This window comes from Sphingomonas sp. GW822-FHT03G08 (assembly GCF_058801135.1).
Window position 1 is genome coordinate 287704 of sequence record NZ_JBXAMZ010000001.1, and the last position, 450189, is coordinate 737892.

The window sequence follows — 450189 nt, forward strand, 5'->3', positions numbered from 1 at the left end:
GATCATCGACGATGTCCGCGGACGCGCGGCGAAGCGCGGCCGCACGATCCGCTTCGGGCTGCGCATCCACTTCATCGTGCGCGAGACCGAGGCCGAGGCCTGGGATGCCGCCAACGACCTGATCCGCCACGTCACCGACGAGCAGATCGCGCTGTTCCAGTCCTTCCTCACCAAGGGCAGCGATTCCGTGGGGCAATCGCGGATGCAGGCGCTGCACAAGGGCAGCCGCGCGAACCTGGAGATCGCGCCGAACCTGTGGGCGGGCATCGGGCTGGTGCGCACCGGCGCGGGCACGGCACTGGTCGGCGATCCGGACACGGTGGCCGAGCGGCTGCAGGAATATGCCGATATCGGGATCGATACGATCATCGGATCGGGCTATCCGCATCTCGAGGAAGCGTACCGCGTCGCCGAGCTGCTCTTCCCCAAGCTCAACCTGCCGCATCGCCGCGGCGCCACGCTGCCGCCGCTCAGGCCGTTCTTCACCCCCGCCGATGTGAAGCTGGCGGCGCAAGGGCTGGCGAAAGAGCCGGTGCCGGCGGGGCGGTTCACCTAGCGCTTCGGAGCGGACTGGCAGGCGGCCGGTCGGCTGGCGCGCACGGCTTCGTCCTGGCGCTTGCCGGCAGGCGCTTCGCCGGGCGAGGCCGGGATCAGGCCGCGCCCGAGGAAATTGCCCGCGCCGGTGCGCCGGGCCTGGTCTCTCAGGCTGACGGGAGCGGTTGCTGGCCCCTTTTCCGACGCGCGGGGCGGGGTGGCGCAGGCGGCGGTCTGGGGTGGCTCGGTCGCCAGCGCCGGGACGATGCCGAGCAGGGCGATGCTTCGGTGCAAGCCGCGGTTGTGCATTACTTTCTCCGGACGCCCAGGCTCTTCCTAGGGACGGACAGGGTGCCGCGCCGCAGCGCCGCGACCGGGCCCGGCGCTCTGGCGGCGCGGGCGAGGTCATGCGACAAAAGCGGACGGGGGTGAGACGAAGGTGGACGTCAGCGCCCCGGCGATGCCCTATGGGCGCGGGCGGAAGGGACGCGACACCGATGAAACTGGTACCCGAGATACGGCAGGCCGCCTGGCTGGTGGCGCTGACCTGGATATTGTCGGGGGTGCTCTACCTGATCCCGTTCCAGGTGTTCACCGGCCTCTCCGCCTATGTCCTGGTCTCGGTCATCCTGATCTGCCTGCTGGGCGCGCTGCTTTCGGGCGGCGTGTATCTGGCGGTGCGCGGTGCCCGGGGGCGGAGCCCGGTGTTTCGCTTCGCCATTGCCGGCGGTGCCGTCGTGCTGGCGTCGGCGGTGCTGGCGGTGATCGACGGCGTGACCAGCCAGTGGATCGCGCGGCTGATGGCATCGACCCAGCCGCCCGCGCCGTTCGGCATCCGGGCGCTCACCAATTTCGTCGCGCTGGTCTGGCAGTTCGCGCTGCTCGGTGCCGCGTTCACGGTGATCGAGGCGAACAACCTCGCCCGCCTGCGCGAGCGGGAGCTTGCGGCCGTGCGGGAGGCGGCGAGCCGAGCGGAGGCAGCGGCCACGGCCGCGCGCCTTGCCGCATTGCGCTACCAGCTCAATCCGCATTTCCTGTTCAACACGCTGAACGCGATCTCCTCGCTGATCGTGACCCGCGACTACAAGCCGGCCGATGCGATGCTGGCCGAGCTTTCCGAGTTCCTGCGCGCCACGCTTGCGGTGGACCCGGATGCGGTGATCGCGCTGGAAGACGAGCTGGCGACGCTGCAGCATTATCTCGAGATCGAGAGCGTCCGGTTCGGGGATCGGCTGGCGGTGGAGTTCGTCTGCCCGCCCGAGCTCGAGGACGCGCTGCTGCCCGGCTTCACGCTGCAGCCGCTGGTCGAGAATTCGATCAAATATGCGGTGGCGACGAGCGCGGTGCCGGTGACGATCCGGGTCGAGGCCAGGGTCGAGGACAGCCATCTCGTGATAGCCGTGGAAGACGACGGTACCGGTGGCGCCGCCAAGCCGGGTACGGGCGTGGGCCTCGCCAATGTCCGCCAGCGGCTCGAGGCGCTCTATGGCGACCAGGGATCGCTGGAGACCGCGCGGCGGAGCCCGGGCTTCCTCTCCACCCTTCGCCTGCCGCTGACTCATCAGCCGCAACAGGGAGAGGCTGCATGAAGCCGTTGCGCGTTCTGCTCGTCGACGACGAACCGCTGGCACTGAAGCGGCTGGCGGCGCTGTTTGCCGATATCGACGGCGTCGACCTGGTTGGCACCGCGGCCACCGGCGGCGAGGCGGAGGCGCGGATCGCGGCTACGACGCCGGACCTGGTGATGCTCGACATCTCGATGCCGGGGAAGAGCGGGCTTCGCGTCGCGGCGGATCTGCCGGCCGAAGCCAGGCCGGAAATCGTCTTCGTCACCGCCTTCGAGCAATATGCGCCCGATGCGTTCGAGGTCGAGGCGGCTGACTATCTGCTCAAGCCGGTGCGCTTCCATCGCCTGCGCCAGGCGGTCGAGCGGGCGCGGCGCCGGCAGGCGCAGCGCGAGGCGGCGGACCGGTTCGCCGCCTTGCCCGATCCCGTGCCCGATGCGTGCGACGCGGCGATCTGGGTGCAGGTGGCGAACGGCCAGCTGCGGCTGCCCCATGACCAGATCGAGTGGGTGGAGGCCGCCAAGGACTATGTCATCCTCCACACCGCGACGCGCAGCTTCATCCACCGCATCTCGATGAAGGTGCTCGACTCCCTGCTGATCTCAAGCGGGCTCATGCGGGTGCACCGTTCGACCTTCATCCGCCCGGCGCTTGTCAGCGGCGTCCAGCGGTTGGGCAAGGGGCTGATCGCGCTCGAGATGCGGGACGGCGCGCAGGTGCAGGTGGGCCCCAGCTACGGGAAGGCGGTGCTCGCCCGGCTGGGTCTCGGTCCCGAGGGGGCGTGAACCGGAACCGACGCGGCTGCGCCGGTTCCGATCGCGCTTCGATCACGCCACGGGCTGGCGCGAGAAATAGTCGATGGTGTGCATCAGGCCCTTGTCGAGCGGCATGGCCGCCCGCCATCCGAGCACCTGCTCGGCAAGCGCGAGGTTCGGCATGCGCCGGCGCGGATCGTCCGTGGGCAGGGGCGAGTTCTGCAGCGGCGACGCCGAGCCGGTCAGGTACAAGACCCGCTCCGCCAGCGCGCTGATCGAGATCTCGGCGGCATTGCCGAGATTGACCGGCCCGGTGAACTCGTCGGGCGTCGCCATCAGCCGCAACAGGCCTTCCACCAGATCGTCGACATAGCAGAAGGACCGGGTCTGGCTGCCATTGCCATAGAGCTGGATCGGCGCGCCCAAGAGCGCCTGGGTGATGAAGTTGCTGACCACGCGGCCATCGTCGCGCTGCATGCGCGGGCCATAGGTATTGAAGATCCGCGCTACCTTTACGGCCAGGCCATATTGCCGGCGATAGTCGAAGAACAGCGTCTCCGCGCACCGCTTGCCTTCATCGTAGCAGGAGCGAGGCCCGGTGCAGTTCACATTGCCGCTGTAGCTTTCGTCCTGGGGATGGACGAGCGGATCGCCATAGACCTCGCTCGTCGAGGCCTGGAGAATTGGGCAGGTATTCCGCCTGGCCAGTTCCAGCATGTTGAGCGCGCCGAGCACTGCGGTCTTGGTCGTCCGTACCGGATCGCGCTGGTACTGAACCGGCGATGCCGGGCAGGCGAGGTTGTAGATCGCATCGACCTGGAGATCGAGCGGCTCGCAGACATCGCGCTGCAGGAACTCAAAGCGCGGATGCCGGGCGAGATGCGCGACATTGCCCATCGCGCCGGTCAGCAGGTTGTCCAGGCAGATGACATGGGCACCGCGATCGATCAGCCGATCGACAAGGTGCGAACCGATGAACCCGGCGCCTCCGGTCACGAGGACGCGTTCGATGTTTCCGCTCATTCGCCTTGCGCCCGCCAAAGGATGAACTTCTCGCCGCGCGCATCGATCTCCAGGCCGGTTTCCGCCGCGAAGCGTTCGGCGGCGCGCCGCACGCCTTCCCATCCGAAATCGTCGCCGATCAGCGCGCCGCCGGGGGCCAGCAGGCGCCAATAATTGTGGAGGTCGCGATAGACGGGATCCTCCTCATGCGCGCCGTCGATATAGATGAGATCGGGCGCGACGTTCCTGGCGGCGAGGATCAGCGCGGCATTGTCGGAGCTGTTCGCCAGCGGCACGATCCGGTCGGCGACGCCGGCGCGCACGACATTGGCCAGGAAGGTGAAATAGAGCTGCGGGAAGCCATGCCTGAATTGCAGCGATTCACGCCATTCGGGCCGCTGGCCCAGGGCATGTTCGGGCGAACCCAGCCAGGTGTCGACGCAGATGATCCGGCAGTCGAGGCGCAGCGCCTTGGCCATCCGGGCCATGTGGATCGCGGAGGCGCCCTTCCAGCTGCCGACCTCGACGATCAGCTTCGGCTTCACCTTCGACATGACCTCGAGAAACACCGGGTCTTCCGAGCCCCAGCCCTGCACATCGGCGGGCCAGACGCTCGGATCGAACCCCTCATAGGGGGAGACCTGGTGGAACAATGCGGTCACCGGATCCATCTCGCCGACATTGGTCAGGCGGACGGATCGCGGTGCGGCAGGGGTGGCCTTTCGCGACAGGCGGTCGATCACCAGGCGCGCGGTGGATGCCACGCCGATGGTGCGCGAGAGCTGCCACGCCCGGCGGAGCCTGTGCGGGACAAGGGTGGAGCGGCGCCCCGCGGCAAAGCGCTGCCGAAGTTTGGTGATGAACCGGTCGATCGCTAGCCGCTCATTGGGCCGCGCCAGCGCCGGCCGTTCGGCCAGCAGGTGATCGAGCATCTTCAGGATATGGGCTTCGGCCGCGTCGCGGCGTTCCGGCTCGCGGATATCCACGCCCCGCAGGAAATTGCTGGCATCGCCGCCCAATTGCACCTTGTGCGGGTCATAGGTCAGGCCGAGGTCGCGCCAGATCGCCTCGCGGATCGGATCGGTGCGCTTGCGGCTGTGGGTGGGATGGGTCGCGGTCAGCCCCTGCGAGTTCACGCGGTAGCGGGTAAGGGGCTCGGCCAGGTTGCGCGCGCGGGTGTGCGGCAGGATGTCGAACCAGAGATAATGGTCCTGCGAGACCGGCTCGTCTTCGCGGTAGCCACCCGCAGCCTCGAACGCGGCGCGGCGAAAGGCCGTTGCGGAATGGTAGAAGGGATTGTGGAACAGCAGCGTCCAGCGGATGGCGAGATCGGTTTCCGGCATGATCTCGACACGATGGGCACGCCCCGCCTCGTCGATCAGGGTAACCGCGCTGCCGACCAGGCCGAGCTCGGGATCGGCGCGCAGCGCCTCGACCAGCTTGCCGATCCGCGAGGGTTCGGAAACGTCGTCGGAATCGAGGCGAACGATGATGTCGCCCCGCGCCTGCGCGATCGCGCGGTTGGCGGACACTGCGGTGCCCACATTGGTCTCGTTGAGCAGCACCCGGATGCGCGGGTCGCGCGCAGCGAGCGCCTTGACCGGCTCGGGATCGTCCGAGCCGTCGTCGATCACGATCAGCTCGAAATCCTGGAAATCCTGGCCGAGGACGCTGTCGACCGCCTCGTCGAGGAAACGGAAGTCGTTATAGGCGGTCATCACCACCGAGCAGGCCGGCGCGCCGACGTCGCTGCGGTCGGGCAGGGCGACCGGCCGGGGATCGAAGATCCCGGTCCCGTCGCCGGCGGTAGCCGCTGCCGGGGAAGGCGCCGTCACCGGTTCGTTCGCGGTCGTCACGCGTGCGCCCGCCCAGCCTTGCCGGCCTCGTTCGGAAGGCACGCCACATCGCGGACAGACATGGCAGGACTGGCCGCTTGATCCCCAGACCGCATTGACGGTTCCCCCAGAATTACGGAATTGGGATCCCGGTTAGGCCACGGAAATTCCGTGTCAATGCGGTTTCCGGGTGGTGCCCGCCCTTTCGGGAAAATCGTTCCGTCGCCGGGATGCGGCGCGTTAATCGACTGACATTGTCGTTTTTTCGCGATAGGCGCGCGGGCTGATCGAGCGGAGAATGCAATGCGGGGCTATGCGTTATGTGGCGAACCACGGTCGGGAACCACGTTCCTCAAGCAGGCCATCGCGTCCACTGGCGTGCTCGGCCATCCGTTCGAATGGTTCCATCCCCGCTTCGAGGCGCAGCTCGGCAAGGGCGAGAGCCTGCTCGACATGATGATGGCCCGCGCATCCAGCGACAACGGCGTCTACGGCCTCAAGATCTTCTCGGTGCATGCCCGGGTGGCTGACCGGTGGCGCTGGGTGAGCGACCTGCCGAACCTGTCGTTCGTCCATATCACCCGCGCCGACCTGCTGGACCAGGCGATATCGCTCGCGCGCGCCGCCCAGACCTCGCGATATGAGAGCAGCGCCGGCGAGGCCCGCCCGGCCGCCTATGATCGCGCGCAGATCACCGCGACCCTCAAGGACATCGCGCGGGGGCAGGCGCGCTGGAGCGTCTGGTTCGCGACCCACGGCATCCGGCCGCTCAGCATTTCCTATGACGAGATCGTGGACAAGCCGCAGGACGTGGTGACGCGCATCGCCGATCTGGTCGGCGTGTCGGACGTGCAGATCGACTGGTCCAAGGTGTCGGGGCGCGTCATGCGCGACGAGCTGAGCGCCGAATGGAAGCAGCGCTACCTGGCCGAAGCCGGTCCCGTCGACCGGATCGCGGAGCTTGAGGACGGGTCGCTGCCCGGGATCGCAAGGTCGGTGCTGCGCGCGCTGCGCTAGCCGCCGCTTCCGTTCCGGCCGGCTTGCGCTGCCGCGGGCGACGTTTCGCTGGTCACCCTGCCCATGGTCATCGTGAGCACCTGGTCGCATACTGCGGCCACTGCCGGATTATGCGTGACGACCAGCACGCTCGCCGTGCTGCCGATGCTCGCGCGCAGGCCTTCGATCACGGCCTGTTCGGTGCCGCGATCGAGCTGGCCGGTGGCTTCGTCCAGGATGATCAGCCGGGCTTCGCGATACAAAGCGCGGGCGATGGCGATGCGCTGGCGCTGCCCGCCGGAGAGGCGGATGCCCGCGTCGCCGACCGGGGTCTCCATCCCGTGGGGAAGGCCGGCGATGAACTGGGTCAGCTGGGCGCGCTCGGCGACCGCGTGCAGCCGGTCCATGTCGATATTCTCCCGGGCGGTGCCGAAGGCGATGTTCTCGGCGATCGGTCCATCGGAGAGGAATATCTGCTGCGGGACATAAGCCACCGTTGCCTGCCATGCCGAGCGGGTGCTAGCATCCAGCACCTGGCGGCCGACCGTGATCGATCCCGAGCTCGGCTCGACCAGCCCGGCGATCAGGTCGAGCAGGCTGCTCTTGCCGCTTCCGGTCGGGCCGACCAGCGCGGTCCAGGTGCCATAGGGGATATGGAAGCCGATATCGTGCAGCACCGCGCCGCGACCGGGATATTCGAGGCCCACCGCTTCGAAGGTCAGCCCCTCCTGCAGCGGCAGCGGCACCGCGGGTGCGTCGTGCTGGGCGATCACCGGGGTCTGCGAAAGCGCCAGCACGTCGAGGAAGACCCGCTTGTTGCTGGTGAACATGCTCCAGCCGACGAACGAGCTGTTGACCAGCGGCAGGATGCGGATCGCGCCGAAGCCGAGCGCGCCGAGGGTGGGCAGCGCGGCGGTGATCCCGCCCTCGACCGTGCTGAAATAGAGCGCGCTGAGCCCGAGGATAGCCACGGCGGAGCTCTCCACCACCACGCGCGGCGCCGAGGTGACGAAGGTGTTCTGCGCCTGGGCTTCGCGCAATGCGATGTCCAGCTTGTCGAACCGCGCCTGGAATTCCCCCTGTGCCTGGCACATCAGCACGTCGCGCAGCGCGCCCATGCCTTCGCGCAGCGCCTTCATGCGGGCGGTTGCCGTCCGTGCCACCGTGGCCGAGTTGCCGCGAAGCCGGCCGCCCACCGTGACGCTGAACAGGATATAGGCCGCGATGACCAGGCCCGCCGCGCCCAGCGTCGCCAGCGGTGCAACCAGGACCAGGGCGAGCAGGATCGTCGAGGTCAGGAACACCGCCACCAGGCCCTGCATCACCGGCTGGAAGGCCGAATTGGCGAGCACGTTCACCTTGTCGATGCCGGCGACGACCTCGCTGGGATTGCGCGACGCGAACAGCAGGTAGGGCTGGAGCAGGGTCCGGCGGAAGATCTCCGATCCCACGTCATGGGCCAGGCCGAAGGTCAGCTTGCTCGTGGCGCGGAGCAGGGCAAGGCGGATCACGCCCCCCGCCACGCTGGCGACGACGAGGCAGATGATCGCGGCGTCGAGCAGATTTCCCTGGCCGGCAAGGCGCTCGAAGAAACGGACGCCCGCCATGCGGCCGGCCCGTTCGGGGGCGACGAGCAGCGCCAGGAACGGCAGCAGCGAGCCGATGGTGACCAGCTCGGCGACGCTGGCGATCGCCATCAGGCCGAGCGTGCGCGAGAACTGCCGCCGGCGGCGCTGGTTCATGGTTTGCCACAGGCGCCGGGCAATGGCGAAGAAGGTCTCGTCCGACAAAGGCCTGGTGCCGGGCATCGGCTAGGCGCCCTCTGCCTGCAGCTGGGCCAGGAAAGATCCGGGCGGTGCCGGCTTGTCCTTGAAATGCTTGATATTCTCGTTCCAGAGATGGATCGCGACGCTGTCGCTGGCAGTCATGTCCGCCAGCGAGAATGCGGGATCCAGTATCCGGTCGGCCTGGGTGTAGTGGAGCGGATAGAAGATGTGCGGGGGCAGCGCCCAATGAGTCACGCCTTCCTCGGCCGCCAGCGCGGTCAGCGCGCGCGGGCCGGTCACGCCCCACGGCATCTCCGAAAGGCCGGTGCGCCCCTGCGTCTTGAGGCGCCACCAGGCGTTCAGCCGGGGGCGGCGCGGAAGCCAGGCCGGCACGCTGTCCTCCTCGAAGATCTTGAGCAGGCGCGTCAGCAGCGAAGAGTCCGGCGGCAGCCGGAGGATCGCCGTGTTGATGATGCCGACATCCTCGAAGCCGAACAGGAAGCTGCGGTTCTCGGTGATCGGGCGCAGCAGGTAGATGTCCGAATCGATCCAGATCCCGGCGCCCTGGCGCTGGAGTTCGTAGCGGAACCAGTTCGAGAAGAGCGACACGCTGCCGGTCCGATGCCGGATGATGCTTTCCCGCGGCAGGATCGTTGCCGCATCGCGTACTTCCACGCCCTCCGGAATTCCCGCCGGCTCGTCATAGCAATACAGGATCAGCGGATGTCCGGCGCGCATCACCGACCGGAAGCACGCCCTTTCCAGCGGGGAAAGGGAGGGGCCTATCCAGAGCGTGGTACAGGCCGTCATGCTTCTATGTGATCCTCCGGCGACACCGCCACCCTGGCCGTGCATCACGACACGGGCCTTAGCGTTGGCCATCCTTGATGTCTAAGTTGAACGCGGCGGTGAAGTGCCATTCGGTAGCAATGACGCACGGCGTTGGTTGAAAACCCGTGAAGCGACACTGCCGCCGCCAAGATCCCGGATGCGGGATCGCGCCGGCGCGTCGAATCGTTCGCGCGCGTCGCGATCGCATGTCCGGCTTCATCAAGCGCAACGTGCAAAGGGGCCCCGCCAGCGATCGTCGCTGCCAATAATGTGAGAATATACTGAGAGACAACGCGCCCGAACGCCACCCTGGTCGCCGACAGACTCAGAATGGTGACCCCTACGGGAATCGAACCCGTGTTTCAGCCGTGAAAGGGCCGCGTCCTAACCGCTAGACGAAGGGGCCATGCCGAAGCGTGGAGGCGGCCAGTTAGGGAAGGATCGGCACGCGGTCAAGCGCTTCATCGCACCATTTCCCGATTATTTGCTCAATCGGCCCAAGCCGCATCCTCGACATGCAATTCGGCGGCGGGACGCGAGCCCCAGTCGTCGATCCTCGCCCGCCCGGCGAGCCACAGCTTGCGGTGGCGCGGGGCGGAAAGCAGGGCCTGACCCAGCTCGGTATCGGCCTGGCGGAAGGCCACCGCCTTGATGCTGCGCCCGTCCGGCCCAGCCACGATCAGGCGGACATGGCCGCCGCTGCCCACCACATCGGCCTTGATCACCGTAACCGGCCCGGCCGCCACCCGCGGGGCGGGCCAGCCCATGCCATAGGGGCCGCCGGCCTCCATCGCATTGACCAGGTCGGGGCAGACGCCGCCGGGCGCCACCACCGCGTCGAGCAGCAGCGCGCGCTCGCCCATCGCCTGGGTCACGCGTTCCGAGAGCCGCTCCTCGAGGAACTCGGCGAATGCGTCGAGCTTGTCCGCCTCGATCGTCACGCCGCACGCCATGGCATGGCCGCCGCCCGCCTTGAGCAGGCCGGCATCCTTGGCCGCGAGCACCGCCGCGCCCAGGTCGACGCCCGGGATCGAGCGGCCCGATCCCTTGCCGATGCCGTCCTCGTCGAGCGCGATCACAATGGCGGGCCGGCCGAGCTTTTCCTTGAGCCGCCCGGCGACGATCCCGATCACGCCCGCATGCCAGCCCTTGCTGGCGATCACCGCGACCGAATGATTGGCCTTGAGCAGGCTGATTTCCTCGGCCTCGGCCTGCACGCTCGCCTCGATCGCGCGGCGCTCCTCGTTGAGGAGATTGAGCTCCTCGGCGATCTCGCGCGCCTCCTGCGGATCACGCGTCGTGAGCAGGCGCACGCCGAGGTCCGAACGCCCGACGCGGCCGCCGGCATTGATCCGCGGTCCCAGCGCGAAGCCGAGATCGGTGCAGGTCGGCGCCCGGGTGAGGCGCGAGGCCTCGATCAGCGCGTTGAGCCCGATGTTGCGCCGCTGGGCCATCACCTTGAGCCCCTGGGCAACGAACGCCCGGTTGAGCCCGCGCAGCGCCGCGACATCGGCCACGGTGCCGAGCGCGACGATGTCGAGCAGGTCGAGCAGCTTGGGTTCCGGCCGGCTGGCGAACCAGCCGCGCGCGCGCAGCACGCGGACCAAAGCCGCGCCGAGCAGCCAGGCGACGCCGACCGCAGCCAGATGGCCGTGCGCCGCGCCTTCGTCCTCGTCGAGCCGGTTGGGGTTCACCAGGGCGAGGGCGACCGGCAGCTCGGTGGTGCATTTATGGTGGTCGACCACGATCACTTCGGCGCCGGCGTCGCGCGCCATCTCCAGCGCCTCGAATGCCTGTGCGCCGCAATCGACGGTTACGATCAGGCTGGCGCCTTCGCCCTTCAATCGCACCAGTGCCTCGCCCGAGGGGCCATAGCCTTCCATCAGGCGATCGGGGATATAGGGCCGCGCCTCGAGGCCCAGGTCGCGCAGCAGCAGGATCAGCAGCGCGGCGGAAGTGGCGCCGTCGACGTCATAATCGCCGAAGATCGCGACCTGTTCGCGCTTCTCCACGGCGTCGGCGAGGCGCTCGGCCGCCTTGTCCATGTCGCGGAAGATCGAGGGATCGGGCATGAAGGCGCGGATGCTCGGCGCCTTGTGCATGTCGAGATCCTCGCGCGCCACGCCGCGCGCCAGCAGCAGCTGCGTCACCAGGTCGTCGGGCACCAGCCCGCCGCGCGAGTCGCCGGCAAGGCCCCGCCAGTGCCAGGGCTGGCCGGTGATCGAACGCTGGATATTGAGTACGACGGACATCGGAACAGCTATGGAACAGGGCAGGGGCCCTGTCCATCGCGTGCCGGGCGCTATTCGGCCAGCGGCGTCGCCTGCTGGGCGAGCCGGCGGGCATAGGCCGCGGCGAATTCGCCATGGATGCGGGCAATGCCCGGGTCGCTTGCGGTACGCGCCTTTTCCTCGCTCATGCGCTGGCGGCGTTCGAGATATTCTCGGTCATTCGGCGGGGGCATGGTAAAGCTCCGGCTTCAAGCGGCAGCTCTCCAGTTGCTGTCATTCGGCGCCATGCTCGGTTCCGGGGACGCCAATGCATTGTTTATACGCCAATCTGCAGATTTCGGCGACAACCTGCATCAAGAGCGCTGCTCGCTTCACCGCATTTCCGGCACGCCGTCGCTTCGTGCCGGACCGGGCTGGCGCTTCGTGCGTTCCGCGCCTACATCGCGCCTCTTATGGCCCGCCCACGTCCCGCCCAGGAAAAAGTGAAGACCGTCGCCGAGAACCGGCGCGCGCGGTTCGATTACTTCATCGAGCACACCTATGAGGCCGGCATCGCGCTGACCGGCACCGAGGTGAAGTCGTTGCGTTTCGGCGAGGGATCGATAGCCGAAGCCTATGCCGAAGTGACGGACAGCGGCGTCTGGCTGGTCAATTCGAACATCCCCGAATTCAGCCATGGCAACCGCTTCAACCACGAGCCCAAGCGCCCCCGTAAATTGCTCCTTCATGAGCGGGAGATAAACAAGCTCCATGGCGCGGTGGCGCGCGAGGGCATGACCCTGGTGCCGCTGTCCATCTATTTCAACGGACGGGGCCGCGCGAAGGTCGAGCTCGCGCTGGCGAAGGGCAAGAAGACGCATGACAAGCGCGAGTCGATCAAGGAACGGGACTGGAAGCGCGAGCAGGGACGCCTGCTCCGCGGCGGCCGTGACTGATCCCGCGCCCGTGCCCACGGCGCACACGTCGCGTTTCCGCCGCTGGCTCGACAAGGCGATGCCCAGCCGCGAGTCGGTCGAGACCAATCGCTGGCTCCGCCCGGTGGCGAACCGGGTGATGCATTCGTCGCTATGGCGCTTCACCCGCCGCTCGGTGCCGCGCGGCGTCGCGCTCGGCATGGTGACCGGGGTGCTGGTGCCGATGGGGCAGATCCCGGCCTCGGCCGTGCTCGCGCTGCCACTGCGCGCCAATATCCCGGCCGCTGCCGCGACCACCTTCGTCACCAATCCCTTCACCACGCCGCCCTTGTGGGTCGCGGCCTATTGGCTCGGCAGCTGGATGATCGGCCCGGGCGAAGTGGTGGCCAAGGCGCAGGTGATCGAGCAGAGCTGGAGCGACTGGCTGGTCCACCAGGCTGGCCCGGCGACGCTGACCGGGCTGATCACGATCACCTTCATCCTCGCGCTGGTCGGCTATTTCGGCACCGCGCTGGCATGGCGGCTGTGGATCGCGCGCAAATGGAAGCGGCGCCAGGCGGCGCGGGCAGGGGCTGCAGCCTGACAGGAAACTATTCCCCTCCCTGCAAGGGAGGGGTTAGGGGTGGGTTAGAAAAGGTCGGGCTCGATGCCCGGCCTTTTCTTTTATCCCCGGCCAGTGGCTGAGCTCGCTGCGCTCGCAACCCACCCCCAGCCCCTCCCTTGCAGGGAGGGGAGGAGAAAGGGGAGAAACACAATCAGTCGCCAAAGCGTAACAATGTTGCGCCCAGTCGATTGACGAGGCGTATCGACGGTATAAGACAGCGCGCATTCAACCGACCCAGAGGTTTCCCATGCGCCTGTCGCTCCTGACCACTACCTTCCTTGCCGCGCCCGTGCTGCTCGCCGGCTGCGCGCACAACCAGCCGCTGCCGACCGCCCCGGTCGAAGCCGCGCCGGTCACCGAGGCCGAGGTGGCGCCGCCCGAAAAGCCCAAGCCCGTCTATGGCAGCTACGGCTTCGACATCGCCGGCATGGATAGCGCGATCAAGCCGGGCGACGATTTCTACAGCTACGCCAACGGCACCTGGGCGAAGAACACGCCGATCCCGTCGGACAAGTCGAACTACGGCGCGTTCAACATCCTCGCCGACAATGCCCAGAAGCAGACCCAGGAAATCCTCGAGGGCGTGAAGAACGATCCGTCGTCGAAGATCGGCACCGCCTATTCGACCTATCTCGATACCGCGGCGATCGACGCCAAGGGGCTGGCACCCGCCCAGGCCTGGATCGGCCAGATCAAGGGCCTGAGCACCAAGGCCGGCTATCCGGCGCTCACCGCCGCCGCCCGCCGCAACGGCGTCGGCGGCCCGTTCGCCGCCTTTATCGGCCAGGACGACAAGAACCCCGAAGTCTATGCGGTGAACCTGTCCCAGTCGGGCCTCGGCATGCCGGATCGCGACTATTACCTCTCGAAGGACGCCAAGTTCGTCGAGACCAAGGCCGCGTACGAGAAGCATCTCGCTACCCAGCTGACCAATGCCGGCGAGCCCAATGCCGCCGCCCGCGCCAAGGCGATCGTCGAGTTCGAGACCAAGATCGCCGCGGTCCAGTGGACCCGGGTCGAGAGCCGCGACAGCAACAAGACCTATAACAAGATGACCGTCGCCCAGCTGCAGAAGCTGGCGCCGGGCTTCGACTTCAAGGCGATGCTCGCCGCCGGCAAGATGAACGTCGACACCGTCATCGTCGCCCAGCCCAGCGCCTTCACCGGCATCGCGAAGGCGATCCAGCAGGCGCCGCTCGCGGTGCTCAAGGACCAGCTGCTCGTCCGCACGCTCGACGGTTTCGCCGATGTGCTGCCCAGCGCCTTCGACAAGGAGCAGTTCGCCTTCTACGGCACCACCCTGTCGGGCACGCCCGAGCAGGAAGCCCGCTGGAAGCGCGCGACCGACTTCACCACCGGCGCGCTGTCCGACGACCTGTCGCAGCTCTATGTCGCCAAGTATTTCCCGCCCGAGACCAAGGCGGCGGCGGACCAGCTGGTCAAGAACGTCATCGCCGCGATGGACCGCCGCATCGATCAGCTCGACTGGATGGCGCCCGAGACCAAGGTCAAGGCGCATGCCAAGCTCGCCGCCTTCACCCCGAAGATCGGCTATCCGGACCGCTGGCAGGACTATTCGGCGCTGACGATCACCGCTGGCGACGCGTTCGGCAACAATGTCCGCGCCAACAACTGGCAGTATGACGACAATGTCTCGAAGCTCGGCCAGCCGATCCGCCGCTGGGAGTGGGGGATGACCCCGATGACGGCGAACGCCTATGCCAATTTCGGCATGGTCGAGATCGTCTTCCCGGCCGCGATCCTGCAGCCGCCCTTCTTCGATCCCAACGCCGATCCGGCGGTCAACTATGGCGGCATCGGCGCGGTAATCGGCCACGAGCTGAGCCACCATTTCGACGACCAGGGCGCCAAGTACGACAAGGAAGGCCGCCTGACCGACTGGTGGACGCCGGCGGACGTCAAGGCGTTCAAGGACCGCACCGACGCGCTCGTCGCCCAGTATGACCAGTATGAGCCGCTGCCGGGCATGCATGTGAAGGGCGCACTGACGCTCGGCGAGAATGTCGCCGATCTGGCCGGCCTCACCGTCGCCTATGACGCCTACAAGCACTCGCTGAACGGCCAGGCCGCGCCGGTGCTCGACGGCTTCACCGGCGACCAGCGCTTCTACCAGGGCTGGGCCCAGGTGTGGCGCCGCAACTATCGCGAGGCCAATCTGCGCCAGCGCCTGCTCACCGATCCGCACTCGCCGTCGCAGCAGCGCGCCTGGGTCGTGCGCAACCTCGATCCCTGGTACGGCGCCTACAACCCCGATCCGACCACCAAGCTGTTCCTGACGCCCGAAAAGCGCGTCCGGATCTGGTAAAGTGACGTACGGCGCCGCTTGACCCGCAAGCGGCGCCGCCTCACACGGGCGCATGGCCACGCTGCCCGTTCACACCCCCGTATCGCCGTCCCGCCGCTGGCTGCCCTATGCCGGCGCGATCCTGGCCGGCATCCTCGCGGGCGCGGTGATCCTGCTGACGCTGAACGACCGCGCCGTCGCGGTGGGTTTCGTCGCGGCGGGCGTACTTGCCGCCGGCGTCCTGCTCGGCGCGCGCAGGCTCTTCCATAGCGACACCGCCGCCGAGCAGCCGGTCGACTGGTCGGTCGCCCAGGCGCTCGCCGCCGCCAGCGACGATGCGCTTGCGGTCACCGACCGCGCCGGCCGCCTGGTCTGCGCCAACAACCGGTTCGAGGCGCTGTTTGCCGGCTGGCCGACCCCGCCCAATCTGCCGATCAGCGACGCCGCCGTCGCCGCGCTCGGCACCGCCGCCCGCACCGCCTGGCGCGATGGCGAGGCGCGCGAGGACGGCATCCAGGTGTTCGGCGCCCCCGTCTCCGTCCGCGTCCAGCGTGTCGGCGACGAGTCGCTGGTCTGGCGCTTCATCGGCGTCCAGGCGCTCGACCTCGCCAGCCAGGTCCGGGCGCTGATCGACGGCCATACCGGCGACCGGCTCGGATCCTCCGGCATCATGACCGCGATGGTCTCGCCCGAGGGGCGGGTCCGCGCCGCCAACCGCGTGTTCCGCCTGCGCGCCATGGGCAGCGGCGAAGCGGCGGTGGAGGGCAGGGACTTCGCCCGCTTCCTGATCACCGACAGCCTCGGCCTGGTCCGCTTCGAGCGCGAGGGGCTGGAGGGCAATCCGCTCCGCGTCCTGCAGATCCCGTTCCTCGACGGCGAGGATGCGCCCTTGCTCGTCGCCCTGCTCGACGAGGAGGAGCAGGGCCATGCGCCGACGCCCGCGATCGGCGCCAGCGCCGGCGCGCATGTCCGCTCGCTGATCGCGCTGCTGCCGCTCGGCCTCGCGCTGGTCGACCGCGACGGCCGCTTCGTCAGCATGAACGACGCGTTCGTCCGCGCCACCCGGGTCAACGCCGCCGCCCCGCCGCTCTACCCGGGCGATCTGGTCGTCCGCGAGGACAAGTCCGCCCTCGCCGACGCGGTCCGCCGCTTCGCCGGCGGCGCGCCGCAATCGGCCGAGATGACCGTCCGCATGGCCGACGCGCCCGAGGAGCCCGTCTCGATCGGCATCGCCGGCGCGCGCGGCCTCGGCGACGCCGCGGTCCTGATCAGCCTCAAGGATTCGGGCGAGGAGTCCAAGCTCAAGCGCCAGGTCGCCCAGGCGACCAAGATGCAGGCGGTCGGCCAGCTCGCCGGCGGTGTCGCGCACGACTTCAACAACATCCTCACCGCGATCATCGGGCATTGCGACCTGATGCTGATGCGCCATTCGCCCGGCGACAGCGACTATGACGACATCCAGCAGATCCGCGCCAATTCCAACCGCGCCGCCTCGCTGACCCGCCAGCTGCTCGCCTTCTCGCGCCAGCAGACGCTGCGCCCGCAGCTGCTCCAGCTGCCCGACGTGATCTCGGAAGTCTCCAACCTCCTCAAGCGCCTGCTCGGCGAGACGGTCCGCCTCGAGGTCAAGCACGGCCGCAACCTCGGCCCGGTCCGCGCCGATCCCGGCCAGCTCGAGCAGGTCGTGGTCAACCTCGCGGTCAATGCCCGCGACGCGATGCTCTCGAAGAGCCCCAATGGCGGCGGCACGCTCACCATCGAGACGATGGCGGTGCCCGCATCCGAAGTCCGCCAGATGGACGACGATGTCCTGCCCGTCGGCGACTATACCGCCGTGCGCGTCTCCGACACCGGCACCGGCATCCCGCCCGAGATCCTCGCCAAGATCTGGGAGCCCTTCTTCACCACCAAGGAAGTCGGCAAGGGCACCGGCCTCGGCCTCTCCACCGTCTACGGCATCATCAAGCAGTCGGGCGGCTTCATCTTCGCCGACAATGGCCGCCACGGCGGCGCCGAGTTCACCATCTACCTCCCGGTCCATGCCGCGACCGAGGCGCCGGTGACCGCGCTGGTGCCGGGCATCAAGGAAAAGCCCGCCGACACCTGGGGCACCGGCACGATCCTGGTCGTCGAGGACGAGGACATGGTCCGCGCCATCGCCGAGCGCGCGCTCACCCGCCAGGGCTATACCGTGGTCACCGCCGACAATGGCGAGGCCGCGCTCGAGCTGATCGAGACGATCGACCGGCCGGACCTGCTGATCTCCGACGTGGTCATGCCGGTGATGGACGGGCCGAGCATGGCGCGCCGCATCCGCGCCAAATATCCGGACCTGCCGATCCTGTTCATGTCGGGCTATGCCGAAGAACAGCTCCGCAAGTCGATTGATCTGGAGCAAGTTGCATTCCTGCCGAAACCCTTTTCGGTCCAGCAACTTGCCGAAGCCGCCCGCGATGTGCTTGGCCCGAAATAAGCTCTTGGCGGCCCGGAACTTTTTTGCGATTGAACGCGCATATGTCGGGGCCCCAGAAAGTATTGATCGTCGAAGACGAGCCGCTCATCGCGATGATGCTCGAGGATTTCCTCGACGCGCTTGATCGCGTCGTCGCGGGTACGGCGGACAGCGTCGCCTCCGGGCTGGCGCTGGTCGAGGCCGGCGGAATCGACGCCGCGATCATGGACGTCAACCTGCGCGGCGGCGAGACCAGCTGGCCGATCGCCGACGCGCTCGCCGCGCGCGGCATCCCCTTCGTGCTCGCCACCGGCGGGGCAGGGGACATGATCCGCGAGGACTATCGCAACCGTCCGGTGCTCTCCAAGCCGTTCACCATGGACAGCGTCGAGAAGGTCCTCGACAGCCTCGTCGCGGCGGACTGAGCTTCCTCCCCTGATCCCCGGCGAAGGCCGGGGCCCAGTCTCGGCGCAGCAGGTGAGCCGGGTAAACCTCGCGAACGACATCGCAACTGGACCCCGGCCTTCGCCGGGGAACCGCAGAGATTGCCGGCATTCGGTAAATCCGCTCCCGGATACGGGCATGCGTCTCTTTCCCATACCCTCGCCTGAGATCCCGGCGTCCCCCGCGATGACGACATGGGGGAAGCGCCGCTCTCATCCGGCTCCCCGGCGAACGCCGGGGCCCAGGGTTTCCCTGCCGGATCGCTTGTAACCCACGCCCCCGGCTTCCGCCGGCGAACCATCGAACCAACCACCGTCGCCGAGAATGCCGATACGCACGGGGCATGCCGCAAACCGGGCGGTAGCCTCATGAAAGCAGACTGTCGGCTAACGCCCCAGTTGCGGACGTTGCGTCAGGTGGTAGAATTGTCCTCGTGACCCCATTGTTCAAGCGCCGAAAACCAAAAGTCAGCATGCCGGAAGCGATGTCGCTGGCGGAAATCTATCTTTCCCGACAGGATCTGAAAGGCTGGCGCTTCGAAGTTGCGGAGGCGCAGCGCCACCCTGTTGACCCGGCAAACTGGACAGTAATCGTTGATCGCTTTTCGCCAGAAGGTGGACTGGTTGACGGACCACAGATTTTGATCGTCAACGGCGAAACAGGCGAAGTTCGGACCTTCGAAGAATTTTATTAGTGGTAAGCCGAGCGGCAGCTAACCACCCGTTCTCAGCCGCCCAACGGTGCTTGGGCCGATCCAAAAGCGATCGGGCTGCTCACGCCCCACTTGCGGAAGTTCAATTGATCCAGATTTCTGTCCCGATTGGAACGTCATTTTTGGTCAGTCCCAGACCGAGCAGGATCGGAATAAAGCGGGGGTGAGGCGGAGACGCCATTTCGATCCCACGCACTACCGTTGACGCCTCAGTCCCGTCCGGGAGCTTAAGTGTCAGCGGGTCTCCAGTTTTAACATGCCAGTCGCCCTCGCGGGGAATGCCCGGCACCACGACTACAGAGCCTCGGCCGGAAATCTGGAACACATCTTCCACAACTGATAGTAGCTTCCCCATCCGATGAAACTGCCGACAATTCCCCGGCAACGCAACGTCCGCTTCCCACCCAATGTCTGCCGTTAAGCCCTTGCGCTGAAAGCAGCCGTCCATGCGTTCACGGCCCTAATCCACCACCCGCACAACATCCCCAACCCGGATCACCCCCGGCCGCGCCGGTCCCGCATATATCCCGTAACAAGCCCCGAAATCCCGGGCGACCGTGCGCAGCACCCGCGGTTCCTTGGCGCCCGTCTCGGGATCGATCGTCACGATCACGCAGCGCTGGATCGGATCGGCGCACTGCACCGCCGCGCCGTCCTCGTCATTGCCGAACGCCAGCCGCTTGCCCTGCCATGCGCTGGCGGGCATTTCGCTCTCCAGGATCACGTTGATCCGGAACCGGTCCATGGCCAGCGCGCTGCCATGGGCGGCTTCGAGCGCGGCATGGCCGGCGCTGGTCTGGATCGATACCGGCATCGAATCATAGATGCCGCGCGCCACCTGGATCAGCGCGGCGGGCTCGCCGGCGGCGGCTTCGAGATGCGCCTTGAGCAGCGGGTCGTGGAGCGAAAGGCTCGCGCCATCCGGTGTCTCCACCGTCACCGCGCTGGTCTTGGGCCGTGCCGGCTCCTCGAACTGCGCCCGGTGCAGCACCATCGCCGGCACTTCGCGCGCGGTCAGCCAGGGGAAGCGCGTGCCGTTGGCGGCGCGGACGAAGGCATATTGCCGGTCGCCCTCGATCCCCTGCCAGTCGAGCTCGGCCGTGGTCAGCCGCTCGCCGGCCATCGACTTGACCGGATAGCGGTTGAGCGCGCTGACATGGCCGACGATGCGGGTCATTGCGCCGGGCTAACGACTGTCCGCTTCCATCGCAATCGCCTCGCCGAACAGCCGCTCCAGCTCGCGCGTGGCGGCCTTGCCCCAGAAATCGTCCGGCATCTCCTCGCACAGATTGACTAGGCCGCTTTCAAGGCTGCTGGCGCCCTCGCTGGCAGCCACCACCACGCGGCTTTCCTCCAGCGCCATCCGGGCAAAGGGCGCGGGCTCGATCACGCTGGGCGCCGCCGCGAACAGGCCCAGCCAGTGGTCCTGATAGGAAACCGTCTGCCATTGCTGGAGGAAGAACCACAGGCCGAAGCGCAGCGCCTCGGGCGTCGCAAAGCGCGTGCGCCGCGCGATGATCGGAAACAGCTTTTCCGAGGCGATCTGGTCATGTTCCTGATCGAGCGCGGCGATCCATTCGCGCAGATACAGGAAGGCATTTTCGTCCAGCTCGGCCAGTGCCAGCGCGGCTTCGGCAAGCGCGCCGGGGGCAGTGTCGGAACTGCCCGAGGAGAGCCAGGACGAGCCCGCCGTCCTGCCATAGCTGGCCAGCAAGGCCCGCAAGGGCGGCAGCAGCGCCGCCTGCTCGTCGGCGGGCAGGTCGCGCACCGCCTGGAACAGCGCCTTCTCGGCGATCGATTTGCCACTCGTCTTGAACCGGAAGGCAAGCACCCCGGCGAAGGCCAGCGCCTCCGGCCCCTGCGTCTCGATCCGCTGGCGCATTTCGTCCAGCGCGGCCGCGATGGCACCGCCGCTCAGGTCGGCCAGCGCCACCTGCTGGCTCGATCGGCCGCGCAAGATGGGCTTGGCTGTCTCGCGCGCAACGTCGGCTGACAGCGATGGCAGCTTGTCCCGCTCGCGCCAGTTGGTGACCGGCTCGAGCGGTCCGATCTCGCCGTCGATCGTCACATGGCGCTGCAGGTCGGCGAAGAACACCGTGAACCCCTTGCTGTCCGCGTCCCATGCCAGGCCATTCAGATGGTGCAGCAGGTGCAGCAACAGCTTGTCTTCTATCGGCTCCTCGCTGCCTTCGCGCAGCGGAAGCAGGGGCTCGCCGCTGCTGGCCAGCGCATCCAGCACTTCGCCAAAACTGGGCAGTCCCCTGAACTCGGCGAGCGACATGTAGCGGATGACGATGGTGAGCTTCGCTCCCTCGGGATCGAGCGGGACCAGGTCCAGCGCGATCCCGAAGCGCTGCTCGCCATCGCTCAGGTCCGGGTGGCGCGCCTTGTCCGCGGGGGCGCTGCGCAGGAAACGCGCAAGCAGGCCGGTGCGCCCGCTGGCGCGGGGCAGGGTGTCGAGATGGTTGCGCAGCGCCCAGCACCCGTCGGGGCTCAGCCAGCGCAGGCGCGTTTCGGGCTGGCTCCCATGCGGCGGGTGCGGGAGATGGGTCATTCGCACTTCGCCGGTCGCGGGATCGAGGATCGCTATCCGGTCCTCGTGCAGGCCCTGTTCCACGCACGCGATGGTACCGTCTTCGCGGGCCTCGAACTCGCTGATCCGGAAGCCGTCGATACGATGTTGCTGATCGATCTCCCCGTCGATCGCTCGCTCGTAAAGGGTGTCGAAGCGCCAGTCCTTGTCATGCTGGGCGAAGAAGAACGCGCGGCGCGCCGGCGAATAACACCAGCGATTCGAGGAAAGCCGCTTTCTGCGAATCTCGAAGACGCGCCGCCGTTCCACCAGGTCGAACAGGGCGACCGGATCCACTTCGGGCGCGGCGCGGCAGCCGATCACGAGCAGGTAGCGCGCATCCAACCGGATGATTTCGCGTGCCTCGACATCCTCGAATGCCAGGAAATGCCAGGGGTCGGCGCCGGGCTCGCCCGCTTCGACAAGCGTGAGCGATTTCCTGCCGAACAGCGTTCCGGTCGCCACGCGCATTGCATTCCCCCTGTATTCGGGGCCCAGCCTATTGAAGCGAAGGGGGCAGGGAAAGCCCGGCGCGGCCTCGTTGCCGGCCAGGTGGAACGATTATGGAACAAAAATTTCGTTCCGCTCTTGTTCTTGCGGAACAAAGGCGATACACGGCGTTCCAACACAGGTTGATGCAGCGTGCTAAACCTTCTAGCGACGGGGACTTCCAATGGCAGCTTCGCTCAAGGTGATTGACGGCAACATGGCGATTTCTTCGGACAAGCAGAAGGCGCTCGACGCCGCAATGGCGCAGATCGACCGCGCCTTCGGCAAGGGCTCGGCAATGAAGCTCGGCTCCAAGGAGGCGATGCAGGTCGAGGCGATCTCGACCGGCTCGCTCGGGCTCGACATCGCGCTCGGCGTCGGCGGCCTACCGCGCGGCCGCGTGATCGAAGTCTATGGGCCGGAAAGCTCGGGCAAGACCACGCTGGCGCTCCATGTGATCGCCGAGGCGCAGAAGACCGGCGGCGTCGCCGCGTTCGTCGACGCGGAGCACGCGCTCGATCCGGTCTATGCCAAGAAGCTCGGCGTGAACATCGATGAGCTGATCGTCTCGCAGCCGGATACCGGCGAGCAGGCGCTCGAGATCGTCGACACGCTTGTCCGGTCGAACGCGATCGACGTGCTGGTGGTCGATTCGGTCGCCGCGCTGGTGCCGCGCGCCGAGATCGAGGGCGAGATGGGCGACAGCCATGTCGGCCTCCAGGCCCGCCTGATGTCGCAGTCGCTGCGCAAGCTCACCGGCTCGATCAGCCGCTCGCGCTGCATGGTGATCTTCATCAACCAGCTGCGCATGAAGATCGGCGTGATGTACGGCAATCCGGAGACGACGACCGGCGGCAATGCGCTCAAGTTCTACGCCTCGGTCCGCCTCGACATCCGCCGCACCGGCCAGATCAAGGACCGCGAGGACATCATCGGCAACACCACCCGTGTGAAGGTGGTGAAGAACAAGGTGGCGCCGCCGTTCAAGCAGGTCGAGTTCGACATCATGTATGGCGAGGGCATCTCGAAGATCGGCGAGATCCTCGATCTCGGCGTCAAGGCCGGGCTGGTCGAGAAGTCGGGCGCCTGGTTCTCGTACGACAGCGTCCGGATCGGCCAGGGCCGCGAGAATTCGAAGAACTTCCTGCGCGACAATCCCGAGCTGCGCGAGCGTCTCGAAAAGGCGATCCGCGCGCGCACCGAGAAGGTTGCCGAGGGACTTATGGCGGGTCCCGACGCCGAGGACGGCGACGACGATCTATAATGGAATATCAGGCCGCGCCCGCGTGCGACGCGTGTGGCAGCGGTCACGGGCTCAGCCCCATCGGAAGACCCGGCGCGTTGCCCCGCGCCGGGTCTTTCCCGTTTCCGGGGAGGGCGGTTCGAATCCCTCGCCTGTCGCGCCGAGCGGCGAATTTTGAGAACTGTGCACCGGCGCCGGGCGCGCTAAGGTGCGGGCATGAAGGCCGTTCTCGATCCCGATTGCGTGCTGGCCCATGGCCTTGCCGCGATTCGCAGCCAGTATCAGGTTCCGCCTGCCTTTCCGCAGCCGGTACTCGAAGCCGCCGAAATCGCCGCCAGGCGGATACCAGGCGAGCATGTCGACCGAACCGATATTCCCTTCGTCACCCTGGATCCCGCCAGCGCCACCGACCTCGACCAGGCACTGGCGATCGAGACCAGCGGCAATGACCTGCTGCTGCGCTACGCCATCGCCGACGTGGCCTGGTTCGTCACGGACGGTGATCCGGTCGACGCCGAGGCCTGGCGCCGGGGCACGACGCTCTACTTGCCCGACGGCAAGGCCAGCCTCTATCCGCCGGTGCTGAGCGAAGGCGCGGCCAGCCTCCTCCCCGATGGCCCCCGTCCCGCCGTGATCTTCACCGTCCGCGTCGCTCCCGATGGTGCGGTGAAGCTCGAGGAAGCAGAGCGCGCGCTGGTCCGCAGCCGCGCCAAGCTCGCCTATGAAACAGTGGCTGACAGCGAGCTACCACCCCAGTTCGCCGAACTGGCACGCCGTATCGCGCTGGCCGAAGCCGCACGCGGTGCGTCGCGGGTCGATCCGCCGGAGCAGGAAGTCGCCCGCCGCTCTAATGGCGGCTATGCGCTGGCCTTCCGCGCGCGGCATCCGTCCGAGGACCAGAATGCTGCCTTGTCCCTCGCGGCGAACCTCGCGATCGCGGAGGTGCTGCAGGCCCATCACACGGGCCTGTTCCGGGTAATGGCCGAGCCCGATGCCGCGGCGGTCGCCAGGCTGCGCAACAGCGCCCGGGCGTTCGGCATCGCATGGCCCGAGGCTCTGCCGCTCGAGCGCTTCCGCGACGGTCTGGATGCGGCCGATCCGCATCAGGCGGCGCTGATGCTTGCGATCCGCCGGGCAGGGCAGGGCGCGAGCTATGCGCCATGGAGCGCCGAAGCGGCGCCGTGGCATGCCGCGGTCGCCGCGCCCTATGTTCATGCCACCGCGCCGCTTCGCCGGCTCGCCGATCGCTATGTGATCCGTGCCACGCTCGCGGTGATGAACGGCCAGCCGGTGCCCGGGGCCGTCAGCGACGCCTTTGCACGTCTGCCCAAGGTGATGGGCCGGGCCGATGCCCTGGGCGGCCAGATCGACCGCGCGGTGATCGACCTTGCCGAAGCCGTGATCCTTGATGGCCGCGAAGGGGAGACCTTTGCCGCCGTTGTCACCGATGTCGACATGCGCGGCGCGCGGATGCAGCTCTCCGACCTGCCGGTGGTCACCCGGATCGATGCGCCCGGCGCGGCGCCCGGCACCGCGTTGCAGGTGAAGCTGGTCGATGCCGATCCGGCGAAGCGCGCGCTCCAGTTCGAAGCAGTCGGGGGTGGGGCATGACACCCGCCGATCCTGGGGATTCCGCGGCGACTGCGGCCCAGGTGGAGGTCTTCATCGATCGCTTCACATCGGAGATTGCCGACCGTGTTCGCGCCGCCCGGACGGTGTTGCGGAGCCGGCTGCCCGGCGCCACCGAACTCGTCTACGATAATTACAACGCGCTGGCGATCGGCTACGGCCCTGGCGAGAAGACGTCCGAGGCCGTGTTCAGCCTCGCCATCTATCCCCGAAACATCCTGCTCTATTTCCTCCCAGGCGTCGGCCTGCCCGATCCGGAAGGGTTGTTGCAGGGCGAAGGCAAGGTGGGACGCTATGTCTGCCTCAAGGACGTGGCGCTGCTCGACGAACCGGCGGTGATCGCGTTGATCGACGCAGCGCTCGATCGCGCGAAGCGCCTCTTGCCGCCACAGGGCGGGCGGACCATCGTCAAGTCGATCTCGGCCCGGCAACGCCCGCGCCGTCCAGGGGAAGCTGCATGACCGTAATCGTCCACCATCTCGAGAATTCCCGTTCGCAGCGCGTGCTCTGGCTGCTTGAGGAACTCGGCCTGCCCTATGAGGTGCGGCGCTACGAGCGGAACAAGGCGACGATGCTGGCGCCGCCCGAGCTCAGGCACGTGCACCCGCTCGGCAAGTCGCCGGTGATCGAACATGGCGGGCAGGCGATTGCGGAGACCGGGGCGATCGTCGAATATCTGGTCGCGCTGGGCGATGGGAAGCTGGGCGCGCCGGGACACCGCGAAGACGCGCTGCGCTGGCGGCATTTCCTGCACTATGCCGAGGGCTCGCTCATGCCCCCGCTCTTCACCAAGCTGGTGCTGAGCCGGGTGCCGCTGTTCGGCAAGATGGCGCAGAAGAAGTTCCAGCCGATGATCGACGTCCATCTCGACTATGTCGAGGGCGAGCTGGGCGCGCGGCCCTGGTTCGCCGGGGCCGAATTCACCGCTGCGGACGTGATGATGAGCTTCCCGCTGGAAGCCGCGGTCAGCCGTGCCAATGCCACCGAAGGCCGCCCGCACATCGCTGGCTGGATCGCGAAGATTCACGCCCGCCCGGCCTATCAGGCGGCGCTGACCGCCGGCGGGCCCTATGCCTATGCGTGATCCCGGAAGGCCAGATCGTCACAGGCAGGGCAGGGCGCATCCTCACTGGCGATGAGGCCCTGGCAGCGTGGGCAGAGGCTGCGGTTGCGCGGCTGCAGCGCATGATCGACGGTGATGCGCTGGTCGAACACGAAGCACTCGCCCTGCCAGCGGCTCTGCTCGGGTGGGACCTGCTCCAGATAGGCCAGGATACCGCCCTTGAGGTGATAGACCTCGTCGATGCCCTCCGCCTTGAGGAAGGCGGTCGACTTCTCGCAGCGTATGCCGCCGGTGCAGAACATCGCGACGCGCGGCATCGGACCGTCCGCCTCGCGCGCGGCGCGGAACTTGCGGAACCACCCGGGGAACTCGCGGAAGCTGCGCGTCTCCGGATCGATCGCGCCCTCGAACGTTCCTAGCGCGACTTCATAGGCGTTGCGCGTATCGATCACGATGGTGTCCGGCGCGTCGATCAGCGCGTTCCACTCCGCGGGCGCGACATAATGGCCGACATCGGTGAGCGGATCGATGTCCGGCTCGCCCATCGTCACGATCTCGCGCTTGAGCCGGACCTTCATCCGGTCGAACGGCATCGCCGCGGCGCGCGAATATTTCACGTCGAGCCCAGCGCAGCCGGGCAGGGCGCGGACATGGTCGAGCAGTTGCGCGATCGCGTCGTCGCTGCCGGCAATGGTGCCGTTCAGCCCTTCATTGGCGAGCAGCAGCGTGCCCTTGATGCCCAGCCCCTCGCACAAGGCGAGGAGCGGAGCCTTCAGGCTCTCGACATCGGGAAAGCGCGTGAACTGGTAGAGTGCCGCGACGCGGACGGGCAGGTCCGCGCCGGGCACTGCCGCGGGATCAGGACTGGCCATAATCCTCGAAGCTGTCGGTCTTGGTGGTGGTGCCGTGCATCGGCAGGACAGCCGGCTCGGGATCGCCCGGCGCGTCGAGCTTGCCTTCCCAGCGGGCGACGACGACGCTGGCGACGGCATTGCCGATCACGTTGGTCGCGGTGCGGCCCATGTCGAGGAAATGATCGACGGCGAGGATCAGCAGGATGCCGGCCTCGGGGATGTTGAAGTGGCTGAGCGTGCCGGTGATGACGACCAGGCTGGCGCGCGGCACGCCGGCGATGCCCTTGCTGGTGACCATGAGGATCAGCAGCATCTGGATCATCGTCATCCAGTCGAGGTGGATACCGTACGCCTGGGCGATGAAGATCGACGCGAACGTCATGTACATCATCGAGCCGTCGAGATTGAACGAATAGCCGAGCGGCAGCACGAAGCTGGCGATGCGCGGGGGCACGCCGAACCGGTCGAGCGCGTCGAGCGTGCGCGGATAGGCGGCTTCCGACGAAGCGGTGGAGAAGCCGAGCAGGATCGGGTCGCGCAGATAGCGCAGCAGCGTGCCGGTACGCGGGCCGACGATCAGGAAGCAGGCGCCGAGCAGCACCGCCCAGAGCGCAAACAGGCCGAGGTAGAAGCTGCCCATGAAGAAGGCGAGGTCGCCCACCACGCCGATGCCCTTGGTCGCCAGCGCCTTGGCCACCGCGCAGAACACCGCGACCGGAGCGAACAGCATGACATAGCCGGTGACGGTGAGCATCACCTGGACGAGCGCTTCGAGGCCCTTGACCAGCGGCTCGCCCTTTTCGCCGATCGCCGCGAGGCCGACGCCGAAGAACAGCGAGAAGATCACGAGCTGGAGGATGTCGTTGCTTGCCATCGCATCGATCCCGCTGGTGGGGATGATGTGGATGAAGAATTTGGCGACATCGAAGCTCGAGCGATCGACGCCGCTGGACGTCGAGGCCGCCGGGATCGGCAGGTTGAGGCCGACGCCGGGCTGGAGCAGGTTGACGAAGATCAGGCCGAGGGTGAGCGAGACGAGGCTGGCGCAGACGAACCAGAAGAATGCTTTCAGACCGACGCGGCCGATGGCGCCGCCGCCGCCCATATGCGCGATGCCCACCACCAGGGTGGAAACCACCAGTGGCGCGATGATCATCTTGATGAGGTGGAGGAACATCTGGGTCGGAATGTCGAGCCCATATGCCCAGTTCTCGATCGCCTTCGCCCCTTCCGGCGTGCCCGAGAGCGAGATGTTGAGCACATAGCCCAATATGCCGCCGAGCAGCAGTGCTGCCAGAATGAACCAGGTAAGTCGCTTGCCCAAAACAGGGTCCCCCTAAAATCCTTTGGCGCAGGCAAAGGGGATTGCGGGCCCCGGGTCAAGCCCTGCGCGGCCAGCCGATGCGCGCTGCCCTATGCACAGGGGGTATTGCAGCGACCTTGGAAGCGGCCCTATCGCATGCGCCGTCCTGTCCGGAGAATGCCGATGCGCCTCGACCGCCGTACCCTCGTCCGCGCCGCCGCCGCCGCGCCTTTGCTGGCCCTGCCGGGCGTGCTGCGTGCCGCCGAGCCGGACCTTTCGGCGCTGCAGGACATCACCAAGGGGGCGGTGCCGATCGGCAATGAAGAGCGCGCCGCGCGGCTTGCCCGGGCGCAGAAGCTGATGCAGGCGAACGGCATCGGCGCGGTGCTGATCGAGGGCGGATCGTCGCTGGTCTATTTCACCGGGTTGCGCTGGGGGCGGAGCGAGCGGCTGACCGCGGTCGTGCTGCCGTCCGAGGGCGAGCCGTGCATCGTCACCCCATTCTTCGAGGAGGCACGCACCCGCGAGGGGCTGGCGATCCCGGCCGAGGTGCGGGTGTGGAACGAGGATGAGGACCCACTCAAGACCGTTGCCGTGTTCCTGAAGGACCGCAAGCTCGCGCATCTGCCCGTCGGCATCGAGGAAACCGTTCGATATTTTGCAGTCGGGGGGCTGCAGAAGGAGGGATTCGAAGTGGTCTCCGCCAATCCCGTGGTTCGGGGCTGCCGGATGATCAAGACGGCCCCGGAAATCGCACTGATGCAGCTCGCGACCGACGTGACCATCGCCGCCTATCGCTGGGTCCAGCCGCGCGTCGAGAAGGGGATGAGCCAGCGCGACGTCTCCGCGCTGATGGACGCCGCCACGAAGAAGCTGGGCGGCAGCCCCGAGTTCAGCATGGTGCTGGTCGGCGAGGGCGCGGCCTATCCGCACGGCACCAAGACCCCGTCGCCGGTTGCCGATGGCCGAATCATCCTGATGGACTGCGGGTGCACGGTGCAGGGCTACCAGTCCGACGTGTCGCGTACCTGGGTGCATGGCAGCGCCAATGCCGAGCAGCGCAAGGTCTGGGACCAGGTCGCCAAGGGCCAGCAGACCGCCTTTGCCGCCGCCAGGCTCGGCGCGACCGCAGGCAGCGTCGATGACGCGGTGCGCCGCTACTATGCCTCGCTCGGCTGGGGACCGGACTACAAGCTGCCGGGCCTGTCGCATCGCACCGGCCACGGCATCGGCCTGGACGGGCACGAGCCGGTCAACCTGGTACGCGGCGAGGCGACGAAGCTGGCGCCGGGCATGTGCTTCTCGAACGAGCCGGGCATCTACATCCCGGGCAGCTTCGGCGTGCGGCTGGAAGACTGCTTCCACATGACCGAGAACGGGCCGAAATGGTTCAGCGAGCCGCCCCGCTCGATCGACGCGCCGATGGGCTGAGTTTCCCGCGCCGGCGAGAACCTGTTCTCCTTCCTACGGATCAAAGAGCGGCGGGAATGAAACCCGGCGGCGCGAGCGAAGCAGGTGAAATCCTACATTGCAATCCGGGCCGGTGCTGACAGGGTACCTGCAGCAGGGGACGGGACGATGCGGGCGCTGGCGATAGTGATCTTCTTCCTCACCGCCTTTGGCGTGATGGGGGTGCTGAGCGAGCATTTCCGGGGCGATGGCGGACTGCCCGCGCGGTTGATCGTCGACGCGCTGCTCTGCTTCATCGCGGTGCTGGTGCACGAGCTGGGCCATGCCGCCGCGGCGCACCGGCTGGGCGCCGATATCCGTTCGATCGTGGTGCTGCCCTTCGAATACAGCATGCGGCAGCGCCGGCTGCGGCTGAAATGGCGGGCGGGAATGGGCGACCTGGGCGGCTATGTGTCCTATGTGCTCGACCGGATCGATGCGCGCCGCAAGCACATGATGATCGCCGCCGCCGGGCCGATCGCGAACCTGCTGCTCGCGCTGCTGGCCGGCACCGGCGCCACCCTGATCGGCAGCGCGACTCTGGCCGGCGCGCTGCTCGGCGCGCTCGCCTTGCTCTCGGCGGGGATGGGAATCGCCAATCTCGTGCCGTTCAGGGGCAGTGACGGCCACCATATCCTGCAAGGCCTGCGCGCCGGCGCCCGCAACAAATCGGTGAGATAGCGGACCTTTTACCCTGATCGAAGTGTTTCGCTTGAGCGAAAGCCTGTCCGCAACTAAGTCGGCGGCTTATGACTTCGACCAACGATATCCGCCGTTCGTTCCTCGACTATTTCGAGGGCCAGGGACATGCCCGCGTTCCCAGCGCTCCGCTGGTGCCGCACAACGACCCGACCCTGATGTTCGTGAACGCGGGCATGGTGCCGTTCAAGAACGTGTTCACCGGCCTGGAGAATCGCCCTTACTCGACCGCGACCAGCTCGCAGAAGTGCGTCCGCGCCGGCGGCAAGCATAACGACCTGGACAATGTCGGCTATACCGCGCGCCACCACACCTTCTTCGAGATGCTCGGCAACTTCTCGTTCGGCGACTATTTCAAGGAGCAGGCGATCACGCATGCGTGGACGCTGCTGACCAAGGAATGGGGCATCCCGGCGTCGAAGCTGACCGCCACCGTCTATCACACCGACGACCAGGCGTTCGAGCTGTGGAAGAAGATCGCGGGGCTCCCCGAGGAGCGGATCATCCGCATCCCGACCAAGGACAATTTCTGGGCGATGGGCTCGGACGGTCCGTGCGGGCCGTGCTCGGAGATCTTCTACGACCATGGCGACCATATCTGGGGCGGCCCGCCGGGATCGCCGGAAGAGGATGGCGACCGCTTCGTCGAGATCTGGAACCTCGTCTTCATGCAGTTCCTGCAGGAGAATGACGAGATCATCGGCGACCTGCCGCGTCCCTCGATCGATACCGGCATGGGCCTGGAGCGCGTCGCGGCGGTGCTGCAGGGCGTCCATGACAATTACGATACCGACACGTTCAAGGCGCTGATCGCCGCCTCGGGCGCGCTGACCGGCGCCTCGACCACCGGCGAGAACCAGGCGAGCCACCGCGTGATCGCCGATCACCTGCGCTCGGCCGGCTTCCTCGTCGCCGACGGCGTGCTGCCGGCCAATGAAGGCCGCGGCTATGTGCTCCGCCGCATCATGCGCCGCGCGATGCGCCACGCGCACCTGCTCGGCGCCAAGGATCCGCTGATGCACCGCATGGTGCCGTCGCTGGTCGCCGAGATGGGCGCCGCGTTCCCCGAGCTGGTCCGCGCGCAGCCGCTGATCGAAGCGACGCTGCTGCAGGAAGAGACGCGCTTCCGCCAGACGCTGGCCAATGGCCTGCGGCTGCTCGACGAGGCGACTGTCGGCATGGCGGCGGGCGACACGCTGCCCGGCGAGACCGCGTTCAAGCTCTACGACACGTTCGGCTTCCCCTATGACCTGACCGAGGACGCCCTGCGCGCGCAGGAGATCAACGTCGATCGCGCCGGCTTCGACACCGCGATGGCCGCGCAGAAGGCCGCAGCGCGCGCGGCCTGGAAGGGCTCGGGCGAAAAGGCTTCGGAAGAGCTGTGGTACGACCTGGCCGACGAGCTGGGCGGCACCGAGTTCACCGGCTATGCCGGCACCCAGGGCGAAGGCCAGGTGGTGGCGATCGTCAAGGACGGCGCCAAGGTCGACAAGGCAGTTGCCGGCGACAGCGTGACGATCCTGACCAACCAGACCCCCTTCTACGCCGAGAGCGGCGGCCAGATGGGCGATGTCGGCGTGATCTCGAACGACAAGCTGAGCGCGGCGGTGAACGACACCTCCAAGCCGCTCGGGCGCCTGCACGCGCACCACGCCAAGATCGAAACCGGCGAAGTCGCGGTCGGCGACGCGGTGCAGCTCACCGTCGATGCCGATCATCGCGATCGGGTTCGCGCGAACCACTCGGCGACGCACCTGCTGCACGCGGCGCTGCGCAAGCGGCTGGGCGGGCATGTGACGCAGAAGGGCAGCCTGGTGGCGCCCGATCGCCTGCGCTTCGACTTCTCGCACCCCTCGGCGCTGTCGGCCGAGGAGATCGCGGACATCGAAGCCGATGTGAACGCGCAGATCCGCCACAACGGCGCGGTCGAGACCCGGCTGATGACTCCGGACGACGCGATCGCCGCCGGCGCGATGGCGCTGTTCGGCGAGAAGTACGGCGACGAAGTTCGCGTGCTGTCGATGGGGCTGGGCGAAGATGCGTCCTATTCGGTCGAGCTGTGCGGCGGCACGCACGTGAACGCCACCGGCGACATCGCGATCTTCAAGATCGTCTCGGAAAGCGCCGTGTCGAGCGGCGTGCGCCGGATCGAGGCGCTGACCGGCGAAGGCGCGCGGCTGTGGCTCAACGGCCGCGACGCGCAGCTGCGCGAGGCGGCGGCGGCGCTCAAGACGTCGCCGGATGAAGTTGTGGGCCGTGTGGCTGCGCTGGTCGAGGAGCGCCGCAAGCTCGAGCGCGAGCTGGCCGAGGCCAAGAAGGCACTGGCGCTGGGCGGCGGCGGTGCCGCGCAGGCGGCTGGGCCGGAGCAGGTCGCGGGCATCAACTTCATCGGCCAGGTGATCGACGGGCTCGAGCCCAAGGAACTGCGCGGCGCGGTCGATGAGGCCAAGCAGCGGGTTGGTTCGGGCGTGGTGGCGCTGGTTGCCGTGAATGACGGCCGGGCCTCGGTCGCGGTCGGCGTGACTGCCGGTGTGGCGGCGAGCGCGGTGGACCTGGTCAAGGTCGCCGTGGCGGTGCTGGGCGGGCAGGGCGGCGGCGGCCGTCCCGACATGGCCCAGGGCGGCGGCCCGGATGGCGACAAGGGTGCCGAGGCGCTCGAGGCGGTGAAGGCTGCGCTGGCCGAGGCGCTGGCGGGGGTTTGAGCTTCCCAGTTCCTCCTCCAGCTTGCTGGGGGAGGGGCGATTGATCCCACTGCTCCCCGGCGAAAGCCGGGGCCCAGGGTAACAGAGCGACACAGCAGAGAAACCCTGGGCCCCGGCTTTCGCCGGGGAGCGGCTATTTGAGCGGTGCTTCCAAACCCGCTGATCGCGCTTCTGGCGCAACCCCTCCACCATCGCTGCGCGGTGGTCCCCCTCCCGGAACGGGGAGGAGTTTTAGAGATCACATCCCCGGCGCCCAGCCGTCCTCCGGCGAGACCCAGAGCGCGCGCTGGGTCATGTCGCGGCGGACCAGGCCGTCGATCGTCACGTCCGAGATAATGCCTTCGCCGTCCGCCTTGTCGCGGTAGCAGCGCTTCCTGCCGGCGAGCGGCTGGAGCGCGAGCATCAGGCGTTGGCGGACCGAAGTCTCGACCGCGGTCGCGAGCGGGGCGCCGTCCTTGGTGAGCTTGCCTGAGCTGAAGTCGATCGGGCGGACGGTGGAGCAGGCGGCGCCGTCCTCGATCTGGCCCGACATATGATATTCGAGCAGGATAGTCGGTTCGGTGGAGACCACGCCGGTGACGGTCGCGTCGAAGGTCCCGTTCTCATGGACGGTGTAGCGGACCATGGTGGTGCAGGTGCGCTGCCGGGTATCCGGGCTGACGCAGCGGATCTTGCCGGTCCGGGCCGGGTCGAGCAGATCGGGGGCAGGCGCCGGCTGCGGCGCCGCGGTGGCGAGGAGGAGCAGAGTGGCGATCATCGTCAGTTCCCCAGCTTGTAGCCGTCCTTGTCGCTCACCCAGACGAATTTCTGGCTGAGATCGGGGCGCACCGCGCCATCGACGCTGAGCTCGTTGAGGAGCAGGCCGTTCTCGGCCGGCTTGATCGTGGTGCAGGTGTTCTTGCCGTCGAGCGGCGCGACTGCGGCGGTGAGCTGGCTCTTCACGGCGTTGGCGGTGGCGTCCTCGGCAGGCTTGCCGTTCATGTAGACGGTGCCGGCCTGGAAATCGGCCAGCTTGATCGTCTCGCAGAGCTGGCCGTCGCTGACCGTGCCCCGGGTGCGGATCTCCATGGTGATCAGCGGCGTGGGCGCGAGGAACAGCCGCGTGGTCGCCTCATAGCTGTTTCCGCTGATCTTGTAGCTCGTCGTGCCGACGCACGTCTTCTTCGCCTGATCCGGCACGACGCACTGCGTCTTGCCCGCCCGGGCGGGAGCGACCGGATCGTCGGCCTGCCCTCCGGCGGCAGCGGCGGCGAGGAGAAGCAGGCTGGTCAACATCATCGAAACTCCCGAACAGGATGTAGCCCATGAGATGCGCCGGGGCCGCGCGGCGGGCAAGCGGAGTCTGTCCGGAAATGCGCATTTCGAGACGGTGCCCGCCGATCAGGCCGGCGCGTCGGCGTCCTCGTCGGCCCCGTTCCGGTCGAGCTTCACGCGGCGGAAGCGCGGTTCGCGGTCGAGCCCGGCAACGTCCTTGATCTTCTTGCGCATCTCGTCGCGCTTCTCATGGATCGAGGCGATCACCGGGCCGACGGCCATGCCGAGATCGACCAGTACCACTTCGGAGAGCTGGAGCGAGCTTTCGAGCGCCTCGGGCACCGCTTCGCTGGCGCCGGCGCGGTAGAGCTCGGCGGCGTGCGCGGTGTCGCGGGCGCGGGCGATGATTGGCAGGCCCGGCACCCAGCCGCGCACCCGGCGGGTGAGGCGGACGGTGAGGACGGGATCGTCCATTGTCAGCACCAGCGCCTTGGCATGGCCGAGGTTGAGCTTGTCGACCAGCTCCGAGCGGGTGACGTCGCCGAACAGGACGTTGTAGCCGCCGCGGCGGGCGGCGTTGACGTTGTCGATGTCGGCGTCGACGCCGATATAGGGCAGGCCGTGGCGGCGCAGCATGTCCGCCACCGTGCGGCCGACGCGGCCGAAGCCGATAACCACCGTGCCGGCCTGGACATGGGCGAGGTCGGCGTCCGGCGCCTCTTCGCCCTTGGTGCGCTCGATCAGCTGGGCGATCATCCGCCCGGCCTTGGCGAGCACCGGGGTGGCGGTGAGGCCGATCGCGGTGACGGTGGTCCAGAAGGCGCCGGTGCTCGGGCTGATCAGCCCTGCCGCGCCGGCGACGCCGAGCACGATCAGCGTGGTCTCGGACGGGCTGGCCATCAGCACGCCGGCCTCGGTCGCGGTGCCGGTGCGCGCGCCGGAAAGCTTGAGCAGGCCGGTGGTGACCGCGGCCTTGACCAGCATCACGACCAGCGAGGCGCCGAGCAGGGGCGCCCAGTTGTGGACGATGAAGCTGAGGTCGAGCCGCATGCCGACGGTGATCAGGAACACACCGAGGGCGAGACCCTTGAACGGTGCGGTGATCGCTTCGACTTCGCCGTGATATTCGGTCTCGGCGATGAGCAGGCCGGCGATCAGCGCGCCGACGATCGGCGAGAGGCCGGCCGCGCTGGTCGCGAGGCTGGCGGCGATGACGACGAGCAGGCTGGCGGCGAGGAAGAGCTCGGGGCTCTTGGTGCGCGCGGCCTGGGCGAACATGCGGGGCAGGAGGATGCGGCCGCCGACGAACAGGATCGCGACGGTGACGATGCCGAATCCGAGCGTCTGGCCGAGCTTGATCCAGCCGTCCTCGCCGCCGGCCGCCGGGGCCAGCGCGCCGAGCAGGAAGATGATCGGGACGAGCGCGAGGTCCTCGAACAGCAGCATGGCGAAGGCCGAGCGGCCGACCGCGCTGGTGGTGCCGGCGATCGGCAGCACGATCGCGGTGGAGGAGAGCGCGAGCGCCAGGCCGAGGCCGATCGCCCCGCCCGTGCTGAGGCCGGTGAGGTAGAGCACGGCGGCGAGGATCAGGCCGGCGCCGAGCAGCTCCGCCGCGCCGACGCCGAACACCAGGGTGCGCATCGACCAGAGGCGCTTGAACGACAGCTCGAGGCCGATCGAGAACAGCAGCAGGATGATACCGAACTCGGCGAACGGCTCGATCGAATGCGCGTCCGAGATGGTGATGTGGTAGAGCCAGGGGTAGCGGGGCACGAGGCTGCCGAGGCCGAACGGGCCGACCAGCGCGCCGACCAGGATGAAGCCGATCACCGGGCTTATCCGGAAGCGCGCGAAGGCGGGGATCACCAGCCCGGCGGCACCGAGGATGACGAGCGCGTCGGAAAGGCCGCTATTGCCGAGGTTCACGCGCGAAACCTTGCGATGCGTGCCATTGCGAAGTTCAAGCCCTGTCCCCCTTTTCGAAACCGATATGTGCCCGGAACTCTTTTCCGGTCCCGCGCCGCCATGCGCAATGGGCAATGTCACCCCCGCATAAACTATTGCTGCGTCGCGGAACTGTCGTGTTTCCGCAACGCCATCGTCATCGCCGTCCCCGATGGGCGCGGCGGGGGCATGCTGCAACTGCGAAGCCCCCGCTGCGCGCGCCGCCTGGCGCCTGCCAAGGATTGGGGATCGACAAAATGCATACGGTACGCACGCTGGGAATGCTCGGCATTTCGCTGCTTTCCTTCACCATCGCCAACGCGGCGCACGCGCAGAGCGCGGTGAGCGCGGTGAGCGAGGGAAGTGACGGGGAAGAGATCGTCGTCACCGGCCAGCGCGCCAGCCAGAAGCGCGCGATCGAGGCCAAGCGCGACGCGATCGGCATCCTCGACGTCGCCGCCGCCGACGAGATGGGCCGCCTGCCGGACCGCAACGTCTCCGAAGTCGTCGAGCACCTTCCGGCGGTGGGCGTCACCTATGACCAGGGCGAGGGCCGCTATGTCGCGATCCGCGGCGTGCCGTCGAACCTGAACGGCTACACGCTGAACGGCATGGAGATCGGCAACCCCGACGGCACCACCCGTTCGCTGCCACTCGACATCGTCTCGGGCCAGCTGCTCAACCGGGTCGAGGTCGCCAAGGTCAAGACCGCCGACATGGACGGCCAGGGCATCGGCGGCGCGATCAACCTGGTCTCGCAGACCGCGTTCGACTTCAAGGAGGCCTTCGCCTTCTCGGCCAGCGCCAAAGCCGGCTATCAGGAGCTGAACAAGAAGGTGCCGGTGCAGGGCGACGCCAGCCTCGCGGCGCGCTTCGGCGCCGACGAGCAGTTCGGCCTAGTGCTGGGCGTCAGCTATTCCTATCGCGACTTCAACAGCGAAGGCTTCTACCCGGACAACTGGAAGCCCGATGCGCGGTTCGCGCGCGGCGGCACGCCCGACAACATCAAGTACACCGAATATTCGCTGGCCCGCCGCCGCCTGGGCGGCACCGGATCGTTCGACTGGCATCCCAGTGATCGCCAGACCTTCTATGTCCGCGGCTTCTATTCGAAGTTCACCGAGGACGAGATCCGTCCGCGCTACCGTCTGGACTTCACGACCACGGCCTTCACCGTCAATCCCGACGGCCTGACCGGCTTCACCAACGGCGTGGCGAGCAGCGCCACCGGCACGCCTGGTTCGGGTCCGGAGCGCCGCGAGGACCTCCGCCTCGACTACAAGGCCAAGTGGCTGGCCAGCGGCATGGTCGGCGGCACGACCGATTTCGGCGGCTTCAAGCTGGCTTATGAGGGCGGCTACAGCCGCAATCAGACGCTCGACCAGTTCCCGATCTGGCAGTTCCGCTGCAACCCGGGCCGCGTCACCTTCGACTTCAGCGAGCCGCTGTACGTGGCAAAGCCCGATGCCGAGTGCGCCGCGAACCAGCTGCAGTTCCGCCAGTATCAATATTCGCACCAGCTCAACGACGAGACGATCTGGCAGGGCAAGGTCGACGGCACGATCGATGTGCGCGACATCGGCTTCATCAAGTTCGGCGCGAAGTACCGCAATACCGACCGCAAGTTCGACCAGGACACCCCGACCTGGGTGCGTGCTTCGGCAACGGCGAACCGCTGGACGCTGGGCCAGTACAGCCTGGGCGGTGCGGCGGTGTGCGTATATCCCGACAACACCGGCCGCTGCTTCAGCAACGGCCCGACCTTCAACATCCCGGCGCTGCAGGCGTTCACGGCCCAGCACCTGGGCGACGCGCTGATGCCGCTCGACGCCGCGACCACGCTCGCCAACAACAGCCTGTCCGACTTCCGCCTGAAGGAGAAGGTGTGGGCCGGCTATGTGATGGCCAATCTGACGTTCGGCGCGGTCACCGTGACGCCGGGCGTGCGCTACGAGCGCACCAGCCTGGACGATCGCGGCAATGCGCTGCGTGGCGGCACCGCGATCGTGCCGGTGACGGTCAGCAACAGCTATGACGACTTCCTGCCGTCGCTGATCGTCAAGATCGCGCCGTCGGACCAGGTGATCGTCCGCCTGGCCTATTCGCGCAGCCTTGGCCGGCCGGAATATTCGAGCCTCAACCCCGGCGGGTCGATCAGTGCGCTCGGCACCGACAACAGCGCCTCTTTCGGCAATCCGGACCTGAAGCCCTATCGCGCAGACAATCTCGACGCGACGGCCGAGTGGTATTTCGCGCCGGGCGGCCTGTTCAGCGTCGGCGCCTTCGCCAAGTTCATCAAGAACCCGATCTTCAGCAAGGCCACGGTGCTGACAAACGCGACGATCCTGGGCGTGACCTATCCCACGATCAGTGTGAGCCAGCCGTTCAACGCCGATCGCGGCGACATCATCGGCATCGAGGCGCAGTACCAGCAGCAGTTCACCTTCCTGCCGGGCCTGTTGTCGGGCCTGGGCGTGCAGCTGACCGGCACGCTGACCGACTCCAACCTGAGGCTGCCCAACGGCCGCACCTCGACCTTTCCGAGCCAGTCGCGCTACCTCTACGGCGCCGAGCTGTTCTACCAGCGCGGGCCGGTGGAAGCGTCGATCGCCTATCACAATACCGGCCATGCGCTGCTCGCCGTCGGCGATCCCAGCTACAACGACCAGTATAATGACGATCTGCGCCGCCTGGATGCCAAGGCCAGCGTCGCGATCCTGAAGGGCGTGCGCATCTTCGCCGAGGCGCAGAACCTGACCGACGAGCCGACCCGCCAGTATCAGGGTGGCAACACCAACTGGATCATCCAGAACGAGCGCTATGGGCGGACGTTCTACATGGGCGTGTCGGCGAAGTTCTGATGCTGATCGCCTCGATCCTGCTCCTGGCCGCCGCACCCGGCGGCCAGGACGCATCGCCGCCGGCGCGCGAAGCCCCCGTGCTCGCGCCGGCCGAAGTCACCGCGCGCTGGGATGCCGAGGAAGCCAAGCAGGGCGTCGTCGCCGATGCCCGGCATTTCTATGCGATCAGCAACAATCTGATCGGCAAGTACGACAAGAAGACGGGCAAGCGCATCGCCCGCTGGGAGGGCGACAAGCGGCTCTACCCGCACATGAACTCCTGTGTGATCGACGGTGCGATGCTGGTGTGCGCCGCGTCCAACTATCCCGCCGTGCCGATGGCGAGCGCGGTCGAGTTCTTCGACACGCGGACGATGCAGCATGTGAAGAGCGTCGCGCTGGCGCCGTTCCCGGGCTCGCTCACCTGGATCGAGCGCAAGGGAGACACATGGTGGGCGATGTTCGCCAACTATCCGGCCGATCACGGCGGCGAGGGCGGGCGCGACCATCGCTGGACGGTGCTGATAGAGCTGGATGCGCAATTCCAGCCGCTCCGCTCCTGGCATTTCCCGCCGGAGCTGCTCGCGCGGCTCGCGCCGATGAGCAGCTCGGGCGGCTCCTGGGGCAAGGACGGGCTGCTCTATGTGACCGGGCATGACCGGCCCGAGCTTTATGCGGTGAAGCTGCCCGAGGCGGGCACGCTGCTGGAATGGGTGGCGACGGTGCCGATCTCGACCAATGGCCAGGCGGTGACCTGGGACCCGGTGCAGCCGCGCACGCTCTGGTCGATCGAGCGCAAGGCCCGGCAGGTGGTAGCCAGCCGGGTGCCGGTGGTGCGCTGAGCTTTCCGTTCCCCGGCGAAAGCCGGGGCCCAGGGTAACCGAGCGAGACGGCAGAGAAACCCTGGGCCCCGGCTTTCGCCGGGGAGCGGTAGGGCTCTGGGAGGCAACGCTTGGGCACCATCTCTGGCAGGCAAAAGAAAAGGGGGAGCGTCGCCGCTCCCCCTTCGCATTTCCGGTGATGCCGAGGATCAGGCCCAGGCGGCCATCTTGGCTTCGAGGTTCTCGCGGATCGCCTCGAAGAACTGCTCGGTGGTCATCCAGGGCTGGTCCGGACCGATCAGGATCGCGAGATCCTTGGTCATCTTGCCGCTCTCGACGGTCTCGATGCAGACGGCCTCGAGGGTCTCGGCGAACTTGGTGACGTCCGGGGTGTTGTCGAACTTGCCGCGGAACGACAGGCCCTGGGTCCAGGCGAAGATCGACGCGATCGGGTTGGTCGAGGTCGCCTTGCCCTGCTGGTGCATGCGGTAGTGGCGGGTGACGGTGCCGTGGGCGGCTTCCGCCTCGATCGTCTTGCCGTCCGGCGACATGAGCACCGAGGTCATCAGGCCGAGCGAACCGAAGCCCTGCGCGACGGTGTCCGACTGGACGTCGCCGTCATAGTTCTTGCAGGCCCAGACGAACTTGCCCGACCACTTGAGCGCCGAGGCGACCATGTCGTCGATCAGGCGATGCTCATAGACGATGCCGGCGGCCTTGAACTTGTCGGCGAACTCGGCGTCGAAGGTCTCCTGGAACAGGTCCTTGAAGCGGCCGTCATAGGCCTTGAGGATCGTGTTCTTGGTCGAGAGATACAGCGGCCAGCCGCGGTCGAGCGCATAGTTCATGCTCGCCTTGGCGAAGTCGCGGATCGACTCGTCGAGGTTGTACATGCCCATGGCAACGCCGGCGCTCGGGAAGTCGAACACTTCATATTCGAGCTCGTCGCCATTGGTGCCGACCCACTTCATCGTGAGCTTGCCGGCGCCGGGGACCTTGAAATCGGTCGCGCGATACTGGTCGCCGAACGCGTGGCGGCCGACGACGATCGGGTCGGTCCAGCCCGGAACCAGCCGGGGAACGTTCTTGATCACGATCGGCTCGCGGAACACGACGCCGCCCAGGATGTTGCGGATCGTGCCGTTCGGCGACTTCCACATCTTCTTGAGGCCGAATTCCTCGACGCGGGCTTCGTCCGGGGTGATCGTGGCGCACTTCACGCCGACGCCGTACTGCTGGATCGCCTTGGCGGAATCGATCGTGACCTGGTCGTCGGTCGCGTCGCGATTCTCGACCGAGAGATCGTAGTATTTCAGGTCGATGTCGAGATAGGGCTTGATCAGGCGCTCACGGATCCATTCCCAGATGATCCGCGTCATTTCGTCGCCGTCGATCTCCACGACGGGCGTTGCAACCTTGATCTTCGCCATTGCTCGCTGTTCCTTTTAAGGGGTTTGGCGAGCGTCTAGGAGGATGGGGCGGGGGGATCAAGCCCGCCCCGGCAACCGGTATCAGTCGTTCCAGGCCCACCACAGCTGCGCGGGCGGAATATTGATCCACTCCATCGCATGATCGATGTGCGACCAGTGCGGGGTGAGGAAGTTCTTCACGCGCGGGTTGTACTGGTAGACCAGGAATGCGCCGCCCTTGCGGATCACCTCGCGGGTCGCCTTGGCGATCGCGTCGCCCACGCCCGGGGGCAGGGTCGAGAAGGGCAGGCCCGAGGCGATATAGTCGGCATGCTCGAAGCCATGCTCGGCGATGATCTGCTTCACGTCGGCGGCCGAGCCCTGGACCGCGATCAGGCGCGGATCGGGGATACTCTGCTTCAGGTAGCGGATGAAATCGGGATTGGTGTCGATCACGATCAGCTTGCCGTCGGCCGACAGCTTGTCGAGGATCGGGCGGGTGAAGGTGCCGACGCCGGGGCCGTACTCGACGAAGAGCTTGGTGTTCTCCCAGTCCACGGGCGCGAGCATCTTGTTGATCGTGAAGCGCGACGAGGGCGCGACCGCGCCGACCATCACCGGGCGCTTCAGGAAACCGCGGAAGAACATGCCCCAGGGCGACGGCGTGCCGGCAGGGCGGCGGTTACGCGTACGGGCCTTCGCGGCGGTGGAAGCGGGCATGGGCGACCTTATTACAATTTCAGGACAGTCGCCCGCATTTGGGCAATTCGAGCGAACATGCAAGCGCAGCGACTGCATTTCACCGCATCAGCAGGCGTTCAGCTGTGGGCAAGTCCCGGTTCGGCACGATGGAGGCGTAACGAAGGAGGGTGGCGTGATCGGATCGGCGATGATGTTGTGGCTGGCCGGGCAGAGCGTCGCCGCGCCCGAGCTGATCAGCAGCGCGGACAGGTTCGCGCCGATCGGCGACGCCGCGCTGGTGGCGCTGGCGAAGACGCCGTTCGATCCGAAGAGCGATCGGCGCAAATGGGTGCTGGCCGTGGGCCTGCACCGGGGCGTGCAGGTGGTGGCGAGCTATGTCTGCTCGGACGTCTGCCCCGACTATACGAAGCGAATCATCCGCTACAACCTGCGCGCCGGGCCGGACTGCGAGGCGGCTGGCGGCGTCTCCAAGGCGCTTGCCGTGCCAATGGGGATCGGCGTGGGGCAGCGGCTCTACTGCCTGCCGGCAGTGATCGCGGCGCTCCAGGACTAGTCGGGCTTGCCGCATCGATACGCGGCATATTTTCCGGGAAATAGGCGACGGGATGCGCGTTTTGTCAGGTGCGTTGTGTTCGCTGCAACAGGGAGCTAGAGCCTGCCGATGGCATCCATGGACAAGCCCCCGCTCGGCACCCCCACGATCAAGTGGCGTTTTCCCGACATCCACCCCGAGGGCCGCAAATATGTGGCGATCGCGGCGGCGATCGCGCTGCTCAGCCTCTTCGTGTTCGATTTCATCACCTGGCCCCTGGTGTTCCTCACCTTCGGCGTCGCGGCATTCTTCCGCGATCCGATCCGGGTGACGCCGCAGGCCGAGGGCGTGCTGGTCGCGCCGGCGGACGGCCTCATCACGATGATCCAGCGGGTGGAACTGCCGCCCGAGCTCAAGGGCGCGCAGGCGCTGGGCGAGGCGCCGATGGTGCGCGTGTCGATCTTCATGAGCGTGTTCGACGTCCATGTGAACCGCACGCCGATCACCGGCACGATCCGCCACGTCATCTATATCTCGGGCCGTTTCCTCAACGCCGACCTCGACAAGGCGAGCGAGGAGAATGAGCGCCAGCACTTCATCGTCGAGGACAAGAACGGGCTGCGCATCGGCTTCACCCAGATCGCCGGGCTGGTCGCGCGGCGCATCGTCAGCTTCACCAAGCCGGGCGACATGGTCGTGGCCGGCCAGCGTGTCGGCCTGATCCGCTTCGGCAGCCGCGTCGACGTGTTCCTGCCCGAGGATTATGTGGCGCAGGTCACGCTCGGCCAGCGCACCATCGCCGGCGAGACGATCATCGCGAAGAAGGGCGGCGCGGCCGTCACCGGCATCTCGCAGTGAGTGACCGGCGCGGCGACACACGGTTCCCGCGCACGCTCCGGCCCCGTCGCATGCGGCGGATGCGGCCGGTGCGGGGCATCCCGCTGCGCGCCATCGCGCCCAATACCGTCACTGCGCTGGCGCTCTGCTCGGGCCTGACCGCGATCCGCTTCGCCATCGACGGCAAGTGGGAGCTGGCGGTGCTGATGGTCCTCATCGCCGGCCTGCTTGACGGGATCGACGGCAAGATCGCCCGGATGGTGCGCGGCGAGAGCCGGTTCGGTGCCGAGCTGGACAGCCTGTCCGACGCGATCTCGTTCGGCGTCGCGCCGGCGCTGATCCTGTATCTGTGGTCGCTGCAGACGCTGGGCCGGTTCGGCTGGATGATCGCGCTGATCCACGCGCTGTTCTGCGCGCTGCGTCTCGCTCGCTTCAACGCGCAGATCGACGCAGAGGAACAGCCGCACAAGTCCGCCGGTTTCCTGACCGGCGTGCCGGCGCCGGCTGCCGCGGTGCTGACGCTGCTGCCGCTCTATCTCTGGCTGTTCACCGACGAGCCGCATCTGCGGATGCCGGTGGTGGTGGCGCCCTGGACGGCGTTCATCGCGGTGCTGATGATCTCGAGCGTGGCGACCTTCGCGCCGCATGTCCGGCTCAAGCAGCGCATCCGCTTCGAGGCGATCGCCGTGCTGGTGGTACTGGTCGCGGCCCTAGTCGCAGCGCCCTGGCCGACGCTGGCGGGGATCGCGATCCTCTATCTGGTCTCGATCCCGTTCAGCATGCGGAGCTATCGCCGGATCAAGCAGCTTCGCGCAGCGGGAACGCCGCAGGGCGGCGCACCGGAGTCGCATAGCGGACAGTGACGCGGCTCGGCACCAGCTCGGGCAGCGGCTGGACGAGATTGCTGCCGATCAGCTCGCGCATGCGGGGAAGCGCGGCGACGATCGAGGAGACGATCGTCCAGCCGGCAACGGCGAAGGCGGCGGCGAACAGCAGAACGATAAGCAATGCAGTCATCACTTGGCTCCCAAAACGCGCCGAACTTGGCGAGAACCCTGCGATTCCAACCTTTTGGCGCCCGCTGACGTTCCCTGTCCGCGTTGTGAACTCGTTATGTTCCGTTAACGTTCCATTGTCAAGCGCATGTTCTTCGCTTGTTCCAATGCCGCGAAAGCGCGTGCTTGCCAGCATGTCCGGCTTGTCGATAGCATCGTGGCAATAAGGGGGAGGGACATTTCATGCGACTGAAGATCCTGGCCGCGATGGCGGCTGTGACGACGCTGTATGCCGATGCCGCCGCGGCGCAGGCGATCAACCTCCAAAGCTGTCCGGCGACGAAGCTCGAGGCGAGTTCGCTGATCTCGAAGCTCAAGCAGAATGGCGAGGCGCCGGGCGGCACGCTTTCCTTCGATACCGGCAATCTGCGCTTCCAGGGCGATCCGGTGCAGGGCCTGTACACCAACCGGGATACGGGCTGGCTCCATATCCGCCTGCCGCGCGGACCGTCCGCCTATGCGGCGGTGGTACGGGCGGCGCATGCGGCCGACGCCGCGCGGGTCAATTGCGACGAACCTGACAAGGGCTGCTATATCCGCATGAACGACAAGCGTGCCTGGGGGCTCTACAGCCTCGACTTCTCGACCTTCGAGGGGCGGTTCGTGAAGGAAGGCGAGCCGGACGGGCGCTACCTGATCTGCTTCTATTGATCTGATTCCCTCCTATATGAACAGCCTGGTTGCGTTCCTGCGCGCTTTCGCGTAGGGGCGCCGCCTCAACCCCGCATGGGAAGCATCATAACCCGGTGCCGAACGCCGTTCGGTCACTCGCTTCCCAGAGGAACAACCGGAAGGAGTTATCCCTATGGCGGCACCTGTCGTCTCTCTGCAGCAGCTGCTCGAATCGGGCGCGCACTTCGGTCACCAGACCCACCGCTGGAACCCGAAGATGAAGCCCTACATCTTCGGCGAGCGCAACGGCGTTCACATCATCGACCTCTCGCAGACCGTGCCGCTCTTCGCGCGCGCGCTTGAGTTCGTGAACTCGACCGTCGCCGCCGGCGGCAAGGTGCTGTTCGTCGGTACCAAGCGCCAGGCCCAGGAGCCGATCGCCGAGGCAGCTCGCCGCGCCGGCCAGCACTTCGTCAACCACCGCTGGCTGGGCGGCATGCTCACCAACTGGAAGACGATCTCGCAGTCGATCAAGCGCCTCAAGACGCTCGAAGAGCAGCTCGGTGGCGACACGCACGGCCTGACCAAGAAGGAAGTGCTGCAGCTCACCCGTGAGCGCGACAAGCTCGAGCTCTCGCTCGGCGGCATCCGCGACATGGGCGGCCTGCCCGACGTGATGTTCGTGATCGACGCGAACAAGGAAGAGCTGGCGATCAAGGAAGCCAACACGCTCGGCATCCCCGTCGTCGCGATCCTCGACTCGAACGTGAGCCCGGACGGCATCGCCTTCCCGGTTCCGGCGAACGACGACGCCTCGCGCGCTATCCGCCTGTACTGCGAAGCGATCGCCATCGCGGCGACCCGCGGCAACCAGGACCGCCAGGCGAGCTTCGGCGTCGACCTGGGCGCCCAGGAAGTCGCTCCGGTCGAGCCGGCGCTGACCGAGACCGCCGAGCAGGCAGTCGAGGGCGAGCGTCAGATCGACGCGTAAGCTTGTAACTGATTGTCTCCGAACTGACATAGGCGCGCATTAGGCGCCCGGTCAGTTCGGAGCGTCACCCCATCCCCGTTCGGGCTGCGCGTGTCGAAGCCCCGTACTTCTTCTCCCGTGCCGGGCCAAAGAAGGCGGCCCTTCGACAAGCACAGGGCGAACGGGGATTGATTTATCGGCCGTGCCACGGCGCGGCCTAACCAAGAGGAAAGAAACATGGCCGAGATCACCGCAGCAGCCGTGAAGGAACTCCGCGAGAAGAGCGGCGCGGGCATGATGGACTGCAAGAAGGCGCTGACCGAGACCAACGGCGACATCGAAGCCGCAACCGACTGGCTGCGCACCAAGGGCCTCGCCGCCGCCGCGAAGAAGTCGAGCCGCACCGCAGCCGAGGGCTTGGTCGGCCTGGCCGTTGCCGGCACCAAGGGCGTTGCCGTCGAAGTCAACTCGCAGACCGACTTCGTCGCCAAGAACGACATCTTCCAGACCTTCGTTCGTGACGTGACCGCGGTTGCGCTCGAGCTGGGCGACGACATCGAGGTGATCAAGGCGGCTCCGCTGCCGGCCGGCACCGTCGAGGAAGTGCTGACCAACAACATCTCGACCATCGGCGAGAACCAGGTTCTGCGCCGTGCCAAGCAGGTGCAGGTCTCGCAGGGCGCGGTGATCCCGTACGTCCACAACGCGCAGGCCCCGGGCCTGGGCAAGATCGGCGTGCTCGTCGCGCTCGAGAGCGATGCCGGCGTCGATGTGCTTGAGCCTCTCGGCAAGCAGATCGCGATGCACGTCGCGGCTGCCTTCCCGCTGGCGCTGTCGGTCGAGGACCTCGATCCGGAAGTCGTCGAGCGTGAAGCCGCGATCCTGCGCGAGAAGAACGCCGAGAAGATCGTCGGCAAGTCGGCCGAAGTCGCTGAGAAGATCCTCAACGGCCCGATCGAGAAGTTCAAGAAGGAGAACGCTCTCCTGACCCAGCTTTTCGTGATGGACGGCAAGACCCCGGTTCAGGACGTGATCGCCAAGGCGGCCAAGGACGCCGGCGCTTCGATCGTGCTGAAGGACTATGTCCGCTTCCAGCTCGGCGAAGGCATCGAGAAGGAAGAGAGCGACTTCGCTGCCGAAGTGGCTGCGACCGCCGGTCTCACCAACTAAGGTCTTCCCGGACCTGATGCGCGGGCGCTGTCACCCCAGGGTGGCGGCGCCCGTTTGCATTTCGGCGATTATCCGTCGTCCGCGGCAGGGGGGCTGCAATGCACCGGTCGATCTTGCGGTGTCGGATGCTGGCGGTAAGCTCGTCTACGTTGTGTAACGCGGAGTGTTCGGCAATGCGGTTGGGGTGGGGCGCGGTTCTTGTCGCCATGGCGCTTGCCGGCTGCGACGGTGGCGGGAGCACATCTTTTCCCGCGCCGACACCGACGCCCACTACCACGCCGGCGCCCACACCTACCCCCAGTCCCAGCCCCACACCGACTCCCACGCCGGCGGCCTATGAGACCGCGTTCGATTTCTCGCGGAATCGCACCATTCCGATGTTGTTCTTCAATTATCCCCAGGGCTTCGAGTATGAGGTCGGCAAGAAGCCGCAGCCCTACATCGTGGATGATTTCCATTTCTCCCAGGATCCTGCCGCCGGAACGGTCGAGATAGGATATGGATATGGCGCTGTGGGAATGTCCTTGGGAGATTTCCACTTCTTCTATCGGGCAAATCCATACAACGGTGTTTTGTATAATTCTCGGGCCGATATCCTGCGTGCGGATACCAATACCGGCCCCTATTCGCGCCGTGCGGTAGTCATTTTTCCCGTCGCCGGCATCCAGTACGCCGCCACGGGCGAGGGGAATAAGCCCGTCGCCGGAGCGGGGGGATATTTCGAGAGAATGCTTCTGGGCGCCCGAACCCGGCCGGGGGATGCGCCCGCAGCCGCCACGCTGACTTATCCCATTGCTCCGGACAGCTACAAGACGCTGGGCAGCTCGGGCGTCGAGACGCTCCTGTATCCTTCAGGCAACCTGGTCGTGAACACGGCGACCAGGGCAGTCGGCGGTACGATAACCGTTCCTTCGCTGAGCGGCGGACCCGCGGTGCACCTGACCATCTCCGGAACGCTCAATGCAGCGGATCTGAGCCTGTCTGGTGACGTGACGAATGATGCATCGATGCCGGCGGGATCCTTTGCGGGCTGGCTGTTTGGTCCGTCCGCGACGGAAGCCGGCATCCTCATTCAAGTTGCCAACACGAAGACCGTTCAATCCTATTTCTTTCCGGTGGTGGGCAAGCGCGCGTCCTGAGCGGGTCGCTCCCGATCGGTGGCAGCCCTTTGCGTTTCACATTGTTGCGCAGGGGCGGGTGCTGCCGCAATCTCTCGACATTGTGCGCTTGGTTTCCTACCAATCTAATACCTTTCACCGGCAGGAGCCTGTTCAATGCGAGAATCCCGTTCCCTTCGTGCTGCTGTTCTGGCCCTGGCGATGGGAAGCGCGATGCCGGCATTGGCCCAGGTCTCGACCGCGCCCGCGATCTTCCCCGCGCCGGTGTCGCTGCGCCTGTCGGGCCCGAGCGTCGCGCTGGGCGATGCGGTGGTTCTGGTGCGCGAGGCGGGTGCGGATGCAGCGACCGAGAAGCTGGTGCGCGCGGTCCTGACCGAAGCCGGCGTGAAAAACATCCGTGTCGAGACGGTGCTGCCGAAGCGGCTCTATCTCACCCATGTCGTGATCGGCGGCGCCGGGGGCGCGGCGGTGCGTGACGCGCTGGCGCGGACCGGCGGCGAAGTGCCGGCCAAGGCCGAGGGCTATGCGCTGGCGAGCGCCGCGCAGGGCGACGGCGCGCTGATCGTGCTGGCGGGCAGGGATGGCGACGGCCTCTACCATGCCGCGCAGAGTCTGCGGCAGATCGTGGCGCGCGGGCGCGTCTCCTCGTTGGTCGTCTCCGACTATCCGGCGATGCCTGTGCGCGGCTCGATCGAAGGCTTCTACGGCAAACCCTGGTCGATGGCCGAGCGCGAGGACCACATCGCCTTCCTCGCCCGGTTCAAGGCCAATACCTATATCTACAGCCCGAAGGACGATGTGTTCGCCCGCGACAAGTGGCGCGATCCCTATCCGGCCGACACGCTGAGCGCGCTGGGCAAGGTGGTCGACGTTGCCAATCGCGAGCATGTCAACTTCGTCTATGCGATCTCGCCGGGGCCCTCGATCTGCTACAGCGACGCCGCCGACCTGGAAGCGGTGCGCCGCAAGTTCGCCGCGCTGCGCGGGCTGGGCGTGCGCAGCTTCTATGTCGCGCTCGACGACATCGAATATACCAAGTGGAACTGCCCGGCCGACGAGGCGGCGTTCGGCGCGCCCGGCCAGAAGGCTGCCGCAGCCGCGCAGGCGAAGCTGCTCAACGCGGTGCAGGCGGACCTGACGGCGGCGGGCCATGGCTCGCTGACCATGGTGCCCACCGAATATTACAACACCACGGAATCGCCCTACAAGGCGGAGTTGCGCAAGGCGCTCGATCCCCGCGTGGTGGTGCAGTGGACCGGCACCGATGTTGTGCCCGCCTCGATCTCGGTGTCCGATGCGAAGAACGCCACCAAGGCATTCGGCCGCAAGACGCTGCTCTGGGACAATTACCCGGTGAACGATTTCGGCGAGACCACCGGGCGGCTGCTGATGGCCCCTTATGACCGCCGCCAGGCCGGGCTTTCGGCGGAGCTGAGCGGTATCGTCTCCAACCCGATGAACCAGGAAGTGGCGAGCCGTCCCGCGGTGGCCGGCCTGCTGGCCTTCTCGTGGAACGACCGCGATTATGACGTCCAGCGCACCTGGCGCGCGGCGGCGCTCGACCTGGCCGGCGGCGATGCCGGGACCGCCGAGGCACTGCTGACCTTCTTCGATACCCAGCATGTCGCGCCGACCTTCGGTCACCTGCCCTGGCAGCCCCAGGCGCCGAAGCTCCGGGCGTTGATCGATACCGCGCGCGACGCGCTGGCCGACAACGACCCGCACGCGATCGAAACCGCGCTCATCGACCTAGGCGAGGCGGCGGACGCGCTGGCGGCGGCGCCTGACCGGATCCGTGCCGGGGTGGTCGTGCCCGGCTTCGTGCGCGAGACCGGGCCGTGGCTCGATGCCGCGCAGCTCTGGGGCCGTGCCCTGCGCCTGACCGTGGACGGCCTGGCTGCTGCCCGCGCCGGCCAGCCGGGCGCCGCGCGCTATTTCGCCGAGGCGACGGAACTGACGAAGAAGGCCGCGGCGATTCGCTCGATCGCCGGCGCCACCCGCTTCGAAGGGCCGGTAAAGGTGGCGGACGGCGTGCTGGACAGCTTCATCAGCGACGCGCCGGGCCTGATCTACGTCGCTCCGGCGCCTTCGCCGAAGGACTGATCGCGCCGGAACCGGCATCGTCCACAGCTGTTACCGTTGTCACGAGCGGGCGCATGGCAAATAGGCCGTGCGCCCGCTTGTCCCTTTGGGCGCGCTCCTCTAGGGTCCGCGCCGCTTCCCCGTATCCGGCGTAACCAAAAGGCTTTCATGACCGCTCCTCGATTCAAGCGCATCCTCCTCAAACTCTCGGGCGAGGTCCTGATGGGGCAGGGGCAGTTCGGCATCGATCCGGAGACCTGCGAGCGCGTGGCGCTCGAAGTGAAGGCGGCCAAGGAGAGCGGGCTTGAGATCTGCATGGTCGTCGGCGGCGGCAACATCTTCCGCGGCCTGGCCGGCGCGGCGCAGGGCTTTGACCGCGCCTCGGCCGATTACATGGGCATGCTGGCGACCGTGATGAACGCGCTGGCGATGCAGAACGCGCTGGAGAAGGTGGGTGTCGACACCCGCGTCCAGTCTGCGATCCCGATGGCGTCGGTGTGCGAGCCGTACATCCGCCGCCGCGCGGAACGGCATATGGAGAAGGGCCGCGTCGTCCTGTTCGCCGCCGGCACCGGCCTGCCGTTCTTCACCACCGACACCACCGCGGCGCTGCGCGCGGCCGAGATGCAGTGCGACGCGCTGTTCAAGGGCACCAGCGTGGACGGCGTCTATGATGCCGATCCGAAGAAGGTGAAGACGGCAAAGCGTTACGATACGCTGAGTTACGATCGTGTGCTCGCAGATAATCTTAAGGTGATGGACGCCTCTGCCGTGGCGCTGTGCCGCGATAACAATATCCCGATCGTCGTGTTCAACATCCGCGATGCCGGCAACCTGACCAAGGTGCTGGGCGGCGAGGGCACCTCGACCATCGTCCAGAACGAAACCCAATCCGCATAAGAAGGAGCCGATAATGGCCGCTTACGACAAGGCCGACCTCGAGCGCCGCATGAACGGCGCGGTGGAGTCGCTGAAGCATGACCTGCAGGGCCTGCGCACGGGCCGCGCGAGCACCACGTTGCTCGAGCCGGTGACCGTCGAGGTTTACGGCGCACACATGCCGCTCGCCCAGGTGGCGACGGTTGCGGCGCCCGAGCCGCGCCTGCTCTCGGTCACCGTGTGGGACAAGTCCAACGTCGGGCCCGTCGAGAAGGCGATCCGTTCGGCCGGTCTCGGACTCAACCCGATCACCGACGGCCAGACGCTGCGCCTGCCGATCCCGGACCTGACCGAGGAGCGCCGCAAGGAGCTCGCCAAGCTCGCCAGCAAATATGCCGAAGCCGCCCGCATCGCCGTGCGCAACGTGCGCCGCGACGGCAATGACAGCCTGAAGGCCGACGAGAAGAAGGGCGTTTTCTCGGAAGACGAGCGCAAGCGCCACGAGACCGAGGTGCAGAAGCTCACCGATGCCACGATCGCCGACATCGATGCGGCGGCCGCTGCCAAGGAAAAGGAAATCCTGGGCAAGTGACGTCGTCGCGCGCCCTGCCTGTTTCTTGCCGGAATGACGTCAGCGGTGCGTTCTATGGCTGCTAAGCCCGTTCCCGAGGCGGAAGGTGCGGCGCCCCCGCGCCACGTCGCCATCATCATGGACGGCAATGGCCGCTGGGCGAAGAAGCGGTTCCTGCCGCGCATCGCCGGGCACAAGCAGGGCGTCGAAGCCGTGCGGCGCATCAGCCGCGCGGCGCGCACCCTCGGCATCGAGGTACTGACGCTCTACGCCTTCTCCTCGGAGAACTGGCGGCGCCCGGAGGAGGAGGTGCGGGACCTGATGGGCCTGCTCCGCCACTTCCTGGCGAGCGAGCTCGACGAGCTGGTTTCCGAAGGCGTCAAGCTCCGGGTGGTCGGTGCGTGGCGCAAGCTCTCGCCCGATCTGGTCGCGATGATCGAAGGCGCGATGGCACGCACCGCGAACAATCCCGGCCCGACCCTGGTGATCGCGCTTAACTATGGCGCCCAGGCCGAGCTGGCCGAGGCGGCGCGCGCACTGGCCGAGAAGGCGCGGGCAGGGGAGATCGATCCCGCATCGATCGACGAGGCGGCGTTCGAGGCCGCGCTCGATACGGGCGACCTGCCGCCGCTCGACCTGCTGATCCGCACCTCGGGCGAGCAGCGCCTGTCGAACTTCCTGCTCTGGCAGGCGGCCTATGCCGAATTCCTGTTCGTCGACACGCTGTGGCCGGACTTCGACGAGAAGGCGCTGGCCGCCGCGCTCGACCAATATGGCCGCCGTCAGCGCCGTTTCGGGGGCCTGTGAGCAAGAACGGTTCCGAACTCGCCACCCGGCTGGGTGTCGCCTTCATCCTGATCGGCCTGGCCTTTGCCGCGCTCTATTCCGGCGGCCTCGGCTTCTGGGTGGTGGTCAGCGTGGCCGGCGTGCTGATGATGGGCGAATGGGCGTTGCTCGCCGGCGCCAGCGACAAGGGCAAACGGCTCGCGCAATATGCGATCTCGGTGCCGCTGGCGGCGATGGCCCCGGGCCTCGCGGCCGGGCCGGGTTTCCTGGCGCTGGGCCTGATCCTGGGCGCCTTCTTCTTCCTGGTTATCATCACCCGCGGGCTGCAGCTGGCACTTGGCGCCTTCTATGTCGGCCTGCCGATCCTGGCGCTGGTGCTGCTCCGCGAGCAGCCGCAACAGGGCCTGCTGCTTACCTTCTGGGCGATGGCGCTGGTCTGGGCGTGCGACAGTGCCGCCTATTTCGCCGGTCGTGCGATCGGAGGCCCCAAGCTTGCCCCGGCGATCAGCCCGAACAAGACTTGGGCGGGGTTCCTCGGCGGCGTTGCGGGTGCGACGCTGTTCGCCTTTGTGCTGGTCTGGCTGTTCCACCTGCCGGTCGCGCTGGCCTGGGCGACGCCGGTGCTCGGCGTATTGTCCCAGCTCGGTGACCTGTTCGAGAGCCATCTCAAGCGCTGCGCCGGCGTGAAGGATTCGGGGAACCTGCTACCCGGCCATGGCGGCGTGCTCGATCGGCTCGACGGGCTGGTCACGGTCGCGCCGGTGGCGGCGCTGCTGGTGCTCTGGCTGGCCCGATGAAACGCAGTGTCACGATCCTGGGCGCCACCGGATCGGTAGGCGGCTCGACGCTCGACCTGATCGAGCGCGAACCCGATCGCTTCGAAGTGCTCGCGCTGACCGCCAACGGCGATGTCGAGAAGCTTGCCGCGGCCGCGATCCGCACCGATGCGCGCCACGCGGTGGTGGCGGACGAGAGCTGCCTCCCGGCGCTGCGCGACAAGCTTGCCGGCACGGGCATCACCTGCGCCGGCGGCGCGGAAGCCGTTTGCGACGCGGCGCGGATGGGCGCCGACTGGACGATGGCGGCGATCGTCGGCCTGGCCGGGCTCGGCTCGGCAATGGCGGCGATCGAACGGGGCGGCACGGTGGTGCTCGCCAACAAGGAGCCGCTGGTATCGGCGGGCGACCTGGTCATCGCGGCGGCACGACGCCACGGCGCCACGATCCTGCCTGCCGATTCGGAGCATAATGCGATTTTCCAGTGCTTCGATTTCGAGCGCCCGGAACGCGTGCGGCGGATCATCCTGACCGCAAGTGGCGGTCCGTTCCGTGATTGGGACCTGGAAGCGATGCGCGGCGTCACGCCGTCCCAGGCATGCGCGCATCCCAACTGGTCGATGGGCGCCAAGATCTCGGTCGATTCGGCGACGATGATGAACAAGGGTCTCGAGCTGATCGAGGCGGCGCGGCTGTTCCCGGTCGCTAATGACGCACTTGAAATATTGGTGCATCGCCAATCGGTTATCCACTCGATGGTGGAATATGTCGATGGATCGGTGCTGGCCCAGATGGGCCCTTCGGACATGCGCGTGCCGATCGCGCACACGCTCGCCTGGCCCGACCGGATGGCGACGCCGATGCCGCCGCTCGACTTTGTGGCAATGGCAAGGCTGGACTTCGAGGCGCCCGACGCGGTGCGCTTCCCTGCCTTGCGGCTGGCCCGCGAGGCGCTGGAGGCCGGGGGCGCTCGGCCAGCGATCCTCAACGCGGCCAATGAAGTGGCTGTCGCGGCCTTCCTTGCGGGCCGTCTCAACTTTCTTGAAATTGCCGCAATCTCTGCCGATACGCTTGACCGCTATGACCCGGTCGCTCCGGAAAGCCTCGAAGCCGTTTGGGCAATCGACGCCGAGGCTAGGCGGATCGCGGGCGAGCGTGTGAAGGACGGCGTCGCTTGATTCAATCTCCCGGCATCCTGGTCACCATCCTGGCGTTCGCGCTGGTGCTCGGGCCGCTCGTGTTCCTGCACGAGCTGGGTCATTACCTCGCCGGGCGCTGGTTCGGCGTGAAGGCCGACGAGTTCTCGATCGGCTTCGGCCGCGAGGTCGCCGGCTTCACCGACAGGCGCGGCACCCGCTGGAAGTTCGGCTGGCTGCCGCTCGGCGGCTATGTCCGCTTCGCCGGTGACATGAACCCCGCCAGCCAGCCCTCGCCGGAATGGCTCTCGCTGCCGCCCAGGGAGCGGGCGCAGACCTTCCAGGCCAAGCCGCTGTGGCAGCGCGCGATCATCGTCGCCGCGGGCCCCATCATGAATTTCCTGGTCGCGATCGCGATCCTCGGCGCCTTCGCGGTCGCCTATGGCAAGGTCGTGACCCCGCCGGTGATCGGCAGCATCGCCCCCAAGAGCGCGGCCGAGAGCGCCGGGCTCAAGCCGGGCGACCGGATCCTGTCGCTCAACGGACGCCATGTCGAGGATTTCGTCGATATCGGCGTCTTCGCGATGATCCGCTCGGGCGAGGCGGTGAACATCGAATATCAGCGTGGCGGCCAGACCGCCCAGGCCAGCGCGACGATCGGCTCGCTGACCGAGAAGGACCGGTTCGGCAACATCACGCATCGCGGCGTGCTCGGCATCGGCCGTGTCGCGTCGGAGATCCGCCCCGTCGCGCTCTGGGAAGCGCCGGGCGAGGGGATCAGGCAGACGATCGGGATCGTGAAGACCACGATCGAGGGGCTCCAGCGGATCATTCTGGGACGTATCCCGGTGAGCGAACTGGGCGGCCCGCTCAAGATCGCCAAGGTCTCCGGCGAATTTCTCGCCATGGGACCGGTCCAATTGGTCTATCTGATCGCGCTGATCTCCATTAATCTGGGATTCATCAACCTGTTGCCAGTCCCCGTGCTGGATGGCGGCCATCTCCTGTTCTACGCAGTGGAAGCCGTTCGTCGCCGCCCGGTGGAGCCGCAGGTTATGGAATGGGCTTATCGTGGCGGTTTGGTCGCAATTCTCGCGCTCATGCTGTTCGTTACGTTCAACGACCTCGGCACGTTCGGCGTGTGGAGAAATCTGGCCGGGTTGATCGGCTGATGTGGTTCGTGCAGGGCGGTGCAAGCCGCGTGGCTGACGGCCGGGTATTTTGATTCCGACTGGGGTGGGATGGTGACTGCGATCAAGGCAACGAAAATCGGCGCGCGCGCCACGGCGACCCTCCTCGCGGGCACGGTGCTCTCGGGAGCTGCGTTCGCGCAGACCGCGCCCCAGGCGACCCCTGCGCCCGCTCCCGCGGCGGCCCAGGCCACGCCTGTCCCCGGCCTGCCGGCCCCGGTGACGCGCACGATCAAGTCGATCCGCGTCCAGGGCTCGCAGCGCATCGAGCCGGAAACGGTGATGAGCTACACCCGCCTGCGCGTGGGCGACGCCTATACCAACGAGACGCTCGATCAGGCAATCAAGGACCTGCTCGCGTCCGAGCTGCTCGCCGACGTGTCGATCGAAGGCGCCGAGACCGGTGAGCTGGTGATCCGCATCCGCGAGAACCCCGTGATCAACCGCGTGATCTACGAGGGCAACAAGCGGCTCAAGGAAGACAAGATCAAGAAGGAAGTGAAGCTGGCGCCGCGCCAGATCTTCACCCGCACCGCGGTGCGCGCCGACGTCGCGCGCATCATCGAGCTCTATCGCCGCCAGGGCCGCTTCGCCGCCGTGGTCGAGCCGAAGATGGTCAGCCTCGACCAGAACCGCGTCGACGTGATCTTCGAGGTCCATGAGGGCCCGAAGTCGAAGGTCCGCCAGATCAACATCATCGGCAACGAGGTGTTCTCCGACGGCAAGCTGCGCGGCGAGATGGCGACCAAGGTGGCGAGCCTCGCCCACCTGATGAGCTCGAACACGTCGTACGACCAGGACCGCCTGGCCTATGACCAGCAGAAGCTGCGCCAGTTCTACCTGACCAACGGCTATGCCGATTTCCGCGTGATCTCGGCCGTGGCCGAGCTGACGCCGGACAAGAAGGACTTCATCATCACCTATGTGGTGGAGGAAGGTCCCCGCTATAAGTTCGGTCCGGTCACCGTCGACAGCGCGATCCGCGACTTCGACGACAAGAAGCTCGCCAGCGCGCTGAGCATCAAGGAAGGCGACTGGTACAATGCGAAGGCCGTGGAAGACACAGTCGAGCAGCTGAGCGAGACCGCCGGTATCGCCGGCTACGCCTTTGCCGATGTCCGTCCGGACTTCCAGCGCGACAAGGAAGCGCTGACGATGGGGATGAACTTCCACATCGCCGAAGCGAACCGCACCTATATCGAGCGCATCGACATCACCGGCAACCGCCAGACCCAGGACAAGGTGATCCGTCGTGAGTTCCGCGTGGCCGAGGGCGACGCCTTCAACACCTTCCTGGTCAAGCGCTCGCAGGACCGCATCAACTCGCTGGGCTATTTCCAGGACAAGTTCGAGATCGAGCGTGTCGAGGGTTCGGCGCCGGACCGTATCGTGCTCAAGGCGAACGTCGAAGAGCGTGCCAACGGCGAACTGACCCTGTCGGCGGGCTTCTCGAGCCTCGAGCAGTTCATCCTCCAGGCCTCGATCCGCCAGCGCAACTTCCGCGGCATGGGCCAGACCGTGTCGGCCTCGGTCGATTATTCGAGCTACTCCAAGTCGGTCGAGCTGGGCTTCACCGAGCCCTATCTGTTCGACAAGAACATCGCGCTCGGCGGCACGATCTTCCGCCGCGACTATAACGCGTTCAACTATATCGGATCGGATCGCTCGACCACCTACAGCCAGGTCTCGACCGGCTTCCAGGTCGTCGCCGGCGTGCCGCTGACCGAGTACTGGACGCTGTCGGGCCGCTACTATCTCGCGCAGGACGACGTGACGCTCGACAAGTCGAGCTTCTACACCGACGGCCAGTGCGATCCGCTCAAGGCCGGACGCTACTATTGCGAGGCCGTGGGCAACCGCATCACCTCGCTGGTCGGCGTGACGCTGACCTATGACAGCCTGAACAGCCGCCTGCGTCCGTCGCGCGGTCAGCGCCTGTCGCTGAGCGGCGACTTCGCCGGTGTCGGCGGCGACGTGCGCTATCTGCGCGCGCGCTTCGATGGCGACAAATACTGGAATGTCGGCAGCGGCTTCATCGCCTCGGTCTCGGTCGAGGGCGGCTATATCCACAGCCTCGAGAAGAGCCGCGGTGCGGGCATCGATCCGGTGCGCATCACCGATCGCTTCTATCTGGGTGAGCCGCAGTTCCGCGGCTTCGACATCCGCGGCGTCGGTCCGCGCGTGCAGCGCATCAGCTACACCGGCTCGGTGGCAACCGGCGACCAGCTGCTGGTCACCGATCGCGACCAGATCGTCGACGACGCGATCGGCGGCAAGGCCTATTACCTGACCAAGGCCGAGCTCGAGATCCCGCTGGGCGCCGGCGCTGCCGAAATGGGCCTGCGTCCGTCGATCTTCGTGATGGCGGGCAGCCTGTTCAACATCACCCGCCCGGGCAAGACGATCGAGTTCGAGCAGGCGCGCGACAGCGGCGGCAAGCTGCTGTTCAACGCCGACGGTTCGCCGTCGCTGCTCCCGAAGGACAATTTCATCAAGGATTCGGCGGGCAACCAGCTCTACATCGTGAGCGCGTCCGACCCGACCTATTCGGGCTATTACACCACCTGTAAGGTCGGTTACTCGGCGAGCGCGACCACCGCCTGCTCGGGTACCTCGATCAACGCTATCGCCAATTCGCCGATCACGCCCTTCTACGAGCGCTATGTGGGCGACAGCCCGTCGCCGCGCCTGTCGGTCGGCTTCGGTGTGAACTGGAATTCGCCCTTCGGCCCGCTGCGTATCGACGTGGCCAAGACGTTGCTCCACGCCAAGGGCGACGACACCAAGCTTGTAACCTTCAACGTAGGGACTCAATTCTGATGATTACCAAGAAGCGCATTCTCGCCGCGCTGCTCGCGGCGCCTGCCGCGCTCGCAGTTGCTGCTCCGGCACACGCGCAGGTGAGCGGCAGCATTGCCACCGCGAGCCCGGTTCGCGTCGTCGATTCGTCCAAGGCGTTCACCGCTGCCCAGCAGCAGATCCAGACGACCTACAAGTCGGCCTTCGAGCAGATCAACGCACGCCGCCAGGCCGCGCAGAAGGAAGCCGAGCCGCTTCTCGCCCAGCTCGACACCAACAAGGACAAGAAGGTCGACGACGCCGAGCTCAAGGCTGCCCAGGCTGCCAAGAACCCGGTCCTCGACAAGATCGCCGCGCTGCAGAACACCGCCAATGCGGACGTCCAGAAGCTGAGCAACCCGGCCGCCCGCGCCGAGCTGTTCGCGATCGAATCGATCCTGCGCCAGTATGACGCCGCCCAGCTGCGTGTCGTCACCGCTCGCAAGATCGGCGTGATCCTGTCGCCGGAAGTGTTCATGTACGCGCCGGATTCGGCCGACATCAGCGACGCGATCACCGCCGAGCTCGACAAGACCACCCCGACCGTCAGCATCCAGCCGCCGGCCGAGTGGCAGCCTGCCCGCGAGACGCTGGCGATGCAGCAGCAGCTGGCCCAGCTCGAGCAGATCCGCGCCTATCAGGCGGCTGCCCAGCAGCAGCGCGCTGCCCAGGGTGCCGCTCCGGCCCCGGCAGCTCCGGCGCCCGCCGCTCCGGCTGGCGGCAAGAAGCCTGCTGAGCCGCGGTGAGCGAGGAAGTAACGGCACGCGCCGACATCGGCCCGCTTGATATCAAGCGGGTGATGGCGGCGCTGCCGCATCGCTACCCGATGCTGCTTGTCGATCGCGTCGAGGAACTGGTCCCGGACCAGCGCATCGCCGCGATCAAGGCGGTCTCGATGAACGAGGAATTCTTCCAGGGGCATTTCCCCGGGAGGCCGATCATGCCCGGCGTCCTCCAGGTGGAGGCGCTGGCGCAGGCGGCGGGTGTGCTCGCGGTCGAGAGCCTCGGCCTCGCCGGTTCGGGCAAGCTCGTCTATTTCATGTCGATCGACGGGGTGAAGTTCCGCAAGCCGGTCGAACCCGGCGTGCTGCTCCGCCTCGAGGTCGAGTTCATCCAGAAGCGTAGCCGCGTCTGCAAGTTCGCAGGCAAGGCGCTGCTGAACGGCGAGGTCGCCACCGAGTGCGAATTCACCGCGATGATCGCGGATCCGCCTTCGGATTGAGCCTCACGGCCATGGATTTGGAACGCCGGCGGGCAGGGCAACCTGCCTGGCCGGCGTTTCGCTGTCTGGCCGGATCGATGGGCTTTTGGGTGCTTCAGCACCTTCAGCTCCCCGGCGAAGGCCGGGGCCCAGTTTCGGCGCACCATCGATAATTGCGGCGGAGCCTCTCGACCGACATGGCAATTGGGCCCCGGCCTTCGCCGGGGAGCTGAAGATGTCTTAGCCCGCCGGGCCCTCCGCTTGCTTCTTCTCGCGTTCAGCACGGCGCGCCGCAGCCTTCTCCTGCCGCTCGATCCTGCGAGCCTCGCGTTTGTAGTGGGCCCGCTGCGCCGGTGTCAGGATCGGTGCACCGCCGACAACGATCTCCTCATCCATCGCCGCCGCATTCGCGGGAGCCGCCTGGGCTGTCGGCGCATCCTGCGCGGCCGCGGGCATGGCCATGATGCCGGCCGCCAGAGCGGTCGCTGCAATCAGGGCCTTCGCCGCCGGATGCTTGTAGCTTACGCAAAGCTCCTCTCGGGCTTCGGCCAGCGTGCGCAGCCGCGCTGCCGTGCCGAGCTCGTCCAGATCGACCACGCGCTTGCTGCATTGCCGGCAGAAATCGCCGTCCATCACCTCATCCAGGCGATCGGCAACGGGGCAGGGGCGACTGATCCTGGGAAAACCATCCATGACGCTTCACTCCCCTGTTTATGCCCGCAGCCTATAATGTGCGCGGGCCGTTGCCTAGCGGCCACGTCTCTGCTAGGCGCGCGCCTTCCGCTGCCGGTCGGAAACCGGCGGCTTTCCAAGGAATTCGATGTGAAGAACGATACGCATCCCGATTACCACATGATCAAGGTCCAGATGACCGACGGCACCGTCTTCGAGACTCGCTCCACCTGGGGCAAGGAAGGCGATCTGATGACGCTCGACATCGACCCGCTGGCGCACCCGGCCTGGACCGGCGGTTCGCAGCGTCTTCTCGACCAGGGCGGCCAGGTCGCGCGCTTCAACAAGCGCTTCGGCGGCCTCAACCTCGGCAAGAAGTAATCTTGTGGGCTTTCGGCGCGTTACGTTGTTAACGCGCCGTTAGCCAGCAGGGTCTAGCTTGCCCGGCATGGCAAGCGCAGCACGAGCATTCGCAGCGGAATTCGAACCGGCCGAGGAACTTGGCCGGCGCAGGTCCATGCGCGCACCGGTCTCGCTCGATGCGAAGATCGGGCGGGGCGGTCTTGACCGCGCGCTCTGCAAGGTGGTGGACGTTTCGCTCCACGGCGCCCGCATCCACACCTATTCGGTGGTGAAGGCCAACTCCATGATCTGGCTGGCGCTGCCCCGGATCGGGCATGTCGCCGCTCGCGTCGTCTGGTCGGACGATTTCGAGGCCGGCCTCGAGTTCCAGACGTCGCTCACGCCCGAAGCGTTCGAGATACTTACGGCATAATGATGGCCCTGTGCGCCGAAAGGATGCACGGGGTGATTGCGCATGGGCGCAAACTAAGACATCCTCCACGAACTTCACCTGCTGGGGAAACTGGTGATGCTCAAGGGTCTGCTGCTTTGCGCGGCGGCATGTGCCGCGCCCACGACGGTACTGGCAGGCGATAAGGACCTGCCGATCGTTCCGAACCTGAAGGCGATGCTCGCCGCCGATGGGGCTGCGCGCAATGCGCCGGGCCGCAAGGCCGCGATGGCGCGGCCTGCCAGCTTCGTGCCGATCGCCTATCGTGGTCTCGAACGTGCCGATCTCTCGACCACGACTGTCTCGCAGCCGCCGGTGCGGTTGCAGTCCGCCACCTCCGTCGCCGAGCTCAAGGCGGCGCGGGACTGGCATCTGTCGGTCGTGGAGAACAGCCAGAACACCACCAGCGCCCGTGGCGGCAGCTGGGCCGTGTACGATACGCTCTCCGATCATCGCAAACCGCGCTTCCGCCGTTCGGCGCTGAGCACCATGCTGGTGCTCAAGATCGACGGGAAGGAAAACACTTCGCCGGTCAGCGTCGGCGGTGGCGGTGTCGCATCCGCCCTGTGGAAGGCGATGCCGGGGGACTGATCCCCCGGGCGGCCGCTTAGCCCAGCCAGTCGATCCAGTTGCCATAGGCATGGCAGGTCGCGAGCCTGCGGGTCTCGCCGCTCGGCCAGCAGGTCAGCGTCAGCTGCACTTCGCTGCGCGTCGGCGTCCATTCGAAGCCGATCCAGGCAAGCGGCCGTTCGGCCGTGGCGCGGGCACCGGCGCCGTGGATCGCGTTGAGTACCGTCGCGCGGTCCTCGCCGGTGAAATATTGCAGCACCATCGAGTGGAAGACGACGCGGCACCGCCCGGCCAGCTGTGGTTCGGCGAGCCGCTCGACCAGCCAGGACGCGGCGTCCTGCCGGTCGATCCGCGGCGGGTGGCGCAGCGCCAGGTCGAGCGCGCGTTCCAGCCGGCGGGCGCGGCCGGGCTGGTCGGCCCAGACATAGGAAAGCAGCCGCTCACGCGTCTCCGCATCGCCCGGGTCGAGCGGGTTGAGATCGACTCCGCGCGCCGAGGCGACCTCGATCGGGGCGGGAAGGGGCTCCGGCCCCGTCCATAGCGGCACCACCTGCACCGGTGAATCGACCTGACCGGCGGAAATGCCGCCCAGATCATAGCCATAGCGCGCAAGGTTGAGATTGAGTCCGCAGCTCGATCCCAGCTCGAGCAGTTCGAAGGGCAGCCCGAACCTGCGGCGCGCGACCATCAGCGCGGCGCCGATCGCGGCGGCCCGGCCGACTTCGTTGGTCTGCGGCGTATCCTCCATCCAGCGCGCGATGAACGCGTCGGAGGCGGCAAGCGCGGCGCCGATCGCGCCGTCATAATCGTCATGCTCGCGGCGATAGAGCGCGCGCAGCGCCTCGGGCTCGCCGCGGCGGGCCAGCGCGTGGAGTGCGGCGTTGAAGCGCATCGCCAAGGCCGAGGCGGAAGGGTCGCGCGGCCAGCCGGCGATCAGCTCGGCGGTCCTCGGCGCGAGATAGAGCTGGCGATGCCCGGCCTCGAGCACCGCCGCGACGAAGGGCGAGCCGAGCCGGCGGGCGACCCGGGACTGGCGGTGGAGCTCGCCCACCGGCGTGGGCACCATCATGCGCATTCTGTTTTCCTTGCCACCCGAAGGCGGAGACATGCGGGTATCCCGGGGGCCGGCCCGGCGGCATGACGCCGCCGGGCCGGTGCGCCTCAGAAGGACTGCCAGTCGTCGAGCGCGGCGCCGTTGGCCGGACGCGTCAGCGCCGATACCGCGGCCGCCGGCAGCGGCTTGGCCGAGATGTCGAACCCGCCCCGCGCAGCCGCGCGCGGCGTCGCCCGGCCGGTCTCGCCGACCTTGAAGCGGCGCGCCTGCTCGGAGAGCGTGGTCACTTCGCTGGCCAGGTGACGCGCGGCGGCCGAGGTCTGCTCGACCATCGCGGCATTCTGCTGGGTCGACTGGTCCATCGCGCCGATCGCGGTGCTGACCTCGCTGATCGCGGTCGCCTGGGCCTGGTTGTCGCTCGCCATCTCGCCGAGCAGCGAGTGGACCTCGCCCACGCCGGTCGAGATGTTGGCCAGCGCGCCATCGACCTTCTGCACCGCGTCGACGGCCGAGACGATGTCGGTCTGCGTCGCGGTGAGCTGGTCGCGGGCACGGCCCGCTTCTTCTTCCGCGCGCATCGCCAGCGCCGAGACCAGGTCGGCGACCACGGCGAAGCCGCGGCCCGCTTCGCCGGCGCGACCGGCTTCCACCGCCGCGTTCATCGCGAGCACCCGGGTCTGGAAGGCGATCTTGTCGAGGCCCTCGATGACCGAGTCGATGCCCTTGGCGCTGTCCGCGACGCGGGTCATCGCCTGCATCGCCTCGTCGGCGGTCTCGCGGCCGTCAGTGACCGTGGCGATCGTCTCGTCGGCGCGGGCAACCGTGCGGTTCGCGGCATCGGCGGTCGCGCGCAGGCGGCCGTTCATCTGCGTCACCGCGGCCGCCGTCTCCTCGAGGCTGGCGGCATTGGCTTCGGTGCGGCGCGCCAGATCCTCGGAGGCCTGGGCGATCTCGTTCGAGCCGGTGTTGATCGCCGCGGTCGATTCCATCACCGAGGCGATCAGGCTGCGCAGCTCGCTCACCGCCGCGTTGAAGTTGGTCTTCACCGCTTCATATTCGCCCGGGAAGGCCTGGCTGATCTCGGCGGTCAAATTGCCGCCCGCCAGTTCGGAGAGCTGCGCCGATACGGTCTCGACGACCATCTTCTGCGTGGCTTCGGCCTTGGCATTGGCGGCATCGGCCGCCTGCTTGGCCACCGCGGCGTCGCGGAACACCAGCACGGCGCGGGCCATGTCGCCCAGCTCGTCGCGACGATCGGCGTCGGGCACCGTGATGTCGTTCCGGCCGGCGGCGAGATCCGCCATGGTGCGGGTGAGGCCCGAGATCGGGCTGGCGATCAGCCGGGTGAGCACCACGGCGAGGGTGATGGCGATGCCGATCAGCGCGATCGCGCCGATCACCAGCACGAACAGGGCAGTGCCGATCGCCGATTCCTGGCGGGCGCCGTTCTGCTCGATCGCGGCGGTCTGTGCGTCCTTGATCTCGCGCAGCGGCAGCACGGCGGCGCTGGTCAGCACGGCCTTGCCGGCGGCGCGCACCTCGGCCTCGGCCGCGTCACGCTGGCCTGCCTTGACCTTGGCGATCAGGCGATCGCTCCAGTCCTTGCGCCACTTGAGCGTTTCCTCGCGCGACTTGACCAGCGCGTCCTTCAGCTTGGGATCCTTGAGCATGGTCTCCAGCTCGGCCGAGGTCTTGTCATAGTCGTCCCGCCCCTCGTTGTACGACTTGAGATAGGTCTCGTCGGCGGTGACGAGGAAGCCGCGCATCTGGCTGTTCTGGCGCAGCAGCGCGGTCTCCAGCGCCTGCGCCTTGGCGTAGATCGACTGGCTGAGATTGTTGGCGTCGGTCGAGCCGCGAATCGACGAGATGCTGGAGTAGAACACCAGCATCACGATCGCCGCCGTCGCGCAGATCGTCAGGAACGACAGGCCCAGCTTCCTGGGGATCTTCATGGCCTTGAACATATTTCCTAGCCTTGATCGGGATGGTGGCGCCTGCGGCCGCAGGGCGCCGCCACCTCAGGGGTGCCTCCGATACGGAGCGGGGCCCGGACCATGCCCCCCGGCATGGCCCGGACCCGCGCCGGATCAGAAGTCGAAGCGGACCGCCGCCGAGATGGTGCGGCCGTTGAGCACATGCGCACGCGCCACGCCCACCGCCGGGATCACTGCGTCGTCGATCGCGGTGATCGCGATGACGTCGAAGAGGTTCGCGGCGTTGACCGACAGCGTCACGCGGTCGAGCGGGCGGAACTGCACGAACGCGTTGGTCGTCGTGTAGCCCGGCACCTTCAGCGTGTTCGCGGCCGTGGCCCAGCTGCCGGTGGTGCCGATGACGACGGCGCCGACGCTGAACTTCTCGGTCGTGATCTGCGGGGTCACCTGGTAGATCAGCTTCGCCTGGTGCTGCGGCGTGTTGCCGCTGTTCGCCGGGGTGAACACGTCGTTCGTGATCTCCGCGTCGGTATAGGTCGCACCCGCGGTCAGGCTGAAGATGCCCATGCGGTAGCTGCCCTCGAACTCGGCGCCGATCGCCTTGTAGTCGCGCAGCAGCGGCAGGCCGGTGGTCGAGTCGAGGTTGCTGTCCTCGGCCTTGGCCCAGAAGCCGGTCAGGTTGAGGGTCAGCTTGTCGTTGCGGTACTTCACGCCCGCCTCGGCCTGGTGGACGACGTCGACCGCATTGTCCTTGTCGACCATCTTGCCGGTGTTCGGGTTGACCAGCGGGCTGAACTGGATGCGGTCGCCATTGGCGCGGCCGCCACGGCTGTAGCGCGCGAACACCGCGAGCGGTTCGGCGATGCGCCAGTTGATGCCGGCCGAATAGCTCAGATAGCCATAGGTGTAGTCGACCACGCCCGGGGTGGCGGGGGTGATCGCCACGGCCATTTCCGGAACCGAGATCACGCCGTCGCCATTGACGTCGCGCGGGGCGACGCCGACGCGGCCACCGCCCAGATCGGCGCCGAACACGGTGCCTTCGGCCTTGCCGAAGTCATAGCGCAGCGAGCCGCCGATCGAGACGCCGCCGACCTTGAGGTTGACCGAGGCGAACGGAGCGTTGGTGGTGTAGCCGAGCTTGTAACCGCGGCGGAACTGGCCCGGGGTCGGCGCGCCATAGCGCAGCGTGCCGTCCTGGGTGACCTTGACGCCGCCGGCGGTGGCGACGTCGAGCAGCTGGGCATCGCCATTGTCCGAGATGCCGCTGAGCACGGTCGCCCAGTTCCAGTCGGAATCGATGTTCTGGTGCGAGCTGTAGAGGCCGACGGTGGTCGTCAGGTCATGGCCGCCGAGCTTCCACACCTTGCTGGCGCGGATGTCGTTGGTGACGTTGCTCAGGTCGTTCAGGTCGGTATCCGCGAGCATCATCAGCGCGCCGAGGCCGTTACCGTTGAGCGTCGTCGGGTTGGCGACTGCCTGGCCGGTGTTCGGGCCGCTGGCATAGCGCAGCGTGCCACCCGGGGCGCCGAACGCCGCCGGCATCGCCGCGGCGGGCACGAACTGGGTGTAGTAGATGCCCATGTAGTGGTTGGTCATGTTCGAGTAGCGGAACTTCTCGGTCACGTCCCAGCCGGCGATCTCGAACTTCGCCTCGAGGCCCACGGACTTCTGGATCGGGTGCTGGCCGGCGGTCACGTCGTCGCGCACCGGCTGATTGTTGCCGTCCAGGGTCAGCTGGGTCTGGTAGAACTTCGAGAACAGCGAGTCATGACGCACGTCATAGCCGGCGATGTTCTTGTAGGTCGGGTTGGTGTTGGTGCCGCTCACCGCGATCGGGGTGATGTCGTACGCGGGCGTGCGGTCATCCAGATACTTGGCGTAGAAGCGGATATAGCCGCCGTCGAACTCCTTGGTGACGTTCAGCTTGATCTGGCCGCCGCGGGTCGAGGTGAAGCCGGTCGCGCGCGGGCCTTCGCCGTCGCGGTAGAAGCCGCCGACATGGAAGCGCAGCGTCGGGGTGATCTTCGCGCCATAGTCGAAGTCGATGCGGCGCATGCCATAGTCGAGGCCGGCCGAGAGCTGCACGGCGCCGCCTTCGGTGTCGCCGGTCTTCGAGATGAAGTTGACGATGCCGCCCGGCGAGTTCGACGCGAAGGTCGAGGCCGAGCCGCCGCGGATCGCTTCCACCGCTGCCAGGTTCAGGTCGGCGCGCAGGAAGGTGTCGGCGGTGGCGAAGGCGATGTCGCCGAATTCGAGCACGGGCAGGCCGTCTTCCTGCAGCTGCAGGAACTTGGCGCCGGTCGAGGCGATCGGCAGGCCGCGGATGGTGATGTTGGCGCTGCCTTCACCGGTCGACGCTTCCGAGCGGATGCCCGGGATGTCGCGCAGGATCTCGGAGATCGAGCGGGCGCCGATCTTGTCGATCTCGGCGGCACGCAGCGCGCTGGTCGAGGTGGCGCTGTCCAGGCGGTCGCGGCCCTTGGCGACGCCGGTCGAGAAGACTTCCTCGGTCTTCTTGGCGGCCGGGGTCTTCTGGGCCTCGCCCTCGGGCTTCGGTGTGGTGTTGCTGGTCGCCGGAGCGGCCGGCGCGGTCTCCGACGCCATGGCAGGGGCGACGAGTGCGAACGGCGCGGCAGAGATCAACAGGAAATGCTTCTTCATGATTAGACGATCCACCTTTGAAAATTTTGTGACCCTCGGCGGGGTCGTTCCTTCCCTGGAAACCGGCGCTGCCGGTGCTGCCTCGGCGATGGCGGGCCCCCGTTGCGCGGGACCGGGCCAGCCATGCGGACGAAGCGGAATTTCTGCGGTCTGGATGGTTCCGGCCTGGGGCTGCACCCGAGGGCATCGACCGGCGATGGCTTGCGAACGTCGGGCACGCGCAGGCTCTCGGCCCGACGCGACGGGATCGCGCAGCCGGTCGCGAGATGATTGCGGGTGATGCGTTCGCGGAGCCGCCCCCCTCCCGGAGCTTTCCGCATCGATGCGCCGACGGCAGAAACGCTGCCGTGGCCGCCAGAACTTCCCTGGCCTCTTGCGAGGCTCTTGTACCGCTGCGCTCCTTTCCCCCTCAGCGGGCCGGTGGGCCCATCGGTTAATATAGTCGGGTCGGGAGAAGCGCGGTCAGACTACGCAAAATTTATATTATCTGACAAATCAGAGCATGACTCTGAGAAGCAAGGCTTTCTTCCAATACAGGGTGTGTACGGGTCGCGGTTCTTCGGCGGGTGTTGCATCGGAACCACAGTAACCGAAGCTCGTCTTAGTTCGGCTTGGTCTGGCGTTGCGCGACGAGCTTGCGCACCAGCTCGGCATATTCGTTATTTGCGTCCAGCGCCTTTGCCTGGTTCGCGGCGTTGGTTGCGCCGGCCATGTCGTTCTGCGCGACCAGGGCGATGCCCTTCGCGGCGATCAGGTTGGCGCGCTCGGCGCCGGCCAGGTCCTTGTCGCTGGCCAGGAACCGGTCGACGAAGGGCGGCATCTCGCCATAGGCGGACAGGCTCAGCAGCGTCGCGACATATTCCTTGGTCAGGTCATGCTGGTTGGGGGAGATGGCGAGCCCCTTGGCATAGCTTGCCTTGGCGCCTGCGAAATCCTGCATCTCATACTGGATCCAGCCGACCGCATAGGCGAGCTCGGCATAGTGGAGGTTGGTCAGCACGAAGTTGGAGCCGGCCGGGAAGCCGTCGATCGCCTTGCCTGCCTTCTTCGCGGCGTCATAGGCGAGATACTGGTGTTCGTCATAGACGCGCACCTCGGCGCCGCAGCGTTCGGCCGCGGGCATCGCGGCGGGCAGGGTGGCATAATGCTTCTGCAGCACGGGAAGCAGGGCGGTGAAGCCCGGCTTGTCCTGCGCCTTCATCAGCGCGAACGCCTTGTCGATATCGGGCTGGACCCGGGCCGCGAAGGCCGCCTTTTCCTCGCAGGACCCGGCCAGGGCTGTGGCGGGCGAAAGCAACGCGATGGCGGCGACAGTTGCGATCCAATATCCACGCATGCCCATACCCCTTTGAAGAATATGGCGGAAAGGGTGGGATTCGAACCCACGGTGCGCTTCCACGCACGGCGGTTTTCAAGACCGCTGCCTTAAACCACTCGGCCACCTTTCCGCGTTGCGACTCGCGCTATCCGGATTGGCGACGATCCGCCACAATTTGTTGACGAAAACCGCCGCTGGGGGGTTCAGGATCGAGTCTCGCTGTGGCACAAAAGGCGCATGCGGGGATCGAGTGGTGTGATGCGTAGCCTGTTGGCGCTGGGTGTTGCCGTGATCGCGGCGGCGCCCGTCGGTGCGCCCGCGATCGCGCAGGATGAAAGTGGCTTCCAGACCTATCTGGGCGAGCTGTCGCGCCAGGCGGCGGCGCAGGGCGTGAGCCGGCGGACGATCGACCTGGTGATCCCGACGCTCACTTATAACGCCCGGGTGGTGCAGCTCGACCGGCAGCAGCCCGAGACCGCGCCCAATGCGCCGATCTCGAACTTCGAGCCCTATCGCCGCAGCCATGTCGATGCCGCGCGGATCGGGCAAGGGCGGGCGGCCTATCAGCGCCAGCGCCCGCGCCTGCAGCGGATCGAGGCGGAGACCGGGGTTCCGGAATCGGTCATGGTCGCGATCTGGGGGCATGAGACCAATTACGGGCGGGTGATGGGCAATTTCGACCTGCCCCGAGCGCTTGCCAGCCTCGCCTATGAGGGGCGCCGGCGCGACCTGTTCGCCGGCGAGTTCATCGCCACGCTCAAGATGATCGACCGCGGGGTGCCGCGCGAGAAGCTGATCGGCAGCTGGGCGGGGGCGTTCGGCGGCCCGCAGTTCCTGCCCTCGGTCTATCTCCGCCTGGCGCGCGACGGCGACGGCGACGGCATGGCCGATATCTGGACGAGCGAGGCGGACACGCTGACCTCGATCGCCAATTATTTCGTCAATGCCGGCTGGCGCAAGGGTCAGCCCTGGGGCTTCGCGGTGAGCGTGCCGGCCAGTCTCGACCGCGCCGCGATCGCCAACAGGACCGTCGCGCCGCGCTGCCCGCGCGTGTTCGACCGGCACAGCCGCTGGAAGACGATGGCGGAGTGGCGCGCGCTCGGCGTGGTGCCGCAGACCCGTGCCTGGCCGGCCGACAATGTCCAGGCGACTTTGCTCGAGCCGGACGGCCCGGGGAAGACCGGCTACCTGCTCACCGGCAATTATCGCGTCATCCTCGACTATAATTGCTCGAATTTTTACGCTTTGTCGGTAGGCCTGCTCGCCGATGAGGTCGAACGCTAGCATCTTCGCGCTCACGCTCACGGTTGTCGCCGTAGCCCCGAGCCACGCCCACGCCCTGCAGCAGCGGGGTTCCGTCGCCGCGCAAGCCTATGGCGGCGCGCAGGACGCCCAGTCGGGCGAGACCTGGCGCGCGGCCGACGGCACGCTGCGCTCGCGCCCCGCGCCGGCCCGGCCGGCCGCGCCGGAGCCCGAGCCCCAGCCGCAATGGAGCGAGCCCGCCCCGCAGGCGAGCACCCCCGGCGCGTCCTATGCCGTGCCCGGCGCCCGGTCCGCGCCGGCGCAGCGCCAGCCGCAATACCAGCCCCCGGTCCAGCAGCAGCAGGCGCCCGCCGACTATGCCGACCCCACCGCCGGCGCTCAGGGCCCGAGCGGCTCGTCGCAGCCCGCCCCGGGCGAGACGCCGCGCTATGACGAGATCGGCTATGCCGGCGTCCGCCCGGTCAGCGGCTCGGCCGACCAGGCCGTGGTCGCCGTCCACCGCGCGCTGCCCGCCAACTCCTATGTCGAGGTCACCTCGCTCGACACCGGCAAGACGATCCTGGTGCTCGTCACCGGCACCGATCCCGGCGCCGACCACCCGATCGACCTCTCCGCCGGCGCCGCCCGCCTGCTCGGCGCCAGTGGCGACACGATCGGCGTCCGCCTGCGCAGCGTGAACCCGCCCGCGATGGACAAGGCCGCGCTCCAGGCCGGCCGCCCCGCCGGCGACCGCGCCGACGCGCCCCAGGTGCTGCTCACCGCGCTGCGCAAGCGCCTGCCGAACCGCCCGAGCTACGCGGCGGCACCGAGCTACGCGCCGCCCGCCTACACCCCGCCGCGCACCGCCGCGCCGCGCCCGGCCCCCGCACGCACCGCCCCGCCGCCGGCCCGGCCCGCCGCGAATGGCAGGTTTATCGTCCAGGTCGCCGCACTTTCTAACGCCCAGCGCGCACAAGCGCTTGCCCAAAGCCTTGGTGGGTTCGTAAAGCCGGGTGGCGGGCTCCATCGCGTCCAGCTCGGTCCCTTCGCCACGGCGGGCGAGGCCGAAGCGGCACGGCGGCGCGCCGCGGGCGCGGGCTATGGAGATGCACGCGTCCAAGCCAACTGAAAGGCCGGACGAATCACATGAAGAAGTTGCTGCTCGCCGCATCGTTCCTGGCGCTTGCCGCCGCCCAGTCGACGAACGCCGCCGGCCCGCCGCCTTTCGACACCCCGGCGCCCGTCGCCTATATGGAGGACCTGTCCTCGGGGGCGGTGCTCTATGCCAAGGATGCCGACCGGCGCATGCCGCCGGCATCGATGGCCAAGATGATGACGGTCTATGTCGCGTTCGACCTGATCAAGAAGGGCGAGCTCAAGCTCGACAAGCAGATCGAGGTGCAGCCCGAGACCTGGAGGAAGTGGCATAGCCAGGGCTCGACCATGTTCCTCGCGGTGGGCGAAAAGCCGACCGTGTCCGACCTGCTCAAGGGCATCGTCACGCTGTCGGGCAACGACGCCTGCGTCGTCCTCGCCGAGGGCATCTCCGGCAGCGAGGAAGCCTTTGTCCAGCGGATGAACGAGGCGGCGAAGAAGCTCGGCCTCACCAACAGCCATTTCGGCACGTCGAACGGCTGGCCGGACGAGGGCCGCACCTATGTCACCGCGCGCGACCTCGCGCACCTCGCCAAGGCGACGATCCAGGACCATCCGGACCTCTACAAGCAGTTCTACTCGCTCCCCAGCTTCACCTGGGGCAAGACGCTCGGCGCCGGTGCCGACATCAGCCAGTCCAACCGCGATCCGCTGCTCGGCCGCGTCCAGGGCGCCGACGGCCTCAAGACCGGCCACACCGATGAGGCCGGCTATGGCTTCACCGGCTCGGCCGAGCAGAATGGCCGCCGCCTCGTCATGGTCGTCGCCGGGCTCACCACCTACAATGGCCGCGCCGATGAATCGGTGAAGTTCATGAACTGGGGCTTCCGCGCCTGGCAGGCCAAGGCACTGGTCAAGAAGGGCCGCAAGGTCGGCGAGGTCCAGGTCCAGGGCGGCACCTCGGGCAGCGTCGGCGTGGTCGCCCCGCGCGACCTGAGCGCCACCGTTCCGGCAGGCACCGCGCCCGAGATGCAGGGCCGCATCGTCTATAACGGCCCGGTCCCGGCCGGCTTCAAGGCAGGCGACCATATCGCCGACCTGATCATCGACTCGCCCGGCCTGCCGTCGCAGACCGTGCCGCTGGTCGCCGAGAAGGACGTCGCCGAAGCCGGGTTCTTCGGCCGCGCCTGGCGCGGCTTCTGGTCGCTGTTCGGAGCCTGAGACGGAACTCCCCTCCCTGAAAGGGAGGGGTAGGGGGTGGGTTGCGCCCCCGGCCTTCCGGGGGCGCCCAGCTACCGGCCTGTGAGAAGAGAAAAGGCCGGGCATCGAGCCCGACCTTTTCCAACCCACCCCTTGCCCCTCCCTTGCAGGGAGGGGAATAAGAGAAGCCATGCCCCTGATCGGCAACGACTCCGCCCGCGAGGCACTCGCCGCCGCCATGCATGGCGGAAACCTGCACCATGCCTGGCTGATCGCCGGGCCCGAGGGGGTGGGGAAGGGCATGTTCGCCCGCCAGGCGGCGCTACGTTTGCTCGCCGAGGCGGCCGGGCGCGATCATCTCGCCCCCGGCTGGGACGTGCCCGCCGAAAGCCAGACCGTCCACCTGGTCGATGCGGGCGCGCATCCGGACTATCGCGAGCTGGTCCGCCTGCCCAAGGATCCGGACAAGCCCGATGAGGCGCTGGCCCGCTCGATCACGATCGCCCAGGTCCGCTCGCTCCAGCCGCTGTTCGCGACCAAGCCGAGCTTCTCCTCGCGCCGGGTCATCGTGATCGATGCGATCGACGATCTCGAGCGCGGCGGCGCCAATGCGCTGCTCAAGAATCTCGAGGAGCCGCCGGCCGGTACCATCTTCCTGCTGGTCAGCCACGCCCCCGGCCGGCTGCTGCCGACGATCCGCTCGCGCTGCCGGCTGCTCCGCTTCGAGGCGCTGCCCGATGCCGATGTGACCGAGGTGCTGCACCAGCAGCTGCCCGACGCGACCGGCAGCGAGATCGCGGCGCTGGTCAGGGCGGGCGAGGGCTCGCCGGGCCGCGCGCTGGGCTTTGCCGGTCTCGATATCGCCGCGCTGGAAAGCGATATGGCGGCCCTGGTCGAAACCGGCGACCCTTCCAACCAGGTTCGCGCCCGTCTCGCCAAGCTGCTCGGCACCAAGGCCGCGCAGCCACGCTACGAGGCCTTTCTCGAGCGCGCGCCCAGCTTCATTGCCGAGCGCGCCAGGCTGCTGTCGGGCGACGAGCTGCGCACCGCGCTCGACGCCTATGGCGCCGCCCGCGAGCTTGGCGGCGCCGCGACCGGCCTGTCGCTCGATGCCGCGGGCACGGTGTTCGAGATGAGCGGTATCCTCGCCCGGCTCGGCCGCGCTTAACCCGGCCTTAGCCATAAGCGGTTATTCCGCCCCCGAAACAGGGGAGATATCATGACCGCGATCACCGGCATTTCCGGCATCGGCGCCGGCACCACGACGCAGGCCGCCGAGACCAACGGCTCCAGCGACCTCAATTTCGACGCGATCCTGGAGGCGTTCAAGAAAGCCGCCAGCGAAACCCCGGAACAGCGCGCCCGCGACGCGGTGCTCAAGAAGCACGATCTCTCCGAGGAGGACTACAAGAAGCTCCCGCCCAAGGAGAAGGAAGCGATCGACAAGGAAATCGCCGAGGCGGTGCGCAAGGTCCACGAACGCAAGACCGGCGTCGCAATGCCCGACTCCCCGGTCCCGACGGAAAAGCTGTTCGGGTAATCGGTATCGCCAATACCCTGAACGGTTCCCCGGCGAAGGCCGGGGCCCAGGGTTTCTCTGCCGTGTCGCTTGTGACCCTGGGCCCCGGCCTTCGCCGGGGAACTGCCATGGCTCTTGCCATATCACATTGTTCCGTATATGTTCCATTCATATCCGGAGGCCGCCGATGGAAAAGCACGGCTTCGTCTACATCATGGCGAGCGGCCGCAACGGTACCCTGTATATCGGTGTGACCAGCGACCTGCCCAAGCGCGCCTGGGAACATCGCACCGGCGCGGTCGAGGGCTTCACCAGGAAGCATGGCTGCACGCTGCTCGTCTGGTACCGGGCCTATGAAGATCTCGACGCCGCAAAGCTGCACGAACGCCAGATGAAGGAATGGAAACGGGCCTGGAAGCTCGATCTGATCGAGACGACAAACCCGCGCTGGCACGATCTCGCCGCTGATTTGGGGCCGATGTAATGCCCTGATGGCTCCCCGGCGCCCATGTTCCCCGGCGAAGGCCGGGGCCCAGGGTTTCTCTGCCGTGTCGCTTTGTTACCCTGGGCCCCGGCGTTCGCCGGGGAGCAGCAGGTCGCGCTAAGCGCCATCCAGTCCCAACCCATCCCGTGGACCAGACCAGAACCCCCTATTTCTCCCCCCAGCCCAGCAGTTCGTTGGGATCGGGCGTATCCTCCATCCAAACCACCTTGCTCGGCTTCTTGCTCTTCTTCTCGAGGATCGGGTCATAGGCGGCATTGCCGCCCTTCTTGTTGAGCTTCATCTCGCGGTTGATGTAGTCGCCGGTGAGCAGGTTCCAGCTGATCTCCGCGCCGTCATGGGCATAGGTGCGGCTGTAGAGCGTCGCGTCGATCCCGATCAGCCGCATGCGCGGCTTGGGGCCGGGGACCAGCCGGTAGCGATAGACCGCGTTCACCGCGGTGGTGCCGCCGGTCAGGTCGGTGATCTTGAGCACGCCCTTGGCGATGCTGACCTCGGCGGCGCCGAGCGGATAGCTGTCGAGCTTGAGCGTGCCCACCGGCGTCAGGTCGATGTCGAACTCGCCCTTGTGGAGCAGCAGCACCTTCAGCGTGCGCGTATCGTCGCCCCGGCCGATCAGCACCGTATCGGGCTGGCCGTCGCCGTTCAGGTCGCCATTGGTGCGGCTCTCCACTTCCTCGTCCTTTTCGAGGAAGCTCTTGATCGCCTCGTCGTTGATCGGTGAAGCCGTCTGCGCCGCCGCCGGTGTGGCGATCAGCAGTGCCGCGAGTGCCCAGATCCGCATGGGTTCGTCTCCCTGTTCGTTCGCATTGATACTCTCTTTCGTCATCCCCGCGAAGGCGGGGATCCAGGGTTTCTCTGCCGGACCGCTCTTGGTTGTCATCGCCTCCCCGGTGAACTCCTGGAACAAGGAAGGGAAAACGTCGAACCACTCCCCAGCTGATCCCCGGCGAAGGCCGGGGCCCAGTCGCAGCGAAGCCGGTGAGGCGGGAAACCCTCGCGACCCAAACCTCTCCACCGTCCCGGGCCATCGAGAGACCTCGGCAACTGAGCCCCGGCCTTCGCCAGGGGACTGGACGGGGAGGGGCTAAAACCAACCCATAGCCGGGGTGACGCAGCGAAACGGATCGCCTAAAGGGCCGCAATGGCCGACCCCTTCTACATCACCACCGCGATCCACTATCCCAATGGCCGCCCGCATATCGGGCATGCCTATGAGATGATCGCCGCCGACGCGATCGCCCGCTTCCAGCGCCAGCAGGGCCGTGACGTCTTCTTCCAGACCGGCACCGACGAGCATGGCCTCAAGATGGTCAAGACGGCGCGCGACCGCGACATGACCGCGCGCGAGTTGGCGGACGAAATGTCGAGCTATTTCAGTGAAATGGCCGATAAGCTTGATATTTCGTGCGATCGCTTCATCCGCACCTCCGAGGCCGATCACTACAAGGCCAGCCAGGCGATCTGGCAGGCGATGGCCGATGCCGGCGATCTGTACCTCGATCGCTACGAGGGCTGGTATTCGGTGCGCGACGAAGCGTTCTACGAGGAGAAGGAACTGGTCGAGGGGGAAGGGGGCGTGAAGCTCTCGCCCCAGGGCACGCCGGTCGAGTGGACCGCCGAGGAGACCTGGTTCTTCAAGCTCTCCAAGTACGAGAAGCCGCTGCTCGACTTCTACGCCGCCAACCCGGACTTCATCCGTCCGGAATCGCGCCGCAACGAGATCCTGCGCTTCGTCGAGGGCGGGCTCGCCGATCTCTCCGTGAGCCGCACCAGCTTCGACTGGGGCGTGCCGGTGCCGGGTTCGCCCGGCCATGTAATGTATGTCTGGGTCGATGCGCTGACCAACTACCTGACCGGCGCGGGCTATCCCGACGACCAGGCGCGCCTGGCGAAATACTGGCCGGCGGATATCCACCTGATCGGCAAGGACATCGTCCGCTTCCACACCGTCTACTGGCCCGCCTTCCTGATGTCGGCGAAGATCGCGCTGCCCAAGCAGGTCTTCGGCCACGGCTTCCTGCTCAACCGCGGGGAGAAGATGTCCAAGTCGGTCGGCAATGTCGTCGATCCGATGGCGCTGGCCGATTATTACGGCGTCGACGCGCTGCGCTATTTCCTGCTGCGCGATGTCAGCTTCGGCAATGACGGCACGTTCAGCGACGAGGCGATCGTCACCCGGGCGAACGCCGATCTGTCGAACAGCTTCGGCAATCTCGCCCAGCGCACGCTCGCCTTCATCGCCAAGAATTGCGAGGGGCATGTCGAGACCGGGCGCGTGGAAGAGGCGGACGGCGTGCTGATCGCCGAGGTCGAGAATGCCTGTGGCGGGTTCATCCGCGCGTTCGAAGATCTGGCGCTGAGCCAGGGCGTCGAGCTGTGGATGGCCGGGGTGTTCGCCTGCAACGCCTATATCGATGCCCAGGCGCCCTGGGGCCTGCGCAAGACCGATCCCGAGCGGATGCATGCGGTGCTGAACACGCTGCTGCGCGCGATCCGGCGTCTTGCCGTCACGATCGCGCCGGTGGTGCCGGGTTCGGCCGAGAAGCTGCTCGCGCAGCTCGGGCCGGAAGGGGATGCGGACTTCCGGATCGCGCCGCCGACCCCGATCTTCCCGCGTCTGGAACTCAAGGAAGAAGCGTGAACCTCGCCGACAGTCACTGCCATCTGATCTACAAGGGGCTGGGCGAGCAGCAGCCCGAGGTGCTGGCGCGTGCGCGTGCCGCCGGCGTCGCGGCGATGCTCAATATCTCGACGCGCGAACGCGAATGGGACGAGGTGATCGCGGTCGCCGAGCGCGAGCCCGATGTCTGGGCCTCGGTCGGCATCCATCCGCATGAGGCGGACGAGCATCCCGATGTCGGTGCGGCGAAGCTGATCGAGAAGGCGCGGCATCCGCGCGTGGTCGGCATCGGCGAGACCGGGCTCGATTATTATTACGATCACAGCGACCGCGATCGCCAGCGGGCGAGTTTCCGCGCGCATATCGCGGCGTCGCGCGAGACCCAGTTGCCCTTGATCGTCCACACCCGCGATGCCGAGGCGGATACCGCCGAGATCCTGCGCGACGAGATGGGGAAGGGGGCCTTTCCCGGCGTCATCCACTGCTTCACCGCGAGCCGGGAATTTTCGGAGATCGCGCTTGATCTGGGCTTCTATATCTCCATTTCGGGGATCGTGACCTTCAAGAACGCGAAGGATCTGCAGGATACCGCGGCGCAGCTGCCGCTGGACCGGCTGCTGATCGAGACCGACGCGCCGTTCCTGGCGCCGGTGCCGCATCGCGGGAAGACCGGCGAACCGGCCTTTGTCGCGGACACCTGCCGCTTTCTTGCGGGGCTGCGCGGAGAGAGCTTCGAATCCCTCGCCTTGGCCACCCAGGCCAATTTTCACGCGCTGTTCGCCAAGACCCGCGCATGAAACTCCGGATCCTGGGCTGCGGAACCTCCTCCGGCGTGCCAAGGATCGGAAACGACTGGGGCGATTGCGATCCGCTCGAGCCCAGGAACCGGCGGACCAGAGCCTCGGTCCTGGTCTCGACGGAAACGACCCGGATCCTGGTCGATACCAGCCCCGATTTCCGCGAGCAGGCCCTCGCGGCCGGGTTCAGCGACCTCGATGCGGTCATCTGGACCCACGACCACGCCGATCACTGCCACGGCATCGACGACCTCCGCCAGATCATGCACGCAAGGAACGGCGAGCCGGTGCGGGGCCTGGCGAGGCCCTTCACGCTCGAGCAACTCGACCTGCGCTTCTCCTACGCCTTTCACGGCCGCGCGCTTTACCGGCCGACGATCGCGATCGAGCCGCTGCCCGATACAATCACGATCGGCGATATCCACATCCGTGTAGTCGATCAGCCGCACGGCGGCATAACCTCAGCCGGGCTACGCTTCGACGCTAATGGAAGATCAATAGCTTATGCTATAGATTTCAACGAAATGACGATGAATATGCGTAGTCTGTATCAGGATCTGGATCTGTGGGTGGTCGATTGCCTCCGCCGCGAACCGCATCCTACGCACGCGCATCTGGGCGAGGTGCTGCAATGGGTGAGGGACCTCCAGCCGCGCCGGACCCTGTTGTCGCACATGGACAATTCGATGGATTATGCCACGCTCGTCGCGACGCTGCCCGAGGGCGTGGCGCCGGGATTTGACGGCATGGAGGTCGTGCTGTGACCGATGATCGCATCATCCAGCTGATCTTGCTGCTCGGCGCGCTGATGCTGGCGCTCCGGGCGCTGTCGGCGCAGCGGATCAGCCTGCGCGGGTTGCTCCAGACGGTGCTGCTCTGGGGCATCATCGGCGTAACGATGGTGATCGTGCTCTATCATCGCCAGGAACTGGGCGGCCTGTTGGCTCGTGCGTCCGAAAAGCTCGGCTATGAGCAGCAGAGCGTCGTTGGCGATACGGTGCGCATCAAGATGAGCCCGGACGGGCATTTCTGGGCGCGCGTGCAGATCAATGGCGTTGAGCGACGCATGCTGGTCGACAGCGGTGCCACGATCACCGCAATCTCGCGCGACACGGCCGAGGCCGCCGACGTCAAACCCGCATTGGCACCACCTGTGCTCATCGAGACAGCCAATGGCACCGTCCAGGCGCAGTCGGCGCGCGCCGAGGAAGTCGCGATCGGGCCGCTTTCGACGCAAGACCTGCCACTGGTGGTGGGCGAGAGCTTTGGCGACCTCGACGTGCTCGGCATGAACTTCCTGTCGCGGCTGAAGTCGTGGCGCGTCGAGGATCGCACGCTGATCCTCGAGCCGCGCAAGCAAACCGAAGCCCAGCTGGTTATCCCGCGTTCGCGAGACCGGGAATAGGTCGAGGGGCCAGATCGCACCCGCAGAACTGCTTCTTATTTTACATAATGTATATTATCGATCTAACGTGAAGCGCGTTCCGGACTTCTCTCCGAGGCCCCCTGGCGCTGTTTTCCGGCGGTTTTTGCCCAATGTGCCCAATGAGAATGCCGCGCCCCTGGCGCGATCGACCCTGAGCCTTTCCTTCGCGTGATCGCCTGCCTAGGGTCGCGGAGCATTTCCTGGAGGCCCAATTGACCAACCCTGCTCCCGCTATCGACCGCCTTGTCGCCATCATGGCGCGGTTGCGCGACCCGAAGACGGGCTGCGAATGGGATACGGTCCAGACCTTCGCCACGATCGCGCCCTATACGATCGAGGAAGCCTATGAAGTTGCCGATGCGATCGAGCGCGGCGACATGGCGGATCTGAAGGACGAGCTTGGTGACCTGTTGCTCCAGGTCGTGTTCCACAGCCGCATGGCCGAGGAAGCCGGCGACTTCGTCCTGGCCGATGTCGCCAACGCGATCAGCGACAAGATGGAGCGCCGTCACCCGCATATCTTCCTGGGCGCGGCCGAGGGCGGCCATCACCTTTGGGAACAAATCAAGGCCGCGGAGCGGGGCGAAAAGGGCCATGAAAGCGCGCTGGACGGTGTGGCGATCGGCCTCCCCGCCCTGCTCCGCGCCGAAAAGCTCCAGAAGCGCGCCGCCCGCACTGGCTTCGACTGGCCAGACCCCAGTGGCGCCCGCGCCAAGATCGACGAGGAACTGGCCGAGGTGGAAGCGGCCACCACGCCGGCGGAGGTCGAGGAGGAAGTTGGCGACCTGCTGTTGTCGGTGGTCAACTGGGCGCGCAAGCTTGGCGTCGATCCCGAGGCTGCGCTGCGCAGGGCGAATGCGAAATTCGAGAAGCGTTTCAAGGCTATGGAAGCCGAAGCTGGGGATGCTTTCCAGAGCCTGGACTTGGATGCCAAGGAAGAACTCTGGCAAGCAGTTAAGCAGGCTTCCCGAATCTAGGAGGATTATATGGCTGCCGTGCCGTTCCTGGATCAGAATCTGACCTCGGAGGAACGGGCAGAGTGTTATCTTGCAATAGGCCAGTTCCTAGTTCTGCAGACGAGCTTGGAGCTTGCCACTAGCTCCTTCATTATTGCTTGGATGAACGCTACAGGTACCCCTTTCATCCACCAATTGTTTGGTATCATCGATGCCGGAAACAAGAAGCGGATGCTTGATGTCATCGTAGGGCGCTTGAAGGAGAATCCCAACGCCCCCGAGGAACTTAAGGCCGCAAAGACCCTGTCGGCGACCCTGGGCAAGCACCTCGAAGTGCGAAACGTGCTGGCGCATGGACTCCCGCACAAAGACAATGGCCGGATTTTGATGGCCACGTTGAGCCCGGCCGCAGCCTTCAAGGTTACGTCCGGCATCGACAAGTGGGTCTATCTCGATGAGCTGCCGAGCCTGCTCACCGAGCACGCGGAAGCCTACAAACACGCACAACACCTACAAGCCTGGATCGCTGTCGGCCACGCTTTCAACGCTGCACAGCGCGCTGCTTCAGGTGAGTGATCGTCCAGACTTTTAAGTCGAACGCGTCAGGAACCGCTCATAATCCCGCGGTGCCATGCGCACCTCGTAGACTGCTTGATCGCCGTCCATCCCCTGCTCGATCACTTCGCCATGCTGGTGCAGCCAGGCAGCGGCGGCGCCGTCGGCGGGGTCGAGGTGGAGAGTGTAGCGACGGTGGCCTTCGGTGAGGCGGGCGGCGACCGCGGTGATGAGGGCGTCTACCCCTTCCCCGGTCACGGCCGAGACCGGCATCACGTCCTCGCGCTTCGCGGCCTCGGCGAGCAGCGCCTCACGGTGCTCGTCGTCGAGCAGATCGAGCTTGTTCCAGGCTTCGAAGCGCGGCGTGGCCTCCGCGACGCCGATATCGGCGAGCACGGCCTCGACATCGTCCTTCTGCGCTTCGCTGTCCGGATGCGCGATATCGCGGACATGGATCAGGAGGTCGGCCGAGACCACCTCTTCCAGCGTCGCCTTGAAGGCGGCGACGAGCTGGGTCGGCAGTTCGGAGACGAAACCCACCGTGTCCGAGAGGATCGCCTTGTCGATGCCGGGCAGCGAAATCTGTCGCAGGGTCGGATCGAGCGTGGCGAAGAGGAGGTTCTCCGCCATGACGTCACTTCCGGTCAGGCGATTGAAAAGCGTCGACTTTCCGGCGTTGGTATAGCCCACCAGCGCAATCACCGGCCAGGGTGCGCGCTGGCGGCGGTCGCGGTGGAGCGTGCGGGTGCGGCTGACCGAATCCAGCTCGCGGCGCAGGCGCGCCATGCGGTCGCGGATCAACCGGCGGTCGGCCTCGATCTGGGTTTCGCCCGGGCCGCCAAGGAAGCCGAAGCCGCCGCGCTGGCGCTCGAGGTGGGTCCAGCTGCGGACGAGACGCCCGGCCTGATAATCGAGGTGCGCGAGCTCGACCTGGAGCCGGCCCTCGGCGGTGCGTGCGCGCTCGCCGAAAATCTCGAGGATCAGGCCGGTACGGTCGATCACCTTGCAGCCGAGCCCGGTTTCGAGGTTGCGCTGCTGGACGGGCGTGAGGCTCGCGTCGAACACGGCGAGCGTCAGTTCGCTGTCACGGACCGTCTCGGCCAGGGCTTCCACCTGGCCCGAGCCGATCAGCGTGCCGGGCTTGGGCGCGCGGATGCGCAAGGCTACCCGCTCGACCACCTCGACGCCGATCGCGGCGGCAAGGCCGGCAGTTTCCTCCAGACGCGCATCCGCATCACGCGAGCTGCCGCCGAGGTCCGGATAGACCACGGCCGCTCTCGCGCCCCGGGTGAATTCATCGGGGTCGCGCTCGAAACCGGTGCTCATACGATCGCTCAGTCGTCGCTATTCTGTTCCTCGGCGAGGTTCAGCGGGTGCGCCGGCTGGATCGTCGAGACAGCATGCTTGTAGACCAGCTGGGCCATGCCCTCGCGCTGGAGCAGCATGCAGAACAGGTCAAAGGCCGCGATCTGGCCCTGGAGCATCACGCCATTGACCAGGAACATCGTGACATTTTCCTGCTGGCGGCGGACCGCGTTCAGGAAAATCTCCTGCAATACCGGGTTCTTGGACTGATATTCTCCCACCGCTTCGAGGAGCGGCGCAAGATCGACCGGGCCCGAGGGCATGATCGTGGAGATCGCGTGCTTGTAGATGAGCTGCGACTGGCCGTCGCGGCGGAGCAGCACCGAAAAATTGTCGAACCAGGTGACAATGCCCTGGAGCTTGACGCCCTTCACGAGGAACATCGTGACCGGGGTCTTCGACCGGCGCAGCGAGTTGAGGAACAGATCCTGAAGCGAGGTCTGCTTTTCGGCCATCGTACGTGACTCTCTTTGTTGGCGGGAGTTTCCCGCTTGGCGCCGTTCTCCGGCGTCGGGTCCGTGCACCCGTGTGGTGCGCAGCGGCGCCCTTTTATGCGTTGGCGGCCGAATCGTCCAGCCGGGGAATGCTTCAGACGTTGGTTGGGGCCGTAGCCCCGCCCTATTCTTCCCGGCTGTCGGTGATCCCGAGCAGCTTGAGCTTCCGGTGCAGCGCCGAGCGCTCCATGCCGATGAAGCTCGCCGTGCGCGAGATGTTGCCCGAGAAGCGGCGGATCTGGACGCGCAGATATTCGCGCTCGAAGCTCTCGCGCGCTTCCTTGAGCGGGGCACCCATGATCGCGCTGGTGCCCATGCCGCCGCCGGTATCGGCGGGGCGGCCGAGCACTTCGGGGGGCAACAGGTCGATGTCGATACGGCCGATGCGGTCGCCCGGCGCCAGGATCACGGTGCGCTCGACGACGTTGCGGAGCTGGCGGACATTGCCCGGCCACTCATAGCTCTGCAGCGCGACCATCGCATCGGGCGCGATCTCGGGCGTCGGTACGCGGCGTTCGTTCGCATAGTGCGCGACGAAATGCTCGACCAGGACCGGGATGTCCTCGCGGCGATCGGTGAGCGGCGGGATCGTCACCGGCACGACGTTGAGCCGGTAATAGAGGTCCTCGCGGAAGCGGCCCTCGGCGATCTCGCTCATCAGGTCGCGCGCGGTCGCCGAGACGACACGGACATCGACCTTGACCACCCGGGTACCGCCGACGCGGGTGAAGCTCTGGTCGGTCAGGACGCGCAGGATGCGCGCCTGGGTGGCGACCGGCATGTCGGCGATCTCGTCGAGGAACAGCGTGCCGCCATGTGCCTGTTCGAGCAGGCCGGTGCGGACCAGATCCCCGCCCTCTTCGACGCCGAACAGCTCCTCCTCCACGCGCTCGGGCTGCATGCGCGCAGCGCTGACGATGACGAAGGGCGCGGTGGCGCGCTGGCTCCAGCCATGGAGCAGCCGGGCGGCGACTTCCTTGCCCGTGCCGGCGCCGCCGGTGATCAGCACGCGGCTGCCGGTGGAGGCGACGCGCTTGAGCGTGGCGCGAACGGTGTTGATCGAGCCCGATTGGCCGGTGAGGTCCTCCTCGCGGCCTGCCGAGGCACGCAGCGAGGCGACTTCACGCTTGAGCCGCTCGGTCTCGGTGGCGCGTTCGACGAGGAACAGCAGGCGCTCGGCCTCGAACGGCTTCTCGATGAAATCCGAGGCGCCGCGACGGATCGCGGCGACGGCGGTGTCGAGATTGCCATGGCCCGAGATCACCAGCACCGGGATCGAGGGATCGCGGCGCTTGATCTCGTCGAGGATCTCCAGCCCGTCGAGCCGCGAGCCGTGCAGCCACACATCGAGCAGCACGAGGCTGGGACGCCGTTCCGCGATCGCTTCCAGCGCCTCGTCGCTATTGGCGGCGCCGCGCGTCGAATAGCCCTCGTCCTCCAGCACGCCGGCAACCAGTTCACGGATGTCGCGCTCATCGTCGACGACCAGGATATCGAGACTCATGACTTGGAACTTCCAGTACGGGTAAGCACGGCGGGACGCGGTTCTTCGCCGCCCTCGCCCTCGCCCTCAGGGGAACTCACCATCTCGGCGAGCTGATCGGTATCGAAGCAGAGCGTCACCAGCGTGCCGCCGCCCGGACGATCCGAGAAGGCGATGGTGCCGAAATGCTCCTCGACGATCTTCTTCACGATCGCGAGGCCAAGGCCGGTACCCCGGCTGCGCGTCGTCATGTAGGGCTCGACGATCCGGTCGCGCTCGACCGGCAGGCCGATGCCGTTGTCGGCCAGCGTCAGGGTGATCCTGCCGCCTTCCTCCGGGCTGATCGTCATGACGACCTGGCCCTGGGGCAGTGCCTCCCCTTCCCCGCGCGCCTCGATCGCCTCGACGGCGTTCTTGACGATATTGGTGAAGGCCTGGCCGATCTGGCGGCGATCGCAGATCAGGCCGGGAGCCGGATCGGGCGCGTCCATCTCGAAGCGGATCGTCGGATGCGCGACTTCGTGGAGGAACATCGCCTGGCGCGCGATGTCGAGCAGCGATTCCTGGCGGAACATCGGCTTGGGCATGCGCGCGAAGGAGGAGAATTCGTCAACCATGCGGCGCAGGTCTCCGACCTGGCGGACGATCGTGTCGGTCAGCTGGGCGAAAGTGCCGTCCTCGGGCTCGATCTTCTTGCCATAGCGGCGCTTGAGGCGCTCGGCGGCGAGCTGGATCGGGGTGAGCGGGTTCTTGATCTCATGCGCGATGCGGCGCGCGACGTCGGACCAGGCGGCCCGGCGCTGGTCGTTGAGCTGCTGGGTGATGTCGTCGAAGGTGAGCACCTGACCCGCCTCGTCGCTGGTGACCTTCACGGCGAGCGTGCGCGCATCGCCGCCGGTGCCGAGCTGGATCACTGCCTCGCGGTCGCCGGTGTCGAGCAGGTCGTTGAGTTCGGGCGCGAGCTCGGCGAGCGGGTGGCCGACCAGCTCCTGCTCGCCCTGGTGGAGCAGCTCGATCGCGGATTCGTTGATCAGTCGGACGTTGCGCTGGGCGTCGATCGAGATGACGCCCGCCGAGACGCCCGACATCACCGCTTCGATCAGCACGCGGCGGCTTTCGAGCTGGGCGTTGGCGGTCCTGAGTGCCCCGGTCTGTTGCTCGAGACGCTCGGTCATGCCGTTGAAGGCGTCGCCCAAGGTGCTGATCTCGTCGCCGGTCTGCGGGATGTCGACACGCGCGGCGAGGTCGCCGCCGGCGACGCGGCGGGCGGCGGTGACGAGCTGCTCGACCGGCTTGACCAGGCGATCGGCCACCGCGAGCGCAATCCAGGTGGCGATGCTGACGATCAGCAGCGCGACGCCGAACAGGACAGCGTTGAACTGGAGCTGGAGCGCCCGCGAGCGTGCCTGCAGCGCGTTGAACTCGGCGACGATCCGGTCCGCGCCCGAATTCTGCCGGTTCATGAAGTCCACGTTCACGCTGTTCGCGACGTAGAGGAAGATGTTCTGCGAGCGATCGAGCGGGGTGACGACCCACTGCTTCTCGGCATCGAAATTGGTGTAGCTCTGCTCGTCCTTGAGCAGGTTGAGGACCTGGCCCGAGACACGCGCGGCGAAGGTCTTCGCGGGAGGTGCTTCCCAAGCGTACATCGCCTCGACCTGCTTGCCGCCGACGACGCGGAACACGACCGCCTGATCGAAAGAGCGGTAATAGAGCTGCTGGAGCAGGCTGCTCTGGAACGCCTGCGAATTGACCGGGATCTTGGGGAAATCGCCGGTGAGGTCATCGACCATGGTGCGCGCTTCGGTGGCCCAGCGCTGGGCGACGAGGCCGCGGCCCTCCTTGGCGAGGTCGGTCGTCGCGTCGAAGGCGTTGCGCGCGCGCTCCGAGCCCCAGAGCTGAACGCCCGACTGGAACATCACCGATGCCGCGATCACGGTCAGCACGATCGGGATGCTCGCCATCAGGGTGAACACCGCGACGAGGCGGACATGGAGGCGTCCGCCCCCCGCCAGCGCCGATTTGGCGGCGCGGTGGATGGCGATACGGCGGCCGATCAGCACGATCAGCGCGACATAGGGCAGCAGGTTCGCCAGCAGCAGCGATGCGGCGACGCCGGGATTGAAGACCTGGTGCGAGAAGTTGCGGACGAACAGGAATGTGGCGACCGGCGTGGCCACGGCCAGCGCCAGCACCACGATTTCCAGCAGCCGGATAGGCGCCAACTGCCGCCCTTTCGGCGTGACCTCGATCAGGGAATCGGCGGTGACGGCATCCATCGTGGCCAAGCTAGATCGAGATTGTGGCAAAAAGAACACATAATCGTGCGCAGTCTGTCGCTATTCGGCACCATCCGGGCGATTGGGGCCGACATCGATGCCGAGCGTATCGAGCCGTTTCCGCAGCGTATTCCGGTTGATCCCCAGCGCGCGGGCGGCGCGGAGCTGGTTGCCGCCGTGGCGCGCGAGCATCGCCTCGATCAGCGGGCGCTCGACCTCGCCGATGATGCGATCGTAGAGCGTGCCGTCGTCGAGCGCGCGGGGCTCCTCGATGGCGATGCGCTCGAGCCGGGCGCGGACGGCGGCCTCGATGCCTTCGTCTCGAGTCGCCTGGACCGGTGCGGCACTGGCCTCGCCCAGGGCGCGGCGCAGGGCGTCGCCGTCGATCACTTCGTCACGGCTGAGCGCGGCTATGCGGCGCATGAGGTTCTCGAGCTGGCGGACATTGCCGGGCCAGTCATAGGTCTCGAGTACCCGCACCGCGTCGGCCGCGAGGCTCTTGCGCGGCAGGCCATCCTCGGCGGCGCGATCGAGGAAATGGCGGGCGAGCAAGGGCACATCGTCGCGGCGTTCGCGCAGCGAGGGCAACGCGATGGGGACGACGTTGAGGCGGTAGAACAGGTCCTCGCGGAACTGCCCGGCCTGGACCAGCGCCGCCAAATCCTTGTTGGTCGCCGCGACGATGCGGACATCGGCCTTGATCGCGCGGGCACCGCCGACGGTGGTGAACTCGCCCTGCTGGAGCACGCGGAGCAGGCGCGTCTGCGCGTCCATCGGCATGTCGCCGATCTCGTCGAGGAACAGCGTGCCCCCGGCCGCCTGCTCGAACTTGCCGGCGACGCGGGCGGCAGCGCCGGTAAAGGCACCCCGCTCATGCCCGAACAGCTCCGCCTCGATCAGCTCGCGCGGGATCGCGGCCATGTTGAGCGCGACGAAGGGCGCGCGGCGGCGCGGGCCGAGATCGTGGATCGCCTTGGCGACCAGCTCCTTGCCGGTGCCCGACTCGCCCGAGATCAGCACCGTGAGGTCGTTCGAGACGACGCGGGCGATGACCCGGTAGACCTCCTGCATCGCCGGCGAGCGGCCGATCAGCGAAGAGCCGCCACTCAGCTCTTCATCGGGCTGCTCGGCGGGGGCATGGCGGCCGCGGGCGATGGCGCTGCGCACGGCCTGGCCGAGCACGTCGAGGTCGAAGGGCTTGGGGAGGTAGTCGAAGGCGCCGACCTCGGTGGCGCGGACTGCCGTCGCCAGCGTGTTCTGCGCGGAGAAGACGATCACCGGCAGGGCGGGATGCTCGGCGGTGAGCCTGGCGACTTCGTCGAGGCCGTTGCCGTCGGGCAGCACCACGTCGGTGACCAGCACATCGGGTAGTGCCGCACCGATCGCGCGGCGCAGCTCGGCGAGGCTGGCTGCCGTCGTGACGGCATGGCCTTCGCGGCGCAGCGCGGCGGCGACCACGGTGCGGATCGCGCTGTCGTCGTCGACGACCAGGACCGAGCCGCTCATGCCTTGGCTCGCGGGAGCAAAATACGGAAGACTGTCATTTCAGGGGGGCGTTCCCGGGCATATTGGATGATCCCGCCCATGTCGCGGACCAGCTTCTCGACGAGCGGGAGGCCCAGCCCCTTCCCCTCCGGCTTGCCCGATACGAAGGGCTCGAACAGGTGCTCGGCAATGTCCTCGGGCGCGCCGGGGCCATTGTCCATGACGCAGATCTCGATCGGCAGCGGCACGCGCGGACGGCCGGCGCCGGTGCTGACCGACATGCCGTGGCGATAGGCGGTGGTCAGCACGATGCGTGGCTGGGCCAGCCCGCCCAGCGCCTCGGCGGCGTTCTTGAGCAGGTTCATCATCACCTGCTGGAAGGCGTCGGGATCGATCAGCACCTGCGGCAGCGAGGGATCGAAGCGCTCCTCGATCACCATGCCGCGGGCAAAGCCGGCCAGCGCGACGCGGCGGGCATGGTCGAGCAGCGGATAGACATTGGTCGGCTCGAGCTTGAGCGGCCGCGTGTCGGTGAAATCCTGCATCCGGTCGATCAGCGCGACGATGCGATCGACTTCGGTGGTGATCAGGCCGGTGAGCTCGCGGTCCTCGCCCGAGCTGGCGAGCAGCTGCGCGGCGCCGCGGATGCCCGAGAGCGGGTTCTTGATCTCATGCGCCAGCATCGCGGCGGCACCCACCGCGGCACGGGCGCCGGCGCTACGGTCGGCGCCCTGCGCCACCCGGCGGGACTGGGGCGCGTGATGGAGGGTGACGATGCGCCAGCCCGGATGATCGGCGACCATCGTCTCGACGAAATCGACACGGATGCGCGGGCCGCGGATCGCCTCGATCTCGATGTCGAAGGCAGCGAAGCCGTGCCCGTCACGCCGATCGACATAACCATCGGGCGGGCTCAGCACCGCGTCATAGGGCTGGCCGATCATCGTGGTCTCGGCATGGTTGAGCATCGCCTCGCACGCCGCATTGGCATGGGCGATGCGACCGTCGGGATCGATGACGAGGACCGCGACGGGGAGCGCGGCGAACATCTCCGCGAAGCTGGGGCCAGTGGCGGGCGGCGCAGGCCGCAGCCGCCTCAGGCCGCCGCGCGGGAACGCCACGGCGCGTAGAATTCGTCGAGCATCGCCAGCACCGTCTTGGCGTCGGCTATCTGGTTGACCTTGTTGCGGAATTCCGCCGAGCCGGTGAGGCCCTTGGTGTACCAGCCGAGATGCTTGCGCATCATGTTGACGCCGGTCATCTCACCATAATGTTCGAGACTATCGACGTAATGCTCGATAATCACACGATATTGTTCGTCGATGCTCGGGTCGGCGCGCTCGCCCTTGCCCGTCAGCGCATCCATCACCTGGCGCAGCACCCAGGGCTTGCCGTACGCGCCGCGGCCGATCATCACCCCGTCCGCGCCCGACTGGCGCAGCGCCTCGCGGGCATCCTCGACCGAGCAGATGTCGCCATTGACGATCACCGGGATCTTCACCGCGTCCTTGACCGTGCGGACGAACGCCCAGTCGGCCGAGCCGCGATACATCTGGTTGCGGGTGCGGCCATGCACCGTGACCATCTTCACCCCGAGATCCTCGGCGATGCGGGCCAGTTCCGGCGCGTTGAGGCTGTCATGGCACCAGCCCATGCGCATCTTGAGCGTGACCGGCACGTCGACCGCCTTGACGCAGGCGTCGATCAGCGAGGCGGCATGCTTGAGGTCGCGCATCAGCGCCGAGCCGGCATCGCCATTGGTGACCTTGCGGACCGGGCAGCCCATGTTGATGTCGATGATCGCGGCGCCGCGATCCTCGTTGAGCTTGGCGGCCTCGGCCATCTCGGCGGGCGAGCAGCCGACGAGCTGCATCGACACCGGCTCCTCGATCGGATCCCAGGCGGCCTTCTGGATCGACTGGCGCGTGTCGCGGATCGCGGCGGCGCTGGCGATCATCTCGGTGACGTTGAGGCCCGAGCCGTAACGGCGCACGGCGCGGCGGAACGGCAGGTCGGTCACGCCGGTCATCGGCGCGAGAATGACCGGGTCTTCGACCGTCACCGGGCCGATCTGGATGGGGGCGAGTTCGCTCATGACAATGCCTGAAAAATAGGCAGCGGCACCTACAGGTACAAGCAGATATTGGCAAGTAGACGGTTCCGGACGCGGAAGCTGGCGTTGGTTGCGCGCCAGGCGGGTTGCGCGGTGGCGCTCCGGGGAATGGAAATCAGCCAGGAATGGCGGAAACGCGCGGGTTTCCGCGGAGTCGATGTGCGCATTGCCTGACGCCTTGAACGCGGATGTTGGCGCGGTGCCCTCGCAGCGTTGCGGCAAGCCGTTGCGCGAGTGCGGGAAATCCTGTGCTCGCTTCGGCGTATCGACAGTTCAAAGAGCGGCCGGCGGGAACCGGCTGAGCTTCGAGGCTGCCGGAGGATTTCCTACATTGGAAGGCTATTCAGGCTCGCCTGGTTTTGGCGGCCAATGGATGATCATGCGAAACTCCGTGGCAAGATTGCCCATCGGCGTGATGGCGGGCGTGAACTCGGCGCGCTTCAGCAGCAGCCTGCAGGTCTCGCGATCAAGCCATCGCGATCCGCTGGACCTGGCAACCTTGCATCCCCCCACCTGCCCCTGCTCGCCGACGGCCAGGGCCACCTTGACGCTTCGGCGCCCGAGCTTTCGGCGGATTTCCGCTGGATAGTCGTGATCGGTGATCCAGCTTTCGGAGTGAAGGGGGCTCGCGCCGGTCGAGATCATCTCGCTCCGCCCATAGTCCTGCTCGGGGACATCCTGTTGGGCGAGGAGTGCGAGCAAGGTGAGGATGAGCATGCGGGCCTCCAATGCCGGCAGATACTATGCGCGTAGTTGGGGAAATCAAATGGTGGCAGCGCTACGGGGCATACGCTAGGCGACTGGCGATGAGGACTGTCGCCATTATCGTCGCCGCCGGGAGCGGTACCCGGGCCGGGGGGAGCGTGCCCAAGCAGTTCGCGCCGCTGGCCGGCAAGCCGATGCTCCGGCACAGCTTCGACGCCTTGACGTCCCATCCTGAAGTGGACGCTGTGGTCGTAGTTGTTGGCGAAGGCCAGGAATCGGCGCTGCACGCGGTGCTGGGGGATGTGCCCCTTGCGAACGGTGGGGCGACGCGGCGGGAAAGCGTACAGAACGGTCTGGTGCTGGCGGGGGATGCGGACCGCGTGCTGATCCACGATGCCGCCCGTCCCTTCCTGTCGCACGCCGTTATCGACCGACTGCTGGCGGCGCTGGACGATCATGCCGGAGCCATTCCGGGCCTGCCGGTGGCGGATACGCTTGTTTCCGCGTCCGGAGCGTCTGTTCCGCGCGAAGGGCTTGTGCGGGTGCAGACGCCACAGGCGTTTCGCGGGGCCGATATCGCCGAGGCGCATGCGGCGTGGCCGCCGGATCAGGAAGCGACCGATGACGCGCAGATGGTGCGCGCACTCGGCAAGACGGTTGCAGTCGTGGAAGGGAGCACGATGCTCGAGAAGATCACCCACCCCAATGATTTCGCCGCCGCCGAGGCGCGGTTCGGGGCTTCGATGCGGGTACGGACCGCGACCGGCTATGACGTGCACCGCTTCGCCGAGGGCGAGGAGCTCTGGCTGGGCGGGGTGAAGGTGCCCTATTCGCGCGGGCTTTCCGGGCATAGCGACGCCGATGTGGTGCTGCACGCGATCACCGACGCGCTGCTCGGCACGATCGGCGCGGGCGATATCGGCATGCACTTCCCGCCGAGCGACCCGAAATGGCGCGGGGCGGCCTCGGCGCAGTTCCTCCAGCATGCGGCGGGCCTGGTGGCGGCCGAGGGTGGCGTGATCGATTTCGTCGACGTCACGATCATCTGCGAGGCGCCCAAGGTGGGCCCGCACCGCGAGGCGATCCGGGCGAGTATTGCCGCGATCCTGGGGCTGCGGGTGTCCGAAGTGAGCGTGAAGGCGACGACCACCGAGCGGCTGGGGTTCACCGGGCGCGGCGAGGGCATGGCCGCGCAGGCGGTGGCGACGGTGCGGGTGCCTGCCTGAGTGATGGTCTTGCGGCTCCCCGGCGAAAGCCGGGGCCCAGGGTCACAAGCGAAACGGCAGAGAAACCCTGGGCCCCGGCCTTCGCCGGGGAACTGCCGAGCATTGGGGGCGTGGGACACTCTCCCCGCCGCCTCAGGGAACGAACTGACTCGCGTCGGCAACATTACGGTGGCACATGCCCCGCCCTATGGACACGATTCTCCCGCCGGAGCTGGTCGCCGCAGCGCGCAAGGTGCTTGAAGCCAATCGCGCAGCCGGGCGCCGCGTCGCCGTGGCCGAGAGCTGCACGGGCGGCCTCGTCTCGGCCGCGCTCACCGAGATCCCCGGCTCCTCCGACGTCTTCGACGCCGGGTTCGTCACCTATTCGAACGAAGCCAAGCACGATGTGCTCAAGGTCGGCAGCGACGTGCTGGAGACCTTCGGCTCGGTCTCGATCGCGGTCGCCTGGAGCATGGCGCAGGGCGCCCTCGCCCGCACCCATGCCGATGTCGCGGTGGCGATCACCGGGATCGCCGGCCCCGATGGCGGCAGCGAAAAGAAGCCGGTGGGCACGGTGGTGTTCGCCCAGGCGGTGCGCAACGCCGATCCCGATCACATCGTCGCGGATGCCCGCCATTTCGAGAATAACGGCCGTGCCGGCATCCGCCTTCAGGCGGCGTTGTGCGCGCTCGAGCTGCTGATGCCGGGTGCCGCGGCGCCCGAGGCGGACGAAGCCGACGTCGAATCGCCGTAGAGCCGGGCAGCGCGTTCCTCGAACGCGTTGATCATCTTGCGCAGCGCCCGGTCGAACATCTGGCCGGCGAGCATCTCGAACACGCGGTTCTTGAAGGCGAAGTCGACGGTGAAATCGACCAGGCAGCCCCCCTGCCCGTCGCTGCGAAAGCCCCAGTCATTGTTGAGGTGCTTGAGCGGGCCATCGACATATTCGATGTGCAGGCTGGCCGGGCGCGCCTTGGTGACGCGCGAGGTGAAGGTCTCGCGCAGGCCCTTGAAGCCGACGATCATGTCCGCGAGCATCTGCGTATCGCTGTTCGAGCGGACACGGATCGCGCTGACCCAGGGCAGGAATTCCGGATATCTGGCGACGTCGGCGACGAGGTCGAACATCTGCTCCGGCGTGTAGGGCAGCGGGCGGGTTTCGGAATGCTTGGGCATTGTCTCTTCTGGTTCGAAACGCTTCCTATTGCCGTCATTCCCGCGAAGGCGGGAATCCATTGGCGGTGCCGTCGCCCATCTATCCCGATTTCAGGATGAATGGATCCCCGCCTTCGCGGGAATGACGATGGTGGAATACCCTCCCCGCTCCGGGGAGAAATTTCACTTGGCCCCCTTGGCCAGCTTCGCCTCGCGCGCGGCCTTCATCTCGGCGAAGTCCTCGCCGGCGTGATAGCTCGAGCGGGTCAGCGGCGAGGAGGCGACCTGGAGGAAGCCCTTGGCCCGGCCGATCGCGCCATAGGCCTGGAAGGCGGCGGGGGTGACGAACTCCTCGACCTTGGCGTGGCGCGGTGTGGGCTGGAGATACTGGCCCATCGTCAGGAAATCGATGTCGGCCGAGCGCATGTCGTCCATCACCTGGTGGACCTCCAGGCGCTGCTCGCCCAGGCCGAGCATGATGCCAGACTTGGTGAAGATCGTCGGGTCGAGGCGCTTGACCGTCTCCAGCAGGCGCAGCGACGCATAATAGCGCGCGCCCGGGCGGATCGTCGGGTAGAGCCTGGGGACGGTTTCCAGGTTGTGGTTGTAGACGTCCGGGCGGGCAGCGACGATCGCTTCGATCGCGGCTTCATGTTTGTTGCGGAAGTCCGGCGTCAGGATCTCGATCGTGGTGGTCGGGTTGGCCTTGCGGATCTCCTCGATCACCTTGACGAACTGGCTGGCGCCGCCGTCGGGCAGATCGTCACGATCGACCGAGGTGATGACGATGTGCTCGAGGCCCATCTGCGCGGCGGCTTCCGCGACGTGCTGCGGCTCCAGCGGATCGACCTTGCGCGGCATGCCGGTCTTGACGTTGCAGAAGCGGCAGGCGCGCGTGCAGACGTCGCCCAGGATCATCACCGTGGCGTGTTTCTTCGTCCAGCACTCGCCGATGTTCGGACAGGCCGCTTCCTCGCAAACGGTGACGAGGTTCTTCGAGCGCATCAGCGCCCGGGTTTTCGCGAAACCTTCCGAGGTCGGAGCCTTTACGCGGATCCAGTCGGGCTTGCGCTGACGCTCGGGACGCGGTGCTGCGGAGAGATCGTTCATGGGGGCCAGATAGAGCGGCTGGGCCGGCGTTTCCAGCCCTGGTTGCACTTTCGTCAAGCTGTGGCCTCCGCAACACTTCGATACAAACCTTGGCAGTCGGAAAAGCGGACGCTAGGGCATCCGCCATGACCGACTTCACCGACCTGCTCGACGGCTATCAGCGCTTCCGGACCAGCGAATATCGGCGGCATCGCGACCGCTGGTCGGGGTTGAGCGAAGGCCAGAGCCCGCGGGTGATGGTGATCGCCTGTTCGGACAGCCGGGTCGATCCGGCGCAGATCTTCGATACCGTGCCCGGCGAGATCTTCGTGGTGCGCAACGTCGCCAACCTGGTGCCGCCGTTCGAGGATGATGCGAGCCGCCACGGCGTGTCGGCCGCGCTGGAGTTCGCGGTGAACCAGCTCGAGGTGCCCGAGATCCTGGTGCTCGGCCATGGCGCGTGCGGCGGTGTCGGCGCGGCGCTGTCGCAGCGCTTCAAGGGCGCGGCGAACGGTGAAGGCGGGTTCATCGCCCACTGGGTCGACATGCTCGATGCGGCGCGCGAGCAGGTCGTCGCCAAATATGGCACCGGGCCCGAGGCGGTGCGCGCGCTCGAGCTGGAGACGGTGCGGGTGTCGCTGACCAACCTCACCACCTTCCCCTTCGTCAGCAAGCGGCTGGCCGAGGGACGGCTGAAGATCCACGGCGCCTATTTCGCGATCGCGGACGGCGTGCTGCACGTGATGGGCGACGACGGCGAGTTCGCGCCGGCCTAACGCGCGGCGGCGCCGAGTTCGGCGACTTCCTCCAGATAGCGTTTGCGCGGGGTCCAGCCGCCATCGACGCTGCCGATGATCTTGTGCCGGACCGGGCCGAGCCCGCAGAAGCGCAGGATGTTGCGCTCCAGGCTCTTGAGGCTGTGGGCGCGGTAGAGCCAGCTATAGACCGGCGCGGGCGTCTGCATCGTCACCACCACGCGCGCCGAGCGGCCCTGGAGCAGCGGTTCGGGAAAGCCCTGCTTGACATAGCGGAAGGCGAAATCGGGGCGGAGCAACTGTTCGAGGAACGCCTTGAACCACGCCGGCACGTCGCCGAGCCAGAGCGGATAGAAGATCGCGACATGCTCGGCCCAGAGCAGGTCGCGCTGGATCGCCTCGATCACCGGGAGGACCGGCTCCTCGCGATATTCGTCCTGGGTGCGCAGGATCGGGAAATCGAGATCGGCGATGCGGACGCGGCGGACTTCGTGCGCCGCGCCTACCGCCCCCTCGGCATAGGCATCGACCAGCGCATGGCCGTAGCGGGCGGGATCGGGGTCCGGATGGCCATCGAGCAAGAGGATGCGGGTCATGGCATGACCCTGCCCCGCCCTGTCCCACCTCGCCTTGCGCAGGGTCAAATGGCTGGGGTGGTCAGAGCCCGGCGTCGGTCTTCAGCGTGCCTTCCGGATCGGCGATCGCGTCGGCGCGCTCCTGTTCGGACTTGGGCGTAGCGACCAGTGGCTTCGCGGCGGCGAGCGCACGGCGATAGGCCTCGACCAGTGCGGCGCGCGGCTCGGTGCGGATATCGGGCTGGACGCCCTTGCCTTCCCAATTGTCATGGGTGGTCGGATGCTCGACCCGGCCGTTGGGGACGAAGGCGCTCATGCCGGCACCGAGCTCGACCGGGCGGTTCTGCGGATTGGCGCCGCCGCGGGTGGGCTCGCCGACCAGCACGGCGCGGTGGGCGGCCTGAAGGTCATAGGCGAAGCCCTCCGCCGCCGAGAAGGTGCGGTTGGCGGTGAGCACGAACACCGGCTTGTCGAGATAGAGTGAGCCGCCGGCCGGGATATCGGTGTGGCGCTGCTCGACTTCGGTGGTGCCGTCCCGGTTGCGCCAGGTGATCTTCGCCATCGGGATCGGGGTGGCCGAGAGATGGCCGAGCAGGCGCGAATCCGCGGTACCGCCGCCGCCGGTATTCTCGCGCAGGTCGATGATCAGCGCGTTGGTGTCGCGGAGCATCTCCATCGCGCGATCGATCATCACGGCGCCATCGGCGTCCTGGGCGAAGTAGCGCAGCTTGAGATAGCCGATATTGCCCGGCAGGCGGCGCACGCCCATCAGCCCGTGAGCGATATGCTTCTCGAGCAGCGCGGCTTCATTCGGGACCGGCGTGCGATCCGGCGTGATCGTGTTGATCCTGATCTTGAGATGCAGGTCGTGGCTCTCGGCGAGGAGCGCGTTGACCTGCGTGACCAGGGCCTCACGGTCGCGGATCGCGATCAGGCGGCCCCGTTCCTTGCGGAGGAGCGCCTGGATGCGCGTGCCGACATCGGGATAGGAATAGGTGTCGAGCCCGGTGATCAGCGCATCGACCGCGCGGGTGGCCGCGGCCGGCGTGAGGTCATCGGGTGCCGCCGAGACGGGAGCGGCGAGCAGAAGCAGGGCAGCGGCGGCAAGGGTGCGCATCGGGGTTCCGAACCTGTGAAGTGTGTTGCTTGAACAAACCACTTCGGCGCGGAACGCGATTTCCTTGCGACGAAACTCAACTTTGCCGCGACCGGATCAAAGGTCGAGCGCCTTCTTTGCGACCTTCTCCACCTCGGGATCGAGCTCGGGCGGGGTCATCGGCACATGCTTTTCCAGCGCATCGGCGATCGCGGTGAGCGCGGTGATGCGGGCGGACTTCTTGTCGTTCCCGTCGATCACGATCCAGGGCGCATGCTCGGTGTTGGTGCGCTTGAACATCTCGTGCATCGCCTCGAGATAGTCGGGGCGCTTCGCCCGGTTGCGATAATCGTCGAGCCCGGTCTTCCAGCGCTTCCAGGGATGTTCGAGCCGGTCCTTGAGCCGCTTGTCCTGGGTCTTCTGGGTGACGTGGACGAAGACCTTCACGAGGGTGGTGCCGGCCGTGACCTGCTGGGCCTCGAAATCGTTGATCTCGGCATAGCCGCGTTCCCACTCGGCCTTGCCGGCAAAGCCCTCGACCCGCTCGACCAGGACGCGGCCGTACCAGGTACGGTCGAAGATCGCGATATTGTGCTGGGCGGGCAGCCGGCGCCAGAAGCGCCAGAGGAAATGATGGGCCAGCTCCTCCTGGGTGGGCGCGGAAATCGGCCAGACTTCGTAGTAGCGCGGGTCCCATTCGGCGGTGAGGCGCTGGATGATGCCGCCCTTCCCTGCCGCATCCCACCCTTCGAACGCGACGATCGCGCGGCGGCGGTGGACGATATGGGCGTAGTGGATGTGGCTCAGCCGCTTCTGGACCTTGGCCAGCGCCTTTTCATAGTCGCCGTGGAGCTTCTCGCCCTTCTCATAGTCCGACAGATCGATCGTCACGCCGTTCCTCCATTCAATGGGGGAACGATAGAGGCACGATAAGGCTGCGCCAACCGCCTCAGTCGGGGTTTTCGGCCGCGACCTTCGCTGTCTCGGCGCGCAGGGCCTTGAGTTCCTCGAGCGACATCGGCGCGTCCGGACCGGAGCCGCTGTCGCCGCAGCGATTGTGCAGCGCCTGCGACGCGGTGAGCATCCGCTCGCTGAGCGCGAACTGGCGGTCCATCGCCTGATCCATCTCCTTCGGCATGCCGTTGCTGCCCATGCCGGCGGTCGCCGCGCTGGACATCAGCGAGCCACCCATCGACACCGCCGTGCCGACGCCCGGGATCAGGCCGGCCAGGCTGGAGAGCAGCCCACCGGTACGCGCAGCCTTGGATCGCGCCTGCATCTTCTTGCGCATGTCCTCGGCCATCCTGGTCATGCCGATGCTCTCGGCCTGCATGTCGCGCTCGGCCTGGGCGACTTCGGCGCGCAGCTTGGTGCAGACCGGATCCTCGGCGGGCGGCCCGGCGGGCGCCGGCGGCTGGGGCACATCCTGCGCGACGGCCGCGCCCTGAACGAGCAGCAGCGAGGCGGCAAAGGCGAGAATGGGGGGATGGCGAGTCATGGCAAAGCTCCCGGTCAATCGTCCGAAGGCGGGTGGAGGTCGGTGATCCTGCCGGCGGCATCGATGCCGAAGCGCCAGGTCATCGACTGGTTCCTGAAAGCGATCGCATAGAGGCGGACATGCTCGTCCTTGCCGGGCGTATCCGCGACCAGGGTGACGCGCTGGACCGGGCCGAGCGCGGCGAGCAGCGGCTGGCCGTAATCCTCGAGGAACGGCACCGGCCCCTTGAGTGCGCTTTCGGCATAGCGCTTGCGATCGAGCTTGCCCGCCGCCGCTTCGGCCATCGCTTCGCGCATCAGCGCGGTGAGTTCGGGCTTCGTATCCGGCACCGCCCTGGGCGCGGCCGGCCGGGGCAGGTAGAAATCGGCGATGCCACGCGCGAGCAGCGGATAGTAACGCTGCTGGTTGGTGAGGACGATCACCGTCAGCCCTTCGGCACCGGCATGGAGGATGTCGGCGAGCGCGGGGCCGCCGCTGTGCCCGACGACCTTTACGCCATGATAGGTGCCGGCGGTCCAGCCCACGCCGAAGCTGGCGGGCTTGCCGGTCTTGAGCAAGGGGGGCGTCTCGAGCAGCTGCTGGCTTTCGGGCTTGAGCAGCTCCCCGCGATCGAGCGCGGCGAACAGGGCGGCGAAATCGCGCGCCGAGCTGTGCAGGCCACCGGCGGCATAGCCGGTCTCACCATAGACGAAGCTGCTCATCCGCTGCTCGCCGTCGCGCCAGGCATGGATGGCGGCGCGGTGCGGGAGCGGCAGCGACGAGCGGAACGGTCCACCCTGGCGCTCGAAGTTGAAGCCGGTGTCCTTCAGGCCGAGTGGAACGCAGATCTCGTCGCGAAAGATCGCGGCGATGTCCTTGCCCGCCACCTTCTCCATCACCGCGCGCAGCACGACGAAATCGGTGAAGCCATAGCGGCTCTCGGTGCCCGGCGCATAGGCCAGCGGCGCCTGCATCGCGGCTGCGAGCGTGTCCACGACATTGTCCTTATGCTCGGGCAGCTTCTCGGACAGGCCGGAGCTGTGGCTGGCGAGGTTGAGGATCGTGATCTCGCGCCAGCTGGCGGGGGCATCGGGGAAGAAGCGATCAAGCGTGTCGTCGAGGCGGAGCTTGCCGGCCTCGACCAGCCGCATCAGCGCGATGCCGGTGAAGATCTTGGTGGCGGACGCGGTCTGGAAGCGCGTGTCCGGCCCCACGGGTGCGTTCCATTCGAGATTGGCGAGCCCGTAGCTGCGCACCGTCTCGACCTTGCCCTTGCGGACCACGGCGACGGCGATCCCGGGGATGTGCCCGGCTTCCATCTGGGTGCGGACATAGTCATCGACGGCATCGGCGCTTGCGGGCGCCGCTGCGAACAGGGCCATGGCGGCCACACCAGCCAGGTAACGCATCCAACCCTCCCGACACGAGCAAGACTGCCCGAAATCGGGCTAGCCGCGCCGGGAACCTGCCGGGAATGGCTATGCGATGAAAGTCGACCTGCTCACTTCGAAGCAGCGATCCGATCGGCATCGACGCGGTTCTGGAGCATCTTGCCCGCTTCGGCATCGGCGGCGCTGCGCAGTGTCGTCTCGGCGATGGCGGCCAGCGCTTCCTCGGTGAGGAAGGCCTGGTGGCCGGTAACCAGCACGTTGGGGAAGGTCAGCAGGCGCTGGAAAAGGTCGTCGGAGATGATCTCGTTCGACAGATCCTCGAAGAACAGATCGGCTTCCTGTTCATAGACGTCGAGCGCAACGGCGCCGATCTTGCGGGACTTGAGCCCCTCGATCAGCGCGGCGGTATCGATCAGTGCGCCGCGGCTGGTGTTGACGATCATCAGGCCGTCACGGGCGGCGTCGATCGTCGCGGTATCGATCAGGTGGCGGGTGTCCGGGGTGAGCGGGCAATGGAGGGTGACGATCTCGGCGGTGCGCAGCAGTTCGTCGCGGGGAAGGTAGCGGACGCCGATGCGCTCCAGCTCGGGGTCGGGATAGAGGTCGGCGGCCAGCACCTCGCAGCCAAAGCCGAGCCTGAGGCCGCGGGCGACCAGCGCGCCGATCTTGCCGGTGCCGATCACGCCGACGGTGCGCCCGTGGAGATTGCGGCCGATCAGGCCGTCGAGCGCGAAATTATTGTCGCGCACCCGCGCCCAGGCGCGCGGGATATGGCGATCTACCGCAAGCAGGAGCCCGATGGTGAACTCGGCAACGGCATGGGGGGAATAGGCGGGCACGCGGACCACGGCGATCCCGAGCCGATGCGCGGCGGCGAGATCGACATTGTTGAACCCGGCACAGCGTAGCGCGACCAGCCGCGTCCCCTGCCCGGCCAGCACTTCCAGCACCTCGGCATCGACGACATCGTTGACGAAGACGCACACCGCCTGGTGCCCGGCGGCGAGCGATGCGGTGGCGGGCTCGAGGCGGGGCTCGAGGAAATGCAGGTCATGGCCGAATGCCGCGTTCGCTTCGGTCAGGAAGCGGCGGTCATAGGACTTGGTGTTGAACACCGCGATACGCATGCATGTCTCCCGCCGGATGTGCCGGCCATTTCGGATACCGCAGCGGCCCGGCGGCGGCCAGTGGTGCCCGGACATGCGCCCTATCATGCGTCAACCACACCATTTCGGATGAAATTGGGCGCGTGACGAATGAAAATCGTCGCAACTTCCCTTGAATAATAGCTGAATTATATGCTTTTTCCGCTGCGGAGCTGCGCTCCGGGTTTCAGCGTTCTTGGGGGATTTCATGAAAATCGGTTCGATGTGGCGTCTGGGCGCAGGCCCTTGCGCGTGCGTGATGGCGCTTGCCGCCTGCAGCGGCGGTGGCGGCACCGGCTCCGGACCCAGCGGCGGCGTTGCCGGCCCGACCCCGGCGCCGACGGTCAGCCCGACGCCGACTCCCACCCCCACGCCCACGCCGGTGCCCAAGGAAACCGCGACCACCAGCGACGGCGTGACCGTCGACATCGCGCCGATCGCTGCCTTCGAATATCCTTGGGCGATCAACTTCATTCCCGACGGGCGCCTCCTAGTGACCCAGGCCTTTGACGGGATCCGGCTGGTTGCCCAGAACGGGTCCTATTCCGCGCCGCTTGCCGGCCTGCCCAAGGGTTTCCGCGCGTTCGACATCATACTGAGCGCCGATTACGCCACGTCGCACAAGGTGGTCATCAGCTTCGACGAGCCGGGTACCAACGGAGCGGAAGGGCTCGCCGTGGCGACGGCGGAGCTGGTGTTGCCGACCGATGGCGAGCCGCGCTTCGAGAATTTCAAGACCATCTGGAGGCAGACCAAGACGACCACTGCCGGCCAGTTCGGCGGCAAGCTCGCCTTCTCGCCGGACGGCAAATATCTGTTCATCACCACCGGCGAGCGCGCGACCTTCGATCCGGCGCAGGACCTGTCCAATACGCTGGGCAAGACGATCCGGCTGTTCGCCGACGGCACGATCCCGCCGGACAATCCCTTTGTGAAGACGCCCGGTGCGATGCCGGAGATCTGGACGCTCGGGCATCGCAATCCCTATGGCATCGCGTTCGATGCCGCCGGGCGCCAGTGGCAGCACGAAATGGGTCCCAAGGGCGGCGACGAGCTCAACCTGATCGTTCCCGGCGGCAATTATGGCTGGCCGAAAGTCTCCTGGGGCAACAACTATGACGGCGGGCTGATCCCCAAGCCGGCGACCGGCGACGGCTATGTGGCGCCGGTGACCTATTGGGACCCGGTGATCGCGCCGGCGGGCATGATCATCTATTCGGGCAAGATGTTCCGGCAATGGGCCGGCTATGCGATCATGGGCGGCCTGCAGTCGCAGGGGCTGGTGTTCGTCAAGTTCAACGGGACGAGCGCGGCCGAAGTCGCCCGGTTGCCGCTCCACGCGCGCATCCGCGATGTCCGCGAAGGCTCGGACGGGGCGATCTGGGTGCTCGAGGATACCGGCACCGGGCGCGTGCTGCGCGTCTCGCCCCGGCCGAACTGAGCGGCCTCAGCAGGCGACGACGTTCACCGCCAGGCCGCCCTGGGCCGTCTCCTTGTACTTGGAGCGCATGTCCTCGCCGGTCTGGCGCATCGTCTCGATCACCGCGTCGAGGCTGACGACATGGCTGCCGTCGCCATGCATGGCGAGATAGGCGGCGTTGATCGCCTTGATCGCGCCCATCGTGTTGCGCTCGATACAGGGGATCTGGACGAGGCCGCCGATCGGATCGCAGGTGAGGCCGAGATTATGCTCCATGCCGATCTCGGCGGCGTTCTCGATCTGGGCGTTGGTTGCGCCGAGCGCCGCGGCCAGGCCGGCGGCGGCCATCGAGCAGGCGACGCCGACTTCGCCCTGGCAGCCCATCTCGGCTGCCGAGATCGAGGCGCGCTTCTTGTAGAGGAAACCGATCGCCGCGGTGGTCAGCAGGAAGGTTCGCGAACCCGCGGGCGTGGGGTTGGCGCAGAAGGTCTCGTAGTAGCGCAACACCGCCGGGATCACCCCCGCCGCGCCATTGGTGGGCGCCGTGACGACGCGGCCGCCGGCGGCGTTCTCCTCGTTCACGGCGAGCGCCCAGAGGCTGACCCAGTCGAACACAAGCGACGGATCGCTGCGCGGTCCGCGCGCCATCAGCCGCTGGTGAAGATCGCGGGCGCGGCGCTTGACCTTGAGGCCGCCGGGCAGCTCCCCCTCCCCGCGCATGCCGCGATCGATACAGGCCGACATCGCGGCGCGCAGGCTGTCGAGGAACGCGTCGGTCTCGGCGTCATCGCGCCAGGCGGCTTCGTTGGCGCGGACGATATCGGCGATGCTGGCGTCCTGCGCGGCCGCCACGGCGAGCAGCTCGGCGCCCGAGGTGAAGGCGAAGGGCAACTTGACGTTGGTCTGCGGCGCCTCGCAGCCACCCTCGACGATCGCACCGCCGCCGATCGAATAGTAGAAGGTCTCCCAAGGCTCGCCCTCGGGATAGTGCGCCACGAAGCGCATGCCGTTCGGGTGGGCCGGCAGGAACTTGTCGTCGCGGAAGATCAGGTGGCGGCCCTCGACGAATGGCACCACGACGTGGCCGCCCAGCGCCAGCTGCTGCTCGGCGCGGATCGTGTCGACGATCGTGTTCACCGCGTCGGGATCGACGCTCTCGGGCTGGTAGCCGGCAAGGCCGAGGATCGTCGCGATATCGGTCGCGTGGCCGCGCCCGGTAAGGGCGAGCGAGCCATAGAGTTCGCAGGAGACGGCGGTCGGCGTTCCGCGATCGAGCGCCGCTTCCGCAAAGGCCGCGGCGGCGCGCATCGGGCCGACGGTGTGCGAGCTCGACGGGCCGATACCGATCGTGAACAGGTCGGCGAGCCCAATGGTCGCCTCCGCCCGGGCACGCGCCCGCGCGGTGTTGTCTTCAGACATTGCTACTCCTGCGTCCCGACTCTGTCGGCCGGATTGCTGATCTTGGTTGTAGTTTTATGTCTGTAGGTTGAAGTTTTATAACTTCAAGCGGGCGAGAGGCCCCTTGTAATTCTGTTCCCCGGCTTTCGCCGGGGAACAGAGAGGGCGGTCACGCGACCGCGAAACTCAGCCCGCCGAGGGATCGACGATGCCGTCGGTGCCCTTCTTGGCGAGGTCCGCCGCGACCTGCGGCGCCAGGCGGATGTTGAGCTCCTTGAGCTGCTTCTCGCTGACATAGGACGGGGCCTGCATCATCAGGTCCTCGGCCTTCTGCGTCATCGGGAAGACGATGACTTCGCGGATGTTCGGCTCGTCGGCGAGCAGCATGACGATGCGGTCCACGCCCGGGGCCGAGCCGCCGTGCGGCGGGGCGCCGAACTTGAACGCGTTGATCATGCCGGCGAAGTTGGTGTCGACGTCCGCCTGGGTGTAGCCGGCGATCTCGAACGCCTTGTACATGATCTCTGGACGGTGGTTCCGGATCGCGCCCGAGGACAGCTCGATGCCGTTGCAGACGATGTCATACTGGTACGCCAGGATGTCGAGCGGGTCCTTGGTCTCCAGCGCTTCCAGCTCGCCCTGCGGCATCGAGAAGGGGTTGTGGCTGAAATCGACCTTCTTGGCGTCCTCGTCATACTCGAACATCGGGAAGTCGACGATCCAGCAGAATTCGAAGCGCTTCTTGTCGATCAGCTCGAGCTGCTCGGCGGCGCGGGTGCGCGCGAGGCCGGCGAGCTTGGCGGCCTGGGCTTCCTTGCCGGCGGCGAAGAAGATGCCGTCGTTCGGACCGAGGCCCATCGCGTCGGCAATCGCCTTCATGCCTTCCTGGCCGTGGTTGTTGGCGATCGGGCCGCCGAACACGCCGTCCTTCTGGGTGGCATAGCCGAGGCCCGGAAAGCCTTCCGACTGGGCCCAGCTGTTCATGTCGTCGAAGAACTTGCGGCTCTTCTCATGCGTGTTCGGCGCCGGGATGGCGCGGACGACATCGCCGCCCTCGACGATCGAGGCGAAGCGGCCGAAGCCCGAGCCCTTGAAGAACTCGCTCACGTCGGTGATCAGCAGCGGGTTGCGCAGGTCGGGCTTGTCGTTGCCGTACTTCAGCATCGATTCGCGGTACGGGATGCGCTTGAACGGAAGCGCCGAGACGCTGCGGCCCATGCCTTCCCAGTCGGCGAATTCCTCGAACACGCCGTGCAGCACCGGCTCGATCGCGGCGAACACGTCGTCCTGGGTGACGTAGCTCATCTCGAAATCGAGCTGGTAGAACTCGCCAGGCGAGCGATCGGCGCGGGCGTCCTCGTCGCGGAAGCAGGGCGCGATCTGGAAATACTTGTCGAAGCCGGCGACCATCAGCAGCTGCTTGAACATCTGCGGCGCCTGCGGGAGCGCGTAGAACTTGCCCGGGTGGACGCGCGACGGAACGAGATAGTCGCGGGCGCCTTCGGGCGAGGACGCAGTGAGGATCGGCGTCTGGAACTCGGTGAAGCCCTGGTCGATCATCCGGCGGCGCAGCGAGGCGATGACGCTCGAGCGCAGCATGATGTTCTTGTGGACCTTCTCGCGGCGCAGATCGAGGAAGCGGTTCCGCAGGCGGATTTCCTCGGGATATTCGGCATCGCCGAACACCGGCAGCGGCAGTTCCTGCGCCTGGCTCTGGATCTTCGCCTCGGTGACGCGGATCTCGACTTCGCCGGTGGGGAGGTTCGGGTTCACCGCCTCGGCCGAGCGCGCGACGACCTTGCCGGTCATCGTCACGACCGATTCGCTGCGCAGCGACTCGATCACCTGGAAGGCCGGACCGTCCACTTCGGTGACGATCTGGGTGATGCCATAATGGTCGCGCAGATCGATGAAGACCAGGTCGCCATGGTCGCGCTTGCGGTGGACCCAGCCCGAAAGGCGGACTTCCTGGCCGACATGTTCGGCGCGGAGCTGGGCGCAGGTGTGCGTGCGATAGGCGTGCATTTCCGGTCTTTCCCTTGCTCGTCACCCCCGCGAAGGCGGGGGTCCAGGGTCACGAGCGATGTTGCCTTGGGCTCTGGATCCCCGCCTGCGCGGGGATGACGAATAAATTAGCGTGGGCGCGCATTCCTTGCAGACCCCACTTTTGTCAACCCGAAGACCGGTCTATGGGCCTAGGATGCATATCCATGGTCTGATTGAAGACAGCGCGACTCTCGCCAACCTCTGCGCCCGCCTCGCCAACAAGCCTTACGTCTGCGTGGACACCGAGTTCATGCGCGAAAACAGCTATTGGCCCGAACTTTGCCTGATCCAGATCGCCGACGACGAAGAAGCCGCGGCGATCGATCCGATGGCACCGGGAATCGATCTCACCCCCCTGCTCGACCTGATGGTCGACAATGAGGAGGTGCTGAAGGTCTTCCATGCCGGCGGCCAGGACATCGAGATCGTCTACAACCTGACGGGCAAGACCCCGCACCCGCTGTTCGACACCCAGGTCGCCGCGATGGCGCTCGGGCTTGGCGAGCAGATCGGCTATTCGAACCTGGTCGACACCTATCTGGGCTTCACCATCGACAAGGGTGCCCGCTTCACCGACTGGAGCCGCCGCCCGCTCGACAAGCGCCAGATCGACTACGCCATCGCCGACGTGACCCACCTCTCCAAGATCTTCCCCAAGATGCTGGAGAAGCTTAAGAAAACCGGTCGCGGTGCCTGGCTCGACCAGGAGATGGAGCGGCTCGCCGATCCCGAGAACTATCATAACGACCCGGACGAGGCCTGGCAGCGCGTGCGCGTTTCCAGCCGCAAGCCGGAAGTGCTCGGCCGCCTGAAGGCGCTCGCCCGCTGGCGCGAGCTCGAGGCGCAGGGCAAGGACCTGCCGCGCGGCCGCATCGTCAAGGACGAGACGCTGGCCGACCTCGCCGGCAACCCGCCGCGCAAGCAGAGCGACCTGGGCAAGGTGCGCGGGCTCTCCGCCGCCTGGGCGGGCAACGATATCGGCGGGCGGCTGATGGCGGCGCTCGACGGTTCCGAGCCGATGTCGACCGCCGAGATGCCGCCGCGCGACGATCGCAAGCCCTCGCTCGGCAAGGACGGCGCGCTGGTCGCTGACCTGCTCAAGCTGCTGCTCAAGATCCGCGCCAAGGAGATCAACGTGGCGCCCCGCCTGCTCGCCCGCTCGGACGATCTCGAGTCGCTGGCCGCGGGGGTGCGCGACGGGCTCGCGATCCTGGAGGGCTGGCGCTACGAGCAGTTCGGCCGCGACGCGCTCAACCTGGTCGAGGGTCAGCTGGGGTTCACCGTCAAGAATGGTAAGCTCAAGATGACCCGTACCGAGGAACCCACCGCATGATTCGCCTCGTCCTGCCTGCCGCTGTTGCCCTGGTGATGACCGGTGCCTGCACCCCGAAGACGCCGCCCGAGGCGATCCCGGGCGTGGAGTGCAATGCGTCGAAGCTGGGCGACCTGGTCGGCAAGACGCGCAGTCCCGAAGTCGAGGCCGAGGCGCTCAAGCTGTCGGGCGCGAAGACGGTGCGCTGGCTGACGCCGGAATCGATGATGACGATGGATTTCCGCCCCGACCGGCTGAACCTGCATCTCGGCACCGACGGCAAGATCGGCTCGGCCCGCTGCGGGTAAGCGGCGTCCTTCTTACCTGCTCCCCGGCCTTCGCCGGGGACGGCTATCATCAGGGCCGAGGTTTCGCATCGAACCGTGCCCCGCGGGTAAGCACCGGGTTAAGCACCTCGTGCCCTCCCCTTCGTTACGCATCCGGGTTATAAGCCGCGCCGCCGGGGGGCGACCGAGGAGAGAGACATGCGCGCCATCGGAACGATCGCGACTGCCCTGCTGGTTGCCGGCTGCATGAACGACGGCAGGCCCACGCCGATGCCGGGGCCGCGCATCTGCAATGCCGGTGTGGTACAGCGCTTTATCGGCGCGCCGATGTCGCCGCAGCTCCAGCCACGGCTGCGGGCACGCAGCGGCGCCTCGAGCGTGCGCGTGGTGCGTCCAGGCGAGGCCGTGACGATGGATTTCCGCCGCGACCGGCTGACGGTGGACGTCAACCAGCGCGGGCGGATCAGCGGGCTGCGCTGCGTCTAGAGGCGCTCAGACCCTGGGCGCGGCGCCGAACAGGTCGTCGGCGAACAGGTCGATCGCCTTTTGCGAGATGCCGGTATTGTTGAGCAGGACGATGCTTTCCTGCGTGTCGTAGCGGTGCGCGAGCAGGCTGCGATAGCCGGCGGTACGGCCGGTTTCCCACGCCGCCTCGACCGGCTTGCCGGCGATCGTCATCGTCCGCACCCGGCCGCCGAGCGAATAGTCCTGCTCGGCGACGCGCACCGTGCGCAGCGCCCTGAGCGAGGCGGGCGAGACGAACCCCTTGTCGAACACTGCATGACCGGCGCGCAGCAGGTCGGCCGCGTTGCTGAAATAGCCGCCCGAGGCCGCCATCACCGGCGTCCGCGGATTGGGCCATTCGACCACCGGATCGACGGTGCGATAGGACAGGGCCGAGCCGGGCTGGTTCTCGGTGCCGAGCGCGGCGGTGGTATGGGCAAGGCCGAGCGGATCGAGCGTGATCTCGCGCATCGCCTGCTGGAAGGGTTTGCCGGTCGCCGTCTCGACGATCGCGACGACGATGAACCAGTTCGTCAGCAGATAGTCGAACTTGCTGCCCGGCTCGAAGATCAGGTCGCCCGAGCAGAAGCGGCGGACCGATTCCGCAGTGCCGATGTCGCGGGTGACCAGGTCGGGCTCGGTCTTGAGCTCGGGCATGAATCCATTGGGTATGCCGCTGGTGTTGGACAGAAGATGCGCGAGCTGAACCTTGGCGCCGGTATCGGCGCGATAGCCGGGAAGCAAGGTCGCGATGGGCGCGTCAAGCGCGACCTTACCTGCCTCGGCCAGCTTGAGGATGGTCACCGTGGTGAGGAATTTCGAGATCGAGGCGATACCGTAGACCGTGTCGGTGGTCACCGGCGCCTTGGTGGCGATGTTCGCCAGCCCGAAATTGCGGACATAGACTTGCTTGCCGGCCTTGGCGCGAAGGATCGTGCCGGCAAAGCCATTGTCCTTAACGAAGGCGTCGATCTTCGCGTCGTCCGGATGGCCCTTTGCCCAGCCGGGCAGCGGTGCCAGTGCGGTCATCCCAATGGCCGCGCCACCCTGCAGCAGCGCGCGTCTGTCGATCCTCATCAAGTCGTCCCTCCCTACGCCTTACACAGCGCTGATTCATTGCGGGGGCGACATGAACGCCATGTTACTAGACTTCGAGGATCGGCTCCTTGCCGAACGCCGCGGCCAACGCCTTGTGGCGTTTCTCGACCGCTTCGCCGTAGAGGGCCTCATCCTCGGGATCGAGGCATAGCGCCAGCGTCTCTTCGTCCATGTGCAGCTCCGAGCGCTTGATCGGCGCAGCGACGCCGCCCGACAGGCGCTGGCCGAGGCGGATGGCGAGCCCCCAGAGCTTGGCGCGCCAGAGCGTATCGTCATCGGCGAGCTGGGGGAGCGGCGCCGGCGTGTCGAGCCCGCCGCCGAGGGCGGTGTAGAGCGCCTGGCCGAGTGCGGCGCGGCCCATCGAGTCGATCGCCACCCAATTGCCGTGCAGCGCCGCGTCGAGGCCGCGTTCGGCACGGAATTCGGGATTGGCGTGCCAGCCGACATCGACGAGCTGGCAGGCGGCGTGGCGCAGCCGGGCCATCTCGGGCGGCTCACCGGCGAAGAGCGGAGCGATCCACTGGTCGAGCAGGTCGCCATGCTCGGGGAAGCGGCCGAGCCGCTCGCCTTCGTCGCGGGTAGCGGCGATCAGCGGGTCCTGCTGGCGCAGTTCGGGCGAGAGGCGCTGGTAGAGCAGCCCCTCGCGCAGGCCATAGGCCGAGACGATCGTGCCCTTGCTGCCGAGCTGCTTGAGCACCTGGGACAGGAGCAGAGCGGCGTCCTCCAGCGAGCCGGCGCGGGCGCTGGAGAGATTGGGGATCGCCTTGAGGTCCGCCTTGGGCATGGCGGCGATCGAGCTGGCCAGCTCGCCGATCCGCGCGACGGCCATCGGGTACTGGTGGGCGATCGGCAGCGGATAATGCTTCAGGTGCATGTCGAGCCGGGCAAGGCTGCGCCAGGAACCGCCGACGAGATAGAAGGGCAGCCCCTTCCCCCGCCCCTTCCACCCGGCATCGCCGAGCAGCCGTGCGACCTTGCGCTCCAGCGCGGCCTTGCCCTCCGCGCGGATCGCGCCGAGGCGCAGGACGCCGAGCGGGAAGGACACGCGATCGGTGACCGTGCCGGCAACGACGCGGACGAGCTCGAGCGAGCCGCCGCCGAGATCGCCGACGATGCCGTCCGCCTCGGGAATGCCCGAAAGCACGCCGAGGCCGGCGGCCATCGCCTCTTCCTCGCCCGACAATGTCTCGACCTCGAGCCCGAGGTTGCGCGCCGTTTCGATCAGCTCGCGTCCGTTGGAAGCATCGCGGACGGCGGCGGTGGCGACGGTTCGCAGCTCACCGACCTGCATCTCGCGGGCGAGCGCCGAGAAGCGCGACAGCGCGCCGCGGGCGGCGGCCATGCTGGCGGGCTCGATCGCCCCGGTCTCGGCCAGGCCGCGGCCGAGGCCGGCCATCACCTTCTCGTTGAACAGCGTCGCCGGCAGGCGCGCGGAGCCCTGATAGACCACGAGGCGCACCGAGTTGGAGCCGATATCGATGATCGCGGTACGATCCTCGACAACGGATGGCTTCGTGCGCGCCTTGCGGAACGGCAATGTCGTCATGCCTTGGCCCTGGTCCTCGCCTTGCGCTTCAGCTGGAGCTTGGGGACCGGCTTGCGTGCGTCGAGCGCGGCGCCGCGGCCCGAAAGCGACGGGTTGGTCATGAAATAGCGGTGCAGGTTGAAGTTCGCATCCTCGCCGGGGGTGATGCGGGTATAGTGCCCGTCGCTGCCGAGCACCCAGCTCTGCTCATTGTCCAGCAAGTTCGCCACCATCACCTGATCGAGCACCTGGTCGTGCACCGTCTTGTTGAGGATCGGGAGCATGAATTCCACCCGGCGATCGAAGTTGCGCTGCATCCAGTCGGCCGAGGAGATGTAGACCTTGGCGCCGTCATTGGGCAGCGCCTTGCCGTTGCCGAACGCCCAGATGCGGCTGTGCTCGAGGAAGCGGCCGACGATCGACTTGACCTTGATGTTCTCGGACATGCCGGGAACGCCGGGGCGCAGGCAGCAGATGCCGCGGATCACCAGCTCGATCTCCACTCCGGCATTGCTCGCCTCGTAGAGCTTCTCGATCACGGCGGGGTCGACCAGCGAGTTCATCTTGGCCCAGAGCTGGCCCGGGCGGCCGGCGCGGGCATGGGCGATCTCGTCATCGATCAGCCCGACCAGACGGTTGCGCAGGTCGCGCGGGGAGATGCCGATCAGTTCCAGCCCGTGCGGCTCCACATAGCCGGTGACATAGTTGAAGATCTGCGCGGCATCGCGGCCCACCCGCGGATCGGCGGTGAAGAAGCTGATGTCGGTGTAGATACGGGCGGTGATCGGGTGGTAGTTGCCGGTGCCGAAGTGGCAATAGGTGCGATAGCCATTGCCCTCGCGCCGCACGACCATCGAGACCTTGGCATGGGTCTTCCAGTCAATGAAGCCATAGACGACCTGGACGCCCGCCCGCTCCAGCGCAGTCGCCCAATAGAGATTCTGCTCCTCGTCGAAGCGGGCTTTCAATTCGACAACCGCGGTGACCGACTTGCCGGCCTCGGCCGCGGCGATCAGCGCGTTGATCACGGCGGGCTGCTTGCCTGCTCGGTAGAGCGTCTGCTTGATCGCCACCACGTCCGGATCGGATGCCGCCTGCTGCAGGAACGAGATGACGACGTCGAAGCTCTCATAAGGGTGGTGGACGACGATGTCCTTGGCCTTGATCGCCGCGAAGCAATCGCCGCCATATTCGCGGATCCGCTCGGGGAAGCGCGGCGTATAGGGGGTGAACTTCAGGTCGGGCCGGTCCTCGTCGACCAGCATCGCCAGGTCGCCGATGCCGAGGAAACCGCCGGTTTCGGTGAGCAGCGCTTCGCTGCCGCCCAGTTCCTCCTTGAGCACCGCCTCCAGCTCCGGCGAGATGCTCTCCTCCATCTCGAGACGGATCACCCGGCCGCGCCGGCGGCGCTTGATCGCCGAGCGGAAGGTCAGGACCAGGTCCTCGGCCTCTTCCTCGATCTCGATGTCGCTGTCGCGCAGCACGCGGAATGCAGCCGCCCCACGCGATTCATAGCCCGGGAAGAGCAGGTGCGAGAAATGCTTGAGCACCGCCTCGACCGCGACATAGCGCGCCGGGTTGCCGGGAAGCCGGACGAAGCGCTTGATCGCGGTGGGCAGCAGGACCAGCTCGCGCACCGGCTCGCGATCCGACTTGCGGACGAGATCGAAGATCACGCTCGATCCCTGGTTGGGGATGAACGGGAACGGGTGCGCGGGATCGAGCGCCTGGGGCGTCAGGATCGGGAAGATCTGGTCGCGGAAATGGGTTTCCAGCCAGGCCTCGGTCTCGCCTTCGATCGCATTGGCGTCGAGGACATGGATATCGGTTTCGAGCAGATCGGCGCGGATGCTGGTCCACACCGCCTGCTGGTTGTCGGCCAGCGCCTCGGCCTCGGCCGAGATGGCGTCGAGCTGCTGGCCCGGGGTGAGGCCATCGACCGAGCGGGTCTCCACCTTCTGGAGCTGCTGGCCCATCAGGCCGGCGACGCGGACCATGAAGAACTCGTCGAAGTTCGAGCCGGAGATCGACAGGAAGCGCAGCCGCTCGAGCAGCGGATGGGCGGGGTTGGTCGCCTCTTCCATCACCCGGCGGTTGAAGGCCAGCCAGCTTAGCTCGCGATTGAAGTAACGTACGGAAGTGTCCGGCAATTCGGTCATCGAAACCCCTTCATCGGCGCGCTGTTTCGCTGCCTTGACCATGCCGTTAGTCGCCCTCCGTTGCGGTTATGAGACCAGCTTCGATCAATGTGGCGCGCACGCTCGGGATCGACAAGCGCCGGCTTTCCTCCAGCTCCAGCGCATCGGCAACGCGCAGGATCGCGATATGGCTGCGCTCGATGCGCTTCGCGATCCAGGCGATCACGTCGGGCTTGGCGTGGAGCAGGTGCCGCTCGAAGGCGCGTTCGAGCAGCTGGGGAATGAGTTCGTCGTCGGGCGGGCCGATCTCGAGCAGCGGCGAAGCGGCGAGGCGCGACTTGAGGTCGGGCAGCTTGACCGCCCATGCCGGCGGCGCGGCCTGGGCGATGATCAGCAGCGGGCGGTGATCGGCCTGGGCCTGGTTCCAGGCGTGGAACACCTCCGCTTCCTTGCCGAGATCGGCATCGTCGAAGATGCGCGCGCCCGTCTTCGCCGCGAAGATGCGCGCGAGCAGGCTGCGGCCGGACTTGCGCGGCCCCACGAGCAGCGCCGACATGACGGGCCAGGTGCCCCAATGTTCGAGCTGATGGACCGCGCGGGCGTTGGAGTCGCTGACCAGGAATTCCGTCTCGCGCGCCTCGGGCAGTCCAAGCGGCAGGCGAAGCTGCGTCATCCGCCGTTCGGAGCTGGTGTGCCGGTGCCGGTGGGGGCCGGTATCGGCTGTTGCCCCGCCCCGCCCCCGCCATTGCCCGGGCGGCGGATGCGGAGGACCCCCGCCCCTTCCTGGACACTCCAGCCGCGCGCCTCAAGCTGGGCGCGCAGCGACGCGATCTGGCCGTCGAACGAGACGCGCATCACCGAGATGCCGCCCAGCGCAAGGCTGGAGGTGACCGCCGAGCGCACGCCCGGAATGCCGCGCAGCGCCGCCTCGCCGGCATTGACCGCACCGACATTGGGCGTGTCGAACTGGATATTCACGCCGCTGGTGCTGGCAGCGTTGATCGCGCCGGCATCGGGCGTGGGCGTCGCGACTTCGGTCGCTTCGTCCGTGGGCTTCTCTTCCTCGGTCTTGGGCGCGGGCGGACGGGTGGCAAGCAGCCGGTCCGTGCCGAGCAGGCCGAGCGCCAGCGCCTGCTGATAGGCCTTGTCGAGGCGCTGCACGCCGGCGTCCATCAGCGTGTCGAGCGAATCGCCATTGTCGACGCGCAGGGCGAAGTCCGCGATCTTCTGGCGATCGGGACCATGGGTGGCGGAGAAGATGCCGATGATCGGCCCACCCGGATATTCGCGGCGGATCTGCACTTCGGCGATGAGCACGTCGGCGGCGCCATATTGGTCGAGCACCGAGCGCCACCAGTTGCGGCCGCGGCGCAGCACCTGGCCGGCGTTGAGCAGCATCGAATCGGGGCCGTTGCCCTGGACGCGAACATAATCGACCGTGCTGCCGCCGCTCTTGAAGCGGTTCCACGCCTTGGCCCAGGCGGTCTCGCGTTCGAAGACCAGGCCCGATCCGCCCGAATATTCGAGCGGGACGATCAGCATCGGCGGCGACTGGTTCACTGCGACCGACACACCGAGGATGCTGCCCGCCTTGTTGCGATCGAACAGCACGCTGAGGCGCGCGATATAGCGCGTCGGTCCGATCTGCTCCTTCTCGACAACGATGCCGGTTACCAGCGAATCGAGCGCCGAATCGGACATGCTGGAGGGCTTGCCGGTCAGCTTGCGCGACAGCATCTCCCAGCCCTTGCGCTGGGCGAGCCGCCAGCCGCCATAGCGCGCGGCATCGGCATCCTTGCCCTTGACGTCGACATCGACGCCCGAGACTTCGAAGCTGCCCGAGGCGTCGATCGGCACGGCGCTGCCGCCCGCGGCCTTCTCCCCTTCGGCGAGCACGGCACCGAGCCCCGCAAGCGCGAGCGCGGAGGCAATGCCGATGGTGAGGGATTTGCGGGCAAGGGTCATGCGACGGCCCTTTTGGCGAAGGGCGCGGGGAAATCCAAGCGTCATGTGCAGGGTGCGGCCCTACACTCCTTTTCCGTCATCCCCGCGAAGGCGGGGATCCAGGGTCACAAAGGTCTGCGCTGCCTGGCTCTGGATCGCCGCCTTCGCGGGGATGACGCTTATTGGGTGACGGTTGCGGTACTGCCGGGGTGACGCGGGGCGAAGTCGGCGCTATGCGCGCCGCATGAGCGACCAGAAGAACTATACCTACGCCCAGGCGGGTGTCTCGATCGCGGCCGGCAACGCGCTGGTCCGGGCGATCGGCCCGCTCGCCAAGTCCACGCGCCGCGCCGGTGCCGATGCCGATCTCGGCGGGTTCGGCGGCGTGTTCGACCTGAAGGCGGCCGGGTTCACCGATCCGCTGCTGGTCGCGGCGAACGACGGCGTGGGCACCAAGCTCAAGCTCGCGATCGATTACAACGCGCATGACGGCGTCGGCGTCGACCTGGTCGCGATGTGCGCCAACGATCTGATCGTCCAGGGCGCCGAGCCGCTGTTCTTCCTCGACTATTATGCCAGCGGCAAGCTGGTGCCCGAGACCGCCGAGCGCGTGATCGCCAGCATCGCCGAGGGCTGCCGCCAGGCCGGCTGCGCGCTGATCGGTGGCGAGACCGCCGAGATGCCGGGCATGTACGCCGATGAGGACTATGACCTGGCCGGTTTCTGCGTCGGCGCAGTCGAGCGCGACCGTCTGCTCGACGGTTCTGCGATCCGCCCGGGAGACGTGCTGCTCGGCCTGGGCTCGACCGGCGTGCACTCGAACGGATTCTCGCTGGTCCGACGCCTCGCCGCCGACAAGGGCTGGAAGATGGACCGCCCGGCGCTGTTCGATCAGGAAGTGATCCTGCTCGATGCGCTGATGGCGCCGACCCGCATCTATGTGCAAAGCCTGCTTCCGCAACTTCGCAAGGGCACGATCCACGGCCTGGCGCACATCACCGGCGGCGGCCTGCTCGAGAATGTCCCGCGCGTGCTGCCCGAAGGCTGCCATGCACGGATCGACGCCGGTTCGTGGCCGCTGCCCCGCCTGATGGCCTTCCTCCAGGCGCAGGGGAATATCGAGCCCGAGGAAATGGCGCGCACCTTCAACTGCGGCATCGGCATGGTCGCGGTGGTCTCGCCCGACGTGGCGGAAGCGGTGAAGGCGGAACTCTATGACGCGGGCGAGGAAGTGTTCGTGATCGGCGAAGTCGTCGAGGGCGAACGCGGCTGCACCGTGTTCGGCGGTGGCGAGACCTGGAGCGCGCGCGGGGAGTGGTCCGCCACCCACAATGCGTAAGAAGCTCGGCATCCTGATTTCCGGGCGCGGTTCGAACATGGCCGCGCTTGTCGAGGCCGCGAAAGCTGCCGACTGCCCCTATGAAGTCGCGCTCGTCGCCAGTGACAAGCCGGCGGCCGAAGGCCTTGCCTGGGCCGCCGAGCAGGGGGTCGCCACCTTCGCGCAGAGCCCCAAGGGCATGCCCAAGGCCGAATATGAAGCGAAGATCGACGCGGCGCTGCGCGAGGCCGGGGTCGAGGCGATCGCACTCGCCGGATACATGCGCCTGCTCACCGACGATTTCGTCGCGCGCTGGCGCGGACGGATCGTCAACATCCATCCCTCGCTGCTGCCCAAGTACAAGGGCCTCGATACCCATGCCCGTGCGATCGCGGCGGGGGACAGCCATGGCGGCGCATCGGTGCATATCGTCACCGAGGAGCTCGACGCCGGCGAAGTGCTCGGCCAGGCCGAAGTGGCGATCCTGCCCGGCGACACGGTTGAAAGCCTTGCGCAGCGCGTGCTGAAGGAGGAACATCGGCTCTACCCAAGGGTAGTCGCCGAGTTCCTATGCCGCTGAACCGACACTCGATCCGGATTCTCTTCGCTATCGGCACTGCCGCCGCTCCGGCCGTACCCGCCGCCGCGCAAGCCGTTCCGCCCCGGACAACCGGCGACGACAGGAAGCCCGGCGGCTTCGTCGCCGTCCCGACCAGGGCGCCGGAACCGTTCAAGCCCGCCCCCCTGCCCGCGCGACCGGCGGTGCCGCCGCGGCTGCTCACCGCTATTGTCGGGCCGGACGATTATCCGGCCGCCCTGATCGCGGCGGGCGCGCAGGGGCGCATCGTCGTCACCATCCAGATTTCGGCATCGGGTGAACCGACCGCGTGCGAAATCAGGCAGAGCACCGGCTTTCCCGCCCTGGACAGCCACACCTGCGGGCTGGTGATGCAGCGTGCCCGCTTCGAACCAGCCCGCAACGAACAGGGAGACCCGGTACGAAGCTATGTCCTCGCGCCCATCACCTGGCAGATTCCCACGGAGTGAAGGAAAAGCGATGCCGCTGAGCCCCGACCAAGACGCTGTCCTCGTCCAGGTCCGCGCGATCGCGCTGGAGCTTCCCGAGACCGAGGAACGCCCCAGCCATGGCCAGCCGACCTTCTTTGTCGCAGGCAAGCAGTTCGCCCAGTTCCGCCATGATCATCATGGCGATGGCCGCACCATCGTCGCGGTGAAGACCGCCGATGACGAGGAAGGGCCGAACCTGATCGGCATCGCGCCGGAGACCTATTCGAAGGTCGCCTATTTCGGGGTGGGCTGGGTCGGCATTGCGCTCGGCGGGCCCGATGTCGATTGGGACTTTGTCGGCGACCGGATTGCGCGGAGCTGGGAACTGGCCGCTCCACGCCGGTTGCTCGAAGCCGGCGGGCGCTGAAAAAACGGCGCTTTTTCGTCGCTTGCCCCGGATATTTTCCTGTTCACCTTTGTTAGTTCCCCATTCATCCTCCTGTGCCGGGCACGGCGGACAAGGAAGAAGCATGGGACAGAAGATCTCGCCCGCAGAACCGGAAGAAGTGGCCGGCGTGGCCACTGCGGAGCAAGGCGTGGTGTTGCTCGACGGGCCGAATGGCGTTGCCATTTCGATGACGCCCCAGGCTGCCGAGGAGACCGGTCGCCGCCTCGTCGCGGCGGCGCAGGAAGCGGCCAGCCAGGGAAGCGCGCAGGCGCATCCGAGCTGAACCCCTTGCGCTACTTCCCCCGCCCCCGCGATAAGGGGCGCCGATGATCAAGGTCGCCAGCTACAATATGCGCAAGTCGATCGGTACCGACCGCCGTCGACGCCCGGAGCGCACGCTGCAGGTGCTTTGCGAGATCGGCGCCGATATCGTTGCGCTCCAGGAAGCCGATCGCCGTTTCGGCGAGCGTTCGGCTGTGCTCACCCAGCATCTGCTCTCCGAGCATAGCGACTACAAGCCCGTGCCCTTCGGCACCAAGGCGCGATCGATGGGCTGGCATGGCAATGCCCTGCTGGTCCGCAAGGACGCGACGATCCTCGATTGCGAAGCGATCCACCTGCCCGCGCTGGAGCCGCGCGGCGCGGTGATGGCCGATGTGCGGCTCGCCGGCGGAACGGTGGTGCGGGTGGTCGGCATGCATCTGGATCTGTCCGGCCTGTGGCGGCGGCGTCAGGCGCATGCGATCATCACGCACCTCCAGGCGAGCACCCACCAGTATCCGACGATCCTGATGGGCGACCTGAACGAATGGAGCGCCCAGTCCGGCTGCCTTCGCGATTTCTCCAGCCATTACGCATTCGCCAGCACCGGCAAGAGCTTCCATGCCCGCCGCCCGATGGCGCGGCTCGACCGGATCATGGCCAGTCCGGAGTTGACCATAACCGATGCCGGGGTGCACGACAGCCTGCAGGCGCGCACCGCGTCCGACCACCTGCCCATCTGGGCGACTATAAAGGTCTAATGGCCGAAACGCGCGACAAGGAACTGCGGCTCGCACTGGTCTGCTACGGCGGGATCAGCCTGGCCGTGTACATGCACGGCATCACCAAGGAGATCTGGCGCCTCGCCCGGGCGAGTTGCGCCGAGCGCGACGGTGCCAATGGCGGCCCCGATGTCTATCGCGAATTGCTCGAGGAGATCCGCGAGAGCTGCGGGGTGAACCTGCGCGTTTTGGTCGATATCCTGGCCGGCGCCAGCGCAGGTGGGATCAACACGGTGTTCCTGGCCCAGGCGATCGCCACCGGCCAGTCGCTCGATCCGCTGACCGACCTGTGGATGGACAATGCCGATGTCGAGGCGCTGCTCGAGCCGCGCCAGCGCCCGTCGCACCGCTTCGCCAAGCTATGGGCGGTGCCGATCGCCTGGCTGGTCGCCAATCGCTCCAAGACGGTCGACGAGACGGTGGAAGCCGGCGCGCGTGAGGAAGTGCGCACCAAGCTCGAGCATTTCGTCCGCTCGCGCTGGTTCGAGCCGCCCTTTGGCGGCAAGCGGCTGGCCAACACGATCCTCGACGCCTTTGGCGCGATGGCCAAGGGGCCGAAGGAGAAGCGTCTGTTGCCCGAGGGGCAGCCGCTCGACCTGTTCGTCACCGTCACCGATTTCCGCGGCCATCCCGAGGCGCTGCGGCTCAATTCGCCGGCCAGCGTCATGGAGAATGAACACCGGCTGGTCTTCTCGTTCACCGATCGCGGCTATCCGGACGAGAAGTTCGCCGACGCGCCGAGCCTCACCTTCGCGGCGCGCGCCACTTCCAGCTTCCCGGGCGCCTTCCCGCCGATGACCCTGGCCGAGATGGACGACCTGCTCGCCGAGCGGAAACAGGCCTGGCCGCAGCGCAGCGCGTTCCTCGAGCGGGTGCTGCCGCGCCAATGGGCGGAGAACAAGGCCGAGAAGGCGGTGCTGATCGACGGATCGGTGCTCGCCAACGCGCCCTTCCGCCCGGCCATGGAAGCACTGAAGGAACGCCCCGCCCGTCGCCAGGTCGACCGGCGCTTCGTCTTCGTCGATCCCTTCCCCAATTTCCGCTTCGACTTTTACGGCGGCGACGAAGGGACGCCCCCCGGCTTCTTCGCCACGATTATCGGCGCGCTGTCCGAGCTGCCGCGCGAGCAGCCGATCCGCGACAATCTCGACGAGATCGCACGGCGTTCGCACCGGATCGAGCGGATGCTGGGTATCCTCGCCGAGATCCGCGCCGATGTCGAAACCCAGGTCGAGGCGCTGTTCGGCTACACGCTGTGGCTCGACTATCCCAACCCCAAGCGGCTCGCCGCCTGGCGCAAGCGCGCCCAGGTCTCCGCGGCGGCCAAGGCGGGCTATGGGCACACGGCCTACGGCCTGCTCAAGGTCGAGGGCGCGATCGATCGAACCGCGCGGCTGCTCTATACGGTCGGCGAGCAGCATGGTCCTGAGCGGCTGCACGAGATCCGCGAAGCACTGGCCGCCGCGGTCCAGTCGCGCGGGGCGGACCGGTTCGGCGCGATGCATTCCAATGGCGCTTCGCCCGAGACACTGGAGTTCCTGCGCGCGCACGACCTGGGCTTTCGAATCCGTCGGCTGCGCCTGCTCGCCCGGCGCCTGACCGAGATCGACTTGCCGACCAGCCACGGCGAACTCAGGCCGATGCGCGAGGCGATCTATGATTCGCTTGCCAGCTATCTCGAGCTCAAGCGCGCCGACACCTATGCCGATCTGCGCGACGAGATCCGTATGATGACCGACGATGCCGGCCCGATCCTCGATCGGCTGGCGGAGCGGATGCAGCTCAAGAAGCTGGATGGCGAGACCGATGCGCGGCTGGCCGAGGGGCTGAGCACGCTGTCGAAGGAGCTGCGCCGGCCGATGTTGCTCGCGCATCTCGGCTTCCCCTTCTACGACATCGCCACGCTGCCGTTGCTCCAGGGCGAGGGCGTCGACGAGTTCGACCCGATCCGGGTGGACCGCATCGCCCCCGACGACGCCACGGCGATCCGCACCGGCGGCGCCGAGGCGACGCTCAAGGGCATCCAGTTCAACAGCTTCGGTGCCTTTTTCAGCCGGGCATACCGCGAGAACGACTATCTCTGGGGCCGCCTGCACGGCGCGGACCGGCTGATCGACATCGTCCTTTCCACCCTCGATCCCGCGGTGCGGCTGTCGGAGGAGCGGACGGCGGCGATCAAGCGGCGGATGTTCCATGCGATCCTCGACGAGGAGGAGCCGCGGTTGACCAGGATCCCCGGGCTGTTCGCGGAGCTGCGGGCGGAGATCGGCTGAGGCTGGCCAAATCGTGCTTCCCGGCATAGAACCGCCTCGACCTAACGCGGGAAGGGAGACGGATGCGGTTTCTGAAGGTGCTGTTCTGGCTGTTGCTGGGCGGCCTTGTCGCGGGCTTCGTGATCTATAATGGCGACGAGCGCGTGAACGTGCACCTGTGGAGCGGGTTGATCGCCGATTTCAGCCTGCCGCTGCTCCTGATCCTCGTCTTTCTCGCCGGGCTGCTGCCCGTGCTGCTCGCCTATCATGCGCTGCGCTGGCGGATGCGGCAGCGGATCACCGGACTGGAGCGCGCGCTGAACGATGTGCGCGCAATCAATGCGATGCCAGAGCCCGCGCCGGTCACGCCCGAGCCCGTAGCTGTCCTCCCCGCTTCGCCCCAGGGCGGCCTGCCGCTGGGAGACGCATGATGAGCCCCATCTACGTCGCGATCGACACGCCCGACTTGGAGCGCGCCAAGAGCATCGCCCAACGCGTGAAGGCGCATGTCGGGGGCATCAAGCTCGGCCTCGAATTCTTCATGGCGAACGGTCGCGCCGGCGTGCACGAGATGCATGACATCGGCCTGCCGATCTTCCTCGACCTGAAGTTCCATGACATCCCCAACACCGTCGCCAAGGCGATCCAGGCGCTGCGCCCGCTCGAGCCGGCGATCCTGACCGTGCACGCAGCCGGCGGCCGCGCGATGCTGGAAGACGCCAAGGCCGCGGCACCGACCGGGACCAAGGTGGTGGCGGTGACGATGCTCACCAGCCTCGACGACAGCGACCTCACTTCGATCGGCCTCAAGCCCGACCCGCATGAGCAGGTGATGCGGCTGACCGAACTGGCCAAGTCCTCGGGAGTCGACGGCATCGTCTGCTCGGGCAACGAAGTCGCGGCGGCCAAGAAGATCTGGCACGATGGCTTCTTCGTCATCCCCGGCGTGCGCCCGGCGAATGGCGTGATCGGCGACCAGAAGCGCGTGGTCACCCCCCGCGCCGCGCTCGATGCCGGTGCCTCGATCCTGGTGGTCGGTCGCCCGATTACCCAGGCCGCCGACCCGGATCTCGCCGCGCGCGAGATCGAGGCGACGCTCTAGCATGATCGGTGGCGCGGCTCTGTTGCTCGCGTTGCTGTTTCCGCAGACCGCGTCACCATCGGGCGGCATCGTGATCTTCGAGCCGGAGCGGGCGAGAGAGCTGCTTAGCCAATGCTCGCGCTCGGTGCCGAAGCCCGGCGAAGGCGGTTGGACACCGACTGTGGCGGACATTGCCAGGCTTGAAGCGAAGCTTCCCGGCGCATTCCATGTCGCGGCACTGAGTCCCTATGCCTATAAGGAGCTCGTACTCCAGAGCGCGCCCAAGGGCTGGATCCGCCAATATGTGGGCATAGTCCGCGGCGGAAAGCGCTTCATTTACGGCAATTTCGCACCGGCTTCGGTCGAGCAGTACGAGCCGGGCCGGGGTCGCCATCCAATCATGGTCTGCGATGGCGGCCCCGGCTTCTTCGGCGCCGAATATGATGTCGAGATGGATGCGATCAGCCATCTCGCCTTCAACGGCATGGCCTGACGCTTACCCGTTGAGCGCGGCGAACACCTGCGCATAGTCCCCTCGCGCTTCGGCGAAGCGCAGGAACTTGACCCGTTCGGTCAGGTTCTCGGCCGCGCCCGCCTCGAACTGCGCCATCGTCTCGGCGATATAGTCGGCGAGCGGCATCGAGCGCGGGTCCTCGGCATGGCCCGGCATCAGGTCAGTGGCCACCGCCGGCGGCGCGATCTCGATCACTTCGACGCTGGTGCCCTTGAGCTGGTGGCGCAGCGACTGGCTCCAGCTGTGGATCGCCGCCTTGGTCGCCGAATAGGTCGGCGTGGCAGTGAGCGGGACAAAGGCCAGGCCCGAGCTCACCGTGGCGACCGTCGCCCTGGGCTGGGCCAGCAGGTGCGGCAGCAGCGCGGCGTTGAGGCGGATCGGCCCGAGCAGGTTGGTGGCGATCGTCGCTTCGGCGATGGCCAGGTCCGATCCCGGTGCGACCAGCTTCTCGGCCTGCATGATCCCGGCATTATGGATCACGACGTTGAGCGCCGGATGCGCCGCGACGATCTCGCGGGCGAAGCGGGCAATGTCCTCGGCATCGGAGACGTCGAGCGTCGCGGTGGCGATGCCCGGATTGGCGGCGGCGACTTCCTCCAGCGCGCTGGCGCGGCGTCCCGAGACGATCACTTTGTTGCCCCGCGCATGCAGCGCCTCGGCAAGCGCGCGGCCGATGCCGGTGCCGCCGCCGGTGATCAGGATGGTGTTGCCGGTGATGTCCATGGTCGAGCTCCTTTCGAATGTCTGGACGCCGGATATCGTATCGTGGTACCTAATGGGGAGTAGGCACCCAAAATATTCATACATACCTTTTGGAAACTATGGCGACCAATCCCCATCACGACTATCCCGATCTCGATCCGCGGGTGGAGGCGCTCGTCACCGAGATCATCGGCCGCGTCGCCGACAAATGGACGATGATCGTGCTCGAGGCGCTGACCGAGCATGGCGAGCTGCGCTTCTCGAAGCTGCGTGCGGAATGCGGCGGGATCAGTCAGAAGATGCTCACCCAGACGGTGCGACAGATGGAGCGCGACGGGCTGCTGATCCGTACCGTCCACCCGGTGATCCCGCCGCGCGTCGAATATCGCCTCACCGAACTGGGCGGCAGCCTGGCCGAGGCATTCTGCGGCGTATGGGTCTGGGCGGCGCGCAACCTGGAGCGGATCGAGACGTCACGGGCGGATTTCGATGCGCGGGCCATCGACTAGCAATCCATCCGTTCCCCGGCGAAGGTCGGGTCTAGTTGCCAAGTCGTTCGAGAGTCTTACGCGCCATCGATAGTGCGCCGAGACTGGCCCCCGGTCTTCGCCGGTGAACAGATTAGGTGTACTTGCCAAACGCGGCCTACCATCCGACAGCAGCCCCATGCCTGACCCCATCATCCGTCCCGCCACGCGCGATGACTTGCCCGCGATCCACCCGATCATCGAGCGCGCTTATCGCGGCGAGACCGCGCGCGCCGGATGGACGCATGAGGCGGACCTGATCATCGACAGCCCGCGGACCGACATCGCGACGCTGATTGCCATCGTCGACGATCCTGGCCAGCGCCTGCTGGTCGCCGACACCGGCAATGGCCTGCTCGGCTGCGTGCAGGTGACCAGCAAGGGCGATGGCCTCGCCTATCTCGGATTGCTCTGCGTCGACCCGGGGCTGCAGTCGGGCGGACTCGGCAAGCAGCTGGTCACCGCCGCCGAGGATTGCGCGCGCGAGACTTTCGGCGCCAGCGTGATGGAGATGACGGTGATCGACAAGCGCGCCGAGCTGATCGCCTTCTACGAGCGCCGCGGCTATCGCAATTCGGGCGAGAAGCGCGATTTCCCGGTGCCGCTCGACCCACCCCTGTTCATGGTCGTGCTGGTCAAGGGCCTCTGATGCCGGTCACTGCCAAGATCTGCGGCCTGTCCACGCCCGAGACGCTCGATGCCGCGGTGCAGGGTGGCGCGAGCCATGTCGGCTTCGTCTTCTTCCCGCCTTCCCCGCGCAACCTCTCGTTCGAACAGGCCCGCGCGCTGATCGCGCGGGTGCCGGCACATGTCGGCACCGTCGGCGTGTTCGTCGATCCGGACGAGGCGCTGCTCAGCGCCGCGCTCGCCACCGGTATCCAGGCGGTACAGCTCCACAAGACCGCGCCCGACCGTGCCGCCGCGATCCGGATGCGCGTGCCCGTCTGGGCGGCGATTGCGGTGAAGACCCGCGCCGATCTCGGCCAGGCCGCTGCGTATCGCGGCGCAGCCGATCGCATCCTCTACGACGCGAAAACCCCGGAGGGCGCCGCCCTGCCCGGCGGCATGGGCCTGCGTTTCGATTGGAAGCTGCTCGAGAACCTCCCCCAGCCCTTGCCCTGGGCGCTTTCAGGCGGGCTCGATGCCGGCAACCTCCGCGAGGCGGTGGGCGTCACGGGCGCCAGGCTGGTCGATGTCTCCTCGGGCGTAGAGAGCGCGCCGGGCGTCAAGGATGTTGCCAAGATCGCTGCATTCCTTAAAGCGGTCGGGCAATGTTGAGGCCGTTCGCCCCTGTCCGCATCGAGTTTCGATGGCGTTGATCGCTCGCTCCCACGCCAGCGCCCGCCATCCGAAATCATGAGAGACGCAATGACCGACCCTGCAACCCTGCCCAATTCCCTGCGCAACCTGCCTGACGAGCATGGCCATTTCGGCCAGTTCGGTGGCCGCTTCGTCGCCGAGACGCTGATGCCGTTGATCCTCGACCTGGAGCGCGAATATCGCGCGGCCAAGGCGGATCCCGCGTTCAAGGCCGAGTTCGACGACCTGCTCGAGCATTATGTCGGCCGCCCGAGCCCGCTCTATTTCGCCGAGCGGCTGACCGAGCATTACGGCGGCGCGAAGATCTACTTCAAGCGCGAGGAGCTGAACCACACCGGCGCGCACAAGATCAACAACTGCATCGGTCAGATCCTGCTCGCGATGCGGATGGGCAAGACCCGGATCATCGCCGAGACCGGTGCGGGGCAGCACGGCGTCGCCACCGCGACGGTTGCAGCGCGCTTCGGCCTGCCCTGCGTGATCTTCATGGGCGCCAAGGATGTCGAGCGGCAGAAGCCGAACGTATTCCGGATGAAGCTCCTCGGGGCCGAAGTGCATCCGGTGACCAGCGGCGCGGAGACGCTCAAGGACGCGATGAACGAAGCCCTTCGAGATTGGGTCGCGAACGTCCACGACACGTTCTACATCATCGGCACTGCGGCGGGCCCGCACCCCTATCCCGAGCTGGTTCGCGACTTCCAGAGCGTGATCGGTATCGAGGCGCGCGAGCAGATCCAGAAGGCGGAGGGCCGCCTGCCCGACCTGCTGATCGCTGCGGTGGGCGGCGGATCTAACGCGATCGGGCTGTTCCATCCCTTCCTAGACGATGCGGACGTCGCGATGATCGGCGTGGAAGCGGCAGGTCACGGCATCGAGACCGGCCAGCATGCCGCCTCGCTCAAGGGCGGCAGCCCGGGCATCCTCCACGGCAACCGCACCTATCTGCTCCAGGACGAAGACGGCCAGATCACCGAGGCGCACTCGATCTCGGCGGGCCTCGACTATCCGGGCATCGGCCCCGAGCATAGCTGGCTGCACGAGAGCGGCCGGGTGGAATATCTCCCGATCACCGACCAGCAGGCACTCGACGCCTTCCAGCTCTGCTGCAAGCTGGAGGGGATCATCCCGGCGCTGGAAAGCTCGCACGCGCTCGCCGCGCTGGAGACCAAGGCGCGGGAAATGGGTCCGGACAAGATCATCGTGGTCAATGTCTCGGGCCGCGGCGACAAGGACATCTTCACGGTGGCGGACGCGCTAGGAGTGGAGCTGTGAGCCGTAGGTTCGCTCGGGCAGCCTTCATTATCGCGCTCGTTATCGTGGCGATGGCCGTGGGTATTGGCATCGGCCAGTCTTTCTTCGGATGGGGCGGCGGTCTGGGTGCCGTACTTGGCGTGGCTGCGTTGCTCACGGGAGGAACGGTGTTCGACCGGTTCTTCGCTCCAACCGGAGCCATCAAATGAGCCGACTTCCGATCCTGATCGCCGCGCTGGTGCTGGCGCTGCTGTTCGACGTCGCGTTGATGCGCGAGATCGCCGAGGCCTGGCAGATTCCCGCCGATGTCTACCGCCTGCTGACCATGACTGCGGGCGTGCTGATCAGCGTGTACGGCATGCGCGCCTTCACGCGTGCCGGAGCTAAGCCGCAGTGCAAGGTGCGGTCGTGACGCCCCTCGGCTACGTGGCGAACCTTGCCCCTTTCCTGCTGGTCGCAACTGTGGTGCTGGTCGCGCTCTTCGGTCTTGTGCTGTTCATTCGCGCCCGCGTCGCCCAACGGCACTTCAATGCTGCAATTCTGCCGATCGCCGCAGTGAGCCATTTCCTGCTCAGCCTTGGGACTATGGCCGCACTGATGGTTTACCGCCGGCATCTCGCCGGGCTGGACCAGACTGCATGCCTGGACCATGCTCGGCAGCAGATCCAAGCTGGCGCAGTCGCCGTTCTCGCGTGCGACCCGGTGGTTTTCGAACTCTGGCGGAAGCAGGCTGGCAGCGACCTGACTGCCTATATCGTGATGAGCGGAATCCTCTTCGGCGGCCTCTTCATCTTCTATCGTTCGTGCTTTGAAAGGACGTCGCATGTCCAGGCTTGAGACGGCCTTTGCCGGTACGGAGGCCCGAGGCCATGCCGCGCTGGTCACCTTCATCACCGCGGGTGACGGCGATACCGCCGCCAATCTCGACGCGCTCGTTGCTGGCGGGGCGGACGTGATCGAGCTGGGCATGCCCTTCACCGATCCGATGGCCGATGGCCCGGCGATCCAGGCGGGGAACCTGCGCGCGCTCGGTGCCGGCACGCGCACCGCCGATGTGCTCGCTATCGCCAAGGGGTTCCGCGCGCGTCATCCGGACGTGCCGCTGGTGCTGATGGGTTATGCCAACACGATGACCCGGCCCACGCCCGAAGCCTTTGCCGCAAAGGCGGCCGAGGCTGGTGCGGACGGCGTCATCATCGTCGATATCCCGCCCGAAGAGGCCGCCGAAGTCGCGCCGTTTACCGCGAACGGCATCGACGTGATCCGCCTCGCCACCCCCACCACCGATGCCGCGCGGCTGCCGGCGGTACTCAAGGGCGCGTCGGGCTTCCTCTACTACGTCTCGGTCGCCGGGATCACCGGGCTGCAACAGGCTGCCCAGGGATCGATCGAGGACGCCGTGGCACGGCTCAAGGCCGCCACCGAGATCCCCGTCGCAGTCGGCTTCGGCGTCCGTACGCCGAAACAGGCCGAGGCGATCGCGCGGGTGGCCGATGGCGTCGTCGTCGGCTCCGCAATCGTTGAACTTGTCGGAAAACACGGGAAGGATGCGCCGGAACCCATCCGCGCCTATATCCACTCCCTCAAGACGGCCGTGGAGGCCGCAAGGAAAGAAGTCGCATGAGCTGGATCGATCGCGTCCGCAACGTCCTGGCCTTCACGCCCAAGAAGGACACCCCCGACAACCTCTGGCACAAGTGCAAGGGTTGCGGGCAGATGACCTTCATGAAGGAGCTGGAGGCGAACCAGCATGTCTGCCCGCATTGCGATCATCATGACCGCATCGGCCCGGCCGAGCGCTTCGCCTATCTGTTCGACGAGGGTAGCTACACCGTGCTCGCCACGCCGAAGGTGGCCGAGGACCCGCTCAAGTTCCGTGACCAGAAGCCCTACCCTGCGCGCCTCAAGGCCGCGCGGACCAGCACTGGCGAGCAGGACGCATTCATCAACGCCTCGGGCAAGATCCTTGGCCGCAAGGCGGTGATCGGCGTGCAGGACTTCGCCTTCATGGGCGGCTCGATGGGCCAGGCCGTGGGCGAGGCTTTCATCCAAGGCGTCGAGGCGGCGATCGCCGCGCGGGCGCCGTTCATCGCCTTCACCGCCTCGGGCGGCGCGCGCATGCAGGAGGGCATCCTCTCCCTGATGCAGATGCCGCGCACCACCGTGGCGATCGAGATGCTCCACGATGCCGGCCTGCCCTATATCGTCGTGTTGACCGACCCGACCTCGGGCGGCGTGATGGCGGCCTATGCGATGCTGGGCGACGTCCAGATCGCCGAGCCGCGCGCCACCCTGGCCTTCACCGGCCGCCGCGTGATCGAGAACACGATCCGCGAGAAGCTGCCCGACGATTTCCAGACCTCGGAATATTATCGCGAGCACGGCCTGATCGATATGGTCACCCACCGCAAGGACCTGCGCGAGACGCTCGGCCAGCTGATCGGGCTGCTCTGCGAGGGCAAGAAGGCAGCGTAAGGCCCGGGCTGGAAGCAGAGCCATGGCCGACCACGCCGTCTCCTCCGATCCGCATGTCCAGCGCCAGCTCGACCGGCTGACCGCGCTCTCGCCGGGTGCCGACATCCTCGGGCTCGACCGGATCACTCGGCTGCTCGAGCGGGTCGGCAGCCCGCAGCTTGCATTGCCGCCGGTGCTCCATGTCGCCGGCACCAACGGCAAGGGCTCGACCTGTGCCTTCCTGCGCGGCGCGATAGAGGCGTCGGGCATGCGTGCGCATGTCTATTCGAGCCCGCATCTCGTCCGCTTCAACGAGCGTATCCGCCTGTCGGGTGAGCTGATCGCAGATGCGATCCTGGCGCCCTTGCTCGAGGAAGTGCTCGACGCGGGCGGCGATATCGGCGCGAGCTTCTTCGAGGTTACCACCGCCGCCGCCTTCCTTGCCTTTGCCCGGGTACCGGCGGATGCGCTGATCCTCGAGGTAGGCCTTGGCGGGCGGCTCGATGCGACCAATGTGGTCGATCGGCCGGCGGTGACCGGCATTGCCCAGCTCGGCATCGACCACCAGAGCTTCCTCGGCGATACGCTGGAGAAGATCGCGGCCGAGAAGGCGGGCATTGCCAAGCCCGGGGTGCCGCTGGTGACGATGCACTATGCCCCGCACATCGCCGAGATCATCGCCGCCGCCGGCGCGCCGGTCTTCGCGCAGGGCAGCGCCTGGGATTTCGAGACGCGTGGCGATCGGCTCGTGTACCGCGATGCCCGCGGCGAGGTGGAGACGCCCCTCCCCGCCATGGCCGGGCCGCACCAGCCGGCCAATCTCTCGCTCGCCATCGCGATGCTGCGCCACCAGCAGGCGCTCACGGTGCCGGACGCCGCCTTCGCCGCCACGGCGACCGGCACGCGCTGGCCCGCGCGCATGCAGAAGCTCGGCGACGGCCCCCTCCTCCACCTCCTGCCCCCGGGCAGCGAGCTGTGGCTCGACGGCGGGCATAACGAAGCCGCCGCCGCCGCAGTAAGTGCCACGCTCGCCCAGGTCGCGCAGGGCCGCCCGGTGCAACTCGTGCTCGGCATGCTCGCCAACAAGGATGCGCAGGGCCTGCTCGCGCCCTTCGCGAAGCTCGCGGCCGGCCTGCACGCGGTACCGGTGCCCGGCCATGAGCACCACGTCCCCGCCAGGCTTGCCGAAGTCGCGCAGACGCTCGGCATCCCCCACGCCTCGGTCGCGCCCGACGTGCCTCGCGCGCTTACCGCGATCGCCCGCGAGGGTGGTGCGCCGCTCGTGCTGGTGCTCGGCTCGCTCTACCTCGCCGGCACCGTGCTTGCAGCTAACGAGGAATTGCCCACCTGATCCTGCTCCCGGTTTTCTCCGGGGAACGGTTCAAACACGACCAGTTGCATCCCGCATTCTTTGCTAATGCGATTGACTATCAATAGCGGATGCGCAAGATTTCCGGTCATAGTGATCGGAGTCCCCATGACCGTCAGCGCAACCCTCACCGCCCTGCCCGAACTCCAGCCCGAGGATCCCGGCGCGCGGCTGCTGTTGTTCGGCGTCCGCCAGATGGGCGCGCACGGCATCCACGACGCCTGTACCGCCCACGCCTTCGTCACCGCTTTCGGCAAGAGCTTCCAGCGCCCGCTGGTGCTGCTGCGCGCGCTGATGCAGGAGATGTCGGCGCTCTCCGCCGGGCCGATCCAGATCGCGCCCTGGTGCTGCGCCCGGATGACCGGCGCGGAAGCCGCGCTGCTCCAGGTGCTCGGCCGCGTCCGCACCCAGCCCCAGCTCTCCGCGGTGCTGCTCGCCGACATGCTCGGCGTGCGCGACGCCACCGGCGTGCTGATCACTGCCCATGCACTCGCCAACAGCTTCGCCGACATGGGGCTGGCGTTCGACGCCGAGGATTAGCTTGTACCGATTCCAAAAGGCAGTGCTGGCCTGGCTGTTCGCCGGCAAGTCGCGCCGGGCTAGAACACGTCCGGCGGCAGCTGGATCGCCTCCAGCTTCCAGGTCATCCCCCGTATCCGGAACTGCAGTGCGGCCCCGTCGCTCCGGGTCAGCTCGAAGCGATTGAGCGAGATCCGGTGGTAGCGCATCTCGTTCGCCTTGAGCTTGATCGTCCCCGGCCGCTCGGTCTCGGCCAGCGGCGCGGCGGCGAAGATGAAGCGCATCCCCTCCGGCGAGACCGCGGCATCGACCACCGTATCGCCGATCCCCGAGCGCACCAGCGCGCCCAGCACGCCGCCGCCCTCGCCCGGCAAATGCGCCGAGATCTGGCTCTTCACGCTGCCGCGCACCGCGTCGAAATCGACATGGCCGGCCAAAGCGTCGATATCGCGTGCCTCGGCCGCGCGCTTCATCTGCCACAGCGTGTAATAAGGCGAGCCCCATAGCCAGCCGCCCGCGGCGACCACGACGAGCACCAGCAAGGCAATGATCCAGCGCTTCCTCACGCGGTCACGCCCCTGGCACGCAGCCCGGCCAGCGTCTCGGTCGCCCAGCGATACATGTCCGCTTCCGCGGCGCGTTGCTGGCGATCCATCCGCTTCATCCGTTTCTCGACCTCTTCAAGCACCGCCAGCGCCTTGCGATCCCAGCCCTGGTCGATCAGCAGCGCGGCATAGCGGCAGCGCGCTTCCTCGCCCGGCATGCGGGTGACGATATCGGCATAGACCTCCAGCGCCTCGTCCTTGCGGTCCAGGTGCTCGAGGATCTTGGCGCGCAGCAGCGCCTGGCGATCGCGTTCGCTCTGGCCCATCGGCGCGGGCACTTCGTCGAGCAGCGCCAATGCCTCCGCGCCCTTACCGACCTCGTAGAGCGTGTTCGCCAGCTTGCCCTGGGTCCGTACGTCGGGATCGCCCACCGTCATCCGCAGAGACTCGCGATAGAGCGGCTCGGCCTCTTCATGTCGGCCCAGCGCGGCCAGCGCATCGGCGACGCGCAGCCGGTTGCCGGCGGTGTCGGCCAGGTCGAGCGCGCTCCGGGCGGCGCGCAGCTCACGCTCGGGGTCGAGCGCGGCCACTGCCTTGGCCCGCGCGGTGCGGACATGCCGGTTCTGCCCCAGGCCGGGGAGGATCTCGACGAAGAAATAGGCGATGGCGCTGACCACGGGCAGGAAGATCAACGCGGTAACCCATAGCGGGTTTCCGCCCCGCCGCATCAGGTGGACGATGCACGCCACCTGCAGCGCGATTACGAGGAGATAGGGCATCAGGCTTTCGCCTCTTCCCCGCCCTCGCCTTCGGTGCCTGCCGTGCCGATCGAGCGGTCGACAAGGCCCGTGCGCATCATCCACCAGTAGATGAACACGCCGGGCAGCGCGATCAGCGTGGTCAGCAGGTAGAAGTTCACATAGCCCATCGCCTCGATCAGGCTGCCCGCGGTGGTACCGGTCAGGAAGCGGCCGAGGATGCTCGCGCCCGCGGAGATCAGCGCATATTGCGCGGCGGTGAAGCGCAGATCGGTGAGTGCCGAGAAATAGGCGATGACGACCACGCCGCCAAAGCCGCTGGCGATGTTCTCGAAACCGATCGCGCCGGCCATGCCCAGGTTGGAATGGCCGGCCGCCGCCAGCGCCGCGAAGCTCAGGTTCGAGATCGCCATCAGCACCAGGCTGAGCAGCACCGATCGCTTCATGCCCATCCGCGCATAGAGCATGCCTCCGATGAACACGCCGATCATATAGGCGAAGAAGCCGAGCGCCACGTCGTAGAAGGCGATCTCGTCATTGGTGAAGCCGAGATCGTCGAACAGCAGGCGGAAGGTCAGGTTCGCCAGCGTGTCGCCGATCTTGTGGACCAGGATGAAGATCAGGACGATCCATGCACCCTGGCGCTGGAAGAACTCGACGAACGGCCCCCAGATCGACTTGAGCACGGTCGCCAGCCCCTTGCGTTCGGCGGGCGGACGGTGGCGCTCTGGCTCGCCGAGGATCAGGCCAGCGATGATCGCGGGCAATGCGAACAGCGCGCAGACCAGATAGGCCGCTTCCCAGCCGAACCGCGCCGCGACGACCAGCGCCACCGCGCCGGCACCGGCGGAGCCGATCCGCCAGCCATATTGTGACATGCCCGAGCCATAGCCGAGCTGGCGCGGCTCGAGGATCTCGATCCGGTAGCCGTCGATCACGATGTCATAGGTCGCGCCGGCCAGGCCGACGAGCACCGCGGCCGTCACCATCGGCCAGATATTGTTCGGATCGGCCTGGGTGAACGCCATGTTGGCGACGGCGGCGACCACCAGGATGCCCGCCACGATCAGCCAGGACACGCGCTGGCCCAGCTGGCCGAGGATCGGCAGCTTCACGCCGTCGATGATCCAGGCCCAGAGGAACTTGAGGTTGTAGACCAGGATGGCGAGCGCGAACGCCGTGATCGTCGCCTTGTCGATCCCGTCCTGCTTCAGCCGGCTGGTCAGCGTCGCGCCGATCATCGCGAAGGGGAAGCCCGAGCTCAGCCCGAGTGCGAAGGAAGCGAGCGGCGCATTCTCGAAATAGGGGCGCACGCCCTCGGGCAGGTCGGCGCGCCAGTCCTCGGGTGCCGCCTTGCGCCCGGCGACGAAGGCCGCGAGCAGGGCGACAAGGGCCAGCCAATAGCCGATCGCGGGCTGGATCGCGCTCGTCGCCAGCGCCTTGGGCGGGGAGAAGGCGGCGAACAGCACCGCCAGGATCACCAGCAGGCCACCCACGGCGGCACCGCCGACCATCAGGCTCGCGCCGCCACGTTGGCGCCAGACGAAGCTCAGCACCAGGCTGGCAACCGCGACCAGCATGCCGAGCACGAAGGTCATCGACGGCTTGAACGCGCCCGTGCCGGTGATGAAGTCATAGCCGCGCACCGCCAGCGGCGCCGAACCCGGCGTCGCCACGGTCAGCCAGGGCAAGGCGAGCAGCGCCAAGGCCACTGCCAATGCCAGCTGCGCCGCCGGATAAGCCCATTGCGGCCGCTTCACCTGCTCCATTCCTTCTTGCCCCCACGTACTTCCGGCGCGAAACTAGCCAAAAATACCAGGAAGGCCATAGGGAGGAATGCCATGAATGCGCCGACCGAGGGGCAATTGGCGCTGGCCGGAGCGCTGGCGCGGGGTGGATCGAAGGGCGAAGGCGAAATCGCCCATGTCGCCGCCTCGGTCTATACCAGCCCGGAACGCTTCGCCGACGAGCAGGCCTACATCTTTTCGCAGGTCCCGCTGGTCATTGCGCCCTCCGCGCTGCTGCCCGAACCGAACATGGCGATCCCGCATGACGGCTTCGGCAAGCCCCTGCTCATCACCCGCGACAAGGCGGGCCAGGCGCATGTCTTCCTCAATGTCTGCCGGCACCGCGGCACCAGGCTGGTAGAAGGCTGCGACGCGGTGAAAGGTGGCCGCCTGGTCTGCCCCTATCATGCCTGGACCTATAATTTCGACGGGCGGCTGATCGGCCTGCCCCGCGCCGATACCTTTCCCGGCCTCGACAAGGGCGAGTACGGCCTCAAGCGCCTGCCCACGCACGAGGCCGGCGGGCTGATCTGGTTCTCCTTCACCGAGGACGCCGATTTCGCCGAGGCCGACCTGCTCGCCCGCGATTTCGAGGCGTTCGACCTGTCCGCCCAGCATCTGTTCCGCCGGCGCACCCACAGTGTCAACGCCAACTGGAAGCTGATCATGGACGCCTTTCTTGAGGCGTACCACGTCCAGCGCCTCCACGCCGCGACGATCGCCCCCTTCTTCCAGGACGGTGTCTCGACCGCGGATACGATCGGTGCCCACCAGCGCTCGGCGGTCGGGCGCGAGGCGGCGCTGGCGGCGCTTTCCTCCAGCGACTGGGCGACGCTGCGCGCGGCGATCACCTATACCTACCAGATGTTCCCCGGCACGGTGCTGGTGGTCAGCCCCGACTACATCAACCTCATGGTCCTGATGCCCCAGTCCGAAGGCCGGGTGCTGGTCGAGGATTTCATGCTGATCCCCGAGCTGCCCAGCACCGAAAAGGCGCTCGCCCATTGGGAGAAGAGCTGGGAGCTTCTCGACGGCGGCGTCTTCGCCTCGGAGGATTTCCGGGCCTGCGAACTGGGCCAGCAGGGACTGGCATCGGGGGCGGTCGAGCGGGTGACCCTGGGCACGCTCGAGCTCGGCATCCGCCACTTCCACGATGCGGTTAATGCGCATCTCCGGTAGAGCCCTGAGGGTAATTCCTCTGTATATCCTCCGTTCCGGCGCGGGCGTACCTAAATTGGGTATTCGAGAGGATCATCCCATGCCGCTTCCGCTGCCGCCCCGCGAGTTCCTGGACATCAACGAGGAAGACCGTCTGCCGCGCGGCACCGGCCTTATCATCGCGTTCGGCATCGGCGCGGTGAGCTGGGCGATCATCGTCGCGGCCGCGCTCGTACTGCTGCGCCACTGAGCCCCAATTCGGGCTCGGCTGGCTAAGCCGCGCTCAGGAACAGGCTGAAATTCCCCGGTAGCCGCCGCGGCGCCTTGGCGCCTTCCAACACCGCCTCGATCGCTTCGATCGCCGCCAGCAGGTCCCGCTGCGGATAGGGCTTGGCCAGGCATCCCGCCGCCAGCGCCCTGGCTTCCTCGGGGAAGCTCCCAGTCACGAACAGCACCGGAAGGCCCCGTCCCTGCGCGGCGCGGGCCACTTCGAGGCCGCTGCCATCGGCCAGCATTACATCGGCAAGCACCAGGTCGAGATCGCTGTCCGCCGCGAGCACGCGGAGCGCCTCGGCCACGGTATCGACCGTCGCGGCTACCGCGAAACCTTCACCACTCAGGAAATGCTCGGTGTCGAACGCGAGCAACGGTTCGTCCTCCACCACCAGGAGTCGCGCAATCCGTCGCTTTTTCCGTCCGAACAACATGCCGCCTGAAGCCCGCCAAGTCTCTGAACCCACAGCGCTAACGCGCGAATCCCTTTCGAGGGCGCAATAATTTTTGAAGCGACCGCGACAATCGCTATATCGCCCCTGTGTCTCCATCCAATCCCAAAGAAGCGCAGCGCATCGCGAAGCTGCTGGCCCGTGCAGGAATCGCGTCCCGTCGCGATATCGAGCGCATGATCACCGACGGGCGAATCGCCGTGGACGGCAAGGTGCTCGACACCCCTGCCACGCTGCTCACTTCGCTGAGGGGCGTGACCGTCGACGGCAAGCCCGTCGCCGAGCCCGCGCCCGCCCGCCTGTTCCGTTATCACAAGCCCGCCGGCCTGCTCACCACCGAGCGCGATCCCGCCGGCCGCCCGACCATCTATGACCATCTGCCCGAGGGACTACCGCGCGTCATGCCGGTCGGCCGGCTCGACCTCAGCACCGAGGGGCTGCTGCTGCTCACCACCGATGGCGAGCTCAAGCGCGAGCTGGAGCTGCCCGCCACCGGCGTCGAGCGCAGCTACCGCGCGCGCGCCTATGGCAACGTCACCCAGGCCCAGCTCGAATCGCTGATGCTCGGCGTCGAGATCGAGGGCATCCGCTATGGCTCGATCAACGCCAATATCGAGCGGCGGACCGGCGCCAATGTCTGGATCGAGATGACCCTGACCGAGGGCAAGAACCGCGAAGTGCGCCGCGTGCTCGAATATCTCGGGCTCGAGGTGAACCGCCTGATCCGCACCCGCTACGGCCCCTTCTATCTGGCCGACATGCCTCCGGGCGATGTCGACGAGATCCGCAAGGCCGATCTCATCACCTTCCGGACCGTGATGTCCAAGCCCGGCGGCGGCAAGGCGGCCTCGAACCTGCAGTTCGCGGTGCGCTCGCGCGTCGTCGAGCCGGCGCCCCGGCCCGAGCCGGTGTCGACGGGCGGCAAGGAGCCGGAGGGGCGCCGCAGGGTCGCCAAGCCCGTGGCGGCGCCGAAGAAGCCGGTGTTCACCGCCCGCGTCACGCCCCAGGCCCGGAATGCCGAGGAGCCCCGTGTGCCCGGCAAGCCAGGCTTCGCGCCACGCGGCGAGCGCCCGGTGCGGGCGGAACGGTCCGAGGAACGGCCCCGCGGCCCGGGCAAGCCCGGCCTTGCACCGCGCGGTGCGGCCCCCGATCGTCGCGAGCGCTCCGAGGAGCGGCCGCGTGGTCCCGGTAAGCCTGGTATCGGGCCGCGTGGCGAACGCCCGGCACGGAATGAGCGCAGCGAGGAACGGCCCCGCACACCGGGCAGCAAGTTCTCGCCGCGCAAGCCGCGCGAGGAAGCCCCCGCCAATCCCGCCCGCGCAGCACGCGCGCGCGCCCATCGTGAGACGCGTGAGCCGCGTGAGGGCGATTTCATCGATCGGCCCAAGCCCGCGCGCCGCCCCGATCGTGGCCCTGCCGGTGGTCGCGGCAAGCCGGGCAAGCCCGCCCGCCCGCCAAGGACGCGCAAGTAATGCGGATCATCGCCGGAGAATGGCGCGGCCGCCCGCTCGTCGCGCCCAAGGGGGACACCACCCGCCCCACTGCCGACCGTTCGCGCGAGGCTCTGTTCTCGATGCTCGCCAGCCGCCTCGGCAGCTTCGAGGAACTGGCCGTCGCTGATTTGTTCGCGGGATCCGGCGCGCTTGGCCTCGAGGCGTTGTCGCGCGGTGCCGCCTCGTGCCTGTTCGTTGAGCAGGACAAGCCGGCGCTGGATGCCTTGCGCGCGAACATCGCCAAGCTGGGCGCCAAGGGGGCGGAAGTCCGCGCCGGTTCGGTGATGGCACTTGGCCCGGCACGCGCGCCGCTCGACCTGATCCTGATGGACCCGCCCTATGGCACCGGCGCCGGCAGCGTCGCGCTCGACAAGCTCGGCCGCCTCGGCTGGGCGGGACCCGCGACCTGGATCAGCATCGAGACGGCGAAGGACGAAGTGCCCGATGTCGCCGGCTACACTGTCGATGTCAGCCGCACCCATGGCAAGGCGCGGCTCACCTTGCTGCGGATGGCCTGACCGCTCACCTCCACTGTTCCCCGGCCTTTGCCGGGGAACTGACGAGCCGACTTCCTACAGTGCCTGGACCGCGACTCGCCAAAGTACACAAAGTACAGGCCAAGAAGCGGTTCTAGCGCCGCTCGATCACCCCAATTCGAGGCTGGCGTCGCGTGCCGCGCAATATGATTGCGTGCGCGTGATCCTATTTTCGCCAACCGCGTCAAAGAGCAGCCGGCCCGAAGGCTGGCTGCGCGAGCCCAGCAGGCTAAATCCTACATTGCAAGCCGGCGCTTCTGCACGAGCAGCAGCCCGACCAGGCTCAGCATCCCGGCCCCGGCGAGATAATAGCCGACCAGCTCCAGCCCGCCCTGCTGGACCAGCCAGGCCGCGATCAGCGGGGTGAGGCCACCGCCGAGGATGCCGCCCAGGTTGAAGGTCACGGACACGCCGGTATAGCGCACGCGCGCCGGGAACAGGCTCGGCAGCCAGGCGCCGAGCGGGCCATAGACGAACCCCATCACGAACAGCGCGAAGGCAAGCCAGATCGCGACGCTGGGCAGCGAGTCCGGCCCGAGCATGAGGGTCATCGTCAGACCCACCGGCACGGTGAACAGGCAGCCGAGCATCAGCACGCTGTTGGCGGTGCGCTTGTCCGCGCTGATCCCGGCGACGGCGATGCCGGCCGCCATGAACAGGATGGCGATCAGCTCGATCCCCAGGAACGTCTCGCGGTCATAGCCGAGCGTCTTGGTGCCGTAGCCGATGATGAACACGGTCGAGATGTAGAACAGCGCGAAGCAGGCGATCGTGCCGACGGTGCCGGCGAAAGTGGCGAGTGCGCTGGTGCGGAACAGCTCGCCGATCGGCACGGCGGGGGGTGCTTCCTTCTCGGTCGCCGCGACATATTCGGGCGTCTCGGTGATCTTGAGGCGTACCCACAGTCCGAGGAACACCAGCACCGCGCTCGCCAGGAACGGCAGGCGCCAGCCCCATTCGCGGAAGGTCGCCTCGTCCATCAACGCGCCCAGCACCAGGAAGAAGCCATTGGCGAAGATGAAGCCCACCGGCGCGCCCATCGGCGGGAAGCTGCCATAGCGGTTGGCCCAGCCCGGCGGCGCATTCTCCACCGCGAGCAGGCTCGCCCCGCCCCATTCACCACCGAGACCCAGCCCCTGGCCGAAGCGCAGCAGGCACAGCAGGATCGGCGCGGTGACGCCGACCAGCGCATAGCCGGGCAGGAAGCCGATCAGCACGGTCGAGATACCCATTAGCATCAGCGAGGCGACCAGCGTCGACTTGCGGCCCAGCCGGTCGCCGAAATGGCCGAACAGCACTCCGCCCAGCGGCCGCGCAAAGAATGCGACGGAGAAGCTGGCATAGCTGGCGAACTGCGCGATCCAGGGCTCGCTGGCGGGAAAGAACAGGTCGGGGAACACCAGCGCCGCCGCGGTCGCATAGATGTAGAAATCGTAGAATTCGACCGAGGTGCCCACCAGGCTGGCGAACAGGATGCGGCGGTGCGATGCGGCGGCCTTGGTCATGCCCTCTCCCCTTTGATCCTCTCCTTGGATCGATTGACCGCAAAGGGGAAGCCCGTTCATCGGCCGGACAGTTTCGCCCGCGTACCGGAAAATCCTCAGCGACCGGAAGTCAGGGAGACGGGCGATGCGCGAATCGGCAGGCAGGCGGCTGGCTTATGCCACGCTGTTCGCAATCCTGGCCGGGCTGCTCGTCGCCTTCTGGAACCCGATCGAGCATTTCAAGGCGGACCTGCGCGCCGACGGGCAGGGATTCAAGTTCAGCATCGAGCTGGCGAGCCATCTGCTCGAACTGGGCGCGAAGCGGCTCTAGCGCCTCTCCACTCAGGGCATCTCACACGCTACTCGGTTCCCCGGCGAAAGCCGGGGGCCAGCTGCAATGTCGCTTGAGAGGTTTGACCTCCCTATCGAAATACGCCGAAACCGGGCCCCGGCCTTCGCCGGGGAACGGCGAGGTTGAATATCGGCGAGCCCTACCCTCTTCGCCGCGATAGCGGATCGGTCTAGGCTCCCGAAAAATCGGGAGGACAGCATGCGCATCACCGGCCTGGCGGCATTCGCCCCGCTCCTCCTCGCCTCCGCTGCCCCTGCGCCGCATTACGCCGTCGTCCCTGGCTGGCCGAGCCTGCCCGAGGGGCGCGTGCTCGGTCCCTGTTCGGGCGTCGCGGTGAACAGCAAGGGCGAAGTGCTGGTCCTCCACCGGGGCAATCGCGGTACCGATGCCAAGGGGCTGGTGTCGGTGAAGGAGCCGGTGGTCGAAGTGTTCGACGCGGTGACCGGCAAGCTCAAGCGCGAATGGGGCGCCGGGCTGTTCGTGGTGCCGCATGGGATCAGCATAGGCCCCGGCGATCATGTCTGGATCACCGATACGGGCACCAGCCAGGTCTTCGAGTTCGCACCGGACGGCACATTGCTCCGTACGCTTGGCGAGCGGGGTGTGCCGGGTGCCGATGCGACGCATTTCGATCGTCCCACCGATGTCGCGCCGATGGCGGACGGGAGCTTCTATGTCGCGGACGGCTATGGCAATTCGCGCGTCGCGCGGTTCGCTGCTGATGGGAAGCTGCTCTTCCAATGGGGCTCGCGCGGTACCGGGACGGGCCAGTTCAATATCCCGCATGCGCTGGCGGTGGATGGATCGGGCCGTGTCTATGTCGCCGACCGGGTGAACGACCGCGTCCAGGTCTTCGACGGCATGGGGCACTTCCTCACCGAATGGAAGTCACCCGTGATCGGCCGCCCCTTCGGCCTGGCGCTGCTTCCCGGCAACCGGATCGCGATCCTCGACGGGGGATCGAACCCGGACAAGGTGCCCGATCACGACGGCGTGACGATCGCGGCGCTCGATGGCCGTCAGGTCGAGCATTTCGGGCGGATGGGCAACCAGGACGGCCAGTTCTGGATCGCCCATGACATCGCCGCGGACCGGGCCGGCAATATCTATGTCGTCGATATCGCCGGCCAGCGCGTGCAGAAGTTCGCGCGGCGCTGAGGCTTAGAGCCCCAGCACCTTCACGCCGTTGAGCATCGCCCAGTAGAGGCAGCCCGAAAGCGCCATCGCCGCCGGCAGGGTGAGCAGCCAGGCGAGCGCCAGGTTGCGCACCGTGCGGCCCTGCAGGCCCGCGCCGCTCGCCACCGATGCGCCGGCGACGCCCGAGGACAGGATGTGCGTGGTCGATACCGGCAGGCCGAAGCGATCGGCCGCCAGGATCGTGCCGGCTGCGACCAGCTCGGCCGAGGCGCCCATCGCATAGGTCATGTGCTGCTTGCCGATCTTCTCGCCGACGGTGACGACGATCCGCTTCCAGCCGATCATCGTGCCGAGGCCAAGCGCGAGCGCGACGACGATCTTCACCCAGAGAGGGATGAAGCGCGTGCCGGCTTCCAGCTTCTTCTGATAGTCGCCCAGCGCCTTGAGCTCCTCCGCCTTGTAGCCCTCGGGCTTCTTGGTCGCGAGCTTGGTGGTGTCGAGCACCAGATACATGTCGTTGCGGACATTGCCGGTGGCTTCCGCCGGAACCTTGCTCAGCGCGCCATAGCCCTGGACGCGGCCGGTGAGATCCCTGGACAGGCTCTCGAGCGCAGCGAACACCTCGGGGGTCTCGGCCTTGCGCTGCTGGAGCGCGCTGGTGAGCACGGTGCGGGCCTGGGCCGGCGCCAGGTCGGGCAGGCCGTTGCTGCGCGCGTCGAACACGGCCTCGGCGATGTTGGCGGTCTGCACATAGGCGGGCGTGGCGCTCGCCGACTGGGTGCGGTTGAGCGCATAGGCGGTGGGGGCGCAGCCGATCAGGATCAGCATGATCAGGCCCATGCCCTTCTGGCCGTCGTTCGAGCCATGGCTGAACGAGACCGCGGTGCAGGTGAAGATCAACGCGCTGCGGATGCCGATCGGCGGCGCGGTGTTCGGCATCGGTGAGGTGTAGAGCTTCTGGTTGCGCAGGAAGACCCGCATCACCAGCAGCAGCGCGATCGCGGCGAAGAAGCCGATCAGTGGCGCCATCCACAGGCCGGTGAGGATCTTGGTCGCCTGGCTCCAGTCGACGCCGGCGGTGCCGCCGCGCGAGCCCGCGTTGATGAGCTGGTTGGCGAAGCCGACGCCGAGCACCGAGCCGATCAGCGTGTGCGACGACGAGTTGGGCAGGCCGATATACCAGGTGCCCAGGTTCCACAGCACCGCCGCGAGCAGCAGTGCGAAGATCATCGCGAAGCCGCCCGAGGATCCCACGTTGAGGATCAGTTCGACCGGCAGCAGCGTGATGATCGAATAGGCGACGGCGCCCGACGACAGCATCACGCCGAGGAAGTTCCAGAAGCCCGACCAGACGACGGCGAAATGGGCGGGCATCGAATTGGTGTAGATCACCGTCGCGACGGCGTTGGCGGTATCGTGGAAGCCGTTCACGAACTCGAAGCCGAGCGCGATCAGCAGCGCCAGGCCGAGAAAGAGGAACACGCCGGTGGCCAGCTCCTCCCCTACCCCCTTGGTGTCGGTCAAAACGCTCCAGCCGGCAAAGGCCAGCCCGCCCACCATGATCGCCGCGAACAGCAATTTGGCGAGGGGATGCGTCTTGTAGTCGAATCGGGGGCCGGGCTGCGGTTGGTCAACCGGTGCGGCTTGGTCCAGAGCGAGTGATGCCATGATATGCGCGCCTCTGGCCGGAGGGTGTGACAGCCTTATGACAAACGCATGACAGGCCCATGGATCGGCCAGTTTGCGTCATTCCGGCACGCGATTACGGGTCCTGTTCGGGCCAGGGCGGATTAGCACCGAATGGGCCCCAACTCACTTTGCCAAAACCCGCGGGGCGTCGGACAACCGGAGTGCCTGATGTTGGCAAGGAGACAAGAATGAAGGAACTTTCATTGCTCGCCGCCTGTGCAACGCTTGCCCTGATGGGCTCCGCGATGCTTCCCTCTTCGCAAGCCATGGCGCAGACCAATCCGAACTGCCTGCCTGAGCTGACTCCGGACGCACCGCCGCCGAACCCCGAGGACAATTGCGACGAGGTCGGCAATCCCGAGGAAGGCGGCACCGACAATCCGCCGCCTCCGCCGCCGATTCCGCCCAGTGCTTTCGCACGGGCCGACGCGATCGCGCTCCGCGAGATCTACGTCTAGATCCGCTCCTGGCGAGACGGTTGGGCGAATCGCGCAACCGTCTCCATCCGCCGCCATCAGCGCGGCGTGTCCATCGATTTCAGAAGCGCAGCTGCATATAGGCCTTGGGCCCCGGCTTGATCCCGCGATTGCCGCCCGGCGCGCTCATGAAGCCGCGTCCGCGCAGCCGCCGCAGCCAGGCGAAGCCCAGCTCGACCTTGTCCGACGCCTCGAAGCTCAGCCGCGCCCCGGCATAATGGCGGGCATCGCGTACCATGCCGCGATCCGCATCGAAGCGCGGGGCCTGCGCCACGGCGCTCAGCCCCAGCCAGGTGTGCCCCAGCACTTCCTTCTGCACGGAAAAGCCATAAGAGGCCTTGGTCTCGTCCGCCCGCCAGGCTTCGCTCGGCTCGCGCACGGTCGCGCTGGTCCGCAGCCACAGGCCGGAGACATGCTCCTCGTTCTTCACCCGGATTTCCGGCCGCAGCACCAGATAGGCGGTCTGCGCCGCCGCAATCGCCTGAGCACATGCCGGCGCACAGGCGAAAACCGCCCCCGCCGCCGCAATCAGACTCGCCCCCCGAATCATCATTATCCCAGCTCCCCAGCTGCGGGATTTGGCCGCCAACCGATGGTTGACGGCAATTAGGTATTATTGCGGGTTTGTTGCAGGCGCTAGTGCATTGTTGCGATTGTATTTCCGATGCCTGTGCATAACTGCTCCTGCGCGCGGAGCTTGCGGCCGCCCAAAGCGTTCCCTAGTTGTTCGCCATGACCCTGCCCGTAGAGACCGACAATAACGCCCCCTATCTGAGCGGCCTGAACCCGCCCCAGCGCGAGGCGGTGCTCACTTCCGAAGGGCCGGTGCTCGTCCTCGCCGGCGCCGGCACGGGCAAGACCGCGGCGCTCACCGCCCGCCTCGCCCATCTGCTCTGGACGCGGCGCGCCTTCCCGTCCGAGATCCTGGCGGTCACCTTCACCAACAAGGCGGCACGCGAGATGAAGGAGCGCGTCGGCCGCCTCATCGGCGCTGCGGTCGAGGGCATGCCCTGGCTCGGCACCTTCCATGCGATCGGCGCCAAGATGCTGCGCCGCCATGCCGAGCTGGTCGGGCTGCAGAGCAACTTCACCATCCTCGATACCGACGACCAGCTCCGCCTGATCAAGCAGCTGATCCTCGCCGCCGATCTCGACGAGAAGCGCTGGCCCGCCCGCCAGCTCGCCGGGCTGATCGATGAATGGAAGAACAAGGGCCTGACCCCCGCCGAGATCGGCGCCGGCGAGGCCGAGCGCTATGCCAATGGCCGCGGCGCCGCGCTCTACTTTCTCTACCAGGAACGGCTGAAGGCGCTCAACGCCTGCGACTTCGGCGACCTGCTGCTCCACATGCTGGTGATACTCAAGACCCATCGCGACGTGCTGGAGAGCTATCAGCAGCGCTTCCGCTACATCCTGGTCGACGAATATCAGGACACCAACGCCGTCCAGTATCTCTGGCTGCGACTGCTCGCCCAGGAGCGCAAGAACATCTGCTGCGTCGGCGACGACGACCAGTCGATCTATTCGTGGCGCGGCGCGCTGGTGGAGAACATCCTCAAGTTCGAGAAGGATTTCCCCGGCGCCAAGGTGATCAAGCTCGAGCAGAATTACCGCTCGACGCCGCACATCCTCGCGGCGGCCAGTGGCGTGATCGCCAACAACAGCGGCCGCCTCGGCAAGACGCTCTGGACCGACAAGGACGAGGGCGAGAAGGTCAAGGTGCTCGGCGTATGGGACGGGCCCGAGGAGGCCCGACGCGTCGGCGAGGAGATGGAAGGCCTCAATCGCGGCGGCAAGTCATTCGACGACATGGCGATCCTCGTCCGTGCCCAGCACCAGACCCGCGAGTTCGAAGACCGGTTCATCGCGATCGGCCTGCCCCACCGCATCCTGGGCGGCCAGCGCTTCTACGAGCGCATGGAGATCCGCGACGCCGTCGCCTATCTCCGCGTCATCGCCCAGCCGGCCGACGACCTCGCCTTCGAGCGCATCGTCAACACGCCCAAGCGCGGCCTAGGCGACAAGGCGCTGGCGAAGGTCCACCAATATGCCCGCGCGGCGCAGGTGCCGCTCACCGTGGCGGCCGCGCGCATCCTCGATACCGACGAGCTGACGCCCCAGGCCCGCCGCGCGCTCGGCAACCTGGTCGGCGACATGGCGCGCTGGCGCGCCATGGGCAACGACCTCCAGCATCCCGACCTTGCCCGCATCGTCCTCGACGAGAGCGGCTATACCGCGATGTGGCAGGCCGATCGCACCGCCGAGGCCGCCGGGCGCCTGGAGAACCTCAACGAGCTCGTCCGCGCGATGGAGGAGTATGAGACACTCGGCGCCTTCCTCGAGCACGTCTCGCTCGTCATGGACAACGAGACCAATGCCGACGAGCCCAAGGTGACGATCATGACGATCCACGCCGCCAAGGGCCTGGAGTTCGACACCGTGTTCCTGGTCGGCTGGGAGGAAGGCATCTTCCCCTCGCAGCGCGCGCTCGACGAAGGCGGCCTGGCGTCGCTCGAGGAAGAACGCCGCCTAGCCTATGTCGCGATCACCCGCGCGCGGCGAAAGGCCTTCATCCTCCACGCCGCCAATCGCCGCATCTACGGCCAATGGAACTCGTCGATCCCCAGCCGCTTCGTCGCCGAGCTGCCCGAGGCGCATATCGACAGCGAAAGCACGATGACCGGCGGCGCGAGCCTGTGGCAGGCGAACTGGAGCGAACGCAGCGACCCCTTCGCGGATGTGTCTCGCGGAACGGGAAGAGGCCCGGGCTGGCAGCGCGCCGCGGGCGTGGACATGAAAAACCCCGGCGGCAGCTTCACCTCCCGCACCTTCAACCGCGAACCCGCCCGCGTGGTGGAAAGCCGTGCGTCCGCCGTGAGCTTCGGTGCCAAGGCGCGCGACGACCTGTCGCTGGGCATGCGCGTGTTCCACCAGAAGTTCGGCTATGGCGTGATCGCCGAGATCGAAGGCAACAAGCTGGAGATCGACTTCGAACAGGCCGGGCGGAAGCGGGTTATGGATAGTTTTGTGAGTCTAAGCCAATGAGCCTGCCCGAAAACTGGCACTTCAATTTCGGCCGAAACCTACATCTGGAGTTCAAGAAGTTTGAGCAGGAGCAATTTCCTGACCTAGCTTCCGATCTTCCCGGGTCAGGAGTTCTCGGAGTGCATGGTCATTATGACGACGAGATCGCTATCATACGTTGGGAGGTGAAGGGGGCTGGTTTTATTCTGGCCTTCGGGCCACTGGACGAAAATGAGTTCTTAGAAATTAAGCGTATTGCTGGCAGTGAGCGAGATTTTTCTAAGCTTAGAAACATTGATGGATTAGAAAAATACTATTCTCATCGAGAATTGATAATGCTCGCAGATATGAAGGGCGGCGATGCCAACTTCGATCAAATGCTTCGTCAGTCGGAAGATTGGTACAACGATATATGTTTAGCCAGGGCTGAGCAGTTAAATGTTTCTCGGATAACCCGCGTAATACCTAAGCCGCCAATCTGGGATGTTGATTTAATATCCAAGAGCTGCTGGGTTATTCAGAGTGAAATGGGTATTTCTCAGGGAACTGCGGTGGCGCTGGAGGGGGTTGGTTGGGTCACTTGCTCGCATGTTGTTAGCAAAGATGGAAAAAATATATATCCAGATTTGGATTTTTTCCATCCGTCGAACGAGAATGTTAAAATTAGGCCGAGATTAATATCTATAAATGGCGTTCTGGATTTAGCTGTGTTTGAAATTCCTGCCGGAACTTGTACATTGAATCTCTTTCATGGCCCAGAAATCGTCAGTCATGAGCATGTTGCGGTTTGCGGATATCCTAATTTTTCTAGTGGAGCCGGGTGTTTTATATCTCCGGGGTTGGTGGTTTCACATAGAATGCAAAGTGGGGTCCGGAGAATTTTAACAAACGCGGGCATTGTGGCTGGCATGAGTGGCGGGCCAGCGGTGGTTGGAAATAATCAGGTTGCAGGCATATGCGCGAATGGTGCGGAATATGCCTTCGATTTACGAGATACTGAGGATCAGTCTATAATTCCAATTGCAGCACTCCAGATAATGCTGAGCTGAATTCAGCGTAAATTTGTGTTGGGTATATTCGCAATGGCCGATGCCGCCCTGCAACTCGGCGTCCCCGTAGAACGGATCTGAAAACCCTTCCAATGTAGGAAATCGTCTGATCTACCCTCATAGATGGACGACACTCTCGACAATCCGCCTGATGACGGGCCCAGCCGGCTCGACTTCATTCCTGTACCGCTGGCCAATGTTCGCCACGATGGCTGGACGGAGCAGCGACAGCGCGACTTCGTCAAGGCTCTCCTCGCGATGGGCTCGGTGCGCCACGCCTGCCGCGCCGTCGGCAAGACCCGGCAATCGGCGTACAAGCTTCGCGATCGGCCCGGGGCCGAAAGCTTCGCCGAAGCCTGGGATGTCGCACTCTCGATGGGGTATTGCGACGCCTTCGACCGCGCACTGGAACGCGCGACGGTCGGCGTCACGACGCCGCGCTTCTACAAGGGCAAGCAGGTCGGCACGCGGCATCGGATCGATTGGCGCCTTGCCATGGCGGCGCTCAACGGCATGCCGCCCGTCCCTCCACAACTGCGCAAGAATGTTGCGAGATGAAGAGCGCTTGCGGGAACTATGTCAACTTCTCGCAGCTGCACGACACCAATGCGTATTACATAACCATTACACCCTTGACGCACGTCGCGCTACAAATGTAGCCTCGTAGGCGAAAGGGATCAAACCATGCAGCACAACGCCTACCGACCCCGCCTCAACCGCCGCCAGCTCCTCGCGCTGATGCCCGCTACCGCCGGCGCCGCGCTCCTGCCCGGCTTCGCCCGTGCCGCAACCTCTGCCGACCCGGTACAGGCGCTGGTCGATGATTTCGTGAAGAGCGGCAAGGCGCCCAGCGTGTCCGTCGCGGTGATCCGGGACGGGCGCACGCGCTTTCACAACGCCGGCATCGCCAATCGCGCCACCAGCACGCCGGCCAGCGAGCATATGGTCTATGAGATCGGCTCGATCTCGAAGACCTTCACCTCACTGATCCTGGCCCATGCGATCCGCGAAGGCCGGGCCCGGCTCGACGACGATGTCCGCAAATACCTCCCGGCGGGCTATGACAATCTGGTGCGCGACGGCCGCCCGGTGCGGCTGGCGGACATGGTCACCACCACTTCCGCCCTGCCCGACAATGTGCCCGACTGGATGGCCCGCTTCAGCAAGCTGCCGCCGAACGAGCTGGCCTTTGCGGTGGCGAAGCTGCTCGACGGCTATGACCAGCCGCAGTTCCTCGTCGATCTCAAGGGCGCGCAGCTGGTCGATATGCCCGGGCACCTGCCGCGCCACAGCAATGTCGCCTCGCAGCTCCAGGGCGTGGTCGTCGAGCGGATCTATGGCGCGCCCTATGATGCGCTGCTCGCCCGCTTCGTCGAGAAGCCGCTGGGCATGCGCGCCGGTGGAGCATCGGTGCCGCCCGCGCTGTTCGCCATCGGCTATGCCACGGACGGCACCGAACGACCCACGCTCGCAATGCCGGTGATCCGCGCCGCGGGCGGGCTGCATTATTCGGCGGCGGACATGGCGCGCTATCTCTCGGCCCAGATCGCCGCGACCGATCCCGCCATCGCCCTCACCCACCAGCCCCTGTTCGGCGCGCCGGGCGCCGGGCAGATCGGCTTCCACTGGGTGATCGGCAAGACGGCGGACAGCCAGACCTATCTGCGCCATTCGGGCGGGACGCTCGGCTTCTCCAGCTATTGCGACTTCTATCCGGCCCAGCGCTACGGCGTGGTCGTGCTCGCCAACAGCTCCGGCGCGCAGAGCACGGCGCAGGGGCTTGCCGATGCGATCCATGCGGCCTTGTTCGGGCCGCCCAAGGGGCTGGTGGCGCTCGAGGCCGCGCTCGAGAAGAGCGACTATGCCGATGTGCCCGGCACGATCGCGTCGATAAAGGCCCGCTTCCCCGAACTGCACCTCAACGAGGATTTGGTGAACGCCTGGGGCTATCGCCTGCTGCGCGACAAGCGTCCGGCGGCGGCGCGAGGCATCTTCGCCTGGAACGTGTCGGCCTATCCCGACAGCTGGAACGCGCATGACAGCCTGGCGGAAGCGCTAGCCGAGGCGGGCGACAGGCCCGGCGCGATCGCGGAGTATCGCCGCTCGCTCGAGCTCAATCCGGGCAACGACAATGGCAGGGAGGTTCTGGAAAAGCTGCAGAAACAGCCCTGAGCGACCGGGCGGCGCTAGACCTCGATCCCGTTCCACTCGGTGGTGGTGTGGAAGGCGGGCAGCGCCAGCCCCTCCTCCGTCTTGGCGACGAGATTGTGGCCCTGCTGCTGCAGCCCGGCCTCGCCAAGCACCTTGGGCGAGACCCGGTGCCGGGTAGTGAGCGCGCCGTTGCTGTCCTCGACCAGCGGCTGCTCGAACTCGATGCCCTGCTGGTGCTGCAGGGCGCGGCGGACGATGGCGACGACCATCTGGCCCTCGCCAAGGTCGACGACGAACTGAGTGCCCTCCGGCACATCGACAATGCCCTCGATCAGGGCGCCCGAGGCGGAGACGTTCTTGAGAACGGCGGGGTAGTAGTGATTGTCGTGGATCACGCCGACCTTGCGGAAGGTGGTGTGGCGGATGTGGCGCTGGCGGGCAGGCCCCTGGGGCTTGAGTACCCATTTGCCGTTCTCGAGGTGCTTGGCGAGGTCGGCCGCGGCAACGGCGCCGCTGTAGAGGAAGCCCTGGATATGGCTGACGTTCAGCCGGCGCATGGTCTCGAGCTGGTCGAAACTCTCGATGCCCTCGGCGGTGGTTTCCATGCCAAGGGCATTGGCCAGCGCGACGATGGCGGCGATGATCGCCTGGTTGCGGGCCCCTTCCTCGGTGGTACCGCGGACGAAGCTCTGGTCGATCTTGATCTTGTCGAACGGCGCGCTCTTCAGATAGCCGAGCGAGGAATAGCCGGTGCCGAAATCGTCGAGCGCCAGCCGGACGCCGAGCCGCTTGAGCGCGGCAAAGCGGGCGTCGGTCTCGGCGGTTTCGCCGAGGAACACGCTTTCGGTGATCTCCAGCTCGAGCCGCTCGGCCTTGAGCCCGGAATTGGCAAGCGCGCTCATCACGATGGCGGGCAGCGCCTCGCTGGCGAACTGGATCGGTGAGACGTTGACCGCGACGCGCAGCTCGCCGGGCCATTTGGCGGCGTCCATGCAGGCCTGGCGCAAGGTCCACTCGCCGAGCTGCGGGATCAGGTTGGCGTCCTCGGCGATCGGGATGAAGATCGCCGGCGAGATCCGCCCGCGCTTGGGATGGTTCCAGCGCAGCAGCGCCTCGAAACCGGTGACGTCTTCGCTGCGGGCGCTGAGGATCGGCTGGTAATGGACCGCGAGCTCGCCGTTGGAGAGCGCGTCGATCAGGTCCTGCTCGAGCAGCCGGCGGTCCTCGGCGACCTGGAGCAGGTCGGACGAGAAGAAGCGCGCACGGCCGCGCCCCGCCCCCTTGGCGGCATAGAGCGCGAGGTCGGCGTTGCGGACCAGCTCGTCGCTGGTGCTTGCGTCGAACGGGCTGACCGCGATGCCGATCGAGGCACCGATCAGGCAGCGGCTGCCGTTAATCGTATAGGGGTGCGAAAGCGCTTCGATGATGCGGTTGGCAAGGTCGGAGATGCCGACCCGGTTGTGCGCGTCGGGCAGGATCACCTGGAACTCGTCGCCGCCCATCCGGGCGATCTGCTCGGGATTGCCGACGATGGTCGCAAGCCGCTCGGCGACCTGCTTGAGCAGCGCATCGCCCACCGGATGGCCGAGGCTGTCGTTGATCGCCTTGAACCGGTCGAGGTCGATCAGCATCAGGGCGCAGGCGCGCTCCTGGCTGCGGAAGGCGGCGATGGTGCTGTCGAGCAAATTGCCCATCCGCCGCCGGTTGGGCAGGCCGGTGAGCGGATCATACATGGCGAGCCGGATGCTCTCGCGGGTGGCGCGCTGTTCCTTGGTCACGTCGACGCCGTGACCGAGATAGCCGGAGAACCCCCCGCGACTGTCGCGTGCCGGCTGGCCGGAGAGCGCCCACCAGCGCTCCTCGCCGACAATGTCGACCAGCAGCGGGATCGCGTCGAAACGGGCCTGGCGGGCCATCTGGAAGGGCATGGTACGACGGCGCTCGGCGTCCGCTTCGTCATTCGGGTTCTTGAACAGCGACACCAGATCCTGGCCGATCAGCGCATCGCCGGTCTGGCCAAGCGAGCGCGCGGCGCCCTCGCTGATATAGGTGATCCGGCCTTCGGCGTCGGTCGCCCAGAACCAGCCGAGGTTCATGGCCTCGTAGTTGCGGAACAGGCGGAGATGTTCGGCGGCAAGCGGGTCCGGGCCATTCCGGCGCATGAACGGGATGGCCGTGCCGTTCCCGATCGCCCTCGCCGCCCCGACACCCGTACCGCTCATTCCGCCTCGCCCGAGATTTACACCAATCCGGATGGGTTCCTACGCGTGGACCCTTTAGGTTGTGTGAAGGCGGGGCCCCGGAAAACTCGCTCGCGGACGGAAATCGGCGTGGGCGAGCGCATTGATGCGGGGTAAGAACGAGGCCGAAACACCCCCGAAAGGACCTGGACGCATGCGCCTGATGCTGACCGCCCTGCTCGCTACCACCATGCTTGCCGTGCCTGCCTTCGCGCAATCCTCTCCTTCCGACGTCGCCGACCTGGTCGGTGCCCGCGCGGCGGGCGGCGAGACGCAGCTCGAGGCGCGTGGCTATGCCTTCGTCACCGTGAACACCGTCCGCGACACGAAATGGTCGCTCTGGTGGAGCGGTCGCCAGCGCCAGTGCATCCAGGTGGCGACCAGTGAGGGGCGCTATTCGGCGATCCAGCGGGTGCCCGACGCGAACTGCCAGGGTGGCGGCGGCCAGCCCCAGCGCCCCGACTATGGCCCGCCGCGCCCGGACTATGGCAACGCCCCGGGTGGCGGCGACCGCTATGGTCCCTCGATCACTCTGGTCTGTTTCGGCGGCGGCAGCGCCCCCTCCGCGCAGTATCAGTCAGGCTATGTCTATAATTCGCGCAGTCACCGCTTCGAGCCGCAATATGGGACGACGCTCGGTCGCGAGGGTTTCGCGTCCGACCTGCAGATCGAGATCTGGCATGGCCGTGGCCGCATCCGGCCCGAGGGCAAGCTGGTCTCGCCGATCCACAGCGGCGGCGACAATGGCTGGTGGGACATCCAGAACCTGGTCGTCACCCCGGATCGCATCACTGGCGAATATCGCATGAACGGGTTGAACAAGCCGAAGTTCGAGATCGACCGTCGCAGCGGCATCATTCGCATCCGGGCCGCAACCAACTTCACGGGGCGGTGCGATGCAGGGGACTGGCGCGGGGGTGGCGGCTTCTAGGCCAGCAGGGCGGCGAGCAGCACGAACAGGATCACGCACTCCACCATCGTCATCGTGGCGATACCGAAGCCGCGAAGCTTCGAGACGGCCAGGGTGCGTGCGAACCACAGCGTCTGCAGCGAGCCATACCAGAGGAAGGCGGCAAGGATGATCGCGAGCCCGGCGCTGCGGAAGGCCGGGCCTCCCGGCATCTGCGTCGCGAGCGACCCGATCCCGAGCACCAGCGCGAACACGCCGGCGGGATAGCATTGCGCATAGAATAGAGGCTTCAGGCTGTCCCGGGTCAGCGGCGCCTTCTGCCGGCGCAGCAGCGCGACTGCCATGATCAGCGGAAAGATCGCGAAGAAGAGCAGCCGCATCAACAGCAGGCTGGTATCGTCGCTGATCAGTCCCGACAGTCCGCGCTTGTCCGCCACGATCGAACTTTGCCCGACAAGTGCCAGTTCGATCGTGTGGCTTAGCAGCAGCGTGAGCAGCAGGAAGATCGGCGGGCTGAGCACATCAGGATATTGCTGCTCGGCCGTGTCCTCCAATTCGCTGTCGGCATAGGCCATCATCACGAACGGGTGCCGGATCGTCCGCCACAGGGTGATCGGATAGAAGACCAGCCAGGTGATGATCTCGTACAGCAGGTCGTCGAGCGACTTGAGGAACTGCATGAAGTTCATGGGGCCGTTTCAGCACAGCCCCGGAGATCAGGCCACCGCCATCAGGGTCTCGCCCTGATATTTCTCCAGACTGGGATCGAACAGCGCGCTCTTGACGAAATCCCGGTCGGTCACGGTCATCCCGGTCAATCCGTCGAGCTTGAAGGTGCCGATCTTCTCCTCGCGCGGCGGCGCGCCTTCCTTGAGCACCACCACGCCATCGACATGCAGCGCGTCATGGCGGGTGTAGAGGATGTGCGGCGCCAGGATCATCGCCGTGCGATTATACGTCACGGACAGGCATTTTTGGCGCACGATCCCTTCCAACACCATCGGCGTGGTCGGAGCGGGAGCGGCGGTGGAATCGGTTTCATTACTCAACAGCATGGGGCCTTATGGCAACTCTTGCTGCGCCGCAGCAAGCTTTTGGCGTTCAGTGCAGGCTTTCCGGCTTCAAATCGGCCAATCCGTCTATCGGTTCCGTGCCAACTATCAAAGGCCGATCGGGTTTCGCGCTGGTGCGTCCTGCCGCACTTCATTACGGTTCCGTCGCATCTGCATCGTCCGTTCAGCCCGGCTTCACGCGGATGTCCGGAACGTTTCAGCGCCCCCGGCCGTATGGGCCTTCGGGAAGGAGAATAACATGAAGCATCTGGTAACCCTCGCCGCAGTCGCAGCGGCCAGCCTGGCGGTCGCGACGCCGGCGATGGCACAGCGCGCGCCCATCTATGCGCAGGACGAGGAAGCGCGTTTCGATGCGGCGCAGCAGCGTTTCGAGCGGGAATATGACCAGTTCCAGCAGGCGCTCGAGCGCTACCGCGCCTACAAGCAGCGTCCGGTGGCACCGCCGCCTCCGCCCCGTGGCGGCTATTCGGGCTATGACCCGCGCGACGACGAATATTATGATGCCGCCCGCGATTATCGCGCGCCGCCGCCCGGCTACCAGGAGCGCGTCCTGACCCAGGACGACCGCATCTATCGCGGCAATGACGGCAAATATTATTGCAAGCGCTCGGACGGCACGACCGGCCTGATCGTCGGTGCCGCGGCGGGCGGCCTGTTCGGCAACGTGATTGCAGGCGGCCGTTCCAAGACCGTCGGCACGCTGCTCGGCGCGATCGCCGGCGGCGCGCTCGGCAGCTCGGTGGACCGCGACCAGGTTCGCTGCCGCTGACGTTCCGGAGGCCCTGTCGCACCTGCGGCGGGGCCTCCGTAGCTTCCCCAATAGGGTTAGCTCCTGAGCCGCGATTTCACCCCTGGACAGGCATACTGCGCCAAAATGGGGGAATGAGGAGTCGCGTAATGCCCGTGGAGCGTGTGCTGAGACAGCACAGCCACATTCTTGCCAATGCCGATGCGCTGGAGACGATGGTTTCCGGGCCGCGGCCTGTCAGTGTCGACGGGCTGGGATTCCGCCGCTGGATGTTCACCCGCGACCTTCTGATGCACTTCGCGAAAATGGAGGGCCAGGTATATGGCCCCCTGATGGATGGCCTGGGCGGCGAAGTTGCGCAAGCGGCCAGCCAGGCGAGCGCGGAGACGGCGGCACTGGTCGCGGATTTCCGCGAGCATGTCACCCGCTGGCACGGTTTGCCCAGCGAGGCGCAGTGGGAAACCTATGCGCGCTCGATCCGCTGGCTGATGGGCCGCATCCGCGAGCGAATCGAGCGCGAGGCGGCCGATATCCTGCCGTTGATGCACCAGCTTCCCACGAACGACGAAGGCGCATGTCCCGGCAAGCCGGATCATCGCTACGTCGCCGATGCGTGGGAGATCCGTGAGCTGATCTTCACCGGCAACAACCTTGTCATCGAGAACGGTGCGGGCCGGAACAAGGCCGACCCAGCCTGATCGGCCTAGTGCCAGAACAGCAGGATAAGCAGGATGATCGGGATCGGAATGCCCAGCAGCCACAACAGGATGCCCTTGCCCATCAGTCTCTCCAAGTCTTTGGTTTAGATTGCGAAACAACCCATTTGGGTAAGGAAGAGTTCCCGCTGGAACCCGACGCGCTGTTGCGGCACTGAACGGCGATGACCGATGGCCTCCCCCAGCCCCGCCGCACCCTGGCCATCGCTGCCGTTTCGTTCGGATCGGCATTGGTGGTGATCGACGGCGCCATCGCGACCGTGGCTCTGCCCACCATCGCCCGCGACCTGCACATCGAGAGCTCTGCCGCGGTCTCGATCGTGACGGTCTACCAGCTCGTGCTGGTCATGCTGCTGCTGCCGCTTGCCGGACTGGGCGAACGGATTGGCCTGAAGCGGATGTACCAGACCGGGCAGCTCGTCTTCACCGTCGCGACGGTCCTTTGCTTCTTCGCCAAGAGCCTGCCCTTCCTGCTCATTGTCCGCGCCGCGCAGGCGGCGGGTGCGGCGGCGGCGCTCAGCGTATCTTCGGCGCTGATCCGCCAGATCTATCCGGCCAAGCATCTTGGGCGCGGGCTGGGCATCAACTCGGTGGTGGTTTCCAGCTCGGCCGCGCTTGCGCCCACCCTGGGCGGACTCGTGCTGGCCATTGGCCCCTGGCCCTGGGTTTTTGCCTCCGCCGTGCCTTTCGCCATCGCCAGCCTGTTGTTCGGCCGTGCCTTGCCTGGGAGCGAGCCGCGTGACGAGCCGTTCGACGTGCTGGGTGCGTTGCTCTGCGCCGGCATGTTCGGGTTGGTGATCGGCGGGCTGGAAAGTGCCGTGCACGGCGACAGCCCGGTGGTCTCCGGCGCGGTGGTGATCGCAGGCGCGACGATCGGCCTGCTGTTCGTCCGGCGGGAATTGCGCGAGCCCAAGCCGATCTTGCCGGTCGATCTGCTGGCGCGTCCGGTGCTCGCCTTGTCGGTGGTCGGGGCCTTCACTGCGTTCATCGCGACGATGACGCTGCTGCTTTCCCTCCCCTTCCGGCTCCAGCACGGCTATGGCTTCGCGCCTTCCGAAGTCGGCGCGGTGATCGCGCCCTGGCCGCTCACAACGATGATCGTCGCGCCGCTCGCCGGCTCGCTGTCCGATCGCTATCCGGCGGGTGCGCTCGGCGCGATCGGCATGGTGGTCGCGGTAACCGGATTGATCTTCCTCGCCTTCCTGCCCGCGGAACCGACGTGGTTCGATATCGCCTGGCGGATGTCGCTCACGGGGGCCGGCTTCGGCATGTTCCTGTCGCCCAATGCCCGGCTGATCATCGGCTCGGCGCCGATCGATCGGGCCGCGGCGGCAGGCGGGCTGGTCTCCACGACGCGGATGGTGGGACAGACGACCGGCGCGACGCTGGTGGCCGCGCTGCTGGCGCTGAGCATCGGCGGCGGAACGGTACCTGCCCTTGTCGCTGCCGGGCTGGCGACCATTGCCGGATTGTGCAGCTTCGCGCGGCTGCGCCCCGCGATCCGCAACCCGCGCAGTGCCGAGACCGAGGACGTCCAGCCGGCAAAGCTGCGCTGATCGGGCATATCTTGATGTGATTGGCGGCCGCGCCTGCAATCGTTCGTTGCGGTTCCGTCGCGGAAGGGCCTAGAGGCGCTTCCATGGCCGCCGAAGCAACGCATCCATTCGCCGTTCCCAACTTCCGCTATTATTTCCTGGCGCGCCTCTCGGCCACGCTCGGGCAGATGGCGATGGTGATCGTGATCGGCTGGCAGGTCTATGACATCGCCCGGCGGACGATGACGGTGAAGGAGGCGGCGTTTCAACTCGGGCTGATCGGCGTCGCGCAGTTCCTGCCCCTGCTCTTCCTCTCGCTGTTCGCCGGCTGGGTCGCGGACCGGCTTGACCGGCGCTGGATCGCCCGAGCCTCGGTGGCGCTCGAAGCATTCTGCGCGATCAGCCTGGGTGTGCTGACCTATACCGATACGATCAGCCTGCCGGCCCTGTTCGGCATTGCCGCGCTGCTCGGTGTCGCCCGCGCCTTTGCCAGCCCGGCACTGAGCGCGCTCTCGCCCAACCTGGTACCCAAGGCGATCCTGCCGACCGCGATCGCGCTGAGCTCGCTCTCCTGGCAGATCGGCACCGTGATCGGGCCGGCGATGGGCGGCTATCTCTATGCGGCGGCGGACTGGCTCTCCTATGCGGTGGCGGGGGGACTGTTCCTGCTGTCCTTGCTCATGCTCATGCTGATCGGACCCGTGCCGCGTACCGTGCGCAAGTTCAGCGGCAGCCCCTGGGCGCAGATGGTCGACGGGTTGCATTATGTCCGGCGGAACCGGCTCGTGCTCGGCGCTATCTCGCTCGACCTGTTCGCGGTGCTTCTCGGCGGCGCGACGGCGATGCTGCCCGTCTATGCCCGCGACATCCTCGAGGTCGGCTCGGCCGGACTCGGGCATCTGCGCGCGGCGCCGGCGGTGGGTGCGGTGCTGACGGCGGTGTTCTTCTCCTGGCGCCCGCTCAAGAGCGATGTGGGCGTGAAGATGCTGCTCGCGGTGGCGCTGTTCGGCTTCGCAACGGTGATCTTCGGCCTCTCGGCGCCCTTGCTGGTGCCGGTGCTGGGGCCGAGCGCAATCGGGCATGATACCGCTCCGGCGGTATTGATCGCATTGTTCGCGTTGTTCGTGCTCGGCGCAGCCGACATGGTCTCGGTCTATGTTCGCCAGTCGCTGATTCAGCTCTATACGCCGGACGAGATGCGTGGCCGGGTCGGTGCGGTGTCCACCCTGTTCATTTCGGGCTCGAACGAGCTGGGCGAGGCTGAATCGGGCTTTCTCGCCGCGCTCATCGGTCCGGTCGCCGCTGTGGTTGGCGGCGGCATCGGCGCGATCCTTGTCACGATCGCCTGGGCCAAGCTATTTCCGGAGTTGAGGCGGGCTCGAACCTTCGATCCTCCGGCCAATCTTGAGATTCCTCCCAAGGAGATGACGACATGAAGGCCAATACGATCCTCGAAACGATCGGCAACACGCCGCACATCCGGGTGAGCAAGCTGTTCCCGGACGCGGAAGTCTGGATCAAGTCCGAGCGCACCAACCCGGGCGGCTCCATCAAGGACCGCATCGCGCTGGCGATGATCGAGGCCGCCGAGAAGGACGGCAGCCTGCAGCCGGGCGGCACGATCGTGGAGCCGACCAGCGGCAATACCGGCGTCGGCCTGGCGATGGTCGCGGCGGTTAAGGGCTACAAGCTGATCCTGGTGATGCCCGAGAGCATGAGCCTTGAGCGCCGCCGCCTGATGCTCGCCTATGGCGCGACCTTCGACCTGACGCCGCGCGAAAAGGGCATGAAGGGCGCGATCGAACGAGCCATGGAGATCGTCGAGACGACTCCGGGCGCCTGGATGCCGCAGCAGTTCGAGAACCCGGCGAACATCGACGTGCATCACCGCACCACGGCGCAGGAGATCCTCAACGACTTCGCCGACACTCCGATCGACGTGGTGATCACAGGTGTCGGCACCGGTGGCCATATCACGGGCGTTGCCGAGACACTCAAAAAGGCCTGGCCGAATGTGAAGGTTTATGCGGTCGAGCCCGAGCTTTCGCCGGTGATCTCGGGCGGCCAGCCCGGCCCGCACCCGATCCAGGGCATCGGCGCGGGCTTCGTGCCGCGCAATCTCCACACCGATGCGATCGACGGCGTGATCAAGGTCGATGCCGGTGTCGCCAAGGACATGGCGCGCCGTGCGGCAAGGGAGGAAGGTATGCTGGTCGGCATCTCCTCGGGGGCGACTCTGGCCGCGATCCTGCAGAAATTGCCCGATCTTCCGGAGGGCGTCCGGGTGCTTGGGTTCAATTATGATACAGGTGAGCGCTATTTGAGCGTTCCAGACTTCCTTCCGGAGAGCTGAGGCACTGGAATTAACTCCCGATTAACGCTAGTTTTCCCGAGTCGGGGAAAACGTCGTTTCCGGGGGGAATTCGTCGTGCGTAATGCAATGATCCTGGTGAGCGTGATGCTTGCCATTTATCTGGGGTGGCCGCTGGCTTTCGGGGGGAAGCAGCGCGGGCTGGAAACGCCGGCCGAAGCGCGCGGTGTGGCGGCCGCCCCAGTCTCCGCCATCAAGCACAAGCCGGTGGCGCTGGCGGCCGCGGCGCCGGCGCGCCCGGAGAGCTGCTACAAGCGCTACCAGCGTGAAGTGAAGCTCTGCATCGGCGAGAGCACCGCAGCGGCCTGCAAACTGGGTGCGGCGGACCATTGGGATATGTGCGAGGCCACCGGCTTCTGGCCGGACTAAGCCCCGCCGTCCCACGCTGAGCCGAAGCCTGTGGCGTTTCGGCGCCGCAATGGTTCCAACCTGCGTGCTTCTGCGTTATGGGCGGCGACCCCATGGCGACCCTTTCCTTTCCTCGCAGCTTTGCAGGCTCTTCGCGCCCCGTCTCGCCCGTGCTCGTGGCGATGCTCGGACTTGTCATGCTCCTGGCGATCGCGGGGCCGGTCTGGCTCGTCGCGCACACGCCTCGGACCGTCATCGGCAAGGCCAAGGCGCCGGTGAAGGTCTCGCACCGGGTGGTGCCCAAGGACGAGTTGCCGGCCGTAGAACCGGTCGAGCTGCAGGTCGTCACGCCCGATGACGCGCGGGCGTGGAACGCCTCGGTGCCCTTCTCCACCCTGCCCAACCCCGCCGCCCGGCCGTTCAATATCTTCGGCGCCGAGGACAGCCGCGAACGTGCGGTCGATTGCCTGGCTGCCGCGGTCTATTACGAGGCCGGCGACGATGCCGTGGGGGAAAAGGCCGTGGCGCAGGTCATCATCAACCGCGCGAGGCATCCTGCTTTCCCGAAAACCATCTGCGGCGTCGTGTTCCAGGGATTCGAACGCTCGACCGGCTGCCAGTTCACTTTCACCTGTGACGGGGCGATGCTGCGCTATACGCCGACCGCCGCGGCCTGGGAGCGGGCGCGCTATGTCGCCCGCAGCGCGCTGACCGGATCGGTGTACAAGCCCGTCGGCCACGCCACCCATTACCACACCGACTGGGTCGTCCCCTATTGGAGCGCCAGCCTGGAGAAGATCACCGAGGTCCATACCCACCTGTTCTTCCGCTGGAGCGGCTGGTGGGGCACTCCCCCCGCCTTCAACCGGACCTATGCCGGTGTCGAGCCGAACATCGGCCTGATGGCCCGCCTGTCCCCCGCCAACTTCAAGAGCGACCCGGCACTCGACGCACTGCTGCCCGGCGCGGCGGGCGGCGACGGCGCGTTCATCGACCCCGCATCGATCCCGACCAGCGCGATCCCCGCGCCGATGGCGGTCGAAGGCGGCGGCGAATCGAACAACTTCATGCTCACCCTGCCCGCCGGCATGAACCCCGACGCCTTCGCCGCGCTCGCCATCCGCACCTGCGGCGAGCGCCCCTATTGCAAGTTCATGGCCTGGGCCGACCCCAAGCAGACCCCGGCGAAGCTGCCGCTCGGCAGCAGCCAGGTGTCGACCATGTCGTTCAGCTACCTGCGCGACGAGGCGCAGGGCTTTGCCAAGGCGCTGTGGAACTGCCAGCAGTTCCGCCGCCCGAGCCCGGTCCAGTGCATGCGCGCCCAGATCGCCGCCGCCCCCGAGGCAGCTCCCGCGCCTGCCGCGACGCCGCTGCCCGGCGCCGGCCCGCTCAGCGCGCCCGCGCCGCTGGCCGGGGTGCGCCGCAAGGTCGACGCGGTCGCCCCGCCGGCGACCGCGCCTGCCAATGTACCGGCCCAGGGCAAGGGTGCGGTGAGCTTCAGCCTGCCGGTGCCCCGGCCCTCGCCGACCCCGCGGCCGACGCCCGTTCCCTGACCGGTTGAAAGAGCGGCCGGCGCGAGGCCGGCCCGGTCAGCGGAACATCTGAAATCCTACATTGCAAGGGAGGAAGCCTCCTTCCTGCTCCCCTCCCTTCCAGGGAGGGGAAACAAGGGCGGAAATTCAGGCTAGTCCACCTTCGCCGCCAGCGCTTCGGCCAGCGCCAGCGCGGCATCCAGCGGGGCGTCGCTGACATTGGGGCGGTGCCAGCCGCTTGCGCCCGCCGTGTCGACCGAGACCGTCGCCACGCCGAGCCAGCGCTGGAGCAGGCCCTGGCGCACGGTGAGCGTCTGGATCGAGTCGAAGGGCACCACCCAGTCGCGCTGGGACAGCACGCCGCGCATCACCTGCAGGCTGGTGTCGCGCAGCGCATAGCGATGATGCGCGCGCTGGAAGAGCGCGACGATCACGGGGACCGGCACGAGCAGCAGCCCCCACCAGAGCAGCGGCAGGAACCAGCCCGCGATGGCGAAGACCAGCGCGACCGGCATGCCGTGGCGCAGCGCCGAGCGGAGGATATGGGCCGGGGCCACCGGGCGCAGGCCGACGCGCTCGAAGGTCGGCAGCGGCGTGGCGGCGAGCACCTCCGCCGCTTCCTCCTTCGTGGCGAAGGGCGCGAGCCCCTGGCGGCCCGAGGGATCGGTGCTGCCGCCGAGCGTCTGCACCTCGACGCTGTTCCAGCCCAGCCGCCCGGAGATCATGCCGCGATGGACCAGCCCGAGCTGGATGCGGCGATCGGCGATGACGACTTCCGAGCGGGTGAGCAGCCCGCGCACCCGGCGGAAGCGCCCGCCTTCATGGGTGAGCATGAAGCCATAGTCGCGCAGCAGGGTGCGGACGATGCCGGCGACCAGGCTGACCAGCAGCGCCAGCCCCGCGACCAGCACCAGCGCGACGATGCTGAACCGCGCGACGGCGACCCGCTGGGCTTCGCCGAACAGCTCCTCCCAATCGAGCTGGAGGATCTCTCCGAGATAATGGAGACCGCCATAGATTGCGGCGATCCAGACGAGCGAGAAGCCGAACACCCCCTCGATCAGCACGCGGCCGAGCGACATGGCGAAGATCGTGCGGCGCTCCGGGGCAGGTTCCGGCGCAGCGGCATCGCCGGCCTGCACCGCGGCGGCGGGCGTGTGGCTGCGGAGCAAGGCGCGCAGCCGCTCGGCCTCGGCGACCGAGACGCTGTCGAGATGGGCCTCCTCCTTCTCGCCGCCGCCGGTCTCCAGCTTGATCAGCGCCAGGCCGACGATCCGGGCGAACGGGCCGCGCTCGATCGAGACGTCCTGGATGCGCGCGCGCGGGATCGAGCGGCGGCTGCGGCGCAATACGCCCTGCTGGATCAGCACTTCCTCCGCGCCGATCCGGTAGGTGAAGCACCACCAGTCGAGAAAGGTCATCAGGATCACGGCGGCCGCGATCGCGCCGAAGGCCCCGAAGGCCAGCACCGGATGGAATTCCTTGCCGGCAAAGCCCAGCGCCAGCGGCGGGACGACGAGCGTCGAGGGCGCGCGCTTGATGAAGCGCAGGATCACGGTGAGGACGTGCAGCCGCTGGGGCCGCGCTTCGGCCTCAGTCATGCGCGGCGCTGCCGATGCGCTCGCGGATCGTGTCGCGGATTGCCTCGGCGGTGGCGCGGGCGATGCCGGGCAGGATCACGACATTGTCGTCGGTGCCGGCGGTATGGAGGACAAGGGTGGCGACCTTGAACAGCCGCTCCAGCACATCCTGCTGGACGTCGATATGCTGGACGCGCAGCACCGGCACGATCGTGTGGACCCGGGTGAACAGGCCATGCTCGACATGGAGCTCGGTGCCGGTGAAGGCATAGCCCCAGCGGCGCCAGCGGCGCGGCGGCGCGAGCACGACCATCCACAGCGCGAGAAGGATGACCGGGGCGAGGAACAGGCCCGGCATGGGGAGGTTCGGCACGAACCACTCGGCCGCCCCGGTTGCCACCAGCAGGACGATCGCGTTGCGCAGCGCGCGCAGGCGGATCACGTGAAGCTGCCCACGCTCGAGCGGCGTGAGCGGTACGATGGCCAAGGTCATGAAAACACTATCGCCTTCCCCGGGGTATGGCTCAAGTGTATTACTGCACCATAGCGGCGGTGATGGGATCATTGTTGCCGCTCCCATTTCCCGGCGGAGGCCGGAGGGATTGGAAGTGGATTGCGAGCGCAGCGCGTTCTTGCTGCTCCCCGGCTTTCGCCGGGGAAGCTGGAGGGTAGACGCAACGCTGCCTTGGGGTTCGGTGGCCTCGCTTCCACCGTCACCCTGAACTTGTTTCAGGGTCAAACGCGCCTCAGGCGAAATCCTGTGTGGTGCGTTGGATGCTGAAACAAATTCAGCATGACGATTGAAGGCGTCGTTCAGCGCTTCAACGCTATTCAGCTCCCCTCCTTCCAGGGAGGGGAGCTGGAGACGTTAGGCCGCCCGGAACAGGTCCGGGTCGAGCGCCATCACTGTCTCGCTGCCGGCTTCGATCTTGCGGCGCAGGCCGCTGGCGTCCGGGAAGAACCGTTCGGCGAAGAAGCGGGCGGTGACCAGCTTGGCTTCGTAGAATTTGGTGTCGCCCTCGCCCGTGGCCAGCGCGGCGGCGGCGGCCTTGGCCATGCGGAGCCACATCAGGCCGAGCGCGACCGTGCCGGTGAGCTGCATATAGGGATAGGCGCCGGCGCCGACGTCGTTCGGGTTCTTGAAGCCGTTCTGGGCGAGCCACATCGTCGCGCCCTGGAGATGGCCGAGGGTCTTCTCCAGCCCTTCGGCCAGCGCGGCGAGCTTCTCGTCGCCCTTGGCGGCGGCGGCTTCCTCGGCGACCAGCTTGAAGAAGGCCTGGACCGCGCGGCCGCCGTTCATGGCGAGCTTGCGGCCGACCAGGTCCATCGCCTGAACGCCGTTGGTGCCCTCATAGATCATCGAGATGCGGGCATCGCGGACGTACTGCTCCATGCCCCATTCGGCGATGTAGCCATGGCCGCCATAGACCTGCTGGCTGTCGGTCGCGACCTTGTAGCCGATATCGGTGCCGACGCCCTTGATGACAGGCGTGAGCAGGCCGATCAGGTCCGCGGCGAGCTGGCGCTCCTCCTCGGTGGCGGCGGCATGCTCGAGATCGACCTGGAGCGCACCCCAGAGGCAGAGCGCGCGCATGCCCTCGGTCTGCGCCTTGGCTTCCATCAGCATGCGGCGGACGTCCGGGTGGACGAACAGCGTATCGGCCTTTTCGTTCGGCTCCTGCGGGCCAGTGAGCGCGCGGCCCTGGCGGCGGTCATGCGCGTACTGGACGGCGTTCTGCAGCGCGACCTCGCCGACGCCGAGGCCCTGGAGGCCGACGCCGAGACGCGCGGCGTTCATCATGATGAACATCGCGGCGAGGCCCTTCATCTCCTCGCCGACGAGCCAGCCGGTGGCGCCGTCATAGTTCATCACGCAGGTCGAATTGGCGTGGATGCCCATCTTGTGTTCGATCGAGCCGCAGGTGACGGCGTTGCGATCGCCCAGCGAGCCGTCGTCGTTGACGAGGAACTTGGGGACGACGAACAGCGAGATGCCCTTGCTGCTCTCCGGCGCGCCCGGCGTCTTGGCGAGGACGAGATGGATGATGTTCTCGGTCAGGTCATGCTCGCCCGAGGAGATGAAGATCTTGGTGCCGGTGATCGAATAGCTGCCATCGGCGTTCGGCTCGGCGCGGGTGCGGATCAGGCCTAGATCGGTGCCGCACTGCGGCTCGGTGAGGTTCATCGTGCCGCCCCAGGTGCCGGCGACCATCTTGGGGACGTACTTCTCCTGCTGCTCGGGCGAGCCCTTGACCAGCAGGGCCGCGACCGCGCCGTGGGTGAGGCCCGGATACATGGCGAAGGCCATGTTCGAGGAGATCATGAACTCCTGGAACGCCGTCGAGATGACGTGCGGCATGCCCTGGCCGCCGAACGCCTCGGGGAAGCTCAGCGTGCCCCAGCCGCTCTCGACGAACTGATTGTACGCTTCCTTGTAGCCGGCGGGCGTGGTGACGCTGCCGTCGTCATGGCGCTTGCAGCCCTCCTGGTCGCCCGAATGGTTGATCGGGAACAGGACCTCGGCGACGAACTGGCCGCCCTGCTCGAGCACGGCGTCGACCGTGTCCGGGGTGGCGTTCTCGAAGCCGGGAAGATTGGCATAGCGATCGAGGCCGATCACCTGCTCGAGGATGAAGCGGGTGTCGCGCACCGGCGGAGTGTACTGGGGCATTTCAGGGTTCCTCGGGGTTAGTCGCTGCTCTTGAGCAGTTCGACGAATTGCTGGAGTTCGGCGATGTGCGCGTCGATGTCGCGCTTCTGGTTCTCGAGCAGGTCGATGCGTTCGAGGCAGCGCTCGAGCGTGACCTGCTTCTGGGTGCTGCGATCGTCGCCGACATCGTAGAGGTCTATCATCTCGCGGATCTCGGCGAGGCTGAAGCCGACGCGCTTGCCGCGCAGGATCCAGGCGAGCCGGGCGCGGTCGCGGTGCGAATAGATGCGGGCGGTGCCGCGGCGCTCGGGGGCGATCAGGCCCTCGTCCTCATAGAAGCGAAGCGCGCGGGGCGTGACCGAGAATTCGGCGCACAGGTCCGAGATGGTGAAGCTGTCGCGGTCCGGTCGCGGCTCGATCGGCGCCAGGGCTTCGAGCGGGAAAGCTGGTGCGTTCATGGGCATAAAATACTTTCCCCTTACGTGAACGTCAATTGCCTGCGCGGCCGAAATCGACCTTTTCCGTCATCCCGGCGAAAGCCGGGGCGCTCGTGCGGCGCCCCTCCCGCGCCTTCGCCTGAGATCCCGGCTTTCGCCGGGATGACGGCTTAGTCGCCGCCGCCGCAGAGCCTCTTGCCGTTCGCATCGCGCATCGCGGCGGCCTCGGCGGCCGACTCGCTGAGCCGGGTCACTTCGAGGCCGGCATAGGACGCGCGCTTTGCGCAATATTTGTTGCAGCCGTCCGGCAGCGCGCCGGGGAAAGCGATCTTGTCGCCGTCATATTTGGCATCGAACGAGCAGCTGCCGTCCTCGCCGAACTCGACATGGAGCGACTCCCCTACCCGGCTCGCCCGCCCGGTGCCGCTGCAGGTGATGCGGTCGCCATAGTCGACGAACGCGCCAATCCGGTAGCCGAGCTCGGCGTCGGGGACGATGCAGACGCGGTCGGTGTCGCGAGCGTAGAGGCCGGCGATGTCGGTGTCCGCCGGGTTGCGGACGAGGCCGCGCTCGATGGCGGCCTTTTCCAGGTCCTGGGGCGGCTGGGCCTTGTTGTCCGGCGCCGTGCCCGAGGAGCAGGCGGCGAGCAGCAGCGCGAGGAGCAGCCCGGCGCGCTTCATCCGCGGACGAGCTTTCCGCCTTCGACGATGCGGTAGAAGCAGCTCGGCGCGCCGGTGTGGCAGGCGGGGCCGTGCGGCTCGACCTTGAGCCAGACCGCGTCCTGGTCGCAGTCGATCCGGGCCTCGAGCACCTTGAGGATGTGGCCCGAGGTCTCGCCCTTCTTCCAGAGCTTGCCGCGGCTGCGCGACCAGAAGGTCGCCTCGCCGGTGTCGAGTGTCGCCTGGAGCGCCTCGGCGTTCATGTGCGCGAGCATCAGCACCGTGCCGTCGGGTGCGGTGCAGACCGCGGTGATCAGACCGGCGGCGTCATATTTCGGGTCGAGCACGAGGCCCGTTTCGCGTTCGTTGTCCACGCGCGCTGTCTAGCGCGGCGCGGGCCGCGCCTCAATGATCGCGGATGGCCTCGATCAGCTTGTCCTTGTCCATCTTGGAGCGGCCCTCGATGCCGATCTCCTGCGCCTCGTCGTAGAGCTGGTCCTTCGAGCGGCTCTCGAGCGTGCCGCCGGGATGGTCGAGCGTGCCTGCCGCCTGGGCATTGGCGATTCGCGCCGACTTCTCCTTCGAGTTCCCCTCATCGCGGAGTTTCTCGTAGAGTTCGTCGTTCTTGATCTGGGGTCCATGGTCGTGTCCGGGCATGGGAACGGCTCCTTTCGCCCTGAAAAACCACCGGAAAAGCCAGCAAGTTCATTTCTTTGTGACAAGCGGGCGACAAACCGGGACGAAGCGCCTATATGCCCGCTCGATAGTTCAAAACCCCTTGAGGGCTGATGCTTACCACAAACCCGTTCGATGACGACAAGCTGCGCGAAGAGTGCGGCATTTTCGGCGTTTCCGGCATGGACGGCGCTGCCGCCGCGGTCGCGCTTGGCCTGCATGCGCTGCAGCACCGTGGACAGGAGGCGGCGGGCATCACCAGCTTCGACGGCCGCCAGTTCCACATCCACCGCGCAATGGGCCATGTCGCCGGCAATTTCGACCGCGACGACGTGATCCGCGGGCTGCACGGCGACACCGCCTGCGGCCATGTCCGCTACTCGACCACCGGCGAGACCTCGCTGCGCAACGTCCAGCCGCTCTATGCCGAGCTGGCCAGCGGCGGCTTCGCGATCGCGCATAACGGCAACATCTCGAACGCGATGCGCCTGCGCCGCGACCTGATCCGCCGCGGCGCGATCTTCCAGTCGACCAGCGACACCGAAGTGATCATCCACCTCGTCGCGACCTCGCAGTTCCGCACGCTGATCGACCGCTTCATCGACGCGCTCAAGCAGGTCGAGGGCGCCTATTCGCTGATCGTCATGACCCCCGAGGGCATGATCGCCTGCCGTGACCCGCTGGGCATCCGCCCGCTGGTGATGGGCAAGCTCGACGACACGATCGTCTTCGCCTCGGAGACGGTGGCGCTCGACGTGGTCGGCGCCGACTATGTCCGCGACGTCGAGCCGGGTGAGCTGGTGATCGTGAAGGGCGGCGAGATCAGCTCGCACAAGCCGTTCGCGCCCGTCGGCGCCCGTCCCTGCATCTTCGAGTATGTCTATTTCTCCCGTCCGGATTCGATCAGCGACAACCGCTCGGTCTATTCGGTGCGCAAGGCGATCGGCGCGCAGCTGGCGATCGAGGCACCGGTCGAGGCCGACCTGGTCGTCCCCGTCCCAGATTCCGGCGTGCCGGCGGCGATCGGCTATGCCCAGCAGAGCGGCATCCCGTTCGAGCTAGGCATCATCCGCTCGCACTATGTCGGCCGTACCTTCATCCAGCCCGGCGACCAGATCCGCCACCTGGGCGTGAAGCTGAAGCACAACGCCAATCGCGAGCTGATCAAGGGCAAGCGCGTGGTGCTGATCGACGATTCGATCGTCCGCGGCACCACCAGCCTCAAGATCGTGCAAATGATGCGCGAAGCGGGTGCTGCCGAAGTGCACATGCGCATCGCCAGCCCGCCGACCCGGCACAGCTGCTTCTACGGCGTCGACACGCCGGAGCGCGCCAAGCTGCTCGCGGCAAAGCTGGACGTGGGCGGGATGACCGACTTCATCCATGCCGACAGCCTGGCCTTCATCTCGATCGACGGTCTGTACAAGGCGCTGGGCGAGGCGCACCGCGCGGATATCCATCCGAAATACTGCGATGCCTGCTTCACCGGCGAATATCCGACGACGCTGACCGACCAGGACGAGAACGGCCCGCCGACCGACCAGTTCGCGCTGCTTCACGAGCGCGTGGGCTAAGACCGGGATGAGCGAGGGGGCACTTTCGGGGCGCACCGCGCTCGTCACCGGCGCGAGCCGGGGCATCGGCGCGGCGACCGCGATCGCACTGGGCAGCCAGGGCGCGCATGTCATCCTGACCGCGCGCACCGCGGGCGGGCTCGAGGAAGTCGAGGAAACGATCTTCGCGGCGGGTGGTTCGGCGACGATCGCCCCGCTCGACCTGACCGAGAATGACAGCATCGCCCGGCTCGCCGAGGCGATCTCGGGCCGTTGGACGGCGCTGGACGTGCTCGTGCTCAACGCCGCCCAGCTCGGCACGCTGAGCGCGGTGCCGGCGATCGATTTCAAGGAATATGCCAAGATCCTGACGCTCAACGTCACCGCCCAGGCGGCGATGCTCGCGGCGTTCGACCCGATGCTCAAGGCATCGAGCGGTGCGCGAGTGATCGGGGTGACCTCCAGCGTCGGCCGCACCGCGCGCGCCTATTGGGGCGTCTACGGATCGTCCAAGGCGGCGTTCGAGAACCTGCTGCTCACCTATGGCGAGGAAGTCGCGCATATCAGCGGCATCCGCGTCGGCATCCTCGATCCCGGCGCCACCCGCACCAAGATGCGCGCCCGCGCCTTCCCCGGCGAGGATCCGGCGACGGTGAAGGCGCCGGAAGTGGTGGCGGAACGGATCGCGGCGCTGGCGGCCTCGGGGTTCGAGGCGGGGCATTTCGAGCGGGTTGAGGGCTGAGAGCTCTCGGTTCTTCCTGCTTCCCGGCAAAAGCCGGGGCCCAGGGTCACAAGCGGATCGGCAGAGAAACCCTGGGCCCCGGCTTTCGCCGGGGAGCAGTTTGACTTGCCAGGCCAGCGCTCGCGCTACTTCGCCGCGGCCTCGAACAGCCGGTTGAGGAACGCGGTGCGCGCCTTGCCATAATCGCTGTCGCTGGCCTTGGGCGCTGCTGCCGAGACCGCGATCACCACCTTCGATTTCGGATCGACGCGGATCGTCTGGCCGAAAATGCCCTGGGCGCCGAAGCGGCCTTCGGGATAGGTCCACCATTGATAGCCATAGCCGAAGCCCGGTACGCCGATATCGGCATGGGCGGTGGTCGACTGGCGATACCAGTCGGCAGGGACGACGCCCTTGCCGCCCTCGAGCGCGAACTGGCCGAGCCGGGCATAGTCGCGCAAGCTCACCGACAGGCAGCAGCCGCTGACCTCGTGTCCGGACGGATCGACCATCCAGAACGCGTCCTGCTCCATGCCATAGGGCTGCCAGATCTTCGCGCTGAGATAGGTGGCGAGCGGCTTGCCGGTGGCGCGCATCACCAGCACTCCGATCAGGTTGGTCTCGCCGGTCTTGTAGACCCACTTCGCACCCGGCGCGAACTCGCGGGGGAGCTTCTTCATGTAGTAGACGGTGGGGTCCTCCCCTGCCGGTACCGGCTCGAGGAACATGCGGGCGACGTCGGACTTGGCGTCGGTATAATCCTCGTTCCACTTCACGCCCGAGGTCATGGTGAGCAGCTGTGCGATCGTGACGCCGTCATAGCCGCTGCCGGCGAGTTCGGGGATGTATTTGGTGACGAGCTCGTCGACCGACTTGATATAGCCATCCTTGATCGCCGCACCGACCAGCGACGAGGTGAAGGACTTGGCGACCGAGAAGCTGGTCCAGAGTCCTTCCCGCGCATAGCCGCGGGCATAGCGCTCGAGGATGATCTTGCCGTCCTTGAGCACGATCAGCCCGGAGATGTTCTGCTGGGCGATGAAGGCGTCGAGATCGGCATCGGGGAAAGCGAGCGGCTTGCCCGCGGGAAGCGCGCGGACCCTGGTGCCGGCCTTGACGATATGGCCGGGGAAGAGCCGCTCCATATGCGGGAAATTGGCGTCGCGCTGGGCCTGGCTCCAGAACAGCACCTCGGCACCGACCTTGCGCAGGCCCGAATTGTCGCCGGACTGCAGCTTCACGTCGGACGACTGGACCGCCTGGGCGATCGCCCCCTGCCCCGCGACGGTTCCCAGCGCGAGTGCGCCGGCCAGCAGCAACTTCCTCATATCCCCTCCTCCTTCACCAAGGTGAGCTGGACGACGTCAATACCGCCGCCTCTGAACCCGCCTTCGCAATACATCAGATAATAGCGCCACAAGTCGATGAAATTCCGGTCGAATTGTGCAGGCAGCGTGCCCGCCAGCACGGCCGCATCGAAGCGCTCGCGCCACAGGCGGAGCGTCTCGGCATAGTTGAGGCCGAAACCGATGCGGTCCTGGGTGCGCAGGCCCCGCGCGGCGGCCAGGGCGGCGAAACGCCGCTCCGACAGCAGCAGGCCGCCCGGGAAGACATAGGCCTGGATGAAGTCGACGTTCGCGGCATAGTCCTCGAAGAACGCGTCGTCGAAGATGATGACCTGCAGCGCCGCATGGCCGCCCGGCTTGAGCGCACCGGCAATGGCATCGAGATAGGCGGGCCAATAGGCCTGCCCCACCGCCTCGGCCATCTCGATGCTGGCAACCGCGTCATAGCTGCCGGTGACGTCGCGATAGTCGGTGAGGGTGAAGCGGGCGTCGTGCGGCACGCGTGCCTCGGCCCAGGCCTTCTGCTCGGTGGACAGGGTGATGCCGTGGACCTTGCGCCCTTGCGCCACCGCCATTTCGGCGAAGCTGCCCCAGCCGCAGCCGATCTCGAGGATCTCGTCGCCGGGGCTGGTGTTGGTGCGTGCCAGGATCGCCGCGAGCTTTTCGTGCTGGGCCTGTTCGAGCGTCTGGCCGGGCGCGGTGAACAGCGCGCTCGAATAGGTCATGCCGGGGTCGAGCCAGAGCCGGTAGAAGTCGTTGCCCAGGTCGTAATGGAACTGGATGTTGCGTCGCGAGCCGCCGCGATGGTTACGGTTGCGCCAGTGGAGCAGGCGCTTGATGCCCTTGGACAGGCCGGTGGCGCGGGCCTGGCGGGCGAGCTCGGCGCGGTTGAGGCCGAACAGCGCGAAGAGCTGGACCGGATCGGGGCTGGCCCATTCGCCGAGTGCCCAGGCCTGGTACCAGCCGATCGAGCCGCCGACCGCCAGGCGGAGCAGCGCACGCCAGCTGCGCAGGTCGACGATCGCGGCGGGCCCCTCGGCGCGGCCGCCGAGCAGGCGGGCGGTGCCGTCCGGCAGGCCGAGCGACAGGCTGCCCCGGGCGATGCCGGCGTCGATCTTGTCGAGCTGGCCACGAAACAAGGGGGCGAGCGCGCGTGCGGACCAGTGGCGCGGCTTGTCGGGATTGGGCTGGCTCAGGGGCGCGTGCATTGCGTCGCGCACAATGCACGCGCCGGTGAGTCGGGCAAGCTAGCTTTTGCTACGCTTCTTCGGGCGCTCGCCGTTGAACAGGTAGCGCAGCGCCGGGCTCAGCTTGATGAGCTTCCAGATGCCGTAGGAGCCGAAAAAGGCAGTCAGGCAGAGCAGGATGAAGCGCGGCCAGAGCGGGATCGGCAACCGGTCGAGCAGTGGCGTGACCAGCACGATCAGCGGCTCGTGGAACAGGTAGATCACGAAGGAGGCAGAGACGAGCGCCTTCACCCAGCGGCGCTCGCCATGGATGAAATGCGCCAGCGCGCCGAGCGAGGCCTGGGTGAGGCAGAGCGCGGCGACGCCGGTGAGCACCGGGCGCCACAGGAACGGCACCGTACGCGGATAGAAGGCGACGATGATGCTCGCGGCCAGGCAGGTGAGGAACAGGATCCAGGAGAAGCGGGCGAAGCGCCGGTCGAGCGCGGGGATGCGCTGGAGGATCGCGCCGAGCAGGAACCAGGGCAGATAGTCGAGCGCGTAGCGGGCCGAGAGGAAGTTGACCGCGAAATTGTTCAGGTAGCGATAGCGCTCGAGCTGGAGCGAGCCCAGCCCGCACAGGCCGAGTACCAGGCCGGTGGCGAGGGTGAGCGGAATGAACCAGCGGACCAGGTTGCGCTGCTCGCCCTTGAGCTCGGCATGGGCGAGCGCGGGGAAGATCCAGACCAGGGCGGCGAGCCCGGCGGTGTAGTAGAGCAGCACCTGGACGAACCAGAGATGCTCGAACGGGTTGCGCTCGGTCATCGTCATGATTTCCCACCAGCGACCGAGCGGGTCGGGATTGCCGGTGATGCACAGCAGCAGGAAATGCATGAGCGGCACGAGCAGGAAGGTGCCGGCCAGGAAGGGCGGGACGAGCCGGTGGAGGCGCGAGGGCAGATAGCTCGCCACCGGGCGCTTCTGGAGCAGCATCGCGGCGAAATAGCCGGCGATCATGTAGAAGCCCGGCATGCGGAACAGGTGGAGATAATCCGCCAGGTAGATGAAATCGATCGAGCGATCGTGGAAATTGGCGATCCACGGCCCCGGGCGCGCGGTGAGCGAGGCGTGGTACGGGATGCCGAACAGCAGGAACACAGCCCGCAGCGCGTCGAGGTCGTGGCGGCGGGCGCGCTCGGCGGGGGTGCGGAAGGTGCCGTCGCCTGGCGTCATCGGGACAAGACGCTTGTCGCCGGCGCAAGTTCACGCGGAAAAAGGCCGGCGGATGCGCGGGTCAACATGAACGGGGCGATAGGCCAGTTCGCCGCCAATGCAAGCCGATAGCGATAACAGTCAGAGCTTGTGCGGCTCCTTGTCGACCATCCAGGTCTGGCCTTTCGACACCAGCTTCTGGAGATCGGCGGCCTTGCCTTCGCTCGCCGCCTTGTTCTGCGCGATCACTGCGCTTTCGAACGTGGGTGCGGGGTCGTCATAGAGCACGCCGAGCGCCATCGGGAACGGGCCGAAGGGCATCTCGACCAGCATGTGCGCGATGGCGCGATTGGTGATGTTGTGGACGATCACCCCCGCCCCCTGCCAGTCGCCATCGGTGACATCGACGACCTTGAGGACGAGCCGTTCGGGATCGAGCGCGAGGCCGCGGGTGCCGCCGGCGAAGAGCAAAGGCTGGCCATGCTCGGCCCAGAGCTGGTTGGCGGCGGCATTGGGCTTGGCGGTGAAGGGCTCGAAGACCTCGTCGTTGTAGACGATGCAGTTCTGGAAGATCTCGACGAAGGCCGCGCCCTGGTGCGCATGCGCTGCTTTCAGAACCGATGGCAGGTTCTTGTGGACGTCGATCCCGCGGGCGACGAAGCGTGCCCCTGCCCCCAGCGCGAAGGCGCAGGGCTTGGCGGGATGGTCGACCGAGCCGAAGGGCGTGGATGGGCTGCGCGTGCCTTCGCGGCTGGTCGGGGAATATTGGCCCTTGGTGAGGCCGTAGATCTCGTTGTTGAACAGCAGGAACTGGCAGTTCAGGTTGCGCCGGAGCAGGTGCATCGTGTGGTTGCCGCCGATCGACAGCGCATCGCCGTCTCCGGTGATGATCCACACGTCGAGCTCCGGATTGGCGAGCTTGACCCCCGTCGCCACCGCCGGCGCGCGGCCGTGGATGGTGTGGAAGCCATAGGTCTCCATGTAATAGGGGAAGCGCGACGAGCAGCCGATGCCGCTGACGAACACCGTGTTCTCGGGTGCGACGCCCAGCTCGGGCATGGTGCGCTGCACCGCCTTGAGGATAGCATAGTCGCCGCAGCCCGGGCACCAGCGGACCTCCTGGTCCGTCTCCCAGTCCTTGGGGGTGCTGGGGCGGATGGTGGTGATCTCGTTCATGCGATCTCCCTCAATTCGCTTCGGCGATGGAGAGCTTCTCCATCGTCACGCCGCCGAACAGGTCGCGGCGGATGGCGTCGAACACGCGGCGGCGGTCTTCGGCGCGGTAGATGGTGGCGAGCACGGTGACGCGGACGCCATCGACATCGGCGATCCAGCTCTGCTTGATGCCCTGCTTCGTCAGATAGTCGCCGAAGAAGTTGCGGCCAGGTGGGCGCCCGTCGAGGCTGAACTTGCCTTCGAACAGCGTGTCGATCACTCCGGCCTGGCGCGGGCTGGCGCGGCCATCCTCGGCCAAGGCATGCCAGTCGCTCATTCGCGGAGCGTCGGCAAAGACGACGGCGATGACCGGATCGAGGGGGTTGTTGCTCCGATAGGCCCGCATCGGGCCTCCATATCCGCTGCTGCTGTCGCCGTAATCGGGCGAGAGTCCAGCCAGCTGCGTGGGCAACGCCTTGATATGGGCAACCACGTTCGGGGACATCATGGTTCTCTGGGCCGCAGCGGGAGAGGCCGTGAGCATCAGCCCGATCAGCAAACTCGTGGCGCGGATCACGGGTTCACTGCCTCCGGACTGGGCAACTGGCTGTCGCTGGGCGGGAGTTCCTGGTCGAAGTCCACGCCGATATGCTGGGCGATCGCCCTTTCGATCTCGGCGATGCGGAACGGTTGGCCGGAGACCTTGGTGAGCGACCGGGCATCGACGAGATACTGGTCGCGCAGCAGCGTCTTGAGCTGGCCTGTGTTCATTTCCGGCACGAGGACATGCTCGTAACTCTTTAGCAGGTCGCCAAGATTTCTTGGAAGCGGCCAGATGTGGCGGATATGGATGTGGCTGACGTCATGCCCCTTTGACCGCGCGCGGCGTACCGCCTGGGCGATCGGGCCATAGGTCGAGCCCCAGCCGACCACCACCAGCTTGCCGCCCGCCTGTCCCTGCTCGACCGGCTGGTCGGGCACGTCGATGCCCATCACCTTGTCGCGGCGCATGTCGGTCATCGCCTGGTGGTTGGCGGGGGAATAATCGATGTTGCCCGACCCCTGCGCCTTCTCGATGCCGCCGATGCGGTGGAGCAGGCCCGGCGTGCCCGGCTTGACCCAGGGGCGCGCGCGCTTCTCGTTGCGGGCATAGGGCTGGAACTTCTCGCCCTCGGGCGGGACTTCGGTGTGGAAACGCACCGGGAACGGCGCGTAGCTGCTCATGTCCGGCACCTTCCAGGGCTCGGCGGCATTCTGGAGATAGCCGTCGGTGAGCAGCATCACCGGGGTCATGTACTGGGTGGCGATGCGCACCGCCTCGATCGCGACGTCGAAGCAGTCAGCGGCCGAGCGAGCCGCGAGCACCGGCAACGGAGCGTCACCATTTCTGCCGTAGACAGCTTGATATAGGTCAGACTGTTCAGTTTTTGTGGGAAGCCCGGTGGAGGGGCCGCCGCGCTGGGCGTTGACGATCACCAGCGGCAATTCGGTCATGATCGCCAGGCCGATCGCCTCAGTCTTGAGCGCGATGCCCGGCCCCGAGGAACAGGTGACGCCAAGGCTGCCGGCATAGGCGCTGCCCAACGCCGAAGCGACCGCGGCGATCTCATCCTCGGCCTGGAAAGTGGTGACGTTATATTCCTTGTACCGCGAGAGCGTGTGCAGGATCGCGCTGGCCGGGGTGATCGGATAGCCGCCGAAAAACATCGGCAGGTTCGCGAGCTGGGCCCCCGCGACCAAACCCAGCGAGATCGACTCCGCGCCGGTGACGGTGCGGTACAGGCCGGGCTCGGCAGGCGCGGCGGCGACCTGGCGTTGGCTGATCCCCATCGCGCCGAGCTCGGCGGTCTCGCCATAGGCGTGGCCGGCGTTGAGCGCGGCGATATTGGCTTCGGCCAGATCGGGGGCCTTGGCGAACTTGGCCTTGAGCCAGTCGACCAGGGGCTGGCGATCGCGATCGAACATCCAGAGCGCGAGGCCCAGCGTCCACATGTTCTTGCAGCGTAGCGCCTCCTTGTTGCCGAGGCCGAAGGGCTTCACCGCGTCGAGGGTCAGCTGCGAGATGTTGAGCTTGAGCAGCTGCCACCGCGCCAGGCTGCCATCCTCGAGCGGATTGGCGGGGTATTTTGCCTTGTCGAGGTTGCGCTGGCCGAACTCGCCTTCGTCCGCGATGATCAGGCCACCGGGCTTGAGCGCTTCGACATTGGTCTTGAGCGCCGCCGGGTTCATCGCGACGAGGACATCGGGCTGGTCGCCCGCCGTATCGATCCGGGCCGAGCCGAAGTTGATCTGGAAGGCGGAGACCCCGAACAACGTGCCCTGGGGCGCGCGGATCTCCGCGGGGAAATCGGGGAAGGTGGCGAGGTCGTTGCCGGCCAGCGCGGTGGAGAGGGTGAACTGGCCGCCGGTGAGCTGCATGCCATCGCCGGAGTCGCCGGCGAAACGAACCACGATCGCTTCAGGTGCGGGATGCGCCGACGCCTCTTCGGGCGTGAGCGTATGCGCGGCAGTCGCCACAGCCTGTCTCCTGCAATTTTATATCGTTGCGCAGATGTCTACGCTCCAATCTCCCTCAACCCAAAGCAGAAAATGCGGATCAGCTCCGGGGCACGCCCTGCCCCAGCGCCAGGATCGAGGCAACGTGGCGGCGCGAGACTTCGAGCGCATCCTCGCCATAGCCGCCACCCAATGCGCTGGCGAAGGGGACGCCGCGTGACGTCATGGCGGCGGAAATCCAGCGATCGCGCTCGATCAGCCCTTCGTAGCTGAGTCCGAGGCGGCCGAGCCGGTCGCCGGCGAGCGGATCGACGCCCGCCTGATAAAGAACCAGATCGGGTGCGAAACTTTCGAGCAGCGGGATGAGAGTGTCCTCCAGCGCCTCCAGATACTCCGCGTCGCCCACCCCGTCGGCCAGCGGCACATCGAGCGTGGAGCGCGCCTTGCGAACCGGGAAGTTCTTCTCGGCATGGATCGAATAGGTGGCGATCTCCGGGCGTCCCGCGGTCAGCGCCGCAGTGCCGTCGCCCTGATGGACGTCGCAGTCGACGATCAGGATACGATGCCCCTCCTCCGCCAGGCGCACGCCGGCGATGGCGAGATCGTTGAACACGCAGAAGCCCGCGCCGGTACTGGCGAGCGCATGGTGGCTGCCACCAGCGGTGTTCGCGGCGAAGCCATGTTCGAACGCGAGCCGGGCGGCGAGATAGGTGCCGCCGGGAACGGCCTGGGACCGGCGAGCGACTTCGGGCGTGACCGGGAAGCCGATGCGGCGCTCCTTCTCGGGCGGCACGGCGGCGCTGAGGACTTCCTCGACATAGTCCGGGTCGTGGACGGCCTCGAGCCAGGCGCGCGGCATCGGTTCGGGCTCGTGCCAGGTGAAGACCGGCCCTTCCTCGCGCAGCAGGTCGCGGACGAGGCCGTTCTTGTTCCATTGATATTGGCTGCGCGCTGGCGCCGGAGCGACGTAGTCTGGATGGTGGACGAGGTGGATCATTCGCTTGGAAGGTAGGTTGCGTCTCCCAATTCGTCATCCCCGCGCAGGCGGGGATCCAGGGTGACAAAGGACTGACTTTCTTGGCTCTGGATCCCCGCCTGCGCGGGGATGACGAGGGTGGTTTGGCTGTCCATCTCGCGCTACGAGGCCCCATGACCGATGCCGCCTCCCTTCCCTATCGCCCCTGCGCGGGCGTGATGCTGCTCAATCGCCACGGCCGGGTGTTCGTCGGCCAGCGGCTCGATTCCGTGGTCGAGGCCTGGCAGATGCCGCAGGGCGGGATCGATCCCGGCGAGGACGCGCTTGAGGCAGCCTGGCGCGAACTGTGGGAAGAGACCGGGGTGGCCCGCGAGCTTGCCGAGCTGGTCGCCGAGGCCCCGGACGAGCTGTTCTATGACCTTCCCGAGGACCTGGCCGGGCGGATCTGGAAGGGCAAGTGGCGCGGCCAGCGCCAGCGCTGGTTCCTGTTCCGCTTCCTGGGCGAGGACGGCGACGTCAACATCCAGACCGCCGAGCCCGAGTTCCGCGCCTGGCGCTGGGCCGAGCCGAAAGATCTCCCCGAGCTGATCGTGCCGTTCAAGCGGGCGCTATATAAGGAACTGTTGACCGTCTTTGGACAACATCTCGTCTGATCCTGCCCTAGTTTCGCTCTCATAACGGCGATACGGACCCTGTCATGCGCGCCTCGCTCCTTGCCCTGCCGTTGCTGTTTGCTGCCCTGCCGGCGATGGCCATGCCACTGGATGACGATGATGACGGTGTTGCCGCGGCGCTGGCCACGGCGAATGTTCCGCAGGCGCTCAAGCTGATGCTCGAGGCGGCGATGGAATCGGGCAACGAGAACGACGTTGCCGTGATCGTGAAATATGCGCGCACCGCGGCACCGGACGGCGCTGACCAGCTGGTGAGGATCGCGGCCGACTGGCGCGATTCCAGGACGAAGAAGGCGCAGGCCAAGATCCGCAGCGCCGATTTCTTCGCGCTGGTGAAGGGTCATGCCGAGCTCGGCGGCTATGTGACTACCGGCAATACCGAGAATGTCGGTATCGCGGCGGCGATGGAGCTGAAGCGCGACGGTCTGGAATGGCGCCACAAGCTGCGTATCCAGGGCGACTATCAGGAGAGCCTGGGGATCACCACGCGCGAGCGCTATCTCGCTGCATACGAACCCAACTGGAAGTTCGACGACCGCGCCTATCTCTACGGCGCCGCGCAATATGAGAGCGATCGCTTCTCGGGCTTTTCCGACCGCGTCTCGCTGTCGAGCGGGATCGGCTACAGCGCGGTCAAGTCGCCGGCGGTGAAGCTCGACCTCGAAGTGGGTCCGGCGTTCCGGTACACCCGCTTCATCGATCAGCCGGCCGAAAGCAATGCCGCGGCGCGCGGAAGCGTGGATTTCGGCTGGAAGATCACCAAGGGCATCTCGGTGACGCAGAATGCCTCTGCCTATCTGCAGAACGCCAACAGCACCGTCTCGTCCAAGTCGGCGCTGCTTACCAAGCTCTTCGGGCCGCTCTCGGCGCAGTTCAGCTATTCGCTGCAATATGAAAGCACCCCGGCGATCGGGCGCAAGAGCACCGACTCCACCAGCCGCGCGGCACTGGTCGTCGATTTCTGACCTGACGGCTCGGCCGGCTGCTTTCTTCCTTGTTCCCCGGCTTTCGCCGGGGAACCGAGTGGTAAGCGGTGCCATGCCTTGCCTGCATGAGATTCCCGGCGTTCACTGGGGTGACCGCAATAATATTTCGCGCTAGGTCCAGTGGATGACCGAGCTTTCCAAGACAGAACGCGCGGCAGTGGAGAGGGCCGCGGCCTCGCCGATGCTGGCGCGGACCGAGGCCTGGACGGCGATCAACAGCGGCACCCGCAATATCGCGGGGCTCGCCCGCATGGCCGATGCGCTGGCCGACGCATTCTCCGTCCTGCCCGGCCCGATTACGCTGGTGGAGCCCGAACCCGCCGACAGCGTGACCGTCGACGGCCAGGTGCTGCCCCTCGCCCATGGCCATCATCTTCACCTAGCGGTGCGTCCCGACGCGCCGGTGCAGATCCTGCTAACCGGCCATATGGACACGGTCTATGGTGCCGATCATCCGTTCCAGGCGAACAGCTGGCTGCCCGATGGCAACCTCAATGCGCCGGGTGCCGCAGACATGAAGGGCGGGCTTGCCCTGATGCTCGCGGCGCTGGAGGCAGTGGAGGACAGCACGCTCGCCTCGCATGTCGGCTATGAGGTGCTGATCAATTCGGACGAGGAGACCGGCTCCTTCTCCTCGGCCGGGCTGATCGCCGGCGCCGCCAAGGGCAAGATTGCCGCGCTCACCTATGAGCCTGCGCTGCCCGATGGCACGCTGGCGGGCGCCCGCGGGGGTACCGGCAATTTCTCGATCGTGGTCCACGGCAAGTCCGCCCATGCCGGGCGCAACCCCGATGAGGGGCGCAACGCGCTGGTCGCTGCCGCGGACCTGGCGATGCGGCTCAATGACGCCAAGGCTCCCGGGCTTGCGGTGAACCCGGCGAAGATCGACGGGGGTGGCCCCAACAATGTCGTGCCCGAACTGGCGATCCTGCGCGTCAATTTCCGGCCCAAGGATGCCGAGGCGATCACTCGCGCCCGGATCGCGATCGACCAGGCCGTGGCGATCGTTTCCGTGAAGCATGACGTACGCATCCATGTGCATGGCAGTTTCAACCGCCCACCCAAGCCACTGGATGCCGGTGCTGAGAAATTGTTCGAACTTGTGCGCGCATCCGGCGCCGACCTGGGCATTCCGGTCGCCTGGAAATTCTCCGGCGGGGTGTGCGACGGCAACAACATCGCCGCCTGCGGGGTGCCGGTGGTCGACACGATGGGCGCGCGCGGCGGCCTGATCCACAGCCCGGACGAATTCCTGATCCCGGAAAGCCTGGCCGAACGCGCCGCGCTTTCCGCCGTCACCATGTTGCGTATCGCCGAGAAGGGGAAGTTATGAGTTTCGTGATCCGTGCCGCCCGCGACGAGGATCTGCAGGCGCTCTACGAGATGGCGAAGCTGACCGGCGGTGGCTTCACCAATCTGCAGCCCGAGAAGGACGTGCTCCGCGCCAAGCTCGCGCGCAGCCATGCGGCGTTCGATCGCGCCGAGGACGAGAGCGGCGACGACGTGTTCGTGCTGGTGCTCGAGAATGTCGATACCGGCGAAGTGCGCGGTACCTGCCAGATCTTCACTGCCGTGGGGCAGCGCTGGCCCTTCTATTCCTATCGCCTCGCCACCGAGACCAAGCATAGCGAGGAACTGGGCCGAACCTTCCGCGCCGAGACGCTCAGCCTGGTCAACGACCTTGAGGGCTGCTCGGAGGTGGGCGGGCTGTTCCTGCATCCGGGCGAACGCGCCGGCGGGCTGGGCATGCTGCTGGCACGCAGCCGTTACATGTTCATCGCCCGCCACCGGGCGCGCTTCGCCGAGCGGATCCTTGCCGAACTGCGCGGGGTGATCGACGAGGCGGGCGGTTCGCCCTTCTGGGATGGCGTGGCGGGGCGCTTCTTCGGGATGAACTTCCAGGAGGCGGACAGCTTCAATGCGATCCATGGCAACCAGTTCATCGCCGATCTGATGCCCAAGCACCCGATCTATACCGCGATGCTCTCCGAGAGCGCGCGCGGGGTGATCGGCCTGCCGCACCCCTCTGGCCGGGCCGCGATGCGGATGCTGGAGAGCGAGGGCTTCGCCTGGGAGCGCTATGTCGACATCTTCGACGGTGGCCCGACAATGACCGCGCGGACCGACCAGGTGAACACGGTGCGCGATGCCAGGACCGCCAGGGTGTCGGCGATCGAGCCGGGCGGCGAGGCCGCGCTGGTCGCGACCGGGCGGCTCACCGGCTTCCGGGTGACGCAGGGGCGCGTGACGGCGCAGGGCGACGGCGTCGTCATCGATCCGCGCACTTCCGAGCTGCTCGCGGTCGGCTTGGGCGACGAAGTCATGCATGTGGGCCGCTGATGCTTACCGAGATCAATTTCGACGGGATCATCGGCCCCAGCCATAATTATGCGGGGCTGAGCCACGGCAACCTCGCGGCAACGCGCAACCGGGGCGAGACCTCGTTCCCGCGCGCTGCGGCGCTGCAGGGCATCGCCAAGATGCGCGCGAATATCGCGCTGGGGCTGACCCAGGGCATCCTCCTCCCCCATGCCCGCCCGGATCACCGCTGGCTGGCGCGCCTCGGCACCCGTTTCGAGGATGCGCCGCCGCACAGCCAGGCCCAGGCGCTCTCCGCCTCGCCGATGTGGGCAGCCAACGCCGCGACTGTCTCGCCGGCGCCCGATACCGGCGACGGGAAATGCCATCTGAGCGTCGCCAATCTGGTGACGATGCCGCATCGCAGCCATGAATGGCCCGAGACGCTGGCGCAGCTGCGCATCGCCTTTGCCGACCCCGCCTTCACGGTGCACGGTCCGGTGCCGGCGCCGTTCGGGGACGAGGGCGCGGCCAATCACATGCGGCTTGCCGCCGAGCATGGCGCACCGGGGGTCGAGGTGTTCGTCTATGGCATCTCGGGCGGCCCCTTCCCTGCCCGCCAGCATCCCGATGCCAGCGCGGCGGTGGCGCGCAAGCACCGGTTGGAACGCGTGCTGTTCGTCCAGCAGTCCGAGGAGGCGATCGCCGCCGGCGCGTTCCACAACGACGTGGTCGCCGTGGCGAACGGACGGGTGCTGTTCGCGCACGAACAGGCCTTTGCCGACAAGGACCGCTTCTACGCCGACCTGCGCGCGATGCTGCCGGAAGTGGAGATCGTCGAGGTGCCCGCGGCGAAGGTCAGCCTCGCCGACGCGATCAAGTCGTACCTGTTCAACGCGCAATTGGTGACGCTGCCCTCGGGCGAGATGGCGCTGGTGCTGCCGGGCGAGGCACAGGCGACGCCGAGCGTGTGGAACTGGCTGCAGGAGCATGTCGCGGGCAATGGCCCGATCCGGCGGCTCGAGGTGGTCGATGTCCGCCAGTCCATGGCCAATGGCGGCGGCCCGGCCTGTCTGCGCCTGCGCGTGGTCTGCGATCCGTCGACAGTTGATCCGCGCTTCTTGGTCGACGATGCAAGGCTCGATCGCATCGCATCCGTGATCGAGGCGCATTGGCCCGAGGCGATCCCGTTCGACTCGATCGCCGACCCGGCGCTGATCGCCCAGGTGGAGGCGGCACGGGCCGCACTGCTCGAGGCGCTGGACCTGTCGGATTTACTTACAGGTAACCATCCGTTTTAACGCGAAACTACGTATTTTGGCGCTTGGCCCGGGGCTTGCTTAACCTCTGGCATGTTCTACCGCATCGGCCGCCTGTTCACGATCAAGTCCAAGTTCGAGGCGTTCCTCGTGATCTACGGCCTTGCCTGCGGCGCGACGGAGCGCGGCGTGCACTATCTCGGCAAGTTTCCCGGGTGGGAGGGCTGGATGCTCTTCGCACTCTGCCCGATTGCTGTATTCATGGCGGGCGCCAAGATCCTGGACAGCTTCGATGTTCCGGATTGACCAGCGAATTGTTTCTGTAACGATCGGGGTTTAGCGGCCGTCGGGCTGGCCTGTGGGGAGGTTTTGAGCGCGTGCGTTTGTTCCGGGGTATATTTTCTTCTCTCGCAGCGCAGGCGCTGCTCGCCGCGGTAGTGCCGGGCGGCCTGATGGTATTCGTGATGCACGAGAGCCAGCAAGCCGAACTGGCCCAGCGTGACCGCGAGCGGCTCGATGCGTTCGTGCAGACCGCCGCGGAAGCAGCGCGCGCCGGGCGCCCGCTCGACCAGGTGGCGCAGCTCCCCGGGCCGCTTTCCGGGCGCGTGCTGCTCGTCGATCCGCAGGGCCAGGCCATCGCCGGCCCGACCACCAGCCTCGCCACGCGCGCCGAACGCCCGGTCCAGGTCGATGGCCGCACCGTGGCGACCGCCAAGATCGTCCGTCCGCCGGAGCTCAACGACCAGGATCGCCGGGTACTCGCCACCCAGTATATTGGCGTGGCGGCGATCGTGCTGGTGCTGTTCGTGCTGCTGCTGGTGATGGCCTATGTCTTCGCCCGGCGCTGGACGAAGCCGCAGCTCCAGCTCTACCGGATGAGCCGCGACGTGGTGAACGGCGATCTCGACCTCTATTTCGACGAGGAAGGCCCGGCCGAAGTGGTGGCGACGATGCGCAACCTGCGCCGCATCGCCAGCCAGTTCAGCCGCCTGGAGACCGCACGCCGCACCTGGCTGGTGTCAATCTCGGGCGAACTCAAGACGCCGACCGAGAATATGGGCGAGCATTTCATCAAGCTGTGCGAGGTGGATCCCCCGCTCCCGCCCGGACTGATCGGCGCGATCGAGGAGGATACCCGCCGGCTGATCCACATGGCCGAGGACCTGAACGCGGTGGCGCTGGCCGATCTCGGCCGCCTGCCGGTCAGCTTCGCCCAGGTCGATCCGCGCGCGCTGATCCACAACGCCATCTATGCCGACAGGAAGCGCGCCGAGGCACAGGGCGTGCGGCTCGAGACGAGCACGCTGCCCGAATATACGGTGATCGTGAAATGGGACGGCGCGCGCATCGAGCAGCTGTTCGGCGCGCTGATCGACAATTCGCTGCGCTACACGCCGAAGAACGGCCGAATCGTGCTCGGCTTCGAAAGCTCGCGCGATGCCTGGCGCCTGATCATCGACGACAATGCCCCGGGCGTGGATGTGATGCTCGCCCAGCGGTTGTTCGAACCCTTTTATCGCAGCTCGGACCGTTCGGACGAATCGGCCGCCTCCGGCCTTGGCCTGGCGACGGCGCGTGCGATCGTCGAGGCGCATCATGGGCGGATCGAGGCGAGCCGCTCGCCGATCGGCGGCCTGCGCGTGACGGTGATCCTGCCAGGCAACCCACCCACCGCCTGATTTGCCCTGTAAAGGCCGACAGACCCAAGCCCCGCCTGACCCCGGTCCGGCGGGGCTTTCTGTTTCGAAGAGCTTCTGGACGGCCCTGCGGCCGCCGCCGGAACGCGCAGAGCCTGAAACAGAAAAACCCCGCTAAGCCGTTGGCCTAGCGGGGTTTTAATTGGCGCACCCGGAACGATTCGAACGTCCGACCCTCAGATTCGTAGTCTGATGCTCTATCCAGCTGAGCTACGGGTGCGCTGTGGAGGGGAGCCTTTAGAAGCGCTTTTTGGATCGCGCAAGCCGTTGCGTGCACTTTTCCACAGGCATAAGGCACTTTCATGCGATTTATTCTGCTGCTCAGCCTTACCGCCCTCGCCGGATGCACCGAATCCACGGGGCGCTTCCCCTCGTTGCTGCCCCGGCCGATTGAATCGACCAGCCTGGCCGAGCCCGATCGCCCCGTGGCGGTGGCGACGCCCGACGCGGCGCTCGACAAGCGAATCGCCGAGATTCGCGGGACGCTGGCAGAGGGGATCAAGGCATTCACCGCCGGCGCTCAGGATGCGGAGGCCAAGATCGCTGTCTCCCGCGGGCTCCCGCAGGGGTCCGAGGCATGGCTGCAGGCGCAGGTAGCGATGGGATCGCTGGCCGAGTTGCGCCGCCCGGCGGTCTCGGTGCTCTCCGAGCTGGAGGAACTGGCGACGCAGCGCGGTGTGGATGGCTTGCCGCCCTACCCAGCGCTCGATGCGGCGGTCGCGGAAGCCGACCAGGCGGCCACGCAGCAGCAGAACCGGATCGATTCGCTCGAAGCCGCGCTGGGCGGCACCGGCAACTAGGCTCAGTCTTCCGTCAGGTCTGGGTGCAGAACGCGCAGCACCGGGATCACCGACGCATAGTCATCGGTCCAGGGCTGGAATTCCGGCCAGCTCTTGAGCTGCCGCCAGCCCCCGCCCCGTGCCGCCAGCCGCTGCAGCACCGCGGGATCGTGGCTGAGCGCAATCCATTCCGAAGCCGATTCGGCTCTTGGCTCGACCTGATCCACCTTGGTGCCCCCGCCCGGCAGCGGCGTGGCGATGAAATGCGGCGCAGGTTCATAGGACAGGCGAATCGCCTTCCATCCCCCGTCACGCGCTGCCGCGGACACCACCGGTGCCAGCGCCATGAACCGGTTCGAGATATGGACCAGCAGCAGCCCGTTCGGCGCCAGCACCCGGCTATAGGTGGCGAAAGCCTGGCGGGTGAGCAGGTGCATCGGCACCGAATCGGACGAAAAGGCGTCGAGCGCGAGCAGATCGAGGCTGGCGGTCTGCGATTCGGTAAGGCGCACCCGGGCGTCGCCGATCGAAATCCGGGTCTGTGGCGCACATTGGCGCAGGAAGGTGAACTTCCCCGAATCGCGGGCGAGCTGGACGATCGCCGGATCGATCTCGAAGAATCGCCACGCCTGGCTGGGCTTGGCATAGCAGGCGAGCGTGCCGGTCCCGAGGCCGACCACGCCGACACGAGCCGCCGGCCCGTAAAGCTCGGGCAGCGCCTGCATCGCCTGCCCCACGCCTGACCCGGGAACATAATAGGTGGTGGGCTGGGTCGACTGCGCGCCCTTTAGCTGGATGCCGTGCAGCGTGGTGCCGTGCGCCAGCTGGTTCTCGTTCTTGTACTCGGTGACGGTGTAGACACCGAAATAGCTACGGGTGCGCGCGTCGGAGAGCGAGAGCTGGATCGAGCGATAGCCGCCGAACAGGATCAGCCCGCCCGCCAGCGCCGCCAGATAGGCCGGACGCCGCCCTACCGCGACCAGCCCGAGCACGGCGACCAGCACAAAGGCGATCTGCTCGTGCATCTCGCCGAGCAACTGCCCCGGATTGGCGATGCCGATCCAGACCAGCAGCGCCACCAGCGCGCCGATCAGGACCGTCTTGCCACTGGCGCCGTGCAGCCAGAAATCGCGGATCACCGGCAGCAGGAAGATCTGCGGGCTGAGGATGCCGGCGGCGAACACCAGCAGCGGATATTCATAGGTCCAGTCGAACAGGATCGGCGCGAGCAGACCTGCGAACACGCCGCCCAGCACGCCGCCGAACGACATGGCGAGGTAGAAGCCGGTCAGCCGGTCCGGTGCCGGGCGCAGGGCATACATGCGGGCATGCAGCGTCACCGAGACGGTGAACAGCAGCAGCAGGCCGATGAGCGCATTGAGATAGGCAAGCTGCTGGTGCCCGGCGATCAGCGTGGCACCGAACATCAGGATGATCACCGGCGCGAAGCGGGTGAGGATGTCGGGCAGCACCGCATTGTCGCGGAAGGCGACCGAGAAGCTGAGCAGATAGAGGCCGAGCGGCAGCACCCATAGCATCGGCACCGCGACGATATCGGTGGTGAGGAAGGTGGTGGTGGCCAGCATCAGTCCCGAGGGGACGAAGGCCAGAATAATCCAGTGCAGCACGCGGCGGCGCGGCGGCGCGGGCGTGTGATGCGCGACGTGCGGCTCGCCCTCGGCCTGGCGTGGCAGGCGGGCGGCGCAGGTGGCAACCAGTGCGAGCACCAGGACATAGCCGGCGGTCCACAGCCAGCTCTGCCCCTTGAGCGCCAATGTCGGCTCGACGATCAGCGGATAGGCGATCAGCCCGCCGAAGCTGCCGATATTGGACGCTGCGTAGAGCGCGTACGGATCCCGGCCATGGCTGGCCAGGCTGTACCAGCGCTGGAGCAAGGGCGCCTGGGCCGAGATGGCGAAGAAGAGCGGGCCGATCGAGGCGATGAGCAGCCAGGGCACCCAGATCGCGGGCTCGGCATCGCCCGGCAACTCGGTGGCGCTCACGCCGATCGGCAGCCAGAGCGCGGCGACGATCAGCACGCCGATATGGATGCTCGCCTGCATGCGCGGCGGCACACGGCCGAGCCAGTGCGCATAGGCATAGCCGCCGAGCAGCAGCGCCTGGTAGACCAGCATCGCGCTGTTCCACACCGCCGGCGCGCCGCCCAGCCGCGGCAGCGCCATGCGCGCGACCATGGGCTGGACGAGGAAGAGCAGGAAGGATCCGGTGAGGATCGCTGCCACGAACAGCCAGCGCGTGGTGCGCGATCCGGCCTGTGGCGTCACGTCTTCGATGCTGCCCTCCATCCCGTCAGCGCCCCCTGCCGCTCTGGGCCGATTCGGCTTGCCGATCGCTGAACCGAGGTTGGGGGAAGGATTGTGCGGGATACGTAACGAACATACCGCGGAGGCAAGCAGAGGACGTCCTGCTAGTAAAGGGCCAGGATGTTTCCGCTACCTTTTGCGCCGCGCCATCAGTCCGCCGGGCGCGCGATCCGATAGGTGATGTGCGGGTTGAGCCAGTCGGGTGCATTGGGGTGGATGAAGTCCTCGTCCTGCGCGCGCGTCATGCCCAGCCGCTCCATCAGGCCCCAGCTGCGGGTGTTGCCCAGCACCGTCATCGCCGCGACCTGGGGCGTATCGAGATTTGCCCATGCCCAGTCCAGACTGGCCTGCGCGGCTTCACGCGCATAGCCCTTGCCCCAGCCGGTAGCGGCCAGACGCCAGCCGATCTCGACCTGCCCGAACAAAGGCGTGCCCTCGGGCCCGGGCTTGAGCCCGCAAAAGCCGAGGAACGCGCCGTCTTCCTTGCGCTCGATCGCCCAGAAGCAATAGCCGTGCGCATCGAGCAGCGCGTTCTGGCGCGCCATTGCGGCATCGGCATCCTCGGCACTGAGCGGCGGGCCGAGGAATTCCATCACTGCCGGATCCCGGCCCATGGCGTGCCAGGCAGGGCGATCGCTGTCTTGCCAGCGGCGGAGGATCAGGCGGGAGGTTTCGATCATCATGCTTCCTAGTCGGTCGTTCCGGGGCGCGTAAGGACATAGACGATCTGCGCGCCGACGGGGTCTCCGGGCGGATAGCCCTGGTGGTGGAAATCGAGATCGGGCCTGCGGGTCATGCCCAGGCGCTTCATCAGGCCCCAGCTCGCCTGGTTCTCGATCGTGGTCCAGGCCCCGATTGCCCGGGCATCGAGGTTGGCCCAGCCCCAGGCGATGCTTGCCTCGATCGCCTCGCGGGCATAGCCCCTGCCCCAATGCGGCTCCGCGATCCGCCAGCCGATCTCCGGCATGCCGGCGACCAGCGCACCCGGGGGATAGTCCGATGCGATGCGGATGCCGCAGCTGCCGATCAGCTCGCCGGTGTCGCGCAATTCGGTCGCCCAGTAGCAATGGCCGAAATGGGCATAGTCATTAAGCCGACGCGCGAACATCGCGTCCATCTTCGCCACGGGCTGGATCCCGCCCAGATACCGCATCATCGGCCCGGTATTGAAAATCGCATCGAACGCCGGGCGCTCCTCCGGCCTCCAGGGCCGCAGGCGGAGACGTTCGGTCTCGATCATGCCGGGCGGTCGATCGCGTAGACGATCATCGCGCCGAAGGGGTCTTCCGGCGCGAAATCGGGATGCCGGAAGTCGAGATCGGCGCGCCGCCGCATGCCGAGCCGCTCCATCAGGCCCCAGCTGCGCGTGTTGCCGATCACCGTCCAGGCGGCGATGCGCGGGCGGTCGGTATTGGCCCAGCCCCAGGCGATGCTCGCCTCGGCCGCCTCGCGGGCGATGCCCTGCCCCCAGAATTTCTCGCCGATCCGCCAGCCGATCTCGAGCTCGTCCGATACCGGCGTGTTCGGATGGCCACCGATGCGGACGCCGCAGACCCCCGCCATCTCGCCGGTCTCGCGGATCTCGACCAGCCACATGCAATGGCCGTGGCGGGCCTGCTGGTCGATCATCTTGTCGATGATCGCGTCGTGCTTGGCCTGGGGCACCGGGCCGCCGAAATGCTCCATCATCGCCGGGGTATTGGCGAGGGCATGGAACACCGGCTTGTCGGCCTCGACCCAGGGGCGGAGGCGCAGGCGGGCGGTCTCGATCACCGGGCGAGCAGCTTCGCCGCCAGCGGCGCATGATAGGTGAGCACGCCCGAGCAGCCGGCCCGGCGGAAGGCCATCAGCGTCTCGAGCACCAGCGCCTCGCGCTCGCCGGCGCCCGCTGCCGCCGCGGCCTCGATCATAGCATACTCGCCGCTCACCTGATAGGCGAAGACCGGCACCTGGAACTCGCTCTTCACCCGCAGGATGATGTCGAGATAGGGCAGGCCCGGCTTGACCATCACGCTGTCGGCGCCCTCGGCGATGTCGAGCGCGACTTCGCGCAGCGCTTCCTCGGCATTGGCCGGGTCCATCTGATAGGTCTTCTTGTCGCCCTTGAGCAGCCCGCGCGAGCCGACCGCGTCGCGGAACGGGCCATAGAAAGCCGAGGCATATTTGGCGGCATAGGCCATGATCTGGACGTTGACGTGCCCGTTCGCCTCCAGCGCCGCGCGGATCGCGCCGACACGGCCGTCCATCATGTCCGACGGGGCGACGATGTCCGCCCCCGCCTCGGCCTGGACCAGCGCCTGGTCGACCAGCACCGCGCTGGTCTCGTCGTTGAGGACATAGCCATTGGCGTCGACGATGCCGTCATGGCCGTGGGCGGTATAGGGATCGAGCGCGACATCGGTGAGCACGCCGATATCGGGCACCGCGTCCTTGATCGTCTTGATCGCCCGGCACATCAGATTGTCGGGGTTGAGCGCCTCGCGCCCGTCATCGGTACGCAGTTCGCGCGGCGTATTGGGGAACAGCGCCAGGCAGGGAATGCCGAGGTCGCGCGCCTCGCGAGCGCGGTCGGCAATGCCGTTCAGCCCCCAGCGCGAGACGCCGGGCAGCGAGGCGATCGGCTCCTCCCCTTCCCCTTCTGTGACGAAGAGCGGCCAGATCAGGTTGGCCGGGGTTAGGACGGTCTCGGCATGCATCCGGCGGCTCCATTCGGAGGCGCGGGTGCGGCGGAGGCGAAGCGCGGGATACTGACTCATGCTGGGGCTGATGCGCCCTCAGCAATTGGGTTGCAAGCGTCCGGCGGGTTCGGTGGTCGCCAGCGTCTCTTCCTCGACCTTTTCGGGCTCGGGCGGCACCACCAGCACCTGCGATCGCCAGCCGCCGTACCGGTAATAGAGCGAGGCGAACAGCAGCGAGAAGGCCGATCCGATCGGGAAGGAAAGCCATAGCGCATCGGTGCCGAACCAGCGCTGGCCGAAGAACGCGAAGCCGAAGCGGATCGGGAACAGGGTGAACGCCAGGATGACCAGCGGCGGCACGGTGGCGCCATTGGCACGCACGGTGGAGAACAGCACCATCGTCGCGCCGAACATCAGGAAGGTCCAGCTGGCGAGAAGCTGGATATGGCGGGCGATCGGGATGGCCGGACTCTCGGAACCGACGAACAGCGCCATTACCGGGCGATCGAACAGGATGATCGCGACGATCACGATCAGCGTGACGATCGTGTTGAAGATCAGCCCCGAACGGGTGATCGCGCCGACCCGATCCCATTTGCCCGCGCCGATATTCTGGGCGGCCATGCCCGATACCGCGACGCCGATCGCCATCGCGGGCATCTGGATATAGGTCCAGAGCTGTTGCGAGACGCCATATGCCGCGGCGGTATCGACGCCGAGCCGGTTGACCAGCCCGACCATGGTGAGGCCGGCGGTGGACATCACCAGCATCTGCGCCCCCATCGGCAGGCCCTTGGCGACGATCGTGCGGACCAGCGCGCCTTCGGGGATCAGGTAGCGCAACTCGGGTCCGCGCAGCCGCACCGGCAGGTCGCGCCAATAGACATAGGCGAGCAGGCCAAGGCTCGAGACGATCCCGGCGATCAGCGTGGCGGTGGCCGAGCCGGCGATGCCCATGCGCGGGAACGGCCCGATCCCGTCGATCAGCAGCGGGTTGAGCCCTGCATCGATGATCACGCTCAGCACCATGAACCACAGCGGCGTGACCGAGTCGCCGGTGCCGCGCAGGCTCATCTGGATCAGCACGCCGAGCATCGAGAACGGCAGGCCGAGGAAGATCACCCGCAGATAGGCCAGTGCCATCTGCTGCGCCTCGCCCGGCGTGGCGAGCAGGCGGAGGATCTGAGGAGCGAAGACCCAGCCGATGATGGCGATCAGGCAGGCGCCGCCCATCACCAGCCCGATCGCGGAACCGAAGGCGCGGCGGGCGGCCTCTACGTCGCGGCGGCCCATCGACTGGCCGATCAGGATCGTCGCGGCCATGCCGAAGCCGAACACGGCCGAGAACATCAGGAACATGATGATATTGGCATTGGCCGTCGCGGCCAGCGCCTGCTCGCCGAGGAAGCGGCCGACCCAGATCGTGTTGATCGAGCCGTTGAGCGACTGGAGGATGTTCGAGCCGAGCGTCGGTAGCGCGAACAGCAGCAAGGTGCGGCCGATCGGGCCCTGGGTCAGGTCGTGTCTGGGAGGAGGGCCGGCCATGATGCTCGCTTCGGTTGGGCGGGAAGAGAAACTACCCGCCTGCCCTTCACCAGCATTGGCCGGCGTTCAGGTCAAGCTACCCGAGTGCGTCGGCGACGCGTGGCCCACAGGCCGATCGCACCCAGTGCGAACAGGCCGACCGCCTCACCCGGGATCGGGCTAGGGCCGCCACCGCCGGGGGTGCCGGTGCTGGGCGGGTTATAGGTGCCGGTATAGGTGCCGAGATGGAACTCGCCATTCTGGGTCAGGCTGCCGAACACCGCCGAACCCTGGATGTAGTTGCCCGTGGTCGCCGCTGCCGTGGGCGCGAGGACCGAGCCGCCCCATGCGGTACTGGCGTTCAGCGTGGTGGCGTCGGGGAAGTTCCAGATGACATGCTCGCCCAGCCCCTGGGTGCCGCCGAGGAAATTGTCGTTCAGGTTGACGTTTCCGCCGCTGACATTGACGATCGCGGTGTCCGCGCCGTTCAGGTTGAACTGGATCTCGCCGATCTTGTCGAGATCGGCCGCGCTGATGTTGAACACCGCAACCCCATCCGCATTCGGCGTGGCGTTGAAGGTGCCGCGATTGCCGGCAATCACCAGGTTGCTGTTCGCGTCGAGGCCGCCGAGCGTCTTGGACAGGTCGGTCAGGCTCGAGCTGAGCAGGCTGCCCTGCTGCTTGAGGTTTACCGAGAAGCTGGGATCGCTCGCCGCAAGTCCCGACTGCACCGTGTTCTGGTTGACGTTGGTGTTGGCGATCGTGCCGCCGACCTTCACCGTCTGCGCCGCGCCGTTCAGGTTGAAGCCGCTGTTGACGTTGCCGCCGATCACCGCGCCCGAACCGTTGTTGAGGTTCTTGGTCGATCCGTTGACGTCGCCGACCACGGTGAGGCCGGGAATGCCGAGCGGGCTCGGGGTTGGATTCGCGATCTGATAATTGGAAGAATTGCCGTTGAGGTTGCCGCCGACAAAGGTACGCCCCTCGACTTCCGACGAGGAGGTCAGGTCGCCGAGCACCACCAGGTTCCAGGTCCGCAGCGCATCGAGCCCGGCGACGGACTGGGCGGAAGCGGGTGCAGCGGCGAACAGCGCCACGGCAGCAACGCCGGCGGACATCAGGAAGCGGCTCATGGAGAACTCCGAGGGGTTACGACTCGAAGTTGGTTAAAGACGCTGCACCGCAGCAGGGAAATTGCGAAGCTTGGTTAACGGCGTCCCGTATCGGGAGCAGCAACGAAACGACACCGTCGCCCCGGTCCCAAACATCGTCATCCCCGCGTAGGCGGGGATGACGAATTAGAGGTTAACCGAGACGAGCCAGCGCCGCGCTCAGCCGTTCGGCCTCAGCAACCTTCTCGGCATGGTCGGCGCGGGCCTTCTCGACTGCCTCGGGCTTGGCCTTCTCAACGAAGCTGGGGTTGTTCAGGCGACCGGCAAGCCCGTCCCGCTCCTTCTCCGCCGCTGCGATCGCCTTGGCGAGGCGGGTCTTCTCGGCTTCGATGTCGATTATGCCTTCGAGCGGGATAACAAACGTCGCTTCATCGACGACGATCTGAAGAGCGCCACCGGCTGGAGCTTCCTGATCATGAACATCCTGCAAGCGAGCAAGCTTGCGCAGCGCCGTGTAGAAGATGTTGATCCGGCGCTTCGTGTCTTTGTTACTGCCGCGCAGGTAGGCCGTGAGCATGACGCCCGGCGCAATACCCAGCTCGTTCTTGGCGCCGCGCACCTTGCTGGTCAAATCGATCAACCAATCGATATCGGCTGCGGCAGCTGGATCGATGCTGACAGCGTCAACGCGAGGCCAATCGGAAACAATCAGGTTCCGCTCGCGCGCCCCCATCGCCTGCCATAGCTCTTCCGTGATGAACGGCATGAACGGGTGGAGCATGACCAGAATCTGGTCGAATGCCCAGCCGGCAACCGCGCGCGTCTCGTTACCCATTTCCGGATAGACCTGAGCGTCTTCGTTCAGCACCGGCTTGATCAGCTCAAGATACCAGTCGCAGAAACGGCTCCAGGCGAACTGATAAATGGTATTCGCCGCTTCATCGAAGCGAAGGTCTGCCAATGCGAGATCGATCGCCTGAACGGTCGCCACCGTCTCAGCGATAATCCAGCGGTTTACTGCCAGCTTTGCCGTAGGCGGCTCAAGATTTTCCGACGCCGAGATGCCGTTCGACTGGGCGAAGCGTGCGGCGTTCCACAGCTTGGTCGCGAAGTTGCGATAGCCCTCGATCCGCTTCTCATCCATCTTGATGTCGCGGCCCTGGCTTTCCATTGCCGCCATGAAGAAGCGCAGCGCATCGGCGCCGTAATTGTCGATCAGCCCGAGCGGATTGACGACATTGCCCTTCGACTTGGACATCTTCTGCCCGTCCGCCGCGCGGACCAGGCCGTGCAGGTACAGGGTCCTGAAGGGCACCGCCTTCATGAACTGCAAGCCCTGCATCATCATGCGGGCATCCCAGAAGAACAGGATGTCGAAGCCCGAGATCAGTACGTCATTGGGATAGCGCCCGCCGAGCGTGGGATCGGGGTTCTCCGGCCAGCCCATCGTCGCGAAGGGCCAGAGCGCCGACGAGAACCAGGTGTCGAGCACGTCCGGATCGCGGCTAATTTTGATATTATCGCGATTCTTGGGACCGAGCGGAACGCTAGTCTGGTCCGCCGCCAGTTCAGTTACGGCATCGACATCAACGCCGTAATAGGCTGCAAACTCAGCGCGGGCTTCTTCGGCCGTGTTGGCCACAACGATATGACTCTCCGCCCAGTTGTGTGGGGGATTCGCGTCGATGCCTTCGTACGAGGCATCCTCGTAAGCCTGCTTATTGTGACCAAACCAGGCCGGGATCTGGTGGCCCCACCAGAGCTGGCGCGAGACGCACCAAGGCTGGATGTTCTCCATCCAGTTGAAATAGGTCTTTTCCCAGCTCTTCGGCACGATCTTGGTCGCGCCCGAGCGGACCGCCTCGATCGCGGGCTTGGCCAGCGTCGCGGCATCGACATACCATTGATCGGTCAGCCAGGGCTCGATCACGTCGCCCGAGCGATCACCGAACGGCGTCGCGATCGTGCGCGGTTCGGCGTCATGCTCCTCGCCGTCCTTGTCGACATGCGGGATCAGGAAGCCTTCTTCCTTCAGCCGCGCGACCACCAGCTTGCGCGCCTCGAACCGGTCGATGCCGAGCAGGTCGTCGGGGATCAGCCCGTCGGACGTCTGGGTGATGCGGGCCTTGGCATCGAGCATGTTGAGCATGTCGCGCGCCTCGATCCCGGCGCGGCGGCCGACCTCGAAGTCGTTGAAGTCATGCCCCGGCGTGATCTTGACCGCGCCCGAGCCGAGCTCCGGATCGGCATGCTCGTCGGTGACGATCGGGATCAGGCGACCGGTGATCGGCAGGCGGACCTGCTTGCCGACCAGCGCGGCGTAGCGCTCGTCGGTCGGGTGCACGGCCACCGCCATGTCGGCCAGCATCGTCTCGGGGCGCGTGGTCGCGACCTCGATGAAACCCGATCCGTCGGCGAGCGGGTATTTCAGGTGCCAGAAGCTGCCCTTGACGTCCTTCGTCTCGACCTCGAGGTCGCTGATCGCGGTGCCGAGGCCCGGGTCCCAATTCACCAGGCGCTTGTCGCGGTAAAGCAGCTTCTGCTTGTGCAACTCGACGAACACCTTGAGGACGGCCTTGGAGAAGCCCTCGTCCATGGTGAAGCGCTCGTTCGCCCAGTCCATCGAGCAGCCGAGCCGGCGGAGCTGCTGCGTGATCTCGCCGCCGCTCTCTTCCTTCCACTCCCAGACCTTGGCGACGAATTCTTCGCGCGTGAAGTCGGTGCGCTTCTGCTGCTTGAGGTTCATCTGGCGCTCGACGACCATCTGGGTCGCGATGCCGGCATGGTCGGTGCCGACCACCCAGCGCGCGTCCTTGCCCTTCAGCCGGGCATGGCGGACCAGGATGTCCTGCAGCGTATTGTCGAGCGCATGGCCGATATGCAGGCTGCCGGTCACGTTGGGCGGCGGGTTGACCAGCGTCCAGGGATCGGCGCCATCCCGCTCGGGGCGGAACAGGCCATTGGCTTCCCAGTGCTGGTACCAGCGGGATTCGAGTTCGGCGGGGTCGAAGGTCTTGGGGAGTTCGCTCATGATCGAGCGGCTTTAGCGGCGAGCCGGGCCCCGGGTCGATACAAAACTCGCGGATGATGCAGGTTGTTGATACAAATGCGTAACGACCGAGCCGAGGAGGGAGGCGATGATGCGTCTGGAAATGACCGTGCTGGTGTGGAGCTGCCTGTTGGCGCTGGTGCACATCTTCGGGGCCGCGCAGGTGAAGACCCGGCAATATGGCACCAAATGGAACATGGGCGCCCGTGACGAGGAATTGCCGCCCCCCGCCCCGATCGTCGGGCGGATGAGCCGCGCCCAGGCCAATTTCTTCGAGACCTTCCCGCTGGCGATCATCGCGGTCGTCGCGCTGAGCATCACCGGAACCCAGACCTTCTGGACCCAGCTCGGCGCCCTGCTCTGGCTGGGCGGGCGGATCATCTACCTGCCGCTCTACGCCGCCGGCGTGCCGGTGCTGCGGACGATCGTGTTCCTGGTCAGCCTGGCCGGCATCCTGATGATGCTGTGGCCGTCGCTGGCGCTCGGCATCGGCGCGAACACGATCCTGGGCTAGCTTCCCCGCGCTAGAGCGCGAGGTCGATGTCGACGATGGCGCGGTCGGCCAGCGCGTTCGGTCCCCAGACCGGCGAATGGACGATCGTGCCGTCGGCTTTGGTCCAGGACAGGCGCACGCTGATCGGAACGCCCGGCGTCACGACATAGCCGCCGCTCGCCGGGAAGCGGCTGCGGTCGCGCAGCAGCCATTTCGCGAAGCCGGTGAGCGGTCTGGCGCCGGTGATCTGGCCGGCGATCATCCAGTTGGTGGCGCCGCCCTCCCCCGCCGTGCCGATCTCGACGTCCACCGGACCGCTGGCGTCGATGCGGCGATGCTCCACCGCGATCCAGGCATCCAGCGGCTGCGGCACCGGGTTGCGCTCGGCAACCGGATCGACGGGGCGGATGCCCAGGTTGCGCAGCAGGCGGTTCACCCCCGCGCTGCCGCCCGCGAGCACCAGCGATTCGATGAGCCGGCAGAGGAAATGCGCATCGGCACCGCCGGTGTCATAGCCATAGTTCGCGAACAGCTCGATCAGCAGCACCGACTGGAAGCCGAAGGTCACCGCCAGCGCGAACAGGCAGGAAAGGATCGGCTTGATGTTCCGCCCGTTGAAGAAGGCCGCGACGAAGCCGAGGTTGAAGAACCATGCCAGGGCGGATTCTAGGATCGCCGCGAGCACGAACAGCACGATCAGCGCCTTGCCCGATTCGGTGATCACCTGCGGCGCTTCCGGATCACCTGCATCGGCGCCGGGCTGGTTCGCCTGGGGTGGAATGGCGGCTTGCGGCGCGGCCGCATCCACCGGCGCGGCTGTTTCATTGGCGACGAATACGCCGTCCTGCTCGTTGGCGACAAGGACACCGTCCTGCGCCAGCGCCGGCCCGACGACCAGATTGGTGGAAAGCAGGAACAGAATGGCGAGCAGGCTGCGCATCAGGTGTCTCCCCCAAAGACAAGGGGGATCAACGACCCGATACGCAGCCTGCTAGCTAACGGACTTCAAGCCATTTCCGAGCGAATTACTGCGCGGTCTTGCCGGTATACTGGTCCAGCCAGCCGAGCACATTGCCATACCATTGCATCGAGTTCTTCGGCTTGAGCACCCAGTGGTTCTCGTCCGGGAACACCAGCAGCTTGGACGGTATCTCGCGGCGCTGGAGCGCCGTGAACGCGGCCAGGCCCTGGGTATAGGGGATGCGGAAGTCCTTCTCGCTGGTGATCACCAGCTGCGGGGTCTTCCACTTGTCGACATGATTGACCGGGTTCCACTTCTCGAACGCGGCGGGGTCCTCGAAATAGGCCTTGCCGCCATGTTCCCACTCGTCGAACCACAGTTCCTCGGTCTCATAGGCCATGGCGCGGGCGTCGAACACGCCGTCATGCTGGACGATGCACTTGAACCGGTCGGGCCACTGTCCCTCGATCCAGTTCATCATGTAGCCGCCATAGGAGGCGCCGAGCGCGCAGGCATTGTCGGCATCGAGATACGCGAACTTGTCCGTCGCGGCCTTGAGGCCCTTTTGCAGGTCCTCGAGCGGCCAGCCGCCCCAATTGTTGCGGATCGCGTCGGTGAAGGCCTGGCCGTAGCCGGTCGAGCCGTGGAAATCGACCGCGACCACCGCATAGCCGGCGCCGGCGAACACCGCCGGGTTCCAGCGATAGGACCAGCTGTTGTTGCTCGAACCCTGCGGACCGCCATGGACGATGAAGGCGATCGGTGCCTTCTTGCCCTCGGCCAGGCTGGCGGGCTTCACCGAATAGCCCCAGACGGTGTCGTTGTTGGCGCCGGCGAAGCTGAACCGCTCGACCTTGGGCAGATCGACGCCGGCAAGCTTCTCGGCGTTGACCGAAGTCAGCCGCGTGCTGGCCTTGCCCTTGAGCGCGTAGAAATCGTCGGGCGCGGTCAGGCTGTTCATCGAATAGACCACGCCGCCCTTGGTCGGCACGATCGCCGAGACATTGCCGAGCTGGGTGAGCCGGGTGGCCTTGCCGGTCTTCGGATCGACCGACCAGATCGGATTCTCCTGCGTATCCTCGGCGGTGACGTAGATCATCTTCGAATCCGGTGCCCAGGCGATCGAGCCGACCGAACGATCCCAGGCCTGGGTCAGCGCCTTCACTTCGCCGGTGGCGAGGTTGCGCAGCTGGAGCACCTGGCGATCGGCCTCATAGGTTGCCCGCGCCATCGAGAAATAGGCGAGCCACTTGCCGTCCGGCGAAACGGTCGGGAGATTGTCCATCCCCTCATTCGCCTTGGTCAGGTTGACCGGCGCCGAGCTGCCGTCGGCGGGCGCCGCGAAGATGTCGAGATTGGTCGACTTGGACTCGATCCGCCCCGCCTCGCGCAGCGCGAAATAGACGGTCTTGCCGTCCGCGCTCCACGACACTTCCTCGCCCCCGCCAAAGGGCTTGGAAGGCGTGTCGCCGATCAAGCTGCCGACGATCGGGGTGCCGTTGCCGGTGGCGCCGTTCGGGCCGAAGGGCAGCACGAACAGCTGCGAGCGCTCGCCGTTCGACCATGTATCCCAGTGGCGCACGAACAGCTGGTCATAGGTGCGGCCCGAGCCGGCATTGGGGTCCTTCTTGACCATCGCCGGCTCGAGGCTGGGCGCGCCGGGTTTGCGATCGGCCCAGACGAGCAGCTTCGAGCCGTCGGGCGAAACCTTGAACCCGCTGAACCCGCCCGGGATATGGGTGAGCTGGGTCGCGGTGCCGCCGGTGATGGCGACGCCCCACACGGCATCGTCGCCGCCCTTGTCCGACTGGAACCACACGGTCTTGCCGTCGGCCGAGAATTGCGGGCTGGTCTCGTTGACATCCGCTTCCGCCACGAGCTTCTCGGGCTTGGCGCCCTTCACCGTCAGGTCGAGGCGCCACAGGTCGTAGCGCCCCTTGTTGGCGGCGAGATCGGTCTCGCGCTGCTGCCAGACGAGCCAGTGGCCGTCGGGCGACACCGCCGGCGCGCCGACGCGCGACAGGGTGGCGACGTCCTGGATGGTGAGGTCACGCGCCAGCGCGGGCGCGGTGGTGGCGGCGAGCGTAACGCTCGCGAGCAGGATGTGCTTCATGGCCACGAGGATAGCCGGAAGGTTGCGGGCGTTACAATCGGCCAGCACCATCAAACCAGCCATTTTCGTCATCCCGGCGAAAGCCGGGATCTCGTGCGGCTCTTTTCCACAATCGCCTAAGATCCCGGCTTTCGCCGGGATGACGGATTAGTCGTGGGATTGGAAAACAGCCCGTTACCGCCCGGTGATTCGCGAGATTTCCTTCGCGACCATGTCTTCCACCAGACGCGGCAGGTTGGCATCGAGCCAATCGCTCAGCATCGGCTTGAGCATCGAGCGGACCATGCCCTCCAGCGTGTCCGAGCCGGTCACTTCCGGCTTCACCACCATGCGCGACAGCGCTTCGAGCGGGCCGCGAGTCGCCTGTGCGGCGCTCTCCGACACGATCGGTTCGGCGGGCTGCTCGACCGGTGCTGCGGCGGCGGGCGCGACAACCTTCTTGGCGGGAGCTTCGGGCTGCGTGGGTGAACCCATCGACATCGGCGTCGGCGTCTCCAGACTGTCGTCTTCGACCGGTTGGCTCAGCTCAAGTATCTCGTCAACCGTGGCGGACTTGTCCGCCACCGCCGTCGTCGCGCGACCGGCACGACGCGTACGCGTCGCGATGGCAGCATCGCCTTCCTCGGCGATGATGCGCTTGATGGAGGAAAGGATCTCCTCCATCGACGGTTCGCTACTGATGTCCCCCATCAACCGGCTACTCCTGCAAGCCCCGGGGTGGGGTAATCACGGCTTTTTACGGTTAATGTCAACAGGCCGTGTGGTGTCGGTGCGCTGGAGCACCGGGTCGAGCGACGTGCCGCTGACATCCGGCGTCTGCACCGGCGTCTGGTTGGTGCGGGTGCCCACCGTCTGCGGCTCGGGATCGTCGTTGCGGTCCGACCAGCGATTCTTCACGCGCTTGTAGTTGATCTCGGGGTCGTAGAGCGGCCCGCCGTCAAGGTTAAGGTCGCGTGCCTCGGCCCGGCCCATCGCCGCCAGCAGCTGGAAGCCGGCCACATAGGCGTCGCGCTCCGCCGTGACATAATTGACCTGGCTGTTGAGCAGTTCCTGCTCCGCGTTCAGGATGTCGAGGATCGTGCGGGTGCCGACGCTGTTCTCGGCGCGGACGCCCTCGAGGCTGAGTTTGTTGGCATCGACCGCGACGCGGGTCGATTCGATCACCCGCAGCGAGGACTGGTAGTTCGCATAGGCCGAGCGGACCTGGGCGATCACGCCGCGCTCGGTGAGCGTGACGGTTTCCATCGCCGCGGCACGGCGCGCCTGGGCCTGACGGACCTGCGCGGCCGGGCGGCCGCCCTGGAAGATCGGCAGCGTCACCTGCGCGCCGACGCTGTTCGCGATGCCGTTGGCGTTGATGCCGTTCGCGGCGTGCAGCTGGTCGCTCAGCGAGCCAAGATAATTATAATAGTTGCTGCTCGCGGTCAGCGCGACCTGGGGCGAGCGCGTCGCCCTGGCGGCACGCACGTCGAACGCGGTGGCATCGCGCTGCTTCTGCGCCGCCTCGAGGTCCGGATTGCTCGCGATCGCGGCCTGTTCGGCATCCTGCACGTCGCCCGGCAGGTTCGGCAGCGCCGGCGGCTGGGCGAGCACGCCCGGAGGCGCGCCGATGATGCGGATATAGTTTTCGCGCGAACCGATCAGCCCGGCTTCGGCGGTGCGGAGCTGGCTCTGGGCAAGCGCGAGGCGGGCTTCCGACTGGGCGACGTCGGTGCGGGTCAGGTCGCCGACTTCGAACCGGTCGCGAGTCGCCTGGAGGTTAACCTCCAGCACATGGACGTTCTGCTGGTTGAGGCGAACGATCGCCTCGAAGCGCAGCACATCGACATAGGACGTCACCGCATCGGTGAAGAGCTGGGCTTCCGAACCGCGCAGGCTGGCCTGGCCGGCATCGACGCGGGTTTCGGCCGCGCGCACCGAGTTGCGCACGGCGCCGCCCGAATAGACCGGCACCGAGACGCTGAGGCCGGCGCGGCCCTGGCGGGTCGGCCCGGCGAACGGACCTGAAAGCGCGTCGCTGTCATAGATGCTGTCGGTGACCGACGCGGTGCCGTTCAGGCCCGGACGGCCCGCGGCTCGTGCGATCGGGACATTCTCGTCGTTCGCGCGCTGGGTGGCGCGGTCCGACTGGAGGCCCGGATTGGTGTTGTACGCCTGAACCAGTGCATCGCGCAGCGTCGTCGTCGGTTGCGCGGCCTCGGCCGGCGCCGCAGTGCCGACTTCGACGCGTACGGGCGTGCTGGTGCCCGAACGCGTCGTCGTGGTCTGCGCGGCAGCAGGCACGGCAATCGCAACAAGGCTGACGCCCAGGAACAGAGAGGAAATTCGCATGAGCCTCTTCTTCAGATCAGAATTTAAAGGTTCGTAGGCGTTCGAAACCAGGAAGCACTGCACATTCGATGTCGGCGAAGTCGGTGAGGCCGAAGCCCCCCTCGGTCCGCTGACCGGTGGCGAGACGGGTGACGCCCCGATCCACGATACCGGTGACCACGCGGCCATCGGGCTTGAGCTGGTCGAGCAGCGCGGCGGGAAGCTCCTCGACCGCGCCATCGACCACCAGAAGATCATATGGGCCTTCCGAGGCGTGGCCGGCGGCCAGCGGACCCTCGATCGGCTCGACATTGGCATAGCCGGCCAGCGCGGTGCGGGCGAGCGCGGCCAGGGCCGGCTCCTCCTCGACCGCGACCACCGACGTGGCGAGGTCGGCGAGCAGCGCGGCGGCATAGCCACCGGCGCCGCCGATCAGCAGCACCTTGTCGGTCGGGCGGACATTCGCGACTGTCAGCAGCCGGCCCGTCGCCAGCGGCAGGTTCTGGCTGCGGCCGCCGGGCAGCGGCAGCAGCGTGTCGCGATAGGCGATCGCGCGATTCTCTTCCGGCAGGAAGTCCTCGCGCGGAACGCGTGCCATCACCTCGACCACGCGAACATCATTGACCGCGTTGGTGCGCAGCTGGCTGGCGACCATCGCGTGGCGCATCACTTCGAAGCGGTTCGCCTCGGCAGGCGCGGTATCGACCGAAAGAGCCATCATCACTCCGGATATCTGGCACAACCGTATTAGTTGTGCAATACACTGTTTCTGTAGGCGGCTTGTATCCCCTTCATATGGCTTCGCCAAGCAATGCGCGCAGCTATTTTTGCACTGCAATGTTGACAGGACCGCAAGCACCTGCGCATTGCCGCCCCTCGCTCCGAGGCCCGATGGCGGAGTGGTGACGCAGAGGACTGCAAATCCTTGCACGCCGGTTCGATTCCGGCTCGGGCCTCCACTCTATTTCCCCACCATGGCGCGTCACCTTTTGGCTGTGCCGGTGTGGCTTTCCTGCAACTCATCTACGGATTCGCACGGCCCGTCGGCGACGTACCGACCCGCACGCGGAACAAATCACGATTCCGTGCCGTTGACCTCCCGATTATCGGGAGACGAGGCATGTACGATTTCGGCATCCGACACGCTCTTACCGGCTATCGTGTCGCGTATCGTCCGCAGCAGCAGAATTATTGTCCGGGCTGCGGGGGATCCCATTGGGTCATCGGCCGGCTGACCGCTGAATGCGCGTTCTGCGCGACGGCATTGCCGCTGATGGCGGGGGGCAGTTCCGGCAATGGTCTTATCCGTCGCCAGGGCGAGGCGGCGTTGGCCGCCTGAACCTCCCGCCTGCTCATGCGTTTCCGCGGGTCTGAACTCCGCGAACAGGAACGCTTATGACCGATGTTTCCGTTACCTCGCCCGTCGAGCGGATCGCGCGCGTGATCGCCGCCGAGATGCTGAGCCCCAATGGCGAGGCGTTCGAGGAACCGGTGGAACCGGTCGGGCTCATGGTCGAGCGGATCTGGCCGGTCGAGGTCGAGCGGGCGATGGCGATCCTGCGTACCCTGCGCGAGCCGACTCGCGAGATGGTCGCGGCCGGGCGCGAGGCGGGGGATGATCCGGCGTTGATCTGGAACGCGATGGTCCGCGCCGCGCTGGAACAGGCGGTGGAGACGGTGGAGACCGTGGCCGAACCCGCCTGAGGCTTGCAGCCCGGGCGCGAGCCGCTAATGCCTCCGGAATGACCGGCGCCCAGCTCACGCTTTACAATTCGCTCACCCGCAGTTTGGAATCCTTCCAGCCGCTCGACCCCGCGCAAGGCGTACGCGTCTATTCGTGCGGTCCCACGGTCTACAACTACGCCCATCTCGGCAATCTGCGCGCCTATGTCTTCACCGACACGCTCAGCCGGGTGCTGACCTGGAAGGGCTATCCCCTCACCCATGTCATCAACATCACAGATGTCGGCCACCTGACCAGCGACGCCGATGCCGGCGACGACAAGATGGAAGCTGCGGCCAAGGCCCAGGCGAAGAGCATCTGGGACATCGCCGCGCATTACACCGCAGCGTTCAAGCAGAACATCTCGGATCTCAACATCCGCCAGCCGAGCCGCTGGTCGGTGGCGACCGATCACATCGCCGAGATGATCGACTTCGCCGAGAAGATCGCGCCCGAGCATTGCTACGAGCTCGAGTCGGGCCTGTATTTCGACACGACCAGCGTGCCCGACTATGGCCGCCTTGCCGGCAACCAGGATGACGCAGCCGAAGGGCGGATCGATCCGGTGGCCGGCAAGCGTCATCCCCAGGACTTCGCGATCTGGCGCAAGTCGCCGCAGGGCGAGCAGCGCCAGATGGAATGGGACAGCCCCTGGGGCAAAGGCGCGCCGGGCTGGCACCTCGAATGCTCGGTGATGAGCATCAAATATCTGGGCGCTCCGTTCGACATCCATACCGGCGGCATCGATCACCGCGAGATCCACCACCCCAACGAGATCGCGCAGAACCAGGCGTTCTGCGGTTGCTCGGATACCGGCTCGCATTTCTGGATGCACAACAACTTCCTGGTCGACCGCCAGGGCAAGATGTCCAAGTCCAAGGGCGGCTTCACCACGCTGCAGTCGCTGATCGACGCGGGCGTGCATCCGCTCGCCTATCGCCTGATGTGCCTTTCGGCGCAGTACCGCAGCGAGCTGGAATTCTCGGCCGAGAACCTCGCCGCCGCCCTCACCCGCCTCAAGCGACTGGTGATGACGGTGAGCGCGCTCAAGGCGCGAGCCGAGGGAGACGGCACTGCCCCGGTCAACTGGCTGGAGCGGCTCGACGAGGCAGTGTCGGACGATCTCAACACGCCCAAGGCACTGCCCGCGCTCGACGAGATGCTTGCCGAGAAGAAGCTGTCGCCCGCCGATCGCCTCGCCGGCCTTGCTGCGTTCGATGCGGTGCTCGGCCTGCGCCTGCTCGAGCTGACCCGCGAGGAACTCCGCGTCCGCCCCGCCGGTGCGACGATCACCGCCGAGGAGATCGAGGATCGTCTGGTCGAGCGCAAGGAAGCCCGGCTGGTGAAGGATTTCCAGCGCTCGGACACGATCCGCGATGCGCTTGCGGCCGCCGGTATCGAGGTGATGGACGGCGATCCGCTCGGCTGGGACTGGAAGCCGGCGATTTAATCGCAGCGGGCAGGTTTCGCAGCGCCGGCGCCCGGCTTGGTCGATGCCGGCTGGGTTTCCGTCGCCATGGCTGCACGGGACAGGCGTCGTCCCTGTCCGGAGTTGCCCCGATGAAGCCCTACCCTGTCCTTGTCACGCTGCTCGTCGTCCCTGCCCTGTTCGCCGCCGCGACGGTCTGGGCCAATGGCGACGAACCAGAGCTCGCCGGCAGCTGGTCCCAGGCCTCGATCGGGCAGGAACTGGTGATCGCGCCGAAGTTCAAGCTGCAGCCGAGCATGACGCCCAACTACGGCACCAGCCTGGGCGGGACGGTCGGCACCGGCTCGTATACCAATACCACGATCGTCACCGAAGCGACGCCAATGCGTGTCGACCGCCGCATGAACCTGTCGATCCGCCCTGACGGCGGCTATAGCTGGCGCATCACCAAGGTGCAGCCGGAGGGCGCGCGTTGCGCCCGGACGATCGACCAGGTGAAGCAGGGGCGCGTATCGATCGCGGGCGGCAAGATCAGTTTCGCGACGAGCGGCGGCACCGAGACCTGGCGGAGCAGCTGCGGCAAGAGCGGCACTGGCGCCGTTGCGGCCATCACCGAGACCTATCGCTATTCGCTGGCCGCCGGCGTGCTCTCGGTTCGCGGTTCCGGTGGAGTGAACTGGCAGTTCCGCCGCAATTGACCCCTGGGTCAGCCCTGAAGCGTTGGCGGGCGCAGGCAGCGCCGATTTTGTCGCAGCGACGTTCCTTCTGGTGGCGGCAAATCACAAGGGCGGGGTGAACTTTCACCGCAGGGCCGTCCATGTCTCGATCGAACCACACCCGCCTCGCCGGCCTGTCCGCTTTTCTGGCTTTCCTCGTCGTCGCGCAGGGCAGTGCTCACGATGCGGCGCGAGCCGCGCCGCTCCCGATGCAGGACTGCGCGGCGGCGCTGCAGCAGGCGGCGGACGATATTTCGGCGCTGCCCTCCTCCACGCCTTCTGAGGTCAACGACCAGCTGCAGCTCGATTACGATGCGGCACAAGCGGCGACCAGTCCCGCCGCCTGCATGGCGATCGTCCTCCGCATGAACGAGGTCGTGCGGCGCTATCGCGTTACGGGCAGCGCGGACGGTGCAGGTGGTGCCGGACCGGGTGCACGAAGGTCCGGCCAGGGCAGCGACCGCGCAGCTGCGACGCCTGCGCCCTCCGCCGAGCAAATTGCCCGGGAAGATGTCGAGGAGCGGCGCCGCGAACGCCTCGAGCGGGCAACCCAGGACCAGAACGAAGACGTCAGCGCGGTCGCCGCCTATGGCGAGGCATTCGCTGCCTATCGCTTGGCGATCCACGCTGTCGCCAAGGCTGTGCAGCCGCAACCCGAGCTCGGAAGCGTGGATAAGCCGATAGCCGAGATTGGCGTGCTCATCGAGCGGATGGAGAACGACATCATCGTCAATGACAATGTCGATGCGCTCCACGCCAGGCTGGAGGATGCCTTCCGGCGGATCGACGAGCTGCGCAAGGCTGCCGATCGTGCCTCGGAGCGCTTCCGGGCGGCGAAGGCAGCCAAGGAGGCGGCGGAAAGCAATAAGCCTGGCGATGACCCTTTGCTGGGACCATTGGTTCCGCTGCGCTTCTACAAGAACTACAAAGTGTCGGAAGAGCGCTATCTCCAGGCCGCGCGCAGGCTCGCGCAAGCTGAATTCGCCGCCAAGCAGGCGCGCAACAAGATCGACCGCTGGATCCACTGGTACCAGCCGTTTCTCGACATGAAGCCCGGCTATAAGCAGGCCTATGACGCGGCCTATGCGCGGCATGCCGAGGAGCAGGAGAGTGTCAGGAACAAGTGCGACAATATTGCGCTCAGCGCCTGCGCCCAGCTGACCCGCACCACCAATGAGCGGCAGAAGCGCGAACTGGACGGCATCTTCAACAGCTATTTGATCCGGCAATAGGCCGTATCGGGCGGCCGGATTTCTCGCAGTTGCCCTTGCATCCCCCCGCCTGCTTTCGCCAAATACGGGCCTGAATGGTTAGGAGCAGGGCGATGCGGAAAGAGCAGCTGGAGCCGGCGGGCACAGGGCTCGGCCGATGAAGGCCGTCCTCCCCGCGCTCGCCCGGCCACTCGTCGAGCCGCAACTGCCGGCGGGCCTCGATATCGCCTGGTTCGCTACGCCCGAGGAAGCGCGCGCCGCGGTAGCCGATGCCGATATCGCCTGGCTCGATCACAACAATCCGCAGATCTGGGCGGAGAACGTAGCCGCGGCGACGCGGCTCCAATGGCTGTCGACCATCTATGCCGGGCTCGACGTGCTCGACACCGCGCTGCTGCGCGAACGCGGCACCCGGGTGACCAATGGCAGCGGGGTCAATGCGCATACCGTCGCCGAATATGCGGTTATGGGCGCGCTGGTCGCCGCCAAGCGCTTCGACCAGGTCGTCCGCGCCGCCGATCGCCAGGAATGGCCTACGGACGCGCCGGGCAAGCTCGAGCTGTTCGAAAGCAAGGCGCTGGTGATCGGCTATGGCACGATCGGCAGGCTGATCGGCGAGCGATTGCAGGCCTTCGGCGTTGAAGTGACCGGCGTCACCCGTTCAGGTGCCGAAGGCACGGTGGGCCCGGATGCCTGGCGCGCGCTGCTGCCCGAGACTGACTGGGTGTTCCTGGCCGCTCCGTCCACCGATGCCAGCCGCGCGATGATCGGCGCCGAGGAACTGGCGGCGATGAAGCCGAGCGCCTGGATCATCAATGTCGGTCGCGGCGAGCTGATCGACCAGGACGCGCTGATCGAGGCCTGCACCAAGCGGCGCATCGCCGGCGCCTTTCTCGACACTGTCACGCCCGAGCCGTTGCCGCCCGAGCATCCGCTGTGGACCACGCCCAACGTCATCCACTCGATGCACCTGTCGGGCCGCAGCCAGACGCGCATGTTCCTCCGCGCCGCGGCCCTGTTCGTCGAGAACATCAATGCGTTCGTCGAGGGGCGTCCGCTCCGCAACGAAGTCGATCTCGCCGCCGGCTATTGATTTCCGCTTGCCCAACCGGGGTGGTGAAGATTAGTTAGGTGTATGCCTAACCAAATCGACGCTGCCTTCGGCGCGCTTGCCGATCCCACCCGTCGGGCGGTGGTCGAGCGGCTGGGTGACGGCCCGGCCAGCGTCAGCGACCTCGCATCCGGCTTCACCATGGCGATGCCGAGCTTCCTCCAGCATGTCCGGGTACTCGAGGGCGCCGGGCTGGTCCGCACCGAGAAGCAGGGCCGCGTCCGCACCTGCACCCTCGAGCCGTTCGCCCTTGCGGCGGTCGAGCAATGGATCATCGAGCGCCGCCGCGCGACCGAAGCGCGTTACGATCGCCTCGCCAAATTCCTCGACGCCGAGGATCAGGAGAATTGAGCATGGCCGAAGCCGTCCACGACAAGTTCGTCATCGAGCGCCGCTTCAAGCAATCCCCGGCCCGGGTCTTCGCCGCTTTCGCCAGCGAGGAAGGCAAGGCGCGCTGGTTCTCTGGCCCGAACGAACTTTGGGACATGGTTGATCGCCATTTCGACTTCCGGGTCGGCGGCACCGAGCATCTGGAGGGCCACTGGAAGAGCGGCACGGTCACTCGCTTCGACGCCTCCTATCACGACATCGTGCCCGACAGCCGGATCGTCTATGCCTATCGCATGAAGCTGAACGGCAAGCCGATCTCGGTGAGCCTGTGCTCGATCGAGCTGCAACCAGACGGCGCCGGCACGCGTCTGCTCCATACCGAGCACGGCATCTATCTCGACGGCTATGAGGATAATGGCTCCCGCTTCCATGGGATCAGCCTGCAGTACGACAAGCTGGGCGAGACACTGCCCGACTGAGCCGGGCATGCCCCGCCCTCCCCGCGATCAGGCTCCCACCACCTCCGGCAGCGCCGCGGCATAGCGCTTCACGTCCTCGATCCTTCCGGTCGAGACGCGCGACCATTGCGACCATTTGCCATAGGCGCCGCGGATCTGGATTCCCTTGGCCGCCATCGCCTTCTGCACCGCATCGGCATCGGGCACCTTTACATAGACGAAGTTCGCCTGGCTCGGCGCGGCGGTCAGTCCCGCCTTCTTCACCGCATCGAGGATCAGCCCGCGCCCTTCCAGGATCCGGTTCTTCGAGAAGCCGGTAAAGGCGGTGTCGTTGTACGAGGCGATCGCCGCCGCCAGCCCTGCGGTATTGCCGCCGAAGCTCATCTCGTATTTCCGGATCGTCGCGATCGTCTCGGGCTGGCCGATCGCGAAGCCGACGCGCAGCCCGGCCATGCCGTAGATCTTGGAGAAGGTGCGGCAGACGAGCAGGTTGTGCCCCTCCTTCACCAGCGCCGAGACCGAGCTGTAGTCGGGCCTGTCGGTCAGCTCCATATAGGCTTCGTCGACCAGCACCGTCGCGCTCGGCCCGACCTTGCGGACGAACGCCCGCATCGCATCGCCGTCGAGCAGCCGCCCGGTCGGGTTGTTCGGGTTGCAGATATGGACGAGCCCGACATCGGGTCCCACCGCCGCCGCCATCGCATCGAGATCGATGTCGAGATCGGGCTTGAGCGCCACCCGCTTCAGCTTCGCGCCCTTGGCCTCGGCATAAAGCGCGGTCGTATCCCAGAACAGCTCGGGGCACAGGATCGCGCCCTTGCCCTTCAGCGCGAGCCCCGCCGCGCTCAGCACTTCGGTCGAGCCGCTGCCGAGCGCGACATGATCCGGCGTCACCCCGAAGCGCTCGGCGATCATCGCGGTCAGCTTCCTGGCGGCGGTGTCGGCGTAATAGCATCCCTTGGCCGACCATTCGGCGATCGCCGCGATCGCGCTCGGCGCGGGGCCATAGGGGTTCTCGTTGCGCGAGAGCAGCGCGATATCCGCCGCCGGCCCGAACAGCGGCGCTTCGGCCCCCGCCGCAGCATGGGCAAGGCGCGGCGGGAATGCAGCGCAGGCCGCGGTTGCGGCACCGCCGCGGATCAGCGTCCTTCTCGAAAGCTCGACCATCTTCGCCTCCATCATTTGAGTCCGTTGCGGATCATCACGATCCCGATCAGCACGAGGTACAATCCGAAGATCCGGCGCAGCAGCGACGGACTGAGCGCATGCGCGGCGGCGACGCCCCAGGGCGCCGAGATCAGCGTGGTCGAGGTGACGACCAGCGCCGCCGGCAGGTTGACGAAACCCAGCGAGCCGAACGGCAGCCCAGGCTTGCCCAGCCCGATCGCGATGAAGCCGATCACGCCGGGAATGGCGATGATCGCGCCGATGCCCGAGGCTGTGGCGATCGCGCGGTGGATCGACTTGCCGCACAGCGTCATCACGATGATCGCGATCGTGCCGCCGCCGATGCCGAGCAGCGAGGAAAAGGCGCCAAGCCCGCCCGCGATCCCCGCCCGCGCGGCACCGCCCGGCATGGCAGTCGCCAGCTGACGCTCGGCGAGCAGCGGGAACAGGAAGTGCAGCGCCATGATGAGCACGCCGGTGCCGAAGATCGCGGCCAGCCCCGCGCCCGGCACCCGTGCCGCCAGCAGCACGCCGCCGCCGACTCCGAGCACGATCCACGGCGCCCAGCTTTTCAGGACGTCGAAGTCCACCGCGCCGCGCTTGGCATGGGCGTGGACCGAGCGGATCGAGGTCGCGACGATCGTGGCCAGCGAAGTGCCGATCGCGACATGCGCGAGTTCGTCCGGGCTGCCGCCCAGCAGCGGCAGCACCGCGAACAGTGCCGGCACGACGACAAATCCGCCCCCGATCCCGAAAAGCCCGCCGGCGAACCCGGCTACCAGCCCGGCGGCAAGCATCGCCGCGAGCGCTTCCACCCAGGCAACCGCGGTCACCGGGCACTTCCTTCGAGACTGGGTACGCGCAAAAGAACTTTGGGCACGAAACTCTCCCGCTGAGCTTCCTGCCTCTCCTGTCGCAGCGCGCTTCCCGGTCCGCGCCCTTTGGGCCGTCGGACGGTGCGTGCCGCTATGTACGTTCCTTGCGACGCATGGCCGCGTCGCTGCCGGCCTGCGATTCCGGCGTATGCGAGGCTATCAGAGACCGTGGCGACTGCAAGTGCGCATGAATTACCCTGCTGGGGAAATTTTTCGCTTGCAGGATTTTACCCAGCGGGGGTAAGGCGCCTGCACTATGACGACACTTGCAGGCACCAAGATCCGCCGCTTCCGCGAGGAACGCTCCCTCACCCGCGCTGCCTTTGGCGCCTGGTTCGATATTCCGGGCTCTACCGTCCAGGGCTGGGAGAAGGATGGCAAGCGCGCCAATGCCAAGGTGGCGAACCTGATCGCCGCGCATGGCATTGCCGGCCATGCCGACTGGAATGTGACTGTGCGCGACGCGGAGAATGACATGCATGCAAGCTGGAGCCCCTCGAGCTGGAAGGCCGCCGAGGCGCGCCAGCTGCCCAATTACCCCGATCAGGGCGCGCTCGACGCGGCGACCAACCAGCTGACCTCCTTCCCGCCCCTCGTCTTCGCCGGCGAGGCGCGCGAGCTGACCAGCGAGCTGGCCAAGGTGTCGCGCGGCGAGGCCTTCCTGCTCCAGGGCGGCGATTGCGCGGAGAGCTTCGCCGAGTTCCACCCGAACAACATCCGCGACACCTTCCGCGTGCTGCTCCAGATGGCGGTGGTCCTCACCTTCGCCTCGAAGCTGCCGACGGTGAAGCTCGGCCGCATGGCCGGCCAGTTCGCCAAGCCGCGCTCGGCCGATACCGAGACGATCAACGGCGTCGAGCTGCCGTCCTACCGCGGCGACAATGTCAACGACATCGCCTTCACCCCCGAGGCGCGCATCCCCGACCCGCAGCGAATGCTCCAGGGCTATTCGCAGTCGGCGGCGACACTCAACCTGCTCCGCGCCTTCGCACAGGGCGGCTATGCCAATCTGCACCAGGTCCATAAATGGACCCACGACTTCATGGGTCGTAGCCCCTGGGCGAAGAAGTACGCCGATGTCGCCGACCGGATCGGCGAGGCGCTCGACTTCATGGCCGCCTGCGGTATCGATGCGGACAGCGTACCGCAGCTCAAGGCGACCAGCTTCTACACCAGCCACGAGGCGCTGCTGCTCCCCTATGAGGAAGCGATGACGCGCCAGGATTCGCTGACCGGCGACTGGTACGACACGTCCGCGCACTTCCTGTGGATCGGCGATCGCACGCGGTTCGAGGGGTCGGCGCATGTCGAGTTCCTGCGTGGCATCGGCAACCCGATCGGCATGAAGTGCGGCCCCAGCCTGGAGCCGGACGCGCTGCTGCGCCTGCTCGATACGCTGAACCCGAGCCGCACACCGGGCCGGATGACGCTGATCACCCGCTATGGCCACGACAAGATCGAGGCCGGACTGCCCAAGCTCGTCCGTGCGGTGAAGCGCGAGGGGCATCCGGTGGTGTGGAGCTGCGATCCGATGCACGGAAACGTCATCAAGGCCGCGAACGGCTACAAGACCCGTCCGTTCGATCGCATCCTGGCCGAAGTCCGCGGCTTCTTCGCCGTGCACCGTGCGGAGGGCACGTTCGCCGGCGGCATCCATGCCGAGATGACGGGGCAGAATGTCACCGAATGCACCGGTGGCGCGATCGACATCACCGAGCAGGGCCTGGCCGATCGTTACCACACGCATTGCGATCCGCGCCTCAATGCGGGACAGAGCCTGGAGCTCGCGTTCCTGCTTGCCGAAATGCTCAACGAGGAAATGGCTGAACGCAGAAAAGCCGCTGCTTGATCGAATATTACGGAACCGCTCCGTTAATTAACGGATTTACATCGCTGTCAGCATCCTGGATTGGCTACGCTTTGCGCGGAGTTTTGCTTGGCAACGGTGAGGGAGCGTCTGCCAGAGAATTGGTTTGCGTCGGTGCTCCCGGCGCTGCAGCTGTTCGTCGGTGCGCTGGCCGGCTGCATCGCCTGGGCTCTCTGGCATCGCTCTACCGGCCATAGCCCTCCCATCGGGCTCGCCATCGGCGTTTCGGTCGGCGGATTGCTGCTCACCAGCACGCGATTCTGGCCACTGCTCGCGGTGGCGGTGCTGCTCACCTATTGGCTGTTCCAGTCTCCCTTCCCGCTGATCGAACAGCTTTTCCGCGCATTGGGGCTGGCGCTCGGTGCATTGGTCACCGCGATGCTCATCAAGCGCCGTGGCATCAACCCGAACGAACTGCTTGATCCGCGTTCGATCCTCTGGATCTTCCTGGCCGCGGTTGCCGGCTCGCTCGTCGCGGCCACGATAGTCGCGCTTGGCGCGACGGTGGTGGGGCAACCGGCTACTTTCATTGACAGGTTCGCGCAGCAAGGGCTTGGCATGATCCTTGTGGCGCCGCTGGTGCTTGTGTGGGCGACGCCGCCGCGCGAGCGCTGGTCGCCCTTGCGCTGGGTCGGCTTCGTCGCGGTCATGCTGTTCTGCGGCGCCATCGCCGCCCATGCCTTCCTTACGACGACCGGCAGCCCGATGAGCTGGGCGATCTTCCCACCGCTGGTGCTTGCCGCGCTGGGATGGCACCTGCGGGGCGCGACGACGTCGGTGGTGATCAGCGCATTGATCGTGCTGTGGAGCACCGAGATCGAAACCGGCCCCTTCTCCACTGCGGCGTCCGACCATCGCCAGCTCCTAGCCCAGATATTCGTCGCGGTGACCTGTGCGACCATATTCCTGCTGGCTGCCTATGCCGATGAGCGCCATGCGGAGGACAAGCTCAGCCTGGCGGCGCGCAGGCTGGAGATCGCGCGGCTGAACCTGACCAACATGGTTCGCGATGCGACTTCGGCGGTGGCGATCCTCGACCGGAATCTGCACTTCGTCGCCACGTCCAAGCGCTTCATCACCGATTTCCGCCTGCCCGAGGGCGTGTCGATAGAGGGGCGCAGCCATTTCGAGGTCTTTCCGACCTGCGCTCCGGAGCGTCGGCAGCAATATGCGCGCGTGCTGGCGGGCGAGACGCTTTCGGGCAATGGCGATGCCTTGCATCATCCGGACGGCACTGTCGATTATGTCCGCTGGAGCTTCCACCCGTGGCGCGACGAAGACAGCCAGATCGCCGGCGTCGTGATAACCAGCGAGTTCATCACTGCCGAGATGGAGGCTCGGCGCAGGCTGGAGGAGGCCGAGCGCCGCTATCGCGCCGTGTTCGAGCAGGCCGGCGTGGGCGTCGCCCGCCTCTCGCTCGAGGGCGTCTTCCTCGAAGTGAACGACCGGATCTGCGAGATGACTGGCTATCCCCGCAATGAGCTGCTCGGGCAGAATTGCCGCAAGGTCGGCACCGCGGAGCAATGGCCGTCGACCGAGGAAGGCATCCAGGCGCTCGCCCGTGGTGAAATTCCGCTCTATTCGGACGATCGCATGCTGCGGCTGCCCGATGGTCAGCTGCGTCCGGTGCATTGCACCGCCAACATGGTGCGGGCGGGCGACGGCGCGCCGGATTATATCGCGGTGGTGATCCTCGACGTGTCGCGCCGCATCGCCGCCCAGCGCGCGCTCGAGGAAAGCGAGAAACTGCTCCGCCTTGCCCAGGAAGCCGCCGGCGTGGGGGTCTGGGAGATCAATCTGATCCGTGGCGGCTCGCGCCATTCGCCGGAAAGCGCGCGCCTGTTCGGGCTCGAATGGCACGAGGGCGAATATCGCCTGGCGGATGTCGCCGATCGGCTCGGGATCGATCAGGTCATCGAGCTGCGCAAGGCGATCGTCCATGCGCGGCGAACCCAGGGGCCGCTCGACATGACGCTGCGCCTCACCATGGCCGATGGCGAGATCCGCTGGGTGACGCTGCAGGGTCGCTATGATCCGCACAATGGCCAGCCGCGGCTGCTCGGCCTCATCATCGACATCACGCATGATATCGAGGCGGAGGCGCAGCTGCGCGAGGCGCATGAGAAGCTGCTCCGCCTCGCCCGCCTGAACGCGATGGGCGCGATGGCGTCGACGCTGGCGCACGAGCTGAACCAACCGCTGGCGGCGATCACCAACTATCTCGAGGCCTGCCGCTACCTCACCCGCTCGCGCGGCGATCCCGATCATGACATCCTCGACGCGCTCGACCGGGCTCGGGTGCAGGCGCTGCGGGCCGGCGACATCATCCGCAAGATCCGCTCCTTCACCGTCACCGGCGAGGTCAACCAGGCGCATCTCGATCTTGATCGCGTGATCCGCACCGCCTGCACCGCGGTGCGCCAGCTCAAGGTCTCGCGCGAAGTGACGATCGAGTGCGACTGCGACACCGGTGAGGCCGAGCTGATCGGCGATGCGCTCCAGATCGAGCAGGTGCTGACCAACCTGATCCGCAACGCGGTCGAGGCGACCAGCCATAGCCCGCTGCGTGAAGTCAGTGTGACGGCACGGACCGAGGAACATGAGGTGATCGTCCGGATCGCCGATTCCGGCCCGGGCCTCAGCGACGCGATCCTCGACAATCTGTTCGAGCCGTTCCGCACCACCAAGGAAAGCGGCACCGGCCTCGGCCTGCCGATCTGCCGCACCATCGTCGAGGCGCATGGCGGGCGGCTCTGGGCGGAGAACCGGCCCGAGGGCGGTGCGATGTTCAGCTTCGCGCTGCCGAGCGTCGAGGCCAGCGTAACAGCCTGAGGCACTGCGCAACAAACTGAAACACCGCTGCAAGACCCGGCCGGCAGAGGGAAGCGGGCCGGCGCCTTGCCCCTCTGTGACGCCGGTCCCCCAAACCTACGGGGCGGCCGAATCTCCCCCTGACATTACGGCCGCCCCGGCCTTTCCGGGCCCTAGGGAAACAGATCCACCACCTCGGCACCCTCGCCCTCCGCGGCGAGCAGCAGGGTGCGGTGGCAATGGGCCGGATCGCGCTCGAAACAGAGCAATGCGCTTGGCTTTTCCGCCGCCAGCGCCCGCATCCTCGCTGCTTCCGCCTGTGCCTCGGGCAGCTCGAGCTGGCCGGCATAGACGCCGCGCAGCGTCTTCACATCGCCCTTCTTGGCGGCGTCGCGGCCCAGCTTGGGCGTGCCGAGGTTCTTGAGCAGCACATAGTCGATCCCCGCGTCCTTCAGGCTCGCTGCGAGGATGTTCTTCGAGAAGCCCGGCCGCCGCGATAGCGGCACCGCCCGCACGTCGATCACCCGCTCCACCCCGGCCTTGCGCAACGCCGCGATGAACTCGTCCATCGTCGTCGCTTCATAGCCGATGGTGAAGATCTTCATGGCCTGGGCGCCTCCTGGTTCAGGGCATGAACGCCGCCCCAGGCGATCAGTGCCTGGCCGATGAAATAGGTCGGCCACACCAGCAGCGACGCGACCAGCGGCGGCAGCATCCGCCCTTCGTTGAGGAAGATCAGCCAGTCGGACACGAAGAACAGCAGCGCACCCGCCGCGACCAGCGTGCCGAGCCGGCTGAGCATCGCAGAGGCCGCCATCAGCGACAGGCCGAACACATAGAAAGCGAGCAGCTCGACCTGATAGCCGCCCTTGAACACCCACCAGGCGAGCAGCGCCATGCCCATCGCCACCGGCGGCGCGATCCACTGGGCGGCGGGTACGCGCTTGTGGCGCAGATAGAGATAGGAAGCGAGGAAATGCCCGGCGAGGAAGGCGAGCCCGCCCGCCGCCATGCCCTGCAGCTCGAGCAGCACGTCGCCCAGCGCGCCCAGCGCCAGCACGGCACCGAGCACCCGCCCGTCACCGTTTGCCGCCTTGCCCCGTGCCCAGAAGGCGAGCAGCGCCACGCCCGCGCCCTTCCACACCACCGCGGCGGTCCCGCCAGCCGACAGCCAGACATTGGCGTAATAGGTGGCGCCGGCGATCAGGGCGAGCGCGAAGAGCGGGTCGATACGGGTGCGGTCCATTCGCTCTTGATGCCGTGTGACTGGCGCATTGCCAAGCTTGGCGCTACCGGACGTCCCCATGCACGACATTCACATCATCGGCGGCGGTCTGGCCGGCTCGGAAGCCGCATGGCAGCTGGCCAACAAGGGCTTCAAGGTCCGCCTTTCCGAAATGCGCGGCGGCGGCACGATGACGCCGGCGCACCAGACCGAGGGCCTGGCCGAGCTGGTCTGCTCGAACAGCTTCCGCTCGGACGACGCCCAGAGCAACGCCGTTGGCCTGCTCCACCAGGAAATGCGCGACCTCGGCTCGCTGATCATGGCGCAGGGCGACATCCACAAGGTCCCCGCCGGCTCCGCCCTCGCCGTCGACCGCGACCGCTTCTCCGACGGCGTCACCGCCGCGCTGATGGCGCATCCGAACATCGAGATCGTCCGCGAGCGCATCGACAAGCTGCCCGAGAGCGGTCTGACGATCGTCGCCACCGGACCGCTCACCGCGCCTGGCCTGGCCGAGAGCATCGGCACCGCCACCGGCAAGGACCAGCTCGCCTTTTTCGATGCGATTGCCCCGATCGTGCATCGGGACTCGATCGACATGGACGTGGCCTGGTTCCAGTCGCGCTGGAACAAGGTCGGCCCCGGCGGCACGGGCAAGGACTATATCAACTGCCCGATGACCAAGGAGCAGTATTACGCCTTCCACGCCGCCCTGATGGCCGGCGAGAAGACCGAGTTCCGCGAGTGGGAGAATGTCCCCTATTTCGAAGGCTGCATGCCGATCGAGGTCATGGCCGAGCGCGGGCTGGAAACGCTCCGCTTCGGCCCGATGAAGGGCGTCGGCTTGGATGACCCGAAGACCGGCCGCTGGCCCTATGCGGTCGTCCAGCTCCGCCAGGACAATGCCAGCGCCACGCTCTGGAACATGGTCGGCTTCCAGACCAAGCTCAAATATGCCGAGCAGGTTGCGCTGTTCCGCACGATCCCGGGGCTCGAGAATGCCGAGTTCGCCCGCCTGGGCGGCCTCCACCGCAACACCTTCATCAAGTCGCCCGAACTGCTCGACGGCCAGCTCCGTCTCCGGAGCGCGCCGCATATCCGCTTCGCCGGCCAGATCACCGGCTGCGAAGGCTATGTCGAAAGCTCGGCGATCGGCCTGCTCGCCGGGCGCTTCGCCGCGGCCGAGCTCGCCGGCGAGACGCTGACCGCGCCGCCGCGCGAGATGGCGCTGGGCGCGCTGCTCTCGCACATCACCGGCGAGGCGGAAGCCGAGACCTATCAGCCGATGAACGTCAATTTCGGCCTGTTCCCGCCGATCCCGGGCAAGACGAAGAAGGCCGATCGCAAGCTGATGTACACCGATCGCGCCCGCGAGGCGAAGACCGGCTGGATGGCTCAGCCCTCGCTGTCGTCCGCAGCGTCCTGAGCCGCCGGCGTCTGCGCCTTCGCTCCGGCGGGCGCGCAGACGCAGCGCGGCTTGGGCTTGCGCTTCACGGCGGTGGTGGCGAATTCGGCGCGGGTCAGCACGCCTGACTTGTCCTTGTCCGCCCCGGCGAAGCGCTCCACCGCCTTTACCGACCATTCCTCGAAGCTCAGCTTCCCGTCCCGGTCGGTGTCGAGCCGGGCGAACAGCTTGCGGCGCAGGGCGAAGAACTCGTCCTTGCTGATGCCGTCATTCTTGTCCTTGTCGATCCGGTCGAACCGCTTCTGCTCGCGCGTCTTTGCGGCGGCGCTCGGCGGCTCCCCCGGAACATCCTGCTCCGTTTCGGACGCGATTGCCGCCACGGGCGCCTTTGGAAGGCTGTTTCCGGTACTGGCGGACCCGCGAAACAGGAAAAGACCCGCCACGACCAGCAGCAGTGCACCGCCCGCTCCCACCAGATAGCGCCACATTTCCGCTCTCCCCTCTGAGAAGAGCGAGGCTAACGCGGCACCGGGGTCAGCGTCCAGTCAGCCGGTGCCAGAGCAGACGGCCGACGCGCCCCGGCGCGCCTGCCGCCTGGGGTGCCTCGGCCAGGTCCATCCGCGCCAGATGCGCCAGCGCGCCCAGCGCGCGTCCCGCCCGGCTCCAGCGCGCGCCGCTGGCCTTGGCAAGCAGCGGAACCGCGAGATCGCGGGCAGTCGCCCTCTCGTCCTCCGCATCCAGGTTCCGGCCGAGATCGGCGATCGCCCAGCCCTGCCCCGCGACTGCCAACGGGTCGCCCTTGGCGCCCAGCAGCGCGCCCGCGGCAAGGAACAGATGCCCGCGCCCCTCGCCGAAGCGCCGGATCGCATCGGCGTCGAGCACTTCCTCCTCGATCAGCACTTCCCAGCCATGGACGATCGGCACCAGCGACGCGCCGGTAACGCCGCGCGGCAGCACCTCTGCCTCGATCGCGCGCAGCACCGGCTCTGCGGGCGCCGGCGCGCGATCGAGCTTCTCCAGCGCCTCGCGCCACCAGGCCAGCCGCATCTGGCCGACCGCCGGCTCGCGAGTAGTCCGCAGCAGCTGTGCCAGTGCGTCGTCCAGCGCGAGCAAGGCCACCAGGCCCGGGCGGCCGGCAATCGGTGCATAGCTCAGTGCCAGATCTCGTTCCGGCTGCTCCACGATCCCGTTCATGCCGCGAGTCCCAACGGTCTTAAGGCCCGCATTAACCTTCCGGATTTATACGTATTTAGCGACAACTGAGCCAAGCAGTCTCGTTGTCCGGGGATGAGGGGCGCAAAAATGAGTGACGGCCGGCCGATTGCGGGTGGTTCGATACGCGCTTTTCTGGGCGCGCTGGCACGTGATACGCGTGCGAACACGCTTGCCATCATGGCAATCGCGCTGATCCCGCTTGCGGGCATGGTGGGCGGCGGCATCGACATCAGCCGCATGTACATCGTCAAGACGCGTCTGCAACATGCATGCGATGCGGGCGCGCTCGCGGGCCGCAAGACGATGGGCGGCGGCACCTGGGCGCAGACGGTCAACGGCACCGCCAATTTCCCCGAGGTAACCGCGAAGAACTATTTCGACGCGAACTACAACAAGGACGCGTACGGCGCCGGCACCGTCACCAAGGCGTTCAGCGAGAATGCCGGCAAGGTGAGCGGCACCGCGTCGGCCGTGCTGCCGATGACGCTGATGCGCATCTTCGGCAAGACCTCCGAGACGCTCAGCGTCACCTGCGACGCCGAAATGCGCCTGCCTAACACCGATGTGATGTTCGTGCTCGATACCACGGGCTCGATGGATCAGGACGACGGCAAGGGCACCAAGAAGATCATCGGCCTGAAGACCGCGGTGAAATGCTTCTACGAGATCGTCGCGCGGCTCGACACCGATGCGACCTGCGAAGGCGGCGCGCCGAGCGGCGGCACCGGCAACCAGGTGCAGATCCGCTTCGGCTTCGTGCCCTATGCCACCAACGTCAATGTCGGCCGCCTGCTCAAGACCGAGTGGATGCCGGACAGCTGGACCTACCAGACGCGCAAGCTCGCCAACACGCCCTCGGGCAACTGGGGCAACTGGACCAGCCAGCAATCCACCTCGTGCGGCAACATACCGGAAGACACCGAATCGCGTCAGTACACGATCGACAGCCGTGATCGTTGGGGCAATTGCACCTATCGCTATCGCAACTGGTCGGGCACCGCCGCCAAGTGGAACTATGGCGCGCTCAGCCAGACGATCTCGGGCCTGAAGAACGGTACGAACTGGAATGCCAGCTTCACCCTGCCGATCGGCGCGGGCGGCGCGCAGACCACGCTTACCTGGGACGGGTGCATCGAGGAGCGCACCACCGTGCGCCAGTCCACCTATCAGCCGATCCCGAGCGGCGCCAAGGATCTCGATATCGATTCGGTGCCCGATTCCGATGCCACGCGCTGGGGCCCCGCGCTTCCCGGCATGATCTTCACGCGCAAGACAGGCGCGCGCAACGGCGGCAGCTATGACCTGGCGGCGGTGAACAACACCGACGCGATCTATAACAACACGTCCTACTACGCCTGCCCGACAGTGGCGAAGAAGCTCCAGTCCTGGACCGCCAGCGATTTCGACGATTATGTCGACAGCCTCACGCCCGAAGGCAACACCTATCACGACATCGGCCTGCTCTGGGGCGCGCGCCTGCTCTCGCCGACCGGCATCTTCAAGTCGGAGAACGCCTACACCCCGCAGGGCGGCGAGATTGAGCGCCACCTGATCTTCATGACCGACGGTGACACCTGCACCGGCACCGACAACTATACCGCCTATGGCGTGTCGTGGTTCGACCGCCGCACGACGGATGCCTCCTCGGCGCCGACCGATGGCTGCACCGACACCGGCACGCTCACCACGCAGGTCAACGCGCGCTACACCGCGCTGTGCGAGGCAGTGAAGAACAGCAAGATCACGCTGTGGGTGATCGCCTTCGGCAACCTTGCCGCGTCCACCGAGACGCGCCTCACCAACTGCGCGACCACCGGCCGCTATTTCAAGGCAACCAGCTCCAAGGACCTGCAGGACAAGTTCCGCTCGATCGCGGACCAGATCTCGCAGTTGAGGCTCACCAAATGATCCGGCGCCCCCTTCCCCGTCTTGCTCAGGACGAGCGCGGCGCGACGATCGTCGAGTTCGCGATGATCGCCCCGGTCATGGGCATCCTGCTGCTCGGCGCCTTCGACGTGGCTCACACGCTCTACATGCGCGCGGCGCTGCAGGGCGTGGTCCAGAAGGTCGCGCGCGATTCAACGCTGGAAAGCGGCCTCGACGTCAATACCCAGGCCACGCTCGATGCCAAGGTGACCGGCCAGGCCAAGGCGCTCGCCAATAACGGCACGGTGGCGATCACTCGCAAATGGTATCGCACCTTCAGCAATGCCGCGGCCGCGAAGTTCGAGCCGTTCACCGACACCAACGGCAACGGCACCTGCGACGGTCCCTCGGGCGGCACGCCGGGCGAGCTGTACGAAGACAATAACGGCAACAACAAATGGGATTCGAGCGGCGGCAACAGCGGCGCGGGCGGCGCCAAGGATGCGGTGGTCTACACCGTGTCGGTCAGCTATCCGCGCTTCTTCCCGATCTACCGGATCATCGGCGGCTCGAACCAGACAACGGTCACGGCCTCGACCGTGCTGCGCAACCAGCCCTATGGCGACCAGGGCGCTCCCACCGTGAGGAACTGCCCATGAGCCGCGTATCGGCCCTTCCTCGCCTGCTGCGGCGCTTCCGGGATGACAAGAGCGGCGTCGCGCTGCTCGAATTCGCCTTCTCGCTGCCGATCGTGCTGACGCTCAGCCTCACTGGCGCCGAGCTGACCAACTATATCATCACCAAGATGCGGGTGAGCCAGATCGCGCTTCACCTCGCGGACAATGCCGCGCGTATCGGCTCGGGCACGCAGCTCCAGGCCAAGACGATCAGCGAGGCGGACATCAACGACCTGCTCACCGGCGCGGACCTGCAGTCGGGCGAGCTCAAGCTGCTCGCCAATGGCCGCGTGACCATTTCGAGCATCGAGCCCGATCCCAGCAACTCCGGCAAGTCGCGCATCCGCTGGCAGCGCTGCCAGGGCGACAAGACCTCGCTGGGTTCGACCTATGGCGCTCAGGGCGACAAGAACCTGGCCGGCGTTGGGCCTTCGACCCGCCAGGTCGCGGCACCCGACAATGGCGTGACCATGTTCGTCGAAGTGCGCTTCCAGTACACGCCGCTGATCAAGACCTCGCTCTCGCCGACCAGCGAGTTGAACGAGATCGCCTCGATGATGGTGCGCGATCGCCGCGACACCACCGACGACAGCAGCCTGGGCAACGCCGCGACGCATCCGCGCGGTATCTACAAGGTGAGCGGCGTCAGCCCGTCGATGTGCTCCGCCGGCCAGGCCTATCTCGAAACCTAGGCGTCAAAGCTTCGCGCCTGCCGGTCGTTCTCCCTCGACCGGGCAGGCAAAAGAAAAGGCCGGGGTCTCCCCCGGCCTTTTCCGTGTTCGCTATGAAGCCGATCAGCCCTTGTAGGTAACCTTCTTCACTGCCGCGACCACCTTGTCGGCGGTGATCAGCGCCAGCTTCTCGAGGTTCGCCGCGTAAGGCAGCGGCACGTCCTCGTTGGTCACGCGCAGCACCGGCGCGTCGAGGTCGTCGAAGCCTTGCTCCATCACGACCGCGGCGATTTCCGACGCGATCGAGCAGACCGGCCAGCCTTCCTCGACCACCACCAGGCGGTTGGTCTTCTTCAGGCTCTCCAGAACGGTAGCCGTGTCCAGCGGACGCAGCGTGCGCAGGTCGACCACTTCGGCGTCGATGCCCTCGCCTGCCAGCTTGTCGGCGGCTTCCAGGGCAACGCCCACGCCGATCGAGTAGCTGACGATCGTCACGTCCTTGCCCGCCCGGACGATACGCGCCTTGCCGATCGGCAGGACATAATCGTCGAGCTGCGGGATCTCGAAGTGACGGCCGTACATCAGCTCGTTCTCGAGGAACACGACCGGGTCTTCCGAGCGGATCGCCGCCTTGAGCAGGCCCTTGGCGTCCTGCGCGTCATAGGGGGCGATCACGATCAGGCCGGGGACGCTGGCGTACCACGGGCCATAGTTCTGCGAGTGCTGCGCGCCCACGCGCGAAGCGGCACCATTCGGACCGCGGAACACGATCGGGCAGCGCATCTGGCCGCCGGACATGTAGTTGGTCTTCGCCGCCGAGTTCACGATGTGGTCGATCGCCTGCATCGCGAAGTTGAAGGTCATGAACTCGATGACCGGCTTGAGCCCGCCCATCGCCGCACCCGCACCCAGGCCGGCGAAGCCGTATTCGGTGATCGGCGTGTCGATCACGCGCTTCGGCCCGAACTCCTCGAGCAGGCCCTGGGTCACCTTGTAGGCGCCCTGATACTCGGCGACTTCCTCGCCCATCACGAAGACGCGCGGATCCTTGCGCATCTCCTCGGCCATCGCGTCGCGCAGCGCTTCGCGGACAGTCACCTTGACCATCTCGGTGCCCTCGGGGATCGCCGGGTCCTGGACCGTGGCGGCCTTCTCGCTGGCGAGCTGCTTGGTGCCGCTGTCGGCCTTCTTCGGACCACCATCCTCACCCGCAGCCGGCTCGGCCGCGGCAGGCGCAGGCGTCGGGGCCGGCGCAGCGGCAGGTGCCGGAGCCGCGGAGGCATCCTCGCCCTCGCCCGCGATCGTCGCGATCACGGTGCCGACCTTCACGTTATCGGTGCCCTCGGCGACCAGGATCTTCGCGATCGTGCCTTCGTCGACCGCCTCGAACTCCATCGTGGCCTTGTCGGTCTCGATCTCGGCCAGGATGTCACCCGACTTCACCGTGTCGCCTTCCTTGACGAGCCACTTGGCGAGCGTGCCCTCCTCCATGGTGGGCGACAGCGCCGGCATCTTCAGTTCGATCGCCATCTCAGTAGGACTCCACCAGCACGTCGGTATACAGTTCGGAAGCATCGGGCTCGGGCGTCTGCTCGGCGAAGTCGGCAGACTCGTTCACCACCTTGCGGATCTCCGCCTCGATCGCCTTCAGCTCGGCCTCGGTGACCTTCATGTCCTCGAGCTCGCGCTTGACCTGCTCGATCGGATCCGACTTGTCGCGGACCGACTGAACCTCTTCACGCGAACGGTACTTCGCGGGATCCGACATCGAGTGCCCGCGATAGCGGTACGTCTTCATCTCGAGGATGATCGGGCCCTTGCCCGCGCGGACCCAGGCCAGCGCTTCCTCGGCGGCGCCTCGGCAGGCGAGCACGTCCATGCCGTCCACCTGGATGCCGGGGATGCGGAAGCTCTCGCCGCGACGATAGAGCTGGTCTTCCGACGAAGAGCGGTTGACCGAGGTGCCCATGGCGTACTGGTTGTTCTCGATCACATAGATGATCGGAAGCTTCCACAGCTCGGCCATGTTGAACGATTCGTAGACCTGGCCCTGGTTCGACGCGCCGTCGCCGAAATAGGCCATGGCGACGCCGCCATCCTCGTTATACTTGTGCGCGAACGCCAGGCCGGTGCCGAGCGACACCTGCGCGCCGACGATGCCGTGGCCGCCGTAGAACTTCTTCTCGGTCGAAAACATGTGCATCGAGCCGCCCTTGCCGCGGCTGATGCCCGCCGCGCGACCGGTCAGCTCGGCCATGATGACCTTGGGATCGATGCCATAGGCGAGCATGTGGCCATGGTCGCGATAGCCGGTGATCACCGAGTCCTTCTCGCCGTCGAGCGCGGACTGCAGGCCGACCGCAACGGCTTCCTGGCCGATATAGAGGTGGCAGAAGCCGCCGATGAAGCCGAGGCCATAGAGCTGGCCGGCCTTCTCCTCGAAGCGGCGGATCAGCAGCATCTGCTTGTAGAATTCGAGCAGCTGCTCCTTCGAAGCCTCGAACCGCTTGGGCTCTTCGGGCCGCTCGCGGTTGGTCTTTGCGGGTTCAGTCGTTTTGCGTGCCGGTGCTTTGGCCACAGGAAATCCTCGTCCGGGGAGGGGGAAAGGCGGGTGCCTATAAGCGCGTTTTTGCCCGCCGCGCAACAACGCGCGAATAGCCGGTGCCGTGCCCCTGACGCGACGGCAATTGCACTCTATGCAACCAAAGATGCGAGTTGCGAAAGTTGCAATGCAGCATGATTTGGAGGCGCTGCGGCGTAGGAGAGAAGATGCCGCCGCGCGCGGTTCGCCCGCCCCTACCCGCTCGTTCCAACCCGCTCCCCGGCGAAGGCCGGGGCCCAGTCGCAATGCCGCCCGTGAGGCTCCCGCCCTTCCTACTCCCCTCCCTGCAAGGGAGGGGTCGGGGGTGGGTTGCGCCCCCGGACTTCCCGGGGCGCCCTGCGAGACGGCATCGGAAAAGAAAAGGCCGGGCATCGAGCCCGGCCTTGTTCTAACCCACCCCTGGCCCTCCCTTTGCAGGGAGGAGAATAGAAAAGACTACCGCCCGGTAGTCCCCGCCCCATGCTTCTGCAGCGGAATGACCACCTCGTCCGGCCGCACGACATTGAGCTGCTTGCGCGCCAGCTCATCGGCCAGGTCGGGATCGACGCCGCGCTTCTGGTCGAGCAGCTCGACGCGGTTCTTCAGCGCCGCGCGCTGCTTGTCGAGCGCGGCATAATCGGCCTGCTTCTGCTCGAACTCGGCCTTGGTCAGCTTGGTCTGCATCACGCCGGTGGGCCCGAGCACGGCGTTATAGCCGAAAAAGCCGATGGCGATCAGCGTCACCGCCGGCAGCCCGGCCCGGCGCAAAAGGGTCTGGAACGGAGAAGCAGCACGCGATCGCATTTGGTGTTTTTCGCTTAACCACGCCCCGGGCGCAAGGCCCGTATTGGTGCGGAGGACCGCCGTTTACCGCGCAGGATCCAATTTGCCGCGGCGGCCATCTGCCGATCATGGCCGGTTGCGACATCCGCCGCGCTCCGCGGCACGAGCATGTCGGGCATTATCCCGGCGTCCGGCGGCGAACCGCCCGGGAAATAACCGATAAGCGGCAAGTCGAATTCGATGCCGCTGGCCGGCAGGTGAACGAAGAAGAAGCAGCCGCCGTTGATACCGCGCCGGTTGCCGCCGGTCGCCTCGCCGAACAGGCGGACAAGGCCCGTCCGCTTGGCCACCTCGGCGAACTGGAAGGTCGCGGAGCTGTTCACCGGCCCGATCAGCGCGGCGACAGGCAGTGCCAGCCTGGGGCCCGCCGGTTCGATCACCTCGCTGCCGCGCTTGCCCGTCAGGCGCCGAAAGCCGCCGCCGATGGGCTGCGCTCCCACGCCAAGCGCATGAAAGCTCTTGTCCCAGGTATCGAGGTAGCGATCGATATCCGGCGGCGTCCGCTCGAAACGCACGCGGCGTTCCGCGCCGGGGTCGGTGATCGGCGTGCTGGCGATCCGCGCGAACAGCGCATTGCCGCAATCCTGGCCACCCTCATTCTCGCGCAGGTCGACAATGAGCCCCCTGGCGCCGGAAAGGGACCCCAGCCGCTCGTTCAGCCAGCTTCGCCAGTCCCATTTGCTGTCGTAGAGCGCCCAGCCAGGCATATCGAGCACCGCCACGCCGTCGGGGCGCATCCTCCAGCTCCACACCGGCTGATCGCCATCATAGGCACGCGGCTGCATCTGCGCCTGTCGCGCCGCCAGGCCCAGTGCCGGCACGTCGCGCACCGCCGTTGCGCCGTCCGGAAGACGAACCGTCAGGCGATGCAGCCCGCCACGCGGGGCGCCATAGGTCAGCCCGTGGAAGACATCGAAGAACTCGATCCGGTCTCCGCCGGCAACGCTCAGCAGCGCGGCTCGCTTGGCGTCATTATGGCCGTCCGCCCGCGCATAGCGCATCAGCGTCGCCAGCATGGCTCCCGCCGGTACGTCATTGATCGACAGCACCTCGGTCCCTTGCGCTAGGGTGCCGGTGGGATCGTCCGTGACGATCATGCGCCGGTCGATCCACGCGAACTGGAAGGGCAGCCGCGTCGGGCGATCGAATAGCGACTTTGCCACCCCGTCGCGCTGGTTGAAAAAGTTGCAATAGCTGTGGCCGCATCGGATCGTGGCGAGGAACGCCGACAGGATCAGATAGCGCGCCTCAAGCGTCGGTGCGGCGACGAAATCCCGCTCGAGCCGATCGATCCGCGCGTCGACCTGCGCCGGAGTGGCATAGCGATAGAGCCCAGGATGCAGCCCCAGCGCCTTGCGCAGGATTGCGATATCGCCGCGCAGGTCGCTCGTGGTGGCGGCACTGGCGCCAGGGAAGGTGGCGATGGCGCCCAGGGCACCGATGAAATGACGACGGTTCATGCGGCCATGCTGCCGCCAAAGGTCATGCCGCCGCGCCTCAAAACCCGCGTCTGCGGAACTATTCGTGATTTGAGCCGCGACGATATGCGCTCGGGCTAAGGCCGAACGCCGCGCGAAACGCCCGGTTGAAGCTTGCCTTGGAAGCGAACCCTGCCTCGAAGGCGATATCGAGCACGTCACGACGATCCCCCGCGCGCAACGCCGCGGCAACGGCCTCACTCCTGATCTGGTTGATGAAGGCGGAGAAGTTCACGCCAAGTCCATCGTTCAGCGCGCGCGACAGATAGTTGGTGTTGGTGCCGAGGTGTCGCGCGAGACTGGCAAGATTGAGTTCGGGATCGGCCACCCAGCCCGCTCCCCGGATCTCGGCTTCCCAGGCTGCGCCGATCGCCTGCCAGTCGCGTCCGGCTATCGCCGCCGGCTCCGGCTCCAGGCTTGCGAAATGCGGGAATGCCAGGCTCGCATGCCGCCACCCCTCGACGGCGAGGTACAGCGCGAATGCCGCGATCGCGAGGTGCAATCCCATGAGTTGGCGATAGCCGAGCGGCGATATCGCGTCCCAGATCGAATAACCCGCCCAGATCGGCAGCAGCAGCAAGGTTACCCCGATCGCCCTGCTCAGCCACCGCGATGCGAACCGCGCATCGTCGCTGCGCTGCGAAGCCAGCCTGACCCGGTAGCGACGAAGCAGGCGGAGGCCCGCGACACCATAGGCCGCCAGTCCGATGACGGTACCGATGCCCGTCACGATGTCGAATGGCGTCATCGCTAGATCGGCCCAGCGCAGCTTGACCGGCAAGGGGAGCAGGAAGCTGATGGCCAGGAAGATAAATTGCAGCGTCGGTGCGGTCAGGTGCCGCCAGGCCGCCTTGGGCCGGCTACCCTGCACCAGCGCCAGCACATAGAGCCAGAGCAGCGGACCGACCGCCAATGTGATGGCGAGCGGCGCGAAGGTCAGCCATCGCCATTTGTCATAGAAGCCGGCGAAACCGATCGCCCAGGGGGTCACGATCCCGGCCAGGACGATCAGCAGTGCCGACAGGGTGCGGTTCGCGGCGCGATTCGCGATCGGCCGGGTGAGCGCTGCGGCGATGATCAGCAGTTGCACGATCGCCACGCTCAGAAGCGCGGTACGCCACCCGAAAGTCAGATCCCCCATCGCCCGGCACTTTCATTGCCGAATGTCGGTCATGTCCCAACCCCTCCCGCCCGAAGGCAGGAGGGGCAGAACCAAAGCTTACTTCTTCAGCACGCTCCGCCCGGCATACACCGCGGCATCGCCCAGCTCTTCCTCGATCCGGATCAGCTGGTTGTACTTGGCAAGCCGGTCCGAGCGGGCCAGCGAGCCCGTCTTGATCTGGCCGCAGTTGGTGGCGACCGCCAGGTCGGCGATCGTCGCGTCCTCGGTCTCGCCCGAGCGGTGCGACATCACCGCGGTGTAGGACGAGCGCTGCGCCAGGCTCACCGCTTCCAGCGTCTCGGTCAGCGTGCCGATCTGGTTGACCTTCACCAGCAGCGAGTTGGCGTAGCCGCCCTCGATACCGCGCGCGAGGCGCTTCGGGTTGGTCACGAACAGGTCGTCACCGACCAGCTGGACCTTGCCGCCCAGCTTCTCGGTCAGCGCCTTCCAGCCTTCCCAGTCGTCCTCGGCCATGCCGTCCTCGATCGAGAAGATCGGGTACTTGGCGGCCAGCCCGGCGAGGAAGTCGGCATTCTCGAGCGACGAGAAGGTCTTGCCCTCGCCCACCATCTTGTAGGCGCCGTCCTTGAAATATTCGGTGGCGGCGCAGTCGAGCGCGAGCATCACGTCGTCGCCCGGCTTGTAGCCGGCGGCTTCGATCGAGCTCATGATGAAGTCCAGCGCCTCGGTGGTGCTGGCGATGTTCGGCGCGAAGCCGCCCTCGTCGCCCACGCCGGTGGCCAGGCCCTTCTCGTGCAGCTTCTTCTTGAGCGTGTGGAAGATCTCCGAGCCGCAGCGCACGGCCTCGACGATGTTCTCCGCGCCCACCGGCACGATCATGAATTCCTGGAAGTCGATCGGGTTGTCGGCATGCTCGCCGCCGTTGATGATGTTCATCATCGGCACCGGCAGCACGTGGGCGTTGACGCCGCCGACATAGCGATAGAGCGGCAGGCCGCGCGCATCGGCAGCGGCCTTGGCGGCAGCGAGGCTCACGCCGAGGATGGCGTTGGCGCCCAGCCGGCCCTTGTTCTCGGTGCCGTCGAGCTCGATCATCGCGGTGTCGAGATCGGCCTGGTCCTCGGCTTCCATGCCGACGACTTCCTCGAAGATCTCGCCGTTGACGTTCTCGACTGCCTTGTCGACACCCTTGCCGAGCCAGCGCGACTCGTCGCCGTCGCGCAGTTCCACGGCTTCGTGCGCGCCGGTCGAGGCGCCCGAGGGAACTGCGGCGCGGCCGAAGCTGCCGTCCTCCAGCATCACGTCGACTTCGACGGTGGGGTTGCCCCGGCTGTCGAGGATTTGGCGAGCATGGACGTCGATGATTGCGGTCACGAAACGGTCTCCCTAGATATGGGGTAATGAGGGCGCGACGCGGCCTCTAACGGCTCCGGATGGAACTCGCAAACGTGGCCGTTGTTGTTTCGCAAAAGGCATGGAGGGTTTTTGGCATGGCTGACGAAACGACGGGCGAAGTGATCGAAGGCGCGGCGGAAACCACCGCCGAGGCAAAGCGCAACGCCAGCGATACGATCCGCGAAAAGGCGAATGAACTCGGCAACCAGGCGGCGGAGCGCGCACGTGCCTTTGCCGGCGAAGGCAAGGAAAAGGCTACCGGCGCGCTCGATGAGGTCGCCAAGATGATGCAGTCGGCCGCGGCCGACGTCGATGCACGACTCGGCGAGCAATACGGCAAGTACGCGCGCTCGGCGGCGGACGGCATCGCCGGCTTCGCCGACAATCTGCGCGGCAAGGAAGTCGATGACCTGATCGACGACGTGACGGCGTTCGTCCGCAAGAGCCCCGCGGTGGCGGTCGGCGTCGCGGCGGGCCTGGGCTTCGTGCTCGCGCGGATCATCAAGTCGGGCATCGATGCGGCGTCCGACGCCGGCGACGCGCCCGAAACCCCGTCCGACAAGGCCTGAGGGGCCTGACGGGGGGTGGACGAACCAAAGCCTGAACTGCCGCCTGCCGGTGCGCCGGCGGCCGAGCCCAGCATCGGCGAGTTGCTCCAGCAGCTCGTCGATAATGGTCGCGCCTATGCCGATGCCGAGATCGGCTATTATCGCACCCTGCTCCGCTCGAAGCTGCGCGATGCGCGCTCGATGCTGTGGATGGGCGCGGTGGCGATCGCTTTGGCCTTCGCCGCCGCGGTGGCGCTGGTGATGGGGCTGGTCCTCACGCTGGCGCCGCTGGTCGGGCCCGGCTTCGCGACGCTGATCGTGGTGAGCCTGTTCCTGGCGATCTCGGGCCTGATGGGCTGGCTCGCCTGGACGCATGTGAAGCGTATCTTCAAGGAAAAGCCGTGAGCGAGAACCCGCATGATGTCGAGGCGGCGCGGGCTCGGATCGCGGAGGCCCGGGCGGCTTTGTTCGGCACGCTCGGCCAGGTCCAGTCACGGCTGAGCCCGTCGAACCTGGCGCAGGATGCGGTGGAGAGCGCGGCGCAGGGCGTCGCCAGCGTGGCGCGCAAGGGTGCCGAGGCGGTGCGCAGCCGTCCGCTGGCCGCGGCGGGCGTAGTGGCGACGATCGGGCTGGTGATGGCGCGCGGCTGGATCGGCGACATCCTGGCGAAAAGGCATGAAACTCGCGACCCGGCCACGGGTTTGAAGCGTAAAGGCAAGAAAGAAGGATCCTCGTGATGAGCACCAATCCCGCGAACGAGAAGCAGGGCGCCGGCGAGAGCCTCGCGTCCAATCCCTATGCGCTGGTCGCCGGCGGCATCGCGCTCGGCGTGGTGATCGGCATGCTGGTGCCGCGCTCGCAGAAGGAGCGCGAGCTGCTGGATGCCACCGGAAAGCAGCTCGCAGGCAGGGTTACGGGCACGGTTGCCGCGGTCAAGGAAGCCGGACGGGCAGAGATCGAATCCCTCCTCCCCGGCCGCGACGAGGCAAAAAATCGCGTCGGTGCGCTGTTCGGGAATGTGCTGGATGCAGCCAGGGATGCAGCGCAAAAGGCTTGAGGCCGGCGCGCCTGCTTCCTAAGGGCCTCTATAAAACCATAAAGTGTTTTTCGGAGGCCCAATGAGCAAACTGCACCTCGTCTTCGGCGGTCGCGTGACCGACCCGATGACGCTTGATTTCGTCGACCCCTCGAAGCTGGACGTGGTCGGCATCTATCCCGACTATGCCAGCGCAGAGAATGCCTGGCGCAGCGCGGCGCAGCGCACGGTGGACGATGCCGAGATGCGTTATGTGGTGGTCCATCTCCACCGCCTGCTCGAGCCCGATCTGGAGGCCTGAGCCCTTTCCGGACCGCTGTCCCCGCCATGCGGTGGGGATAGCGGTTCAGGCTTTACGCCAATGCCACATGAACAGCGGCCGCGCGGCTGCCAGGCCTGCTAGGAATCCGCCTATGGGGGCCGCGGCGCTCCAGGACAGGGATTCGAAGAGCGGGACGCCCTGGGGCGTGGGCTGGAGTAAACCGGTCAAAATCGAGATTACCGCCCAGGCCGCGGCGAGCCAGGCCACGTGGACCGTCCTTGCGGAGAATGGACCGACCGCCCGGGTGCGCGGCTGTCCGTAGAGCAGCGCATAGGCACCCAGCACCGCCGACACCGCGCCGTTCATGCCGAGCAGCGGCCACAGCGCATCCGGCGTCAGCAGATAATAGACCCCGGCCGACGCGAAGGCGCCGATGACGTAGAGCAGCAGGAACTGCGGCCAGCCGATCACCTGCTCGGTCTTCTGCCCGGTGATCACCAGGATCAGCACGTTGAAGAAGATCTGCAGCGCGCTGACATGGATGAACAGCGTCGTCAGCGGCGTGAGGATCGCGGGCACCGCCGGCGTGCCCGGGGTGAACAGCTCCGCCCCGGCCCGCGCCGGGATGAACCCGCCGAGCACCGCGGCTTCCTGCAGATTGCCGGTGATCAGGATCACGGCGCCAACCAGCGCCGTGATCGCCGAAATCAGGATCGTCGCGGGGAAGTCACGAAACTTCACGCTCAGATGAATTCGATCTTGGACACCAGATAATAGCGGTCGCCGGCGGGCACCGAGACCTCGACTTCCTCGTCCACCTTGCGCCCGATCAGCGCGCGGCCGATCGGCGAGTTGTACGAGATGCGGCCCTTGTTCACATCCGCCTCGGTCTCGCCGACGATCTGGTACTTGAGCGGCTTGTCGTCCTCGTCGAGCAAGGTCACCGTCGCGCCGAACACGACCTTGTCGCCCGAAAGCTCCTTCGGATCGATGATCTGGGCGCGGCTCAGCTTGCCTTCGATATCGGCAATCGTGGCCTCGTTCTGGCCCTGCTGCTCCTTGGCGGCATGATATTCGGCGTTTTCCGAGAGATCGCCATGTGCGCGCGCCTCCTCGATCGCATCCACGATCAGCGGGCGCTCGATTTTGAGGCGCTTCAGCTCCGCGGTCAGCTTCTCATAGCCTTCCTGAAGCATCGGCATCTTATCGACCGTCGCCATCCACCAAGTCCTTCAAAACGCCCCGTCCCACAAGCGCCCCCTTCGGAGACGCCCGCACATGGATACTGATGGGGGGAGATCAATTGTGCGAACGCGAATAATAAGCCTGCCGTTGCCGCACTGCAAGGCTAGGAAAGTTACGTCGCTGTGGAAGCTGCGATAATAATGCTCCCCAGCCCCTGCCGGGGAGCAGCATTATCGATCAGCCGCGCGAGGCGTAGAAGTCCTGCAGCGGCCGCACGTCCAGGCTGTGCTTCGACAGCGCCTCGATCGCCCGCGCCGCCGCGACGCTTGCCTGCGCCGTGGTGAAGTACGGGATCTTGAGGTTGAGCGCCGAGCGGCGGATGTCCGACGAGTCCTTGAGTGACTGCCAGCCTTCGGTGGTGTTGAAGATCAGCGCGATATCGCCGTCGAGGATACGATCGACGATATGCGGGCGGCCCTGCGCGACCTTGTTGACCCGCTCCACCGCGATGCCCTCGGCCTCGAGATAGTCCGCGGTGCCGCCGGTGGCGACGATGGTGAAGCCCATCCCGGCGAGCAGCTGCACGCCCGGCAGGATCACCGGCTTGTCGGTATCCTTCACGCTGACGAACAGGCGACCCGAGCTCGGCAGCACGGTCCCCGCCCCCAGCTGCGCCTTGGCGAAGCTGGTCGCGAAATCGAGGTCGATGCCCATCACTTCGCCGGTCGACTTCATCTCGGGGCTCAGCACCGGATCGACGCCGGGGAACTTGTTGAACGGGAAGACGGCTTCCTTGACCGCGATATAGTCGATGTCGCGATCGATCTTCGGCAGGTCGGCCAGCTTCTCGCCCGCCATCACGCGGCTGGCGATCTTCGCCACCGGCGCGCCGATCGCCTTGGCGACGAACGGCACGGTGCGCGAGGCACGCGGGTTCACCTCGATCAGGTAGACCTCGCCGTCCTTCACCGCGAACTGGATGTTCATCAGGCCCTTGACCTTGAGCGCGCGCGCCAGCGCATCGGTCTGGCGCTCGATCTCGGCGATGATCTCGGCCGGCAGGCTGTAGGGCGGGATCGAGCAGGCGCTGTCGCCCGAATGGACGCCGGCTTCCTCGATATGCTGGAGCACGCCGGCGACGACCACATCGGTGCCGTCGGCGATCGCATCCACGTCCACCTCGACCGCGTCACGCAGATACTGGTCGATCAGAACCGGGCTATCGCCCGAGACCTGCACGGCGGTCTGGATATAGTCATCGAGCTGCTGGGTGGAGTCGACGATCTCCATCGCGCGGCCGCCGAGCACGTAGCTCGGGCGCATCAGCACCGGATAGCCGATCCGCTCGGCGATCTTCACCGCTTCGTCACGGGTGCGGGCCAGGCCATTGGCCGGCTGCTTGAGGCCGAGCTTCTCGACCAGGTCGGCGAAGCGCTCGCGGTCCTCGGCCAGGTCGATCGCGTCGGGCGAGGTGCCGAGGATCGGGATGCCGGCATCTTCCAGCGCCTTGGCGAGGTTGAGCGGGGTCTGGCCGCCGAACTGGACGATCACGCCGACCAGTTCGCCCTTCGACTTCTCGACATGCAGGATCTCCAGCACGTCCTCGGCGGTCAGCGGCTCGAAATAGAGGCGGTCCGAGGTGTCGTAGTCGGTGCTCACCGTCTCCGGGTTGCAGTTGACCATGATCGTCTCATAGCCCGCGTCCGCCAGCGCGAAGCAGGCATGGCAGCAGCAATAGTCGAACTCGATGCCCTGCCCGATGCGGTTGGGACCGCCGCCCAGGATCACGATCTTCTTGCGGTCGCTCGGCGCTGCCTCGTTCTCGGGCTCGCCGAAGCTCGGCGCTTCATAGGTCGAGTACATGTACGGCGTCTTCGCCTCGAACTCGGCCGCGCAGGTGTCGATCCGCTTGAACACCGGGCGCACGCCCAGCTTGTGGCGGTGCGCGCGCACGTCATTCTCGTTCACGCCGCCGGTCATCGCCTTGACGACCTCGCCGATCAGGCCCGACGACTTCGCCATGGCATCGGTACCCGCGCGCAGGTTCGCCGACTTGAGCGCGAGGAACGCCAGGCGCTTGTCGCTGAAACCCATCGCCTTGAGGCGGCGCATGCCGGCCGCGTCCTGCGGCAGCCCCTCTTCCATCACCTGCGTTTCCGCAGCGATGATCTCGGCGAGGCGCTCCATGAACCACGGGTCGTACTGACCGATCGCGCAGACTTCGCGCACGGTGAAGCCCTCGCGCAGTGCCTGGGCGGCGATCAGCAGCCGGTCAGGCGAGCGCACGGCGAGCGCCGCCTCGATCTCGACGCGCGGCGCACCGGCCAGCTTGTCGACATTGTTGAAGCCGCTCAGGCCGGTCTCGAGGCCGCGCAGCGCCTTCTGCATCGATTCGTGGATGTTGCGGCCGATCGCCATGACCTCGCCGACCGACTTCATCGCGGTGCCGAGGGTCGCCTCGGCGCCCTTGAACTTCTCGAAGGCGAAGCGCGGAATCTTGGTGACGATATAATCGATCGTCGGCTCGAACGACGCCGGGGTGGCCCCGGTGATGTCGTTGTCGATCTCGTCGAGCGTGTAGCCCACCGCCAGCTTGGCCGCGACCTTGGCGATCGGGAAGCCGGTGGCCTTGGAAGCCAGCGCCGAGGAACGCGACACGCGCGGGTTCATCTCGATGACGATCAGGCGGCCGTCCTTCGGATTTACTGCGAACTGCACGTTCGAACCGCCGGTTTCCACGCCGATTTCCCGGAGAACCGCGATCGATGCATTGCGCATGATCTGGTATTCCTTGTCGGTCAGCGTCAGCGCCGGGGCGACGGTGATCGAGTCACCGGTGTGCGTGCCCATCGCATCGACATTCTCGATGCTGCACACGATGATGGCGTTGTCCTTGCGATCGCGGACAACCTCCATCTCATATTCCTTCCAACCGAGCAGCGATTCCTCGATCAGCACCTCGGTCGTCGGCGACAGGTCGAGGCCCGTCCGCACGATATTGATGAATTCCTCGCGGTTGTACGCGATGCCGCCACCCGAACCGCCCATGGTGAAGCTGGGGCGGATGATCGCCGGCAGGCCGACATGCTCGAGCCCGGCCAGTGCCTCGGCCTCGGTATGCGCGATATGGCTGCGGGCGCTTTCGAGCCCGATCTTGGTCATCGCGTCCTTGAACTTCAGCCGGTCCTCGGCCTTGTCGATCGCCTCGGCGTCGGCGCCGATCATGATGCAGCCGAACTTCTCCAGCGTGCCGTCATTGGCGAGGGCGAGCGCGGTGTTGAGCGCGGTCTGGCCGCCCATCGTGGGGAGCACCGCATCGGGGCGCTCCTTCTCGATGATCTTGGCGACGATCGCCGGGGTGATCGGCTCGACATAGGTCGCATCGGCCAGCTCGGGATCGGTCATGATCGTCGCCGGGTTCGAATTGACCAGGACGATGCGATAGCCCTCTTCCTTGAGCGCCTTGATCGCCTGCGTGCCCGAATAATCGAACTCACAAGCCTGGCCGATCACGATCGGGCCTGCGCCGATGACGAGGATGGAGGAGATGTCGGTGCGTTTTGGCATGTCAGGCCTTCAAGAACGATCGGATCGGAAGCGCAGCGATGCTGCCCTGCGGACACCACGGCGCCGAAGCGTCGTGATGGTGGAAGTGGAGAGCCCTGTCCAAGCTCATCCCCAGAAAAACATCATCAGGCTGTAGAGCAGCGCGACCACGAACACGCCGCCGGCCAGCCAGCCCGAGGTGCCGTCTATGGTCGGCATGTGCCAGCGCCGGACGACCGACTGGTGCATGCGGTCGGCCTGGTTGCGCGCCTTGGCATAGCCGGCCTCGGAAAAGGCGAAGAACAGGCGCCCGGCGCCGGTCTCGCGCTCATGCCGGCCATAGCCCGCCGCTTCCCATGCCCTGGCGCTCGCCTCGGCCTCGCCAAAGCCTTCTTCCCTGGCGAGCGTGGTGAGATCCACGCGCTGTCCGGCAGCGTCGGGGACGCTGTCGACTGCCTCCATGAAGAACCGATCGGCCGAGGTGAGGGCTTTCCCCACCATCACGCCGCCCGGATCATCCCGATGAACCGCTCGAACAGATACAGGCTGTCCTGCGGACCCGGGCTCGCCTCGGGGTGATACTGCACGCTGAACGCAGGGCGATCGGTCAGCTCGATGCCGGCGTTGGAGCCGTCGAACAGCGACACATGCGTCTCGCGGGCGTTCTCGGGAAGCGTCTCGCGCTCGACCGCGAAGCCGTGGTTCATGCTGGTGATCTCCACCGCGCCGTCTTCCAGCCGCTTGACCGGATGGTTGGCGCCGCGATGGCCCTGGAACATCTTGGTAGTCTCGGCGCCGACGGCAAGGCCGAGCAGCTGGTGGCCGAGGCAGATGCCGAACAGCGGCTTGCCCGTCTCAAGCAGCTGGCGGATCACCGGCACGGCATATTCGCCGGTCGCGGCGGGATCGCCCGGGCCGTTCGACAGGAAGAAGCCGTCCGGGTTGAACGCCATGATCTGCTCATAGGTCGCCTGTGCCGGCAGCACGGTCACCTTGGCGCCGGCCTGAACCAGATTGCGGAAGATGTTGCGCTTCGAGCCATAGTCGAGCGCGACGACATGCGGACGCGTGTCCTCCTGGCCGCCTTCATCATAGCCGAAGCCGAGGCGCCAGACGCCGCCTTCCCAGCCATAATGGGTCTCGGCGGTCACCGTGATCGCCAGGTCCATGCCCTCAAGGCCCGGCCAGGCGCGCGCCATCTCGAGCAGCAGCGGAATGTCGAACTTGCCCTCGGCCGAATGCGCGATCACGCCGTTGGGCGCGCCGGCAAGGCGGATGCGGCGAGTCAGCGCGCGGGTGTCGATGCCGGACAGGCCGATGCGGGCATGCTTCTTCATCCAGGCATCGAGATGCTCGGTCGAACGGAAGTTGCTCGGCTCGGTCACGTCCTCGCGCACGATCATGCCCAGCGCATGGGGATCGTCGGCCTCGATATCGTCGGGGTTCGCGCCGACATTGCCGATGTGCGGGAAGGTGAAGTTGATGATCTGGCCCGCGAACGACGGATCAGTCATGATCTCCTGATAGCCGGTCATCGCGGTGTGGAAGCACACTTCGCCGACGGCCTGGCCTTCGGCGCCAAAGCCACGGCCCCAGATCACGTCCCCCGACTCCAAAACCAGAACACCGGTAGCTCCGGCAGGCATGGGCGTAGGCGTGGCGTCGGCCATTGAGGGGTGGCTCTCCATTTGAGGTGCAGCAATGTCGCTAAGTGCCGCCCGCTAGACCCCTACCCCCCTCGCGTCAACCGGTTCGCGGGTCTATTGCGGGTTCAAATTCCGATTCACGAGAGATGAAATGATCCGAGACGATATCAAGGCCGCCCAGATCACCGCCATGAAGGCCGGCGACAAGGAGACCCGCGGCGCGATCAGCCTGATCCAGAGCGCGATCAAGAACCGCGACATCGAGGAGCGCACCAAGTCGGTCCAGATGGACGACAACGCGCTGGTGATCGAGGTGCTGCAGAAGATGGTCAAGCAGCGCCGCGAATCGATCGAGATGTTCGAGAAGGGCGGCCGCCAGGAGCTGGCCGACAACGAGAAGGCCGAGGTCGCGGTGATCGAGCGCTTCCTGCCCGCCCAGATGAGCGATGCGGAGACGACGGCGGCGATCGAGGCGATCAAGGCCGAGCTGGGTGCTGCAGGCATGAAGGACATGGGCCGGGTGATGGCCGAGCTCAAGGCGCGCCACGCGACGACGCTCGACATGAGCAAGGCGAGCGGGCTGGTGAAGGCGGCGCTGAGCTGAGGGCGAGGTAGCCCACATTATCCACACCCCGCCCGGCTTGCGGGTTGGGGCGGCGGGGCGCATTGGGATGGAGTGTCCCTTACCCCCGCCTTTCTCGACGAACTCCGCGCCCGCACCCTGCTGTCCGGGCTGATCGCCAAGACGACCAAGCTCCAGAAGGCGGGACGCGAGTTCCGCGCCTGCTGCCCGTTCCACAACGAGAAGACGCCGAGCTTCTACGTCAACGACGACAAGGGCTTCTACCACTGCTTCGGCTGCGGCGCGCATGGCGACGCGATCCGCTGGATGACCGACCAGCGCGGCCTGCCCTTCATCGATGCGGTGAAGGAGCTGGTCCAGGCCGCCGGCATGGAGATGCCCGAGCAGGACCGCCGCAGTGCCGAGAAGGCCGAGCGCGCCAAGGGCCTGCACGAGGCGATGGAGGACGCGGCCAGGTTCTTCGTCGAGAAGCTGGGCAGCATCGAGGGCGCCGAGGCGCGCGCGGTGCTCAGGAGGCGCGGGATCAGCGAGGAGACCGCCCGGACCTTCGGCATCGGCTATTCCCCCGATTCGCGCGGCAAGCTCAAGGAAGCGCTGAAGACCTACGGCGATGCGATGCTGGTCGAGGCCGGCATGCTGATCCAAGTCGAGAAGAAGGATCCGTACGACCGCTTCCGCGGCCGCCTGATGATCCCGATCCGCGACGTGCGCGGCCGCACGATCGCCTTTGGCGGCCGCATCATCGGCGAGGGCGAGCCCAAATATCTCAACTCGCCGGAGACGCCGCTCTTCGACAAGGGCCGCACGCTCTACAATCTCGACCGCGCCCAGGCCGTGGCGCGCAAGTCCGGGCGGATCATCGCGGTCGAGGGCTATATGGACGTGATCGCGCTCGCCCAGGCCGGGTTCGGCGAGGCGGTGGCGCCGCTCGGCACCGCGATGACCGAGCACCAGCTCGAACGGCTCTGGCGAATCGCCGACGTGCCCCTGCTCTGCTTCGACGGCGACTCGGCGGGCCAGAAGGCTGCCCTGCGCGCCGCGCACCGCGCCATGCCGATGCTCGAGCCGGGCCGCAGCCTCGCCTTCGTCACCCTGCCCGACGGCCTCGACCCCGACGACCTCGTCCGCGCCCAGGGGGCGCAGGCGTTCGAGGCGCTGCTCGGCAAGGCCCGGCCGCTGGTCGATCTTCTCTGGGAAAGCGAACTCGCCGCCGAGCCGCTCGACACGCCGGAGCAGCGCGCAGGGCTCAAGCGGCGCCTGGGCGAACTCGCCGGCGGGATCGGCGATCCCAATGTGAAGCACGAATATCTCGCCGAGTTCCGCGAGCGCGCCGACACGCATTTCGGCCGCGGCCCGCGCAATTTCGAGAGCGGACCCCGGCGCGGCGGCGGTTCGGGCCCTGCCCCGGCCCGCGGCAAGCGGGACAAGCGCGGCAACTGGCTCCCGCCCGAACCGCCGCTCACCCAGCAGACCCGCGCGGTCCAGGCCGGCGGGCTTGACCCGATCCTCTCCAAGGCGGTTCTCGCCGGGTTGATCCGTCATCCGGCCGAAATCGCCCGCCACATGGAAGTCCTCGGCAGTCTTCGCGGCGCATCGGGCGCGCTCGGCAAATTGTTCGAGGCGGTCGTCGATGTCGCGCTCGAAGACCGGCAGCTTGATCAGGGCAAAGTACTCACCATATTGGCGAAGTCCGGTTTCGATCAGATGGCGAGCGAGCTGCTCCGGGCCGATACCCTGCCCTTTTCCTTCACCCGGCCCCAGGCCGAGGAAAGAAAGGCGCGCGAAGACCTGAACGAGGCGATCGCAGTGATGGTGGCACGGCCCGCGGTGGACGCGGCGCTGGCGGAGGCAACGGCAGCGATGCTGGAGCGTTTCGACGATGAGTCGTTCGCGCGGCAGACGGCGTTGCTGCGGGAGCGGCAGGAGCTGGAAACGCGTCTCGCGAATCTGATGCTTGCGGACGAAGAAGATTTCGAGGATTAGGGCGGCGTATAATTGCCGCCATCCAAGTTTCGAGGATTTGAATGGCCAAGGCGAACATGGCGGACGTCACCGACACCGGCGAAGCGGGTGATGCGCCGCTGATCGATCTCAACGAAGGGTCGATCAAGAAGCTCGTCGCGCGAGCCAAAAAGCGCGGTTACATCACCGTAGATCAGCTCAACGAGATGCTTCCGCAGGACCAGATGTCCTCGGAGCAGATCGAGGACGTGATGGCGGCGCTCAACGATATGGGCGTCAACGTCGTCGAGAACGAGGAAGCCGGCGAGGACGCCGAGCCCGAGGACGACAGCCAGGACGAAGCTGATTCGAACGACAGCGGCGACGATTCGGCCCCTGCCTTCGAGACCAAGAAGAAGGAAACCGTAGACCGGACCGACGATCCGGTGCGCATGTACCTGCGCGAGATGGGCGCCGTCGAGCTGCTCAGCCGCGAAGGCGAAATCGCGATTGCGAAGCGCATCGAGGCCGGCCGCGACACGATGATCCTGGGCCTGTGCGAGTCGCCGATCACGTTCAACGCGATCATCGGCTGGTCGAACGCGCTCAACGAAGGCACGATGCAGCTGCGCGAGATCCTCGATCTCGACGCCATGCTCTCCAAGGGTCCGTCGGCCGAGCAGGTCGAAGGCGCCGAGGATGATGATTCGGGCGAGATCAGCGAGAAGACCGCCGGCGCTTCCTTCAAGGAAGAAGAGGAAGTCGAGGAAGTCCAGGACGAGGACGATGAGGACTCGATGACCGAGCGCCGCACGCCGCGGCAGTCGGACGACGAGGAAGAGGACAACACCCTCAGCCTCGCGCAGATGGAAGAGACGCTCAAGCCGCAGGCGCTTGAGAAGTTCGCCAACATCACCTCGATCTACAAGAAATTCTCCAAGATGCAGCTTTCGCGTCTCGACGCGATGGCAGCCGGCGGCGAGCTCGCCGCGTCGGAGGAGAAGAAGTACCAGAAGCTGCGCGAGGAGCTGACCGCCGAAGTCGAGTCGGTCCAGTTCCACCAGCAGAAGATCGAATATCTCGTCGACCAGCTCTACAGCTTCAACCGGCGCCTCACCGCGCTGGGCGGCCAGATGCTGCGCCTTGCCGAGCGCCACAAGGTCAGCCGCAAGGACTTCCTCGATCGCTATGTCGATCACGAGCTGGACGAGCAGTGGCTGCAGTCGGTTCAGGGCATCGACAAGAAGTGGGCGGCGTTCGCGGCCAATGAGGCCGGTTCGGTCGATCGCATCCGCGTCGAGGTCTCGGAGATCTCGCAGTCGACGGGCATGGCGCTCGCCGAGTTCCGCCGCATCGTGAACATGGTGCAGAAGGGCGAGCGCGAGGCACGCATCGCGAAGAAGGAGATGGTCGAGGCCAATCTCCGCCTCGTGATCTCGATCGCCAAGAAGTACACCAATCGCGGCCTGCAGTTCCTGGATCTCATCCAGGAGGGCAATATTGGCCTGATGAAGGCGGTCGATAAGTTCGAATATCGCCGCGGCTACAAGTTCAGCACCTACGCCACCTGGTGGATCCGCCAGGCGATCACCCGCTCGATCGCCGATCAGGCGCGCACGATCCGTATCCCGGTCCACATGATCGAGACGATCAACAAGCTGGTCCGCACCAGCCGCCAGTTCCTCCACGAGCAGGGCCGCGAGCCCACGCCGGAGGAAATGGCCGAGCGCCTGAGCATGCCGCTCGAGAAGGTGCGCAAGGTGATGAAGATCGCCAAGGAGCCGATCTCGCTCGAGACGCCGATCGGCGACGAGGAAGACAGCCACCTGGGTGACTTCATCGAGGACAAGAACGCCGTGATCCCGGTGGATGCCGCGATCCAGGCGAACCTCAAGGAAACGGTCACCCGCGTCCTTGCCTCGCTCACCCCGCGTGAGGAGCGCGTGCTGCGCATGCGCTTCGGCATCGGCATGAACACCGATCACACGCTCGAGGAAGTCGGCCAGCAGTTCTCGGTTACCCGCGAACGCATCCGTCAGATCGAGGCGAAGGCGCTGCGCAAGCTCAAGCACCCGAGCCGCAGCCGCAAGATGCGGTCGTTCCTCGACCAGTAACTACCCGTATCTTCACGGATACTTTCGAAACGCCTCGGAACTTGCTTCCGGGGCGTTTTTGCATTTCAGCCGGAACGGCGCCGGAACATTCGCCTTATCCACAGTAAATTCGCGATTTACCTTGTCTTTACGTGCTTCGGTATATCCCCGGGTTGCAAAACACTGCCCGTCGGCACGGGGCCGGCTGGAGGATGTGGGGGCTTATGCCGTTTGATTCCGTACAAGTTGCGCGATTGGGCGGTGCCTGGGGCTCGATGGGGGCACTCATCGCCTCCGATGGCAGCGCCAATCATCCCTATCTCCAGCGCCTCGCCCGCAACGAGGAGCCGCTGCGCGACCTTTCGGACGCGGCGCATCACATCTGCCTGCTCCACGGCCGCCATCCCGGCGTGATCGACCACGCGCTGGGCCATGCCCGGCTCGGCATCGAGCGCGACTGGCTGGAAGCCGCCGCCGACGCTTTCGTGATCGAGCGCGCCTATCTCGTCCGCATCGTTGCGGCCGCCGGCCCGCTGCCCAGCACCCCGGGCCATGCCGAGACCGAAGCCGCCACCGCGGCGCAGCGCCACGCCGTGGACATGCTCGCCCAGTCGGATCGTGCGGGCTGCGCCGCCGGCGCGTCGATCGCGATGGCGATGGACTGGGCGGTGATCCGCGAGACGCTGGATACCGCCGCCGAGCGCCTGGGCATAGCGCCCCCGCCCTCGCAGCTGCCGCTGGCCGAGGAAACCGTGACCGTGGTCGATACGCTGGTCCGCGAAGGCTCGCTCGAACGCGCCATGCTGTTCGGCGCCCAGCAGCTCTTTGCCCAGCATCGCGGCCTGTGGGATCTGCTTGAGGCCCGCGCCTCGGCCCGCGACAAGCAGTAACTGCCCTCACGCTTCCCGAGAATTCGTCACCCTGAACTTGTTTCAGGGTCCAACTCTCCACGCGCTATATCGCCAGCGGCACCTTGGATGCTGAAACAAGTTCAGCATGACGAGAAGGCTTGCTTCCCGGCCCCGCGGCCCTTTACGAATACGTCATGCGCTTCGAAGGCACCCAGAGCTATGTCGCGACCGAGGACCTGAAGGTCGCGGTCAATGCCGCCGTCACGTTGCGGCGTCCCCTCCTCGTCAAGGGCGAGCCCGGGACCGGCAAGACCGTGCTGGCCTATGAGATCGCCAAGGCCGTTGGCGCCCCGCTGATCGAGTGGAACGTCAAGTCGACGACCAAGGCGCAGCAGGGCCTCTACGAATATGATGCGGTGGCGCGGCTGCGCGACGGCCAGCTCGGCGATCCGCGCGTCCACGAGATCTCCAACTATATCCGCAAGGGCAAGCTGTGGGAGGCGTTCACCGCGCCCCAGCTCCCGGTGCTGCTGATCGACGAGATCGACAAGGCCGATATCGAGTTCCCCAACGACCTCCTCCAGGAGCTCGATCGGATGGAATTCCACGTCTACGAGACACATGAGACCGTCCGCGCCGCCGAGCGCCCGATCGTGGTCATCACTTCGAACAACGAGAAGGAGCTGCCCGACGCGTTCCTGCGCCGCTGCTTCTTCCATTACATCAAGTTCCCGGACCGCGAGACGATGCAGGCGATCGTCGACGTCCATTTCCCAGGCATCCAGAAGCTGCTGGTCAGCAAGGCGATGGATATCTTCTACGAGATCCGCGAAGTGCCGGGCCTCAAGAAAAAGCCCAGCACCAGCGAGCTGCTCGACTGGCTCAAGCTGCTCCTCCACGAGGAGATGCCGCTCGAAGTGCTGCAGAACAAGGATCCGACCAAGGCGATCCCGCCGCTCCACGGCGCGCTGCTCAAGAACGAGCAGGACGTGATGCTGTTCGAACGGCTCGCCTTCATGGCCCGCCGCCAGCAGGGCAAGGCCTGATGCCGTACACCGGCAGCTGTGCCTGCGGGGCCGTCACCGCGACGATCGCCGGCGAGCCGGTCGCGGTGCGCCAGTGCTGGTGCCGCCAGTGCCAGCGCGTCGCAGCAGGCTCACCCACGACCAACGCGATCTTCGCGACCGACGATGTCGAGCTGAGCGGCACGCTGACCACCACCAGCTATGTCGCGGAGAGCGGCAACACGCTGACCCAGAGCTTTTGCGGCCTGTGCGGCACGCCGGTGCTGGCGCAGAGCTCGGCGCGCCCGCAGTTCCGCACGATGCGCATCGGCTTCCTCGACCAGCCGCACGGCCTGGCACCCCAGGTCGCGATCTGGACCGACGACGCGCCTGCCTGGGCGCATATCGACCCCGCGCTGGAGAGCTTCGCGCGCCAGCCCCCGGCGCCCGTGGCGCGCCAATAACTCCTTCTCCCCCTGTGGGAGAAGGAAGGGGCCCGCTCGCGCAGCGAATGGGAAGGATGAGGGGGCATCGAGTCTCATTCCCCCTCACCCTTCCGCCGACTTCGTCGGCTCCCTCCCTCTCCCACAAGGGTAGAGGGATCGCAGTTAACCCCTCTTAAACCACCCATGGCTACGGTTCGCTTGGGGGGGACCTTGTATGGGTCCCGTGTATGCGTTTGCGTTTTGCGTTCCCTGCCCTTCTCGCCACCGCGCTCTGCGTCGCGGCGCCTGCCGGCGCGCAATCCCTTCTCGAATATGTCGGCGAGTGCGTGCCCTTCGCGCGCCAGGCTTCGGGCATCCAGATCTATGGCGATGCCTGGACCTGGTGGGATCAGGCCAGGGGCCGCTACCAGCGCGGCCAGGTGCCGAAGGTCGGCGCCGTCCTCGCCTTCTCCAAGAGCCCCCAGCTTCGCCTTGGCCATGTCGCCGTGGTCAGCCGCATCGTCGAGAAGCGCGTGCTGATGATCACCCATGCCAACTGGTCGCGCCAGAATGGCGAACGCGGCCATGCCGAGCAGGACGTCACCCTGTTCGACGTCTCCGAGCGCGGCGACTGGAGCCTGGTCAAGGTCTGGTATCGCGACAGGAACGGCCTGGGCAGCTCGATCTACCCGGCGCATGGCTTCATCTACGGCACGCCCGACCGCGATGCGCCCGCCGGCGTGCGCAAGGCCCGCCCTTCCGCCGAGCTGACGTCCCGCCAGCCCGATTATGTCGGCTCGCTGATCGACGCCTACGCCGCGCGCTGAGGGCTCTGGACGCTGGGCGGCGTCCGGTCCTAGAACAGCGTCATGTTCCTCTCCTTCCTCGACGAGCTGCGCGCCGCGGGCATCCCCGCCAGCCTGAAGGAGCATCTGATCCTGCTCGAAGCGCTCGACCGTGACGTGATCGAGCAGACGCCCGAGGCCTTCTACTATCTCGCCCGCGCCACCTTCGTGAAGGACGAGGGGCTGCTCGACCGGTTCGACCAGGTCTTCGCCAAGGTCTTCAAGGGCATCGCCACCAGCTACGGCGTGGCACCCGCCGAGATCCCCGAGGAATGGCTGCGCGCGATCGCCGAGAAATATCTCAGCCCCGAGGAGATGGCCAAGATCCAGTCGCTCGGCTCCTGGGAAGAGATCATGGAGACGCTCAGGAAGCGGCTCGAGGAGCAGCAGGAGCGCCACCAGGGCGGCAGCAAGTGGATCGGCACCGGCGGCACTTCGCCTTACGGCAACGGCGGCTATAATCCCGAGGGCGTCCGCATCGGTGGCGAGGGCAAGCACAAGCGCGCGATCAAGGTGTGGGACCAGCGCGAGTTCCGCAACCTCGACAGCACCCGCGAGCTCGGCACCCGCAACATCAAGGTCGCGCTGCGCCGCCTGCGCCGCTTCGCCCGCGAAGGCGCCGCCGACGAGCTCGACATCGACGCGACGATCGAAGGCACCGCCAAGCAGGGCTGGCTTGATGTCCGCATGCGCCCGGAGCGGCACAATGCGGTGAAGCTGCTGCTGTTCCTCGATGTCGGCGGCTCGATGGATCCCTTCATCAAGCTCTGCGAGGAGCTGTTCTCCGCTGCGACGAGCGAGTTCAAGAACCTCGAGTTCTTCTATTTCCACAACTGCCTGTACGAAGGCGTGTGGAAGGACAATCGCCGCCGCTTCCAGGAGCGCACGCCCACCTGGGACATCCTCCACAAATATGGCCACGACTATAAGCTGATCTTCGTCGGCGATGCCTCGATGAGCGCGTACGAGATCACCCATCCCGGCGGCTCGGTCGAGCATTTCAACGAGGAAGCGGGTGCGGCCTGGATGCAGCGCGCGCTCAACACCTATCCCGCCGCGGTGTGGATCAACCCGATCCCGCGCGAGCAATGGGGCTATACCCAGTCGGTGAAGATTATCCGCGAGCTGATGAGCGAGCGCATGTACCCGCTCACCCTGGGCGGCCTGGACGAGGCGATGCGCGAGCTCAGCCGCAAGCGCTAGGGCTTCTTCTCCTCGCCCGCGTCCTTCGAGTTCTTGACGATCCGCCGCGCGATCTCGCCGGACTGCTTGATCGAATTGACGTCCGCGCGGCTCTTGTAGAGCCCCTGGAGGAAGCCCTGGTCGAGCGCGGTCAGTTCGGGATCGCTGAACGTAGAGCCCTGGTCGAACAGCGTGATGATCGAGTCGACGGCGCTGCCGTCCCGCGGCGGCCGCGCGCCGGCCAGCGTGCGCATCGCCAGATAGTCCGCGATCTGCACCACCGACTTGCCGATCACTGCCTTGTCGTCGATCACCACGATCGACTTCACCGTCACCTGCTGGGTGCCCATAGTGATGGCCGAGGCGCTGAACCGCTCGACATATTTGATGCCGTCATCATTGCCGCCGACCTGGTTGCCCAGCTCGTCGCGCACCTCGATCGTGCTCCACGCGTGCACCGGGCCGTCGCGCAGCGCCTTGCGCAGATCGACCATCTTGAGGTTGCCGAAGAAGCCCGGGAAGCGCTTGTGCAACGCCTTCACGAAATCATCCGCGTCATGGGCGACCATCAGCGCGATATTGGGCCGGCAGCCGGCCTCGCCCACCGTGGCGCCGGCATCGAGCGCCACAGCCCGCAACCGCGCTTCGATCGCCTTGGCGGCATCGGGGCCGAGCCCGGCCACGATCGGGCAGACCGGTTCGGCGAAGCGGGCAAGCTGGCCTTCCACGCTCGAGCTGATCTGGCGGACGAAGCGCTTGGCCGCCTTGGGCGGCACGCCCTTGGCGCCGACCACGACGATATCGCTGTCGTCCTTCGGCTTTTGCTGCGCCGGCTTGTCCTGGGCAAGCGCCGGACCGGCAAGCAGGGCAAGCGCCAGAAGGGCAATCCGCATCAATGCTGCTTCCCACCAACCATGGTCCTGGAGATACGATAGGCCTGATCCGATCCCTGCTCATAGGGATTTCGCATCCGGTAGAGGCCGGCGAGCAGCCCGATGTCCATGTCGGTGATCTCGGCGGGCGGCGGCGCGACATTGGGATCGAACAGCGACAGGATCGATGCCGAGGCGATCGACCCCTTGGCGGGTGGCCGCGCGCCGACCAGCGTCCGCATCACGACATAGTCGCCCAACTGACGCACCGATTTACCCAGCGCGACATGGCGGTCCATCACCACCACCGCATTGATCGTCACCGCCTGGGTCTCGCCCTCCATCACCGGCGGATAATCGGGATCGTCATTGCCGGTGGAGAGATGGCCGACCTCGTCACGGGTCACCACCAGGCGCCAGGCATGGATCGGCCCCGCCGCGAAGGCATCGCGCAGGGCATTGTCGTCCAGGTTGGTGAAGGCCGCATTGCCCTGCTTGCGCATCGTGTCGAGCAGCGAATCGGCATTGTCGGCGAACACGATCATCAGGTTCGGCTCGCACTTGTCCTTGCCCATGCGGACCGATGCCGCCGCGCCGACGATCCGCACCCGGTCCTCGATCGCGCCCTTGAACCGCGCCGGCAGGCCCAGCACCAGCGGGCAGACGGGATCGACGAAGCGCGCAAGCTGCCCGTCCTCGGTGTCGAGCACCTGGCGGATATAGCGCTGTGCCTTCTTGATCGGCGGCTGCGCCTTGCCGGTGACGACGATGCCCCCGTCCTGGGCGGGCGGCCTGGGACTGGTGGCGCCATCCTGCGCGTGCGCAACCGGCATGGCGGCGAAGGCGGAAAGCAGGACAAGCGAATTCAGGCAGCAGCGTATGCGCATAACGATCGATCCCCTCACATTCTTCGGGACCCCGCATGCGCCGTCTTCTTGGAGTCGGTCGACTGCCCGATGGAAACCAAGGCGTATCGCGCCCTGTCGCCGCTGTCCATCGAGCGCGACCGCGATACCGCTAGTTGGGCTTCTTCTCCGCCGCGGCCTTGTCGCGGTCCCGCAGGATCTGGTCCGCGATGGTGCCGATCTGGCTCCCGCTCCTGCCATTGGCCTGCATCTCGTAGACGCCCTTCAGGAAGCTGCGATCGACCTCGGTCAGGCCTTCCGGGGCGTCCCCCTCGGCATCGAAGAGCGAAAGGATCGTGTCGAGCCTGGTGCTCGCCTTTGGCGGCCGCGCACCGGCCAGGGTGCGCATCGCGACATAATCGGCGATCTGCCCGACCGACTTGTTGTCGACCGCATTGGCGTCGAGCACCACCACCGCGCCAAAGGTCGCCTGCTGCGTCGAAAGCGAAATGCGCGAAGGCTGGGCGACGCCGTTGAAGCTGCGCGGCCCATTGCTCTCGAGCGCGCGGCGACCGTCCTGGTCGAGCTCCTCGGCTACCCGCCAGGCGCGCACGGGTCCTTCGTCGAGCGCCGTGCGCTTGTCGTCATAGGCGAGGTCGTCGAAGAAGCCGTGATATTTCTGGCGCAGCTCGGCGATGAACTTGCTGGCATCCGCCGCAACGATCACGAAGATGTTCGGATTGCATTTCTCGTCGCGATCGACCCGCGCGCCTGCTTCGGTGGAAACCTCCATAAACCGCTTGGCGACGGCCTTGGCATAGGCCGGCGGGAGCCCGAGCACGACCGGGCACACCGGATCCTCGAAGCGCGAGAGCTGTTCCTTGGTCGTGGTCATAACCTGACGGACAAAGGTCCGCGTTTCCTTGCGGGGGCCCTGCTTGCGGCCCTCGACGACGATGCCGGAACTATGGCCGCCGGCGGGCGCGTCCTGCGCCTGGGCAGGCATCGCCGCCAGCCCCGCCAGCACGAAAGTCAGCCCCGTAACCATCTTGTGCATCGGTCGATTCCCCATATTCCGCCGGACCTTCGCCGGGGCGCCGGCGAAAGTCCACGGGGCAACGAAGCCGATTTTACGGGGATCAGAGGCGATCGACCGCCCGGTGCAGGCGCCGAAGGATCGCGCCGTCATTCGCCTGGCCATTGGCCGCTTCGCTGGCCAGCGCCATCAGGCGGATCGCGCCGAAGCTCGCCGAAAGGCCCTTGAGCCGCAGTGCGGCCGCGGCCCAGCCATCCGGATTGTCAGCGGACTTCATCGCTTCGAGGCACCGCTGCACCCCGTCGAGAAACGCTTCGCGCAGTTCTGCGATCAGCGCGGGCTCGTCACCCACTGCCGCCGCGAGAGTCGCATCGATTGCACCCGGATCATACGCCATGGTTCAGGGATATAGCCGAACGAGCGTTAACGCCCCGTTTCCTTGTCGCTGTTGGACCGGCGCCGAAATGTGGTAAATGCGCGTCATGATTGGGGGAAAACCTGCCGAACCGCTGCCCGCGCATAATGACGCGGAAGAGCGGGTCCTGTCCGAAACCGCCGCAGCAGTGGCTGCGCCGGCGGAGCCCGAAGCCTGGTACGAGGCTGCGGAAGAAGAGGACACGCCCCGGCGCGCCGGCTGGGTGCTGCCCGTGCTTGCGATCGTCGCTGTCCTGGGCTGGCTCGGCGCGATGGGCTGGCTGCTCCGCGGCGCCTTTGCCGCCCCCATGGCGCCTGCCGCGCTGGTCCAGCTGATCGCCGCGCTCTGCGTCCCCCCTGCCCTGATCGGCATCCTCTACCTCCTCGCCCTGCGCACGAGCCGGGCCGAGGCCCATCGCTTCGGCGCCACGGCGCGGGCGATGCGCGCCGAGGCGGCAAGCCTGGAGCGCGTGGTCGCCACCCTCTCGCGCAAGATCGAGGAAAACCGCGCCGCGCTTGCCGAGCAGACCAACATCCTGATCGCCATGGGCGAGCGTGCCTCGGAGAAGCTCGAAAGCGCCGCGGGCAGCGCCGCCCAGCATGCCCGCTCGATCGACGCCAGCACCCGCCATTTCGGCGAGGCCACCGCCGATGCCGAGCATCGCGTAGCCGTGGTGCTCTCCTCGCTGCCCAAGGCGCATGAGGAAATGCGTGGCCTGTCCGATCGGGTCGATGCCGCCGGGCTGCTCGCCAGCGAGCGTGCCGCCGCGCTCGATACCCAGCTCTCCGCGCTCGCCGAGCGCGGCCGCGAGGCCGACCAGATCGCGGGGGGCGCCGCCGATCGCCTCGCCGCGCACATCGCCCGCATGGAAGCGACCAGCGAGACCGCCAGTGCCCGGCTCGAACAGGTCACCGGCGAGATGTCGACCCAGGTCGATGCCGTGCTCGATCGCGCCGCCAATGCCGTGGACGAGGCACGCAAGGGCATCGCTACCCAGGGCGAGGCGATCCTCGCCATGCTCTCCGCCAACCAGGCCGCGCTCGACCGCGCGGGCCGCGACAGTGCCGAGGCGATGGGCGCCCGCATGGCGTCGATCGAGGAAGCGATCGGCCGCATCGGCAATCGCCTTTCGGAGGAACAGGGCCGCGGCGACAAGCTGTTCGAGGGGCTGGCGAGCGGCGTCGATCGGCTCGACCGCGCGATGGACGACCTGCATGTCGCGGGCACCGAGCGCACGCGTAACCTTGCCGCCTCGATGAGCGCGCTCCACGGCTCGGTCGAGGCGATGACGATCGCGCTGACCGTCGGCGACGAGACCGCCCAGAAGGTGATCGGCACCTCCGAGGAGCTGCTCACCGCGCTCGATGCCTCCGCCCGTGAGATCGACGAGACCTTGCCCGAGGCACTGGCGCGTCTCGATGCCCGGATCCTGGCGAGCCGCCAGGTCGTTGCCGCCTCCAAGCCCGAGCTGCTCGCGCTGGTCACCGCCGCGGAGAGCACGCACGACGCGATCGAGGCCATCGCCGACGTGGTCGGCCAGCAGCGCGATACGCTCGCCAAGACCCAGGCCTCGCTGCTTGAAACGCTGGCGACCGGCGGCGAGCAGGCCGAGCAGCTCAGCGCGATCGTCGATGAGACCATCGCCACCACCCGCCGCTTCGCCGAAAGCGCCGCGCCGCAGCTGGTCGATGCGCTGCTCAGTGTCCGCGAGACCTCGAGTGCCGCTGCCGGCCATGCCCGCGAGGCGCTGTCGGCCATCGTGCCGCATGCCGAGCGCGCGATCGAGGAAGCCGCGGGCGATGCGCTGCGCCGGGCGGTCGATGCTTCGATCCGCCGCCAGCTCACCGACCTTGCCGAGACGACCGAGGCGGCCGTGGTCGCCGCCACCCGCGCGTCGGAGCGCCTGACCCAGCAGATGGTGGCGCTGGCGGACACCACCGCCCAGGTCGAGGCGCGCATCGCCGAGGGCCGCAAGGAGCGCGAAGAGTCGGACAGCGACAATTTCGCGCGCCGCGTCTCGCTGCTGATCGAAGCGCTCAACTCGGCGTCGATCGACATCACCAAGGCTTTCTCGGCCGATGTCACCGACAGCGCCTGGGCCGCCTATCTCAAGGGCGATCGCGGTGTCTTCACGCGCCGTGCGGTGCGCCTGCTCGATCCCTCGGATACCCGCGAAATCCACCGGATCTACGAGGATGACGAGGGTTTCCGCGACAACGTCAACCGCTACATCCACGATTTCGAATCCATGCTCCGCCAGATCCTGGCCCTGCGCGACGGCTCGTCGATGAGCGTGACCCTGCTCTCCTCCGACATGGGCAAGCTGTACGTCGCGCTGGCCCAAGCGATCGAGCGCCTGCGGACCTAGTCACGCCGTTCATGCCACTCCTGTTCCCCGGCGAAGGCCGGGGCCCAGTCTCGACGAACCTGGCGGCGGCGGTCGAACCTCTCGACCTACATGGCAACCGGGCCCCGGCCTTCGCCGGGGAACGGGCTTGGCTGGAGCCCGTCGCTTGTCTTGCAATGTAGGATTTCGCCTGCTTGGCTCTCGCGGTCCGGCGCTTGCTTGCCGCTCTTTGGCCTGTAGGGAAAATAGGATCACGCCCACGCAATATCCTTGCGAGATGCGCTGCGTTCCCGTTGATAAGGTCAAAATTCCGGCGGCGAGAACCCGCTCCTGGCCTGTACTTCGTGTACTTTCGCGAGACGCCAACCGCCGGCTGTAGGAAGCGCTACGAGGCCTTTTCGGGGTGCATATGCGCCCACCAGTCGAGCATCTCGGTGGTCACCCAGCCATTGACGTAATTGAGGTAGAACAGCCCGAACAGGATCGTCGCGACGATCGTGGTGCGCAAGGCAATGCGCTTCACATTGAACTCATGCGGCGCGCTCGGCGCCTGGCCGGGAACCAGTTCCACGCCTGCCTCCTCGCTCGTCTTCACGCCGAACGGCAGGACGAGGAACACCGAGAAGGCCCAGAACAGGAAATAGATGGCGAGCGCGGACTTCCAGGGCATGGGATGGTGATAGGGCGGCCAATCTGGAAGCGGAAGCCTTCATCGTCATCCCGGCTTTCGCCGGGATGACGGCCAATACCGCTATTGCTCGATGATCAGCACGTCCACCACGGGCTTCTTGCCGGTGAAGCGCACCGCCGCGCGGCGCACCGCGAGCCGCACCGACTCGCGCAGCTTCTCGACATCGCCCTTGCCGTCCTTCTTCACGGCTTCGCGCGCAGCGTCGGACGCCTCGGCGATGAAGTCCTCGCGGTCTTCCTCCACCGGAATGCCCTGGAGGCGGATCTGCGGCTCGCCGGCGAGCTTGCCGTTGCGGATCGCCACCGCGGCGCTGATCTGGCCGTAGAGCGCCACCCGTCGGCGTTCGTTGATCGTGGTGCCGTCCGCCGGCAGGATGATGTCGCCGTCCAGCACCAGGCGCCCGACCGGCGCCTCGCCGATCTTGGACGGCCCGTCCGGCGCGAGGCGGATGATGTCGCCGTTCACCTGGCGGATCGACTTGGGCACGCCCTGCTCCAGCGCGAAACGGGCCTGCTCGTACATGTGGCGCACCTCGCCATGCACCGGCACGACGATCTCGGGGCGGATCCACTTGTACATCGCCGCCAGCTCGGGGCGACCCGGATGGCCGGATACGTGGATGAAGGCCTGGCGGTCGGTGATCAGCTCGACGCCCTTGGCGGCCAGCGTGTTCATGATCCGCCCGATCGCGATCTCGTTGCCCGGGATCTGGCGCGAGGAGAAGACGACGGTGTCCCCCTCGGTCACCTTGAGGACATGGCTGCCCTCGGCGATGCGGTTGAGTGCGGCGCGGGGCTCGCCCTGCCCGCCCGTGGCGACGATCAGCACCTTGTGCGGCGGCAGGTCCATCGCCGCTTCGAAGTCGATCGTGTCGGGGAAGTCGCGCAGATAGCCGGTCGACTTCGCGACACGCAGGATGCGGTCGAGCGAGCGCCCGGCGACGCAGAGCTCGCGCCCGGTATCGCGGGCCACTTCACCCAGCGTCTGCAGGCGTGCGGCGTTCGAAGCGAAGGTAGTGACCAGCACCCGGCCCTTGGCCGCGCCGATCACCTGATCGAGGCCCTCGCGCACCGCGCCTTCGGAGCCCGATGCCTCGGGGTTGAACACATTGGTGCTGTCGCAGACCAGCGCGAGCACGCCCTTGTCGCCGATCGCGGTCAGCTCCGCCGCGGTCGAGGCGCCGCCCAGCGCTGGGCTCTCATCGAGCTTCCAGTCACCGGTGTGGAAGACGCTGCCGTACGGCGTCTCGATCAGCACGGCATTGCCCTCCGGGATCGAATGGGCCAGCGGGGTGTAGGTGATGCGGAACGGGCCGAGGTTGAACGGACCTTCCTCGTTTACGACGTTGAGCTCGACCTTCTCCTCGATACCCTCTTCCTCGAGCTTGCCGTGGATCAGGCCCGCGGTGAACGGGGTGGCATAGAGCGGCACGCCCAACTCGCCGGCGAGATAGGGCAGCGCGCCGATATGGTCTTCATGGCCATGGGTGAGCACGATGCCCAGCAGATCATCGAGCCGCTCCTCGATGAACTGCAGGTCGGGCAGGATCACGTCGATGCCCGGATAGTTGGCATCGCCAAAGGTGATGCCACAATCGACCATCAGCCACTTGCCCTGGCAGCCATAGAGATTGACGTTCATGCCGATCTCGCCCGAGCCGCCGAGCGCGAGGAAGAGGAGTTCTTTTTCAGGGGTCACTTGATTTCCTCGGTCAACGGCTGCGTTCCCACAGCATCGCCAACCCTTGAATGGTCAGATCGGGTTCGATCACATCGAATATGGGGGTGTGCTTCTCGAAAAGCACGGCCAGGCCGCCGGTTGCGATAACTTTGACCGGGCGGCCTATCTCGGCCTTCATCCGCGCGACCAGTCCCTCGATCATCGCGACATAGCCCCAATAGATGCCGATATGCATCTGGTCGACGGTGTTGCGGCCGATGACACTGGTTGTGGCCGGCGCGGTGATCGCGATGCGCGGCAGCTTGGCGGCTGCGGTCACCAGCGCGTCGAGCGACAGGTTGATGCCGGGGGCGATGATCCCGCCCTTGTACGCGCCGCGATAGTCGACCACCTCGAAGGTGGTGGCGGTGCCGAAGTCGATGATGATGAGGTCGCCGGGATGGCGGGCATGGCCCGCGATCATGTTGAGCGCGCGGTCCGCACCCAGGCCCTGCGGCTCCTCGACATCGAGCGGGAAGCCCCATTCGGCCTTGCCCTGCCCGGCGATCACCGCGTCGGTCTTGAAGTATTTGCTGCTCAGCACCTGGAGGTTGTGCAGCGCCCGCGGCACCACCGTGCCGATGATCACGCTGGTCACGTCGGCGCGGTCATAGCCCTCAAGGTTGAGGAGCTGGCTGAGCCACACCGCATATTCGTCCGCCGTGCGGCGCGGGTCGGTAGCGATGCGCCAGCGCGCGCGCACTTCCTGGCCCTCCAGCAGGGCGAAGACGACATTGGTGTTGCCGGCGTCGATGGCTAGCAGCATTTCCGGGCCTCTCAGAGCAGGAACACGTCTGCGGCGTGAATGACATGGCTGGTGCCATCGGCCAAGCGCAGGATGAGCGCACCCTCGCCATCAAGGCCACCGAACAGCCCGTCGATGCTCGATCCGTCGGCAAGCCGGGCGGTCAGCGCCGTGTCGATGGGGTGCGCCCGGCCAAGCCAGCGTTCGCGCACGGGGGCGATACCCTCACGCCAGCGGGAAACCCAGCGAGCGAAGCTTTCGGCGAGGGTTTCGGCGAAGATCTGGGGATCAGGCGCCGGGCCAAGCGCGGCAAAACTGGTGGTGGCGCGGTCCAGCCCCTCGGGATGATGCGCCAGATTGACCCCGAAGCCCAGGATCACCGCATCCCCCACCCGCTCGAGCAGGATGCCGGAGAGCTTGGCGCCGTTCACCAGCAGGTCATTCGGCCATTTGAGCATCGGCTCGACGCCGAACACCCGCGCCGTCTCGTCGAGCGCAACGGCAGCCACCAGCGCCAGCGTCGCAGGGCTGGGCTCCCCCGCCCGCGTCCGCACCAGCGTGGAGACATAGAGATTGCCGAGCGGCGACTGCCAGGCACGGCCTTGTCGGCCCTTGCCCGCGGTCTGCCGCTCGGCTCTCAGCCACAGGCCCTCGCTCGCCCCGCTGCGGGCGAGCTCGGCCATGTCGGCATTGGTGGATCCCGTCTCGGCGACGGTCCGTACGGTGGCGATCAGAACAGCGCCTTCGCAGCGGCGCCGGTCCACACCTCGAGATAGCCGAGCAGCGGCCAGCCCAGCGGCGAGATCACCACCGCCGAGAGCACGAGCAGCGCCCCCTCGATCGGATCGGTGCGGCCCGGGAAGGCCGGCGCCGGCTCGTCGAAGTACATCACCTTGACGACGCGGAGATAGTAATAGGCACCGATCGTCGAGGCCGCGGCGGCAACCGCAGCGAAGACGTACAGGCCCGCATGCACCGCAGCCAGGAACACCTGCAGCTTCGAGAAGAAGCCGAGCAGCGGCGGGATGCCGGCGAGGCTGAACATGAAGATCGCCATCGCCACTGCGAGACCCGGACGGGTCCGCGACATGCCGGCCAGGCTGTCGATGGTCTCGACCGGACGGCCCTCCGCATCGCGCATCTGCAGCACGATCAGGAAGCTGCCGACGGTCATCACGACGTAGATCGCCATGTAGTAGAGCACGCTCGACACGCCTGCTTCGCCACCGGCGGCGAGGCCGACCAGCGCGAAGCCGACATTGGCGATCGACGAATAGGCAAGCAGGCGCTTGATGTTGCTCTGGCGGATCGCCGCGACCGAGCCGAAGATGATCGAAGCTAGCGAAGCGAAGATCACGATCTGGCGCCAGTCGGCGATCGCCGGGCCCATCGCGTCGATGGCGACGCGGGTGGCAAGCGCCACCGCGGCAACCTTCGGCGCCGAAGCGAAGAAGGCCGTGACCGGGGTCGGCGCGCCTTCGTACACGTCCGGCGTCCACATGTGGAACGGCACGGCCGACATCTTGAAGGCGAGACCGGCGAAGACGAACACCAGGCCGAACAGCAGACCGGTCTTCTGACCACCCGAGGCATAGGCGTCGGCGATGCCCGAGAACAAAGTGGTGCCCGAGAAGCCGTACACCAGGCTGATGCCGTAGAGCAGGATGCCCGAAGCGAGCGCGCCCAGCACGAAATACTTCAGGCCTGCTTCCGCCGAACGCGCGTCGCGGCGCATGAAGCTGGCAAGGATGTACGAAGCAAGGCTCATCAGCTCGAGGCCGACATAGAGCGACATCAGGTCGCCCGCCGAAACCATCATGCCCATGCCGGCGGCCGAGAGCAGGATCAGCACCGGATATTCCGGACGCAGATCGTCACCCGAGGTCTGCTGGAAGAAGCGCGGCGCGATCAGGATCGAGACGCCGGCGGCCAGGAAGATCAGCGCCTTGGAGAAGGCAGCGAACATGTCCGCGCGATAGAGACCGCCAAAGGCTTCGCCCCCGGCCGAAGCCGGGCCGGCCAGCGCGATGCCCGCGCCGATCAGCACGGCGATCGAGGCCCAGCTGACCAGTTTGGTCGACTGGTGGCCGCCCCAGGCCGCCACCAGCATCAGGGCGATGGCCCCCAGGCTGAGCACGAGCTCAGGAAGGGCCATCATCAGTTGCAGCGAATAGTTCATCAGTGCGCCTCCCCGTGCGCAGCAGGGGCAGCGGCGTGTTCGCCATGTTCAGCAGCGGCAGGCGCGGGCTTGCCGGCAGTCGGAGCCGAGTCACCGGCAGGCGCGGCACGCTCGAGGCGGGCAACCAGCTTCTCCACGTCGCCGCGCATCGGCTTCATGAAGCTCTCCGGATAGACACCCATCCAGAGGGTCACCGCAGCCAGCGCGCCAAGCATCGCGAACTCGCGCAGGTCGAGATCCCGCATCGCCTTCACATCGTCCTTGGTCAGGTCGCCAAAGGCGACGCGACGGTAGAGGTACAGCATGTATGCCGCGCCCAGGATGATGCCGGTGGTGCCGAGCAGCGCGTAGAGCGTCGAGACCTGGTACAGGCCGGCAAGGCTCAGGAATTCGCCGATGAAGTTGCTGGTGCCCGGCAGGCCGACAGAGGCCATGGTGAACAGCAGGAACAGCACGGCGTAGCGCGGCATGTTGATCGCGAGGCCGCCGTAGCGGTCGATCTCGCGGGTGTGCAGGCGATCGTAGATCACGCCGACGCAGAGGAAGAGCGCGCCCGAGACCACACCGTGGCCGAGCATCACCATCATCGCGCCCTCGATACCCTGCGCGTTGAGCGCGAACAGGCCGAAGGTCACGATCGCCATGTGGGCGACCGACGAATAGGCGATCAGCTTCTTCATGTCGCTCTGCACGAGCGCGACCAGCGAGGTGTAGACCACTGCCACGGCCGAGAGCGCGAACACCAGCCAGATGAACTGGGCGGACGCTTCCGGGAACATCGGCAGCGAGAAGCGCAGGAAGCCGTATCCGCCGAGCTTCAGCAGCACGCCCGCCAGGATGACCGAACCTGCGGTCGGCGCCTGGACGTGCGCGTCGGGAAGCCAGGTGTGGACGGGCCACATCGGCATCTTCACCGCGAACGAGGCGAAGAAGGCCAGCCATAGCCATGTCTGCACATGCGCCGGGAAGTCATGCTGCATCAGCGCCGGGATCGACGTCGTGCCGGTGGTCAGGATCATGTAGATGATCGCGATCAGCATCAGCAGCGAGCCGAGCAGCGTGTACAGGAAGAACTTGTACGACGCGTAGATGCGGTTGGCGCCGCCCCAGATGCCGATGATCAGGAACATCGGGATCAGGCCGCCTTCGAAGAAGACGTAGAACAGCATCAGGTCCTGCGCCGCGAAGGTGCCGATCATCAGCACCTCGGTGGCGAGGAACGCAGCCATATATTCCGGCACGCGCTTGGTGACTGAGAGCCAGCTCGCCCCGATGCAGATCGGCATCAGGAACACCGAGAGTGCGATCAGCAGCAGCGCGAAGCCATCGATGCCCAGCGCCCAGGCGAACTCGGCCTGGCCGATGCCGAACAGGCGGACATGCTCGACGAACTGCCACTGGGCAGCGCCCTCGCCGGTCTGGAAGTTGGCCCAGAGCAGGATGCCGAGCGCCAGGTCCACGAAGGTGGCGGCGAGCGCCAGCCAGCGTGCGCCCTGCGCGTTGAGGAACAGGCAGGCGACCGCGGCAATCGCGGGCACCGCCAGCATGACGGTTAGGATCGGGAAGCCGCTCATCGCGCGATCACCCAGGTCAGTGCGGCAGTGAGGCCGATCAGCATGATGAAGGCATAGGCGTAGACATATCCGGATTGCAGCTTGGAAGCGCCGACGCTGCCGAGCTGGACGACCGCAGCGGCGCCATTCGGGCCGAACCGGTCGATCGTGGCTTCGTCACCCTTCTTCCAGAACTGGCGACCGATCCAGAAGGCCGGGCGCACGAACAGGAAGTTGTAGAGCTCGTCGAAATACCACTTGTTGAGCGAGAAGAGGTATAGCGGGCGGAACGCCTCGGCGAACTTCGCGGGGAAGCCCGGCGACACGATATACGCGCCATACGCAATGGCCAAGCCGCTCAGCATCGCGATCGTCGCGCTGAGCTTCACCCACACCGGCACCTCGTGCATCGCGTGCATCAGATGCTCGTTGAAGGCGATGGCGCCGTGCCAGTAGGTCTCACCCGCCGTCGGCTCGATGAACGCGCCGTGGAAGATGAAGCCCGCGGCGATCGCGCCGACGGTAAGCACCAGCAGCGGGATCAGCATGACGATCGGGCTCTCATGCGGGTGATAGCCCGCCGTGCCGTCGCCGTGCGCGTGATCATGATGATGATCGTCGTGGCCATGCGCATCGTGAGCGTGCGCGTCATGGGCGTCGTGCGCATGATCGTCATGACCATGGCCGTGCGCGTCATGCACTGCGTGCTGGATATGCTCCGAACCGGCCCAGCGCGGCTTGCCATGGAAGGTCAGGAACACCAGGCGCCAGCTATAGAAGCTGGTGAGCAGCGCCACGAACACGCCCACCCAGAACACGCTGGTGTGGCCGGCGGCATAGCTCGCCTCGATGATCGCGTCCTTCGAGTGGAAGCCGGCGAAGCCGAATGCCACCGGGTTGCCGAACAGCGCCGGGATGCCCACGCCGGTGATCGCGAGCGTGCCCGCCATCATCGTCCAGTAGGTGACCGGGATCTTCTTCCACAGGCCGCCATAGAAGCGCATGTCCTGCTCGTGGTGCATCGCATGGATCACCGAGCCGGCGCCGAGGAACAGCAGCGCCTTGAAGAAGGCGTGCGTGAACAGGTGGAACATCGCCGCGCCATAGGCACCGACGCCGGCAGCGAAGAACATGTAGCCCAGCTGCGAACAGGTCGAATAGGCGATCACGCGCTTGATGTCGGTCTGCGTCGTGCCGACGGTCGCGGCGAAGAAGCAGGTGGCGGCGCCGACGACGGTGACCACGGTCATCGCAACCGCGCTCTGCTCGAACAGCGGCGACATGCGGCAGACCATGAACACGCCGGCGGTCACCATGGTCGCGGCGTGGATCAGCGCCGACACCGGGGTCGGGCCTTCCATCGCGTCCGGAAGCCACGTGTGCAGGCCGAGCTGCGCCGACTTGCCCATCGCGCCGACGAACAGCAGCAGGCAGAGCACCGTCACGGTGTCGAAGCGAGCGCCGAGGAAGCCGATGGTCGAGCCGTGCATGTTCGGCGCAGCGGCGAGGATCGTCGGGATGTCGATCGTGCCGAACACCAGGAAGATGCCGAAGATGCCGAGCATAAAGCCCAGGTCGCCGACGCGGTTCACCACGAACGCCTTGATGGCGGCGGCATTCGCGCTCGGCTTGCGGAACCAGAAGCCGATCAGCAGGTAGGACGCGAGACCCACGCCTTCCCAGCCGAAGAACATCTGGACCAGGTTGTTGGCCGTCACGAGCATCAGCATCGCGAAGGTGAAGAGCGAGAGGTACGCGAAGAAGCGCGGCTGATCCGGCTCCTCCGACATATAGCCCCAGCTATAGAGGTGGACGAGCGCCGAGACGCTGGTCACCACCACGAGCATCACCGCGGTCAGGCTGTCGACGCGCAACGCCCAGTCGACCTGCATCGAGCCGCTGAGCATCCAGGTGAAGACCGGGGACACGCTCGGCTCGGCATTGCCGCCGAGATAGCTGATGAAGATCGGCCACGACAGGGCGCACGCCACGAAGAGCGAGCCCGTGGTGACGACCTTGGGGAAGGTCTTGCCGAAGGCCTTGTTCGAAAGCCCGGCAACGGCTGCCGCGAGGAGCGGCAGGAATACGATGAAATAGATCGCCGACATCAGCCCTTCATCCGATTGACGTCTTCGACCGAGATCGTGCCGCGGCCGCGGAAGTAGATAACGAGAATGGCGAGACCGATCGCGGCCTCACCGGCGGCGACGGTCAGCACGAACATCGCGAAGACCTGGCCGACCAGGTCGCCGAGCGCGTTCGAGAACGCCACGAGGTTCAGGTTCACGGACAGCAGGATCAGCTCGATCGCCATCAGGATGACGATGAGGTTCTTGCGGTTCATGAAGATGCCGAGCACGCCGAGCGTGAACAGGATCGCGCTGACGACGAGATAGTGCGTAAGGGTGATCACAGCTCGACCCCCTGCCCCACGGGTTGGTTCACGTTGCGGGTCGCGTCCTTGGCGCGGCGTTGGACCTGACGGCTGATCTTCTGCGGCTTGACGTCGGTGCGCGGACGCAGCGTCAGCACGATCGCGCCGATCATCGCGACGAGCAGCACCAGGCCGGCGCCTTCGAACACGAACAGGTAGCGGGAATAGAGGAGCTGGCCGATCGCCTCGATGTTGGGCACCTTGGCATCGATCGGCGCGATACGGCGGCCCAGCTGCAGCGTGCCGGCGCTATAGGCGCCCACCGCGATCAGGATCTCGGCGACCAGCGCGATGGCAAGCGCGAAGCCGACGGCCGCGTACTTCATCACACCCGCGCGCAGCTCCGCGAAGTCGATGTTGAGCATCATGACCACGAAGAGAAACAGCACGGCGACGGCGCCGACATAGACGATGACGAGCAGCATCGCGATGAACTCGGCATTGGCGAGCACCATCAGACCCGCAGCGTTGAAGAACGCCAGGATGAGCCACAGGACGGAATGGACCGGGTTGCGGGACAGGATGGTGAGAGCGCCGGAGACGCACACCACTGCCGCAAACAGGTAAAAGGCTAGAAGCTGGATCACGGAATCTGATGGCCCCTGTAGATTGGCGTGCGCTTAACGATACGGTGCATCGGCGGCAAGGTTCGCGGCGATGGCGCGCTCCCAGCGGTCACCGTTCGCGAGCAGCTTTTCCTTCTGATAGATCAGCTCCTCACGGGTTTCGGTGGCGAACTCGAAGTTCGGCCCTTCGACGATCGCATCGACCGGGCATGCTTCCTGGCAAAGGCCGCAATAGATGCACTTGGTCATGTCGATGTCGTAGCGCGTGGTGCGGCGGCTGCCGTCCTCGCGCGGCTCGGCTTCGATCGTGATCGCCAGCGCCGGGCACACCGCCTCGCACAGCTTGCACGCGATGCAGCGCTCTTCGCCATTGGGATAGCGACGCAGCGCATGCTCGCCGCGGAAGCGGGGCGAGAGCGGGTTCTTCTCATAGGGATAGTTGATGGTCGCCTTGGGCTTGAAGAAATACTTCAAGGTCAGGGCGTGCGCCTTCACGAACTCCCAGAGAGTCCAGGTCTTGATGAAATGGGCGACGGTGCTCATGCGGGCACTCCAACCCGGGTCAGCATGAGGTACCCGGAAACGAGGAAGACGAAGAGAAGCGACAGCGGCAGGAAGATCTTCCAGCCCAGGCGCATCAGCTGGTCATAGCGGTACCTGGGCACCGTGGCCTTGACCCAGCTGAACAGGAAGAAGCCGAAGCTGATCTTGAGCAGCAGCCAGATGATGCCCGGGATCCAGTAGAGGATCGGGAGATCCAGCGGCGGCAGATAGCCACCCCAGAACAGCGTCGCGTTCAGCGCGCTCATCAGCAGCACGTTGCCGTACTCGCCCAGCCAGAACAGCGCGAAGGCCATCGACGAATATTCGGTCTGATAGCCCGCGACGAGCTCGCTCTCGGCCTCGGTAAGGTCGAACGGTGCGCGCTGGGTTTCGGCGAGCGACGAGATGAAGAACACCACGGCCATCGGGAACAGCAGCGGGTTCAGCGCATAGAAGTTGAAGATGCCGAGGACATGGCCCTTCTGATGCTCGACGATGTCGGTCATATTGAAGGAACCGGTCCACAGCACGATCGAGATCAGCACGAAGCCGATCGAGACTTCGTAGCTCACCATCTGCGCGGCCGCACGGATCGCCGAGTAGAACGGGTATTTCGAGTTCGAAGCCCAGCCGGCGAGGATGATGCCGTAGACGCCGAGCGACGAGGCCGCGAGCACGTAGAGCAGGCCGACATTGATGTTGGCCAGCACCACGCCGAACTGGAACGGCACCACCGCCCACACGATCAGCGCGACCGTGAAGGTGATGATCGGGCCGAGCAGGAAGAGCGTCTTGTTGGCGCCCGACGGAATAATCGTTTCCTGCAGGAAGACCTTGAGGCCGTCCGCGAAGGACTGGAGCAGGCCGAGCGGGCCGACCACGTTCGGGCCGCGGCGCAGCGCCATGGCGGCCCAGATCTTGCGATCGACATAGATGACCATCGCCACGGCCAGCATCAGCGGCAGTGCGATGACCAGGATGTCGATCAGCGTGGCGACGAACCACGCCAGGCCGAACGGGAGGCCGAGATAGGTAAACCAGGACGTCATTCTGCGGCCTCTGCGAAGTCTTCGCCGTGGATCAGTTCGGCCGAGCAGCGCTGCATGGTCGGCGAGGCACGGCAGATGGCGTTGGTGAGATAGAAATCGGCGACGGCATAGCCGACCGGGCCCGATGCCTTGGCGGCGAGCTTCGGCGGCGAGAACTCGTAGCCGGCAAGGCCTTCCTGGCCCAGCGCCGGAACTTCGCTCGCCATCTGGGCGCGCAGCTGCTCGAACGTATCGAACGGGAGCGTGTGGCCCAGGCGATCCGAAAGTGCGCGCAGGATCGTCCAGTCCTCACGAGCGTCGCCCGGCGCGAACACGGCACGGTCGGCACGCTGCACGCGACCTTCCAGGTTCACATAGGTGCCCGGCTTCTCGGCATAGGTCGCGCCCGGCAGGATGACGTCCGCATGATGCGCGCCATTGTCGCCGTGGTGGCCGACATAGACCTTGAAGCTGTCCTTGAAGCCTTCGAAGTTCACTTCGTCGGCGCCGAGGAAGAAGGCGAGCTTAGGCGCGGCGGCAACGATGTCCGCGATACCGCCCTTCTGGGCATAGCCGAGCATCAGCCCGCCCATGCGCGCAGCGGCGGTGTGGACGACGTTGAAGCCGTTCCAGCCATCACGCTGGAAAGCCGAAGCCATGGCGAGCGTGGCGCCCTGCCCTTCCTTGAGCGCGGCCGGGCCGACGATCAGGACAGGCTTCTTCGCTGCGTCGATCGCCTCGGCGGCCGAAGCCGGCAGCTTGGCGAGAAGGCCCAGGTCGTTACCCAGCCATTCGACCTTGTAGGTCAGGTCGGTCTCTTCGCCGATCGCGAAGACCTTCGCACCCTTCTTGATCGCCTTGCGGATGCGCGTGTTGATCAGCGGGGCTTCGAAACGCAGGTTCGAGCCGACCAGCAGGATCGCGTCCGCTTCCTCGATGCCGGCGATGGTCGTGTTGAACGCCACCGAGCCGAGGTTCGACACGTCATAGGACAGGCCGGTCTGGCGCCCTTCGAGCAGGTCCGAACCCAGCGCCTTCACCAGCGACTTGGCGGCGAACATCGTCTCGCAATCGACCAGGTCGCCGGCGATCGCGGCAACACTCGAGCCGGCGCCCTTGGCAGCAGCAGCGATCGCGTCGAACGCTTCGTCCCAGCTCGCTTCAACCAGCTTGCCGTCCTTGCGGACATAGGGCTTGTCGAGGCGGCGGCGAACCAGCGCGTCGACATGATAGCGGGTCTTGTCGTGCGCCCACTCCTCGTTGACGTCCTCGTTGATCCGCGGAAGCACGCGCATCACCTGACGACCACGGCTGTCGAGGCGGATGTTGGTGCCGACCGCGTCCATCACGTCGATCGAGAGGTTCTTCTTCAGCTCCCACGAGCGATACTCGAAGGCGACCGGCTTGTGGGTCAGCGCACCGACCGGGCAGAGGTCGGCGACGTTGCCCGAGAGCTCGCTCTTGAACGCCTTCTCGAGATAGGTCGTGATCTGCATGTTCTCGCCGCGATAGATCGCGCCGATATCCTCCACGCCAGCCACTTCCTCGCCGAAGCGAACGCAGCGGGTGCACTGGATGCAGCGGGTCATGATCGTCTTGATGATCGGACCCATGTACTTCTCGGTCACAGCGCGCTTGTTCTCGGTGTAGCGCGAGTGGCCGCGACCATAGGCGACCGACTGGTCCTGCAGGTCGCACTCGCCGCCCTGATCGCAGATCGGGCAGTCGAGCGGGTGATTGATCAGCAGGAACTCCATCACGCCTTCGCGTGCGGCCTTCACCATCGGCGAGTCCGTGCGGATTTCCTGGTTGTCGGCGGCGGGCAGCGCGCACGAAGCCTGGGGCTTGGGCGGCCCGGGCTTCACCTCGACGAGGCACATGCGGCAATTGCCGGCGATCGACAGGCGCTCATGATAGCAGAAGCGCGGAATTTCCTTGCCCGCGGCCTCGCAGGCCTGGAGCACGGTGGCGCCCGCAGGCACCTCCACTTCAATTCCGTCGACGGTTAGCTTTGGCATCTCAGCTATTTCCCTCGGACGCGGACAAGCCGCCGCGCGCCCTGAACAATGCTTCCGCGATCAGCCCGTGCAGGGTGACGCGATCGAAATTGACCTGGCGGCCATTCGCACAGGTCTGGAGCGTGGGCAGCAGCGCATCCGCGGCCGCGACTTCCTCGGGCGAATGCCACTGAGTGCGGAGCAGGCGATCGGCCGCAACCGGATCCTTCTCAGCGGCGCACTGGACGACCGCATAGGCAGCGTGCGTCGGCTGCTTCAGCCAGTCCGGCTGCGCGGCACCCGAAGCGGGGCCGGCATCGCGGAAGGTGCGCACATACAGCGCCTCGGCAAGCACGCCGCGCAGGTTCACACCCTGCGTGTTCACCTTCTTGCCGCGCGGCACGCACATGCGGGCACTGTCGAACAGGCCCATGAATGCCTTACCCTCGGCCTCGGAACCGGGCTCGAGCCCGATCACCGCGGCGGCCTGGCGCTTTTCGCTGCGCGCGAGGCAGCCCATCAGCTCGATGGCATTCCGTTCGGCGTCGCGGTTCTTCCGCGCCTCGGCACCACCGTCGCTCTGCGCATGCGCAGGCGCGACCGCGCCGAGGGCACAGCCCGCTGCAAGGATAAAGGCCAGTGCGGCCTTCACTCCGCGGCCTCCTGCATGCCGTTGCCGGCCTGGCGCTCGTTGATGCGGCGCTCGAGCTCGGGGCGGAAGTGCCGGATCAGACCCTGGATCGGCCACGCCGCTGCGTCGCCGAGCGCGCAGATCGTGTGGCCTTCCACCTGCTTGGTCACCTGCTGCAGCGTGTCGATCTCGCTGATATCGGCGTCGCCGGTGCGCAGGCGCTCCATCACGCGCCACATCCAGCCGGTGCCTTCGCGGCAGGGCGTGCACTGGCCGCAGCTCTCGTGCTTGTAGAAGTACGACAGGCGGCTGATCGCGCGGACGACGTCGGTCGACTTGTCCATGACGATGATCGCCGCGGTGCCGAGGCCGGAACCGAGGGCGCGCAGGCCGTCGAAGTCCATCGGGCAGTCCATGATCTGCGCTGCCGGAACCAGCGGCACAGAGGAACCGCCCGGGATCACCGCGAGCAGATTGTCCCAACCGCCACGGATACCGCCGCAATGCTTCTCGATCAGCTCGCGGAACGGGATCGACATGGCCTCTTCGACCACGCACGGCTTCTCGACATGACCCGAGATCTGGAAGAGCTTGGTGCCGCGGTTGTTCTCGTTGCCGAAGCTGGAGAACCACTCGGGGCCACGGCGAAGGATCGTCGGGACAACCGCGATCGACTCGACGTTGTTCACCGTGGTCGGGCAGCCATAGAGGCCCGCGCCCGCCGGGAACGGCGGCTTCAGGCGAGGCTGGCCCTTCTTCCCCTCGAGGCTCTCGAGCATCGCGGTCTCTTCGCCGCAGATGTACGCGCCGGCACCGCGGTGCACGAACACGTCGAAGTCATAGCCCGACTTGCACGCATTCTTGCCGAGCAGGCCGGCGTCATACGCTTCCTTCACGGCTGCGAAGAGCGTCTCGGCCTCGCGGATATACTCGCCGCGGATGTAGATATAGGCGGCACGCGCACGCATCGCGAAGCCGGCGATCAGCGCGCCTTCGATCAGCTTGTGCGGATCGTGGCGGATGATCTCGCGGTCCTTGCACGAGCCCGGCTCGGACTCGTCGGCGTTGATCACCAGGAAGTTCGGCCGATCCGGGCGCGGTTCCTTGGGCATGAAGCTCCACTTCATGCCGGTCGGGAAGCCCGCGCCGCCGCGGCCACGCAGGCCCGACGCCTTGATCTTGTCGATGATGGCGTCCTGGCCGATCGACATCAGATCCTTGGTCTTGTCCCAATCGCCGCGCTTCTGGGCAGCCGGCAGGTTCCACGGCTGGAAACCGTAGACATTGGTGAAGATGCGGTCCTTATCCGCGAGCATCTATCGACCCTTCCCCACCATGTTCTGAATGAAAATATATGCGAGCACGGCCAGGCCGAGCACGATCGCGATGCCGACCAGCTTGAACGCCAGCTTGAGCGCCCAGCCGAGCACGACGATGCCGCCGATGATCGCGAGGATGACGAAGACAAGGTTCTTGGTCTCCTGCTTCATCACCACTCACCCCGATAATCGTGGTTCGCGGTTTCCATCGCGGCCAGATTGGTCGGCGCGCCGAGCGGCTCGACCGTGTGGCGGCCGGGCTCCTGCGTGCCGGGCCTGGGGCTCTCGCCCCTGGCCAGCGCGTCGAGGATCGTCAGCGTGCGATCATAGGTGAGATCTTCGAAGTTATCGTCGTTGATCTGCACCATCGGCGCCGAGGAGCAATTGCCCATGCACTCGACTTCAGTCAGCGTGAACAGGCCGTCCTCGGTGGTGTGGCCCTTCTTGAGGCCCCGCGCCTTGCACGCGGCCATCACGTCGTCCGAACCGCGCAGCATGCACGGCGTGGTGCCGCAGACCTGCACGTGGAAGCGGCCGACCGGCACCAGGTTGAACATGGTGTAGAAGGTCGCGACTTCGAACACGCGAATATACGGCATGTCGAGCTGCTTCGCGATGAACTCGATCACCGGGATCGGCAGCCAGCCCTGGGTATTGGTCTCGGCGCCGACCTGGCGCTGGGCGAGATCCAGATACGGGATGGTGCACGACATCTGCCGGCCCGCCGGATAGCGGCCCATGATCTCGCGTGCCTTGTCGGCGTTCTCCGGCGTCCACTGGAAATTGCCCCAGCGCGCGCGGACCTCCGCTTCATCGGGGAGTTGAGGTGCGTCAGCCATTAACGAATGAACTCCACGCGATCGACCTTGCCGTCGGCAAAGGAATAGATCGACATAACTTCGAACGGATCGCTCTCGGGCGACCGCGCGACCTTCTCGTGCAGGACCACGGTATCGCCCAGCGCATAGCTGGTCAGGATTTCGGCGCGGTTCTGCGGGAACTCGGCGAACATCGCCTTGAGGCCCGAGCGCACGCCTTCCTTGCCCTCGCGCAGCACCGCGCCGCGATAACCCGCCTCGCAGGCACCGTCGGTCATCAGCTCGACATAAGCGTCGGCGTCCTGCGCATTGTAGTGCGCGATCATCTGATGGGTGATCGCAATGCGGTCGGCGCTCACCGGTCGCACTCCCCGAACACGATGTCGAGCGCACCCAGGATGGCGGTGATGTCGGCGAGCATGTGGCCCTTCGACATGAAGTCCATCGCCTGGAGGTGGCTGAATGCGGTCGGGCGGATCTTGCAGCGATACGGCTTGTTGGTGCCGTCCGAGACCAGATACACGCCGAACTCGCCCTTCGGGCTCTCCGTTGCGACATATACTTCGCCGGCAGGCACGTGATAGCCTTCGGTGAAGAGCTTGAAGTGGTGGATCAGCGCTTCCATCGACTGCTTCATCTCACCGCGACGGGGCGGCGCGACCTTGCGATCGAGGGTGAGCACAGGGCCTTCCGGCATCTGCTGGAGGCACTGCTTCATGATGCGCGCGGACTGGTAGACTTCCTCGACGCGGACCATGAACCGGTCATAGCAGTCGCCGCGGGTACCGACCGGCACTTCGAAGTCCATGCGGTCGTACACGTCATAGGGCTGCGACTTGCGCAGGTCCCACGGAATGCCCGCGCCGCGGATCATCGGGCCCGAGAAGCCCCAGGCCACCGCGTCCTCGCGGCTCACCACCGCGATGTCGACGTTGCGCTGCAGGAAGATGCGGTTCTCCGCGACCAGGCTGATCGCGTCACCGAACAGGCGCGGCAGGCGCGTGTCGAGCCATTCCGCGATGTCGGTCAGCAGCTTGAGCGGCACGTCCTGACGGACGCCGCCCACGCGGAAATAGTTCGAGTGCATGCGCGCGCCCGAAGCACGCTCGAAGAAGTTCAGGCAGTCCTCGCGGATCTCGAACATCCACAGGTTCGGCGTCATCGCGCCAACGTCCATCACGTGCGAACCGAGGTTCAGCATGTGATTGCAGATGCGGGTCAGCTCGGCGAAGAACACGCGGAGATACTGGCCGCGCAGCGGAACCTCGAGGTCGAGCAGCTTCTCGACCGCCAGCACATAGCTGTATTCCATGCCCAGCGGCGAGCAGTAATCGAGGCGATCGAAATACGGCAGCGCCTGGGTGTAGGTCTTGTACTCGATCAGCTTCTCGGTGCCGCGGTGGAGCAGACCGACGTGCGGATCGACGCGCTCGATGATCTCGCCGTCCAGCTCGGTCACCAGGCGCAGCACGCCGTGGGCCGCCGGGTGCTGCGGGCCGAAGTTGATCGTGTAGTTCGCGATCTCCGTGTCGCCCTTCTCCGGCTTGCCGCCGTCGATGACGCCTTCGATCTCGTCGAGATAATCAGCCATTACGCTTCACCCTCCGGCGCCTTCTTGACGCGCGGCTTGCGGGGTTTCTTTTCGGCGGGCTCCGGGCCGGCCTCGGGACCCGACTTGCCCGCGCCGGTGTCGGCGGTGCTGTCGCTGGTCTTGGGCTTGGTCACCTTTGCCTTGGTCGGCTTGGCCGCCGGAGCCGGCTTGCGAATCTCGTCGGCGGTCAGCGGCGTCGGCGCGCCCTTGGCCTCGGGCTGCGGCGCAGCGGCCGGAGCAGGTGCGGGCTTGGCAGCCGGTGCAGGCGGCGGGGCCGGCGGCGTCGGCGCGACATATTTCTCGTCGCCGGGCAGGATGTACTCGGCGCCTTCCCACGGGCTCATGAAGTCGAAGGTACGGAAGTCCTGGGCCAGCGTGACGGGCTCATAGACCACGCGCTTCGCTTCTTCCGAATAGCGCAGTTCGACGAAGCCGGTCAGCGGGAAGTCCTTGCGCTGCGGATGGCCGACGAAACCATAGTCGGTCAGGATGCGGCGCAGGTCGGTGTTGCCCGAGAAGAGCACGCCGTACATGTCGTACACTTCGCGCTCGAGCCAGCCGGCGACCGGCCAGATGCCCGTGACGGACGGAACCGGCTGCTCCTCGTCGGTGATCGCCTTCACCTTGATGCGGTGGTTCCGCGTCAGGCTGAGCAGGCAATAAACCACTTCGAAACGCTCGGCGCGCTCCGGATAGTCGACACCGGCGATTTCCATGAGCTGCTGGAACTCGAGGCCGGGCGTGTCACGCAGCAGCGTCATGCCCTCGACCACGCGGTCGCGGTCGAGCGTCAGGTTCACTTCGCCGACCTTGTCCTCGGCGTGCACCAGGATGTCACCGAGCGCGGCCTTGGCCGCGTCGATCACGCCTTCGTTCGACGCATAGCGCGGCGCCACGGTCTTCACGGCGCTCATCGTTCGATCGTCCCGACGCGGCGGATCTTACGCTGCAGCTGCATGATGCCATACAGCAGCGCTTCGGCGGTCGGCGGGCAGCCCGGGACATAGATGTCCACCGGCACGATCCGGTCGCAGCCGCGCACGACGCTGTAGCTGTAGTGGTAATAGCCGCCGCCATTGGCGCAGCTGCCCATCGAGATGACGTACTTCGGCTCCGACATCTGGTCATAGACCTTGCGGAGGGCCGGAGCCATCTTGTTGCACAGCGTGCCGGCGACGATCATCACGTCCGACTGGCGCGGCGATGCGCGCGGCGCGGCACCGAAGCGCTCCATGTCGTAGCGCGGCATGTTGACGTGGATCATCTCGACCGCGCAGCAGGCGAGGCCGAAAGTCATCCACCACAGCGAACCGGTGCGGGCCCACTGGAACAGCTCCTCGGTCGACGTGACCAGGAAGCCCTTGTCGCCGATCTCGGCATTGATGTCGTTCAGGAAGCCGACGTCCGGGAGGGTTCCCGGCGAGGGCGGCGTCGTGGTGAGCTCTACTCCCATTCGAGCGCTCCCTTCTTCCAGGCGTAGACGAGGCCGAGCGTGAGCTCGGCGATGAAGATCATCATCGAGATCCAGGCGGTCCAGCCCAGCGAGAAGACCGAGACGGCCCACGGGTACAGGAACGCAGCTTCGAGATCGAAGATGATGAACAGGATGGCGACGAGGTAGAAGCGCACGTCGAACTGGCTGCGCGAATCCTCGAATGCGGGGAAGCCGCACTCATATTCGCTGAGCTTTGCTTCCGTCGGCTTGTGCGAGCCCGTCAGCCGGCTGACCAGCATGGGCAGGAACACGAAGGCGCTGGAAAGCGCGAGGGCGACCCCGAGGAACAACAGGATCGGCAGATATTGTGACAGGTCGACCAATGGCCTTCTCTTCTCGCGACTGCGGAATCTGACGGGGGCTTTAGGACGATGAGCCGAGTGCGGCAAGGGTTCTAACCCCTGAGAATCACTCGCAATAAGTCCACATGGGCCCCAAACGGAAAAACCCGGCAACGCGGCCGGGTAAATCCTTTGAAATGCGTTATTTTATAGGAGAGCTGCTCAGCGCAGCGCGCTGGCCACCAGCTTGTGCAGCTTCGAATGCAGGACGTCATTGGCGGCGAGATACTGGTTACGCTCGCGCGCCAGGTCCTGGCCACGGTAATCGGTTACGAACCCACCGGCTTCCTTCACCAGCAGCATGCCGGCAGCGACGTCCCAGGGCTTGAGGTCCGATTCCCAGAAGCCGTCGAAACGACCGGCGGCGACCCAGGCGAGATCGAGCGCGGCCGCGCCGAGCCGGCGAATCCCCGCCACTTCCGGCGCGACCGCACCGAAGATGCGGCTCCATTCGGCGAAATTGCCATGGCCCAGGAACGGAATACCCGTCGCGATCAGCGCTTCGTCGAGGTGACGGCGAGCCGAAACGCGAAGGCGCTGGTCCTGCAGCCAGGCGCCGCGGCCCTTTTCCGACCAGAAGCTCTCGTCGGTCAGTGGCTGGTAGATATAGGCGTGCGTCACCTCGGGCTTGCCCTGGGCGCCCCGCGGATCCTCGACCGCGATCGAGATGCAGAAATGCGGGATGCCGTGGAGGAAATTGCTGGTGCCGTCGAGCGGATCGATGATCCAGCGCGGCTTGTCCGGATCGCCGGCGATCTCGCCGCGCTCCTCGACCAGGAAGCCCCAGTCCGGACGCGCCTTCTGCAGCTCCTCGATCAGCGTGTCCTCGGCGCGCTTGTCGGCAATGCTGACGAAGTCGGCAGGGCCCTTGCGGCTGACCTGGAGGTGCTGGACCTCGTTGAAGTCGCGACGCAGGCGCGGGCCGGCCTTGCGGCAGGCGCGCTCCATGACGGTGATGAGGCCGGAATGGGCTACCAAGTCGAATTCCCTACAACAAACTTCCAAACGGCCCGGCGCAGGCGAAGCCTGTGCCGTCGGTCGAGCTCTGCTCGCCGGCCCGGGCCGGCGGATCGGACGGATAGCGTGGCTACCCGCCTCGTCCGCTCGTCCTTAGTCCGCGCGGCGGACGTACGCCTGCTCGTACACATCGACGACGATGCGCGTGCCCGAGGCGATATGCGGCGGGACCATGATGCGCACGCCATTGTCGAGCACGGCCGGCTTGTACGACGACGAGGCCGTCTGACCCTTCACCACCGCATCGGCCTCGACGATCGTCGCTTCGATCGTGTCGGGCAGCTGCACGCTGATGGCTTCCTCGTCATAGAGCTCCATCACCACGTCCATGCCATCCTGCAGGAAGGCGGCCGCGTCGCCGAGCAGGTCGCGCGGCAGCGTGGTCTGGTCGTAGGTTTCCTTGTCCATGAAGACGAGCGTGTCGCCCTCCGGATACAGGAACTGGAAGTCCTTGGTATCGAGGCGCACGCGCTCGACCGTTTCCGCCGAGCGGAAGCGGACGTTGTTCTTGCGGCCGTCGCGAAGGTTCTTGAGCTCGACCTGCATGTACGCACCACCCTTGCCGGGCTGCGTGTGCTGGATCTTCACGGCACGCCAGATGCCGTTTTCATATTCGATGATGTTGCCGGGACGGATGTCCACGCCGCTGATCTTCATGGTCGAGACCTATGGAACTGAGAAAGAGCTGAGCGCGCGCCTTTAGCCGCGTGCGGCGTCTTCGGCAAGCCATCCCGCGCGGGTGAAAGCCGGGGCCTCGTGCCGCACGCTGTCCCTTTGCGGCGCGAGATACCGGCTTCCTGCCTGTTGACGGACTATCGATCGGCATCCCGCAGCAGCGGATAGGGATTTATGTTCTGGCCCTGCCACCAGCCCTCGCCCGGCTGCATCAACTTGATCTCGAAATGGAGATGCGGCGCCCCGCCCTGCGCGCTGCCGGTATTACCCACCGTGGCGATCCGCTCGCCCTGGCGTACCGCCTGCCTCTCGGCGACGAGATAGCTGTCGAGATGCGCGTAGTAATGGATCGTCGTTCGGTCTCGCGTGCGGACATAGATCGTGTGCCCGCCATTCACGCTCTCGAAGATCTTCTCGACCGTGCCCGAGGCGGCGGCGAGCACCGGTGTGCCCTGGGGTGCCATGATGTCGATCGCGTGATGCTCGCGGGCACCCCCACCCCGGCTCTGCCCCCAGGTGTCACTGAGCTGGCGCGCCGCGACGCCTTCCACCGGGATGATCAGCGCTACCGGGTCGCCATTGGCTGCAACGGGCTGTGCCGTCGGCTCCACTGCAGCCGATTGCGACACGGGCGCCGATGCTGGCTGGACGGTGATCCGGACCAGCGAGAGGAAGGCCAGCGCAAGCAGCAACAGCAGCGCGCCCATCCCCCAGCCGATCCGTTTCGCCCAGACCAGCATCGCCTCTATTCCTGGAATACGGCTTTGGTGCCTGGCTTGACCATCAGCGCGAGCCGGGCCGCATCCCAATTGGTCAGGCGGATGCAGCCATGGCTTTCGGTGCGGCCGATCAGCTGCGGCTCGGGCGTGCCATGGATGCCGTAATGCTCCTTCGACAGGTCCAGCCACACCACCCCCACCGGGCCATTGGGTCCCGGCGGCAACATCGCCGGGTCACTGCCCTTCCTCGCGTCCCAGAACAGCTTGGGATTGTAGTGGAACTTGGGGTTGGTGTCCGCCCCATAGATCTTCCACGTGCCGATGGGCAGCGGATCATGTTCGCTGCCCATGGTCGCGTTGAACTGCGCGACCAGGCGATCCTGCTTGTCGAACACCTTGAGCACCTTCTCGCTCTTGTCGACGACGAGATGGTCCGCCTCCGGCACCTTGGCCTCGACGTTGAGCATGGTGAGCGTCGCGCGCCACTCCGGCTTGATGTCCGCCGGATAATCGCGCGATGCGGGCAGCGCATTGGGGAAGACGAACTCCGCCCCGGGTCCGATCGCCTTGCCGCCCGGGTTCAGCTCCACCAGCACCTCCGGCGTGGTGTGGAACATCTCGGCCAGCTTCTCGAGCGGACGGGTGTAACCGAGCGACGGCAGCTTCGCCTGCTTCCCCGGATCCTTCGGGATCGGATTGATGTACGGTCCCTTCAGGGTCTCCGCATCAAGCGTCAGCTTTCGCACTGGCCGCAGCGAGGCATAGGGCGCCAGCGCCTTGAGCGTCGACGCATCGAGCTCGCCGCTGGGCGTTATCCCGCGCGAAGTCTGGAATCCCTTGAGCGCCGCAGTGAGCGACTGCCCATCCCGCCCATCGAGGATGCCCGGCGAAAAGCCGAGATGATCGAGGATCACCTGGGCATGGAGGATGGTATAGTCGATCGGCGGTTTGCCCGAAGTTCCCGCCTGCGCGAGGGCGTTGGGACCGAGCGAGGCACAGGCGAGATAAGCCGACAGCCCAAGGAATTTCCGCACCAAATCAAGCTCCTGCAGACGACGTTCCGCAAGAACAACGGCTGGAACTCTAGGTTGGTTTCGAAAGCATCGTCATCCCGGCTTTCGCCGGGATGACGGAATAGGTCAGCCGGCCAGCACCGCCGCGAACGCCTTCACCGCCGCTTCCTCGTCCCCGCCCCATACGGCGTTGGAAACCGCCAGGAAGTCCGCGCCTGCCTTTACCAGCGGCGCGGCGTTGTCCGGCGTGATCCCGCCGATCGCGACACAGGGCAGCTCGAACAACGCCGACCACCAGCTGAGGATCACCGGCTCGGGCCGGTGGTTGGTTTCCTTGGTCGTGGTCGGATAGAAGGCGCCGAACGCGACATAGTCGGCGCCGGCCTCACCCGCTTCCATCGCCAGGTGGCGGCTGTCATGGCAGGTCACCCCGATCTGCACCTGCGGGCCCAGCACCGCGCGCGCCTCGCGCGGATCGCCGTCGCCCTGCCCTAGATGCACGCCGTCGGCATCCAGCCGCTTGGCCAGGCTGACATCGTCATTGACGATGAATGCCACGTCCGCATCCGCGCAGATCCTGCGCAGCGGCTCGCCGAGACGTGCCGCCTCGTGCTGGTCGACGCCCTTCACCCGCAACTGGAAGGCCGCCACCGGCCCTGCGCCGAGCGCGCGCTTGAGCCGCTCCGGGAATGCCCCCGCCACATCGAGCGGCGAGATCAAATAGAGCTGGCACTTCGGGCGGCGCACGTCGCGCACGAACTGGTCGGCGAAATTCGGGTCGAGCGGCGGCAGGCCATCTTCATCAAGGTCGGTCATTCCGGCTGCCTTAGCGAAACCCGCCTGGCTGCACCACTGTCGATCGAAAGGGCGTGACAGCCCGTCCCGCGCCAAGGCAGGATCACTCCGATCAGCAGGCGAAAAGGGGGATTCGCATGTTCAGCATGTTCAAATGGCCGATCGGGCGCTGCGGCCGCGGCGCGATGTTCCTGTGGCTGGTACTCGGCAGCCTCGGCTTCTCGGCGATCAAGTTCTTCGCCTTCCAGCAGATCGACATCGGCGCGATCCAGTTCGGCTTCCGCCCCGGCGCGCTCACGCATCCGGCGGCCTTCCCGCTCTGGTATGTCGCGCTGGAGGCAGCTTTCGACCTGGCGCTGATCGTCGTCGCCATCGCCCGGCTCCACGACATCGGCAAGCCGGGCTGGTGGCTCCTCGGCTTCGTCGGGCTGGCAGGGCTCGCCGCCTTGCCGGGGTTGAGCATCCTCGTCGTCGTTGCGCTCGTCCTGTGGCTCGCGCTGCTGTTCTGGCCTGGCACCTTCGGTCCCAACGCCTACGGCCCGCATCCGCTCGGCTGGGAATCGCGCGAGCATTATGAGCGGCAAATGCGCGAGCTCCGCGAGCATGTCCCGCCGGGCAAGGCCTAGCCGCCGCGCACCATCGCCATCAGGAAGCCGTCCCAGCCCTTGTCGCCCACCGTCTGGATGGCGGTGGCGTCGAGGCGGGGCTCGGCGGAGACCGCATCGAACAGCGCCCGCGTGCCGATCACCCGCGGGTCGGCATTGTCGGGATCGAGGATGTTTCCCTCGCGGATCACATTGTCGACCAGGATCATGCCGCCCGGCCGGGTGAGCGCCAGCGCTGCTTCCAGATAGGCGACATTGCTCGGCTTGTCGGCATCGATGAAGACCAGGTCGAACGGCCCCTCGCCCGCCGCGACCATCGCCGCCAGCGTATCCACCGCGGGCCCGACCCGAACCTCGCAGCGGTCCCCGATCCCGGCCCGTGCAAGATTGACCCGCGCTACCTCGGCATGATGCGGCTCCAGCTCCAGCGTTACCAGTTGCCCGTCCGCAGGTAGTGCCCGCGCGAGCCAGATCGTGGAATAGCCGCCCAGCGTGCCCACTTCGAGGATGCGCCGCGCGCCGGACATCCGCGCGAACAGCTCGAGCATCCTGCCCTGCGCGGCCGACACGTCGATTGGCGGCAGTCCGCCCGCCGCATTGGCCGCGAGCGCGCCCTCCAGCACCGGATCGTTACCCAGCAACTTCCCGGCGATATAGCCGTCCACTGCGGCCCAATCCTGCGTCATCCCCGCTTCCTTCATGCCGATTGCCGTTCCATCCTCGATGGCCCAAAGTCACGCCAATGGGGAGAGGGATGCGCGGATTCTGTCGAAGGGGCGTTCTAGCGGGCTCTTTCGCGCTGGCCGCCTGTGGAACGCCGGCGCCCGTGCCGAAGAAGTACCCGGCCCCAGTCCCCGCGGCGGAGCTGGCCCGCTTGCTCCCCGGGCACCTCATCCGTCTCTCACCCACGGCCCCTTGCGATTCGGGGCCGCTCAGCTTCCCTGCTCCGGGCAAGTTCCTCTGGTACAACGGCTTCGGAAACGCCTCCGGGACCTATCGCATCCTTGATGGCGCAATAGAGCTCGACGGCAAATGGGGCAGAAGACGCGATCAGGTCCGGATCCGCTTCGCCAGGGACGCAAAGGGGACGCTTCTCCACGCCTTCCCTCAAAACGAACTGCGCCCGGCCCAGCTCGATCCGATCAACGCCAGCACCCTGGCGACTGGCTGTTACTAGCGCCTAACCCCTTATGCCGGCGCCCGTCACAGGCCGCGTCTCGACATGCGTCTCGAACCCCGCGATCAGCGGCCGTCCCTTGGCGATCGCGTCGCGCACTGCCGGCAGCTTGAGCGAGTCGGCGTGGAACTGCTTCGTCTTCCAAACTTCGGTGATCCAGATGCCGTCGGCATCGCCCAGATCCTCGGCGATCAGATAGGCGATGCAACCCGGCATGTCGGCGGTGCCGCCGCTCAGCAGCGCGACCAGTTCGGCGCGCTTGCCCGGCTGCGCCTTGATCTTGCCGACCATCCCGTAAAGCTCTTCTTCCATCCGGAACTCCCTGGCCAGGGCAGGCGCGCCCAGCATCGCGAGCGCGAAGCCGGCCAAAACGGGTCTGCGGGCAATGGTCATGCGGCCACCCTAGCCGCTTCCAGCGCCGCGATGAAGGCCGCCGGATCGTCGAAGCGGTGCGCCACCGCCCGGATCGCCCTGCGCCGCCGTATGACCGGTTCGTCCAGCTCGACCAGCACATTCGGGTAGGCGATCAGACCGAGATTGAGCGCGTCGCGCCGCTTGATCTCGGCGCCCTCCCAGCTGGTGCGTATCGCGGAGACATGCGCCACCGGAACCTCGACCCCGGCGATATGGCCCGCCCGCAGGACCAGCCGCTCGCCATCCACCAGCACGGGCAGGCGCCGGAACGAGTGGATCGCGCGCACCAGCCACACCACGCCTGCCAGGCTGGCGAGCGTGACGGCCAGCGCAGCCCGCCAGTCCCACAGTGCCAGCAGGAAATGGACGACCGCCAGCTCCAGCCCGGCCAGCGCGGCGAACACCCACATCATCGGCGCGAGGCTGCGATGATAGGGGTGTTCGCTCGCGGCCAAGCTTATTGCTCGCCCTTGTAGATGCCTACCAGCTTGTCGAGCATCGCCAGCGCCTCGGCGCGCGGACGCTGGAAGGTATTGCGCCCGATGATCGAGCCGTTGCCGCCACCATCACGGATGTCGATCGCATCCTGGTAGACCGCGTCGGCGCCCTTGGCCGCCCCGCCCGAGAAGACCACGATGCGGCGACCGTTGAAGCAGCTCTTCACGACATGCTTCACCCGGTCGGCCTGGCTCGACCAGTCGGTGCCTTCATACACCTTCTGCGCGTCCTTCTGCTCGATATGCGCACTCGGCAGCTTCACCTTGATGATGTGCGCGCCGAGCAGCGCCGCGATGTGCGCGGCATAGGCGCCGACGTCGAGCGCCAGCTCGCCGTCCTTGCTCAGCTTGCCGCCGCGCGGGTACGACCAGATCACCGTGGCGATGCCGACCGAAGCCGCTTCGGCGCGCAGTTCCTTGATCTCCTCGATCATCTCGAACACGTCTTCCGAGCCAGGATAGATGGTGAAGCCGATCGCGGCGCAGCCCAGCCGCAGCGCGTCGTCGACGCCGCCGGTCACCGCCTGGTTGTTGCTGGTCGCCCAGCTGTTCGAGCTGTTGACCTTCAGGATCGTCGGGATCTGGCCGGCAAAGGTGTCGGCGCCCGCCTCGATCATGCCCAGCGGCGCGGCATAGGCGCTCAGGCCCGCGTCGATCGCCAGCTGGTAGTGGTAATGGGGATCATAGGCATCCGGGTTCACCGCGAAGCTGCGCGCAGGGCCATGCTCGAAGCCCTGGTCGACCGGCAGGATGATCAGCTTGCCCGTGCCGCCCAGCTTGCCCTGCATCAGGATGCGGGCGAGGTTCGCCTTCACGCCGGGATTGTCGGATTCATAGTTCGCGAGAATGGCTTTTACGGCCGGCGTGATCGACATCTGTATCCCCTTGCATATCTGGTGTTGGGGAGCCCCTATCGCCCGGATTTGCAGGCGAAAAGCCTGACAACGCTGCCACCGTGCAAGCTTTTCTGCAAGCGGCGATGAGCGGTTCCGATCCCGCGCTTGACGGCGCCGTGGGCCGGAGACAGCATGGCCTGGGCTAGAGGGGGAAAAGCCATGGGGATTTCTGCACTTTGCGCGCGGCTGGCGCTTGCCGCGCTGCCATTCTCGCTGCTCGGGGCCGCACCGGCGCCGGTGCCCATGGTCGCAGCCGTCAAGATCGGCCAGCCCGCCCCACCCTTCACGCTCCGGCTGATCCGCGGCGGCAACAAGGTCTCGCTCGACGAGCTCCGCGGCAACGTCATCGTCCTGAACTTCTGGGCAACCTGGTGCGCGCCCTGCCGCAAGGAGCTGCCGACGCTCGATCGCTATTATGAGCTGCGCAAGGATGCCGGGCTGCGCGTCTACGCCGTCGCCACGGAAGATTCGCTGCCGGTCTATCAGCTCAAGAAGCTGTTCGACGTGATGCACATCGATCCGGTGCGCTCGATCAAGGGGCCGTATGACGTGGTGGGGAACGCCGTGCCGACCAACATCATCATCGATCGCAACGGCGTCGTCCGCTACGCCAAGGCCGCGGCGCTAGACCTCGACCGGCTGAACGAACTGCTCGTGCCGCTGCTCAACGAGAAAGTGAAATAGCCCGGGCGGGGACGCCGCAGGGCGCCCCCAGGGCCGGTTTCAGCCTGCCAGCGCGGCGACGCCGGGCAGCTCCTTGCCTTCCATCCATTCGAGGAAGGCGCCGCCCGCGGTCGAGACGAAGGTGAAATCCCCCGAGACGCCGGCCTGGTTGAGCGCCGCCACCGTGTCACCGCCACCGGCGACCGAGACGAGCTGGCCTTCCTTGGTCAGCGCCGCGGCGGTCTTCGCCAGCGACACCGTCGCGGTGTCGAAAGGCGGGGTCTCGAACGCACCGAGCGGGCCGTTCCACACCAGGGTGCGGCAGGTCTTGAGTACGTCGGCAAGCGCTTCCGTAGCCGCCGGGCCGATGTCGAGGATCATCTCATCGGCCGCGACTTCGTGGACGTTGACCGTGCGCAGGCTCGGCGGGTTCGCCGCGAACTCCTTCGCCACCACCACGTCATAGGGCAGGTGCACGGTGCAGTTGGCGCGGTCGGCCGCGTCGAGGATCTCCTCGGCGGTGCCGGTGAGGTCATGCTCGCACAGCGACTTGCCGACATCGACGCCGCGCGCCGCGAGGAAGGTGTTGGCCATGCCGCCGCCGATGATCAGGTGATCGACCTTCTCGACCAGGTGGCGCAGCACGTCGAGCTTCGACGAGACCTTGGCGCCGCCGACCACCGCCGCGACCGGATGCTCGGGATTGCCGAGCGCCTTGTCGAGCGCGTCGAGCTCGGCTTCCATCTGGCGACCGGCAAAGGCAGGCAGCTTGTGGGCCAGGCCCTCGGTCGAGGCATGGGCGCGGTGCGCAGCCGAGAAGGCGTCGTTGACGTACAGATCGCCCAGCGACGCAAGCGCCGCGATCGTCTCCGGCGCGTTCTTCTCCTCGCCGGCGTCGAAGCGGGTGTTCTCGAGCAGAGCGATATCGCCCTCGCCCATCGCCGCGACTGCTTCGGCCGCGCCATCGGTGTCGATGAAGCGGACTTCGCGGCCGAGCACATGGCTGAACGGCTGGGTGACGAGCGACAGGCTCATCTCCGGATTGCGCTGTCCCTTGGGCCGGCCGAAATGCGCGAGGACGATAACCTTCGCGCCCTTGTCCGCCAGCTCGGCGACGGTCTGCACCGCAGCGCGCAGCCGGGTGTCGTCGGTCACCTGGCCATCGGCCATCGGCACGTTCAGGTCCTCGCGGACCAGCACGCGCTTGCCGGCGATATCGCCCATGTCGTCGAGCGTCTTGAAGGGGCGGGTCATGTTCTTCCTCGCGGTTGGTCGTTGATGCGGGGGGCAAACATGGCCTCCCCTCCCACCGTCACCCTGAACTTGTTTCAGGGTCCAACTCTCCACGAACGATACCGTTTGAGGCGTGTTGGATGCTGAAACAAGTTCAGCATGACGGCAGGTGTTGAGGGCAGTCCTTAGCCCAGCTTCGCCATCGCGGTGGCCGTGTCGACCATGCGGTTCGAGAAGCCCCACTCATTGTCGTACCAGCTGACGACGCGCACCAGCTTGCCGTCGATCACCGCGGTCTCCAGGCTGTCGACGGTCGACGAAGCCGGGGTGTGGACGATGTCGATCGAGACCAGCGGCTCGTCGGAGAAGAGCAGGATGCCCTTGAGCGGGCCTTCTTCCGACGCCGCCTTCAGGATCGCGTTCACTTCCTCGACGCTGGTATCGCGCTTCGGCGTGAAGGTCAGGTCGACAAGGCTGCCGTCCGGAACCGGAACGCGGATCGCCGAGCCGTCCAGCTTGCCCTTCAGCTCCGGCAGCACCTCGCCCACGGCGCGCGCGGCGCCGGTGGTGGTCGGGATGATGCTCATCGCGGCGGCACGGGCGCGGCGCAGGTCCGGGTGGATCTGGTCGAGGATCTTCTGGTCGTTGGTATAGGCGTGGACCGTGGTCATCAGGCCGCGCTCGATGCCGACGGTATCGTTCAGCACCTTCGCGACCGGCGCCAGGCAGTTGGTGGTGCACGACGCGTTGGAGACGATCGTGTGGCCGGCCTCCAGCTTGTCATGGTTCACGCCGTAGACGACGGTCAGGTCGACATTCTTGCCCGGAGCCGAGATCAACACCTTCTTGGCGCCGGCGTCGATGTGCTTCTGGGCCGAAGCGCGGTCGGTGAAGAAGCCCGTGCACTCCAGCACCAACTCCACGCCGTTCTCGGCGTGCGGCAGGTTGGCGGGATCGCGCTCCTTGGTCACCTTGATGCGGGTGCCGTCGATGATCAGGTCGTCGCCCTCGGCAGTGACGGTGCCCGGATACTTGCCGTGCACGCTGTCGCGCGAGAAGAGCCACGCATTCGACTTGGCATCGGCCAGGTCGTTGATCGTGACGAGCTCGAGCCCGCTATCCGGACGCTCCAGGATCGCGCGCGCGACCAGTCGACCGATGCGCCCGAACCCGTTGATCGCAACCTTCGTCATGCCTGTTCTCCGTTCAACTTTTCGACGATCTGCGGAACGATGGCTCCCGCAGTGAGCCCGAAATGCTCGTAGAGCTTCAGATAGGGGCCGGAGGCGCCAAATCCATCCACCCCAAAGTTCAATCCATCAATGCCGGTATAGCGCTCCCAGCCCAGCGTCGTGCCGGCCTCGATCGAGACCTTGAGCGCATGCGCCGGCAGCAGGTCGCGCTTGTACTGTGCGTCCTGCGCATCGAAGCGCTCCCAGCACGGCATCGAGACGACGTCGGCGCCGATGCCCTGGGCTTCCAGCTCATCACGCACGGCGACGGCGATCTCGACTTCCGAGCCGCTGGCGATCAGCACCACCTGGCGCGGCGCCTCGGCCTCGCGGATCGCATAGGCACCACGTGCCGAGCGGTTTTCGCCGGCCTCGAGGCGCAGCTGCGGCAGGTTCTGGCGGCTGAGCGCGAGCAGGCCCGGGCCGTCCGCGCGCTGGAGCGCCAGTTCCCAGCACTCGGCGGTCTCGACCACGTCGCACGGGCGATAGACGTCGAGGTTGGGGATCAGGCGCAGGCTGGTCAGGTGCTCCACCGGCTGGTGGGTAGGGCCGTCCTCGCCCAGGCCGATCGAGTCGTGCGTCATCACATAGATCACGCGCGCCTGCTGCAGCGCCGACAGGCGGATCGCCGCGCGGGCATAGTCCGCGAACACCAGGAAAGTGCCGCCATAGGGGATCACGCCGCCATGCAGCGCCATGCCGTTCATCGCCGCCGACATGCCGAACTCGCGGATGCCGTAATAGACATAGCGGCTGGCGTAGTTGTCGGCGTTGAACGCGCCCAGGCCCTTGGTCAGGGTGTTGTTCGAGCCGGTCAGGTCGGCAGAGCCGCCGACCGTGTCGGGGATCTGCGCGTTGATCGCCTCGAGCGCCATTTCGCTCGCCTTGCGCGTCGCAACCTTCTGCGGCGCGTCGATCAGGCCCTGGATATGATCCGAGAGCGAGAACCAGGCCGGCAGCTCGCCGCGCATCCGGCGCTCGAACTCGGCGCGGTCCTCATGCGCCGCGAGGCGCTGCTTCCACTCCGCATGCGGCGTTGCACCGCGCTTGCCGGCTTCCAGCCAGGTCTCGCGGATATCGCCCGGGATCTCGAAAGCCGGGTGGTTCCAGCCCAGCGTCACGCGAGCAGCGGCGACTTCGTCGGCGCCCAGCGGCGAGCCGTGTACCTTGGACGAGCCCTGCTTGTTCGGCGCACCGAAGCCGATGATCGTGCGGCACTTGACCAGCGACGGCAGCTCGCTGGCGATCGCCTCGTCGAAGGCGCGGGCGATGTCGGCGGCGTCATGGCCGTCGCACTCGACGACCTGCCAGCCCGATGCGCGGTAGCGCGCCGGGATGTCCTCGCTCGACGAGAGCGACACCGCGCCGTCGATCGTGATCTTGTTATCGTCCCACAGCACGATCAGCTTGCCGAGCTTCAGATGCCCGGCGAGACCGACCGCCTCATGGTTGATGCCTTCCATCAGGCAGCCGTCGCCGGCGATCACCCAGGTGCGGTGATCGACCAGGTCGTCGCCATAGACGGCGTTGAGGTGGCGCTCGGCGGCGGCGAAGCCCACGGCCATCGCAAGGCCCTGGCCGAGCGGACCGGTGGTGCACTCTACGCCTTCCAGCTCGAAATTCTCCGGGTGGCCGGCGCAGGGGCTGCCGATCTGGCGGAAGTCGCGGATGTCCTGCAGCGTCGGGCGGGCATAGCCGGTCAGGTGCAGCAGCGAATATTGCAGCATCGAGCCATGGCCGGCCGAGAGCACGAAGCGATCACGGTCCGCCCATTTCGGATCGGCCGGGTCGTACTTCAGGTAATTCTGGAACAGCACGGTGGCGACGTCGGCCATGCCCATCGGCATGCCCGGATGCCCCGAATTGGCCGCCTCCACGGCGTCCATCGACAATGCCCGGATGGCATTGGCGCAGTCGGTGAAGCTTGCGGTCACTTGGAGTCCCCTGATGCTGGCGCGGACGCCTTTGGTGCCCTTGCGGGCCCACGTCAACCGCCTCGGCACTGCGAAACCGTGCAGGACTCGAACCGGCGCTGCTTCGCTTCAGCTCGGCGAACCCGTCGTGGAACCGGTGCCATTCAGGGGTTGCGAGGTTCGGATGGGGTGCGTAACGCTTGGATATGGCAAGTACGCCCGCCGATCGTATCGAACAGGCCCTCGTCCGCATCGAGAAAGCCGCTGCAGCGCGGGCCTATGCCTGCGAACGCATCACCCAGCGCCACGCCAAGCTGCGGTCCCGCATCGAGGATGCGGTGTCGTCGCTCGACGCGCTGATCGCGCGTGAAACTCAGGCGGACCAGGACTGATGGCCGACATCGATATTTCCGTCGCCGGCCGCAGCTATTCGGTCGCCACGCGCGAAGGCGACGAAGCCCATATCCGCCACCTCGAGTCGATCCTGCAGCGCCACGCCGACACGGCACTACGCGCCTCGGGCGGGCTCAATGCCGAGCGCACTCTGGTCTATCTGTCGCTGATCCTCGCCGACCTGCTCGACGAGACCGAGCGCAACCCGCCGGAAGGCGTGTCGCCGGTACTGCTCGAGCGCATCGCCGACCGGCTCGAGGCCGTGGCTGCCGCGCTCGAGGAAGACGCCAGCGAGGCGTAACCCTTCGACCCGCACGGTTCCCCGGCGAAAGCCGGGGAAAGAAGTACCTCGTAACCCGTTGCGGACACCCGCCCCGCCCCCTATATCCATAGGCGGCGGGCACTGCCCGGTACGAGCCTTGCAATTATCCCTGAGGCTATTCATCTTCCATGGGGGCTGTCCCTGTGCGGATCCTGGTCCGCGGCACATGGTCCCCACCTGACGTAACGGGCGTCGGAGGATATTCTGGCAAACGGCCATGGCGGTCCCGCCACCGCTCCCCTACACTGTCGGCATGATCGACAAGCTAGCCCTTCGGGCGCAGCTCCGTGCGGAGCGTGACGCCTTCGCCATTGAAGCGAGCGAGGCGATCCTCGCCCCCGAGCATTTCATCGAGCATCTCCAGCCGGGCATGACGGTCGCCACCTATGTCGCGATCGGCAGCGAGGCGGATCCCACCCAGCTCGCCGCCGCGGCCGCCCAGGCTGGCTGCACGCTTGCCCTGCCCTTCGTCGTCGGCCGCGCCGAGCCGCTGCGCTTCCTCGCCTGGCGGATGGGCGAGCCTCTGGTCGATGGTCCCTTCGGCCTGCGCCAGCCCCAGGCAGACAGCCCGGAAGTCGCCCCGGACGTGATCCTCACCCCGCTGGTCGGCTTCGATGCGCGGCTCAATCGACTCGGCCAGGGCGCCGCCCATTATGACCGCGCCTTCGCCCGCTATCCCGATGCCTGGCGCGTCGGCGTGGCCTGGTCGGTCCAGGAAGTGCCTGCCATCCCCAGCGACATCTGGGACGTGCCGCTGAATGCGGTGATTACCGAGAAAGGCATGACGTGGCACGCGGAAGCATAGAGCCGAGCTGGCGCAAGCCCGCCGGCGCGCTGGGCATCGTCGCCTGGGTATTCGCCTGGGTGATCCTGGTCGCCAGCTTCTCGGGCTGGATCGGCCGGCTGCACATCCTCGCCCAGCTGCCGATCTACGTCGTCACCGGAATCATCTGGATCCTGCCGCTCGGCGGCGTACTCCGCTGGATGGAAACCGGTCGCTGGCGGCGCGCCTGAGCGTCCATCAGGCGTTCTGGTCTCAAACGGGAAGAGGTGAGTCACCGCCATCGGTGGCGGGAGGGGCCATGCGATGCATGGCGCGAGTGACGGGGCTCGAACCCGCGACCTCCGGCGTGACAGGCCGGCGCTCTAACCAACTGAGCTACACCCGCATCTGCGTGTGAGAGAAGACCGCTCCCCGTATCCAATCGTCCGGTCGAAGCACGCACGGGGCGCACCCTGACAGTCAGACCATGGGGAATGGCGCGAGTGACGGGGCTCGAACCCGCGACCTCCGGCGTGACAGGCCGGCGCTCTAACCAACTGAGCTACACCCGCTCTCTCGAAGCGAGGAGGCGGGCACTAGACGCGACTTTTGGGGGTGTCAACCGGATTGGTCGCGACTTTTTCGCCGCAGCGGTCGATTATCCACAGGATCGTTCACCAAGGTGCCGTGCTCGAACAGGAAACCGGCGATATCCGGCTTGCCCGCGGCGTTGACCACGGTCTGGATGATGATGAGCAGCGGCACCGCGAGCAGTGCGCCGGTGGTGCCCCACACCCAGCCCCAGAAGCTCAGCGAGATCAGGATCATGATCGGGCTGATCGTCAGGCGGTGACCGACCACCAGCGGGGTCACGACATTCGCCTCGATCAGGTGGCAGGCGATCATCACGATCGGCGGCACGAACGCCCAGCCCAGGTCCGGGAAGGTCATCAGCCCGCCCATGGCCAGCAGCAGCGCGGCGAATACCGGGCCGAAATAGGGGATATAGTTGAGCAGCGCGACGATGCCGCCCCACATCAGCGGGGTCGGCATGCCGATCGCCCAGAGCACGCCGGCGACGATCAGGCCCAGCGTCATGTTGATCACCGTGATCGTGCCGAGATAGGCCGAGGTATCGTCGACCACGTCCTGGATCACCCGCGCGGTCGCCATCGCGCCGCCGAAGCTCGCCCGGCTGGTGATCGCGTTGCGGCGCAGGCGGGTCCAGCCGGAGAGGAAGAAGTAGATGACGAGGATGGCGAAGAACATCTCGACCAGCGCCGACGGGGCCGAGGTGGCGAACAGGTCGATCAGCGAACGCGGCGGCGTGGCCGCCATCACCTCGGGCTGCTTCATCGGCGCCGAGGCGAAGTTCATCACCGTCTTGTTCACGAACGAATCGAGATTCGCGTAGAATTCGATCAGCGGCTTCAGGTTTTCCTGGATCTGCGGGATCTTGGCGGGCAGGTCACGGATCCACTGCCATGCCGGAACGACGATCGATGCCAGCGCGACATTCGCCGCGATCAGGAACAGCAGCACGCAGATGAACGCCGCGATCGGCGCCGGCAGCCGGTGCCGTTCCAGCCATTCGAGCAGCGGCACGAGCGCGATCGCGATCACCAGCGCGGTGGTCAGCGGCAGGAAGAACACCGCGCCCGCCTGCAGTGCGAACGGCAGCGCGAGCACCAGCCCGAGCCCGGCGATCAGCGTCAGCGCGGCCATAAGCCGATCGCGCTTCTGCCCGTCGCCCATGCTCTCCTGGGTGGACGGCCCGAGCAGCGGCGCCCGTGCCGGCCCCGAGGGAAGTCCCTCGTCCATGGGTTCGCCGCCAATGCTGCCCGAACGATCGTCCACTTCTGCCCTTCCCTTTCGCTCCGGTAACCCTAGCGCTTCGCTCGTCTTTCGTCATCCCATGCACGGCATTGTTCCCCGGCGAAAGCCGGAGCCCAGGGTTTCTCTGCTGCTTCCCCGGTGCCCCCGGGGCCCGACTTCCGCGGCGGAATAGCATGCTTCCAACCGTCGAGACCCTCCGCTAGCCTCGCGCGATGGGCGAGAACATCCTGGTCCTCGACGAGGGCACCACTTCCACCCGCGCGATGCTGTTCGCGCCGTCGGGCAAGTGCCTGGGCAGCCACAGCGCCGAGCTCACCCAGCATTATCCGGGGCCCGGCCTGGTCGAGCATGATGCCAATGAGATCTGGCGGCGCACCCTCGAATGCGCCCATGCCATGGTCCGCGAGGCCGGCGGCGCGGACCGGATCGCGGCGATCGGCATCACCAACCAGCGCGAGACGATCGTCTTCTGGGACAAGACGACGGGAGAGCCCCTCGCCCCTGCCATCGTCTGGCAGGACCGCCGCAGCGCCGCGATGTGCCGTGCCTGGCGCGATGCCGGCGAGGAGCCGGGCGTGCAGGCCCGCACAGGCCTGCTGCTCGATCCCTATTTCTCCGGCACCAAGATCGCCTGGGCGATGCAGCACTGGCCCCAGCTCAAGGGCGTGGGCAACCGCCTCGCCATTGGCACGATCGAGAGCTGGCTGGTCTGGAAGCTCACCGGCGGCCTCCATATCACCGACGCCACCAATGCCTCGCGCACCCTGCTGATGGGCCTCGGCTCGGGCGGCTGGAGCGACAGCTCGCTGGAGATGTTCTCCGCTCCGCGCGATGCGCTGCCCGAGATCGTCGATTGCGCAGGCCGGTTCGGCACCACGCGCCTCTTCGGCGGCGAGATTCCGATCTGCGGCCTAGCCGGCGACCAGCAGGCCGCGACGATCGGCCAGGCCTGCCTCGAGCGCGGCGATACCAAGGCGACCTATGGCACCGGCGCCTTCGTCCTCACCAATGCCGGCACCGCGCCGCCCAGCTCGAAGAACCGCCTCCTCGCGACCGTACTGTGGCAGCTCGGCGGGCGGCGCACCTATGCGATCGAAGGCTCGGTGTTCGTCGCCGGCAGCCTGGTCCAATGGCTGCGCGATTCGGTACAGCTGATCGAGAAGGCGCAGGATACCGAGCCGCTGGCACGCTCGGTGAAGGACAATGGCGGCGTCTATCTCGTCCCCGCTTTGTCCGGCCTTGGCGCGCCCTGGTGGGAGCCGGAGGCGCGCGCATCGATCTCCGGCCTCAGCTTCGCCGCTACCCGCGCCCATATCGTCCGCGCTGCGCTGGAAGCGATGGCGCACCAGAGCCACGACCTGAAGACCGCCTTCGCCGCGGACGGTGCCGACTGGTCGCGACTGCGCATCGACGGCGGCATGGTCACCAACGACTGGATCGCGCAGGACCTGGCGGACATCCTCGCCATCCCGGTCGACCGTCCCGACTTTGCCGAGACCACCGCTCTGGGCGCCGCGATGCTGGCGGGCATCGGCTGTGGCATGTTCAGTCGCTTGGAGGACGCCACGAAGATGCGCGGCGCGGGGCTGACATTCGAGCCGAAGCTGGATGCTGAAAGCCGCAAAGCCCGCCTCATGGGGTGGCGCCAGGCCGTCCTCTCCGTCGTCACCCCCGCAAGAGTGGAGTGAGGACGGGGGCACCTACCCCAGGAACAGCTTCACATAGTCTTCCACCGGGCGGCGCAGCAGCGTCTCGTTGACGAAGAACGGGATCGATCCCTTGTCCCACCGCCCAATCCGCACGCCAGCGGCGCGACCGCGCTCGAACGCAGCCTCTGCCGCCGCCTGCGGCATTTCGAGCCGATAGATGTTGGACGCGTCGGGGTTCGCCACGCGCTTGACCTTGCCGCTGTGCTCAAGCGCGGTGAACAGCGTCTCTGCAACGCCGTGCGCCTTGGCGATGCGCTCGGGGAAATGCTGCAGTCCGTCAAGCGCGAGCAAGGCTGGTGCCCAGCCCTGGTAGATCAGCCCGCCATAGAGGTGCCGCCACTCGCGCGCGCTGGCGATCGTCGCCGCCGGTCCCGCCAGCACCGCTCCGAACGGTGCGCCCAGATATTTGTAGAGCGAGACATAGACCGTCTCGAACGGCGCGACATAGGCGGCTCGGTCGATCGAGGGCGGCGCAAGCAGCAATCGCGCGGCATCCAGGTGCATCCGCGTGCCATGCGCCGCCGCGAGCACCGCGATCTCGGCGATCCGCTTCGACGGGATCAGTCCGCCCTCGAGCCGGCGCACCGGGCTCTCGAGCGAGATCGCCCCCACCTTGAGCGCGTACGGCCCCTTCTCCGCGGCATCGAACGCCGCGACCAGTTCCTCCTGCGTCGGCGTCACCTTCCCCGCGCCCAGCGGCACCAGATTGATGCCGGCCATGCGCTGCGCCATGTTGCTTTCGTCGCGATAGAGATGGCTGTCCTGCTGGCAGAGCGCATGCGGCGCATCGCCGCACAGCACCCGCAGCGCGACATTGTTGGCCAGCGTGCCGGTGGGGAAGAAGGCACAGGCCTCCTTGCCCAGATGGGCAGCGAACGCCTTTTCCAGCGCCTCGACCGCGCCGCCGTTCAGATAGCCGTCGCGCACCGATCCGCTGCCCGCCAGCTCCGCCAGCCGCGCCGACATCGCAACCGGATCGGGCGGCGCGGAATCGCCGACCAGCCAGACGCTGTGCGCATCGACTGGCGGAAAGGCCGGCGCGGACTGCCACAAGCCCGCCGCTCGGGCGAGCTGCGGAATGGTCAGTGCTGCGGCCGTGGCACCGAAAAACGCCCTGCGGTCGATGTGCATCCCTCGGTCTCCCTTTCGGATGCCGAGCTTAGCGCGCGCCGCCCTTTCGGCCAGCGCTATTGCGCCTCAGGCCGCGGCCTCGCCCACGAACAGCTCGCGCAGGTCCTTCTTCAGGATCTTGCCATTGGCGTTGCGCGGCAGGGTGTCCGCCACGAAGCGCACCTGCACCGGCACCTTGAACCCTGCCAGCCGGGCGCGGACGAAGTCCTGCAGCTCCGCCTCGCTCGCATTGGTGCCCGGCGCCAGATGGACCACCGCCACCGGCTCCTCGCCCAGCGTCTTGTGCGGCACGCCGATCAGCGCGGCGTCCATCACGCCGGGGAAGGCGTAGAGCACGTCCTCGACTTCGCTCGAATAGATGTTCTCGCCGCCGCGGATGATGATGTCCTTCGCCCGGTCGACGATGTAGAGGAACCCCTCCTCGTCGAGCCGCGCCAGGTCGCCGGTGCGCACCCAGCCGTCGACAAAGGTCTCCGCCGTCGCCTCGGGCTTGTTCCAATAGCCCTTCACGATCATCGGCCCCTTGGCCCAGAGTTCGCCGACTTCGCCAATGGGAAGTTCGCGATCGCCCTCGACGGTCATGATCTTGAGGTCCGCCGTCGCGACCGGCTGGCCGGCGCTGGTCGGGCGGGTCAGGTAATCCTCGCCGCTATGCTGGGTCACCGTCGCCATCGTCTCGGTCATCCCCCAGCCATTGCCGGGGAGCGCGCCGAACTCCTCATAGATGCGCTTGACGAGCTCGGGCGCCGAGGGCGCGCCGCCATAGGAGATCGCCTCCAGGCTGGAGAGGTCGTATTTCTCGCGCGCCGGATGCTCGAGCAGCTGCCAGGCGATCGTCGGCACGCCGCCGGTGAAGGTCACCTTCTCGCGCTCGATGACCGCCATCGCCTTCTCGGCATCCCAGCGGCGCATGAACACCACCGTCTGCCCCGTGGCGATGCCGCCCATCAGCGCCGCGCTGCACGCGGTGACGTGGAACAGCGGAATGACCAGCAGCCCCACCTTGTGCGGGATCATCGCCGGCGGCATCTCGCCCCGGCGCAGCATCGCCCTGGCCGCGCTGTACCCGCTCGACAGGATGTTGGTGCAGATGTTGCGGTGCGTGCCCAGCGCGCCCTTGGGGTTCCCCGTCGTGCCGCTGGTATAGAAGATCGTCGCGTCGTCCTCGGGCGTCACCGCCACCTGCGGGAAGGGAATATCGGGCAGGCTCGCCCAGTCATGCCGCGTGCCGATCAGCACCTCGAGCCGGCTGGCATTGCCGTCCAGCTCTTCGTCGCAGCGGCTCACCACCACCCGCTCCAGGTCGGGCAGCCGCGCGTAGCAGTCCTTCAGCCGGGCATGCCGCTCGGCATCGACGAACAGCACCTTGGATCCCGAATCCTTCATGCCGTATTCGAGCTCGCCACCCGTCCACCAGGCGTTCAGCGGCACGATGATCGCCCCTAGGCTGGTCGCAGCGAAGAAGATCGTCGGCCATTCGGGCAGGTTGCGCATGGCGAGCGCGACACGGTCGCCCTTCCCCACGCCCATCTCGCTCAGCTTCTGCGCCAGATGGCACACCGCCCGGTAGTTCGCGTCATAGGTGACACGCTCGTCCTCATAGACGGTGAACACCCGGTCGCCATAGAGCCGCGCCAGCTGCGCCAGCACGCCCAGGGTGGGCGGCGCGCCCTTCCACACCCGCGTCGGCACGCCGCGGATTTCCACCTCGTCCATCTCGAAGCGCTGGCCCGGAGCGGTCAGTGCCCCCTTCACCTGCTCCAGCGACATGGCAGGCCAGTTGGGGTCGAGCGGCACGATCGGTTCGGGGGCCAAGGCGATTCTCTCCAAATCTATGTGCGTTATGTTTCTAGAATGTTGGGTTTGGCATCGGATGCCGTACCGTAAACAACGTTAGTGTTGATTCATCGCGCGCTCAAGGCAATAGGGGAAGCGTGTCCTTGAGAAGACGCGAGTCATCGCTTTCGAATGAGAGGTATGCCAGCCGCATGAAGATTGCCAAGCCCGAAAACCACGGTTTCGATGCGGTCCGGCTGGCGCGGATCGATGCCTATGTGAAAGCGCGCTACCTCGACTCGGGCAAGCTGCCCCATGCCCAGATCCTGATCGCCCGGGGCGGCGAGATCGTCCATTTCTCGCATCAGGGTGCCGCCCGCGAAGGCGGCGCGGCCGTCGACCAGACCACGATCTTCCGTATCGCCTCGATGACCAAGCCGGTCACCAGCCTCGCCTTCATGATGCTGGTCGAAGAGGGCAAGGTCGCGCTCGACACGCCCGTCCACCACGTCCTGCCCGAGTTCAAGAATCTCGGCGTATTCAAGGCGGGTGGCGGCGGCGTGCCCTTCCAGACGATCCCCACCGGCGAGCCGATGCGGATGGTCGACCTGCTCCGCCACACTTCGGGCCTGACCTACAGCTTCCAGAACCGCACCAACATCGATGCCGCCTATCGCGAAGGCAAGATCGAGAACTGGCACGGCAATCTGACGCTCGACGAGTTCGTCGCGGCGCTGGGGCGGATACCGCTCGAATTCTCGCCCGCCACCGAGTGGAACTACTCGGTCTCCACCGACGTGCTCGGCGCCGTGGTCGAGCGTGTCTCCGGCATGGGCCTTGCCGACTTTTTCGAGCAGCGCATCTTCGCGCCGCTTGGCATGCACGACACGGGCTTCACCGTGCCGGCGGAGAAGACCGATCGCCTCGCCGATTGCTGGACTATGGTCCAGGGCAAGGGCCGGGTGATGTACGATCGCGGCGCCGAAAGCGCCTGGTCGAAGCCCCCGCGCCTCGTCTCGGGCGGCGGCGGCCTCGTCTCCACAGCGCTCGACTATCACCGCTTCTGCACCTTCTTCCTGAACAAGGGCGAGCTGAACGGCACAAGGCTGGTCAGCCGCAAGACGGTCGACCTGATGACGGTCAACCATCTGCCCGGCAGCGGCGATCTCGCCAGCCTGTCCAAGTCGCTGTTCAGCGAGACGACCAACGCCGGCACCGGCTTCGGCCTGGGCTTCGCCGTCACCACCGATGTCGCGAAGACGCTGATGCCCGGCTCGGCCGGCGAGTTCTACTGGGGCGGCATGTTCTCGACCGCCTTCTTCATCGATCCCGTCGAGCGCATCTCGATGGTCTTCATGACGCAGCTTTCCCCGTCCATGCTCTACCCGATCCGGCGCGAGCTGAAGACGATGATCTATTCCGCTTTGAACGACTGAACTTATCCGTTGGAGACTAGAATGACCTCCCCCATCACCACCACCCGCCAGGGCGACGTCCTGGTCATCACCTCGGACAATCCGCCGGTGAACGCGCTCGGCGCGGCGGTCCGCCAGGGCATCCAGGCGGGCATCCAGGAAGCGAAGAACGACGACAGCATCAAGGCCGTCGTCATCACCTGCGCGGGCAAGACCTTCTTCGCCGGCGCCGACATCACCGAGTTCGGCAAGCCAATGCAGGAGCCGTCGCTCCCAGTGCTGGTCGATGAGATAGAAGCGCTCGACAAGCCGGTGATCTCGGCCGTGCACGGCACCGCGCTCGGCGGCGGCTGCGAAGTCGCCCTCGCCTCGCACTATCGCATCGCCGTCCCCTCGGCGAAGTTCGGCCTGCCCGAAGTCAAGCTCGGCATCCTGCCCGGTGCCGGCGGCACCCAGCGCATGCCGCGCGTCGCGGGCGTCGAAGTCGCGCTCGAAATGGCGACCAAGGGCGATCCGATCTCGGCCGAGCAGGCCAAGGCCGCTGGTCTGGTCGACCGCCTCGCGACCGAGGGCAATCTCGTCGCCGATGCGGTCGCCTTCGCACAGGAAGTGATCGGCAAGCCGGTCTCGCGCTCCTCCGAGCGCCCGGTCACCGTTGACGCCGCCGTGTTCGAGGCGTTCCGCGCCAAGAACGCCAAGCGCTTCCGCGGCATGGACGCACCGAACACGATCCTCGACCTGATCGAGCAGACCGCCGGCAAGCCCTATGCCGAGGGCGTCCAGGCCGAGCGCATGGGCTTCATGAAGCTGATCATGGGCACTCAGTCCGCCGCGCTGCGCCACATCTTCTTTGCCGAGCGCAAGGCCGCGAAGATCGACGGTATCGCCGAGGACATTGCTCTCCGCGACATCAAGCGCGTCGGCGTAATCGGCGCCGGCACGATGGGCGGCGGCATCTCGATGAACTTCCTCTCGGCCGGCGTGCCGGTGACCATCGTCGAGATGGCGCAGGAAGCGCTCGATCGCGGCACCGGGGTCATCCGCAAGAATTACGAGGCGACCGCCGCCAAGGGCCGCATGACCGCCGAACAGGTCGAAGGCGCGATGGGCCTGCTCAACCCGACGCTCGATTTCGACGCGCTCGGCGAGTGCGACCTGATCATCGAGGCCGTCTATGAGAATATGGACGTCAAGAAGGACATCTTCGGCAAGCTGGACAAGATCGCCAAGCCGGGTGCCATCCTCGCCTCGAACACCAGCTACCTCAACATCGACGAGATCGCTGCGGCCACCTCGCGTCCGCAGGACGTTCTCGGCCTGCACTTCTTCTCGCCGGCGAACGTGATGAAGCTGCTCGAGATCGTCCGCGGCGCCAAGACCGCCGACGACGTGCTCGCCACTGCCATGGCCGTGTCGAAGAAGATCAAGAAGGTCGCTGTCATCGCCGGCGTCTGCTACGGCTTCATCGGCAACCGCATGCTGATGCCGCGCCAGGTCGAGGCCAACAAGATGCTGCTCGAAGGCGCCACGCCCGAGCAGATCGACAAGGTCCATGTCGCTTTCGGCATGCCGATGGGTCCGTTCCAGATGGCCGATCTCGCTGGCGTCGATATCGGCTGGCACCGCGACCCGAACCGGATCGAGAACATCCGCGACGCGCTCGCTGCCGAGGGTCGCTGGGGCCAGAAGAAGAGCGCCGGCTTCTATGACTATGACGAGAAGCGCACCCCCTCGAACTCGCCGCGCGTCGCCGAGCTGATCGCCGAGTGGCGCGAGAAGCTGGGCGTGCCTCAGCACGAGATCACCGAGGAGGAGATCGTCGTCCGCACGCTCTACACCATGGTCAACGAAGGCGCGCTGATCCTCGCCGAGAAGATGGCCCAGCGCGCGTCGGACATCGATGTCGTCTGGGTGTACGGCTATGGCTGGCCCCCGTACCGCGGCGGCCCGATGTTCTGGGCCGACACCGAGGGTCTCAAGAAGATCGTCGAGGGCCTCGAGAAGTACGGCTTCGAAGTCGCTCCCCTGCTCCGCGAAAAGGCGGAAAAGGGCGAGAAGTTCAACAAGTAAGGAACCACTCTCCCTCTCCCATTGGGAGAGGGAGGGAGCCGACGAAGTCGGCGGAAGGGTGAGGGTCGGCCAAGGCCGAAGAGATCAACGACCCTCACCCTCCCACTCGGCTGACGCCGAGCGGGCCCCTCCCTCTCCCGCCGGGAGAGGGTTTTGGAGAGGATGAATGGCAGAGGATCTGGAAACCTTCCGCGCCGAAACCCGCGCCTGGCTGGAGGAAAACTGCCCGGCCGAGATGCGCACCCCGCCCAAATCGGAAAAGGAAACCACCTGGGGCGGCCGCAATCCGGAATATGCGCATCCCGACCAGAAGGTCTGGCTTGATCGCATGGCCGCGCGCGGCTGGACCGTGCCCGATTGGCCCAGCGCCTATGGCGGCGGCGGGCTCTCGCCGGCCGAGACCAAGGTCCTCCGCGAGGAGCTGAAGCGCATCAAGGCGCGCAACCCGCTCAACAGCTTCGGCATCTCGATGCTCGGCCCGGCGCTGCTGAAGTACGGCACCGAGGAACAGAAGCTCGAACATCTCCCGAAGATTGCACGCGGCGAAATCCGCTGGTGCCAGGGCTATAGCGAGCCCAATGCCGGCTCCGATCTGGCGGGCCTGCAAACTTCCGCGGATGATGCGGGCGATCATTTCGTCGTCAACGGCCAGAAGGTCTGGACCAGCTATGCCGACAAGGCCGACTGGATCTTCTGCCTCGTCCGCACCGACAAGACCGTCAAGCAGGCGGGCATCAGCTTCCTGCTGTTCGACATGGCCTCGCCCGGCGTCTCGACCAAGCCGATCCTGCTGATCAGCGGCAATTCGCCCTTCTGCGAGACTTTCTTCGACAATGTCGAAGTGCCCAAGGCCAATTTGCTCGGCACCCTCAACAAGGGCTGGGACGTCGCCAAATACCTGCTCGGCCATGAGCGCGAGATGATCTCGGGCTTCGGCCTGGGCGGTGCCGGCAAGGACCCGCTGGTGGAAAGCGCGCGCAAGGGCGTCGATCCGATCCTGCGTGCCCAGATCGCGCTGTTCGAAGTCCGTTCCAAGGCGTTCGCGGCGATGTCCGAGAAGTTCATCGACGAGCTCAAGGCCGGCCAGGCGCACCCTGCCCAGCCCTCGATGATGAAGTACTATGGCACCGAGCTGAACAAGACCCGCCACGAGCTCCAGATGGCCGCCGGCGGCAGCGACGCGCTCGAATGGGAGAGCGCGGACTCGCACCAGGGCGCCGCAGCCCGGTCATGGCTACGCACCAAGGCCAATTCGATCGAGGGCGGCACTAGCGAGATCCAGCTCAACATCATCGCCAAGCGGATTTTGGATTTGCCGAGCTGACCAAATTCCCTCTCCCATTGGGAGAGGGAGGGAGCCGACGCAGTCGGCGGAAGGGTGAGGGTCGCCACAAACGGAAACGCATGTGGAGACCACCCTCACCCAACCCTCTCCCAAAGGGAGAGGGCTTAAGGAAGAGAAGAAATGCCCCTCTACCTCAACGAAGACCAGACCATGCTCCGCGACACCGCGAAGGACTTCGTCGCCGCGGAAGCCCCGGTCAGCCACATGCGCGCGCTGCGCGACGCGAACGACCCCACCGGTTTCAGCCGCGCGCTCTGGAAACAGTTCGCCGAAATGGGCTTCACCGGCATCCTGATCCCGGAAGCGGACGGCGGCCTCGGCCTCGGCCATGTCGAGGCGGGCGTGGTGCTCGAGGAGATCGGCCGCAACCTGTCGCCCTCCCCCTTCCTCGCCACGGCGGTGGCGGCGGTCGAGGCATTGAAGGGCACTGGCCATGCCGGGCGCTGGTTCCCCGGCATCCTCGCTGGCGACACGGTCGCGGCGCTTGCGATCGATGAGACGCCGAAGTTCACAGGTCAGGTTTCGCTCGCCGCCGAGCGCGCGGGCAACGGTTTTCGGCTGTCGGGCACCAAGCGTTTCGTCGCCCACGCCCATGTCGCCGACCTGATGATCGTCGCCGCGCGAACTTCCGCGGCTGGAGCGTCCAGTTCGGGCGTAACGCTCTTCGTAATCGACCCGAAAACCCCCGGAATCGATGTCCGTACCGAGCGCCTGGCCGACTCCAGCCTGGCTTCCCATGTCACCTTTGCCGATGTCAGTGTCGATTCCGATACAGTCCTGGGCGAAGTCGACCAGGGTGACGGCCCCCTCGGCCGCCTGCTGTCGGCAGGCCGCACCGGCGCCTCGGCCGAGCTGGTCGGCGTCGGCGGCGGGGCGATGGACATGACGGTCAATTACCTCAAGGATCGCAAGCAGTTCGGCGTCGCGATCGGCAGCTTCCAGGCCCTGCAGCACCGGGCCGCCCATCTCTACAGCGAGATGGAAGTCGCCCGCGCCGCCGTGCTCAAGGCCCAGCAGCTGCTCGACGCCGGCCAGGACGCGGTCGAGGCGGTGGCGGTCGCCAAGGCGATGACCGGCCTTGCCACCACGCTGGCCGTGCAGGAAGGTGTCCAGATGCACGGGGGCATCGGCATGACCGACGAGTTCGACATCGGCTTCTTCATGAAGCGCGCCCGCGTCCTGGCCGAGATGTTCGGCGACACCAACTACCACGCCAACGCCCTGGCCGAGGCGTCCGGCTACTGATGGACACCACCCCACCCGAACGCGCCGAAGACCCCCGGGGCCTGGTCGACCAGCTCACTGCCCTGCTCGATGTCGAGCGCATCGATACCGATCTCTACCGCGGCCCCCGCCAGCCCGGCGGGGTCGGCCGCGTCTTCGGCGGCCAGGTCGTGGCGCAGGCGCTCCAGGCCGCGCAGCGCTCGATAGAGGATGACAAGCTCGCCCACTCTCTCCACGCCTATTTCATGCGGCCCGGGGACGAGAACCACCCGATCATCTACCGGGTGGTCCGCGATTTCGAGGGGCGCAGCTTCGCCAATCGCCGGGTCATCGCGATGCAGGGCGGCCAGCCGATCCTCAACATGACCGCGAGCTTCCAGCTTCCGGCCGAGGGCCTGCACCATCAGTTCGACATGCCCGACGTACCCGATCCGGACAGTCTCGTCTCGGAACGCGACCTGCGCGAGGCGATCCGCGACGAGGTGCCGGAGAAATTCCGCCGCTTCTTCCTGCGCGCGCGGCCCATCGAGATCCGCCCGGTCAATCCGCGCAACTGGTTCAAGCCCGTGGCGCAGGAGCCGGTCCAGCACAGCTGGTTCCGCGTCGTCGCCCCCCTGCCCGACGATCCCGCGCTCCACCGCGCGATGCTCACCTACGCCACCGACATGACCCTGCTCGGCACCTGCCTGCTCCCGCACGGGGTAAGCTGGATGACCGGCGGCGTGCAGACCGCCAGCCTCGATCACGCCGTCTGGCTGCACGAGCCGTTCCGCTTCGACGAGTGGCTGCTCTACACCACCGACAGCCCCTGGGCTGGCCATTCGCGCGGCTTCAATCGCGGCCGCATCTACAGCCGCGACGGCCGCCTCGTCGCCAGCGTCACCCAGGAAGGACTGATCCGCGTAAAGGACTAGGAACGCACGGGCTTTCCCCCGCGTTGGCAGGGCAGGACATATCGCGGGGAGCTCGCAGCCATGATGATCGCCACGGTGCTGGCACTGTTTTCACAGGATCTGGCGACGGTCACCGCCGACGCCGCCGATCCGGTCGAGATCGCCAGCAAGCTGGACGTCACCAGCTTTCCGAACTCCACCGGCCCACGCCGCAAGGAAGGGCTGCGCACCCTGGCGGATTACGGGTTCACCAACCCGATCCGCGACGGCAATTCGGCGGTGTTCGAGCTGGCCGACAAGAGCTGGACCTTCCGCGTCAGTCTGCTCGACCGGAGCGACAAGGCGCTGAAGCTCTGCATCCTCGATCGTGCGCTTGGCGGCGGCAGCTATTTCAGCGTCAAGCCGATCGAAGTCGCACCCGGCAAGGACGGCCTCTACCGCGCCACCGGCAATCCGGTCGCCGATCCCAATTGCGCCTGAGCCGCCAGCCGCTAGACCGGCGCAATGGAAACCGCACCGCGCCGCTTCGCCTATGTCACGCTCGACGTGTTCACCGAGACCCGCTTCGGCGGCAATCCGCTCGCGGTGTTCCCCGATGCCGGCGGGCTGAGCGACGCCGAGATGCAGGCGCTGTCGGCGGAGATGAACTATAGCGAGACGACCTTTGTCCTGCCTGCAGCCGATCCGGCACACACCGCCCGGGTCCGCATCTTCAACCGCACCGCCGAGATGCCCTTTGCCGGCCATCCCAATGTCGGCACCGGCTATGTCCTTGCCGGTCTGCGCCCGGAGGCGGGCGACACGCTCCGCTTCGAGGAAATCGCCGGCCTGGTCGAGGTGCGCATCGAACGCGACGCAAGCGGCAGTCCCCTTGGTGCGGAGATCGACGCACCCCAGCCGCTTCAGTTGCTTGGCACGCTGCCCGTCCAAGGCATTGCCGCCTGCCTGAACCTGGATGTCGCTGACCTGGTAACAGCCTCCCACCTGCCAACCCGCGCCACCACCGGCGTCGACTTCGTCTTCGTCGAGGTCACCGAGGAAGCGCTGAGCCTCGCTCAACCGGATATCGCAGCCTATCGCCGCCTCGCCGATACGGAGCGCGACAATGCCGAGCGCCTGTCGATCTTCCTCTATGCCCGCGAGGAACAGCGCATCCGCGCCCGCATGTTCTCCCCGCTCAGCGGCACCTGGGAAGACGCCGCCACCGGCAGCGCCAACGCCACGCTCGGCGCGCTGCTGCTCTCGCTCGGCGAGGCGGAAACCGCGCGCTTCCAGGTGCGACAGGGCGTCGAGATGGGCCGCCCCAGCAACCTGACCGTCATCGCCCGCCGCACCTCCGACGGCATCCGCAGCAGTGTCGCCGGCCGCTGCGTGCCGGTGTTCCGCGGCGAGGTGACGCTTTAGAACGCCGGCTTGCCGAACTCCTGGCGTGTCACCGGATGGCTGGACGAAAGTCCGCCATCCACCACCCAAGCCTGGCCGTTGACATAGCTCGCCTGGTCGGAAGCGAGGAACAGCGCCACCCGCGCGATCTCTTCGGGCTGGCCCGCCCGGCGCAGCGGGTTCAATCGGCCGAGCTTGTCCTCCTTGCCGGTCTCGCGGGCATAGGTGAAGGCACGCTCGGTCATGCCGGTCTCGATCAGCCCCGGGCAGACCGCATTCACGCGCACGCCCGATCCCGCGAACTGCTGCGCCGCAGTCTGGACCAGGTTGATGACACCCGCCTTGCTGGCCGAATAGGCCGGGCCACCGGCACCCGAACGCAGCCCGGCGACGCTGGCGGTGCAAAGGATGGCACCACCGCCGCGCTCGACAATCCGCGGGCCCGCATGCTTGATCGCCAGCGCCGGCCCGATCAGGTTTACGCGAAGCACCTCGGCCCAAAGCTCGGTCGGCGTGTCGAAGATGCCCGTCGCGCCGCCCGAAATGCCGGCATTGGCGTAGAAGATGTCGAGCCCGCCAAAGCTATCGACCGCGGTGGCGACCACCCGCTCGACATCGGCCTCGTCACCGGCATCCATGTGCACCGCGATCATGCCCTCGCGCCCGGCGATCGTCTCCCCGACTGCCTCGCTCAGGTCGGCGGCGACCACCTTGGCGCCTGCATCGGCAAATGCCCGCGCCGTCGCGCGTCCGATCCCCGAGCCAGCCCCGGTAACGATCACAACCTTGCCCGCGAACTGCATCAGATCGTCACTCCTCCGTCGATGACCATCGCCTGGCCCGTCATGAACGCACTCGCCCGGCTGGCGAGATACACCACGGCCCCGGCAATCTCCTCAGGCTCGCCGATCCGCCGCAGCGGCGTGGTCGCGTTGGTTGCCTTCGCCCGCTCGGGATCCTCCCACAGCGCGCGGGCGAAATCGGTCTTGATCAGCCCCGGCGCGATGCAGTTGACCCGCACATTGTCCGGCCCGAACTCCACAGCATAGTTGCGCGCGAGCTGCAGGTCCGCCGCCTTGGAGACATTGTACGCGCCGATCACCGGCGATCCGCGCAAGCCCCCGATCGACGAGATGATCACGATCGATCCCTCGCGCCGCGCGCGCATCTCCGGGGCCACCATCTGGATCAGCCAGTGGTTGGAGAGGATATTGTTGTCGAGGATCTTGCGGAACTGGTCGTCCGCGATGCCCTCGAGCGGCCCGTAATAGGGGTTGGAAGCCGCATTGCAGACCAGCACGTCCACCCGCCCGAACACCCGCCGCGTCTCTTCAACGAGATGCTTGAGCGCTTCCTTGTCCGAAATGCTCGCCGCCACCGCCAGCGCAGTGCCTTCGCCGTGCTTCGCGTTGATCTCGGCCGCGACCGCGTCGCAGGCATCCTGCTTGCGGCTCGAGATCACTACCTTCGCGCCCGCATCCGCCAGCGCCTCGGCCGAAGCCTTGCCGATCCCCCGCGAGGAGCCGGTAACGATCGCTACCTTGCCGGCCAGGTCGAACAATCCGCTCATGCCCCTGCCTCCTGCGCGAAGTGCCAGGCCTGTGCGACCAGTCCAGGCAGCCGCTCCACCGTCGCGGCCGCATTGGCGGAGGAGGCGTTGCCGTCGATCATCCGCTTCTTGATCCCCTGGACGATCCCCGCCAGCCGGAACAGGTTATAGGCGAAATACCAGTTCAGGTCGGGCACGCCGTCGCGCCCGGTCGCCGCGCAATAGCGCGCCACCACATCCTCGATCGTCGGGATGCCGGTCTCCGGTCCGGTGAGTCCCTTCACGCCCGATCGCCCCTCGGGCTCGGTCGCCCAGCTCATCAGGAAATAGGAGAAGTCCGCCAGCGGATCGCCAAGCGTCGACAGCTCCCAGTCGAGCACCGCCACGATACGCGGCGCGACGGGCGCGAAGATCATGTTGTCGATACGGAAGTCGCCATGAACGATGCTCGTCCGCGTCTGCTCGGGCACGGTGCGCGGCAGGAACGCGATCAGCTGTTCCATCTCGGGCAGCGCATCGGTCTCGCTTGCCCGATACTGCTTCGTCCAGCGCTCGACCTGGCGGGCGAAATAATTGCCCGGCTTGCCGTAGCTGCCCAGCCCCACCGCCGCATAGTCCACCGAATGCAGCGCCGCGAGCGTATCGATGATCGCATGATAATGCGCCGTCCGCTCCGCCGGCGTCATGCCCGGCAAGCCGCCGTCCCAGAGCGTTCGCCCCTCCACCATCTCCATGATGTAGAAGGGTGCCCCCAGCACCTCGGGATCCTCGCACAGCCCATAGGGCCGCGCGACCGGGAAGCCGGTCGGGTGCAGCGCCGCGATCAGCGCATATTCGCGCTCCACCGCATGGGCCGAGGGCAGGATCGGCCCGAACGGCTTGCGCCTGAGCACATAGGAAGCTCTCTCCGCATCGATCCGATAGGTCGGGTTGCTCTGCCCGCCGGGGAACTTGGTAACCGCGATCGGCCCACCAAAGCCGGCAACGTTCGCCGCCAGCCAGTCCGCCAGCTTCGCTTCGTCGAGGTCGCTCATGCGAACTCGATTACCGATCGCACGCTGTCGCCCTTGCGCAGCTTGTCGAGTGCATGGTTCACATCCTCCAGCCTGATCCGCTCGGCGACCATCGTGTCGAGGTCGAGAAGCCCGTCGAGATACATCTGCACCAGGCGCGGCATGTCGATCGGGAAGCGTGTGCTGCCCAGCAGCGAGCCCTGGATCTTCTTGCCCGTCAGGAAGGTCGGCCCGGGCAGGCTGACATTGCCGCCCGGCGCGATCATCCCGAGGATCGTCGCGGTGCCGCCGCGGCGCAGGATGTTCCAGGCCAGCTCGGCGGTATTCGGCCGCCCGACCGCCTCGATCGCATAATGGACGCCGCCGCCGGTCAGCTTGAGCACGTCCTTGGCCAGCCCCTCGGCCATCGCATCGAGTGCATGGGTTGCGCCCAGCTTGAGCGCCAGCTCGCGCTTCTCGGGCACCGGGTCGATCGCCAGGATCGTCCCCGCCCCGGCGATCTTGGCGGCGTTGATCGCAGCAAGCCCGATCCCGCCCGCGCCGATGATCGCCACGCTCTCGCCGGGCCGCACCCGGCTGTCGTTGAAGATCGCCCCGGCCCCGGTGATCACCGCACAACCGAGCAGCGCCGCGCGGTCCAGAGGCATTTCCCTCGAAATCGCCACACAGGCGTTTTCATGTACCAGCATCTGCTCGGCAAAGGCCGAGAGGTTAAGGAACGGCGCCAGCCCGGTACCATCCTGGAGCGACAGCCGCGGTTCCGCATCGGCCGGGCGCCGGGTCGAGGGATCGATGCACAGCGAGGGCCGCCCGGTAACGCACATCTCGCAGCTGCCGCAGAACACGGTGAAGAAGGTGATGACATGATCGCCGACCTTCAGATGCGCGACATCACTGCCTACCGCCTCGATAACGCCCGCCGCCTCATGCCCCGGCACGGTCGGTACCGGATGCGGGAAGGCGCCATCGACAAAGTGCAGGTCGGACCGGCACACGCCCACCGCCTTGGTGCGGATCAGCACCTCGCGCGGCCCAGGCTTGGAGACGCGGATATCGGTGATCTCGAGCGGCTTGCCCGCTTCGTAGAGAACGGCTGCTTTCATCACTCTCCCATCCCAATTTCCGTCATCCCGGCGAAAGCCGGGATCTCGTGCGGCGCTTTTCCCGCGCCTTCGCCTGAGACCCCGGCTTTCGCCGGGGTGACGATTAACGCGAAACCCCCACATCTCCCGACGAAGCCCGGTCCGCTTTGAAGTCCGCATACTTCCCGAACTCGTTCCGCGCGATCGCCCGGGCGTGAACCTCGTCCGGACCATCCGCGAGCCGCAGCGTGCGGATGCCGGCCCAGTCATGCGCAAGGTGGAAGTCGCCCGACACACCCGCGCCGCCATGCGCCTGGATCGCGTCGTCGATGATCTGCAGCGCCATCTGCGGCGCCTGCACCTTGATCATCGCGATCTCGAGCTGGGCGGCCTTGTTGCCCGCCTTGTCCATCATGTCCGCCGCCTTCAGGCAGAGCAGCCGCGTCATCTCGATATCGATGCGCGCGCGCGCGATCCGCTGCTCCCACACCGAGTGGTCCGAGAGGCGCTTGCCAAACGCCACGCGGCTGACCAGACGCTTGGCCATCGCCTCGATCGCTTCCTCGGCAACCCCGATGGTGCGCATGCAATGATGGATGCGCCCCGGCCCAAGCCGGCCCTGCGCGATCTCGAACCCGCGTCCTTCGCCCAGCAGCATGTTCTCGATCGGCACGCGAACATTCTCGAGAACCACTTCGCCATGCCCGTGCGGCGCATGATCATACCCGAAAACCGAAAGCATCCGTTCGATCTTCACGCCGGGGGCGTCCATCGGCACCAGGATCATGCTCTGCTGGGCATGCTTGGCGGCACCGGTGTCGGTCTTGCCCATCACGATGGAAACCGCGCAACGCGGGTCTCCCACGCCCGAGCTCCACCACTTGCGCCCATTGATCACATAATGATCGCCGTCGCGCACCATGCTGGTCTGGATGTTGGTCGCATCCGAGCTCGCCACCGCCGGCTCGGTCATTAGAAAGGCGGACCGGATCTCGCCCTGCATCAGCGGCTTGAGCCACTGGTCCTTCTGAGCCCGGGTGCCGTAGCGATGGAGCACCTCCATGTTGCCCGTGTCGGGCGCGGAGCAGTTGAAGCACTCCGACGCCCAGCCCAGCCGCCCCATCTCCTCGGCGCACAGCGCATATTCGAGGTTGGTCAGCTGCGTGCCCTGGAACTCGAAACTGTCGTCGACATGGGACTGGCCCGAATGCGGCGGCATGAAGAAATTCCACAGTCCCGCGGCCTTGGCCTCGGCCTTCACTTCCTCGATCACCGGCAGCACCTTCCAGCGATCGCCCTCCTTCTGCTGGGCGTGATAGTCGCCGTCGCGGGGCCGGATCCTGGTGTCGATAAAGGCCTTCACGCGGTCGCGGAAATAGGTCTCGCGCTCGCTCAGCGTGAAATCCATGGCGCATCCTCTCCGTTTCTGCTTCACGGATCGGCGTAGAGCATACCGGATATTCGGTAAAGTCGGGCCGGCGCGAAAATCGGCACAACCTCGATTCAAAAAACCGCTTTGGCTAGCCGTCAAATCCGCTAGACTGGTTGCAATGAATGCACCGGGGAAACTAGAAACCGCAAGCGCGACGAAACGCTTTCAGGCCAAGCGGGATGCGATCCTCGCCGCGGCCGCGGACGCGATCAACGAGCAGAGCGCCAAGGGGATGACCTTTGCCGACGTGGCACGCCGCGTCGGGCTCAACACCACGTCGGTCACCTATTACTTCAAGCGCAAGGAAGACCTTGCCGCCGCCGCCTTCGAGCAGACGCTCGACCGGCTGGAGGCGATGCTCGACGATGCCGGCAAGGAGCCGACTCCCGAAGCGCGCGTCGCCCGCTATCTCAACATCAACATGGAACGGCTCGCCCGCATCCGCCGAGGCGAGGAGCGCGATTTCGCGATCCTCTCGGATCTCCGCGCCATGGAAGATCCGATCAAGCGCGAGCTGCTCGATCGCTGGCGGGGCGTTTTCCGCAAGACGCGCACGCTCTGGGGCCCCGCGACCACGCGCGCGGAGACCGATCTCCACGGTGCCCGCGCGCACGTGTTGCTCGAGAACACCTTCTGGCTGACCGCCTGGCTGCCGCGCTACGAGGTGGACGAATATACCCGCGTCGAGGCGCGGCTGATGGACGTGTTCCGCACGGGCATCGCTGGCCCAGGGGAAGCCTGGACCCCGCATATGCTCGACCTTGAGCATGACGAGCCCGAGCCCGGCCGGGAAGCCTTTCTGCTCGCCGCCACGCGCCTGATCAACGAGCTCGGCTATCGCGGCGCCTCGGTCCAGAAGATCGCCAGCGAACTCAACGTCACCAAGGGCAGCTTCTACCACCATCTCGATGCCAAGGACGATCTGGTGATCGCCTGCTACAAGCGCAGCTTCGACATCATCACCGATGCGCAACGCCTGGCCGAGAATGCCGGCGGCACCCATTGGGAGCAGCTCGAAAGCACGATCGCGACTTTGCTCGACTATCAATTCAGCGAACGCGGCCCGTTGCTGCGCACCACCGCGCTCTCCGGCCTGCCGCCCCAGGTCCGCTCGACGATGATCGACCGTTCGAACCGTATCGCCCGCCGCTTCGCCGGCATGCTGTCCGACGGCATCGCCCAGGGCTCGATCCGCGCGATCGACCCGCTGGTCGCCTCGCAGACGCTGATGGCGCTGCAGAACGCCGCCTTCGACATGCGCAAATGGGCCAGCACCATGCCGCGCGAGAAGGCGGTGGCGTATTACGCCTCGACGATCGCCTTCGGCCTGTTCGACGATCGCGTTCTGGCGGGATAGTCGGCTTTCGTCGCATCGCGCTGTCTCCGCGTATCCAGATCTCTAATCCATCCGAAATGGCTGGAATGGAGAATAAGATGCGGCAGATTCACTTTGTGTTGCTGCTAGCCAGTGCGCTGACGCCTCCCCTTGCTGCCGTTGCGCAGACCACGCAGGCCACGATCGATCCCGCCGCGATCGAAAGAGACAAGCTGCTCGCCCGCGACCTGGCGGCGGCAGTGAACGCGGATGCCCGCGCACGCGCCGAATGGGCCGCGAAATATCATTCGCAAAGGGAGGGAGCCTATAGCCAGAGCGACCTCGCGAAAATGCTCGAGGACATCGCGCGGGTCAGCCGCGGAGTCACGGTGACGGGGAACGATCGCAAGAATGGCTGGCTTCGCATCGATCTGCGCGCCGCGAACGGCAAGAGCGGCAAGCTGCTGCTCGATACCGACGGATAACCGTCGAATGGCGTAACCCGGTTCAACGCCTACGCACGCCCGTCCGCCTACCCCACGCAGCTCATCGCGCAACCGGTTTCCCGCGCAGCGCTGCGCAAGGCGATCGACGACCGGCTGCGCTTCGCTGCGGCGCGCGACGAATTCTCGGGCTCGGTGCTGGTCATGAAGAACGGCGAGTTGATCTACAGCGGCGCCTTCGGCCAGGCGAACAAGAACTTCAACGTTCCCAATACGATGGACACCCGATTCCACACCGGCTCGATGGACAAGATGTTCACCGCCGTACTGATCGGTCAGTTGATCGAGCAGGGCCGGCTGACGCTCGATACGCGTGTTGTCGATGTGCTGCCGGATTATCCCAACGCCGACGCTGCCAAGGCCATTACCATCCGGCATCTGCTAAGCCACCAGTCCGGCGTCGCCTCCTCGTTCGGAGACCCCGAAATCGACCGCTTCCGCCCCTTCGAGCGAGTCAGCGAATTGCTGCCGCGCTTCGCCGCCAAGCCGCTCGATTTCACGCCGGGAACGCAGGCCGGTTATAGTAACGAGGGTTTCATTCTGCTGGGCGCGATCGTCGAGAAATTGACCGGACAGAGCTATTATGATGCGGTACAGAGCCGCGTATTCGATCGCGCCGGCATGAAGAACACGATCTATTATAGGGTCGATGAAATCTCGCCCCTCAGGGCAGAGGGGTATCGCTTCCCGGACTCCGACTTTCTCGGTTTCGGAACGAGAATCGGCAATTCGACTTTCCAGGGTCGCGGCTATCGGGGCAACTCCTGCGGCGGCGCCTATAGCACGGCTGGAGACATGACGCGGTTCCTGCAGGCCCTGCGCGCAGGCAAGCTGCTGTCGCCTGCCATGGCCGAGGAGATGACCGGCCTGCAGAAGGGCTATAACCAATATGGCTATGGCTTCCTGCACCGAAAGATCGGCGACAAGACGGTGCGTGGGCACAACGGTGGCGGTGCCTTTTCCGGCATCAACTCGATGAGCCGGATCGTCTGGGAGACCGGATATACTGTCGTGGCGATGGGCAACTACGATGCGCCACTGATTGAATGGGTCGGCGACGACATCGTGCATATGGTCGCGGCGCAGTCTTAGGCCTTCCGCACCGCCTTCTTCGGCTTGGGTCGCTTGAACCAGAAGCTCCACACCGCCAGGCTGCCGAGCAGCAGCATCGCCAGCCCCGAGCAGGTCATCACCAGCCGGTAGAGCAGCCCGCCCACCTTGGCGGCGTGCAGCGGATAGGCGCCGTTGAACACCTGCGCGCCCTTGGGCAGCGCCAGCGCGTCGATTGAGCCGAGTATGTGCCCGTCCGCGGCGTCGAACCAGATGTTCGAGCGGCCATTGGGCAACCACTCCCCGGCGCGCTTCATCCGCACCAGGATCGGGTCACCGGCCTTGCGCGGCAGCGAGAGGATGCGAATCTGCGCATCGGGGAAGCGCGCATAGGAAGCCGCGATGATCCCACGCCAGTCCGGATGCGCGGCCAGCGGCCCGCTCTTCACCTTGGGCGGCTTCATCGCCGCGGCATCGGCCGAGGGCGAAGAGAAGGGCATGGTGATCAACTGCGCGAACGGCTTGAAGATCATCATCGTGCCGGTCACTGCCGAGAGCAGCAGCAAGGGCGCCATCACGACGCCCAGGTCGCGGTGCTGCATCACGATCATCGGCCGGCTCAGCCGCTTGGGCCAGAGCCGGAACTTGAAGGTCTTGCGCGTCCGCCACCACAGGATCGATCCGGTGATCACGAACAGGATGCCCGCCAGCCCGGCGATCCCGATGATCGTCTCGCCGAAATCGCCAGTGAACAAATGATGGTGCAGGTCGAACAGCCAATGCTCGGGCCGGCTCCACTGGCTATCCCACCGCGTCACGACATTGCCCGCCTGGTCGGCATAGGCGCCGGCGCCCCTGGCCATCCGCACCTGGTGCAGCCCGAGCCCGTCGCTGGCATAGGTGATGCCCTGCGCCTTGGGTTCGGCCGCCATCAGCTTCGCGGTGGTCGCCGCGATCACGTTCGGATCGGCCACGCGCACGTCCGCGGCATGCGGCAACGTCCAGCCCAGCCAGCTATCCTCATGGACGAGGATCGCGCCGGTCAGCCCCAATGTCGCCAGCACCAGCCCGAGCACGCCGCCTGTCCAGCGGTGGATCAGGTCCAGCCATCCCATCACGCCGCGCTGCATCAGAAGCGATAGTCCCAGCTCAGGGTGAAGGTGCGCCCGCGCCCCGCATAGAAGACGGTGTTGTCGTTCGGCAGGCGAGTGTCAGAGGCGTAGTCGATGTACATCTTGTCGAACAGGTTGGCGACGCTGAGGCTCAGCCCGCCCAGCTTCGTCTGGTAGCGGACATATGCGTCGGTCAGCACATAGCCGCCAAAGTCGTTCATGTAGAGCTTCTGCGGATGCAGCGGGTTGGCATCGTCGATCGCCCGCGCCTTACCGTTGAAGTGGCGCGAGAGGTAGAACTGGGCCTGCACACGGGCGCTGAACGGACCCTTCTGATAGTCCGCCGCTAGGTTGACGCGGTCCGGCGAGATGTTGGTGCCGTCGAGATCGGTATCGACCTTGCCGTCCGGCACCGTGTCGGCGTCATAACGGCCGCTCAGATGCGCATAGCCGACGCTCGCCTTGAGCCCCGGCACCGGCAGCTTCACGCCCAGATTGACCTCGAGCCCCTGGATCTCCACCCGTTGGCGCTGCACGTCGAAGATGCCGGCGGCGCGCGCGATCAGCAACTGGCCCTTGTCGCTCGATGACCAGAAATAGGTGACGGAGCCATCGAGCGGCCCGCGCTTCACTTCCACGCCGATCTCGCGGTTGTTCGAGACGATCGGCGAGATGTCGAGATAATTGTCGAGGTCGACGCCGGTCACCCGGATCGCCCGGGTGATGCGGCCGATGTCGGGCACGGTGAAGCCCTCGGCATAGCTCGCGTAGGCGCGGATGCCGGTAACCGGCTCGACGATCACGCCTCCGTTGAACAGCAGGTCCTCGAACTTCGGCTTGCCGCCGGAGACCGCAACGCCGCCATAGGTCGCCTTGTTCGGCGCGACATAGGTGGTCGAGGCGAGCGTGTGGTAATCGTCGATCTTGATTTCGACATTCTCGTAGCGCGCGCCGCCTGCCAGGCGCAGCTTGCCACCGAACAGCTTCAGATTGCCCTGCACGAACGGCGCGAGGCTGCGGAAATCGCTGGGCGGCACCCAGACGCGATTGGTCGCGATCAGCCGCTGCTCGGTCTTGTCGACCAGCGCGTCGAAGCCGATGGTCGCGGTCAGCGCCTCGAAGCCGGGTACAGCGCGCTCATAGCTCAGCTTGGCGCCCAGCTTGCGCGAACGGTTCTCCGACTGGTCGAACAGCTTCTCGGTCGGATCGAGCGTCGGATCCTGGAAGGTCGCGATCGGCAGGATCTCGCCGCCGAACGTGTCATGCGTGCGGTTGAAGAAGATCTGGCCGACGAAGTTGCCGCCGCCCAGCGACGTGTCGGTATAGGTCAGGGCTACGCTCTCGGTGCGGCTCGCCGCGGCCTTGCCCGGCGCATCGCCGCGCGTCGCGCTGGTCGGCAGGCCGGTGGCACGGTTGCCAACCACCGCGATATAGTCGCCATCGCCCTTCAGCTCGAAGCGGCTGGCGATCAGGTCGATCCGCCCGGTATCGCCCACCTGATAGCCAATGCGCGAGAACAGCGAGACGGTCTTGGAATCCTGCGTCTCGCCCTGGGTGAGGTTCAGGCCGACGCGGCGCCCGTCGCCGTCATAGAACACACCGCGCTTCTCATAGGCCGCGCCGAAGGTCGCATCGAAACGGCCCGACTTCCACTGCACCAGCCCGGCTGCCTTGCCGCCCAGCCCGTCCTTGCTGAAGTCATTGTCCGCCGTGCCCTGCAGCAGCACGCGCCCGCTGATCCCTTCGGTCTTCGGCGCACCCACCGTGACCTGGTTGACGATACCGCCGGTGCCGCCAATCCCCTGCAGCGCGTTCGAGCCGTAGATCAGCTCGACCCGATCGACGAAGAAGCCATCGATCGTGAAGCCGTCGCGGCTGCCATCGCGCATCGGGGTCGATTGCGGAATGCCGTTGATCGCATAGAGCGGCGAGCGCCCGCGCAGCGTCTCGCCCGCGCCCGACAGCTTCTGGCGGGTCGGCGAGAAGGACGGGGTCAGGTTCGCCACCGCATCGGTCACCGAGCCCGAGATCGCGATCTGCTGATCGAGCCGCTGCTTGTCGATCACATCGATCGTAAGCGGCAGCGCATTCGGCGGCAGCACCGTGCGTGCGGCGGTGACCACGATCTCTTCGCTATCCTCGGCGTCCTTCTGCGGTTCGGCCTGCTGGGCGAACGCGACCTGCGGCATCGCGACGGTGAGCGCCAGCAACGGCAGGGAAAGCAGCGAGAGGCGCGAACGCACGGACATGATTTTGGGAACCCCCGAATTTGGTGCCGCTCTCAGGCGGAGCAGCTTGATCGGGGGTGCGGCTAGCAGCGCAGAGGTGCTATTGCAAGCTAGTCGCAATATCGTGTGGCTTACCGGCCTTCGTCTCGTGCATATCCGGTCCGACCGCGCCATGCTTGGCTTTGCATCGATGCCGGGGGACCATACGCAATGGCGAGACTCACCCTGATCCTGGGCCCGAAGAACTATTCCTCCTGGTCGATGCGGGCCTGGCTGCTTCTGCGCTGGCTGCAGCTTCCGTTCGACGAGGTCACCATCCCCCTTTACGGCGAGCATAGTCGGGAGTGGTTGCTCCGCTATTCGCCCACCGCCAAGGTCCCGGTGCTCATCGATGACGGTGTGACGATCTGGGACACGCTGGCGATCATCATGCACCTCGCCGATGCCCATCCCCATATCTGGCCCGCGGACCCCGCAAAACGCGCTTATGCCCGCGGTATCTGCGCGGAGATGCATGCCGGCTTCCAGCATCTGCGTAATAGCATGTCGTACAACGCACGCGGGCGCGATCGTCAGGTCGAGATGACCCCCGATCTTGTCGCCGACATCGCTCGCATTCGGGAGATCTGGACAGAGGGCCGCCGCCGCTTTGGCGGAGGCGGGGCCTGGCTGCTCGGCGAATTCGGTGTAGCGGACATCATGTTCGCACCGCCCGCGATCCGCTTCGTCACCTATGGGGTCGCGCTGGACGGGGTCGCGGAGTCCTATTCGCGCCGATTGCTCGGCCACCCGCTGGTGCGCGAATGGCTCACCCTCGGCCAGGCGGACGCGGTAATCCCCGCCTGTGAGCTGGGCGGCACAGGCATCGCCTGAGCCGGCTCGGCCGATTTCAGGCCTGCGCCGCGCGTGTGGTCCGCCGGGCAGTGAACGGCACCAGCAGCAACAACACCGCCAGTATCCAGAACGCGGCTCTGAGCCCGACCGCCTCCGCCACCACGCCGATCCCGGCAGGCCCGGCGAGAATGCCGGCATAGCCAAGCGTCGTGATGGCCCCGATCGCCAGCGCGGGCGGCATTTGCGTCTGCTCCCCGGCGATGCGGAACAGCACGGGCACGATGTTCGATGCGCCCAGCCCGATCAGCAGGAAGCCGCCCAGCGCAATCGGCGCGACTGGCACGCTCAGCAGCACCGCGAAGCCCGCAACCGCAACCAGTCCGCCGCCCAGCAAGGTGCGGTAATCCCCCAGCCGCGCGGTCAGCGCATCTCCGAGCAGCCGCCCGGTGGTCATCGCGATCGCGAACAGGATATAGCCAAGCCCACCCTGGGTCGCGCCCACCAGCCCCATCTGGGTGATGAGCAGGGCGCTCCAGTCGAGCATTGCCCCTTCGGCCAGGAAGGTCGCCATGGCGAGCACGGCCAGCAGCACCACCACGCCATGCGGCCGCACGAACAGCGGCCCCTCTTCGCCCCGCACCGCCGGCAGCAGCCGTGGCCAGGCAATGAGCATCGCTCCCAGCATGATCGCCGCGCAGACCAGGCTGCCGGCGAGCGCGCTCACCTTGAGCGACAGGAAAATCGTCATCAGCGCCGCGCCGGCAAAGCCGCCGATGCTGAACAGCGCATGGAATCCGGACATCAGCGGCACGGGCGCCGCCCGCTCCACTTCCACCGCGTGCACGTTCATCGCCACGTCCAGCGAACCCAGCGCCGCGCCGAACAGCAGCAGCGCACCGCCCAGGGTAACCGGGGTCGCCGCGATGGTCAGCAGCGGCAGGATCAGCGCCAGGGCGATGCCGCTCGTCACGATCACCGGCTTGCCGCCATAGCGGGCGCTGATCGGCCCGGTCGCCAGCATCGCCAGGATCGATCCGATGCCGATGCAGAGCAGCAGCAGCCCCAGCATAGCGCTATCGATCTGGAGCCTCTCCTTGGCAAAGGGCACCAGCGGCGCCCAGCAGGAGATTCCGAACCCGGCGACCAGGAACGAAAGGCGCGTGGCCAGCCGCGTGGCCGGGCTATCGGCGGAAGTCGTCATGCCTCGCCCCCTGCTTAGGCCGGATCGGCGATCAGGATGGTACGGCAGCCTGCGGCATCGAGTGCGCCGCGCTGCATGTCGGTCGCGCTTGCCTCCACCACCAGCATGTCGATCTGGCCCAGCCCCGCAACCCGGTACGGCGCTTCACGCTCCAGCTTGTCGTCGGTAACCAGCACTACCGTCCGCTTCGCCCCGGCGATCACCGCGCGCTTGAAGGTGGCGTCGTCCAGCTGGAAAGCCCCCACCCCTTCGTCGGAGGCCGAACAGGCACCGATGAACGCCCGATCGAAGCGCATCTGCATCAGCGCCTGCATCGCCACCGCATCCACGCAGCCGCCGATGATCGGATCGACCTGCCCGCCGAGCACGATCAGTCGCAGGTCCTGCCGCCGCAGCATCGCCGCGGCGATATCCACCGAGTTGGTGGCAATGGTCAGGTCGGCATCCTCCGGCAGGAACTCGACCAGCGCGAGATTGGTGCTGCCGCTGTCGAGGAACAGGAACTCGCCCGGCCGGATCGTCGTCACCGCCGCGCGGGCCAGCGCTCGCTTCCGCCCCTGATCGCCCTCGATCCGCGCGGCCATCGGCACGGCGACCGGCGAGACCGGCAGCGCCCCGCCATAGACGCGCCGGCACTTACCCTCGGCCGCCAGCGCACGCAGGTCGCGCCGAATTGCATCCTCGGAAACTTCGAACTCGGCGGCGAGGGTACCGGCCGACACCGGCTGTCCATTGGCCAGCCGGGCCGCAATCACGTCACGCCGCGCATTGGGGGGATCAACAGTCATGAATCCGCATTATCGTGTATAATCATGCGAGTCAATTCGCACGATCGTGCACGATTCAATGAGCTCGTGGTGCCTCGAACCGCAAACCGCCCCGCGCCTCGACCACGATCGGCCCACGCGGCCTGGCCGGCAGCACTGCCTTCACCCGCCCGAAGATCCGCCGCGCGTCCCCGGCCTTGCGGGTTTGCACGCAGAGATTGGTCTCCCCTTCCCGCCCCCAGCGCCGCGCGTCGATACTCCGCACGCCACGATCGCGCTTGAGCAACGCCTGCACCCGGTCGAAGGCGGGCCGGTCGATTCCCATCGCATAGCTGGCGAACTGCACGCTGACCGCGCATTGCGGCGCGGGGTTGCCCTGTGCATGGGCCGCAGCCGGCAGCGCCAGGATCGTCAGGGCAAGGGCGGGAACCAGCGAACGCATCGAGCATACCTCCAAGGTCGATGCCCCGTCCTCGCGCCCTTCGCCTGAACGCGGTCTGAAAGCCTCAGGGCCTCGCCGCCTCCGCCGCGCAAAGTCCTTTGGGCTGCCAGGCCTGGGTCAGCGTCGTCGGCGGTTTGGCCATATCGTGCAGGATCAGTGCGAAGCCCTTTCGCGGTTCCTTGCCGATCGCCATCAGCAGCATTGGCGGGCCGCCCTGAATGACCAGATTGTTGCCCGGCCCCTTACCGGTCCGCGCGCCCTCCGGCGTCTCCAGGCAGGTGTCGCCGCTGACCGCGAAGAACGCTTCCGGCCCGGAATGGACATGCAGCGGCGCCGTCATCCCCGGCGTGAACACCGAGCGCAGATATTCGGCGGCAAAGCTCGGCGCCGGCTCGACTGGCAGCGGCCCGATATCGGCGACATGCGTGCCGCCCTTTGGCCGCCAGCCTTCGCCTTCGATCGTGAACAGCCACACCGCACCGAATGCCTCGACGACCGTGCCATTGGCCGTCGCCGCCTTGCTCGCCGCCTCGCGGGTCGGGAAGGTGTCGAGATGCCAATAGACCGGTTTCGCCGGCAGGGCCGGCAGCATCTGGTGCACCAGCAGGCAGGCCGGCCCCACGCTTTCCTCGGCACCACAGGTCCGCGCCGTCGCCTGGGCAAAGGCGGGCGTGGCGAACAGGCTCAGGCACAATGGCGTCAGGACGCGCAGCAACCGGATCACGAGCATCTCCCCATCCGCGAAGCCGTGAGGATGTCCATTTTCACCCGCCCCGGCAAGCCACGCCCAAACGGAAACGGGCCCGCAGGTTGCCCCGCGAGCCCGTTCCACACCCCTGCCTTGCAGGATCAGAAGCGCGAGCGCAGCGTGATGCCGTAGGTCCGCGGCTCGGCCAGGAAGGCCGAGAAGATCTGCGAACCACCCGGGAAGCCCGGGGTCGGCGTCGTGCTCACCGCCTGGAACGGCGAGTTGAAGCCAACCTGCATGTAATTGGCCTTGGTCGCGTTCTGCACCCACAGCTCGAGCGCCCATTTCTGGTCCTCGCTGCCGATGCCGATGCGGCCGTTCACCACCACGAAGCTGTCCTGCGTCTTCTGCGGGAACAGGTCCGAGCCGGTGTTGTAGTTGTCGGCCAGGCGGCTATCGACATAGAGCAGGCCGCGCAGCCCACCGCCCAGCGACGGCGTCCAGGCCGCCGAACCGGTCGCCACCAGTTCCGGCGCGTTCGAGAGCAGCTGTCCCGGCAGCAGGCGCAGCGCCGGATCGAGCGGCGCACCCGTCTTCGAGCCCACCAGGTTGTTGGCGTACTTGGTCTTCGCGTAGGTCAGGCCGAAGTTGAAGTTGAGCGCACGCACCGGCGACAGGCCCATTTCGATTTCGAAGCCGGTCGAGACCACGCCCGGCTTGGTCTGGCCCGCCGGACAGGCGCCCGTCGTCGCGCTCAGGTCGCGATCGCCGCCGCCCAGGCTCGTCTTGCAGCCATTGATGTTCTGGACGAGATAGACCGTGCCATTGAAAGTGTTCAGCTGGAAGTTGCTGAATTCCTGGCGGAAACCGGCAACGTTCAGGTTGAAGCCCTTCGTCGAGTACTTCATGCCCGCCTCATAGGCGTTCACCGTTTCCTCGTCGAACTGGAGCACATCGGCGTAGTAGCCGGCATTGGCGGTGCTGATCGGGAAGATCGGCAGCGGCTGGGTCGCGCTCGGGTTCTTGAAGGCCGAGCGATCCAGGTTGAAGCCACCCGCCTTGTAGCCGCGCGAGTAGCTCGCATAGATCATCACGTCGTCGCTCGGCTTGTACGACAGGATCGCCGTGCCGGTGAACTTGTCTTCCTTGCGCGTGTCGTTGAGCGTCAGCGCGTTCAGCGCCGAGGACGATCCGCCCTGGCAGCTCAGCGTGATGATGCCACCCGCCAGCGGCGCCAGCGCCGCGACGCCCATATAGGGCAGCAGCGCCGCCTGCTGCGCCGGGCACACCGTGTTGTTGTTGTTGAAGTTGGCATTCAGCTTCTTGGTTTCGTTGGTGTAGCGCGCGCCCAGGGTCAGGTCGAAGCCCTTGGCGATGTGCACGATATTGTGCGTGAAGAACGCGAAGTTCGAGCTGGTCTGGTCGAAGTTCGCGGTGTCGTCGCCGACATTGCGCACCGTGTCGAGCCGCTGCAGGCCCTGCACCATCGCCGAGCCCGCCGCGCCGAGCGGCCCAAGCGTGTTGCTCAGCACCGCAACGCCGGTCGGCGTCAGGCAGCCGACATTGTTGGGGTTATAGAAGGCGCTGAACGAACCATAGACCACGCGGCAGGCGGCGAAGCGGCCATAGTCGTTGCCGAACTTGAGCTCACTCTTGGTGTCGAGGTCCTCATGCGCGTAATAGCCGCCGACCAGCCAGTCGAGCTTGCCGCCGAACGCATCGCCGTGGAAGCGCAGTTCCTGGGTGAAGGTCTTGAAGTGGCGGCCGCTCTTCGGCCCGAAATAGAGGATGTCGGCCAGGCCGTAATCGGCATCCGACGCCTGGGTGTTGTCATAGTCGCGATAGGCGGTGATCGAGGTCAGCTCGACATCGCCCAGGTTCCAGTTCACTTCGCCCGAGAAGCCCCAATCCTTGGTCTTGCCGGTATAGGAACGGTTGGCACTGGTCGCGATGCGGCGCGAATAGGCGTTGTTGTAGCCGGGGAAATACTGCGCGAAGGTCGTTCCGGTGATCCCGGTCAGCACCGTCGCCACCGGCGTGCCCGGCGCGATCAGCCCGGCATTGGTGGAGGAGACATCGGCCGTCGCATAGACGGCGGCGCAGCAATCCTCCTTGCGGTGGCTATAGTCGGCGATCAGGCGGACCGAGATGTCCGAATTCGGCTGGAACAGCAGCTGGCCGCGCACCAGATAGCGGTCGCGATTGTTGATGTCGCGACCGGTATTGACGTCGTGATAGAAGCCGTCGCGCTTCGAATAGAGACCGTCCAGCCGGAACGCGACCTGCTCGGAAAGCGGGCCGGTCACCGCGCCCTGCAGGCGCCACGCATCGTAATTCCCATAGGTCGCCTCGGCCATGCCGCCAAAGGTGAACTCGGGCTGCTTGGTGGTGACGCTCAGCATGCCGGCCGAGGCGTTGCGCCCGCCCAGCGTACCCTGCGGGCCGCGCAGCACTTCGATCCGCTCGATCTCGCCCAGGTCGTTGAGGCCGAGGCCGGTGCGCGAGCGATAGACACCGTCGATGAAGGTCGCGACCGAGCTTTCGAGGCCCGGATTGTCGCCCACCGTGCCGACGCCGCGGATGCGGGCCGAGGTGTTGGCATCGCTGCCGGTCGAGGAGACGAGCAGCGACGGCGCGACCTGGTTGAGCGCGCGGATGTCGTTGGCGCCGGTGCGCTCGAGCTGCGTGGACGTCACCGCCGAGACGGCGAGCGGAACATCGGCCAGCACCTGGGCGCGGCCCTGGGCAGTGACGACGATCTCATTGGGGTCGGAGACGCCCTGATCCTGGGTAGTTGCGTCCGCCGGCGTTGTCTGGGTGTTCTGGGCAAAGGCCGGGGCAGCAAGCGCAATCGAAAGCGCCGGAACAGCAACGCACGACAAAAGGCGTAACCGCATCATCATCATCTCTCCCACCACGGGCCAGAGCACTTTACGGCTCCATACCCTATCCTCGAATACTGACACTTCCCCGAGGGACGTCAAGCAGAACAAAGGTTGCAAAAGGGGACTGAACTAGCAGTGTTGCGCAAATGTCATATGTTGCAGGGGCGTTTCCGATACCCTTGGCCGAATCGATCTTCGAACAGTGAATTCGCAGCCCTTATAATTCGTCATCCCCGCCGCTGTTTCCTCAGTACCCGTTCAACCGCGCAAACCGCTCGCGATGCCAGGCCGCGTTCCCCCACTGCGCTTCCAGTACCCGCGCGCGCTTCAGATAGAAGCCCGCATCATGCTCGTCGGTCATGCCGATGCCGCCGTGCAGCTGGATCATCTCGCGGCTCACCAGATGCAGCGTCTCGTTCGCCACTGCCTTGGCCAGGCTGACTTCCTGCGCGACATTGGCCCGCCCGCTGTCGATCGCCTCCAGCGCGCCTTCCACGGCGGAGCGGCACAGTTCGAGCTCGGTGAACATCTTCGCCATGCGGTGCTGCAGCGCCTGGAAACTCGCCAGCACCTGGCCGAACTGGACGCGCGTCTTCAGATAGTCATTGGTCTGGGCAAAGGCGCTCTCGGCCATGCCGAGCATCTCCGCCGAAGCCGCCGCCGCCGCGCGATCCGCGACATGGCCGATCAGTTCGGCACCGCCGTCGAGCACCTCGGCCGGGGCATTGTCGAACGTCACCTGCGCATGGCTGCGGCCATCGGTCAGGTAGCGCGGCGAACGCGTCACCCCGGCATCGCCAGCGACGAGATGGAGCCCGTCGGTCGCCGCCACGACGAACAGCTGCGCGCTGTCGCCCTCGGGCACGAACGCCTTCACGCCGCTCAGCGTGCCGCCGCTCACCGTCGTGGCGATCTTCGAAGGGTCGAAGCGCGGCCCTTCGTCGATCGCCAGCGTCGCGACCACTTCGCCCGCCGCGATCCTGGGCAGCCATTCGGCCTGCTGCGCGTCGGATCCGCCCATCAGGATCGCGCTGGTCGCCGCCGCCGTGCTGGCCAGCGGCGTCGCAACCAGGTTGCGGCCCAATTGCTCGAGCACCAGCCCCAGCGAGACATAGCCCATGCCCGCCCCGCCCTGCGCCTCGGGCACCAGGATGCCGGCCCAACCCATCTCGGCCTGCGCCCGCCACATGTCCGCGTCATAGCCGGCAGCCGGCGCGGCATTGCGCATCTTGCGGAACGCGCTGACCGGCGCCTCATTGTCCGCCCACTCCCGCGCCATGTCGCGCAGCATCGTCTGTTCTTCGGTCAGGATAGCCATTTTCACCTCGTCATCCCGGCGAAGGCCAGGATCTCGTGCCGCGAGCGCACGCTGATTGGAGAGAGACCCCGGCTTCCGCGGGGGTGACGGCACTATTGATGGTCCAGCATCCCCAGGATGCGCTTGGCGATCACGTTGTTCTGGATCTCGGTCGAGCCGCCATAGATCGACACCGCCTTGCCGAAGAGCCAGCTGCGCACATCCTTCAGCGCATCCTCCTCGAATCCCTCGCCCTCCCAACCAAGGCCGGCGAGCCCGCGGATCTCGATCAGCAGTTCGGAGCGTTCCTGCATGATCCGTGCGCCGACATTCTTCATGATCGAGGTGGCGGCGCTCGGCCCCTGGTTCGATTTCGCCTCCAGCGCGGTGCGGCGCAGCGTCAGCATGAAGCTGCGCAGGTCCATCTCGTGCCGCGCGATCCGCGAGCGCAGGTCCGCATCGGCGATCCGCCCCTCGGCATCGACGCCGACATATTTCTTGGCGATCTGGCCGAGCGACGCGCCCGAGAACATCCGCCCCGCGGTCGATCCGCCGCCCGACAGGCTTGAGCGCTCATGCTGGAGAAGGCGCTTGCCGATCGTCCAGCCCTCGCCTTCCTGCCCAACCCGGTTGCTTTTGGGCACCTTCACGTCGGTGAAGAAGGTCTCGCAGAAGGGCGAGCTACCCGAGATCAGCTGGATCGGCCGCACTTCCACGCCCGGCGCATCCATGTCGCACAGCACGAAGGTGATGCCCTCGTGCTTCTTCGACTTGTCGGTGCGGACCAGCATGAAGCATTTGTCCGCCCATTGGCCGCCGCTGGTCCAGGTCTTCTGGCCGTTGACGACATAATGGTCGCCATGATCCTCGGCGAAGGTCTGCAGCGAGGCCAGGTCCGATCCCGCGCCCGGTTCCGAATAGCCCTGGCACCAGCGCACCAGCCCCTTGGCGATCGCCGGGATATGCTCGCGCTTCTGCTCCTCGGTGCCATATTCGAGCAGGGTCGGGCCGAACATCATCACGCCCATGCCGCCGATCGGGTTCCACGCGCCCGCGCGCTGCATCTCCTCCTGCAGCACCCGCGCCTCGGCCCGGCTAAGCCCGCCCCCGCCATATTCCTTGGGCCAGGTCGGCACGCCCCAGCCCTTCTCGCCCATCGCCGTCTGCCAGGCATCCTCCTCGGGCGAGTTGGTATGCGGCCCCTCGACCGCGGACATCGCATTGTCCTTGCCCTTCAGGCTCGGCGGGAAGTTCGCGGCGATCCACGCGCGCGCTTCGTTGCGGAACGCATCCAGCGGATTCACCGGCGCATCGATATCGGGGGCCGTGGCCATCACTCTCTCCCGGGATAGTCTTCTTGCTTGTTTCGAATTTGCGGTATGGCTCAGCAACCGTCAAGCCACAACTGTCACCACTCCATTCCGTCATCCCCGCGAAGGCGGGGATCCATTGCCGCCAAACAAAGTGAGACCCACGAAAACCAGCGAGAATGGATTCCCGCCTTCGCGGGAATAACGACGAAAAATGCCGCGCGCCGGCACGAACCTCTGCTAAGCATTTAGCGAAGAGGGGATACCAATGAAGTTCGAACATCGCGCGGTGCCGATCGTGCTCGTCGCCGTGCTTATCGACGTGATCGGCTTCGGCATCGTCATGCCGGTCCTGCCGGCGCTGGTCACCGAGCTCGGCCATGTCGGGCTGGACGACGCCACCCGCATCGCAGGCTGGATGCTCGCCGCCTTCGCCATTGCCGGCTTCTTCGCCGGCCCGGTGCTTGGCAATCTCGGTGACCGGTTCGGCCGCCGCCCGGTCCTCATCCTCTCGATGATCGCCTTCGCGATCGACTATGCGCTGATGGCCGCCGCGCCCAGCCTGGTGTGGCTGTTCGTCGGCCGCGTAATCGCCGGCATTGCGGGCGCCACCTTCGGCCCGGCGAGCGCGGTGATCGCCGACGTCACGCCGCCCGAGAAGCGCAGCGCCGTGTTCGGCCTCGTCGGCGCGGCGTTCGGCGTCGGCTTCATCCTGGGTCCCGCGCTCGGCGGCATCAGCGCGGGCCTCGGGCTGCGCGCGCCCTTCCTGATCGCCGCGATCTGCGCCGCCTTGAATGCGGTCGTCATGTTCTTCTTCCTGCCCGAGACGCTCGCCCAGGAAAACCGCCGCCCGTTCCGCTGGTCCGATGCGCACATCATCGGCGCCTTCCGCCCGCTCTTCCATGCCGGCAATGCCGGCCCGCTGCTGCTCGCCTGGTTCTTCTGGCAGCTCGCCGGCACCGTCTACCCGTCGACCTGGTCCTTCTGGGCGGCGATCCGCTTCGGCTGGGACGCCACCGCGATCGGCTGGTCGCTTGCCTATGTCGGCTTCCTGACGGTGCTGGTCCAGGCGCTGCTCACCGGCCGCGTCATCAAGCGCGTCGGCGAGCGCAACGCCGCGCTGATCGCGCTCGGCTGCGCCTCCTTCACCCTGTTCTCCTACGCCTTCATCCAGCAAGGCTGGCAGGTCTATGCCTTCTTCCTGATCGGCGCGTTTGGCGCCTTCGCCTATCCGGCTCTCAACGGGACGCTGTCGAACATGGTCGGCCCGTCGCACCAGGGCGCGCTGCAGGGCGGGGTGTCTAGCATGAACAATGTCGCGGCGATCCTCGGCCCGCTGATCGCCACCCAGGCGCTGGCCGCCGGATCGCATCACGGCTTCGACGGTGCCGCCTTCCTCGTCGCCGGCGCGCTGATGGCGATCGCCGCCCTCATCATCGCGCTGTTCGTCCATATCCGCGCGCCCGAGCCCGAACCCGCGACCGAGTGATTTTTCGAAAATTGCGTATGGCGTTCGCGCGGGTGCTCTTCTAGTCCTGCCGGTAACCGGGAGGATGCATGCGTACCGAGGAAATGCTGGCGGGCGAATTCGCCACGGTCTCCGATCTGATCCGCGGCCATGCCGCCGAGCGGCCGGACAAGCCGGCGATGATCTTCGAAGACAAGTCGATCTCCTATGCGGGACTCGACGCCCTGCTCGATCGCCTCGCCGCCGCGCTCCAGCGCGAAGGCGTCGGCAAGGGCGATGCGGTCGCCATCCTCGCCGCCTCCTCGATCGAATATGGCGCCGCCTTCTTCGCCACCCTGCGCGCCGGCGGCGTCCCCGCGCCGCTCCAGCCCTCGGCCACGCCCGCCCAGCTCGCCGCAATGGTCGCCGACAGTGACGCCAGGATCCTCTTCCTCGACGAGACCGGCATCAAGGCACTCGGCGATGCACAGGTCACGGCGAAGCCCGTGCGCCTCGAGGCGCTGGACGATTTCCTTGCCCCCGAAGGATCGAAGCCCGCGCCGGTGACGATCGGCCCCGACGACCCCTTCAACATCATCTACAGCTCCGGCACCACCGGCACGCCCAAGGGCATCGTCCAGCCCCAGTCGATGCGCTGGATCCACATCGCCCGCGCGCCCGGCGGCTTCGGCAGCGCGGTGACGATGATCGCCACGCCGCTCTATTCGAACACCACCCTGGTCAGCTTCATCCCGACGATCGCCTGGGGTGGCACCACGGTACTGCTCGGCAAGTTCGACGCGCGCACCTTCGTGACCCAGGCGGCAAAGCACCGCGCCACCCACGCAATGCTCGTCCCCGTCCAGTATCAGCGGATCATGGCGCTCCCCGATTTCGACAGCTTCGACCTGTCGAGCTTCCAGCTCAAGACCTGCACCAGCGCCCCATTCTCCGCCGCGCTCAAGGCCGACATCCTCGCCCGCTGGCCCGGCCTGCTGGTCGAATATTACGGCATGACGGAAGGCGGCGGCACCACGGTTCTGGTCTGCAACGCCAACCCGACCAAGCTCCACACGGTGGGCGTGCCGCTTCCCGGCCAGGATCTCCGCCTGATCGACGAAGACGGCAAGGAGGTCCCCCGAGGCGAAATGGGCGAAGTCGTCGGACGCTCGGGCGCGATGATGACCGGCTATCACGGCCGCGCCGACGCCACTGCCGATGCCACCTGGCATGACGGCGATGGCAATCGCTACATCCGCCACGGCGATGTCGGCCGCTTCGACGAGGACGGCTTCCTGATCCTGATGGACCGCAAGAAGGACCTCATCATCTCGGGCGGCTTCAACATCTACCCCTCCGACCTCGAGGCGATCCTCATCACCCACCCCCAGGTCACCGACTGCGCGGTGATCGGCGTGCCGTCCGAGCAATGGGGCGAAACCCCGGTCGGCTTCTTCACCGGCCCCGGGGACCCCGCCGAAGTGCTGGCCTGGTTCAACGCCCAGGTCGGCAAGACCCAGCGCCTCGCCGATATCCACAAGCTCGACGAACTGCCCCGCAGCGCGATCGGCAAGGTACTCAAGCGCGAGCTGCGCGACCGGATCGCCGCGTGACCCCGCTCGCCACGATCCTCGCCGAGGCCATCCGCACCGAATCCGGCTTCACCAGCACGGTCCACACCGACTGGATGCAGGGGCGTACGGCATACGGGGGCTTATCCGCCGCGCTCGCGCTCCAGGCGGCGCTCGAGGTCGAGCCCGACCTGCCGCCGCTCCGCTCGGCCCAGGTCGCGTTCATCGGCCCGCTCGCTGGCCCGATCACCGTCACCGCCACGAAGCTGCGCCGCGGCCGCAACGCCGCCTTCCTCCAGTCGGACGTGACGTCGGAAGCCGGCCTCGGCCTGCGCGCCACCTTCGTGTTCATGGCCCCGCTCGCCTCGACCATCGCGCATGACGCGGCGAAGCGTGCGCCCGTAACGCCCCCGCCGGCCGAGGCCGAGCTCTATACCGGCCCCGACGACTTCTTCACCGGCAACTTCAACTTCTTCGACGAGAAGGACGGCACCGGCCCGGCCGAATGGCTCCGCTGGGCCCGGCTGCGCGACCATGCCGGCCTCCACCCCTTTGTCGAGCTGATGGCGATCGGCGACGCCCTTCCCCCCGCCGCCTTCAAGCTGCTCGAGGAGAAACGTACCCCGCTCAGCTCGCTCAACTGGCAGATCAACTTCCAGACCGCCGCGCCCGCCACCACCGACGGCTGGTGGCTGCTCCACGCCAATGCCGACACGGCACGCGACGGCTATTCCACCCAGCGCATGTCTATCTGGAACGCCGCCGGCGAGCCCATCGCCGAGGCCATGCAGGGCGTCGCCATCTTCGGCTGATACAAGTTGCGACAGTTTCCCGCGCGGGTGACAAACCCGTGCGACAGCGTGCCGCGAAAAGCGAACCCTGTCGGGGGCTTGGGACCTCCGAGACCAAGGAGTTCGCACCCGATGAAGAAGTTCCTCCTCGTCGCCTTCGCCGCATCGGCCATCACCGCCCCGGCCTTCGCGCAGGATACCCCGCAGCGCGGCGGCGGCATGCTCAGCCGGCTCGACACCAATGGCGACGGCATCGTCACCAAGGAAGAATATAACGCCGGCATCGCCGCGCGCTTCGCCGCGCTCGATACCAACAAGGACGGCAAGGTCAGCGAGGCCGAGCGCGAAGCCGCCGGGCGCGGCGGCGGCATGGGCATGCGCGGCATGACCGGCGACGTCACGCTCGATCAGATGCAGGCCCAGGCCGCCCAGCGCTTCGACCGCATCGACGCCAATCACGACGGCAAGATCGACAAGGCAGAGATGGACGCGATGATGGCCCGCATGCGCGATCGCCAGGGTCCCCCGCCGGGCAGCTCGGGTAACAACTGAGCCAGCCCGGAAACTCGCCCGGGCAGGCACCTTGCCTCCTCGCCTGCCCGGGCACCCCCTCTTGTCTTGCGGCCCGCCCATGACCTACGAACCCGATATGTCGGAAACGCCGCACCTGCTGCTCGTCGAGGATGAGCGCTCGATCCGCGAACCGCTCGCGCAATATCTCACCAAGCAGGGCTTCCGGATCACCCAGTCCGGCGATGCCGAGGGCGCCCGCGCCCGCATGGCCGCCTATGCGATCGACCTGGTGGTGCTCGACATCATGATGCCCGGCGAGGACGGCCTGTCGCTCTGCCGCCATATCCGCGAGACCAGCGACACGCCGGTGATTCTGCTCACCGCCCGCGGCGAGGAGACCGACCGGATCGTCGGCCTCGAGATGGGCGCCGACGATTATGTCGTGAAGCCCTTCTCGCCGCGCGAGCTCGCCGCCCGGATCAAGGTGGTGCTGCGCCGCCTCCAGGCCGGCGGCACCCGCCAGCACGCGCCCGACGCGGGCAGCTTCGCCTTTGCCGGCTGGGTGCTCAAGACCGGCGAGCGCGCGCTCGTGGACCGCGAAGGCGTCTCGGTTCCGCTGTCGACCGGCGAGTACAATCTGCTCCACGCCCTGGTCACCCGCCCCCGCGCGGTGCTCACCCGCGACCAGCTGCTCGATCTCACCCAGGGCCGCGAAGCCGCCGCCTTCGATCGCGCGATCGACAACCAGGTCAGCCGGCTGCGCAAGAAGATCGAGCCCGATCCCCGCAACCCCGCGATCATCAAGACCGTCTGGGGCGGCGGCTACACCCTGGCAGCCGAAGTGACGCGGCTTTGAGGGCTCCCTCTTCTGCTTCCCCGGCGAAAGCCGGGGCCCAGGGTTTCTCTGCCGTGTCGCTCCGTTACCCTGGGGCCCGGCTTTCGCCGGGGAACAAGTAAGGGCATGACAACAGCCGCATGACCCGCCTCTTCCCCCGCTCGCTGACCGGCCAGATCGCCCTCCTCGTCGCGGTCGCGCTGTTCCTTGCCCAGGCGATCAACTTCGGCCTGCTCGTCCGCGAGCGCCAGAATGCCCGTTTCGCCCAGGTCATCGTCCCCACCGTCACCCGGCTGATCGATGCTGCCGAGCGCCTCGGCACCCCGGTGAACCCGCGTCCCGCTCCTCCGCTGCCGCCAGGCCCCGCCGGCCGCCAGGACGGACACGATCGCGACGGTCGGGAACGCCGCCAGACGCGCGGCGGCCGGGTCGATTTCGTCCCCGCCAATCCGATCCCCGCCGAACTCGGCCGCCGCGCCGATATCGAGCGCGACCTGCGCCGCGGCCTCACCGATGGCGGCGTGCAGGTCGGCCAGGTCATCGCGGTGGTCCGCCCGATCGACGACAGCCGCCCGCTGCTCAAGCGCATGGACCCGGCCCGTGCCGAGCGCCTGCGCCGCCTCGGTGCCGAGCTGATGATCGCGGTCGAGCTGCCCGGCAAGGGCTGGCTGTCGCTCAGCTCGGCCTGGCCCCGTTCCGAGCGCGCGCTGATCTGGCAGCTGCTCGCCCAGACCTTGATCCTCTACATCGTCGTGCTGGTGCCCGTGCTCTGGGCCGGCCACCGCATCGCCCGGCCGCTGCGCAAGCTCGCCGCAGCCGCCAGCGCCTTCCATCCTGGTGAAGACGCCGATCCGGTCGAGGAAAGCGGCCCCAGCGACGTCCGCGCGGTGATCGCTGCGTACAATGCGCTCAGCACCCGCGTGACCGCGATGCTCGACGAAAAGGACCGCATGCTCGGCGCGATCGGGCACGACCTGCGCACGCCGCTTGCTGCGCTTCGCGTACGAATCGAGTCGGTAGAGGATGAAGAGGATCGCGCCCGCATGGCGGACACGATCGACGAGATGAACCACACGCTCGACGACATCCTCAGCCTCGCCCGGCTCGGACGTCCGAGCGAACCAGCCACCGATGTTGACTTGTCCGCCTTGATCGACGCCGTCGTCGAGGATTTCCGCGATCTCGATCAGGACGTCACCTTCGAGGAAGCGCCGCGCCTGCGCATGCATCTCCGCCCCACGCTGATGCGCCGCGCGGTGCGCAACCTGATCGAGAATGCGGTGAAATATGGCGGCGGTGCCACAGAGGTCCGCCTGCGCTCGGACGAGCGCCATGTCCGCATCGAAGTCTGCGATCGCGGCCCCGGTATCCCCCCGGAAAAGCTTGAGAAAGTCTTCGATCCCTTCACGCGCCTGGAGGAATCCCGCAATCGCGAGACCGGCGGCGCCGGCCTGGGCCTCGCCCTGGCTCGTGCAATCGTCCGCGACGCAAGCGGCGAGATCGGCCTGGCCAACCGTGAAGGCGGCGGCCTGGTGGCAACGATCACGCTCCCGCGGAGCTAGCCGCAAAAACCTTCGTCACTCTGAACTTGTTTCAGCATCCAACGCTCCACAAAGGATATCCTTGGCGGCTCCTTGGATGCTGAAACAAGTTCAGCATGACGGCGTACTGTATCCACCATCCCCCAAAGCTGACACACGCCCCCAAACACGAAAAAGGCCGGTGCTTTCGCCCCGGCCCTTCGCATCCAAAACGGTGCAAGAAAGTCAGCGTTTAGCCGACGATCTCTTCCGGCTTGAAGAAGAACGCGATCTCGATCGCGGCGTTCTCGTCCGAGTCCGAACCGTGCACCGAGTTCGCCTCGATCGATTCGGCCAGCTCCTTGCGGATGGTGCCGGCATCGGCGTTCGCCGGGTTGGTGGCGCCCATGATGTCGCGGTTGCGCTGCACGGCGTTCTCGCCCTCGAGCACCTGCACCACGACCGGACCCGAGATCATGAACTCGACCAGGTCGTTGAAGAAGGGGCGCTCCTTGTGGACGCCGTAGAAGCCCTCGGCCTGCTCGCGGGTCATCTGGATGCGCTTCGAAGCGACGACGCGCAGGCCGGCCTCCTCCAGCATCTTGGTGACGGCGCCGGTGATGTTGCGGCGGGTGGCATCGGGCTTGATGATCGAAAAGGTCCGGTTCGCGGCCATGGCCGTGCGGCTCCTGCTTTATGGTTGTGGAAAAGTCGCGGCTCCCTAGTCCCGCGTTGCGCCGGATGCAAGCGCGGCGTGCTGTCCTACAGGCGCGCGTTCCGCTATTGTTCCTGCCGACGCTCTTTGAACCGTGAAGAAGATGCGATGTCCTGCGGCTGCGGGATCGCGGGCGCGTACCCATTTTCCGTCACCCCGGCCTTGAGCCGGGGTCCCTCTAGTCTCGATCGCGGAAGGAGCGGGATCCCGGCTCAAGGCCGGGATGACGATGAAATAGAGAGCCGTGCAAGCTTCCGCGTCCAAACCGTCCGCAAGTGCAACACCCCACATGGAGGGAAACAGCCGCAGAACTTTATCAAACCGACCGGCCTCAAGCCGCCGTTACGCACAACCTAAGCAAATATCGGCGTACAGAAGCGTACACTCAGGCCGCTTTCTCCCAGCGCCCCTGCTCGTTCTGCTTCCAGTAGTTGCGCTCCACCCCCTCGCGTCCGGCCAGTCCCTTCCAGGCGGCCCGCGCCTCGGCGATGCGGTCCTCGTCGAAGAAATGGAAGGCCCGGTCGAAGCCCAGCGCCTCCTCACGCCACACCCCGTCGGCCAGCGCGATGTTGCGCGCGCCATTGGCCGGCGTTTCCGGCTCGCCGGCGATCAGGATCGGCTGGCGGTCATCGTCCGGCCCGCCCGCCTGGCCGTGCGGCAGGAAGCTTTCGGGGGTATAGGTCCATAGCAGCTGGTCCAGCCTGGCCCGCTGGCTCGCCTCGCCGGCGACGATCAACAGCCGCCCGCCGGTCTCGACCACGCGTTCGGCGATCCGGGGCAGCGCACGTTCCAGGGGGAGCTGCGTCAGATGGTAGAAATCGACCTGCATTGGCTCCTGTTAGCGCCTCCGTGCGTTCGGGCCAACGCACGTGACGTTGCGGAGCCGCAACCGCTGCGATAGGGCAAATAATTGCCGCGTGCACGGGAGTGAGAAACAAAGGTGGGAATCGAAGTGACGCGCAAGGCCTTGCTGCTGTCGGCCGCTGTCGGCCTGTGCCTGTCGGCAGAGGCGCGCGCGCAGCAGACGACCGCGCCGGCCCAGACCGCGCCGCAGCCCGCGACTCCGGCGCCGTCACCCGCGCCCACGCCCGCCGCTGGCCCTGACCTGCAGACCCCCGCGGTCGAGCCGCCGCCGCCTTCGCCGAGTGCGCTGCCCGAGGGCGACGACCAGATCCAGTTCACGTCCGACCAGCTCGAATATGACGAGAATCAGGACGTGGTCACCGCTACCGGCGATGTCCGCCTCTATCGCCGCAGCGAGCGGTTGCGCGCCGACAAGGTGACCTGGAACCGCAAGAGCGGGCAGGTCTTCGCCGAGGGCAATGTCGTCGTCGTCAATCCGCAGGGCGATTCGGCCTATGGCGACAAGGTCGAGCTGACCGACACGCTGAAGGAAGGCGTCGTCCAGAACATGCTGGTCGTGCTCGACGCCGGCGGCCGCATCGCCGCGGCGCAGGGCCAGATGCACGAGGATGGCAGCTTCACGGTCGAGAACGCCGCCTACACCCCCTGCTCGGTCACCAATTCGGACGGCTGCCCCAAGGAGCCGAGCTGGAAGATCACCGCCAATCGCGTGGTCTATGAGCCCGCCAAGAAGCGGCTGCGCTACACCGGCGCGCGCATCTCGGTGTTCGGCTTCGCGACGATCCCGCTGCCGGTCTTCTCGCACCCGGTCGGCGGCCAGAGCGCCAGCGGCTTCCTCGCGCCCGATCTTCGCTACAACCGCGCGAACGGCGTGCAGTTCGCGCTGCCCTATTATTTCAGCTTCGCGCCCAATCGTGACCTGACCGTCACCCCGCGCGTCTATTCCAGCGTGCTGCCGATGCTGCAGGCTGATTATCGCGAACTCAATTCGCTCGGCGCCTTCCGGGTCAGCGCCTATGGCACCTATAGCCGCCGCGCCGACGATCTCACCGTGCCGGTCACGCCTACCACCTCGAAGAACGATTTCCGCGGCTATCTCGATGCGGTCGGCAATTTCCAGCTCGATCCGAACTGGAGCGCCAGCGCCTCGATGCGCCTGACCACGGACCGGACCTTCCTGCGTCGGTACGACATCTCGCGCGACGATCGACTGCGTAATAACTTCCGCGTCGAACGCATTGATGCAGATAGCTATTTCTCGATCAACGCCTGGGTCGTGCAGACGCTCCGCGTCGGCGAGCGCCAGGGCCTCCAGCCCTATGCCCTGCCCGAGATCGACTATCGCCGGCGCATGGATGACGGCATCATCGGCGGCCGCTTCGAGTTCCAGGTCAACACGCTGGCGATCGGCCGGTCCGACGGCCAGGATTCGCAGCGCGCCTTTGCCAGCGCCCGCTGGGACCTGCGCCGCCTGACCAACTGGGGCCAGGAAGTCACCCTCACCGCCTATGCCCGTGGCGACGTCTACAATGCTTCGGACACGATGCTGACGACGATCGCCAGCTATCGCGGCGAGGAAGGCTTCCATGGCCGCGGCATCGGTGCGCTGGCGGTGGACGTGAAATGGCCGCTGGTCGGCAGCCTGTTCGGCGGCACGCAGCGCATTACCCCGCGTTTCCAGATGGTTGCCTCGCCCAAGATCGCCAATCTCGAGGTGCCGAACGAAGATGCGCGCGCGGTGGACCTGGAGGATTCCAACCTCTTCGCGCTCAATCGCTTCCCCGGCTATGACCGGTTCGAGGATTCGACCCGCTTCACCTGGGGCCTCGACTATGCGCTCTACCTGCCGGGCTTCTCGATCGACGCCAATGTCGGCCAGAGCTATCGCATTTCCTCGCGCCCGACGCTGTTCCCGGATGGGACAGGTCTGAACGCCCGGGTGTCGGACATTGTCGGCCGCACCGTCGTGCGCTTCCGCGATTTTGTCAGCTTCACCCACCGCTACCGGCTCGACAAGGACAGCCTGGCCTTCCGCCGCAACGAAGTCGACATGACGCTCGGTTCGCGCTCCACCTATGCCCAGATCGGCTATCTGCGCCTCAACCGGAACATCAACGCGTCGCTCGAGGACCTGCAGGACCGCGAGGAGCTTCGCCTCGGCGCCCGCATCCAGATCGCGCGTTTCTGGTCGCTCTCGGGCTCGACGCTGGTCGATCTGACCGATCGCAAGGAAGATCCCACCTCGCTCGCCGACGGATTCGAGCCGGTGCGCCACCGCCTGGGCATCACCTATGAGGACGATTGCCTGCGGCTGGGCCTGACCTGGAAGCGCGATTATGCCACCACCGGCGACGCTGCGCGCGGCAACTCCTATCTGTTGACGCTGGCGTTCAAGAATCTGGGGCGCTAGGCTGCGCCGCTAGAGGGGAACCGCCGGTAAGCCTAAGTTCAGGCACAATTGAACATTATGCGCCACTCTCCGGCAGATTTGAGGGTACGGAATCACGTGAACATTGGTGTTAGCAAGGCGATCCGCGCAGGCCGCTTGTCCGTTCTCGCGCTCGTCGTCTCCAGCGTAGCGCCGGGGGTTGTGGCGCAGACGGCACAGACCGCTCCCGCGCCGAAGCCGGCCGCTCCGGCCCCGCAGCAGTCGGCTCCAGCCCCGCAGCAGGCAACGCCCGCGCAGCAGGAAGATGCTGCCGCCGCGCTTGCTGCCCAGCTCGATCTTCCGCCCGATCTCAAGCTGTTCGGCAAGGCCGATCCCAACATCCGCAAGCCCACCGCGATCGTGAACAACACGGTGCTCACCGGCACCGATGTGGACCAGCGGCTCAACCTGATCATCGCGCTCAACAAGCTCAACCTGAAGCCGGAAGAGCGCGATCAGTATCGCATGATGATCCTGCGCCAGCTGATCGACGAGACGCTGCAGATCCAGGAGGCCAAGGCCAACGAGATCAATGTCGATCCCAAGGAGATCGACCAGAGCTTCGGCGGCGTCGCCCGCCGCCTGAAGATGACTCCGGAGCAGTTCCGGGTCTTCCTGCGCCAGTCCGGCGCTTCGGAGCGCACGATCCGCAAGCAGATCGAGGGCGAAGTCGCCTGGGGCCGCGTGCTGCGCCGCAAGGTCGACATCAACGTGAGCGACGAGGAGGCCGATGCCATCATCGCCCGCCTCAAGGCCGCGCAGGGCAGCGAAGAATATCACGTCTACGAAATCTACATGAACGCCACGGACGACCGTAAGCAGGAAGTCTATGCGGGCATGCAGCGCATCATCCAGCAGATGAAGGAGGGCGCGCCCTTCGATTATCTCGCCAAGACCTATTCGGAGAGCTCGACCAAGGGTCAGGGCGGCGATCTCGGCTGGGTCCGCCTGGCGCCGGGCATCCTGCCCGACGAGATGGCCAAGGCCGTGGAAGAGATGTCGGCCGGCCAGGTCGCGGGTCCGATCCCGCTGTCGACCGGTTTCTCGATCGTGTACCTGGCGGACAAGCGCAAGATCGGCATGGCCGATCCGCGCGGCGCCAAGCTCTCGCTCCGCCAGATCACCATCACCTTCCCCAAGGGCACGAACGAGGCGCAGGCCCAGGCGCGCGCCGGCCAGTTCGCCCAGGCAACCCAGGCGATCAAGGGCTGCGGTGACGCGGCCAATGTCGCCGCCGCGCAGAATGCGGAAGTGGTGGAGAAGGACGGCGTCGTGATCGGCGACCTGCCGCCCGCGCTGCAGCAGATCATCCTGCCGCTCCAGGTCGGCCAGGTGACCCAGCCCTTCGGCACGATCGAGGACGGCGTCCGCGTGCTCGTGGTCTGCGGTCGCGACGATCCGCCGCCCCCCGGCCTGCCGACCCGCGACCAGATCCAGGACCAGGTTGCCGAGCAGCGCACGAACCTGCGCGCCCAGCGCATGCTTCGCGACATCCGCCGCGACGCGCTGATCGAATATCGCTGAGGTGATCCGGCCGCTCGCCATATCGATGGGCGATTCGGCCGGAGTCGGCCCGGAAATCACCGCCAAGGCATGGAAGGCGCGCGAGCTGCATTCGCTCGCGCCCTTCTTCGCCATTGGCTGTCCCGACGCCGTCGAGAAGGTTTGGGACGGGCCGATCGCCCGGATCACCAATCCCGACCAGGCCGCGGCCGCCTTTGCCGAGGCGCTGCCGGTACTGCCGGTCGGCGACACCTGCGCGGTGACGCCCGGGAGCCCCGACGAGGCCAGTGCCAAGGCCGCGCTCCAGTCGCTCGAGCTGGCGGTCGGCCTGTCCAACGCCGGCGCGGCGGGGGGCGTGGTCACCGGTCCGGTCTCCAAGGTCCAGCTCTACAAGATCGGCTTCCGGCATCCCGGCCAGACCGAGTTCGTCGCCGAGCGCTGCGGCATCTCGCCGGAGAATGCGGTGATGATGCTTGCCGGCCCGACGCTGCGCGTGGTGCCGATCACCGTACACGTCGCGATCGCCAGCGTGCCGGGCCTGCTCACCATCGAGCTGGTACTGGCCAAGGCCCGCGCCACGGCGCGCGGTCTGCTGCGCAACTTCGGCATCGAGCGGCCCCGCCTCGCCTTTGCCGGCCTCAACCCGCATGCCGGCGAGAGCGGCGAGATCGGACGGGAGGAGATCGACGTCCTCCTGCCCGCTATCGCCCAGCTGCGCGAGGAAGGCATCGATGCGATCGGCCCCTTCGCCGCCGATGCGATGTTCCATCCCCGCGCCCGCGCCGGCTATGACGCCGCGCTCTGCCCCACGCATGACCAAGCGCTGATCCCGATCAAGACTCTCCATTTCGACGAAGGCGTGAACATCACCCTCGGCCTGCCCATAGTCCGTACTTCGCCAGACCACGGCACCGCGTTCGGCATCGCCGGCAAGGACGAGGCCAATCCCGGCGCGATGATCGCCGCGATCAAGATGGCCGCCAGCGCCGCCCAGCGCAGGGCAGACGCGGCGGCGTGACCGAGCTTCCGCCTCTCCGGGACGTCATCAGCAAATATGGTCTCAGCGCGAGCAAGGCGCTGGGCCAGAATTTCCTGTTCGACCACCAGCTGCTCGCTCGCATCGCCAAGGTGCCGGGCAAGCTCGACGGCGCCGAAGTGTTCGAGGTCGGCCCCGGCCCCGGCGGTCTGACCCGCGCGCTGCTCCAGGGCGGCGCCAGCGTCACCGCGGTGGAGCGCGACCGGCGCTGCATTCCGGCGCTGGAGGAGCTTGGCAGCTTCTTCCCCGGCAAGCTCCACGTCATCGAGGGCGACGCTCTTGAGGTCGATGCCCCGGCGCTGTTCGAAGGCAAGCCGCACGTCGTCGCCAACCTGCCCTATAATGTCGGCACCGCGCTGCTCGTCGGCTGGCTCTCGGCCGAGTGGGAGCCGTGGTGGGCCAGCCTCACGCTGATGTTCCAGAAGGAAGTGGCCGAGCGCATCGTCGCTGCGGCCGGTACCGAGCATTATGGCCGGCTCGCCGTGCTCTCCCAATGGCGCTCCACGCCCAGGATCGCGATGAACGTCCATCGTTCGGCCTTCACGCCGCCGCCCAAGGTGATGTCGGCCGTCGTCCATATCGTCCCCGCCGAAGCGCCCGAGGGCGTGCGGCTCAAGACGCTGGAGAACCTGACCGCCGCCGCCTTCGGCCAGCGCCGCAAGATGCTGCGCCAGAGCCTGAAAGGCGTGCCCGGCGCATTGGAGGCGATGGAAAGCCTGGGCATCGACTCCGCCCGGCGTGCCGAGACGGTGACCGTCGCCGAGTTCGTCGCACTTGCCCGAACGCTGGGCTGAGCGGCCCAAAGTACACGAAGTACACGCCAAGAAGCCGTTTTCGGCGCTGTCCTGATTGTCAAAGAGCGGCCCGGCATCCGCCGGACCGCCCTTTCCAATCAGACGAAATCCTACATTACAAGCCGATCAGGGCTTGGCCGTCGGCGACGCCGCAGGGGCCGGGGCCGGTTCGGCCTGGGCGGTGACCACCGGCGGGCCCTTGGCGATCGCGGCGGAGAGCTGGGCGGCGTCGGCGCAGCCCTTGGCGCAGAGCTTCTCGATCTTGGCGAGGTTCTCCTTGGCCCGCTCCATCGCGCCCTTGGCAACCATCGCCTCGCCCTGCCCGCGCAGCGCGGCGGTGTCGTTGGGCTCGAGGCTCAGCGCTTCACGATAGAGGCGGATCGCCTTGCCGGGCAGGTTCACCTTGCGGGCGATATCGGCGAGGACGAGATACGCGTCGCGATTGCGCGGATCGACCGCCAGCGCGCTTTCGAGCACATCGCCGGCACCCTGGACATTGCCGCCGGCGAGCATCGCGCGGCCCTGCTTGACCATTTCCACCGAGCGCGGATCGATCTGGTCGTCGGCACGCTGCGCCATCAACGACGTGGAAACCGAGAGCAGAAGCAACGCACCGGCCGCCCCAATCGCAGTGAAACGCATCACATTCTCCGAAATCTTGCCGGTCGCTATCATGGCCGCCGCATCCTCGCGACAAAAAAGCCGTCGGTCGAGTCCCTTAGCGGGGTGAAGCGCACGCCCGGGCCACGCGGTGTGCCGGCGCCGAGCGCCAGCGGCTCAACGGTCCAGCCGGGATTGCGCTCCAGGAACGCCTGGGCCTGCCCCGCCCCTTCGGCATCGAGCAGCGAGCAGACGACATGCACCAGCACCCCGCCGGGGCGGACGAGATCGGCGGCGATGTCGAGCAGCGCGCGCTGTGTCGCGACATAACGGTCGAGCCGCTGCGGATTGAGCCGCCAGCGCGCCTCCGGGTTGCGGCGCCAGGTGCCGGTGCCCGAACAGGGCGCATCGACCAGCACGACATCGGCGCGGCCGGCCTGGTCGGCCAGCATCGCGCGTTCCTGGTTGGGGTTGAGCAGGCGGGTCTCGACGATGCCCACCCCTGCCCGCTCGGCACGCGGCATCAGCCGGGAGAGCCGGGGGCGATCGATATCGCAGGCCAGGATGCTGCCGTGATTGGCCATCGCCGCCGCCAGCGCCAGCGTCTTGCCGCCGCCGCCGGCGCACAGGTCGATGACATGCTGGCCGCGCTCGACGCCTGCCGCGAGGCTGACGAACTGGCTGCCGGCATCCTGCACCTCGAGCTTGCCGTCCTTGTACGACGGCAATTGCTCGATCGGCGCATCCGAAGGCGCGCGCAGCCCGGCGGGCAGGCACGGCAGCGGCACCGAGCCGGGAATCTCGGCCTGGATGACCGCGGGATCGGCCTTGAGCGTGTTGACCCGGATGTCGAGCGGGGCGCGCTCCAGCAGCGCATCCTGCTCGTCGCTGTCGAGACCCGAGGCGGCAAAGGCCTCGGCCAGCCAGCGCGGCAGCACGCCGGCTTCGGCGATTGGCTCACCCGGCGCGATCGGCGCGGGGCCATAGGGCGAGCCGTCGAACCATTCGACCAGTTCCGGCCGACGCCCGACCAGCGCCAGCATCGCGGCGCGGCCGGTTTCCGGGCGCTCGCCGAGCATGCGGATCGCGTCATAGACCAGCTCGCGGATCGCCCGGCGGTCCTTGGAACCGGCATAGCGACGCTCGGCGAACCACTTGGCGATGATCGTGTCGGCCGATCCACCCTGGTCTCGGGCGGCGGTAGTGATCTTGTCGAGCAGGTCGATGGCGGCCTGGATGCGGGCGGCGGGGTTCATGACGTTAAACCGCCCGGTTGAGCAAAATGTTGAATCTCTTGAGTCTCCACGCGGGTGCGCGGGAGGGCAAGAGTCAGGGAATTCGCGCTCGGCATAGCCGGAGCAGAAGCAGAACATTGCCTACATTGGTAGTGGAAATTGCGGGAGCGGGGCTCAAGCATCTTTACTCATCGTCACCCTGAACTCGTTTCAGGGTCCAACTCTCCACGAGCGATAAAGCCGGGGGCGCCCTGGATGCTGAAACAAGTTCAGCATGACGGAATATGGTGAGGGGAATGGACAAGCAGGCGCCATCCCGCCACAGCCGCGCCAACCCCATCAGGAAGGCAAGCACATGGCGTTCACGGCGAAGATCCTGCTCCTCGGCTCGGGCGAACTCGGCCGCGAGTTCGTGATCTCCGCCAAGCGGCTCGGCGCCCATGTGATCGCCTGTGACGCCTATGAAGGCGCGCCTGCCATGCAGGTCGCCGATGGCTTCGAGGTGTTCTCGATGCTCGACGGCGAGTTGCTGCGCGCCGCGGTGGAGAAGCACCAGCCGGACTATGTCGTCCCCGAGGTCGAGGCGATCCGCACCGAGGTGTTGGCCGAGCTGGAGGCCGAGGACTTCACCATCGTCCCGTCGGCGCGCGCCACCCAGATGACGATGAACCGCGACGGCATCCGCGAAGTCGCCGCGGTCGAGCTGGGCCTGCGCACGTCGCGCTATCGGTATGCCGAGAGCCTTGAGGAAGTGCTGGCCGGCGCCGGGCACACCGGCCTGCCCTGCGTGATCAAGCCGGTGATGTCGTCCTCGGGCAAGGGCCAGAGCACGGTGCGCGAGGCCGGCGCGCTGGAGGCCGCCTGGGACTATGCGGTCGCCAACATGCGCGGCGACCGCAAGCGGGTGATCGTCGAGGAGTTCGTCGACTTCGATTACGAGATCACCCTGCTGACGATCCGCACCCGCAACGGCGTGCTGTTCTGCCCGCCGATCGGCCACCGCCAGGAGCGCGGCGACTATCAGGAAAGCTGGCAGCCCGCCGCGATGTCGGCGCAGGCGATTACCGACGCGCAGGAGATGGCGCGCAAGGTGGTCGACGATCTGGGCGGCTATGGCATCTTCGGGGTGGAGTTCTTCGTGAAGGGCGAGGAGGTGATCTTCTCCGAGCTCTCGCCGCGCCCGCACGACACCGGCATGGTGACGCTGATCTCGCAGAACCTCAGCGAGTTCGACCTGCACGCGCGTGCGGTGATGGGCCTGCCGATCCCGGCGATCACGCTGCGCGGGCCCTCGGCTAGCGCGGTGATCCTGGCGGACCGGGCTTCGGAAACCTTGTCCTATGCAGGGCTGGCCGAGGCGCTGGCAACCGAGGGCGGCGAAGTGGATGTGCGGATATTCGGCAAGCCGAATTCGCGGCCCTATCGCCGGATGGGCGTGGCGCTGGCGCTGGCGGGGGATACCGATGCGGCGCGGCGGGTGGCGGCGGAGGCGGCGAGCAAGGTGCGGATCGGGTATGGCGACTAAGGCCAACCCCTAGACCAAAGCGGCGGGCGCCCGCGCAAACCGGCCGGGCGAGCAACCAAGGCGCTTGCGGAATGCCGTGCTGAAGGCGCTCGCCGATTCATAGCCGATCTCGTCGGCGATGCGATCGAGCGACTTCACCCCCCGGCTAAGCGCATCCTTGGCAATCGCCATGCGCCAGCGGGCGAGATATTCGATCGGTGCGCAGCCCAGTCGTTCACCGAACCGCGCCGAAAAGGCGGACCGCGACATGCCAGCGATCCCGGCGAGCTCCGCGACCGTCCAGCCCGCCCGGACATCGGCGTGGATCGTCTGGAGCACGCGAGCCAGCGCCGGATCGCGCATGCCGTTGAGCAGCCCCGCAGGCATCGCCTGACTGCCGATGCCGCGCCAGCGCAGCGCTTCGACCAGCAGCACCTCGAGCATGCGCTGGACGATCAGCTCCTTGCCGGGTTGATCGCCCCCACATTCCTCGGCAAGCAGCTCGATTAGCCGGCCGAACCGGGTCGCCCTGCCCTCCGTCGCCGGAATATGGATGCGGCCCGGCAGCAGCGCGAGCAGCAAGGGTGCATTGACGCGCTCGAACGCGAAGCTTCCACCAAGCGATACAAAGTCGGGCTCACCTTCCTGCTCTCCGTGCCGGACGGGCTCGGCACTCGGCTCGACTGGGACGCAGGCGATATCGGGCGCACTGCCCAGCGTGAAGGCCGGGGTCGTTGGCAACAGCAGGAAATCGCCCCGTGCCAGCCGGATCGGTTCGCTGCCCTCGAACCTGACCCAGGCCTCACCGGCGAGAACGAGGGTGAAGCCGGGCGCGTCATGCGCGGCATAGCGAACGCCCCATTGCCCGCGCGCCGAGATCGGCTTGGAGACGGCGGCACGCGGCCGGAGCAGGGCAATGATCTCGCTGAGCGGATCCATATTGGACGATCCATAATCAAATAAGGATCATCAATTATATATCGTATCATCCGGCGCGTCTATCTCCTGGTCATCAACATCAAGGGAGACAGGCAATGACCAAGACGATCCTCATCACCGGCACCTCGTCAGGCTATGGAAAGGCGACAGTGGAGCTTTTCCTTTCGCGCGGCTGGAACGTGATAGCGACGATGCGCCGGCCCGAAGCTGCCCGGTTCGCGACGCCAACCGAACGGCTGCGGGTGCTGCCGCTGGACGTCACCGACGAACGGAGCATCGCGACGCTGATCGAGACGGCGGGGCCAGTCGATGTGCTGGTCAACAATGCCGGCGTGGGCGGCGTGGGCGCTTTCGAGGCGATGCCGATGTCGCTGATCCGCCAGCTGATCGAGACCAACACGATCGGCGTGATGGCCATGTGCCACGCGATCATCCCGCAAATGCGCGCACGCCGATCGGGCATGATCGTCAACGTCACCTCGACCGTGACGCTCGGCGCTTTTCCGCTGGCCGCGGCCTATACCGGGTCCAAGCAGGCGATCGAGGGGTTCACCGGCTCGCTCGCCCATGAGCTCGGCCATTTCGGCGTGCAGGTGAAACTGGTCGAGCCGGGCTATGCCCCCACGACGCGGTTCGGCGCGAACGCCATTGTGCCAGTCGAGGATCTGCTGCCTGGCGAATACGCCGATTTCGCGCGACCGATCCTCGAAGCCTTGGCAACGCCGGCGATGACAACCCGGGAAAGCGAGGTCGCCGAAGCTGTCTGGGACGCGGCGCACGATATCGCGGGCGCGCTGCACTTCCCCGCCGGAGCGGATGCGGTTGCCCTCGCCAAGGCGCGCTGAGATGCGGGTTCCCGTGCCGGCGGCCCCCGCCGGTACGGGAAACGGATCGGCGCGTCCGGTCGCTGCTTTCAGGCCGCCACCGCGCTGCGCCCGAACCGCCCCACAAGCCTCCCCGCCAGCACCAGCGCCACCAGCGCCACGGCTGCCCCGATGATCATGTCCGACAGGTAATGCGTCCCCTCCACCGGGGTCGCCAGCAGCATCGCCAGGGTGAGGAAGGTCAGCGGCCAGCGCAGGTTGCCGCAACGCCAGGCGGTGGCGATGTAGACGACGCCGGAGGCGGTGTGGAAGCTCGGGGCCGAGACCAGGCCGCGCAGCTCGTTGAGATTGACCTGTCCGATCTGGTGGGCGCGGAGCGCCGGGATGAGCTGTTCCTGCCAGATCGCGCTGGTTGGCATATAGGGGATCGGGCCCTTCCACAGATAGGTCAGCGGGCCGACGGCGGGCATGAACAGGTACAGGGTCAGGGTCAGGATCGCGGCCAGCCAGAAGCTGGCGAGGAAGCGGTGCGCCTCGCGGCGCTGGCCGCGGATCGCAAAGGCGATGAGCAGCGCGGCCGGGGTCACATAGATGCACTGATAGGCGGCCACGCCGAGCCGCTGGAGGCTGGGATGCGCGACGACCGTCTCGTACCAGGCGAGCCAGTGGAAATGCAGCGCCTCGTCGATCCGCTGGAGCGGGGCATCGGCATAGCCATGCGACAGCGCCGCCAGCGGATAGGTGGCAACCGCGCCGGTGAGCGCCATCGCCATGAACAGCCCGACATTCTCGGTGAGATCGGCCAGGCCCGGTGCCCAGCGCCGGCTGGTGCGGGACAGAGCGGGCCGGACGGCGAAGAGCAGCAGCAGCGCCGCGACATAGGCCAGGTTGGACGGCAGCAGCGGATCGATCCGCAGCCCGGCCTTCCACATCAGCGCCGCGCAGATCGCCATGCTCAGGCCGATCGCACCCCATAGCTGGGCGGGCCGGAAGCCGGCGGCGGATCCCGCGGGTCGGTTGGGCGCTACATCGGGAAGCGGCGGGAAAATGGCGGTGCCTGGCATGAGCCGGGCGCGAACGAAACTTGGCACCGGGCGCAGCGTAGCGAATTACCAAGGCGGCGCAATCGGATAGAAGACAGCCCACCGTCCCGCCCCGGGGCTGGGGCAAAGCGACGCTCTCAGGCGGCCTGACCGCTGCTCCAGCCCTTGCGCAGCTCGCAGACGTGCAGGATGTGGTCGTTGACCCGCTTCATCATGAGATTGGCGCTCAGGCGGTATTCCGGCCAGTTCTCGAGGACGTGGCGCCGCGCCCAGCGCAGGCCGAAATCGTCATAGTCGCGCTGGAGCTGGATGCAGTCGATCTTCAGCGCCCGCGCGTCGCGACGCGCTTCCGCCGAGCCGATACCCTGCTGGGCGGGCTCGTAAATCTCTTCGTGGACAAAGCGCTGATAGGCAGCCAGCGCCTCGACCATCTCACGGCGGAGATGGCGCAGCGCATCCAGATCGGCACCCTTCACGGAGTCGGTGATCTGGGTGCGGGCGGTGGCCATGATCTCGATCAGTCGATCATGATGCCGGGTGAGAATATCGAGACGCCGTGACATTGCTTCATAATGGAGCAAATATCTTGCCAGAGCTTTACCGCCCGGCGGGCCGCGCCGCCCGAAGGAGCGACGCGGCCGGCGGTATCACGGCCTATCGCGTCGGGTAGTTCGGCGCCTCGCGGGTGATCGTCACGTCGTGGACGTGGCTCTCGCGCAGGCCGGCATTGGTGATGCGGACGAAACGGGCCCTCTTCTGGAACTCGTCGATGGTCGCGGCACCGACATAGCCCATCGACGCCTTCACGCCGCCGACCAGCTGGTGGATCACGTCCTTGGCCGGGCCCTTGAACGCCACCTGGCCCTCGATGCCTTCCGGCACGAGCTTGAGCTGGTCCTTGACGTCCTGCTGGAAATAGCGGTCGGCCGAGCCGCGCGCCATCGCGCCGACCGAGCCCATGCCGCGGTACGACTTGTAGGCGCGGCCCTGGTAGAGGAAGGTCTCGCCCGGGGCTTCCTCGGTGCCTGCCAGCAGCGAGCCGATCATCGCGGTCGAGGCACCGGCGGCGATCGCCTTGGCGACGTCGCCCGAGGTGCGGATGCCGCCATCGGCGACCACCGGCACGTCATGCTTCGACGCTTCGTTGGCGGCTTCCATCACCGCGGTGAGCTGCGGCACGCCGACGCCGGCGACGACGCGGGTGGTGCAGATCGAGCCCGGGCCGATGCCGACCTTGATGCCGTCGGCGCCCGCGCCGATCAGCGCCTTGGCGGCTTCGGCGGTGGCGATGTTGCCGGCGATCACCTGGACGCGGTTGGAGAGCTTCTTCACGCGCTCGACGGCGCGGCTGACCTCGACATTGTGGCCGTGCGCGGTGTCGATCACGATCAGGTCGACCTCGGCATCGACCAGCGCCTCGGTGCGGGCAAAGCCCTTGTCGCCCACGGTGGTGGCGGCGGCGACGCAGAGGCGGCCGGCAGCGTCCTTGGTGGCGGACGGATAGTTCACCGCCTTCTCGATGTCCTTCACCGTGATCAGGCCGACGCAGCGATAGGCATCGTCGACGACCAGCAGCTTCTCGATGCGGCGCGAATGGAGCAGGCGGCGCGCCTCTTCCGAGCTGACGCCGACGCGGACGGTGGCAAGGTTGTCGTGCGTCATCAGCTCGGCAACCGGCTGGTCGAGCCGCTCGGCGAAGCGGACGTCACGGTTGGTGAGGATGCCGGCGAGCTTGCCCGACGCCTCGACGATCGGAATGCCGCTGATCCGGTGCTGGGCCATCAGCGCACGGGCCTCGGCCAGGGTGCCGGTGGGTGCCATGGTGATCGGGTTGACGACCATGCCGCTCTCGAAGCGCTTGACCGCGCGGACCGCCTCGACCTGCTCCTCGATGTCGAGATTGCGGTGGAGGACGCCGATGCCGCCGAGCTGCGCCATGACGATCGCCATGTCGGCTTCGGTGACGGTGTCCATCGCCGAGGAGAGGATCGGGATGTTGAGCGAGAGGCCGCGGGTTACCCGCGTACGGGTGTCGGCCATGCTCGGCAGGACTTCGGATTCCCCCGGATAGAGGAGAACGTCATCGAAGGTGAGGCCGAGGGGGATGTCCATGGGGTGCGCCAATGTCCTGATTCGGAAGTTGGCGGCCCATGTAACCGCGAGGGTCGGAAAGCGCTAGGGGGTCGGCGTCATCTTGTCGGTCGCAAAGCAACGCCTGCTCGACCATGACCTGCTGGCGGATGCTGCGCGAAAGCTCGACCGAGGCACGGCAATAGCCCGGCCAGTCGGCAGCGACCTCGCGCAGGCCCCAATTGCCGACATGCACGGTATACTCGATGCGCTTCTCGATGTTCGACTGGCGCAGCGCGGCGATCTGCTGGGCATGGACGCCGGTCGCCTCGCGCTCCAGCGCCTCGCAGAGCCGGTCGACCGTGGTGCGGCGCTCGCCATTCACCTTGGAGATGTAGAGCCGGACGCGCGACAGGCGCAGCTGGTCCAGCGTGGGCTGCGCGAGGAGATGTTCGAGCTCGTCGAGCGCGGCGAGCAGATCGCTGTGAAGCTTGGGCAGTCCGGGCATGTAGCTATAATAGACGCTGCCCGGCCTAGGTGGTCCTACCTAGGCAAGGAAATCATCCGATCCGGCATAATCCATCGCGCGATCGAGCAGCGCGCGGGCCTGATCGACGTGCATCGCCTCGATCATCCGGCCGTCATAGCGCTCGGCCCCGCCCGTAGCGGCGGCAACGAGGGCGCGGGCTTCCGCCAGTTCGGCCTCGCTGGGGCCGAATGCCTGGCCGGCGATGGCGATCTGGTTCGGGTGGATGAGCGACTTGCCGTCATAGCCGAGCGCCCTGCCCTCGCGGCATTCGGCGGCGAGGCCCTGGGGATCGTCGAGCTTGTTGAACACGCCGTCGAGCGCCCAGACGCCGGCGGCGCGGGCGGCGAGGACGACGCTTTGCAGGGATACGCCCATCTGCGCACGCCCGCTGGAGGGCGGGAGGCGGAGCGAGGCGGCCAGGTCGTTGGTGCCGATGATGAGCCCGGCCAGGCCCGGTACCGCGGCGATCTCGGCGGCACCCAGCACGCCGCGCGGGGTTTCGATCATCACCAGCAACGGCTTGCCGAGCGCCCTGGCGACCTGCGCGACCTCTTCGGCACTTTCCGCCTTGGGCAGCACCGCGAAGTCGGCGCTGGAGCCCGCAATCGCCGCGACATCCTCGCCATGCTCGGCGGTGTCGATCGCGTTGATCCGGATCGCCGAGAGGCTGGCGGCAAAGCCCTGCCCCACCGCTTCGACCGCCGCGACGCGGGCGCTCACCTTGTCGGCCTGCTTCACCGCATCCTCGAGGTCGAGGATCACCAGATCGGCGCCGAGCCCCCGCGCCTTCTCGATCGCGCGCGGGTTCGAGGCCGGCAGGAACAGGGCGGTGCGCGGTGCGAGACGGGCTGTGGTCATGCCCCCTCTCTATGCTAGCAAGAGGCAAATCGTGAAGGGGGAGTCGGATGCTCGTACTCAATGTTTTCCTGGGCGCGGTCGCCGTGGTCGTCGTGCTCTACCTCTTCTCCAGCGTGACCATCGTCCGCCAGGGCTATCAGTACACGATCGAGCATTTCGGCCGCTTCACCAGCGTCGCCGGGCCGGGCTTCAACTTCTTCCCCGCCTTCTTCTACCGGGTCGGCCGCCGGGTGAACATGATGGAGCAGGTGATCGACATCCCCGGGCAGGAGATCATCACCAAGGACAATGCGATGATCTCCACCGACGGCGTGGTGTTCTTCCAGGTCCTCGACGCGGCCAAGGCGGCCTATGAGGTGAGCGACCTCTACATCGCGCTGCTCAACCTGGTGACGACCAACCTGCGTACCGTGATGGGCGCGATGGACCTGGACGAGACCTTGTCGAAGCGCGACGAGATCAATGCGCGACTGCTCTCGGTGGTCGATCACGCGACGACGCCCTGGGGCGTGAAGATCACCCGCGTCGAGATCAAGGACATCCGCCCGCCGGCCGACATCGTCAACGCCATGGCCCGCCAGATGAAGGCCGAGCGCGAGAAGCGCGCCAACATCCTCGAGGCCGAGGGCAGCCGCGCCGGCGCGATCCTGCGCGCCGAGGGCGAGAAGCAGTCGAAGATCCTCGAGGCCGAGGGCCGGCGCGAAGCCGCCTTCCGCGACGCCGAGGCACGCGAGCGCTCGGCCGAGGCGGAAGCCAAGGCGACCCAGCTGGTGTCCGACGCGATCGAGGCGGGATCGAGCCAGTCGCTCAACTATTTCATCGCGCAGAAATATGTCGAGGCGGTCGGCAAGTTCGCGACCAGCCCCAATGCCAAGACGATCCTGTTCCCGGTCGAGGCGACCCAGCTGATCGGCACGCTGGGCGGGATCGGGGAACTGGCCAAGGATGCGCTGGCTGGTGGCGGTGGCGGCAATGGCGGCGCCCCGCGCCCGCCGGCACCGCCCGCCCCGCCGCGCCCGCGTCCGTTCGAGCCCAAGGAGGGTTGAGATGAACCTGCAGGAGCTGCTCACCGTGAACACCGGCCTCGCCTGGCTGATCCTGGCGGCGCTGCTGGCCATCGCCGAGCTGCTGGCGCCGGGCATCTTCCTGGTGTTCATCGCCGCCGGCGCCGCGATCACCGGCATCGTCACATTGCTGGTGCCGGGCTTCGACCTGGTGTTCGAAGTGTTCCTGTTCGCCGCGGCATCGGCGGCGGCGGTGGCGCTCGGGCGCGGCTGGTATCGCAGCAACCCGGTGCCGAGCGCCGACCCGCTGCTCAACGACCGCGTCGCCCGGCTGGTCGGCCAGGTCGTCACCGTGGTCGAGCCGATCACCGCCGGCCAGGGCCGGGTGAAGGTGGGCGACGGCGAATGGCCGGCCAATGGCCCGGACACCCCCGCCGGCGCGCATGTCCGCATCACCGGCGCCCGCGACGGCTCGCTCGACGTCGAGCCGGCCTGAAGACTTTCGTTTCGAGGAAAATTGCATGGATACCACTCGTCGCCAGTTGTTGCTTGGCGCAGGCTCGACTCTGGCGCTCGCCGGCATGCCCGCTACGGCCCGCGCGTTCGCCGCCGGGAATGACGCGCCCGCCCAGGCGCTGCTCGACCGGGTCGCCGAGCAGATGCTGCGCGACTATCCCGAGACCGCGACCACGCTGGGCGTAGACAAGGACAAGCGCGCCAACCTGAAGCACCAGCTGATGGACCGCTCGGCCAAGGGCCAGGCGAAGATCGCCGCGAACCTGAAAAAGGCGCTGGCCGACATCGCCAGGCTCGACCTGAACGCGCTGAGCCCGGCGATGCGCACCAATATCGACGTTATCCAGGCGAGCTTCTCCAACGCGCTCAAGGGTTTCGGCTTCGGCTATGGCGATGTCGCGACCGGCAGCTGGCGCAACTCGCCCTATGTGGTGGTGCAGAATGTCGGCGCCTTCCTCGACACCCCGCGCATGCTCGACAGCGACCACCAGATCGCCGTGCCCGAGGATGCGGAGGGCTATCTCGACCGGCTGGAGAGCTATGCCGAGCAGCTGGACGGCGAGACCGAGCGGCTCAGGATCGCTGCCGCCAAGGGCGTGATCGCGCCCGACTTCCTGCTCGACAAATGCCTGAAGCAGATCAGGCAGGCGCGCAGCGGCGATCCGGCCGGCTGGGGCGTGGTCACCTCGCTGGCGAACCGCACCGCGGGGATGGACGGCGATTTCGGCGAGCGCGCCTGGCTGCTCGCCAAGGACAAGCTTACCCCGGCCCTGGATCGCCAGATCGCGGAGCTGGAGAAGCATCGCAAGCGCGCGACCAGCGATGCCGGCGTGTGGAAGTTCAGGGACGGCGACGCCTATTACGCCTGGGCGCTGAGCGCCGGCACCACCACGACGATGACGCCCGACGAAGTCCACCAGATGGGCCTCGACCAGCTGGCCAGGATCCAGTCCGAGATGGACGCGATCCTCAAGAAGGAAGGCTATTCTCAGGGCTCGGTCGGCGCGCGGATGGAAGCTTTGGGCAAGGATTCGCGCTTCACCTTCCCCGACAATGACGCCGGCCGTGCCGAGATCATCAAGTTCATGCAGGAGCGCGTGAACGACATTCGCGGGCGGATGCCGCAGGCGTTCCACACGCTGGTGAAGGGCAATCTCGAGGTCCGCCGCCTGCCGCTGGAAGAGGAGCCCGGCGCACCCGGCGCCTATGGCGGCGCGGGCTCGATCGACGGCACCGTGCCGGGCAAGATCTGGCTCAACCTGCGCACTACCGCGCTGCACACGAAGTTCAGCCTGCCCGACCTTGCCTATCATGAGGGCATTCCGGGGCATGTGTGGCAGGGCGAATATGCCAACCGGATGCCGCTGATCCGCAGCATCCTGGCGTTCAACGCCTATTCGGAAGGCTGGGCGCTCTACGCCGAGCAGCTGGCCGACGAGCTGGGCGTCTATGCCGAGAACCCGGCGGAGAAGCTCGGCTATCTCCAGTCGCTGGGCTTCCGCGCTTGCCGCCTGGTCGTCGATACCGGGCTGCATGCCAAGCGCTGGAGCCGGCAGAAGGCGATCGAGTGGTTCGTCACCGCCAATGGCTCCTCGGTCGAGGAAGTCTCGGGCGAAGTCGACCGCTATTGCTCGTGGCCGGGCCAGGCCTGCGGCTACAAGGTGGGGCATAGCGAGATCAATCGCCTGCGCGACAAGGCCAAGGGCGCGCTGGGCGACCGCTACGACTTCCGCGCCTTCAACGATGCCGTGGTGCTCGGCGGGAACGTGCCGATGACCGTGCTCGGCCATGTGATCGACCGGCATATCGCGGAGCGTAAGGCCTGACGCTGGGCCTGACCTGGCGCTGGGGCTATGCGCTCGCCGCGCTCCTGCTGTTCGCGGTGGAGGTGGCGATCGCGCTGTTCGTGCGCGATCGCTTCGTGCGGCCCTATCTGGGCGACGTGCTGGCGGTGATCCTGGTCTATTGCGGGCTGCGGGCGGTGCTGCCGCTCCGGTCCCTGCCCGCCGCCCTGAGCGCCTTCGCGATCGGCGCGGCGATCGAGATCGGGCAGGCGGCGCATGTGCTCGACCTGCTCGGGGTGCAGAACCGGGTGATCCGCGTGGTGCTGGGCGGCAGCTTCGAATGGCTCGACTTCCTGGCCTATGCCGCCGGTGCCGGGATCGCACTGGTGGTTGATCGGCGCGTGTTATACAGATAACACAGCAAGAAACCGGATCGGGGATCGGCAACAGTGGCTTTGCGTCGGGCGCGGCATGAATTCTGGGGCGATGGCCCTGCCTATCGCGCGATCGGCGGCTTCACCTATCACCGCCTCGCCGCCACCGCGCCCGAGCATGAAGTCGAGACGCACACGCATGACGAGGCGCATTTCGTGCTCGTCCTGTCGGGCGGCTACAAATCCTCTGCCAGGGACGCACCGGCGGTGTCGCGCACGCCGCTCCTGGTGTTCAATCCACCCGGCACCACGCACCGCGACCGTTTCCATCAGGGCCAGGGCAGCTTCCTCGCCATCTCGGGTGGTTATGAGCGCGGCGAAGGCCCGGCGGTGCGCGTGCTCGATCCCTATGCGATCTGGACCGCGCATGCCGTGGCGGCGCAGTTCGACCGGTCGGCACCCTCCCCGCTCGCCTTTGACGGGCGGGCGCACCAGCTGGTCGCCACGATGCAGCCGCTCTCCTCGGACGAAGCCCGCAACGCCAGCAAGCCGCCGAGCTGGCTGAAGCGCGTGTTCGAGATGACCTTCACCGCCGACGATCCCGAGCTGAGCGTCGCCGACCTCGCCGCCGAGGCGGGCGTGCATCCGGTGCATCTGGCGCGGGTCTTCCGCCGCTATCTCCACTGCACCCCGGGCGAGCATCTGCGCGGGCGTCGGCTCGAGCGCGCGGCGGCGATGCTGGGGAACGGCACCGCCTCGCTGGCGGAAGTCGCCTATGCGACCGGGTTCGTCGACCAGGCGCATCTCAGCCATGCCTTTCGCGACGCCTTTCGCGCCACGCCCTCACGCTGGCGGCGGGAGGTTGCGCGGATACAAGACGGCGGCGCATCGGCATCGCAGAGCGGCTGACGCAACAGATGAAAGCGTTTCGATGCGTAAAGCCCTTTTCTCCGCCCTTCTCGCCTGCGCGATGACCCTTCCCACCTCCCTTGCCGCGCAGGACGCGAAGCCGGAGCTTGTCGGCCTGTGGGCCGCGAAGAAGCGCTTCGGCCCCGATGTGCGCGGCACGCTCACCCTGGTGCGTGACGGCCCAAAATGGCGGGCCGAGATCGCCGGGCGCGAGGCGGTGGTCGAGCAGGCGGGCGACACGCTGCGCTTCACCCTGCCCGGTGAGCGCGGCAGCTTTCGCGGGCGGATCGAGGGCACCCGCATCCGCGGCCACTGGGTCCAGCCGCGCATGGCGACCAGCGGCATGCGCTTCTCGACGCCGGTGGTGCTGGAGGCGGCCGGCCCGTCGCAATGGCGCGGCGAGGTGCGGCCGCTCGACGACAGCTTCACGCTCTATCTGAAGGTGGATCGCGAGGCCGACGGCCGGCTCGGCGTGTTCATGCGCAATCCGGACCGCAATGTCGGGCGCAATGTCGACCTCAAGCATATCGAGCTGAAGGACGGGCGCGTCCGGCTGCTCGGCACACCCGGCGGGATGGCCGAGGAAGTCGAGATCGCCACCGGCAGCTTCGATGCGGAGAACAGGCTGCTCTCGATCGTCATCCCCGGGCGCGGCAACACTTATGACTTCGAGCCCGCCGACGCGCTGAGCGACTTCTATCCCCGCCCCGGCCTCATCGCGCCTTATGCCTGGCGCGCGCCGCTGGCGAAGGGCGATGGCTGGCCGGTCTCGACGCTGGCGGCGGAGAAGATCGACCGGGCGGCGATCGAGCGCTTCGTCCAGATGCTGATCGACGAGCCGATCACCTCGGTCCATTCGCAGGAGATCCATGCGGTGCTCGTTGCCCGGCACGGCAGACTGGTGCTCGAGGAATATCTCCACGGCACCGATGGCGACGCGCTGCACGACACGCGCTCGGCGGCGAAGAGCCTGACCTCGGTGCTGGTCGGCGCGGCGATGCAGGACGGTGCGCGGATCGGGCCGGAGACGCCGGTCTATGCGACGCTGGAGAAGGCGCTTCCCGCCGATCTCGATCCGCGCAAGCGGGCGATGACGCTGGGCGACCTGCTCAGCATGGCCTCGGGCTTCCACTGCGACGACCGCGATCCCAAGGCGCCGGGCAATGAGGATGTGATGCAGAGCCAGGACGCGCAGCCGGACTGGTATCGCTATGCGCTCGACCTGCCGATGGTCGCCCAGCCGGGCGGCGAACGGGTCTATTGCAGCACCAATCCCAACCTCGCCGGCGGGGTGCTGGCGAAAGTGACGGGCGAGCCGATCGAGGACAGTTTCGACCGGCTGATCGCGCGGCCGATGCAGTTCGGCCCCTATGCGCTCAACCTCCAGCCGACGGGCGAGGTCTATATGGGCGGCGGCGCGCAGTTCCGGCCGCGCGATTTCATGAAGCTCGGCCAGCTGATGCTGAACGGCGGCACCTGGCAGGGCAAGCGCATCCTGAGTGCCGACTGGGTGCACCGCGCCACCGCGCCGCGCGGGCAGTTGCGCGGGCTGCATTACGGCTATCTCTGGTGGGGGATCGACCTGCCCTGGCAGGGCCAGACGCTGCCAGCCTATTATGCGGCGGGCAATGGTGGCCAGGTGGTGATCGTGGTGCCGAAGCTGGACCTGGTCGTCGCGATCTTCGGCGGCAACTACGGGGACAAGGTGATGTACGTGCCCCAGGAGAAATACACGCCGGAGCATATCCTGCCGGCGGTGCGCTGAGCGCAGGGGCTCGCCGGCGCACGGCGAGCCCCTGCTACGGATCAGCTCTTGCCGCCGAGGAAGCCCGAAGCGAGCCCGCCGAGCTGGCCGAGCACGCCTTCGCCGTCGCCTTTCAGCAGGTTGGCGAAATGGCCGAGCGAGCCTTCGCCGCCGATATGGCCGATGATCTCCTGGAGCTTCTCGACCGGCAGCCCGGTGGCGCCGGCGGCGCCTTCGGCGGTGTCGGTGTCCATCGGATGGAACTTGGCGAGCGCCTGCACCGCCTGCTCGACATGCTCGGGCGAGAGCCCGACCTTTGCCGCGAGATTGGCGATGTCCACATTCTGCGTGACCTGGCCGAGGATGCCGTCGAGGATGCTCATACTATTACCTCCCAATGGGTGATTGGAACGGCATCGTATCTAGCACGCCGACTCGTCCGCGCCCAACGGCAATGGTGCCCGGTCCGGCGGAACGAAGCCGCGGCGCGCCGGGACGGAGAAAAGCAGCTCGCGGCTGTAGAAGCCGAGCGGCCAGTCCCGCCGCCCGACCCGCGAGCGCAGCAGCCCGTTGACCCGCTCGACCAGCCCGGTCTCGCCGGTCTGCGCCAGGAACAGGCGCACCCCGGCGACATAAGCCCGGGTGATCGTGTCGTGATAGCCGCCCTTGTCGTCATTCACCCCGCCCACGCTTTCGTTGAAGCGCGAGATCAGCCCGGCGATCTCGGCATCCACGTCCACATCTGGGCGCTCGGCGATCAGGTAGAGGCAGGCGGCGAGATGCGCCTCATGGGTCCACTCCTCCTTCGCGAGCGAACAGGCGAGCAGTCCTTCGCCGAGATGGATGATCTCGGCGTCGGTGGCGAACAGTCTTGGCGAGAACTCGGTCATCGATCGGGCTCCTATCGCCCGATCGATGACCGGGCCAGTTATGCTGTGGTTACCTGCGGTGCCGCTTCGCGCACCCCTTGATCGACATGATCCGCGAACTGGGCGAAGTTCTCGACGAACTGGTCGACGAGCCGGCCGGCCGTGGCGTCATAGTCGGCCTTGTTCGACCAGGTCGCGCGCGGATCGAGGATCGCGCTGTCCACGCCGTTGACCGCCACCGGCACCATGAACCCGAAATTCGGGTCCTTGCGGAATTCGGCCTGGGCCAGGCTGCCGTCGAGCGCGGCGTTGAGCAGCGCGCGCGTCACCTTGATCGGCATGCGCTTGATCCCCGGATCGGTGGCGCGGCCGCCGCTCCAGCCGGTGTTGACCAGCCAGCAATCGACCCCGCCCTTGGCGATCCGCTCCTTGAGCAGATTGCCGTACACTGCCGGATGGCGCGGCATGAAGGCAGCGCCGAAGCAGGTCGAGAAGGTCGCCTCGGGCTCGGTCACGCCGATCTCGGTGCCGGCCACCTTGGCGGTATAGCCCGAGAGGAAGTGGTACATCGCCTGGTCGGGCGTCAGCTTCGCGATCGGCGGCATCACCCCGAAGGCGTCCGCGGTCAGGAAGATGATGTTGCGCGGCACCGGCCCGAGATTGTGCTTGGAGGTGTTGGGGATGAAGTCGATCGGATAGGCGCCGCGGCTGTTCTCGGCCAGGCTGTTGTCCGCCAGGTCGAGCGTGCGGCTCGCCTCGTCCATCACGACATTCTCGAGCACCGTGCCGAAGCGCCTGGTGGTCGCGAAGATCTCCGGCTCGGCCTCGGCCGAGAGATTGATCATCTTGGCGTAGCAGCCGCCCTCGAAATTGAAGACGGCGGTGTCGGACCAGCCATGCTCGTCATCGCCGATGAGCGTGCGCGACGCATCGGCCGAGAGTGTGGTCTTGCCGGTGCCCGACAGGCCGAAGAACACCGCGGTGTCGCCTTCAGGTCCGATATTGGCCGAGCAGTGCATCGGCATGATGCCATCGACCGGCAGCAGATAGTTGAGCAGCCCGAAGACGCTCTTCTTCATCTCGCCGGCATAGGCGGTGCCGCCGATCAGGATCAGCTTCTCGGTGAAGTTGACCGCGATCACCGTCTCGCTGCGGGTGCCGTGGCGATCGGGATCTGCGCGGAAGCTCGGCAGGTCGATGATCGTGTATTCGGGCACGAACCCGGCCAGCTCGGCGCCCTCGGGACGGACCAGCATCGTCCGGATGAACAAATTGTGCCAGGCCAGCTCGTTGATCACGCGGACGTTGACCCGGTGCTCGGGCTGCGAGCCGCCATAGAGGTCCTGGACGAACAGCGTATCGCGATTGGCGACTTCGGCGAGGAAGTCGGCCTTGAGCGCCGCGAAATGCGCCGGACTCATGTCCTTGTTGACCTTGCCCCACCAGATGCTGTCCTCGGTGGTGGCGTCACGGACGATGAACTTGTCCTTGGCGCTGCGCCCGGTGTGCTTGCCGGTGGTGACGACCAGCGGACCGTCCTTGGCCAGCTTGCCTTCGGCGCGGGACACGGCCTGCTCGACCAGCTGGGCGGTTTCGAGATTCCAGAAAATATCGGCCCCGGTCCCGATGCCCATAGCATCGAGACCGTGGCGCGGCGTGCGCTCAGTCAAATTTGCCTCCGTCTCCAAACACCCTGTGGGTGATCTGCCCAGGCTGTTGCCGCCCGGTGCAATATTATTGCGTGGCCATAAGCCCCTGCCGAAACTAGGGTCAACCCGAGTAAACGTTGTCAGCCGATTGAGCGGCGAAGAAGTTTCGGTTACGCCGTCAAATCAATGGTTCCGAGTGTCGCAAACGCATGACCGCTACGATCGCGCTGGTCGATGATGACCGCAATATCCTCACTTCCGTCTCGATCGCCCTGCAGACCGAGGGCTTCCTGACGCGCGTCTATTCCGACGGTGAGAGCGCGCTGAAGGCGCTGATCGACAATCCGCCCGACCTGGCGGTGCTCGACATCAAGATGCCGAAGATGGACGGGCTCGAGCTGCTGCGGAAGCTGCGCGAGAAGAGCACGATTCCGGTTATCTTCCTGACCAGCAAGGACGACGAGCTCGACGAGGCACTCGGCCTGGCGATGGGCGCGGACGATTACATCGCTAAGCCGTTCAGCCAGCGCCTGCTGATCGCCCGCATCCGCGCGATCCTGCGCCGCACCGAAGCCGCGCAGCCGAGCGCGGAGGGTGGCGAGGAAGTCACCGCCGAGGCGCTGGAGCGCGGCCGGCTGACGATGGACCCGGCACGCCACCGCGTAACCTGGAACGGCACCAACGTGACGCTGACCGTCACCGAGTTCCTGATCCTCGAGACGCTGGCGCAGCGCCCGGGCATCGTGAAGACCCGCAACCAGCTGATGGATGCCGCCTATCAGGACGACATCTATGTCGACGACCGAACGATCGACAGCCACATCAAGCGCGTCCGCCGCAAATTCCGGCAAGTCGATTCGGAATTCGATGCTATCGAGACGCTCTATGGCGCGGGCTACCGGTTCTCGGACGAATAGGGACGAGCGCGACCTCGCGCTCAAATGGTCCAATCGCGTCAGCCTGACGCCGCGCATCCTCGCGGTGAACATCTTCGCGCTCGCGCTGCTGGGCGGCGGCTTCTCCTACCTCGATTCGTACCGCAGCCGCATCGTCGACAGCCGGGTTGAGCAGGCCGGGCGCGAGGTGCGGCTGATCGCCCAGGCGCTCGCCTCCGCCAAGGACGAGAAGCGCCGCGACCTGCTGGTGCTCAGCCTCGCCCGCGATACCGGCACCCGCATCCGGCTGTTCGACGAGAAGGGCAAGCTGCTTGCCGACAGCAAGGCGCTGGGCCTGCGCAACGTGGTGCTGCGCGATCCGGACAAGGATCCCTGGGGGCTGGAGGCGGCGCGCATCCTCGACGCGGTGATCGACACGGTGGCGGGTGCGGACCGCGCCCCGCTCTATCGCGAGCGCCCGGTCGACCAGGGCCTCGAATGGCCGGACGTGCGCACTGCCATGTCCGCCCATGGCACGCCGGCGACCGTATGGCGCGCGCCCGATCGCACCCCAGTGATCACCGCCGCCGCGCCGATCACCGAGCTCGGCGTGGTGATGACCACGGTGAACGCCCGCGACATCACCCAGACCGTCCGCGCCGAACGTTTCCGGCTCGGCATGGTGCTGCTGTTCGTCTCGGTCTTCTCGATCCTGCTCTCGCTGTTCCTGGCGCGGACGATCGTGCGGCCGCTGCGCCTGCTCGCCCGCGCCGCGATCCGTGTGCGGCTGGGGCGCGCGCGCGAAGTGGTGGTCCCGCGCCTGCCCGACCGCAGCGACGAGATCGGCCTGCTCGCCCGCGCGCTTTCCGACATGACCGGCGCGCTGCGCGCCCGGATCGACGCGACCGAAGCCTTTGCGGCGGACGTGACGCACGAGCTGAAGAACCCCCTGGCCTCGCTCCGCTCTGCCGTCGACAGCCTGGCGGCGGTGAAGAAGCAGGAACATCGCGACCAGCTGCTCGAGATCGTCCGCGACGACGTGCTGCGGCTCGACCGGCTGATCACCGATATCTCCGAGGCCTCGCGCCTCGACGCGCAGCTCAGCCGCGCGACCTTCGAGCCGGTGGACATCGGGGCGATGATCCGCGCGCTGCTCGACCAGCGCGAGGCACGCGGCATCCCGAACGGCATCCGCATCGCCTTTGATTGCGCGGCGGGGACCGAGCTTACCATCTTGGGCGAAGGCGCCCGGCTGGAGCGCGTGTTCGAGAATCTGATCGAGAATGCGATCTCCTTCTCGCCGACTGGAGGCCTGATCGCGATCTCCGCCTCGAGCGACGAGGAAGACCTGACTATCCGGGTGGAGGACGAAGGACCCGGCGTGCCCCAGGAAGCGCGTGAGAATATCTTCCGCCGCTTCCACTCGGTGCGCCCCCAGCAGGAGGCCTTTGGCCAGCATTCCGGACTGGGGCTTGCCATCGCCCGTACGATCGTCGAGGGCCACCAGGGGAGCATTTCAGTCGAATCGCGGGAGGATCGATTGAGCGGGGCGCGTTTCGTGGTGCGACTGCCTTTGGCGGGACGCAATTAATGGCAGAGCTGTCTTCTGAATCGATCCTCGCGGCCTGCGTGGCGATCGACGGGCGCGGCGTGCTGATCGAGGCGCGCGAGGATGCGCAGCGCGTCGACCTGCTGCTCCGGCTGCTCGATCGCGGCGCCACGCTGGTGGTCGATCCACGCACGGTCTGTGTGCGCCGGGGCAAGGCGCTCTACGCCACCGTGCCGGTGGGCCTGGGCGGCAAGGTCGAGATTCGCGGCATCGGCCCGGTGGCGATGCCCAACCTCGAGGAAGCGCCGGTCGCGCTGGTCGCGGTGGTGCTGGATGCCTCCCCGCGCCTGCCCGAGGATCGCCGCACCCGACGCATCGCCGGGGTGGACGTGCCGGTGATCGCGCTGGGCCCCAATGAGCCGTCCGCGCCGATCAAGGTGGAATATGCGCTCAAGGCGCTCGCCAAATGAGCAAGGCACGGCCGAAACAGATATTGCTCGTCACCGGCATGTCCGGCGCCGGCAAGTCGACGGTGCTGCGCACGCTCGAGGACCTGGGCTGGGAGACCGTCGACAATCTCCCGCTGCTGCTGCTCAACCGCCTGCTCGATACCGCACCTGCCGAGGCGGATGACGACCGCCCGCTGGCGATCGGCATCGGCAGCACGACGCGCGGCTTCGATCCCGAAAGCATCGTCCGCCGCATCAAGAAGCTGCGCGAGGAGCATGGCCATGATGTCGGCACGCTCTTTCTCGAATGCGCGGGCGCCGAGCTCGAGCGCCGCTATTCGGAGACGCGCCGCCGCCATCCGCTGGCGCAGGACCGCCCGGCGCAGGACGGCATCGCCCATGAGCGCGAGCTGCTCACGCCGCTGCGCCGCTGGGCGAACCGGCTGATCGACACCACCGATCTCAGCGCGAACGAACTGGCCCAGCAGATTCGCAGGACCTTCTCGGGCGAGGGCCTAGGCGAGACGGTGATCTCCGTCCTATCCTTCGGCTTCGCCCGCGGCCTGCCGCGCGACGCGGACCTGGTGTTCGACATGCGCTTCCTCAGAAACCCGCACTGGGTGCCGGAACTGCGCCCGGGCACCGGCAAGGATGCCGATGTGTCGGCCTATATCGCCGCGGATCCCGCCTATCCGGCATCGATGGAGCAGATCGAGTCGCTGCTGCTTTTGTTGCTCCCGCGTTACCAGGCCGAGGGAAAGGCGTACGTTACGATAGCGTTCGGATGCACGGGGGGCCGTCACCGCTCGGTGCATGTCGCCGAACGGATGGCCGCCCGGTTGCGCGACGCGGGTTTTTCGCCCACGGTGACGCATCGTGATACCAAGACCGCGCCGCAGGACTCGCTGGAGGGGCTACCGGTGACCGTGGCAGGGGGCGGAGTTTGAGATGATCGGTTTGGTGCTCGTGACGCACGGACGACTCGCGGAGGAGTTCGTAGTCGCGATGGAGCATGTAGTCGGGAAGCAGGAGCAGATCGCTTCGATCTGCATCGGCCCCGAGGATGACATGGAAGGTCGCCGCGCGGACATCGCGGCGGCGATCAAGGGCGTCGATTCGGGCCGCGGCGTGATCGTGCTGAGCGATCTGTTCGGTGGCACGCCTTCGAATCTCGCCATCTCGCTGATGGAAGCAGGCAAGGTGGAGGTGATCGCCGGCATCAACCTGCCGATGCTGATTCGCCTGGGCAGCGCGCGCAAGACGATGAAGGTCACCGAAGCGGTGGCCGCGGCGCGCGATGCGGGCCGCAAGTACATCACCGTCGCATCCGAAGTCCTGGGAGAGGCTGCCGCTTGAGTCGCACGATCCGAACCGTCACGATTGAGAACAAGCGCGGCTTGCACGCGCGCGCCAGCATGGCCTTCGTGACGCTTGCCACCGCCCAATCCGTGGAACTCACCGTCGAGAAGGACGGCAACACCGCCTCGGGCACGTCGATCCTCGACCTGATGATGCTCGGCGCCGCCAAGGGCGACACGATCTCGATCAGCGCCGAGGGCGATGGCGCGGACGGCGCGGTGCAGGCGCTGGTCGAGCTCGTCGAAGCGCGGTTCAACGAGGAATAGCCCTGCCCCGCTCAGGGACGGATGCCGGCATCCTCGAAATCCAGCACCACGCTTGACCGCGCGGCGATCGCCGCCCTGGTATCCGCCGCGCCACCCGCATCGCCCAGCTTCAGGCGCGCGATGCCGCGGCCATAGGCTGCGTCGACCAGCATCTTGTGCTGCATGTCGCGCATTTCCCGGTTGCCGAGCGCTTCGTTGAAATCCGCCAGCGCTTCCTTGTAGAGGCCCAGCGCCAGTTCGACACGGCCGCGATTGACCAGGGTCCAGCCTTGCCGGCCGGTGCCGTCCACCGCCGCGTTGCAATAGGGCATGGCGTTCTCGACATCGAAACCATAGCGGCCGCGGGCGAAGCACGACATGTTTGCCAGGCTCTTGTCCTCGGGGTGATCGCGGACATTGGCGTCCGCGATCGACAGCATCGCCTCGGGATGCCCGGCGGCGGCGGCAACATAGGCCTTCTGCGTAGCGGCGGAACCGCTTCTCTCCGGATGTTCGCTCGCAAGCGCGTCATAGGCCGCGTCGATCTGCTGGCGGCCCGCTGGCTCGGCGACCACGCGCTTCAACGCCCGCCAGGGCAGGCCGCACAAGCCCTTCTCCCGCTTGATATTGGCGGTCATTTCCTTCGCGCTGGTCTTGTCGCCATTGGGGAATGAACAATCCGGCGCGGCCGCGGCCGAGTACATAAGTAGCATCGCACCGATCATGACTGCCCTTCCCCCTATCTCTCCCCCCGCATAGGAACGGCCGACGCGGTCGGGCAAGTCATTCCGGTCGTGACTTCGCATCGTTCCTGGCGCAGGGATGCCGCATGCCTCGCGAGATCACTGCCTTTTCCAATCCGCTCATCAAGCGCGTCCGCAACCTTCGCGACAAGAAGCATCGCCGCGAGGAAGGGCTGTTCCTCGCCGAGGGGCTCCGCATCCTCACCGAGGCGCATGAGGCGGGTCGCGTGCCCGAATATCTGTTCTTCTCGAAGGACATGGCCGGCCATGCGCTGGTCCGCACCCTGGTCGCCGCCACCGAGGCCGCGGGCGGCTGGGCGGTCGAGACCAACAACGACATCCTCTCCAAGCTTTCGGGCAAGGACAATCCCGGTGCGGTGGTTGGCGTCTATCCCGATTTCGCCGTCACCCTGGCAGATCTCGATCGCAGCAGGTCGGGCATCTGGCTGGTCGCGGAGCGGCTGCGCGATCCGGGCAACATGGGTACGATCCTGCGCACCGCCGATGCGGTGGGCGCCGGCGGCCTGATCCTGATCGACGATTGCGTCGATCCGTTCTCCGTCGAGGCGGTGCGCGCCAGCATGGGGGCGCTGTTCACCGTGCCGGTGGCGCGGTCGAGCTGGGGCGATTTCCTCGTCTGGCTGCGCAAGGGACCCGGCCAGCTGGTCGGGCTCAGCCTCGATACCGAGCATGACTATCGCGCCCCGGTGTACCAGGCACCGACCTTCCTGCTCACCGGCAACGAGGCGCAGGGCATGCCCGGCTTCATGGCCGAAGCCTGCGACCTGCTGGTGAAGATCCCGATGCTGGGCAAGGCGGACAGCCTGAACGCCGCGATCGCCACCGCCGTCATGGCCTATGAGGTGCTCGGCCAGCAGCGAAGCTGAACGGTCGATAATCGTTACGGCCATGGAGCGTTCAGCCCGAGCCGCGCATTGTGCCTCTCAGAGAGGGAGTGAACCATGCGACTTTCGACCATCGCCGCCGCCAGCCTGATCGCGCTGACCGCCCTGCCCGCCACCGCGCAGGCCCAGGCACAGCCCGACTATCGCGCCAGCGGCACCGAGCCATTCTGGAGCCTGACGATCGGCGCGCGGACGATGCGCTTCGAGGCGCCGGGCCGCCAGCCGGTCAGCGTGGCGACGCCCAGGGTGATCCACGGCTTTGCCGGCGAGATCTGGCAGACCCGCCGGATCAACGTGAACACCAACCATATCAAGTGCTCCGACGGGATGAGCGACCGCTCCTATCCTGATACGGTGACCGTCACGGTTGACGGCCGCACCTACAAGGGCTGCGGCGGCGAGCCGACGGCCTCCGCCGGCACCAGCCTGATCGATGGCAGCTGGCGGATCGAGGCGCTGAACGGCCGCCCGGTGGCGCGTGGCACCAGCCCGACCATCGCATTCGACAATGGCCGCGTCTCGGGCAATGCCAGCTGCAACCGCTTCAACGGCAGCTTCACCTTCGCGCGCGGCCGGCTGACCACCGATCGCGTCGCCAGCACGCGGATGGCCTGTGTCGATCGTGCGCGAAACCGGCAGGAACAGGCCATCCTCGGCCTGCTCGGCGACCGGCTGGTCGTGTCGACCGGCAATCGCGGCGGCAACCGGCTCGTGCTGACCGGCGCCCGTGGCCGGACGATGACGCTGGTTCGCGGCCGACCCTGAACCTTCGCCGCCGATCGCCCGCCCCGGCCGGTCGGCGGCCTCAGCTCGCTTTCTTCTTCGCCCGCTGCTCGCTGATGTACTGCAGCTCGTCCTTCACCTTCTGGTCGTCGGGCGTCAGCTCCAGGCATTTGCGGAACAACACCTCCGCCTCGTCGAGCCGGCCCAGCTCGATCTGGTCATAGGCCATGCCGAACCAGGCGCGGCGCAACGACTTCTTCTGCCGCTCGCCACTCTCGCGCTTCGCCGCATCGGCGGCACGCGCATAGAGGTCATAGGAGCGCTGCCATTGCTTCTGCGCCTGATAGGCATAGCCGAGCTCGGAGAGATAATGCGGGTGGAGCGGCGCCATTGTCACCGCACGCTCGAGGAACAGGATCGCGCCGTCCAGCTGGCTGAGGTCGATCATCGCGAACCCCTTGCCCCATAGCGCGATGCACCAGCCGCCATCGACCAGCATCGCGTCCTTGCCGCCCGGCAGGCCGGCATAGGCAGCGGTCTCATAATCCTCGACCTGGCAGAGCTTCTGCTTCTCGCCGCGATACAGGCCCTGATACTCGACGATCAGCGGATTGAGCAGGTCGATCGCCTGCTGCGGCTGGCCGCCCTGGATCAGGCGAACCGCCTGGCCGAGCTTGTCATTGCGTGCCGTCTCGGCCGCATCCTGTGCCAGGGCCGGGCCGATCGGTGCGGCGGCGAGCATGAGTGCGAATGCCAGCTTCATCGAATTCCCCTCCGTTTCGATTCCGCACCAGCCTAGCGGCAATTTCCGGCGCCGCCATAGCCCAGCTTATTCGGCGGCCTCCGCCTCCGGTTCGCCGGCATGGCTGGCGAGCAGCTCGACCGCCGGCACCGCCTCGATCTCGCGCGCGCCGGTTTCCACGTTCAGCTCCTTGAGCTTGCGCGCCGAGACCAGCGCCCGTGTCTCCAGGCTGGTGGCGAAGGTGTTGAAGTTCTTCACCGCGGTATTGAGCCCCGAGCCGACCACGCGCAGGTCGCCCAGCGCCTTGGCCAGGCGGTCGTACAGTTCCTTGCCCAGCTCACCGATCTGCCGTGCTTCCTTGGCCAGCTTCTCCTGGCGCCACACCGCCGCGACCGTCCGCGCGATCGCGATCAAATTGGTCGGGGTGGCGAGCAGCACGCGCTTCTCGAAGGCGAAGTCCCACAGCCCGGGATCATATTCTAGCGCGGCGGACAGGAAATGCTCGCCCGGCACGAACATGATGACATAGTCCGGCGCTTCCTCGAACTGGGTCCAGTACGCCTTGTTGCCCAGCCCGTTGATATGCGCCTTCATCGCGGCGGCATGCGCGGCAAGGCCGATGCGGCGCTCTTCCTCGTCCACCGCGCCGAACGCATCCTGATAGGCGTTGAGCGAGACCTTGGCGTCGATCACCAGCGCGCGGCCGCCGGGCACCCGGACGATCGCGTCCGGACGCAGCCGCCCGCCTTCCTCTCCGGCGACGCTCACCTCGGTCTGGAAATCGGTATGCTCGGAGAGGCCACAGGTCTCGAGCACGTTGCGCAGCTGCTGCTCGCCCCAGCGGCCGCGCGACTTGGGGGCGTTGCGCAGCGAATTGACCAGCTTGGCCGCCTCCGCGCTCACCCGCTCCTGCCCGATCCGCATCTGCTCGATCTGGCCCTTGAGGTCGCCGAATGCGTCGCGCCGCTCGGCCTCGACCTTGGCGACGCCCTCCTCATAGCGCTGGAGCCGCTCGTTCACCGGCTGGAGCAGCGCCTTGAGGTTCTGGCCCGAAGTCTGCTCGGACTCCTTGAACCGCTCCTCGGCGCGCTTGAGGAACGCTTCCTGCGTCTCGGTGAGCATCGTGCCCGCCAGCTCGCGGAACTGGCCCGCCATCGCCTCGCGCGCGCCCTTGAACTCGGCGAGCCGCTCCTCGAACGCTTCCGCCTTGGTACGCAGCTCGGTCAGCTGGAGCCGGGCATCGTCGCGCTCGTCGCGCAACATCTCGGCCTGGGTACGCAGCGCCTCGACATGGCTGGCCCGCTCCTCGGCCGCGGCAAGCTCGGTGATCGCCGCCTTGAACTGCGCCTCGCGCGCGTCGCGTTCGCTGCGCATCTGCGCCGCAGGGCGCCCGCCCAGGAACATGCCGAGCCCGAGCCCGATGACGAGCGCGGCAACCGCGATCACAACCGCCACCAAATCCAAACCCAACCTCCAATATCCAGAAAAGCGCGCCAACACCCGCGGGCACACGGAACATAACTCGAACGATCGCGGGAGGACAGCGCGAATTTGCCTCGCGCAAACAAAAGCCGCGGGCGTTGCCACCCGCGGCTCGATTGCGTTCCTGGTCCTCGGGATCAGGCGGCGGCCTTGCGCGCCTTGTTGAGCTTCTTGAGGATGATGTCGCGCTTCAGGCGCGAGAGGTGATCGATGAAGACGATCCCCTGCAGATGGTCCATCTCGTGCTGGATGCAGGTGGCGAGCAGGCCCTCGAACACCTCGTCATGCGCGGCGCCCTTCTCGTCGAGCCACTTCACGCGGCAGCGCGCGGGGCGCTCGACATCGGCGAACTGCTCGGGGATCGACAGGCAGCCTTCGGTATAGACCGACTGCTCCTCGGCCGGGTCGAGGATCTCGGGGTTGATGAAGACGCGCGGCTCGCGGATCGGCTTGCCTTCCTCGTCCTCGCGCTCCTGGAGGTCCATCACGATCAGGCGCTTGGGCACGCCGACCTGGATCGCCGCAAGGCCGATGCCCGGCGCGTCATACATGGTGTCGAACATGTCCGCGATCAGGTCGCGCAGCTCGTCCGTCACCTCCGCAACGGGTTCGGAAATGAGGCGCAGGCGCGGATCGGGTATCTCGACGATGGGTAGAATTGCCATGCGGGTAATTTAGGCCCGTACGGCTTTTCGGGCAAGAGAGGGGAAAAGCCCTAGGTGCGACTTACCGCCTTTCTGTTCCCCGGCGAAGGCCGGGGCCCAGTATCGACGAACTGCCGATAGCGCGGGAGACTCACGAACTGCGTTGCAACTAGGCCCCGGCCTTCGCCGGGGAACAGCGAAAGCAATGCACCTTCCGCTCTATGCCACCGGCCGCCGCGCCCGCAGCGCCTGGGCCAGCGTGCCCTCATCGAGATAGTCGAGCTCGCCGCCCACCGGCAGGCCATGGGCGAGCTGGGTGACGCGCACCGGATAGGTCTCGATCCGCTCGGCGATATAGTGCGCGGTGGTCTGTCCCTCGAGCGTGGCGTTCATCGCCAGCACGACCTCGTCGATCCCGCCCGCGGCGATGCGCGCGACGAGCCTGTCGATCCCCAGGTCCTCGGGCCGCACCCCCTCCAGCGCCGAGAGGCGGCCGCCCAGCACATGGAAGCGCCCCGGGAACAGCCGCGAGCGATCGAGCGCCCACAGGTCCGCCACTTCCTCGACCACGCAGAGCGAGCGCACGTCGCGGCGCGGATCGGCGCAGATCTGGCAGGGATCGCAGGTATCTACATTGCCGCAGGTGCCGCAGGTGGCGAGATTGCGGCTCACCGCTCCCAGCGCGGATAGCAGGGGATCGAGCGCCGTCTCGCGCTTCTTGAGCAGATGGAGCACCGCGCGCCGGGCAGAGCGGGGCCCGAGGCCGGGCAGTCGCGACAGGGCCTGGGTGAGCGCTTCGATCTCGGGAGATGCCATGCGGGGGATGTAGCTATCCGGGAACGAAAAGGAAACTGGCCGTCATCCCGGCGAAAGCCGGGATCTCGTGCGGCTCCTTTCCCGCACCTCCGCCTGAGATCCCGGCTTTCGCCGGGATGACGGTTGGGGCTAAGGGCTCCGCATGCGAGTGATTTTCATGGGAACGCCCGAATTTGCCGTGCCGGTGCTCGATGCGCTGGTGGAAGCCGGGCACGACGTCGTGGCGGCTTACAGCCAGCCTCCGCGCGCCGGCGGGCGCCGGGGCAAGGCGCTCACGCCGTCGCCGGTGCACGCACGGGCCGAGGAACTGGGGATCGAGGTCCGCACCCCGCTGTCGTTCCGCAAGGATCCCGAGGCGCTGCCAGCCCTGCGGGCGCTGGACGCCGATGTCGCGGTGGTCGCCGCCTATGGCCTGATCCTGCCCCAGACGGTGCTCGACGCGCCGAAACATGGCTGCCTGAACGTCCATGGCTCGCTGCTGCCAAGATGGCGTGGCGCCGCGCCGATCCAGCGGGCGATCCTTGCCGGCGATGCCGAGACGGGCGTCGGCATCATGCAGATGGAGGCCGGTCTCGATACCGGCCCGGTGCGGCTGGAGGAGCGCACCCCGATCGACGGCAAGACCGCGGGCGAACTCACTGCCGAGCTGAGCGCGATGGGCGCGCGGCTGATGGTCGAAGTGCTGGCCGACCTGGGCGGGCATCCGGCTGTCGCGCAGCCCGAGCAAGGCGTCACCTATGCCTCGAAGATCGACAAGGCCGAGGCACGGCTCGATTTCACCCGGCCGGCGATCGACGTCGAGCGCCAGGTGCGGGCCTTCAATCCGGCGCCTGGGGCGTTCTTCGAGTTCGCCGACGAGCGCTTCCGGGTCCATGCGGCAGAGATCGTCGAGGATGCGGGCGCACCGGGCGTGCTGCTTGACGAAGCGCTCACCATCGCCTGCGGCGAAGGCGCGATCCGTCCCACCCTCGTCCAGCGGGCCGGACGTGGCGTCATGACGTCACGCGAGCTGCTCAATGGCCTGAAGATCCCCAAGGGCACCCGGCTTTGACGCGGTTCTCGCTGACCGTGGAATTCGACGGCCGGCCCTTCATGGGCTGGCAGCGGCAGGACCACGGCCCGAGTGTTCAGCAGGCGATCGAGGATGCCGCCTTCGCGGTCACTGGCGAGCGCGCCTCGGTCCACGCCGCCGGGCGCACCGATGCCGGCGTGCACGGCCTGGGCATGCGCGCGCATATCGATATCGAGAAGCCGATCACCGCCTTCCGGCTGATGGAAGCGCTCAATGCGCGGGTGCGGCCCAACCCGGTGGCGATCCTCGATTGCGTCGAGGTGCCGGACGATTGGCACGCCCGTTTCTCGTGCGTTGCACGCCATTATGAATACAGAATCTCAACAAGACGGGCGCCGCTCACCTGGGAAAAGGGGCTCGCCTGGCGGGTGATCCCGCCGCTCGATGCCGGGCTGATGGCCGAAGGCGCGGCGCGGTTGATCGGCCGCCACGACTTCACCACCTTCCGTTCCGCCCATTGCCAGGCCGACAGCCCGCTGCGTACGCTCGACCGGCTCGAGGTGGTGGCGGACGGCGAGCGCATCAGCGTCTTCGCCTCAGCGCGCTCGTTCCTGCATCACCAGGTCCGCTCGATGGTCGGCTGCATCGTGCTGGTCGGCCAGGGCCGCTGGACGCCCGACGACATGACCACGGCGCTCGAAGCGCGCGACCGCGCCGCGCTGGGGCTCAACGCACCGTCGGACGGGCTGTTCTTCCTGCGGGCGGATTATCCCTAGCGGCTGAACTTCGCCGCCAGCTCGACATGCGTCGACCAGCGGAACTGGCCGACCGGCTGGATCCAGTCGAGCCGATAGCCGCCTTCGCACAACATTTCCGCATCCCGTGCGAACGTATTGGGATTACAGGAAACATAGGCGATCACCGGCGCCCTGGCCTTCGCCATCTCGCCCGCCTGCTCGCGCGCGCCGGCGCGCGGCGGATCGATCACCAGCGCCTCGAACTTGTCCAGATCGGCAGCGGTCACCGGGCGGCGGAACAGGTCGCGGTGGTCGGCGAAGACCATGCGGCGCGCGCTGCCGGCCGCGGCCTTGAGCGACAGGATCGAGTCTCGCGCCGCCTCGGCCGCATAGACTTTCGCCTTGGGGAAGGCGAAGGTGAAGGTGCCAAGCCCTGCGAACAGATCGGCGACCGTGGCGGCATCCCCGGCGATTTCGCGCACCGCGGCGACCAACGCCGCTTCGCCCTCGGGCGTCGCCTGGAGGAAATTGCCCTGGGGGAACGGCACCGGCACCCCGCCCAGCGTGATGGTGACGGGATCGGGCTCCCAGCGCGCCGTCGGCCCCAGCCCCTCGTCCATCGAGAAGCGCGCGAGCTGGTGGCGATGGGCGAAGGCCGTGATCGCCTCGGCCGCGGCAAGGCCCTCGGCCTCGAGGCCATCGAGCAGCACGTCCACGCCTTGGTCGGCCTTGGCGAGATGGACGTTGATCCGCCGCGAGGTCGGCAGCAGCGCGGCGAGCAGCCCCCGCAGCGGCGCGAGCAGCGCGAACAGCTCGGAATCGAGGACATGGCACTCCGCCAGGTCGATCAGGGTATGGCTGCCCTGCCCGGTGAAGCCGAGCAGCACCTGGCGACCGCGACGCTCGGCATGGAGCGTGGCGCGGCGGCGGGTCCGGGGCGGCGAGAGCGCGGGCGGGCGGATCTCGGTCACCAGCTTGTGCTGCGCGAGCGCACCGGCGATTCGATCGACGATGAACCCGCTCCAGGCGATGTCGTCGAGATGCTGGAGCTGGCAGCCGCCGCATTCCGGGAAGTGCCGGCAGGGCGGCTCCTGGTGGTGCGGCCCGCGGGTGATCGCGCCGTGCGCGTCGACCATGTCGCCTGGGGCGGTGAAAGGCACGAAGCGGCCATCGGCGGTAACGCCCTCGCCGCGCCCCGCGATGCGGAGGACTTCGCTTACAGACATTCGGAGATCGCTTGGGGAAGATGCATCGGCAGCGCATCGGCGATGAAGGCCGGTCCTGCAAGTGCCGCCGCGCGCGCATGGAGCCAGACGGCAGCTTCGGCGGCCTGTTTGTTGCCGCCCGCCACCTGCGCCGCGAGCGTGCCGGCGAGCACGTCGCCGGTGCCGGCGGTGGAGAGCCAGGACGAAGCGCGCGACAGCACCCGCACTTCGCCGCGCGGAGTGGCGATCACCGTGTCGGCGCCCTTGTGGATCACGGTCACGCGCGCTTCGGCAGCGGCCATCAGCGTGCGGGTAATCTTGTCGCCCTCGCCTCCCTCGAACATCCGGTCGAACTCGCCCGAATGCGGGGTGAGCCAGGTCGCAGCGGTGCGGCGCTGGAGCCAGGCCGCGGCGGACTTGCCGAGCAGGGTAAGCGCGTCGCCGTCGAGGATCAGCGGGAGATTGGCGTTCAGCGCTGCCTTGAGCAGTCCCTCGGCCCGGCGGTCGCGCCCAAGGCCCGGGCCGACCACCACCGCGCCGATGCGGGTCTCGGTCAGGAAATCGGCGAGATCGTCACCGCTCGCGATGCGCTGGCGGACGAGCGCGTCCGGTCCGCCGCTGGTCTCGCCGGCGCTGGCCAGCACGGTATAGCCCGCCCCGCCTGCCATCGCGGCGTGGGCAGCCAGCCGCGCGGCACCGGGCATGTCGCCCTCGACCACCACGACCAGCCCGCGGCTGTACTTGTGCGCCCACGCGCCCGGCGCCGCCAGTTGCGGCCGCGATACGCTGCGCCACGGGCTCTCCACCGGAATGCCGATATCGGCAAGCAGCACATGCCCGCAGCGCTCCAGCCCCTTGTCGAGCAGATGCGCCGGCTTGAGCGCGCCCAACGCCAGCGTCGCGCTGATCCCCCTCGGCACGCCGAGATCGGCACCGGTATCGGTAGCAAGGCCCGAGGGCAGGTCGATCGCAAGGCTGAACCGGGCGGCGGCAACCAGTTCGGCCAGCACCGGCGCGATCCCGCGTTCGAGCGGGCGGGTGAGCCCGGTGCCGAACAGCCCATCGACCAGCACCGGCCGTGGTCGCGCCTGGTAGAGCGAGCCCACCTCCCCGTCCCAGCGGCCATGCATCGCCCGCGCGGCGCCCGTGCCCGGCTCGCCCGAGGCGGCAATGGCGACGTCATGGCCGGCTGCCTTCAACAGGCGCGCGGCGACATAGGCGTCCCCGCCATTATTGCCCGGTCCGGCCAGCACCAGGACCGGAGCGCCCTGGGCGAAGCGGGCGACTTCGCGCGCAACGGCGGCACCCGCGCGCTCCATCACGTCTTCCTGGGGCTCGCGCCGGAACACCGCCTCCTCGGCGGCGCGCATCTGGGCGGCGGTTACGATCGGTGCGCCGGGCGGGATCATTCGCCCGGTTTGGCCCCGCGCACCGTCGCAGGCAAGCGGTAGCGCGCACCGCCGATCGCGACTTCGATCTGGTCGGGCGCGAGGATCGTCACCTCGGCCTTCTCGGCACCGTCGGCGGCGATCACCCCGCGGCCGTCGGTGGTGACCAGCAGCCGCCGGAACCCGCCGTCCGGGTGGCGCAGCGTGAGGAACAGCCCGTCCTGCGACTGGGTGCGGTCGATCGTGCAGGCATAGGAGAAGCTCTCGGCCCCCGGCGGCGCGCACTCCACGCGGCCCTCGGCCCTTTCCATCTTCTCGGCATGGATCTCGTTGCGGGCCTCGGCGGCCTTGTCGCGGACCTGGGTATTGCAGGCAGTCAGGGAAAGAAGGGCCGCGAGCATGGATGCCCGTCGTGCCCTTCCCCTCTCCCCAGCCCTCTCTCCACCGAGAGGGCGAACTTGATCAGATATCGGCAAAGACATGGGTTTCGGCGCTGGCTCCGGGATGCGTGACCGCCCCCTTATAGGCCGGGCCGACATTTTGCGAGAAGCGCCACAGCGCGCCCGCCTGATAGTCGTTCATCCGCGGCTGCCACTTCGCCCGGCGCGCGGCCAGCACGTCCTCGGGGACGTTCAGATCAACCGTGCCGGCCTCGGCATCGATGCTGATCTCGTCGCCGTCCTCGACCAGCGCGATAGGACCGCCCTCGGCCGCCTCGGGGCCGACATGGCCGATGCAGAAGCCGCGCGTGCCACCCGAGAAGCGGCCGTCGGTGATCAGCGCCACCTTCTCGCCCAGCCCCTGGCCGTAGAGCGCCGCGGTGGTCGACAGCATCTCGCGCATGCCCGGGCCGCCCTTGGGCCCTTCATAGCGGATAACGACGACCGTCCCCTCGGTGATCGCATTGGCCTCGACCGCGGCGAAGGCATCCTCCTCCCGCTCGAACACCTTGGCGGTGCCGGTGAACTGGAGACGCTTCATGCCCGCCACCTTCACGATCGCCCCCTCGGGCGCGAGGCTGCCGCGCAGGCCGACCACGCCGCCCGTCGGGGTGATCGGCGTCTTGGCGTCATAGATGACCTTCTGGTCGGGGTTCCAGGTCACTTCCTCGATATTCTCGCCCAGCGACTTGCCGGTCACCGTCAGGCAATCGAGGTGGAGGAAGCCTTCCGCCGCCAGCGTCTTCATCAGCATGTAGATGCCGCCCGCCTCGTGCATGTCGCGCGCGACATAACGGCCGCCGGGCTTGAGATCGGCGATGTACGGCGTGGTCTTGAAGATCTCGGCGACGTCGAACAGGTCGAAATCGATGCCGCACTCGTTCGCCATCGCCGGCAGGTGCAGCGCGCCGTTGGTCGAGCCGCCGGTCGCCGCGACGATGCGCGCGGCATTCTCGAACGCCTCGCGGGTGCAGATGTCGCGCGGGCGGATCTGCTTCTCGATCAGCGTCATCACCTGACGGCCCGCCGCAATCGCGATCTCTTCACGCGACTTGTAAGGAGCAGGTGCCATATTGCTGTTCGGCAACGACAAACCGATAGCCTCGGCCACACAGGCCATGGTGTTCGCCGTGTACTGGCCACCGCAGGCGCCATGCCCCGGGCACGCCGCCTTCTCGATCGCGGTGACTTCGGACAGCGGGCATTTGCCGGCGGCATAGCGGCCAACCACCTCGAACACGTCGATGACGGTGAGGTCGCGCTCCTGATAGCGGCCCGGCAGGATCGAGCCGCCATAGACGAAGATCGACGGCACGTTGAGGCGCAGCATCGCCATCATCATGCCCGGCAGCGACTTGTCGCAGCCCGCGAAGGTGACGAGCGCGTCATAGCAATGTCCGCGCACCGAAAGCTCGACCGAATCGGCGATGACCTCGCGGCTGACCAGCGAGGACTTCATCCCCTGGTGCCCCATCGCGATGCCGTCGGTCACGGTGATCGTGTTGAAGCGCCGCGGCATGCCGCCCGCCTCGTTCACGCCGATGCGGCACCAATCGGCCTGCTGGTCGAGCGTGGTGTTGCACGGCGCGCTGTCATTGCCCGCCGAGGCGATGCCGACGAACGGCCGGGCGATCTCCTCCTCGGTGAGGCCCATGGCGTAGTAATAGCTGCGGTGCGGGGCGCTCTCGACGCCGACGGAAACGTAGCGGCTGGGGAGCTTGGACTTGTCGAATCGCTTGGTCATGATGCGCAAGCCTATGTCGCCAGAAGGCACTTTTACGCAAGACTATTGCGCAAACTTTTTGTGGCGGGTCGGAAAGCGGAACCTCACTACCTTTACGTCACCCCGGCCTTGAGCCGGGTGACGGAGTGGAGATCAGGCGAGCGCCGCCCGCAACTCCCCCACCAGCTCCGCCAGCACCCCTGCCCACGCTTCCGCCCCCGCATCCTCCCGGATCAGGTCGTTGCGGATCTCGATCGCGAGCGAGGGAATGCCCTGCCCCTCGCCATGCCGGTTGAGCGTCGCGTTGAGCAGCCGGCCCGAATAGGGCTCGTTGTCGCCGGTGACGAAGCCGCGCGCCCGAAAGAACTCCACCGCCGGCAGCGCGGCACGGGTATCGCGATTGTAGAGCACCCCCACCTGCCACGGCCGATCGGTGCCGCCGTGCTCCAGGCAGGGGGTGAAGCTGTGCACCGACAGGATCAGCCGGGGCCGCTGCGCCCGGATCCGGTCGCGGATCAGCCGGTGATAGGGCGCATGGAAACGCGCGATGCGCTCGAAGCGATCGACGGTGTCGTTGCCGGGGATCAGGTGCCCGTCGCTCCGGTGCGGGATCAGGCCGACATGATCGGGCTCGCGGTTGAGGTCGATCACCAGCCGCGAGACATTGGCCAGGATCGCCGGCGCGCCCAGCCTCGCGGCAAGGCTCCGGGCCACCGCGGCGCTGCCGATGTCCACCGCGATATGCTTGTCCATCAGCGCGGGATCCACGCCGAGGTCGATATCCGCCGGCACGGCATTGGAGGCATGATCGCCGAGCAGCAGCACCGGGCCGCTGCCCGGGATGATCTCGGCCACGCTCACCAGACCGGATTCCGCCGCTCGCGGAACGAGGCCAGCCCCTCGGCGAATTCGGCCCCGCCGAACGCGTCCTCGAAGCCCTGGTCGGTCTGCTCCCCGCGCAGCGTCCGCTTGAGCAGCCGGATCGCCTCGGGAGCATTGCCGGCGATCGCGCCCGCCATCGCCGTGGCGGTCTCGATCGCCTTGCCAGTCTTCAGCTCGACCAGCCCGATCTTGTGCACTTCGTCCGGGCGCAGCTTGTCGCCGGTGAACAGCAGCAGCGACGCCATGCCCTTGCCCACCTGCGCCTCCAGCCGCGCGACATCCGCGCGCGGATAGCCAAGGCCCAGCCGCGCCGGGGTGATCGCGAATTCGGAGAGCTTGCCGGCGATCCGGATATCGGCGGCGAGGATCAGTGCCACCGCCGCGCCGAAGCAGCCGCCATCGATCGCGGCGATCACCGGCATCGGCAGCGCGGCGATCGCCTCGATCCCCTCGCGCATCGCTTCACGGAACCTGGTGCGCAGCGCCGGATCGCCCTGGAGCTGCTCGAACTCGCGGACATCGGCGCCGGCGGAGAAGATGCCCGCGACATCGGACTTGAGGATCACCGCCCGCGCATCGCCCACGTCGCGCGCGGCGGCGGCCAGCGCCTGCCAGGCGGCGGTGGGCAGCGCGTTCCTGGCCTCGGGACGATTGAGCGCGATCGTGGCGACGGGGCCGTTGCGGGTGAGCTGGATCATGGCCCGGCTGTGCCCGATTGAAGCGGCGCTGTTAAGGGGGCGGGAGTTGGGAGGGATGGGGCGGGCTTGCGCCCGCGCCACCGACAGACGTTCTGCTCCCGGCAGTCGATCCGCTGGGGACTATCTACCGCCCAAACTGCGAAGGACCGGTTCGCGAGGGTGGTTAATCTGTTTCCACCAACTCCGCCCAGAACCAGAACTGATCCCCGGCGAAGGCCGGGGCCCAGTCTCGGCGGATTATCGATGGCGCGGGAGCCTTACGAAGTTCGTGGCAACTGGGCCCCGGCCTTCGCCGGGGAACGGCTCTAGGGACCCGCTTTGGGTAATCAGGTGAGGCTGGAAGCCAGCATCCACCAGCCGCGACCTGCCAACGCCGCGCAGGCAGCATCCCGGCTGCCATCGCTGTCGAACAGCGCGAAGCACGTCGCCCCCGACCCCGACATCCGCACCAGCCCCGCCCCCGGCGATGCTGCCAGCGCCTCCAGCACTTCATCGATCATCGGCGCGATTGCGCGCGCCGGCGGCTCCAGGTCATTGCGCCCCTCGCGCGGATCAACCGGTAACGGCCCGCGGTCGACGCCGTCCCAGCGCCGGAACACCTCGGCAGTGGACACCCCCACCCCCGGATTGACCAGCAGCACCGGCATCCCCGGCAATCCGGCGACCGGCTCGAGCTGCTCGCCCCTGCCCCGCCCGATCGCGCTGCGACCGAACAGGCAGGCAGGCACGTCCGAGCCGAGCCGGTCGGCAATGTCGAACATCTCGTCCACCGCGACCCCGTGCAGCACGCCCAGCGCCCGCAGGGTCGCCGCCGCATCGGCCGAACCGCCGCCGATCCCCGAGGCGACCGGAAGCCGCTTGTCGAGCGCGATCGCATGCGCGCCGCCGCCGAAGCGCTCCCGGAATGCCGAAGCCGCCCGGGTGACGAGGTTGTCGCCCTCCCCGCTCAGCAGCGCGCCGAACGGCCCGGTGATCGTGAAGCGGTCGCTCTCGGCGGGCTCGACCTGCACCACGTCCCCGTCCGCGACGAACGCGAACAACGTCTCCAGCTCGTGATAGCCATCGGGGCGCCGCGCGCGGACGTGCAGCGCCAGGTTGAGCTTGGCCTTGGCGATTTCGGTGACCATCAGTTCAGCCCGTTCGCCAGCTTGCCCTTGATCCGCTCGGCGTCCTCGGCCTCGGCGGCGACTTCCGCAGCCCGCCACGCATAGCGCGCTTCCATCCGGCGGCCGAGCTTCCAGTAAAGGTCGCCCAGATGCTCGTTGGGCCTGGTCCCGCCGGGGTCGAGCTGCACCGCCTTTTCCAGCAGCGGCAGCGCCTTTTGCAGGTCGCCATCGGCATAATAGGCGCGGCCGAGCGAATCGATGACTTCGGGATCTTCGGGCTTGAGCTTGCGGGCGCGCTCGAGCAGCGCCTGTGCGCCGGGCAGGTCCACGCCGCGCTCGGCCTGGGCATTGCCGAGCCAGGTCAATGCCTCGGGCTCGTCGGGGGCAAGCTGCACCGCGCGCTGGAGCGCGGGCAATGCCGCGTCCCATTTACCGGCCCGGTCCAGCGCGGCGCCGTGCAGGTAATTGAGTTCCCAGCCGCCATCGCCGTCGGACTTGCCCAGCGCGCGGCCAAAGGCCTCGGCGGCATCGCCATAGCGCTCCGCCTTGAACAGCAGCTCGCCATAGACGGTGATCTCCTGGGCACTGGCATTGCCCGCCGCCGCCAGCGCCTTGGCCTCGGCCAGCGCCTCGGGCAGGCGGTCGGCCCGGCTCAGCGCCGAGATCCGGCCCGCCGCGGCACCCCGGGCGAAAGGACCGTCGGCGCGGATGCCGGCAAGCGTCTGCAGCGCCAGGTCGGTCGCCCCGCTCTTCGACAGGGCCTCGGCAAGCAGCAGCCGGGCCCGCTCTTCCTGCGGATCGAGCAGCAGCGCGGCGCGGGTGAGCAGGATCGACAGCGGCGCCATCTCCTCGCCGCCCAGATCGCCGGCAAGGTTCAGAAAGGCATGGGCGGCGCCGAACGCGGCATCGGGCTTGCCGGCCTTGGCCTCGCGCTTGCGCCACGCCTTGGTGGCGCCGGCAAAGTCGCCGAACACGCGGTCGGCCTCGCGCTTGCGGCCGGTTCGGAGCAGCGCGATCCCGGCATCGATCCGGACATCTGGGGCATCTTCGGTGCCTCGCGCCGCGGCAAGCGCGAACAGGCCCTGGTCGGGCTTGCCGGTGGCGATCAGCAGCAGCGCGCGGTGGCGATTGGTGAAGCGGGCCGCCAGCGGATTGCCGCGCGCGGTGTCGAGCAGCGGCAGCGGGTCCTCGCCCCGGTCGATCGCCAGCCATGCCGCGAGCACCGGCACCAGGAAATCGAGCTGCGCCTTCGACATCCGCTCCAGCGCCTTCTCCGCGCCCAGCCGGTCGCGGCCGTGCAACGCCGTGGCGAAGGCGAGGATATCGGTATCGGGGGGCGCTGCCTTGGCGCTTACCAGCGCGGCGGCGGCGCGGTTGGCAAGGGCATAGTCCCCGGCCGCCAGCCCCTGGCGATAGGCGCGCATCGCCAGCACCTTGTCGTCGGGGACTGCCGACAGCGCCCGGGCATAGCCGGGTGCGGCCAGCACCGGCTCCCCCGCCGCATCGGCGGCGCGGGCGCGGGCATAGTCACGCAGGTCGATCTCCGGCACCGCCTGCTGCTGCGCCGCCGCCGGCAGGGCCAGCAGCAGCGCGAGCGCAAAACTACATGTTCGGGTAATTGGGTCCGCCGCCACCTTCGGGCACCACCCAGTTGATGTTCTGGGTAGGATCCTTGATGTCGCACGTCTTGCAGTGGACGCAATTCTGCGCGTTGATCTGGAAGCGCAGATCGTCGCCTTCGCCGACAACTTCATAGACACCCGCCGGACAGTAGCGCTGGGCAGGCTCGGCGTACACCGGAAGATTGTAGCCGATCGGAATTTCCGGGTCTTTCAGCGTAAGATGGACCGGCTGGTCCTCCTCGTGATTGGTGTTCGACAGGAACACCGAGGAGAGCCGGTCGAAGGTCAGCACGCCGTCGGGCTTGGGATAGTCGATCTTGGGCGCCACCGAAGCGTGCCACATGCCCTCGTTATCGGGCTTGTGCTTCATCGTGAACGGCCAGCGGATGCCGAGCAGCTCGCTCCACATCGCCACACCGGCGAGCATCGTGCCCCAGGTGTCGCCGAACTTCTTGACCAAGGGCGCGACGTTGCGGACGCCGCGCAGCTCCTTGTAGACCCAGCTCTTCTCGTACGCCTCGGGGTACGCCGCCAACTCGTCCGCCTCGCGGCCGGCACCGACCGCGGCGAACGCCGCCTCGGCCGCCATCATGCCGCTCTTCATCGAAGTGTGGGTGCCCTTGATCCGCGGCACGTTGAGGAAGCCCGCCGCGTCGCCGATCAGCGCCGCGCCCGGCGCGACCAGCTTGGGCACCGCCTGCAACCCGCCGTCCGAGATCGCGCGGGCACCATAGGAGACGCGCTTGCCCCCCTTGAGGATCGCCGCGATCTCCGGGTGGGTCTTCCAGCGCTGCATCTCCTGGAAGGGCGAGAGATAGGGGTTCTTGTAGTTGAGCCAGGTGACGAAGCCGAGCGCCACCTGCCCGTCGGCCTGGTGATAGAGGAAGCCGCCGCCGTTGGCGCCGTCGGTCAGCGGCCAGCCCTGGGTGTGGATCACCCGCCCCGGCACATGATTGGCCGGATCGATATCCCACAGCTCCTTGATGCCGATGCCGTAGATCTGCGGCTGGCTGTCCTTGTCGAGCTCGAAATTGCGGATCAGCTGCTTGGTAAGGTGCCCGCGGCAGCCCTCTGCGAAGAAGGTGTACTTGGCATGCAGCTCGAGCCCGGGCTGATAGTCGCCCTTGTGCTCGCCGTCGCGCGCCACGCCCATGTCGCCGGTGGCGACGCCCTTAACCGAGCCATTGTCGTGGTAGAGGATCTCCGCCGCCGCGAAGCCCGGGAAGATCTCGACACCCAGCTCCTCGGCCTTGCCCGCCAGCCAGCGGCACAGATTGCCGAGAGAGCCGGTATAGGTGCCCTTGTTGTGCAGGAACGGCGGGGTGATGAACTCGGGATAGCCCGACTTGCCCTTCTCGCTCAGCACCCAGTGGTGGTTCTCGGTCACCGGCGTGCTGGCCAGCGGGCAGCCATCCTCGCGCCAGCTCGGCAGCAGCTCGTCGAGCGCCTTGGGATCGATCACCGCGCCCGAGAGGATATGGGCGCCCACTTCGGAGCCCTTCTCCAGGATGCACACCGAAAGCTCGCTGCCCGCTTCCGTGGCCAGCTGCTTCAGCCGGATCGCCGCAGAAAGGCCCGCAGGGCCCGCCCCGACGATCACGACGTCATAGGGCATCGACTCCCGTTCGCTCATCATCGCATCCTTCTAATCTTGGTCTGGCACACGCCGCACGCCTGTCTCGTCGCAAGCTGGCAACGTCCTGTCCCTTGGTCGATGAAGGCAGATTGACCCGCCCGTCAAGCCGTGACTCTTAGGAGCGGTGGGAGGCGAATACACAGCAGATTGGGGGCGTACCCTCGCGAGCGCACTCGAATGGTGGCGCGATGCGGGCGTCGAAACCCTTCAGGAGGACGAGGCTCGTGACTGGCTCGCGCGGCCCGCGCCCGTGCAGGCGGCGCAGGCTGCCGTAACGTCGCCCCAGCCAGAGGTCCTGCCCGATACGCTTGCCGCCTTCACCGCCTGGCGCACCGGCGAGACGGTGCCCGAGGCCGGCTGGCTCACCCCGAAAATCGCGCCCGCAGGCCCCGTCAACGCCCCGCTCGTCGTGCTCACCGACATGCCGGAAAGCGACGACCAGGGCGCGCTTCTGGGCGACAGCCCGGCCGGAAAGCTGTTCTCGCGCATGCTCACCGCCGCCGGAGTCGCGCGCGATTCGGTCTATTTCGTCTCGCTCGCCGTCGCCCGCCCGCTGGCCGGCCGCATCCCGCCCGACCAGGAGGCGCGGCTGATCGAGATCACCCGCCACCATTTGAAGCTGCTGCAGCCCGCTAAGCTCTTGATTCTGGGTCAAACGGCGAGCCGTGCGGTAGCCGAGACGAATGACGGCCCACCGGCAAATGGTTTAGTGGATGTTAACCATTTTGGCGGACATACACAGGCTGTTGCGAGCCTGCATCCACGCTTCCTGCTGGATCGACCGGCCGCCAAAAGCGAAGCCTGGAAGCATTTGTTGCTGTTGACCCGGGGGAGCCTGTGACCATGCGTATCCTGCTTGCCGCCGCGCTGCTCGCGTCGCCGGCGCTAGCCCACGCCGCCGATGTTTCGGGCGGCGACACTGCAAGCCCCGCCGATGTTTCGGGCGGCGACACTGCGAACCCCGCCGATCTCCCGGCCGGCAGCACCACCTCCAGTTCCACGCCCGCCGAGGACGGCGCCGGCGCGCCTGCCCTGCGCGAAGGCGACGGCATCCCCTCGCAGCTCGACAGCGACCAGAAGGATGGATACCGCAAGGTGTTCGCCGCGATCCGCGCCCAGCGCTGGCAGGACGCGCAGATCCAGCTCGATTCGATGAAGCCGGGCCCGCTCCACGCGATCGCCCGCGCCGAGCTCTACACCGCCAAGAACTCGCCCAAGGTCGAGCTCGCCCCGCTGCTCCAGCTGATCAGCGACGCGCCCGAACTGCCCCAGGCCGACCAGCTCAGCCGCATGGCGAAGACCCGCGGCGCGCTCTCCACCCCCGCCATTCCCGCCGCCGCCCGCCTCGTCTGGTATGACGGCGCCCCCGTCCGCCAGCGCGCCCGCTCGATCAAGAGCGACACCGCCGCCACCGAGATCGCGCTCGCCATCCAGCCCTATGTGAAGGCCGACCAGGGCCTTGAGGCCGAAGGCGTGGTCAGCCGCTTCGAAGCCGATCTCACGCCCGAGGCCCGGACCGAGTGGCAGCAGAAGGTCGCCTGGATCTATTATGTCGCGGGCGACGACAACAATGCCCGCCGCGTCGCCGCCAAGGCGCAGGACGGCGCGGGCGACTGGGCCCCGCAGGCCGACTGGGTCGCCGGCCTCGCCGCCTGGCGCGAGCAGGATTGCGCCGGCGCCACCGCCGCCTTCGAGCGCGTCGCCACCCGCGCCGCCGATACCGAGCTGCGCTCCGCCGGCCTCTATTGGGGCTCGCGCGCCGAGATGGCGTGCGGCCATCCCGACAAGGTCGAGGTCAAGCTGCGCGCCGCCACCCAATATGGCGAGACTTTCTACGGCCTGCTCGCCAAGTCGGCGCTCGGCATCGAGGATAGACCCGCCAAGGCCGAGAAGTTCGTCGCCGAGGACTGGCGCGCGCTGGAGCGCCGCCCGAACGTCCGCGTCGCCGCCGCCCTGGTCGAGATCGACGAGGACGGCCTGGCCGACGAGGTGCTGCGCTACCAGGCCAAGATCGGCTCGCCGTCCGAGCATGTCGCGCTCACCCGCCTCGCCGGCCGGCTGAGCCTGCCGAGCACCCAGCTCTGGCTCACCCATAACTGCCCCCAGGGCACCCAGCCGCTTACCGCCGCCCGCTATCCGGCGCCGAACTGGACCCCGGCCGGCGGCTGGCGCGTCGACAAGGCTTTGGTCTTCGCCCACACGCTCCAGGAATCGCGCTTCAACTCGGAGATCCGCAGCGCCGCCGGCGCGATGGGCCTGATGCAGGTGAAGACGGGCGCCGCGATCGACATCGGCCGCCGCCACGGCGTCAACTATGCCGCCAGCGACCTGACCAAGCCGTCGGTCAACATGGAGATCGGCCAGTCCTATCTCGAGCAGCTGCGCGACCAGCCCTTCACCGGCGGCCTGCTGCCCAAGGTGATCGCGTCCTACAATGCCGGCCCCACCCCGGTCGCCAACTGGAACGCGCTGATCAAGGACGGCGGCGATCCGCTGCTCTATATCGAGAGCATCCCCTATTGGGAGACGCGCGGCTATGTGATGGTCGTGCTCCGCAACTACTGGATGTACGAGAACCAGGAGGGCCGCAAGTCGAGCAGCCGCGAGGCGCTGGCCCAGGGCATGTGGCCGAAATTCCCCGGCATGCAGGGTCCCGCGGCGGTGAAGCTCAGCGCGCGCAAGCTCGCCTTCCACCAGGACGGCAATGCCAATCGATAACGCGATCGCCTTCCGCCCGGTGCGGATCGCGGTGCTCACGGTTTCCGACACGCGGACCCTGGCCGACGACCGCTCGGGCGACCGCCTGGTCGAGCGCCTCTCCGCCGCCGGCCACATCCTGGCCGCCCGCGAGATCATCACCGACGATGCCGACCGTATCGCCGCCCGGCTCACCGGCTGGATCGACGATCCCCAGGTCGAAGTGATCCTCACCACCGGCGGCACCGGCGTCACCGGCCGCGACGTCACGCCCGAGGCGGTGGCCCGCGTCCAGGAAAAGGAGATTCCGGGCTTCGGCGAGCTGTTCCGCTGGCTCAGCTACCAGTCGATCGGCACCTCGACGATCCAGTCCCGCGCCACCGCCGGCGTCGCCCGCGGCACCTATATCTTCGCCCTGCCCGGCTCGACCGGCGCGGTAACCGACGCCTGGGACGGCATCCTCGCCACCCAGCTCGACATCCGCCACAAGCCCTGCAACTTCGTCGAGCTGCTGCCTCGGCTGGAGGAGCGCTGAGGGGAGAGTCCTCCCCCCACCCACCCCCGTCGTCACCCTGAACTTGTTTCAGGGTCCAAGGTGCCCCAGGCGATATCGCTGGAGGAAAATTGGACCCTGAAACAAGTTCAGCATGACAGGAATGGGCATCGGACCACCGCCACGTCCTCCCGGCGAACCTCCGGCGAATACCCTCCCGCTTCCCCGGCGAAAGCCGGGGCCCCAGGGTTTCTCTGCTGTCTCGCTTGTGGCCCTGGGCCCCGGCTTTCGCCGGGGAACCGCAATGCAAGCCGCTCGCGTCACCCGCCACTTCGCCCCTCGCCCCGCTCCCCTCATCCCCCCGCAGGCGAGGATCCAGGGTAGTTCGGGACTCGCATGGAAATCAGCCGCACAGCCACCGGAAAGGTCAGCCCGAGCCCCGCCCGGGGATGACGATGGAATCAGCGCATCCCCGCAGTTCCCCGGCGAAGGCCGGGGCCCAGTCTCGGCGCACTATCGATGGCGCAGGAGCCTCTCGAACTTCGTTGCAACTGGGCCCCGGCCTTCGCCGGGGAACGGGAAACCAGGACTGATCCTTCCCCAACCCCTCCGTGCAAGCGACGCGAGCAGGAAGGCCGCGCCGGAGAATTTCGCGCAGCTCTATTTCTTGGGCGCCGCCGGCGGATTCAGCTCCGCCTTGAAGAAGTCCCTCACTTCCTCCAGCTGGTTCGTCCACCACGCCAGGACATCGCTGAAATTGCGCTGGTTGAGCCCGCCGACCATTGCCACGTCATAGGCGAAGCCCAGTTGGCCATCGGCATGGACCGACGCCTGGAGGAAGCGCTTGCCGGCATTCCACTTGTTGGCAAAGGCCGGCGTGTTCTCCGGCGCCTTCGCGAACAGCGCCTCGAAGCGCAGCGAATCGCAATTCACGTGCTGCTTGTCGCAGCCATAGAAGAAGACGTTGAAGCGAAAGACGCCCTGACCCTCGATCATCGGATCGCCGTCCCTGTCGGCGGACATCTTGGGCTTGAAACCCGCCCTCTCCATCGCCGCGAGCACGGTCTGTGGCGCGTTGGCGCAGACCAGGTCCTTGGCGCAAGGGGGCTGGCCTGCCGTCTGCGCCGCGACCGGCATCGTCCAGCCACCGGCCAGCACCGCCGCCGCGATCATCAAATTGCGCATCGATCCCCCCTCGCTGCTCCCATTCCGATCGTTCCGGTCCAGGCCCGCCGCCGCGCACTCGCTGACAGCATGCCCGCGGCAGGACCGCCGCGCGTCGTCACGCGCAGGCAGTCCTTCACTTCTTCTGCGCGAACGCCCCTTCCTCGTCGTCCATGAAGGTGAACAAATCCCCGGTCATCGACGACCACCAGTCGATCACATCGGCGAAATTGGCGTAGGTCGTCTTGCCGATGCTGGTGACGTCCATCCAGGTCGAGAGGTCGCCGTCCTTGTCGATCACGATGCGCAGGAAGCGCTTCTTGGCGTTCCAGCGATTGGCCATCTCGACCGAGTACCAGGGCTTCTTCTTGTACCAGGAGAAGAACTGCATCGAAGTGCAGCCCTTGGCCGATTTGCAATCGTAGAACTCGATCGTGAAGGACGAGCCGTTGGCGGCGCTCTGGATGAAGGGGTCGCCGCTGTCGGCATGCGTCTTCAACTCGGCCTTGTAGCCTTCGCTCTGGAGCAGCTTGGCCACTTCCTCGGGCCGCGAGATGTCGACCAGCCGGTCCGGATCGCCCTTCTGCGCCATCGCCGGCGCCGCCCACAGGCCGGCCGCCAGTGCGGCCGCGATCAACATCCCACGCATACAATCCCCCCTGCGCTCGCGAAGAAATGGGTAGCTTCGCCCTGACTTTATCGAGCTACCCTAACACGGCGCAGGCGTTCGGCAATCATTCCGCGTCCGGCTCGTTCACGAACACGCCCAGCCCGTTCCCTGCGGGATCGCGGAAGTGGAAGCGGCGGCCGCCGGGGAAGCTGAAGATCGGCACGACGATCTCGCCGCCCGCCGCCGTCACCGCCTCGAGCGCGGCCTCCAGGTCCTGCACCTCGATGATCGGCAGCAGCTGCTCGATCACATGGTCGGTGCTGCCGTTGATGCCCAGGTCGGTGTCGCCGGTGGTGGTCGCGGCATAGTCCGGGCCGAAGTCGGTGAACTGCCAGTCGAACGCCTTGGCGTAGAAATCGCGGGTGCCGGCGACGTCCTTCGCGGGCAGTTCGAGATAGCTGATCCGTGCCATGAAATCCTCCAATGTTCTTGCTATGTTCTGATGCCGCGCCTAACTTCTGTCAATGGCAAAGAGTCGGCCGGTGCGCGGCGCCACCCTCAACGAGGCGAGCAGCCGCTTCAACCTCCCCGGGCGCGAGGCGGACGGGGACTGGCTCGACGCGCGCGCGGATCTGGACGACGCCCCGCCCCCGCTGCGCACCACGGTAACGGTCGAGCGGGCGCGGACGATCATCACCCGCAACCAGTCGCCCGACATTTCCTTCGATCGCTCGATCAACCCCTATCGCGGCTGCGAGCATGGCTGCATCTATTGCTTCGCCCGGCCGACCCACGCCTATCTCGACCTGTCGCCGGGGCTGGATTTCGAGAGCCGGCTGTTCGCCAAGCCCGATGCGCCCGCGCTGCTGCGCGCCGAGCTCGGCAAGCGCGGCTATGTCTGCCGGCCGATCGCCTTCGGGACCAACACCGATCCCTATCAGCCGATCGAGGCGGAGTGGCGGATCACGCGCGGCTGCATCGAGGTGCTGGCCGAGCATGACCATCCGCTGACGATCACCACCAAGTCCAACCGGGTGACGCGCGACCTCGACATCCTGGCGCCGATGGCGGCGAAGGGGCTGGCGGCGGTGATGGTCTCGGTCACCTCGCTCGATCCCAGGATCGCGATGACCGTCGAGCCGCGCGCGCCGCATCCGGAGAAGCGCCTGCAGGCGGTGCGCCAGCTCGCCGATGCCGGGGTGCCGGTGTTCGTCTCGCTGTCGCCGGTGATCCCGCATGTCACCGACCACGAGCTCGAGCATATCCTGGAGCGGGCGGCGGCGGCGGGGGCGCGGACGGCCTTCTTCCTGCCGGTGCGGCTGCCGCACGAAGTCTCGCCGCTGTTCCGCGCCTGGCTTGATGCGCATTTCCCCGATCGTGCGGGCAAGGTGATGGCGACGATCCAGTCGATCCGCGGCGGCAAGGACAACGACCCCAATTTCCACACCCGCTTCCGCGGCCACGGCCCCTGGGCCGAGCTGCTGCGCACGCGGTTCCGGATGGCGGCGAGGCGCTACGGGCTCGACCAGCAGGTGCTGCGGCTGCGGACCGACCTGTTCAGGCCGCCGAGCGGTCCGCAGGGGGAGCTGTTCTGAGCGCTATTTGCACATCGTATCGAGCGGAAGCAGTTGCGGCGCCTTGGGCAGTTCGAATCCCTTGCCTGTCGCGACCTGCTCAAAATTCTGGGGTTGCGGCGGCAGTGCCGGGTTCATGTCCGCGGCATAATAGGGATCGCGCTGGGCTTCCTCGATCGACACGAAGCGATAGCCCTTCTCGCGGTACAGGGCGATCAGCCTGGGCATCATGTGCGCATCGAACGCACCCAGGTGCATCAGCAGCACATAGGGCACGTCGCGGCCATACAGCTTCCGGGCCAGCTCGCGCGAGCGATCGGCCTGGACCGATGCGGCGCCGAGCCAGGCATGCTCCATGGCGAGGATGGCGTCGCTGTCGCCCTTGGCGATGCAGCGGGGATAGGCGTTGTTATAGGCCCAGTCCGAGAAATCCATGGTCACTGCGGCGACCTTGTAGCCCTTGCCGGCCAGCAGCTTGCGGATGCGGGCGCGGCGTTCCGGATCGGCACTGGCTTCGGACAGGAAGGGATAGCGGAACCAGTGCCAGTCGCTGGTGCCGGCCCTGGCCTTCAGGATCGGCTCGTTCTTCTCGAGCTCGGCGAGGAATTGCTGGTCGGTCAGGTCGTTCAGATTGGCATGGCTCCAGCCATGGTTCCCCAGCGCCAGCCCGGCAGCCCGCCACTTGTCGAGCACCGGCGCGGAGGCGGGCTCGTTGGTGAGCTGGATGCCGTTGAGGAACCCGATGGCCGGCGCCCCACCGGCCTTGAGCGCAGCGATGATCTGCTCGGCAATGCCGACGCGGGTATATTCCTGGGGCAGCGGCGCATGCGCGGTGAGGTCGTCGAAGGTGAAGGCGATCATCGGCGCCGGGGTGGAAGGCGCGGCAGGCACCCTCCCCTTGTCGGTCACCTTGGCCGACAGCAGTGACAGGGGCACCGCATCCGCCATCGCCTGGTATCCGGCGACGGAAGGGTGGAGCCCATCATTGTCATAGGCCTTGAGGAGCTTCGTCGGTGCAGCAGGGTCGCGCATCGCCGCGTCGAAATCGATCACCCCGTCGAAGTTGCCGGGGGTACGGATCCAGGCATTGACCGCGGCACGATCGGCCTCGTTCTGGGCATCGGGGCGATAATAGCCCGAACCGCCATAGGGCGTGATCGTCGCTCCGATCACCTTGATCCCGTGCGCACGGGCCCGCGCGACCATCTGGCGATAGGCGCCGATCATCCCCTCGACCAGCGCGGCATGCGCCTCGGGCGCCGCCGGAGCATCGCGGGTCAGCGTGCCGAGATCGTTGACGCCCTCGAAGATCACGAGATGGGTGACGCCCGGATAGCTGAGCACCTCCCGATCGAACCGCGCCATCGCATTGGGGCCGAGCCCGTCATTGAGCAGCCGGTTGCCGCCGATCCCGGCATTGAGCACCGCCATGTCCGCCAGCGCCGGGTTGGCGCGCAGGCGGAGCTGCAGCGCGTCGGTCCAGCGGGCGTTGCTGTTGGTCGGTACGCCGTACCCGTCGGTAATCGAGTCGCCGAGGATCACCACCGCCGACGCCTTGGGCGAAGCCACCTCGATCGCGCCGATCTGGAACCAGCGATCGACCTTCTTCGCGTCCGCCAGATCGGCGTCACGGCTATGATCGCCGTGCAGATAATAGCTCGTCGCGCGCGCGCCAGGATGCCCTGTCTGCTGCATCGGCGCCTCAGGTAGATAGAGCGTGATCGCAAGATCCGCCCCAGCCTTCACAGGCAAGTCGAAGGGATCGGACCAATAGTCCGCCCCCGCGGGGATGGTGACACTCTTCGCCCCGCCAAAGGTAAGCGAGGCCAGGCTGGCGGCGTCGATCCGCGCCGAGGCGAGGTCAGCGCTCCGCGCTATCGTGGCCGCACCGATCCGCAGCGGCTGGGTGCCATAGGCATTGGTCAGGCGGACGCGGAGCTTCTGTCCGGCAATCTGGACGCGGACGATCTGGCGAAGCGTCGCGTCCTTCAGATCCTCGGCAGGGAGTGCATTGTTGCCCGGGATCATCTGGGACGTCGCCCATGCCGTTACCCAGCGCTCGCCCGGCGGTGCCGCGGCGCCCAGCAACAGGACCAGCGCCGCAAGGCGCGCGATCAGCCCCATATCCCTCTCCCTAGCCCATTATTATGATAGCGCTACCATAGCTACCCCATACCAAGGCGCAATGGCGATCTTCTCGGGAACGAGCGGATAAAAAAATGGCCACCGCAATGGGTGGCCTGAGAAGGATAAGACCGGACGGCGGAAAGAGGGATCCAACGCCGCCCGGAGATCCGAAGATCTGAAGGGACAATATCCCTGTTTCGCACACTGACACATTACGGAAACATACAGTAGCCGAAACTACCTAACACGCCGATTGCGCTGCTTCGGCCGCAGGCCTAGGCCATCGCCAGACCACAAGGATACTCCATGCGCGCGCTTGCCTTTGCTTTCGCTCTCACGCTTCCCGCCATCGCCTATGCCCAGGACGCCCAGCCTACCGGCAAGCTGCCGGACACGGTAACGCCCCTCGCCTATCGGCTCGACCTCACCATCATTCCGGAAAAGCCGCGCTTCAGCGGCCATACCGAGATCGATGTGAAGCTGAATAAGGCAGCGCAGACAGTCTGGATGCACGGGCGCAACCTGAACGTCACCAAGGCGGTGGCGCTGGTCGGCGGCCGGGAAGTGCCGTTCACCTTCACTCAGAAGAGCCCCTATGGCCTTGCCCAGATCGATTTCGGCAAGACCGTGCAGCCGGGCAAGATCACGCTGAAGTTCGATTATGACGCGGCGTTCGGCGGTGGCGCCTCGGGGCCCTATCGCATCAACGTGGCAGGCGAGTGGTACAGCTGGACCCAGTTCGAGTCGATCGATGCCCGCGCGGCCTTCCCGGGCTTTGACGAGCCGGGGTTCAAGACACCCTTCACCGTATCGCTCACCACCAAGCCGGGCTTCGTCGCGCTGACCAATGCACCGGAGACGGGCAAGGCAACCAAGGTGGGCGAGCTGGTCAAGCATCGCTTCATCGCCACCAAGCCGCTGCCGACCTATCTGGTCGCCTTCGTCGTCGGCCCGTTCGAGACCGTGGGCACCAAGGTCGCGCCGACGCCCCAGCGCAAGACCCCGCTGCCGCTGCGCATCGTCGGCACCAAGCCCTACAAGGACGAGATGCAGTTCGCGCTCGACAATTCGGGCCCGATCGTCGCGCTGCTGGAGAAGTATTTCGGCCAGCCCTTCCCCTTCCCCAAGCTCGACCAGATCGGCTCGCCGGTGATGCCGGGCGCGATGGAGAATGCGGGCGCCGACATCTATGGCGACGGCATCCTGTTCGTCGACGAGAGCGACGCCACTTCGCGCAAGCAGACCTTCGGCATGGTCGTGGCGCACGAGCTGTCGCACCAGTGGTTCGGCGATCTCGTCACGCCGGCCTGGTGGGACGATATCTGGCTGAACGAGAGCTTCGCCAACTGGATGGGCTACCGGATCGGCAATGAATGGCGCCCGGACCTCGACATCGGCGTCGATGCCATTTCCGAGGGCTTCGACGCGATGGACCTCGATGCGCTCGTCGCCGGCCGGCCGATCCACCAGAAGATCACCAATGACGCCGATATCGACGCGGCGTTCGACCAGATCACCTATGGCAAGGGCGGCCAGGTCGTCGGCATGATCGCTGCCTATATGGGCGACGACAAGTTCAAGGCTGGCGTCCGCCTCCACATGTCGCGCTACAAGTACGGCAATGCCAGCACCGAGCAGTTCTTCGGCTCGCTCGCCGATGCCGCGCATGACCCGCGCGTGCTCGCGTCGCTCAAGAGCTTCGTCGACCAGCAGGGCGTGCCGGTGGTCACCTTCCACCGCCAGAACGGCATCCTCACCGCCAGCCAGCAGCGCTTCGCCTATTTCGGCACCAATGCGCCCGCCGAGCAGTGGATCGTGCCGGTCTGCGTCCGCCAGGGCGAGACCAAGAACTGTACCCTGCTCGACAAGCCGAGCGCGCCGATCGTCGCCAATGGCACCGGCACGCTGGTGCCCAATGCCGGCGGCTGGGGCTATTATCGCTTCGATCTGGACCCGGCGGACTGGGATTCCCTGATCACCGCTGCACCGACGCTGCCGACCGGCGAGGCGCTGGCGCTCGACGACAGCCTTTGGGCCAGCTTCTATGCCGGCAAGGCGAAGACCGCGCAACTGGTCTCCCTCGCCCGCTCGATGGCCGCCCATCCCAAGACCAAGATGCAGCTCGACAACGGCACCCGCCTCGCCGGCCTGCGCGAGCGCGGGCTGATCGGGGCGGCTGCCCAGCCCGCCTATCGCAAGCTGTTCGTCGACATCTACGGCCCAATGCTCGCCAGGATCGGCTTCGACCCCAAGGCCGGCGCGCATGAGGGCGACAATGCCGACACCGCCGAACTGCGCGAGCAGCTGGTCGGTTTCGTCGCCGATAACGGCCATGACGCAGCGCTCCGCGCGAAGCTGAGCGCTGCCGCCGATGCCTGGCTGGCGGGCGACGCCAAGGCGCTCGACAGCGATTACGCGCCGCTCGCGCTGGCGGTGACGGTGCAGGATCGCGGCGTGCCCTTCGCCAGGACGCTTGCGGAGACGGCACTGGCCGGCAAGACGCCGGGCCTGCGCCAGGCCGCGTTCCGCGCGATCGCCTCCTCGGGCAACGCCGATGTCGCGAAATGGTATTTCACCGAGTTCAGCGACGCGCGCTACACCCCGCGCGAGCGGCTGTTCGCGGCGGCGACCTTCATGAACGATGCCGACACCCGCGATGCCGCGCTCGACTATATGCTCGCCCATTTCGACGAGTTCGCGAAGCTCACCGGCGGCGGCGGCATCTTCTCGGGCCGCTCGGCACAGATGTTCAAGTCGCAGTGCAGCCTTGCCGCGGCCGACACGGTCGATGCCAAGCTGCGGGCGGAGGGCGGCAGCACCTTGTCGCTCGATCGCGCGGTCGAAGGCATCCGCAACTGCGCCCGCTTCAAGGACGCGAAGGCGGGTGAAGTCACCGCCGCCTTTGCCGGGATGTAACGATCCAGCCTCCTCCCCGCCCCCCGGGGAGGAGGTCAGGACAAGATCAGCCGTCCGTCCTTGCGGGTGAAGGCGACACCCGTCGCTTCGAACAGCCCGGCCAGGAAGGCGGCAGGATCGTCCACGCCCTTGTCGAGAGACTCGCGGACCTTTGCGGTCAACGCCGGATCGCTCGCCGCCGCGAAGGCCGCCAGCCAGTCGGCCTGATCGACCTTCCCATCCGCCCGATTGGCATCGATCAGCCCGCGGATCCAGGTGAAGGCATCGGCATTGGGATCGCGCTTCCGCGCCGCCGCTTCCGCCGCGAGCAGCAGCGTAGCCCCGCAGGCATAGTTGGTGCGCATGTCGCCCCGTGCCGAAGCACCCGACAGCGGTAGTCCGGGGCCATTGTTCTTGATGCAATCGTCGACTTCGCGCTGCAGTTCCCCGCGCGCATCATAGCCGGGCACCAGCTGCTGGAGCGCGCGGATTGCCAGCACATCGGCCGTGCCTTCGGTGATCCAGGCATCAGCGCGGCGCTCATAGCTGACTGTCTGCCCCATCCAGAAATGCGCGCTTTCATGGCCGATGAACCAGCGCAGCCTGGACAGGCCAGCGGGCGAGGAATCCGCCGTCTTCGTCCCGCTGATCCGCATCACCACGGTACCTTCAAGTACGCTGCCGCCATAGGACTGGCCAGGCATGTCCGCGCCGCCCCAGGCAACCAGCGCCATCGGTCGGCCGGAAGCATTGGGCCCGAGCCGGTCGCGATAGAGCGCGAACAGGCGCGGGGTGAAATCGTTGAGCTCGGTGCGGATCCATGCCGGCAGGCCGGGATCGAGGATACCGGCAAACGCCGCAGTCTCAATCGGCCGGGCCGGGCCCGAATAGGCATAGGCGCCCGCCCCTTCGAAATCGCCTCGTGCCTGGTCCGGGGTCGTCATGCCCTTGTAGAGCAAAGTCCCGCCCGGATTGGCGATGGCCAGCGTGCCGCGCGGGTTCTCGATCTTCAGGTCGTTGAGGTCCGAGGGCAGCGCCGCGGCATCGGCCGCCGCCTTGAGCGGCACCAGCCCGTAATGCGCGTCATAGACGGCAACGCCACCGTCCGAGAACAGCAGGTACGGCGTGTAGTCGGCCTTGAGCGACTGGCCATAGGGCCTGATCCGGATGCGGACGCGCTGCAGCATCCCCTTGCCGGCGGCGAGCACATCGTAATTGCCTTGCCGCTCCAACCGCACGCCCGGCGTCTCCACCGTCCAGCTGTCGAGCCGCCAAGAAGCGCCGTCGAGCTTGGGGAAGGAGCGCAGGAAAAACCATGCCGGGGCCTTGCGGCGGAAGCGATAGTCGAGAACCCAGCTGCCATCCCTCTGGCGGGTAAGCGTCGCGTCGAAATCCGCCCTGGTCGTGGCGACCGGATACATAGCCGGTTTCGCAACCGCAGGGGCCGCGAGCAACATCAGGGCGCCCGCCATGCCCAGCAGGATCTTACGCTTCACAAGTCCCTCCACCCTGGTGTGTTATTATTACACCACACCAGATGGAAGGAGTCACCCGAAATCAGGCGGCCGCCAGCTTGAAGTCCTTGTAATGCGCCCGGATCGCGGTCTTGAGCAGCTTTCCGGTGGCGGTGTGCGGCAGGCCCTCGACGAAATGGACCTCGTCGGGCAGCCACCATTTGGCCACCTGGCTCGCGAGATGCGCCTGCACCTGCTCGGCGGTCACGTCGCTGCCCGGCTTGCGGACGACCAGCAGGATCGGCCGCTCCTCCCATTTCGGGTGATAGACCCCGATCGCCGCCGCCTCCGCCACACCCGCGCAGCCGACCGCCGCATTCTCCAGGTCGACAGAGCTGATCCACTCGCCGCCGGACTTGATGACGTCCTTGGCGCGATCGGTGATCTGCATGGTGCCGTCCGGATGCAGCACAGAGACGTCGCCGGTGTCGAACCAGTTATCGGGATCGACCGCGGATTCATCCGCCTTGAAATAGCGCTCGACGATCCACGGACCGCGCACCTGGAGCCGGCCCGAGCTCTTGCCGTCGCGCGGCTGCACATTGCCCTCGTCATCGACCACGCGCAGCTCGACGCCGTACGGCACCTTGCCCTGCTTGCAGACCTGGTCGACCTGCTCCTCGAAGCTGAGATCGTCCCAGTTCCACGAAGGCGCACCCATCGTGCCGATAGGCGAGGTCTCGGTCATGCCCCAGGCGTGATTGACGCGGATGCCCATCTTCATCAGCCGCTCGATCATCGCGCGCGGCGCGGCCGATCCGCCGATGGTCACGATCTTGAGGTGCTTCGGTTCCTCGCCGGTCGCGTCCATATGCTGGAACATCGCGAACCAGACGGTGGGCACGCCGGCGGTGTGGGTCACCTTCTCGCGGTTCATCAGGTCGCACAGCACCAGCGGGTCGTTGACCGCCGAGAAGACGAACTTGATCCCGGCAGCCGCGCCGGCCCAGGGCAGGCCCCAGCCGACCGCGTGGAACATCGGCACGATCGGCATCGCCACGGCCCGCGCCGACAGGTCGAACACGTCGGGCTGCATCTCGGCGATCGCATGGATCACGCTGGAGCGGTGGGTATAGACCACGCCCTTGGGATTGCCGGTTGTGCCGCTGGTATAGCAGATCATGCAGGGCTCGCGCTCGTCGCCCTTCACCCAGTCGTAATTGCCGTCCTCGGCCGCGAGCAGCGCCTCGAAGCCGTCCGGCCCGTCGCTGTCGAAGCAGTAATAATGCTCGATCGTCGTCCATTGCGGCTTCAGCTTCTCGACCAAAGGCGCGAAGGCGCGGTCGTAGAACAACACCTTGTCCTCGGCATGGTTGGCGATGAAGGCGAGCTGGTCCTCGAACAGGCGCGGATTGATCGTATGGATCAGCCCGCCCATGCCGGCGGTGCCATACCAGGCGACGAGGTGGCGGCCATGGTTCATCGCCAGCGTGGCGACGCGGTCGCCCCTCTTCACCCCGAGCCGTTCCAGTGCCTGGGCGAGCTTGCGGCTGTCACGGGCGATGCCGGCCCAGGTGGTCCGCGTCTCGCTGCCGTCGGCCCAGCGGGTGACAATCTCCCGCCCCCAATGCTCGCGCGCGGCGTGATCGAGCAGCGTGGTAACGCGCAGCTCGAAATCCTGCATTCCACCCAGCATCCTGGCTCTCCATACCGATTTTTCGATAGCGTAACCTGCGGATGGCGCGGGTGTCGAGAGCGGGGCGTGTAAGGAAGGGTTTCGCCCCTCCGTCAGCCAATTCCCCTCCCTGGAAGGGAGGGGCGTTTCAGGGCTAAGCCGCCTCGGCCAGCTTCGCCGCCGCGCTCTTCAGCGTTGCCCAGCGGATGCCAGGGACATTCTCGATCTTCTGGCGCAGTTCGCCATCAAGCCGGAAGTCGCGGCCCAGCACGATATCCGCCGTGCCGCCCGGAATGCCGACATGCACGACGACTTCGCCGCGCCCGCCACGCTGATCGCTGATGATGCCCGCGAGGATCGCGACCGCATGAACATCGTCGATGGTCACGTCGAGCACCAGCCTTGCCGTGTTGGCAAGGCTCTCGATGCTCTGGACGCGCTTGATCGAAACGCGCGGCGTATCTTCGCCGGCGCGCTTGTCGAGCTCCACCGTCAGCACCGCGCAACCGCCTTCGCGGGCGCAGCGCTCGAGATCGGGGACGGCGCTGTCCTCGAAGCAGCTGGCGATGGTCTGGGCCGACTTGTCCGAGATCGACGCCATCACGTAGCGATTGCCGCGCGCCGAGGTGCGGGGACGGCAATCCTCGACCAGCACCGCAAGCGTGGCGCCCACGCGCGTGCCGGGCGGCACGTCCACCTCGTTCAGCGACACGATATCGATCGCGCCGAAAGTCCTGGCGAGGTGCTGGAAACGATCGAGCGGATGCGCCTGGAAATAGAAGCCAAAGGCTTCCCGCTCATACCCGGTCCGGTCGGAGGTCGACCAATAGACATCATCGGCAACGCGGATCTCGTCGCCGGCAGGCTTGGTGAGCATATCGAAGGACGCCTGGAAGCTGTTCCGCTCCCCATGCGAGCGCTGGCAGACCGCCATGATGAGCTCAGCCGCGCCATAGACGCCGGCCCGATTGTCGTTGATCGAATCGAAAGCGCCCGAGGCAGCCAGGGTTTCGAGCTGCCGCTTGTTGATCAGCTGCGGATTGGTGCGCAGCGCGAAGTCGTCGAGCGACTTGTAGACCCCGCGCTCCTCGCGATCGCGCACCAGCTCTTCCATCGCGCCTTCGCCCACGCCCTTGAGCGCGCCGAGCGCATAGCGGACCGCCAGCCCCTCCTCGGTCTTCTCGACGAAGAAATCGGCCTGGCTGCGATTGATGTCGGGTGACAGGTAGCTGATCCCGAGCCGCTTCATGTCATCGACGAAGATCGCCAGCTTGTCGGTCTGGTGGATGTCGTACGCCATCGACGCGGCGAAGAATTCGTGCGGATGATGCGCCTTGAGCCACGCCGTCTGATAGGCGAGCAGCGCGTATGCGGCCGCGTGCGACTTGTTGAAGCCGTAGCCGGCAAACTTGTCGATCAAGTCGAACAGCTCGTTGGCCTTGGCCGGCTTGATGCCGTTATGCTCGGCGCAGCCCTTCACGAAGGTCTCGCGCTGGGCATCCATCTCCGCCTTGATCTTCTTGCCCATCGCGCGACGCAACATGTCTGCGCCACCGAGCGAATAGCCGGCCAGGATCTGGGCGGCCTGCATCACCTGCTCCTGATAGACGAAAATCCCGTAGGTCTCGTTCAGGATCGGCTCGAGCAGGTCGTGCGGATAGATGATCTCCTCGCGCCCGGCCTTGCGGTGGCCGAAGCTCGGGATGTTGTCCATCGGGCCCGGGCGGTAGAGCGACACGAGCGCGATGATGTCGCCGAAGTTCGTCGGACGCACCGCGGTCAGCGTGCGCCGCATGCCTTCCGATTCCAGCTGGAACACGCCCACCGTGTCGCCGCGCTGGAGCAGGTCATAGACTTCGGTATCGTCCCAGGGCAGCGCATCGAGATCCACGTCGAGCCCGCGATCGGCGAGCAGCTCGACCGCCTTCTTGAGCACCGACAGCGTCTTGAGGCCGAGAAAGTCGAACTTCACCAGGCCCGCGCCTTCGACATATTTCATGTCGAACTGAGTCACCGGCATGTCCGAGCGCGGATCGCGGTAGAGCGGGACCAGCTGCGACAGCGGGCGATCGCCGATCACCACGCCGGCGGCGTGCGTCGACGAGTGGCTCGGCAGACCCTCCAGCCGCATCGAGAGATCGACGAGGTACTTGATCTCTTTGTGGTTGTTATACTCGGCCAGGAACTCGCCGACGCCGTTCAGCGTGCGCTCGAGCGTCCAGGGATCGGTCGGGTGGTTCGGAATCTGCTTGGCCAGCCGGTCGATCTGGCCATAGCTCATCTGCAGCACGCGGCCGACGTTCTTGACCACCGCGCGCGCCTTCATCGTACCGAAGGTGATGATCTGCGCGACGTGATCGGCGCCGTATTTCTGCTGGACGTAGCGGATCACTTCGCCACGCCTTGTTTCGCAGAAGTCGATGTCGAAGTCGGGCATCGAGACGCGTTCCGGGTTCAGGAAGCGCTCGAAGAGCAGGCCGAGCTTGAGCGGGTCGAGATCGGTGATGGTCAGCGCCCAGGCGACCGCCGAGCCTGCGCCCGAACCACGGCCCGGCCCCACCGGAATGTCGTGCGCCTTCGCCCATTGGATGAAGTCGGCAACGATCAGGAAATAGCCCGGGAAGCCCATCTGGATGATGATGTCGAGCTCGAACTGGAGCCGTTCGTTATACGCTTTGCGTTCTTCCGGATCGGTGATCCCGGCCTTCTCAAAGCGCTTTTCCAACCCCTGCCAGCTGAGATCGCGCAATGCCTGGGCCTCGCCCTCACGGTCGCCGGCAAGGCTGGGCAGGATCGGCTTGCGCTTGGGCGCGGTACAGGCGCAGCGCTGGGCGATGACGAGCGTATTCGCGATGGCCTCGGGCAGGTCCGAGAACAGGCTTTTCATCTCGTTCGCCGGCTTGATCCAGGCGTCGGGCGAGGAACGCGGGCGATCGTCGGTCGCGATGTATGAGCTGTTGGCGATGCACAGCATCGCATCATGCGCTTCGTGGAAGGTCGGCTCGGCGAAGCAGCTTGGGTTGGTGGCGACCAGCGGCAGGTTCCGGTCATAGGCCAGATCGAGCAGCCTGGGCTCCGCCCTGCCCTCGATCTCGTCCAGGCGCCGGACGATCTCGATATAGAGCCGGTCGCCGAACAGCGACTCGAGTCGGCTGGCATAATAGGCAGCCGCGCTGTCCTGCTGCTCGGCATAGAGCCGCGCCAGCGCACCCTCGCGCCCCGCGGTCAGGCAGATCAGGCCGTCGGTTCGCCCTTCGAGCGCGTCGAAGGGGATATGCGCCTCTTCCTCGAGCGGGCGATCGAGATGCGCCATCGAGACGAGGTCGCACAGGTTGAGATAGCCGGCATCGTCCTGCGCATAGAGCGCCAGCCAGTCGATCGGCGCCGCGACTCCGTCGGGCATGTTCGGGCGTTTGACCGCGAGCAGCGTGCCGATGATCGGCTGGATGCCCGACTTCATCGCCGCATCGCCGAAGCTCATCGAGGCATAGAGGCCGTTGCGATCGGCCACCGCGATCGCCGGAAAACCGAGTTCCTTCGCCCGCTTGGGGATCGCCTTGGGTTCGATCGCGCCCTCCAGCATGGTGAAGGACGAGAAGACCCGAAGCGGAACGAAGCCGGAATGCATCGCCCGATATTAGGGGGCCGCCCTCCGTGGCGCTACCCGTGGGGAGCGTTTTCCACAATTTTCAAGCGTTTGGGCTCAGGATTCTTCCCTACGCGCGGACTCGGACGGGTGCTCTCCTGAATGGAAGCCCGCGCCGGGCTGGTTCAGAACATAGTTAATGGCAGTAAACATTTCGTCGATGGAACAGAACGGTTCATCGGCGGATCAGAATTGGGCGTTATTATGGCAACTATAAGGCAAGCAGAGAAACCCGATGAGGTTTCAGTGACTTACCAGCATGAAAACCCTGTTTTCTGACGAGTCGAAACCCATGAACGCTCTTTACCATGGTAGCGAACTTTGCGAGGTCGATGCGGACGGAAACGTCGCCATCCCGGCCTTTCTCGAAGCCGCCCTCACCCCCGAAACCAGCCCCGAGATCATCGTCGCCAAGCATCAGGGCGACAGCTGCCTGGTCGGCTATGGCCGCGAGCATCTCGCCACCCTTGCCGAGCGCGCCGAGCGCCGCCGGCTGGCGGAGGAAGCCCGGGGCGAGGAAGCCCGCAGCCACTATCAACGCATGCGCGGCACTTTCGGCCTTTCCGAGCGGATGAAGCGCGAAGGCAAGGGCCTTCGCATCCCCGCGGCGATGCGCCATCTCGGCCGCATCGACGATCTGGCGTTGTTCGTCGGCGCCGGAGACAGCTTCGAAATCTGGAACCCCGCGCTCGCGCTCGAAAGTGACGACGAGCATTTCCGCGCCCTGGCCGAATTCCGGCTGCGGACGCGCGGCACCAAGTCCAAGGGAGTGCATTGAGATGAGTATCCGCTGCAACATGATGGGCCACACCGCCGGCACGACCCATCACCACAACCAGGGCCTCGATTTCGCAACCTGCCACCATTGCGGCTGCGACCTGATCCGCCCGGACGGTGGCGAGTGGAGCGAAGTACCCGAGGGCTTCCAGGTGGTGTGGCGCGAATTCGGCCGGACCGGCGACGCCGCCTCGGTCGCCGAGCGGATGGCCCGCATGGCGCCCCCACCCCGCCGCCGCGAAGCGCGCAACGCTCGCCCCAAGCCGCGCCGTGATGCGCGCGGTCGCCCTTTCTCGGCAGGTTTCGGCATGGTCGGCGCGCTCGCCAATCTCGGCAAGCTGGTCGGCAGCGATGTCGAGGACGACACCACCGGCATCGAGGCCAGCGGCCAGTATGTCATCCGCCTGCCGCACACCGGCACAACCCATTAAGGACCGCGCTTCCGCGTAGCGTACCGGTAGTACGCGCGGTCCCGGACCCGGTGGCGGGGTGCACCTCCTCCCGCCCCGCCACCGGCCTCTCTCATGCGACGTTGGTGCGCAACACCTCCCGTCCCATACCGCGCCTGGCCTTGCGCGCTACCGGATCGGCGGCACCCAGAACTCCGGACAGGCCGGCAAGGCACAGCAGGTAGCCGACAATGGCACTGCCGCCATAGCCGACGAGCGGCGTCGGATAATTGCCCATGGCCGCCGCCAGGATGATTGCCAGCCATACTCCGCCAAATGCCGCTAAGCCGGGATCACGCCGCCACCCCGCGAGCGCCGGCACCAGCAGAAGCGCCGATCCCGCGAGCACCATCATGCCGGCAAGCGGATGGAGGTAGAATGCCGTGAAAAGGATCTGATCGACATAGGGCATCGCCGGCTGGACGTCGGGCTGCAGCATCGCGGCGACAAAGCCGATCATGACCACGGACAATGCCACAAGGACATTTCGCTCGGGCCGGACCAACGCCAGCGCGGCCAGTCCGGCCGCCAGCGCCCCGGCCATGGCACGGTCGGGCTGCAGGGCCAGCGCGAGTGTCGCGGCCACTACGCCGAGGCCGGACAGTCGATCCCGTACGCGCGCAAAGCCGATCACCAGCACCGGGACGAGAATCAGGCTCGGCTGGATGCCCAGCCCTCCGATCGATACCCAGCGTGTCGCCCCGTCATGGGAAACGCCGACCAGAGTGGTCGCAAGGAGCACCAGCCCGAGCGCGAGCACCACGGGGCCGGTGCCCAGCCAGCGAGTCTGCGGCAGATGGGTGACGATCCCGACCGCCAGGAAACCGATCGCCAGCGCCGTCAGATTGCGGAGCGGATACCCAAGCGGCGCCCCGCCGATCATCATATAGCCGATGCCAAGTCCGGTCGCGCCAATCGCGCAGAGCCCTATCAATCGCCTCGCCGTCATCCGCCCCTCTCCCATGTGAACTAGCAACGCTTCGCCAGCAGCGCCCCAGAGGCAACCAAGGGCAAAGCGCAACGCTTCGCCCGACTGCTCAATCTCCGCCGTTTCCCGGCGCATCGCCTCGCCCCAGTGGCTCAGCCGCGCCGGGAGCAGCGCCGCGGCGAGATCGGCCAATGCGGTCGCCAGCGGCCGGATCATGCCCGGTTCTCCGCCAGACCGGGCGCACCATCGCGCAGCAGTTCGATAGCGAAGGCCCGCCCTTCCGCAGTCAAGCGATAGGCATGACGCGCCGGGCGCCCGGACTCGCTCGGCGGCTGCCATTGCGCCTCCAGATGCCCTTTCTCCTCCAGCCGGATCAGCAGCGGATAGAGCGTGCCCGATTTGATCCCGGCGGCCCGCCCCAGCGAATAGCCATGCGACCAGTCCGCCCCGGCATCGAGCAGGATGGCGAGGACGTTGCGGGCAGCGGGTGAAAGCGCTCGATTTCGGACCATACGCAATAAATCTACCTAGGTAGATTTAGAGTCAATCCCCCGCCCAATGAAGTTATCCACCGGTTTCTCACGCGTACGCGCACGCGCGCGGGCGGGGTTGGCAGGATGCATCGGCACCGCTAGAGCCGTAGGTCACACTCAAGAACCCGAAAGCGGTGAACACTTTGACCGACGAGACCATCCTCGCCGAAGACCCCTCCGACATCACGCCGATCTCGATCGTCGATGAAATGAAGACGAGCTACCTCGATTACGCGATGAGCGTGATCGTGGCGCGCGCGCTCCCCGACGTTCGCGATGGCCTGAAGCCCGTCCACCGCCGCATCCTCTACGCCGCGCAGGAAGGCGGCTATGTCGCCGGCCGCGCCTATCGCAAGTCGGCCCGCCTGGTCGGTGACGTGATGGGTAAGTACCACCCGCACGGCGACAGCTCGATCTATGACGCGATGGCGCGCATGGCCCAGGACTGGGCGATGCGGGTGCCGCTGATCGACGGCCAGGGCAATTTCGGCTCGATGGATCCCGATCCGCCCGCCGCGATGCGTTACACGGAGGCGCGCCTTGCCAAGGTCGCCTCGGCGCTGCTCGACGATATCGAGAAGGACACGGTCGACTTCGTTCCGAATTATGACGGGTCGGAGAGCGAGCCGGCGGTCCTCCCCGCGCGCTTCCCCAATCTGCTGGTCAACGGTGCCGGCGGCATCGCGGTCGGCATGGCGACCAATATCCCGCCACACAATCTCGGCGAAGTGATCGACGCCTGCCTCGAGCACATCAAGGCGATGCTCGGCCAGCGCGAGGTGCTGACGCTCGAGGAGCTGATGGAAATCGTCCCCGGTCCGGACTTCCCGACCGGCGCGCTGATCCTCGGCCGCACCGGCTGCCGCAACGCCTATTCGACCGGCCGCGGCTCGATCATGGTCCGTTCGCGCCACGAGTTCGAGCAGCGCGGCGATCGCCGCTCGATCGTGCTCACCGAGATCCCGTACCAGCAGGGCAAGAACGCACTGGTCGAGAAGATCGCCGAGGCCGCCAAGGACAAGCGCATCGAAGGCGTGAGCGACATCCGCGACGAATCGTCGCGCGAAGGCGTCCGCATCGTCATCGACCTCAAGCGCGATGCGACCCCCGAGGTCGTTCTCAACCAAGTCTGGCGGAACACCCCTGCCCAGTCGAGCTTCCCGGCCAATATGCTCGCGATCCGCGGCGGCCGCCCGGAACTGCTCAACCTGCAGGACATCATCGAGGCCTTCGTCAAGTTCCGCGAGGAGGTCATCACCCGCCGCTCGAAGTTCGAGCTGGCCAAGGCCCGCGAGCGCGCGCACATCTTGCTCGGCCTGGTGATCGCGGTCACCAACCTCGATGAGGTGGTTAAGATCATCCGCGGTTCGTCGAGCCCGGCGGACGCACGCGACAAGCTGCTCGCGCGCGAATGGCCGATCGCGGAGATCGCCCAGTACATCAAGCTGGTCGAGGCAGTCGAAACCGAAGTCACCGGCGACATCTATCGCCTGTCGGACGCTCAGGTCCGCGCGATCCTCGATCTGCGCCTGCATCGCCTGACCGCGCTCGGCCGTGACGAGATCGGCGACGAGCTAAAGGAACTGGCCGACTCGATCGCCGAGCTGCTCGAGATCCTAGGCAACCGCGCCAAGCTCTATGAAGTGATGGTCGAGGAGCTGACCACGGTCCGCGCCCTTTATGCCACCCCGCGCCGCACCGAGATCGCCCCCGCCGCCGACGGCATCGAGGACGAGGACCTGATCGAGCGCGAGGACATGGTCGTCACCGTGACCGTGCAGGGCTATATCAAGCGCACCAGCCTGGACAGCTTCCGCGCCCAGAACCGCGGCGGCAAGGGCCGCGCCGGCATGGCGACCAAGGACGAGGATGCCGTCACCGAGCTGTTCGTCACTTCGACGCACACCCCGGTGCTGTTCTTCTCGACCCTCGGCAAGGTCTATCGCATGAAGGTCTGGAAGCTGCCCGAGGGCGGCCCGGCCACCCGCGGACGGCCGATGATCAACATCCTGCCGCTCGCGGCTGGCGAGACCATCTCCACCGTGCTCCCGCTCCCCGAGGACGAGAGCGAGTGGGCGAACCTCCATGTGATGTTCGCCACCGCCAAGGGCTCGGCACGCCGCAATGCGATGGACGCGTTCAACAACGTGCCCTCGAACGGCAAGATCGCGATGAAGTTCGAAGGCGAGGACGCTGACGATCGCCTGATCGGCGTGGCGCTGCTGGAGGAAGGCGACGACGTGCTGCTCGCCACCCGCCAGGGCCGGGCGATCCGCTTCGCCGCCGATGACGTCCGCGAATTCCAGAGCCGCAACTCCACCGGCGTGCGCGGCATGAAGCTGGCCGAGGGCGACGAGGTCATCTCGCTGTCGATCCTCCACCGCGTCGGCACCACCAGCGAGGAGCGCGAGACCTATCTCCGCTTCGCGCCGTGGAAGGCCGAGAAGGAAGGCCAGCCCGATCTGGCGCCCGAGCGCTTCGACGAGCTCAAGGACCGCGAGCAGTTCATCCTCACCGTTTGCGCCAATGGCTATGGCAAGCTGAGCTCGGCCTATGAGTATCGGCGTACCGGCCGTGGCGGCCAGGGCATCACCAACATCGACAATATCGGCCGTAACGGCCCGGTGGTGGCGAGCTTCCCGGCGAGCAAGGGGCACCAGCTGATGCTGGTCACCGACCAGGCCAAGATGATCCGCATGTCGCTGGGCGACCTGCGCGTGATCGGCCGCGGATCGGCGGGCGTGCGCCTGTTCAACGTGGCGGACAACGAGCATGTCGTTTCCGCCGCGCGGATCGAAGAAAGCGAAGGCGATGCCGAGGCGGAGCTGGGTGACGGCCCGACCATCGGCGAAGCCACGCCGGACGGCACCACGAGCGAGGATCTCGCCCGTGGTCCGGAGGGTGGGCAGTAAGACACATCATTGAGTCAACTGTTCCCCGGCGAAAGCCGGGGCCCAGGGTTACTTCGCGATGTCCTGCTTGACCCTGGGCCCCGGCTTTCGCCGGGGAACCGAAACACCAGGAGACGCGCCATGCCCGACAACACCGCCTATAAGATCCTCACCGCCGAGCAGATGCACGTCCTGGAGCATGAGGGTGTGTTCGAGGGTGCGCCGATCGACTTGGCTGACGGCTATATCCACCTCTCCACCGCCGCGCAGGTCGAGGAGACGCTGGACAAGCATTTCGCCGGCCAGATCGGCCTGTGGCTCGCCGCGGTCGATCTCGAAGCTATGGGCGATGCGGTGCAGTGGGAGCCGTCGCGCGGCGGCCAGTTGTTCCCGCACCTCTACGCGCCGCTGCCGCTTGATGTCGTGACGGCCTATAGCCAGGTCGCGTACGAGCCGGACGGCACGCTGCGCCTGCCTGTCACCGGCTAGTCCGCCGGCAGCACCGAGGCGCTCGGCGGCAATAGCGGATACCAAGGAAATACCTCCCTCCGCCTGCTACTCGCAGCCGGTGCCCGGCCGGGCCTGCCACCGAAAAGCCAAGGCGAAATATTATTCCGCTTTGGCGCTTGACGGCTTAGCCACCTACCCGTAATTGCCCGCTTCCGCAGCGCTAACGGCCCCTTCGTCTAGCGGTCAGGACGTCGCCCTCTCACGGCGAAAACACGAGTTCGATTCTCGTAGGGGTCACCAGCGATTTCAAGCGCTTAGCTGCCTTATAGCTGCACATTCGTGCAACTTACTGCAGATTTACTGCAAAACCGTAGCTGGAAATCGGCGGATTTTCACGGATTGTTCCCGGATGGACGGCGTTCGCCTCCGGATCGGCGGACGCAGGCGAGTGTATGATTCGCACTCAATTGCGGTCTTCAGCATCCGAACTGAAAACCCGAAACCGGGCATTGTTAATCGGTCAGCGAGACGGGTCGCGTGCGCGTAAGATGACGGGCTTCAGCTGCCATTCGGCGGATCAGCGCGGTCTAGGTTGAACCACCCGGGTCCGTCCTCGGCTAGGCCATACTCAACTTGGCGCTCGCTTAGCCAGTTACTCCAGCCGCGCAAGAATTGCTGATAGCCATCGACTGAGATTCGCAGGAGTTGGAGCGCCTTTCGGTCCCGTGTCCTGGCGACAAAAGCCAGCATATCCGTAGCGTCGTCTGTCTGTTGACCGTGCGCGTCGAGATAGGCGATCCCGCCATGAGCAAGCGCGTTTCGCAAGCATTCCAATATGTCAGCGGCAGGAGCGGAAGCCGCCGCAGTCATCGCCTCAGGCGCAGAGAGCGCAGCGAACTTTTCCTGGGGCCATGTCTTAGCTACCGGAAAGACGTCCGTCACCGCGACGTAGGCCCAGCTGTCAGCGACAAAAAACGACGCGCTTCCGAAGGCACGGTCATGACCGAAGGTATCGCTTACGCGTGAGGCGAGAATCGGATCGAGCTCGAGATCGCTGGCCACGCCACCTTTGCCAAATAAAGGTCGAAAGAGTCGCTCCATTGGCAGAACCAGCATTGGTGTCGACATCGCTAGCAAGAACGTGGTGCGCAATGGTCCGCCCCATTCGTCGACTAGGCGACGATCCTCGCCAACTTTGTCGTTCAGTTGCTCGATCAGGCGCTGGCAACGCGTGGCAATTTCGAGGCTGTAATGCTGAGGCCGGCCCATCGTCGCTCCTTAGCCCTTAATTATTCCGAACCAGATACCGGCCTGCCAGATGCCGACGCCAATCGTCACGGTCGTGCCGAACAGCCCGACCGTTTTGGCCGTGCGACTCTCAAAGATGCGGTCGAGGGCAACTCCCCAGCCGCGGGACGCTGTATGGAGCTTTCCGCTGACCAGCTTCTTCATTACGCTGAAGTAAAAGCCCACCTTCGCCAGGGTGGAATTGTGCATCCTGATGAACTCGTTGTTCTGGAACGCCTGAACCTCCTCCTTCCCGTCGAGAAAGTGCCGGTGGACGCCGCCGTTCAGATCCCAGAGCGACTTCATCTTGGGATGAGGCGCGTATTTTCCGCCATAGCGATCGGCTAGGAGGTCGTTGAGGTTCAAGCGCCGCTCGACCGGTATGACTGGCGCGCTGACGCCCCCAAGCACCCGATAGCGGTGTTCAAGATGCTCGAACCCAAAGGTGAGGTTTCGCATGTTCCAGTGAACCCAATGCTTGTCGCGGCGATCCCGGACGAACTCGTAAAAGTCCGTCAGAAGTTTCTTCTCGATCTCGTCGAACCTGTCGCGCACGTGCTCGCGCGCAATATGCAGCTCCTCCGCGATCGCGTGGGTGGAGAAGCTGACAGTCTGTTCGGTCGCATAATGCGTCACCGCAATTGAAGTGATCTTGGGCGAAAGGGCCTCGTTCTCGTCGTAAAGACTTTCGCACGAATAGTGGACGATGTAGAAGTTCTCCGGGCGCTCCTTCAGCTCCTTTATGAACCGATCACTGTTGTAGATGCTCAATCTGCCCCTCCTCCTCTGGCCATGCAGGATTCTACGGTGTCGCGTGCACCCTGTACGGCAGCCCGGCATACTCGAACGTCGGATCCCTCCAAGAGGATTTCAGTTCGGGTCGCGCGACATAGCTTCTAAGCTGGGCCTCGATGTCGGTTGACGAAAACGGCGCGACGCCGATGGCCGCCTCGCAATCTATCAAACTTACGGGTGCCGATTCGACCGTCGCAAGACCGTGCCGGAATGCGCCCGTAATCTGACCTAGCGTCCTGCCGCCTTCGCAGCTTGGTTAGCCCAGTAGAGAAGAAGACGGGATCCGTTCTGGCTTTCATAGTCGTAGATCGGCGCCCCAGAGGAAAGCTGCCGCACGTAACCCGGTGATACCGGCTGGAGCCACCTAGGCCAGCGCATAAGCTGCTTCGTCATCGTAGGCATCTTGTTCCAGCCCCCGTCCATATACTCGTAGACGTAGATGCGAGCCTGATCGTCCCTTCCAACCGCTATGTAGTCGAGCGGGTTCGGCCCTGGGGTCCCGTAGCAACGTTGGCCGATGCAATAGAGGTGGTCGATCCGGACGGCAAAGACCCCATTGCCGTTGAGTAGCGATCGGGCAATTTCAAACCGGCACCAAGGCCGCCTCCATGTATGCTCACCGGTGAGAACACAGGTCGCGCTAGTGCCCACGATGTTCTTGGCGATCGATCTCCGAAGATATTCCTCGTTGATGCTCTTCTTACCCTCCCACAGGCTCCGGTCCTCGACGGTTTTAACCCGTTCGCTGTCGATGGGTCTGATCTTGCCAGACTGCCGAACCTGATTGACCCGGTTCACGTCCGCATAGTGGAAGGAATAGAACACGCGTCTCACACGCGGCGCAGGAGCAGGGAGACTAGCGGATGGAGTTGCTTGCGGCCTCAGCCCGAATAGGCCGCCCAGAGCGCTCGGCTGCAGGTTCGCTCCGAACAATCCCCTCACCGCCGGCGGTGCCGGTGGATTGTCCAGATAAGTGCCCAATATCCCCCTTGGCGCGGGAGGTGGGCTGAGTAGACGGCTCAACGCGTTTTCCTGGGGTGGCGGCCCCGGCGTCGGCGGGTTGCTCAACGCACGTAGTATCTGGTCGAGGAAGTCGTTCGGTTTGTCGCTCATGGATCAAGCCATATCCGATAACGAAGACACAGGCGAACAGAACTGGTCCATAGAAAAGCCAGTTTGACTTGCTATTGATGGCCTTCTTGGTGTCTCCAGGGTTGACCGATGGCGCGATTTTCAAATCGCCAGCTTGGTCCAAGTCGCGCCCGGCAACCTCGTCATAGAAATTACGGAAGCGCACTTCCAAGGTCATGTAGTAGCTATCGACGAGGAACAGCGTGATTGCTGCGATCATCGCAATCACGCCCAGCTGCACGGCATCCGCTTGGAGCGATATGGCAGCAAGACCCGCGAGGATGGTGATGGTGAAAGTCTTAGCGCTGGCGCTGAACCCTGACATGCGGGTGATGACGCCCTGGATCATGGCCAGGTGCGCCACTCTAAGTGCCACTAGGCTCTCTTCTTTCAATCCCATACGTCCCCTTCATGCGCGATAGGCGGAAATAGATTAAGCACGAACATCAAGCAGACGATTGTCGACAAACTTGCAAACTGCCGCCTCTGGAAAGGCCTAGAGACATGAGACATTAAAGGCCAAAGACAGACGATCAATGCTTAAGGGGGCCCGATTTTGAAAGATGCAATCGGCGAGGCACCGAGAGATGTCATTTTTCTCAGTCATGCCATGCCAGAGGATACCGAATTCGCTGCCTGGCTCGGCATGCAGCTGGCCAACGCCGGATATCGTGTCTGGTCAGAAGCGACTCAGCTGATTGGGGGAGAGCGGTTTTGGAGCGGCATTGAACAAGCTTTCGATACGGTGATTGGAAAAACGGTCGCTATCGTCTCAAAAGTAACGCGCTCGAAAAACGGCGTGCTCGACGAAATAGAACGGGCCGCCGCGACCGCGGAGCGCCTCGGGATAGAGCACGATGAATTCATCGTCCCTGTTACGCTGGCGCCGCTCCAGCGCAGTGATCTTCCCATGCAGGTCGCACGCCAGAATGCGATCGCTTTCCATCCTTCGTGGGCTGACGGGCTCGCCAGGCTACTTAAACTGCTCGCGCGCGACGAATTTCCCAAGAGCGCCGAGCCGCAGGCCGTCGGTCAATGGGTCACCCACTGGTTCGAGGGTCGGCATCGGGTAATCGAGCGGAACACCGAACTCATGACAAACTCGCTCGGGCTCGAAGCGCTGCCGCCTCATGTGCGCTTTTACAATCTGCGAGTGAGTGCTGACACACTCAAAAAGATTCCTGACATGCTCCCGGTGCCGAGCGTCAGAAATGACGCCCTGCTTGTCACCTTCGCAGGCTTAGAAGAGGTACGATCATACCTGCCACCTGAAATGCAGATCACACTGCGCGCCGAGACGAGTATCGAAGCCTTTCTGGAAGGGCGGACTAAGCAAGGCGATCCGATAGTTTCCAGGCGAGACGCTTCGAACCATGTCGTCAACATGCTGCGGCAGGCTTGGGACCATTTCTGTCTTGGTCAAGGTCTTGAACCTTTGACGCTGGCGTCCGGGCGCACCGGCTGGTTCTGGCCGGCCGGCACCATTGAGGGCAATTTCGTGCGGTTCACCGACTTCGACGGGCGACCGCGCAAGCGCTTCCTCTATGGGGTTAAGACTAAGAAATCGGGCGAGACGCGGGTCATTGCGATGCATTGGCATTATGCGCCCCGACTGCAATTCTCGCTTGGCGACGTGGATGAGGCCCATGTCGAGGCCCATGTCGCCTTTACCACCAACGGTCGAAACCTGCTGGGTGATCCAGACAAGGCGCACAAAATCCGCCGCAGTTTCTGCAAGCAGTGGTTCAACGAGCAATGGCGAACGCTGCATCTCGCCTATTTTGCGCGGCTTTCTGAGGATGGGCGCATCGAACTGCCTGTATCGCAAGACCAGGTGTGCATTATCGACACGCGACCTGAGCGTTACACGAGCCCGGTGTCGTTCGATCCGCCAGCCACCAAGCCGCGCATCCGACCAGTGGATACTAAGCCGGTTGCTGAGACTGAGCGTCAGCCGGGGTCAGATGACGAGGTTCCGGAGGAGGATCCGGAAGCCGGTACGGCTGTCGACGGCTGGGATGATCTTGAGGACGAGGACGCGCAATGACGGCTCTATGGTACATCCCGGAGCCCAGATGTGTGTTCGGCTACGGGCAATCGATGGAGCATCCCAAGGATGGCCTCACGGCTTTCGGACCCGTCCATGACCACCGTCAGCCCAAGGAATTGCGGGTCGGCGCGATAGGAACTCCGGAGGGCCTTCGTTATTTGCGACAGTGGATCGCCTCGATCCAAGGCGCGGTGTCGGTCTCGCGGGAAGGAGATCCCAAACAGTCCATGTTCCCTGGCTTCGAGGCCACGTTTAAATGTAGCTGGTCGGAGCGGCCTGTCGCCTCGCTCGTAATTGATCCGAAGGAGATTGAGGAGGCGCTTCGGCACGCCGACGGCCACCAGCGAATCTACAACACGGTCGGCCTCTACCAGAGCCGGATCGCGCGCTACATAACCGAGGAAGACTATCCGGTCGACATGTGGTTCGTGGTGATCCCAGAGTCGATTTATGAGCGAGGCCGGCCACAATCCACGGTTCCTGTGGCCGAACGCACCAATCAGGATGAGGCTCTCAGCCGCAAACAAGCGCAGACTCTGGCCTCCGCACCCTATTTCGCCTTTCTTGAAGAGGTAAACAAAAGTGCTGAGATGCACCGTTACGCTCGCGACTTTCGCGACCAGTTGAAAGGACGCTTGCTCGCTTCACGCGCCGTGATTCAAGTCGTGCGCGAAACGACGCTCGCTCCCCACGCCTTCACACGGCCCAGCGGCGCACCGGCGCGCATGTTGCAGGATCCTGTCGATATCGCCTGGAACCTGGCGACCGGGGCCTTCTACAAGGGAGGGGGCCAGCCCTGGCGCCTCGACGGCATCCGACACGGCGTCTGCTATCTCGGGATGGTCTATAAGAAGCTCGACGAACGGTCGGGTAGCCAAGCGTGTTGTGGCGCGCAGATGTTCCTGTCCGACGGCGATGGCCTTGTCTTCAAAGGCGCAGTTGGCGATTGGTACAGCGACGACACGCGGGAATATCATCTCGACGAGGCTCATGCTGAAGCGCTGATCCGCAAGGCCATCGCAGGCTACCATTCGCAACATGGAGAGGCGCCGAAGGAAATTTTCATCCACGGTCGCGCGCGGTTCAACGATGCCGAATGGGCAGGCTTTCAGGCGGGTGTTCCTGAAGGCACTACCCTCGTCGGCGTCCGGATCAAACGAAACGGCTTGCGCAAACTCTATCGCGACGATCGCTATACATCGCTCAGGGGAATGGCCATGCCCTTCTCTGAACGGATGGGCCTGCTCTGGACTCTAGGTTTTGTGCCGCGGCTGCAAACCTACCAGGGACGCGAGGTCCCGAACCCGCTGCTCATTGACATCTGTCGCGGTGATGCAGACTTGCGCACTGTAATGACAGATGTCCTCGCGCTCACGAAGGTGAACTTTAACGCCTGCCTATATGCTGACGGCATGCCGGTTACTCTACGATTTGCTGATCGCGTTGGTCGAGTGCTTACGGCAATCCCGCCGGAGCTCGATCCGCCACCCTTGCCGTTTCGACACTATATCTGAGCGCTTCATCCCACTGGGCGCGAAGCGCTGCACGGAATTTAAAAAAAGGGGCGTAAACGGCGACCGGCCGCCCCGCCGAATTCGAGCATCTCACCTTCGTCAAACGCACCAGGACCATCGCGATCGTTGCTTCGGTCGAAGCCGTCTTTTCCTTGAGGAGATCGATGCGGCAGGATGATACTGCGGCGCAAGCCGGCACACAGCCTCTTGCTTGACGACAATTTCTAGGGAACGCCACGGCTGAGACCTGTTGCAAAATGCCGGGCAGTTAGCCCTGTATCGGACAATGGCTAGGTCGCGAACATGCTATCGCCGCCGACGATCTTTTCGATGATCATCTGCATGATGAGTGGGTAGGGCACGCTGAACTCCTCTAGCTCAATCCGGCGCTGATCGAACTCGAAGATGGTGCTGTCGAGCCGCGATCGGGTCCGGCTCCGCACTTGTTCGGCGACGGCAACGTCAAACGAAAAGTCGAGGCCCAAATGGGGGTCCGCGGCGATCTGGGCTGCGGCTCCGCCCGTCGTCTTAAGTGCGAAGATAGGGCGGTCGGGGGCCTTCTTCGCGAAAGTGTGCGCCTGCTCCCGGACCTCGGCACCGCCGCCTATACAGATCAACGCGACGGGATAGGTGCGCGCGATCATCGTCGCTCCAAGCGAGTCCTCGAAGCTTCCGTCCGGTCTGTCGTCGCCTACCTCGATCAGACGGAAGCGCTCAAGCAAAGCTTCGTCCTTGCTCTCACGGTCCGATCTGGCGCTGTGGCGAAAAATCTGAACAGCAGGCATGAGATCAGTTTCGCCGGGTCCGGCACCCTCGGCGAACCGCGTTGTCTGGTATTCGCCGGCGACCATGCCGAGAAGCAGCGTCAGCGGAGCGTCACCTTGGACGACGAGTCTACCGCCCTCCGCGAAGACCGCGCGTGCGAGGGCGACGATCGCTTGGTCGATGTCCCATAGGTCTGGCGTGAGCGTGTCGCTTTTGGCGAGATCTGCGTTGGGAACTCCCGTTGCTAGCATGACGGAGCGGCCGCGCAGCCGCAAACCACGCTTTACCCTGCTCAAAGTCTGCCTCCCACCATGTCGGCAGCTGCGCTCGCCATCATACCCTCGTCGACGAGTGTCATCCGACACAGCCCGGCGAGCCAGTGGTGCTGGCGCTGACGCGACACTTCCATCAGCTGCGAGAGGCCAATGATAACCCCGGCGGCCGGCGGCAGCGTCGCCAGGTGCGCGCGGTGATAATCGGGCAGCTCCGGCGGTCGTGGAGTCAGCCAGGCTTGGTAGGTTTTCCCCGGCCCACCGACCCGGAATGATCCGTCGGGCTGACGCTGGGGCACGTTGCCCCCGGCTTGTATGACGGCCTGCTCAAACGACTGCTCAAGCATGATGCGTCGCCGAAGCAACGCTCGATCGTGTTGGCTGCGCACGAAGGCGCGGACGTGATCGAGGCAGATGCCGGCAATGGTTCCGTCGGCTTGGATGTCGGACGCCCGAAGTTGATGGCGCAGTTTGGGGTCGATGCCAGCGACAATCGGTGCGCCAGTGAAATTGAGCGCAGCTAGGCCGAGGCCGCACGCCCGCGCTTCGGCGATTTCGAAGGCCACCCACGGAGAAGCGGCGAGGTTAGCCGACTCAAGCACCAGCACCATTGCTTTGTCGCCCAGCTCTTGGCGCAGCCGTGCCTGAAAATTGACGCCGGGCGGCACACGGAAATGATCAAGGAATACTTCGAAGCCGTCGTGCGAAAGCGCGTCGAAGAGCTGGATTGCAGCAGCGGCGGTGTCGCTCTGCCGGTAACTGATGAAGATCCGCGGCTGTGCCGCAGTCACACCCGATGCACCGAACAACGCTGGCAGGGTTTCCTCAACCGTACCACTCCAGAACGCGACGTTGATCGCGCTGAGTGGGTGCGGGAGCAGGGTCGAGGCGTTCGGGCGTGCGCCCTCGGGCAACACGGGCAGTACCTGAAAGTTACCGAGCGCGGAGAGCCATCGTGGGTCTATTGCGCCAGGCGCGGCGGCCCTAACGCCGTCCCCAACGAGAACCAAGAGCTTGTGGCAATCAGCTTCCTCGATCGCATGGCAGCTTTTGGCCGTCCCTTGGCAAGGCGGTTGCAAGCGGTTGGCGCCGGCGGCACTTTGCAGTTCGGCGAGGAGCGCGGCGGCCAACCGGTCCATAAGACTGCGCGCAGTAGGTGAGCCGACATGTTCGAATTGGATAAGAACCGGATGAGGTAGTGCCAGCCCGTCGAAGGCGGCGCAGTTGTACGCCCCGGCGCCATTATCGACCGTGACAATCAGTTGAATACCCATTTGCAATGGCATGACGCTCCCCACCGGCACTGATCTTTCGACAAATCGAAAATGCCATCGACGCAAATTGTGAAAAGGACAAATAGTGCCGCAAGTCATTACATGGCCCTGCTCTGCAATCCACACTCTTCGGCGCAGGCTCCTACGGATTCCCGTTATCGCGAAGTTGTCGGGTTAGAGGACCGTTTGCTGCTGTTCGCTTCCCGTGTAGACGGAATGTCCGCTTTGGGGCGTCGGCTCGAGGGGCCCGAGCGGCGCCTATTGGGCCACTAAGCGGTCATACGCTCTTTGTCCTGCGCCTCATAAAGCCCCGCGATCATTCGCTTCACGATACCGTTTTCTGCTTTCGTCCGCGTTGCCTCGTCCTTCGACAACAGGTCGCGGCGAACTGACTCCGACATTCCCGCGATGCTCGCGGTCAGTATGGCGTTCGCCAGAAACGGATGCATCGCTTCAACCAAGCTGGCTTGCGCGCGCTCGGCTGTCGTTGGGCGGCCACGCTCAAGCAACGCCTTGATGCCGGACATCGGCACGAGCGTAATTGCGCCGACTTTGATCACCTCGATCTCGCCAGCCTTGATCAGCTCGTAGAACTTCGATCGACCGATGCCGGTGACGCGGCATGCGTCGGCAATCCTCAACGTGATGGGTGACAGGTCGCCGAGCGGGCGACGCGGCAGGTGACGCATGATGCGTTCCTTCATTTGTCTATCCCCATTTCTGGGGGGTTGACGGTGGGTAAGCTTTGTCCCGGCGCCGTGCGGGCGAGCATGCGCCCAACGAGCTTCATGAACTCGTCGAAGCGAAGGCGGCCGAGCCGGTTGGTCTCGGCATCGAACGCCGGCTGGTGTGCGGTGAGGGTAAGCTGGTGCCGGATGAAGAGGCCAAGCGCCTCGGTGAGGTAGTCGAGCTTCTGCTCCGTCCGGTCGGCGATGCGATTCTGCCGGTCGAGCCGGGCGCCGAACCGCTGGTCCAGTTCATGACCAGCGCGACGATCGAACCAGGCGGTCAGCGCGTCGGTCAGGATCGCGGTCTTGGACGAACCCGGCTGCGCCGCCATCGCGTCGAGCTTCGCCGACAGGTCGTCGGGAAGGTAGAATTGGTGGCGGGTCTTACGCGTTTGCATACGCGCAGAATCCGCCATTGCACGACCGGAGAACAGTACCCCAGTGGTGTCAGCAAGTGCCTGCTCGGGGCAACTCACGCCACCTGTCAGCCGATCTCCGGGCCGGAACGCTGCCGTCCAAAGGACCAGCTTATCGAGTCGCCTCGGCCAATACCGGATACGTGCCGGCCGATCTGCTTCTCGAGCACCGGGCGCCAGGGTACGAGCGTGAACTCCCTCGATTTCTCGATCACCGCGAACTTGGCCGAGCCAACCTGCACCGCCTTGCGATAGGTGCCCTCGACAGTGCCGCCGTGGTGCTCGGCGTAGCCGAGGCCCATCTCTTTCGAGAGCTGACCGGCCACCTGCCGCAGCTCACGCCGGCGCAGCACGTCGATCATGCCGGCGCGGAAGTGGATCGCATCCCCATCGCGCCAAGCGAGATCCTGCTCGACCAGCCATTGCTGGCGCAGCGCAAGCGCCTGGCGGACCTGTGCGCCGAAGCCGCGCTCGAGCGTTTCCGGCTCCTTCGCCAAATTCTGCTCGTCCAGCCAAGTCACGCCGTCGTGCCGCGCAAGCTGCGCGAGCGGCAGCTGGGACAGGGTTTCTACCTCTACGGGCAGCGCCGCAGCCGCGCTGCGCTCAAACGCAAGCACCCGATCGACATGATCGGGCGCGATCTTCCAGCTACCGTCGGGCAGCCGCTCGACGTCTCCTCCCCCGCGCCGCATTGCTTCGAGCCGTCGCACATGCGCTTCGGCAAAGCGCTGATTGGCGGTCGGATCATGCCGGAGATGCTGTTCCACGTTGTAGATCCCGTCATTGGCGGCGGCGACTTCGGCAATGATCCGGTCTGCCGGTCGGACGACCGCGACCACCGGGGTCACCTTCACAATCTCAGGATGGTCGAGCATTTCCGAGATCGATCGCTCGCCAAGCTCGACATAATGGCTGCGTCCGTCGGTCGCCGCGACGATCATATAGTGGCGGTCGTGATGCTCGTCGGAGAGCCCGCGGGCGATAACGCGCCCGACCAGCGGCCTTCCTTTGGCGGGATCGTAGATCGCATAGTCCTGCAGCGGCACTTCGGGCGCCCGCTGCTTGAGCTGGGCGTGCATGGCGGCGATGATGTCGCCGCGGCGGCCCATGGTGCGCAACGTGTCCTCCAGATCGTCGGCAAGCCGGAAGCGCCCCCTACCCTCGTCTGTCGCCAGTCCCATTCTCGCTAGCGTGCCCAGGCGGGCCGCGCGCAGGCTCTGCTCGATGCTGTCGCTGTGCCAGGACGATGCCAGTCCGTCGGTCTCGCGGGCGAGCAACAGCTTGCGGTCGATCCCGGTGAACCGCTCCTGCGTGATCTCGCGCTGGCGGGCTTCGAATATCTCCCGATCGGTGCGCGGCCCGAGGTCGAGGTTGACCAGCTCGGCGGCACGACCGGCCAGCCCGCGACTGATATACTCGCGGGCGACGATCAGGTCCTTGCCGCGATCGTCCACCCCGCGCACCAGCACGTGGCTATGCGGATGGCCGGTGTTGAAATGGTCGACCGCCACCCAATCGAGCTTCGTGCCAAGATCCTGTTCGACCTGGGCCATCCAGCGCCGCACCAACGGCTTCAGGTCCTTATATTGCGCGCCATCTTCGGGCGCGACGATAAAGCGGAACTGATGTCGATCGCCGGCCCCATGATCGAGGAATGCTTTGCCGTCGGCAACGTCGTGATCGGCAGCGTAGAGCGTGCCACGCTCGCCTTCGCGTGTAGTGCCGTCGCGCTGCAGGTACCGAAGGTGCGCGGCCGCCGCTTTGGCGCCCTTGCCGGCAAGCTTCACGAACCGCGCCTTCACGACCACGCGCCGCGACCGGAATCCGGCAAAACGATCCGACGATCCTAGCACCCGACCGACACCGGCGCCGCGCCCGATCCGACTGCCGTCGAAGCGCCGCGCGCGGGCGACCGAAGATCGCTGCGCGCCGCCGGCCAAATTGGCCGCTTTGCGGAGCTGCTGAGCGAACCGGCGATCCTTGCCAATTGACCTCAACCAAAGCTCGAAATCATCTTGGGCCATGACACTTCCTCACCGGAAAGCGTCAGATGAGGGTGCGCCTGAGCACACCTTCAAGGGCCTCCATTTGGGCTCGGCGCAGACCCGCAGAAATGCTGGGATTGTCGAGGATCAGTCCCGCGCTTGGAGGTATGGCCCTGGCCATGCCTCCATAGAAAACGACGTGCAGACGCCACTTACAGGGCCTCGTGGAGGCACCGCTTTTATCTTGCCTTACCTGCCCAATCTCCCCTGCCCGCCCAGCTTCCGACACTAGAAACGTCACTGGATGCCAGTGGACACACTGGCCCATTGTCATGCGCTTGCCGTAGGTATCGCCGAGGACTGCATCACGGCGATAGCGCGTACCTGCATTGAAGGGGGTTACGACATTCAGACCGAGCGACTGAGCCGCCAGGAGCTTTACGATCTGGTGTGGAGCGAGCCGATGAAAACGGCGGCGGCTCGCTACGCCCTGTCCGATGTCGGGCTTAAAAAGATCTGCGTGAAGAACCGAATTCCGGTGCCGTCGAGGGGCTATTGGCAGCGCCTCGAAGCCGGTCAGTCGCCGAGCAAGATTGCGCTCCCTGAATGGTCTGGTGCCGGCGAAATCGACATCCGCGTGAAGCCGAAAGGCTTGATTGCGGCGCCGGGTTCGAAGCCACAGGAACCGGCCAGTGTCGCGGAAGCGGCGGAAGCTGCGATCACGGTTCCGGAGCGACTTGATCGTCCGCATGTGGCGACACAGGCGCTGCGAAGGGCGCTCGGAGCAAGAAAGCCCGATGACTATGGCGCGATTCACAGCGTCGTGCAGGACGCCTTTCTCGTGCGCATTCACCCCGATTCCAAAGACCGGGCGCTCAGGATCGCGGATGCTTTTGCCAAGGCGTGCGACGAGCGCGGGTTCGAGTTTCAACCTGGGTGCGAGGGATCGCGCTGGCAGGGGCAGTTACGCATCGTCGTCGACGGAATGGACTTCGCATTTTCCATCGAGGAGCGAATGCGCCGCGAGCCCTATCGGATGACTGCCGCTGAGCAGGCAAAACAAGATCGCGGAGGGTTCGTCTGGACGCCGAAATCTCAGCATGTGCCGACCGGCGCGCTCACGCTCAAGATCGATCCGGCCTATGGGTCCGGGCTGCGACAGAGCTGGACGGACGGGCAATCCCGGAAGGTCGAAGACTGCCTCGGCGATGTCATGCTCGGGCTGCGCAGGTTGGCCGCGTGGCGAATTGCCGAGCGCGATGAGCAGCGCCGCAAGCAGGAGCGCCACGATCGTGAACAACAGCGCCGCGCCGCGCTCAGGGACCGGATCGAAGACGAGCGTGAGGCTGTCGCCCAGCTCAAGGACGACGCCCGCGACTGGCGGCGCGCTGAAGAAATCCGCGCTTTCGTGGCCGCGCGCAGCACTTCCGATGCGGATGGGAGCTGGGCTGCATGGGCGTTAGCACAAGCAGATAGAATCGACCCGCTCCGTAAATCGCCGCCGTCGATTCTCGACACTCCGGAGAAGGACTATCGCCCGTTTTCGATCTGGGACCTCGGGATGTATCCCGAGGAGGAAGATGGCGAGATGGAGGAAGAGTAAGGGTCAGGCGGCCTTCGCGAGGCCATCGATCCGTTCGTTGCAGACCGCCATCACGATGCGCCCGAGCTCTTCGACGCGTTCGCCCAGCCAAGCAAGTTCCTCGGCACTGATGCGATAGTGCTTCGAGTAGCGCGCCTTCACATAGGCTTCCTTGAGCTTCTCGAAACGGGCGCGGTCGGCGCGATTGTCGCGCGGCCAAGCGTCTATCAGGCGCGGATCGATGCGCTCAGCCTGCGTGCGGAGGAACCCAAGATTGTGAACGTGCGGCGTGTAGAAGGTGCAGACCAGAAGCACGCAATGGTAGAGTTGCTCACTCGCTTGGTGCAGCAGAAAGGCCGCACGCTTGTACCGACCTTTCGCGATGAGATGGTCTGCGCTTTCCTTAAAATCGACAGCCGCGGGGTAAAATTCCGAGAAATACTCCTGGGCCATCGCGACCGCCTGCTCGGGCGTCTTCGGCTTGGGCTGGTGCAATTCCGTGTCGTCGCTCTCGTAGAGCGCGATGCCGTCGTGGGCGACATCCATGAAGAAGTAGCGCCCGTGCGCGAGCCCGTCATTCACCTCAGCCAGCGTATGGACGATGAAGTTGACCGGGGTCCGGAGCGTCTTCGTGATCGCGAGTTCGCGATTGAGCCGCTCCTCGGCGCGCAGCCAGAATTCAACCCGGTCGGTGAGCTTCTCGTTGTTGACGATGAGCAGCAGATCGAAGTCGGACTGATAGCCTTTGGCAGTATGCGGCTCATCGACCCAACCGCCGCGCGCATAGCTGCCGTAAAGGATGACCTTGAGGATGCGCGCCTGCCGCTTCCAATCGACCGTCGCCGTCGCGGTCGCGTCGCCGAATTCCTCGAAGAGGATCTGGACGACGCGTTCCAGCTCGCGCTGCTTTGCAGGGGGCAGATGATCGAGGCCGGTCTTCATCGTTTCAAACTCGCCGTTCGGGCCGAAAATGCCAAGTGGTTATGTGGAAACGGCGGGCTCAAGGCCCGCCGATCCCGTCCACAAAGCGAAGGATATGCAGCATCGCGGCGGCCAGATAGCACTCGACCTCGGCGACTTCGATGTGGAGTTCTTCGGCGATCCGGGCATAGTCCAGATCGCGGAAGCGGTACCGGTCGAACACTGCTCGAGGCAGTTCGTCCATTGTATCCAGCGCCTTGCGGATGCGCCGAAGCAACTCGGTGTGCGGCAGCTCCTGTTCCATAGGTTCGAATCCTACTCAGGGAGCCAGCACCGCCGATTGACGGTGCTGGCATAGACAGGAAGGTCATGCGGCCTTGCGGACCGGCTCAACCACGGGCTCCGTCGTCTCGGCCCTCTGAGCAAGCAAGGCCGCCACCGAAGCCGAGCGATCGGCAGCGCCGACACCGCCGCGCGGCGTGTAGCTCGACGCCGGGAAGCGCAGCCAGCGCGGCACCCATCCCTCGACCTTGGCCCGCCCGTTGCTGCCGTTCAGGCAGTCGCGGATGATGCCCTTGAGCACCTTGCCGGGTTCCTTGGCGTTGGCGTCGGCGACCTGCTTGCCCGCGACTTCTCCGACCATGGCGAGCAGCACCTCGCGGTCGCGGATCAGGTCGAACAGGGCATCGTCAGGCTGCCAGACCGGGGCCATGTCCACCGGCAGATGCACCCCGAGCAGGTCCACCATCTCGCTGCGCGCCCAGAGCGTCTCGCCCATGACGATGGTGAGGGTAGCCATCACCTGCGCGTCGTCGAGCGGCAGGAGGCGGACGAACAGGGCAACCATCCCCTCGCCTTCCCCGCCGGTCACCGTGGGCGTGTCGGCGTCGAAGCCGAGCAGCGCCAGCACCTCGCGCCGCTTCGCATCGAACGCCGTCTCGGAAGCCGAAAGCTCTACGCTCTCGGTCACCGTATCGCTTGCCGAACGATGCTGCTCGACCTTCACCGACCAGAGCGGCGAACCCGCGATCATGTGCGCAACCGCCAACCGCAGCGCCAAGCTAGGCGTGTCCGCCAACTTGGCGCGCACCGCCGCATGGCGATGCAGGTCGACATAGTCGTTGCCCGCAGCGGTGATTTCGGGACGGCTCGGCTTCTCGGTCGCCGCTTCGCCAGATGCCCCCTTGGCGAGCGCACGCGCTTCCTTGATGCCGATATAGCCCTCGTGGAAGGTAACATCGCCATGATGGCCGATGGCGATATAGACCTTGCCGCCCTTGCGCTTCGCGCGGCGCTCATGCTCCCAGCTGTGGAAATACTGGCCGGGATCGAGGGTCACGACCTCGCGCCAGCCCGCTTCGCGATAGGCCTCGGCGCGCTGCTCGATGGCAGCGTTCTGCGCGGTCCAGAATTGCTCCGCGCTGGCGAAATAGCTGTCCTCGCCGAACAGGTCGGCGACAACCTCACCATCGAACCCGGCGAGGTCGAACAAGGCCATCTTGGTCGGGACCGACGCGCCGCCGAACAGCCACGCCTTGAGAGATTGGCCGACCGGCGCGCGCCCGTCCGGATCGTCCACCAGCGCCAGCCAGTCGCGCTGCTGCGCCTTGGAGGCGAGCGTCAGGTGCTGGACGGTCACCGCGTCGATCTTCTCGGAGCGATAGAGCGTGCGAATGCGCGGCAGCAGATTGCCCAGCGCCAGGGTGCGCCTGACCTGCACGTCGGTCAGCCCGAACACGATGGCGATGTGCTCGGGCCTGCGGCCTTCGCGAACCAGCCGCGTGAACGTCTCCCAGCGTGTCACTTCGTCAGGATCGAGCCGGACAACATTCTCGATGAGCGAGGCTTCCAGCGCCGCTGCGTCGTCGCCCGCTTCCATGACGGCGCAGGGCAGCGCGTCGATGCCCCCGCCCTCTTCGGCGACCGCGAGTGCCGCATGGTAGCGCCGCCTGCCAGCCACGATCTCGAAGGTGTCAGGCGACCCGTTCGCCCGCACGATCAGCGGCACCAGCACGCCCCGTGCCCGCACGGACGGGAGGATGTTGGTCAGGTCCGGCGCCTTCCTCCCGCCCCGCATGTTGACGGGCGAGACGCTCAGCTTGGCGAGGTCGATATGCTTGAGTTCCATCTGTCCTACTCCTCTTCAAACACCGCACCGGCCCCGGAAAAGGGGGGTGGGCGGCAAGGAGCGGACCGGCAGTCCCGCTTGAGCGGCGGGCGGCACCCGCAGGGCCGCAACGCAGTGGAGGACCCGCGCAGCGGGTTGCGGCGCGCCGCGGCGGGACTAGAGGGCAGCGACGCCCACCCCCCTTGGCCGCGGCCGGCAGGCAACGCCGGCGCATCAGCGCCGTCCGCATGCCGGCGTTCCGCCGGCGCTCGCGTTAGTGATCGTCGCCGCGTGAGCGGCCGAGACCCGCTAGGGGCTCGGTGGAGCGAAGCGTAGTAGAGCACGGTCGCGCCACAGCGCGAAACGCCGCGTTATTATCTTCTGTCAGTGCAAGAGCTTTGCGTTCAATCGGTGTCTGCAAAACCGAAAGACGTGATACTGGCAATGCGCCTCCGTCAGGGAGCCGACTAGCACATTTGTCGAGACCACACGGAGCTGAGAGGCCTGACTCCCAACATGGAGCAACTACGCGTGCTCACCTGAATGATGCAGATGTAGCCTTATCTACCCAATCGACTGCGCATACCCTGACTGCTTAAATTAGGCCTTTTGCTTCGGGCTTGGCTTGCTTTAGAAGAATCACGGTTCTGCATCGTTGCTTTTGGGGAGGAATGAGGTTCGTGCCTTCGATCATCTTGCATCAAACTGCCCCAGACACGATCGCTGAGGTTCGCATGTTACTTACCTCCGCAGGCCTCGCGTTGGACGGCGAGTTACCGCCTGCGAACGCGCCAGTCTGCCTCAATCCCAACCCCGTATTGCTGGTCCTTCTCGATGCAAGCTTGGATGACGATGCCGGATTTGAAGCCGCGATGATCGCTGCAGCCAACGCGGGACGCAGGATCATCGGTATTTGGGCGAAGGGATTCGATGGCGAAGCGCCAGCCGCGTTCAAGAAATATAGTGCCGATCAGGTAATCTGGGACGCGGCGCGCGTGCGCAAGGCTATCTGCGGCATGGACGAACCAAGCTATGACACGCCTACCGGTACGCCGCAGGACGCGCCAAAAACCGACAGAAACTGCTGACTTGAAGCTCCATAGCTACGTGATCGAGCACGATCTCGGGTTCGCGCCAAATCCGTTTTTCGGCGCGTGCACCTTGGCGTGCTGCAAGCCAGATATTCGCAAGCAGGCGAAGCTCGGCGACATCGTCATGGGGACAGGCAGCGCCAAGGTAGGGCGCCAAGGGCATCTTAGCTATTGGATGCGCGTCGATACGATTATCAATTTCGACGATTACTGGGGAGATCCACGCTTCGTTTTAAAGAAACCAGCGATGCGCGGAAGCGCAATGCAGCGACACGGCGATAATATCTACCATCGCGATGCGGAAACTGGCGCCTGGCAATGGCTGGACTCATTCCACAGCGAGCCGGGAGGTGAGTGCAGTGCATCCAACCTCAAGCGCGATACTGGGCGGACCGACAAAGTGCTAGTCGGGTATGATTTCGCATATTGGGGCGCTAAGGGCCCAAAAATCCCCGATGCACTTAGCGATTTCGTGGTCAAGCGGCAGGGTTGGAAATGCAATTTCTCGCCGGAGCGGCTCGCGGCGATGCTGGATTGGCTCGATGCACAACCCGAGCGCGGTTATCTTGGTGAGCCAGCGGACTGGCAACGGATCGCTCTTTAGCGGACCTCACTCACCAGGATCTGCCATACCCAACGCCGTGCAATGTATCGCGCTGCCAGAGCGCGCGAGCGTAGTGCGAAACCGCACGATGTGGCGTCCGCGCAAGGCACTTTCGACGACGCCGGTTCCCCGAACGCTGATACGATGCGTATCTAGCGGAGTGACGTCCAACGAGCTGTGCAGCGCATCAGCCTGTTCACCTAAGCCGAGCGCATCGAGGATCGCACACTTGCGCACGATCTGCACGCGCAGGCTCTCTAGATCGGCAAATTCTGTGCGATCCTTCTCGACATTAGTAAGCAGAGCCCGAAGTTCGTCTTCACTGGAAGTGTAAAGCACCACGGCCGAACCGAAGGCAGCAACGGACCCATTAATATCGATGCAGACTTCTGGTCGAAATACGAGCGACTGCTTGTCCATATCGACCGTGATCGTTCCCTGCCCTTCGGCCCGCAACCTGTGGAACATCTCGTGGCCCGCGAAGATCGCCTCTTCCCATTCCCAAAACGAATTTCCCCTCGCCTCCAGGTCAGAAACGAAAGTCCTGATAAGCCTCAAAAAGCGGAAGCTGATATCGTTGCGGTCGGGGAAGAGTCTGGCTTGCTCAGCATCTTCATCTCGTTCGAGACGTGCCAAGCGAAGCCCTTCGGAATGAATCGCCTTGATGACCGCTTCCTCGACGATCTGCGCCCGGGCGCCGTCTTCAACTTCGTCAACTTTGGGCTCACTGCGCCGTTTCTTGCCCAGAAGCTTGCGCAGAACTGGTGACCAACCGAGGACAGCGGCATTCGCGAGATGCATCACATCGTGATACCGATAGCCATCATCTTCATAGCTGTTGTCGGTCAAAGGGTCGCCGAGCCGCTTGCCCTTATAATACATGCGCGCGCGATCATCGCCGAGAGTGACGAAGGCAATTTCGAACTGGCGCGGCAACTGCTCGGCGGGCTTAAAGCCATCGTCGAATAGCGGGGTGCGCGCGCCCCTGCGCCGCGCTCCAACCTTCTCCATATTCCGCTTCAAGATATCACTGAGGCTGAGTGAATAGATGCTTGCTAGTGCCGACAAATGCCAGATCACTTCCCCAACGACGTCATTCATATCCCGGTCCGGTAGCGTGCGGTTGAGCTCTCGCTCGATCTCGGGAAGCTTTTGCCGCAGCAGCTCCGCGTTCAGCTGCCAGAGCACCGCGAGGCAAACTTCGACCAGTGTCGCGTCACCGGTCCTGGCGGTAAGAAAAGCCAGCACTTGGTAACTGTCGACCTCGATCTCCCCCGCATCACGCGGAAAGTCCCTGGCCTCGTCTAGAAACCTCTGGCTGCGCTCGGGAGTGAGCACACCCTCAATCCGACGCGCACGGACATTTTCGGCGCCAATCTCAGCGCGTAGATGGTCGATATCGTGAGTGAGAATATTGACTGATCGATCAGCGCTGAGAATCTCGGCGAGCTGGAAGCTATACCAAAAGGCATCGCCTAGTTCTTCCTCAATTTCCTCATTGGTTAGCTGCCAATTGGATTCCTTTTTGCCAAGCAGGCGCTTTTTAATCGCCGCAACGACAGAACCGACCTCACCAGCCAAGCCATAGAGCGCAATGTCGAGCCTGTCAGACTGCGAACGATCTTCGAATTGATCGCTCTCGATCACGAATCGCTGATATTCCGATACGAGCATCGGTGCCTCCCCATGCACCAACGTGCACAGGTCAAAACTTATGTATCAAGCAGAAATATATCCAAGCGTCCCAAAACAGACGCTTCAGAGAAGCCGTGGCTGATCCCCGTAGCTGCCTAAATCATTGTCGGTTGATGCATTTATCGGCCCCACCTCAAGATGCCACTTAGGTGGAAAGAATGGCTTACTGATTGGACGATGCGTGCGCCGATATGCCTGCTTGATACGCTGGCGGTTGGCTATGCCTTTGATTTCGGGATGCGCGGCACGCGAATATTTCGAGATTTCGCAGAACAGGTTCTGGCAATCAATTGGCTGAAGCGAACGTCCGTACAGTCCAGGGAAAACAATGCCGCGCTGTTTAAATTCTTCCGTTTGGCGTTCGGTAACCGCCATAATCAGGCGCTCCGCGTCGGCCGGTGAAGCTCCAGGGAAGCATTTAGATATGCCGTCATGCGCTCCGGGGCCCGCCACGACAAACTCAGATTCAGCAAAATCGAGCATGGACGAGTAGTTCAGGTCGATCGTGAACTGAAATGCCAGGAACTTTCCGATACCCGAATAGCCCAGCAGTTGCTCATACACCGATCTAAGGCTAGTCGCGGCCGCGATGCGCGCCGGCAACCCATCATCCATCATTCGCGCCAGCAAACGCAGATGATTACTGTGTTTGCGCTCGCCGCCAAAAGCAGGGGACGGCATGATATAAGCAGCGGAATAGATGCGTTGGCCTTGGCCGATGAGGCGATGCAAGGTGCGATCAAGACGTTCGAGATCGGCGCTTTGCCAGCCGATTGGGCCAGTTTCAGCTTCCAGCGCCTCCCAAGTTTCGATCTTGTTGAAAAGCTTGAACAGCAGAGTGCGAAAAAAGACCTCGTCGAGAGCCTGCGACCGGCCATCGCCATATTGCACTTCACGCACTAGGTACTGGCTCACGCGGTCAGTGACTCGATAAACATTCGTGAAGCGGTGGGCTTGAAGGATCTGATCTGCGGTCCAGGGCGATGAGGCCCCTGCAAGCCGACGATAATACATATTCAGCCGCTCCGCTGCGAAGTTCCAGTACGTATCGAAAACGCAGGAGCGTTCCGCGGAATAGGGCTGCGGCATGACTTGAAAAAACATCCGTGTGTGGCTTGAGTCGATTTAGCGCTGATAACGGACGGCAACCGATCCGGCCACAGCGTGCAAAACCTGAGGGCGCCGTTGATTGCACCAGTCCGGATTTAGCAGAGAAAAGCAGCACCAACGTGGCAGCTAGATCTAGCCAGCATCCTGCTTACTGGACGAGGCGTAGGCCCGCAGGCTTCTTCACAATTCCATAGTCTCCCAACCCCGCCCGCACCGCGTCGCGAACGTAGGAGGGGCATAAATGCGCATAGTGCTTGCGCGTAATCCGCTCGTCGGCATGTCCTAGCGCCTCCGCGATTACCGCCATTGGCACCCCGGCCATCGCCAGCCGCGACCCATAAGTGTGGCGAAGAATGTGGAACCCGGCCGGCTCGACGCCGGCTGCCTCGCAGGTCTCGCGCATCGGCCTGATCTGGTGCGACGTACCGAGCTCCCGGTCATGCTGATTCAGGAAGACGAGCTGGTCGGTCCTCTTGCCCATGCACAGTCCACGGAAGAGCTGGATGCCCTCATCGCTCAGATGCACGAAGCGGGGCCGCCCGCTCTTGGTGTCCGGGAATGTCAGCACCCCACTCATCAGGTCGACATCGCGCACGCGCACGCGGTGAATCTCCGACCAGCGCGCGCCCGTTAGTAGCGCCGCCTGTATCAGCGGCCGGAACCAATCGGGCGCGTGCTCGACCAGCCGGTAAATTTCGGGCCCGGTGAAGTATCGAATGCGGGGCGCACTAACCTTGGCGTAGGGCTTAACCCTGCGCCAGGCGCTGTCGTCCGCAACCTTGCCCAGCGCGAACGCCCGGTTGAGCGCCGCGCGAAGCGGCGTGAACGCACGATTGGCGTTCGCCTGCTGGACGCGTGCGGCGTCGTCGCGAACCGTCCGCTCCTTGCGCACGCCCTTCTTGTTGGCGCGGTAGACCGAGCGCCGCGCAGCGAGCTTCGCCATGAACTCGCGCAGCCGTTCGGTGGTGAGATCGCTCACCTGCACGTTTTTGAATTCGGGCCGCACGAGCCGATCGATGACGTAGCGGGTCTTCTCGAGCGACTTGCCGGCGAAGTTGCCGATATAGTCGTCGAGCGCGTCCTCGACAGTGTAGCGCGGACGCCGCCTGCCGGCGTCGCGATCCAGCGCCTCGAACCAGTCGCGCGCCTTCCCTTGCGCAGCGGCAAAGCTCAGCACGTCGGAGGTCTCGCCATCGAAGGCATCGTCGGCGGGGCCGAGCAGCAGTTGTTCGCGCTTGCCGTCGGCGGTGCGGTACTTGGCGATCCAGATGCCGCCCTTTGGGCCTTTGCGATAGCCGAGCGCCCTGCCCCGCGTCAGCGGATGCCAATAGGGCGCGTGGCGCCTGGGGAGCAGCGCTCGTGCGCTTCTGCTGTCGAGCCGTTGGTTGCGTACGATGCGCGCCATGCCAAGCCTCACGGACTTACTGCAAATTTACTGCAAAACCGTAGCAGAATTCGCGTGGACGCGGTAGGATCGAAATGTCCATAACAGATTGAATTACAACGGATACATAGGTGTCCGGACGGACTGCCAGACCCCCTTCCGGCCGTACTCTCACGGCGAAAACACGAGTTCGATTCTCGTAGGGGTCACCAGCGTTTTCAAGCGCTTAGCTTGAGAAATTCGGTTGCAAAATGCAACACGCCTAGTTCTCGTCTATACGCGGACAAAACGTCGGGTTACGCCGGATTTGGCCGCGCGATTCGCCTTCTTCGCTGGTCAGGCTACCGGTTCAGGCACCGATGCAGAGGGATCGTTTGCCAAAGCTCTAGCCAGGCGACGAAACACGACATCTACCTGACCGTCAGCACTCACGTTGCTGATTTCCCTCCGCCAATCAATCGAACCTGCCTCGCGGACCGTTGACAGTGCCCTCGATTGGGGCCCTCGGCGCTAGCTTCCGCAACAGAACGCGACAATGGCGGAATTGCCCTCAGATCAGTTTCATCGGGCGTAGCAACCGCCTTCACCGATGATTGCTTAACGAAAATCACTTCCGCCCGTTTCGCATTCGCGCCGGCCGCGCGTTATTGATCTTGGAGGACGTGCAGCCATTGACCCGACGGGCGCGACAGGAATTGACGGATGACGACCGGCGACTGCGCCGCGCCCTGATCGCTTTCTTCGCGCGTCGGGTCGCGACGCCGGCTGAAGCGGAGGACCTGTCCCAGGAAGTCTTCATCCGCATCGCGCGCGCGCCGCGTGGCGTCGCGCCGATGCCCGATGCCTATATCTTCCGGATCGCCGCCAACCTGCTGCGCGACAAGGGGCGCCGCGACAAGGTGCGCGCCGGCTATCGAGAGGCGCGTGCGCTCGACGATTTTCTCGGGATCGATCCCCTCGATCCGCACCGCGTCGCCGAAGGAAGGGAAGACCTTGCCCGCGTCGCCCGCGCGATCGCGGAATTGCCCGACAAGACCCGAAGGATCTTCACGCTGTACCGCATCGAGTCCATCGACAAGCACAGCATTGCCGAGAGCTTCGGCTTGTCGGTGCGCATGGTCGAGATCCATGTCCAGCGCGCGCTGGTGGTGCTGAGCGCCTCGATCGAGGAACGGCGATGAGCGGACAGGAGGCAAGGAATGCGCGCGAGCGGGCCGCAGCATGGCTGATGCGGCTGCAGGACGGGCCGATGACTCTGGAGGAGGAGCTCGAGCTGGAGCTTTGGCTCGAGGCGGCTCCGCACAACCGCGCGGCGCTGACCGCGCTTGCTCGCGCATGGCGGCTGGCGGGGGAAGCGGCGGACCTGCCCATGCTGGTCTCCGCGCGTGCCGACGCATTGACCGCGCTCAGCAAGGCCAGCCCGCATGCGCCGTCGCCGCATCGCCGCCGCGCCTATTACGCCGTGGCGGCGATCGCCGCCTGCCTGTTGCTGGTCGTCATGGTGGCCATCCATCTCCAGGGCCGCGGCGAGACCTACCGGACTGCGATCGGCGAGCGGCGCATCATCGCGCTAGCCGACGGCTCACGGCTCTCGCTCGATGCCGCGAGCGCGGTCGAGGTTCGTTATGATGGCGAGCGCCGGGCGCTTCGCCTGCTTTCCGGGCGTGCACGGTTCGAAGTCGCCAAGGATCCGCGGCGTCCCTTCACCGTCAGCGCCGGGGACCGCATGGTCGTCGCCACCGGCACGGCGTTCAGCGTCGAGTTGTTGCGCGCGGAGACGCGCGTGGTCCTCTACGAAGGATCGGTCGCGGTGCTGGAGGACGGGCCGGCGAACCAGGCGCCCCGGCATGTGATGCTGCAAGGAAAGGCGTCCGCCCCGGCGGAACGGGCGCTTGTCCCGAACACCGCGCTGGTCATCCCGGCATCGCCCAAGGCGCTTGCCCGGCTCGAAGGGGTGGATGGCGTGCGAAGCGCGTCGTGGGAACAGGGGCAGCTGGTTTTCTCGGACGAACCGCTGGGCGTCGCCATCGAACGGATCAATCGCTATTCCGCGACCAAGCTATCGACCGACGGCCCCGCGACCGCCGCTCTGCCGGTCAGTGGCACTTTCAATGCGGGCGACACCGATGCGTTCGTGGATGGTGTCGCCACGCTCTACGGGCTGCGCCGGCGTCAGGACGGCGACGCGATCCTTCTGGGCCCGGCCAGGCGCTAGCCATTTCGCGATCCGGGGGCTCGTGCGTTTTTCCTCGCAAGGCTCCCGATCATGCGGAGGAGCGGCACAGGGGGAATTTCGATGAAGAACGTGACTGCGCTGCTGGGCGCCGCAACCGCCGTGATCGTGCTGTCCGCGCCGGTGGCCCCAGTCTGGGCACAGGCCCGGACCAGCTATCGGCTCGACATCCCCGCCCAGGACATGGAGTCGGCCCTCAAGGCTCTCGCGGCTGCAACCCGCGAGCAGATCATCTTCCGCAGCGACGTGGTGCGCGGGAAGCGAAGCAATGCCCTGAGCGGGGCCTATACGGCGGAAGGCGCAGTTGCCGCGCTGATCCGCGGTGCGGGGTTGAGCGTCTCGCGAAGCCCGCGCGGCGTGTTCGTGGTGGTGGCCGCGTCGTCCAGCGCGCAGCAGGCAACGTCCGATCCCGAAGAGGCCGCGCCCTCCGGGGAAATCGTCGTCACGGGAACCCATATCGCCGGCGCGCAGGTCGCCTCGCCGCTTGTGCGGATCGAGCAGCGCCAGATGCGCGAGGCCGGCCAGCGCGACCTGGGCGACGTGATCCGCAGCCTCCCCAGCAACTATAATGGCGGGCAGAATCCCGGCGCGCGCTTCCAGGCCGGCACGAGCAGCAACACCAATGCCTCCGGATCCTCGGCGCTCAACCTGCGCGGCTTGGGGCCCGACGCCAGCCTGACGCTGCTGAACGGCCGCCGGCTTCCCTATGACGGCACCGCGCAGGGCGTCGATCTGTCGGCCATTCCGCTCGATGCCGTGGCGGAGCTGCAGGTCATGCCCGACGGCGCATCGGCCCTCTACGGCTCGGACGCGGTCGGCGGCGTCGCCAACATCATTCTCAAGCGCGATTTCTCGGGCGCTACGGCCTCGGCCCGGCTGGGCAGCTCGACCGATGGCGGCGGGTTCGAGCAGGAATATGGCGTGGTCGGCGGCGGCCGCTGGGGGAGCGGCGGCGTGCTGGTCGCGCTGCAATATGACCATCAGGACGCGGTGCGATCGGACCAGCGCGACTATACGCGCTATGTCGTCGGCCCGAACACGCTGCTCGATGCGCACAAGCATTTCAGCGGGCTGGTCACCGCGCACCAGGACATCACCGACAGCCTGACCTTCGACATCGACGGGCTCTACAGCTGGCGGCACAGCGAGGGCGCCGAATATTCCACTGCGGACTTCGCCGCGACGACGCGCTTCAGCAACGAGAACTACTCGATCTCGCCCCGGCTGACCTTGCGCCTGCCGAGCGACTGGTCGGCCTCACTGAGCGCTTCCTATGGAGCCAACAAGACGACGCGCTTCGACGATTATATCGACAAGGTCAGCGGCGAGAATGACGGCGGCAGCAGCATCTACGACAATTACGCCTATGGCGGCGAGCTGGAGGCTGAAGGGCGGCTGTTCACCCTGCCCGGCGGCGACGTCCGCCTGGCGGTGGGTGGCGGCTATCGCTTCAACCATCTGCGCGTCTATGCGGCGACCAACGCAGTGCCGACCGGCGACGGGCGCGGCAACTATTATGGCTATGGCGAGCTCTCGGTGCCCCTGGTTTCGCCGGCGAATGCCGTACCGCTGATCAATCGGCTGAGCTTCACCGCAGCGCTTCGCCATGAGGAATATGACCGGTTCGGCGGCGTCACCACGCCGAAGCTCGGCCTGGTCTATGCGCCGGTGCCCGATTTCGATCTCAAGCTCTCCTGGGGGCGCTCGTTCAAGGCACCGACGCTGCGCAACGAGTTTCAGCTGTTCAGCGTCGTGCTACAGCCCTCCTCCTATTATGGCGGCAATTACCCCAGCGGCTCGACCATCCTGTTCACCTCGGGCGGCAATCGCGACCTGAAGCCCGAGCGCGCCCGCACCCTGTCGTCCACGCTCGACCTGCATCCCCGCGCCCTGCCCGGATTGAAGCTCTCCGCGACCTATTTCGACATCGATTATACCGACCGGGTCGTCCAGCCGGTCAGCAACGCCACGCTGAAAGTACTCGACAATCCGGCACTGCAGGAATTCATCGACTATGCGCCGACTCAGGCGCAGCAGGCCGCGGTGATCGCCCGCGATTACAACGGCCTCGGCAACTATACCGGCACGCCCTATAATCCGGCCAAAGTGGTGGCGATCGTTCGCAACCAGCTGGTCAACGCAGCGCGCCAACGCATCCGCGGCGTCGATCTGAACGGCAGCTACCGGATCCCGATCGGCGCGGACGACCTGACGCTCTCCGGCCAGGCGAGCTGGCTGCGCAGCAACCAGCGCAATACCGCCGGCGCGCCGCTCACCCAGCTTGCCGGCACCAACTTCAACCCGCCGCGCTTCCGCGCGCGCGGCGGCGCCACCGGCCATTTCGGGCCGCTCACCGCAGCGCTGTTCGGCAACTATACCGGCCCGATCACCGACCTGAACGTCGCTCCGCCCGTGCAGCGCGGTGACATGACGACGTTCGACCTGTCGCTGATGTGGAAGGCGCCGGCCGCCCAGGGCCTGCTCAAGGGTTTCGAGATCGGGCTGTACGTCAACAACCTGACCAATGCGCGGCCGCCCTATCTCGAGCCGTTCGACGACACCACGATCAACTATGACTCGACCAACTATTCGCCGCTCGGCCGCTTCGTCAGCGTCTCGCTGCGCAAGGCGTGGTGAGCGGGATGAAGAACCGCTCGCTCCGCCCCACCCTTCTCGCCAGCCTGGCGCTGACGCTCGCCCCCGCCGCTGCACGCAGCCAGGCAGTCGATCTCGAGATGACCGATCGCATTGTCGACGAAGGCCAGCGGCGCAGCGAAGTGATGAATATCGCCCGTTATCTAAGCGACGAGATCGGTAGCCGCCTCACCAATTCGCCGGGTGCCCGCAAAGCCGAGGCCTGGACCCAGGAACAGTTCCGCGCCTGGCATCTCTCCAATGTCCACAAGGAGGGATTTCTCTTCGGGCGCGGCTGGTGGGCGGAGCGCGTCAGCGTTCGCATGACCGCGCCGCGGCCGCTCGCGCTCACTGCCATTCCGATCAGCTGGACGCCCTCGACCAATGGCGTGATCACCGCGCCGATCGTCTTCGCGCCGATGGCGAGCAAAGCCGATTTCGCGCAGTGGCGCGGCAAGCTGGCCGGCAAGATCGTCCTGATCTCGGGGACCGACGACATTCAGACGCCGCCGGCTGCATCGCGCATTTCGGCGGACGAATTCGCCAGGCTCGCCGTCTACGAACCGCCGAAATTCTCGTCAGATGCCGCCGCCCGGCTGGAAAAATCCTACTTCTTCCCGCGCCAGATGGAGGAATTCCTGAAGGTCGAGGGCGCGCTCGCCTATGCCCGGATCACCAAGCGCGACGGCAAGCTGGTGATGGGCGACGGCTATCGCTTCGCGGCGGGAGATGAGTCCCCGCTCCCCGGCGTCGAGATCGCGGTGGAGGATTATCGCCGGCTCGTGCGGCTCGCGGATGCCGGGCGAGCACCTTCGCTCTCGATCGAGACCGTAGTCCATTACGACTACAGCGATCCCCAAGCCTACAACATCCTCGCCGACATTCCCGGCAGCGACCCCAAGGCCGCCTATGTGATGGCCGGCGCACATCTCGACAGCCCTGCGGCGGCCGACGGCGCGGCGGACAATGGCGCCGGAGTCGCGATGGTGATGGAAGCCGCGCGCATCCTCTCCCGGATGCCGCGTCCGCGCCGGACGATCCGCTTCGCGCTATGGGGTGCCGAGGAACAGGGGATGATCGGCAGCTCGGCCTATGTCGAACAGCATTTCGCGCGGCGTGTGCCGCCCGCCGAGCCCAAGGTCGGGGCCAATGGTGCCTTCTGGCTGCATGCGTCGAGCTGGCCAATCGAGAAGCGGCCGGGCTGGGACGAGATGTCGGTCTATTTCAATCTCGACAATGGCTCGGGCAAGATCCGCGGCGTTTACGCCTATCGTAATCTCGCCGCGGTGCCGATCTTCCGCGCGTGGCTCGCGCCGTTCGAAGCGATGGGCGCCAACACGGTCGCCGCCTCGGACAATACCGGGCCCGACAATGAATATATGCAGCTGCTCGGCATTCCCGGTTTCCAGTTCATCCAGGACTGGAACGACTATGGCCGGCAGCACCATACCTCGATGGACACGTTCGATCATCTCGATGCGGAAGACATGCGACAGGCCTCGGTCATCCTGGCCAGCTTCCTCTGGAATGCCGCAAACGCCGACAAGCCTTTCCCGCGCCGTCCGCTTCCCACCGAACCAAAGCGCTAGTCCTACGGAATAGATGCAAGCGTTGGGGGCCGCCTCTAGCAGGGCGGCCCTCTCAGTGCCTTCTCTACGTTCGTGCGCAAGCGCTCTCGGACACGCGCCGATCGGAAGCAGCGAAAACGCCTGACGAGTCGGGTATTTCGGACCGGGGGGAATGTTACGACTACCTCATGAATATCCGGCGGAAAGCTCCGTTTCGGTATCGAAATCGATTGCCGAGGGTATTTGGGTAGTTCCTCTATCCGCCCAGGACTCCTCATCTCCGCGCTGGAATTCGCCCGATGACTGCGACGACATCCATCCCGCTTGCCGCCACCCTCTGGGTCTCGCTGGACGGCGACGATGCCGCGCCGGGGAGCCGTTACGCACCGTTACGCACGCTTGCCGCCGCGCATGCCGAGATCCTCCGCTTCGCCGCGCTGGCGCCGCCGGAAAGCAGGGTCACCGTCGTGCTGATGGATGGCACGCACCAGATCGACACGCCCCTCCTGTTCGGCCCAGAGCTATTTGGCCCCGACGGCCTGGCAGTCCGCTTCGTCGCCGGAGGAGATGCCGTACCGGTGATATCGGGCGGCCGCCGCATCGAGGGCTGGACCCTCCATGACAGCGAAAGGGGCATCTACACGGCCAGCGCTCAGGGCCTGCATTCGCGCCAATTCTATGTGAACGGACGCCGCGCCATCCGAGCCCGCACGACCATGGCCGATGGCGGCATTCCCGCCGGCTTCCGGCCCAATCCGATCCTGCCCGCCGAGACGCCGCCCGCCGGCACGCCCTATGTCATCGGCGGCGGAATCGATTTCCTTCCAACCAATCTCAACCCCGCGGGCTGGCGTGATCCCGCGCAATGGCACGACATCGGCCAGATCGAAGCGGTGATCGACACGCAGTGGAAGTCGATGCGGATCCCCCTACGATCACTCACACCACCCGACGGCAGCACTCCCGGCAGGCTCCATATTGCCCAGCCCGGCTGGACCAACGCCAATCTGTTCTTCACCCCGACAACTGCCAATCCCACCGGCGTGCCGGGAATCTGGAGCTTCTGGCAGGTTACCCGGTTCGAGAATGGCTATGCGTTTCTCGACGAGCCCGGCGAGTGGGTGCTGGATACCGAACAGGACCGGATCTTCTACATACCGCTTCCCGGAGAGGACATGGCCGTTGCGGAAGCGATCCTGCCCGCGCTGGAGGTGCTGGTGGATGCCTGCGGCACCGCCGAGCGGCCGGTGACCGGGCTTTCGTTCGAAGGCATCGGCTTTGCCAACGCGACCTGGCTCGAGCCGAGTGGCGATGATGGCTATGTCGCCGACCAGAGCGGCTTCCACCTGCGCGGCAACGGACACCTGCCCAACCTTACCGGGCACGACCCGCATGTCGTCCGCACACCAGGCAATCTGCGCTTCACCCATGCCCATGGCATCCGGTTCGATCGCTGCCGGTTCGAGCACCTGGGTGCCGTAGCGGTAGACTTTGGCACCGGCAGCCAGCGCAACAGCATCACCCGCTGCAGCTTCGACGATATCGCATCGGCGGCGATCCAGGTCGGCGGCATCGACCGCCGCGACTTCGAGCCGAGCCCGGCGGATCACACGCGCGAGAATGTCATAACCGACAACTCCATCCGCCGTACGGGCCGCGACTATGCCGACGCCGCGGCGATCTATCTCGGCTTCACCACCAACAGCAGGATCGCGCACAACAGCATAAGGGAGACGCCCTGGGCTGGCATTGCGCTCGGCTGGGGTTGGGGGCTGCTCGATCCCGGCAGCTTCCCCGGTATCTCCAACGCCGTCTCGGGCATGTGGGGCCTGCCCGCGCCGCGCACGGTCAATTGCGGCAATGTCGTCGCCAACAACCATATCTCGCATTTCCTCGAGAGGCTGTGGGACGGCGGCGCGATTTATTGCTGTGGCTGGCAGGGCAATTCGTTCGAGGATGCGCTGCGGATCGAGGGCAATGTCGCCTGTGACAAGCGGCCCGAAGGCGGCGGCAATGTCGTCTACACCGATGGCGGCAGCCGCTATGTCAAAGTCATCGGCAACGCGCTGTTCGACAACCAGATCGGCCAGGTCGATCTCGGCCCGCCGCCGAGGCCCGACGATCCGCTTCCCTATATCGCCGGCCCGAGCAAGCTCAACGGCATCCCCTACGGCGGCGATATTGGCGGTTGCCGTACCTATGGCGATATCCATTATTCGGGCAATTACTGGGCGGCCGGCCTGATCCCGATCGAGGAAGCGCTGATCGATGCAGCCGAGCTAGTGATCAGCAAGATCGCAACCGGCAAGGCTGTGGACACCTATTCGCCCCAGGGCTTTTTCGATGTCTGCCCCTATTCGCAGGGCGGCATCTCCTACCCCACCGGTTTAACCTTCGAGGACAATCACAAGCTTCCGCTCGGCCGTGCCTCGGTTCCCGACGCGATCCTGGAGGGGTCGGGCATTCGCGGGCACGCGGGTGATTATGTCGCAACCGGCCCCGCGCCGTGTGGCGGCGGCGCCGCCTTTCCCCCGCTCTATCCGGGTCCGAGCTGGAACGTGCCCCGCGTCTCGCTGCCCGGCCTGTTCGGGATGCAGAAGGCATTCGCCCAGGAATGGTGGTATTATGTCGGCATTGCCGAGGATGATGCCGGCCGGCGCTTCGGCCTCCAACTCGAGATTGGCCGCTTCGCCATGGGCAGTATCCAGCTCTGCATGGGGCTGACCGGCATCGGCTGGCGCGACGATGCGGGCGATGACCACTATCTGAGCGGCGAGGGTATCGGCTTCGGCGCAGCGACCGGACGACCAACCCTGGCTTCCGCGGTGATTCCGGCGGTCAGCGACACGGCCTATAGTGCGCATTTCCGGCCGCTGATCGAGGTCCTCGGCCGTTCCGGCGATCTTTCGCGCGACGTGCGCTGGAACCTGCCTTTGATCGGCCCGAGCAAAGGCTGGAAATTCGACTATCTGCAGGGTGCCTCGCAAGGTGCCCCTGTGGGGACGCCGGGATCACGCTATGCGCTCGCGGCGCACGGCCGCGGTTATGTAGCCGGGGCGGACAAAGCCGTCACCCGACCGGCGAACTATTCGGTCGATCTCACGCTCACCGATCGCCGCGGCACGGTGATGGAGGGGCTATCGGGTTATGTCGGCCCGTCGATGTTCCAGAATGACGATATCGGCCTGAGTTCCTATGAATGCGCGCAGCCGGTGCTCGACATCGCGCGGGGCGGCATCACGCTCGACGATCGCGTCCACAGGATCACCGGGGGTACCCTGTGGCTCGATCGGCAGATGATCGCGAAAACCGCAAGCGACGCCGCGCCGGCCGGGGGCGTATCGGCGGCTTTACGGGGCCAAGCGCCTTCGTCACACGAACTCTATCTCGGGGATTGGATCGCGATAACGCTCGATGACGGGCTGTCGCTGGCGCTTGCCCTGTTCTGGCAGCCATCGAACCCGCAATGGATCACTGGCACACAAGTGGGGCGGCCACCCAAACAGGGCTTCGGAAACCTCTATTTTTCGGTCCATGGCACTGCACCGCATGGCAATGGAGGCCTGGCGCTCACGCCCCGCACCGCGATCGCGGGCGACGATTGGGATTTCGACGTCAATATCCTCGATGCCGATGATCGTGCGAGATCGCCACATTGGAAGTCGCCAGCCTCGGGCAAGACCTACGCCACGGCTTGGCGCATCGACTTTGCGCGCCGCGCGCAGCGCCAGGGTCTGCCGCCGGTCCTGTATCTCCACACCGTCAGCGACAATTGCGAGATCATTCCCGCTACCGCGTCGGGAGCCTTTTTCGAAGGCGCCGCATTGGTGTACGGCGACCCCGAACGCCGGCGGCAGATCGGCCAGGCCTTTGTCGAGCAAATGGGATTCAATTGACCGCTCTGCCGGCGGTTCAAGCAGTGAACCCTTATGGCAGGCCAAGAACGCGCGTCATCGTTCGTGCGCCGCCAGTGCGGCATCGCCCGGGACGCGCTCCATCCGATGTCAACCAAGGATAGTGCCTAAGTTCCCTAGCGCTGGCACTTCTTTCTGACCGATGCTGGCGCGACATTCCCGGCTCGCGCCTCACCAGGCTGCCCACCCGGGTCCGAAGCCTCCCGCCCCTTGAGCCGTTCGAGGCGTTTTCGCCGCTTCTCGAAGAACAGATCTCGCCGCGCGGCATAGGGATCTTCGCTCGCTTTCACCCTGGCGAGCTCGTCCTCCTGCTCTGCCCGCCGATCGAGCACGCGATAGACATTGGTGCCGATCAGATAGGGTTTGGAGCGAAAAGGCCCACCCAGCGCGAATGGCGAGGCCAGCCGGTCGATCGCGCCGCCTACCAGATCCCGCACGGTGGTTGGCCCGATCAAGGGCACGAAAATGAAAGGGCCGTTGCCGACCCCATAGACGCCGAGCGTGTCCGAGAAACCATTGGGCCGCCATGGCAGGTTGAACGGGCATCGTTTCGCGATATCGATCACCCCACCCAGCCCTATCGTCGAGTTGAGCGCAAAGCGCCCAAGGGTCTCGGCGGCCTTGCCGGGCTTCAGCTGGAGCAGATAGTTCGCGAAGACCACGGGCTCGCGCAGATTGTTGAGAAAATTGCGGAACCCGCTGCGGACCGGCTTCGGGACGATATACTTGTAGGCACGCGACGCGGGCGCGGTGATGGCATCATCGACCTTCTGGGTAAGGGCAAAGGAGAGCGCATTGATCTGTTCCAGGGGATCGCCGGGAGTATGCCGATAGCTCCCGCTGACGACGATCTCATTAGCCGCCTCGTCCTGCGATGCCGGAGTGCCCGAGGATGTAGGGGAGGCCGGGATCGCCGGCACCTCCTTAGACGGCACGTCCTGCGGCGGGGCGGCCTGGATGGGCGTGCCGCTGGCAAGAAGCAGTGCTCCGATCGCAGTCGGGACGCTCATGTCTGATTCTCCGCCGCTTCCCGCAAATCCCGCATCGACCGGTCTCCTTGCTGTGTCATGTCGCTGTGACGCCGCAGAAAGGCGCGTCCGCAGTGGGAAGCGCCACGGCGCGGACTAATTTCGGAAAAGGGCCGACAGACGCGCCATGCGGGCGGCAAGCCAGGCGTCGACATAGCCTGCACCGTGGTTGACGCTACCTAGCGCAAGGAGCGCGGCGACGCCGATCCAGAGCAATGCGTGGAGCGTTGCGCCCAGGATCGGAAATTCCGCTGCTGCCTCGACCGCAGCAGCGCTCTTGATATGCAGGACGATCAGCAGAAGCCCCAGAAACAGGCCGGCGGCGCCCGCGCGCCTCTTGGGCGGCGCGGCCAGCGCCATCGCGAATATCGGCAGCAACAGGCAGAAAAAGGCGCTCTCGATCCGACCGGCCATGGCGGCGGAGACGGGCCGTTCCCTCCCCGTCTCCCCGCCCATTGCGGCGAGCAGCGCGGCGGACCCGAGCCGGTCCATGCGCTCGACCGCGCCTTTCGGCGGCAGACCAGCCATCCCCGGAACCCGGACATGATAGCGATCGAACAGGATTTTCTGCTCGCGGCCCTCGGGATTGCGCCGGAGCCAATGGCCATCGGCTAAAGTGAGCTCGAAATCCCCGTTCGGGGCGATCGCGACGACTGCCTGGGCCGCGGTGAATATGTCGCTCGCACGCTGGAGCAAGACATTCTCGAGCACACCCGGGCCCGCATCCTCCGCGCGCTCCGCCACCAATGTGATATCGCCGCCCAGCTGGATCGCCTCGCCGGGCAGGAAATGCACGCCGTGAAAGCCGCGGGCAATCTCGAGCGAGATCCGGTCGAGCGCGCTTTCCCCCGCCGGCTGAATCTCGAGCCGCACGCCGAGCTGGACCAGCGCGGACAGGAGTGCGAGCGCCATCGGCACCACCATGTAGCGGTGCGGCGGCAGCCCCAGCGCCTCCAGCATCTGCCATTCGCTGCGCTGACTCAGGGTGCGGATCGCCAGCGCGACCGACAGGAAGGTCGCGATCGGGATGGCGATGCCGAGATATTCGGGAACCAGCGTCGCCATCAGCCGTCCAAGCAGCAGCCCCGGGGCATCCGTCCCGGTCACCGCATTCGCCAGGCGAATGGAATTCTCGAGCGAGAGGACCGTGATGATGACCAGGATGATCAGCAGATAGTTCCGCGCGATCGCGTGCGCGACATAGCGATCAAGGATGCGCAGCATCGCTCAGGCGGCGCGGATCGCTGCGGGCCGCAGGCCGGCATAGGCACCGAACAGCTCCAGGAAGTGCTGATCCATGGTCCGCGGCGCCTCGTCCAGCACGCCCGGTACAAGCGCGGCACGGTCTTCGGCAAAGCCCAGGACCGCATCACGCAGCGCCTGGGCGTCGCCGGCGCGGTAGCACCTGCTGGGCGCACGGTCGGCATGATCGGCCGCACCGCCTCGGTCGGGCACGATCACCGGCAGACCACTCGCCCGCGCCTCGGCGGCGACCATGCAGAAGGTCTCGGCCTCACAGCCATGGACCAGGGCATCGCCGCTCGCCATCAGGCGCGCGAGCGACGCCCGGTCGCCCAAAGCGCCCGGTATCCGGATGTGAGGTGAGCCGCCGGCGCGGGCGCGCAGCCGGCCGCGCAGGCGCCCCTCCCCGATCAGCAGCAGCCCGATCGGACTGCGCGTACCCGCGGACAGCGCCGCGTCGATAACCATACCCCAGCGCTTCTCGGGCGCGTGGCGACCGATACCCAGCAGCAGCGTGGCGGACGGGCCAAGACCGCATTCGGCGAGCAGGGCCGCGCGATAGGCAGGGTCACGGTGTTGGGCTGAGAAGATGCCAGGCTCTACCCCCATCGGCACGGTGATCACGCCGGGCATCCCGCCATCGCGCAGCCGCGCCGTCAGCCCGGCGCTTGCACCGACGACCAGGTCATAGGCCTGACCCAGCCTGCGCAAATGGCGCCAGAAAAAGTCGAACCCGCGATCGATCGCCTCGATGCTCGCGATCGGGCCGAACCAGCGATAGGGATAGGCGGAGAGCGGGTCGGAATGCATGACGAGGGCGCGCGGCGCCGGACCGTCCCAGCGCGCCACCATCGACGCACTGCTCCAGGGCGAGGACGCCTCGACGAAGTCGGGGTTCCAGCGGGTTAGCGCGCGGTGCAGCGCACGCTCGTCGTCGAAATAGCGATAGCGCTGGTCGAGCGGAAACGGCGGCGAGGCCAGCGTCTCCAATATCGCACCGGGGCCACGCGGGACCACGGCATCGGTCTTGCCCGGCGCGAGCACGATGATCTCATGGCCCAGCGCGGCCGCGGCCGCCAGCTTCCGATCGACATAGGCACGCACCCCGCCGCCCTTCGGGGCGTAGAAGGCGCTGACATCGACGATCCTCATCCGGCGCAGGTCCTGGCATCGGTGCGACCCGAGGTTGGCTGCCGCAGGACAGGGATGATTTCGGTTCGGTTCTGCATCGCTGCAGCAAGGACGCCGCCACCGCGCGCGACCGCAGTCCGAGGGCAAGATTTTTGTTTGGAGCCGTAGAAACGCCGGCTTGCCGGATACCGGGACATGGGGCAGACGGCGCCTCCGAAGGAGCCGAGCGATCTCCACACCTGCTTCCGGACTGGCCCAGCTTTACCAGGAACTGCGCGGCGAATTGCTGCGCTTCCTCGTCGCGCGCACGGGCAATCCGGCGGAGGCCGAGGATCTTCTCCAGGAGCTCTGGCTGCGCGTGCGCGATGCGGCCCCCGGCCCCGTCGCCAATGGCCGCGCCTATCTCTACCGGGCCGCCCAGAACCTGGTGCTCGAGCGGCTGCGCGGCGCGCGGCGGCGCGAAGCGCGCGACAAGGACTGGAGCGATACCCAGGCCGATACGGTCGCCGGGGATCGCGTCGATCCGCAGCCCCAGGCATTGGACAGGCTGATCGCGCGCGAGGATCTCGACGCGCTCCGCGCGGCGATTGCCCAGCTGCCCGAAGGTGCGGGACGCGCCTTCCGGTTGCACAAGCTGGAAGGCCTGCCGCATTCCGACGTCGCGGCGCGCCTCGGCATCAGCAGGAGCGGAGTGGAGAAGCATATCGCCGTCGCGATGGCACATCTGCGCCGTACGCTGGGCAACTCGGGTGGGGACAACTGAGGTGATGGCGGTGCCGCGGCATCTCATGCAACAACAGGGATGGCACCGGCACCCGCCGATGCCGGGAATTGGGCGATGAGCGAGGATATCCACGAAGCTGCCGCGCGCTGGCATGGCGCGCAGCAGCATGACGACATGGACTGGGAAGGCTTCACCGCCTGGCTGGAAGCGGACCCGCGCCACCGCCTCGCCTATGACGAGATCGCCCTGCTCGACCTGCAGATCGACGCGGCCCGCGAAACCTTGCAGCCCGCCACGCCTGCCCTCGCCCCCATCTCCCCCCCGCGCCGACTGCCGCGCTGGGCGATCGGGTCCGGAGTCGCCGTCGCTGCCGCCCTGGCGCTGACGGTCGGCATCGGCTTCCGGCAATCGGAGCCCGACAAGCCGGCGGTCCGCGAGTTCGCCAGCGCCGCCGGCACCTCGCGCACCGTCCGGCTGGCGGAAGGCGTGACGGCGACGCTCGGCGCCGGCTCGCGGCTCGCGGCAGCCGGGACGGACGGGCGCATGCAGCTGACAGGCAGCGCATTCTTCAGCATCCACCACGATCCGAAGCGCAGCGTCATCGTCGATGTGGGCGGCGCCCGGATCCGTGACGTGGGCACTCGGTTCGCGGTCAATTCGGCCGATGGCGTGCTCAGCGTCTCCGTCGAGGAAGGCCGCATCGCACTCCAGCTTCCCGGGCAGACCGTGGAAACGGAGGTCGACGCAGGGCAGGAAGCGCTGGCCCAAGGCGGCAAGGTCGTGCTCCGGCCGGTTCGCATCGCGAGCATCGCCGCCTGGCGGAGCGGGCGCTTCGTCTATGACCAGGCCCCACTTGCACTGGTCGCTGCCGATATCGCCCGCTACACGGGGCAGCCGGTCGCGGTCGCCGGATCGGCAGCGCAGCGCCCCTTCTCCGGCGTGCTCGCACCGGGTGACCGCGCGGCAATGGTTTCCACTCTCACCCAATTGACGGGGCTGCATGCGGAAAGCGATGGTCGGACGATCCGGTTGGTCGATCGTACTGGCGGCTAGCGCCCTGCTGCCGGCGCCAGCCCAGGCGCGGGACGAGAGCTTCGCGATCTCCCTGCCCGCCGGCAACCTGGCCGACACCCTCGAGGCACTCGCGGCGCAGACGGGCATCTCGCTCGTCTATGAGGCGCGCCTGCCGAGCGGGCGCACCCATGCGGCACGCGGGCGGATGCCGGCCCGCGAAGCGCTCGACCGGATATTGCAGGGCACCTCCGTCCGCGCCGTGCGCATCGGCCCGCGCGCCTTCCGGATCGTGGCACGACCACGCGCGGTGCCGCACGCAGCAACCCGCGCCGAACCCGAGCCTGCCATGCGGCCGGGTGAGGAGATTGTCGTCACAGCTCGCAAGCTGCCCGAGGTACTGTCCTCGATCGCCGGCTCCGTCGCCGTCTACAGCCCGCGCGACCCCGCACGAGGCGACCGCGCCGCAAGCGCGAGCGATGTCGCGCGCGTCCTCGAAGGCCTGAGCATCACCGGCGGCGGCCCCGGCCGCGAACGGCCCTTCATCCGCGGCCTGGCCGACAGCCCGTTCAACGGCTTCAGCCAGTCCACGGTCAGCGTGCGGGTGGACGAAGGCCGCGTAACCTATGACGCGGCGGAGCCCGGCCTCTATCTGGCCGATATCGCACAGGTCGAAGTCCTGAAGGGGCCCCAGGGCCCACTCTACGGCACCGGCGCGTTGGGCGGCGTCTACCGGATCGTCACCAACCGGCCGGTAATCGGCTCGACCTCCGGATGGGCCGGCATCGGCGCCCAGGCGGTCGGCTCCGGCGGGCTCGGTGCGAACGCCGAAGCCATGCTCAACCTGCCGCTGGTCGGCGACCTGGCCGCGCTGCGCCTCGTCGGCTACGCGCGCAGCGACGCCGGCTGGATCGACGATGCGGCCGGCCCCGCGAACATCAACCGCACGCGCATCGCCGGCGGGCGCGCGGCGCTGCGCGTTGCCCCCGCGACCGGCTGGACCGTCGACCTGATCGGCGCCTATCAATCGACGCGGACGGCCGACAGCCAATATGTCGACCGCGACTATGAGGACCTGACCCGCGGCATCACCCAGCGCGAGCCGCGCCGCGGCACCTTCGGCCTCGGCCAGGCGATCGTCTCAGGCCCGATCGGTGCCCTCCGCCTCACCGCTGTAACCAGCCATGCCTGGCAGGACCAGCACGACAGTTTCGACGCGAGCGATGCGGCGTCCCAGCTCGGCGTACCGGGGGCGCTACGCTATCATGACGGCCGCGCCTACCGGGTCTTCGACCAGGAAATACGGCTCGGCTCTGCGCCGGGCAGCGCCTTTACCTGGACGGCTGGCGTCTCCTATGTCTCCGCAGCCACGCGCGCGAGCGGGGTGATCGACACGGCGACTGGGATCGTTCCCGACTTTTTCAATCTGCACCGCCGTGTGACCGAGACCGCGCTGTTTGCCGATGGCGTTTATCCGCTCACGCCCCGCCTGAAGCTGGCCATCGGCGCCCGGCTGTTCCGGGCGACGACCGAGGACGAGCGCCAGGAGGAACTCGATGCGCAGACCGTCAGCCATGCAGCCATCGGCCTCACCCCCAGTGCCTCGCTCTCCTATCGCTTCACCGACGACCGGCTGCTCTATGTCCGTGTGGGCACCGCCTTCCGGCCCGGCGGCATCGACCCCAGCAACAGCCGGACGGGCCGCTATGACGGAGACTCGGTCCGCAGTATCGAACTCGGCGGCCGCGCCGCGTTCGCCCGGGGCCGGCTCGATATCGCGCTCGCAGGCTTCCAGACGGCGTGGCGAAGCGTCCAGTCCGACTATCTCGAGGACAATGGCCTGATTGCCACCCGCAATGCCGGAGATGCCGCCATCCTCGGGCTGGAAGGCAGCGTTACCTGGCGCCCCGGCGGCGGATGGCGGCTGCGCGCCGGCTTCACAGCGCAACGCCCCAGGCTTGTGAATGCCGCGGACGGCGTAGACCTGCCCGAGGATCGCCGCCTGCCCGTCGTTCCCGACCTTGCCGGCAATCTCGCGGTCGAACGCCCCGTGCGGCTGCTCGGGCATGCAGTCACCCCCTATGCCGCGTTCAACTATGTGGGTCCGTCGCGGCTCAGCTTCGACGACGGGCTGGATCGCCGCATGGGCGGCTATGGGCTGGCCCGGATCGGGGCGACGGTGACGGCGGGACCGTTCGTCGTGGCGCTCGATCTCGACAATCTGCTCGATACGCGGGCGGACAGCTTCGCCTATGGCAACCCTTTCTCGCTACGCAGCGAGCGGCAGTACACGCCGCTTCGCCCCCGTACCCTCAGCCTCTCCATCCTGCGCGCCTTCTGAAGAAAAATCCGGTCGCCGGACTGCGGTGCCGGCTGTCGGCGGCATCCTGGCAGCGTGACCAGATCCCGACAGACGCCCCGCCGCCTCCTCGCCTCGATCCATGACGTGTCGCCACGCCACGAGGCCGCGGTCGACCGGCTCCTCGAGGAGCTTGCCCTGGCGGGCGTCACGCGCCTTGCCATGCTCGTCGTGCCGGATTTCTGGCGGGAGGCGGAAATTCGTCCCAGTTCCCCCTTTGCGGCGCGCCTTCGCCGCTGGAGCGAGGGCGGGATCGAGATGTTCCTCCATGGCTATAGCCACCGGGACGAGACCGAGCACGCCTCCTGGCAGGACCGGGTCAAGGCCAGCCAGATGACCGCCGGCGAGGGCGAGTTTCTCGGCCTGGATGCGGACGAGGCTGAACTCCGAATCCGGGCCGGCCGGAGGCTCCTCGAGGACATCACCGGACAGCCGATTGCCGGCTTCATCGCGCCCGCCTGGCTCTACGGCGCCGGGACGCACAGCGCGATGAAGACGCTCGGCATCCCACTCGCCGAGGATCATATGCGTGTCTGGGATCCGGCGGGCGGGCGAGTGCTGGTCAACACGCCGGTCCTCACCTGGGCGACCCGCACCCGCGCCCGCATGCTCTCCTCTCTTGCGGTCGCGAGTGTTGCGCGCGTCATCCCCTTGCCGAAGATCGTGCGTATCGGCGTCCATCCCGGCGACGTCACGGTGCCCGCAACCCTTTCGAGCATTCGCCGGACCGTCGGCAAGATCGCCCGGACGCACGTCCCCAGCCACTATCGCGACATGGTCGGAGACCTGGCATGCGCGTCCTGACCTTCCTGCACAGCTTCGAGCTGGGCGGCGTCGAGCGCGTCGCGCTGCGGCTCGTCCGGTATTGGCGCGGACTGGGCGTCGATGCACCGCTCTTTGTCGGGCGCGAGGACGGGCCGCTTCGCACGGAACTGGCGGACGACCTGGCCTATACCGTCGCTCCCCAGCCTCTGATCGGCACCGCCTGGTGGGAGACCTTCTGGATGATCGGCCGGCTGCCCGCCGAGATCCGCCGCACCCGGCCCGATATACTCTTCGTCTCCGGCAGCACCTATACCATCGTCGCCGCCGCCATGGCGCTGCGCTTCGGCAGGCGCTGCCCAGCGATCGTGGTGAAGATCAGCAACGACCTCCCACGCAACGATCTGCCGCCGGTCGCGCGCTTCTTCTGGCGCTTCTGGCTCGGCGTGCAGGCGCGCTTCGGCTGGACCTGGGTCGTCATGGACGAGGCGATCGCCGCGGACCTCCCGCCCGGCATGCGTCCCAGGTTCCGCGTGATCCACGACCCCGCGATCGAGGCGGCTCGGATTTGCTACCCGGCGCCGCGGCAGGCGGGTGGTGCCAGGCGCTTCGTCGCGATCGGACGCCTTACCTCCCAGAAGGACTATGCATTGATGCTGCGCGCTTTCGCGCGCGGCGCACACCCTGACCAGACGCTGACCATCTATGGCGAGGGCCCGGAGCGCGAAACGCTCGAGGCCCTTGCCGCCGCGCTCGGTATCTCGGATCGGGTCGCCTTTCTCGGCCATGTTGCCGATGCCGCCTCGCATCTCGACGGCTTCGACACCTTGTTGCTGTCCTCCCGCTACGAAGGGGTGCCGGCGGTGCTGGTCGAGGCGCTTGCGGCCGGACTTTCGATCATCTCCACCGACAGCGGCTCCGGGGTACGCAGCCTTCTTGGAGACGGGCGCTACGGAAAGATCGTGCCGCGCAACGAAGACGCGCTCGCCACCGCGATTTCCCGGGCCGATGCGGCACCGACGCCCGATGCGGCCCGCCTGGCGCATGTGCACCGCTTCACGCTTGAGCATTCCGGCCAGATCTATCTCGATACCTTTGCCGAAGCGGCGCGGCCCTCCGCGCTGGTCGACGCCACCGCCGACCAAGCCGGTGGGCTCGCATGGCCGGTGCCGCCCGCCCGATGAACACGCTCGCTATTCAGACGCCGCCCCTGCCACCCGTCTCCGCCTCCGCTCGGGAGTGGCTGATGACCTTGGCAGGCCTTGGCCTTTCCGCCGCGATCCTGCTCGCGGTCTTCGCTCAGTTGGGGGGGATCGACCCTTCGCACTTCAAGGCAGCACCGGCGAACCCCTGGTTCTGGCTATGCTTTGCCCTGGTCTATGCCGTTGGGCCCATGATGGAATGGCTGATCCTGCGCCGGCTGTGGCAGCTGCGTGCGGACGCCTTGCCGGCACTGTTTCGCAAGCAGGTCGCGAACGAGATCGTCTTTGGCTATTCGGGCGACGCGCAATTCTACCTTTGGGCACGACGGCACCAGCACCTCCAGGGCTCGGTGTTCGGGACGCTGCGCGATGTCGCGGTGCTCTCGGCGCTGGCCGGCAATCTCGCGACGCTGGTGATGATGGTGCTCAACGCCCCACTGCTCTATCGGGTCGCCGGCGGCACGCTCCTCAACAGCTTCGCCGCCTCGGTCGCGGTCATCATCCTGTCCTCGCTCGTGATCCTCGTCCTGCGGCGTGCAGCGGCACTCCTGACGCTGTCGCGCCGCGATCTCCTAATTACCTTCGGGCTCCACGGCCTGCGGATCCTCCTCAGTCTGGTGCTGACGGCCCTGCTCTGGAAACTGCTGCTGCCAGGCCTGCCGGCGATGATCCTCGTTGCGGTTGCCACGCTGCGCATGATGGTCCATCGCCTCCCCCTGGTGCCGGCCCGCGACGCGCTGCTCGCCCCGCTCGTGCTCTCCTTGCTCGGCTCGAGCTCGGGGCTTGCTGCCGCAACCATGCTCGTCGCGGCGCTGACCCTGGTGACGCATGTCGTGGTCGGTGGGCTCACGGCGGCGACCTCCTTCCTCCCGGCTCGGCGCGCGGCGCGATGACCCTTGTTCGAGGATGGAGGCCAGGTCTTGCCTGCATCGCCACCATGTTGCTGGCGACCGCGGCGTTCGCCCAGGATCAGGATTTCGCGGCGGCGCGCAGCGCGATGGTGGGACGCATCCGGACGGCGGTCCGGAACGCCGCGCCGAGCGCGGATAACGCGGCGCTGGCGCGCGCACTTACCGCCATTGGCTCCGTCCCGAGGGAAGCCTTTGTGCCCGCAAATCTGAGGGCCGATGCCTATCGGGAGACTCCGCTCCCGATCGGCTATGAGCAGACGATCTCGGACGCCTATATCGTCGCGCTCATGACCGCCGCCGTCGATCCGAAACGGGGCGCCAACGTCCTCGATGTCGGGACGGGGTCGGGCTATCAGGCAGCCGTGCTCGCAAAGATGGCCGATCGGGTAGCCTCGATCGAAATCGTACCGCAGCTCGCCGATACGGCGCGTACGCGGCTGCATGCGCTCGGTTACGCCAATGTCGAGGTTCGCGCGGGCGACGGCTATGCGGGTTGGCCGGAACGGGCGCCCTTCGATGCGATCATCGTCGCGGCCGGCGCCGCGCGCGTGCCCCAGCCCCTCCTGGACCAGCTTAGGGTCGGCGGAAGGCTGGCGATGCCGGTCGGTCTTAGCTGGGCGACCGAGCAGATCCTGATCGTGACGCGCACGGGGCCCGCCAAATATGAGCGATGCTCGCTCGGCTGGTCCATGTTCGTGCCGCTGACCGGACAAGGCAGGCGGCAGGAAAATTCGACAGGGCCGTTCGATAAGATACCATTCTGCTTCGAGGACGAAGTGGCCCATCCGGACTTCCAGGCTACCTCGCCCAAATAGCAGCAGGCAGGCTCGCACGCCGAGATGGACGAATTGTATAGTCAGCGGGACCTGCACCCAACGGCGCTTCGCTAACCCCGCCCGGTCAACAGTCCGGGTCTGCCATGCAACGCGCCTTCCTTCCCTTTCCGTTCATCGCCGCTTCCGCGCTCGCCGCATGCGGTGCCGAATCCCCGGGCGCTTCGCCGGCCAAGGCCGTTCATTCCGAACCGGTCGCGCATGAGGCCGAGCTTCTCAAGCTGACCCTGGCGCCGCAGGCGGAGGCCCGGCTCGGCATCGCGACAGCGCAGGTCGGCGCCGGAAGCGCCCAGTCAAGACGCGAGACCGCGGGAGAAATCGTCGCGCCCGCATCAGGCGGTGGCGTGCCGGCCGGGTCCGGGACCAATCTCGGCCAGCTCGGCGCGCAGCAGGTCGCCGCGGACGGCGAGGTCCTGCGAGCCGCGGCACAGACCCGCCTTGCGCAGATCGCCCTCGCGCGTGCCGAGGCACTCGTCCGGGAAGAGGCGGGCAGCGCCCGTGGCCGTGACGAAGCCGCTGCCGCGCTTGCGACCGCCCGCGCCGCCGAGGTGACCGCGCGGCGCCAACGCGCGATGCTCGGGCCGGCCATCGCATCGCTCGACGCCCAGCCGCGCCTCTGGGTACGGGTGATCGTGCCGGCCTCCGACCTGAGCGGCCTCGGCCGCCGTGCGGCGGTGCAGGTCCGACCGCTTGGCGGCCAAGGTTCGCCGCGCATGGCGGTGCCCGTCGATGCGCCGCCTTCGGCCAACGCATTGGGTGCGACCGTCGATCTCTATTACGCGCTCGACAATCGGGACCACGCCTGGCGCGTCGGCCAGCGCGTTGCGGTCTCGCTGCCGATGGCAGCGGGCCCGGTACAGGGACTCTCCATTCCGACGGCAGCGATCCTGCGCGACATCTATGGCGGCGAATGGGTCTATCTGCGGACCGCGCCCCATAGCTATGTCCGCCGACGGGTCGAGATCGCCTCGAGCGACGGCGGCTTCGCTCTTGTGACGCGCGGACTGGCGCATGGCGACCATGTGGTCACCGACGGGGCCGCCGAATTGTTCGGCACCGAATTCGGCGTGGCCCACTGACATGCTCGGCTGGATCGTCCGCAATGCGCTCACCCAGCGGGTACTGGTGCTCGCGCTCTCCGTACTCCTCGTCCTCCTCGGGCTGCGCGCCTCGAGCGATGTGCCGCTCGACGTGTTTCCCGAATTCGCGCCACCAATCGTCGAGATCCAGACCGAAGCACCCGGACTCTCGACGGAGGAGGTTGAGAGCCTGATCACCGTTCCCCTGGAAGTCGCCGTCAATGGCGTGCCGGGACGCACCACGCTGCGCTCCAAATCGGTGCTCGGCCTGTCCTCGGTCGTCATATTGTTCGCGCCCGGGACCGATGTGATCCGCGCGCGCCAGTTGGTCCAGGAACGCGTCGCCCAGGTCCAGGCCCGTCTACCGGCAGCCGCGCGTGCGCCAGTGCTGCTGCCGCCGCTCTCCTCGACCAGCCGGGCGATGAAGATCGGGATCAGTTCGAAGACGCTCGATCAGATGCAGCTGTCGGAGCTCGTCCGCTGGACGATCCGCCCGCGCCTGATGGCCGTGTCCGGCGTGGCCAATGTCGCTTCCTGGGGCCAGCGCGACCGCCAGCTCCAGATCCTGGTCGACCCCGACCGGCTGCGCACTGCCGGTGTCACCCTCGCCGAGTTGCGCGCCGCGGCAGGCGACGCCGTGCCGGTGGGCGGTGGCGGTTTCGTGGATACCCCTACCCAGCGCCTTGCGGTCCAGCAGGTCGGAGCGATCCAGAGCGCCGAGGATCTGTCGCGCACGCTCATCAAGCTTTCGGGCGGTGCGCCCATCCGGATCGGCGATGTGGCACGCGTCACCGAGGATCACGCCGCCCCGATCGGCAATGCGATCATCAACGACGGTCCAGGCATCATGCTGATCGTCGAGAAGCAGCCCACCGCCAACACGCTCGATCTCACAAAGGGTGTCGAAGCCGCGCTCGCCGAGATCAAGCCGGGGTTGAAGGGAGTCGAGGTCGATACCTCGATCTTCCGTCCCGCCACCTTCATCGAGCGCTCGATCGACAACCTCACCCGAGCGCTCGCGATCGGTTGCATCCTCGTGGCCGCAGTGCTGATCCTGTTTACCCGGGACTGGCGCCAGGCAGTGATCAGCCTGGTCGCGATCCCGCTGTCGCTGGTCGGCGCCGGACTGGTGCTGCTTTGGAGCGGCGCCACCATCAACACCATGGTGATCGCCGGGCTGGTGATCGCGCTTGGCGAGGTCGTCGATGATGCGATCATCGATGTCGAGAATATCGCCCGCCGGCTGCGCCTGAACCGCGAGGCCGAGCATCCCCGCCCGGCGCTCGAAGTGGTGTTCGACGCCTCGATCGAAGTGCGCAGCGCAGTGGTGTTCGCCTCGCTGATCGTGATGCTCGTGTTCCTGCCGATCTTCTTCCTTGGCGGCCTCGCCGGCACCTTCTTCCAGCCACTCGCGATCGCCTATATCCTCGCCATCGCCGCCTCACTGCTGGTCGCGCTCACCGTGACCCCCGCGCTCAGCCTGATGCTACTGCCCAAGGCCCCGCTCGGTGAGCATCGCGACACCCGCTTCGTCCGGATTCTGAAGCGCGGCTATGCCGGGCTGCTGCCCCGGCTGACCGATCGCCCGCGCCTCGCGATGAGCCTGGTTGCTGCCGGGCTTGCGATCTCCGCGATCGGCTATGCGAGCTTCAAGGACGAATTCCTTCCGCATTTCCGCGAGACCGATTTCCTGATGCATTGGGTCGAGAAGCCCGGCACGTCGATCGAAGCGATGGACCGCATCACGATCCGCGTCTCGAAGGAGCTGCGCGCGATCCCCGGGGTACGCAATTTCGGCGCGCATATCGGCCGTGCGGAGGCGGCCGACGAAGTGGTCGGACCCAATTTCACCGAGTTGTGGATCAGTCTCGACGAGACGGCCGACTATGACGCCAGCGTCGGCAGGATCCAGGAGGTGATCGATGGCTATCCGGGCCTGTTCCGCGACGTGCTCACCTATCTGCGCGAGCGGATCAAGGAAGTGCTGACCGGCGCCGGTGCCTCGGTGGTCGTGCGGATCTTCGGCCCCGACCAGACCGAGCTGCGTGCCGCCGCCGAGCGGGTGCGCACCAGCGTTGCCGGCATCGACGGCGTCGCCGACCTCAAGGTCGAGCAGCAGGTTCTCGTCCCACAGATCCAGATACGCCCGCTGCCCGTGGAGATGGCTCGGCTCGGCCTGACCGCCGGGGAGGTCCGGCGGCAGGCAGCCACCCTGGTCGCTGCCGAGAAGGTCGGCGAGATCTACCGCGACCAGAAGTCCTTCGACGTCGCTCTCTGGGGCGAGCCGGCGGTCCGCGACGACCTCCACGCGCTCGCCGGCCTCGCGCTTCAGGCGCCCGATGGTAGCCAGGTTCGGCTCGGCGATGTCGCGGAGATCCGCATCGCTCCAGCGCCCAACGAAGTGAAGCGCGAGAATGGCGAGCGCCGCATCGATGTCACGCTGAACGTGAAGGGGGCCGACCTGGGCTCGGTAGCGCGCGCCGTCGAGCAGAAGGTGGCGGGCCTGCCGTTCGCGCAGGGCTATCATGCCAAGGTGCTCGGCGAATATGCCGCGCTAAAGGAATCCCGCCAGCGGCTCTGGACCACCGGACTGCTCTGCCTGATCGGCGTGCTGCTGCTCGTCTGGCTGGAATTTCGGTCGCTCAGGGTCACCGCGCTGGTGGCGGCAAGCCTTCCGTTCGCCCTGGTCGGCGGCATCGTCGCGGTGGCATTGACTGGCGGTACGATGTCGCTCGGCTCCCTGGTGGGCTTCGTGACCGTGCTCGGTATTTCGGCGCGCAACGGGATCATGCTGCTGTCGCATTATGCGCATCTCCGTAGTGTCGAGGGCGAAGCCTTTGGTCCTGCCCTCATCCGCCGCGGCGCCGAGGAGCGGCTCGTCCCGATCCTGATGACCGCCGCCTGTGCGGGCCTCGCGCTGGTACCGCTGATCGTGGCCGGGAACGCGCCGGGGCATGAGATCGAGCACCCGATGGCGATCGTCATCCTTGGCGGGCTGGTCTCCTCGACGCTGCTCAACCTGTTCCTGATGCCCAGCCTCTACGCCCGCTTCGGCGAGCCCCGTGCAGCCAGCCCCTCACCCTCCCCGCAAGGAGCGCTCGCATGATGCGCCGCTTCACCTCTCTCCTGGCGCTGACGGCCGCCGCCTGTGCGGCACCGGGCGCCCAGCCGCCCCGCACCATCCCACCCGCGGGCACCGAAGCCCCCTTTGCCGCGCTGCCCTCGGCATCGATCGCGGCGGTGCCCGCCCATTGGTGGCGGCTGTTCGACGATCCCGAGCTGGACCGGCTCGTGACGGCGAGTCTCGCCGCCAACGCCGATCTGCGCCTTGCCTATACCAATCTGGACGCGGCGCGTGCGGCGCTCCGTCAGGCCCGCGCCCAACGCCTGCCCCAGGCGACACTCGAGAGCAGCCTCGGCGTCGACAGTCCGGCAGACCAGCCCAGCGCGACGACGGTTTCCTCCTCCGACTATGACATCGCCGCAACGATCAACTGGGATGCCGATCTGTTCGGTCGGCTGCGCAGCGGTGCGCTTGCCGCCCGGGCGGATGCGGCCGCAGCCGATGCGGCCGCCGACGGCGTCCGGGTCGCGGTCGTGGCCGACACGGTCCTCGCCTATGTCGATCTGTGCGGGGCGAGGCGCGGCGAAGCAGTGGCACGCGAAATCACGGCCGCGCAGGCACGCGCGGTCGAGACCCTGCGCGATCAGCTGCGCGCCGGTGAAGTCTCGCCGCTCGAAGTCGCGCAGGCCGAGACCCTGCTTGCCGTCGCCGAGGCGGATGTCCCCGGTTTCGCCGCGCAGCGCGACAACGCACTCTATCGCCTGGCCACCCTCCAGGGGCTCGCACCCGCAGCGGCGCGTGGCTGGACGCTGACCTGCACCGCCGTTCCCCGCCTGCCTGGCGCGGTACCAATCGGCGACGGCACGGCGCTATTGCTTCGGCGTCCCGATATCCGCGAGGCCGAGCGCAGGCTGGCTGCCGCTGCCGCGCGGGTCGGCGTTGCCCATGCGGAGCTGTATCCCCGGATCAATCTCGGCGGTGCGGCCGGGCTGTTGCGGGGTGACTTCTCGGCCGCGCTCTCGCCGCTGGTCAGCTGGGTGCTTCCCAATGTCCCAGGGCGTGC

Annotated in this window: 420 protein-coding genes, 7 tRNA genes and 1 pseudogene (2 of these 428 cut by a window edge); 214 read left to right on the plus strand and 214 right to left on the minus strand. The window is 66.5% G+C overall.

What is annotated here, in order from left to right; translation table 11 throughout:
* Positions 1-556, plus strand: the 3' end of a protein-coding gene (gene ssuD, locus AC1RJ5_RS01065) for an FMNH2-dependent alkanesulfonate monooxygenase (protein ID WP_269575477.1). The gene continues 653 nt to the left of window position 1, outside the view; 556 of the gene's 1209 nt are visible here — the last part of the coding sequence; its start codon lies beyond the left edge, outside the window; it ends in the stop codon at positions 554-556.
* On the opposite strand, the gene AC1RJ5_RS01070 is transcribed toward ssuD, so the two are convergent.
* Positions 553-828, minus strand: coding sequence for a hypothetical protein (locus AC1RJ5_RS01070; protein WP_493111239.1), 276 nt, complete (start codon positions 826-828; stop codon positions 553-555). The genes ssuD and AC1RJ5_RS01070 overlap by 4 nt on opposite strands.
* Before the next feature lie 203 nt (positions 829-1031).
* Between AC1RJ5_RS01070 and AC1RJ5_RS01075 the strand changes: the two genes are divergently transcribed.
* Positions 1032-2123 (plus strand): sensor histidine kinase, encoded by a 1092-nt coding sequence (locus tag AC1RJ5_RS01075; protein WP_493111241.1) that lies wholly within the window; start codon positions 1032-1034, stop codon positions 2121-2123.
* Complete coding sequence (locus AC1RJ5_RS01080) at positions 2120-2884, plus strand: LytR/AlgR family response regulator transcription factor (RefSeq protein WP_342250612.1); 765 nt, start codon at positions 2120-2122, stop codon at positions 2882-2884. Before AC1RJ5_RS01075 ends, AC1RJ5_RS01080 begins: the two co-directional genes overlap by 4 nt.
* A 42-nt stretch (positions 2885-2926) precedes the next feature.
* Here AC1RJ5_RS01080 and AC1RJ5_RS01085 read toward each other — a convergent pair whose 3' ends face one another.
* Positions 2927-3877, minus strand: coding sequence for a UDP-glucuronic acid decarboxylase family protein (locus AC1RJ5_RS01085; RefSeq protein ID WP_493111243.1), 951 nt, complete (start codon positions 3875-3877; stop codon positions 2927-2929).
* Entirely contained in the window at positions 3874-5712 is a 1839-nt protein-coding gene (locus AC1RJ5_RS01090; protein WP_493111245.1) for a CmcI family methyltransferase, read from the minus strand. The genes AC1RJ5_RS01085 and AC1RJ5_RS01090 overlap by 4 nt, the downstream gene beginning before the upstream one ends.
* Before the next feature lie 357 nt (positions 5713-6069).
* Here AC1RJ5_RS01090 and AC1RJ5_RS01095 point away from each other — a divergent pair, with 357 nt between their 5' ends.
* On the plus strand, positions 6070-6708 hold the full coding sequence (locus AC1RJ5_RS01095; RefSeq protein WP_493111247.1) for a Stf0 family sulfotransferase: 639 nt from the start codon (positions 6070-6072) through the stop codon (positions 6706-6708).
* Here the strand turns inward: AC1RJ5_RS01095 and AC1RJ5_RS01100 are convergent.
* The 5 genes from AC1RJ5_RS01100 to AC1RJ5_RS01120 all read right to left on the minus strand — a co-directional run bounded on the left by AC1RJ5_RS01100 (position 6705) and on the right by AC1RJ5_RS01120 (position 11748).
* Positions 6705-8495 (minus strand): ABC transporter ATP-binding protein, encoded by a 1791-nt coding sequence (locus AC1RJ5_RS01100; protein WP_269575471.1) that lies wholly within the window; start codon positions 8493-8495, stop codon positions 6705-6707. The genes AC1RJ5_RS01095 and AC1RJ5_RS01100 overlap by 4 nt on opposite strands.
* Before the next feature lie 3 nt (positions 8496-8498).
* A complete protein-coding gene (locus tag AC1RJ5_RS01105; protein ID WP_269575470.1) occupies positions 8499-9191 on the minus strand; it encodes a hypothetical protein in 693 nt (230 codons plus the stop codon).
* Positions 9192-9615: 424 nt separating this feature from the next.
* Positions 9616-9690, minus strand: a tRNA-Glu gene (locus tag AC1RJ5_RS01110).
* Between the two features lie 82 nt (positions 9691-9772).
* On the minus strand, positions 9773-11536 hold the full coding sequence (gene recJ, locus AC1RJ5_RS01115; protein WP_342250615.1) for a single-stranded-DNA-specific exonuclease RecJ: 1764 nt from the start codon (positions 11534-11536) through the stop codon (positions 9773-9775).
* A gap of 50 nt (positions 11537-11586) precedes the next feature.
* Entirely contained in the window at positions 11587-11748 is a 162-nt protein-coding gene (locus AC1RJ5_RS01120) for a hypothetical protein (RefSeq protein ID WP_269575468.1), read from the minus strand.
* Positions 11749-11967: 219 nt separating this feature from the next.
* On the opposite strand from AC1RJ5_RS01120, the gene smpB reads away from it, so the two are divergent.
* From smpB to AC1RJ5_RS01150, 6 genes are all read left to right on the plus strand, one after another.
* Positions 11968-12450: an SsrA-binding protein SmpB gene (gene smpB, locus AC1RJ5_RS01125; protein WP_184168263.1), complete on the plus strand. Its 483-nt coding sequence runs from the start codon at positions 11968-11970 to the stop codon at positions 12448-12450.
* A 58-nt stretch (positions 12451-12508) separates the two neighbouring features.
* Positions 12509-13012, plus strand: coding sequence for a DUF2062 domain-containing protein (locus AC1RJ5_RS01130; RefSeq protein ID WP_269576461.1), 504 nt, complete (start codon positions 12509-12511; stop codon positions 13010-13012).
* A gap of 268 nt (positions 13013-13280) precedes the next feature.
* Positions 13281-15359: a M13 family metallopeptidase gene (locus tag AC1RJ5_RS01135; protein ID WP_493111251.1), complete on the plus strand. Its 2079-nt coding sequence runs from the start codon at positions 13281-13283 to the stop codon at positions 15357-15359.
* 52 nt (positions 15360-15411) lie between these two features.
* Complete coding sequence (locus AC1RJ5_RS01140) at positions 15412-17811, plus strand: hybrid sensor histidine kinase/response regulator (RefSeq protein WP_269575465.1); 2400 nt, start codon at positions 15412-15414, stop codon at positions 17809-17811.
* A 41-nt stretch (positions 17812-17852) separates the two neighbouring features.
* Positions 17853-18215: a response regulator gene (locus tag AC1RJ5_RS01145; protein WP_184165754.1), complete on the plus strand. Its 363-nt coding sequence runs from the start codon at positions 17853-17855 to the stop codon at positions 18213-18215.
* Positions 18216-18667: 452 nt separating this feature from the next.
* The gene (locus AC1RJ5_RS01150; protein WP_493111254.1) at positions 18668-18928 is read left to right on the plus strand and encodes a hypothetical protein; all 261 of its coding nucleotides are present in this window, start codon (positions 18668-18670) and stop codon (positions 18926-18928) included.
* A 478-nt stretch (positions 18929-19406) separates the two neighbouring features.
* Here the strand turns inward: AC1RJ5_RS01150 and AC1RJ5_RS01155 are convergent, their stop codons facing one another.
* Complete coding sequence (locus AC1RJ5_RS01155) at positions 19407-20123, minus strand: MOSC domain-containing protein (RefSeq protein ID WP_493111256.1); 717 nt, start codon at positions 20121-20123, stop codon at positions 19407-19409.
* A 9-nt stretch (positions 20124-20132) separates the two neighbouring features.
* Positions 20133-21989: a hypothetical protein gene (locus AC1RJ5_RS01160; protein WP_493111258.1), complete on the minus strand. Its 1857-nt coding sequence runs from the start codon at positions 21987-21989 to the stop codon at positions 20133-20135.
* Between the two features lie 202 nt (positions 21990-22191).
* Here AC1RJ5_RS01160 and recA point away from each other — a divergent pair, with 202 nt between their 5' ends.
* The 4 genes from recA to AC1RJ5_RS01180 all read left to right on the plus strand — a co-directional run bounded on the left by recA (position 22192) and on the right by AC1RJ5_RS01180 (position 25963).
* Entirely contained in the window at positions 22192-23271 is a 1080-nt protein-coding gene (gene recA, locus AC1RJ5_RS01165) for a recombinase RecA (protein WP_269575459.1), read from the plus strand.
* Between the two features lie 195 nt (positions 23272-23466).
* A complete protein-coding gene (locus tag AC1RJ5_RS01170) occupies positions 23467-24861 on the plus strand; it encodes an RNB domain-containing ribonuclease (protein ID WP_493111261.1) in 1395 nt (464 codons plus the stop codon).
* A complete protein-coding gene (locus tag AC1RJ5_RS01175) occupies positions 24858-25340 on the plus strand; it encodes a DUF1801 domain-containing protein (RefSeq protein WP_342250623.1) in 483 nt (160 codons plus the stop codon). The genes AC1RJ5_RS01170 and AC1RJ5_RS01175 overlap by 4 nt, the downstream gene beginning before the upstream one ends.
* The gene (locus AC1RJ5_RS01180; protein ID WP_342250624.1) at positions 25337-25963 is read left to right on the plus strand and encodes a glutathione S-transferase family protein; all 627 of its coding nucleotides are present in this window, start codon (positions 25337-25339) and stop codon (positions 25961-25963) included. The genes AC1RJ5_RS01175 and AC1RJ5_RS01180 overlap by 4 nt, the downstream gene beginning before the upstream one ends.
* Here AC1RJ5_RS01180 and trhO read toward each other — a convergent pair.
* Positions 25954-26814 carry an oxygen-dependent tRNA uridine(34) hydroxylase TrhO gene (trhO, locus tag AC1RJ5_RS01185; RefSeq protein WP_342250625.1) on the minus strand — a complete coding sequence of 287 codons (861 nt, stop codon included), beginning with the start codon at positions 26812-26814 and terminating at the stop codon, positions 25954-25956. The genes AC1RJ5_RS01180 and trhO overlap by 10 nt on opposite strands.
* The gene (locus AC1RJ5_RS01190; RefSeq protein WP_269575454.1) at positions 26801-28120 is read right to left on the minus strand and encodes a dicarboxylate/amino acid:cation symporter; all 1320 of its coding nucleotides are present in this window, start codon (positions 28118-28120) and stop codon (positions 26801-26803) included. Before AC1RJ5_RS01190 ends, trhO begins: the two co-directional genes overlap by 14 nt.
* Before the next feature lie 156 nt (positions 28121-28276).
* Here AC1RJ5_RS01190 and AC1RJ5_RS01195 point away from each other — a divergent pair, with 156 nt between their 5' ends.
* The 3 genes from AC1RJ5_RS01195 (at position 28277) to alaS (ending at position 32949) form a co-directional block, all read left to right on the plus strand.
* Positions 28277-29530 carry a M24 family metallopeptidase gene (locus AC1RJ5_RS01195; RefSeq protein WP_493111265.1) on the plus strand — a complete coding sequence of 418 codons (1254 nt, stop codon included), beginning with the start codon at positions 28277-28279 and terminating at the stop codon, positions 29528-29530.
* A gap of 147 nt (positions 29531-29677) precedes the next feature.
* Positions 29678-30229, plus strand: coding sequence for a site-2 protease family protein (locus AC1RJ5_RS01200; protein ID WP_493111267.1), 552 nt, complete (start codon positions 29678-29680; stop codon positions 30227-30229).
* 68 nt (positions 30230-30297) lie between these two features.
* Positions 30298-32949, plus strand: coding sequence for an alanine--tRNA ligase (alaS, locus tag AC1RJ5_RS01205; protein WP_493111269.1), 2652 nt, complete (start codon positions 30298-30300; stop codon positions 32947-32949).
* A gap of 238 nt (positions 32950-33187) precedes the next feature.
* On the opposite strand, the gene AC1RJ5_RS01210 is transcribed toward alaS, so the two are convergent.
* From AC1RJ5_RS01210 to AC1RJ5_RS01220, 3 genes are all read right to left on the minus strand, one after another.
* A complete protein-coding gene (locus tag AC1RJ5_RS01210; protein WP_493111271.1) occupies positions 33188-33706 on the minus strand; it encodes a hypothetical protein in 519 nt (172 codons plus the stop codon).
* A 2-nt stretch (positions 33707-33708) separates the two neighbouring features.
* The gene (locus AC1RJ5_RS01215; protein ID WP_269575449.1) at positions 33709-34227 is read right to left on the minus strand and encodes a hypothetical protein; all 519 of its coding nucleotides are present in this window, start codon (positions 34225-34227) and stop codon (positions 33709-33711) included.
* 102 nt (positions 34228-34329) lie between these two features.
* Positions 34330-36129 (minus strand): cation:proton antiporter domain-containing protein, encoded by a 1800-nt coding sequence (locus AC1RJ5_RS01220; RefSeq protein WP_269575448.1) that lies wholly within the window; start codon positions 36127-36129, stop codon positions 34330-34332.
* Between the two features lie 275 nt (positions 36130-36404).
* On the opposite strand from AC1RJ5_RS01220, the gene AC1RJ5_RS01225 reads away from it, so the two are divergent.
* A complete protein-coding gene (locus AC1RJ5_RS01225; RefSeq protein ID WP_493111274.1) occupies positions 36405-39008 on the plus strand; it encodes a TonB-dependent receptor in 2604 nt (867 codons plus the stop codon).
* Complete coding sequence (locus AC1RJ5_RS01230; RefSeq protein WP_493111276.1) at positions 39008-39829, plus strand: hypothetical protein; 822 nt, start codon at positions 39008-39010, stop codon at positions 39827-39829. The genes AC1RJ5_RS01225 and AC1RJ5_RS01230 overlap by 1 nt, the downstream gene beginning before the upstream one ends.
* 188 nt (positions 39830-40017) lie before the next feature.
* Here the strand turns inward: AC1RJ5_RS01230 and AC1RJ5_RS01235 are convergent, their stop codons facing one another.
* Together AC1RJ5_RS01235 and AC1RJ5_RS01240 are read right to left on the minus strand one after the other, a co-directional pair.
* Positions 40018-41238 (minus strand): NADP-dependent isocitrate dehydrogenase, encoded by a 1221-nt coding sequence (locus AC1RJ5_RS01235; protein WP_184165813.1) that lies wholly within the window; start codon positions 41236-41238, stop codon positions 40018-40020.
* Positions 41239-41319: 81 nt separating this feature from the next.
* Positions 41320-41937, minus strand: a complete 618-nt coding sequence (locus tag AC1RJ5_RS01240) for a class I SAM-dependent methyltransferase (RefSeq protein WP_184165816.1) — start codon at positions 41935-41937, stop codon at positions 41320-41322.
* A gap of 154 nt (positions 41938-42091) precedes the next feature.
* Between AC1RJ5_RS01240 and AC1RJ5_RS01245 the strand changes: the two genes are divergently transcribed.
* The 3 genes from AC1RJ5_RS01245 (at position 42092) to AC1RJ5_RS01255 (ending at position 44151) form a co-directional block, all read left to right on the plus strand.
* Positions 42092-42472, plus strand: a complete 381-nt coding sequence (locus AC1RJ5_RS01245; protein ID WP_493111278.1) for a hypothetical protein — start codon at positions 42092-42094, stop codon at positions 42470-42472.
* A 108-nt stretch (positions 42473-42580) separates the two neighbouring features.
* Positions 42581-43309, plus strand: a complete 729-nt coding sequence (locus AC1RJ5_RS01250) for a phosphatidylserine decarboxylase (protein ID WP_184165822.1) — start codon at positions 42581-42583, stop codon at positions 43307-43309.
* A 59-nt stretch (positions 43310-43368) separates the two neighbouring features.
* A complete protein-coding gene (locus AC1RJ5_RS01255; protein ID WP_493114608.1) occupies positions 43369-44151 on the plus strand; it encodes a CDP-alcohol phosphatidyltransferase family protein in 783 nt (260 codons plus the stop codon).
* Here the strand turns inward: AC1RJ5_RS01255 and AC1RJ5_RS01260 are convergent.
* Positions 44087-44305: a hypothetical protein gene (locus tag AC1RJ5_RS01260; RefSeq protein ID WP_342248932.1), complete on the minus strand. Its 219-nt coding sequence runs from the start codon at positions 44303-44305 to the stop codon at positions 44087-44089. The genes AC1RJ5_RS01255 and AC1RJ5_RS01260 overlap by 65 nt on opposite strands.
* Positions 44306-44526: 221 nt before the next feature.
* Between AC1RJ5_RS01260 and AC1RJ5_RS01265 the strand changes: the two genes are divergently transcribed.
* From AC1RJ5_RS01265 to fabZ, 14 genes are all read left to right on the plus strand, one after another.
* Positions 44527-44994, plus strand: a complete 468-nt coding sequence (locus AC1RJ5_RS01265) for a hypothetical protein (RefSeq protein WP_269575441.1) — start codon at positions 44527-44529, stop codon at positions 44992-44994.
* Positions 44995-45148: 154 nt separating this feature from the next.
* Positions 45149-45946, plus strand: a complete 798-nt coding sequence (gene rpsB / locus AC1RJ5_RS01270; protein WP_342248933.1) for a 30S ribosomal protein S2 — start codon at positions 45149-45151, stop codon at positions 45944-45946.
* Between the two features lie 216 nt (positions 45947-46162).
* A complete protein-coding gene (gene tsf / locus AC1RJ5_RS01275; RefSeq protein WP_269575439.1) occupies positions 46163-47095 on the plus strand; it encodes a translation elongation factor Ts in 933 nt (310 codons plus the stop codon).
* A gap of 377 nt (positions 47096-47472) precedes the next feature.
* Positions 47473-48234, plus strand: coding sequence for a hypothetical protein (locus AC1RJ5_RS01280; RefSeq protein ID WP_269575438.1), 762 nt, complete (start codon positions 47473-47475; stop codon positions 48232-48234).
* Between the two features lie 135 nt (positions 48235-48369).
* Positions 48370-50316 (plus strand): glycoside hydrolase family 84 protein, encoded by a 1947-nt coding sequence (locus AC1RJ5_RS01285; RefSeq protein WP_493111280.1) that lies wholly within the window; start codon positions 48370-48372, stop codon positions 50314-50316.
* Positions 50317-50463: 147 nt separating this feature from the next.
* Positions 50464-51195, plus strand: a complete 732-nt coding sequence (gene pyrH / locus AC1RJ5_RS01290) for a UMP kinase (RefSeq protein WP_269575436.1) — start codon at positions 50464-50466, stop codon at positions 51193-51195.
* Positions 51196-51208: 13 nt separating this feature from the next.
* Positions 51209-51766: a ribosome recycling factor gene (frr, locus tag AC1RJ5_RS01295; RefSeq protein WP_184165845.1), complete on the plus strand. Its 558-nt coding sequence runs from the start codon at positions 51209-51211 to the stop codon at positions 51764-51766.
* 33 nt (positions 51767-51799) lie between these two features.
* Entirely contained in the window at positions 51800-52552 is a 753-nt protein-coding gene (locus tag AC1RJ5_RS01300) for an isoprenyl transferase (RefSeq protein ID WP_493111283.1), read from the plus strand.
* Positions 52549-53328, plus strand: coding sequence for a phosphatidate cytidylyltransferase (locus AC1RJ5_RS01305; protein ID WP_269575434.1), 780 nt, complete (start codon positions 52549-52551; stop codon positions 53326-53328). The genes AC1RJ5_RS01300 and AC1RJ5_RS01305 overlap by 4 nt, the downstream gene beginning before the upstream one ends.
* Complete coding sequence (gene dxr / locus AC1RJ5_RS01310) at positions 53325-54485, plus strand: 1-deoxy-D-xylulose-5-phosphate reductoisomerase (protein WP_493111286.1); 1161 nt, start codon at positions 53325-53327, stop codon at positions 54483-54485. Before AC1RJ5_RS01305 ends, dxr begins: the two co-directional genes overlap by 4 nt.
* Entirely contained in the window at positions 54482-55615 is a 1134-nt protein-coding gene (gene rseP / locus AC1RJ5_RS01315; protein WP_493111288.1) for an RIP metalloprotease RseP, read from the plus strand. Before dxr ends, rseP begins: the two co-directional genes overlap by 4 nt.
* Before the next feature lie 69 nt (positions 55616-55684).
* A complete protein-coding gene (gene bamA / locus AC1RJ5_RS01320; protein WP_269575431.1) occupies positions 55685-58453 on the plus strand; it encodes an outer membrane protein assembly factor BamA in 2769 nt (922 codons plus the stop codon).
* Positions 58453-59217, plus strand: a complete 765-nt coding sequence (locus tag AC1RJ5_RS01325; protein ID WP_269575430.1) for an OmpH family outer membrane protein — start codon at positions 58453-58455, stop codon at positions 59215-59217. Before bamA ends, AC1RJ5_RS01325 begins: the two co-directional genes overlap by 1 nt.
* The gene (gene fabZ / locus AC1RJ5_RS01330; RefSeq protein WP_311768434.1) at positions 59214-59693 is read left to right on the plus strand and encodes a 3-hydroxyacyl-ACP dehydratase FabZ; all 480 of its coding nucleotides are present in this window, start codon (positions 59214-59216) and stop codon (positions 59691-59693) included. The genes AC1RJ5_RS01325 and fabZ overlap by 4 nt, the downstream gene beginning before the upstream one ends.
* A 219-nt stretch (positions 59694-59912) precedes the next feature.
* Here fabZ and AC1RJ5_RS01335 read toward each other — a convergent pair whose 3' ends face one another.
* A complete protein-coding gene (locus AC1RJ5_RS01335) occupies positions 59913-60365 on the minus strand; it encodes a hypothetical protein (RefSeq protein WP_269575429.1) in 453 nt (150 codons plus the stop codon).
* Between the two features lie 129 nt (positions 60366-60494).
* Between AC1RJ5_RS01335 and rpmE the strand changes: the two genes are divergently transcribed.
* The 3 genes from rpmE (at position 60495) to AC1RJ5_RS01350 (ending at position 61728) form a co-directional block, all read left to right on the plus strand.
* A complete protein-coding gene (rpmE, locus tag AC1RJ5_RS01340; RefSeq protein WP_269575428.1) occupies positions 60495-60725 on the plus strand; it encodes a 50S ribosomal protein L31 in 231 nt (76 codons plus the stop codon).
* A 136-nt stretch (positions 60726-60861) separates the two neighbouring features.
* Entirely contained in the window at positions 60862-61119 is a 258-nt protein-coding gene (locus AC1RJ5_RS01345; protein WP_260396038.1) for a PilZ domain-containing protein, read from the plus strand.
* Positions 61120-61215: 96 nt separating this feature from the next.
* Positions 61216-61728: a hypothetical protein gene (locus tag AC1RJ5_RS01350; protein WP_269575427.1), complete on the plus strand. Its 513-nt coding sequence runs from the start codon at positions 61216-61218 to the stop codon at positions 61726-61728.
* A 16-nt stretch (positions 61729-61744) separates the two neighbouring features.
* Here the strand turns inward: AC1RJ5_RS01350 and AC1RJ5_RS01355 are convergent, their stop codons facing one another.
* The 5 genes from AC1RJ5_RS01355 to AC1RJ5_RS01375 form a co-directional block, all read right to left on the minus strand.
* Positions 61745-62782, minus strand: coding sequence for a DUF2332 domain-containing protein (locus AC1RJ5_RS01355; protein ID WP_269575426.1), 1038 nt, complete (start codon positions 62780-62782; stop codon positions 61745-61747).
* An 86-nt stretch (positions 62783-62868) separates the two neighbouring features.
* Positions 62869-64713, minus strand: coding sequence for a HAMP domain-containing methyl-accepting chemotaxis protein (locus AC1RJ5_RS01360; RefSeq protein WP_493111293.1), 1845 nt, complete (start codon positions 64711-64713; stop codon positions 62869-62871).
* Between the two features lie 135 nt (positions 64714-64848).
* Positions 64849-67359, minus strand: coding sequence for a TonB-dependent siderophore receptor (locus AC1RJ5_RS01365; RefSeq protein WP_493111295.1), 2511 nt, complete (start codon positions 67357-67359; stop codon positions 64849-64851).
* Positions 67360-67960: 601 nt separating this feature from the next.
* Complete coding sequence (locus AC1RJ5_RS01370; protein WP_493111297.1) at positions 67961-68695, minus strand: hypothetical protein; 735 nt, start codon at positions 68693-68695, stop codon at positions 67961-67963.
* 22 nt (positions 68696-68717) lie between these two features.
* Positions 68718-68807: transfer RNA gene (locus AC1RJ5_RS01375), tRNA-Ser, on the minus strand.
* 128 nt (positions 68808-68935) lie between these two features.
* Here AC1RJ5_RS01375 and AC1RJ5_RS01380 point away from each other — a divergent pair.
* The 6 genes from AC1RJ5_RS01380 to AC1RJ5_RS01405 all read left to right on the plus strand — a co-directional run bounded on the left by AC1RJ5_RS01380 (position 68936) and on the right by AC1RJ5_RS01405 (position 74217).
* The gene (locus AC1RJ5_RS01380) at positions 68936-69961 is read left to right on the plus strand and encodes a lytic murein transglycosylase (RefSeq protein WP_269575422.1); all 1026 of its coding nucleotides are present in this window, start codon (positions 68936-68938) and stop codon (positions 69959-69961) included.
* Complete coding sequence (locus tag AC1RJ5_RS01385; protein ID WP_493111299.1) at positions 69945-71048, plus strand: SPOR domain-containing protein; 1104 nt, start codon at positions 69945-69947, stop codon at positions 71046-71048. The genes AC1RJ5_RS01380 and AC1RJ5_RS01385 overlap by 17 nt, the downstream gene beginning before the upstream one ends.
* A gap of 17 nt (positions 71049-71065) precedes the next feature.
* Positions 71066-72235: a D-alanyl-D-alanine carboxypeptidase family protein gene (locus tag AC1RJ5_RS01390; protein WP_269575420.1), complete on the plus strand. Its 1170-nt coding sequence runs from the start codon at positions 71066-71068 to the stop codon at positions 72233-72235.
* Positions 72236-72404: 169 nt separating this feature from the next.
* A complete protein-coding gene (locus AC1RJ5_RS01395) occupies positions 72405-73382 on the plus strand; it encodes a DNA polymerase III delta subunit-related protein (RefSeq protein ID WP_269575419.1) in 978 nt (325 codons plus the stop codon).
* Positions 73383-73433: 51 nt separating this feature from the next.
* On the plus strand, positions 73434-73754 hold the full coding sequence (locus tag AC1RJ5_RS01400; RefSeq protein WP_269575418.1) for a hypothetical protein: 321 nt from the start codon (positions 73434-73436) through the stop codon (positions 73752-73754).
* Positions 73755-73920: 166 nt separating this feature from the next.
* On the plus strand, positions 73921-74217 hold the full coding sequence (locus tag AC1RJ5_RS01405; RefSeq protein WP_493111302.1) for a GIY-YIG nuclease family protein: 297 nt from the start codon (positions 73921-73923) through the stop codon (positions 74215-74217).
* A 166-nt stretch (positions 74218-74383) separates the two neighbouring features.
* On the opposite strand, the gene AC1RJ5_RS01410 is transcribed toward AC1RJ5_RS01405, so the two are convergent.
* Positions 74384-75019, minus strand: coding sequence for a hypothetical protein (locus tag AC1RJ5_RS01410; protein WP_493111304.1), 636 nt, complete (start codon positions 75017-75019; stop codon positions 74384-74386).
* A gap of 360 nt (positions 75020-75379) precedes the next feature.
* On the opposite strand from AC1RJ5_RS01410, the gene metG reads away from it, so the two are divergent.
* The 6 genes from metG to AC1RJ5_RS01440 all read left to right on the plus strand — a co-directional run bounded on the left by metG (position 75380) and on the right by AC1RJ5_RS01440 (position 80613).
* Positions 75380-76879 carry a methionine--tRNA ligase gene (gene metG / locus AC1RJ5_RS01415; RefSeq protein WP_493111306.1) on the plus strand — a complete coding sequence of 500 codons (1500 nt, stop codon included), beginning with the start codon at positions 75380-75382 and terminating at the stop codon, positions 76877-76879.
* The gene (locus tag AC1RJ5_RS01420) at positions 76876-77655 is read left to right on the plus strand and encodes a TatD family hydrolase (RefSeq protein ID WP_493111308.1); all 780 of its coding nucleotides are present in this window, start codon (positions 76876-76878) and stop codon (positions 77653-77655) included. The genes metG and AC1RJ5_RS01420 overlap by 4 nt, the downstream gene beginning before the upstream one ends.
* Positions 77652-78419, plus strand: coding sequence for an MBL fold metallo-hydrolase (locus AC1RJ5_RS01425; RefSeq protein ID WP_493111310.1), 768 nt, complete (start codon positions 77652-77654; stop codon positions 78417-78419). The genes AC1RJ5_RS01420 and AC1RJ5_RS01425 overlap by 4 nt, the downstream gene beginning before the upstream one ends.
* Positions 78416-79060 carry a retropepsin-like aspartic protease family protein gene (locus tag AC1RJ5_RS01430; RefSeq protein ID WP_269575412.1) on the plus strand — a complete coding sequence of 215 codons (645 nt, stop codon included), beginning with the start codon at positions 78416-78418 and terminating at the stop codon, positions 79058-79060. Before AC1RJ5_RS01425 ends, AC1RJ5_RS01430 begins: the two co-directional genes overlap by 4 nt.
* A gap of 233 nt (positions 79061-79293) precedes the next feature.
* The gene (mazG, locus tag AC1RJ5_RS01435; protein WP_493111312.1) at positions 79294-80058 is read left to right on the plus strand and encodes a nucleoside triphosphate pyrophosphohydrolase; all 765 of its coding nucleotides are present in this window, start codon (positions 79294-79296) and stop codon (positions 80056-80058) included.
* 9 nt (positions 80059-80067) lie between these two features.
* Positions 80068-80613: a hypothetical protein gene (locus tag AC1RJ5_RS01440; protein ID WP_493111314.1), complete on the plus strand. Its 546-nt coding sequence runs from the start codon at positions 80068-80070 to the stop codon at positions 80611-80613.
* A gap of 12 nt (positions 80614-80625) precedes the next feature.
* On the opposite strand, the gene hflX is transcribed toward AC1RJ5_RS01440, so the two are convergent.
* The 8 genes from hflX to AC1RJ5_RS01480 form a co-directional block, all read right to left on the minus strand.
* Positions 80626-81918, minus strand: coding sequence for a GTPase HflX (gene hflX, locus AC1RJ5_RS01445; RefSeq protein WP_493111316.1), 1293 nt, complete (start codon positions 81916-81918; stop codon positions 80626-80628).
* Positions 81919-81926: 8 nt separating this feature from the next.
* Positions 81927-82481, minus strand: a complete 555-nt coding sequence (hfq, locus tag AC1RJ5_RS01450) for an RNA chaperone Hfq (RefSeq protein ID WP_342249761.1) — start codon at positions 82479-82481, stop codon at positions 81927-81929.
* A gap of 94 nt (positions 82482-82575) precedes the next feature.
* The gene (gene ntrX, locus AC1RJ5_RS01455; protein ID WP_342249762.1) at positions 82576-83955 is read right to left on the minus strand and encodes a nitrogen assimilation response regulator NtrX; all 1380 of its coding nucleotides are present in this window, start codon (positions 83953-83955) and stop codon (positions 82576-82578) included.
* The gene (locus AC1RJ5_RS01460) at positions 83952-86213 is read right to left on the minus strand and encodes a sensor histidine kinase NtrY-like (RefSeq protein WP_493111318.1); all 2262 of its coding nucleotides are present in this window, start codon (positions 86211-86213) and stop codon (positions 83952-83954) included. Before AC1RJ5_RS01460 ends, ntrX begins: the two co-directional genes overlap by 4 nt.
* 60 nt (positions 86214-86273) lie before the next feature.
* Positions 86274-87719 carry a nitrogen regulation protein NR(I) gene (gene ntrC / locus AC1RJ5_RS01465; protein WP_493111320.1) on the minus strand — a complete coding sequence of 482 codons (1446 nt, stop codon included), beginning with the start codon at positions 87717-87719 and terminating at the stop codon, positions 86274-86276.
* Entirely contained in the window at positions 87716-88819 is a 1104-nt protein-coding gene (locus tag AC1RJ5_RS01470; protein ID WP_446745977.1) for a two-component system sensor histidine kinase NtrB, read from the minus strand. Before AC1RJ5_RS01470 ends, ntrC begins: the two co-directional genes overlap by 4 nt.
* Positions 88795-89793 (minus strand): tRNA dihydrouridine synthase DusB, encoded by a 999-nt coding sequence (gene dusB / locus AC1RJ5_RS01475; protein WP_342249764.1) that lies wholly within the window; start codon positions 89791-89793, stop codon positions 88795-88797. Before dusB ends, AC1RJ5_RS01470 begins: the two co-directional genes overlap by 25 nt.
* A 357-nt stretch (positions 89794-90150) precedes the next feature.
* A complete protein-coding gene (locus AC1RJ5_RS01480; protein WP_342249765.1) occupies positions 90151-90528 on the minus strand; it encodes a TonB family protein in 378 nt (125 codons plus the stop codon).
* 89 nt (positions 90529-90617) lie between these two features.
* On the opposite strand from AC1RJ5_RS01480, the gene AC1RJ5_RS01485 reads away from it, so the two are divergent.
* Positions 90618-91742, plus strand: a complete 1125-nt coding sequence (locus AC1RJ5_RS01485; RefSeq protein ID WP_493111323.1) for a bifunctional 2-C-methyl-D-erythritol 4-phosphate cytidylyltransferase/2-C-methyl-D-erythritol 2,4-cyclodiphosphate synthase — start codon at positions 90618-90620, stop codon at positions 91740-91742.
* 187 nt (positions 91743-91929) lie between these two features.
* On the plus strand, positions 91930-92475 hold the full coding sequence (locus tag AC1RJ5_RS01490) for a CinA family protein (protein WP_260396040.1): 546 nt from the start codon (positions 91930-91932) through the stop codon (positions 92473-92475).
* Here AC1RJ5_RS01490 and AC1RJ5_RS01495 read toward each other — a convergent pair.
* Both AC1RJ5_RS01495 and lipA read right to left on the minus strand, forming a co-directional pair.
* Positions 92391-92897 carry a type II toxin-antitoxin system RatA family toxin gene (locus AC1RJ5_RS01495; protein WP_184165952.1) on the minus strand — a complete coding sequence of 169 codons (507 nt, stop codon included), beginning with the start codon at positions 92895-92897 and terminating at the stop codon, positions 92391-92393. The genes AC1RJ5_RS01490 and AC1RJ5_RS01495 overlap by 85 nt on opposite strands.
* Before the next feature lie 162 nt (positions 92898-93059).
* Positions 93060-93986, minus strand: coding sequence for a lipoyl synthase (lipA, locus tag AC1RJ5_RS01500; protein ID WP_269575402.1), 927 nt, complete (start codon positions 93984-93986; stop codon positions 93060-93062).
* Positions 93987-94111: 125 nt separating this feature from the next.
* Between lipA and AC1RJ5_RS01505 the strand changes: the two genes are divergently transcribed.
* Entirely contained in the window at positions 94112-94741 is a 630-nt protein-coding gene (locus tag AC1RJ5_RS01505) for a carbonic anhydrase (protein WP_184165958.1), read from the plus strand.
* Here AC1RJ5_RS01505 and AC1RJ5_RS01510 read toward each other — a convergent pair.
* The 6 genes from AC1RJ5_RS01510 to AC1RJ5_RS01535 form a co-directional block, all read right to left on the minus strand.
* A complete protein-coding gene (locus AC1RJ5_RS01510) occupies positions 94738-95316 on the minus strand; it encodes an NAD(P)H-dependent oxidoreductase (protein ID WP_493111327.1) in 579 nt (192 codons plus the stop codon). The two genes, AC1RJ5_RS01505 and AC1RJ5_RS01510, sit on opposite strands and share 4 nt — an antisense overlap.
* A 61-nt stretch (positions 95317-95377) precedes the next feature.
* On the minus strand, positions 95378-96412 hold the full coding sequence (locus AC1RJ5_RS01515; protein WP_493111329.1) for a S41 family peptidase: 1035 nt from the start codon (positions 96410-96412) through the stop codon (positions 95378-95380).
* 96 nt (positions 96413-96508) lie between these two features.
* Complete coding sequence (locus AC1RJ5_RS01520; protein WP_493111331.1) at positions 96509-97282, minus strand: polyphosphate kinase 2 family protein; 774 nt, start codon at positions 97280-97282, stop codon at positions 96509-96511.
* 58 nt (positions 97283-97340) lie between these two features.
* Complete coding sequence (locus AC1RJ5_RS01525) at positions 97341-97889, minus strand: hypothetical protein (RefSeq protein ID WP_342249769.1); 549 nt, start codon at positions 97887-97889, stop codon at positions 97341-97343.
* A 14-nt stretch (positions 97890-97903) separates the two neighbouring features.
* Positions 97904-99277 carry a serine hydrolase domain-containing protein gene (locus AC1RJ5_RS01530; protein ID WP_493111333.1) on the minus strand — a complete coding sequence of 458 codons (1374 nt, stop codon included), beginning with the start codon at positions 99275-99277 and terminating at the stop codon, positions 97904-97906.
* Positions 99278-99369: 92 nt separating this feature from the next.
* On the minus strand, positions 99370-100386 hold the full coding sequence (locus AC1RJ5_RS01535) for a 2-hydroxyacid dehydrogenase (protein ID WP_269575396.1): 1017 nt from the start codon (positions 100384-100386) through the stop codon (positions 99370-99372).
* Between the two features lie 277 nt (positions 100387-100663).
* Between AC1RJ5_RS01535 and AC1RJ5_RS01540 the strand changes: the two genes are divergently transcribed.
* Positions 100664-101845, plus strand: coding sequence for a PQQ-dependent sugar dehydrogenase (locus AC1RJ5_RS01540; protein WP_184165977.1), 1182 nt, complete (start codon positions 100664-100666; stop codon positions 101843-101845).
* 6 nt (positions 101846-101851) lie between these two features.
* On the opposite strand, the gene AC1RJ5_RS01545 is transcribed toward AC1RJ5_RS01540, so the two are convergent.
* Positions 101852-103243, minus strand: coding sequence for an L-serine ammonia-lyase (locus tag AC1RJ5_RS01545; protein WP_269575394.1), 1392 nt, complete (start codon positions 103241-103243; stop codon positions 101852-101854).
* Positions 103244-103408: 165 nt separating this feature from the next.
* The gene (gene aspS, locus AC1RJ5_RS01550) at positions 103409-105247 is read right to left on the minus strand and encodes an aspartate--tRNA ligase (protein ID WP_493111336.1); all 1839 of its coding nucleotides are present in this window, start codon (positions 105245-105247) and stop codon (positions 103409-103411) included.
* Between the two features lie 175 nt (positions 105248-105422).
* On the opposite strand from aspS, the gene rnd reads away from it, so the two are divergent.
* The 3 genes from rnd to AC1RJ5_RS01565 all read left to right on the plus strand — a co-directional run bounded on the left by rnd (position 105423) and on the right by AC1RJ5_RS01565 (position 107353).
* Entirely contained in the window at positions 105423-106601 is a 1179-nt protein-coding gene (gene rnd / locus AC1RJ5_RS01555; RefSeq protein WP_269575392.1) for a ribonuclease D, read from the plus strand.
* Positions 106598-106888 (plus strand): I78 family peptidase inhibitor, encoded by a 291-nt coding sequence (locus tag AC1RJ5_RS01560; RefSeq protein ID WP_269575391.1) that lies wholly within the window; start codon positions 106598-106600, stop codon positions 106886-106888. Before rnd ends, AC1RJ5_RS01560 begins: the two co-directional genes overlap by 4 nt.
* Positions 106889-107065: 177 nt before the next feature.
* Entirely contained in the window at positions 107066-107353 is a 288-nt protein-coding gene (locus AC1RJ5_RS01565; RefSeq protein WP_269575390.1) for an I78 family peptidase inhibitor, read from the plus strand.
* A gap of 6 nt (positions 107354-107359) precedes the next feature.
* Here the strand turns inward: AC1RJ5_RS01565 and AC1RJ5_RS01570 are convergent, their stop codons facing one another.
* From AC1RJ5_RS01570 to AC1RJ5_RS01590, 5 genes are all read right to left on the minus strand, one after another.
* Positions 107360-108448 (minus strand): serine hydrolase domain-containing protein, encoded by a 1089-nt coding sequence (locus AC1RJ5_RS01570; protein ID WP_342249772.1) that lies wholly within the window; start codon positions 108446-108448, stop codon positions 107360-107362.
* Positions 108449-108515: 67 nt separating this feature from the next.
* Positions 108516-110015 carry a Ppx/GppA phosphatase family protein gene (locus tag AC1RJ5_RS01575; protein WP_342249773.1) on the minus strand — a complete coding sequence of 500 codons (1500 nt, stop codon included), beginning with the start codon at positions 110013-110015 and terminating at the stop codon, positions 108516-108518.
* Positions 110012-112153, minus strand: coding sequence for an RNA degradosome polyphosphate kinase (locus tag AC1RJ5_RS01580; protein ID WP_269575387.1), 2142 nt, complete (start codon positions 112151-112153; stop codon positions 110012-110014). Before AC1RJ5_RS01580 ends, AC1RJ5_RS01575 begins: the two co-directional genes overlap by 4 nt.
* Before the next feature lie 46 nt (positions 112154-112199).
* Positions 112200-112805: a P-loop NTPase family protein gene (locus AC1RJ5_RS01585; RefSeq protein WP_493111341.1), complete on the minus strand. Its 606-nt coding sequence runs from the start codon at positions 112803-112805 to the stop codon at positions 112200-112202.
* Positions 112802-114097, minus strand: coding sequence for a heavy-metal-associated domain-containing protein (locus tag AC1RJ5_RS01590; RefSeq protein ID WP_269575385.1), 1296 nt, complete (start codon positions 114095-114097; stop codon positions 112802-112804). The genes AC1RJ5_RS01585 and AC1RJ5_RS01590 overlap by 4 nt, the downstream gene beginning before the upstream one ends.
* 223 nt (positions 114098-114320) lie before the next feature.
* On the opposite strand from AC1RJ5_RS01590, the gene purM reads away from it, so the two are divergent.
* From purM to AC1RJ5_RS01640, 10 genes are all read left to right on the plus strand, one after another.
* Complete coding sequence (purM, locus tag AC1RJ5_RS01595; RefSeq protein ID WP_269575384.1) at positions 114321-115415, plus strand: phosphoribosylformylglycinamidine cyclo-ligase; 1095 nt, start codon at positions 114321-114323, stop codon at positions 115413-115415.
* Positions 115408-115974: a phosphoribosylglycinamide formyltransferase gene (gene purN, locus AC1RJ5_RS01600; protein ID WP_493111344.1), complete on the plus strand. Its 567-nt coding sequence runs from the start codon at positions 115408-115410 to the stop codon at positions 115972-115974. The genes purM and purN overlap by 8 nt, the downstream gene beginning before the upstream one ends.
* The gene (locus AC1RJ5_RS01605; RefSeq protein ID WP_269575382.1) at positions 115965-116441 is read left to right on the plus strand and encodes an energy transducer TonB; all 477 of its coding nucleotides are present in this window, start codon (positions 115965-115967) and stop codon (positions 116439-116441) included. The genes purN and AC1RJ5_RS01605 overlap by 10 nt, the downstream gene beginning before the upstream one ends.
* A gap of 10 nt (positions 116442-116451) precedes the next feature.
* Positions 116452-116829, plus strand: coding sequence for an MmcQ/YjbR family DNA-binding protein (locus AC1RJ5_RS01610; RefSeq protein ID WP_269575381.1), 378 nt, complete (start codon positions 116452-116454; stop codon positions 116827-116829).
* A gap of 103 nt (positions 116830-116932) precedes the next feature.
* On the plus strand, positions 116933-117133 hold the full coding sequence (locus tag AC1RJ5_RS01615; RefSeq protein WP_269575380.1) for a hypothetical protein: 201 nt from the start codon (positions 116933-116935) through the stop codon (positions 117131-117133).
* 43 nt (positions 117134-117176) lie between these two features.
* Entirely contained in the window at positions 117177-117872 is a 696-nt protein-coding gene (locus AC1RJ5_RS01620) for an endonuclease/exonuclease/phosphatase family protein (RefSeq protein ID WP_269575379.1), read from the plus strand.
* Entirely contained in the window at positions 117872-120166 is a 2295-nt protein-coding gene (locus AC1RJ5_RS01625; protein ID WP_269575378.1) for a patatin-like protein, read from the plus strand. Before AC1RJ5_RS01620 ends, AC1RJ5_RS01625 begins: the two co-directional genes overlap by 1 nt.
* Positions 120167-120228: 62 nt before the next feature.
* Complete coding sequence (locus AC1RJ5_RS01630) at positions 120229-120576, plus strand: LapA family protein (protein ID WP_493111348.1); 348 nt, start codon at positions 120229-120231, stop codon at positions 120574-120576.
* Complete coding sequence (pyrF, locus tag AC1RJ5_RS01635) at positions 120573-121247, plus strand: orotidine-5'-phosphate decarboxylase (RefSeq protein ID WP_269575376.1); 675 nt, start codon at positions 120573-120575, stop codon at positions 121245-121247. Before AC1RJ5_RS01630 ends, pyrF begins: the two co-directional genes overlap by 4 nt.
* A gap of 1 nt (position 121248) precedes the next feature.
* A complete protein-coding gene (locus AC1RJ5_RS01640) occupies positions 121249-121719 on the plus strand; it encodes a hypothetical protein (protein WP_493111351.1) in 471 nt (156 codons plus the stop codon).
* A 3-nt stretch (positions 121720-121722) separates the two neighbouring features.
* Here the strand turns inward: AC1RJ5_RS01640 and AC1RJ5_RS01645 are convergent, their stop codons facing one another.
* On the minus strand, positions 121723-122463 hold the full coding sequence (locus AC1RJ5_RS01645; protein ID WP_493111353.1) for an SDR family oxidoreductase: 741 nt from the start codon (positions 122461-122463) through the stop codon (positions 121723-121725).
* A gap of 98 nt (positions 122464-122561) precedes the next feature.
* On the opposite strand from AC1RJ5_RS01645, the gene AC1RJ5_RS01650 reads away from it, so the two are divergent.
* The 11 genes and pseudogenes from AC1RJ5_RS01650 to AC1RJ5_RS01700 all read left to right on the plus strand — a co-directional run bounded on the left by AC1RJ5_RS01650 (position 122562) and on the right by AC1RJ5_RS01700 (position 129903).
* The gene (locus AC1RJ5_RS01650; protein ID WP_342249782.1) at positions 122562-122951 is read left to right on the plus strand and encodes a winged helix-turn-helix transcriptional regulator; all 390 of its coding nucleotides are present in this window, start codon (positions 122562-122564) and stop codon (positions 122949-122951) included.
* Positions 122952-123108: 157 nt separating this feature from the next.
* Positions 123109-123618, plus strand: a complete 510-nt coding sequence (locus AC1RJ5_RS01655; RefSeq protein ID WP_269575372.1) for a GNAT family N-acetyltransferase — start codon at positions 123109-123111, stop codon at positions 123616-123618.
* Positions 123618-124241: pseudogene (locus AC1RJ5_RS01660) on the plus strand (phosphoribosylanthranilate isomerase); the annotation flags it as partial. The gene AC1RJ5_RS01655 and the pseudogene AC1RJ5_RS01660, both read left to right, overlap by 1 nt.
* A 96-nt stretch (positions 124242-124337) precedes the next feature.
* The gene (trpB, locus tag AC1RJ5_RS01665) at positions 124338-125561 is read left to right on the plus strand and encodes a tryptophan synthase subunit beta (RefSeq protein ID WP_269575370.1); all 1224 of its coding nucleotides are present in this window, start codon (positions 124338-124340) and stop codon (positions 125559-125561) included.
* Positions 125558-125749, plus strand: a complete 192-nt coding sequence (locus AC1RJ5_RS01670) for a hypothetical protein (RefSeq protein WP_269575369.1) — start codon at positions 125558-125560, stop codon at positions 125747-125749. The genes trpB and AC1RJ5_RS01670 overlap by 4 nt, the downstream gene beginning before the upstream one ends.
* Positions 125746-125952, plus strand: coding sequence for a hypothetical protein (locus AC1RJ5_RS01675; RefSeq protein WP_493111356.1), 207 nt, complete (start codon positions 125746-125748; stop codon positions 125950-125952). Before AC1RJ5_RS01670 ends, AC1RJ5_RS01675 begins: the two co-directional genes overlap by 4 nt.
* Positions 125949-126377 carry a hypothetical protein gene (locus AC1RJ5_RS01680; RefSeq protein ID WP_493111358.1) on the plus strand — a complete coding sequence of 143 codons (429 nt, stop codon included), beginning with the start codon at positions 125949-125951 and terminating at the stop codon, positions 126375-126377. The genes AC1RJ5_RS01675 and AC1RJ5_RS01680 overlap by 4 nt, the downstream gene beginning before the upstream one ends.
* Positions 126364-127164 carry a tryptophan synthase subunit alpha gene (trpA, locus tag AC1RJ5_RS01685; protein WP_493111360.1) on the plus strand — a complete coding sequence of 267 codons (801 nt, stop codon included), beginning with the start codon at positions 126364-126366 and terminating at the stop codon, positions 127162-127164. The genes AC1RJ5_RS01680 and trpA overlap by 14 nt, the downstream gene beginning before the upstream one ends.
* On the plus strand, positions 127161-128015 hold the full coding sequence (accD, locus tag AC1RJ5_RS01690) for an acetyl-CoA carboxylase, carboxyltransferase subunit beta (RefSeq protein ID WP_184166047.1): 855 nt from the start codon (positions 127161-127163) through the stop codon (positions 128013-128015). The genes trpA and accD overlap by 4 nt, the downstream gene beginning before the upstream one ends.
* 22 nt (positions 128016-128037) lie before the next feature.
* Positions 128038-129345, plus strand: a complete 1308-nt coding sequence (locus AC1RJ5_RS01695) for a bifunctional folylpolyglutamate synthase/dihydrofolate synthase (RefSeq protein ID WP_493111362.1) — start codon at positions 128038-128040, stop codon at positions 129343-129345.
* A gap of 126 nt (positions 129346-129471) precedes the next feature.
* Entirely contained in the window at positions 129472-129903 is a 432-nt protein-coding gene (locus AC1RJ5_RS01700) for a DUF6628 family protein (RefSeq protein WP_342249788.1), read from the plus strand.
* Between the two features lie 59 nt (positions 129904-129962).
* Here AC1RJ5_RS01700 and AC1RJ5_RS01705 read toward each other — a convergent pair whose 3' ends face one another.
* The 3 genes from AC1RJ5_RS01705 to AC1RJ5_RS01715 are packed head-to-tail and all read right to left on the minus strand — an operon-like array spanning position 129963 to position 132510.
* Positions 129963-130448 carry a DUF2939 domain-containing protein gene (locus AC1RJ5_RS01705; RefSeq protein ID WP_493111364.1) on the minus strand — a complete coding sequence of 162 codons (486 nt, stop codon included), beginning with the start codon at positions 130446-130448 and terminating at the stop codon, positions 129963-129965.
* Positions 130445-131206: a tetratricopeptide repeat protein gene (locus AC1RJ5_RS01710; protein ID WP_269575362.1), complete on the minus strand. Its 762-nt coding sequence runs from the start codon at positions 131204-131206 to the stop codon at positions 130445-130447. Before AC1RJ5_RS01710 ends, AC1RJ5_RS01705 begins: the two co-directional genes overlap by 4 nt.
* Positions 131206-132510, minus strand: a complete 1305-nt coding sequence (locus AC1RJ5_RS01715; protein ID WP_269576459.1) for an AmpG family muropeptide MFS transporter — start codon at positions 132508-132510, stop codon at positions 131206-131208. Before AC1RJ5_RS01715 ends, AC1RJ5_RS01710 begins: the two co-directional genes overlap by 1 nt.
* A gap of 516 nt (positions 132511-133026) precedes the next feature.
* Here AC1RJ5_RS01715 and AC1RJ5_RS01720 point away from each other — a divergent pair.
* Both AC1RJ5_RS01720 and AC1RJ5_RS01725 read left to right on the plus strand, forming a co-directional pair.
* Complete coding sequence (locus AC1RJ5_RS01720) at positions 133027-134151, plus strand: aromatic ring-hydroxylating oxygenase subunit alpha (protein ID WP_269575361.1); 1125 nt, start codon at positions 133027-133029, stop codon at positions 134149-134151.
* A 79-nt stretch (positions 134152-134230) separates the two neighbouring features.
* A complete protein-coding gene (locus tag AC1RJ5_RS01725) occupies positions 134231-134380 on the plus strand; it encodes a hypothetical protein (RefSeq protein ID WP_269575360.1) in 150 nt (49 codons plus the stop codon).
* A 22-nt stretch (positions 134381-134402) separates the two neighbouring features.
* Here AC1RJ5_RS01725 and AC1RJ5_RS01730 read toward each other — a convergent pair whose 3' ends face one another.
* On the minus strand, positions 134403-134837 hold the full coding sequence (locus AC1RJ5_RS01730) for a response regulator transcription factor (protein WP_269575359.1): 435 nt from the start codon (positions 134835-134837) through the stop codon (positions 134403-134405).
* Positions 134838-134944: 107 nt separating this feature from the next.
* On the opposite strand from AC1RJ5_RS01730, the gene AC1RJ5_RS01735 reads away from it, so the two are divergent.
* Together AC1RJ5_RS01735 and rsmD are read left to right on the plus strand one after the other, a co-directional pair.
* On the plus strand, positions 134945-136327 hold the full coding sequence (locus AC1RJ5_RS01735) for a pseudouridine synthase (RefSeq protein ID WP_342249790.1): 1383 nt from the start codon (positions 134945-134947) through the stop codon (positions 136325-136327).
* Positions 136327-136866: a 16S rRNA (guanine(966)-N(2))-methyltransferase RsmD gene (gene rsmD, locus AC1RJ5_RS01740; protein WP_342249791.1), complete on the plus strand. Its 540-nt coding sequence runs from the start codon at positions 136327-136329 to the stop codon at positions 136864-136866. Before AC1RJ5_RS01735 ends, rsmD begins: the two co-directional genes overlap by 1 nt.
* Positions 136867-137120: 254 nt before the next feature.
* Here rsmD and AC1RJ5_RS01745 read toward each other — a convergent pair whose 3' ends face one another.
* Positions 137121-138389 (minus strand): MFS transporter, encoded by a 1269-nt coding sequence (locus AC1RJ5_RS01745; protein WP_493111368.1) that lies wholly within the window; start codon positions 138387-138389, stop codon positions 137121-137123.
* Between the two features lie 124 nt (positions 138390-138513).
* Here AC1RJ5_RS01745 and AC1RJ5_RS01750 point away from each other — a divergent pair, with 124 nt between their 5' ends.
* Both AC1RJ5_RS01750 and AC1RJ5_RS01755 read left to right on the plus strand, forming a co-directional pair.
* Positions 138514-138699: a hypothetical protein gene (locus AC1RJ5_RS01750; RefSeq protein ID WP_184166075.1), complete on the plus strand. Its 186-nt coding sequence runs from the start codon at positions 138514-138516 to the stop codon at positions 138697-138699.
* Between the two features lie 219 nt (positions 138700-138918).
* Entirely contained in the window at positions 138919-139878 is a 960-nt protein-coding gene (locus tag AC1RJ5_RS01755; RefSeq protein ID WP_493111370.1) for a peptidyl-alpha-hydroxyglycine alpha-amidating lyase family protein, read from the plus strand.
* 3 nt (positions 139879-139881) lie between these two features.
* On the opposite strand, the gene AC1RJ5_RS01760 is transcribed toward AC1RJ5_RS01755, so the two are convergent.
* Complete coding sequence (locus tag AC1RJ5_RS01760) at positions 139882-141525, minus strand: inorganic phosphate transporter (protein ID WP_342249794.1); 1644 nt, start codon at positions 141523-141525, stop codon at positions 139882-139884.
* Between the two features lie 209 nt (positions 141526-141734).
* Here AC1RJ5_RS01760 and AC1RJ5_RS01765 point away from each other — a divergent pair, with 209 nt between their 5' ends.
* A complete protein-coding gene (locus AC1RJ5_RS01765) occupies positions 141735-142004 on the plus strand; it encodes a hypothetical protein (RefSeq protein ID WP_269575354.1) in 270 nt (89 codons plus the stop codon).
* 79 nt (positions 142005-142083) lie between these two features.
* Here the strand turns inward: AC1RJ5_RS01765 and AC1RJ5_RS01770 are convergent, their stop codons facing one another.
* Positions 142084-142575 carry a hypothetical protein gene (locus AC1RJ5_RS01770; protein WP_342249795.1) on the minus strand — a complete coding sequence of 164 codons (492 nt, stop codon included), beginning with the start codon at positions 142573-142575 and terminating at the stop codon, positions 142084-142086.
* 179 nt (positions 142576-142754) lie between these two features.
* Between AC1RJ5_RS01770 and AC1RJ5_RS01775 the strand changes: the two genes are divergently transcribed.
* From AC1RJ5_RS01775 to AC1RJ5_RS01790, 4 genes are all read left to right on the plus strand, one after another.
* A complete protein-coding gene (locus tag AC1RJ5_RS01775) occupies positions 142755-145067 on the plus strand; it encodes an ATP-dependent helicase (protein ID WP_493111373.1) in 2313 nt (770 codons plus the stop codon).
* The gene (locus AC1RJ5_RS01780; protein ID WP_493111375.1) at positions 145064-146095 is read left to right on the plus strand and encodes a S1 family peptidase; all 1032 of its coding nucleotides are present in this window, start codon (positions 145064-145066) and stop codon (positions 146093-146095) included. The genes AC1RJ5_RS01775 and AC1RJ5_RS01780 overlap by 4 nt, the downstream gene beginning before the upstream one ends.
* Before the next feature lie 123 nt (positions 146096-146218).
* Positions 146219-146653 (plus strand): hypothetical protein, encoded by a 435-nt coding sequence (locus AC1RJ5_RS01785; protein ID WP_493111377.1) that lies wholly within the window; start codon positions 146219-146221, stop codon positions 146651-146653.
* 126 nt (positions 146654-146779) lie between these two features.
* Positions 146780-148267, plus strand: coding sequence for a serine hydrolase domain-containing protein (locus tag AC1RJ5_RS01790; protein ID WP_493111379.1), 1488 nt, complete (start codon positions 146780-146782; stop codon positions 148265-148267).
* A 14-nt stretch (positions 148268-148281) separates the two neighbouring features.
* Here AC1RJ5_RS01790 and AC1RJ5_RS01795 read toward each other — a convergent pair whose 3' ends face one another.
* Positions 148282-150468, minus strand: coding sequence for a putative bifunctional diguanylate cyclase/phosphodiesterase (locus AC1RJ5_RS01795; RefSeq protein ID WP_342249797.1), 2187 nt, complete (start codon positions 150466-150468; stop codon positions 148282-148284).
* Positions 150469-150640: 172 nt separating this feature from the next.
* Here AC1RJ5_RS01795 and AC1RJ5_RS01800 point away from each other — a divergent pair, with 172 nt between their 5' ends.
* Positions 150641-151417, plus strand: coding sequence for a hypothetical protein (locus tag AC1RJ5_RS01800; RefSeq protein ID WP_342249798.1), 777 nt, complete (start codon positions 150641-150643; stop codon positions 151415-151417).
* Here AC1RJ5_RS01800 and AC1RJ5_RS01805 read toward each other — a convergent pair.
* Together AC1RJ5_RS01805 and AC1RJ5_RS01810 are read right to left on the minus strand one after the other, a co-directional pair.
* A complete protein-coding gene (locus AC1RJ5_RS01805) occupies positions 151414-152085 on the minus strand; it encodes a hypothetical protein (protein WP_269575348.1) in 672 nt (223 codons plus the stop codon). The genes AC1RJ5_RS01800 and AC1RJ5_RS01805 overlap by 4 nt on opposite strands.
* Before the next feature lie 27 nt (positions 152086-152112).
* Complete coding sequence (locus AC1RJ5_RS01810) at positions 152113-152358, minus strand: hypothetical protein (protein ID WP_493111382.1); 246 nt, start codon at positions 152356-152358, stop codon at positions 152113-152115.
* 349 nt (positions 152359-152707) lie between these two features.
* Between AC1RJ5_RS01810 and AC1RJ5_RS01815 the strand changes: the two genes are divergently transcribed.
* The 7 genes from AC1RJ5_RS01815 to AC1RJ5_RS01845 all read left to right on the plus strand — a co-directional run bounded on the left by AC1RJ5_RS01815 (position 152708) and on the right by AC1RJ5_RS01845 (position 159740).
* Complete coding sequence (locus AC1RJ5_RS01815) at positions 152708-153238, plus strand: glycine zipper 2TM domain-containing protein (RefSeq protein ID WP_269575346.1); 531 nt, start codon at positions 152708-152710, stop codon at positions 153236-153238.
* Between the two features lie 128 nt (positions 153239-153366).
* Positions 153367-153915 (plus strand): hemerythrin domain-containing protein, encoded by a 549-nt coding sequence (locus tag AC1RJ5_RS01820; protein WP_493111384.1) that lies wholly within the window; start codon positions 153367-153369, stop codon positions 153913-153915.
* A gap of 182 nt (positions 153916-154097) precedes the next feature.
* A complete protein-coding gene (locus AC1RJ5_RS01825; RefSeq protein ID WP_493111386.1) occupies positions 154098-155489 on the plus strand; it encodes an MFS transporter in 1392 nt (463 codons plus the stop codon).
* Positions 155490-155572: 83 nt separating this feature from the next.
* Positions 155573-156904, plus strand: coding sequence for an MFS transporter (locus tag AC1RJ5_RS01830; protein ID WP_342249802.1), 1332 nt, complete (start codon positions 155573-155575; stop codon positions 156902-156904).
* Positions 156901-157821: a cysteine synthase A gene (cysK, locus tag AC1RJ5_RS01835; RefSeq protein WP_269575342.1), complete on the plus strand. Its 921-nt coding sequence runs from the start codon at positions 156901-156903 to the stop codon at positions 157819-157821. Before AC1RJ5_RS01830 ends, cysK begins: the two co-directional genes overlap by 4 nt.
* 75 nt (positions 157822-157896) lie before the next feature.
* Positions 157897-158208, plus strand: coding sequence for a hypothetical protein (locus AC1RJ5_RS01840; protein WP_269575341.1), 312 nt, complete (start codon positions 157897-157899; stop codon positions 158206-158208).
* A gap of 161 nt (positions 158209-158369) precedes the next feature.
* Positions 158370-159740: a cell wall hydrolase gene (locus AC1RJ5_RS01845; RefSeq protein WP_493111390.1), complete on the plus strand. Its 1371-nt coding sequence runs from the start codon at positions 158370-158372 to the stop codon at positions 159738-159740.
* 131 nt (positions 159741-159871) lie between these two features.
* Here AC1RJ5_RS01845 and AC1RJ5_RS01850 read toward each other — a convergent pair whose 3' ends face one another.
* The 7 genes from AC1RJ5_RS01850 to AC1RJ5_RS01880 all read right to left on the minus strand — a co-directional run bounded on the left by AC1RJ5_RS01850 (position 159872) and on the right by AC1RJ5_RS01880 (position 165702).
* A complete protein-coding gene (locus AC1RJ5_RS01850) occupies positions 159872-161320 on the minus strand; it encodes a PH domain-containing protein (protein WP_493111392.1) in 1449 nt (482 codons plus the stop codon).
* Positions 161313-161792, minus strand: coding sequence for a PH domain-containing protein (locus AC1RJ5_RS01855; RefSeq protein WP_493111394.1), 480 nt, complete (start codon positions 161790-161792; stop codon positions 161313-161315). Before AC1RJ5_RS01855 ends, AC1RJ5_RS01850 begins: the two co-directional genes overlap by 8 nt.
* 375 nt (positions 161793-162167) lie before the next feature.
* On the minus strand, positions 162168-163970 hold the full coding sequence (locus AC1RJ5_RS01860; protein ID WP_184166153.1) for an acyl-CoA dehydrogenase C-terminal domain-containing protein: 1803 nt from the start codon (positions 163968-163970) through the stop codon (positions 162168-162170).
* A 17-nt stretch (positions 163971-163987) separates the two neighbouring features.
* A complete protein-coding gene (locus AC1RJ5_RS01865; RefSeq protein WP_184166156.1) occupies positions 163988-164407 on the minus strand; it encodes a MerR family transcriptional regulator in 420 nt (139 codons plus the stop codon).
* Positions 164408-164556: 149 nt separating this feature from the next.
* Positions 164557-165066, minus strand: coding sequence for a hypothetical protein (locus tag AC1RJ5_RS01870; RefSeq protein ID WP_493111397.1), 510 nt, complete (start codon positions 165064-165066; stop codon positions 164557-164559).
* Entirely contained in the window at positions 165063-165419 is a 357-nt protein-coding gene (gene hisI / locus AC1RJ5_RS01875; RefSeq protein WP_269575335.1) for a phosphoribosyl-AMP cyclohydrolase, read from the minus strand. The genes AC1RJ5_RS01870 and hisI overlap by 4 nt, the downstream gene beginning before the upstream one ends.
* A gap of 31 nt (positions 165420-165450) precedes the next feature.
* On the minus strand, positions 165451-165702 hold the full coding sequence (locus AC1RJ5_RS01880) for a Rho termination factor N-terminal domain-containing protein (RefSeq protein ID WP_184166165.1): 252 nt from the start codon (positions 165700-165702) through the stop codon (positions 165451-165453).
* 131 nt (positions 165703-165833) lie between these two features.
* Here AC1RJ5_RS01880 and purF point away from each other — a divergent pair, with 131 nt between their 5' ends.
* The gene (gene purF, locus AC1RJ5_RS01885) at positions 165834-167294 is read left to right on the plus strand and encodes an amidophosphoribosyltransferase (protein ID WP_184166169.1); all 1461 of its coding nucleotides are present in this window, start codon (positions 165834-165836) and stop codon (positions 167292-167294) included.
* Positions 167295-167301: 7 nt separating this feature from the next.
* Entirely contained in the window at positions 167302-168015 is a 714-nt protein-coding gene (locus AC1RJ5_RS01890) for an SDR family NAD(P)-dependent oxidoreductase (RefSeq protein WP_342250255.1), read from the plus strand.
* 125 nt (positions 168016-168140) lie between these two features.
* Here AC1RJ5_RS01890 and AC1RJ5_RS01895 read toward each other — a convergent pair whose 3' ends face one another.
* The 7 genes from AC1RJ5_RS01895 to AC1RJ5_RS01925 form a co-directional block, all read right to left on the minus strand.
* Positions 168141-169322, minus strand: a complete 1182-nt coding sequence (locus AC1RJ5_RS01895) for a serine hydrolase domain-containing protein (protein ID WP_493111400.1) — start codon at positions 169320-169322, stop codon at positions 168141-168143.
* Positions 169319-170548 carry an SAM-dependent methyltransferase gene (locus tag AC1RJ5_RS01900; protein ID WP_269575331.1) on the minus strand — a complete coding sequence of 410 codons (1230 nt, stop codon included), beginning with the start codon at positions 170546-170548 and terminating at the stop codon, positions 169319-169321. The genes AC1RJ5_RS01895 and AC1RJ5_RS01900 overlap by 4 nt, the downstream gene beginning before the upstream one ends.
* A 39-nt stretch (positions 170549-170587) precedes the next feature.
* A complete protein-coding gene (locus AC1RJ5_RS01905) occupies positions 170588-171739 on the minus strand; it encodes an acyltransferase family protein (RefSeq protein ID WP_493111403.1) in 1152 nt (383 codons plus the stop codon).
* Between the two features lie 120 nt (positions 171740-171859).
* Positions 171860-172894, minus strand: coding sequence for a 2-oxoacid:ferredoxin oxidoreductase subunit beta (locus tag AC1RJ5_RS01910; protein ID WP_269575329.1), 1035 nt, complete (start codon positions 172892-172894; stop codon positions 171860-171862).
* A gap of 10 nt (positions 172895-172904) precedes the next feature.
* Positions 172905-173378: a hypothetical protein gene (locus AC1RJ5_RS01915; protein ID WP_493111405.1), complete on the minus strand. Its 474-nt coding sequence runs from the start codon at positions 173376-173378 to the stop codon at positions 172905-172907.
* 68 nt (positions 173379-173446) lie between these two features.
* Positions 173447-175390, minus strand: a complete 1944-nt coding sequence (locus AC1RJ5_RS01920) for a 2-oxoacid:acceptor oxidoreductase subunit alpha (RefSeq protein ID WP_493111407.1) — start codon at positions 175388-175390, stop codon at positions 173447-173449.
* 79 nt (positions 175391-175469) lie between these two features.
* Positions 175470-176366 (minus strand): histone deacetylase family protein, encoded by an 897-nt coding sequence (locus AC1RJ5_RS01925; RefSeq protein WP_493111409.1) that lies wholly within the window; start codon positions 176364-176366, stop codon positions 175470-175472.
* 152 nt (positions 176367-176518) lie between these two features.
* Between AC1RJ5_RS01925 and AC1RJ5_RS01930 the strand changes: the two genes are divergently transcribed.
* From AC1RJ5_RS01930 to AC1RJ5_RS01960, 7 genes are all read left to right on the plus strand, one after another.
* Positions 176519-176998 carry an RNA pyrophosphohydrolase gene (locus AC1RJ5_RS01930; RefSeq protein WP_493111411.1) on the plus strand — a complete coding sequence of 160 codons (480 nt, stop codon included), beginning with the start codon at positions 176519-176521 and terminating at the stop codon, positions 176996-176998.
* Between the two features lie 44 nt (positions 176999-177042).
* Complete coding sequence (locus tag AC1RJ5_RS01935) at positions 177043-177984, plus strand: DUF481 domain-containing protein (RefSeq protein WP_184166197.1); 942 nt, start codon at positions 177043-177045, stop codon at positions 177982-177984.
* 145 nt (positions 177985-178129) lie between these two features.
* Positions 178130-179338, plus strand: a complete 1209-nt coding sequence (locus AC1RJ5_RS01940) for a hydrolase (RefSeq protein ID WP_493111414.1) — start codon at positions 178130-178132, stop codon at positions 179336-179338.
* Positions 179335-180345 (plus strand): arginine N-succinyltransferase, encoded by a 1011-nt coding sequence (locus AC1RJ5_RS01945; RefSeq protein ID WP_269575322.1) that lies wholly within the window; start codon positions 179335-179337, stop codon positions 180343-180345. The genes AC1RJ5_RS01940 and AC1RJ5_RS01945 overlap by 4 nt, the downstream gene beginning before the upstream one ends.
* A complete protein-coding gene (locus tag AC1RJ5_RS01950) occupies positions 180345-181604 on the plus strand; it encodes an N-succinylarginine dihydrolase (protein WP_269575321.1) in 1260 nt (419 codons plus the stop codon). The genes AC1RJ5_RS01945 and AC1RJ5_RS01950 overlap by 1 nt, the downstream gene beginning before the upstream one ends.
* A 51-nt stretch (positions 181605-181655) precedes the next feature.
* Complete coding sequence (locus AC1RJ5_RS01955) at positions 181656-181868, plus strand: hypothetical protein (protein WP_184166210.1); 213 nt, start codon at positions 181656-181658, stop codon at positions 181866-181868.
* A gap of 146 nt (positions 181869-182014) precedes the next feature.
* Complete coding sequence (locus AC1RJ5_RS01960) at positions 182015-183241, plus strand: sensor histidine kinase (RefSeq protein WP_493111417.1); 1227 nt, start codon at positions 182015-182017, stop codon at positions 183239-183241.
* A gap of 161 nt (positions 183242-183402) precedes the next feature.
* Here the strand turns inward: AC1RJ5_RS01960 and AC1RJ5_RS01965 are convergent.
* Positions 183403-183479 (minus strand) — tRNA-Arg (locus AC1RJ5_RS01965).
* An 82-nt stretch (positions 183480-183561) separates the two neighbouring features.
* Between AC1RJ5_RS01965 and AC1RJ5_RS01970 the strand changes: the two genes are divergently transcribed.
* Positions 183562-184059 (plus strand): hypothetical protein, encoded by a 498-nt coding sequence (locus tag AC1RJ5_RS01970; RefSeq protein WP_342250248.1) that lies wholly within the window; start codon positions 183562-183564, stop codon positions 184057-184059.
* A gap of 2 nt (positions 184060-184061) precedes the next feature.
* On the opposite strand, the gene AC1RJ5_RS01975 is transcribed toward AC1RJ5_RS01970, so the two are convergent.
* The 8 genes from AC1RJ5_RS01975 to AC1RJ5_RS02010 form a co-directional block, all read right to left on the minus strand.
* On the minus strand, positions 184062-186344 hold the full coding sequence (locus tag AC1RJ5_RS01975; protein WP_493111420.1) for a fused MFS/spermidine synthase: 2283 nt from the start codon (positions 186342-186344) through the stop codon (positions 184062-184064).
* A 167-nt stretch (positions 186345-186511) separates the two neighbouring features.
* Complete coding sequence (locus tag AC1RJ5_RS01980) at positions 186512-187042, minus strand: GNAT family N-acetyltransferase (RefSeq protein ID WP_493111422.1); 531 nt, start codon at positions 187040-187042, stop codon at positions 186512-186514.
* Positions 187043-187050: 8 nt separating this feature from the next.
* Positions 187051-187602, minus strand: coding sequence for a GNAT family N-acetyltransferase (locus AC1RJ5_RS01985; RefSeq protein WP_342250245.1), 552 nt, complete (start codon positions 187600-187602; stop codon positions 187051-187053).
* Entirely contained in the window at positions 187599-188135 is a 537-nt protein-coding gene (locus AC1RJ5_RS01990) for a GNAT family N-acetyltransferase (RefSeq protein WP_269575316.1), read from the minus strand. The genes AC1RJ5_RS01985 and AC1RJ5_RS01990 overlap by 4 nt, the downstream gene beginning before the upstream one ends.
* Positions 188132-189118: a porphobilinogen synthase gene (gene hemB, locus AC1RJ5_RS01995; protein WP_342250244.1), complete on the minus strand. Its 987-nt coding sequence runs from the start codon at positions 189116-189118 to the stop codon at positions 188132-188134. The genes AC1RJ5_RS01990 and hemB overlap by 4 nt, the downstream gene beginning before the upstream one ends.
* Positions 189119-189136: 18 nt before the next feature.
* Positions 189137-190585, minus strand: a complete 1449-nt coding sequence (locus AC1RJ5_RS02000; protein WP_269575314.1) for an MATE family efflux transporter — start codon at positions 190583-190585, stop codon at positions 189137-189139.
* A gap of 71 nt (positions 190586-190656) precedes the next feature.
* Positions 190657-191697 (minus strand): choice-of-anchor A family protein, encoded by a 1041-nt coding sequence (locus AC1RJ5_RS02005; protein ID WP_342250242.1) that lies wholly within the window; start codon positions 191695-191697, stop codon positions 190657-190659.
* A 172-nt stretch (positions 191698-191869) separates the two neighbouring features.
* The gene (locus tag AC1RJ5_RS02010; protein ID WP_493111426.1) at positions 191870-194707 is read right to left on the minus strand and encodes a valine--tRNA ligase; all 2838 of its coding nucleotides are present in this window, start codon (positions 194705-194707) and stop codon (positions 191870-191872) included.
* A 109-nt stretch (positions 194708-194816) separates the two neighbouring features.
* Between AC1RJ5_RS02010 and AC1RJ5_RS02015 the strand changes: the two genes are divergently transcribed.
* Positions 194817-195239: an MAPEG family protein gene (locus AC1RJ5_RS02015; protein WP_493114610.1), complete on the plus strand. Its 423-nt coding sequence runs from the start codon at positions 194817-194819 to the stop codon at positions 195237-195239.
* A 10-nt stretch (positions 195240-195249) separates the two neighbouring features.
* Here the strand turns inward: AC1RJ5_RS02015 and AC1RJ5_RS02020 are convergent, their stop codons facing one another.
* The 5 genes from AC1RJ5_RS02020 to AC1RJ5_RS02040 form a co-directional block, all read right to left on the minus strand.
* A complete protein-coding gene (locus AC1RJ5_RS02020) occupies positions 195250-196158 on the minus strand; it encodes a hypothetical protein (protein WP_493111428.1) in 909 nt (302 codons plus the stop codon).
* A gap of 85 nt (positions 196159-196243) precedes the next feature.
* Positions 196244-198292 carry a S9 family peptidase gene (locus tag AC1RJ5_RS02025; RefSeq protein ID WP_493111430.1) on the minus strand — a complete coding sequence of 683 codons (2049 nt, stop codon included), beginning with the start codon at positions 198290-198292 and terminating at the stop codon, positions 196244-196246.
* 174 nt (positions 198293-198466) lie between these two features.
* Positions 198467-198982: a DUF2497 domain-containing protein gene (locus AC1RJ5_RS02030; RefSeq protein ID WP_493111432.1), complete on the minus strand. Its 516-nt coding sequence runs from the start codon at positions 198980-198982 to the stop codon at positions 198467-198469.
* 36 nt (positions 198983-199018) lie between these two features.
* Positions 199019-200623, minus strand: a complete 1605-nt coding sequence (locus tag AC1RJ5_RS02035) for a TolC family outer membrane protein (protein WP_269575308.1) — start codon at positions 200621-200623, stop codon at positions 199019-199021.
* Between the two features lie 16 nt (positions 200624-200639).
* Positions 200640-201323, minus strand: a complete 684-nt coding sequence (locus AC1RJ5_RS02040) for a protein-L-isoaspartate O-methyltransferase family protein (protein ID WP_269575307.1) — start codon at positions 201321-201323, stop codon at positions 200640-200642.
* A 164-nt stretch (positions 201324-201487) separates the two neighbouring features.
* Between AC1RJ5_RS02040 and AC1RJ5_RS02045 the strand changes: the two genes are divergently transcribed.
* From AC1RJ5_RS02045 to AC1RJ5_RS02085, 9 genes are all read left to right on the plus strand, one after another.
* Positions 201488-201561: transfer RNA gene (locus AC1RJ5_RS02045), tRNA-Cys, on the plus strand.
* A gap of 161 nt (positions 201562-201722) precedes the next feature.
* Positions 201723-201941, plus strand: coding sequence for a hypothetical protein (locus tag AC1RJ5_RS02050; RefSeq protein ID WP_269575306.1), 219 nt, complete (start codon positions 201723-201725; stop codon positions 201939-201941).
* Between the two features lie 56 nt (positions 201942-201997).
* Positions 201998-202306, plus strand: a complete 309-nt coding sequence (locus AC1RJ5_RS02055) for a hypothetical protein (protein ID WP_342250238.1) — start codon at positions 201998-202000, stop codon at positions 202304-202306.
* A 38-nt stretch (positions 202307-202344) separates the two neighbouring features.
* Positions 202345-203775, plus strand: a complete 1431-nt coding sequence (gene cysS / locus AC1RJ5_RS02060; protein WP_269575304.1) for a cysteine--tRNA ligase — start codon at positions 202345-202347, stop codon at positions 203773-203775.
* A 110-nt stretch (positions 203776-203885) separates the two neighbouring features.
* On the plus strand, positions 203886-204452 hold the full coding sequence (locus AC1RJ5_RS02065; protein WP_269575303.1) for a hypothetical protein: 567 nt from the start codon (positions 203886-203888) through the stop codon (positions 204450-204452).
* Positions 204453-204679: 227 nt separating this feature from the next.
* Complete coding sequence (locus tag AC1RJ5_RS02070) at positions 204680-205702, plus strand: hypothetical protein (RefSeq protein ID WP_493111436.1); 1023 nt, start codon at positions 204680-204682, stop codon at positions 205700-205702.
* Positions 205703-205838: 136 nt separating this feature from the next.
* Positions 205839-206774, plus strand: coding sequence for an NAD(P)-dependent oxidoreductase (locus AC1RJ5_RS02075; protein ID WP_493111438.1), 936 nt, complete (start codon positions 205839-205841; stop codon positions 206772-206774).
* 42 nt (positions 206775-206816) lie between these two features.
* Positions 206817-207143 carry an ArsR/SmtB family transcription factor gene (locus tag AC1RJ5_RS02080; protein ID WP_342250235.1) on the plus strand — a complete coding sequence of 109 codons (327 nt, stop codon included), beginning with the start codon at positions 206817-206819 and terminating at the stop codon, positions 207141-207143.
* A 2-nt stretch (positions 207144-207145) separates the two neighbouring features.
* Positions 207146-207601 carry an SRPBCC family protein gene (locus tag AC1RJ5_RS02085; RefSeq protein WP_342250234.1) on the plus strand — a complete coding sequence of 152 codons (456 nt, stop codon included), beginning with the start codon at positions 207146-207148 and terminating at the stop codon, positions 207599-207601.
* 27 nt (positions 207602-207628) lie between these two features.
* Here AC1RJ5_RS02085 and AC1RJ5_RS02090 read toward each other — a convergent pair whose 3' ends face one another.
* Together AC1RJ5_RS02090 and AC1RJ5_RS02095 are read right to left on the minus strand one after the other, a co-directional pair.
* The gene (locus AC1RJ5_RS02090; protein ID WP_342250233.1) at positions 207629-208747 is read right to left on the minus strand and encodes a pyridoxal phosphate-dependent aminotransferase; all 1119 of its coding nucleotides are present in this window, start codon (positions 208745-208747) and stop codon (positions 207629-207631) included.
* A gap of 11 nt (positions 208748-208758) precedes the next feature.
* The gene (locus AC1RJ5_RS02095; protein WP_269576456.1) at positions 208759-209544 is read right to left on the minus strand and encodes a sulfite exporter TauE/SafE family protein; all 786 of its coding nucleotides are present in this window, start codon (positions 209542-209544) and stop codon (positions 208759-208761) included.
* A 553-nt stretch (positions 209545-210097) separates the two neighbouring features.
* On the opposite strand from AC1RJ5_RS02095, the gene AC1RJ5_RS02100 reads away from it, so the two are divergent.
* Together AC1RJ5_RS02100 and AC1RJ5_RS02105 are read left to right on the plus strand one after the other, a co-directional pair.
* Positions 210098-211471, plus strand: a complete 1374-nt coding sequence (locus AC1RJ5_RS02100) for a class II 3-deoxy-7-phosphoheptulonate synthase (protein WP_184168277.1) — start codon at positions 210098-210100, stop codon at positions 211469-211471.
* 132 nt (positions 211472-211603) lie between these two features.
* On the plus strand, positions 211604-214321 hold the full coding sequence (locus AC1RJ5_RS02105; RefSeq protein ID WP_342250232.1) for a PAS domain S-box protein: 2718 nt from the start codon (positions 211604-211606) through the stop codon (positions 214319-214321).
* A gap of 152 nt (positions 214322-214473) precedes the next feature.
* Here AC1RJ5_RS02105 and AC1RJ5_RS02110 read toward each other — a convergent pair whose 3' ends face one another.
* Both AC1RJ5_RS02110 and AC1RJ5_RS02115 read right to left on the minus strand, forming a co-directional pair.
* A complete protein-coding gene (locus AC1RJ5_RS02110; protein WP_493111441.1) occupies positions 214474-214905 on the minus strand; it encodes a DUF488 domain-containing protein in 432 nt (143 codons plus the stop codon).
* Entirely contained in the window at positions 214902-215546 is a 645-nt protein-coding gene (locus tag AC1RJ5_RS02115) for a lysoplasmalogenase family protein (protein ID WP_493111443.1), read from the minus strand. The genes AC1RJ5_RS02110 and AC1RJ5_RS02115 overlap by 4 nt, the downstream gene beginning before the upstream one ends.
* A gap of 58 nt (positions 215547-215604) precedes the next feature.
* Between AC1RJ5_RS02115 and trmFO the strand changes: the two genes are divergently transcribed.
* Positions 215605-216951: a methylenetetrahydrofolate--tRNA-(uracil(54)-C(5))-methyltransferase (FADH(2)-oxidizing) TrmFO gene (gene trmFO / locus AC1RJ5_RS02120; protein WP_493111445.1), complete on the plus strand. Its 1347-nt coding sequence runs from the start codon at positions 215605-215607 to the stop codon at positions 216949-216951.
* Here trmFO and AC1RJ5_RS02125 read toward each other — a convergent pair.
* Together AC1RJ5_RS02125 and AC1RJ5_RS02130 are read right to left on the minus strand one after the other, a co-directional pair.
* A complete protein-coding gene (locus AC1RJ5_RS02125; protein ID WP_269575295.1) occupies positions 216921-217418 on the minus strand; it encodes an EF-hand domain-containing protein in 498 nt (165 codons plus the stop codon). The two genes, trmFO and AC1RJ5_RS02125, sit on opposite strands and share 31 nt — an antisense overlap.
* 46 nt (positions 217419-217464) lie before the next feature.
* A complete protein-coding gene (locus tag AC1RJ5_RS02130) occupies positions 217465-218124 on the minus strand; it encodes a squalene/phytoene synthase family protein (protein ID WP_269575294.1) in 660 nt (219 codons plus the stop codon).
* A 198-nt stretch (positions 218125-218322) separates the two neighbouring features.
* On the opposite strand from AC1RJ5_RS02130, the gene AC1RJ5_RS02135 reads away from it, so the two are divergent.
* The 3 genes from AC1RJ5_RS02135 to AC1RJ5_RS02145 are packed head-to-tail and all read left to right on the plus strand — an operon-like array spanning position 218323 to position 221380.
* Complete coding sequence (locus tag AC1RJ5_RS02135; RefSeq protein WP_342250228.1) at positions 218323-220053, plus strand: pilus assembly protein TadG-related protein; 1731 nt, start codon at positions 218323-218325, stop codon at positions 220051-220053.
* Complete coding sequence (locus AC1RJ5_RS02140; RefSeq protein ID WP_269575292.1) at positions 220050-220670, plus strand: TadE/TadG family type IV pilus assembly protein; 621 nt, start codon at positions 220050-220052, stop codon at positions 220668-220670. Before AC1RJ5_RS02135 ends, AC1RJ5_RS02140 begins: the two co-directional genes overlap by 4 nt.
* On the plus strand, positions 220667-221380 hold the full coding sequence (locus AC1RJ5_RS02145) for a TadE/TadG family type IV pilus assembly protein (RefSeq protein ID WP_269575291.1): 714 nt from the start codon (positions 220667-220669) through the stop codon (positions 221378-221380). Before AC1RJ5_RS02140 ends, AC1RJ5_RS02145 begins: the two co-directional genes overlap by 4 nt.
* A gap of 102 nt (positions 221381-221482) precedes the next feature.
* Here the strand turns inward: AC1RJ5_RS02145 and AC1RJ5_RS02150 are convergent, their stop codons facing one another.
* The 6 genes from AC1RJ5_RS02150 to eno all read right to left on the minus strand — a co-directional run bounded on the left by AC1RJ5_RS02150 (position 221483) and on the right by eno (position 228758).
* A complete protein-coding gene (locus AC1RJ5_RS02150) occupies positions 221483-222889 on the minus strand; it encodes a pyruvate dehydrogenase complex E1 component subunit beta (protein WP_269575290.1) in 1407 nt (468 codons plus the stop codon).
* Between the two features lies 1 nt (position 222890).
* Positions 222891-223937, minus strand: a complete 1047-nt coding sequence (gene pdhA / locus AC1RJ5_RS02155; protein WP_269575289.1) for a pyruvate dehydrogenase (acetyl-transferring) E1 component subunit alpha — start codon at positions 223935-223937, stop codon at positions 222891-222893.
* A gap of 459 nt (positions 223938-224396) precedes the next feature.
* Positions 224397-224744, minus strand: coding sequence for an FtsB family cell division protein (locus AC1RJ5_RS02160; protein WP_269575288.1), 348 nt, complete (start codon positions 224742-224744; stop codon positions 224397-224399).
* Between the two features lie 14 nt (positions 224745-224758).
* Entirely contained in the window at positions 224759-226243 is a 1485-nt protein-coding gene (locus AC1RJ5_RS02165; RefSeq protein WP_493111449.1) for a S41 family peptidase, read from the minus strand.
* 58 nt (positions 226244-226301) lie between these two features.
* Complete coding sequence (locus AC1RJ5_RS02170; protein WP_493111451.1) at positions 226302-227402, minus strand: AraC family transcriptional regulator; 1101 nt, start codon at positions 227400-227402, stop codon at positions 226302-226304.
* Positions 227403-227480: 78 nt separating this feature from the next.
* Positions 227481-228758 carry a phosphopyruvate hydratase gene (eno, locus tag AC1RJ5_RS02175; RefSeq protein ID WP_493111453.1) on the minus strand — a complete coding sequence of 426 codons (1278 nt, stop codon included), beginning with the start codon at positions 228756-228758 and terminating at the stop codon, positions 227481-227483.
* A 116-nt stretch (positions 228759-228874) separates the two neighbouring features.
* On the opposite strand from eno, the gene AC1RJ5_RS02180 reads away from it, so the two are divergent.
* The 5 genes from AC1RJ5_RS02180 (at position 228875) to AC1RJ5_RS02200 (ending at position 230664) form a co-directional block, all read left to right on the plus strand.
* Positions 228875-229348 (plus strand): hypothetical protein, encoded by a 474-nt coding sequence (locus tag AC1RJ5_RS02180; RefSeq protein ID WP_493111455.1) that lies wholly within the window; start codon positions 228875-228877, stop codon positions 229346-229348.
* Positions 229349-229363: 15 nt separating this feature from the next.
* On the plus strand, positions 229364-229732 hold the full coding sequence (locus AC1RJ5_RS02185) for a phage holin family protein (RefSeq protein ID WP_493111457.1): 369 nt from the start codon (positions 229364-229366) through the stop codon (positions 229730-229732).
* A complete protein-coding gene (locus AC1RJ5_RS02190) occupies positions 229729-230064 on the plus strand; it encodes a DUF3618 domain-containing protein (protein WP_184166320.1) in 336 nt (111 codons plus the stop codon). Before AC1RJ5_RS02185 ends, AC1RJ5_RS02190 begins: the two co-directional genes overlap by 4 nt.
* A complete protein-coding gene (locus tag AC1RJ5_RS02195) occupies positions 230064-230384 on the plus strand; it encodes a hypothetical protein (protein ID WP_184166322.1) in 321 nt (106 codons plus the stop codon). Before AC1RJ5_RS02190 ends, AC1RJ5_RS02195 begins: the two co-directional genes overlap by 1 nt.
* A 61-nt stretch (positions 230385-230445) precedes the next feature.
* Positions 230446-230664, plus strand: coding sequence for a DUF4170 domain-containing protein (locus AC1RJ5_RS02200; protein ID WP_269575283.1), 219 nt, complete (start codon positions 230446-230448; stop codon positions 230662-230664).
* 45 nt (positions 230665-230709) lie between these two features.
* Here AC1RJ5_RS02200 and AC1RJ5_RS02205 read toward each other — a convergent pair whose 3' ends face one another.
* The 5 genes from AC1RJ5_RS02205 to carA all read right to left on the minus strand — a co-directional run bounded on the left by AC1RJ5_RS02205 (position 230710) and on the right by carA (position 237026).
* Complete coding sequence (locus AC1RJ5_RS02205) at positions 230710-231366, minus strand: rhomboid family intramembrane serine protease (RefSeq protein ID WP_269575282.1); 657 nt, start codon at positions 231364-231366, stop codon at positions 230710-230712.
* A 2-nt stretch (positions 231367-231368) separates the two neighbouring features.
* A complete protein-coding gene (gene greA, locus AC1RJ5_RS02210) occupies positions 231369-231845 on the minus strand; it encodes a transcription elongation factor GreA (protein WP_184166329.1) in 477 nt (158 codons plus the stop codon).
* A 202-nt stretch (positions 231846-232047) separates the two neighbouring features.
* Positions 232048-235377, minus strand: coding sequence for a carbamoyl-phosphate synthase large subunit (gene carB / locus AC1RJ5_RS02215; RefSeq protein ID WP_493111461.1), 3330 nt, complete (start codon positions 235375-235377; stop codon positions 232048-232050).
* A 105-nt stretch (positions 235378-235482) separates the two neighbouring features.
* Positions 235483-235857, minus strand: coding sequence for a hypothetical protein (locus tag AC1RJ5_RS02220; protein ID WP_269575280.1), 375 nt, complete (start codon positions 235855-235857; stop codon positions 235483-235485).
* Positions 235857-237026 (minus strand): glutamine-hydrolyzing carbamoyl-phosphate synthase small subunit, encoded by a 1170-nt coding sequence (carA, locus tag AC1RJ5_RS02225; protein ID WP_269575279.1) that lies wholly within the window; start codon positions 237024-237026, stop codon positions 235857-235859. Before carA ends, AC1RJ5_RS02220 begins: the two co-directional genes overlap by 1 nt.
* A 127-nt stretch (positions 237027-237153) precedes the next feature.
* Here carA and AC1RJ5_RS02230 point away from each other — a divergent pair, with 127 nt between their 5' ends.
* From AC1RJ5_RS02230 to AC1RJ5_RS02265, 8 genes are all read left to right on the plus strand, one after another.
* Positions 237154-237606: a GatB/YqeY domain-containing protein gene (locus AC1RJ5_RS02230; RefSeq protein ID WP_493111464.1), complete on the plus strand. Its 453-nt coding sequence runs from the start codon at positions 237154-237156 to the stop codon at positions 237604-237606.
* A 72-nt stretch (positions 237607-237678) separates the two neighbouring features.
* Entirely contained in the window at positions 237679-239568 is a 1890-nt protein-coding gene (gene dnaG / locus AC1RJ5_RS02235) for a DNA primase (protein ID WP_493111466.1), read from the plus strand.
* A gap of 41 nt (positions 239569-239609) precedes the next feature.
* Complete coding sequence (rpoD, locus tag AC1RJ5_RS02240; protein ID WP_269575276.1) at positions 239610-241640, plus strand: RNA polymerase sigma factor RpoD; 2031 nt, start codon at positions 239610-239612, stop codon at positions 241638-241640.
* 254 nt (positions 241641-241894) lie between these two features.
* The gene (locus AC1RJ5_RS02245) at positions 241895-242509 is read left to right on the plus strand and encodes a DUF6975 family protein (protein WP_269575275.1); all 615 of its coding nucleotides are present in this window, start codon (positions 241895-241897) and stop codon (positions 242507-242509) included.
* 155 nt (positions 242510-242664) lie between these two features.
* Positions 242665-243516: an AAA family ATPase gene (locus tag AC1RJ5_RS02250; RefSeq protein ID WP_493111468.1), complete on the plus strand. Its 852-nt coding sequence runs from the start codon at positions 242665-242667 to the stop codon at positions 243514-243516.
* Positions 243516-243938, plus strand: coding sequence for a GFA family protein (locus AC1RJ5_RS02255; RefSeq protein WP_269575273.1), 423 nt, complete (start codon positions 243516-243518; stop codon positions 243936-243938). The genes AC1RJ5_RS02250 and AC1RJ5_RS02255 overlap by 1 nt, the downstream gene beginning before the upstream one ends.
* 209 nt (positions 243939-244147) lie before the next feature.
* Complete coding sequence (locus AC1RJ5_RS02260) at positions 244148-244726, plus strand: CHAP domain-containing protein (protein ID WP_269575272.1); 579 nt, start codon at positions 244148-244150, stop codon at positions 244724-244726.
* 42 nt (positions 244727-244768) lie between these two features.
* The gene (locus AC1RJ5_RS02265) at positions 244769-245947 is read left to right on the plus strand and encodes a vWA domain-containing protein (protein ID WP_269575271.1); all 1179 of its coding nucleotides are present in this window, start codon (positions 244769-244771) and stop codon (positions 245945-245947) included.
* On the opposite strand, the gene AC1RJ5_RS02270 is transcribed toward AC1RJ5_RS02265, so the two are convergent.
* The 4 genes from AC1RJ5_RS02270 to AC1RJ5_RS02285 form a co-directional block, all read right to left on the minus strand.
* Positions 245944-246819, minus strand: coding sequence for a hypothetical protein (locus tag AC1RJ5_RS02270; protein WP_184166359.1), 876 nt, complete (start codon positions 246817-246819; stop codon positions 245944-245946). The two genes, AC1RJ5_RS02265 and AC1RJ5_RS02270, sit on opposite strands and share 4 nt — an antisense overlap.
* Positions 246819-247631, minus strand: a complete 813-nt coding sequence (locus AC1RJ5_RS02275) for a hypothetical protein (protein ID WP_493111471.1) — start codon at positions 247629-247631, stop codon at positions 246819-246821. The genes AC1RJ5_RS02270 and AC1RJ5_RS02275 overlap by 1 nt, the downstream gene beginning before the upstream one ends.
* 184 nt (positions 247632-247815) lie before the next feature.
* The gene (locus tag AC1RJ5_RS02280) at positions 247816-248700 is read right to left on the minus strand and encodes a hypothetical protein (protein WP_184166365.1); all 885 of its coding nucleotides are present in this window, start codon (positions 248698-248700) and stop codon (positions 247816-247818) included.
* An 82-nt stretch (positions 248701-248782) separates the two neighbouring features.
* A complete protein-coding gene (locus tag AC1RJ5_RS02285; RefSeq protein WP_184166368.1) occupies positions 248783-249076 on the minus strand; it encodes an Hpt domain-containing protein in 294 nt (97 codons plus the stop codon).
* An 85-nt stretch (positions 249077-249161) separates the two neighbouring features.
* On the opposite strand from AC1RJ5_RS02285, the gene AC1RJ5_RS02290 reads away from it, so the two are divergent.
* The gene (locus AC1RJ5_RS02290; protein ID WP_493111474.1) at positions 249162-251462 is read left to right on the plus strand and encodes a coiled-coil domain-containing protein; all 2301 of its coding nucleotides are present in this window, start codon (positions 249162-249164) and stop codon (positions 251460-251462) included.
* Positions 251463-251826: 364 nt separating this feature from the next.
* Here AC1RJ5_RS02290 and AC1RJ5_RS02295 read toward each other — a convergent pair whose 3' ends face one another.
* The 26 genes from AC1RJ5_RS02295 to thiE all read right to left on the minus strand — a co-directional run bounded on the left by AC1RJ5_RS02295 (position 251827) and on the right by thiE (position 275331).
* On the minus strand, positions 251827-252111 hold the full coding sequence (locus AC1RJ5_RS02295) for a DUF1467 family protein (protein WP_493111476.1): 285 nt from the start codon (positions 252109-252111) through the stop codon (positions 251827-251829).
* Between the two features lie 81 nt (positions 252112-252192).
* Complete coding sequence (locus AC1RJ5_RS02300; protein ID WP_493111478.1) at positions 252193-253830, minus strand: ribonuclease J; 1638 nt, start codon at positions 253828-253830, stop codon at positions 252193-252195.
* 13 nt (positions 253831-253843) lie between these two features.
* Positions 253844-254617, minus strand: a complete 774-nt coding sequence (locus AC1RJ5_RS02305) for a type III pantothenate kinase (RefSeq protein WP_269575266.1) — start codon at positions 254615-254617, stop codon at positions 253844-253846.
* An 11-nt stretch (positions 254618-254628) separates the two neighbouring features.
* On the minus strand, positions 254629-255279 hold the full coding sequence (locus AC1RJ5_RS02310) for a biotin--[acetyl-CoA-carboxylase] ligase (RefSeq protein ID WP_269576454.1): 651 nt from the start codon (positions 255277-255279) through the stop codon (positions 254629-254631).
* Positions 255280-255326: 47 nt separating this feature from the next.
* Positions 255327-256775 carry an NADH-quinone oxidoreductase subunit NuoN gene (gene nuoN / locus AC1RJ5_RS02315; protein ID WP_493111481.1) on the minus strand — a complete coding sequence of 483 codons (1449 nt, stop codon included), beginning with the start codon at positions 256773-256775 and terminating at the stop codon, positions 255327-255329.
* Positions 256775-258349: an NADH-quinone oxidoreductase subunit M gene (locus AC1RJ5_RS02320; protein WP_342249913.1), complete on the minus strand. Its 1575-nt coding sequence runs from the start codon at positions 258347-258349 to the stop codon at positions 256775-256777. Before AC1RJ5_RS02320 ends, nuoN begins: the two co-directional genes overlap by 1 nt.
* The gene (gene nuoL, locus AC1RJ5_RS02325; protein WP_342249914.1) at positions 258346-260436 is read right to left on the minus strand and encodes an NADH-quinone oxidoreductase subunit L; all 2091 of its coding nucleotides are present in this window, start codon (positions 260434-260436) and stop codon (positions 258346-258348) included. Before nuoL ends, AC1RJ5_RS02320 begins: the two co-directional genes overlap by 4 nt.
* Positions 260436-260741, minus strand: a complete 306-nt coding sequence (gene nuoK / locus AC1RJ5_RS02330; protein WP_086129652.1) for an NADH-quinone oxidoreductase subunit NuoK — start codon at positions 260739-260741, stop codon at positions 260436-260438. The genes nuoL and nuoK overlap by 1 nt, the downstream gene beginning before the upstream one ends.
* Positions 260738-261349 (minus strand): NADH-quinone oxidoreductase subunit J, encoded by a 612-nt coding sequence (locus tag AC1RJ5_RS02335; protein ID WP_342249915.1) that lies wholly within the window; start codon positions 261347-261349, stop codon positions 260738-260740. The genes nuoK and AC1RJ5_RS02335 overlap by 4 nt, the downstream gene beginning before the upstream one ends.
* 33 nt (positions 261350-261382) lie before the next feature.
* Complete coding sequence (gene nuoI, locus AC1RJ5_RS02340) at positions 261383-261871, minus strand: NADH-quinone oxidoreductase subunit NuoI (RefSeq protein WP_184166397.1); 489 nt, start codon at positions 261869-261871, stop codon at positions 261383-261385.
* Entirely contained in the window at positions 261868-262920 is a 1053-nt protein-coding gene (nuoH, locus tag AC1RJ5_RS02345) for an NADH-quinone oxidoreductase subunit NuoH (protein WP_269575261.1), read from the minus strand. Before nuoH ends, nuoI begins: the two co-directional genes overlap by 4 nt.
* The gene (gene nuoG, locus AC1RJ5_RS02350) at positions 262917-264917 is read right to left on the minus strand and encodes an NADH-quinone oxidoreductase subunit NuoG (protein WP_493111485.1); all 2001 of its coding nucleotides are present in this window, start codon (positions 264915-264917) and stop codon (positions 262917-262919) included. Before nuoG ends, nuoH begins: the two co-directional genes overlap by 4 nt.
* A 1-nt stretch (position 264918) precedes the next feature.
* Positions 264919-265548: a hypothetical protein gene (locus AC1RJ5_RS02355; protein ID WP_184166405.1), complete on the minus strand. Its 630-nt coding sequence runs from the start codon at positions 265546-265548 to the stop codon at positions 264919-264921.
* Positions 265545-266843: an NADH-quinone oxidoreductase subunit NuoF gene (nuoF, locus tag AC1RJ5_RS02360; protein WP_184166408.1), complete on the minus strand. Its 1299-nt coding sequence runs from the start codon at positions 266841-266843 to the stop codon at positions 265545-265547. The genes AC1RJ5_RS02355 and nuoF overlap by 4 nt, the downstream gene beginning before the upstream one ends.
* A complete protein-coding gene (locus tag AC1RJ5_RS02365) occupies positions 266844-267017 on the minus strand; it encodes a hypothetical protein (RefSeq protein ID WP_184166411.1) in 174 nt (57 codons plus the stop codon).
* Positions 267017-267685: a complex I 24 kDa subunit family protein gene (locus AC1RJ5_RS02370; RefSeq protein ID WP_493111488.1), complete on the minus strand. Its 669-nt coding sequence runs from the start codon at positions 267683-267685 to the stop codon at positions 267017-267019. The genes AC1RJ5_RS02365 and AC1RJ5_RS02370 overlap by 1 nt, the downstream gene beginning before the upstream one ends.
* On the minus strand, positions 267685-268023 hold the full coding sequence (locus tag AC1RJ5_RS02375; RefSeq protein ID WP_269575257.1) for a nuclear transport factor 2 family protein: 339 nt from the start codon (positions 268021-268023) through the stop codon (positions 267685-267687). The genes AC1RJ5_RS02370 and AC1RJ5_RS02375 overlap by 1 nt, the downstream gene beginning before the upstream one ends.
* Entirely contained in the window at positions 268020-269255 is a 1236-nt protein-coding gene (locus tag AC1RJ5_RS02380; RefSeq protein ID WP_184166419.1) for an NADH-quinone oxidoreductase subunit D, read from the minus strand. Before AC1RJ5_RS02380 ends, AC1RJ5_RS02375 begins: the two co-directional genes overlap by 4 nt.
* Positions 269255-270160 (minus strand): NADH-quinone oxidoreductase subunit C, encoded by a 906-nt coding sequence (locus AC1RJ5_RS02385; RefSeq protein ID WP_493114612.1) that lies wholly within the window; start codon positions 270158-270160, stop codon positions 269255-269257. Before AC1RJ5_RS02385 ends, AC1RJ5_RS02380 begins: the two co-directional genes overlap by 1 nt.
* Before the next feature lie 5 nt (positions 270161-270165).
* On the minus strand, positions 270166-270708 hold the full coding sequence (locus AC1RJ5_RS02390) for a NuoB/complex I 20 kDa subunit family protein (RefSeq protein WP_493111491.1): 543 nt from the start codon (positions 270706-270708) through the stop codon (positions 270166-270168).
* Positions 270699-271073, minus strand: coding sequence for an NADH-quinone oxidoreductase subunit A (locus tag AC1RJ5_RS02395; protein WP_086129639.1), 375 nt, complete (start codon positions 271071-271073; stop codon positions 270699-270701). Before AC1RJ5_RS02395 ends, AC1RJ5_RS02390 begins: the two co-directional genes overlap by 10 nt.
* A gap of 180 nt (positions 271074-271253) precedes the next feature.
* Positions 271254-272069 (minus strand): inositol monophosphatase family protein, encoded by an 816-nt coding sequence (locus AC1RJ5_RS02400; RefSeq protein WP_342249918.1) that lies wholly within the window; start codon positions 272067-272069, stop codon positions 271254-271256.
* 132 nt (positions 272070-272201) lie between these two features.
* Positions 272202-272765, minus strand: a complete 564-nt coding sequence (gene efp, locus AC1RJ5_RS02405) for an elongation factor P (RefSeq protein ID WP_184166428.1) — start codon at positions 272763-272765, stop codon at positions 272202-272204.
* Positions 272766-272920: 155 nt separating this feature from the next.
* A complete protein-coding gene (locus tag AC1RJ5_RS02410) occupies positions 272921-273523 on the minus strand; it encodes a M23 family metallopeptidase (protein ID WP_342249919.1) in 603 nt (200 codons plus the stop codon).
* Positions 273524-273528: 5 nt separating this feature from the next.
* Positions 273529-274536 carry a L,D-transpeptidase family protein gene (locus tag AC1RJ5_RS02415; protein WP_493111495.1) on the minus strand — a complete coding sequence of 336 codons (1008 nt, stop codon included), beginning with the start codon at positions 274534-274536 and terminating at the stop codon, positions 273529-273531.
* Positions 274537-274641: 105 nt separating this feature from the next.
* Positions 274642-275331 carry a thiamine phosphate synthase gene (gene thiE, locus AC1RJ5_RS02420; RefSeq protein ID WP_269575253.1) on the minus strand — a complete coding sequence of 230 codons (690 nt, stop codon included), beginning with the start codon at positions 275329-275331 and terminating at the stop codon, positions 274642-274644.
* 116 nt (positions 275332-275447) lie between these two features.
* Here thiE and AC1RJ5_RS02425 point away from each other — a divergent pair, with 116 nt between their 5' ends.
* Entirely contained in the window at positions 275448-275936 is a 489-nt protein-coding gene (locus tag AC1RJ5_RS02425) for a DUF805 domain-containing protein (RefSeq protein WP_493111498.1), read from the plus strand.
* On the opposite strand, the gene AC1RJ5_RS02430 is transcribed toward AC1RJ5_RS02425, so the two are convergent.
* The 4 genes from AC1RJ5_RS02430 to AC1RJ5_RS02445 form a co-directional block, all read right to left on the minus strand.
* Entirely contained in the window at positions 275933-276601 is a 669-nt protein-coding gene (locus AC1RJ5_RS02430) for an O-methyltransferase (RefSeq protein ID WP_493111500.1), read from the minus strand. The genes AC1RJ5_RS02425 and AC1RJ5_RS02430 overlap by 4 nt on opposite strands.
* 494 nt (positions 276602-277095) lie before the next feature.
* Complete coding sequence (locus tag AC1RJ5_RS02435; RefSeq protein ID WP_269575250.1) at positions 277096-277485, minus strand: putative quinol monooxygenase; 390 nt, start codon at positions 277483-277485, stop codon at positions 277096-277098.
* Complete coding sequence (locus AC1RJ5_RS02440; protein WP_493111503.1) at positions 277482-277961, minus strand: hypothetical protein; 480 nt, start codon at positions 277959-277961, stop codon at positions 277482-277484. Before AC1RJ5_RS02440 ends, AC1RJ5_RS02435 begins: the two co-directional genes overlap by 4 nt.
* Before the next feature lie 2 nt (positions 277962-277963).
* Complete coding sequence (locus AC1RJ5_RS02445; RefSeq protein ID WP_269575248.1) at positions 277964-278878, minus strand: class I fructose-bisphosphate aldolase; 915 nt, start codon at positions 278876-278878, stop codon at positions 277964-277966.
* 180 nt (positions 278879-279058) lie between these two features.
* Between AC1RJ5_RS02445 and AC1RJ5_RS02450 the strand changes: the two genes are divergently transcribed.
* Positions 279059-279583, plus strand: a complete 525-nt coding sequence (locus tag AC1RJ5_RS02450; protein ID WP_493111506.1) for a TlpA family protein disulfide reductase — start codon at positions 279059-279061, stop codon at positions 279581-279583.
* Positions 279584-279622: 39 nt separating this feature from the next.
* Here AC1RJ5_RS02450 and AC1RJ5_RS02455 read toward each other — a convergent pair whose 3' ends face one another.
* The 3 genes from AC1RJ5_RS02455 to tkt form a co-directional block, all read right to left on the minus strand.
* Entirely contained in the window at positions 279623-280816 is a 1194-nt protein-coding gene (locus AC1RJ5_RS02455) for a phosphoglycerate kinase (protein ID WP_493111508.1), read from the minus strand.
* Positions 280817-280980: 164 nt separating this feature from the next.
* Positions 280981-281988: a type I glyceraldehyde-3-phosphate dehydrogenase gene (gene gap, locus AC1RJ5_RS02460; protein ID WP_184166449.1), complete on the minus strand. Its 1008-nt coding sequence runs from the start codon at positions 281986-281988 to the stop codon at positions 280981-280983.
* A complete protein-coding gene (tkt, locus tag AC1RJ5_RS02465; protein WP_342249926.1) occupies positions 281985-283961 on the minus strand; it encodes a transketolase in 1977 nt (658 codons plus the stop codon). Before tkt ends, gap begins: the two co-directional genes overlap by 4 nt.
* A gap of 185 nt (positions 283962-284146) precedes the next feature.
* Here tkt and AC1RJ5_RS02470 point away from each other — a divergent pair, with 185 nt between their 5' ends.
* The 4 genes from AC1RJ5_RS02470 to AC1RJ5_RS02485 all read left to right on the plus strand — a co-directional run bounded on the left by AC1RJ5_RS02470 (position 284147) and on the right by AC1RJ5_RS02485 (position 285669).
* Complete coding sequence (locus AC1RJ5_RS02470) at positions 284147-284332, plus strand: hypothetical protein (protein WP_184166455.1); 186 nt, start codon at positions 284147-284149, stop codon at positions 284330-284332.
* Positions 284332-284634, plus strand: a complete 303-nt coding sequence (locus tag AC1RJ5_RS02475) for a cell division protein ZapA (protein ID WP_184166458.1) — start codon at positions 284332-284334, stop codon at positions 284632-284634. The genes AC1RJ5_RS02470 and AC1RJ5_RS02475 overlap by 1 nt, the downstream gene beginning before the upstream one ends.
* A gap of 274 nt (positions 284635-284908) precedes the next feature.
* Entirely contained in the window at positions 284909-285460 is a 552-nt protein-coding gene (locus AC1RJ5_RS02480; protein ID WP_269575246.1) for a 5-formyltetrahydrofolate cyclo-ligase, read from the plus strand.
* Positions 285442-285669, plus strand: a complete 228-nt coding sequence (locus AC1RJ5_RS02485; protein ID WP_269575245.1) for a DUF2842 domain-containing protein — start codon at positions 285442-285444, stop codon at positions 285667-285669. The genes AC1RJ5_RS02480 and AC1RJ5_RS02485 overlap by 19 nt, the downstream gene beginning before the upstream one ends.
* A gap of 78 nt (positions 285670-285747) precedes the next feature.
* Here the strand turns inward: AC1RJ5_RS02485 and AC1RJ5_RS02490 are convergent.
* The 3 genes from AC1RJ5_RS02490 to AC1RJ5_RS02500 form a co-directional block, all read right to left on the minus strand.
* Positions 285748-285824, minus strand: a tRNA-Asp gene (locus AC1RJ5_RS02490).
* A gap of 89 nt (positions 285825-285913) precedes the next feature.
* Positions 285914-285990, minus strand: a tRNA-Asp gene (locus AC1RJ5_RS02495).
* 46 nt (positions 285991-286036) lie between these two features.
* Entirely contained in the window at positions 286037-287239 is a 1203-nt protein-coding gene (locus AC1RJ5_RS02500; RefSeq protein WP_446745982.1) for an AI-2E family transporter, read from the minus strand.
* A gap of 227 nt (positions 287240-287466) precedes the next feature.
* On the opposite strand from AC1RJ5_RS02500, the gene AC1RJ5_RS02505 reads away from it, so the two are divergent.
* Entirely contained in the window at positions 287467-288942 is a 1476-nt protein-coding gene (locus AC1RJ5_RS02505) for a glycerol kinase (protein WP_493111511.1), read from the plus strand.
* Between the two features lie 12 nt (positions 288943-288954).
* On the opposite strand, the gene AC1RJ5_RS02510 is transcribed toward AC1RJ5_RS02505, so the two are convergent.
* Positions 288955-290094, minus strand: coding sequence for a threonine aldolase family protein (locus AC1RJ5_RS02510; protein WP_493111513.1), 1140 nt, complete (start codon positions 290092-290094; stop codon positions 288955-288957).
* Between the two features lie 66 nt (positions 290095-290160).
* Positions 290161-291864 (minus strand): class I adenylate-forming enzyme family protein, encoded by a 1704-nt coding sequence (locus AC1RJ5_RS02515; RefSeq protein WP_493114615.1) that lies wholly within the window; start codon positions 291862-291864, stop codon positions 290161-290163.
* A gap of 218 nt (positions 291865-292082) precedes the next feature.
* Between AC1RJ5_RS02515 and AC1RJ5_RS02520 the strand changes: the two genes are divergently transcribed.
* From AC1RJ5_RS02520 to AC1RJ5_RS02550, 7 genes are all read left to right on the plus strand, one after another.
* Entirely contained in the window at positions 292083-293306 is a 1224-nt protein-coding gene (locus tag AC1RJ5_RS02520; protein WP_493111515.1) for a serine hydrolase domain-containing protein, read from the plus strand.
* A 21-nt stretch (positions 293307-293327) separates the two neighbouring features.
* A complete protein-coding gene (locus tag AC1RJ5_RS02525) occupies positions 293328-295355 on the plus strand; it encodes a 3-hydroxyacyl-CoA dehydrogenase NAD-binding domain-containing protein (protein WP_493111517.1) in 2028 nt (675 codons plus the stop codon).
* A 166-nt stretch (positions 295356-295521) separates the two neighbouring features.
* Positions 295522-296679 (plus strand): acyl-CoA dehydrogenase family protein, encoded by a 1158-nt coding sequence (locus AC1RJ5_RS02530; RefSeq protein ID WP_269575240.1) that lies wholly within the window; start codon positions 295522-295524, stop codon positions 296677-296679.
* Between the two features lie 141 nt (positions 296680-296820).
* Positions 296821-297945: an acyl-CoA dehydrogenase family protein gene (locus AC1RJ5_RS02535; RefSeq protein WP_493111520.1), complete on the plus strand. Its 1125-nt coding sequence runs from the start codon at positions 296821-296823 to the stop codon at positions 297943-297945.
* Positions 297945-298838 (plus strand): acyl-CoA thioesterase, encoded by an 894-nt coding sequence (locus tag AC1RJ5_RS02540; RefSeq protein ID WP_342249932.1) that lies wholly within the window; start codon positions 297945-297947, stop codon positions 298836-298838. Before AC1RJ5_RS02535 ends, AC1RJ5_RS02540 begins: the two co-directional genes overlap by 1 nt.
* Positions 298839-298898: 60 nt before the next feature.
* A complete protein-coding gene (locus AC1RJ5_RS02545; RefSeq protein ID WP_269575237.1) occupies positions 298899-299297 on the plus strand; it encodes a hypothetical protein in 399 nt (132 codons plus the stop codon).
* A 24-nt stretch (positions 299298-299321) separates the two neighbouring features.
* Positions 299322-300221, plus strand: coding sequence for a PhzF family phenazine biosynthesis protein (locus tag AC1RJ5_RS02550; RefSeq protein ID WP_269575236.1), 900 nt, complete (start codon positions 299322-299324; stop codon positions 300219-300221).
* Here the strand turns inward: AC1RJ5_RS02550 and AC1RJ5_RS02555 are convergent.
* The 5 genes from AC1RJ5_RS02555 to AC1RJ5_RS02575 all read right to left on the minus strand — a co-directional run bounded on the left by AC1RJ5_RS02555 (position 300218) and on the right by AC1RJ5_RS02575 (position 305252).
* Positions 300218-301003: an SDR family NAD(P)-dependent oxidoreductase gene (locus AC1RJ5_RS02555; RefSeq protein ID WP_493111523.1), complete on the minus strand. Its 786-nt coding sequence runs from the start codon at positions 301001-301003 to the stop codon at positions 300218-300220. The two genes, AC1RJ5_RS02550 and AC1RJ5_RS02555, sit on opposite strands and share 4 nt — an antisense overlap.
* Positions 301003-301770, minus strand: a complete 768-nt coding sequence (locus tag AC1RJ5_RS02560) for an SDR family oxidoreductase (protein WP_493111525.1) — start codon at positions 301768-301770, stop codon at positions 301003-301005. Before AC1RJ5_RS02560 ends, AC1RJ5_RS02555 begins: the two co-directional genes overlap by 1 nt.
* Positions 301767-302783, minus strand: coding sequence for a phosphotransferase family protein (locus tag AC1RJ5_RS02565; protein ID WP_269575234.1), 1017 nt, complete (start codon positions 302781-302783; stop codon positions 301767-301769). The genes AC1RJ5_RS02560 and AC1RJ5_RS02565 overlap by 4 nt, the downstream gene beginning before the upstream one ends.
* Positions 302780-303865 (minus strand): Zn-dependent alcohol dehydrogenase, encoded by a 1086-nt coding sequence (locus AC1RJ5_RS02570; protein WP_493111527.1) that lies wholly within the window; start codon positions 303863-303865, stop codon positions 302780-302782. The genes AC1RJ5_RS02565 and AC1RJ5_RS02570 overlap by 4 nt, the downstream gene beginning before the upstream one ends.
* Before the next feature lie 103 nt (positions 303866-303968).
* Positions 303969-305252, minus strand: coding sequence for an acyl-CoA dehydrogenase family protein (locus AC1RJ5_RS02575; RefSeq protein ID WP_493111529.1), 1284 nt, complete (start codon positions 305250-305252; stop codon positions 303969-303971).
* Positions 305253-305394: 142 nt separating this feature from the next.
* Between AC1RJ5_RS02575 and AC1RJ5_RS02580 the strand changes: the two genes are divergently transcribed.
* The 3 genes from AC1RJ5_RS02580 (at position 305395) to AC1RJ5_RS02590 (ending at position 308186) form a co-directional block, all read left to right on the plus strand.
* Positions 305395-306633, plus strand: coding sequence for a TetR/AcrR family transcriptional regulator (locus tag AC1RJ5_RS02580; protein WP_269575231.1), 1239 nt, complete (start codon positions 305395-305397; stop codon positions 306631-306633).
* Positions 306634-306710: 77 nt separating this feature from the next.
* The gene (locus AC1RJ5_RS02585) at positions 306711-307076 is read left to right on the plus strand and encodes a hypothetical protein (RefSeq protein ID WP_493111532.1); all 366 of its coding nucleotides are present in this window, start codon (positions 306711-306713) and stop codon (positions 307074-307076) included.
* A gap of 114 nt (positions 307077-307190) precedes the next feature.
* Positions 307191-308186, plus strand: a complete 996-nt coding sequence (locus AC1RJ5_RS02590; RefSeq protein ID WP_493114617.1) for a serine hydrolase domain-containing protein — start codon at positions 307191-307193, stop codon at positions 308184-308186.
* Here the strand turns inward: AC1RJ5_RS02590 and AC1RJ5_RS02595 are convergent.
* Entirely contained in the window at positions 308183-309274 is a 1092-nt protein-coding gene (locus AC1RJ5_RS02595; protein ID WP_493111534.1) for a PepSY-associated TM helix domain-containing protein, read from the minus strand. The genes AC1RJ5_RS02590 and AC1RJ5_RS02595 overlap by 4 nt on opposite strands.
* Positions 309274-311505, minus strand: coding sequence for a TonB-dependent receptor (locus tag AC1RJ5_RS02600; protein ID WP_493111536.1), 2232 nt, complete (start codon positions 311503-311505; stop codon positions 309274-309276). Before AC1RJ5_RS02600 ends, AC1RJ5_RS02595 begins: the two co-directional genes overlap by 1 nt.
* 189 nt (positions 311506-311694) lie before the next feature.
* Here AC1RJ5_RS02600 and AC1RJ5_RS02605 point away from each other — a divergent pair, with 189 nt between their 5' ends.
* On the plus strand, positions 311695-312357 hold the full coding sequence (locus tag AC1RJ5_RS02605; protein ID WP_493111538.1) for a glutathione S-transferase family protein: 663 nt from the start codon (positions 311695-311697) through the stop codon (positions 312355-312357).
* 16 nt (positions 312358-312373) lie between these two features.
* On the opposite strand, the gene AC1RJ5_RS02610 is transcribed toward AC1RJ5_RS02605, so the two are convergent.
* The 7 genes from AC1RJ5_RS02610 to AC1RJ5_RS02640 all read right to left on the minus strand — a co-directional run bounded on the left by AC1RJ5_RS02610 (position 312374) and on the right by AC1RJ5_RS02640 (position 320932).
* A complete protein-coding gene (locus AC1RJ5_RS02610) occupies positions 312374-313519 on the minus strand; it encodes an MFS transporter (protein WP_493111540.1) in 1146 nt (381 codons plus the stop codon).
* Positions 313520-313533: 14 nt separating this feature from the next.
* A complete protein-coding gene (locus AC1RJ5_RS02615) occupies positions 313534-314307 on the minus strand; it encodes a DeoR/GlpR family DNA-binding transcription regulator (protein WP_269575226.1) in 774 nt (257 codons plus the stop codon).
* A 55-nt stretch (positions 314308-314362) separates the two neighbouring features.
* On the minus strand, positions 314363-314728 hold the full coding sequence (locus tag AC1RJ5_RS02620) for a hypothetical protein (protein ID WP_269575225.1): 366 nt from the start codon (positions 314726-314728) through the stop codon (positions 314363-314365).
* A 64-nt stretch (positions 314729-314792) separates the two neighbouring features.
* Positions 314793-315452, minus strand: a complete 660-nt coding sequence (locus tag AC1RJ5_RS02625) for a hypothetical protein (RefSeq protein WP_269575224.1) — start codon at positions 315450-315452, stop codon at positions 314793-314795.
* A gap of 125 nt (positions 315453-315577) precedes the next feature.
* A complete protein-coding gene (locus tag AC1RJ5_RS02630) occupies positions 315578-318313 on the minus strand; it encodes a TonB-dependent receptor (protein WP_493114619.1) in 2736 nt (911 codons plus the stop codon).
* A 235-nt stretch (positions 318314-318548) separates the two neighbouring features.
* The gene (locus AC1RJ5_RS02635) at positions 318549-319619 is read right to left on the minus strand and encodes an acyl-CoA dehydrogenase family protein (RefSeq protein ID WP_493111544.1); all 1071 of its coding nucleotides are present in this window, start codon (positions 319617-319619) and stop codon (positions 318549-318551) included.
* Positions 319620-319711: 92 nt separating this feature from the next.
* Positions 319712-320932 carry an acyl-CoA dehydrogenase family protein gene (locus AC1RJ5_RS02640; RefSeq protein WP_493111546.1) on the minus strand — a complete coding sequence of 407 codons (1221 nt, stop codon included), beginning with the start codon at positions 320930-320932 and terminating at the stop codon, positions 319712-319714.
* A gap of 244 nt (positions 320933-321176) precedes the next feature.
* Between AC1RJ5_RS02640 and AC1RJ5_RS02645 the strand changes: the two genes are divergently transcribed.
* From AC1RJ5_RS02645 to AC1RJ5_RS02670, 6 genes are all read left to right on the plus strand, one after another.
* Positions 321177-322397: a TCR/Tet family MFS transporter gene (locus AC1RJ5_RS02645; RefSeq protein ID WP_269575221.1), complete on the plus strand. Its 1221-nt coding sequence runs from the start codon at positions 321177-321179 to the stop codon at positions 322395-322397.
* Positions 322398-322465: 68 nt separating this feature from the next.
* A complete protein-coding gene (locus AC1RJ5_RS02650; protein WP_493111548.1) occupies positions 322466-323968 on the plus strand; it encodes a class I adenylate-forming enzyme family protein in 1503 nt (500 codons plus the stop codon).
* The gene (locus AC1RJ5_RS02655) at positions 323965-324738 is read left to right on the plus strand and encodes a thioesterase family protein (RefSeq protein ID WP_493111550.1); all 774 of its coding nucleotides are present in this window, start codon (positions 323965-323967) and stop codon (positions 324736-324738) included. The genes AC1RJ5_RS02650 and AC1RJ5_RS02655 overlap by 4 nt, the downstream gene beginning before the upstream one ends.
* Before the next feature lie 111 nt (positions 324739-324849).
* Complete coding sequence (locus tag AC1RJ5_RS02660; RefSeq protein ID WP_269575218.1) at positions 324850-325269, plus strand: EF-hand domain-containing protein; 420 nt, start codon at positions 324850-324852, stop codon at positions 325267-325269.
* A 97-nt stretch (positions 325270-325366) separates the two neighbouring features.
* Positions 325367-326086 carry a response regulator gene (locus AC1RJ5_RS02665; RefSeq protein WP_269576447.1) on the plus strand — a complete coding sequence of 240 codons (720 nt, stop codon included), beginning with the start codon at positions 325367-325369 and terminating at the stop codon, positions 326084-326086.
* A 119-nt stretch (positions 326087-326205) separates the two neighbouring features.
* Positions 326206-327627, plus strand: coding sequence for a sensor histidine kinase (locus AC1RJ5_RS02670; protein ID WP_269575217.1), 1422 nt, complete (start codon positions 326206-326208; stop codon positions 327625-327627).
* Positions 327628-327838: 211 nt separating this feature from the next.
* Here the strand turns inward: AC1RJ5_RS02670 and ndk are convergent, their stop codons facing one another.
* Together ndk and AC1RJ5_RS02680 are read right to left on the minus strand one after the other, a co-directional pair.
* Positions 327839-328261 carry a nucleoside-diphosphate kinase gene (gene ndk / locus AC1RJ5_RS02675; protein ID WP_184166551.1) on the minus strand — a complete coding sequence of 141 codons (423 nt, stop codon included), beginning with the start codon at positions 328259-328261 and terminating at the stop codon, positions 327839-327841.
* Positions 328262-328685: 424 nt separating this feature from the next.
* On the minus strand, positions 328686-329129 hold the full coding sequence (locus tag AC1RJ5_RS02680) for a DNA polymerase III subunit chi (protein ID WP_269575216.1): 444 nt from the start codon (positions 329127-329129) through the stop codon (positions 328686-328688).
* A 123-nt stretch (positions 329130-329252) separates the two neighbouring features.
* Between AC1RJ5_RS02680 and AC1RJ5_RS02685 the strand changes: the two genes are divergently transcribed.
* The 4 genes from AC1RJ5_RS02685 (at position 329253) to rsmA (ending at position 334925) form a co-directional block, all read left to right on the plus strand.
* Entirely contained in the window at positions 329253-331574 is a 2322-nt protein-coding gene (locus AC1RJ5_RS02685) for an LPS-assembly protein LptD (RefSeq protein WP_446746008.1), read from the plus strand.
* A gap of 96 nt (positions 331575-331670) precedes the next feature.
* Positions 331671-333116, plus strand: a complete 1446-nt coding sequence (locus tag AC1RJ5_RS02690) for a peptidylprolyl isomerase (RefSeq protein ID WP_342251035.1) — start codon at positions 331671-331673, stop codon at positions 333114-333116.
* 25 nt (positions 333117-333141) lie between these two features.
* On the plus strand, positions 333142-334113 hold the full coding sequence (gene pdxA / locus AC1RJ5_RS02695) for a 4-hydroxythreonine-4-phosphate dehydrogenase PdxA (RefSeq protein ID WP_493114622.1): 972 nt from the start codon (positions 333142-333144) through the stop codon (positions 334111-334113).
* On the plus strand, positions 334110-334925 hold the full coding sequence (gene rsmA, locus AC1RJ5_RS02700) for a 16S rRNA (adenine(1518)-N(6)/adenine(1519)-N(6))-dimethyltransferase RsmA (protein WP_493111555.1): 816 nt from the start codon (positions 334110-334112) through the stop codon (positions 334923-334925). The genes pdxA and rsmA overlap by 4 nt, the downstream gene beginning before the upstream one ends.
* Before the next feature lie 126 nt (positions 334926-335051).
* Here the strand turns inward: rsmA and AC1RJ5_RS02705 are convergent, their stop codons facing one another.
* The gene (locus tag AC1RJ5_RS02705; RefSeq protein ID WP_342251038.1) at positions 335052-335567 is read right to left on the minus strand and encodes a tetratricopeptide repeat protein; all 516 of its coding nucleotides are present in this window, start codon (positions 335565-335567) and stop codon (positions 335052-335054) included.
* Between the two features lie 29 nt (positions 335568-335596).
* On the minus strand, positions 335597-336781 hold the full coding sequence (locus tag AC1RJ5_RS02710) for an RsmB/NOP family class I SAM-dependent RNA methyltransferase (protein WP_493111558.1): 1185 nt from the start codon (positions 336779-336781) through the stop codon (positions 335597-335599).
* A 334-nt stretch (positions 336782-337115) separates the two neighbouring features.
* Between AC1RJ5_RS02710 and purT the strand changes: the two genes are divergently transcribed.
* Positions 337116-338285 (plus strand): formate-dependent phosphoribosylglycinamide formyltransferase, encoded by a 1170-nt coding sequence (gene purT, locus AC1RJ5_RS02715; RefSeq protein WP_493111560.1) that lies wholly within the window; start codon positions 337116-337118, stop codon positions 338283-338285.
* Positions 338286-338294: 9 nt separating this feature from the next.
* Here purT and AC1RJ5_RS02720 read toward each other — a convergent pair whose 3' ends face one another.
* Entirely contained in the window at positions 338295-339203 is a 909-nt protein-coding gene (locus AC1RJ5_RS02720) for an AraC family transcriptional regulator (RefSeq protein WP_269575210.1), read from the minus strand.
* 95 nt (positions 339204-339298) lie between these two features.
* On the opposite strand from AC1RJ5_RS02720, the gene AC1RJ5_RS02725 reads away from it, so the two are divergent.
* Positions 339299-340048: an SDR family oxidoreductase gene (locus AC1RJ5_RS02725; RefSeq protein WP_493111562.1), complete on the plus strand. Its 750-nt coding sequence runs from the start codon at positions 339299-339301 to the stop codon at positions 340046-340048.
* A gap of 68 nt (positions 340049-340116) precedes the next feature.
* Here AC1RJ5_RS02725 and AC1RJ5_RS02730 read toward each other — a convergent pair whose 3' ends face one another.
* From AC1RJ5_RS02730 to AC1RJ5_RS02750, 5 genes are all read right to left on the minus strand, one after another.
* On the minus strand, positions 340117-340980 hold the full coding sequence (locus AC1RJ5_RS02730; protein WP_493111564.1) for a phosphatase PAP2 family protein: 864 nt from the start codon (positions 340978-340980) through the stop codon (positions 340117-340119).
* A 227-nt stretch (positions 340981-341207) separates the two neighbouring features.
* Positions 341208-341633, minus strand: coding sequence for a hypothetical protein (locus AC1RJ5_RS02735; protein ID WP_269575207.1), 426 nt, complete (start codon positions 341631-341633; stop codon positions 341208-341210).
* Between the two features lie 91 nt (positions 341634-341724).
* Complete coding sequence (gene guaB / locus AC1RJ5_RS02740) at positions 341725-343182, minus strand: IMP dehydrogenase (protein WP_493111566.1); 1458 nt, start codon at positions 343180-343182, stop codon at positions 341725-341727.
* Entirely contained in the window at positions 343151-343648 is a 498-nt protein-coding gene (locus tag AC1RJ5_RS02745) for a hypothetical protein (RefSeq protein ID WP_269575205.1), read from the minus strand. Before AC1RJ5_RS02745 ends, guaB begins: the two co-directional genes overlap by 32 nt.
* A gap of 39 nt (positions 343649-343687) precedes the next feature.
* Positions 343688-344527 (minus strand): HpcH/HpaI aldolase/citrate lyase family protein, encoded by an 840-nt coding sequence (locus tag AC1RJ5_RS02750; protein WP_342251043.1) that lies wholly within the window; start codon positions 344525-344527, stop codon positions 343688-343690.
* A gap of 47 nt (positions 344528-344574) precedes the next feature.
* Here AC1RJ5_RS02750 and AC1RJ5_RS02755 point away from each other — a divergent pair, with 47 nt between their 5' ends.
* Genes AC1RJ5_RS02755 through AC1RJ5_RS02780 form a run of 6 tightly spaced genes read left to right on the plus strand, consistent with a single transcriptional unit; the run spans position 344575 to position 350879 of the window.
* Positions 344575-345573 (plus strand): SPFH domain-containing protein, encoded by a 999-nt coding sequence (locus AC1RJ5_RS02755; RefSeq protein ID WP_184166592.1) that lies wholly within the window; start codon positions 344575-344577, stop codon positions 345571-345573.
* Position 345574: 1 nt separating this feature from the next.
* On the plus strand, positions 345575-346027 hold the full coding sequence (locus AC1RJ5_RS02760; protein ID WP_184166595.1) for an NfeD family protein: 453 nt from the start codon (positions 345575-345577) through the stop codon (positions 346025-346027).
* 25 nt (positions 346028-346052) lie between these two features.
* Positions 346053-347873, plus strand: a complete 1821-nt coding sequence (locus AC1RJ5_RS02765; RefSeq protein WP_493111570.1) for a DUF885 domain-containing protein — start codon at positions 346053-346055, stop codon at positions 347871-347873.
* A 56-nt stretch (positions 347874-347929) separates the two neighbouring features.
* Positions 347930-348247 (plus strand): ribosomal maturation YjgA family protein, encoded by a 318-nt coding sequence (locus AC1RJ5_RS02770; protein WP_493111573.1) that lies wholly within the window; start codon positions 347930-347932, stop codon positions 348245-348247.
* 33 nt (positions 348248-348280) lie between these two features.
* On the plus strand, positions 348281-349114 hold the full coding sequence (locus AC1RJ5_RS02775; RefSeq protein ID WP_342251046.1) for a helix-turn-helix transcriptional regulator: 834 nt from the start codon (positions 348281-348283) through the stop codon (positions 349112-349114).
* Between the two features lie 22 nt (positions 349115-349136).
* The gene (locus AC1RJ5_RS02780; RefSeq protein WP_493111575.1) at positions 349137-350879 is read left to right on the plus strand and encodes a serine hydrolase domain-containing protein; all 1743 of its coding nucleotides are present in this window, start codon (positions 349137-349139) and stop codon (positions 350877-350879) included.
* A 41-nt stretch (positions 350880-350920) separates the two neighbouring features.
* On the opposite strand, the gene AC1RJ5_RS02785 is transcribed toward AC1RJ5_RS02780, so the two are convergent.
* From AC1RJ5_RS02785 to AC1RJ5_RS02795, 3 genes are read right to left on the minus strand one after another with little or no spacing between them, the layout of a single operon-like run.
* On the minus strand, positions 350921-351241 hold the full coding sequence (locus tag AC1RJ5_RS02785) for a hypothetical protein (protein ID WP_184166609.1): 321 nt from the start codon (positions 351239-351241) through the stop codon (positions 350921-350923).
* Between the two features lie 39 nt (positions 351242-351280).
* Positions 351281-351748 (minus strand): hypothetical protein, encoded by a 468-nt coding sequence (locus tag AC1RJ5_RS02790; protein ID WP_269575200.1) that lies wholly within the window; start codon positions 351746-351748, stop codon positions 351281-351283.
* A 38-nt stretch (positions 351749-351786) separates the two neighbouring features.
* Positions 351787-353397, minus strand: coding sequence for a phosphoenolpyruvate carboxykinase (locus AC1RJ5_RS02795; protein ID WP_493111578.1), 1611 nt, complete (start codon positions 353395-353397; stop codon positions 351787-351789).
* A gap of 188 nt (positions 353398-353585) precedes the next feature.
* Between AC1RJ5_RS02795 and AC1RJ5_RS02800 the strand changes: the two genes are divergently transcribed.
* From AC1RJ5_RS02800 to AC1RJ5_RS02825, 6 genes are read left to right on the plus strand one after another with little or no spacing between them, the layout of a single operon-like run.
* Positions 353586-354293: a response regulator transcription factor gene (locus AC1RJ5_RS02800; RefSeq protein ID WP_184166614.1), complete on the plus strand. Its 708-nt coding sequence runs from the start codon at positions 353586-353588 to the stop codon at positions 354291-354293.
* A complete protein-coding gene (locus tag AC1RJ5_RS02805; RefSeq protein WP_269575199.1) occupies positions 354262-355842 on the plus strand; it encodes a sensor histidine kinase in 1581 nt (526 codons plus the stop codon). The genes AC1RJ5_RS02800 and AC1RJ5_RS02805 overlap by 32 nt, the downstream gene beginning before the upstream one ends.
* The gene (locus AC1RJ5_RS02810) at positions 355842-356270 is read left to right on the plus strand and encodes a phosphoenolpyruvate carboxykinase (ATP) (protein ID WP_269575198.1); all 429 of its coding nucleotides are present in this window, start codon (positions 355842-355844) and stop codon (positions 356268-356270) included. The genes AC1RJ5_RS02805 and AC1RJ5_RS02810 overlap by 1 nt, the downstream gene beginning before the upstream one ends.
* Positions 356267-357196 carry an RNase adapter RapZ gene (gene rapZ, locus AC1RJ5_RS02815; protein WP_269575197.1) on the plus strand — a complete coding sequence of 310 codons (930 nt, stop codon included), beginning with the start codon at positions 356267-356269 and terminating at the stop codon, positions 357194-357196. Before AC1RJ5_RS02810 ends, rapZ begins: the two co-directional genes overlap by 4 nt.
* A gap of 1 nt (position 357197) precedes the next feature.
* Entirely contained in the window at positions 357198-357605 is a 408-nt protein-coding gene (locus tag AC1RJ5_RS02820; protein ID WP_184166625.1) for a PTS sugar transporter subunit IIA, read from the plus strand.
* Positions 357602-357874, plus strand: a complete 273-nt coding sequence (locus tag AC1RJ5_RS02825) for an HPr family phosphocarrier protein (RefSeq protein ID WP_184166628.1) — start codon at positions 357602-357604, stop codon at positions 357872-357874. The genes AC1RJ5_RS02820 and AC1RJ5_RS02825 overlap by 4 nt, the downstream gene beginning before the upstream one ends.
* Positions 357875-357885: 11 nt before the next feature.
* Here the strand turns inward: AC1RJ5_RS02825 and AC1RJ5_RS02830 are convergent, their stop codons facing one another.
* Positions 357886-358578 carry a hypothetical protein gene (locus tag AC1RJ5_RS02830; RefSeq protein WP_493111582.1) on the minus strand — a complete coding sequence of 231 codons (693 nt, stop codon included), beginning with the start codon at positions 358576-358578 and terminating at the stop codon, positions 357886-357888.
* Positions 358579-358682: 104 nt separating this feature from the next.
* Here AC1RJ5_RS02830 and AC1RJ5_RS02835 point away from each other — a divergent pair, with 104 nt between their 5' ends.
* Both AC1RJ5_RS02835 and AC1RJ5_RS02840 read left to right on the plus strand, forming a co-directional pair.
* Positions 358683-359483: a TrmH family RNA methyltransferase gene (locus tag AC1RJ5_RS02835; protein WP_269575195.1), complete on the plus strand. Its 801-nt coding sequence runs from the start codon at positions 358683-358685 to the stop codon at positions 359481-359483.
* Positions 359484-359558: 75 nt separating this feature from the next.
* A complete protein-coding gene (locus tag AC1RJ5_RS02840) occupies positions 359559-360266 on the plus strand; it encodes an META domain-containing protein (protein WP_493111585.1) in 708 nt (235 codons plus the stop codon).
* 40 nt (positions 360267-360306) lie between these two features.
* On the opposite strand, the gene AC1RJ5_RS02845 is transcribed toward AC1RJ5_RS02840, so the two are convergent.
* The 4 genes from AC1RJ5_RS02845 to recR form a co-directional block, all read right to left on the minus strand.
* Positions 360307-360987: a tetratricopeptide repeat protein gene (locus AC1RJ5_RS02845; RefSeq protein WP_493111587.1), complete on the minus strand. Its 681-nt coding sequence runs from the start codon at positions 360985-360987 to the stop codon at positions 360307-360309.
* 66 nt (positions 360988-361053) lie between these two features.
* Entirely contained in the window at positions 361054-362370 is a 1317-nt protein-coding gene (locus AC1RJ5_RS02850) for a DNA recombination protein RmuC (RefSeq protein WP_269576443.1), read from the minus strand.
* A 215-nt stretch (positions 362371-362585) separates the two neighbouring features.
* Complete coding sequence (def, locus tag AC1RJ5_RS02855; RefSeq protein ID WP_184166642.1) at positions 362586-363113, minus strand: peptide deformylase; 528 nt, start codon at positions 363111-363113, stop codon at positions 362586-362588.
* Positions 363114-363311: 198 nt separating this feature from the next.
* Positions 363312-363908 carry a recombination mediator RecR gene (recR, locus tag AC1RJ5_RS02860; RefSeq protein ID WP_184166645.1) on the minus strand — a complete coding sequence of 199 codons (597 nt, stop codon included), beginning with the start codon at positions 363906-363908 and terminating at the stop codon, positions 363312-363314.
* 142 nt (positions 363909-364050) lie between these two features.
* Here recR and fmt point away from each other — a divergent pair, with 142 nt between their 5' ends.
* Both fmt and truA read left to right on the plus strand, forming a co-directional pair.
* Complete coding sequence (fmt, locus tag AC1RJ5_RS02865; protein ID WP_493111590.1) at positions 364051-364959, plus strand: methionyl-tRNA formyltransferase; 909 nt, start codon at positions 364051-364053, stop codon at positions 364957-364959.
* On the plus strand, positions 364956-365696 hold the full coding sequence (gene truA, locus AC1RJ5_RS02870; RefSeq protein ID WP_493111592.1) for a tRNA pseudouridine(38-40) synthase TruA: 741 nt from the start codon (positions 364956-364958) through the stop codon (positions 365694-365696). Before fmt ends, truA begins: the two co-directional genes overlap by 4 nt.
* Here truA and AC1RJ5_RS02875 read toward each other — a convergent pair.
* The 9 genes from AC1RJ5_RS02875 to AC1RJ5_RS02915 all read right to left on the minus strand — a co-directional run bounded on the left by AC1RJ5_RS02875 (position 365693) and on the right by AC1RJ5_RS02915 (position 376354).
* A complete protein-coding gene (locus AC1RJ5_RS02875; RefSeq protein ID WP_493111594.1) occupies positions 365693-366883 on the minus strand; it encodes a class I SAM-dependent RNA methyltransferase in 1191 nt (396 codons plus the stop codon). The genes truA and AC1RJ5_RS02875 overlap by 4 nt on opposite strands.
* Entirely contained in the window at positions 366874-368271 is a 1398-nt protein-coding gene (locus AC1RJ5_RS02880; RefSeq protein WP_342251340.1) for an NAD(P)H-hydrate dehydratase, read from the minus strand. Before AC1RJ5_RS02880 ends, AC1RJ5_RS02875 begins: the two co-directional genes overlap by 10 nt.
* On the minus strand, positions 368268-368651 hold the full coding sequence (locus AC1RJ5_RS02885) for a hypothetical protein (protein WP_342251339.1): 384 nt from the start codon (positions 368649-368651) through the stop codon (positions 368268-368270). The genes AC1RJ5_RS02880 and AC1RJ5_RS02885 overlap by 4 nt, the downstream gene beginning before the upstream one ends.
* A gap of 61 nt (positions 368652-368712) precedes the next feature.
* Positions 368713-370434, minus strand: coding sequence for a dihydroxy-acid dehydratase (ilvD, locus tag AC1RJ5_RS02890; protein ID WP_493111597.1), 1722 nt, complete (start codon positions 370432-370434; stop codon positions 368713-368715).
* Between the two features lie 132 nt (positions 370435-370566).
* A complete protein-coding gene (locus AC1RJ5_RS02895; RefSeq protein WP_493111599.1) occupies positions 370567-371274 on the minus strand; it encodes an N-formylglutamate amidohydrolase in 708 nt (235 codons plus the stop codon).
* Positions 371271-371993 (minus strand): enoyl-CoA hydratase/isomerase family protein, encoded by a 723-nt coding sequence (locus tag AC1RJ5_RS02900; protein WP_342251336.1) that lies wholly within the window; start codon positions 371991-371993, stop codon positions 371271-371273. The genes AC1RJ5_RS02895 and AC1RJ5_RS02900 overlap by 4 nt, the downstream gene beginning before the upstream one ends.
* Positions 371994-372319: 326 nt before the next feature.
* A complete protein-coding gene (locus AC1RJ5_RS02905; protein ID WP_493111601.1) occupies positions 372320-373120 on the minus strand; it encodes a 4-(cytidine 5'-diphospho)-2-C-methyl-D-erythritol kinase in 801 nt (266 codons plus the stop codon).
* Positions 373120-374733 (minus strand): tetratricopeptide repeat protein, encoded by a 1614-nt coding sequence (locus AC1RJ5_RS02910; protein ID WP_342251334.1) that lies wholly within the window; start codon positions 374731-374733, stop codon positions 373120-373122. The genes AC1RJ5_RS02905 and AC1RJ5_RS02910 overlap by 1 nt, the downstream gene beginning before the upstream one ends.
* A complete protein-coding gene (locus tag AC1RJ5_RS02915; protein ID WP_493111603.1) occupies positions 374702-376354 on the minus strand; it encodes an electron transfer flavoprotein-ubiquinone oxidoreductase in 1653 nt (550 codons plus the stop codon). Before AC1RJ5_RS02915 ends, AC1RJ5_RS02910 begins: the two co-directional genes overlap by 32 nt.
* 127 nt (positions 376355-376481) lie before the next feature.
* On the opposite strand from AC1RJ5_RS02915, the gene AC1RJ5_RS02920 reads away from it, so the two are divergent.
* The 3 genes from AC1RJ5_RS02920 to moaB are packed head-to-tail and all read left to right on the plus strand — an operon-like array spanning position 376482 to position 379589.
* Positions 376482-377198 carry a uracil-DNA glycosylase family protein gene (locus AC1RJ5_RS02920; protein ID WP_269575181.1) on the plus strand — a complete coding sequence of 239 codons (717 nt, stop codon included), beginning with the start codon at positions 376482-376484 and terminating at the stop codon, positions 377196-377198.
* Positions 377199-377200: 2 nt separating this feature from the next.
* Entirely contained in the window at positions 377201-379075 is a 1875-nt protein-coding gene (locus AC1RJ5_RS02925; protein WP_269575180.1) for a lytic transglycosylase domain-containing protein, read from the plus strand.
* Positions 379062-379589, plus strand: coding sequence for a molybdenum cofactor biosynthesis protein B (gene moaB, locus AC1RJ5_RS02930; RefSeq protein ID WP_493111606.1), 528 nt, complete (start codon positions 379062-379064; stop codon positions 379587-379589). The genes AC1RJ5_RS02925 and moaB overlap by 14 nt, the downstream gene beginning before the upstream one ends.
* A gap of 618 nt (positions 379590-380207) precedes the next feature.
* Here the strand turns inward: moaB and AC1RJ5_RS02935 are convergent.
* The 3 genes from AC1RJ5_RS02935 to AC1RJ5_RS02945 form a co-directional block, all read right to left on the minus strand.
* Complete coding sequence (locus AC1RJ5_RS02935; RefSeq protein WP_493111608.1) at positions 380208-380732, minus strand: YbjN domain-containing protein; 525 nt, start codon at positions 380730-380732, stop codon at positions 380208-380210.
* A gap of 115 nt (positions 380733-380847) precedes the next feature.
* Positions 380848-381360, minus strand: a complete 513-nt coding sequence (locus tag AC1RJ5_RS02940; RefSeq protein ID WP_269575178.1) for a YbjN domain-containing protein — start codon at positions 381358-381360, stop codon at positions 380848-380850.
* An 85-nt stretch (positions 381361-381445) separates the two neighbouring features.
* Positions 381446-381793, minus strand: a complete 348-nt coding sequence (locus AC1RJ5_RS02945; RefSeq protein WP_269575177.1) for a VOC family protein — start codon at positions 381791-381793, stop codon at positions 381446-381448.
* 52 nt (positions 381794-381845) lie between these two features.
* On the opposite strand from AC1RJ5_RS02945, the gene AC1RJ5_RS02950 reads away from it, so the two are divergent.
* Positions 381846-382916 carry a PA0069 family radical SAM protein gene (locus tag AC1RJ5_RS02950; protein WP_184166692.1) on the plus strand — a complete coding sequence of 357 codons (1071 nt, stop codon included), beginning with the start codon at positions 381846-381848 and terminating at the stop codon, positions 382914-382916.
* Between the two features lie 3 nt (positions 382917-382919).
* Here AC1RJ5_RS02950 and AC1RJ5_RS02955 read toward each other — a convergent pair whose 3' ends face one another.
* Positions 382920-385019 carry a GDSL-type esterase/lipase family protein gene (locus AC1RJ5_RS02955; protein ID WP_493111611.1) on the minus strand — a complete coding sequence of 700 codons (2100 nt, stop codon included), beginning with the start codon at positions 385017-385019 and terminating at the stop codon, positions 382920-382922.
* Positions 385020-385328: 309 nt separating this feature from the next.
* On the opposite strand from AC1RJ5_RS02955, the gene AC1RJ5_RS02960 reads away from it, so the two are divergent.
* Positions 385329-387938, plus strand: coding sequence for a M1 family metallopeptidase (locus tag AC1RJ5_RS02960; RefSeq protein WP_342251052.1), 2610 nt, complete (start codon positions 385329-385331; stop codon positions 387936-387938).
* Positions 387939-387973: 35 nt separating this feature from the next.
* On the opposite strand, the gene AC1RJ5_RS02965 is transcribed toward AC1RJ5_RS02960, so the two are convergent.
* From AC1RJ5_RS02965 to dnaE, 3 genes are all read right to left on the minus strand, one after another.
* Positions 387974-389413 carry a hypothetical protein gene (locus AC1RJ5_RS02965; RefSeq protein WP_493111613.1) on the minus strand — a complete coding sequence of 480 codons (1440 nt, stop codon included), beginning with the start codon at positions 389411-389413 and terminating at the stop codon, positions 387974-387976.
* Positions 389414-389474: 61 nt separating this feature from the next.
* On the minus strand, positions 389475-391067 hold the full coding sequence (locus AC1RJ5_RS02970; protein WP_493111615.1) for a long-chain fatty acid--CoA ligase: 1593 nt from the start codon (positions 391065-391067) through the stop codon (positions 389475-389477).
* Between the two features lie 133 nt (positions 391068-391200).
* Positions 391201-394674, minus strand: coding sequence for a DNA polymerase III subunit alpha (gene dnaE, locus AC1RJ5_RS02975; protein ID WP_269575173.1), 3474 nt, complete (start codon positions 394672-394674; stop codon positions 391201-391203).
* Positions 394675-394984: 310 nt separating this feature from the next.
* Between dnaE and AC1RJ5_RS02980 the strand changes: the two genes are divergently transcribed.
* Together AC1RJ5_RS02980 and AC1RJ5_RS02985 are read left to right on the plus strand one after the other, a co-directional pair.
* Entirely contained in the window at positions 394985-395470 is a 486-nt protein-coding gene (locus AC1RJ5_RS02980) for a hypothetical protein (protein WP_493111617.1), read from the plus strand.
* A gap of 1 nt (position 395471) precedes the next feature.
* The gene (locus AC1RJ5_RS02985) at positions 395472-395900 is read left to right on the plus strand and encodes a hypothetical protein (protein WP_269575171.1); all 429 of its coding nucleotides are present in this window, start codon (positions 395472-395474) and stop codon (positions 395898-395900) included.
* A gap of 91 nt (positions 395901-395991) precedes the next feature.
* Here the strand turns inward: AC1RJ5_RS02985 and AC1RJ5_RS02990 are convergent, their stop codons facing one another.
* Positions 395992-397062 (minus strand): FtsW/RodA/SpoVE family cell cycle protein, encoded by a 1071-nt coding sequence (locus tag AC1RJ5_RS02990; protein ID WP_493111619.1) that lies wholly within the window; start codon positions 397060-397062, stop codon positions 395992-395994.
* Positions 397059-397358, minus strand: a complete 300-nt coding sequence (locus AC1RJ5_RS02995; protein WP_493111621.1) for a PadR family transcriptional regulator — start codon at positions 397356-397358, stop codon at positions 397059-397061. The genes AC1RJ5_RS02990 and AC1RJ5_RS02995 overlap by 4 nt, the downstream gene beginning before the upstream one ends.
* A gap of 164 nt (positions 397359-397522) precedes the next feature.
* On the opposite strand from AC1RJ5_RS02995, the gene gyrA reads away from it, so the two are divergent.
* The 3 genes from gyrA to AC1RJ5_RS03010 all read left to right on the plus strand — a co-directional run bounded on the left by gyrA (position 397523) and on the right by AC1RJ5_RS03010 (position 401020).
* Complete coding sequence (gene gyrA, locus AC1RJ5_RS03000; protein WP_493114624.1) at positions 397523-400291, plus strand: DNA gyrase subunit A; 2769 nt, start codon at positions 397523-397525, stop codon at positions 400289-400291.
* 120 nt (positions 400292-400411) lie between these two features.
* Positions 400412-400759: a DUF952 domain-containing protein gene (locus AC1RJ5_RS03005; protein ID WP_493111623.1), complete on the plus strand. Its 348-nt coding sequence runs from the start codon at positions 400412-400414 to the stop codon at positions 400757-400759.
* Between the two features lie 186 nt (positions 400760-400945).
* Positions 400946-401020, plus strand: a tRNA-Glu gene (locus AC1RJ5_RS03010).
* 258 nt (positions 401021-401278) lie between these two features.
* Here the strand turns inward: AC1RJ5_RS03010 and AC1RJ5_RS03015 are convergent.
* The 4 genes from AC1RJ5_RS03015 to AC1RJ5_RS03030 all read right to left on the minus strand — a co-directional run bounded on the left by AC1RJ5_RS03015 (position 401279) and on the right by AC1RJ5_RS03030 (position 404282).
* Positions 401279-401989, minus strand: coding sequence for a hypothetical protein (locus tag AC1RJ5_RS03015; RefSeq protein ID WP_493111625.1), 711 nt, complete (start codon positions 401987-401989; stop codon positions 401279-401281).
* 9 nt (positions 401990-401998) lie between these two features.
* Complete coding sequence (locus AC1RJ5_RS03020; protein WP_493111627.1) at positions 401999-402778, minus strand: hypothetical protein; 780 nt, start codon at positions 402776-402778, stop codon at positions 401999-402001.
* A gap of 252 nt (positions 402779-403030) precedes the next feature.
* The gene (locus AC1RJ5_RS03025; RefSeq protein ID WP_493111629.1) at positions 403031-403627 is read right to left on the minus strand and encodes a TIR domain-containing protein; all 597 of its coding nucleotides are present in this window, start codon (positions 403625-403627) and stop codon (positions 403031-403033) included.
* A 31-nt stretch (positions 403628-403658) separates the two neighbouring features.
* Positions 403659-404282 (minus strand): hypothetical protein, encoded by a 624-nt coding sequence (locus AC1RJ5_RS03030; RefSeq protein WP_493111631.1) that lies wholly within the window; start codon positions 404280-404282, stop codon positions 403659-403661.
* A gap of 207 nt (positions 404283-404489) precedes the next feature.
* On the opposite strand from AC1RJ5_RS03030, the gene AC1RJ5_RS03035 reads away from it, so the two are divergent.
* Both AC1RJ5_RS03035 and AC1RJ5_RS03040 read left to right on the plus strand, forming a co-directional pair.
* Positions 404490-405980, plus strand: coding sequence for a toll/interleukin-1 receptor domain-containing protein (locus tag AC1RJ5_RS03035; RefSeq protein WP_493111633.1), 1491 nt, complete (start codon positions 404490-404492; stop codon positions 405978-405980).
* A gap of 53 nt (positions 405981-406033) precedes the next feature.
* The gene (locus tag AC1RJ5_RS03040; protein ID WP_493111635.1) at positions 406034-407497 is read left to right on the plus strand and encodes an argonaute/piwi family protein; all 1464 of its coding nucleotides are present in this window, start codon (positions 406034-406036) and stop codon (positions 407495-407497) included.
* Positions 407498-407787: 290 nt separating this feature from the next.
* On the opposite strand, the gene AC1RJ5_RS03045 is transcribed toward AC1RJ5_RS03040, so the two are convergent.
* The 5 genes from AC1RJ5_RS03045 to rlxS all read right to left on the minus strand — a co-directional run bounded on the left by AC1RJ5_RS03045 (position 407788) and on the right by rlxS (position 412976).
* Positions 407788-408558 carry an SLOG domain-containing protein gene (locus tag AC1RJ5_RS03045; protein ID WP_493111637.1) on the minus strand — a complete coding sequence of 257 codons (771 nt, stop codon included), beginning with the start codon at positions 408556-408558 and terminating at the stop codon, positions 407788-407790.
* Entirely contained in the window at positions 408555-409808 is a 1254-nt protein-coding gene (locus AC1RJ5_RS03050; RefSeq protein ID WP_493111639.1) for a toll/interleukin-1 receptor domain-containing protein, read from the minus strand. Before AC1RJ5_RS03050 ends, AC1RJ5_RS03045 begins: the two co-directional genes overlap by 4 nt.
* A gap of 269 nt (positions 409809-410077) precedes the next feature.
* Positions 410078-410512 carry a helix-turn-helix domain-containing protein gene (locus AC1RJ5_RS03055; protein ID WP_493111641.1) on the minus strand — a complete coding sequence of 145 codons (435 nt, stop codon included), beginning with the start codon at positions 410510-410512 and terminating at the stop codon, positions 410078-410080.
* On the minus strand, positions 410509-410934 hold the full coding sequence (locus tag AC1RJ5_RS03060) for a CopG family transcriptional regulator (protein ID WP_493111643.1): 426 nt from the start codon (positions 410932-410934) through the stop codon (positions 410509-410511). The genes AC1RJ5_RS03055 and AC1RJ5_RS03060 overlap by 4 nt, the downstream gene beginning before the upstream one ends.
* Before the next feature lie 86 nt (positions 410935-411020).
* A complete protein-coding gene (gene rlxS, locus AC1RJ5_RS03065) occupies positions 411021-412976 on the minus strand; it encodes a relaxase/mobilization nuclease RlxS (RefSeq protein ID WP_493111644.1) in 1956 nt (651 codons plus the stop codon).
* A gap of 271 nt (positions 412977-413247) precedes the next feature.
* Between rlxS and AC1RJ5_RS03070 the strand changes: the two genes are divergently transcribed.
* Entirely contained in the window at positions 413248-414540 is a 1293-nt protein-coding gene (locus AC1RJ5_RS03070; protein ID WP_493111646.1) for a hypothetical protein, read from the plus strand.
* Between the two features lie 3 nt (positions 414541-414543).
* On the opposite strand, the gene AC1RJ5_RS03075 is transcribed toward AC1RJ5_RS03070, so the two are convergent.
* The 3 genes from AC1RJ5_RS03075 to AC1RJ5_RS03085 form a co-directional block, all read right to left on the minus strand.
* The gene (locus AC1RJ5_RS03075; protein WP_493111648.1) at positions 414544-415461 is read right to left on the minus strand and encodes a HEPN domain-containing protein; all 918 of its coding nucleotides are present in this window, start codon (positions 415459-415461) and stop codon (positions 414544-414546) included.
* A 58-nt stretch (positions 415462-415519) separates the two neighbouring features.
* Entirely contained in the window at positions 415520-415744 is a 225-nt protein-coding gene (locus tag AC1RJ5_RS03080; protein WP_493111650.1) for a sigma factor-like helix-turn-helix DNA-binding protein, read from the minus strand.
* A gap of 63 nt (positions 415745-415807) precedes the next feature.
* Entirely contained in the window at positions 415808-417568 is a 1761-nt protein-coding gene (locus AC1RJ5_RS03085; protein WP_493111652.1) for a ParB/RepB/Spo0J family partition protein, read from the minus strand.
* A 659-nt stretch (positions 417569-418227) separates the two neighbouring features.
* On the opposite strand from AC1RJ5_RS03085, the gene AC1RJ5_RS03090 reads away from it, so the two are divergent.
* Together AC1RJ5_RS03090 and AC1RJ5_RS03095 are read left to right on the plus strand one after the other, a co-directional pair.
* Complete coding sequence (locus AC1RJ5_RS03090) at positions 418228-418635, plus strand: hypothetical protein (RefSeq protein WP_493111654.1); 408 nt, start codon at positions 418228-418230, stop codon at positions 418633-418635.
* Complete coding sequence (locus AC1RJ5_RS03095; RefSeq protein WP_493111656.1) at positions 418580-419242, plus strand: Nmad2 family putative nucleotide modification protein; 663 nt, start codon at positions 418580-418582, stop codon at positions 419240-419242. Before AC1RJ5_RS03090 ends, AC1RJ5_RS03095 begins: the two co-directional genes overlap by 56 nt.
* 6 nt (positions 419243-419248) lie before the next feature.
* Here AC1RJ5_RS03095 and AC1RJ5_RS03100 read toward each other — a convergent pair whose 3' ends face one another.
* The 3 genes from AC1RJ5_RS03100 to AC1RJ5_RS03110 all read right to left on the minus strand — a co-directional run bounded on the left by AC1RJ5_RS03100 (position 419249) and on the right by AC1RJ5_RS03110 (position 423452).
* Positions 419249-420916, minus strand: a complete 1668-nt coding sequence (locus AC1RJ5_RS03100) for a MazG nucleotide pyrophosphohydrolase domain-containing protein (RefSeq protein WP_493111658.1) — start codon at positions 420914-420916, stop codon at positions 419249-419251.
* Positions 420917-421000: 84 nt separating this feature from the next.
* A complete protein-coding gene (locus AC1RJ5_RS03105; RefSeq protein WP_493111660.1) occupies positions 421001-422026 on the minus strand; it encodes a nucleotide kinase domain-containing protein in 1026 nt (341 codons plus the stop codon).
* A gap of 169 nt (positions 422027-422195) precedes the next feature.
* Positions 422196-423452 (minus strand): tyrosine-type recombinase/integrase, encoded by a 1257-nt coding sequence (locus tag AC1RJ5_RS03110; protein ID WP_493111662.1) that lies wholly within the window; start codon positions 423450-423452, stop codon positions 422196-422198.
* A gap of 572 nt (positions 423453-424024) precedes the next feature.
* Between AC1RJ5_RS03110 and AC1RJ5_RS03115 the strand changes: the two genes are divergently transcribed.
* From AC1RJ5_RS03115 to AC1RJ5_RS03135, 5 genes are all read left to right on the plus strand, one after another.
* The gene (locus tag AC1RJ5_RS03115; protein WP_269575146.1) at positions 424025-424612 is read left to right on the plus strand and encodes an RNA polymerase sigma factor; all 588 of its coding nucleotides are present in this window, start codon (positions 424025-424027) and stop codon (positions 424610-424612) included.
* Positions 424609-425646: a FecR family protein gene (locus AC1RJ5_RS03120; RefSeq protein ID WP_269575145.1), complete on the plus strand. Its 1038-nt coding sequence runs from the start codon at positions 424609-424611 to the stop codon at positions 425644-425646. Before AC1RJ5_RS03115 ends, AC1RJ5_RS03120 begins: the two co-directional genes overlap by 4 nt.
* 81 nt (positions 425647-425727) lie before the next feature.
* Entirely contained in the window at positions 425728-428301 is a 2574-nt protein-coding gene (locus AC1RJ5_RS03125; RefSeq protein WP_493111665.1) for a TonB-dependent receptor domain-containing protein, read from the plus strand.
* Between the two features lie 5 nt (positions 428302-428306).
* Positions 428307-429887 carry a M20/M25/M40 family metallo-hydrolase gene (locus tag AC1RJ5_RS03130; RefSeq protein ID WP_493111667.1) on the plus strand — a complete coding sequence of 527 codons (1581 nt, stop codon included), beginning with the start codon at positions 428307-428309 and terminating at the stop codon, positions 429885-429887.
* A gap of 278 nt (positions 429888-430165) precedes the next feature.
* On the plus strand, positions 430166-433762 hold the full coding sequence (locus AC1RJ5_RS03135) for a hypothetical protein (protein ID WP_493111669.1): 3597 nt from the start codon (positions 430166-430168) through the stop codon (positions 433760-433762).
* Between the two features lie 134 nt (positions 433763-433896).
* Here AC1RJ5_RS03135 and AC1RJ5_RS03140 read toward each other — a convergent pair whose 3' ends face one another.
* The 3 genes from AC1RJ5_RS03140 to AC1RJ5_RS03150 form a co-directional block, all read right to left on the minus strand.
* Complete coding sequence (locus AC1RJ5_RS03140) at positions 433897-434790, minus strand: MlaA family lipoprotein (RefSeq protein WP_493111671.1); 894 nt, start codon at positions 434788-434790, stop codon at positions 433897-433899.
* Positions 434791-434904: 114 nt separating this feature from the next.
* The gene (locus AC1RJ5_RS03145; RefSeq protein WP_493111673.1) at positions 434905-436032 is read right to left on the minus strand and encodes an LptF/LptG family permease; all 1128 of its coding nucleotides are present in this window, start codon (positions 436030-436032) and stop codon (positions 434905-434907) included.
* A gap of 3 nt (positions 436033-436035) precedes the next feature.
* Positions 436036-437202, minus strand: a complete 1167-nt coding sequence (locus tag AC1RJ5_RS03150; RefSeq protein ID WP_493111675.1) for a glycosyltransferase — start codon at positions 437200-437202, stop codon at positions 436036-436038.
* Positions 437203-437359: 157 nt separating this feature from the next.
* On the opposite strand from AC1RJ5_RS03150, the gene AC1RJ5_RS03155 reads away from it, so the two are divergent.
* From AC1RJ5_RS03155 to AC1RJ5_RS03200, 10 genes are all read left to right on the plus strand, one after another.
* On the plus strand, positions 437360-437944 hold the full coding sequence (locus tag AC1RJ5_RS03155) for an RNA polymerase sigma factor (protein ID WP_493111677.1): 585 nt from the start codon (positions 437360-437362) through the stop codon (positions 437942-437944).
* A 39-nt stretch (positions 437945-437983) separates the two neighbouring features.
* Positions 437984-438958: a FecR family protein gene (locus AC1RJ5_RS03160; protein WP_493111679.1), complete on the plus strand. Its 975-nt coding sequence runs from the start codon at positions 437984-437986 to the stop codon at positions 438956-438958.
* Positions 438918-441257 (plus strand): TonB-dependent receptor, encoded by a 2340-nt coding sequence (locus tag AC1RJ5_RS03165; protein WP_493111681.1) that lies wholly within the window; start codon positions 438918-438920, stop codon positions 441255-441257. The genes AC1RJ5_RS03160 and AC1RJ5_RS03165 overlap by 41 nt, the downstream gene beginning before the upstream one ends.
* A 54-nt stretch (positions 441258-441311) precedes the next feature.
* The gene (locus AC1RJ5_RS03170) at positions 441312-442079 is read left to right on the plus strand and encodes a polysaccharide deacetylase family protein (RefSeq protein ID WP_269575135.1); all 768 of its coding nucleotides are present in this window, start codon (positions 441312-441314) and stop codon (positions 442077-442079) included.
* The gene (locus AC1RJ5_RS03175) at positions 442067-443221 is read left to right on the plus strand and encodes a glycosyltransferase (protein ID WP_493111683.1); all 1155 of its coding nucleotides are present in this window, start codon (positions 442067-442069) and stop codon (positions 443219-443221) included. Before AC1RJ5_RS03170 ends, AC1RJ5_RS03175 begins: the two co-directional genes overlap by 13 nt.
* Positions 443222-443283: 62 nt before the next feature.
* On the plus strand, positions 443284-444132 hold the full coding sequence (locus tag AC1RJ5_RS03180) for a hypothetical protein (protein WP_493111685.1): 849 nt from the start codon (positions 443284-443286) through the stop codon (positions 444130-444132).
* Positions 444133-444176: 44 nt separating this feature from the next.
* Positions 444177-444965, plus strand: a complete 789-nt coding sequence (locus AC1RJ5_RS03185; RefSeq protein ID WP_269575132.1) for a protein-L-isoaspartate(D-aspartate) O-methyltransferase — start codon at positions 444177-444179, stop codon at positions 444963-444965.
* 104 nt (positions 444966-445069) lie between these two features.
* Positions 445070-446062: an efflux RND transporter periplasmic adaptor subunit gene (locus AC1RJ5_RS03190; protein ID WP_493111687.1), complete on the plus strand. Its 993-nt coding sequence runs from the start codon at positions 445070-445072 to the stop codon at positions 446060-446062.
* 1 nt (position 446063) lies between these two features.
* A complete protein-coding gene (locus AC1RJ5_RS03195) occupies positions 446064-449168 on the plus strand; it encodes an efflux RND transporter permease subunit (protein ID WP_493111689.1) in 3105 nt (1034 codons plus the stop codon).
* Positions 449165-450189, plus strand: partial view of an efflux transporter outer membrane subunit gene (locus AC1RJ5_RS03200; RefSeq protein ID WP_493111691.1) — the 5' portion only. Its footprint extends 352 nt past the window's final position; 1025 of the gene's 1377 nt are visible here — the first part of the coding sequence; it begins with the start codon at positions 449165-449167; the stop codon falls past the right edge of the window. The genes AC1RJ5_RS03195 and AC1RJ5_RS03200 overlap by 4 nt, the downstream gene beginning before the upstream one ends.

Coding starts and splice junctions, on each gene's coding strand:
- AC1RJ5_RS01075 (WP_493111241.1), top strand. CDS start 1,032: ATGAAACTGGTACCCGAGATACGGCAGGCCGCCTGGCTGGTGGCGCTG.
- AC1RJ5_RS01080 (WP_342250612.1), top strand. CDS start 2,120: ATGAAGCCGTTGCGCGTTCTGCTCGTCGACGACGAACCGCTGGCACTG.
- AC1RJ5_RS01085 (WP_493111243.1), bottom strand. CDS start 3,877: ATGAGCGGAAACATCGAACGCGTCCTCGTGACCGGAGGCGCCGGGTTC.
- AC1RJ5_RS01100 (WP_269575471.1), bottom strand. CDS start 8,495: ATGCCCGGCACCAGGCCTTTGTCGGACGAGACCTTCTTCGCCATTGCC.
- AC1RJ5_RS01105 (WP_269575470.1), bottom strand. CDS start 9,191: ATGCGCGCCGGACATCCGCTGATCCTGTATTGCTATGACGAGCCGGCG.
- recJ (WP_342250615.1), bottom strand. CDS start 11,536: ATGTCCGTCGTACTCAATATCCAGCGTTCGATCACCGGCCAGCCCTGG.
- AC1RJ5_RS01120 (WP_269575468.1), bottom strand. CDS start 11,748: ATGCCCCCGCCGAATGACCGAGAATATCTCGAACGCCGCCAGCGCATG.
- smpB (WP_184168263.1), top strand. CDS start 11,968: ATGGCCCGCCCACGTCCCGCCCAGGAAAAAGTGAAGACCGTCGCCGAG.
- AC1RJ5_RS01130 (WP_269576461.1), top strand. CDS start 12,509: ATGCCCAGCCGCGAGTCGGTCGAGACCAATCGCTGGCTCCGCCCGGTG.
- AC1RJ5_RS01135 (WP_493111251.1), top strand. CDS start 13,281: ATGCGCCTGTCGCTCCTGACCACTACCTTCCTTGCCGCGCCCGTGCTG.
- AC1RJ5_RS01140 (WP_269575465.1), top strand. CDS start 15,412: ATGGCCACGCTGCCCGTTCACACCCCCGTATCGCCGTCCCGCCGCTGG.
- AC1RJ5_RS01145 (WP_184165754.1), top strand. CDS start 17,853: ATGTCGGGGCCCCAGAAAGTATTGATCGTCGAAGACGAGCCGCTCATC.
- AC1RJ5_RS01155 (WP_493111256.1), bottom strand. CDS start 20,123: ATGACCCGCATCGTCGGCCATGTCAGCGCGCTCAACCGCTATCCGGTC.
- AC1RJ5_RS01160 (WP_493111258.1), bottom strand. CDS start 21,989: ATGCGCGTGGCGACCGGAACGCTGTTCGGCAGGAAATCGCTCACGCTT.
- recA (WP_269575459.1), top strand. CDS start 22,192: ATGGCAGCTTCGCTCAAGGTGATTGACGGCAACATGGCGATTTCTTCG.
- AC1RJ5_RS01170 (WP_493111261.1), top strand. CDS start 23,467: ATGAAGGCCGTTCTCGATCCCGATTGCGTGCTGGCCCATGGCCTTGCC.
- AC1RJ5_RS01175 (WP_342250623.1), top strand. CDS start 24,858: ATGACACCCGCCGATCCTGGGGATTCCGCGGCGACTGCGGCCCAGGTG.
- AC1RJ5_RS01180 (WP_342250624.1), top strand. CDS start 25,337: ATGACCGTAATCGTCCACCATCTCGAGAATTCCCGTTCGCAGCGCGTG.
- trhO (WP_342250625.1), bottom strand. CDS start 26,814: ATGGCCAGTCCTGATCCCGCGGCAGTGCCCGGCGCGGACCTGCCCGTC.
- AC1RJ5_RS01195 (WP_493111265.1), top strand. CDS start 28,277: ATGCCGATGCGCCTCGACCGCCGTACCCTCGTCCGCGCCGCCGCCGCC.
- AC1RJ5_RS01200 (WP_493111267.1), top strand. CDS start 29,678: ATGCGGGCGCTGGCGATAGTGATCTTCTTCCTCACCGCCTTTGGCGTG.
- alaS (WP_493111269.1), top strand. CDS start 30,298: ATGACTTCGACCAACGATATCCGCCGTTCGTTCCTCGACTATTTCGAG.
- AC1RJ5_RS01210 (WP_493111271.1), bottom strand. CDS start 33,706: ATGATCGCCACTCTGCTCCTCCTCGCCACCGCGGCGCCGCAGCCGGCG.
- AC1RJ5_RS01215 (WP_269575449.1), bottom strand. CDS start 34,227: ATGATGTTGACCAGCCTGCTTCTCCTCGCCGCCGCTGCCGCCGGAGGG.
- AC1RJ5_RS01225 (WP_493111274.1), top strand. CDS start 36,405: ATGCATACGGTACGCACGCTGGGAATGCTCGGCATTTCGCTGCTTTCC.
- AC1RJ5_RS01230 (WP_493111276.1), top strand. CDS start 39,008: ATGCTGATCGCCTCGATCCTGCTCCTGGCCGCCGCACCCGGCGGCCAG.
- AC1RJ5_RS01235 (WP_184165813.1), bottom strand. CDS start 41,238: ATGGCGAAGATCAAGGTTGCAACGCCCGTCGTGGAGATCGACGGCGAC.
- AC1RJ5_RS01240 (WP_184165816.1), bottom strand. CDS start 41,937: ATGCCCGCTTCCACCGCCGCGAAGGCCCGTACGCGTAACCGCCGCCCT.
- AC1RJ5_RS01250 (WP_184165822.1), top strand. CDS start 42,581: ATGGCATCCATGGACAAGCCCCCGCTCGGCACCCCCACGATCAAGTGG.
- AC1RJ5_RS01255 (WP_493114608.1), top strand. CDS start 43,369: ATGCGGCCGGTGCGGGGCATCCCGCTGCGCGCCATCGCGCCCAATACC.
- AC1RJ5_RS01260 (WP_342248932.1), bottom strand. CDS start 44,305: ATGACTGCATTGCTTATCGTTCTGCTGTTCGCCGCCGCCTTCGCCGTT.
- AC1RJ5_RS01265 (WP_269575441.1), top strand. CDS start 44,527: ATGCGACTGAAGATCCTGGCCGCGATGGCGGCTGTGACGACGCTGTAT.
- rpsB (WP_342248933.1), top strand. CDS start 45,149: ATGGCGGCACCTGTCGTCTCTCTGCAGCAGCTGCTCGAATCGGGCGCG.
- tsf (WP_269575439.1), top strand. CDS start 46,163: ATGGCCGAGATCACCGCAGCAGCCGTGAAGGAACTCCGCGAGAAGAGC.
- AC1RJ5_RS01280 (WP_269575438.1), top strand. CDS start 47,473: ATGTTGTTCTTCAATTATCCCCAGGGCTTCGAGTATGAGGTCGGCAAG.
- AC1RJ5_RS01285 (WP_493111280.1), top strand. CDS start 48,370: ATGCGAGAATCCCGTTCCCTTCGTGCTGCTGTTCTGGCCCTGGCGATG.
- pyrH (WP_269575436.1), top strand. CDS start 50,464: ATGACCGCTCCTCGATTCAAGCGCATCCTCCTCAAACTCTCGGGCGAG.
- frr (WP_184165845.1), top strand. CDS start 51,209: ATGGCCGCTTACGACAAGGCCGACCTCGAGCGCCGCATGAACGGCGCG.
- AC1RJ5_RS01300 (WP_493111283.1), top strand. CDS start 51,800: ATGACGTCAGCGGTGCGTTCTATGGCTGCTAAGCCCGTTCCCGAGGCG.
- dxr (WP_493111286.1), top strand. CDS start 53,325: ATGAAACGCAGTGTCACGATCCTGGGCGCCACCGGATCGGTAGGCGGC.
- bamA (WP_269575431.1), top strand. CDS start 55,685: ATGGTGACTGCGATCAAGGCAACGAAAATCGGCGCGCGCGCCACGGCG.
- AC1RJ5_RS01325 (WP_269575430.1), top strand. CDS start 58,453: ATGATTACCAAGAAGCGCATTCTCGCCGCGCTGCTCGCGGCGCCTGCC.
- AC1RJ5_RS01335 (WP_269575429.1), bottom strand. CDS start 60,365: ATGGATGGTTTTCCCAGGATCAGTCGCCCCTGCCCCGTTGCCGATCGC.
- AC1RJ5_RS01345 (WP_260396038.1), top strand. CDS start 60,862: ATGCGCGCACCGGTCTCGCTCGATGCGAAGATCGGGCGGGGCGGTCTT.
- AC1RJ5_RS01350 (WP_269575427.1), top strand. CDS start 61,216: ATGCTCAAGGGTCTGCTGCTTTGCGCGGCGGCATGTGCCGCGCCCACG.
- AC1RJ5_RS01355 (WP_269575426.1), bottom strand. CDS start 62,782: ATGCGCATGATGGTGCCCACGCCGGTGGGCGAGCTCCACCGCCAGTCC.
- AC1RJ5_RS01360 (WP_493111293.1), bottom strand. CDS start 64,713: ATGAAGATCCCCAGGAAGCTGGGCCTGTCGTTCCTGACGATCTGCGCG.
- AC1RJ5_RS01365 (WP_493111295.1), bottom strand. CDS start 67,359: ATGAAGAAGCATTTCCTGTTGATCTCTGCCGCGCCGTTCGCACTCGTC.
- AC1RJ5_RS01370 (WP_493111297.1), bottom strand. CDS start 68,695: ATGCGTGGATATTGGATCGCAACTGTCGCCGCCATCGCGTTGCTTTCG.
- AC1RJ5_RS01380 (WP_269575422.1), top strand. CDS start 68,936: ATGCGTAGCCTGTTGGCGCTGGGTGTTGCCGTGATCGCGGCGGCGCCC.
- AC1RJ5_RS01385 (WP_493111299.1), top strand. CDS start 69,945: ATGAGGTCGAACGCTAGCATCTTCGCGCTCACGCTCACGGTTGTCGCC.
- AC1RJ5_RS01390 (WP_269575420.1), top strand. CDS start 71,066: ATGAAGAAGTTGCTGCTCGCCGCATCGTTCCTGGCGCTTGCCGCCGCC.
- AC1RJ5_RS01395 (WP_269575419.1), top strand. CDS start 72,405: ATGCCCCTGATCGGCAACGACTCCGCCCGCGAGGCACTCGCCGCCGCC.
- AC1RJ5_RS01400 (WP_269575418.1), top strand. CDS start 73,434: ATGACCGCGATCACCGGCATTTCCGGCATCGGCGCCGGCACCACGACG.
- AC1RJ5_RS01405 (WP_493111302.1), top strand. CDS start 73,921: ATGGAAAAGCACGGCTTCGTCTACATCATGGCGAGCGGCCGCAACGGT.
- AC1RJ5_RS01410 (WP_493111304.1), bottom strand. CDS start 75,019: ATGCGGATCTGGGCACTCGCGGCACTGCTGATCGCCACACCGGCGGCG.
- metG (WP_493111306.1), top strand. CDS start 75,380: ATGGCCGACCCCTTCTACATCACCACCGCGATCCACTATCCCAATGGC.
- AC1RJ5_RS01425 (WP_493111310.1), top strand. CDS start 77,652: ATGAAACTCCGGATCCTGGGCTGCGGAACCTCCTCCGGCGTGCCAAGG.
- AC1RJ5_RS01440 (WP_493111314.1), top strand. CDS start 80,068: ATGGCTGCCGTGCCGTTCCTGGATCAGAATCTGACCTCGGAGGAACGG.
- hflX (WP_493111316.1), bottom strand. CDS start 81,918: ATGAGCACCGGTTTCGAGCGCGACCCCGATGAATTCACCCGGGGCGCG.
- ntrX (WP_342249762.1), bottom strand. CDS start 83,955: ATGAGTCTCGATATCCTGGTCGTCGACGATGAGCGCGACATCCGTGAA.
- AC1RJ5_RS01460 (WP_493111318.1), bottom strand. CDS start 86,213: ATGGATGCCGTCACCGCCGATTCCCTGATCGAGGTCACGCCGAAAGGG.
- ntrC (WP_493111320.1), bottom strand. CDS start 87,719: ATGAGCGGCTCGGTCCTGGTCGTCGACGACGACAGCGCGATCCGCACC.
- dusB (WP_342249764.1), bottom strand. CDS start 89,793: ATGAGCGAACTCGCCCCCATCCAGATCGGCCCGGTGACGGTCGAAGAC.
- AC1RJ5_RS01480 (WP_342249765.1), bottom strand. CDS start 90,528: ATGCTCATCCTCACCTTGCTCGCACTCCTCGCCCAACAGGATGTCCCC.
- AC1RJ5_RS01485 (WP_493111323.1), top strand. CDS start 90,618: ATGAGGACTGTCGCCATTATCGTCGCCGCCGGGAGCGGTACCCGGGCC.
- AC1RJ5_RS01490 (WP_260396040.1), top strand. CDS start 91,930: ATGGACACGATTCTCCCGCCGGAGCTGGTCGCCGCAGCGCGCAAGGTG.
- AC1RJ5_RS01495 (WP_184165952.1), bottom strand. CDS start 92,897: ATGCCCAAGCATTCCGAAACCCGCCCGCTGCCCTACACGCCGGAGCAG.
- lipA (WP_269575402.1), bottom strand. CDS start 93,986: ATGAACGATCTCTCCGCAGCACCGCGTCCCGAGCGTCAGCGCAAGCCC.
- AC1RJ5_RS01505 (WP_184165958.1), top strand. CDS start 94,112: ATGACCGACTTCACCGACCTGCTCGACGGCTATCAGCGCTTCCGGACC.
- AC1RJ5_RS01510 (WP_493111327.1), bottom strand. CDS start 95,316: ATGACCCGCATCCTCTTGCTCGATGGCCATCCGGACCCCGATCCCGCC.
- AC1RJ5_RS01515 (WP_493111329.1), bottom strand. CDS start 96,412: ATGCGCACCCTTGCCGCCGCTGCCCTGCTTCTGCTCGCCGCTCCCGTC.
- AC1RJ5_RS01525 (WP_342249769.1), bottom strand. CDS start 97,889: ATGACTCGCCATCCCCCCATTCTCGCCTTTGCCGCCTCGCTGCTGCTC.
- AC1RJ5_RS01530 (WP_493111333.1), bottom strand. CDS start 99,277: ATGCGTTACCTGGCTGGTGTGGCCGCCATGGCCCTGTTCGCAGCGGCG.
- AC1RJ5_RS01535 (WP_269575396.1), bottom strand. CDS start 100,386: ATGCGTATCGCGGTGTTCAACACCAAGTCCTATGACCGCCGCTTCCTG.
- AC1RJ5_RS01540 (WP_184165977.1), top strand. CDS start 100,664: ATGGCGCTTGCCGCCTGCAGCGGCGGTGGCGGCACCGGCTCCGGACCC.
- AC1RJ5_RS01545 (WP_269575394.1), bottom strand. CDS start 103,243: ATGTCTGAAGACAACACCGCGCGGGCGCGTGCCCGGGCGGAGGCGACC.
- aspS (WP_493111336.1), bottom strand. CDS start 105,247: ATGCACGCCTATCGCACGCACACCTGCGCCCAGCTCCGCGCCGAACAT.
- rnd (WP_269575392.1), top strand. CDS start 105,423: ATGCATATCCATGGTCTGATTGAAGACAGCGCGACTCTCGCCAACCTC.
- AC1RJ5_RS01560 (WP_269575391.1), top strand. CDS start 106,598: ATGATTCGCCTCGTCCTGCCTGCCGCTGTTGCCCTGGTGATGACCGGT.
- AC1RJ5_RS01565 (WP_269575390.1), top strand. CDS start 107,066: ATGCGCGCCATCGGAACGATCGCGACTGCCCTGCTGGTTGCCGGCTGC.
- AC1RJ5_RS01570 (WP_342249772.1), bottom strand. CDS start 108,448: ATGAGGATCGACAGACGCGCGCTGCTGCAGGGTGGCGCGGCCATTGGG.
- AC1RJ5_RS01575 (WP_342249773.1), bottom strand. CDS start 110,015: ATGACGACATTGCCGTTCCGCAAGGCGCGCACGAAGCCATCCGTTGTC.
- AC1RJ5_RS01580 (WP_269575387.1), bottom strand. CDS start 112,153: ATGACCGAATTGCCGGACACTTCCGTACGTTACTTCAATCGCGAGCTA.
- AC1RJ5_RS01585 (WP_493111341.1), bottom strand. CDS start 112,805: ATGACGCAGCTTCGCCTGCCGCTTGGACTGCCCGAGGCGCGCGAGACG.
- AC1RJ5_RS01590 (WP_269575385.1), bottom strand. CDS start 114,097: ATGACCCTTGCCCGCAAATCCCTCACCATCGGCATTGCCTCCGCGCTC.
- purM (WP_269575384.1), top strand. CDS start 114,321: ATGAGCGACCAGAAGAACTATACCTACGCCCAGGCGGGTGTCTCGATC.
- purN (WP_493111344.1), top strand. CDS start 115,408: ATGCGTAAGAAGCTCGGCATCCTGATTTCCGGGCGCGGTTCGAACATG.
- AC1RJ5_RS01605 (WP_269575382.1), top strand. CDS start 115,965: ATGCCGCTGAACCGACACTCGATCCGGATTCTCTTCGCTATCGGCACT.
- AC1RJ5_RS01610 (WP_269575381.1), top strand. CDS start 116,452: ATGCCGCTGAGCCCCGACCAAGACGCTGTCCTCGTCCAGGTCCGCGCG.
- AC1RJ5_RS01615 (WP_269575380.1), top strand. CDS start 116,933: ATGGGACAGAAGATCTCGCCCGCAGAACCGGAAGAAGTGGCCGGCGTG.
- AC1RJ5_RS01620 (WP_269575379.1), top strand. CDS start 117,177: ATGATCAAGGTCGCCAGCTACAATATGCGCAAGTCGATCGGTACCGAC.
- AC1RJ5_RS01625 (WP_269575378.1), top strand. CDS start 117,872: ATGGCCGAAACGCGCGACAAGGAACTGCGGCTCGCACTGGTCTGCTAC.
- AC1RJ5_RS01630 (WP_493111348.1), top strand. CDS start 120,229: ATGCGGTTTCTGAAGGTGCTGTTCTGGCTGTTGCTGGGCGGCCTTGTC.
- pyrF (WP_269575376.1), top strand. CDS start 120,573: ATGATGAGCCCCATCTACGTCGCGATCGACACGCCCGACTTGGAGCGC.
- AC1RJ5_RS01640 (WP_493111351.1), top strand. CDS start 121,249: ATGATCGGTGGCGCGGCTCTGTTGCTCGCGTTGCTGTTTCCGCAGACC.
- AC1RJ5_RS01645 (WP_493111353.1), bottom strand. CDS start 122,463: ATGGACATCACCGGCAACACCATCCTGATCACCGGCGGCGGCACCGGC.
- AC1RJ5_RS01650 (WP_342249782.1), top strand. CDS start 122,562: ATGGCGACCAATCCCCATCACGACTATCCCGATCTCGATCCGCGGGTG.
- AC1RJ5_RS01655 (WP_269575372.1), top strand. CDS start 123,109: ATGCCTGACCCCATCATCCGTCCCGCCACGCGCGATGACTTGCCCGCG.
- trpB (WP_269575370.1), top strand. CDS start 124,338: ATGACCGACCCTGCAACCCTGCCCAATTCCCTGCGCAACCTGCCTGAC.
- AC1RJ5_RS01675 (WP_493111356.1), top strand. CDS start 125,746: ATGAGCCGACTTCCGATCCTGATCGCCGCGCTGGTGCTGGCGCTGCTG.
- trpA (WP_493111360.1), top strand. CDS start 126,364: ATGTCCAGGCTTGAGACGGCCTTTGCCGGTACGGAGGCCCGAGGCCAT.
- accD (WP_184166047.1), top strand. CDS start 127,161: ATGAGCTGGATCGATCGCGTCCGCAACGTCCTGGCCTTCACGCCCAAG.
- AC1RJ5_RS01695 (WP_493111362.1), top strand. CDS start 128,038: ATGGCCGACCACGCCGTCTCCTCCGATCCGCATGTCCAGCGCCAGCTC.
- AC1RJ5_RS01700 (WP_342249788.1), top strand. CDS start 129,472: ATGACCGTCAGCGCAACCCTCACCGCCCTGCCCGAACTCCAGCCCGAG.
- AC1RJ5_RS01710 (WP_269575362.1), bottom strand. CDS start 131,206: ATGCCCTATCTCCTCGTAATCGCGCTGCAGGTGGCGTGCATCGTCCAC.
- AC1RJ5_RS01720 (WP_269575361.1), top strand. CDS start 133,027: ATGAATGCGCCGACCGAGGGGCAATTGGCGCTGGCCGGAGCGCTGGCG.
- AC1RJ5_RS01725 (WP_269575360.1), top strand. CDS start 134,231: ATGCCGCTTCCGCTGCCGCCCCGCGAGTTCCTGGACATCAACGAGGAA.
- AC1RJ5_RS01730 (WP_269575359.1), bottom strand. CDS start 134,837: ATGTTGTTCGGACGGAAAAAGCGACGGATTGCGCGACTCCTGGTGGTG.
- rsmD (WP_342249791.1), top strand. CDS start 136,327: ATGCGGATCATCGCCGGAGAATGGCGCGGCCGCCCGCTCGTCGCGCCC.
- AC1RJ5_RS01745 (WP_493111368.1), bottom strand. CDS start 138,389: ATGACCAAGGCCGCCGCATCGCACCGCCGCATCCTGTTCGCCAGCCTG.
- AC1RJ5_RS01750 (WP_184166075.1), top strand. CDS start 138,514: ATGCGCGAATCGGCAGGCAGGCGGCTGGCTTATGCCACGCTGTTCGCA.
- AC1RJ5_RS01755 (WP_493111370.1), top strand. CDS start 138,919: ATGCGCATCACCGGCCTGGCGGCATTCGCCCCGCTCCTCCTCGCCTCC.
- AC1RJ5_RS01760 (WP_342249794.1), bottom strand. CDS start 141,525: ATGGCATCACTCGCTCTGGACCAAGCCGCACCGGTTGACCAACCGCAG.
- AC1RJ5_RS01765 (WP_269575354.1), top strand. CDS start 141,735: ATGAAGGAACTTTCATTGCTCGCCGCCTGTGCAACGCTTGCCCTGATG.
- AC1RJ5_RS01770 (WP_342249795.1), bottom strand. CDS start 142,575: ATGATGATTCGGGGGGCGAGTCTGATTGCGGCGGCGGGGGCGGTTTTC.
- AC1RJ5_RS01775 (WP_493111373.1), top strand. CDS start 142,755: ATGACCCTGCCCGTAGAGACCGACAATAACGCCCCCTATCTGAGCGGC.
- AC1RJ5_RS01780 (WP_493111375.1), top strand. CDS start 145,064: ATGAGCCTGCCCGAAAACTGGCACTTCAATTTCGGCCGAAACCTACAT.
- AC1RJ5_RS01785 (WP_493111377.1), top strand. CDS start 146,219: ATGGACGACACTCTCGACAATCCGCCTGATGACGGGCCCAGCCGGCTC.
- AC1RJ5_RS01790 (WP_493111379.1), top strand. CDS start 146,780: ATGCAGCACAACGCCTACCGACCCCGCCTCAACCGCCGCCAGCTCCTC.
- AC1RJ5_RS01795 (WP_342249797.1), bottom strand. CDS start 150,468: ATGAGCGGTACGGGTGTCGGGGCGGCGAGGGCGATCGGGAACGGCACG.
- AC1RJ5_RS01800 (WP_342249798.1), top strand. CDS start 150,641: ATGCGCCTGATGCTGACCGCCCTGCTCGCTACCACCATGCTTGCCGTG.
- AC1RJ5_RS01805 (WP_269575348.1), bottom strand. CDS start 152,085: ATGAACTTCATGCAGTTCCTCAAGTCGCTCGACGACCTGCTGTACGAG.
- AC1RJ5_RS01815 (WP_269575346.1), top strand. CDS start 152,708: ATGAAGCATCTGGTAACCCTCGCCGCAGTCGCAGCGGCCAGCCTGGCG.
- AC1RJ5_RS01820 (WP_493111384.1), top strand. CDS start 153,367: ATGCCCGTGGAGCGTGTGCTGAGACAGCACAGCCACATTCTTGCCAAT.
- AC1RJ5_RS01825 (WP_493111386.1), top strand. CDS start 154,098: ATGACCGATGGCCTCCCCCAGCCCCGCCGCACCCTGGCCATCGCTGCC.
- AC1RJ5_RS01830 (WP_342249802.1), top strand. CDS start 155,573: ATGGCCGCCGAAGCAACGCATCCATTCGCCGTTCCCAACTTCCGCTAT.
- cysK (WP_269575342.1), top strand. CDS start 156,901: ATGAAGGCCAATACGATCCTCGAAACGATCGGCAACACGCCGCACATC.
- AC1RJ5_RS01845 (WP_493111390.1), top strand. CDS start 158,370: ATGCTCGGACTTGTCATGCTCCTGGCGATCGCGGGGCCGGTCTGGCTC.
- AC1RJ5_RS01850 (WP_493111392.1), bottom strand. CDS start 161,320: ATGACTGAGGCCGAAGCGCGGCCCCAGCGGCTGCACGTCCTCACCGTG.
- AC1RJ5_RS01855 (WP_493111394.1), bottom strand. CDS start 161,792: ATGACCTTGGCCATCGTACCGCTCACGCCGCTCGAGCGTGGGCAGCTT.
- AC1RJ5_RS01860 (WP_184166153.1), bottom strand. CDS start 163,970: ATGCCCCAGTACACTCCGCCGGTGCGCGACACCCGCTTCATCCTCGAG.
- AC1RJ5_RS01865 (WP_184166156.1), bottom strand. CDS start 164,407: ATGAACGCACCAGCTTTCCCGCTCGAAGCCCTGGCGCCGATCGAGCCG.
- AC1RJ5_RS01870 (WP_493111397.1), bottom strand. CDS start 165,066: ATGAAGCGCGCCGGGCTGCTCCTCGCGCTGCTGCTCGCCGCCTGCTCC.
- AC1RJ5_RS01880 (WP_184166165.1), bottom strand. CDS start 165,702: ATGCCCGGACACGACCATGGACCCCAGATCAAGAACGACGAACTCTAC.
- purF (WP_184166169.1), top strand. CDS start 165,834: ATGCTTACCACAAACCCGTTCGATGACGACAAGCTGCGCGAAGAGTGC.
- AC1RJ5_RS01890 (WP_342250255.1), top strand. CDS start 167,302: ATGAGCGAGGGGGCACTTTCGGGGCGCACCGCGCTCGTCACCGGCGCG.
- AC1RJ5_RS01895 (WP_493111400.1), bottom strand. CDS start 169,322: ATGAGGAAGTTGCTGCTGGCCGGCGCACTCGCGCTGGGAACCGTCGCG.
- AC1RJ5_RS01900 (WP_269575331.1), bottom strand. CDS start 170,548: ATGCACGCGCCCCTGAGCCAGCCCAATCCCGACAAGCCGCGCCACTGG.
- AC1RJ5_RS01905 (WP_493111403.1), bottom strand. CDS start 171,739: ATGACGCCAGGCGACGGCACCTTCCGCACCCCCGCCGAGCGCGCCCGC.
- AC1RJ5_RS01910 (WP_269575329.1), bottom strand. CDS start 172,894: ATGAACGAGATCACCACCATCCGCCCCAGCACCCCCAAGGACTGGGAG.
- AC1RJ5_RS01915 (WP_493111405.1), bottom strand. CDS start 173,378: ATGTCCCCGAACGTGGTTGCCCATATCAAGGCGTTGCCCACGCAGCTG.
- AC1RJ5_RS01925 (WP_493111409.1), bottom strand. CDS start 176,366: ATGATCCACCTCGTCCACCATCCAGACTACGTCGCTCCGGCGCCAGCG.
- AC1RJ5_RS01930 (WP_493111411.1), top strand. CDS start 176,519: ATGACCGATGCCGCCTCCCTTCCCTATCGCCCCTGCGCGGGCGTGATG.
- AC1RJ5_RS01935 (WP_184166197.1), top strand. CDS start 177,043: ATGCGCGCCTCGCTCCTTGCCCTGCCGTTGCTGTTTGCTGCCCTGCCG.
- AC1RJ5_RS01940 (WP_493111414.1), top strand. CDS start 178,130: ATGACCGAGCTTTCCAAGACAGAACGCGCGGCAGTGGAGAGGGCCGCG.
- AC1RJ5_RS01945 (WP_269575322.1), top strand. CDS start 179,335: ATGAGTTTCGTGATCCGTGCCGCCCGCGACGAGGATCTGCAGGCGCTC.
- AC1RJ5_RS01950 (WP_269575321.1), top strand. CDS start 180,345: ATGCTTACCGAGATCAATTTCGACGGGATCATCGGCCCCAGCCATAAT.
- AC1RJ5_RS01955 (WP_184166210.1), top strand. CDS start 181,656: ATGTTCTACCGCATCGGCCGCCTGTTCACGATCAAGTCCAAGTTCGAG.
- AC1RJ5_RS01960 (WP_493111417.1), top strand. CDS start 182,015: ATGGTATTCGTGATGCACGAGAGCCAGCAAGCCGAACTGGCCCAGCGT.
- AC1RJ5_RS01970 (WP_342250248.1), top strand. CDS start 183,562: ATGCGATTTATTCTGCTGCTCAGCCTTACCGCCCTCGCCGGATGCACC.
- AC1RJ5_RS01975 (WP_493111420.1), bottom strand. CDS start 186,344: ATGGAGGGCAGCATCGAAGACGTGACGCCACAGGCCGGATCGCGCACC.
- AC1RJ5_RS01980 (WP_493111422.1), bottom strand. CDS start 187,042: ATGATCGAAACCTCCCGCCTGATCCTCCGCCGCTGGCAAGACAGCGAT.
- AC1RJ5_RS01985 (WP_342250245.1), bottom strand. CDS start 187,602: ATGATCGAGACCGAACGTCTCCGCCTGCGGCCCTGGAGGCCGGAGGAG.
- hemB (WP_342250244.1), bottom strand. CDS start 189,118: ATGAGTCAGTATCCCGCGCTTCGCCTCCGCCGCACCCGCGCCTCCGAA.
- AC1RJ5_RS02000 (WP_269575314.1), bottom strand. CDS start 190,585: ATGGCCGGCCCTCCTCCCAGACACGACCTGACCCAGGGCCCGATCGGC.
- AC1RJ5_RS02005 (WP_342250242.1), bottom strand. CDS start 191,697: ATGAGCCGCTTCCTGATGTCCGCCGGCGTTGCTGCCGTGGCGCTGTTC.
- AC1RJ5_RS02010 (WP_493111426.1), bottom strand. CDS start 194,707: ATGAGCGAACTCCCCAAGACCTTCGACCCCGCCGAACTCGAATCCCGC.
- AC1RJ5_RS02015 (WP_493114610.1), top strand. CDS start 194,817: ATGCGTCTGGAAATGACCGTGCTGGTGTGGAGCTGCCTGTTGGCGCTG.
- AC1RJ5_RS02020 (WP_493111428.1), bottom strand. CDS start 196,158: ATGCGCAGCCTGCTCGCCATTCTGTTCCTGCTTTCCACCAATCTGGTC.
- AC1RJ5_RS02025 (WP_493111430.1), bottom strand. CDS start 198,292: ATGAAGCACATCCTGCTCGCGAGCGTTACGCTCGCCGCCACCACCGCG.
- AC1RJ5_RS02030 (WP_493111432.1), bottom strand. CDS start 198,982: ATGGGGGACATCAGTAGCGAACCGTCGATGGAGGAGATCCTTTCCTCC.
- AC1RJ5_RS02035 (WP_269575308.1), bottom strand. CDS start 200,623: ATGCGAATTTCCTCTCTGTTCCTGGGCGTCAGCCTTGTTGCGATTGCC.
- AC1RJ5_RS02040 (WP_269575307.1), bottom strand. CDS start 201,323: ATGATGGCTCTTTCGGTCGATACCGCGCCTGCCGAGGCGAACCGCTTC.
- AC1RJ5_RS02050 (WP_269575306.1), top strand. CDS start 201,723: ATGTACGATTTCGGCATCCGACACGCTCTTACCGGCTATCGTGTCGCG.
- AC1RJ5_RS02055 (WP_342250238.1), top strand. CDS start 201,998: ATGACCGATGTTTCCGTTACCTCGCCCGTCGAGCGGATCGCGCGCGTG.
- cysS (WP_269575304.1), top strand. CDS start 202,345: ATGACCGGCGCCCAGCTCACGCTTTACAATTCGCTCACCCGCAGTTTG.
- AC1RJ5_RS02065 (WP_269575303.1), top strand. CDS start 203,886: ATGAAGCCCTACCCTGTCCTTGTCACGCTGCTCGTCGTCCCTGCCCTG.
- AC1RJ5_RS02070 (WP_493111436.1), top strand. CDS start 204,680: ATGCAGGACTGCGCGGCGGCGCTGCAGCAGGCGGCGGACGATATTTCG.
- AC1RJ5_RS02075 (WP_493111438.1), top strand. CDS start 205,839: ATGAAGGCCGTCCTCCCCGCGCTCGCCCGGCCACTCGTCGAGCCGCAA.
- AC1RJ5_RS02080 (WP_342250235.1), top strand. CDS start 206,817: ATGCCTAACCAAATCGACGCTGCCTTCGGCGCGCTTGCCGATCCCACC.
- AC1RJ5_RS02085 (WP_342250234.1), top strand. CDS start 207,146: ATGGCCGAAGCCGTCCACGACAAGTTCGTCATCGAGCGCCGCTTCAAG.
- AC1RJ5_RS02090 (WP_342250233.1), bottom strand. CDS start 208,747: ATGGTCGAGCTTTCGAGAAGGACGCTGATCCGCGGCGGTGCCGCAACC.
- AC1RJ5_RS02095 (WP_269576456.1), bottom strand. CDS start 209,544: ATGCTTGCCGCCGGGCTGGTAGCCGGGTTCGCCGGCGGGCTTTTCGGG.
- AC1RJ5_RS02100 (WP_184168277.1), top strand. CDS start 210,098: ATGCATGCAAGCTGGAGCCCCTCGAGCTGGAAGGCCGCCGAGGCGCGC.
- AC1RJ5_RS02110 (WP_493111441.1), bottom strand. CDS start 214,905: ATGAAGATCTTCACCATCGGCTATGAAGCGACGACGATGGACGAGTTC.
- AC1RJ5_RS02115 (WP_493111443.1), bottom strand. CDS start 215,546: ATGGACCGCACCCGTATCGACCCGCTCTTCGCGCTCGCCCTGATCGCC.
- trmFO (WP_493111445.1), top strand. CDS start 215,605: ATGCACGACATTCACATCATCGGCGGCGGTCTGGCCGGCTCGGAAGCC.
- AC1RJ5_RS02125 (WP_269575295.1), bottom strand. CDS start 217,418: ATGTGGCGCTATCTGGTGGGAGCGGGCGGTGCACTGCTGCTGGTCGTG.
- AC1RJ5_RS02130 (WP_269575294.1), bottom strand. CDS start 218,124: ATGAACGGGATCGTGGAGCAGCCGGAACGAGATCTGGCACTGAGCTAT.
- AC1RJ5_RS02135 (WP_342250228.1), top strand. CDS start 218,323: ATGGCAATCGCGCTGATCCCGCTTGCGGGCATGGTGGGCGGCGGCATC.
- AC1RJ5_RS02140 (WP_269575292.1), top strand. CDS start 220,050: ATGATCCGGCGCCCCCTTCCCCGTCTTGCTCAGGACGAGCGCGGCGCG.
- AC1RJ5_RS02145 (WP_269575291.1), top strand. CDS start 220,667: ATGAGCCGCGTATCGGCCCTTCCTCGCCTGCTGCGGCGCTTCCGGGAT.
- AC1RJ5_RS02150 (WP_269575290.1), bottom strand. CDS start 222,889: ATGGCGATCGAACTGAAGATGCCGGCGCTGTCGCCCACCATGGAGGAG.
- AC1RJ5_RS02160 (WP_269575288.1), bottom strand. CDS start 224,744: ATGCGATCGCGTGCTGCTTCTCCGTTCCAGACCCTTTTGCGCCGGGCC.
- AC1RJ5_RS02165 (WP_493111449.1), bottom strand. CDS start 226,243: ATGAACCGTCGTCATTTCATCGGTGCCCTGGGCGCCATCGCCACCTTC.
- AC1RJ5_RS02170 (WP_493111451.1), bottom strand. CDS start 227,402: ATGGGGGATCTGACTTTCGGGTGGCGTACCGCGCTTCTGAGCGTGGCG.
- AC1RJ5_RS02180 (WP_493111455.1), top strand. CDS start 228,875: ATGGCTGACGAAACGACGGGCGAAGTGATCGAAGGCGCGGCGGAAACC.
- AC1RJ5_RS02195 (WP_184166322.1), top strand. CDS start 230,064: ATGAGCACCAATCCCGCGAACGAGAAGCAGGGCGCCGGCGAGAGCCTC.
- AC1RJ5_RS02200 (WP_269575283.1), top strand. CDS start 230,446: ATGAGCAAACTGCACCTCGTCTTCGGCGGTCGCGTGACCGACCCGATG.
- greA (WP_184166329.1), bottom strand. CDS start 231,845: ATGGCGACGGTCGATAAGATGCCGATGCTTCAGGAAGGCTATGAGAAG.
- carB (WP_493111461.1), bottom strand. CDS start 235,377: ATGCCAAAACGCACCGACATCTCCTCCATCCTCGTCATCGGCGCAGGC.
- AC1RJ5_RS02220 (WP_269575280.1), bottom strand. CDS start 235,857: ATGGTGGGGAAAGCCCTCACCTCGGCCGATCGGTTCTTCATGGAGGCA.
- carA (WP_269575279.1), bottom strand. CDS start 237,026: ATGGCCGACGCCACGCCTACGCCCATGCCTGCCGGAGCTACCGGTGTT.
- AC1RJ5_RS02230 (WP_493111464.1), top strand. CDS start 237,154: ATGATCCGAGACGATATCAAGGCCGCCCAGATCACCGCCATGAAGGCC.
- rpoD (WP_269575276.1), top strand. CDS start 239,610: ATGGCCAAGGCGAACATGGCGGACGTCACCGACACCGGCGAAGCGGGT.
- AC1RJ5_RS02245 (WP_269575275.1), top strand. CDS start 241,895: ATGGGGGCACTCATCGCCTCCGATGGCAGCGCCAATCATCCCTATCTC.
- AC1RJ5_RS02250 (WP_493111468.1), top strand. CDS start 242,665: ATGCGCTTCGAAGGCACCCAGAGCTATGTCGCGACCGAGGACCTGAAG.
- AC1RJ5_RS02255 (WP_269575273.1), top strand. CDS start 243,516: ATGCCGTACACCGGCAGCTGTGCCTGCGGGGCCGTCACCGCGACGATC.
- AC1RJ5_RS02260 (WP_269575272.1), top strand. CDS start 244,148: ATGCGTTTGCGTTTTGCGTTCCCTGCCCTTCTCGCCACCGCGCTCTGC.
- AC1RJ5_RS02265 (WP_269575271.1), top strand. CDS start 244,769: ATGTTCCTCTCCTTCCTCGACGAGCTGCGCGCCGCGGGCATCCCCGCC.
- AC1RJ5_RS02270 (WP_184166359.1), bottom strand. CDS start 246,819: ATGCGGATTGCCCTTCTGGCGCTTGCCCTGCTTGCCGGTCCGGCGCTT.
- AC1RJ5_RS02275 (WP_493111471.1), bottom strand. CDS start 247,631: ATGCCGGTTGCGCACGCGCAGGATGGCGCCACCAGTCCCAGGCCGCCC.
- AC1RJ5_RS02280 (WP_184166365.1), bottom strand. CDS start 248,700: ATGCACAAGATGGTTACGGGGCTGACTTTCGTGCTGGCGGGGCTGGCG.
- AC1RJ5_RS02285 (WP_184166368.1), bottom strand. CDS start 249,076: ATGGCGTATGATCCGGGTGCAATCGATGCGACTCTCGCGGCGGCAGTG.
- AC1RJ5_RS02290 (WP_493111474.1), top strand. CDS start 249,162: ATGATTGGGGGAAAACCTGCCGAACCGCTGCCCGCGCATAATGACGCG.
- AC1RJ5_RS02295 (WP_493111476.1), bottom strand. CDS start 252,111: ATGCCCTGGAAGTCCGCGCTCGCCATCTATTTCCTGTTCTGGGCCTTC.
- AC1RJ5_RS02305 (WP_269575266.1), bottom strand. CDS start 254,617: ATGCTGCTAGCCATCGACGCCGGCAACACCAATGTCGTCTTCGCCCTG.
- AC1RJ5_RS02310 (WP_269576454.1), bottom strand. CDS start 255,279: ATGGCCGAGCTCGCCCGCAGCGGGGCGAGCGAGGGCCTGTGGCTGAGA.
- nuoN (WP_493111481.1), bottom strand. CDS start 256,775: ATGAACTATTCGCTGCAACTGATGATGGCCCTTCCTGAGCTCGTGCTC.
- AC1RJ5_RS02320 (WP_342249913.1), bottom strand. CDS start 258,349: ATGAGCGGCTTCCCGATCCTAACCGTCATGCTGGCGGTGCCCGCGATT.
- nuoL (WP_342249914.1), bottom strand. CDS start 260,436: ATGTCGGCGATCTATTTCATCGTATTCCTGCCGCTCCTCGCGGCAGCC.
- nuoI (WP_184166397.1), bottom strand. CDS start 261,871: ATGAGCACCGTCGCCCATTTCATCAAGACCTGGACTCTCTGGGAGTTC.
- nuoH (WP_269575261.1), bottom strand. CDS start 262,920: ATGACGTCCTGGTTTACCTATCTCGGCCTCCCGTTCGGCCTGGCGTGG.
- nuoG (WP_493111485.1), bottom strand. CDS start 264,917: ATGCCAAAGCTAACCGTCGACGGAATTGAAGTGGAGGTGCCTGCGGGC.
- nuoF (WP_184166408.1), bottom strand. CDS start 266,843: ATGCTCGCGGATAAGGACCGCATCTTCACCAATGTCTACGGTTTCCAG.
- AC1RJ5_RS02365 (WP_184166411.1), bottom strand. CDS start 267,017: ATGAAGCAGGAGACCAAGAACCTTGTCTTCGTCATCCTCGCGATCATC.
- AC1RJ5_RS02370 (WP_493111488.1), bottom strand. CDS start 267,685: ATGGCTGACGCACCTCAACTCCCCGATGAAGCGGAGGTCCGCGCGCGC.
- AC1RJ5_RS02380 (WP_184166419.1), bottom strand. CDS start 269,255: ATGGCTGATTATCTCGACGAGATCGAAGGCGTCATCGACGGCGGCAAG.
- AC1RJ5_RS02390 (WP_493111491.1), bottom strand. CDS start 270,708: ATGGGAGTAGAGCTCACCACGACGCCGCCCTCGCCGGGAACCCTCCCG.
- efp (WP_184166428.1), bottom strand. CDS start 272,765: ATGAAGATCAGCGGCGTGGACATCCGTCCCGGCAACATCATCGAATAT.
- AC1RJ5_RS02410 (WP_342249919.1), bottom strand. CDS start 273,523: ATGCTGGTCTGGGCGAAACGGATCGGCTGGGGGATGGGCGCGCTGCTG.
- thiE (WP_269575253.1), bottom strand. CDS start 275,331: ATGACCGACCTTGATGAAGATGGCCTGCCGCCGCTCGACCCGAATTTC.
- AC1RJ5_RS02425 (WP_493111498.1), top strand. CDS start 275,448: ATGTTCAGCATGTTCAAATGGCCGATCGGGCGCTGCGGCCGCGGCGCG.
- AC1RJ5_RS02430 (WP_493111500.1), bottom strand. CDS start 276,601: ATGACGCAGGATTGGGCCGCAGTGGACGGCTATATCGCCGGGAAGTTG.
- AC1RJ5_RS02435 (WP_269575250.1), bottom strand. CDS start 277,485: ATGACCATTGCCCGCAGACCCGTTTTGGCCGGCTTCGCGCTCGCGATG.
- AC1RJ5_RS02445 (WP_269575248.1), bottom strand. CDS start 278,878: ATGTCGATCACGCCGGCCGTAAAAGCCATTCTCGCGAACTATGAATCC.
- AC1RJ5_RS02450 (WP_493111506.1), top strand. CDS start 279,059: ATGGGGATTTCTGCACTTTGCGCGCGGCTGGCGCTTGCCGCGCTGCCA.
- AC1RJ5_RS02455 (WP_493111508.1), bottom strand. CDS start 280,816: ATGACCCGCCCCTTCAAGACGCTCGACGACATGGGCGATATCGCCGGC.
- gap (WP_184166449.1), bottom strand. CDS start 281,988: ATGACGAAGGTTGCGATCAACGGGTTCGGGCGCATCGGTCGACTGGTC.
- AC1RJ5_RS02470 (WP_184166455.1), top strand. CDS start 284,147: ATGGCAAGTACGCCCGCCGATCGTATCGAACAGGCCCTCGTCCGCATC.
- AC1RJ5_RS02475 (WP_184166458.1), top strand. CDS start 284,332: ATGGCCGACATCGATATTTCCGTCGCCGGCCGCAGCTATTCGGTCGCC.
- AC1RJ5_RS02480 (WP_269575246.1), top strand. CDS start 284,909: ATGATCGACAAGCTAGCCCTTCGGGCGCAGCTCCGTGCGGAGCGTGAC.
- AC1RJ5_RS02500 (WP_446745982.1), bottom strand. CDS start 287,239: ATGGACGAGGGACTTCCCTCGGGGCCGGCACGGGCGCCGCTGCTCGGG.
- AC1RJ5_RS02505 (WP_493111511.1), top strand. CDS start 287,467: ATGGGCGAGAACATCCTGGTCCTCGACGAGGGCACCACTTCCACCCGC.
- AC1RJ5_RS02510 (WP_493111513.1), bottom strand. CDS start 290,094: ATGCACATCGACCGCAGGGCGTTTTTCGGTGCCACGGCCGCAGCACTG.
- AC1RJ5_RS02515 (WP_493114615.1), bottom strand. CDS start 291,864: ATGTCGCTGGAGCAGGTGAAGGGGGCACTGACCGCTCCGGGCCAGCGC.
- AC1RJ5_RS02520 (WP_493111515.1), top strand. CDS start 292,083: ATGAAGATTGCCAAGCCCGAAAACCACGGTTTCGATGCGGTCCGGCTG.
- AC1RJ5_RS02525 (WP_493111517.1), top strand. CDS start 293,328: ATGACCTCCCCCATCACCACCACCCGCCAGGGCGACGTCCTGGTCATC.
- AC1RJ5_RS02530 (WP_269575240.1), top strand. CDS start 295,522: ATGGCAGAGGATCTGGAAACCTTCCGCGCCGAAACCCGCGCCTGGCTG.
- AC1RJ5_RS02535 (WP_493111520.1), top strand. CDS start 296,821: ATGCCCCTCTACCTCAACGAAGACCAGACCATGCTCCGCGACACCGCG.
- AC1RJ5_RS02540 (WP_342249932.1), top strand. CDS start 297,945: ATGGACACCACCCCACCCGAACGCGCCGAAGACCCCCGGGGCCTGGTC.
- AC1RJ5_RS02545 (WP_269575237.1), top strand. CDS start 298,899: ATGATGATCGCCACGGTGCTGGCACTGTTTTCACAGGATCTGGCGACG.
- AC1RJ5_RS02550 (WP_269575236.1), top strand. CDS start 299,322: ATGGAAACCGCACCGCGCCGCTTCGCCTATGTCACGCTCGACGTGTTC.
- AC1RJ5_RS02555 (WP_493111523.1), bottom strand. CDS start 301,003: ATGCAGTTCGCGGGCAAGGTTGTGATCGTTACCGGGGCTGGCTCGGGG.
- AC1RJ5_RS02560 (WP_493111525.1), bottom strand. CDS start 301,770: ATGAGCGGATTGTTCGACCTGGCCGGCAAGGTAGCGATCGTTACCGGC.
- AC1RJ5_RS02565 (WP_269575234.1), bottom strand. CDS start 302,783: ATGAGCGACCTCGACGAAGCGAAGCTGGCGGACTGGCTGGCGGCGAAC.
- AC1RJ5_RS02570 (WP_493111527.1), bottom strand. CDS start 303,865: ATGAAAGCAGCCGTTCTCTACGAAGCGGGCAAGCCGCTCGAGATCACC.
- AC1RJ5_RS02575 (WP_493111529.1), bottom strand. CDS start 305,252: ATGGATTTCACGCTGAGCGAGCGCGAGACCTATTTCCGCGACCGCGTG.
- AC1RJ5_RS02580 (WP_269575231.1), top strand. CDS start 305,395: ATGAATGCACCGGGGAAACTAGAAACCGCAAGCGCGACGAAACGCTTT.
- AC1RJ5_RS02585 (WP_493111532.1), top strand. CDS start 306,711: ATGCGGCAGATTCACTTTGTGTTGCTGCTAGCCAGTGCGCTGACGCCT.
- AC1RJ5_RS02595 (WP_493111534.1), bottom strand. CDS start 309,274: ATGCAGCGCGGCGTGATGGGATGGCTGGACCTGATCCACCGCTGGACA.
- AC1RJ5_RS02600 (WP_493111536.1), bottom strand. CDS start 311,505: ATGTCCGTGCGTTCGCGCCTCTCGCTGCTTTCCCTGCCGTTGCTGGCG.
- AC1RJ5_RS02605 (WP_493111538.1), top strand. CDS start 311,695: ATGGCGAGACTCACCCTGATCCTGGGCCCGAAGAACTATTCCTCCTGG.
- AC1RJ5_RS02610 (WP_493111540.1), bottom strand. CDS start 313,519: ATGACGACTTCCGCCGATAGCCCGGCCACGCGGCTGGCCACGCGCCTT.
- AC1RJ5_RS02615 (WP_269575226.1), bottom strand. CDS start 314,307: ATGACTGTTGATCCCCCCAATGCGCGGCGTGACGTGATTGCGGCCCGG.
- AC1RJ5_RS02620 (WP_269575225.1), bottom strand. CDS start 314,728: ATGCGTTCGCTGGTTCCCGCCCTTGCCCTGACGATCCTGGCGCTGCCG.
- AC1RJ5_RS02630 (WP_493114619.1), bottom strand. CDS start 318,313: ATGCGGTTACGCCTTTTGTCGTGCGTTGCTGTTCCGGCGCTTTCGATT.
- AC1RJ5_RS02635 (WP_493111544.1), bottom strand. CDS start 319,619: ATGGCTATCCTGACCGAAGAACAGACGATGCTGCGCGACATGGCGCGG.
- AC1RJ5_RS02640 (WP_493111546.1), bottom strand. CDS start 320,932: ATGGCCACGGCCCCCGATATCGATGCGCCGGTGAATCCGCTGGATGCG.
- AC1RJ5_RS02645 (WP_269575221.1), top strand. CDS start 321,177: ATGAAGTTCGAACATCGCGCGGTGCCGATCGTGCTCGTCGCCGTGCTT.
- AC1RJ5_RS02650 (WP_493111548.1), top strand. CDS start 322,466: ATGCGTACCGAGGAAATGCTGGCGGGCGAATTCGCCACGGTCTCCGAT.
- AC1RJ5_RS02660 (WP_269575218.1), top strand. CDS start 324,850: ATGAAGAAGTTCCTCCTCGTCGCCTTCGCCGCATCGGCCATCACCGCC.
- AC1RJ5_RS02665 (WP_269576447.1), top strand. CDS start 325,367: ATGTCGGAAACGCCGCACCTGCTGCTCGTCGAGGATGAGCGCTCGATC.
- AC1RJ5_RS02670 (WP_269575217.1), top strand. CDS start 326,206: ATGACCCGCCTCTTCCCCCGCTCGCTGACCGGCCAGATCGCCCTCCTC.
- ndk (WP_184166551.1), bottom strand. CDS start 328,261: ATGGCCGCGAACCGGACCTTTTCGATCATCAAGCCCGATGCCACCCGC.
- AC1RJ5_RS02680 (WP_269575216.1), bottom strand. CDS start 329,129: ATGCAGGTCGATTTCTACCATCTGACGCAGCTCCCCCTGGAACGTGCG.
- pdxA (WP_493114622.1), top strand. CDS start 333,142: ATGGGCGATTCGGCCGGAGTCGGCCCGGAAATCACCGCCAAGGCATGG.
- AC1RJ5_RS02705 (WP_342251038.1), bottom strand. CDS start 335,567: ATGCGTTTCACTGCGATTGGGGCGGCCGGTGCGTTGCTTCTGCTCTCG.
- AC1RJ5_RS02710 (WP_493111558.1), bottom strand. CDS start 336,781: ATGAACCCCGCCGCCCGCATCCAGGCCGCCATCGACCTGCTCGACAAG.
- purT (WP_493111560.1), top strand. CDS start 337,116: ATGGCGTTCACGGCGAAGATCCTGCTCCTCGGCTCGGGCGAACTCGGC.
- AC1RJ5_RS02720 (WP_269575210.1), bottom strand. CDS start 339,203: ATGGATCCGCTCAGCGAGATCATTGCCCTGCTCCGGCCGCGTGCCGCC.
- AC1RJ5_RS02725 (WP_493111562.1), top strand. CDS start 339,299: ATGACCAAGACGATCCTCATCACCGGCACCTCGTCAGGCTATGGAAAG.
- AC1RJ5_RS02730 (WP_493111564.1), bottom strand. CDS start 340,980: ATGGCGATCTGCGCGGCGCTGATGTGGAAGGCCGGGCTGCGGATCGAT.
- AC1RJ5_RS02735 (WP_269575207.1), bottom strand. CDS start 341,633: ATGTCACGGCGTCTCGATATTCTCACCCGGCATCATGATCGACTGATC.
- guaB (WP_493111566.1), bottom strand. CDS start 343,182: ATGGACATCCCCCTCGGCCTCACCTTCGATGACGTTCTCCTCTATCCG.
- AC1RJ5_RS02745 (WP_269575205.1), bottom strand. CDS start 343,648: ATGCCCGGACTGCCCAAGCTTCACAGCGATCTGCTCGCCGCGCTCGAC.
- AC1RJ5_RS02750 (WP_342251043.1), bottom strand. CDS start 344,527: ATGACCACAGCCCGTCTCGCACCGCGCACCGCCCTGTTCCTGCCGGCC.
- AC1RJ5_RS02755 (WP_184166592.1), top strand. CDS start 344,575: ATGCTCGTACTCAATGTTTTCCTGGGCGCGGTCGCCGTGGTCGTCGTG.
- AC1RJ5_RS02760 (WP_184166595.1), top strand. CDS start 345,575: ATGAACCTGCAGGAGCTGCTCACCGTGAACACCGGCCTCGCCTGGCTG.
- AC1RJ5_RS02765 (WP_493111570.1), top strand. CDS start 346,053: ATGGATACCACTCGTCGCCAGTTGTTGCTTGGCGCAGGCTCGACTCTG.
- AC1RJ5_RS02780 (WP_493111575.1), top strand. CDS start 349,137: ATGCGTAAAGCCCTTTTCTCCGCCCTTCTCGCCTGCGCGATGACCCTT.
- AC1RJ5_RS02785 (WP_184166609.1), bottom strand. CDS start 351,241: ATGAGCATCCTCGACGGCATCCTCGGCCAGGTCACGCAGAATGTGGAC.
- AC1RJ5_RS02790 (WP_269575200.1), bottom strand. CDS start 351,748: ATGACCGAGTTCTCGCCAAGACTGTTCGCCACCGACGCCGAGATCATC.
- AC1RJ5_RS02800 (WP_184166614.1), top strand. CDS start 353,586: ATGACCGCTACGATCGCGCTGGTCGATGATGACCGCAATATCCTCACT.
- AC1RJ5_RS02805 (WP_269575199.1), top strand. CDS start 354,262: ATGGCGCGGGCTACCGGTTCTCGGACGAATAGGGACGAGCGCGACCTC.
- AC1RJ5_RS02810 (WP_269575198.1), top strand. CDS start 355,842: ATGGCAGAGCTGTCTTCTGAATCGATCCTCGCGGCCTGCGTGGCGATC.
- rapZ (WP_269575197.1), top strand. CDS start 356,267: ATGAGCAAGGCACGGCCGAAACAGATATTGCTCGTCACCGGCATGTCC.
- AC1RJ5_RS02820 (WP_184166625.1), top strand. CDS start 357,198: ATGATCGGTTTGGTGCTCGTGACGCACGGACGACTCGCGGAGGAGTTC.
- AC1RJ5_RS02830 (WP_493111582.1), bottom strand. CDS start 358,578: ATGATCGGTGCGATGCTACTTATGTACTCGGCCGCGGCCGCGCCGGAT.
- AC1RJ5_RS02835 (WP_269575195.1), top strand. CDS start 358,683: ATGCCTCGCGAGATCACTGCCTTTTCCAATCCGCTCATCAAGCGCGTC.
- AC1RJ5_RS02840 (WP_493111585.1), top strand. CDS start 359,559: ATGCGACTTTCGACCATCGCCGCCGCCAGCCTGATCGCGCTGACCGCC.
- AC1RJ5_RS02845 (WP_493111587.1), bottom strand. CDS start 360,987: ATGAAGCTGGCATTCGCACTCATGCTCGCCGCCGCACCGATCGGCCCG.
- AC1RJ5_RS02850 (WP_269576443.1), bottom strand. CDS start 362,370: ATGTTCCTGGGCGGGCGCCCTGCGGCGCAGATGCGCAGCGAACGCGAC.
- def (WP_184166642.1), bottom strand. CDS start 363,113: ATGGCAATTCTACCCATCGTCGAGATACCCGATCCGCGCCTGCGCCTC.
- recR (WP_184166645.1), bottom strand. CDS start 363,908: ATGGCATCTCCCGAGATCGAAGCGCTCACCCAGGCCCTGTCGCGACTG.
- fmt (WP_493111590.1), top strand. CDS start 364,051: ATGCGAGTGATTTTCATGGGAACGCCCGAATTTGCCGTGCCGGTGCTC.
- AC1RJ5_RS02875 (WP_493111594.1), bottom strand. CDS start 366,883: ATGTCTGTAAGCGAAGTCCTCCGCATCGCGGGGCGCGGCGAGGGCGTT.
- AC1RJ5_RS02880 (WP_342251340.1), bottom strand. CDS start 368,271: ATGATCCCGCCCGGCGCACCGATCGTAACCGCCGCCCAGATGCGCGCC.
- AC1RJ5_RS02885 (WP_342251339.1), bottom strand. CDS start 368,651: ATGCTCGCGGCCCTTCTTTCCCTGACTGCCTGCAATACCCAGGTCCGC.
- ilvD (WP_493111597.1), bottom strand. CDS start 370,434: ATGACCAAGCGATTCGACAAGTCCAAGCTCCCCAGCCGCTACGTTTCC.
- AC1RJ5_RS02900 (WP_342251336.1), bottom strand. CDS start 371,993: ATGATCCAGCTCACCCGCAACGGCCCCGTCGCCACGATCGCGCTCAAT.
- AC1RJ5_RS02905 (WP_493111601.1), bottom strand. CDS start 373,120: ATGGTCACCGAAATCGCCAAGGCCAAGCTCAACCTGGCGCTGCACGTC.
- AC1RJ5_RS02915 (WP_493111603.1), bottom strand. CDS start 376,354: ATGAGCGAACGGGAGTCGATGCCCTATGACGTCGTGATCGTCGGGGCG.
- AC1RJ5_RS02925 (WP_269575180.1), top strand. CDS start 377,201: ATGCGTATCCTGCTTGCCGCCGCGCTGCTCGCGTCGCCGGCGCTAGCC.
- moaB (WP_493111606.1), top strand. CDS start 379,062: ATGCCAATCGATAACGCGATCGCCTTCCGCCCGGTGCGGATCGCGGTG.
- AC1RJ5_RS02935 (WP_493111608.1), bottom strand. CDS start 380,732: ATGCGCAATTTGATGATCGCGGCGGCGGTGCTGGCCGGTGGCTGGACG.
- AC1RJ5_RS02940 (WP_269575178.1), bottom strand. CDS start 381,360: ATGCGTGGGATGTTGATCGCGGCCGCACTGGCGGCCGGCCTGTGGGCG.
- AC1RJ5_RS02945 (WP_269575177.1), bottom strand. CDS start 381,793: ATGGCACGGATCAGCTATCTCGAACTGCCCGCGAAGGACGTCGCCGGC.
- AC1RJ5_RS02950 (WP_184166692.1), top strand. CDS start 381,846: ATGGCAAAGAGTCGGCCGGTGCGCGGCGCCACCCTCAACGAGGCGAGC.
- AC1RJ5_RS02955 (WP_493111611.1), bottom strand. CDS start 385,019: ATGGGGCTGATCGCGCGCCTTGCGGCGCTGGTCCTGTTGCTGGGCGCC.
- AC1RJ5_RS02960 (WP_342251052.1), top strand. CDS start 385,329: ATGCGCGCGCTTGCCTTTGCTTTCGCTCTCACGCTTCCCGCCATCGCC.
- AC1RJ5_RS02970 (WP_493111615.1), bottom strand. CDS start 391,067: ATGCTGGGTGGAATGCAGGATTTCGAGCTGCGCGTTACCACGCTGCTC.
- dnaE (WP_269575173.1), bottom strand. CDS start 394,674: ATGCATTCCGGCTTCGTTCCGCTTCGGGTCTTCTCGTCCTTCACCATG.
- AC1RJ5_RS02980 (WP_493111617.1), top strand. CDS start 394,985: ATGAACGCTCTTTACCATGGTAGCGAACTTTGCGAGGTCGATGCGGAC.
- AC1RJ5_RS02985 (WP_269575171.1), top strand. CDS start 395,472: ATGAGTATCCGCTGCAACATGATGGGCCACACCGCCGGCACGACCCAT.
- AC1RJ5_RS02990 (WP_493111619.1), bottom strand. CDS start 397,062: ATGATCCGGCCGCTGGCGACCGCATTGGCCGATCTCGCCGCGGCGCTG.
- AC1RJ5_RS02995 (WP_493111621.1), bottom strand. CDS start 397,358: ATGGTCCGAAATCGAGCGCTTTCACCCGCTGCCCGCAACGTCCTCGCC.
- AC1RJ5_RS03005 (WP_493111623.1), top strand. CDS start 400,412: ATGCCCGACAACACCGCCTATAAGATCCTCACCGCCGAGCAGATGCAC.
- AC1RJ5_RS03015 (WP_493111625.1), bottom strand. CDS start 401,989: ATGGGCCGGCCTCAGCATTACAGCCTCGAAATTGCCACGCGTTGCCAG.
- AC1RJ5_RS03030 (WP_493111631.1), bottom strand. CDS start 404,282: ATGATCCAGGGCGTCATCACCCGCATGTCAGGGTTCAGCGCCAGCGCT.
- AC1RJ5_RS03040 (WP_493111635.1), top strand. CDS start 406,034: ATGGAGCATCCCAAGGATGGCCTCACGGCTTTCGGACCCGTCCATGAC.
- AC1RJ5_RS03050 (WP_493111639.1), bottom strand. CDS start 409,808: ATGGGTATTCAACTGATTGTCACGGTCGATAATGGCGCCGGGGCGTAC.
- AC1RJ5_RS03055 (WP_493111641.1), bottom strand. CDS start 410,512: ATGAAGGAACGCATCATGCGTCACCTGCCGCGTCGCCCGCTCGGCGAC.
- AC1RJ5_RS03060 (WP_493111643.1), bottom strand. CDS start 410,934: ATGCAAACGCGTAAGACCCGCCACCAATTCTACCTTCCCGACGACCTG.
- rlxS (WP_493111644.1), bottom strand. CDS start 412,976: ATGGCCCAAGATGATTTCGAGCTTTGGTTGAGGTCAATTGGCAAGGAT.
- AC1RJ5_RS03075 (WP_493111648.1), bottom strand. CDS start 415,461: ATGAAGACCGGCCTCGATCATCTGCCCCCTGCAAAGCAGCGCGAGCTG.
- AC1RJ5_RS03080 (WP_493111650.1), bottom strand. CDS start 415,744: ATGGAACAGGAGCTGCCGCACACCGAGTTGCTTCGGCGCATCCGCAAG.
- AC1RJ5_RS03085 (WP_493111652.1), bottom strand. CDS start 417,568: ATGGAACTCAAGCATATCGACCTCGCCAAGCTGAGCGTCTCGCCCGTC.
- AC1RJ5_RS03095 (WP_493111656.1), top strand. CDS start 418,580: ATGACACGCCTACCGGTACGCCGCAGGACGCGCCAAAAACCGACAGAA.
- AC1RJ5_RS03100 (WP_493111658.1), bottom strand. CDS start 420,916: ATGCTCGTATCGGAATATCAGCGATTCGTGATCGAGAGCGATCAATTC.
- AC1RJ5_RS03105 (WP_493111660.1), bottom strand. CDS start 422,026: ATGCCGCAGCCCTATTCCGCGGAACGCTCCTGCGTTTTCGATACGTAC.
- AC1RJ5_RS03110 (WP_493111662.1), bottom strand. CDS start 423,452: ATGGCGCGCATCGTACGCAACCAACGGCTCGACAGCAGAAGCGCACGA.
- AC1RJ5_RS03120 (WP_269575145.1), top strand. CDS start 424,609: ATGAGCGGACAGGAGGCAAGGAATGCGCGCGAGCGGGCCGCAGCATGG.
- AC1RJ5_RS03125 (WP_493111665.1), top strand. CDS start 425,728: ATGAAGAACGTGACTGCGCTGCTGGGCGCCGCAACCGCCGTGATCGTG.
- AC1RJ5_RS03130 (WP_493111667.1), top strand. CDS start 428,307: ATGAAGAACCGCTCGCTCCGCCCCACCCTTCTCGCCAGCCTGGCGCTG.
- AC1RJ5_RS03135 (WP_493111669.1), top strand. CDS start 430,166: ATGACTGCGACGACATCCATCCCGCTTGCCGCCACCCTCTGGGTCTCG.
- AC1RJ5_RS03140 (WP_493111671.1), bottom strand. CDS start 434,790: ATGAGCGTCCCGACTGCGATCGGAGCACTGCTTCTTGCCAGCGGCACG.
- AC1RJ5_RS03145 (WP_493111673.1), bottom strand. CDS start 436,032: ATGCTGCGCATCCTTGATCGCTATGTCGCGCACGCGATCGCGCGGAAC.
- AC1RJ5_RS03150 (WP_493111675.1), bottom strand. CDS start 437,202: ATGAGGATCGTCGATGTCAGCGCCTTCTACGCCCCGAAGGGCGGCGGG.
- AC1RJ5_RS03160 (WP_493111679.1), top strand. CDS start 437,984: ATGGCACCGGCACCCGCCGATGCCGGGAATTGGGCGATGAGCGAGGAT.
- AC1RJ5_RS03165 (WP_493111681.1), top strand. CDS start 438,918: ATGGTCGGACGATCCGGTTGGTCGATCGTACTGGCGGCTAGCGCCCTG.
- AC1RJ5_RS03175 (WP_493111683.1), top strand. CDS start 442,067: ATGCGCGTCCTGACCTTCCTGCACAGCTTCGAGCTGGGCGGCGTCGAG.
- AC1RJ5_RS03180 (WP_493111685.1), top strand. CDS start 443,284: ATGACCTTGGCAGGCCTTGGCCTTTCCGCCGCGATCCTGCTCGCGGTC.
- AC1RJ5_RS03185 (WP_269575132.1), top strand. CDS start 444,177: ATGTTGCTGGCGACCGCGGCGTTCGCCCAGGATCAGGATTTCGCGGCG.
- AC1RJ5_RS03190 (WP_493111687.1), top strand. CDS start 445,070: ATGCAACGCGCCTTCCTTCCCTTTCCGTTCATCGCCGCTTCCGCGCTC.
- AC1RJ5_RS03195 (WP_493111689.1), top strand. CDS start 446,064: ATGCTCGGCTGGATCGTCCGCAATGCGCTCACCCAGCGGGTACTGGTG.